The 461,373-nt window shown below is 55.9% G+C and carries 379 protein-coding genes, 4 tRNA genes and 14 pseudogenes (2 of these 397 only partly in view); 156 read left to right on the top strand and 241 right to left on the bottom strand.

Annotated elements, in window-relative coordinates; genetic code table 11:
• The 9 genes from HH216_RS25975 to lysM all read right to left on the bottom strand — a co-directional run.
• A protein-coding gene (locus HH216_RS25975; RefSeq protein ID WP_254448426.1) for an IS630 family transposase crosses the window boundary here: on the bottom strand, positions 1 to 253 show its 5' end (the start). The gene continues 263 nt to the left of window position 1, outside the view; only the first 253 of its 516 coding nucleotides appear in the window; its start codon is at positions 251 to 253; the stop codon falls past the left edge of the window.
• A 19-nt stretch (positions 254 to 272) separates the two neighbouring features.
• Positions 273 to 746 (bottom strand): helix-turn-helix domain-containing protein, encoded by a 474-nt coding sequence (locus tag HH216_RS25970; protein WP_254448425.1) that lies wholly within the window; start codon positions 744 to 746, stop codon positions 273 to 275.
• A 185-nt stretch (positions 747 to 931) separates the two neighbouring features.
• The gene (locus HH216_RS13945) at positions 932 to 2,383 is read right to left on the bottom strand and encodes an aldehyde dehydrogenase (RefSeq protein ID WP_169551355.1); all 1,452 of its coding nucleotides are present in this window, start codon (positions 2,381 to 2,383) and stop codon (positions 932 to 934) included.
• A 388-nt stretch (positions 2,384 to 2,771) separates the two neighbouring features.
• The gene (locus HH216_RS13940; protein WP_169551354.1) at positions 2,772 to 3,413 is read right to left on the bottom strand and encodes a hypothetical protein; all 642 of its coding nucleotides are present in this window, start codon (positions 3,411 to 3,413) and stop codon (positions 2,772 to 2,774) included.
• 349 nt (positions 3,414 to 3,762) lie between these two features.
• Positions 3,763 to 5,712, bottom strand: coding sequence for a glycoside hydrolase family 88 protein (locus HH216_RS13935; protein ID WP_408641734.1), 1,950 nt, complete (start codon positions 5,710 to 5,712; stop codon positions 3,763 to 3,765).
• A gap of 56 nt (positions 5,713 to 5,768) precedes the next feature.
• Positions 5,769 to 6,851, bottom strand: coding sequence for a M20 family metallo-hydrolase (locus tag HH216_RS13930; RefSeq protein ID WP_169551353.1), 1,083 nt, complete (start codon positions 6,849 to 6,851; stop codon positions 5,769 to 5,771).
• A gap of 49 nt (positions 6,852 to 6,900) precedes the next feature.
• Positions 6,901 to 7,788: a S1 family peptidase gene (locus HH216_RS13925; RefSeq protein ID WP_169551352.1), complete on the bottom strand. Its 888-nt coding sequence runs from the start codon at positions 7,786 to 7,788 to the stop codon at positions 6,901 to 6,903.
• 132 nt (positions 7,789 to 7,920) lie between these two features.
• On the bottom strand, positions 7,921 to 9,288 hold the full coding sequence (locus HH216_RS13920; RefSeq protein ID WP_169551351.1) for an OmpA family protein: 1,368 nt from the start codon (positions 9,286 to 9,288) through the stop codon (positions 7,921 to 7,923).
• 125 nt (positions 9,289 to 9,413) lie between these two features.
• Entirely contained in the window at positions 9,414 to 9,881 is a 468-nt protein-coding gene (gene lysM / locus HH216_RS13915) for a peptidoglycan-binding protein LysM (protein WP_169551350.1), read from the bottom strand.
• A 206-nt stretch (positions 9,882 to 10,087) separates the two neighbouring features.
• On the opposite strand from lysM, the gene HH216_RS13910 reads away from it, so the two are divergent.
• Positions 10,088 to 10,861, top strand: coding sequence for an outer membrane beta-barrel protein (locus HH216_RS13910; RefSeq protein ID WP_169551349.1), 774 nt, complete (start codon positions 10,088 to 10,090; stop codon positions 10,859 to 10,861).
• A gap of 75 nt (positions 10,862 to 10,936) precedes the next feature.
• Here HH216_RS13910 and HH216_RS13905 read toward each other — a convergent pair whose 3' ends face one another.
• Positions 10,937 to 11,464 carry a hypothetical protein gene (locus HH216_RS13905; RefSeq protein WP_169551348.1) on the bottom strand — a complete coding sequence of 176 codons (528 nt, stop codon included), beginning with the start codon at positions 11,462 to 11,464 and terminating at the stop codon, positions 10,937 to 10,939.
• A gap of 122 nt (positions 11,465 to 11,586) precedes the next feature.
• On the opposite strand from HH216_RS13905, the gene miaA reads away from it, so the two are divergent.
• Positions 11,587 to 12,498: a tRNA (adenosine(37)-N6)-dimethylallyltransferase MiaA gene (gene miaA / locus HH216_RS13900; protein WP_169551347.1), complete on the top strand. Its 912-nt coding sequence runs from the start codon at positions 11,587 to 11,589 to the stop codon at positions 12,496 to 12,498.
• A 72-nt stretch (positions 12,499 to 12,570) separates the two neighbouring features.
• On the opposite strand, the gene HH216_RS13895 is transcribed toward miaA, so the two are convergent.
• The 7 genes from HH216_RS13895 to HH216_RS13865 all read right to left on the bottom strand — a co-directional run bounded on the left by HH216_RS13895 (position 12,571) and on the right by HH216_RS13865 (position 19,807).
• Positions 12,571 to 12,864, bottom strand: coding sequence for a rhodanese-like domain-containing protein (locus HH216_RS13895; protein ID WP_106139838.1), 294 nt, complete (start codon positions 12,862 to 12,864; stop codon positions 12,571 to 12,573).
• 124 nt (positions 12,865 to 12,988) lie between these two features.
• A complete protein-coding gene (locus HH216_RS13890) occupies positions 12,989 to 14,554 on the bottom strand; it encodes a sensor histidine kinase (RefSeq protein WP_169551346.1) in 1,566 nt (521 codons plus the stop codon).
• 144 nt (positions 14,555 to 14,698) lie between these two features.
• Complete coding sequence (locus HH216_RS13885) at positions 14,699 to 16,525, bottom strand: T9SS type A sorting domain-containing protein (RefSeq protein WP_169551345.1); 1,827 nt, start codon at positions 16,523 to 16,525, stop codon at positions 14,699 to 14,701.
• 35 nt (positions 16,526 to 16,560) lie between these two features.
• Positions 16,561 to 17,337 carry a PASTA domain-containing protein gene (locus HH216_RS13880; RefSeq protein WP_169551344.1) on the bottom strand — a complete coding sequence of 259 codons (777 nt, stop codon included), beginning with the start codon at positions 17,335 to 17,337 and terminating at the stop codon, positions 16,561 to 16,563.
• 75 nt (positions 17,338 to 17,412) lie between these two features.
• Positions 17,413 to 18,006, bottom strand: coding sequence for a riboflavin synthase (locus HH216_RS13875; RefSeq protein ID WP_169551343.1), 594 nt, complete (start codon positions 18,004 to 18,006; stop codon positions 17,413 to 17,415).
• A gap of 101 nt (positions 18,007 to 18,107) precedes the next feature.
• Positions 18,108 to 18,875: a class I SAM-dependent DNA methyltransferase gene (locus HH216_RS13870; RefSeq protein ID WP_169551342.1), complete on the bottom strand. Its 768-nt coding sequence runs from the start codon at positions 18,873 to 18,875 to the stop codon at positions 18,108 to 18,110.
• Entirely contained in the window at positions 18,872 to 19,807 is a 936-nt protein-coding gene (locus HH216_RS13865) for a glycosyltransferase family 2 protein (protein WP_169551341.1), read from the bottom strand. The genes HH216_RS13870 and HH216_RS13865 overlap by 4 nt, the downstream gene beginning before the upstream one ends.
• A gap of 185 nt (positions 19,808 to 19,992) precedes the next feature.
• Between HH216_RS13865 and HH216_RS13860 the strand changes: the two genes are divergently transcribed.
• Positions 19,993 to 21,525 (top strand): sensor histidine kinase, encoded by a 1,533-nt coding sequence (locus HH216_RS13860; RefSeq protein ID WP_169551340.1) that lies wholly within the window; start codon positions 19,993 to 19,995, stop codon positions 21,523 to 21,525.
• A 15-nt stretch (positions 21,526 to 21,540) separates the two neighbouring features.
• Here the strand turns inward: HH216_RS13860 and HH216_RS13855 are convergent, their stop codons facing one another.
• The 6 genes from HH216_RS13855 to HH216_RS13835 all read right to left on the bottom strand — a co-directional run bounded on the left by HH216_RS13855 (position 21,541) and on the right by HH216_RS13835 (position 26,776).
• The gene (locus tag HH216_RS13855; RefSeq protein ID WP_169551339.1) at positions 21,541 to 22,128 is read right to left on the bottom strand and encodes a biliverdin-producing heme oxygenase; all 588 of its coding nucleotides are present in this window, start codon (positions 22,126 to 22,128) and stop codon (positions 21,541 to 21,543) included.
• Between the two features lie 7 nt (positions 22,129 to 22,135).
• On the bottom strand, positions 22,136 to 22,552 hold the full coding sequence (locus tag HH216_RS13850; RefSeq protein ID WP_169551338.1) for a response regulator: 417 nt from the start codon (positions 22,550 to 22,552) through the stop codon (positions 22,136 to 22,138).
• Complete coding sequence (locus HH216_RS26685; protein WP_332871398.1) at positions 22,545 to 23,681, bottom strand: sensor histidine kinase; 1,137 nt, start codon at positions 23,679 to 23,681, stop codon at positions 22,545 to 22,547. Before HH216_RS26685 ends, HH216_RS13850 begins: the two co-directional genes overlap by 8 nt.
• Positions 23,681 to 24,793, bottom strand: coding sequence for a GAF domain-containing protein (locus tag HH216_RS26680; RefSeq protein ID WP_332871397.1), 1,113 nt, complete (start codon positions 24,791 to 24,793; stop codon positions 23,681 to 23,683). The genes HH216_RS26685 and HH216_RS26680 overlap by 1 nt, the downstream gene beginning before the upstream one ends.
• A 127-nt stretch (positions 24,794 to 24,920) precedes the next feature.
• Positions 24,921 to 25,133: a hypothetical protein gene (locus HH216_RS13840; protein WP_169551337.1), complete on the bottom strand. Its 213-nt coding sequence runs from the start codon at positions 25,131 to 25,133 to the stop codon at positions 24,921 to 24,923.
• Between the two features lie 89 nt (positions 25,134 to 25,222).
• Positions 25,223 to 26,776: a sensor histidine kinase gene (locus HH216_RS13835; protein WP_169551336.1), complete on the bottom strand. Its 1,554-nt coding sequence runs from the start codon at positions 26,774 to 26,776 to the stop codon at positions 25,223 to 25,225.
• Positions 26,777 to 27,304: 528 nt separating this feature from the next.
• Between HH216_RS13835 and HH216_RS13830 the strand changes: the two genes are divergently transcribed.
• A complete protein-coding gene (locus HH216_RS13830; protein WP_169551335.1) occupies positions 27,305 to 27,478 on the top strand; it encodes a hypothetical protein in 174 nt (57 codons plus the stop codon).
• An 85-nt stretch (positions 27,479 to 27,563) separates the two neighbouring features.
• Here the strand turns inward: HH216_RS13830 and HH216_RS13825 are convergent, their stop codons facing one another.
• The 6 genes from HH216_RS13825 to HH216_RS13800 all read right to left on the bottom strand — a co-directional run bounded on the left by HH216_RS13825 (position 27,564) and on the right by HH216_RS13800 (position 31,209).
• Positions 27,564 to 28,466: an IS3 family transposase gene (locus tag HH216_RS13825; protein ID WP_254448424.1), complete on the bottom strand. Its 903-nt coding sequence runs from the start codon at positions 28,464 to 28,466 to the stop codon at positions 27,564 to 27,566.
• Positions 28,467 to 28,489: 23 nt separating this feature from the next.
• A complete protein-coding gene (locus tag HH216_RS13820; protein ID WP_169549131.1) occupies positions 28,490 to 28,819 on the bottom strand; it encodes a hypothetical protein in 330 nt (109 codons plus the stop codon).
• Positions 28,820 to 29,029: 210 nt separating this feature from the next.
• Positions 29,030 to 29,695: a hypothetical protein gene (locus HH216_RS13815; RefSeq protein WP_169551334.1), complete on the bottom strand. Its 666-nt coding sequence runs from the start codon at positions 29,693 to 29,695 to the stop codon at positions 29,030 to 29,032.
• Positions 29,696 to 29,765: 70 nt separating this feature from the next.
• Complete coding sequence (locus HH216_RS13810) at positions 29,766 to 30,671, bottom strand: hypothetical protein (RefSeq protein WP_169551333.1); 906 nt, start codon at positions 30,669 to 30,671, stop codon at positions 29,766 to 29,768.
• A 357-nt stretch (positions 30,672 to 31,028) separates the two neighbouring features.
• Positions 31,029 to 31,102, bottom strand: a tRNA-Pro gene (locus HH216_RS13805).
• Between the two features lie 20 nt (positions 31,103 to 31,122).
• Positions 31,123 to 31,209, bottom strand: a tRNA-Ser gene (locus HH216_RS13800).
• Between the two features lie 164 nt (positions 31,210 to 31,373).
• On the opposite strand from HH216_RS13800, the gene HH216_RS25965 reads away from it, so the two are divergent.
• From HH216_RS25965 to cdaA, 8 genes and pseudogenes are all read left to right on the top strand, one after another.
• A complete protein-coding gene (locus tag HH216_RS25965) occupies positions 31,374 to 31,886 on the top strand; it encodes a VWA domain-containing protein (RefSeq protein WP_254448423.1) in 513 nt (170 codons plus the stop codon).
• 35 nt (positions 31,887 to 31,921) lie between these two features.
• Positions 31,922 to 32,332 (top strand): hypothetical protein, encoded by a 411-nt coding sequence (locus tag HH216_RS25960; protein WP_254448422.1) that lies wholly within the window; start codon positions 31,922 to 31,924, stop codon positions 32,330 to 32,332.
• Positions 32,333 to 32,428: 96 nt separating this feature from the next.
• Entirely contained in the window at positions 32,429 to 33,112 is a 684-nt protein-coding gene (locus tag HH216_RS13790) for a tetratricopeptide repeat protein (protein WP_169551332.1), read from the top strand.
• Between the two features lie 127 nt (positions 33,113 to 33,239).
• Complete coding sequence (locus HH216_RS13785) at positions 33,240 to 34,415, top strand: thiolase family protein (protein WP_169551331.1); 1,176 nt, start codon at positions 33,240 to 33,242, stop codon at positions 34,413 to 34,415.
• 11 nt (positions 34,416 to 34,426) lie between these two features.
• Positions 34,427 to 35,380: a phosphoribosylaminoimidazolesuccinocarboxamide synthase gene (locus tag HH216_RS13780; protein ID WP_169551330.1), complete on the top strand. Its 954-nt coding sequence runs from the start codon at positions 34,427 to 34,429 to the stop codon at positions 35,378 to 35,380.
• A 48-nt stretch (positions 35,381 to 35,428) separates the two neighbouring features.
• Positions 35,429 to 35,836, top strand: a complete 408-nt coding sequence (locus HH216_RS13775; protein WP_169551329.1) for an STAS domain-containing protein — start codon at positions 35,429 to 35,431, stop codon at positions 35,834 to 35,836.
• Complete coding sequence (locus tag HH216_RS13770) at positions 35,799 to 36,791, top strand: ribonuclease Z (protein WP_169551328.1); 993 nt, start codon at positions 35,799 to 35,801, stop codon at positions 36,789 to 36,791. Before HH216_RS13775 ends, HH216_RS13770 begins: the two co-directional genes overlap by 38 nt.
• A gap of 459 nt (positions 36,792 to 37,250) precedes the next feature.
• Positions 37,251 to 38,056, top strand: a pseudogene (gene cdaA / locus HH216_RS13765) (diadenylate cyclase CdaA).
• An 87-nt stretch (positions 38,057 to 38,143) separates the two neighbouring features.
• On the opposite strand, the gene HH216_RS13760 reads toward cdaA, so the two are convergent.
• From HH216_RS13760 to HH216_RS13750, 3 genes are read right to left on the bottom strand one after another with little or no spacing between them, the layout of a single operon-like run.
• A complete protein-coding gene (locus HH216_RS13760; protein ID WP_169551327.1) occupies positions 38,144 to 38,551 on the bottom strand; it encodes a DUF4332 domain-containing protein in 408 nt (135 codons plus the stop codon).
• Between the two features lie 49 nt (positions 38,552 to 38,600).
• Positions 38,601 to 38,789: a hypothetical protein gene (locus HH216_RS13755; protein WP_169551326.1), complete on the bottom strand. Its 189-nt coding sequence runs from the start codon at positions 38,787 to 38,789 to the stop codon at positions 38,601 to 38,603.
• A 48-nt stretch (positions 38,790 to 38,837) separates the two neighbouring features.
• Positions 38,838 to 39,791 carry a DUF2279 domain-containing protein gene (locus tag HH216_RS13750; RefSeq protein WP_169551325.1) on the bottom strand — a complete coding sequence of 318 codons (954 nt, stop codon included), beginning with the start codon at positions 39,789 to 39,791 and terminating at the stop codon, positions 38,838 to 38,840.
• Between the two features lie 253 nt (positions 39,792 to 40,044).
• Here HH216_RS13750 and HH216_RS13745 point away from each other — a divergent pair, with 253 nt between their 5' ends.
• A complete protein-coding gene (locus HH216_RS13745) occupies positions 40,045 to 41,574 on the top strand; it encodes a malate:quinone oxidoreductase (protein ID WP_169551324.1) in 1,530 nt (509 codons plus the stop codon).
• 324 nt (positions 41,575 to 41,898) lie between these two features.
• On the top strand, positions 41,899 to 42,489 hold the full coding sequence (locus tag HH216_RS13740) for an outer membrane beta-barrel protein (RefSeq protein ID WP_169551323.1): 591 nt from the start codon (positions 41,899 to 41,901) through the stop codon (positions 42,487 to 42,489).
• A gap of 117 nt (positions 42,490 to 42,606) precedes the next feature.
• On the opposite strand, the gene HH216_RS13735 is transcribed toward HH216_RS13740, so the two are convergent.
• From HH216_RS13735 to HH216_RS26660, 5 genes and pseudogenes are all read right to left on the bottom strand, one after another.
• Entirely contained in the window at positions 42,607 to 44,556 is a 1,950-nt protein-coding gene (locus HH216_RS13735; protein WP_169551322.1) for a M14 family zinc carboxypeptidase, read from the bottom strand.
• A 74-nt stretch (positions 44,557 to 44,630) separates the two neighbouring features.
• Positions 44,631 to 44,870 (bottom strand): annotated as a pseudogene (locus tag HH216_RS25955) (M14 family zinc carboxypeptidase); the annotation flags it as partial.
• Between the two features lie 626 nt (positions 44,871 to 45,496).
• Positions 45,497 to 47,589, bottom strand: a pseudogene (locus HH216_RS26880) (molybdopterin cofactor-binding domain-containing protein); the annotation flags it as partial.
• 280 nt (positions 47,590 to 47,869) lie between these two features.
• Positions 47,870 to 48,355: a S8 family serine peptidase gene (locus HH216_RS26665; protein WP_332871396.1), complete on the bottom strand. Its 486-nt coding sequence runs from the start codon at positions 48,353 to 48,355 to the stop codon at positions 47,870 to 47,872.
• Complete coding sequence (locus HH216_RS26660) at positions 48,280 to 49,272, bottom strand: S8 family serine peptidase (RefSeq protein ID WP_332871395.1); 993 nt, start codon at positions 49,270 to 49,272, stop codon at positions 48,280 to 48,282. Before HH216_RS26660 ends, HH216_RS26665 begins: the two co-directional genes overlap by 76 nt.
• 815 nt (positions 49,273 to 50,087) lie before the next feature.
• Here HH216_RS26660 and HH216_RS13720 point away from each other — a divergent pair.
• Complete coding sequence (locus HH216_RS13720; protein WP_169551321.1) at positions 50,088 to 50,966, top strand: DUF2306 domain-containing protein; 879 nt, start codon at positions 50,088 to 50,090, stop codon at positions 50,964 to 50,966.
• Between the two features lie 204 nt (positions 50,967 to 51,170).
• Here HH216_RS13720 and HH216_RS13715 read toward each other — a convergent pair whose 3' ends face one another.
• From HH216_RS13715 to fumC, 3 genes are read right to left on the bottom strand one after another with little or no spacing between them, the layout of a single operon-like run.
• A complete protein-coding gene (locus HH216_RS13715; RefSeq protein ID WP_169551320.1) occupies positions 51,171 to 51,326 on the bottom strand; it encodes a hypothetical protein in 156 nt (51 codons plus the stop codon).
• Positions 51,323 to 51,763: a DUF6934 family protein gene (locus HH216_RS13710; protein ID WP_169551319.1), complete on the bottom strand. Its 441-nt coding sequence runs from the start codon at positions 51,761 to 51,763 to the stop codon at positions 51,323 to 51,325. The genes HH216_RS13715 and HH216_RS13710 overlap by 4 nt, the downstream gene beginning before the upstream one ends.
• Positions 51,764 to 51,774: 11 nt before the next feature.
• Positions 51,775 to 53,175 (bottom strand): class II fumarate hydratase, encoded by a 1,401-nt coding sequence (gene fumC, locus HH216_RS13705; RefSeq protein ID WP_169551318.1) that lies wholly within the window; start codon positions 53,173 to 53,175, stop codon positions 51,775 to 51,777.
• Between the two features lie 205 nt (positions 53,176 to 53,380).
• Here fumC and parS point away from each other — a divergent pair, with 205 nt between their 5' ends.
• The 27 genes from parS (at position 53,381) to HH216_RS13575 (ending at position 76,274) form a co-directional block, all read left to right on the top strand.
• A complete protein-coding gene (gene parS, locus HH216_RS13700) occupies positions 53,381 to 53,821 on the top strand; it encodes a type II RES/Xre toxin-antitoxin system antitoxin (protein WP_169551317.1) in 441 nt (146 codons plus the stop codon).
• Between the two features lie 64 nt (positions 53,822 to 53,885).
• A complete protein-coding gene (locus HH216_RS13695; RefSeq protein ID WP_169551316.1) occupies positions 53,886 to 54,338 on the top strand; it encodes an RES family NAD+ phosphorylase in 453 nt (150 codons plus the stop codon).
• A 24-nt stretch (positions 54,339 to 54,362) separates the two neighbouring features.
• A complete protein-coding gene (locus HH216_RS13690) occupies positions 54,363 to 54,794 on the top strand; it encodes a helix-turn-helix domain-containing protein (RefSeq protein WP_169551315.1) in 432 nt (143 codons plus the stop codon).
• Between the two features lie 71 nt (positions 54,795 to 54,865).
• Positions 54,866 to 55,630, top strand: a complete 765-nt coding sequence (locus tag HH216_RS13685) for an SDR family oxidoreductase (protein ID WP_169551314.1) — start codon at positions 54,866 to 54,868, stop codon at positions 55,628 to 55,630.
• 112 nt (positions 55,631 to 55,742) lie between these two features.
• Positions 55,743 to 56,600 (top strand): dienelactone hydrolase family protein, encoded by an 858-nt coding sequence (locus HH216_RS13680; protein WP_169551313.1) that lies wholly within the window; start codon positions 55,743 to 55,745, stop codon positions 56,598 to 56,600.
• 99 nt (positions 56,601 to 56,699) lie between these two features.
• Positions 56,700 to 56,906, top strand: coding sequence for a hypothetical protein (locus tag HH216_RS13675; RefSeq protein ID WP_169551312.1), 207 nt, complete (start codon positions 56,700 to 56,702; stop codon positions 56,904 to 56,906).
• Between the two features lie 196 nt (positions 56,907 to 57,102).
• Positions 57,103 to 57,576 carry a hypothetical protein gene (locus HH216_RS13670; protein ID WP_169551311.1) on the top strand — a complete coding sequence of 158 codons (474 nt, stop codon included), beginning with the start codon at positions 57,103 to 57,105 and terminating at the stop codon, positions 57,574 to 57,576.
• A 367-nt stretch (positions 57,577 to 57,943) separates the two neighbouring features.
• Positions 57,944 to 58,804 carry an ATP phosphoribosyltransferase gene (gene hisG, locus HH216_RS13665; RefSeq protein WP_169551310.1) on the top strand — a complete coding sequence of 287 codons (861 nt, stop codon included), beginning with the start codon at positions 57,944 to 57,946 and terminating at the stop codon, positions 58,802 to 58,804.
• A gap of 94 nt (positions 58,805 to 58,898) precedes the next feature.
• Complete coding sequence (gene hisD / locus HH216_RS13660) at positions 58,899 to 60,188, top strand: histidinol dehydrogenase (protein WP_169551309.1); 1,290 nt, start codon at positions 58,899 to 58,901, stop codon at positions 60,186 to 60,188.
• A 28-nt stretch (positions 60,189 to 60,216) separates the two neighbouring features.
• Complete coding sequence (locus tag HH216_RS13655) at positions 60,217 to 60,471, top strand: hypothetical protein (RefSeq protein ID WP_169551308.1); 255 nt, start codon at positions 60,217 to 60,219, stop codon at positions 60,469 to 60,471.
• Positions 60,468 to 60,848, top strand: a complete 381-nt coding sequence (locus HH216_RS13650; RefSeq protein WP_169551307.1) for a type II toxin-antitoxin system VapC family toxin — start codon at positions 60,468 to 60,470, stop codon at positions 60,846 to 60,848. The genes HH216_RS13655 and HH216_RS13650 overlap by 4 nt, the downstream gene beginning before the upstream one ends.
• Before the next feature lie 134 nt (positions 60,849 to 60,982).
• Entirely contained in the window at positions 60,983 to 61,756 is a 774-nt protein-coding gene (locus HH216_RS13645) for a hypothetical protein (protein WP_169551306.1), read from the top strand.
• A complete protein-coding gene (locus HH216_RS13640) occupies positions 61,740 to 62,243 on the top strand; it encodes a peptide deformylase (protein ID WP_169551305.1) in 504 nt (167 codons plus the stop codon). Before HH216_RS13645 ends, HH216_RS13640 begins: the two co-directional genes overlap by 17 nt.
• Positions 62,244 to 62,327: 84 nt before the next feature.
• Positions 62,328 to 63,455 carry a histidinol-phosphate transaminase gene (gene hisC, locus HH216_RS13635; RefSeq protein WP_169551304.1) on the top strand — a complete coding sequence of 376 codons (1,128 nt, stop codon included), beginning with the start codon at positions 62,328 to 62,330 and terminating at the stop codon, positions 63,453 to 63,455.
• Positions 63,456 to 63,520: 65 nt separating this feature from the next.
• Positions 63,521 to 64,045 (top strand): hypothetical protein, encoded by a 525-nt coding sequence (locus HH216_RS13630; protein WP_169553385.1) that lies wholly within the window; start codon positions 63,521 to 63,523, stop codon positions 64,043 to 64,045.
• 89 nt (positions 64,046 to 64,134) lie between these two features.
• Positions 64,135 to 64,887: a UvrD-helicase domain-containing protein gene (locus HH216_RS26655; protein ID WP_332871394.1), complete on the top strand. Its 753-nt coding sequence runs from the start codon at positions 64,135 to 64,137 to the stop codon at positions 64,885 to 64,887.
• Positions 64,857 to 67,475, top strand: coding sequence for a UvrD-helicase domain-containing protein (locus HH216_RS13625; RefSeq protein ID WP_332871393.1), 2,619 nt, complete (start codon positions 64,857 to 64,859; stop codon positions 67,473 to 67,475). Before HH216_RS26655 ends, HH216_RS13625 begins: the two co-directional genes overlap by 31 nt.
• 48 nt (positions 67,476 to 67,523) lie before the next feature.
• Positions 67,524 to 68,348: a phosphatase PAP2 family protein gene (locus HH216_RS13620; protein ID WP_169551303.1), complete on the top strand. Its 825-nt coding sequence runs from the start codon at positions 67,524 to 67,526 to the stop codon at positions 68,346 to 68,348.
• A gap of 13 nt (positions 68,349 to 68,361) precedes the next feature.
• Positions 68,362 to 69,321, top strand: coding sequence for a methylenetetrahydrofolate reductase [NAD(P)H] (gene metF, locus HH216_RS13615; protein ID WP_169551302.1), 960 nt, complete (start codon positions 68,362 to 68,364; stop codon positions 69,319 to 69,321).
• A 79-nt stretch (positions 69,322 to 69,400) separates the two neighbouring features.
• On the top strand, positions 69,401 to 70,951 hold the full coding sequence (locus HH216_RS13610) for a glycoside hydrolase family 32 protein (protein WP_169551301.1): 1,551 nt from the start codon (positions 69,401 to 69,403) through the stop codon (positions 70,949 to 70,951).
• A 193-nt stretch (positions 70,952 to 71,144) separates the two neighbouring features.
• Positions 71,145 to 72,029 (top strand): cell division protein FtsX, encoded by an 885-nt coding sequence (locus HH216_RS13605; protein WP_169551300.1) that lies wholly within the window; start codon positions 71,145 to 71,147, stop codon positions 72,027 to 72,029.
• Between the two features lie 9 nt (positions 72,030 to 72,038).
• Positions 72,039 to 72,383, top strand: coding sequence for a DUF3098 domain-containing protein (locus tag HH216_RS13600; protein WP_169551299.1), 345 nt, complete (start codon positions 72,039 to 72,041; stop codon positions 72,381 to 72,383).
• 115 nt (positions 72,384 to 72,498) lie between these two features.
• A complete protein-coding gene (locus HH216_RS13595) occupies positions 72,499 to 73,344 on the top strand; it encodes an undecaprenyl-diphosphate phosphatase (RefSeq protein WP_169551298.1) in 846 nt (281 codons plus the stop codon).
• 113 nt (positions 73,345 to 73,457) lie between these two features.
• Positions 73,458 to 74,159, top strand: coding sequence for a tRNA pseudouridine(55) synthase TruB (gene truB / locus HH216_RS13590; protein ID WP_169551297.1), 702 nt, complete (start codon positions 73,458 to 73,460; stop codon positions 74,157 to 74,159).
• Between the two features lie 25 nt (positions 74,160 to 74,184).
• Complete coding sequence (locus HH216_RS13585) at positions 74,185 to 75,111, top strand: bifunctional riboflavin kinase/FAD synthetase (protein WP_169551296.1); 927 nt, start codon at positions 74,185 to 74,187, stop codon at positions 75,109 to 75,111.
• 103 nt (positions 75,112 to 75,214) lie between these two features.
• Complete coding sequence (locus tag HH216_RS13580) at positions 75,215 to 75,826, top strand: 3'-5' exonuclease (protein WP_169551295.1); 612 nt, start codon at positions 75,215 to 75,217, stop codon at positions 75,824 to 75,826.
• A gap of 61 nt (positions 75,827 to 75,887) precedes the next feature.
• Complete coding sequence (locus HH216_RS13575; protein WP_169551294.1) at positions 75,888 to 76,274, top strand: hypothetical protein; 387 nt, start codon at positions 75,888 to 75,890, stop codon at positions 76,272 to 76,274.
• On the opposite strand, the gene HH216_RS13570 is transcribed toward HH216_RS13575, so the two are convergent.
• The 6 genes from HH216_RS13570 to HH216_RS13545 all read right to left on the bottom strand — a co-directional run bounded on the left by HH216_RS13570 (position 76,249) and on the right by HH216_RS13545 (position 82,524).
• On the bottom strand, positions 76,249 to 79,038 hold the full coding sequence (locus HH216_RS13570; protein ID WP_169551293.1) for a CHAT domain-containing protein: 2,790 nt from the start codon (positions 79,036 to 79,038) through the stop codon (positions 76,249 to 76,251). The genes HH216_RS13575 and HH216_RS13570 overlap by 26 nt on opposite strands.
• Positions 79,039 to 79,062: 24 nt before the next feature.
• A complete protein-coding gene (locus HH216_RS13565) occupies positions 79,063 to 79,533 on the bottom strand; it encodes a hypothetical protein (protein ID WP_169551292.1) in 471 nt (156 codons plus the stop codon).
• Positions 79,534 to 79,547: 14 nt separating this feature from the next.
• The gene (locus tag HH216_RS13560; protein WP_169551291.1) at positions 79,548 to 80,300 is read right to left on the bottom strand and encodes a tetratricopeptide repeat protein; all 753 of its coding nucleotides are present in this window, start codon (positions 80,298 to 80,300) and stop codon (positions 79,548 to 79,550) included.
• A complete protein-coding gene (locus HH216_RS13555; RefSeq protein WP_169551290.1) occupies positions 80,297 to 80,875 on the bottom strand; it encodes an RNA polymerase sigma factor in 579 nt (192 codons plus the stop codon). Before HH216_RS13555 ends, HH216_RS13560 begins: the two co-directional genes overlap by 4 nt.
• Before the next feature lie 234 nt (positions 80,876 to 81,109).
• Entirely contained in the window at positions 81,110 to 81,691 is a 582-nt protein-coding gene (locus HH216_RS13550; protein WP_169551289.1) for a pseudouridine synthase, read from the bottom strand.
• Between the two features lie 56 nt (positions 81,692 to 81,747).
• Positions 81,748 to 82,524, bottom strand: coding sequence for an exodeoxyribonuclease III (locus tag HH216_RS13545; protein ID WP_169551288.1), 777 nt, complete (start codon positions 82,522 to 82,524; stop codon positions 81,748 to 81,750).
• A gap of 317 nt (positions 82,525 to 82,841) precedes the next feature.
• Between HH216_RS13545 and HH216_RS13540 the strand changes: the two genes are divergently transcribed.
• From HH216_RS13540 to HH216_RS13500, 9 genes are all read left to right on the top strand, one after another.
• A complete protein-coding gene (locus tag HH216_RS13540) occupies positions 82,842 to 83,420 on the top strand; it encodes an RNA polymerase sigma factor (protein ID WP_169551287.1) in 579 nt (192 codons plus the stop codon).
• A gap of 200 nt (positions 83,421 to 83,620) precedes the next feature.
• Entirely contained in the window at positions 83,621 to 84,652 is a 1,032-nt protein-coding gene (locus HH216_RS13535) for a FecR family protein (RefSeq protein ID WP_169551286.1), read from the top strand.
• A gap of 183 nt (positions 84,653 to 84,835) precedes the next feature.
• Positions 84,836 to 88,294 carry a SusC/RagA family TonB-linked outer membrane protein gene (locus HH216_RS13530; protein ID WP_169551285.1) on the top strand — a complete coding sequence of 1,153 codons (3,459 nt, stop codon included), beginning with the start codon at positions 84,836 to 84,838 and terminating at the stop codon, positions 88,292 to 88,294.
• 50 nt (positions 88,295 to 88,344) lie between these two features.
• Entirely contained in the window at positions 88,345 to 89,793 is a 1,449-nt protein-coding gene (locus HH216_RS13525) for a RagB/SusD family nutrient uptake outer membrane protein (RefSeq protein ID WP_169551284.1), read from the top strand.
• Positions 89,794 to 90,058: 265 nt separating this feature from the next.
• The gene (locus HH216_RS13520; protein WP_169551283.1) at positions 90,059 to 90,469 is read left to right on the top strand and encodes a hypothetical protein; all 411 of its coding nucleotides are present in this window, start codon (positions 90,059 to 90,061) and stop codon (positions 90,467 to 90,469) included.
• A 66-nt stretch (positions 90,470 to 90,535) separates the two neighbouring features.
• Positions 90,536 to 92,671, top strand: coding sequence for an alpha-L-fucosidase (locus HH216_RS13515; protein WP_169551282.1), 2,136 nt, complete (start codon positions 90,536 to 90,538; stop codon positions 92,669 to 92,671).
• A gap of 128 nt (positions 92,672 to 92,799) precedes the next feature.
• On the top strand, positions 92,800 to 95,007 hold the full coding sequence (locus HH216_RS13510; RefSeq protein WP_169551281.1) for an alpha-N-acetylglucosaminidase: 2,208 nt from the start codon (positions 92,800 to 92,802) through the stop codon (positions 95,005 to 95,007).
• Positions 95,008 to 95,216: 209 nt separating this feature from the next.
• Positions 95,217 to 96,353, top strand: a complete 1,137-nt coding sequence (locus HH216_RS13505) for an acyltransferase family protein (RefSeq protein WP_169551280.1) — start codon at positions 95,217 to 95,219, stop codon at positions 96,351 to 96,353.
• 205 nt (positions 96,354 to 96,558) lie between these two features.
• Positions 96,559 to 98,397 carry an alkaline phosphatase gene (locus HH216_RS13500; protein WP_169551279.1) on the top strand — a complete coding sequence of 613 codons (1,839 nt, stop codon included), beginning with the start codon at positions 96,559 to 96,561 and terminating at the stop codon, positions 98,395 to 98,397.
• Positions 98,398 to 98,605: 208 nt separating this feature from the next.
• Here HH216_RS13500 and HH216_RS13495 read toward each other — a convergent pair whose 3' ends face one another.
• Positions 98,606 to 99,823, bottom strand: coding sequence for a nucleoside permease (locus tag HH216_RS13495; RefSeq protein WP_169551278.1), 1,218 nt, complete (start codon positions 99,821 to 99,823; stop codon positions 98,606 to 98,608).
• Positions 99,824 to 100,015: 192 nt separating this feature from the next.
• Here HH216_RS13495 and HH216_RS13490 point away from each other — a divergent pair, with 192 nt between their 5' ends.
• On the top strand, positions 100,016 to 100,735 hold the full coding sequence (locus tag HH216_RS13490) for a LolA-like protein (protein ID WP_169551277.1): 720 nt from the start codon (positions 100,016 to 100,018) through the stop codon (positions 100,733 to 100,735).
• Positions 100,736 to 100,815: 80 nt separating this feature from the next.
• Here the strand turns inward: HH216_RS13490 and HH216_RS25945 are convergent, their stop codons facing one another.
• The 4 genes from HH216_RS25945 to HH216_RS13475 form a co-directional block, all read right to left on the bottom strand.
• A complete protein-coding gene (locus HH216_RS25945; RefSeq protein WP_254448835.1) occupies positions 100,816 to 101,913 on the bottom strand; it encodes an NPCBM/NEW2 domain-containing protein in 1,098 nt (365 codons plus the stop codon).
• A 488-nt stretch (positions 101,914 to 102,401) separates the two neighbouring features.
• Complete coding sequence (locus HH216_RS25940) at positions 102,402 to 104,555, bottom strand: right-handed parallel beta-helix repeat-containing protein (protein WP_254448421.1); 2,154 nt, start codon at positions 104,553 to 104,555, stop codon at positions 102,402 to 102,404.
• A 566-nt stretch (positions 104,556 to 105,121) separates the two neighbouring features.
• A complete protein-coding gene (locus tag HH216_RS13480) occupies positions 105,122 to 105,622 on the bottom strand; it encodes a Rad52/Rad22 family DNA repair protein (RefSeq protein ID WP_169551276.1) in 501 nt (166 codons plus the stop codon).
• Between the two features lie 103 nt (positions 105,623 to 105,725).
• On the bottom strand, positions 105,726 to 107,063 hold the full coding sequence (locus tag HH216_RS13475) for a GntP family permease (RefSeq protein ID WP_169551275.1): 1,338 nt from the start codon (positions 107,061 to 107,063) through the stop codon (positions 105,726 to 105,728).
• Between the two features lie 248 nt (positions 107,064 to 107,311).
• Here HH216_RS13475 and HH216_RS13470 point away from each other — a divergent pair, with 248 nt between their 5' ends.
• Together HH216_RS13470 and HH216_RS13465 are read left to right on the top strand one after the other, a co-directional pair.
• Positions 107,312 to 107,806 (top strand): DUF5602 domain-containing protein, encoded by a 495-nt coding sequence (locus tag HH216_RS13470; RefSeq protein WP_169551274.1) that lies wholly within the window; start codon positions 107,312 to 107,314, stop codon positions 107,804 to 107,806.
• Positions 107,803 to 108,075: a hypothetical protein gene (locus HH216_RS13465; RefSeq protein ID WP_169551273.1), complete on the top strand. Its 273-nt coding sequence runs from the start codon at positions 107,803 to 107,805 to the stop codon at positions 108,073 to 108,075. The genes HH216_RS13470 and HH216_RS13465 overlap by 4 nt, the downstream gene beginning before the upstream one ends.
• A 139-nt stretch (positions 108,076 to 108,214) precedes the next feature.
• Here HH216_RS13465 and mutS read toward each other — a convergent pair whose 3' ends face one another.
• Together mutS and HH216_RS13455 are read right to left on the bottom strand one after the other, a co-directional pair.
• Positions 108,215 to 110,860: a DNA mismatch repair protein MutS gene (gene mutS / locus HH216_RS13460; RefSeq protein ID WP_169551272.1), complete on the bottom strand. Its 2,646-nt coding sequence runs from the start codon at positions 110,858 to 110,860 to the stop codon at positions 108,215 to 108,217.
• Positions 110,861 to 110,943: 83 nt separating this feature from the next.
• Positions 110,944 to 111,738: a hypothetical protein gene (locus HH216_RS13455; RefSeq protein WP_169551271.1), complete on the bottom strand. Its 795-nt coding sequence runs from the start codon at positions 111,736 to 111,738 to the stop codon at positions 110,944 to 110,946.
• A 208-nt stretch (positions 111,739 to 111,946) separates the two neighbouring features.
• Here HH216_RS13455 and HH216_RS13450 point away from each other — a divergent pair, with 208 nt between their 5' ends.
• Complete coding sequence (locus HH216_RS13450; RefSeq protein WP_169551270.1) at positions 111,947 to 112,147, top strand: DUF433 domain-containing protein; 201 nt, start codon at positions 111,947 to 111,949, stop codon at positions 112,145 to 112,147.
• Between the two features lie 12 nt (positions 112,148 to 112,159).
• Positions 112,160 to 112,678 carry a hypothetical protein gene (locus HH216_RS13445; RefSeq protein ID WP_217371861.1) on the top strand — a complete coding sequence of 173 codons (519 nt, stop codon included), beginning with the start codon at positions 112,160 to 112,162 and terminating at the stop codon, positions 112,676 to 112,678.
• Between the two features lie 4 nt (positions 112,679 to 112,682).
• On the opposite strand, the gene HH216_RS13440 is transcribed toward HH216_RS13445, so the two are convergent.
• A complete protein-coding gene (locus HH216_RS13440; RefSeq protein ID WP_169551269.1) occupies positions 112,683 to 114,149 on the bottom strand; it encodes a carotenoid oxygenase family protein in 1,467 nt (488 codons plus the stop codon).
• Positions 114,150 to 114,311: 162 nt separating this feature from the next.
• On the opposite strand from HH216_RS13440, the gene HH216_RS13435 reads away from it, so the two are divergent.
• The 4 genes from HH216_RS13435 (at position 114,312) to HH216_RS13420 (ending at position 117,481) form a co-directional block, all read left to right on the top strand.
• The gene (locus tag HH216_RS13435) at positions 114,312 to 115,226 is read left to right on the top strand and encodes a cation diffusion facilitator family transporter (protein WP_169551268.1); all 915 of its coding nucleotides are present in this window, start codon (positions 114,312 to 114,314) and stop codon (positions 115,224 to 115,226) included.
• Positions 115,227 to 115,265: 39 nt separating this feature from the next.
• The gene (locus tag HH216_RS13430) at positions 115,266 to 115,796 is read left to right on the top strand and encodes an RNA methyltransferase (RefSeq protein WP_169551267.1); all 531 of its coding nucleotides are present in this window, start codon (positions 115,266 to 115,268) and stop codon (positions 115,794 to 115,796) included.
• A gap of 73 nt (positions 115,797 to 115,869) precedes the next feature.
• Positions 115,870 to 116,325 carry a hypothetical protein gene (locus HH216_RS13425; RefSeq protein ID WP_169551266.1) on the top strand — a complete coding sequence of 152 codons (456 nt, stop codon included), beginning with the start codon at positions 115,870 to 115,872 and terminating at the stop codon, positions 116,323 to 116,325.
• Positions 116,326 to 116,554: 229 nt separating this feature from the next.
• The gene (locus HH216_RS13420; RefSeq protein ID WP_169551265.1) at positions 116,555 to 117,481 is read left to right on the top strand and encodes a sensor histidine kinase; all 927 of its coding nucleotides are present in this window, start codon (positions 116,555 to 116,557) and stop codon (positions 117,479 to 117,481) included.
• Positions 117,482 to 117,764: 283 nt separating this feature from the next.
• Here HH216_RS13420 and HH216_RS13415 read toward each other — a convergent pair whose 3' ends face one another.
• The 4 genes and pseudogenes from HH216_RS13415 to HH216_RS13400 form a co-directional block, all read right to left on the bottom strand.
• On the bottom strand, positions 117,765 to 121,625 hold the full coding sequence (locus tag HH216_RS13415; RefSeq protein WP_169551264.1) for a PVC-type heme-binding CxxCH protein: 3,861 nt from the start codon (positions 121,623 to 121,625) through the stop codon (positions 117,765 to 117,767).
• Positions 121,626 to 121,654: 29 nt separating this feature from the next.
• Positions 121,655 to 122,071 (bottom strand): GNAT family N-acetyltransferase, encoded by a 417-nt coding sequence (locus HH216_RS13410; RefSeq protein WP_169551263.1) that lies wholly within the window; start codon positions 122,069 to 122,071, stop codon positions 121,655 to 121,657.
• Positions 122,072 to 122,145: 74 nt separating this feature from the next.
• Positions 122,146 to 123,254, bottom strand: a pseudogene (locus tag HH216_RS13405) (Gfo/Idh/MocA family protein).
• Positions 123,255 to 123,320: 66 nt separating this feature from the next.
• Positions 123,321 to 124,193, bottom strand: coding sequence for a sugar phosphate isomerase/epimerase family protein (locus HH216_RS13400; RefSeq protein WP_169551262.1), 873 nt, complete (start codon positions 124,191 to 124,193; stop codon positions 123,321 to 123,323).
• 135 nt (positions 124,194 to 124,328) lie between these two features.
• Here HH216_RS13400 and HH216_RS13395 point away from each other — a divergent pair, with 135 nt between their 5' ends.
• On the top strand, positions 124,329 to 125,216 hold the full coding sequence (locus HH216_RS13395) for an AraC family transcriptional regulator (RefSeq protein WP_169551261.1): 888 nt from the start codon (positions 124,329 to 124,331) through the stop codon (positions 125,214 to 125,216).
• Between the two features lie 121 nt (positions 125,217 to 125,337).
• On the opposite strand, the gene HH216_RS13390 is transcribed toward HH216_RS13395, so the two are convergent.
• From HH216_RS13390 to HH216_RS13375, 4 genes are all read right to left on the bottom strand, one after another.
• Positions 125,338 to 126,216, bottom strand: coding sequence for an alpha/beta fold hydrolase (locus HH216_RS13390; protein ID WP_169551260.1), 879 nt, complete (start codon positions 126,214 to 126,216; stop codon positions 125,338 to 125,340).
• A 160-nt stretch (positions 126,217 to 126,376) separates the two neighbouring features.
• Positions 126,377 to 128,653, bottom strand: coding sequence for a putative Ig domain-containing protein (locus tag HH216_RS13385; protein WP_169551259.1), 2,277 nt, complete (start codon positions 128,651 to 128,653; stop codon positions 126,377 to 126,379).
• A gap of 125 nt (positions 128,654 to 128,778) precedes the next feature.
• The gene (locus HH216_RS13380; RefSeq protein WP_169551258.1) at positions 128,779 to 129,858 is read right to left on the bottom strand and encodes a S8 family peptidase; all 1,080 of its coding nucleotides are present in this window, start codon (positions 129,856 to 129,858) and stop codon (positions 128,779 to 128,781) included.
• A 224-nt stretch (positions 129,859 to 130,082) separates the two neighbouring features.
• Positions 130,083 to 131,030, bottom strand: a complete 948-nt coding sequence (locus HH216_RS13375) for a 2-hydroxyacid dehydrogenase (protein WP_169551257.1) — start codon at positions 131,028 to 131,030, stop codon at positions 130,083 to 130,085.
• A gap of 125 nt (positions 131,031 to 131,155) precedes the next feature.
• Here HH216_RS13375 and pdxA point away from each other — a divergent pair, with 125 nt between their 5' ends.
• The 4 genes from pdxA (at position 131,156) to HH216_RS13355 (ending at position 135,940) form a co-directional block, all read left to right on the top strand.
• Positions 131,156 to 132,907, top strand: coding sequence for a 4-hydroxythreonine-4-phosphate dehydrogenase PdxA (gene pdxA / locus HH216_RS13370; protein WP_169551256.1), 1,752 nt, complete (start codon positions 131,156 to 131,158; stop codon positions 132,905 to 132,907).
• Positions 132,908 to 133,008: 101 nt separating this feature from the next.
• Positions 133,009 to 133,896 (top strand): YicC/YloC family endoribonuclease, encoded by an 888-nt coding sequence (locus tag HH216_RS13365; RefSeq protein ID WP_169551255.1) that lies wholly within the window; start codon positions 133,009 to 133,011, stop codon positions 133,894 to 133,896.
• Positions 133,896 to 134,531, top strand: coding sequence for a DNA-3-methyladenine glycosylase (locus tag HH216_RS13360; protein WP_169551254.1), 636 nt, complete (start codon positions 133,896 to 133,898; stop codon positions 134,529 to 134,531). Before HH216_RS13365 ends, HH216_RS13360 begins: the two co-directional genes overlap by 1 nt.
• A gap of 86 nt (positions 134,532 to 134,617) precedes the next feature.
• Positions 134,618 to 135,940, top strand: a complete 1,323-nt coding sequence (locus HH216_RS13355; RefSeq protein ID WP_169551253.1) for an MFS transporter — start codon at positions 134,618 to 134,620, stop codon at positions 135,938 to 135,940.
• Between the two features lie 10 nt (positions 135,941 to 135,950).
• Here HH216_RS13355 and HH216_RS13350 read toward each other — a convergent pair whose 3' ends face one another.
• From HH216_RS13350 to HH216_RS13340, 3 genes are read right to left on the bottom strand one after another with little or no spacing between them, the layout of a single operon-like run.
• On the bottom strand, positions 135,951 to 137,507 hold the full coding sequence (locus tag HH216_RS13350) for an ABC transporter permease/substrate-binding protein (RefSeq protein ID WP_169551252.1): 1,557 nt from the start codon (positions 137,505 to 137,507) through the stop codon (positions 135,951 to 135,953).
• Positions 137,504 to 138,238 carry an ABC transporter ATP-binding protein gene (locus tag HH216_RS13345; protein WP_169551251.1) on the bottom strand — a complete coding sequence of 245 codons (735 nt, stop codon included), beginning with the start codon at positions 138,236 to 138,238 and terminating at the stop codon, positions 137,504 to 137,506. The genes HH216_RS13350 and HH216_RS13345 overlap by 4 nt, the downstream gene beginning before the upstream one ends.
• Positions 138,235 to 138,519 carry a DUF427 domain-containing protein gene (locus tag HH216_RS13340; protein WP_169551250.1) on the bottom strand — a complete coding sequence of 95 codons (285 nt, stop codon included), beginning with the start codon at positions 138,517 to 138,519 and terminating at the stop codon, positions 138,235 to 138,237. Before HH216_RS13340 ends, HH216_RS13345 begins: the two co-directional genes overlap by 4 nt.
• Positions 138,520 to 139,170: 651 nt before the next feature.
• Between HH216_RS13340 and HH216_RS13335 the strand changes: the two genes are divergently transcribed.
• The 6 genes from HH216_RS13335 (at position 139,171) to HH216_RS13310 (ending at position 145,842) form a co-directional block, all read left to right on the top strand.
• The gene (locus HH216_RS13335; protein WP_169551249.1) at positions 139,171 to 139,683 is read left to right on the top strand and encodes a response regulator transcription factor; all 513 of its coding nucleotides are present in this window, start codon (positions 139,171 to 139,173) and stop codon (positions 139,681 to 139,683) included.
• A gap of 121 nt (positions 139,684 to 139,804) precedes the next feature.
• The gene (locus HH216_RS13330) at positions 139,805 to 140,989 is read left to right on the top strand and encodes a sugar transferase (protein ID WP_269808119.1); all 1,185 of its coding nucleotides are present in this window, start codon (positions 139,805 to 139,807) and stop codon (positions 140,987 to 140,989) included.
• Positions 140,968 to 141,891, top strand: a complete 924-nt coding sequence (locus HH216_RS13325) for a glycosyltransferase family 2 protein (protein WP_169551248.1) — start codon at positions 140,968 to 140,970, stop codon at positions 141,889 to 141,891. The genes HH216_RS13330 and HH216_RS13325 overlap by 22 nt, the downstream gene beginning before the upstream one ends.
• 20 nt (positions 141,892 to 141,911) lie before the next feature.
• On the top strand, positions 141,912 to 143,114 hold the full coding sequence (locus tag HH216_RS13320; RefSeq protein WP_169551247.1) for a glycosyltransferase family 2 protein: 1,203 nt from the start codon (positions 141,912 to 141,914) through the stop codon (positions 143,112 to 143,114).
• A gap of 55 nt (positions 143,115 to 143,169) precedes the next feature.
• Entirely contained in the window at positions 143,170 to 144,660 is a 1,491-nt protein-coding gene (locus tag HH216_RS13315) for an O-antigen ligase family protein (protein WP_169551246.1), read from the top strand.
• A 3-nt stretch (positions 144,661 to 144,663) separates the two neighbouring features.
• A complete protein-coding gene (locus tag HH216_RS13310; RefSeq protein WP_169551245.1) occupies positions 144,664 to 145,842 on the top strand; it encodes a glycosyltransferase in 1,179 nt (392 codons plus the stop codon).
• Here HH216_RS13310 and HH216_RS13305 read toward each other — a convergent pair.
• The 4 genes from HH216_RS13305 to HH216_RS13290 all read right to left on the bottom strand — a co-directional run bounded on the left by HH216_RS13305 (position 145,826) and on the right by HH216_RS13290 (position 149,076).
• The gene (locus HH216_RS13305; RefSeq protein ID WP_169551244.1) at positions 145,826 to 146,317 is read right to left on the bottom strand and encodes an acyltransferase; all 492 of its coding nucleotides are present in this window, start codon (positions 146,315 to 146,317) and stop codon (positions 145,826 to 145,828) included. The two genes, HH216_RS13310 and HH216_RS13305, sit on opposite strands and share 17 nt — an antisense overlap.
• 224 nt (positions 146,318 to 146,541) lie before the next feature.
• Positions 146,542 to 147,387 (bottom strand): alpha-1,2-fucosyltransferase, encoded by an 846-nt coding sequence (locus HH216_RS13300; RefSeq protein WP_254448420.1) that lies wholly within the window; start codon positions 147,385 to 147,387, stop codon positions 146,542 to 146,544.
• Positions 147,388 to 147,394: 7 nt separating this feature from the next.
• Entirely contained in the window at positions 147,395 to 148,351 is a 957-nt protein-coding gene (locus HH216_RS13295) for a hypothetical protein (RefSeq protein WP_169551243.1), read from the bottom strand.
• A 77-nt stretch (positions 148,352 to 148,428) separates the two neighbouring features.
• Positions 148,429 to 149,076 carry a 4'-phosphopantetheinyl transferase family protein gene (locus HH216_RS13290; protein ID WP_169551242.1) on the bottom strand — a complete coding sequence of 216 codons (648 nt, stop codon included), beginning with the start codon at positions 149,074 to 149,076 and terminating at the stop codon, positions 148,429 to 148,431.
• Positions 149,077 to 149,347: 271 nt separating this feature from the next.
• Here HH216_RS13290 and HH216_RS13285 point away from each other — a divergent pair, with 271 nt between their 5' ends.
• From HH216_RS13285 to HH216_RS13265, 5 genes are all read left to right on the top strand, one after another.
• A complete protein-coding gene (locus HH216_RS13285) occupies positions 149,348 to 150,295 on the top strand; it encodes a T9SS type B sorting domain-containing protein (protein ID WP_169551241.1) in 948 nt (315 codons plus the stop codon).
• Between the two features lie 61 nt (positions 150,296 to 150,356).
• Positions 150,357 to 152,441: an alpha-amylase family protein gene (locus tag HH216_RS13280; RefSeq protein ID WP_169551240.1), complete on the top strand. Its 2,085-nt coding sequence runs from the start codon at positions 150,357 to 150,359 to the stop codon at positions 152,439 to 152,441.
• Positions 152,442 to 152,512: 71 nt separating this feature from the next.
• The gene (locus tag HH216_RS13275; protein WP_169551239.1) at positions 152,513 to 152,716 is read left to right on the top strand and encodes a hypothetical protein; all 204 of its coding nucleotides are present in this window, start codon (positions 152,513 to 152,515) and stop codon (positions 152,714 to 152,716) included.
• A 109-nt stretch (positions 152,717 to 152,825) separates the two neighbouring features.
• The gene (locus tag HH216_RS13270; RefSeq protein WP_169551238.1) at positions 152,826 to 154,268 is read left to right on the top strand and encodes an MOP flippase family protein; all 1,443 of its coding nucleotides are present in this window, start codon (positions 152,826 to 152,828) and stop codon (positions 154,266 to 154,268) included.
• A gap of 153 nt (positions 154,269 to 154,421) precedes the next feature.
• A complete protein-coding gene (locus HH216_RS13265) occupies positions 154,422 to 154,988 on the top strand; it encodes a pentapeptide repeat-containing protein (protein WP_169551237.1) in 567 nt (188 codons plus the stop codon).
• A 204-nt stretch (positions 154,989 to 155,192) separates the two neighbouring features.
• Here HH216_RS13265 and HH216_RS13260 read toward each other — a convergent pair whose 3' ends face one another.
• The 9 genes from HH216_RS13260 to HH216_RS13230 all read right to left on the bottom strand — a co-directional run bounded on the left by HH216_RS13260 (position 155,193) and on the right by HH216_RS13230 (position 173,917).
• A complete protein-coding gene (locus HH216_RS13260; protein ID WP_254448419.1) occupies positions 155,193 to 159,230 on the bottom strand; it encodes a non-ribosomal peptide synthetase in 4,038 nt (1,345 codons plus the stop codon).
• Positions 159,231 to 159,233: 3 nt separating this feature from the next.
• Positions 159,234 to 166,055 carry a polyketide synthase gene (locus tag HH216_RS13255; RefSeq protein WP_169551236.1) on the bottom strand — a complete coding sequence of 2,274 codons (6,822 nt, stop codon included), beginning with the start codon at positions 166,053 to 166,055 and terminating at the stop codon, positions 159,234 to 159,236.
• A 53-nt stretch (positions 166,056 to 166,108) separates the two neighbouring features.
• Positions 166,109 to 166,561, bottom strand: a complete 453-nt coding sequence (locus HH216_RS25495) for a hypothetical protein (protein WP_174842715.1) — start codon at positions 166,559 to 166,561, stop codon at positions 166,109 to 166,111.
• A 29-nt stretch (positions 166,562 to 166,590) separates the two neighbouring features.
• Entirely contained in the window at positions 166,591 to 166,875 is a 285-nt protein-coding gene (locus tag HH216_RS25490; RefSeq protein ID WP_174842714.1) for a hypothetical protein, read from the bottom strand.
• The gene (locus HH216_RS13250; RefSeq protein ID WP_174842713.1) at positions 166,785 to 168,311 is read right to left on the bottom strand and encodes a GumC family protein; all 1,527 of its coding nucleotides are present in this window, start codon (positions 168,309 to 168,311) and stop codon (positions 166,785 to 166,787) included. The genes HH216_RS25490 and HH216_RS13250 overlap by 91 nt, the downstream gene beginning before the upstream one ends.
• Entirely contained in the window at positions 168,311 to 169,120 is an 810-nt protein-coding gene (locus tag HH216_RS13245) for a TolC family protein (protein ID WP_169551235.1), read from the bottom strand. Before HH216_RS13245 ends, HH216_RS13250 begins: the two co-directional genes overlap by 1 nt.
• Before the next feature lie 219 nt (positions 169,121 to 169,339).
• Positions 169,340 to 170,548 (bottom strand): glycosyltransferase, encoded by a 1,209-nt coding sequence (locus tag HH216_RS13240; RefSeq protein WP_169551234.1) that lies wholly within the window; start codon positions 170,546 to 170,548, stop codon positions 169,340 to 169,342.
• 319 nt (positions 170,549 to 170,867) lie between these two features.
• The gene (locus tag HH216_RS13235) at positions 170,868 to 172,799 is read right to left on the bottom strand and encodes a CocE/NonD family hydrolase (RefSeq protein WP_169551233.1); all 1,932 of its coding nucleotides are present in this window, start codon (positions 172,797 to 172,799) and stop codon (positions 170,868 to 170,870) included.
• 92 nt (positions 172,800 to 172,891) lie between these two features.
• Positions 172,892 to 173,917, bottom strand: coding sequence for a LacI family DNA-binding transcriptional regulator (locus tag HH216_RS13230; RefSeq protein WP_169551232.1), 1,026 nt, complete (start codon positions 173,915 to 173,917; stop codon positions 172,892 to 172,894).
• Between the two features lie 455 nt (positions 173,918 to 174,372).
• Between HH216_RS13230 and HH216_RS13225 the strand changes: the two genes are divergently transcribed.
• The 7 genes from HH216_RS13225 to HH216_RS13195 all read left to right on the top strand — a co-directional run bounded on the left by HH216_RS13225 (position 174,373) and on the right by HH216_RS13195 (position 186,571).
• Positions 174,373 to 177,255, top strand: a complete 2,883-nt coding sequence (locus HH216_RS13225) for a glycosyl hydrolase 115 family protein (RefSeq protein WP_169551231.1) — start codon at positions 174,373 to 174,375, stop codon at positions 177,253 to 177,255.
• Positions 177,256 to 177,454: 199 nt separating this feature from the next.
• Positions 177,455 to 179,560, top strand: a complete 2,106-nt coding sequence (locus HH216_RS13220; protein WP_169551230.1) for an alpha-glucuronidase family glycosyl hydrolase — start codon at positions 177,455 to 177,457, stop codon at positions 179,558 to 179,560.
• Positions 179,561 to 180,364: an SDR family NAD(P)-dependent oxidoreductase gene (locus HH216_RS13215; protein ID WP_169551229.1), complete on the top strand. Its 804-nt coding sequence runs from the start codon at positions 179,561 to 179,563 to the stop codon at positions 180,362 to 180,364.
• A gap of 62 nt (positions 180,365 to 180,426) precedes the next feature.
• A complete protein-coding gene (locus HH216_RS13210; protein ID WP_169551228.1) occupies positions 180,427 to 181,479 on the top strand; it encodes a glycoside hydrolase family 43 protein in 1,053 nt (350 codons plus the stop codon).
• Positions 181,480 to 181,677: 198 nt separating this feature from the next.
• A complete protein-coding gene (locus HH216_RS13205; protein WP_169551227.1) occupies positions 181,678 to 182,736 on the top strand; it encodes an endo-1,4-beta-xylanase in 1,059 nt (352 codons plus the stop codon).
• 171 nt (positions 182,737 to 182,907) lie between these two features.
• Positions 182,908 to 184,833 (top strand): sialate O-acetylesterase, encoded by a 1,926-nt coding sequence (locus HH216_RS13200; RefSeq protein WP_169551226.1) that lies wholly within the window; start codon positions 182,908 to 182,910, stop codon positions 184,831 to 184,833.
• A 187-nt stretch (positions 184,834 to 185,020) separates the two neighbouring features.
• Complete coding sequence (locus tag HH216_RS13195; RefSeq protein WP_169551225.1) at positions 185,021 to 186,571, top strand: glucuronyl esterase domain-containing protein; 1,551 nt, start codon at positions 185,021 to 185,023, stop codon at positions 186,569 to 186,571.
• A gap of 93 nt (positions 186,572 to 186,664) precedes the next feature.
• Here the strand turns inward: HH216_RS13195 and HH216_RS13190 are convergent, their stop codons facing one another.
• From HH216_RS13190 to HH216_RS13095, 24 genes and pseudogenes are all read right to left on the bottom strand, one after another.
• A complete protein-coding gene (locus HH216_RS13190) occupies positions 186,665 to 187,759 on the bottom strand; it encodes an endo-1,4-beta-xylanase (protein WP_169551224.1) in 1,095 nt (364 codons plus the stop codon).
• 215 nt (positions 187,760 to 187,974) lie between these two features.
• Positions 187,975 to 189,903 (bottom strand): alpha/beta hydrolase-fold protein, encoded by a 1,929-nt coding sequence (locus HH216_RS13185; protein ID WP_169551223.1) that lies wholly within the window; start codon positions 189,901 to 189,903, stop codon positions 187,975 to 187,977.
• Positions 189,904 to 189,938: 35 nt separating this feature from the next.
• The gene (locus HH216_RS13180) at positions 189,939 to 191,078 is read right to left on the bottom strand and encodes an alpha/beta hydrolase-fold protein (RefSeq protein WP_169551222.1); all 1,140 of its coding nucleotides are present in this window, start codon (positions 191,076 to 191,078) and stop codon (positions 189,939 to 189,941) included.
• Between the two features lie 25 nt (positions 191,079 to 191,103).
• Positions 191,104 to 192,402: a glycosyl hydrolase family 8 gene (locus HH216_RS13175; protein ID WP_217371860.1), complete on the bottom strand. Its 1,299-nt coding sequence runs from the start codon at positions 192,400 to 192,402 to the stop codon at positions 191,104 to 191,106.
• A gap of 254 nt (positions 192,403 to 192,656) precedes the next feature.
• On the bottom strand, positions 192,657 to 193,775 hold the full coding sequence (locus HH216_RS13170; RefSeq protein WP_169551221.1) for an alpha/beta hydrolase-fold protein: 1,119 nt from the start codon (positions 193,773 to 193,775) through the stop codon (positions 192,657 to 192,659).
• Between the two features lie 204 nt (positions 193,776 to 193,979).
• Positions 193,980 to 195,059, bottom strand: coding sequence for an alpha/beta hydrolase (locus tag HH216_RS13165; protein ID WP_169551220.1), 1,080 nt, complete (start codon positions 195,057 to 195,059; stop codon positions 193,980 to 193,982).
• 11 nt (positions 195,060 to 195,070) lie between these two features.
• Positions 195,071 to 196,207 (bottom strand): alpha/beta hydrolase-fold protein, encoded by a 1,137-nt coding sequence (locus HH216_RS13160; protein ID WP_408641794.1) that lies wholly within the window; start codon positions 196,205 to 196,207, stop codon positions 195,071 to 195,073.
• A 54-nt stretch (positions 196,208 to 196,261) separates the two neighbouring features.
• A complete protein-coding gene (locus HH216_RS13155) occupies positions 196,262 to 197,401 on the bottom strand; it encodes an esterase (RefSeq protein ID WP_169551218.1) in 1,140 nt (379 codons plus the stop codon).
• A 47-nt stretch (positions 197,402 to 197,448) separates the two neighbouring features.
• A complete protein-coding gene (locus HH216_RS13150; RefSeq protein WP_169551217.1) occupies positions 197,449 to 199,011 on the bottom strand; it encodes a carboxylesterase/lipase family protein in 1,563 nt (520 codons plus the stop codon).
• A gap of 59 nt (positions 199,012 to 199,070) precedes the next feature.
• Entirely contained in the window at positions 199,071 to 199,961 is an 891-nt protein-coding gene (locus HH216_RS13145; RefSeq protein WP_169551216.1) for an alpha/beta hydrolase, read from the bottom strand.
• A gap of 25 nt (positions 199,962 to 199,986) precedes the next feature.
• Positions 199,987 to 200,844, bottom strand: coding sequence for a sialate O-acetylesterase (locus HH216_RS13140; RefSeq protein ID WP_174842712.1), 858 nt, complete (start codon positions 200,842 to 200,844; stop codon positions 199,987 to 199,989).
• Between the two features lie 150 nt (positions 200,845 to 200,994).
• Positions 200,995 to 201,696 carry a glycoside hydrolase family 97 catalytic domain-containing protein gene (locus HH216_RS25935; protein WP_254448418.1) on the bottom strand — a complete coding sequence of 234 codons (702 nt, stop codon included), beginning with the start codon at positions 201,694 to 201,696 and terminating at the stop codon, positions 200,995 to 200,997.
• 10 nt (positions 201,697 to 201,706) lie between these two features.
• Positions 201,707 to 202,948 (bottom strand): glycoside hydrolase family 97 N-terminal domain-containing protein, encoded by a 1,242-nt coding sequence (locus HH216_RS25930; RefSeq protein ID WP_254448417.1) that lies wholly within the window; start codon positions 202,946 to 202,948, stop codon positions 201,707 to 201,709.
• 11 nt (positions 202,949 to 202,959) lie between these two features.
• The gene (locus tag HH216_RS13130) at positions 202,960 to 205,218 is read right to left on the bottom strand and encodes a glycoside hydrolase family 9 protein (protein WP_254448416.1); all 2,259 of its coding nucleotides are present in this window, start codon (positions 205,216 to 205,218) and stop codon (positions 202,960 to 202,962) included.
• Complete coding sequence (locus tag HH216_RS25925; RefSeq protein ID WP_254448415.1) at positions 205,215 to 205,502, bottom strand: hypothetical protein; 288 nt, start codon at positions 205,500 to 205,502, stop codon at positions 205,215 to 205,217. Before HH216_RS25925 ends, HH216_RS13130 begins: the two co-directional genes overlap by 4 nt.
• Positions 205,503 to 205,527: 25 nt before the next feature.
• Entirely contained in the window at positions 205,528 to 207,081 is a 1,554-nt protein-coding gene (locus HH216_RS13125; RefSeq protein ID WP_169551215.1) for a glycoside hydrolase family 43 protein, read from the bottom strand.
• A gap of 27 nt (positions 207,082 to 207,108) precedes the next feature.
• Positions 207,109 to 207,618, bottom strand: a complete 510-nt coding sequence (locus HH216_RS13120; protein ID WP_169551214.1) for a VOC family protein — start codon at positions 207,616 to 207,618, stop codon at positions 207,109 to 207,111.
• 36 nt (positions 207,619 to 207,654) lie between these two features.
• Positions 207,655 to 207,828 carry a hypothetical protein gene (locus HH216_RS26650; protein WP_332871513.1) on the bottom strand — a complete coding sequence of 58 codons (174 nt, stop codon included), beginning with the start codon at positions 207,826 to 207,828 and terminating at the stop codon, positions 207,655 to 207,657.
• On the bottom strand, positions 207,774 to 208,817 hold the full coding sequence (locus HH216_RS26645; protein WP_332871392.1) for a DUF4986 domain-containing protein: 1,044 nt from the start codon (positions 208,815 to 208,817) through the stop codon (positions 207,774 to 207,776). The genes HH216_RS26650 and HH216_RS26645 overlap by 55 nt, the downstream gene beginning before the upstream one ends.
• A gap of 36 nt (positions 208,818 to 208,853) precedes the next feature.
• Positions 208,854 to 210,037, bottom strand: a pseudogene (locus HH216_RS25550) (beta-L-arabinofuranosidase domain-containing protein); the annotation flags it as partial.
• A 226-nt stretch (positions 210,038 to 210,263) separates the two neighbouring features.
• Positions 210,264 to 211,943 carry a glycoside hydrolase family 43 protein gene (locus HH216_RS13110; RefSeq protein WP_169551213.1) on the bottom strand — a complete coding sequence of 560 codons (1,680 nt, stop codon included), beginning with the start codon at positions 211,941 to 211,943 and terminating at the stop codon, positions 210,264 to 210,266.
• A gap of 297 nt (positions 211,944 to 212,240) precedes the next feature.
• Positions 212,241 to 214,699, bottom strand: a pseudogene (locus HH216_RS13105) (glycoside hydrolase family 95 protein).
• A gap of 87 nt (positions 214,700 to 214,786) precedes the next feature.
• Positions 214,787 to 216,601 (bottom strand): RagB/SusD family nutrient uptake outer membrane protein, encoded by a 1,815-nt coding sequence (locus tag HH216_RS13100; protein ID WP_169551212.1) that lies wholly within the window; start codon positions 216,599 to 216,601, stop codon positions 214,787 to 214,789.
• Between the two features lie 13 nt (positions 216,602 to 216,614).
• The gene (locus HH216_RS13095) at positions 216,615 to 219,875 is read right to left on the bottom strand and encodes a SusC/RagA family TonB-linked outer membrane protein (protein WP_254448414.1); all 3,261 of its coding nucleotides are present in this window, start codon (positions 219,873 to 219,875) and stop codon (positions 216,615 to 216,617) included.
• Between the two features lie 897 nt (positions 219,876 to 220,772).
• Here HH216_RS13095 and HH216_RS13090 point away from each other — a divergent pair.
• The 3 genes from HH216_RS13090 to HH216_RS13080 are packed head-to-tail and all read left to right on the top strand — an operon-like array spanning position 220,773 to position 224,118.
• Positions 220,773 to 221,258 carry a (2Fe-2S)-binding protein gene (locus HH216_RS13090; RefSeq protein ID WP_169551211.1) on the top strand — a complete coding sequence of 162 codons (486 nt, stop codon included), beginning with the start codon at positions 220,773 to 220,775 and terminating at the stop codon, positions 221,256 to 221,258.
• Between the two features lie 45 nt (positions 221,259 to 221,303).
• On the top strand, positions 221,304 to 221,957 hold the full coding sequence (locus tag HH216_RS13085; RefSeq protein WP_174842711.1) for a hypothetical protein: 654 nt from the start codon (positions 221,304 to 221,306) through the stop codon (positions 221,955 to 221,957).
• 7 nt (positions 221,958 to 221,964) lie between these two features.
• On the top strand, positions 221,965 to 224,118 hold the full coding sequence (locus HH216_RS13080) for a molybdopterin cofactor-binding domain-containing protein (RefSeq protein WP_169551210.1): 2,154 nt from the start codon (positions 221,965 to 221,967) through the stop codon (positions 224,116 to 224,118).
• Positions 224,119 to 224,311: 193 nt separating this feature from the next.
• On the opposite strand, the gene HH216_RS13075 is transcribed toward HH216_RS13080, so the two are convergent.
• From HH216_RS13075 to HH216_RS13050, 6 genes are all read right to left on the bottom strand, one after another.
• On the bottom strand, positions 224,312 to 224,473 hold the full coding sequence (locus HH216_RS13075) for a hypothetical protein (protein ID WP_169551209.1): 162 nt from the start codon (positions 224,471 to 224,473) through the stop codon (positions 224,312 to 224,314).
• 96 nt (positions 224,474 to 224,569) lie between these two features.
• Complete coding sequence (locus HH216_RS13070) at positions 224,570 to 224,896, bottom strand: L-rhamnose mutarotase (RefSeq protein ID WP_169551208.1); 327 nt, start codon at positions 224,894 to 224,896, stop codon at positions 224,570 to 224,572.
• Between the two features lies 1 nt (position 224,897).
• The gene (locus HH216_RS13065; RefSeq protein WP_169551207.1) at positions 224,898 to 225,956 is read right to left on the bottom strand and encodes an MFS transporter; all 1,059 of its coding nucleotides are present in this window, start codon (positions 225,954 to 225,956) and stop codon (positions 224,898 to 224,900) included.
• The gene (locus HH216_RS13060) at positions 225,875 to 226,288 is read right to left on the bottom strand and encodes an MFS transporter (protein WP_169551206.1); all 414 of its coding nucleotides are present in this window, start codon (positions 226,286 to 226,288) and stop codon (positions 225,875 to 225,877) included. The genes HH216_RS13065 and HH216_RS13060 overlap by 82 nt, the downstream gene beginning before the upstream one ends.
• 216 nt (positions 226,289 to 226,504) lie before the next feature.
• Entirely contained in the window at positions 226,505 to 227,329 is an 825-nt protein-coding gene (locus HH216_RS13055; RefSeq protein ID WP_169551205.1) for an amidohydrolase family protein, read from the bottom strand.
• 90 nt (positions 227,330 to 227,419) lie between these two features.
• Positions 227,420 to 228,274, bottom strand: coding sequence for a fumarylacetoacetate hydrolase family protein (locus tag HH216_RS13050; protein ID WP_169551204.1), 855 nt, complete (start codon positions 228,272 to 228,274; stop codon positions 227,420 to 227,422).
• Positions 228,275 to 228,485: 211 nt separating this feature from the next.
• Between HH216_RS13050 and HH216_RS13045 the strand changes: the two genes are divergently transcribed.
• From HH216_RS13045 to HH216_RS13025, 5 genes are all read left to right on the top strand, one after another.
• Positions 228,486 to 229,244, top strand: a complete 759-nt coding sequence (locus HH216_RS13045; RefSeq protein ID WP_169551203.1) for an OmpA family protein — start codon at positions 228,486 to 228,488, stop codon at positions 229,242 to 229,244.
• An 81-nt stretch (positions 229,245 to 229,325) separates the two neighbouring features.
• Complete coding sequence (locus HH216_RS13040) at positions 229,326 to 230,090, top strand: oxygenase MpaB family protein (protein WP_169551202.1); 765 nt, start codon at positions 229,326 to 229,328, stop codon at positions 230,088 to 230,090.
• An 89-nt stretch (positions 230,091 to 230,179) separates the two neighbouring features.
• Positions 230,180 to 231,580, top strand: a complete 1,401-nt coding sequence (locus tag HH216_RS13035; protein WP_169551201.1) for an L-serine ammonia-lyase — start codon at positions 230,180 to 230,182, stop codon at positions 231,578 to 231,580.
• 83 nt (positions 231,581 to 231,663) lie between these two features.
• The gene (locus HH216_RS13030; protein WP_169551200.1) at positions 231,664 to 232,731 is read left to right on the top strand and encodes an AI-2E family transporter; all 1,068 of its coding nucleotides are present in this window, start codon (positions 231,664 to 231,666) and stop codon (positions 232,729 to 232,731) included.
• A gap of 107 nt (positions 232,732 to 232,838) precedes the next feature.
• Positions 232,839 to 233,771 (top strand): hypothetical protein, encoded by a 933-nt coding sequence (locus tag HH216_RS13025; protein ID WP_169551199.1) that lies wholly within the window; start codon positions 232,839 to 232,841, stop codon positions 233,769 to 233,771.
• A gap of 78 nt (positions 233,772 to 233,849) precedes the next feature.
• Here the strand turns inward: HH216_RS13025 and HH216_RS13020 are convergent, their stop codons facing one another.
• Complete coding sequence (locus HH216_RS13020; protein ID WP_169551198.1) at positions 233,850 to 236,372, bottom strand: PspC domain-containing protein; 2,523 nt, start codon at positions 236,370 to 236,372, stop codon at positions 233,850 to 233,852.
• A gap of 21 nt (positions 236,373 to 236,393) precedes the next feature.
• Complete coding sequence (locus HH216_RS13015) at positions 236,394 to 236,801, bottom strand: PadR family transcriptional regulator (protein ID WP_169551197.1); 408 nt, start codon at positions 236,799 to 236,801, stop codon at positions 236,394 to 236,396.
• A 249-nt stretch (positions 236,802 to 237,050) separates the two neighbouring features.
• On the opposite strand from HH216_RS13015, the pseudogene porU2 reads away from it, so the two are divergent.
• The 3 genes and pseudogenes from porU2 to HH216_RS13000 form a co-directional block, all read left to right on the top strand.
• A pseudogene (gene porU2, locus HH216_RS13010) lies at positions 237,051 to 239,281 on the top strand (putative type IX secretion system sortase PorU2); the annotation flags it as partial.
• Between the two features lie 54 nt (positions 239,282 to 239,335).
• Positions 239,336 to 240,406, top strand: a complete 1,071-nt coding sequence (locus HH216_RS13005) for a FlgD immunoglobulin-like domain containing protein (protein ID WP_408641793.1) — start codon at positions 239,336 to 239,338, stop codon at positions 240,404 to 240,406.
• Entirely contained in the window at positions 240,403 to 241,644 is a 1,242-nt protein-coding gene (locus HH216_RS13000) for a hypothetical protein (RefSeq protein ID WP_169551194.1), read from the top strand. Before HH216_RS13005 ends, HH216_RS13000 begins: the two co-directional genes overlap by 4 nt.
• Before the next feature lie 40 nt (positions 241,645 to 241,684).
• On the opposite strand, the gene HH216_RS12995 is transcribed toward HH216_RS13000, so the two are convergent.
• The 13 genes from HH216_RS12995 to moaC all read right to left on the bottom strand — a co-directional run bounded on the left by HH216_RS12995 (position 241,685) and on the right by moaC (position 251,293).
• A complete protein-coding gene (locus HH216_RS12995) occupies positions 241,685 to 242,347 on the bottom strand; it encodes a thiamine diphosphokinase (RefSeq protein WP_169551193.1) in 663 nt (220 codons plus the stop codon).
• A gap of 105 nt (positions 242,348 to 242,452) precedes the next feature.
• Positions 242,453 to 243,208: a 3-deoxy-manno-octulosonate cytidylyltransferase gene (kdsB, locus tag HH216_RS12990; RefSeq protein ID WP_169551192.1), complete on the bottom strand. Its 756-nt coding sequence runs from the start codon at positions 243,206 to 243,208 to the stop codon at positions 242,453 to 242,455.
• Between the two features lie 105 nt (positions 243,209 to 243,313).
• Positions 243,314 to 244,015: a phosphatase gene (locus HH216_RS12985; RefSeq protein WP_169551191.1), complete on the bottom strand. Its 702-nt coding sequence runs from the start codon at positions 244,013 to 244,015 to the stop codon at positions 243,314 to 243,316.
• 166 nt (positions 244,016 to 244,181) lie between these two features.
• Positions 244,182 to 245,033 carry a 3-deoxy-8-phosphooctulonate synthase gene (gene kdsA, locus HH216_RS12980; protein ID WP_169551190.1) on the bottom strand — a complete coding sequence of 284 codons (852 nt, stop codon included), beginning with the start codon at positions 245,031 to 245,033 and terminating at the stop codon, positions 244,182 to 244,184.
• A 222-nt stretch (positions 245,034 to 245,255) separates the two neighbouring features.
• Positions 245,256 to 246,335 carry an iron-containing alcohol dehydrogenase family protein gene (locus tag HH216_RS12975; protein WP_169551189.1) on the bottom strand — a complete coding sequence of 360 codons (1,080 nt, stop codon included), beginning with the start codon at positions 246,333 to 246,335 and terminating at the stop codon, positions 245,256 to 245,258.
• 32 nt (positions 246,336 to 246,367) lie between these two features.
• On the bottom strand, positions 246,368 to 246,676 hold the full coding sequence (locus HH216_RS12970) for a DUF2442 domain-containing protein (protein WP_169551188.1): 309 nt from the start codon (positions 246,674 to 246,676) through the stop codon (positions 246,368 to 246,370).
• Positions 246,615 to 246,860, bottom strand: a complete 246-nt coding sequence (locus HH216_RS26875; RefSeq protein WP_169551187.1) for a DUF4160 domain-containing protein — start codon at positions 246,858 to 246,860, stop codon at positions 246,615 to 246,617. Before HH216_RS26875 ends, HH216_RS12970 begins: the two co-directional genes overlap by 62 nt.
• A gap of 46 nt (positions 246,861 to 246,906) precedes the next feature.
• Positions 246,907 to 248,112: a DegT/DnrJ/EryC1/StrS family aminotransferase gene (locus tag HH216_RS12960; protein ID WP_254448413.1), complete on the bottom strand. Its 1,206-nt coding sequence runs from the start codon at positions 248,110 to 248,112 to the stop codon at positions 246,907 to 246,909.
• Positions 248,113 to 248,205: 93 nt separating this feature from the next.
• Complete coding sequence (locus HH216_RS12955; protein WP_169551186.1) at positions 248,206 to 248,694, bottom strand: nucleoside deaminase; 489 nt, start codon at positions 248,692 to 248,694, stop codon at positions 248,206 to 248,208.
• Entirely contained in the window at positions 248,669 to 249,496 is an 828-nt protein-coding gene (locus tag HH216_RS12950) for a nucleotidyltransferase domain-containing protein (RefSeq protein ID WP_169551185.1), read from the bottom strand. The genes HH216_RS12955 and HH216_RS12950 overlap by 26 nt, the downstream gene beginning before the upstream one ends.
• Before the next feature lie 58 nt (positions 249,497 to 249,554).
• Positions 249,555 to 250,178, bottom strand: a complete 624-nt coding sequence (locus tag HH216_RS12945) for a DUF6992 family protein (RefSeq protein ID WP_169551184.1) — start codon at positions 250,176 to 250,178, stop codon at positions 249,555 to 249,557.
• 46 nt (positions 250,179 to 250,224) lie between these two features.
• Positions 250,225 to 250,848 carry an NTP transferase domain-containing protein gene (locus tag HH216_RS12940; protein WP_254448412.1) on the bottom strand — a complete coding sequence of 208 codons (624 nt, stop codon included), beginning with the start codon at positions 250,846 to 250,848 and terminating at the stop codon, positions 250,225 to 250,227.
• Complete coding sequence (gene moaC, locus HH216_RS12935; RefSeq protein ID WP_169551183.1) at positions 250,817 to 251,293, bottom strand: cyclic pyranopterin monophosphate synthase MoaC; 477 nt, start codon at positions 251,291 to 251,293, stop codon at positions 250,817 to 250,819. Before moaC ends, HH216_RS12940 begins: the two co-directional genes overlap by 32 nt.
• Positions 251,294 to 251,464: 171 nt before the next feature.
• Here moaC and HH216_RS12930 point away from each other — a divergent pair, with 171 nt between their 5' ends.
• The 4 genes and pseudogenes from HH216_RS12930 to HH216_RS12915 all read left to right on the top strand — a co-directional run bounded on the left by HH216_RS12930 (position 251,465) and on the right by HH216_RS12915 (position 257,126).
• A complete protein-coding gene (locus HH216_RS12930) occupies positions 251,465 to 252,673 on the top strand; it encodes a molybdopterin molybdotransferase MoeA (RefSeq protein WP_169551182.1) in 1,209 nt (402 codons plus the stop codon).
• Between the two features lie 33 nt (positions 252,674 to 252,706).
• Positions 252,707 to 254,236, top strand: coding sequence for an FG-GAP repeat domain-containing protein (locus HH216_RS12925; protein ID WP_169551181.1), 1,530 nt, complete (start codon positions 252,707 to 252,709; stop codon positions 254,234 to 254,236).
• 14 nt (positions 254,237 to 254,250) lie between these two features.
• Positions 254,251 to 255,179: pseudogene (locus HH216_RS12920) on the top strand (carbon-nitrogen hydrolase family protein).
• An 81-nt stretch (positions 255,180 to 255,260) separates the two neighbouring features.
• Positions 255,261 to 257,126 carry a GEVED domain-containing protein gene (locus tag HH216_RS12915; protein WP_169551180.1) on the top strand — a complete coding sequence of 622 codons (1,866 nt, stop codon included), beginning with the start codon at positions 255,261 to 255,263 and terminating at the stop codon, positions 257,124 to 257,126.
• A 3-nt stretch (positions 257,127 to 257,129) separates the two neighbouring features.
• Here HH216_RS12915 and HH216_RS12910 read toward each other — a convergent pair whose 3' ends face one another.
• From HH216_RS12910 to HH216_RS25910, 9 genes are all read right to left on the bottom strand, one after another.
• Complete coding sequence (locus HH216_RS12910; protein WP_169551179.1) at positions 257,130 to 257,420, bottom strand: DinB family protein; 291 nt, start codon at positions 257,418 to 257,420, stop codon at positions 257,130 to 257,132.
• A 24-nt stretch (positions 257,421 to 257,444) separates the two neighbouring features.
• Positions 257,445 to 257,594 (bottom strand): DinB family protein, encoded by a 150-nt coding sequence (locus tag HH216_RS12905; protein ID WP_169551178.1) that lies wholly within the window; start codon positions 257,592 to 257,594, stop codon positions 257,445 to 257,447.
• A gap of 98 nt (positions 257,595 to 257,692) precedes the next feature.
• Entirely contained in the window at positions 257,693 to 258,688 is a 996-nt protein-coding gene (locus HH216_RS12900) for a glycosyltransferase family 9 protein (protein WP_169551177.1), read from the bottom strand.
• 148 nt (positions 258,689 to 258,836) lie between these two features.
• Positions 258,837 to 259,901, bottom strand: coding sequence for a DUF4249 domain-containing protein (locus HH216_RS12895; RefSeq protein ID WP_169551176.1), 1,065 nt, complete (start codon positions 259,899 to 259,901; stop codon positions 258,837 to 258,839).
• An 89-nt stretch (positions 259,902 to 259,990) separates the two neighbouring features.
• Positions 259,991 to 262,396 carry a TonB-dependent receptor gene (locus tag HH216_RS12890; protein WP_169551175.1) on the bottom strand — a complete coding sequence of 802 codons (2,406 nt, stop codon included), beginning with the start codon at positions 262,394 to 262,396 and terminating at the stop codon, positions 259,991 to 259,993.
• Positions 262,397 to 262,591: 195 nt separating this feature from the next.
• Complete coding sequence (locus HH216_RS12885) at positions 262,592 to 262,930, bottom strand: DUF6970 domain-containing protein (protein ID WP_254448411.1); 339 nt, start codon at positions 262,928 to 262,930, stop codon at positions 262,592 to 262,594.
• 62 nt (positions 262,931 to 262,992) lie between these two features.
• On the bottom strand, positions 262,993 to 263,727 hold the full coding sequence (locus tag HH216_RS12880) for a membrane or secreted protein (RefSeq protein ID WP_169551174.1): 735 nt from the start codon (positions 263,725 to 263,727) through the stop codon (positions 262,993 to 262,995).
• Positions 263,728 to 263,904: 177 nt separating this feature from the next.
• The gene (locus HH216_RS25915; RefSeq protein WP_254448410.1) at positions 263,905 to 264,279 is read right to left on the bottom strand and encodes an HAD-IA family hydrolase; all 375 of its coding nucleotides are present in this window, start codon (positions 264,277 to 264,279) and stop codon (positions 263,905 to 263,907) included.
• A gap of 42 nt (positions 264,280 to 264,321) precedes the next feature.
• A complete protein-coding gene (locus tag HH216_RS25910) occupies positions 264,322 to 264,579 on the bottom strand; it encodes an HAD family hydrolase (RefSeq protein WP_254448409.1) in 258 nt (85 codons plus the stop codon).
• Between the two features lie 158 nt (positions 264,580 to 264,737).
• Between HH216_RS25910 and HH216_RS12870 the strand changes: the two genes are divergently transcribed.
• The 3 genes from HH216_RS12870 (at position 264,738) to HH216_RS12860 (ending at position 267,171) form a co-directional block, all read left to right on the top strand.
• On the top strand, positions 264,738 to 265,268 hold the full coding sequence (locus HH216_RS12870; protein ID WP_169551173.1) for an L-threonylcarbamoyladenylate synthase: 531 nt from the start codon (positions 264,738 to 264,740) through the stop codon (positions 265,266 to 265,268).
• 89 nt (positions 265,269 to 265,357) lie between these two features.
• A complete protein-coding gene (locus tag HH216_RS12865; RefSeq protein WP_169551172.1) occupies positions 265,358 to 266,872 on the top strand; it encodes a CCA tRNA nucleotidyltransferase in 1,515 nt (504 codons plus the stop codon).
• A 92-nt stretch (positions 266,873 to 266,964) separates the two neighbouring features.
• Entirely contained in the window at positions 266,965 to 267,171 is a 207-nt protein-coding gene (locus HH216_RS12860; RefSeq protein ID WP_169551171.1) for a hypothetical protein, read from the top strand.
• A gap of 123 nt (positions 267,172 to 267,294) precedes the next feature.
• On the opposite strand, the gene HH216_RS12855 is transcribed toward HH216_RS12860, so the two are convergent.
• The 7 genes and pseudogenes from HH216_RS12855 to HH216_RS12825 form a co-directional block, all read right to left on the bottom strand.
• Positions 267,295 to 268,086, bottom strand: a complete 792-nt coding sequence (locus HH216_RS12855) for a M23 family metallopeptidase (protein ID WP_169551170.1) — start codon at positions 268,084 to 268,086, stop codon at positions 267,295 to 267,297.
• Between the two features lie 165 nt (positions 268,087 to 268,251).
• A complete protein-coding gene (gene porG / locus HH216_RS12850; protein ID WP_254448408.1) occupies positions 268,252 to 268,923 on the bottom strand; it encodes a type IX secretion system protein PorG in 672 nt (223 codons plus the stop codon).
• Positions 268,923 to 269,924 (bottom strand): DUF6089 family protein, encoded by a 1,002-nt coding sequence (locus tag HH216_RS12845; protein ID WP_169551169.1) that lies wholly within the window; start codon positions 269,922 to 269,924, stop codon positions 268,923 to 268,925. Before HH216_RS12845 ends, porG begins: the two co-directional genes overlap by 1 nt.
• Positions 269,925 to 270,071: 147 nt before the next feature.
• Positions 270,072 to 270,947, bottom strand: coding sequence for an NAD kinase (locus HH216_RS12840; protein ID WP_169551168.1), 876 nt, complete (start codon positions 270,945 to 270,947; stop codon positions 270,072 to 270,074).
• 85 nt (positions 270,948 to 271,032) lie between these two features.
• Positions 271,033 to 271,701, bottom strand: a complete 669-nt coding sequence (locus HH216_RS12835) for a CBS domain-containing protein (RefSeq protein ID WP_169551167.1) — start codon at positions 271,699 to 271,701, stop codon at positions 271,033 to 271,035.
• A gap of 119 nt (positions 271,702 to 271,820) precedes the next feature.
• Positions 271,821 to 272,599 (bottom strand): annotated as a pseudogene (locus HH216_RS12830) (alpha/beta fold hydrolase).
• 9 nt (positions 272,600 to 272,608) lie between these two features.
• Positions 272,609 to 273,226 carry an anthranilate synthase component II gene (locus HH216_RS12825; protein ID WP_169551166.1) on the bottom strand — a complete coding sequence of 206 codons (618 nt, stop codon included), beginning with the start codon at positions 273,224 to 273,226 and terminating at the stop codon, positions 272,609 to 272,611.
• A 399-nt stretch (positions 273,227 to 273,625) separates the two neighbouring features.
• Between HH216_RS12825 and HH216_RS12820 the strand changes: the two genes are divergently transcribed.
• Positions 273,626 to 274,876, top strand: coding sequence for an NAD(P)/FAD-dependent oxidoreductase (locus tag HH216_RS12820; protein ID WP_254448407.1), 1,251 nt, complete (start codon positions 273,626 to 273,628; stop codon positions 274,874 to 274,876).
• A gap of 175 nt (positions 274,877 to 275,051) precedes the next feature.
• On the opposite strand, the gene HH216_RS12815 is transcribed toward HH216_RS12820, so the two are convergent.
• Complete coding sequence (locus HH216_RS12815) at positions 275,052 to 276,017, bottom strand: NAD(P)/FAD-dependent oxidoreductase (protein ID WP_169551164.1); 966 nt, start codon at positions 276,015 to 276,017, stop codon at positions 275,052 to 275,054.
• A 30-nt stretch (positions 276,018 to 276,047) separates the two neighbouring features.
• Between HH216_RS12815 and HH216_RS12810 the strand changes: the two genes are divergently transcribed.
• A complete protein-coding gene (locus tag HH216_RS12810; RefSeq protein WP_254448406.1) occupies positions 276,048 to 277,019 on the top strand; it encodes a hypothetical protein in 972 nt (323 codons plus the stop codon).
• Between the two features lie 175 nt (positions 277,020 to 277,194).
• Here HH216_RS12810 and HH216_RS12805 read toward each other — a convergent pair whose 3' ends face one another.
• Positions 277,195 to 278,136 carry a hydrogen peroxide-inducible genes activator gene (locus tag HH216_RS12805; protein WP_169551163.1) on the bottom strand — a complete coding sequence of 314 codons (942 nt, stop codon included), beginning with the start codon at positions 278,134 to 278,136 and terminating at the stop codon, positions 277,195 to 277,197.
• Between the two features lie 134 nt (positions 278,137 to 278,270).
• Here HH216_RS12805 and HH216_RS12800 point away from each other — a divergent pair, with 134 nt between their 5' ends.
• The 3 genes from HH216_RS12800 to HH216_RS26500 all read left to right on the top strand — a co-directional run bounded on the left by HH216_RS12800 (position 278,271) and on the right by HH216_RS26500 (position 286,690).
• Entirely contained in the window at positions 278,271 to 279,056 is a 786-nt protein-coding gene (locus tag HH216_RS12800) for a hypothetical protein (protein ID WP_169551162.1), read from the top strand.
• Between the two features lie 224 nt (positions 279,057 to 279,280).
• Positions 279,281 to 280,342 carry a ferrochelatase gene (gene hemH / locus HH216_RS12795; RefSeq protein ID WP_169551161.1) on the top strand — a complete coding sequence of 354 codons (1,062 nt, stop codon included), beginning with the start codon at positions 279,281 to 279,283 and terminating at the stop codon, positions 280,340 to 280,342.
• A gap of 498 nt (positions 280,343 to 280,840) precedes the next feature.
• Positions 280,841 to 286,690, top strand: coding sequence for a hypothetical protein (locus HH216_RS26500; protein WP_169551160.1), 5,850 nt, complete (start codon positions 280,841 to 280,843; stop codon positions 286,688 to 286,690).
• A gap of 73 nt (positions 286,691 to 286,763) precedes the next feature.
• On the opposite strand, the gene HH216_RS12785 is transcribed toward HH216_RS26500, so the two are convergent.
• Complete coding sequence (locus HH216_RS12785; RefSeq protein WP_408641733.1) at positions 286,764 to 287,822, bottom strand: hypothetical protein; 1,059 nt, start codon at positions 287,820 to 287,822, stop codon at positions 286,764 to 286,766.
• 163 nt (positions 287,823 to 287,985) lie between these two features.
• On the opposite strand from HH216_RS12785, the pseudogene HH216_RS26870 reads away from it, so the two are divergent.
• A pseudogene (locus tag HH216_RS26870) lies at positions 287,986 to 288,306 on the top strand (carboxypeptidase regulatory-like domain-containing protein); the annotation flags it as partial.
• A 97-nt stretch (positions 288,307 to 288,403) separates the two neighbouring features.
• Here the strand turns inward: HH216_RS26870 and HH216_RS25900 are convergent.
• A complete protein-coding gene (locus HH216_RS25900) occupies positions 288,404 to 288,880 on the bottom strand; it encodes a hypothetical protein (protein ID WP_254448405.1) in 477 nt (158 codons plus the stop codon).
• Between HH216_RS25900 and HH216_RS25895 the strand changes: the two genes are divergently transcribed.
• Entirely contained in the window at positions 288,873 to 289,235 is a 363-nt protein-coding gene (locus HH216_RS25895; protein ID WP_254448404.1) for an OmpA family protein, read from the top strand. The two genes, HH216_RS25900 and HH216_RS25895, sit on opposite strands and share 8 nt — an antisense overlap.
• 115 nt (positions 289,236 to 289,350) lie before the next feature.
• On the opposite strand, the gene HH216_RS12770 is transcribed toward HH216_RS25895, so the two are convergent.
• The 8 genes and pseudogenes from HH216_RS12770 to HH216_RS12740 all read right to left on the bottom strand — a co-directional run bounded on the left by HH216_RS12770 (position 289,351) and on the right by HH216_RS12740 (position 299,646).
• Positions 289,351 to 290,208, bottom strand: a complete 858-nt coding sequence (locus tag HH216_RS12770; protein ID WP_169551157.1) for a DMT family transporter — start codon at positions 290,206 to 290,208, stop codon at positions 289,351 to 289,353.
• A gap of 191 nt (positions 290,209 to 290,399) precedes the next feature.
• A complete protein-coding gene (locus tag HH216_RS12765) occupies positions 290,400 to 290,837 on the bottom strand; it encodes a PIN domain-containing protein (protein ID WP_169551156.1) in 438 nt (145 codons plus the stop codon).
• Positions 290,834 to 291,061, bottom strand: a complete 228-nt coding sequence (locus HH216_RS12760) for a hypothetical protein (RefSeq protein WP_169551155.1) — start codon at positions 291,059 to 291,061, stop codon at positions 290,834 to 290,836. Before HH216_RS12760 ends, HH216_RS12765 begins: the two co-directional genes overlap by 4 nt.
• A 25-nt stretch (positions 291,062 to 291,086) precedes the next feature.
• On the bottom strand, positions 291,087 to 293,189 hold the full coding sequence (gene nadE, locus HH216_RS12755; RefSeq protein ID WP_169551154.1) for an NAD(+) synthase: 2,103 nt from the start codon (positions 293,187 to 293,189) through the stop codon (positions 291,087 to 291,089).
• Between the two features lie 200 nt (positions 293,190 to 293,389).
• Complete coding sequence (locus HH216_RS12750) at positions 293,390 to 295,756, bottom strand: glycoside hydrolase family 127 protein (RefSeq protein ID WP_169551153.1); 2,367 nt, start codon at positions 295,754 to 295,756, stop codon at positions 293,390 to 293,392.
• Positions 295,757 to 295,874: 118 nt separating this feature from the next.
• Positions 295,875 to 296,702 (bottom strand): hypothetical protein, encoded by an 828-nt coding sequence (locus tag HH216_RS26640; RefSeq protein WP_332871512.1) that lies wholly within the window; start codon positions 296,700 to 296,702, stop codon positions 295,875 to 295,877.
• Positions 296,703 to 296,759: 57 nt separating this feature from the next.
• A pseudogene (locus HH216_RS26635) lies at positions 296,760 to 298,354 on the bottom strand (glycoside hydrolase family 127 protein); the annotation flags it as partial.
• Positions 298,355 to 298,506: 152 nt separating this feature from the next.
• Positions 298,507 to 299,646, bottom strand: a complete 1,140-nt coding sequence (locus HH216_RS12740; protein WP_169551152.1) for a glycoside hydrolase family 18 protein — start codon at positions 299,644 to 299,646, stop codon at positions 298,507 to 298,509.
• Between the two features lie 216 nt (positions 299,647 to 299,862).
• Between HH216_RS12740 and HH216_RS12735 the strand changes: the two genes are divergently transcribed.
• A complete protein-coding gene (locus tag HH216_RS12735) occupies positions 299,863 to 302,352 on the top strand; it encodes a phosphocholine-specific phospholipase C (protein ID WP_169551151.1) in 2,490 nt (829 codons plus the stop codon).
• 189 nt (positions 302,353 to 302,541) lie between these two features.
• On the opposite strand, the gene HH216_RS12730 is transcribed toward HH216_RS12735, so the two are convergent.
• Complete coding sequence (locus HH216_RS12730; RefSeq protein WP_169551150.1) at positions 302,542 to 303,129, bottom strand: AAA family ATPase; 588 nt, start codon at positions 303,127 to 303,129, stop codon at positions 302,542 to 302,544.
• 163 nt (positions 303,130 to 303,292) lie between these two features.
• Between HH216_RS12730 and HH216_RS12725 the strand changes: the two genes are divergently transcribed.
• Complete coding sequence (locus HH216_RS12725; RefSeq protein ID WP_169551149.1) at positions 303,293 to 305,722, top strand: TonB-dependent receptor; 2,430 nt, start codon at positions 303,293 to 303,295, stop codon at positions 305,720 to 305,722.
• 168 nt (positions 305,723 to 305,890) lie between these two features.
• On the opposite strand, the gene HH216_RS12720 is transcribed toward HH216_RS12725, so the two are convergent.
• The 13 genes from HH216_RS12720 to HH216_RS12660 form a co-directional block, all read right to left on the bottom strand.
• Positions 305,891 to 308,062 carry a molybdopterin cofactor-binding domain-containing protein gene (locus HH216_RS12720; RefSeq protein ID WP_169551148.1) on the bottom strand — a complete coding sequence of 724 codons (2,172 nt, stop codon included), beginning with the start codon at positions 308,060 to 308,062 and terminating at the stop codon, positions 305,891 to 305,893.
• Positions 308,059 to 308,544 carry a (2Fe-2S)-binding protein gene (locus HH216_RS12715; protein WP_169551147.1) on the bottom strand — a complete coding sequence of 162 codons (486 nt, stop codon included), beginning with the start codon at positions 308,542 to 308,544 and terminating at the stop codon, positions 308,059 to 308,061. Before HH216_RS12715 ends, HH216_RS12720 begins: the two co-directional genes overlap by 4 nt.
• A 213-nt stretch (positions 308,545 to 308,757) precedes the next feature.
• The gene (locus tag HH216_RS12710) at positions 308,758 to 309,438 is read right to left on the bottom strand and encodes a class I SAM-dependent methyltransferase (protein ID WP_169551146.1); all 681 of its coding nucleotides are present in this window, start codon (positions 309,436 to 309,438) and stop codon (positions 308,758 to 308,760) included.
• 60 nt (positions 309,439 to 309,498) lie between these two features.
• Positions 309,499 to 309,888, bottom strand: coding sequence for a HEPN domain-containing protein (locus HH216_RS12705; RefSeq protein WP_169551145.1), 390 nt, complete (start codon positions 309,886 to 309,888; stop codon positions 309,499 to 309,501).
• The gene (locus HH216_RS12700; RefSeq protein WP_169551144.1) at positions 309,885 to 310,220 is read right to left on the bottom strand and encodes a nucleotidyltransferase domain-containing protein; all 336 of its coding nucleotides are present in this window, start codon (positions 310,218 to 310,220) and stop codon (positions 309,885 to 309,887) included. Before HH216_RS12700 ends, HH216_RS12705 begins: the two co-directional genes overlap by 4 nt.
• Positions 310,221 to 310,264: 44 nt before the next feature.
• Positions 310,265 to 311,554, bottom strand: coding sequence for a DUF5690 family protein (locus HH216_RS12695; protein WP_169551143.1), 1,290 nt, complete (start codon positions 311,552 to 311,554; stop codon positions 310,265 to 310,267).
• 244 nt (positions 311,555 to 311,798) lie between these two features.
• The gene (locus HH216_RS12690; protein ID WP_169551142.1) at positions 311,799 to 314,600 is read right to left on the bottom strand and encodes a bifunctional YncE family protein/alkaline phosphatase family protein; all 2,802 of its coding nucleotides are present in this window, start codon (positions 314,598 to 314,600) and stop codon (positions 311,799 to 311,801) included.
• A 54-nt stretch (positions 314,601 to 314,654) separates the two neighbouring features.
• Entirely contained in the window at positions 314,655 to 315,191 is a 537-nt protein-coding gene (locus HH216_RS12685) for a phosphonate degradation HD-domain oxygenase (protein WP_169551141.1), read from the bottom strand.
• Between the two features lie 196 nt (positions 315,192 to 315,387).
• The gene (locus tag HH216_RS12680) at positions 315,388 to 316,308 is read right to left on the bottom strand and encodes a metallophosphoesterase family protein (RefSeq protein ID WP_169551140.1); all 921 of its coding nucleotides are present in this window, start codon (positions 316,306 to 316,308) and stop codon (positions 315,388 to 315,390) included.
• A gap of 88 nt (positions 316,309 to 316,396) precedes the next feature.
• Positions 316,397 to 317,959 carry a SusD/RagB family nutrient-binding outer membrane lipoprotein gene (locus tag HH216_RS12675; protein WP_169551139.1) on the bottom strand — a complete coding sequence of 521 codons (1,563 nt, stop codon included), beginning with the start codon at positions 317,957 to 317,959 and terminating at the stop codon, positions 316,397 to 316,399.
• A gap of 95 nt (positions 317,960 to 318,054) precedes the next feature.
• The gene (locus tag HH216_RS12670; protein WP_169551138.1) at positions 318,055 to 321,363 is read right to left on the bottom strand and encodes a SusC/RagA family TonB-linked outer membrane protein; all 3,309 of its coding nucleotides are present in this window, start codon (positions 321,361 to 321,363) and stop codon (positions 318,055 to 318,057) included.
• Positions 321,364 to 321,629: 266 nt separating this feature from the next.
• Positions 321,630 to 323,027, bottom strand: coding sequence for a RagB/SusD family nutrient uptake outer membrane protein (locus tag HH216_RS12665; RefSeq protein ID WP_169551137.1), 1,398 nt, complete (start codon positions 323,025 to 323,027; stop codon positions 321,630 to 321,632).
• 12 nt (positions 323,028 to 323,039) lie between these two features.
• A complete protein-coding gene (locus tag HH216_RS12660) occupies positions 323,040 to 326,240 on the bottom strand; it encodes a SusC/RagA family TonB-linked outer membrane protein (protein ID WP_169551136.1) in 3,201 nt (1,066 codons plus the stop codon).
• 260 nt (positions 326,241 to 326,500) lie between these two features.
• On the opposite strand from HH216_RS12660, the gene HH216_RS12655 reads away from it, so the two are divergent.
• The 4 genes from HH216_RS12655 (at position 326,501) to HH216_RS12645 (ending at position 329,248) form a co-directional block, all read left to right on the top strand.
• Entirely contained in the window at positions 326,501 to 326,938 is a 438-nt protein-coding gene (locus HH216_RS12655; protein ID WP_169551135.1) for a MarR family winged helix-turn-helix transcriptional regulator, read from the top strand.
• A 49-nt stretch (positions 326,939 to 326,987) separates the two neighbouring features.
• Positions 326,988 to 328,043, top strand: coding sequence for an MFS transporter (locus HH216_RS12650; protein ID WP_217371857.1), 1,056 nt, complete (start codon positions 326,988 to 326,990; stop codon positions 328,041 to 328,043).
• On the top strand, positions 328,040 to 328,252 hold the full coding sequence (locus HH216_RS25545; protein WP_217371856.1) for a hypothetical protein: 213 nt from the start codon (positions 328,040 to 328,042) through the stop codon (positions 328,250 to 328,252). Before HH216_RS12650 ends, HH216_RS25545 begins: the two co-directional genes overlap by 4 nt.
• Before the next feature lie 117 nt (positions 328,253 to 328,369).
• Entirely contained in the window at positions 328,370 to 329,248 is an 879-nt protein-coding gene (locus HH216_RS12645; RefSeq protein ID WP_169551134.1) for a DUF3800 domain-containing protein, read from the top strand.
• Between the two features lie 137 nt (positions 329,249 to 329,385).
• Here HH216_RS12645 and HH216_RS12640 read toward each other — a convergent pair whose 3' ends face one another.
• From HH216_RS12640 to HH216_RS12625, 5 genes are all read right to left on the bottom strand, one after another.
• The gene (locus HH216_RS12640) at positions 329,386 to 330,528 is read right to left on the bottom strand and encodes a TIGR03364 family FAD-dependent oxidoreductase (RefSeq protein WP_169551133.1); all 1,143 of its coding nucleotides are present in this window, start codon (positions 330,526 to 330,528) and stop codon (positions 329,386 to 329,388) included.
• Positions 330,529 to 330,569: 41 nt separating this feature from the next.
• A complete protein-coding gene (locus HH216_RS12635) occupies positions 330,570 to 331,280 on the bottom strand; it encodes an HAD family hydrolase (protein WP_169551132.1) in 711 nt (236 codons plus the stop codon).
• A gap of 17 nt (positions 331,281 to 331,297) precedes the next feature.
• On the bottom strand, positions 331,298 to 331,939 hold the full coding sequence (locus HH216_RS26630) for an alkaline phosphatase family protein (protein ID WP_332871391.1): 642 nt from the start codon (positions 331,937 to 331,939) through the stop codon (positions 331,298 to 331,300).
• A complete protein-coding gene (locus tag HH216_RS26625; protein ID WP_332871390.1) occupies positions 331,888 to 332,544 on the bottom strand; it encodes an alkaline phosphatase family protein in 657 nt (218 codons plus the stop codon). Before HH216_RS26625 ends, HH216_RS26630 begins: the two co-directional genes overlap by 52 nt.
• Before the next feature lie 253 nt (positions 332,545 to 332,797).
• Positions 332,798 to 334,285 (bottom strand): nicotinate phosphoribosyltransferase, encoded by a 1,488-nt coding sequence (locus HH216_RS12625; RefSeq protein WP_169551131.1) that lies wholly within the window; start codon positions 334,283 to 334,285, stop codon positions 332,798 to 332,800.
• 134 nt (positions 334,286 to 334,419) lie between these two features.
• Between HH216_RS12625 and rpoN the strand changes: the two genes are divergently transcribed.
• The 5 genes from rpoN to katG all read left to right on the top strand — a co-directional run bounded on the left by rpoN (position 334,420) and on the right by katG (position 340,545).
• A complete protein-coding gene (rpoN, locus tag HH216_RS12620) occupies positions 334,420 to 335,871 on the top strand; it encodes an RNA polymerase factor sigma-54 (protein ID WP_169551130.1) in 1,452 nt (483 codons plus the stop codon).
• 160 nt (positions 335,872 to 336,031) lie between these two features.
• Entirely contained in the window at positions 336,032 to 336,670 is a 639-nt protein-coding gene (locus HH216_RS12615; RefSeq protein WP_332871389.1) for a hypothetical protein, read from the top strand.
• A gap of 109 nt (positions 336,671 to 336,779) precedes the next feature.
• The gene (locus tag HH216_RS12610) at positions 336,780 to 337,571 is read left to right on the top strand and encodes an enoyl-CoA hydratase/isomerase family protein (protein WP_169551129.1); all 792 of its coding nucleotides are present in this window, start codon (positions 336,780 to 336,782) and stop codon (positions 337,569 to 337,571) included.
• 67 nt (positions 337,572 to 337,638) lie between these two features.
• Positions 337,639 to 337,712: transfer RNA gene (locus HH216_RS12605), tRNA-Arg, on the top strand.
• A 535-nt stretch (positions 337,713 to 338,247) separates the two neighbouring features.
• The gene (katG, locus tag HH216_RS12600) at positions 338,248 to 340,545 is read left to right on the top strand and encodes a catalase/peroxidase HPI (protein WP_169551128.1); all 2,298 of its coding nucleotides are present in this window, start codon (positions 338,248 to 338,250) and stop codon (positions 340,543 to 340,545) included.
• 158 nt (positions 340,546 to 340,703) lie between these two features.
• Here the strand turns inward: katG and HH216_RS12595 are convergent, their stop codons facing one another.
• The 6 genes from HH216_RS12595 to HH216_RS26620 all read right to left on the bottom strand — a co-directional run bounded on the left by HH216_RS12595 (position 340,704) and on the right by HH216_RS26620 (position 347,181).
• The gene (locus HH216_RS12595) at positions 340,704 to 341,894 is read right to left on the bottom strand and encodes an energy transducer TonB (RefSeq protein ID WP_169551127.1); all 1,191 of its coding nucleotides are present in this window, start codon (positions 341,892 to 341,894) and stop codon (positions 340,704 to 340,706) included.
• A gap of 98 nt (positions 341,895 to 341,992) precedes the next feature.
• Positions 341,993 to 343,891, bottom strand: a complete 1,899-nt coding sequence (locus HH216_RS12590) for a YgiQ family radical SAM protein (RefSeq protein WP_169551126.1) — start codon at positions 343,889 to 343,891, stop codon at positions 341,993 to 341,995.
• Positions 343,892 to 344,042: 151 nt separating this feature from the next.
• A complete protein-coding gene (locus HH216_RS25890; RefSeq protein WP_254448403.1) occupies positions 344,043 to 344,708 on the bottom strand; it encodes a fasciclin domain-containing protein in 666 nt (221 codons plus the stop codon).
• The gene (locus HH216_RS25885; protein ID WP_254448402.1) at positions 344,678 to 345,106 is read right to left on the bottom strand and encodes a fasciclin domain-containing protein; all 429 of its coding nucleotides are present in this window, start codon (positions 345,104 to 345,106) and stop codon (positions 344,678 to 344,680) included. The genes HH216_RS25890 and HH216_RS25885 overlap by 31 nt, the downstream gene beginning before the upstream one ends.
• A 196-nt stretch (positions 345,107 to 345,302) precedes the next feature.
• A complete protein-coding gene (mnmE, locus tag HH216_RS12580) occupies positions 345,303 to 346,679 on the bottom strand; it encodes a tRNA uridine-5-carboxymethylaminomethyl(34) synthesis GTPase MnmE (protein WP_169551125.1) in 1,377 nt (458 codons plus the stop codon).
• Positions 346,680 to 346,734: 55 nt separating this feature from the next.
• The gene (locus HH216_RS26620) at positions 346,735 to 347,181 is read right to left on the bottom strand and encodes an oxygenase MpaB family protein (protein WP_332871388.1); all 447 of its coding nucleotides are present in this window, start codon (positions 347,179 to 347,181) and stop codon (positions 346,735 to 346,737) included.
• 74 nt (positions 347,182 to 347,255) lie between these two features.
• On the opposite strand from HH216_RS26620, the gene HH216_RS26615 reads away from it, so the two are divergent.
• Positions 347,256 to 347,735 carry a hypothetical protein gene (locus HH216_RS26615; protein WP_332871387.1) on the top strand — a complete coding sequence of 160 codons (480 nt, stop codon included), beginning with the start codon at positions 347,256 to 347,258 and terminating at the stop codon, positions 347,733 to 347,735.
• 125 nt (positions 347,736 to 347,860) lie between these two features.
• Here the strand turns inward: HH216_RS26615 and HH216_RS12570 are convergent, their stop codons facing one another.
• The 4 genes from HH216_RS12570 to HH216_RS12555 form a co-directional block, all read right to left on the bottom strand.
• On the bottom strand, positions 347,861 to 348,622 hold the full coding sequence (locus HH216_RS12570) for an MBL fold metallo-hydrolase (protein WP_169551124.1): 762 nt from the start codon (positions 348,620 to 348,622) through the stop codon (positions 347,861 to 347,863).
• 86 nt (positions 348,623 to 348,708) lie between these two features.
• Positions 348,709 to 349,089, bottom strand: a complete 381-nt coding sequence (locus tag HH216_RS12565; RefSeq protein ID WP_169551123.1) for a response regulator — start codon at positions 349,087 to 349,089, stop codon at positions 348,709 to 348,711.
• A 99-nt stretch (positions 349,090 to 349,188) separates the two neighbouring features.
• Positions 349,189 to 349,983 carry a thymidylate synthase gene (locus HH216_RS12560; protein WP_169551122.1) on the bottom strand — a complete coding sequence of 265 codons (795 nt, stop codon included), beginning with the start codon at positions 349,981 to 349,983 and terminating at the stop codon, positions 349,189 to 349,191.
• Between the two features lie 105 nt (positions 349,984 to 350,088).
• Positions 350,089 to 350,562: an OsmC family protein gene (locus HH216_RS12555; RefSeq protein ID WP_254448401.1), complete on the bottom strand. Its 474-nt coding sequence runs from the start codon at positions 350,560 to 350,562 to the stop codon at positions 350,089 to 350,091.
• Between the two features lie 59 nt (positions 350,563 to 350,621).
• Here HH216_RS12555 and HH216_RS12550 point away from each other — a divergent pair, with 59 nt between their 5' ends.
• Positions 350,622 to 350,969 carry a hypothetical protein gene (locus HH216_RS12550; protein ID WP_169551121.1) on the top strand — a complete coding sequence of 116 codons (348 nt, stop codon included), beginning with the start codon at positions 350,622 to 350,624 and terminating at the stop codon, positions 350,967 to 350,969.
• A 197-nt stretch (positions 350,970 to 351,166) separates the two neighbouring features.
• Here HH216_RS12550 and HH216_RS12545 read toward each other — a convergent pair whose 3' ends face one another.
• The 5 genes from HH216_RS12545 to pgi all read right to left on the bottom strand — a co-directional run bounded on the left by HH216_RS12545 (position 351,167) and on the right by pgi (position 356,049).
• On the bottom strand, positions 351,167 to 351,541 hold the full coding sequence (locus HH216_RS12545; protein WP_169551120.1) for a hypothetical protein: 375 nt from the start codon (positions 351,539 to 351,541) through the stop codon (positions 351,167 to 351,169).
• 144 nt (positions 351,542 to 351,685) lie between these two features.
• A complete protein-coding gene (locus HH216_RS12540) occupies positions 351,686 to 352,252 on the bottom strand; it encodes a precorrin-2 dehydrogenase/sirohydrochlorin ferrochelatase family protein (RefSeq protein WP_169551119.1) in 567 nt (188 codons plus the stop codon).
• A gap of 89 nt (positions 352,253 to 352,341) precedes the next feature.
• On the bottom strand, positions 352,342 to 353,223 hold the full coding sequence (locus tag HH216_RS12535; protein WP_169551118.1) for a hypothetical protein: 882 nt from the start codon (positions 353,221 to 353,223) through the stop codon (positions 352,342 to 352,344).
• Positions 353,224 to 353,381: 158 nt separating this feature from the next.
• Positions 353,382 to 354,230 (bottom strand): outer membrane beta-barrel protein, encoded by an 849-nt coding sequence (locus tag HH216_RS12530; RefSeq protein ID WP_169551117.1) that lies wholly within the window; start codon positions 354,228 to 354,230, stop codon positions 353,382 to 353,384.
• A gap of 160 nt (positions 354,231 to 354,390) precedes the next feature.
• Positions 354,391 to 356,049: a glucose-6-phosphate isomerase gene (pgi, locus tag HH216_RS12525; RefSeq protein ID WP_169551116.1), complete on the bottom strand. Its 1,659-nt coding sequence runs from the start codon at positions 356,047 to 356,049 to the stop codon at positions 354,391 to 354,393.
• Positions 356,050 to 356,373: 324 nt separating this feature from the next.
• Here pgi and HH216_RS12520 point away from each other — a divergent pair, with 324 nt between their 5' ends.
• Positions 356,374 to 357,963: an ArnT family glycosyltransferase gene (locus tag HH216_RS12520; protein ID WP_254448400.1), complete on the top strand. Its 1,590-nt coding sequence runs from the start codon at positions 356,374 to 356,376 to the stop codon at positions 357,961 to 357,963.
• Between the two features lie 62 nt (positions 357,964 to 358,025).
• Here the strand turns inward: HH216_RS12520 and HH216_RS12515 are convergent, their stop codons facing one another.
• The 6 genes and pseudogenes from HH216_RS12515 to HH216_RS12490 all read right to left on the bottom strand — a co-directional run bounded on the left by HH216_RS12515 (position 358,026) and on the right by HH216_RS12490 (position 362,540).
• Positions 358,026 to 358,268, bottom strand: a complete 243-nt coding sequence (locus HH216_RS12515) for a hypothetical protein (protein ID WP_169551115.1) — start codon at positions 358,266 to 358,268, stop codon at positions 358,026 to 358,028.
• 58 nt (positions 358,269 to 358,326) lie between these two features.
• Positions 358,327 to 359,109 (bottom strand): glycoside hydrolase family 25 protein, encoded by a 783-nt coding sequence (locus tag HH216_RS12510; RefSeq protein WP_174842710.1) that lies wholly within the window; start codon positions 359,107 to 359,109, stop codon positions 358,327 to 358,329.
• 105 nt (positions 359,110 to 359,214) lie between these two features.
• Positions 359,215 to 359,472: a hypothetical protein gene (locus tag HH216_RS12505; protein ID WP_169551114.1), complete on the bottom strand. Its 258-nt coding sequence runs from the start codon at positions 359,470 to 359,472 to the stop codon at positions 359,215 to 359,217.
• A 93-nt stretch (positions 359,473 to 359,565) separates the two neighbouring features.
• A pseudogene (locus tag HH216_RS12500) lies at positions 359,566 to 360,200 on the bottom strand (peroxiredoxin).
• A gap of 113 nt (positions 360,201 to 360,313) precedes the next feature.
• A complete protein-coding gene (locus tag HH216_RS12495; RefSeq protein WP_169551113.1) occupies positions 360,314 to 360,967 on the bottom strand; it encodes a response regulator transcription factor in 654 nt (217 codons plus the stop codon).
• Between the two features lie 4 nt (positions 360,968 to 360,971).
• Positions 360,972 to 362,540 carry a sensor histidine kinase gene (locus tag HH216_RS12490; protein WP_169551112.1) on the bottom strand — a complete coding sequence of 523 codons (1,569 nt, stop codon included), beginning with the start codon at positions 362,538 to 362,540 and terminating at the stop codon, positions 360,972 to 360,974.
• A gap of 86 nt (positions 362,541 to 362,626) precedes the next feature.
• Here HH216_RS12490 and HH216_RS12485 point away from each other — a divergent pair, with 86 nt between their 5' ends.
• Both HH216_RS12485 and HH216_RS12480 read left to right on the top strand, forming a co-directional pair.
• Positions 362,627 to 363,115, top strand: a complete 489-nt coding sequence (locus HH216_RS12485; RefSeq protein ID WP_169551111.1) for a DUF3299 domain-containing protein — start codon at positions 362,627 to 362,629, stop codon at positions 363,113 to 363,115.
• A gap of 164 nt (positions 363,116 to 363,279) precedes the next feature.
• On the top strand, positions 363,280 to 364,593 hold the full coding sequence (locus HH216_RS12480) for a hypothetical protein (protein WP_169551110.1): 1,314 nt from the start codon (positions 363,280 to 363,282) through the stop codon (positions 364,591 to 364,593).
• A gap of 42 nt (positions 364,594 to 364,635) precedes the next feature.
• Here HH216_RS12480 and HH216_RS12475 read toward each other — a convergent pair.
• A tRNA-Ala gene (locus HH216_RS12475) sits at positions 364,636 to 364,709 on the bottom strand.
• A 194-nt stretch (positions 364,710 to 364,903) separates the two neighbouring features.
• Here HH216_RS12475 and HH216_RS12470 point away from each other — a divergent pair.
• The gene (locus HH216_RS12470) at positions 364,904 to 365,161 is read left to right on the top strand and encodes a GIY-YIG nuclease family protein (RefSeq protein WP_169551109.1); all 258 of its coding nucleotides are present in this window, start codon (positions 364,904 to 364,906) and stop codon (positions 365,159 to 365,161) included.
• Positions 365,162 to 365,258: 97 nt separating this feature from the next.
• Here HH216_RS12470 and HH216_RS12465 read toward each other — a convergent pair whose 3' ends face one another.
• From HH216_RS12465 to HH216_RS12450, 4 genes are all read right to left on the bottom strand, one after another.
• On the bottom strand, positions 365,259 to 365,879 hold the full coding sequence (locus tag HH216_RS12465; RefSeq protein WP_169551108.1) for a C40 family peptidase: 621 nt from the start codon (positions 365,877 to 365,879) through the stop codon (positions 365,259 to 365,261).
• Between the two features lie 73 nt (positions 365,880 to 365,952).
• Positions 365,953 to 368,091, bottom strand: a complete 2,139-nt coding sequence (locus HH216_RS12460) for a Tex family protein (RefSeq protein ID WP_169551107.1) — start codon at positions 368,089 to 368,091, stop codon at positions 365,953 to 365,955.
• Positions 368,092 to 368,167: 76 nt separating this feature from the next.
• Positions 368,168 to 368,359, bottom strand: coding sequence for a cold-shock protein (locus tag HH216_RS12455; protein WP_106138605.1), 192 nt, complete (start codon positions 368,357 to 368,359; stop codon positions 368,168 to 368,170).
• Between the two features lie 160 nt (positions 368,360 to 368,519).
• Positions 368,520 to 368,750 (bottom strand): hypothetical protein, encoded by a 231-nt coding sequence (locus HH216_RS12450; RefSeq protein WP_169551106.1) that lies wholly within the window; start codon positions 368,748 to 368,750, stop codon positions 368,520 to 368,522.
• 487 nt (positions 368,751 to 369,237) lie between these two features.
• On the opposite strand from HH216_RS12450, the gene HH216_RS12445 reads away from it, so the two are divergent.
• From HH216_RS12445 to HH216_RS25875, 6 genes are read left to right on the top strand one after another with little or no spacing between them, the layout of a single operon-like run.
• Positions 369,238 to 370,110, top strand: coding sequence for a carbon-nitrogen hydrolase (locus tag HH216_RS12445; protein ID WP_169551105.1), 873 nt, complete (start codon positions 369,238 to 369,240; stop codon positions 370,108 to 370,110).
• A gap of 54 nt (positions 370,111 to 370,164) precedes the next feature.
• Positions 370,165 to 371,766, top strand: a complete 1,602-nt coding sequence (locus tag HH216_RS12440; RefSeq protein WP_169551104.1) for a hypothetical protein — start codon at positions 370,165 to 370,167, stop codon at positions 371,764 to 371,766.
• Between the two features lie 43 nt (positions 371,767 to 371,809).
• Positions 371,810 to 372,919, top strand: coding sequence for an OmpA family protein (locus HH216_RS12435; RefSeq protein ID WP_332871386.1), 1,110 nt, complete (start codon positions 371,810 to 371,812; stop codon positions 372,917 to 372,919).
• Between the two features lie 32 nt (positions 372,920 to 372,951).
• Positions 372,952 to 373,449 carry a hypothetical protein gene (locus tag HH216_RS12430; protein ID WP_169551103.1) on the top strand — a complete coding sequence of 166 codons (498 nt, stop codon included), beginning with the start codon at positions 372,952 to 372,954 and terminating at the stop codon, positions 373,447 to 373,449.
• Positions 373,450 to 373,478: 29 nt separating this feature from the next.
• Positions 373,479 to 373,892, top strand: a complete 414-nt coding sequence (locus HH216_RS25880) for a hypothetical protein (protein WP_254448399.1) — start codon at positions 373,479 to 373,481, stop codon at positions 373,890 to 373,892.
• On the top strand, positions 373,886 to 374,170 hold the full coding sequence (locus tag HH216_RS25875; protein ID WP_254448398.1) for a hypothetical protein: 285 nt from the start codon (positions 373,886 to 373,888) through the stop codon (positions 374,168 to 374,170). The genes HH216_RS25880 and HH216_RS25875 overlap by 7 nt, the downstream gene beginning before the upstream one ends.
• A 45-nt stretch (positions 374,171 to 374,215) precedes the next feature.
• Here the strand turns inward: HH216_RS25875 and HH216_RS12420 are convergent, their stop codons facing one another.
• The 6 genes from HH216_RS12420 to HH216_RS12395 all read right to left on the bottom strand — a co-directional run bounded on the left by HH216_RS12420 (position 374,216) and on the right by HH216_RS12395 (position 381,752).
• Positions 374,216 to 374,932 (bottom strand): endonuclease III domain-containing protein, encoded by a 717-nt coding sequence (locus tag HH216_RS12420; RefSeq protein WP_169551102.1) that lies wholly within the window; start codon positions 374,930 to 374,932, stop codon positions 374,216 to 374,218.
• A 61-nt stretch (positions 374,933 to 374,993) separates the two neighbouring features.
• Positions 374,994 to 375,716 carry an SIR2 family NAD-dependent protein deacylase gene (locus HH216_RS12415; RefSeq protein WP_169551101.1) on the bottom strand — a complete coding sequence of 241 codons (723 nt, stop codon included), beginning with the start codon at positions 375,714 to 375,716 and terminating at the stop codon, positions 374,994 to 374,996.
• Positions 375,717 to 375,870: 154 nt separating this feature from the next.
• Positions 375,871 to 378,561 carry a type I DNA topoisomerase gene (gene topA / locus HH216_RS12410; RefSeq protein WP_169551100.1) on the bottom strand — a complete coding sequence of 897 codons (2,691 nt, stop codon included), beginning with the start codon at positions 378,559 to 378,561 and terminating at the stop codon, positions 375,871 to 375,873.
• Positions 378,562 to 378,981: 420 nt separating this feature from the next.
• Positions 378,982 to 380,151 (bottom strand): glycoside hydrolase family 88 protein, encoded by a 1,170-nt coding sequence (locus HH216_RS12405; protein WP_169551099.1) that lies wholly within the window; start codon positions 380,149 to 380,151, stop codon positions 378,982 to 378,984.
• A 93-nt stretch (positions 380,152 to 380,244) separates the two neighbouring features.
• A complete protein-coding gene (gene kduI / locus HH216_RS12400; protein ID WP_169551098.1) occupies positions 380,245 to 381,075 on the bottom strand; it encodes a 5-dehydro-4-deoxy-D-glucuronate isomerase in 831 nt (276 codons plus the stop codon).
• Between the two features lie 200 nt (positions 381,076 to 381,275).
• Positions 381,276 to 381,752, bottom strand: a complete 477-nt coding sequence (locus tag HH216_RS12395; RefSeq protein WP_169551097.1) for a CHRD domain-containing protein — start codon at positions 381,750 to 381,752, stop codon at positions 381,276 to 381,278.
• A gap of 272 nt (positions 381,753 to 382,024) precedes the next feature.
• Here HH216_RS12395 and HH216_RS12390 point away from each other — a divergent pair, with 272 nt between their 5' ends.
• Positions 382,025 to 384,313, top strand: a complete 2,289-nt coding sequence (locus HH216_RS12390; protein ID WP_169551096.1) for an aconitate hydratase — start codon at positions 382,025 to 382,027, stop codon at positions 384,311 to 384,313.
• A gap of 129 nt (positions 384,314 to 384,442) precedes the next feature.
• Entirely contained in the window at positions 384,443 to 385,219 is a 777-nt protein-coding gene (locus HH216_RS12385; RefSeq protein WP_169551095.1) for a DUF2490 domain-containing protein, read from the top strand.
• 87 nt (positions 385,220 to 385,306) lie between these two features.
• Here HH216_RS12385 and HH216_RS12380 read toward each other — a convergent pair whose 3' ends face one another.
• The 13 genes and pseudogenes from HH216_RS12380 to HH216_RS12320 all read right to left on the bottom strand — a co-directional run bounded on the left by HH216_RS12380 (position 385,307) and on the right by HH216_RS12320 (position 407,761).
• Positions 385,307 to 385,975, bottom strand: coding sequence for an SGNH/GDSL hydrolase family protein (locus tag HH216_RS12380; RefSeq protein WP_169551094.1), 669 nt, complete (start codon positions 385,973 to 385,975; stop codon positions 385,307 to 385,309).
• A 182-nt stretch (positions 385,976 to 386,157) separates the two neighbouring features.
• Positions 386,158 to 387,432, bottom strand: coding sequence for an McrC family protein (locus HH216_RS12375; RefSeq protein ID WP_169551093.1), 1,275 nt, complete (start codon positions 387,430 to 387,432; stop codon positions 386,158 to 386,160).
• Positions 387,432 to 390,781: pseudogene (locus HH216_RS12370) on the bottom strand (VCBS repeat-containing protein). Before HH216_RS12370 ends, HH216_RS12375 begins: the two are co-directional and overlap by 1 nt.
• 249 nt (positions 390,782 to 391,030) lie before the next feature.
• Positions 391,031 to 392,881, bottom strand: coding sequence for a RagB/SusD family nutrient uptake outer membrane protein (locus HH216_RS12365; protein ID WP_169551092.1), 1,851 nt, complete (start codon positions 392,879 to 392,881; stop codon positions 391,031 to 391,033).
• Positions 392,882 to 392,899: 18 nt separating this feature from the next.
• Complete coding sequence (locus tag HH216_RS12360) at positions 392,900 to 396,193, bottom strand: SusC/RagA family TonB-linked outer membrane protein (protein WP_169551091.1); 3,294 nt, start codon at positions 396,191 to 396,193, stop codon at positions 392,900 to 392,902.
• Between the two features lie 355 nt (positions 396,194 to 396,548).
• The gene (locus HH216_RS12355) at positions 396,549 to 398,399 is read right to left on the bottom strand and encodes a RagB/SusD family nutrient uptake outer membrane protein (RefSeq protein ID WP_169551090.1); all 1,851 of its coding nucleotides are present in this window, start codon (positions 398,397 to 398,399) and stop codon (positions 396,549 to 396,551) included.
• Between the two features lie 15 nt (positions 398,400 to 398,414).
• Positions 398,415 to 401,537, bottom strand: coding sequence for a SusC/RagA family TonB-linked outer membrane protein (locus HH216_RS12350; protein WP_217371912.1), 3,123 nt, complete (start codon positions 401,535 to 401,537; stop codon positions 398,415 to 398,417).
• Positions 401,538 to 401,779: 242 nt separating this feature from the next.
• On the bottom strand, positions 401,780 to 403,888 hold the full coding sequence (gene recG / locus HH216_RS12345; protein WP_169553367.1) for an ATP-dependent DNA helicase RecG: 2,109 nt from the start codon (positions 403,886 to 403,888) through the stop codon (positions 401,780 to 401,782).
• A gap of 89 nt (positions 403,889 to 403,977) precedes the next feature.
• Complete coding sequence (locus HH216_RS12340; RefSeq protein WP_169551088.1) at positions 403,978 to 405,408, bottom strand: DUF5723 family protein; 1,431 nt, start codon at positions 405,406 to 405,408, stop codon at positions 403,978 to 403,980.
• 183 nt (positions 405,409 to 405,591) lie between these two features.
• Positions 405,592 to 406,194, bottom strand: a complete 603-nt coding sequence (locus HH216_RS12335; RefSeq protein WP_169551087.1) for a NifU family protein — start codon at positions 406,192 to 406,194, stop codon at positions 405,592 to 405,594.
• 265 nt (positions 406,195 to 406,459) lie between these two features.
• Complete coding sequence (gene rpmA / locus HH216_RS12330; protein WP_169551086.1) at positions 406,460 to 406,783, bottom strand: 50S ribosomal protein L27; 324 nt, start codon at positions 406,781 to 406,783, stop codon at positions 406,460 to 406,462.
• A 99-nt stretch (positions 406,784 to 406,882) separates the two neighbouring features.
• Positions 406,883 to 407,200, bottom strand: coding sequence for a 50S ribosomal protein L21 (gene rplU / locus HH216_RS12325; protein WP_169551085.1), 318 nt, complete (start codon positions 407,198 to 407,200; stop codon positions 406,883 to 406,885).
• A 111-nt stretch (positions 407,201 to 407,311) separates the two neighbouring features.
• Positions 407,312 to 407,761, bottom strand: coding sequence for a PaaI family thioesterase (locus HH216_RS12320; RefSeq protein WP_169551084.1), 450 nt, complete (start codon positions 407,759 to 407,761; stop codon positions 407,312 to 407,314).
• A gap of 130 nt (positions 407,762 to 407,891) precedes the next feature.
• Here HH216_RS12320 and HH216_RS12315 point away from each other — a divergent pair, with 130 nt between their 5' ends.
• The 8 genes from HH216_RS12315 to HH216_RS12280 all read left to right on the top strand — a co-directional run bounded on the left by HH216_RS12315 (position 407,892) and on the right by HH216_RS12280 (position 416,697).
• Entirely contained in the window at positions 407,892 to 408,656 is a 765-nt protein-coding gene (locus HH216_RS12315; RefSeq protein ID WP_169551083.1) for a phosphosulfolactate synthase, read from the top strand.
• Between the two features lie 89 nt (positions 408,657 to 408,745).
• Complete coding sequence (locus tag HH216_RS12310) at positions 408,746 to 409,387, top strand: DedA family protein (RefSeq protein WP_169551082.1); 642 nt, start codon at positions 408,746 to 408,748, stop codon at positions 409,385 to 409,387.
• 89 nt (positions 409,388 to 409,476) lie between these two features.
• Positions 409,477 to 410,223, top strand: a complete 747-nt coding sequence (locus tag HH216_RS12305) for a shikimate dehydrogenase family protein (RefSeq protein WP_169551081.1) — start codon at positions 409,477 to 409,479, stop codon at positions 410,221 to 410,223.
• Positions 410,224 to 410,361: 138 nt separating this feature from the next.
• On the top strand, positions 410,362 to 410,646 hold the full coding sequence (locus HH216_RS12300; protein WP_169551080.1) for a putative quinol monooxygenase: 285 nt from the start codon (positions 410,362 to 410,364) through the stop codon (positions 410,644 to 410,646).
• Between the two features lie 31 nt (positions 410,647 to 410,677).
• Entirely contained in the window at positions 410,678 to 411,841 is a 1,164-nt protein-coding gene (nagA, locus tag HH216_RS12295) for an N-acetylglucosamine-6-phosphate deacetylase (RefSeq protein ID WP_169551079.1), read from the top strand.
• Positions 411,842 to 412,429: 588 nt separating this feature from the next.
• A complete protein-coding gene (locus HH216_RS12290) occupies positions 412,430 to 415,378 on the top strand; it encodes a TonB-dependent receptor (protein WP_169551078.1) in 2,949 nt (982 codons plus the stop codon).
• Positions 415,379 to 415,390: 12 nt separating this feature from the next.
• Positions 415,391 to 415,897: a hypothetical protein gene (locus tag HH216_RS12285; RefSeq protein ID WP_169551077.1), complete on the top strand. Its 507-nt coding sequence runs from the start codon at positions 415,391 to 415,393 to the stop codon at positions 415,895 to 415,897.
• A 128-nt stretch (positions 415,898 to 416,025) separates the two neighbouring features.
• On the top strand, positions 416,026 to 416,697 hold the full coding sequence (locus tag HH216_RS12280) for a Uma2 family endonuclease (RefSeq protein WP_169551076.1): 672 nt from the start codon (positions 416,026 to 416,028) through the stop codon (positions 416,695 to 416,697).
• Between the two features lie 176 nt (positions 416,698 to 416,873).
• Here HH216_RS12280 and ribD read toward each other — a convergent pair whose 3' ends face one another.
• The gene (ribD, locus tag HH216_RS12275) at positions 416,874 to 418,001 is read right to left on the bottom strand and encodes a bifunctional diaminohydroxyphosphoribosylaminopyrimidine deaminase/5-amino-6-(5-phosphoribosylamino)uracil reductase RibD (protein ID WP_254448397.1); all 1,128 of its coding nucleotides are present in this window, start codon (positions 417,999 to 418,001) and stop codon (positions 416,874 to 416,876) included.
• A 217-nt stretch (positions 418,002 to 418,218) separates the two neighbouring features.
• Between ribD and HH216_RS12270 the strand changes: the two genes are divergently transcribed.
• The 5 genes from HH216_RS12270 to msrB all read left to right on the top strand — a co-directional run bounded on the left by HH216_RS12270 (position 418,219) and on the right by msrB (position 424,256).
• Positions 418,219 to 420,981 (top strand): TonB-dependent receptor, encoded by a 2,763-nt coding sequence (locus HH216_RS12270; RefSeq protein ID WP_169551075.1) that lies wholly within the window; start codon positions 418,219 to 418,221, stop codon positions 420,979 to 420,981.
• Positions 420,982 to 421,130: 149 nt separating this feature from the next.
• Complete coding sequence (gene prmC / locus HH216_RS12265) at positions 421,131 to 421,979, top strand: peptide chain release factor N(5)-glutamine methyltransferase (protein WP_169553365.1); 849 nt, start codon at positions 421,131 to 421,133, stop codon at positions 421,977 to 421,979.
• A gap of 101 nt (positions 421,980 to 422,080) precedes the next feature.
• Positions 422,081 to 423,058, top strand: a complete 978-nt coding sequence (locus tag HH216_RS12260) for an AAA family ATPase (protein ID WP_169551074.1) — start codon at positions 422,081 to 422,083, stop codon at positions 423,056 to 423,058.
• 70 nt (positions 423,059 to 423,128) lie between these two features.
• On the top strand, positions 423,129 to 423,710 hold the full coding sequence (locus HH216_RS12255) for a Uma2 family endonuclease (protein ID WP_169551073.1): 582 nt from the start codon (positions 423,129 to 423,131) through the stop codon (positions 423,708 to 423,710).
• A 27-nt stretch (positions 423,711 to 423,737) separates the two neighbouring features.
• Positions 423,738 to 424,256: a peptide-methionine (R)-S-oxide reductase MsrB gene (gene msrB, locus HH216_RS12250; RefSeq protein ID WP_169551072.1), complete on the top strand. Its 519-nt coding sequence runs from the start codon at positions 423,738 to 423,740 to the stop codon at positions 424,254 to 424,256.
• Here the strand turns inward: msrB and HH216_RS12245 are convergent.
• The 10 genes from HH216_RS12245 to HH216_RS12200 form a co-directional block, all read right to left on the bottom strand.
• Positions 424,253 to 425,785, bottom strand: coding sequence for an MBOAT family O-acyltransferase (locus tag HH216_RS12245; RefSeq protein ID WP_169551071.1), 1,533 nt, complete (start codon positions 425,783 to 425,785; stop codon positions 424,253 to 424,255). The genes msrB and HH216_RS12245 overlap by 4 nt on opposite strands.
• A gap of 41 nt (positions 425,786 to 425,826) precedes the next feature.
• The gene (locus tag HH216_RS12240; protein WP_169551070.1) at positions 425,827 to 426,831 is read right to left on the bottom strand and encodes a glycosyltransferase family 2 protein; all 1,005 of its coding nucleotides are present in this window, start codon (positions 426,829 to 426,831) and stop codon (positions 425,827 to 425,829) included.
• Positions 426,832 to 426,913: 82 nt separating this feature from the next.
• A complete protein-coding gene (locus tag HH216_RS12235; RefSeq protein WP_169551069.1) occupies positions 426,914 to 428,662 on the bottom strand; it encodes a hypothetical protein in 1,749 nt (582 codons plus the stop codon).
• Between the two features lie 75 nt (positions 428,663 to 428,737).
• Positions 428,738 to 429,718, bottom strand: coding sequence for a glycosyltransferase (locus HH216_RS12230; RefSeq protein WP_254448396.1), 981 nt, complete (start codon positions 429,716 to 429,718; stop codon positions 428,738 to 428,740).
• A gap of 124 nt (positions 429,719 to 429,842) precedes the next feature.
• On the bottom strand, positions 429,843 to 431,558 hold the full coding sequence (locus HH216_RS12225) for a hypothetical protein (protein WP_169551068.1): 1,716 nt from the start codon (positions 431,556 to 431,558) through the stop codon (positions 429,843 to 429,845).
• Positions 431,555 to 432,292: a glycosyltransferase gene (locus HH216_RS12220; protein WP_169551067.1), complete on the bottom strand. Its 738-nt coding sequence runs from the start codon at positions 432,290 to 432,292 to the stop codon at positions 431,555 to 431,557. The genes HH216_RS12225 and HH216_RS12220 overlap by 4 nt, the downstream gene beginning before the upstream one ends.
• Before the next feature lie 83 nt (positions 432,293 to 432,375).
• Positions 432,376 to 433,797 carry a DUF6056 family protein gene (locus tag HH216_RS12215; RefSeq protein ID WP_169551066.1) on the bottom strand — a complete coding sequence of 474 codons (1,422 nt, stop codon included), beginning with the start codon at positions 433,795 to 433,797 and terminating at the stop codon, positions 432,376 to 432,378.
• A gap of 33 nt (positions 433,798 to 433,830) precedes the next feature.
• Positions 433,831 to 434,742 carry a DMT family transporter gene (locus HH216_RS12210; RefSeq protein ID WP_169551065.1) on the bottom strand — a complete coding sequence of 304 codons (912 nt, stop codon included), beginning with the start codon at positions 434,740 to 434,742 and terminating at the stop codon, positions 433,831 to 433,833.
• Between the two features lie 101 nt (positions 434,743 to 434,843).
• Positions 434,844 to 435,920 (bottom strand): LptF/LptG family permease, encoded by a 1,077-nt coding sequence (locus HH216_RS12205; protein WP_169551064.1) that lies wholly within the window; start codon positions 435,918 to 435,920, stop codon positions 434,844 to 434,846.
• A gap of 86 nt (positions 435,921 to 436,006) precedes the next feature.
• Positions 436,007 to 436,660, bottom strand: a complete 654-nt coding sequence (locus HH216_RS12200; RefSeq protein ID WP_169551063.1) for a metal-dependent transcriptional regulator — start codon at positions 436,658 to 436,660, stop codon at positions 436,007 to 436,009.
• Between the two features lie 244 nt (positions 436,661 to 436,904).
• Here HH216_RS12200 and HH216_RS12195 point away from each other — a divergent pair, with 244 nt between their 5' ends.
• Positions 436,905 to 438,248: an Nramp family divalent metal transporter gene (locus HH216_RS12195; protein WP_169551062.1), complete on the top strand. Its 1,344-nt coding sequence runs from the start codon at positions 436,905 to 436,907 to the stop codon at positions 438,246 to 438,248.
• A 68-nt stretch (positions 438,249 to 438,316) separates the two neighbouring features.
• Positions 438,317 to 440,077 (top strand): ABC transporter ATP-binding protein, encoded by a 1,761-nt coding sequence (locus tag HH216_RS12190; protein WP_169551061.1) that lies wholly within the window; start codon positions 438,317 to 438,319, stop codon positions 440,075 to 440,077.
• A 68-nt stretch (positions 440,078 to 440,145) separates the two neighbouring features.
• On the opposite strand, the gene HH216_RS12185 is transcribed toward HH216_RS12190, so the two are convergent.
• Both HH216_RS12185 and HH216_RS12180 read right to left on the bottom strand, forming a co-directional pair.
• Positions 440,146 to 440,448 carry a hypothetical protein gene (locus HH216_RS12185; protein WP_169551060.1) on the bottom strand — a complete coding sequence of 101 codons (303 nt, stop codon included), beginning with the start codon at positions 440,446 to 440,448 and terminating at the stop codon, positions 440,146 to 440,148.
• A gap of 92 nt (positions 440,449 to 440,540) precedes the next feature.
• Positions 440,541 to 441,827 (bottom strand): hemolysin family protein, encoded by a 1,287-nt coding sequence (locus tag HH216_RS12180; protein WP_254448395.1) that lies wholly within the window; start codon positions 441,825 to 441,827, stop codon positions 440,541 to 440,543.
• A 121-nt stretch (positions 441,828 to 441,948) separates the two neighbouring features.
• On the opposite strand from HH216_RS12180, the gene HH216_RS12175 reads away from it, so the two are divergent.
• On the top strand, positions 441,949 to 442,638 hold the full coding sequence (locus HH216_RS12175) for an NUDIX hydrolase (protein WP_169551058.1): 690 nt from the start codon (positions 441,949 to 441,951) through the stop codon (positions 442,636 to 442,638).
• A gap of 53 nt (positions 442,639 to 442,691) precedes the next feature.
• Here the strand turns inward: HH216_RS12175 and coaD are convergent, their stop codons facing one another.
• The 4 genes from coaD to HH216_RS12155 form a co-directional block, all read right to left on the bottom strand.
• The gene (coaD, locus tag HH216_RS12170) at positions 442,692 to 443,162 is read right to left on the bottom strand and encodes a pantetheine-phosphate adenylyltransferase (protein WP_169551057.1); all 471 of its coding nucleotides are present in this window, start codon (positions 443,160 to 443,162) and stop codon (positions 442,692 to 442,694) included.
• Between the two features lie 33 nt (positions 443,163 to 443,195).
• Positions 443,196 to 444,086 (bottom strand): DUF3822 family protein, encoded by an 891-nt coding sequence (locus HH216_RS12165; protein ID WP_254448394.1) that lies wholly within the window; start codon positions 444,084 to 444,086, stop codon positions 443,196 to 443,198.
• A gap of 89 nt (positions 444,087 to 444,175) precedes the next feature.
• A complete protein-coding gene (locus HH216_RS12160) occupies positions 444,176 to 444,676 on the bottom strand; it encodes an NUDIX domain-containing protein (protein WP_169551056.1) in 501 nt (166 codons plus the stop codon).
• A 128-nt stretch (positions 444,677 to 444,804) separates the two neighbouring features.
• Entirely contained in the window at positions 444,805 to 445,242 is a 438-nt protein-coding gene (locus HH216_RS12155; RefSeq protein ID WP_169551055.1) for a CBS domain-containing protein, read from the bottom strand.
• Between the two features lie 57 nt (positions 445,243 to 445,299).
• Here HH216_RS12155 and HH216_RS12150 point away from each other — a divergent pair, with 57 nt between their 5' ends.
• From HH216_RS12150 to HH216_RS12140, 3 genes are all read left to right on the top strand, one after another.
• On the top strand, positions 445,300 to 446,811 hold the full coding sequence (locus tag HH216_RS12150; RefSeq protein ID WP_169551054.1) for an ATP-dependent DNA helicase: 1,512 nt from the start codon (positions 445,300 to 445,302) through the stop codon (positions 446,809 to 446,811).
• Positions 446,812 to 446,983: 172 nt separating this feature from the next.
• Positions 446,984 to 447,319, top strand: a complete 336-nt coding sequence (locus tag HH216_RS12145; protein WP_169551053.1) for a hypothetical protein — start codon at positions 446,984 to 446,986, stop codon at positions 447,317 to 447,319.
• Between the two features lie 178 nt (positions 447,320 to 447,497).
• Positions 447,498 to 448,082: a DUF4126 domain-containing protein gene (locus HH216_RS12140; protein WP_169551052.1), complete on the top strand. Its 585-nt coding sequence runs from the start codon at positions 447,498 to 447,500 to the stop codon at positions 448,080 to 448,082.
• On the opposite strand, the gene HH216_RS12135 is transcribed toward HH216_RS12140, so the two are convergent.
• A complete protein-coding gene (locus HH216_RS12135; protein ID WP_169551051.1) occupies positions 448,083 to 448,526 on the bottom strand; it encodes a response regulator in 444 nt (147 codons plus the stop codon).
• Positions 448,527 to 448,868: 342 nt separating this feature from the next.
• Positions 448,869 to 450,698: a molecular chaperone HtpG gene (htpG, locus tag HH216_RS12130; protein WP_169551050.1), complete on the bottom strand. Its 1,830-nt coding sequence runs from the start codon at positions 450,696 to 450,698 to the stop codon at positions 448,869 to 448,871.
• A gap of 589 nt (positions 450,699 to 451,287) precedes the next feature.
• On the opposite strand from htpG, the gene HH216_RS12125 reads away from it, so the two are divergent.
• Positions 451,288 to 451,593, top strand: coding sequence for a rhodanese-like domain-containing protein (locus tag HH216_RS12125; protein ID WP_169551049.1), 306 nt, complete (start codon positions 451,288 to 451,290; stop codon positions 451,591 to 451,593).
• Positions 451,594 to 451,659: 66 nt separating this feature from the next.
• Here HH216_RS12125 and HH216_RS12120 read toward each other — a convergent pair whose 3' ends face one another.
• The 3 genes from HH216_RS12120 to rplS form a co-directional block, all read right to left on the bottom strand.
• The gene (locus HH216_RS12120; RefSeq protein WP_169551048.1) at positions 451,660 to 452,589 is read right to left on the bottom strand and encodes a bestrophin family protein; all 930 of its coding nucleotides are present in this window, start codon (positions 452,587 to 452,589) and stop codon (positions 451,660 to 451,662) included.
• A 15-nt stretch (positions 452,590 to 452,604) separates the two neighbouring features.
• Positions 452,605 to 453,378 (bottom strand): diaminopimelate epimerase, encoded by a 774-nt coding sequence (gene dapF, locus HH216_RS12115; protein WP_169553362.1) that lies wholly within the window; start codon positions 453,376 to 453,378, stop codon positions 452,605 to 452,607.
• 216 nt (positions 453,379 to 453,594) lie between these two features.
• Positions 453,595 to 453,969, bottom strand: a complete 375-nt coding sequence (rplS, locus tag HH216_RS12110; RefSeq protein WP_169551047.1) for a 50S ribosomal protein L19 — start codon at positions 453,967 to 453,969, stop codon at positions 453,595 to 453,597.
• Between the two features lie 114 nt (positions 453,970 to 454,083).
• Here rplS and HH216_RS12105 point away from each other — a divergent pair, with 114 nt between their 5' ends.
• Together HH216_RS12105 and HH216_RS12100 are read left to right on the top strand one after the other, a co-directional pair.
• A complete protein-coding gene (locus HH216_RS12105; protein WP_169551046.1) occupies positions 454,084 to 455,586 on the top strand; it encodes an NAD(P)H-hydrate dehydratase in 1,503 nt (500 codons plus the stop codon).
• A 193-nt stretch (positions 455,587 to 455,779) separates the two neighbouring features.
• Positions 455,780 to 455,974: a hypothetical protein gene (locus HH216_RS12100; RefSeq protein WP_169548915.1), complete on the top strand. Its 195-nt coding sequence runs from the start codon at positions 455,780 to 455,782 to the stop codon at positions 455,972 to 455,974.
• 84 nt (positions 455,975 to 456,058) lie between these two features.
• Here the strand turns inward: HH216_RS12100 and feoB are convergent.
• From feoB to HH216_RS12080, 4 genes and pseudogenes are all read right to left on the bottom strand, one after another.
• Positions 456,059 to 458,172 (bottom strand): annotated as a pseudogene (gene feoB, locus HH216_RS12095) (ferrous iron transport protein B).
• A gap of 84 nt (positions 458,173 to 458,256) precedes the next feature.
• Positions 458,257 to 458,481 carry a FeoA family protein gene (locus HH216_RS12090; protein WP_169551045.1) on the bottom strand — a complete coding sequence of 75 codons (225 nt, stop codon included), beginning with the start codon at positions 458,479 to 458,481 and terminating at the stop codon, positions 458,257 to 458,259.
• 183 nt (positions 458,482 to 458,664) lie between these two features.
• Positions 458,665 to 460,377 (bottom strand): GMC oxidoreductase, encoded by a 1,713-nt coding sequence (locus HH216_RS12085; RefSeq protein ID WP_169551044.1) that lies wholly within the window; start codon positions 460,375 to 460,377, stop codon positions 458,665 to 458,667.
• Between the two features lie 85 nt (positions 460,378 to 460,462).
• Entirely contained in the window at positions 460,463 to 460,984 is a 522-nt protein-coding gene (locus tag HH216_RS12080; protein ID WP_254448393.1) for a gluconate 2-dehydrogenase subunit 3 family protein, read from the bottom strand.
• Between the two features lie 189 nt (positions 460,985 to 461,173).
• Between HH216_RS12080 and HH216_RS12075 the strand changes: the two genes are divergently transcribed.
• Positions 461,174 to 461,373: the beginning of a M28 family peptidase gene (locus HH216_RS12075; RefSeq protein WP_169551043.1), read on the top strand. 1,315 nt of this gene lie beyond the right edge of the window; only the first 200 of its 1,515 coding nucleotides appear in the window; its start codon is at positions 461,174 to 461,176; its stop codon lies off the right edge, out of view.

Below are 461,373 nucleotides of genomic sequence, written 5' to 3'. Positions count from 1 at the left end.
TGGCCGCCCCATCCCAAACAACCACCATGTTTTGACGGCGATACTGCCAGCAAAGCTTGCTCAAGAACCAACAGATATCGTCACTAGTAAAGGGCTGATCCTGCCCCGCTAGATACAAACGGCCTGTTGGCGAAATGGCAGCAATCAGGCTGAGATGTGCGCGGCCAGCCTGTTCCAGAAGCAACGGTGTTTGACCACGGGGTGCCCAGCTGTGGGCCACAAAAGGCAACAAATAGCACGCTGATTCATCCACGTATAGAATCGTACGCCCCTCAATCTGCGCTTTTTTTGAGCGCAGGCAGTCGCTCGGCTTGCCAGTTGGCCACGGCCTGCGGGTCCTGCTGGCGAGCTTGCCGAGCCGGTTTCTGCCGACTCCAGCCTACTTTCTTAAGCAGCCGTCCAATTTGAGAGGGGTCATAGCTAACACCAAAAAGCTTGTTAATCACATCATTAATACGGGGCCGGGTCCACACTTGGCCTGAAAAACCGTGTTGCTCAGCCCCCTTGGCCAGTTCTTTTGTCAGTTGGTCGAGTTGATCCGCCGTCAGCCGGGACGGGGCTCCGGTGCGTTTACCGGTCATTAGGCCTGCTTCGCCTTGCTCACGGTAGGTTTTCAGTGTTTGGCTGACCCAGCCCTGTGTCAAGCCAAAGGCCCGAGCAATATCGGCCTGTTTCCAGCCTGCCTGTTTAAGTTCGACGCACCGCCGACGCAGCGCTTCGTAATCCGCTTGTTTATAGATAGCCATCAAGAGCTAAAGCATAAACCTTTATGGACTTACTCACGCATCAATAAGCCGTCGATGCCGCGCAAAACCACGGGCGAACGGCGGATACAATCGGATGGCAAATACAGCGTGTCGTCGTTTCCAAAGCAATAATGGGCGAGTACTGACGAGGCTTCCGGAACAACCGGTTTACCTCCTCTTTCCGTTTAGAAAGGATAATATCTTGGTGTCGTTTGTATGGTTACCCAACGCAAATCTGTAAACTCATAAATACCTGCTTTACCACCAAATCGTCCGAATCCGCTGCCTTTAACACCGCCAAACGGCATTTGTGCTTCGTCCTGAACCGTTGAACTATTGACGTGGCAGATTCCTGATTCAATGCGTTTTGCCACTTCATAGGCACGGCCCGAATCTTTGCCAAAAACGGCTGCTGATAAACCGTACTCGTTATCATTTGCACAGGTAATGGCTTCTTCTACGCTGTTCACGCGCACAATGCCTTTGACGGGCCCAAATGATTCTTCCTGGTAAATCTCCATTTCGGGCGTGACATGGTCAATGATAGTAGCGGGGAAAAGCGTGTTTTCCGCCTTACCGCCACATAGCAAGGTCGCGCCTTTTGCCAGAGCGTCGTCAATGAGGTGATTACATCGTGTTACCGTACTCATATCTACCACCGAACCCAGCACAACGGGACCTTTTCGAGGATCGCCCAGAGGTAATTTTGACGCTTTGGCAACAAATTTTTCTACAAAAGCATCGGCGATTTTATTATCCACGATTATTCGTTCGGTGGACATGCAGATTTGGCCCGAGTTGGTAAAAGACCCAAATGCAGCAGCATTCACGGCCTGATCTAAATCTGCATCGTCCAAAATAACCAGGGGTGCTTTACCTCCCAATTCCAGTACGACGGGTTTTAAATACCTGGCACAGGTCATAGCGATGATTTTACCCACTTTCGTTGAACCAGTAAAGTTCACTCGTTTTACGGCCGGGTGGGCTATCATCGTTTCCACGATTTCAGCCGCATCGTTTGGTGCATTAGTGATGTAATTAACCACACCATCAGGCATACCCGCTTCCTGTAAAGCCTGAATTATAATTTGATGTGTCTTCGGGCATTGTTCCGAGCCTTTCAAGACAACGGTATTTCCGCAAGCCAAAGGCGTTGCTACAGCTCGAACGGCCAAAATAATAGGGGCATTCCAGGGGGCAATTCCTAAAACAACGCCTGCGGCCTGACGAATCCCCATTGCCAAAAGTCCGTCGTGATTGGAAGGTATGACTTCGCCACCAATTTGAGTAGTCAACGCGGCAGCTTCTTCAAACATACCCGCAGCAACATGGACATTGAAGCCTGCCCACATACCACTCGCTCCTGTCTCGGTAGGCAATACGGCTATTAATTCATCGGTTTTTGCCTTCAAAATTTCGGCTGCTTTGTTCAAAATACTGCGCCTTGCACTTGGGCTTGTCGCCGACCATGCTGGAAAAGCCTTTGCGGCCGCTTCGACAGCAGCAACAGCATCTTCTTTTGTAGCTGCCGACGCGGTTGTTGCCACCTCACCCGATAACGGATTAATACGATCGAATGTGTTTCCGTTTGAAGCATCTACACGTTTACTGTTGATTAAGAGTTGTACGGTGTTCATTGAAATGAAAGTTAAAGGTCGACGATTAATTACAAATCACGGCTTGAAAACTGAATACAAACACGGCAAACCACCGAGCAAAAACGCAAAAAAATAGTAGTCGCTGTCGGCCGAAACCGATCCCGTTTATCAACTCTATCTTTACAAGGACGGTTGAGGGACAACCAACGCCTGACCTGTAAATGTAGAAGCATACTTGTCAGTCAAGTGCGTTATGTCTATGCTGGCACACTAGTAACTGCATTACCATTCCACCCAACACCCACGGGGGTTAATGGTGGGCGAGAAGCCACCTGAACGGATGCAACTACGACCTTTACTCCCTTACTCGGTGGTCTTTTGCGGCCTGCCTCCTGTCGCCCGACAGGCTACCCACACAGGGTAAGTCTTATAATTGAGATAGTCCATATTTAAGAAGTAGATTCCCTATTTCAGTTAACTCAGTATGTGTCTCCTGCTTCTCCATGTCGTTTAGAGCTTCATTAAAAGCAGCAGCATAATCTGTGTTATATACACCCAAAGAAACTAACTCATCTGAGAATCCTCCGTACACTTTTCCACCTTTGACGTTTGATGGTAAAATAGCCAAGTCGCCTACGTAGCACCGCTCAACAATATGTGACAGTTTTAAGAAGTCTTCATAAGAAATCTTCTCTTCAAGAAAGCTCTTGAATAATTTGCCGATTATTGAGGGCTTTTTTTCACTGTTAATTTTTTCAACAAGTTCGATTAGAGTTTCTCCTACAGAGTTTTCATACTTACCTGAATTGTTTATTTTCTCAAACATTTTTGTTCTTTGTGCAGGTGAAACCTGAGCAAATTCCGTCAGTAGTTTCACCAGTTTCTTTTTAAATAAATTTTCGTTTATACTGTTTCCGAAGCTGAAAAATGAGACAATTGTGGAAATTATAGGAATTTCTTTTAGATGGCCATCTTCTAAAGTACTGTCAATTAAGACCTCGCCGTACTCTTTAGCAAGCTCAAACATCTCAGAACTTTTAATAATGTAATCAACCCTTTTGATTGTCATGATGGATGGGCAATTAGCCTATATTTTAGATTATGTTCGTAATTTGTTATTGAATGTCTGATAATGGTGGCGTACCATATGTAAGCCGGAGTTAACCCACGCGTAACCGCATACATAATAAGAGGATACCCTTTGTCTGCCGGAAGCCGGACTTTCAAGCCTTAAAATCAACTTATCCCGTCGTTCGGTTTGTAAACCGAACGACCCCAATGCACAGCCGGACGACTCCATCAGCAAGCAACCTGTCGTCCGGAAAACGGCGCACGCACAAGCCACTGCTTGGACGATTCATCTAACAAAATTATGCGTGAGCATGAAAAATCATACATATTCAAATATACTGTACAGCCTATTTCGCCTGCTTTAACAACCAGACAGCCAAATCTTTACCCGCCTGAAAGTTCTGGTATTCAATCGGGATGCGTCGGCCGTCGGTGTATTCGTTGTACAGCCACGGATCGCCGATGGCAAATACGGTGCCCCTACCCACTTTGGCCGTCGCCATGATTATCGTGTTGCCTTTTAGAAGCGCCGGTTTGGCGGGGGCAGTCAGTGTGAGCGGGGAAAGTTCTTTGACGTAGATCGTCGAGACGTGGGGGAAGATCGGGTCGTTGGCCGGAATCGTTAGTTTACCGTCCGACCAGCGTGTGCCCTGAACGGGGTTGACCTGCTCGTAGCCGAACTGTATGCCAAACCGGTTGGCGAGCTGATTGAAGCGGGGCAGTTCAGCGTTGGCCGAGTCATTGGCCATCAGCACCAGCACCCCACCGGCCCGTACCCACGCGTCGAGCGCATCGACATCAGCAGCCTGTACGTAGTTGGGCTTGGGGGTTTCCTTCGGCGTGTCGGGGTCAACGATGATGTATACATCTTTACCCTTAAGCGTTTGTGCAGTAGGCGCTTGCGGCTGCGTAACGGTCGTAGCACCAAGTTCGCGGAAGGTCTTTCCCCACAGCCAGAAGCCCGAGTGCATCCGGTCGTTCCAGAGGTAGTGAAACGGTTCCGGACCGTTATCGCCTTTGCGGGTTTCGTTGTTGAAATAGGTGTCGACGGCCACTGTTTTTCCCTTGCCCAGCGGATATTCGTCGGCTATCTCCAGCTCGACACTCGCCATGATAAACGGCCCCACGCCTTTCAGGTCGTTGACGCGGATCGGTTCGCTCAGGTAATAGGCATAGCTGCCGTCGCGGTAAGGACTGCCGCCCAGCCCACCCACGCTGACGGTACCGTTCAGCACCGGCTGCTGACTCGCCGGGTCGGTCTTGACGAACGTTTTCAGAATACCCTGATAGCCTTTCTTCGCAACTGACAGCATAGACGCTGGCAGATACCCCAGCCGAACACCCTTCGCCAGCGCGTAGACAAACATGCACGAAGCCGATGCCTCCACGTAGTTTCCTTTCCGACTCCCCTGATCGACGATCTGGTACCAGGCACCGGTTTTGGGGTCCTGATACCGCGCCAGAACGGGCATCAGACGCTGGAAATAAGTCAGCAGATCGGCCCGGCGGGGGTGATTTTCCGGGAAGTAATCGAGCACGTCGACCAGCGCCATGGCGTACCAGCCAATCGAACGACCCCAGAAATTAGGCGACGTACCGGTTTTGGCATTGGCCCATTTCTGCGCCCGGCTTTCGTCGTAGCCGTGGTACAGTAGGCCGGTCTTCGGGTCGATCAGGTGCTGTTCAATCAGGGCAAACTGATGGGCGATATCGTCGAAATGGCGCGTGGCGGAGTCGGGCGACCGGTCGTAAAGGGCCGTGTATTCGGCGTAGAACGGTTCGGCCATAAACAGGCCGTCGAGCCACATCTGATTGGGGTAGCGCTGCTTGTGCCAGAAGCCCCCTTCCTTCGTGCGGGGTTGTCGCGTCAGTTGCGCCCGGAGCGTGTCGGCGGCCCGTTTGTAGTTTTCGCGGCCCGGCTGCGTCTGTTGCGCCAGCATCAGCAGCACCCGCCCCGTTGTGATGTTATCGAGGTTGAATTCGTCCATCCGGTACGTACGTATCGGCCCGGTTTTACCCACATACCGGTCGATGTCGCGCAGGATGTAGTCGTAATAGTGGCCGTCGCCGGTGCGTTCCCAGACGCGCTCGATAGCGTTCAGCACCAGCCCCTGTTCGTAGTCCCAACTGGCAGGCCGGTTTTCTTTGACGGCAATCGAGTCGGGGTATTTTTTCAGAACGGCATCGGCCATCCGCACCGACCACGGTGTTTCAGGCGTGGGGGTCGTCTGCGCCAGTGCGGTAGTTACCAGAAGCGATAGGGAGAACAGAAACGGGCGGGGTAATCGGCAAAGCATAGACAGTGGGTTTTACCCAAAAGGACTGCCCCGCCCGTTTCTCACGATCAGCGCCCTCAGATTACCACCTGTTCGAGCATCTGGATATAGCCACGGATGCCGTCGCCCAGCTCGTGGAGATACAAAAACTCATCGGCCGAGTGCGACCGGCTCGAATGGCCGGGACCGCATTTGAGCGAGGGGCAACTCAGCACCGCTTGATCGGAGGTCGTGGGCGACCCGTAGGTATGCCGCCCCAGCGCCAGGCCAGCCCGCACAATCGGGTGATCGTCTGGTATGCTCGACGGGGTGAGCCGAATCGAGCGGGCCTGTACGTCAGACCGGAGGTTGGCCTGAATCACGTCGATAATTTCCTGTAGCGTGTACTGATCCGTCACGCGCACGTCGATGGTGAACGTGCAGGCGTCGGGCACGACATTGTGCTGCGTACCGGCCTGAATAATCGTTACCGACATTTTCACCGGCCCCAGCATGGGCGACACCTTCGGAAACTGATACGTTCTAACCCAGTCGATGTCCCGCAAAGCGTGATAAATGGCATTGTCGCCCTCATCGCGGGCCGCGTGTCCGCTGACGCCGTGGGCTGTGCAGTCGAGCACCAGCAAGCCTTTTTCGGCAATCGCCAGCTGCATTTCGGTCGGCTCGCCCACAATGGCAAAACTGATGGGCGGCATCTGCGGCAGTACCAACTCCAGCCCGTCCCGGCCCGATATTTCCTCTTCGGCGCTGGCAATCAGAAGTATGTTGTACGACAGGTCGGTGCGGTCGTAAAAATGCAGAAACGTGACAATCAGCGATACAAGACAGCCCCCCGCATCGTTGCTACCCAGTCCGAACAGCTTACCGTCCTGCTCCAGCGGAGCGAAGGGGTCGAGCGTCCACGACTTGTTGGGCTTCACCGTGTCGTGGTGCGAATTGAGCAGTACGGTTGGTTTGGCGGGGTCGAACTGCTGATTGATGGCCCATATGTTGTTTTTCAGCCGTTGGGTTGGTACGCCACGTTCTTCCAGAAAAGCAATAATCAGGTCGGCCGTGTGGTTTTCCTCCCGGCTAAACGAAGGCGTGGCAATCAGTTGTTTCAGCAGTGTCAGCGCATCGGCCGTCAGGGTATCGATGTGGGCAACGGGTAAACTGGTCATTAGTCAGGCAGGCGGTTATCGGGCAAATATACTGGCTACCGAGACACGGTCAGGCTTCGTAGAACTTCACGCTGTTGGTGCGTAGAAAATCTTTGATTGCGTCGACATGCACGCAGATACCAACTTGCAGGAAGGCGTAGTTCGACACTTTCTTCCGGCGGTTGTTGACCAGAAATTCCTTGTCCTCAATATCGAGCCCCAGGTGCAGCTGATCGGTGGCCGATTGCAGACCATATATCAGACCGTTGGTATCGAAGAGCGGCCCACCACTCTGCCCTACCAGACCGGGTGTACTTAATTCGATTTCGGGGCTGCTGCTTTTGTTCTGCATCAACCGGGTAATCATGCCGTCCAGCGGAAACGACATGTACCGGGTTTGTTCGTCGGTCCAGTAAGCTGTGTCGCGGTAGTTGTCGTAGCCGTAGTTGGTGAAGCCCGGAAACGGGTAGCCCAACCGGCAGAGCGTACGGCCGGGCTTGATCCGGCTGCTGTCTTTCAGGAATGTAGCGTATGAAGAATACAGCGGCCGGGTGAAGTTCCGAAAGCGAATGAGCGCCAAGTCAATGTGTTCGTTGGCGTGCAGCACGATCTCGGGCGTTACATCACCTTCGACACAGCGGATATACTGATGATATAACTGCTTGATCGTGTCGTCTTTGATACCAAGTTTCTGCTGTAGTTCGCGCTGAAGCCGGGCCCGGTCGGGGTGATTCTGGAACTCGCCTTCCTTACCCCGATAGCTACGGTAATTGGCGTTGATCTTATCCGACCGGACAATGTTGTTGGCGACGTGTCGGCAGGTTATTGCGTCGCCCAGTTCATTGACAAAAAACAGCGTGGCACTCCCCGGAACAATGGGGGCGTGGCCGTAAAACCGGGCGATTGAATGGATGGGGCGGGTAAACGTTTTAATGCGCTCGACGGCATCAGCAAACATAAGAGGGTACGTAAAAAGCAGGTACAAAAACAGCCCGCAATATACGCACAGACTATGTCGGACAGAATTGCGGGACGAACAGGATTTTGGCAATCTGCCAACCCCATCCGTCCCGCCTGTATTCTTGTTTGCTTAAATCTTTGTTACCGCGATGTCGATACGACGGTTGCGCTGACGGCCTTCGGCGTTGTCGTTGGTAGCCAGCGGATGTGCGGCACCGTACCCCTGCGTTGCGACGCGATTAGCCGCAATACCCGCCGATGTCAGTGCCGTACGGACTGAGGCCGCCCGGTCGCGGGAGAGTTCGAGGTTCGTATCGGCATTACCTGTGTTGTCGGTGTGCCCTTCGACCCGGATTTGCAGATTTGGGTAGGCTTTCATGATGTCGATCAGGTCGTTGACGTTCTGCCGCGACTCCGCCGTGATCTGTGCCGACCCCGTTTCAAACGTCAGGTTTTCAAACGTAAACGTCCGCTCCGGATTCTTGGGTTTGCTCCCCAGAAAGCGGGCCAGCCGCCCGTTGAACGATTGCTCACCCAGGCTTAGCTTGCGCCCGCCGGGCAGTTCAATCTGCGTAATTACGTCTGTACCGCCCGTCGTTGGCTTGTCGTCGCGGATGCCCAGCGCACCGGGGGCTGTTGAATCGGCTACCTGCCCGTGCGACTCGATCACGCTGTTTTTGGTCGCTCTCGACGTATCTTCAACGGCGTTCGACTCAACCCGCGCCGTACTGTCGGTGCTGACGCCGTCGACGCTGTTTTCGTTTTCACCGCACTTCTGCACGATCAGGGCCACCACCAGTATGCCCATCAGCACAGCAGCCCAGCGCAGCCAGCGTACGTTTTCGCGTTGCCGGTCGCCGTCGGTGCTTTTGGGGATGTTGGGGCTGACCACCGTACCGCTGAAATTATCGGCACCCTGCACAATCGTTGGCGGCCCCACCGGGGTTTCGAGTTCATTGAACCCAAGTAGGCTACCCACACTGTCCAGACCGCCGGGCAGTGCCGTGCGGAAGTTGGTAGCCTGCCCTTCGAGCAACGTTTTCAGGCTGTGCGCCGTCAGCCCTTTCTCCTGCTCCTGCCGCCCCAGTACGCCCATCAGTACCGATGCCGCCAAGCTCATCACAACCCGTACCGACTCGGGCTTGGCCCCGCCAAACGTACCGATCAGTTCGGTAGTGCGGCCCAGCTTGTCGCCGAATACGTGCTCCAGAAAGTCGCGCCCGGCGGTGGCCGTTTCGATGGTTTCCTGGTGCGTATCCGTCACCTGCCCGACATCGAACGGCGTTTTGCCATAGTCGCCTTTTCCCAGAAACGAGAAGATGCTGCCTGCCCCACCCGATTCCTGCACACGTCTTGTCAGGCCACCCAGCAACGTCGGGATGACGCCCTGCACGATTTTGACGACACTGGCGGGCTTCTCGCTTAGTTCAGTGCTTAGCTGATCGATAACGCCGGGGGTAAACTGTTCTTTTAGATAGGAGACGAGGTGAACGGCCATGACTACAGCAACTAAATAGGGTGAAACTGGATCGATTTAAAACGGATGTAGGGTGTAAACGAAGCGTGTGTGCTACTGCCCACCACTCCATTTACACCCTACTTACTCAAATTGACCCTGTTTTGTTATAACTGCGGGATGCGCAGCACCTGATCGGGGTAAATCTTGTCGGGGTCCGACAGCATCGGCTTGTTGGCTTCGAAAATCACGCCGTACTTCATCGGGTCGCCGTATACTTCCTTAGCAATCTTCGACAGTGAGTCACCTGATTTCACCGTGTAGAACTTGCCCTCCGGAGCTGGCTCATCAACCGTCAGCTGGTTATCGACCGACGTTACGCCTTCAACGTTACCAACGGCCAGTGCAATTTTCTCGGCGTCTTCCTGCGCCTTAACCGAACCGGTCAGCGTTACCGTGTCGCCTTTGGTCTTCACCGTCAGGGTTTTGTAGGCCAGACCCAGCTTCTTGACGTGATCGAGCAGCGCCTGTGCTTTTATGGGCTCGGCTTTCTCAGCCTGCACCGGATCGGCAGGGGCATCTTTGTGGTCAAAAATCTTCTCTCCTACTCCCTTGAAAAATGACAACAAACCCATTGTGTTTACCTGGTTTAGTGAAACAGTGAAAAAACGGCGGTAAGTACGACAACTACCACCCGATAAACAACAGACTGATTTCCTGAATGTTTAACTTTTGAGTCAACGGCAAACTGGATTTTTTCCCGAAAAAATAAGGCCGTTCGCCACAATTGGCCTACTTTCGACGTTTCTGCTACTAACTACACAACTTTTATACTCTGCTTATGAAGCAATTACAACTGACTGCACTTGCCTTACTGATCGGCTCGGCAGCACTCGCACAAACGTCGTTTGAAGGCGGTATTAAAGGGGCGGGCACGTTCACAAACGGCCATACCACCATTCCACCCATCTCAATATCGTCGCTCGCTACCATTCCGCAGCTGGAGAATAAAGGCAACGGTACCGGCACGGGCTATTCGTTTGGGGTGTGGGGACGCAAAAACTTCAGTTCGTTTTACGTGCAGGTCGAAGCCACGTACAACAACTACAAGCTGTACCAGAAAGCCGACATAACCATTCCGGCAGCACTGGCGTTCGGCATCGCCGGAACGTCGCTGCCGTCACAGATTCCGGCCGCTACCCCAACGGCCATCGCCATCACCTCGGAGTCGATACTGGAGTCGGTCAACGTACCGATTCTGTTCGGGAAGAAGTTTGCCGACGACCGTTTCCGGGTATTTGTGGGTCCCACCCTGCTCTTCACCACGAAAGCAAGCGCAACCCGCAACAACCTGGCAACCATCGGCACCAACAGCCTGAGCTTTCCGCAGACAACCACCGATTTGAAAAACCCCAATCGCAACGACCCTACGCAGGTCGCGCTGGAGGTGAAGCCGTTTACCTACGCGGCTGAGGTTGGCGTGGGCTATACGCTGGGCCGCATTCTCGACATCGACGCCCGCTATGCCGTGCCGGTGGGTGGTATCTACAAAAACAAGGACATCAAAGGCTACCTCGGTATTGCATCGCTCTCGCTGGGGCTGAAACTGTTCTAGCGGTATTGCTTTTACCCGCAGAAACGAAGTCGGGGTGCCGGAACGTAACCAACGTTCCGGCACCCCGACTTCGTTTTAATCAGCCAGTAACTGATAATTCTCGCGTAGCGGGCGCAGCCGATAGCACACCCGCTGCGCCATATTGGTCTGTTGCCCGCCTTTGTAGATCGGCACGAGATGACACAGCGAATTTTTCGTCAGCGTAAACCGATCATTCCCCCGAAACGCGGGTGCCGGGGCCGATGGGATGGTCAGCGAAATGGTTGCCAGTCGTTCGGGTAAAAATTGCCAGCCGTAGACCCGCCCGTAGGTGGTATCGGTCTGGCCAGCCGCGTACAGGTATAACTCGGGCAACCGGTTTTCGTCCAGATCGCCAACGTCGGCCCCAAGCAGGGCACCCCCAACGGGCTGCACCAGCCGGGTCAGCAGCAACCCACCCCGATAAGCCGCTACGGTCGCCGTCGATCCCGAATCACTCATTTCGGATTTAACGACAAACGTGTACACGTTGAAGCGGAGAATTTTCTGAAAGCGGGGTGGTGTAGGCTGCTGGCTGGTCGTCATGGGCAGACTCAGCAGCAGGTATAGTAGCCAAACATTCATTGGGTAGTAGGATCGGATGGTAGGCTACTTAACAAGGACTATACGTGCGGAGTTTTACCGCTTAAGCTGACAACCGCGCGTACCGGTGGCATCATTCGCCCAAATCAGGGCTATTTTTGCGGATGCCTTTATCAGACGCGCCTACTTTGCTGGTGGTAGCCGGGCCGACGGCCGTTGGCAAGACGGCACTCTGCGTCCGACTGGCGCAGCAACTTCGTACGGAAGTCGTTTCCGCCGATTCGCGGCAGTTGTACCGGGAATTATCGATCGGAACCGCCAAACCGACGTCCGCCGAAATGGACGGTGTGCCGCACCATTTTGTCGATTCACACAGCATTACCGATCCGGTTACGGCGGGGCGCTACGAGCGCGAATGCCTCAGCACGCTGAACGATCTGTTTGCCCGCCACCGGGTCGTGATTCTGTCGGGCGGAACGGGGCTGTACATCAACGCGGTCTGTTTTGGACTGGACGATATGCCCCCCGTTGACCCCGATTTGCGGGAAACGCTGCGGCTGCGCTGGCAGCAGGAAGGGTTAGCGCCATTGCAAGAGCAACTTCGCCAGCTCGACCCGGTTTACGCCCAGACCGCCGATCTGCAAAATCCGGTGCGGGTAACGCGGGCGCTGGAGGTGTGCCTGAGCACGGGCCTGCCGTATTCGTCGTTTCGGCAGGATAAACCCGCCGAGCGGCCGTTTAGCACGGTCCTCGTCGCCCTTGACCGCCCCCGCCCGGACCTCTACACCCGAATCGACACCCGGATGGATCAGATGCTGGCCAACGGTCTGCTCGACGAAGCGCGTAGCCTGTACGATTACCGGCACCTGCCCGCCCTGCAAACGGTTGGCTATCAGGAGATTTTTCCGTACCTCGACGGGGTGTACGGGTACGATGAGATGGTTCGGTTGCTGAAGCGAAATTCCCGTCGCTACGCCAAACGGCAGCTGACCTGGTTTCACAATCAGGCCGACTACCAGTGGTTCGCCCCCGACGATGAAGCCGGGATTCGGGCTTTGGTCGAAGAAAGAGGATAGCTATGAGAAGGAAGACGCTGGCACAAACCAACCGTTCTGCTCACAGCTATCCTCTTTACGCTACCCAAAAATCTACTGAGCCCGGTAGGCCAGCATACCGCCGGTTACGTTCCGGACGTTGGTAAACCCGTTTTCTTCGAGTAGCTGCTGCGCCCGTGCGCTGCGGGCACCCGACCGACAGTGTACGATCACTTCTTCGTCCTGCAAGCCGTCGAGCTGGTCCAGTTCGTAGGGCAGATCGCCCAGCGGAATCAGTTTAGCGCCGATATTGTCGGCTTCGTATTCGTTCGGTTCGCGCACATCGATCAGGTTTAGTTGTTCGCCTTTGTCGAGTCGCTCCTTTAACTCCTGTACGGTGATATCCATTGTTTTGGTGATTTGAGTAAGTCAGGGGTGTAACACAGCCGCCACCGGCAAGGTGCCAATGCGCCATATTGTCTCTATCGAACGAAGGTAGCGCATTTCGGCACCGGCGCGACGGCACCGGCCACTAATCGGGCAGGTAAACGCTGAAGGTAGTGCCAACGCCGGGCCGACTGCTGGCGGTGATTGCTCCGCCGTGGTTGACGGCTACCTTCTCGCAAATGGCCAGACCAATACCAGTACCGGCAAACTCGCTTTTACCGTGCAGCCGCTGAAAGACCTGAAAAATTCGGTCGAGATACTTCTCATCGAACCCAATTCCGTTGTCGGTCAGGTCGATGCAGTGATAGGCCCCGGCTGCCTGAACGGGCTTGATCGTACCGGGCAGCTCGTGGGCCAGTACACGCCGGTAGCTGATCGTGATCTGCGATACAGTGTCGGCCCGGCGAAATTTTAGGGCATTGCCAATCAGGTTCTGGAACAACTGCCCCAGCTGCGTAGCGTCGCCAATCACCGTCGGGAGCGGGTCGACCTGAATATCGGCTTTCGCTTCGGCAATACTTATCTGTAAATCGCTCAATACCTCATCTACCACAGTATTGAGGGCTACCGACTGGCTTTTATCCCGGCGCGTTGAGATGCGGGAATAACTAAGCAGATCCCGAATCAGCGTCGACATCCGAACAGCAGCCGTCTGCATCCGATCGATATAGTCCCGCTCATTACCCAACGAGTCGCTGTAACGCAGTTGAAGCAGGTTGCCGAACGACTGAATCTTGCGCAGCGGCTCCTGCAAATCATGACTGGCGATGTACGCAAACTGTTGCAGGTTCACGTTCGATCGAATCAGTTCCTGATTGGCCAGTTGCAGGGCTTCGGTTAATTTCTGCTGCGCCAGCTCCGCTTCTTTCTGCGCCGTTATATCATTGATAATCAACAGAAAACCATCAAACAGCTTTTCGCCCGACAGCTGTAACCATTTCTGCTGCCGCTTGTAGTACCGCTCGTGCTGAAACGAATGGCCAGTCGTGACAATGTCGGCGTAGAACGGAAACAGCTCGGCGTCGGATTCATGGTCGAAGCGTTCCCGAAAGCTTCGGCTGTAGATCGTCGATGCGCTTTCGCCGAACATCCGTTCGTAGGTTGCGTTGAAGAAGATGGCCCTGAAGTCGGTGATTACAGTCGATTCGCCATCGGCCCCTCTCGCCCGCACCGCTTCGTAGGCAACAACGCCACTCGGCGACGTTTGCAGTAGCTGATTGAAGAAAGCCGCCTGCTTTTTCTCGGCAATCTGAATTCGCTTCAGCGTCGACATATCAACGAACGTCACGATAACCGAATCCTGGTACTTCGTCACGTTGATATCGAACCACCCCTCGACACCATCGGCGAAATACGGTACCTCCAGCAACCGCGCCGACTTGCCGCTGTCGAGCACCCCCCGATACAAATCCAGAAATCCACTTTTCTCGACTTGCGAGAAGGACTCGATTAAACTCTTGCCGATCAGCTTTTCAGGGTGATGCCCGAGTATATCGGTCCCGGCGGGGTTGATGAGAGAAAACCGAAAATCGAGAACAGTACCAGCCGCGTCCCGCACGGCGTCGAGCACGCAAATCCCGGTCTGGCTATCGTTGATAATATGCTGGAAGAGGTGGCCCAGTTCCGAATTCACTTGATGTTCGACATTCATACACGCAGAAGCAGCCCGTACAGAGCAGCGGTCAGCTGGACATAACAAAGATAACCGCTATTGGTCATAGCCGGTGCAGATTCGTGACCGGTTAACCGCAGTTTCAGTGAACATAGTACCATATATATACGTCGCTGGTTGCCGCTAGTGCTGGATAAGCACCTTCTGCGTGACCGTCTGCTGCGCACTCATCAGCCGCAGCAGGTACAGCCCGTCGGGCAGCTGACTCAGGTCGGCGGATTGCTGACCCCGACCGGGTTCGATCCGCTGTATGAGCCGGCCACTGCTGCTGATTACATCGATCTGATTGATCCGGGGGTTATCCCAGCGAATCTGCCCCGACGTTGGGTTGGGGTAAACGGCCAGCGTTTCGAGCTGTTCGGGTTCGGCAGCGGTGGGCGTCGTATCGACCTTGCCACCCATGACGGGCCGAATCATAAAGGCACCGTTGAGCGACAGCGCCGACGAACTCAGGTTCTGCTCCCAGGTCGCCCCGCCGTTGTAGAACAGCTGATTACCGAACGGACTGTTTTTGTCGAAGCCCAGCCGGAAAATGGTCGTGTCGCTGCTGGTCGTTTGCTGATACCCCAGGTAAAACGTGTCGCTGACCGCCACCCCCTTCGTGAACGTGAAATCAACAAACCCGTTACGCGTACTGGGGTACTGGGTCGAAAATGACTGCTGGTAGATAGCCGTGCCGGGTCGGCCGTTGGCGTTGCTGTACACAAACATCGAAAACGACTGCCCGGACTGGTTGGTACGGAACGGCACGATACAGGCCCGGAAGCCTGCCAGCACATCAGCTTTGTTGACCACAAACCGCACCGCCCAGCGTTCGCGCGGCCCCACCTGCGCGCCGTACTCCCAGGTGCCGTCGTCGTAGGCGTAGTAATCGGCCAGGGCGGCGCGGGCCGACAGCGTATCGTTTTGCCGCAGGTTGACGCCCGGAATCGACGGGTTCTGATCGTCGGTTGTCAGCAGGTTAACGGTGTAGCGCAGCACGGCCGACGTCGATGTACCGAAGCTCGTGACAGGCAGTGGCCTTGCCGCTTTCCTCTGCGAACTCAGCGACGGAATCAACACCGAATTGGTTTGTGGCGAATCCTGTACCAACTGCCCGGATACCTCATCGCGCACGGTAAAGCGGAAAGTGGTGAAGTTGAAGTTGTTGAACAGGTTGTTGATGTCGGTGCGAACGGAGTCGGCAGTTTCGGCAGTTGGGTTTACCACATACTGCGACAACGGCATTGCCGTGTACCGGCGTAAAAACGGCGTCAGCGCTTGACGGACGGCCACGTCGCGCACGAATCGATCGCCAACGGTACGACTTTTATTCAGGTAGATGTAATCAATGTTCCAGGTATCGAAAGGCCCGGATTCACGACCGTATGAGCGAAACCGGAACGCGAAGGCGTTGTGCATGTAGACGGCGCTACGAATGGGAATAAACGTCTGTGTGAAGTTGTTGCTGGGGGCTCCGCCTTCCACCCGCCAGACGGTCTGCCAGGTACCGCTGCTGTTGAGAAACTGCACTGTCAGCGAATCGCCGGGATCGGGTGCTTCGCCCAGCCCGCGACTTTGCCAGTAAAAACTAAGGTAAACGGAATCAGACACAGCCAGCCCACTCAGGTTAATCGACCGCGATGCCAGCGTATCGGTATAGCCCTGCGCCAGCTGATTGTTCTGCACGTACGGCCTGCCGTTGGCATTCAGCCCGTCGAACGAGGCCACGCCCACCGTGGGGTGGTTAACGGCCATCGTGTTGTTGATATACACCCCGCTACCCGACTGCCAGCGATCCTGGCTGGGCCGGTCGAGGCCGGGGTAGCCCGCTGCGGTCGAAAAATCCTCAAAAAACGGCAGTTGCAGGGGTGTCTGCGCCCGGCCGGTCGAAGCGGCAAGCCCGACCAGCAGAATCAGCAGCCCGGCGCGCAGCCAGTTCGGCACGGATACAGGTAACGAACAGTTCATGGAACAAAAGCGACCGGGCGGGGTCGGCGACAGGGCTACGGGTTGGATTCAATGGGACCTACCACCCACAGGTCCATTGTTTCGCCGACGCGGATTCGTTCGCCCGGCCGGGCTTCGGGCCGCTGGCGCACCACCGTTCCGACTTCCTTCTCCGGATCATCAACAGAAATTTTCGTGCCGATTTTCAGGTTTGACCCCCGAATGGCGGCTTCAGCCTCATCGAGCGGTAGCCCTACAACGTTTGGAATGTCGAACATCGTATTACCCAGCCCGTCGCCAATCTCCAGATCGATTCTGGAGCCTTTCGGAATGGGCGTTCCGGCCGCGATTTCCTTGCCATTGTACAACTGACGCAGTACCGAGTTCTTCGCCACATCGGGCACGTAGGTGCGGTCGCCCTCCTGTAGCCCCATCGATTCCAGCATCCGAACGGCGCTCCGGTCAATCATATCAACCAGCGAAGGCATCGCGACCATCGGTGCCACGCGCTTGGTGACTTTCAGGTAGATTTTGCGGTCTTCCTTTACTTTGGCGTTGGCACGGGGGTACTGCTCAATTATGGTCAGCGGCTGCGCTCCGGCCACAAACGTGCAGTCGGTTACTTCATAGCGCAGGTTCCGGTCGTCCAGAATGTTCCGCATCTCGTCGACGCTGAGCTTGGACACGTCGGGTACGGTGATGGTCTGGCCGTGGTTGGTGGTGTAGGGCAGGTAAACAAAGAAAAAGCCCAGAAACAGCACCGCGATCACGGCCGCGATAATGCCGGTCTGGAGCAGAAGATCGAAGAATGAGCGGGTACTGATTTTAGCCATTCAGGTTGCCAGTGCGTGAATCCCGGCCGGTGGGCCGGGGTAGTGTGTCTCAAAACTAACGACAAACCAACGCGCTCAGCGATACCCGGCCAGCATTTTTTTGATGTACTTGCCCACGATGTCGAATTCAAGGTTGATCGTATCGCCCACTTTCAGGGTCTTGAAACTGGTATGCTCGTAGGTGTACGGGATGATCGTGACCCGAAAACCATCGGGCTGCGAATTAAAAACCGTCAGGCTGACGCCGTTGATGCAGATCGACCCTTTCTCGACCGTTACGTTATCGGCTACGGCGGGGTCGTACTGAAAATCGAACAGCCAGCTTCCGTTCATATCCTGCACGTTGGTACACACGCCCGTCTGATCGACGTGCCCCTGCACGATGTGCCCATCGAAGCGGCCATTGGCGGGCATACAACGCTCCAGATTCACCAGATCGCCGGGTTTCAGCAGGCCCAGGCTCGTTTTTTTCAGCGTTTCATCGACCGCCGTTACGGTATAGCTACCATCGGCCACGCTCGTCACCGTCAGGCAAACACCGTTATGGCTAACACTCTGATCGATTGTTAGTTCGGGGCTGATCGTCGACTCGATCCGAAAGGTCAGGTTGGTTCCTTCTGCTTCAATACCCGACACAGTGCCGGTGGTTTCTACAATACCAGTAAACATAAAATCAGTATTCAGTTTTTCGGGATTTGGTGTTCGATAGTCCGGTACTTTGCCAGCCTGAACCGGTCTGCCGACGCATATCAGGCGACAACGAGGTACTATTACCCGGTAATCCGCTCTCCCGTCAGGAACAAGGAACTGCCGAAGGGGGTTCGGGGCAACAGCCGGTTTTCGACACGGGCAACATGATATAGCGTTTCGTTGACCCAGTGAGTTGGCAGGTACACATCTGATTGGGCCGCGTCGGGCGTTCGTCCCAACCGCAGTTGCAGCCGCTGCCAGAGCCGCACCAGCAGGATAGGCACCGACAGCACCAGACTCCAGTAGGTCGACTGACCCAGCCGCAACCCGGCACCGGGAAAGAGCGGTTCCAGATCGGCCCGCACGAATCGGCGTTCGCTACCCACGGCCAGATCGTGCTGCCCCCGGAATACGTCGAACGCGTTATTGTTGCTGATAAACATCCCACCCGGCTCCAGCCGACGGGCGAGCTGAATCAGCAGTGAAGGCAAACCGGCGGGGGCTATGTAGCAGAACACATCATTGCAGATGACGGCATCGTACAGATTGGCCGCAGGCTGCCCGGCTAAGTCGTTCAGATTCATCAGCGACACATTCAGGTTCCGTTCGTGGCAGAACGCCACCGCGTCGGGCGAGCCGTCGATGCCGGTCAGGCTGGTGTAGCCCCGTTCGTGCAGGTAACTAAGCAGCCCGCCCGTGCCGCAGCCCGCGTCGAGAATACGAATGTCCCGTCTGTTGCCAAACCGGCGGATTAGCACATCCGCTACCCGCTCGTGCAGCTGTCGGTACCACCACAGCTTTCGCTCGACCTGAAACATTTTCTCGTACTCGTCCGTCAGGCCAATCATAGCTGTTGCAGCGTTTTTCCTGCTTTATTCGATCGAACAACGAAAGCGGGCAGGCCACTCTGACTCATAAACAGCTTACCGAGGTATTCGCCCAGCACACCCAGAAACACCAGCTGTATACCCAAACCAAACACGATCAGCCAGCTCACGACCAGCCAGCCAGCAATACCGGCCCCTCCGGCCAGCCCCGCGATGAGCAGCCCCAGCCCCGACAGGCCAGCCAGCAGCAGTATGCCCAGCCCCAGCCCGGTAAACAGGCGAACGGGCCAGAGCGAATACCCGATAAACACGTTGAGAAACAGCCCGATCAGCTTGCGGGCCGTGTAGCCCGACTGGCCTTCGGAACGAGCAAGGTGTGGCACCTCAACGCTCGTCACGTGGCGCGTAACCCGGAAAATCAGCCCGTCGATATACGGGTATGGCCCCTGATAGCGCACAATTTCCGCCACCACCTCGCGCCGGATCAGCTTAAAACTCGACAGGTACAGATCGCGCGGCTTACCCAGCGACGCCGTCGTCAGGGCGTTAACCAGCTGACTGCCCAGGTTACGGAACCAATGGTGCTGCTTCGTCGCGTACCGGCTGTAGACGACATCGTACTGACCCGCCTGTGCCGCACCGAGTAAGGTTAAAATAGCTTCGGGAGGATTTTGAAAATCGTCGTCGATGATCGCCGTAAACTGCCCACGCGCATAGCTCAGTCCGCACAATACGGCGTTGAACTCCCCGAAATTTCGACGCAGACTGATAGCCCGCACCGTGGGGTACCGATCGGCCAGCTGATCGATGACCAGCCCCGATTGGTCGGCACTGCCGTCGTTGACGAGAATGACCTCAAAGAGAAGCGCCGACAGGCAATCGTGCAGCCGTTCAACCAGCGGGCTAATGGTTTTTTCACTGTTGTAAACGGGAATCACAATGGTCAACTCCATAGTTAGCCTGATCGGTACGGGCGGGTGACAACGGTCGCCCGCAAAGGTACCAGCCGGGCGACGTCGGGGCGAATCCGAATTATAAAAAACGTTTATACACTTAACTTAGTTGTTAACTATTGGCGTGGTAGTTTTGAGCAGTCTATTGAGTCGGAGCGAGCCGGTTTTACCTTATACCCTAGTGCATGGCTAATTTTAGTACTGTTTCGCTACCATCAGATTTGGTCGTTTCCAGCTTGCAGCGCGGCCTTACGGTGTTGAGCGTCGTGCATGACCCGATGGGTACACCAGTCGACCTTCGGTTTGAAACAGTCAGTCCGCTGGCGGGTCATTTTTTTGGCGTTCATCCCGCCCGGCTTATCAACCGGCGATACAGTACTTTCTTCCCGGCTGCTGAATTCAACGAGCTGCTGGCCCATTGTCTGACGGCTTTCCAATCGGGCGATCCGGTATCTTTTCCCGCGACAAGTACAGATTTTACGGGTGTCGAACGAACCTACATGGTCAGCGCCGAACGAGCCGATCAGCAGCTTCGCCTGACAGTCGACGATTCAATATCCGGACCATTTATGATTCCCCGGCTGGTACCCGTCGACGTGCTGAACACACTACCCGACGCGCTGTGCCTCCTCGACCCTACTGCGTCTACCGACACCATAAACTTCGGGTATCGGTTCGTCAACCGGGCGTTTGAAACCCTTTGGGGGGGCACCGCCGACAAGCCGTTGCCGGGACGCCCGTACCAGTCGTCGCCAGTCGACATGGCCCAGCCTGAGCTAATGACGCACCTGCGCCACGTGGCCCAGACGGGGGTTGACTTTTCGGATGAACTATGGGTCGACAACCAGACGCCAGCGGGTTGGTATGCCGTGCAGATCAGCCGCACCACGGCCGGTAGTCTCGTTATGATGCTGCATAACTGCTCGACCGTTCGGGAGGTACTGCAACGGGCCGAAAAGCAAAATCAGTCGCTTCAGGAAGCCATCCTTAACCTCGAACGGTCGAACCTGGACCTGGCACAGTTTGCCCAGGTTGCCTCGCACGATTTGCAGGAACCGCTTCGCAAAATACAGGTATTCAGCGATTTACTTCAGAATCAATTAGCTGACAGCTTATCGGAGGGTGAGCGCGATCTGGGCAGACGACTTCAACTGGCCGCCCAGCGTATGCAGCACATGATCCGTGACCTGATGAATTATTCCAGGCTCGCCAGCGACAAAGCGTCCTTCGTTCCGATCGATCTGAACACGGTCCTGACCGAAGTGCTGACCGACCTCGACATGCTTATCACGGAAAAAGGGGCCGTCGTTGACCTAGAGCCGTTACCCACTATTTCGGGAAACTCGTCGCGCCTGCGGCAGTTGTTCCAGAATCTTATTGCGAATGGGTTGAAGTTCCAGCCACCCGGCCAGCCGCCCCGCGTGCTTATCACCAGCCAACGGCTCCAGCGACACGAACTGCCCATGTCGCTTGCTATCCAGCCTCAGCGCCAGTACTACCTTATATCGGTGACGGACAACGGAATCGGCTTTGATGTCGAGAAATACCGTTCCAAACTGTTCCGGCTGTTTCAGCGACTCCACGAACGAAAAGCGTTTGAAGGGACCGGTATTGGCCTGGCTGTCGCCCAGCGCGTGGCTGAAAGTCACGGCGGCATGATCGATGTAAAAAGCACCCCCGGCGAAGGCAGTACTTTTATGGTCTACCTACCCGCCTGATCCCATCAGACCGGCCTATTCTTCCGGGGATAGTGGTTTCGTTTCAGCGAACAAGTGCTGATACCGCCGGAAAGCAGCCTCGGCACCAGCCACGACAGCCTCGTAGCGGTTGCCCGGTACATCCGCCAGCAGCTGACCAAACGCTTTCCAGTTTCGCCCCGTATCGGTGCCATAGCCCGCGTAAAAGTGCATGGCATCGGTAAGTTCGGCCAGAGCGGGGTTGTTTCTGAGCATCGGCCCCACCATCGTCACCCCCAGCATCGACCCTTCGCTTACGTAGGCCGCACCCAGGAGTGCGCCGGGTAGCCAGTCCTGCATACCCACCGACTCGGTGGTGGGTGGCGTTTCGCCCAGCGCGTGAAAATCGGCCAGCAGTGCAGGTGTCTTACGACGGCTGTCAGGATCGTAACCGGCAAACTGGGATGCATGTCGACCAATCGCGGCTTCCAGATCGCGGTGAAACAGATAGTGCGTACGCAGCAAATGCCGGTACTGCCCGGCCGTCAGCGACCCCGCCTGCATGGCCGGTGTGTACAGCAACTGCTCGACGGCGTCGTGCAGCGGGCGGGTACGAGTGCGGAGTAAGGCAGCTAATTCGTTCACAGATTCGTCAGAAAGCGCAGATATTATCGGCCAGCCAGAACGCGAATGTGCGCTCCAGCAGGTCGCCCGTCGACTGATAACCACCGGGTTTTACGAGGTAGGCGTTGACCCCCAGCTGATACGCCCGGCGAACGTCGGTAGGGCTGTCGGATGTGCTGAACGCGATGATCGGTACCATGCGGGTTCGGGCGTCGTCCCGGATGTGCTTGATGATGTCGAAGCCGTTCATGCCGTTGAGGTTGATGTCCATCAGGATCAGCCGGGGCATAGTCGGAGCCGTTTCGGTAGTGCCGTACAGATAGCGAATTGTTTCGCTTCCACTGTCAGCAATTTTAAAGCCGATCGACTGCATTTTTCTGCGCATCAACCGGGCAAACACATCAGCTTCGTTGGCGTTGTCTTCGATGTACAGTACGTCAATCATTGGTGGCTACGGCATTATCTGGAAACAAAACCCAAAACGTAGTTTCCGTACCAGGCACGGAGTCGAACCATATTTTACCGCCGTGCCGGTCGATAATGCGCTTGACTACCGCCAACCCTACGCCCGTTCCTTCGAAAGAGCGGGCATTTTCCAGTCGTTTAAACAGATCGAACATCCGGTCGGCCTGTTTCATATCGAAACCAATACCGTTGTCGGTCACGCGGTATACGGTTCCTTCATCCGTGACGTTGCCGTCGATCCGAATCTGCGCGTCTTCGGCCAGGCGGGTGTATTTGGCCGCGTTTGTTATCAGGTTTTGAAACACCTGCTGCACCATCATCGGGTCGCCCTGAATATCGGGGGCTTTGCCGATGGTTACCGTCAGCTTACGGCTACGCTCGTCGAGCAGCACATCTTCCCGTATCTGCTTCAGCACATCGCTCATATCCACCGACTGCCGTTTGATTTCCAGCCGACCCATCCGGGAGTAGTACAGGATGTGCCGGATCAGGGCGCGCATCCGATCCGATGAATCAATTATTTTCTGGAGCAGTCCGCGGGCGTCTTCGTCGAACTCCGTACCGTATTCTTCGATCAGGATCTCGGAATAGCAGCGAATTGACGATAGTGGAGTGCGCAGATCGTGCGACACGGTGTAGCTGAACGCGTCGAGTTCGTCGTTGGCTTCTTTGAGCAGGTTGTTCAGCAGCCGAACTTCGTTTGCCTGCTTATTGACGACCTGCAAAATGTCTTCCCGCAGCTTGAGGGCAGATGTCACATCGGTTTCTGACCATGAATCGGCCGTTGCCCGAACAATTTCGGCCCAGGCGGCAAAGCTCTGCCGGGGGCTGATGCGCCGTTGTCCGTCATTGTCAACCGATACTGGTTTTTCGGGATTACCCGCCCACGTTACCTGCTGTATCTGTTCCGGCCGGAACCACAACACGTACTCGTCCAGCTCGCGCGACAGCGTCACGGCCAGTAATCCGCTGGCCACGTTAGTGTAGTCCATCGCCTGCGGATACAGGTCGATCAGCTTGGCGGTTTGCAGCACGGGGTCGCTATCGACCGTTTTGAGCCAGTCGGTCAGAGCAACAACCTCTTTTTCGGAAGGCGTTTTGCCCATCATCAGAATCTCCCCCCAAAGCGCAGCACAGCCCCGCCAGCTTCCACCAGATCAAGTAGCGTGGTCGGCTGCATTGTCAGGGCATTGGTCACGTTATCGTGCTGCACAAGCTGGTTGTGCAGTATCCGGCCCACTTCGCGACTACGGTCGCGTTGCAGGTGGTTTTCTTCGCCCCGCCGAAATTCGAGGGCCGACGACAGCAACTGACTGACGAATTTGGCCGTTTGCCGCGCGGTGTAGTCAACGAAACGGGGGGTATCGTGGTGGCAGGAAATCAGCCCCCAAAGTTCACCCCGGTACATGAGCGACAAACTCATCGACGCGGCTACACCCATATTTTTCAGGTACTCGATGTGCACCGGCGATACGGCCCGCAGGCCGGCTTGTGTCATATCGAGGGGCTGATCGGTCGGCCAGTCACCAACGGTCAGAATGGGCGACGGCGTACTATGCACGTCGGCAATCAGCCGAACCAGATTTTTCTTATACAGTTCGCGGGCCTGCCGGGGGATATCCGATGCGGGGTAGTGCAGCCCCAGAAACGGCTCCAGGTGCGGCTCTTTCACTTCGGCCACCACGACACCGTGCCAATCGGCCCCGAACTGATACACCATAACCCGGTCGAAGCCGATGATTTCTTTGATGCGCCGGGCGGTGTTTTCCAGCAGCGCCGACAGCGACTGACTGGCCTGCACTTCGTTTAGCGCCTGCGATACCAGTTGCTGATTGTACGGCAGCATTGATGCGTCGCCGGCCGGTTCCCACTCCAGCAGAATCAGCCCATTGTATTCGTGCAGAATCAGGTTCCAGACCCGTTCGTTCAGTTCAATTCGGTAGGGGCTGATCGTATCCCAGGATTGGTTGGCTCTACCCTGATCGAGCAGGTTGGTTAGCCTGTCAGCCGGTTGAGCCGTCTTGCTCAGTAGCTGCCCAACAGACTTACCAAGCAGGTCGTCGGCCGATTGCCCGACCAGTTCCACGATGTTGGCACTTGTGTGAATAATCTGGTAATTGTCGGGCCGGACAGCCACTAAATAGCCGTGCGACTGAATATGCCCTAGAATATGAATTGGCTCCTGATCACAGGTAATCAGGTCAGATGTCGAATAAACCACGAAAGACGGCCCCGAAGGTCCGGGATTGATTGTTTGCTTGGGAATACCTCCCCTAACGTTCCAGCAATATACGTATTTGACGCCTGCTTTTACGACTATCCGATTCTCCGGGATTGCCTGTGCGGGCTCAGAACCGCATGTTTACTTTCCGCATACCAAATCGGATGCCAAGGGAGGTGTATAGTATGATAAAGCCGGATTCGAGCCAGGCTTCCAGCCGGTGCGTTTTGTAGTATCCCCCCCGGTAATCGGTAATCCAGTCGCTCAGGCAGGCCAGATAGCCCACCAGGCCAAGCGCGGAGATTATCAAAATCAAATAAAACGGCAGATTCAGCTTCATAACCAGGACAAACGAAGAGCGCTATTATGTTCCTCAGACAACCAGACAGGCGACAGGTTTAACGCACGTTTTGTTTTTGGGGCCGCAATCTACGTATCCGCCGGTAGAAACACACTGAACGTGGTGCCGCTGCCGGGTTCGCTCGTCGCTGTTATCGCACCGCCATGACTCCGTACAACCTTGTCGACAATGGCCAGCCCGATACCTGTTCCTTCGTACTGACTGCGGGTGTGCAATCGCTGAAATACGTTGAAAATAAGGCCCGCGTCTTTCTGAGCAAAACCAATGCCGTTATCGGTGACATCGAGCCGATAATACTGCGCTGCGGCCTTCACGGGGTGGACGGATTCGGGCAATGCAGCGGCAGCGAGTTGTTGCACCCGAATCTGCACATGCGGAGGCCGGCCGGGCTGGCGGAATTTGAGCGCGTTCGCTACCAGGTTTTGCAGGAGCTGCGTTAGTTGAACCCGGTCGCCCTGCACCACCGGCAGTGGGTCGGTTTCCACAACGGCGTTGGTTTCCGCAATGAGCATCTCCAGCGTGGTGAGCGTGTCCTGCCATACGGCGTCGAGCGAAACAGGCTGGAAGGTGTCGCGCTGGGTGGTCAGCCGGGAGTAGGTCAACAAATCTTTTATCAGCACCGACATCCGCCGGGCTGCGTCCTGCATCCGGGTCAGATAGTCGGTGGCGGGCCCTTCGGTAGGCAGTCCGCTGTTTTTGAGCAGATCACCGAACGACTGGATTTTGCGCAGCGGCTCCTGCAAATCGTGGCTGGCCACGTAGGCAAACTGCTGGAGATTTTCGTTGGTACGAATCAGATCCTGATTGAGCGTTTCGAGTTTGAGCTGCGTATTTTTCAGCTCGGTGATATCCAGAAACGACAGCACGATCCAGTCGCCGTTGCGTACCCCCTGCACCTCGTACCAGAGGTCATAGCCGTCGGCGACGTAGTGATTATGATACCGCATGGCCTCCCCCGTCTGCGCCAGCTGCTTGTACCGATGCCATATTCCCGTTTGCTCGATACCCGGAAACGCCGTACGCATGGTTTTGCCGATCAGCACGTCGGCTGTGCGGCCTGTCATACGCTCAGCCATGTGATTAATCAGTTCATAGCGCAGATCGACGACTTCGTGCGTAATCGGGTCGCGGACAATGGCATACAGCGCCATCGCCGTCAGGGCACTATCGATCACGAACTTAAGCTGATCGGCCTGCTGCTGCCGGGCCAGTATCATTACCTGCGAAGTAACATCCTGCATGGCCCCTACCATCCGTACGACCTGCCCGTCCTGCACCACCGCGTGCCCCCGGTCGTGTACGTACGCGTACGTTCCGTCGGCCTTCAGAAATCGGTACTCACTCGCCCAGTTTGGCTTTTCGCCAGTCATGGTCAGGGCCAGACTATCACTCACACGCTGCCTGTCGTCGGGGTGAATACGCTCCAGCCACAGGGCCGACCCCGACTGCCACTCGTCAGGGTCGTAGCCGAACTGCACTTTCAACCCTTCGGTCCACCATAGCCGGTCGGTAGTCAGTTCCCAATCCCACCCAGCGTCGTGCGTGACACGGGCCAGCGTACGAAATCGCTCAAATTCAGAAAACTGGTTCTGGGTGTTGATGGGGTTGGGCGCGTTGTTCATTCTGTCGGTAACTCATCGCCGGAAATACGTACTCGATCCGGGCAAGCTACAAAACAACGAAACTACAACGCATTTCCTGTCTACCGGCAGCCTGAAATTCTGCGACTGAACTCAACCAGTGATCGCGCGTTGAGTCAGCCGATTCATTGGCTGGCATTACCATGACCATTCTTGTAACTATGTATTAATATTTTTTAACAAAAAATACATTAAATTAATTATCTGGCATCCATTTTGTCCAATCCGGTAAACACATATCACCATACACACACGATAAAATGTCAAGATACGCTCACCTGATCAGTCCGTTCACCTGGATTACGCTGTTTATCCTCTCGGCTATCAACTGCTATCTCCTTATCAGATTATGCGTTTGGTTATATGGTCTGCTTTAGGCCATCACCAAATAAGTGTACATAGTCGGCAGCGAACGTTGTCGACTATTTTTTTGCATCCGTAGTCGATAATTGTCGGCTACCCACACTCCGTTTCGTAGCATCACAACCTGACCGACGCAGGCTTACCAGATTGGAAACGCTTCGGGGCGACACCTTCAACCTGACCAAGATCGTATCTCTGACACCCACCGACCTGAAGAAGAAAGTCCACGTCAACGGGGTCAACTACATCGTCGGCTCGCTCAAAGCGCAGCTGACCAACAACACGATCGTACCGGCAGAGTTGCAGCAGTGCCGAGTGTAACCCAGAAATAGTACAACACAAAAACGCCCCTCGAAATCGATCGATTGTAGGACGATTCCGAGGGGCGTATGCTACTGAAATAGGTTTACAAAGGGGAACAAAACGGCTTGTCGATTTGCAGTGGCACATTTCCAAACCGAACTCGCTTGTAAGGATACCATTTTAACCGCTGATGACCAACTTGCCGGTGAGCTTGGTTTGGAGTTTGGTAATTCAGTGACGCATGAGGACGCAGTGAATTATAAGTCCGAATAGCCTGGCCAACGGTCGTCTCGGCCAAGCCAAAGTTGACAAAGCCATGCAGTCGAAAGTCATACTTCAACGTGCGAAAGACCCGTTCGGCTAAAGCATTTTCATTTGGGTCACCTGATTCGGTCATACTAATAACAATGCCTGCCTGACGAAGCCGGGCCACATAAGCCCCTGAACAGTACTGAACGCCCCGATCTGAGTGATGGATGAGCGATTTGCTGGTCTGTCCTCGATCACCCAGTGCCATCTCTAGAGCCGCCAGCGGTCCCTTGGCTTCTAATGTTTTGTGCACTGACCAACCCACGATTTTGCGCGAGTAAGCATCCAGAATAATTGATACATAGGCGAAGCTAGTACCCGCTCGAACGTAGCTTAGATCACTTACCCAAAGTTGATTGGCAGCCGTTGGTTTGAGATCTTTAACCCGATTAGGATACGTCTTCAAGCCATGTCCAGAATCAGTCGTACGCACGTATGCTCGTTTCTTGACTAGCAGCAAACCATTGATTTTTAATAGGTTATGTAGCTTGTCACGACCTAACTTGATCTGGTGAACAGCCAAGAAAGCCTGCATCATTTCATGTAATTTAGTGGTTCCTAAGCCGGGTACCTGTCGGCGTAGCCGCATCACTTCGGCCAACACCAGGCTAGCCTGAAAACCCGCTTTTTGCTGTCGCCTGGTAGCCGCATACCAGGCGTATCGTGTTAATCCAAACAGCCCACACAACTGCTCCATGCCCACCAGGGGATAGCGACGAGTCAGTTGGTCGACGGTTTGGTGCCAGACTTTTTTAGGATCTTGATCTGGAGTTGTTCTTCGGCAATTTGGATAGCCGCTTCGAAGGCTTCAGCTTTGAGTTTGAGGTGCTGATTTTCGGCTTCGGTAGCACTCAATCGTCGCTCAAGTGCTTTGATGTAGGCCTCCTGATTGTGCTTTTTCATCCGCTTGAAATACCGGTAAGGATACAGAAAAGGAGCTAGTCGGTGTTTGTAATACCAGCGGTTGAGCTGGCGCAATTCCTTGAGCGAAATATGCAGGTACTGCTGGATGTCGGCCGGCTGAGCAATTTCGGCCCGGTAGATTGACACGACGCGTCGCTTAAAATGGAGCGATTTTCTAGTTTTCTTATTTCGTTGTAATACGCTAATATACATTGGCTTACTGATTTAGTGTTGACTAAATTCAGTAGCATACGGGGCGCTGTATAACCAATGTTATGTTAAGGAAAAAAACACAGAATCGTTAGCAACACGCTAAAGCGACCAACGACCCGGCAAAATCCAAAAAGTGCAACTGGACTACAAGTCAATGAGACGACAGACCGTACGTATTTCTGGGACTTCAATGATAACAGGCATTGATCTGGGACTGGTAGGAACCCAAATTCCTCGTACTTCTTTCTGGTAAGCATACGTGGGATCTTTCTGTCTCCATACAGGTACTACCGGTTTTCTGTAGTTTACTTTACCTTTTTGTGGAAAACCATACGTCTGCTTTTGTTCATATACGCAATCATCTACTATAACGTCGCCGGAAGCAAGCTTTAACACTTTTAGCCGGTCCGTGATTGCATCATAGAATGCGGGTACATCAGTTATCTCCACAACCGCATTAGCCGAAAAGGCTTTTTGAATCACATCGCTATTTTCCGCGCTGGCACAGTACATATAATAATTGTGCTCTGCTGAATCTCCGAAAGAAATTAAATGACCAGTCCCACCGATTGTAACGTTCTTAAACGTCATACCTCCGATTGTATCATTGATTGTCTGGCTCCGTCCATCTAAAGTGGTTAGGTTAAATTGACGATAGCCTTCCATTTGATCTCCAATCACAGAGCCGTGAGCTTTTTCGTTCTTAAAGTCCCATAGTGTGCCGACGCGAATCCTGCCTAAATTGACCATGTCATCGGCATGTTGCTTTTGTAAATACTTATACAGCGGTGTAGTAGTTGAATTTATCATATAATGAAACTGAGTTAGCTTTATTACACAACAAAAAATCTTGATAATTAATCAGTTGTATACATCAAGTTCAGTCCCAAATAGCTGGAAAGTTGTTCATGTCCTGCCCCTCGAACACTAGCCCCGCTTTTCGCAGATAAGTGTATGTCTGATCAGGAGTATTATGCCGGCAGTGCCGCTGCACTAGCAGGATGTCTTTGGTAGCCCGATACAAAGCCACCGCCCCAGTAGGCTTCCAGCTGTACAAATCGTAATCCAGGCCAAAAAGGTTTAAAGTCTCCAGTACCGCCCGGTGGCGTTTGTAGAAGTAGTTTACCCCTACCGGCTCCGCTCCTGGATGACCATTGATGGTAAACACATAATCAGTCGGGCGATAACTGCGTAAGCGATGCTTTTGGATTGTGGCTTCGAGAGTAGCGGGTATATCGACGTAGCCTATCTTTCGATTCTTCGCTGTTCCAGAAACAACCTTTACCTGCTTCTCCAAGATGTCCCCTACCCTCAGATACCGCAGTTCCTTACCTGGCCGTAGAAACAGGAAGTAGATAAACTGACAGAATAGCCACAGCTGATCGTTACCAGAATCCAGTATAGCCGTTCGCAATTCCTTCGTCTGATCGGCGTTGAAAGGCCGGTGATCATCCGACTCATCAACTCGCACGTTCTTCAACTTGCTGAATGGGTTTGTCTGCAAGTCCTCCCGATCAATGAAGAACGTGGCAAACGACTTGTAAAAGCCCAGCATATTGTTGTAAAAACGGCCACCAGTCGTCACTGAGTCGAAAAACTCGAACGCTAGTTTAGGTTTGATATCTTTCAGTAGGATACGCTCTTTCTTTTTCGCTTTCAGAAAGTCGGTGAAGTAGCGCAGGTACAGATCGTACAGGCCCATCGTCGTGTCTTCACGAAGTTCCCTACTTTTAACCTGCTTGTATGTAGCGGCCGCTGCTGCAAAGGTCAGTTCCGGCTCAGCCACTGGCTGAACTGGCTTCGGTTCCTCTTTTGGTTCAGGTGGGGCCGTTTCGTCAACATGCCAGCCATCACGTAACCCCCGGTTGATCTCCTTGATTATCTCAACAGCGTCTTTACGTTTTGCTTCGAGCGTGTCCCCAATCAGCTTGACCCGTTTTCTAACTCGCTGCTTCTTCTGAACGTGCCAGACATATTATATCACATACAGCTCGGTATCTGACTCGACAAGTTGTGTTGGTATGTGTGAAAACTCGTTCTCATTACCCAGCTTCACCTGCTTTTTTGCTGCCAACAAACTGCCAATGAATCTGGCACAAAAAGAAAAACCCGCAAATCGAGTTGATTTGCGGGTTTTTTAGTGTCGGGGTGGCAGGATTCGAACCTACGACCTCCTGCTCCCAAAGCAGGCGCGATACCGGGCTACGCTACACCCCGAAGTGTGGTAATTGTCCCGGCGGAGAGAGAGGGATTCGAACCCTCGGTACCGTTGCCAGTACGACAGTTTAGCAAACTGTTCCTTTCGGCCACTCAGGCATCTCTCCGTGCTGTTTGACCGTTACCGATCTATCAGGGCACAAAGATAGGCACCTTTGCCATTTAGACAATGAAACAGGCCGAAAAATCTTTTCGCTTTTACTACTTTCGTTTCTCCGATACCCTCTGCGAATTAGTAAACCTGGTCAGGATCAGGTTGATTCAGTGCCCCATGAACTGGCTATATTCTTTATCATCACTCGATTTTTTTTTAATTGGCGGCTTCATTCTTCTGTATGGCGGCTACATTTTTCGCATTGTCTGGCTGGCAAGGCACCTCAACACGTCGGCCTGGGGGGTGGTACCGAAGTTCTTTCTGCGCGGTATTTACTTCGCCCTGCTGATGATCGCCCTGATGGGCCCCACCTTCGGCGACACCGAACGCAACCTGACCGCGTCGGGCCACGATGTGTATCTGCTGGTCGATGTGTCGCGGTCGATGGGGGCTGGTGATATTATCCCGACCCGGCTGGAACGTGTCAAATACGACATTCAGCAACTGACCGATACGCTCCCCGCCGACCGGTTTGGCCTTATCTTGACGGCTTCGCGCTCGTTTGTGCTGTCACCCCTCACCAACGACCATAATGCCTTCAACCAACTCGTCCGTACGATCAGGCCCGACCCAACGGGGGCGGTACTGACCTGTGCGCGGCTCTGGAACTGGCCCGACAGAAATTCCTGACCGACTCCACGACCCGGCAGCGGGCAAGAGCGCTGGTGCTGTTCAGCGATGGCGAGAATTTTACATCCTGCGAAACCAGTACGCTGGCCCAGCTGCGGCTGGCGGGTTTGTCGCTCACCACGGTTGGTGTCGGGACGGAGGCTGGCGCGTCGATCCGAACGGCAAATGACTATCTGCGTGATGATGCCGGTCAGATCGTACGGTCGCAGCTGAACCGATCGTTCTTACAAAGTCTGGCGCGTGATGGCCGGGGACAATACGTAGAAACAGACCGGAGCGGACAGTATATAAACGAACTTGCTGGCTGGCTTCGGTCGCAGCGGGGTCGCACCTTCGACCTAAATCGGGTGTCGGCGTCGGCCAATAAATATGATTACTTTTTATTGGCGGCTCTGGTGCTGCTCACGCTCGATTTAGTCGTCACGTTCCGTACCTTCCGCTTGTAGCGAGTTTGAAGTTCGTAGTTCAAGATTTAGCGTTGGCTATCGCGAAAAAACCCTGAATAGTAAACGTTAGATCTTACACATTAAACCCACAATTGAATGCTCTACGTCATGCTGTTGGGCTGGCTCTGGTGGAACGACCTACCCGTGCTGACACAGATTTCGCGGAATAATCAGGCGCGCCGGGAAGCCGAACGGGCCTATCAGTCGGCGCACTATGCCCGGGCGGTTCAGCTGTATACCCAACTGAGCAATATTGACGCACAGGACGATCCGGCGATTCGGCTGAACCTGGGCCATGCGTACTTTAAACTGGGTCAGTACCAACGGGCAAAAACGCAGTACGAGCCGTTACTGCATACCGACGCTCCAGCCCTGCGCACGGTAGCTGCGACACAGTTGGGGGTAATTGCCTGCGCCCGGCGCGACAGTGCGGGCGCCCTGACACTGTTTGAGCAGGCTTTGCTCGAAGACCCGGCCAACGAAGCAGCGCGCTACGATTATGAGTTGATTCGCACGCGTTTTTCAAACCGGCTGCCCAACCGCAATCAGCCACCGAAGTCCGCGACGCCGAAGCAGATAAATCAGCCGAAACCGAGTAGCAGTCAGGTCGAGCGGTCGGAGCGGCAGGACGAGCGACTACGTCGGTTTGCCAAGCTCAACCTCAACGAAGAGCAGGCCCTGCAATTGCTGGATGCCATGCAGACCGACGATCTGCCCTACGCCCTGACCCGGTCGGCCCGCGAGTCGGCCACGCCCGCCACCACGCCCAGCCGGTGGTAAACTGGTTTACGGTTTACGGAGGGGCGGTTTACGGTTTGCTGACTGGTCGTACTGGCGCATACCACGAAGCCGGCGTATGGTGTGTTACTGGATAGGTCGTACCTTCGCACTTACTAAGCCAGATACTATGAATGAAGTCGTTATTATTGCTGCCGTCCGCACACCAATCGGCAGTTTCGGCGGTGTGCTGTCGACCCTGTCGGCTACTGATTTAGGAGCCGCAGCTATCAAAGGAGCACTGGAGCGCGCGGGCGTCGCGCCCGAACAGGTGCAGGAAGTGTACATGGGAAACGTCGTGTCGGCCAACCTGGGGCAGGCACCCGCCAAGCAGGCCGCCCTGAAAGCCGGCCTGCCCGCCAACATCCCCTGCACGACCATCAATAAAGTTTGCGCGTCGGGTACCAAAGCTATTATGCTGGCGGCTCAGGCGATCCAGCTTGGACAGGCCGACGTAATCGTTGCGGGTGGTATGGAAAGCATGTCGAACACGCCCTACTACGTCCCCAAAGCGCGATTCGGTTATAAATACGGCAATGCCGAGCTGGTCGATGGACTGGCGCGCGATGGGCTGGTCGATGTGTATGATCAGTGCGCGATGGGTGTCTTTGCCGACCGTACCGCTGCCAAATACACGATCAGCCGGGAGCAGCAGGATGCGTTCACGGTGCAGTCGTACCGACGGGCTGAGCAGAGCACCCAGGAAGGCCGGTTCAGCAGTGAGATCGTGCCGGTTGAGGTACCGGGCCGGAAAGGATCGGTAACGGTCAGCGAAGACGAAGAATACAAAAACGTGATCTACGACAAGATCCCGTCGCTGAAACCCGCCTTCACCGCCGACGGCACCGTAACACCCGCCAGTTCGTCGCCCATCAGCGATGGCGCGTCGGCCCTGGTCGTGATGAGCCGCCGGAAAGCCGACGAACTAGGGCTGAAACCACTGGCCCGCATCGTGGCTTACGCCGACGCCGAGCAGGAGCCGGAGTGGTTTACAACGGCCCCCACCAAAGCCGTGCCGCTGGCTCTCGAACGCGCCGGGCTCACTGCCGATCAGATCGATTTTTACGAGGTAAACGAAGCCTTTGCCGTGGTACCGCTGGCCTTTAGTCAGGTGCTGAACGTGCCGGCGGAAAAGCTGAACGTGTTTGGCGGATCAGTCGCACTCGGGCACCCGCTGGGGGCGTCAGGCGCGCGTATCGTAACGACGCTGACCAACGTGCTTCACCAGCAGAACGGCCGCTACGGCGCAGCCGGTATCTGCAACGGGGGCGGGGGCGCTTCGGCCATTATTCTGGAAAAAATCTAATCATTTCTTTCGTGTCCATTCAACAGACCACCTTTCAATTTCCGGGTCAGACGGGTTTCTACCGGGGTAAAGTGCGCGACGTGTATTCGTTCCCAAACCAACTGGTAATGATCGCGTCGGATCGGATTTCGGCCTTCGACGTCGTTCTGCCGCGCCCCATCCCCCACAAAGGTCAGGTACTTAACCAGACGGCCCAGTTCTTCCTCAACGCCACCGCCGATGTCGTCCCCAACTGGCTGCTGTCGGTGCCCGACCCGAACGTCAGTATCGGTCTGCGCTGCGACCCCTACGCCGTCGAGATGGTCGTTCGGGGGTATCTGGCCGGACACGCGTGGCGTCAGTACCGCGACGGTCACCGGATACTCTGTGGGGTATCGCTGCCGGAAGGACTGCGCGAAAACGACCGGCTGCCCCAGCCCATCATTACCCCGACAACCAAAGCCCACGAAGGCCACGACGAAGACATCAGCCGGGAAGAAATTTTGCGGCAGGGCATCGTGTCGGAGGCTGAGTACGTACAGCTGGAGCGGTTTGCGCTGGCCCTGTTTGAACGGGGAACGCAGATGGCCGCACAACGGGGCCTGATTCTGGTCGACACGAAATACGAATTCGGCAACCACGAAGGGCAGGTGTATCTGATCGACGAAGTGCACACCCCCGACTCGTCGCGCTATTTCTACGCCGACACCTACGAAGCCAATCAGCAGGCCGGGCAGCAGCAGAAACAATTGTCGAAGGAATTCGTTAGAGAATGGCTTATTGCGAACGGTTTCCAGGGAAAAACCGGGCAAACAATACCCGATATGTCCGACGAGTGGATCAGTCAGATCGCCCGGCGTTACATTGAACTTTACGAAATGGTTACGGGACAACAATTTCAACCGGCCGACGATACCAGTTCAGCCGAACGTATTGAACAGGCCGTGACAAAAGCCCTGACGCAGCAGTTACCCGCAAAGCCCTGATTAATTCGCGTATCAACTCAACTGATCGGACGAACGGAATACAACGGCATGAATTACACCATTGAAAAAAACGAACAGTACGCACTGATCCGGCTATCAGAAAGCGATTTCAGCGACAACATTGCCCCTGACTTTGAAACCCTGTGTAAGGGTCTGTTTCGGGAAGGGTACAGCAATATCATCGTAGACATGGCTACGGTGCAGAATCTGGGCCCGGCGGGGGTAATTGCCATCCGGCGGGTCAACCGGCACTGCACCAGTGAGGAAGGGCTGCTCGTGCTGGCAACCGGCGACGATGACCTGGTCGAACACCTCGACAAGGCAGGGGGCGCTGACCTGACCATCCTGCCGACCGTGGAAGAGGGAATCGACGCGGTATTTATGAATGAACTGGAGAACGACTTTCGGAGCGAAGACGATGACGAGTACGACCGGGGCGGCAGCGTTGCCGACTGATGAACCAACCAGCCAGCCAGCCGGTCAGCAACGGGGCGGCTTACCACCGTTTGAGGTAACGATTTTGGGGGCAGGGTCGGCCACGCCGACGCTGCAACTGCACCCTACGGCACAACTGCTGACGGTCGGGACCGATTATATGCTGATCGACTGTGGCGAAGGCACGCAGTTTCGGCTGCTCGAACAGCGGATTCGGTCGGGTCGGTTACGATATATTTTTATCAGCCACCTGCACGGCGACCATTATTTCGGATTACCCCCCCTCCTGTCGACGCTCAATCTCGCCGGACGCACGGAAGATCTGTATCTGTTCGGGCCGCGCGGGCTCGACGACGTCTTGACGACGATGTTTCGCGTGTCGAACTTGCGGCTGGGCTATCCGCTTCATTTTCAGCCCGTCGACCCGAATCAGCCGATGCAACTGGTCGATTTGCCGAACGTGACCGTCGAGTCGATTCCGTTGCAGCACCGCATCGAATGCACCGGGTATCTGTTCCGCGAAAAGCCGCGCAAGCCGCACCTGCTCCGCGACCGCCTGCCCGACGATGTACCGGTTGCGTACCTGAAGCAATTGAAAGACGGACAGGATGTGCGGGACGAAACGGGGCAGGTACTGTTCGCAGCCGCTGACGTGACCGAACCCGCCGAACCGGCCCGCTCCTACGCTTTCTGCTCAGACACCCGCTACGTGCCGGACCTGATTCCCCAGTTACACGGCGTCGATTTGCTGTATCACGAAGCCACATTCATGGCCGACAATGCGCAGCGGGCCGCTGAAGTCTATCACTCAACCGCCGGTCAGGCGGCAACCATCGCTCGCGACGCACGGGTCGGGCGGTTGCTGATTGGTCATTTTTCGTCGCGCTATAAACAGTTCGACGGTTTTCTGGACGAGGCCCGGCAGGTATTTCCCGACACGTATCTGGCGATTGAAGGCGAAACAATTCCTGTCTGAACTAAAAAACCGGTCAGTGGCGGGTGGAGCCAACTGACCGGCGGAAGTTAAACGAGAGTGGATATAGACGGAAACCCGCTGTTTGTACTAGCACTCAATCGACTGTCGAACCAAAAGGTAAGTACCCTACCACCATTTTGTCGGTAACCTTGCAGTCCTTTGTGTTATATACGAAAAATGCCGACATATGTATTTAAAACAGAAGTGAATGTTGGCATAAATCTCTCGTTTTCACCTATATACGTTCTGTACTGAATGAGCGCGTTTTCTGGTCATACGAGCCAGAGAGCCTGTTTTTGGAAAGTTGAGCGAACCGACTAAATTTTTTCAAAAAAATCAGACAGGTAAACGGATTCAGTTGAACCGCTTACCTATTTCTCCGATCATTTCCTCCTTAGTGGCCGGGCAACGGGTCGATTACTACCTATCTTTAGCCCCGATCACGATTTCTGTTTTAGTATGTTCACCTTTCATTTGGGGTTTCTGGAAGTAGGTTGGCTTGATGTGCTCGACGTACTGCTGGTCGCCCTGCTGATTTATCAGATTTACAACATCGTCCGGGGAAGCGTTGCCAGTCGGGTGTTTATCGGGTATTTGCTGGTTTACTTTTTTTACCTGCTGGTTAAAGCGCTTGGTCTCAATCTACTGACGACCATTCTGGAATATTTCATCAGCGTGGGCGCGCTGGCCCTGATTATTATCTTCCAACAGGAAATCCGGCGTTTTCTGCTTCTCATCGGCAAGTCGACCAACCTGGCGAACAGCCGTTTTCTACAGCGCTGGTTCTCGCGTACGGGCGGGCGAACCGACGAAACTGCCATGACGCTCCGTCCGATTATCGATGCCTGCAAAGCTCTGAGTGCTGAGTTTTCGGGGGGCTGATCGCCATTGCCAAAAATGACGACCTGAGTAAGTTTGTGCAGTCGGGCGAGCGGATAGACGCGGAGGTGTCGAAGGTACTGCTGCTGTCGATTTTTAGCCAATACAGCCCATTACATGACGGGGCGGTGCTCATCAGCGATGATCGGATTATGGCCGCCCGCTGCATTCTGCCCGTTTCGGATGACGACGAATTGCCGCCTGCGCTGGGTTTTCGTCACCGGGCTGCGCTGGGCATGAGCGAAGCAACCGATGCCGCTGTGATTGCGGTATCTGAGGAAAGCGGTCGGCTGGCGCTGGCGCTCAACGGCGAACTCCATACAGACCTGACTTTGACCGAACTCACCGATCGCCTGACCCGCTACTTACAGGAGCCGGGCAGGTAATGCTGGGTTCAAGGTTTAAGGTTTAATGTTTAAAGTTGTCTCCACGGAAAACCTTAAACCTTAAACCTTAAACCGAAAACCTTAAACCTAATATTCAATTCCGGCGGGCAGCGCTTTTGCCTGGTCGACAAAATCGACAACCTGCTCAGCCGAGGGCGGCCGCTGGGTTAGCTGACGCGTCGAGTTGATCTCAATTAGTTTGGCGTGCAGATTGGCGGGCGACCGGCGCGCCAGTTCTTTTACCGTGTCGACGCCCGCTTCTTCCAGCAGATCGCTGTAAACGCGACCGACGCCTTTCAGCCGGGCCAAATCGGCGCGGTTTGTTAGTTCCAGAATCGTTGCCGTGTCGACACCGGAGGCCGTTGCGAGGGCTTTGCGGCCCTGTGGGGTGCGGGCTTTCTCCAGCAGGCTGTCGCTGTCGCCGATACCCTGCCCTTTTAGTCCGGTCAGGGCGGCCTCCGTAATTCCTTTCAACTCGCTCAATGGCATGCTCATACTCAATGGTGTAAAGTATTCGTAACGAGCGGGTTGACCCTCAATCCGCTTAATCGTCACTTAGACGGAGCATATACCGCCGACGTAGCGCATTGATGAGGAATTTTTTTTGAACGGTAAAGCTATCGGGGTGCATCTGCTCGAAAAGCGCAGCCCATTCGCTGTACACAGCCGGCTCAGCTTGCTGAAATTGCGGGCCGTCGATCTTTTTGTCGGCGAGGTAGTCAGAGAAAGACATAGTTTCGGTTTGGGGTATTCGGTTCAGGCTACATCTGCGCGCCAAACGCTATTCTTTTGGTAAGATGAGTGGGTGGAAACGAAAGCCGTTGGGTCGGCTAAACTCCAGCGACGGGGCCGGTAATTTGAAAAACTGAACCGTACCGATGAACCGCTGCAACGAAGGGCTGAATGTACTGATCCGGGACAGATCGGCGTCGGGCGACATAAAGAACTGGCGGTGTCGGTTGAATTTGATCTCACTTCCACTGGCGTCAAAAACCTTCGGGTTTTCATGACCGCCAATCATGCCGCTGCCGCTGTAGCCCACGTCCAGATTCAGCCAGCCCGGAAACGCAGGGCCGACGGGCAACACCGACGCCAGATTGACCGACAGCCAGTATTGTTGGCCGTTGTAGTCTTTGAGCATTTGCTGACCGGTTGTGCGGCCGAGCAGGTTGGGGCGAAACGGCGGGTAAATCGTTTTGCGGAACCCGTATTTGAGATTGACGACCTGCTGCCCCGCGCCGTACTGCTGACCCATAAACAGGGCCGTGCCAGCCACATTGGCAATCATGTCGCCTTTCGAGAACCCCCACCCTTCCGAATGTCCGTCGTATATTTCAAGGGTGGTCTGGAACAGCAGCGCGAGCAGCCCACCGGTCAGGATACTTGCCCGTTCATCGACCCCACTCCAGCGCATCAGTTCGTAGCCGCCCCGGCTCATGCAATAGGCCGTCGTTGCGTGGCCAATCTTGTCCATTTGCAGCCACTCAGCGTTGTCATTGAAACTGTGAAATGGCACACGCTTCTTGTACCACTGCTTACGGAGCATCAGCAGTGTGATCGTGTAAAAAGCAGCAGTACCCGCTATAACGCCGATAAATCGCCCCTCCCGAATTCCCCCCGGGTCGGCCGGAGCAGTCGTAGCCAGCCCGATCAGTGGTACCTGCGCCCGCACCGTCTGGGCGAGCAACAGCAGGCAGAATAGCAGCAGCCCAACCGTACGAATTGCCTGTTTCATGCCCAAAAGTACCCAAAACTGGTTATTCGCCGGGCGTTGTTGCACTTCCATTCAGGGACTGACAAGGTGTACGCAGAAAAGCATGGTGAAAACGTGCTTTCCAGCAACCTGTTAATACAGAAGTTCACCCAACCAGCTGCAGAAACAGTCGTTCGTCGAAGAATATGGTCTTGTAATGAAATCTACTGGTTAATCGGAACAAGCGACCCTTTAATTTTGTCTTTTCCGAAGGAGGTCATCTCCCAACCTGAATATGGCAAAACGTAAAAAAACTGACAAAAAAGGGCCGGACGTCCTCCTGATTGGCGCCGGTATCATGAGTGCTACCCTGGGGGTAATGCTCAAGGAGATCGATCCAACTATTACTATTGCTATTTACGAACGGCTCGACATTGCAGCCGCCGAAAGCTCTGACGCCTGGAACAACGCCGGAACGGGTCACTCGGCGTTCTGCGAGCTGAACTATACGCCCCAGAAGGCCGATGGCAGCGTCGACGCATCGAAGGCGATAAAAATTGCCGAGTCGTTTGAACAGTCGAAACAGTTCTGGTCGTACCTGGTCGAGAAAGGCTTCCTGCACGATGCCCCCGATTTTATCCGGTCGATTCCCCATATGAGTTTTGTCTGGGGTGCCGAAAACGTCGAGTATCTGCACAAACGCTACGACGCGCTGCAACAGAATTACCTGTTTCACGGGATGCAATACTCGGAAGACACGGCCCAGCTGACGGAGTGGATGCCATTGGTTATGACCGATCGCGATCCGAATCAGCCAGTTGCCGCGACCCGCATGGAAATTGGTACCGACGTTAACTTCGGCGCTCTGACCCGTGCCATGTTCCGCAAGCTTCAGGCGATGGAAGGCGTCGAACTGAATTTTGGTTATGATGTGCGTGATCTGTGGCGGTCGAAATCGTTAGGCGGCTGGAAACTGCGGGTCGAGAAACTAAGCACCGGCGCCGAGAAAGAAATCCAGGCTGATTTTGTCTTCATCGGCGCGGGCGGTGGTTCGTTGCGGCTGCTCGAAAAATCCGATATTCCCGAAAGCCGGGGCTACGGCGGCTTCCCCGTGAGCGGACAGTGGCTCAGATGCACCAATCGCGCTATCGTCGCGCAGCACCACGCCAAAGTGTACGGCAAAGCGTCGGTCGGCGCACCACCGATGTCGGTACCCCACCTCGACACACGCATGATCGACGGACGGCAGGAGTTGCTTTTCGGCCCCTACGCTGGCTTTTCGACTAAATTCCTGAAAAGCGGTTCGTACATGGACCTGCCCAAATCGATTCAGCTGAGCAACATGGCTCCGATGCTGATGGCTGGCCTGCACAATGTTCCGCTGACGCGCTACCTGATTCAGCAGGTAATGCAATCGCCGGAAGATCGGCTGGCGGCCCTGCGCGAGTACTTCCCCGACGCACAAATGGACGACTGGGAACTGGAAGTGGCCGGGCAGCGCGTACAGGTCATCAAGAAAGATGAGGACGAAGGCGGTGTGCTTGAATTTGGTACGGAGGTCGTCAGCGCGGCCGATGGCAGCATTGCAGCCCTGCTGGGTGCTTCGCCGGGCGCATCAACGGCCGTGTCGATCATGCTCGATTTGCTCAGCCGCTGCTTTCCGGAAGAGGTAAAAACCGAACAGTGGCAGGCCAAGTTGAACGAGATGATTCCGTCGTACGGACAGGTGCTGGCCAACAACCCCGAACTAGGGCAGTCGATTCGTCAGCACACCAGCAACGTGTTGGGGCTGATCAATGAGCCTACACCCGAAGTGACGCGTTAAGCCGTTTAGCAACGAACGGACTATATCATGAGCCGGCGGGTACTCAGCAACTTTGCTGAGTACCCGCCGGCTCATTGTCTATTATTTAGACAGTATCTACGAATCATCCAAAAACGGTTTCATTCTTCAGGTGGGAATCGGCAGCCTACCACTTGTATATGTTGGTATACAAATCTATGGTTGGATAATAATTTTTCTACAACCCATTAATATACAACCGCTTATTATTTCTGATACGCAAATTAGAAAACAAGTTTTGCTGTAACCAGTTATATCTCCTGTTTTCGTTTTTATCAAAAAATTACCATTTTAAAGCTACACTCTATGAAAAAGTTTCTTGCCGGAATTTTCGTCCTATTCGCTGTCGCAGCACAGGCGCAGGAGTACAAACCGTTCAAGGTGAATGTATCGATCGGGTACGCGAAACCTTTTAACGCTGGTGTATCGGGCGGTTTTTTGGTTGCTGTTGAACCGAAGTATGGCTTCAACGACCATTTTGATCTGGGTCTGCGACTCGAACTGGCGTCGGTAGCACGGGGTGTGCAGGTAAACGGCAACACCACCACAGGCGATGTCAGCGCTTATTCGTCGTACCTGATCACGGGTAACTATCTGTTCGGATCAAGCAGTGTACGGCCGTTTGTAGGTGCCGGTCTGGGTTTGTTTACGATTGGGTCGGGCGGCACGGTCGTTATCGCCAGCAATGGTCAGGCTAACCAGAACATCAACCTGGTGAGCGACACCAAGTTCGGCGGTATGATCCGGGCGGGCGTTAAGCTGAGCCACTTTGTCGTGGCCGCTGAATACAACGCTGTTCCAACAACAAACGCTGCTGGGACGAACACGCAGATCACCAGTGAGAACTCGTACCTCGGCGTCAAAATCGGTTTCGATATCGGCGGTGGCCGGAAGTAACAGGCGGGTTTGATATCGTCTGATTTAACAGGAGATGTTAAAGTCTTTACCAAGCAGAAGGCCCGATCTTATGTAAGATCGGGCCTTCTGCTTGTTGGTGGTAAGCGATCTGCTCCCCTATTGGCGACGCAGTTGGATAACCCGGCGTTTGTCGCCCCGAATTACTTCGAGGAAGTAAGCTCCCGTCTGCAACGGACCAACCTGCATCGTGTGCTGCGTCTGGTTGGCAGGCAGTGTAGCCTGCTTGTGGGTACGCCCGTTGATATCGATCAGCCGCAGACTCGCATCCTGGTCAGTCGGATTTACATCGATAGTCAGGCTTTGCTCAAGCGGATTTGGATACGCATTGACCTGTAGTCCCTCAACCGCTTCGTCGACGTACTCGGCTGCTGCCAGTTCGCGCGCGCCAGCCGTTGTCGTACAAACACCGCTAACCACCGGCCCGGTGCTCGACGGGCTGTAGTTCGAGCTGGTCGTCAGGATGAATTTGTCAACTACGGTCCCATCTTCACGCATCCAGAGATTGAACGTGTGTTCACCGGCAGTATTCACCGTTACTTTGAAAGCCGTATTACCCGCTGCTTTGATCCACGTCCAGCTCGACTTATTACCGTTGTTGAAGTTGGTCGTGTTGGGGCTTAGGTTGACCGCTGTACCGTCCAGACCAATCGTGAACGAGTCATCGGTTGTACCACCGCTGCCCGCTACCATTCGCACCCATACGTAGTACGTACCGGTCGTGGCGAAGGTTAACGTATAGTCGAGCCGGGGGCCATTCAGGCCATTCTGTACGTCCAGCCCGGTACCAGCTACAGCCATAGCCGTACCCGACGATGCTGATGTGTAGGACACCGGTGCCCAGGTCCGGCCAGCCGCGCTACCCGTACCGGCAGTGCTGGTTTTGAAGTTTTCAGCCTCGAAAACTACCGTTCCGCCCGACTCTTTAAAGCAGGTCTGTTTGCCCGTTGTAAACGAACTGGTTGCATATGCTATACCGCAGGCAGCTTTCACGCGCCAGTCGTAGGCCGTTGCCGGTGTCAGGCTGCTCACCGGATAACTCGTGTTGCTCACGGTCACGTCTGCCGACCAGGCCGTGCTGCTTTTCGGTTTGGTTGAAACGGCGTACGACGAAGCTCCTGATATTGCGCCCCACGTCAGGGTCGCCGTTGTCTGCCCGACGCTGTTCGCCGTTAGGCTCGTGGGCGTACCACAATCGCTCGTATAGGTCAGCGTCAGTGTATCTTTGATAACCGACAGGCCGTTGTCAACTGCCAGTTCGAAGGCGATCGATGTCCCAACCGGGGTGCTATCGCTGATGGTAAACTGGAGCGAATCGGCCACCGTTTGCAGCAGTCCCATACCACTGTATGTTTTCGCCGACCCTACACTGGTTACGTACGAACTTAGCCCTTTGGCCGATACGATCAGCGCACCGGGCTTGATACCATAGTTGGTGAAATTGTAGCGAAGCACGCTGCTTTTGGTCGTAAATGCAGTGGTCCCGCGCTGCGCAGCCCGACCGTAGTTAGTTGACATACGCAGCATCTTACGATTCATCTCGATCGTGCTGTTACAAAGCGGCAGAATGCGCGATGAAGCTGGCCAGAAACCATCGTCCGACGAGCCAATCTCCGTCGTGAAGGCGTACGTTTTGGCTTTTGTCGTTTGCTCACCGTACTGCCAGTCCGGTGCACCGCCATTAGACGTATATCCGAGCGTTTCGTAGGTATTACCAATTTTGAAGCCGTTATCAGCTGCCAGATACGTGGCAGCCGTCCGGAACGTACTCATTTCCGGGTTGTTATTCGGATTGAGCGCCGAAAACGGATACATGCAGGCATTGGCATACGAGTGATAATTAAACACCGTTTGGAACGGATATTTCAGGAACAGGTCGCGCATGGCCTGTGTCTCCTTTTCTGAGAATGCACCCGTACCCCGATAATTTTCCGCCGTTTGCGTTGGGGATGAACCACTGTTATCCAGGGCATAGTAATAGGCGTAGTTCCGGTTGATATCGACGCCGTACGAACCACCGCTGTTAACCTGCCGGTTTTTACGCCACATCCCCCCCCGCTTGGGTTAGTTGTCTGGTTGTACACGTATCCATCCGGATTCAGGCACGGCACAATGTAGATTTCCGTGCTGTTCAGCAGCGTCTGTATTTCCTTGTCCTTCCCGTAATTCTCCAGCAGATGCCACATGAAATAAATCAGCTGCGTCATGCTGATCGGCTCGCGGGCATGGTGTACAGCATTCAGCATTAGCTTAGGCTCGTTCTCAAGCGCGTCGGGGTTGTCGCTGATTTTTACCATTAGTAGCGGCCGCCCTTCCAGCGTAGTCCCAATCGATGATTTGGCCGAAATTAGATTCGGATACATCGTCCGCATCTTGTCCAGAATAGCCTGCATTTCAGCAAACGTATAAAATCCCGCATACGACCCCAGACTGAAGTTAGCCGGTGTCGATACGGCAGCCGCCCGTGCATTACGACTGGCTTTTGCGGCCAGTTGATCCAATTTTGCGTTGTAGGCTGTCAGATTTTTTTCCAGGTCACGAATCACGTAGGTTACCTTAAGGCCGCTACGTTTCAGCAAATCCACCTGCTGGTCAGACAGTTCAGCGGCAAAATCCTGCTTGTTTTCGTAACTGAAGTGATCGATATCCAGGCCGTGATTGAATAGATACTCCAGTTTTTGAGGACTCACTTTTGCAGTGACCCGGTGGTAGATCACCCGCTGCGCCATGCTGGTAACCACGCTTGCCAACAGCATACACGCAAGAATAATGCACGAGTATATTTTTCTCATCAGTTATAATAAGTTAACTTCACTGCAATTAAGTTAACTTATTATAACTGACCGCTACTCGAAAAATTATTTTATCAAGATAATTATGAACGCTTATTAATACGTACCACTTATAAAGCTTAACATCCTGACTTATAGAGTTTTAATTTCTTAGTTCACCCAAACGCGAACTTATTAAATTTACATTAATTCACCTAGTCCATCAATCTATCAGGTGTGACGGGTAGCTGCCGGATGCGCTTTCCGGTGGCGTGATAAATGGCATTGGTGATCGCAGCAGCCATGCCAGTCATGCTGATTTCACCCAGCCCTTTTGCTCCCATCGGGTCAATAACGCTATCTGGCTTATCGATGAAAATTACATCCATGTGCGGCACATCGGCGGAGACAGGTACGTGGTAATCGCCCAGGTTATTATTTACGTACCGGCCCAGTCGGTGATCGATAATGCCTGCCTCCATGAGTGCCATACCGATACTCCACGTGGCAGCACCCAACACCTGACTACGAGCTGTTTTGGGGTTCAGCACTTTACCGGCATCAATGGCCGACACCATTTTCGTAACCCGTACGGTTCCGGTCACCGGATGCACATGCACCTCGACAAAATGGGCCGCAAACGACCGGCGGGCGACCTTGTCCAGTTCGGGACCACCCTTCGACTCCGCCGTGATGACCAGTTCCGGCAGGTTACTTTGTCGGAGGAGGCTTTCGTACGACACGTTGTCCGAACTATTCCGGCGGCTTACTGCCCCGTTTGAGAATGTCATATCGGTTATCGGCACGCCCGCGAAACCAGCGTCTTTAGCCGTGCTGACCAACTCCGCCAGCTTTTGCGTCAACTGCTGGCAAACATCATGCACCGCCGACCCAACCGATACTACCGTGTGTGAACCATACTGCGGGGGAGCCTGCGGGAAAGCCGAATCGCCCAGTTCAACCCGAATACGACTCATGTCGATACCGGCGGTTTCGGCGGCAATCTGCGTCAGGATTGTGTAGGTTCCGGGGCCAACGTCGGCAGCAGCGGTCTGAATCAGCAGCGACCCGTCGGTGCCCAGCCGTGCCCGCGCAGAAGCTGCGGCCCGGTCTGACTTGTAGATGCCGGCACTCATGCCCATCCCGATCAGCATCCCGCCGTCACGCATCGATCGGGGCTGCGGGTTACGCTTGTCCCAGCCAAATGTACGGGCACCCTGCTCGTAACAGTCGCGCAGGTAGTTGCTCGACCACGGCTTCTCCGTCTCAGGATCGACGCTGGCAAAATTGGCCCGACGCAAAGCCAGTGGGTCCATCTTCAGGGCATACGACAGTTCATCCATCGCTGATTCGAGCGCGAACGCCCCGCTGGTTTCGCCGGGGCCACGCGCCCAGCAGGGCGTACTCATATCCAACCCCACCAGCCGGTAGGTTGCGTTCAGACTCGGGCTCTGGTACATCGACTTGGTCGGGTGCAGAATCCGCTCAGTAAATTGCTCGTACTGTGAGGTCATTCCGAAGGCGTGGTGCGTGATACCCATCAGTTTGCCATCAGCCGTAGCCCCCAGCGCCACCCGCTGTACTGACCCCGGCCGGTAGCCAACCAGGTTAAACACCTGCTCACGCTTTGCCACGACTTTTACCGGCCGTTTGACGAGTTTCGCCCCCATCAGCGCAGCCATTTCCGGCGGCCATATCCGCGACGAACTACCGAACGCCCCACCCACAAACGGCGAATGAACACGTACGTTTTCCGGCGACAGGGCAAACAGTTGCTGAATATCCTTCTTAGCCAGCGATACCCCTGCGTTTTGTTGTAGACCGTTACCCTGTCGTCGCCCTCCCAGACAGCCGTGGCCGCGTGTGGCTCCATCGGGTTGTGTACGTGAATGGGTATGTGGTATTCCTGCTCAACACGAACGGAAGCCTGTTTGTAGGCATCGGCCGTGCCCCGGCTGTAGTCGTCGGGTTTTTCGGGTCTGTACGCTTTGCTGAGATTTGCTTCCAGCTCCGTATGGTGCGTCTGCTGGTCGTAGGCCACATCGATCAGCGAAGCCGCGTAGGTTGCTTTCTCGAACGTATCGGCAATGACCAGTGCCACCGGCTGATTGCTGAAGTGAATCTTATCGTCAAAGAACAAACGCAGTTCCTGACCAGCTACCCGCTTCTGCGCCGGGTCGACCTCTTTCTGATACCCCGGTACGGTCGGCGCATTTTTATAGGTCATCACGGCCAGTACGCCCGGTACATTTTCGGCAGCTTTTGTCTCGAACGATCGGATTCGACCATTCGCGATGGTACTGGTGACCAGAACGCCGTACGTCAGGTCAGGTAAGTCGTACTCCGCTGCGTATTTGGCCCCGCCCGTCACTTTCAACCGCCCATCGACCCGACTCGTCGGCTTTCCGATTGGTTCCTCTACTATCCTCTTCGTTTCCATAAACACAATCGTTGTTACCTGTCCGGATATTCTTCAGCTGGCAGTTGCTCTGTGTCGTAAACGCATTGTCGACGGGCATGGTTGGCAAAAAAATAACGGCCCGGCAAACGTGCTGTCTGCCGGGCCGTTACCCTATTCGGTTCAGTATGGCTTAGAACGAGCTGACCCGTAGTCGATCGCCGGTTACGCACTTGCCCGACAGCGACGACGTAGCCGCTCCTGCGTTCAGGATCGCTGATTTGATCTGCGACGCCGTAGCCGATGTGTTGATCGATTTGTAGAGCGCAATGGCCCCCGTCACGTGTGGTGTCGCCATCGATGTGCCGCTGTAGGCACCATAGGACGGAGTCGTACCCGTGTATGGCAGGGTCGACTGAATACCCGAACCCGGAGCCCCGATGTCGACCGTCTGCGCGCCGTAGTTGGAGAAGCTCGACAAAGCACCCGACGACGTGATCGACGCAACGGCAATCACGTTGGCATTAGTGTAGTTCGAGGGATAGTTGGCTGTCTGATCGTTGTTATCGCCAACGCCATCGCTACCACCGTTACCGGCAGCGGCTACGAACAGGATACCGGCGTTGTTGGCCCGGCCGATGGCGCTTTGCAGCGACTGCGAGAAGCCACCGCCCCCCACGAGTTGTTGCTGGCCACGATGTTCAGGCCGTGCCGCGTTTTCATATCAGTCAGGTAATCGATGGCTTTGATAGCGGCCGTTGTCGACCCACCGTCGGCACCCAGAAACTTCAGTGCAATCATTTTTACGTTCCAGCAGACACCGGCCACACCCGCGCCGTTACCACCGCGCGCGCCGATGGTTCCGGCTACGTGCGTACCGTGATCGTCTGACGTACCGTCGTATACGCTGGCGTCGTTGGCCGCAAAATCCCAGCCGTTTACATCGTCGATATAGCCGTTACCATCGTCGTCGCGACCGTTTACCGTCTCGTATGGATTCACCCAGACATTGGCACTCAGATCGGCGTGGGTGGTCATGTAGCCTTCGTCGATAATGCCGACGATCACCGAGCTCGACCCGGTTTTGTTGTTGGCCCAGGCTGTTCCGGCTCCGCTACCAAACTGATTGGCGGGCGAAGTTGCCGACCCATACATTCCCCACAGCGACCCGTTGGTATACAGCGGGTCGTTGGACGTTGCCTGATGGGTGTAAATAAAGTTGGGTTCGACAAATTCGACGCCCGGCACGCCGTTCAGCAGGCTCAGCACCTGCGCAATTTCTTTGGTTGTCTTCACCCGCAGTATGCCTTCGGTGATGCCGGCATCCTGCATGGTTTTAGTTAGGATAGTTTCGGCAACCGTTCCGCTGATAAGGTTAAGAATGGGCAGGCGGCTAACGGCACTTAACCCTTTGGTAAACTGAATCAATACTTCGCCCGGTACATAGTGTTCGCCAGTTGCGAGTCGCGCATTGGCTGCCGTGTTTGCTGGCGCAGGGGTTTCCATGTCGAGATCCGACTTACAGTTGCTGACCAGAAAGCCGGTTGCCAGCACAACCGTTGCCATGCCCAGACGATTCATTACAGATTTCAGCATAATAATTGGAGTTGAAGTTGATTGAGTGTGTTATTAATTGGTTTTTAACCCAACTACAATACGATACTTCTGCCCAAACAGATGTGTATACTATTTAATTAAATTATTTTACAAATAAACTATTTTGTATAAACCCTTTTCTGTCAATAGCTTACATAGACTACCGCTCACGAAATTTTTCCTCAACGGAAGCAATACTTTGTAAACCTATCATCCAATCGGCTGCGTACCCGTTTGTTCTACACCGTGTCTGATTCGCCCGATTCGGCAGGGTGCCAGAGCAATAGAGTAAGTTGTATTTCGGGCCCAAGCGTGTTATTGGTGATGTGAATCTCACTGCACTGATTTGGCTCAGCGGATTAATTGGCGCAGCCGGGTCGGCATCGGCAGGTTGGCTCAACAGCAAACTACCCGGCTGCTATTGCAAATAATTCAGAGACGCCCAGGCCAGTTGGTTTTTACGTACGAACCCATCAGTTGTGCCCGATCGGTATGCGCAATCACTAAGTTGGTGTCGCATAGGCCAACGCCGTATAAACAGTTTGCAACCTCAATACCGGGTGTTCCGATGCAGAAGCCGGTCAGAAAAAGTCGGGAGTCTTCCACGGGCTCAATCGTATAGGCTGTCATTGGGCGGGGGAAACGATGGCTAACTCTACATTACGTACCGACGGTGCATACAGCCACTGCCTGTTTGTACTTATTTTTGGTAGACCGTTTTGTACAACGCCAACCCGTACACTACCGGTCAACGCACCATCCATACTCGTTCGCCGGAACGATCTTCACCGGTCTGACGGCCCAGCTACATCGCCATGCTCGATACCTTACAAAAGCCCACCACACCGCCGACCCAACCGCGAGCCGAAATCTGGAGCCGGCAGTTGCTACACTGGTCAGGCATTATCCTCGTCACTACCGTCTGGGTCAGTGCGGCTCTGTTTGGACTGTATATTCTCGCGTTCTACGCGTCGGCCCTGTATCAGGACGACATGACCCGCTGGAATCAGGTGCTGCCACGGCTCTACGAGCGCAGCACCGGCACGGCCACCACGGGCATCGGTCTGCACTTTGCCGCCGGGGGTATCATCCTGATTCTGGGGAGCCTTCAACTTATCGATTCCGTCCGAACACGTTTTCCGGCTGTGCATCGGTGGGTCGGGCGCGTGTACGTTGCCGCCTGCGTGTTTGCGGCCGTTGGTGGGCTGGCGTTTATCCTGATGAAAGGCACCATCGGCGGCTCAACCATGAACGTCGGCTTTGCCCTGTACGGACTGCTGATGCTGATAGCCGCCGTTGCTACCTACCGCTACGCCGTCATGGGCGACATGGTCAGGCACCGGGCGTGGGCACTGCGGTTGTACGCGCTAGCCATCGGCTCGTGGCTGTACCGAATCGAGTACGGTTTCTGGATTATGTTCACCAATGGGCTGGGTCACACCAAAACGTTCGACGGCTGGTTTGACCAGTTTATGGCGTTCTTTTTTTACCTGCCTAACCTGTTGGTTGTCGAAGCGTTCGTCCGCGCCAGCCGTCGTCATGTCGCTCCCATCGCCCGGTTCGCGGGGTCCTTCGTCCTGCTGGTTGCGACCACGTTTCTGCTCATCGGCACTTACTATTTCACGCTCTACTACTGGGGACCCGCCATCGTCAACTGGGTTACAGGGTCACCTCAGGGGCGGCTAGGCCAATAAACAGAGGGCGGCTAACCCGGATTTCTCCAGATCAGCCGCCCCTGTTTAGTCAAAGCAGCTTCTTACTTCACCATGCCGCCCAACACGACTCACTGATTGCACTCTTCGAGAGTCAGGTAGCTGAGCTGAACGGCGGTTATTTTTCGTTCATCGGCCGGCCGTTTTAGGAAAGACAGATCGACCGTTTCCAGAAACTTCCGTGCTTTAGCTATCTTTTTTTCTGGGCGGATTATCCAGAAACGATAAATCAGCAGTTTCCAGAAACTTGTTAGCTTCAGCTAACTTTTTCTGAATAATCGGATGGTCAGAGTACCGACGAATTATCCGTTCACTGCCAGTTTTCTGCGTTTCTTTTTTCATGATCGTCTGCGAATTAGAAACCGTTCGTAGTCCTGATTTGACTGGAACAACGTAAACCTATCATTTTTAAATCCAAATAGTTCGTATGTCTTGGACAGAACTGCCAATTCGCGACTAATTGCGATTCTATACAGGCGAGTACGTCGCTCATCACTTCCTTGGAAGATGATACCGTACGACGGAGAGCGATTCAGAAAATGCTCAGCTATTCGAAACACCGTCGCCAACACCATGATCAAATCCTCATTGTTACTGACGACGATGTCTGACAATTCTCCATCTGATAGTTCGTCAACCAAAGCCATGTTAAATAAACCTGCACGACTCGTTTCCGTAAAGAGAACTACCTTCTGAATAACAGCCTGCTCACTGACACTTTCAAAACGATACGTATACTCAAGCGGCCCCTCCTGAAACGGATACGCGGGTTCGTTCATCTGCCAATCCGCTATTTCACTTCGCCAACCATGTCGCCCGGCACGACCCACTGATCGAATTCGTCGGGGGTCAGGTAGCCGAGCTGAACGGCGGTTTCCTTGAGCGTCGAGCCGTTTTTGTGGGCGGTCTGCGCGATTTCAGCAGCTTTATAGTAGCCAATCTTCGTGTTCAGGGCCGTAACCAGCATCAGCGACGACTCGACGTGCTTGCGGATATTGGCTTCGATCGGCTCGATTCCTTCCGCGCACTTGTCGTTGAACGATACGCAAACGTCGCCGATGAGCCGGGCCGAATGCAGGAAATTGTAAATCATCACGGGCTTGAACACGTTCAGTTCGAAATGACCGTTCATACCGCCGATGTTGATCGCGACGTCGTTGCCCATCACCTGCGCGGCAACCATTGTCATGGCTTCGCACTGCGTGGGATTTACCTTGCCGGGCATAATGCTCGAACCAGGCTCATTGTCGGGGATATGGAGTTCGCCGATGCCCGCGCGTGGCCCCGACGACAGCATCCGGATGTCATTGCCAATTTTCATCATACTGGCGGCAACCGTTTTCAGCGCTCCGTGGGCTTCCACAATGGCATCGTGCGCGGCCAGGGCTTCAAACTTGTTTTCAGCCGTGATAAACGGCAGACCCGTCAACTCCGCGATATGCTTGGCGACGTTCTCCGAATAGCCCGGCGGGGTGTTGATCCCCGTTCCGACGGCCGTTCCGCCCAAGGCCAGTTCGCTCAGGTGCGGCAGCGTGTTGTTGATGGCGCGGAGGCCGTGATCGAGCTGCGAAACGTAGCCCGAAAATTCCTGCCCAACCGTCAGCGGGGTAGCGTCCATGAAGTGCGTCCGGCCAATTTTCACGACGTGCATAAACTGCTTCGCCTTGGCGTCGAGCGTATCGCGCAGCTTTTTGATGCCCGGAATCGTAACGTCGAGCAGGATTTTGTAAGCTGCGATGTGCATCGCCGTCGGGAACGTATCGTTGCTCGACTGCGACTTGTTGACATCGTCGTTAGGGTGCAAAAACTTCTTCTCGTCGGTCAGCTGACCGCCCTGCAACACGTGGCCCCGGTAGGCAATCACCTCGTTGACGTTCATGTTCGACTGCGTACCCGAACCCGTTTGCCAGACCACGAGCGGGAACTGATCGTCGAGTTTACCGGCCAGAATCTCGTCGGCTACCTGCCCGATTAGGTCGCTTTTCTCCTGCGGCAGCGTACCCGCGTCGAGGTTAGTCAGCGCAGCGGCCTTTTTGAGGTAAGCGAAGGCTTCGATGATCGGTTTGGGCATCTTGTCGGTGTCCCGTGCGATCTTGAAGTTTTCAATCGAGCGCTGGGTTTGGGCGCCCCAATAGACATCGGCCGGTACCTGCACCTGCCCCATCGTGTCTTTTTCGATACGGAAATTCATGTTATGTAAAGAGCGAAAGAATGAAAGAGTGAAAGAGCGAAGGGCCGATACACAAACAATGACTCCCGCCGGAAATCGCTCTTTCTGTCTTTCGCTCTTTCACTCTTTGACTTCGTAAAGGTAAAACCCAACTAAATATAGTTTGCGTGAATTGTTATCTTTGTCGACACGTTGTCAATTGACAGAATTAAAACAGCCAAATGCTATGCAGGTACCGATTAACCGAATTTTGGAAGGGCTGGGGGGCGACCGGTTTATCAAACGACCCATCCGGCACGATTACGACCTCATCGAACTGGTCAAGGAAGGCTTGCCGATGGAGTCGGTGGCGTTTCTGCAAAGCAATCTGGGCTTTACCAACAAAGAGATGAGCCATATTCTGGCGATCTCGGAAAGCACCTACCAACGCCGGATTCGGGCAAAATCCAGACTGACGCAGGATGAAACCGAGAAGGCCATTTCGTTATCAGAGATTTACGAGAAGGGGATCGACGTGTTCAGAAGTAAACCTGATTTTGAAGGCTGGTTGCAGACGAAGGTCCCGGCTATGGGCAATCAGCGACCTGTTGATATGCTCGATTCAATGATTGGTCGTCAGCATGTTATGGACGGACTGAATCGAATTCTACACGGTATTTTTTCCTGATCGTCTGTTACTTCTCAGACCAATTGACGTAATCTCTGCACTTGTACTTACCCATCGGACATTTATGCTGCTGTATCGCATTGCCGACGACCGCTACGCCAATGACCTTAACGGGACGGGCGGTTTGTTCGCACCGGGACGTTGGCACCGACGTAACACAGCAATTCTTTATCTGACCGAACGCGTTTCATTAGCAAAACTAGAAGTACTGGCGAATTCGCCGGGCTTACCAACTGGCCGCGCACTGGTCACGGTCGAACTACCGGACAATCCGTCAATGCGGCTGGTCGAGCTAAAAGATTTGCCGCTGGGCTGGCACGAATGGCCTTATCTGGATGAGTTAGCCGATATCACCGAGCAGTGGATTCGTGAACAGAACTGCTGGATCATGCGCGTCCCCTCCGCCCAATCCTTTTCAGAATACAACTACTTGCTGAATCCGCTGCACCCGGAGCATCAGTCGCTGAAAATCGTTAGTATCGAACCACACCCCTTCGATGCGCGGTTAAAAGGTTAACTGACCCCTTTTACCAATCGACACATGGCTTCTCCTACCCTTCCGAAAAAAATAGCCGCCCGGCAACACGAAATCACCGCCGACTTTCTCCGCATTCTCGACCGGCATCTGGCCGATCTGCTGGCCGGGCGCGTGCTCGACATGTATGAAATCCGCGACGTGGCCGATGAGATGAACATTCACCCGACGCACCTGAGCAATACCATCCGGCTCACGACGGGCTACGCGCCCTGCTACTTCTTCGAACACAAGATCATGGACATTGCCCGGAACCTGCTCACGACCACCCGGCAACCCATCGCTGAAATTGCCCGGACGCTGACCTACGACCCGTCGAACTTCACTAAGTTTTTTAAGCATTTTCAGGGAAGTACGCCAAAGCAGTATCGAGAAGACGTCTGGGCGCAACAGCGGGAAGCGGATGAACACGAGAAAACTGAACTACTCACCGTTTAATCGGAACTACTCACCACGTTCAGGTCAGCCATTTACCGGAATTTTGGGTTGTCATACAAACTACGAACAGAATGGCAACCGAACAGAAAATCGCATTAGTGACCGGCGGCAGCCGGGGATTAGGTAAAGACATGGCCCTGCGGCTGGCCGAAAAAGGTATCGACGTCCTGCTGACCTATAACAGCCAGAAAGACGATGCCGACGCCGTCGTCGCGCAGATCCAGGAAAAAGGCCAACGGGCCGCAGCGCTTCAACTGAATACGGGCGACATCGCGTCGTTCGACGGTTTTTACGAGCAGGTAAAAACCACGCTGTCGGAAACGTTTCAGGCCGACACGTTCAACTTCCTCATCAACAACGCTGGGATTGGGATGTACGTCCCGTTTGCGCAGGTGACCGAAGCGCAGTTCGATGAGTTGCACAACATTCACTTTAAGGGCGTTTACTTCCTGACGCAGAAAGCCCTGCCGCTGCTGACCGACGGTGGTCGGATCATCAACATCTCGTCGGGGCTGACGCGTATTACGATGCCCGGCTCGTCGGCGTATGCCAGCATGAAAGGTGCTATTGAAACCTTTACGAAATATCTGGCGAAGGAACTCGGTGCGCGGAAAATCACGGCCAACGTCGTTGCGCCGGGGGCTATCGAAACCGACTTTGGCGGGGGCCGCACCCGCGACAATGCCGACATCAACAAGATGATCGCGTCGCTGACGGCACTGGGGCGCGTGGGCCTGCCTACCGATATTGGTGGCGTAATCGCGTTCCTCTGCACCGACGATTCCTACTGGATCAACGGGCAGCGCATCGAAGTATCGGGCGGACAGGGATTGTAACGAATCAGTAAACGAAAATGCGTCCGGCGGCCAGGTCAAATTTGGTGCCGGGCGCATTTTCGTTTACGCACCGATTTGCGGAGTTTTACAAAAAACCAAACCCGACGACGCAATGGATCAGCGCATTATCAACCTGTTTGACGAATACACGCACAAACCACTCAAACGCGACGATTTCCTGAAACGACTGGCAAAGCTGACCGGTAGCATGGCGGCTGCACTGGCAACCCTGCCCCTGCTGGAAATAAATTACGCCCACGCCGAAACCGTCCCCCCAACCGACGACCGCATCAAAACCGAGTCGATTACGTATCCGGGTGACGGAATTACGATGAAAGGCTATCTGGCCGTGCCAGCCGCGAAAGGAAAGTACCCGGCGGTGGTAGTCATTCACGAAAACCGGGGGCTGAATCCGCACATCGAAGACATCACACGTCGGCTCGCGACGGCGGGCTTTCTGGCACTGGCCCCCGATGCCCTTTCGGCCGCTGGCGGTACGCCCACCGACGAAGCCCAGATGCGTGAACTATTCGGCAAGCTGGACCCGGTCGCGACGCGCCATAACTTCGAGAAAGCTGTTGAGTACCTAAAAACCCGACCCGACAGCACCGGCAAGGTTGGTTGCGTTGGCTTCTGCTGGGGTGGTGCGATGGCTAATCAGCTGGCTATCAATTCGCCGGATATGAAAGCCGCCGTCGCTTATTACGGCCGGCAACCCGACGCAGCCGACGTTTCGAAGATCAAAGGGGCGGTGCTATTGCAGTACGGCGGGCTGGACGAGCGCGTCAACGCGGGGATTCCGGCGTACGAGGAAGCGCTGAAGAAAGCTAATATCCCGTATGAACTGTACGTCTACGAAGGGGCGCAACACGCTTTTAACAACGACACCGCCCCGACGCGCTACAACGAAGCCGCTGCCAAACTGGCCTGGTCGCGCACGCTAACGTTCCTGAAGCAGAAACTGGCCTGACGGCGGGAGTTGACCCGACGTAAATTTTTCCTCGGAGCCGGGTTACCTTTTCTGCGTCAACGTATTAAGAGGACAAAATCCCCTAAAACGACTACAACCATGCTGAAATCTGCATTCTTCATCCTGTCGATGGTTACGCTGGCAACTGCCTGCTCGAGCAACAAACCTGAATCGACCGGTACAGCTGTAACCGACACGACGTCGATGTCGACGATGACCACTGATTCGACTACGTCGACCACGGCTACGACCATGAGCAGCGATTCGATGATGAGCGACACCACCAAGAAAGATTCGATCAAGTAATCGACTTGCGGTTTACGAATAAAGCAAGAGGCCCTTCCAGATTGGAGGGGCCTCTTGCTTTATCAGGCTATTCGATGGATTTACGGCCCGTTTCCGAACAATTGACTGGCAAGGCGTTTGTGTATTCTAGGTGACCCGGCAGTATGATTTCCGGTTCTTTATTCTTTGGTTCGTTCTACTTAACTGTACACTCGCTATGAAAACGCATAAACCTGACGCCGTACTGCGCGATCTGGGTACTGCCATCGGTATTGGTATTCTGGCTGGCCTGGCCGGCACTGTTGCCATCACACTCTCGCAAACCGCCGAAATGGCTGTTACCAAACGGCCACCCAGCACCGTCCCTGCCGATGCAGTCTCGAAAGTGCTGAACGTAAAACCGACCAAAAAACGCAAGAAAGAGCTGGTATCGCAGGAAATCCACTGGACCTACGGCACGGCCTGGGGTATCCCACGCGGGTTATTTGCCTTGGCCGGGCTGCGGGGCTGGCCCGCCACGCTGGCGCACTTCGTCACGATCTGGGCGACGGGTCTTGTCATGCTACCGAAGCTAAATCTGGCCCCGCCCATCACTGAGCAGGACGCCCCCACCATTGCCACCGATGCGCTGCACCACGCCGTCTACGCCATCGGCACCGGGCTGGCCTACGATGCCATCGATCATAAGTAGCACGGCGGAACCGAACCGCCAGGCGGAGGATAGACGTGGGAAGAAAGGCGAACCTGGTACTAACTGCCCACGTCTTTCTTCTTTCGCCTATCCTTTTTCTTCTTTTAAAACCTTTCCTACCTTTGCCGCATGATGATCCCGACGGCACTCACTTTCTGCTTCCGACATCGACGCTAACCGCGTTTTCCGGCCATCTGGCCCCTTCGGCGCGTGTGCTTCATCCACGTATCAGCCGTTTCCCTTACTTTTGTTTCATTCGTTTCTCTGAAATCAACGCGGTTACCCGTGTGCTGACTTTCGTTTTAATCGGTTTGGCGTTGGCTGGCTACCGTAGTCAGGTCAACGGTTGCCGCATCAGTAATCCCCCATGACATCTGCCTTACGCATTGCCCTTCAAAAGTCCGGCCGGTTGAGCGAGGACTCATACCAGCTTTTTAAAGAGTGCGGCATCCGCTTCGACTACGGCACCGGTAAACTCCGGTCGGTATCATCTAACTTCCCGGCTGAATTTCTTTTTCTGCGCGACGACGATATTCCCGGCTATGTGGAAGACGGCGTGGCTGACCTCGGCATCGTCGGTGAAAACGTGTCGGTCGAAACGGGCCGGTCGGTTAGCACGATTCACAAGCTGGGCTTCTCCAAATGCCGCCTGTCGATCGCTATCCCGCGCGGCACCGATTGGTCGGGCATTCATGACCTCACCGGTAAAAGTATCGCTACTTCTTACCCAACATTGCTGGGCAACTATTTGAAGGACAAGGGCGTGTCGGCCGATATTCACGAGATCAGCGGGTCGGTTGAGATTGCGCCCGGCATCGGGCTGGCCGAAGCCGTCTGCGATATTGTCAGCTCGGGTAGTACGCTGCTGAGCAACGGTTTGCAGGAGGTCGAAACGATTTTCCGGTCGGAGGCCATTCTCATCGCCAACCCTGAACTGACTGCCGACAAACAGACGTTGGTAGACAAGCTCCTGTTTCGCATTAAAGCGGTGCAGGCGGCTAAAAACAACAAGTACATCGTGCTGAACGCGCCCAACCACGCCATCGGCCAGATCACGTCGTTGCTGCCGGGCATGCGTAGTCCGACGGTGACACCCCTGGCGACGGAAGGCTGGAGTTCGGTGCATTCGGTGCTGAACGAAAACGAATTCTGGGAAAACATCGAAGCCATCCGTGCCGCTGGTGCCGAAGGTATTTTGGTCATCCCAATTGAGAAAATGATCTATTAGAGAGTTTAAGGTTTGTGGTTTAATGGTCAAGGTTGTTTGCTTCCACCGGAGGAACCTCAAACCCTAGACATTAAACCTTAAACCAGCGAAGCCCATGAATATTATCCCCTTCCCCGACCGGACGGAGTGGCCCGCCTTGCTGGCCCGCCCGGTGCAGTCGACACAGCAGATCGACGCCATTGTGGGTCCGATTATGAATCAGGTCAGAACGGGGGGCGACGCGGCTCTGATCGAGCTGACGCAACGCTTCGATAAGGTTACGCTTACCGCCGATACGCTGGCTGTTTCGCCCGTCGTGCTCGACGCGGCAGAAGCGCAACTGAGCGACGAACTGAAAGCGGCCATTCGGCAGGCGTACCAGAACATTCGCACGTTTCACGAAGCACAGCGGCAACCCGTTGAGAAGATTGAAACGATGCCGGGTGTGACCTGCTGGCGTCGGAGTGTGGGTATCGATAAGGTAGGGCTGTATATTCCCGGCGGCACGGCTCCGCTGTTCAGCACGGTGCTGATGCTGGGCGTTCCGGCGCAGTTGGCGGGTTGCCGTGAGGTGGTACTTTGCACCCCCGCGACTCACCCGGCCGTATACTTCGCGGCCAAACTGGTCGGCATTACGAAAGTTTTTCAGATTGGGGGAGCACAGGCTATTGCGGCCATGACCTACGGCACGGAGTCGGTACCTAAAGTGTATAAGCTATTCGGCCCCGGCAATCAGTACGTGACGGCGGCAAAGATGCTGGCGGCCAAAGAAGGCACGGCCATCGATATGCCCGCCGGGCCGAGTGAAGTTGCCGTTTACGCCGACGACACAGCCGTACCCGCGTTCGTAGCCGCCGACCTGCTGTCACAGGCTGAACACGGCCCCGATAGTCAGGTGCTGCTCGTGTCGACAAGCCGCAAACTGGTCGAGCTGGTCAACCTGACGTTGAGTACGCAGCTGGGCAAACTACCCCGCGAAGCCGTAGCCAGCAAAGCCCTCGACAACAGCAAAGCGATCCTGCTCGACACGCCCGCCGACGCCATCGACCTGCTGAACGACTATGCTGCCGAGCACCTGATCCTGAGCGTTGCCGACGCCGAGCAGGTCGCGGAGCAGATCATCAACGCCGGGTCGATTTTTCTGGGTAACTACACTCCCGAATCGGCGGGCGACTACGCATCGGGTACGAATCACACACTGCCCACCAACGGCTTTGCCCGTGCGTACAGTGGCGTATCGCTGGATAGTTTCGTCAAGAAGATAACGGTGCAGCACATCACGCCGGAGGGTTTGCAGGTTCTCGGCCCGGTCGTGGAAGCGATGGCCGAAGCTGAATCGCTCGACGCCCATAAACGCGCCGTTAGCCTGCGACTGGCGAGTTTGGCGGAGATGAATCCGGCCTGATTTTGTTATCTTGCTAAAAACGAACGCTATGAGTCAATGGGTAATAGAGATTGACACACCGGAAGACGAAGCTCAGTTGATGCAAATTTTACCGAGATACAATAGTCGTCTGGTAGAGAAAATCCGGAAAACCGAGTCGGAGCCCGTAGCTATCAGAAAAGAAAAGCTGCGGTCCATTCTTGAGAAGCTACAGGCAAGCGGGGTTGCAGAAAAATTTGGCGACCCATCCGAATGGCAGCGTGAAACGCGGCAAGATCAGCCATTACATGGCCGAGGAGAATGATTGTCGACAGTAATATATTCATCTATTCGCTGCTTCCACAGTATGAAGCGTTACAGCAGTTCTTGCTGAGCGATGTTGATCAGTTTCAGGCATCGGCTATCACGAAGTTGGAGGTTGCTGGGTTTCATAAACTCGTGGCAGGTGAAAAGCAGTATTTCGACGATCTTTTTTCGATCATTCACGTTTTCCCGATTGATGAAAAAACGATCGCGAAAGCCATCGAACTGCGTCAGCAACGCAAACGCTCGCTAGCCGATTCGATTATTGCGGCTACGGCACTGATACACGCGATGCCGGTGCTGACCAACAACGTAGCCGATTTTGCCGACATCGACGGTTTGCAGGTCATCCAGCTGACCGATGTGCTGAACGCATGACATATCCGTTTCACCCCTTGTGATGGGCGATCTGTGTGGGATTTGCGAAACAAATTTGTGTCATTATCCGGAAACCAGGCAACTGCCACTTATCACTCTGCCACTTGATTACGTCAAGTAGCCAAAACGCACCGATGCCGAAAACCACACCCGTTGCACATAGCTTTCGCTGGCCTGGTAGTTTACTGGCATTGTGTGTTGCGCTACTCGTTAATCAGTCAGGATACGGCCAGCCTTTGACGGGACAGCAGATTCTGGACCGGTCTATCGGTGTCTATCGCACCGCAACGTCGTATCAGGACGCGGGGCGGGTGACGACCGATTTTTACGAAGCAGGGCGGTCTCAACCAAGATTTACGACAGTCCGCAGCTTCCAGACCGCCTACTATCGACCGACTCGGCAGTTTCGGTTTCATTATAAAACTGAACCGACCAGGCTATCCATCACACCAGATGAAATGTTCGTCTGGACAGATGGCCCCAAAGCGTTCAGGCGGTGGACAATTGAGAAGTGGACTGTCAGCGAGTCTCTGCCAATGTTATTGGCGGCAGCTACCGGCGTTTCAGGCACGGCATCCCGCAAAATTCCCGGTTTGCTGCTGACCGAACCAATCGGTGCTGGCTGGGGAGTCGACTCCCTGACGAATGTAAAATTGATCGGTGACGCGATAGAAAACGGGCATCCCTGCTACCGAATTAGTGGCGTTTACTGGAACAATAAAGTCGCGTTTTTGTGGATCGACAAACAGTCGTTCCTACTGCTGCGCATTGATGAAGGGTATTCAAGCGGGAAGGAAAAAACAACCGTGAGTATGACGTACCAGCCGGTGCTCAACAAACCCGTTCGTGTGGTTCGGTTTACGCCCCCAGATACCCGCATGTACTATCCAGATGAAAAAACTAACTGACCTGCTGCTGCTGGGCGACCCGCGACTGTACGAAACCTGCGAGCCGGTGCAGCAATCGGAACTGCCGCTGGTTGCGGGCTGGGTAGCCGATCTGCACAATGTCATGGAGGAAATCAGGGCGAAATACCAGTTCGGGCGGGGGATTGCGGCTCCGCAACTCGGCATTATGAAACGGCTGATCTACCTCAACATCGACAGACCGACCGTACTCATAAACCCCGAATTAACCAGTCTCAGCCCCGAAGCCGACGAACTGTGGGACGACTGCATGAGTTTTCCGAATTTGCTGGTCCGTGTCCGGCGACATTGCCGACTGACGCTCAGCTTTCGTGATGAACACTGGCAACCCCACACCTGGACCGTCGATGACTGGGCCTTAGCCGAACTAATTCAGCACGAATACGACCACCTCGACGGCGTTCTCTGCACCATGCGGGCTATCGACGCACAATCGTTCCGCTGGCGACCGACGCCAACAAACAACTAATAGATACACTAGAAAAGACGTAAGAGAAAAGACAGCCGAATCGGTGCTCTTTGGTCTTACTCCTCTCTTCTTTCTTCCCAACTCATGTTTCAACTTGCTACATTGCTTCGTCCGCACATTGCTGCTCTGGTACCTTATTCATCAGCGCGGGACGAATACACCGGAACGGAAGGCGTCTTTCTCGATGCCAACGAAAATCCCCTCGGCTCGACCACGACCGAAGGCGACTACAACCGCTACCCCGACCCGCATCAGCAGGCGATCAAGCAACGGCTGGCCCCGATCAAGGGCGTCCGGCCGGAGCAGGTTTTTCTGGGCAACGGCTCCGACGAACCTATCGACCTGCTCGTTCGGGCGACCTGCACACCGGGTCAGGATCAGATTCTGATTATGCCGCCAACGTATGGCATGTACGAAGTGTCGGCGTCGATCAATGACGTAGCGATTACCAAAGTACCGCTGACGCCCGATTTTCAGGTCGATACCGACGCGGTGCTGGCGGCAATTACCGACACGACGAAGCTGATTTTTCTGTGTTCGCCCAACAACCCGTCGGGCAATCTGCTCCAGCCCGACGCCATCCGCCGGATTCTCGACGCGGCCCAGACCGCGCTGGTGATCGTCGATGAAGCGTATATCGATTTTGCCGATGTACCGTCGTGGACTGCCCAGCTCGACGCTTACCCGAATCTCGTGGTGCTGCAAACGTTCTCGAAAGCGTGGGGGCTAGCGGGGCTGCGGCTGGGTATGTGCTTTGCTTCGCCCGAGCTGATTGCGGTGATGAACAAGATCAAACCGCCCTACAACATCTCGGCCCCAACGCAGGCCCTAGCCCTCGACGCACTAACCCACGAAGCCGACAAACGGCAGATGGTCACCGAGATCATGGACGAGCGACAGTGGCTGTCCGACGCCTTGCAAACCCTGCCTACTGTGCAGCAGATTCACCCGTCCGACGCCAACTTCCTGCTCGTCCGCTTTACCGATGCAAAAGGCACCTTCGCCTACCTGATTGAGCAGCAGGTAATCGTGCGGGATCGGTCGTCGGTGAAGTTGTGCGATGGTTGCCTGCGGATCACGGTCGGAACAAGGACTGAGAATGAGCGCCTGATCGACGTGTTGCGGCAGCCGGCCCCCGTTCCTGCTGAAGCCCAATTGCCGCTCGGCACCGACGATGAAGCGACAAAGCCCGAGCCTGTGTCGAACAGCTAACGGCTTTTGGCGTATTTTTGACAAACCCGACGTACGGGCCATTCGACATGACAACCTTATCCGGTATGCGCAAAGGGGCTTCATTACTTTGTTTTTTCCTGCTTTTTGGTGCCGCCGTTCCCGCGCTGGCGCAGTACAACAACTGGGCTGTCGGCTTCCGCATCGGCGAACCGGCGGGCATCAACGTCCGCAAATATTTCGGCGAGAAAAAAGCGTTCGACCTGAACATCGGCACGTACGGCGGGCTCTACGGCACCAACCGAAGCTACCGCAGCGGGCAGTACCGAAGCGTCGGCTTCTCGGTGCAGGGGCACTACATTCAGTACACGCCAATCACCAAAAGCGAAAGCATCCGGGGCTATTACGGCTACGGTGGGCAGATCAACACGCGCCGGTACTACCCAACCCGGCTCAACGGCGAATACGAAAATGCGCTGTCGCTGGGCGTATCGGGGATTGGTGGGGTCGAATATTTTCCACCCAACAAGCCGTATTCCTTTTTTCTGGAAACGGGCGTTTATGTCGAACTCTTGCAGGCTCCGTTTTTCCTGAACCTCAACTCCGGCCTGGGGCTGCGGTATAATTTTTAGTTTAAGGTTTAAGGTTTGTGGTTAAAGGTTCCTCCGGCGCAAACAAACGTTAAATCCCTAACTACAAACCTTAAACTCTATCCAAAGCCTTGCTTAAAATCTATAGTTCATCGGCTGGTTCGGGTAAGACGTACACCCTCACGAAGGAGTACCTGAAACTTGCCCTTGACCCCGATCGAAAAGCCGACTATTTCCGATCCATTCTGGCAGTGACGTTTACCAACGCGGCTGCCAACGAGATGAAAGACCGGATTTTGCGGGAGTTGCAGCAGATGGCGGGTACTGGCGCGGCCTCTCCCCTGCTCAACGACCTCACGACCGAACTATTTGGCAAGGATGTGGTGCCCGGCACGGCTGATTTCGCCGAAAAGCAGCAGGCCATCCGGGAGAAAGCCGGGCGCGTATTTCGCACCATCCTGCACCGCTACGCCGATTTCAGCGTCACGACCATCGACTCGTTTACGCAACGCATCGTGACAGCCTTTACCGATGAATTGGGCCTTCCCTACTCGTTTGAGGTCGAGATGGACACCGACGAGGTGCTGGGCGAAGCCATCGATACGCTGCTCGAAAAGGCGGGCACCGACGAGATGGAGGAAATTACGACCGTGCTGCGCGACTACTACATGCATACGGCGACCGAAGGTGATAGCTGGCAGATGCTCCCCGAAACGCTCCGGGAATTTGGCTATAACCTAACCTCCGATCAGTTTTATCAGGCCGTCACAGCCGCGCAGGAACTGACGCCGGGGCCATCCGGGCCATCCGGCAGCAACTCATCGACCACAATAAACAGGTCGAAAGCGACATCGTGGCGCAGGGAGAGCGGGCATGGGGGCTGATAACCGGGCAGGGCCTGAGCGAGGCCGATTTCTCGTATGGCAGTTCGGGGGTAGGTGGTTTTATCCGGGATGTTGCGCAGGGCGAAGCAACTAAGGAAATCGGCAAACGCGTTCTTAGTGCCGTTGACGAAGGAGCCTGGTACGGCAAAAAGACACCCTTAGCGACCCAAAGCAGCATCGACAGTATCGCCGACGACCTGACCGACTGTATCCGGCAGATTATCAGCATTCGCGATGAGCGGGGCACGCAGACGACGCTGTATGGTGCGCTGCTGCCACACCTGCAAAAGCTGGCTTTACTTCGGCAGATGCGGGTTGAATTCGACGATCTGCTGCGCAAAGACGGACGGGTGCATATTTCGGAGTTCAACAAGAAAATCCTGAGCATCGTCACGTCGGAGCCGGTGCCGTTCCTGTACGAGCGGCTCGGCACGCGCTATAATCACGTGCTGATCGATGAATTTCAGGACACATCGCGCCTGCAATTCGCCAACCTGCTGCCGCTGATCGAAAACTCGGTAGCTGCCAATCAGTTTAACCTCGCCGTGGGCGACGGCAAGCAGGCCATTTACCGCTTCCGGGGGGGCGACATGGATCAGATCGTGGCGCTGCACCGGCAGGATCTCGACAGCCTGCAACAGGCTCACGGACCCGATAGCTGGACATCCGAGCGAATCGGTACGCTGCGGGGCCACATCGACCCGGCGTTGCTCGACACCAACTGGCGCAGCGCGCAGCCCATCGTTCGGTTCAACAACGACTTCTTTGAGCATACCGCCCGCCGATTCGAGAGCGAACACCACCGGGTCGGCGACGTGTTCGACGCCAATAAGCAGTTTCACCAGAAAGTAAGCGCGAAGGCGAAAACGGACGGACACGTACAGATCGACTTCGTAGCCGCCGACTCGGAAAATGGCATCGACCTGACGAAGGCCATGCTCGACCAAACCCTGAAGCACCTCAGCCAGGCGAAGGCAGAGGGGTATGCCTACAGCGACATTGCCATTCTGTGCCGCACCAAACGGCACGCCCGAGCGCTGGCCAATGAGCTGGTTCGGCTGCGGATTCCGCTGGTATCGGCCGATTCGCTTTTGCTCGAATCGTCGGAGCCGGTGAAGTGGCTGGTGACGGTGATGCAGGTACTGCAACGGCCCGATCAGAAGCTGCTGCGCTACGAACTGCTGTACCTGTTCCACCGCGTCGTGTACGACGTTTTTCCCGACAACGAACTGGCCAGTCAGCTACGGGCGGTGGCCGAAACGGGGCACAACGCCGTTTTCGAGTACCTGCACACCGAAGGCTATCCGCTCGATCCGCACGCGCTGGGTCAACTAAACCCATACGAACTGGCCGAACGACTGACGGCTCAGTTTAATTTGTTTGCCAAAGGCGAAGACAATCCGTTTCTGTTTCGGTTTCTCGACGAAGTACTCACGTTTAACGCCAAACGCAGCGGTCACCTGAGCGATTTTCTGCTGTACTGGAAAGGCGCGAGCAGCAAAATTTCGGTTGAGGGTGCCAAACGCGACGCCGTTCATATCCAGACCATTCACAAGTCGAAAGGGCTGGAGTTTCCGGTCGTCATCATTCCCTTCGCCACCTGGGATACCACGCCAAAACCCAGGGCCATGATCTGGCTCGACCTGTCGGACGTGCGGACCGACGCGCTGGCCCATCAGGACACGACCGGCACCGTTAGCCGCCTGATGAACGCCCCCGTTCACCCGACGAAAAGTTTGGGAAACACGCCCGACGTCATTAAAAACCAGTATGATGACGAGGTGACGCGGACGTTTCTGGAAAACATGAACCTGCTGTACGTAGCTTTTACCCGCGCAGCCGATCGGCTCTGCATCGTCAGCGAACGGTTAAAGAATGCCGATACCAGAAAAGGCAGCATCACCAACTGGCTCTACGGGTTTCTGCGCGACAGCCAGGTGGCACTGGCCTGCGGCTGTCAGTGGCAGGACGACAAAAGCACGTACATTCTCAACAGTTGCAGTCAGCACCATGAAGGCGCAACATCACCAGCCGCAACGACCACCGATATTGTGCTGGATACCATAATCAGCGGCAGTCGGGGGCAGGACCTCCAGCTGCGCCGACAGGCCGACCGGGTGTTCGACGTTGCTACGTTTGAGCGCACCCGCGAACTGGCCCGCAAGCTGGCGGCTGCGCTGAGCCTGATTCGGGGCCCCGGCTGTATCGACAAAGCCCTGCGCCAGCTGACGAGCGAAGGGCTGGTCCGGCAGTCGGAGTGCGATGTGTTGAGCGAACGGCTGCTGGCCATTGTTACGCATGCCGACCTCGACGGCCTGTTTGACCCCACCCGCCGTATCGACACCGACCGCAGTATTCTGAGCGCCCGCCGACTGCACGGTGCCCCCCACCGCGTCGTACACGGACTACACCACGAAATCACGCTGGTACAATACGTGTCGCCATCGGAGGCAGCACCCGACGCCGAAAATGACCCGACCGAAAGTCTCCGCTACTTCATTGATCTCTACCGGGAAATGGGCCTTCAGGAGGTCGATGGCCGACTGGTTTACCTGTATGACGAACCGCTCGTCGTCCGGGTCAGCTAATGGGTAGTAGCCTGGACCGGTGCGCCGGTCACCAAAACCAAACTTCGTATGCGTTTTTTTCAACACCTTACCCTCATCGTGGGCCTGTTTACGGCTACAACCGTAGCTGCCCAGTCACCGTACGAGCTGCGCACCGGGCGCGAGATCGCCATTTTTGGCATCGGAGCCGCAACGGGTGCGTCGGCACTGGTGCTGGAGCAACGGCTTACCCCGCTGACCAGTGCTGACATCAGTACGCTTGACCGCTCAACGATCAACTCGTTTGATCGGAGTGCCACCTACCGGTTCAGCCACACCGCCGACCAGCTTAGCGACCTAACGCTGGCGGGTAACGTTGCCCTGCTTGGTGCATTGACAGTAGGTACACCAACAATGCGGCAGGAAGTCAAAACGGTGGGCGTCATGTTTCTTGAAACGGCACTGCTGGCCAACGGGATACAGCGGTCGGTGAAAAACATCGTGCAGCGCACCCGCCCCTACGTTTACAACCCAGATGCGCCACTGGCCGATAAGCTGGATCGCGAAGCCCGGCAGTCGTTCTTTTCGGGCCACGCAACCAATGCCTTCGCAGCGGCTGTGTTTACGGGCACCACGTTCAGCCACTACTTCCCCACCTCCCGTTACCGCCCGTTTGTGTGGGTCGGGTCGTTGGGACTCGCGTCGGCAACGGCGGTGCTGCGCTACGAAGGCGGCAAACATTTCCCGACCGATCTGCTCGCCGGGGCCGCGTTTGGGTCGCTGGTGGGCTGGGGAATCCCGAAATTGCACGAAGTCAAAAACCGGTCAGATGTTGGGCGTCGGCTCGATATTCAGCCGTTCAGCAACGGGCAGGCCAATGGAATTTACGCCCGACTACTGGTGTTTTCCCGTTAGTTTTGCGCCACTCATGACGAAAATTACCGACCACATTAAAGCCGCCAACGGCAAGCCGATTTTTTCCATCGAAGTTATTCCCCCCATCAAGGGCGACACGCTGAAAAATCTGCTCGACAACATCGAGCCGCTGATGGAGTTTAAGCCGCCGTTTATTGACGTTACGTATCACCGCGAAGAATACATCGAACGGCCCCTGCCCGACGGAACCATTCAGAAAATCGTGACGCGCAAACGCCCCGGCACCGTCGGAATATGCTCGGCTATCCTCCACCGCTTCGGCGTTGACCCGGTACCGCACGTGCTTTGTGGTGGCTTCTCGCGCGACGAAACGGAGGATTTCCTGATCGACCTGCAATACATTGGCATCGACAATGTACTGGTGCTACGTGGCGATCCGGCTAAACCATTCTCGACCTTTAAGGCCAAAGAAAACGGGTATTCCTACGCCAGCGAACTGGTGGCGCAGGTCGCCGATATGAACCGAGGGCAGTACCTGCACGAAGAAGATACCGCTATGACGCCCAGTGATTTCTGCGTCGGTGTAGCGGCTTATCCCGAAAAGCACTTCGAAGCCCTCGACCACGACATTGATTTTCACCATCTAAAACAGAAAATCGATAAAGGAGCCGATTACATCGTGACCCAGATGTTTTTCGACAACCAGAAGTACTTTGACTTCGTCGACCGCTGTCGGCAGGCGGACATCACCGTCCCGATCATTCCGGGTCTGAAACCGCTTGCCACCCGCAAGCAGCTACAGATTCTGCCCAAACTGTTTCACCTGGAGATGCCGGCCGACCTGATAAAGGCGGTAGAAGCGTGCGAAAACGATCAGCAGGCCCGGCAGGTGGGTGTCGAATGGGGGATTCAGCAATGCCGCGAACTGATCGCGGCCGGGGCACCGGTCATGCACTTCTATACGATGGGAAAGGCCGATAACGTCATGAAAATTGCGAAAGCACTGTTCTGACCGGCCATTGCCTAAACCCTGATGGCATTTCTGCGTCTAATTCCCGTTCTTACCTACCCGTTCTGTTTTCCCGGTTTCCATGGTCCGCGTTTTGTCGCTTGTCGTTTCAGCAGGCTTGTTTGCCCCTATCCTGTTGGCGCAGCGTATGCCAGTCGATACGTCTTATCAGCAGCCTTTCCGGCCGTTTTTCCATTATACACCGCAGGCCAACTGGATCAACGATCCAAACGGGCTGGTGTATTTCGACAGTGAATACCACCTGTTTTACCAGCACAATCCGCAGGGGACGAAATGGGGGCACATGAGCTGGGGGCACGCCATCAGCCGTGATCTGGTGCACTGGCAGGAGTTGCCCGTTGCCATTCCGGAAGCGGGCCCGGTCATGATTTTTTCGGGTAGCTGCGTGGTCGACAAAGCGAACAGCAGCGGCTTCGGGAGCGACGGGCGGCCACCGATGGTTGCCATTTTCACCGGCCATCAGCCGAGTAACCAAAGCCAGTATCTGGCGTATAGCAACGACAAGGGCCGCACCTGGACCCGCTACGGCACGCAGCCAGTTCTGGACCTCAACAAGAAAGACTTTCGGGACCCGAAAGTGTTCTGGCACGAACCCTCGCAGCACTGGGTCATGGTTACGGTACTGTCACCGGAACGAAAAGCCTTGTTTTACACCTCGACTAACCTGAAAAACTGGACCCGCTCCGGTGAATTTTCGACGGACGTTCCAACCAAAACCTCCGGCAAGGCAGCTCCGGCCATCGGCGGTATCTGGGAGTGCCCCGATCTGGTCGAGCTACCGGTCGAAGGGTCGATGGAGCGGAAATGGGTGCTGCTGCTATCGGTCGGGAGCGGAGCGGCTGCCGGTGGTTCGGGCATGGAGTACTACGTCGGTCAGTTCGACGGGCGCACTTTCGTCCGCGACCCGGCCACAACCGTCGCCCGGCCAATCGACTGGGGTAAAGATTATTACGCGGCCGTCACGTTCAACAACATGCCCATGCGTGGCAACCGGGGTGCCATCAGTATCGGCTGGATGAACAACTGGCAATACGCGACGGATACACCAACCCGCTCGTTTCGCGGAGCTATGTCGATGCCCCGTGAGCTGCGCCTGACGAAACAGGCTACGGGCTATGAACTACGCCAGCGCCCCGTTCAGGAATTAAAAAGTCTGCTGGGTCCGGCCTTTCAGTGGGCCGGTTTCGATCAGGGTGCTCTCAACCAAAGCCTGACCGACAACGGTTTTTCGAGCGACACCTACCAATTGACGCTCGATCTGGAAGCCACCAAAGCCGAAGCAGGAGTTCGCCTGTGCCGCAATACCGATCAGGAAACTGTGGTTGGCTACGACCCCATCCGGCAATTGCTCTACGTCGATCGGACGCGCTCGGGGCAGGTGGCGTTTGCCAAAGACTTCCCCGGTCGGTTTGCCGCCCCCGTCAAGCCGCAGAACGGCCGTATATCGCTGCAAATCTGGGTCGACCGGTCGTCGGTTGAGGTATTTGCCAACGACGGGCAGGTAACCCTGACCAATCAGATTTTTCCCGTTCCCAACAGCCGGGGCATCCAGTTCTTCGGCGACGGTCTCCGCTCCGCCAGCATCCGCCCTGTCGAGCCTATTTGGAAATGAGTTTTTCTGAGTTGGATAGTTGTAGAATTATAAAGTTGCTAGCGCCGGACTCGGACGCGCCAGCCGACTCTACTACCTTACAACTTTAAAACTCTACAACCCCCGCCCTCCGGGCGGAAGGCTTAAATTTTCTTAAATTCGCCCTTCGCCCGGTTCTGGCTATTATTTTTGTTTACCAACACGATCCTTCCGGATGGCTCGTAAAAAGAAAAAAGTGGGTGCGTATCCCGCTGGAATGATATTATTCAGCCTGACACTGGCTCTGTTTCTGATCGGTTTCTGCGGCATGCTCGCTATCGAATCCAAACGGCTGGTGCAGTATATCCGGGAGAATTACGAGGTACGGGTATTCCTGGACAAAGACACTGACTCGACGAAGGCGGCAACGCTGATGTACCGAACCCTGGCCGATAAGCCGTATACGCTGACAACGGACGGGAAACCACAGGTAACGTTTGTGTCGAAAGATGCAGCTGCCCGTGAATTTATCGCTGAAACGAAGGAGGATTTTTCCAAATTTCTAACCGAAAATCCCCTGCGCGACAGCTACCGGATTAAACTCAACGAAGCGTACTTCGACGAGTCGAAGCTGGCGGGCGTAAAGACCGATCTGGAAAATGTCGATGGCGTTTTCGAGGTCGTTTATCAGGAGAATCTGGTCGATAGTATCAACCGAAACATTGGCCGGATTTACACGGTCATGGCCGTTTTTGCGTTGATCATGCTGCTGATTATCGTGGTGCTGATGAACAACACGATCCGGCTGGCACTGCACTCGCAGCGAATGCTGATTCGTAGCATGCAATTAGTTGGCGCTACGAACAGTTTTATTACCAGACCGTTTTTAGGGCGGGGGGTCTGGCAAGGGTTACTGGCCGGTGCAATAGCGGTTGTCCTGCTGTTGGTGGGGTTGCAGGTGGCGACCCACAACTTGCCCGAACTGGCGTATTTTCAGGATACTACCCAGTTGATTGCCCTGCTGGCCGGTCTGGTCGGTCTGGGCGCGTTGATTGGCTTTTTTAGTACGTTTCAGGCCGTACATCGGTATCTCGGCCTGACACTGGACGAACTGTATTGATATACGACAATGGCAAAAGATAAGCAATTCGGCTCGGCAATGCTGACCCGTGAAGAACCCAAGAAAACGGCGACCGTTGCGACGGCTACGCCAACCGTTGGCCCGACGCGGCCTGTTACGACGCGCCCGCTAACTACCGAGCCCACTCGCTCAGCAGCAGCCCTGCCGTTTGGTCGGCAGAACTACACGCTGATGCTGGCCGGTATCGGGATTATTCTGGTCGGCTTTTTCATCATGAGCCTCGACAAAGAAGAGTTCGGCTTTGGCTTTTTGGGGCTTACCCTCGGCCCGATCGTTGTGATGGCGGGCTTCGTGCTCGAGTTTTTTGCCATCCTGGCCCGGCCAAAGGCGTAAAAGTTGTGGAGTTATAAAGTTGTAGAGTTGTAGCGTTGACAAGTAGCTTTGTCGGGGCAATTTCCCGCAGGCAACTTTACAACGCTATAACTGTACGACTGTACAACTCTTTTCAATGGATTTGATTCACGCGATTGCGCTGGCGATCATCGAGGGGCTGACCGAATTTTTGCCGATCTCCTCGACGGGCCACATGATTATTTACTCTTCGCTGGCGGGTATTGCCGGTAACGAATTCACCAAGCTGTACACGGTCGACGTACAGTTTGGCTGCATCCTGTCGGTGCTGGTGCTCTACCACCGCCGGTTTCTGGTCGACACGCGCACCGACGATTTTGTGGCCCCAACCTGGGTACAGCGACTGCCGCAGAAGACACAGCGGCTGGCCGATTTCTACTCCAAAATCCTGATTGCCTTCCTGCCAGCGGCCGTTATCGGCTTTCTGCTGAACGACTTCATCGACTCGTTGCTCGAAAACGTAACGGTCGTTGCCATTATGCTGGTTGTGGGTGGGTTCATCCTGCTGTTTATCGACAAGATCACGTTGGCGCAACCCAAAGACCACGATGTCACGGCACCCGACGCCCTGCGCATTGGCTTTTTCCAGTGCATCGCGATGGTGCCGGGCGTGTCACGGTCGGCCGCAACCATCATCGGCGGCATGTTTCAGGGCCTGACCCGCACACAGGCGGCCGAATTCTCGTTTTTCCTGGCCGTACCAACGATGGCCGCTGCATCGGGCTACAAACTGCTCAAGACCTACAAACTGCTCCAGCCCGCCGACTACAAGATTCTGCTGATCGGCAACACCATCGCCTTCATCGTCGGCATGCTGGCCATTCGCGGCTTTGTCGGCTTCCTGACCAAACACGGCTTCAAAGTATTTGGCTATTACCGTATCATCGCCGGCCTGATTCTGCTGGGCCTGCTGGCAGCCGGTGTTAAGATCGACGTATTATAAACCGGTGTTCGGTTTACGGTTTTCAGTTTATGGTCGTACCAGTCACCCGACGTGGATAGTGGTACGTGAACCTCTGAAAACCGTAAACCGGATACTGTAAACCGTACACCTTTTTGCAACAACCCACTCCCGACCCCGGACAGGTTATTCTGATTGATAAGCCACTGACATGGACATCGTTCGACGTGGCCAACAAGCTGAAGTACGCCTGTAAGTTCAAGAAAATTGGTCATGCCGGCACGCTTGACCCACTGGCAACCGGCCTGCTGATTCTCTGCACGGGTAAAATGACCAAGCAGATCGATCAGTATCAGGCGCAGGAAAAAGAATATACCGGCACGCTGGTACTGGGCAAAACTACCCCCTCGATTGATCTGGAAACGGCTGTCGATGCTGAATACGACACGAGCAACATCACACCGGATGCCATTCGCGACGCGGCCCGTCAGTTGACGGGTGAGGTTATGCAGGTACCACCCATTTATTCAGCCATTCGGGTCAATGGCGAGCGATTGTACGAGAAGGCCCGGCGGGGCGAAACCACCGAAATCAAAAGTCGGCAGGTGACGGTATCGGTTTTCGAGGTTGACACGGCGCGGTTCCCGGAAGTCGATTTCCGCATCGTGTGTTCCAAAGGCACTTATATTCGCAGTCTGGTGCGCGACCTCGGGCTACTGCTGGGCAATGGTGCTTACATGAGCGCCCTGCGCCGGACCCGCATCGGGGCGTTCCGCATCGAAGACGCCGACACGCTCGATTCGTTTATCAGTCGCTGCCGGGACACGCAGTCGCCCGAAAGCAACGCACAGCCATAGTCAGTACCTGCCATTATTACCAGTCATGCTTATTCATCGCGGTCTCGACGAACTTCAACCCCTACCCAACGCCGTTGTTACAAGCGGCACGTTCGACGGGGTACACCGGGGACACCAGACAATTCTGGCCCGACTGACCGAAATTGCCCGGTCGAGCGGGGGCGAGTCGGTACTGATTACGTATTGGCCCCACCCCCGCACTGTGCTGTCGAACGACAGCATGGATCTGAAACTGCTGACAACGCTGGACGAAAAAATCGAACTTCTCGAACAGGCGGGAGTCGATCATCTGGTCGTTATTCCGTTTACGCGCGCTTTTTCCGAACTGTCGTCGGCGGAGTATATTCAGCAGGTGCTAATCGATAAAATCGGAACCCACAAACTGGTGATCGGCTATGACCACCGCTTTGGCCGCGACCGCGAAGGCGGCTTCGATTACATTCAGGCGCACCAAGATGAGTACGGATTCGGGGTTGAAGAGATACCTCGTCAGGACATCGAAGCGGTGGGTGTCAGCTCGTCGCGCATTCGGGCCGCTCTCGAAGCCGGTAATGTCGACACGGCCAACCGGCTGTTGGGTCGTCCGTACAGTTTGTCCGGCACGATCGTGAAGGGGCGTCAGTTGGGTCGTACGATTGGCTTTCCGACGGCAAACTTGCAGGTCGATGATCCGGTCAAGCTGATTCCGGCCAACGGTGTTTACGCGGTCGATGTGCTGTATGCCGGGCAGAAATTCAGCGGGATGCTCAATATCGGCTACCGCCCGACCGTCGCTGGTACGCATCAGACCATCGAGACGTACATTTTTGATTTCGACAAAGACATTTACGGCGAACACCTGACGCTGCAATTCCGTGCCTTCCTCCGCCCCGAACAGAAATTCGACGGCCTATCGGCACTAGTCAATCAGCTCAAGCAGGACGAAGCCGCAGCGCGCAGACTTTTAGTTTAAGGTTTAACGGTTAACGTTTAATGTTAACACTGACTACCAAAGTGGCTTCACAATCGGGCTATCTAACCTTGAACGTTAAACCTTAACCATTAAACTCACCCCTATGCCCTACCTCGTACTTGACCTGGAAATGACCGGCCCAGAGCCGGATTACAACGAGATTATTCAGATCGGCGCGGTGCTGTTCGACGATCAGTGGGTGGAAAAAGGGCGCTACCTGACCAACGTCTACCCCGAAAACGAAGACGCATTTTCGTCGTCGTCGGAGAAGATTCACAACCTATCGCTGGCCGATCTGGAGGATGCACCGATGATGTATGATGTGCTTCCCGAACTGGAAAACTGGATTTGTACGCAGCTTGGCATCCGGGTACCGCAGGGGCAACTCGACCGGACACCTTTCCTGCGCGACGTGATTATCTGCGGACAAAGCGTTATCAATGACATCAATTTCCTGAAGGAAGCCTACCGCTACGAGAAGCTAAAGTGGCCATTTTCGCGCGTACTGCTCGATTTGCACACGCTGGGGTATTTCACGTTCAAGGTGTTGAAAGCTAACGGGCAAAAAACACCCGACCGGCTTAGCCTGACCGCCATTGCTGCTCATTTCGGTTTTTCGCGGGAAGACGGTTTTCACAACGCCCTCGAAGACGCCGATCTGACGGCAAAGTGCCTAAAGGAAGTGTTTAAGCTAGCCGAACGGATGAAAATTTAAATCCGGTTGTTGGCATTGTTTCTGCTTTTGGTTACATAAGTGCATACAACCTGATTGAACCATGAAGCTACGTTACATTTTCCTTGCTGCCAGCCTGTCGCTGGCGAGTTGCGCGACGGCTATCGGCCCGGAAACAGCCCCATATATCACCGGCTCCTACTCGTTTGCCGAATACACCACCGCAACTGCTTCGGATATTCAACCGATCGGGACGGCGGTGATTACAGCCACCGACGACTCGCACGTGTCGATACTGGTGAAAGGCACGTCGGGCAAGACCAGGATCAGCTACTCGTACTCCAACGTTAGCGTGAATGGCCCTGGACCCGATATGTATACGCTGCTATACAAGGGAAAACCTATCGGCGAAGCGGGTAATGACGGGCTGAATCGCTACCTGACACTTACCCCGACCAGCAGTATTATTCTGAAAGCAATCGAGTATTAGCCGTCCGCTCCCGGCGCCATCGACGCCAGCCCAGCTGGCATAGTCCGCCCACCAGCAGCCCCGACAGGCCACCCAGCCAGTCCCGACGCCCACCGGCACTTAGCGGCTCGGTATTACCCACCAGAATCAGCCCGGCCCAGGCCGACGGTAATTGGTCGGTGCCCTCGGCGGTTCGGAGCCAGTCCTGACGGGCGCGTTGCAGCGCAATGTCTTTCGGCAATCCATCGGCCAGATAGCGGTAGAACTGAGCAGTGATCTGGTAGGTCGATTTGTTTTGCACACTCCATAGCGTCGTCAGCACGGCCGGGACGCCGAGGGCCGCAAACCCCCGCGCCAGGCTAAACACCCCCTCCCCCCGCTGCTCGACACCCGTACCGGTTTCGCAGGCCGCCAGCGTTACCAGTTGCGTATTCATCAACGTACCCTGCCCCAGCTCCGACAGCGATACCGTTGAGTCGGCGAAGAACAGCCGGGGTTCCTGCCCCGACGAATCGGCGAGGGCGTGCGTGAACAGATGCACCACCCGAAACGAAGCCGATGCGTCCAGAAAAGCCCGGCGCGTCGCCTGTTTGTCGAGCAATAGCGTGGGGGTCGCGAAGCGGTCGCCAATGGTGCGCAAGGCGGCTTCGGAGCCGGGCAGTGGAGCCTGATTCAGCCCCGGCGAAAATCGAACCGGCGCAACGCCCAGAAAATCGCTCGTAGTGCCATCGGTGCCGGGCGACTGCATCGTACGCAATAAAAACCGGGCAGAATAGGCGTAGCTGAACGCGAACTGATCGAGGGCGTAGGTCGGGCTATCGGGCGATTCGCGCAGCGTTTCAAAGGGGATAAACGGCCCGTCGGGAGAGACGATGACGCGGCCGGGGGAAAGGTGCAGCGGGGCCAGCAGTTGACTGTAGAGCTGCTTACTGAGTGCATGAAAAGCCGAAAATGAGCGATTGAGTGTCTCCGGCTTGCCCAGCAGCGCCAGGTATTCGCGAACGGTTTGCTGGTATCGGCCCAGCGGATGCCGGTTTATCTGCGCCTTGCCCTCCTGCACGTTCAGCACGTAGAGTGCCCTGTCGCCGACGAAGTATGACACGAAAGCCGCCTGCCGCTGCCCGAGATACTGGTATAGATCGGTCAGGGCGGGCACCCAGTTGTCGTAGCGGTAGCGGTAGTAAGCCGAGTTGATGCGCTCCAGTTTTTGCGTGAAGGCGTCAGCCCGGTCCTGTTCGCTCATCAGAGCCGCGCGGGCCGTGGTGTAGGCGGCACTGCCCGGCTGTAGCTGACTTAGGGCCGCCACCTGCCCGTCGACGGCCCGGCGCAGGGCCTGCTCTTCCGCCTGTAGAGCGGGGGGCAACCCCCGGCTCGCTCCCAGCTCGTTGAGCTTATCGGTCAGCAATACGGCCCTGCTCTTCTCAAAAAAATGCAGAGCCTGTTCGGGGTTATTCAGCCGGTAGCAGGTTTCCAACGCCCGCTCGTAGAAAGCGCGCGTCTGCTGTCGCCAGTACAGTTTCGACTGCTCCCCGTGCTGTGCCCACCGCATCTGATCGATCATTTGATCAGCCACCCGATAGGTCGACAGAGCCTGTGTCAGTGCGGGCGTTGGCTGGCTGGTCGTTTGGGCGTAGGCTAGCCAAGTGTCGGCTTTATGCCAGATTAAGGTGAGCAGGTATTCTTTGTGGGCCGACAGGCGAATCGTGGCCGGTTCGGGGTTAGCACGCAGGTCGGGCTTGTGAAACTGAATCGGCAAGGTTTGCAAGGCCCGCTGAAACGTAATCAGAGCCGCCCGGTACTGCCCCTGCTGCTGCTGTGCCCGCCCGATACCATCCAAGCTACGGCTTTTTTCGTAGGGATTGTCGTACAGGGTATACGCCTGCTGATAATAGCGAATAGCGCAAGCCTGGTCATTCAGGCGGGTGGCATACAGTTCGCCGATGTAGTCGCACACGTCGGCAACGCGGCTGTACTGTTTCGTCCGCTGATAATCAGTCAATAGCCTTTTATAGAGACTTAACGCCCGGTCATACTGACGCAACCCCGCCAGTGCCTGCGCCCGAAAAAGTTCGTACAAGCGTCGTTCGTCGGTGGTGGAAGGGTCGTTCTGTGTCAGGCTGACGGCCCGTTCGCAGTGCCGCAGGGCGGTCTCGTACCGATCAAGGTAGAGCAGGCAGCGGGCAGCTTCGTTCAGGCTACGGGCTTCTAACCTGAAATCCCGACAACGCCGGGCGCGCTGTATTGACTGCTCTGCATAGACCAGACCGGCTTCGTAGTCGCCTTTCTGATAGGCCAGCAGTGCCAGACCACTCAGTGCGTATCCCACCGGCGAATCGTGCCGTGGTTCGTTTCCACCCAACGTCACAGAGGATTGGTAAGCCTCGGCCGCCGATTCCACATCGTCCTGGTAATGCAACACCTGCCCTAGGTACATGAACGCCTGCACCAACCCAGCCCGCTGCCCGACTGGCAACCGCTGGTACAACCGAATGCTTTCCCGTAGCCACACCAACGCCGAATCGTTCGGCGGCTGAAAATACTGCGCGTACCCCAGTCGCATGGTTACGCGGGCCAACACCGTGTCGGCCGGGCAGCGATTGCGAATGAGTTGCTGTCGAATATCGGCGTAGAATTGCGCTGTAGGGCCCCTCGGTTGACGCATGGCATGGTCGATACGCGCCCGCACATCCGCTGCCGACAGGCATTGTGCACGGGCTGCACCGACGCACAATCCGACCGCACTACCGATCAGCAACCCACGAACGATGCATCGGGCCCAACTCATGGTATCGCTTATTAGCAGGTTACATCAGACAACCGATAGCACTTCCAGACTAATACCCGCAGCTAGGGCCTGCGATGTGAGTAGTATATCGAATCTACCCTTGTTGATTTCCGCCAGCACGTGGATGACCAGTACCCGATCAAGCCGAATGTCGTCGGGCCGCCACGGCGGTGGTGGTGGTGGTGGCGGGTGGGGCGTCGTCCCTCCGCCACCAATCAATTCAGTAGCACCCCGCCCATTGACGATAACCACCCCCTTCGATAGAGCAGTGATTTTCACCCGGAGCAACGGTTGCCCGGCGGTCTGCCGCTGCTGATTGATACGGTCGATGTACCCCTGAGCCAGCTTTACCGTTTCTTCAGACGTTTTATCGACAGGATACTGAAAAACGACCTGGTTCTGCACGAAGTACTGCCCGGACCGAACATCCCGCGTTACCCGAAAAGCAGGGTCCCGGCGCTGCCGTTCCGCAATAAGTTCTCTGATATCGATCATGTGTGGACGTGGTTTTACAAGTTGTTCGTTGCCAGAAGTCTTTCGGCTTCTTTCGCTCCAACTAAGTTCTGCCGGACAACCTGTTCGAGCAAGCCTTTCGCCCGGCTTTTATCATCCGGTAAGTTCCGACGAAGCCGGGCAAGTGCTTCGTAGTAAGGGCCGGGGTTGGCAAACCGACCGGGCAGCTGCCCCAGCCGCTGAAACCGGTCGATAGCGCGGTCGTACTGCCCTAACCGAAAGGCTGTTATACCGGCATAAGTCAGCGCATCATCGCGCTGGGGCTGGGTGCGGAGTGCGGTCTCGAACAGCGAATCGGCGCGGGCAATCTGACCGTCGTTGAACCGGGCAATTCCCTGCTGAACATCGTCCGATTTTCCACCCATCGTTACCGGCAACTGGCCAAAACGCTCATTGGCGTACGTTGTTGTCAGGGCGGCCAGCGTATCAGTTTTTGGGCGCAGGGCGTAGTAACCCACCGCCAGCACCAGCACGACACTGGCAGCGACGGCCAGCCAGCGGACCATACCCGCACTGCCCCACAAGGGCCGTACACTGGCTTCTGACGGCACCGGGCGGGTTCGCAGCGCAGCCAGTTCGGCCTTGCGGGTGTCGAGCGCCTGCTGACGGGCCACTTCCTGCGTCAACACGTAGAACGCCAGCGACTCGGCCAAAGCTGAGTTATAAGCCAGTTCCGCATCAAACCGGGCCCGTTCGTCGGGCGATAGCAAGCCGTTTACGTAGTTTTCGATTGTTTCCAGCTCGTTCATAACCTGTTCAGATAACGGTCGCGTAGTTTGTCGATGCAGCGCAGCCGACTGGTTTTGGCAACCGCGGCCGACGCGTAGCCCAGCTGTTGCGCAATTTCGTCGTCGCCATACCCCTCGCCCCACGCCAGCACCATGTTCCGGCATTTTTCGCCTAGTTCGTGCAGGTACTTATGCAGCTGCTCAACGTCGCTTTTGGCGATCAGTTGCTGGACAATCGAACGGGCCGCGTCGGGCAGTTGCAGCAAGCTGTCGTCCAGCGAAAAGGCATTGTGGACACTACTCCGGTTAGTCGTCTTTTTCCGAATAGCGTCAACACATTTGTTAGAAAATAATTGATACAGGTACGTTCCCAGCTCAGATCGCCCTTCAAATCGGCCCGTGCTGACATGGTCGAACACGGCTAGCACCGCATCGGAATAAGCGCTGGCGCACTCATCGTCAGATAGTTTATGCTTGCGAACCCCTTCGTCGATGAGGTACGCGTACTTTTCATACAGACGGTTTTCGGAGAATCGGCGCTCGGAGCCGCCCCTCCGAATTCCCGCCAACAGTTCAGCGTCGGTGGTCTTTTTCATGTCGCTGGTATCAGGTTGTGTCGAAAGTACGGTCGAAATCCGCAACGGCGATTCCGTCAATTTATCGTTTGGTCAGCGATGGCCCGTTGGCCGCTCAGCTTACCCGCCCGCATCGATGCGCCATGCTACACGACTTACTCTCTGTTCATTCAGTACGTAAAGACACAGTCTACGCGCTGTTTACCGATTTTCCCGCTTCATTTAGCCAGATGGGTACTGTTGGTAGTGAGCAACTTACCGCATACGTAACCCCTGACGAACGGTTGGCCAGTCGAGTTGGCGGACATCGCCCGGCTGCATCCCTTCGGCGGTCAGGTCTTCGATGGCCCAGCGGACCAGCCGCAGCGTCGGGAACCCGACAGCGGCCGTCATCCGGCGCACCTGCCGGTTTTTGCCTTCGTGCAGTCGAATCGACAGCCACGATGTCGGGATGGCCGCCCGGTATCGAATGGGCGGTACCCGCTCAGGCAGGGCCGGCTCGACCAACGGCCGGGCATCAGCGGGGCGGGTATGGTACGGTTTACCATCGACCGAAATCGTCACCCCCGCCGATAGTTGGGCGCAGGCATCGTCGGTTAGCGCCCCATCGACCTGTACGTAATACGTCCGGTCGTGCTGAAATTTGGGATTCAGCAGCCGGTGATTCAGCTGTTTGTCGCTCGTCAGCAGCAGCAGGCCCTCGCTATCGGCGTCGAGCCGCCCAACGGGGTACACGTCCGGTGGAAAGCGAAAATCCAGATCCGCCAGTGTCGCCTTGTCGCCCTCCCGGCTAAACTGCGACATCATCAGGTATGGCTTGTAGATGAGGTAGTACATGGATTGAATGATAGAGTGATGGAATGATTGAATAGCTGGCGTGCTAATCCATTCAATCATTCCATCACTCTATCATTCAACAGTAACCACACCGGGCAGTGGTCGGCGTGGACGGCGTCGGGGAGCATACGGCAGTCTTCGATTCGGGGGCGGAGGGGTTCGCTGACCGATGCGTAGTCGATGCGCCAGCCTTTGTTGCTGCTACGGGCACCGGCGCGGTAACTCCACCAGCTATACGCCACGTCGGCGGGGTGTTTGTAGCGGAACGCGTCGGTCATATCGGCGGCAAACCAGCGATCCATCCAGGCGCGTTCGTCGGGCAGGAAGCCGGTCACGTTTTTGTTGCGAACGGGGTCGTGGATATCGATGGCGTTATGGGCAATGTTGTAGTCGCCCACCACGATCAGGTTGGGGCGCGACTGACGGAGGTTCTGCACGTAGTCGTAGAAATCACGAAGAAATTCCATCTTGACACCCTGCCGAACTTCGCCCGTCGTACCCGACGGAAAATAGCAGTTCAGCACCGTCAGATCGCCGAAGTCGGTGCGAAGAATGCGCCCTTCACAATCATAGACTGACAGACCGCAGCCCATCACGACATTGGTTGGGGCGATGCGCGAAAACGTAGCGACGCCGGAGTATCCTTTCTTTTCAGCGGCATGCCAATGGTACTGGTAGCCCAGTTGCTCGAAGGGATCCAGGTCGACCACATCGTGCGTGGCCTTTACTTCCTGAAAGCAAAGGATGTCGAACTGGTTTTGCGACAGCCAGTCGGCCAGGCCGTTGCGCAGGGCTGCCCGGATGCCGTTGATATTGTACGAAATAAGCTGCATAAATACTGAGCGTCGACGGCAGGTACCGCCAATCAGTCGCAAGTTACCGCTGTCAGTTTATAGCACCACGTTTTGGCGCGGCATTCCCTTGTCTCCGACAGCATCCTGCTGTCGAGCCGCGATAGCGACTAATCGGGCTGATGCACTTAGCCTACGGCTCGACAGCAAGGATGCTGTCGGGGACAAGGGCACTGTCGGGCCCAAGCCTGCCGTCAGGCTCAACTTAACCGGCTGGACATCATCTTTTTTTCTACGTAGTTTGTACATTCACCGACGAGATAATTACTTACCTCCGTACCCGACCCCAGCTAACCGACATGACTGTTCCCGTTGAAGACGAACTATGGCAACGGTTTCGCTCCGGTGACGAACAGGCATTTACGGCCATTTACAACGCCCATTTCACCACGCTATACCGCTACGGCTACCACATCGCGAATGACGATGAGCTTGTAAAAGACACAATCCAGACGCTATTCATTGACCTTTGGCGCGGACGACGAAACCTCTCCCCCACCGACTCAATCAAGTTTTACCTGTTGAAAGCCATGCGTCGGCAGGTGTACCGGGCGATTCGGCAGCAGTCTGCCGCGTTTACTGACGCCGACGCTGCCCATGGACTGTCATTTTCGCCCGAATTCGACTTTATCACGTTGGAAGTTCAGGCGCAGCAGCAGGCCCAGCTTCGGCAGGCCATCGACCAGCTCAGCCATCGGCAGCGCGAAGCCATTACCCTGCTTTATATCGACGGACTCGCCTACCCCGAAATCGCTGACATGATGGCCGTGCAGGTCCGCACGGTCTATAATCTCGTGTACGAAGCCCTAGAAAAACTCCGCAAACTGCTTGTCCAGCCGGGTTTCTGGGTGATGTTAATGGCGGGGGTGGTGATTTAAACACGGAGGAAACAGAGGTAAGGCACAGAGCACGCAGAGAAAAGCAACTGGTTTTTTTTCTCCATGTACTCTGTGCTTCCCCTCCGTTTTCTCTGTGTTCAGAAAAAAATTCAAAATTTTTCTACCGTAACCCGGTAAAAACGCCGAACAGTCGCCATTGCTTTTCCGGACCGACCTAATCGCATCACAGGTCGCCACACATGGAAAACGAGTACCGTTCGGCGGAAGCCCTTGCTGCCGACCCCGCCTTTATCGACTGGATACAGCACCCTACCCCGACCAACACCGCCGTTTGGGAGCAGTGGCTGGCCCAGCACCCCGATCAGCTGGCTGATATTCAACTCGCCCGGCAGTTGGTAACGCTGTGGCACCTCGTCCCTACCGACCCACTGGCGGGTGCACAGGCGGTTGTGTGGTCGGCCATTCAGGCGCAGAAAGACAAGATCAATCTGACACCTGCTTACCCACCGCGAGAGCAACGGCCCAACCCCAAAAGTCGTCGTCGAATCGGTGTTCTGGCAGCGGCTTTCGGCGCATTGCTGTTGTTAGCCGGATCGGTCTGGTACTGGCAAACGCAGACGGTGGTTGAATACGCTTCCGCGAATGAACCGCGCAAGCTGACCCTCCCTGACGGGTCTACAGTCGTGCTGAATGCTGGCGCATCGGTGCGGTTTGCCCGGCACTGGTCGGCTGACGAAGCCCGGACGGTGTGGCTGACAGGTAAAGCACAGTTTTCGGTTACGCATCAGTTGAACAATCAGCGATTTGTTGTGCAGACGCCCGATCAGCTACAGGTCGAAGTGCTGGGAACGGTCTTTACCGTCGATGAGCAGGCCCGGCAAACGCGGGTGGTGCTGAACAGCGGGCGCGTCAGGCTGCATGTCGCCAGTCAGCAGACGCCGATCAACATGGTACCGGGTGAACTGGTCGACGTACCGGCCAATACGAAACAGGCTATCGTTCGTCGGCGGGTTGAACCGGCCGTGTACAGCGCCTGGACGACGCGGCAGTTTATTTTCGACAATACAACGCTGGGCGAAATGGCCGATCTGCTGGCGCAGGACCTCGGTTACCAGATTGACTTTGCCGACCCCGCCCTCCGCGACCGCCGGATGACCATTCACCTGCCCACCCGCGACCCCGATATTCTGCTTGCCGCCATTGCCGAAGCCAACGACCTTACCGTATCCACCATAACCCCCAAACACATCCGTATCACTGCGAAGCTTTAAGCGATTCGCAGTGTAGCCTGGACCGCACCGGCGGACCGGTCCACGTCCGGGTGCCCGTCAGGGCAACTTATGCAGGCGGCAGCTAACAGGCCGCTTCGCGTCCACCCGGACGTGGACGTCCAGGCTACGCAATCCCGTAAACCGTAAACTAACTACCGTAAACCGACTCCAACCACCCGTACTATGATGAACGATTTACCCACGTACCGACCTCTGGCGACCGGCCTGCTGCTGACCCTGCTGGGTTGTCAGCTGCTGAACGCCCAACCGGCTGCTACTCAGCTACTAGCAACGACGCGGCACAGCCAGCCGATCCACCGCGCCAAAGCTGTTGTTTCGACCCGCGATGCCCTCGCCGAATTGGAACGACGCTACAACGTAACGATTGGCTACGCAGCCACGACACTCGATAACCGACCCGCACCGTCGGACGAGTGGATGCAGGCGAAAGACCTCAAAACCGCCCTGAATCGCCTGCTATCTCCGCAGAACCTGACGGTGAAGCAGGTCAAGAAAGACGTATACATCGTAAAGCCCGCCAACCGGTCGGGTAGCGACGCACCGGCTACGGCTTCAAGCGTAACCGCTAATGGCTTTCAGTCGCTGGGGGCTGATTTCGGGCAGGCCATTGCCGTAACGGTGCGGGGCCGCGTGACGGGCGACGACGGGCAGGGAATTCCGGGCGTCAGTATTGTGCTGAAAGGCACCAATACTGGCACCGTTACCAACACCGACGGCGACTATTCGCTGACCGTTCCCGACGCAAACGGCACGCTGGTCTTTTCGTTTATCGGCTATACTAGCCAGGAAGTACCCGTCAACAACCGCGCATCGATCAATGTGACGCTGAAAAACGACATTCAGCAACTCGGCGAAGTTGTCGTTGTCGGCTACGGTACGCAGGAAAAGAAAGACGTGACCGGGGCGATCTCGGCCGTAAAAGGAGCTGATATTCAGAACCTGCCGTCGGGTGGCGCGCAGCAGGCCCTACAGGGCCGGGCGGCTGGTGTCAACGTCGTGCGGAACGGTGGTGCACCGGGCAATGCGGGTTCCATCCGCATCCGGGGACTAGGTACGGTCAACAACGCTGACCCGCTGATCGTGATCGACGGGGTGCCGGCCGGTAGCATGAACGACGTCAACCCCAACGACATCGAGAGTATCGACGTGCTGAAAGATGCGTCGGCCTCGGCGATTTACGGAACGCGGGCCGCTAACGGTGTCGTGTTGATTACGACCAAGCGCGGCCGGTTCGACGATAAACTTCGGTTCACGGTCAACGGCTATACCGGCGTGTCAAACCGCATCAAAACGCTGCCCGTCCTCGATGCGCCCACGCTGGCCGCGATCAAGCGCGAAGCTTATACCAACGACGGCCTGACGGTTCCGGCGATCTGGCAGGATACGCAGTACCAGACCCAGCAGACCAACTGGCAGGATCAGATTCTGCGGCAGGGCACCACGCAAAACCTCGACGTAGCCCTGCGCGGGGGTGGCAAGTACTCGTCGTTTGCCATTTCGGGCGGGTATTACAACGAAACGGGTATCATCGGCAACTCGTACTACAAACGGTACACGTTCCGCATCAACTCGGATCACAAGATCACTGAGCGGCTCAAAATCGGGCAGAACCTCCAGTTTACCAACACCCACGACAACGCGCCCAATACCCTCTCGGCGCAGGACGGGCTGCTCTGGAGCGCGATCCGGTTTCACCCCGGTCTGCCGGTGATGAACGCCGACGGCACCTACAGCACCACGCAGGGCAAAGGCGCGTTTGGCGATATCAACAACCCGCAGTACACCATCGATACGCAGGATAAAGACAACGCCCGCAACCGGTTGCTGGGCAGTGTAACGGGTGAGTTCGAGATCGTGAAAGGCCTCAAAGCGCGCGCTAACCTCGCCTTAGACGCGACGTTCACCAACACACGTGAGTTCGGCGTCAAAATCACCGATCAGTACCGCACTAATCAGTACAACCAGCTGACGCTCACCAACGATAAGTACTGGGCGTTTTTGCAGGAATACTTCCTGTCGTACGACAAATCGTTCGGTCAGCACACGGTCGGGCTGGTGGGCGGCTACACCTCGCAGACCTTCAACGACCTGTATTCGGGAACGCGGGGCCGCGACTTCGCCAGCGAGGACGCCGACCTGCGGTACATGCGCTACGCCGGGTCGATTGTCGCCATTGGCAACGGGCAGGACGGTGGCCGCAGCTACGACGCGCTCCAATCGGTGTTCGGCCGGGGCACCTACGCATACAAAGATCGCTACCTGCTGACGGCGACGTTCCGCGCCGATGGCTCGTCGAAGTTTGCACCGGGTAACAAGTGGGGCTACTTCCCGGCTTTCTCGCTGGGCTGGCGCATCTCCGACGAACCGTTTTTCAAAAACGCCCTGTCGACAATCAGCAACCTGAAACTGACCGGCGGCTGGGGTCAGCTGGGTAATCAGAACATCAGTTCGCTGCAATACCTCGCGCTCATCAACTCGAACTATCGCTACTCGTTCGGCGATCAGAATACGTCGGGTTCGGCGCAGGGACGATTGGCCAACGCGAACATCGGCTGGGAAACGGCTGAGATGAGCAACTTCGGACTCGACGCGGGCTTCCTGCAAAACCGGCTTCAGGCGTCGATCAACTACTTCATCAAAGACACCAAGAATATGCTGCTGTCGCCCCCCTCGCTGGGCACGCTGGGCCGGGCCTCCATTCCCGATCAGAACGTAGGGCAGTTGCGCAACCAGGGTCTTGAACTGGAGTTGAGCTATCAGCAGAAAGTCGGCGACCTGACCCTGTCGGTTAGCGGTAACGCGACGTTTATCAAGAACCGGATCACCAAACTGCTGACACCCGGCAGCTTCCTGGGCTCGCAAACCTATGGCCGCACCGATCAGGAGATTACCCGCAGCTACGAGGGCTATGCCTACGGCACGTTCTACGGCTGGCGCACCAACGGCCTGTACCAGACGCAGGGCGAGATCGACGCCGACCCGGCTCTCGCCAAGGACCCACGCCGGACACAGGGCCTGATTCACCCCGGCGACGTGCGCTTTCAGGACCTCAACGGCGACGGCGTGATCGACAACAACGACCGCACGATTCTGGGTAGTCCGCAGCCGAAAGTTACCTACGGTCTGAACACGGGCCTGACCTACAAAGGCTTCGACTTCACGCTGTTTTTCCTCGGTCAGGGTGGTGTCGACATCTACAACGCCGATCGGATGCAGGGGCTCGACGCCAGCTACTCGTTTAACCTCTACGCCGACGAAACGAACCGCTGGACGGGGCCGAACACAAGCAACAGCATTCCGCGCGTCAGCATCAACAACTCGAACCGTAACTTCCGCACCTCCGACCTGTTCATCGAGCGGGGCGACTTTCTGCGGCTCAAGAACCTGACGCTCGGCTACACGATCCCCAAACCGCTGATGAACCGGCTGGGGCTGTCGCAGGCGCGCATCTACGTAACGGGGCAGAACGTGCTGACGTTCACGAAGTACTCCGGCCTGAACCCTGAGTTGGGCTTTGCCGACGGCGACCGCTCACAGGGGCAGTACGCGCAGCAAAACGTCGATTACGCGCAGTATCCGCAGGCGCGTACGTTCACGCTGGGCGCGACGCTGGCTTTCTAAATCCACCGAATTCTGTCTGAACCGACATCCTTAAAACGGCATTTCTTCCAATGAAACATATACCCGCATTAGCCAGTCTGCTGCTCGTGATGAGCCTGACCGGTTGCCAGAAAGACCTGCTCGAATCGACGCCCTACGGCCTGACGGCGTCGAACAAATTCTGGCGCAACGGCGACGACGTCGTATCGGCGACCAACGCGATTTACGCGCCCTTGCTCGATGAAGACGGTTTCGCCCATACCGAATACACCTTCGATAACTGCTCCGACGACATGAACCGGGCGGGCGATCACCCTGACGAAACGTCGCTCGAACTGTTCACCTTCGACCCGACCAACACCCACATTCTGAACACCTGGTCGACGAAGTACGAAGTCATTTCCCGTGCCAACGCCGTGCTGATCAACGCGCCGAAAGTAACGATGGATGAGAGCATCCGTAACCGCAGTCTGGGCGAAGCGTATTTCCTGCGCGGCTTCGTCTACTGGCGGCTGGCGGTGATCTACGGCGAGGTGCCGATTCTGCTCGAAGCCGACGTACAGGCGGGCAATTTCAACAAAGCAAAATCGTCGCTGGCCGAGGTGCAGGCGCAGGCCGAATCCGACTTTCAGAAAGCGGCTAGTCTGCTGCCGGTGTCATACGGTGGCGACAACGTGGGCCGGGCGACGCAGGGTGCCGCCAACGGTTTCCTGACCAAGCTGTACGTCTACCAGTCGCAGTGGGCCAAAGCCATTGCCGTCGGCAACAAAGTAATTGGCAACTCCGCCTACCAACTGGCCTCGAGTTTCGACCAGAATTTCCAGCTCGGCACCGAGAATAACTCCGAAGTGCTGTTCTCGCTGCAATACAAATCGGGCTGGACAACCGACGACTCCCCGGCTTACTATCACACCGTCGGCTCGTGGGGCGGCTGGGGTTTTCACGAACCCATCGCCGACCTCGTCAACGAGTTTGAAACGGGCGACCCGCGCCGGGCCTACACCGTACTGGTCGACGGCGATCAGGTCGACCGGAAAGCGAATGGTATCAGCACCTTTACGCCCGATCTGACGCGCGTAACAGGCCACGCCTTCCGCAAGTACACCGGTTTCACCGACGCGGGCGACATGGATCAGGGCCTCAACGCGCCCTGGCTGCGTACCTCGGACGTATACCTGCTGGTTGCCGAGGCCAAAATCCGGTCGGGACAGTCAGGCGATACCGAGCTAAACGTCGTGCGGAAGCGGGTGGGACTGAAAACCAAAACGGGCGCGACCATGACCGACATCATGCACGAGCGCCGGGTCGAACTGGCGGGTGAAAACGAACGCCATCAAGACCTGATGCGCTGGGATAAGGCCGGGCTGATCGACATTGTGTCGCACTACAAAAAAGACCGGGGAGCCTTCAAACCCGGCCGTACATTCGTCAAGCCCAAGCACTACTACTTCCCCCTGCCCCAGCGAGAAATCGACCTGAGCAACGGCGTGCTCAAGCAGAATCAGTATTACGTAAATTGATAGGCTAGCGAGTTGCTACGTCAGACTATTTCCTTTGTCATGCTGAGGTACGAAGCATCTTCGGGCGAACACATTTCAGTCTCCGAAGATGCTTCGTACCTCAGCATGACAAAAGCTATCTGTGAACAAACAATGGTGTCAGGTCCCCGACCTGACACGTTTCCGAGCGAAGCTAATTGCTGACGCGGGCGTGTCGGGTCAGGGACACGACACCACTGATACAGTGCCGGACCAAACAGTACGCAAGACCAATCAACGCCACTGAATGCCCTACCTCCTTTTACTTTTCGCCCTACTCACAGTGGGTTGTCAATCAAAGCTTCGCCTGACAGAGGCCGACCTGAAAGGAGCCTGGAAAACGGATTCCATTTATCGCTACACCAACGGGTTTGTCGAAAAGAAAGCGGTCACCGACGGCGACGACAACATCGTCTACGACTACAACGGCAACGGCACAATGACCATGCGAAAGGAAGCCGAAGCGCGACCGGTTCGCTACCGGATTATCAACGGCGACTCACTGCAATACGTCGGCAAATCCGGTACCGTGCTGAGTAGCTTTCGGATTCTGGCCTTCGAACCCGACAAGCTAGTCCTGCGCAAGATGCAGGAACCCCTGTTTTCAGGCAAAAACCAGCTCGTTTACGAAATTCGCCGATTTTCACCGGTGAAGTAGTGTAGCTCTCAAGGTCTAGTACCGTCTGGGCTACATTTGCCTCCTCAACCAAACTACTGACCAGCGATGGCTACGCTGAAAAAACTCATCGTTACTCTTTTCCTGACTGGTTACGCCTTCTCCAGCTTTGCCCAGATTGCCCCCGACGCCCTGCGCGAATGGCGCGATCAGAAATACTCGATGTTCATTCACTTCGGCGGCATCTACTCCGTGCTGGGCGGTGTCTGGAACGACAAGCCCGTGACGGTGGGGCTGAGCGAACAGATTCAGGCCCACGCCGGTATCTACAGCGACACCTACGCAAAGGTCGCCCGGCGGTTCAACCCGACGCGCTGGAACGCCGACTCAATTGCCGCCCTTGCCAAACGCGCCGGGATGCGGTCGATTGTCATCACCAGCAAGCACCACGACGGTTTCTGCATGTTCAAAACGGCCACGACCGATTTCAACGTGGTCGATGCGACACCGTACAAACGCGACATTATCCGTGAACTGAGCGACGCCTGCCGACACAACGGCACCAGTTTCGGCCTGTATTTTTCGCTCATCGACTGGCACTACCCGCAGGCATCGCCCATTTCGAGCCACAACTCCGACCCCATCACGCCCGAACACCACGACTACAACAAACGCCAGATCACCGAACTGCTGACCAACTACGGCCCGATCTCGGAACTGTGGTTCGACATGGGGTCGATGAGCGAAGCGCAGAGTCGCGAAATGCGCGACCTCGTGCACAAACTGCAACCCAACTGCCTGATCGGCAGCCGTATCGGCAACGACATGGGCGACTTTACGGTGATGGGCGACAATCAGGAACCCGACTACACGATTGGCGTGCCGTGGCAGTCGCCCGCGTCGTTTTTCGACGAAACCTGGGGCTATCGCTCGTGGCAGAAACGCGTACCGGAAGCCGACAAAGAGCACGAGAAGCTGACGAGCCTGATTCAAGTTGTGAGCCGGGGCGGGAAATATCTGCTCAACATCGGCCCCAAAGGCGACGGTTCGGTGGTACCCTACGAACGCGACGTGTTGTTGCAGATCGGCCAATGGCTGGCGAAAAATGGGGAAGCCATCTACGGCGCATCGGCGGATCCCTTTTACCAGTCGTTTGCGTGGGGCAGCATCACCAGCAAGCCGGGCAAATTATATTTGCACGTGATGAGTCAGCCAGTCGGGAATCAGCTTGCCCTGCCGGGGCTAAGCGGTACGGTCAAGCAGGTATCGGTGCTGGGCGAACCGGGCGTCAAACTCACAACTGTTCGCGGGAAAGACGGGCTGGGCATCAACCTGCCCGCCGGTTTCGCATCGGGCAAAACCATTCGTGTTATAGCCATCGAGTTTACCAATGGCTACCGGGTACGGCCCTACAACCCCATTGCGCTTACCGACACGACCCGGTTGACCCACGCGAATTCGTACAAACACTACAGCAATTCGGGCGTCGACTACAATGCGCGCTTCCAGAGTACTATCGCCGAATCGTGGAATCTACAGGTTGAGCAGGGTGGCCCCTACCGCCCACTGCTGCTGTTCTCCGACGAAGAAAAAGGACAATCCATCGACCTGACCATCAACGGTACGACACAGACGGTCAAACTGTCGGGCGACAGTCCCGCCGAACTTGATGTTGATCCAACCACACTGACGTGGGGGCCGCTCTACAAACTCGGTCCCGTTGAGTCGGGTATCGAGGGTACACCCGGCAAAGGCACCGTAATCGACCTTAAGAAACCCGTACAAGGTCAATCGTGGCAAGCTATGACCGACTGGAAAAACGGCCCCATCTACACCCTCCCCGCCGACCTGACCACCGCTTATTTCGTCACCCAAACCATCACCGCCCCCACCGACCGACGGGTATTGGTTCGTATCACGAGTGGCGACGGTGTACTGGTCATGCTCAACGGGCAAACCCTGCTGTTGCGCAACAACCCGACGAAAGCAGCGGAGCAGCGCGACGTGGTGTTGCTGCCGTTGAAAAAAGGAGTCAATCAACTGCTGGTAAAGACGTTCAACAATTTCCAGAAAACAACGCCTATCGGTATCGATTACAGCATTCCGCAACTGCTCTACCAACAGGATCTGCGCCCGGTGACACTGCCGGTTGGCACATCGTCGGTTCAGTGGCAAACCCACGATCCCGCATCGCCCCATCGCACGCTTGTCCTGCCCAATTTGTCGTTACGCTTATTGCGGTAGTTGTCCCCGACAGCATCCCTGCTGTCGAGCCGAAGGCTAATTTGCCGCTGACTGATTAGCCTTCGGCTCGACAGCAGGGATGCTGCCGGAGACAATCACCGGCATTCAATACATTAACCCACCCAATTATGCCCCTACGATTATCCCTACTCCTAATCACCCTCTTCATCACCCGCCTGGCTTCGGCTCAATCGGCGACGCCGGGGCTGGATGAGAAGGCTACCTACGCGCTCATCAAACGGGTGTTGCCCAGCCACGCCCAGTATTTCACGATTGCGTCGTTGCCCAAAGACGGCGATAAAGATGCGTTCGAACTGGAAAGTCAGGGTGGAAAAATCGTGCTGCGGGGTAATAATGGCGTATCGGTGGCGAGTGCGCTCAAGCACTACCTCAACGAGTACGCCCACTGCGACATCAGCTGGAACGGCACCAACCTGAACCTGCCCAGCCCCCTACCGGTAGTGCCGAAAAAGGTGCACAAAACCACGCCCTATCAGTACCGCTACTACCTCAACTACTGCACGTTTAACTACACCATGAGCTGGTGGGACTGGCCCCGCTGGCAGCAGGAAATCGACTGGATGGCGCTCAACGGCATCAACCTGCCGCTAGCCATTACCGGTCAAAATTCGATCTGGGATCGGGTCTACAAAAGCATGGGGCTGACCGATAAAGACCTGGCCAGTTTCTACAGCGGACCGACCTTTTTCAACTGGTTCTGGATGGGCAACATCGACGGCTGGGGTGGCCCGCTGCCACAGTCGTTTATGGAGCGGCACGAAGCGTTGCAGAAGCAAATTCTGGCCCGCGAACGCGAACTCGGCATGACGCCCATTCTACCTGCCTTCACAGGTCACGTACCACCCGCGTTCAAAGACAAATTTCCGAAAGCCAACGTGAAGCGCACCAATTGGGACGCTGGTTTCGACGATGTCTTTATCCTCGACCCCGAAGACCCGCTGTTCCCCGAAATTGGCCGGCGATTTATTCAGGAGGAGATCAAAACGTTTGGTACCGATCACCTGTACACCGCCGATACGTTCAACGAAAACATTCCGCCGACCAACGACTCGACGTTTCTGGCGCAGGCAGGCAACAAGGTGTATCAGGCCATGGCATCGGTCGACCCGAAGGCGGTCTGGATCATGCAGGGCTGGCTATTCGTGTATCAGGCCAAGTTCTGGCAGCAACCCCAGATTCGCGCCCTGCTCAGTGGCGTCCCCGACGACAAGATGCTGATTCTGGACTTGTGGAGCGAAACCAAACCCGCCTGGCGCGACACGAAAGCGTACTACGGCAAACCGTGGCTGTGGTGTATGCTGCAAAATTTCGGCGGCAACATCGGTATGTTCGGTCGAATGGAAAACGTCGCCAACGACCCGGCGAATGCCCTCCATGACCCTAATGCAGGCAAACTGCGCGGTATTGGCCTGACGCCCGAAGGCATCGAACAGAACCCCGCCCTGTTTGCGCTGATGCTCGAAAACGTCTGGCGCGATCAGCCTATTCAGCTCGGTAGCTGGCTCAACGACTACGCCCACCGACGCTATGGCAAGGTAAATTCCGACGCGGAAGCAGCCTGGCAGATTCTTCGCAAGACGGTGTACAATGGCGGCATGACCGAAGGTACGCCCGAATCGATCATCTCCGCCCGGCCGACCTTCGCCAAAGACGGTCACCGCACGCTGACGACGCTAAACTATAACCCAACCGACCTGCTCCCCGCCTGGGATCATTTCCTAAAAGCTACCGATGCGCTCCAAACCAGTGATGGCTTCCGCTATGACCTGGTCGACGTTACCCGGCAGGTGCTGGCCAACCACGCCAACGCGCTTCAGCAGCAGTGCGCCCGTGATTATGAAGCGAAAGACGCGAAAGCATTAGCGCTGCACAGCCGTCAGTTTTTGGCCCTAATCGACGACATGGATCGGCTGCTGGCTACCCGCCCCGACTTCCTGCTGGGCCGCTGGCTGGAATCGGCCAAAGCGTGGGGACAAACGCCCGCCGAGAAAGCCCTGTACGAGCAGAACGCCCGCGACCTCATCACCCTCTGGGGCGACAAAAACAGCCCGTTGCACGACTACTCGAACCGGCAATGGTCGGGCCTGCTGCACAGTTTCTACAAACCCCGCTGGACGCAGTTTTTCGACAAAGCACAGGCTTCGCTAAAAACCGGCCAGCCCCTCGACCTGACGGCCTTCGATCAGCAAATGCGCGACTGGGAATGGAACTGGGTCAACAGCCGCGAACCGTACCCAACCACAACCACCGGTAGCTCTGTCGAGATCGCCAAAGCCTTGTACAAACAGTACCGGCCGGTGGTAGTAGCTAAGTAGCCTGGACCTCCAGGTCCGGGTGGGCGCGGTAGCGACCTGTCAGCATCCGCCGTAAACAGTTGCCCTGACGGGCACCCGGACGTGGACCCACGCGGTGGCCGGTCCAGGCTATATAATCCTGACGCACCCACCAGACGTGGCCGGGTCGACGTTTCGACGTCTGGGCTACACGCTGTATCTTGTCACCTTACAACCTTCTTCCTGACTCTATGGCCAATACCGGTACACGCTTTCTGTCGCTCGATGTTTTTCGGGGCATGACGGTCTGCTTCATGATTATCGTCAACACGCCCGGCAGCGGGTCCGATTCGTTCGGGCCGCTCAACCACGCGAAATGGCACGGCTTCACCCCCACCGACCTGGTATTTCCGTCGTTTCTGTTTGTCGTCGGCAACGCGATGAGCTTCGCCATGCAGAAGTACCACGCGCTGGGTACCGGGGCCGTCCTGACGAAAATCGCCAAACGCACGGCGCTGATTTTTCTGCTGGGCTACCTGATGTACTGGTTCCCGTTTTTCAAACTCAGCTCGACCGGCGACGTTTTGCCGTTCCCGTTCAGTGACACGCGCGTTTGGGGCGTTTTGCAGCGCATTGCGGTCTGCTACGGTATCGCGTCGCTACTGGTATACTTCTTTCCGTTCCGAACAGTGGCCGCACTAAGCGTACTGTTTCTGGTTGGCTACTGGGGGCTGATGCTAGTGTTCGGTGATGCCGCCAACCCGCTGACACCTACCGGCAACGCCGTTTTGCGACTCGACCGGTTCATGCTCGGTGAATCCCACCTGTACCACAGCCACGGCCTTATTTTCGACCCGGAAGGACTACTCAGCACCCTGCCCGCTATCGTGAACGTGGTGATCGGCTACTACGCCGGGCGGTTCGTGCAAAACAATGGTAAAGGCTACGAAAGCATCGCCAAACTGCTGCTGACGGGCGCGTTATTTCTGTTCCTTGCCTACGCCTGGGACCTCGTGTTTCCGATCAATAAAAAGCTGTGGACCAGCTCGTTTGTGCTGCTCACCACTGGCCTCGACCTACTGATCATGGGAGCCCTGATCTACGCCGTCGAGGTGCGCGAGTGGAACTGGAACAACTGGACACGCTTTTTCGTGATTCCCGGCAAAAATCCACTATTCATTTACCTGTTGTCGGAAGTACTGGCGATTATCCTGTACATGATCCCGGTTGGGCCAAAAACCAGCGCGTTCGACGCTATCAACAAAGCCCTGTTTCAGTCGGTAGCCCCCGGCCCCATCGGCTCGCTGCTATTCGCCCTCTGCTTCATGCTTCTTTGCTGGGCAACCGGCTGGTGGCTCGACCGTCGTCGCATCTACATCCGCGTTTAGGTTTTGACAGGATTACAGCCGGGCCGACGTTCGGATTATCAGGATTTGTTTCCGATGTGAATCCTGTCAATCCGAACGTCGGCCCGGCTGTAATCCTGTCCATACCCCTTTTTATCTGTTTGTTAAATCGACTCCAGCCAACACCGGGCGGGGGCAGAGCGGGTACTTTTGCAGGATCGACCGACGAATAAACGGACGACATTGCATGATAAAACTAGCTTTAACAGGTCTGCTGCTGACCCTGACGTATGCAGGCTGGGCGCAAACCCGGCCCGCTTACTCGCCCGCGCAGGCTCACGCCCACAACGATTACGAACACACCATCCCCTTTTGGCAGGCGTACGATCAGCAGTTTGGCTCCATCGAAGCTGACATCTATGCCCGCAATGGGCAACTCTACGTCGCCCACGACTCGGCCGACATTAGCGACAGCCGCACACTGAACGTACTCTACATTCAGCCCATTGTCGGGAAAGTACGCGCTAACAAAGGCAAAGCCTACGCCGACGCGCCCTACGGCCTGCAATGGCTGATCGACCTTAAAACCCCGGCCGCTCAATCGCTTTCGTTGCTGGTTCAGCAGCTTGCTGCGTACCCGGACGTCTTTGGCCAAAACGGACCGGTGCGGGTAGTCGTCAGTGGCAATACGCCCAAGCCTGAGCAGTTTGCGCAGTACCCCACCTGGCTACAGTTCGACGGCCGACCCGGTATTACCTATACGCCCGAACAACTTGCCCACGTGGGTCTGATTAGTCAGGCATTTCCAATGTACACCCGCTGGAACGGCAAAGGACTGATCGTGAAGAAAGAGCGCGACCGGATTCAGGCCGTTATCGAGCAGGTCCATCAGCAGGGTAAGAAAATCCGGTTCTGGGCCACGCCCGACAACGTCAACACCTGGAAGGCCCTGATGAACCTAGGCGTCGATTACATCAATACCGACAACCTGGCGGGGCTGGGTCGGTTTCTGAGTACCCGGCGGTCGGCAGAGTATCAGGAAGCGCATCAGCCACACGCTATCTACCAGCCGACCTATCGTAACAACGACAACCGCAGCCGGGTCAAAAACGTAATTCTGCTGATCGGCGATGGCATGGGCCTGACACAAATTTACGCGGGACTGACTGGAAACCGGGGCGACCTGAACCTGGCTCACATGCTGAACATCGGTTTCTCGAAAACCAGCGCGGCCGACACTTACATCACCGACTCCGCAGCCGGTGGTACCGCTATGGCGACGGGCGAAAAAACCAATAACCGCGCAATAGGCGTCGACGCAACGGGTAAGGCAATTCCCGCCATTCCGGTCAACATCAAACCCTGGGGTATGAGCAGTGGCGTCATCTCGTCGGGGGCCATTACCGACGCGACACCCGCTGCCTTCTACGCGCATCAGCCCGACCGGATGTTCGAGCGCGAAATTGCCGCCGACTTTCTCCAGAGCCCCGTTTCTATTCTAATCGGGGGCAGCTATCGGCACTTCGACGAGCAGAAGGTACTCGATACGCTCCGGCAGCGCGGCTTCCAGACCAGCCACACCTTCGCCGATCTGAGCAAGCTACGCGCCCCCTTCGTCCTGCTCGACGATTCGGCCGTCGTGGCGATGAATAAAGGGCGGGCCGACTTTCTGGTACCGTCGCTTCACAAGGCAACGCAGGAACTGAGCCGCAATCCGGCGGGCTTTTTCATCATGGCCGAGGGCGCGCAGATCGATTACGGCGGGCACGCCAACAACGTCGGCTATGTGGTGCAGGAGATGCAGGATTTCGACCGGGCCATCGGCGAAGCGATGAAGTTTGCCGACAGCAACGGCGAAACACTCGTCATTGTCACCGCCGACCATGAAACGGGAGGCCTGAGTCTGCTCGACGGCGACATCAAACGCGGTTACGTCGACGGCAACTTCAGCACCAATGACCACTCAGCCGTTATGGTCCCGGTTTTCGCTTACGGCCCACACTCGCTCGATTTTCGGGGTGTCTACGAGAACACGGAAATCTTCCACCGGATTATGACGGTGTTGGGGAAGTATCACGGGAAGTAGGGTTTCCCTCACCGGCAGCGGCCGACCGTCCCTGCCCCTCTCCCAAAACAGGAGAGGGGTGACTAGCTAAAATGAGAAGGGAAAAATCTACCCTGTAACGTTCTCAAAACAATATTGAGGTTACAGACCAACATGAGCATATTTTCTTCGAGAGAGTCACCCCTCTCCCCGTTTTGGGAGAGGGGCCGGGGGTGAGGGAAACGGGCACTTACTCTGTAACCAGCTGATCTTCCTGCGCCAGGACGCGCTTTTTGTCGGAGAAGAGAAGCACGAAGAGCACCAATACGACGGCAGCAATACCGGCGGGGACGAGCCATACACCCAGCCAGTCTTTCGAGCCGTCGGGGCGGGTGTAGTAGTCGAGGACGATGCCCGAAATTTTCGAGCCGATACCCATACCGATGCCGTAGGTCGCCAGCGAGATGAGCCCTTGGGCTGACGATTTGATCTTGTCGCCCGCTTTGTTGTCGGTGTAAATCTGGCCCGTTACGAAGAAGAAATCGTAGCAGACGCCGTGCAGGATGATCGCCAGGTATAGCAGCCATTCGCCCGACCCGCCATCGCCGTAGCCAAAGCCGATAAACCGCACGATCCAGGCGACCAGCCCCACGATGAGCATTTTCTTGACGCCCAGCCGGGTGTAGGCCAGCGGAATCAGCAGCATAAAAATCACTTCCGACGCCTGCCCCAGCGACATCTTATTTTCCACGTTCTGCATCCCGCCATCCGTCAGCGAGGGGTTGGCCATAGCGTAGTAGAACGACAGCGGAATACAGATCAGGACCGAGGACAGGAAGAAAATAGCGAACGATCGGTCTTTAAACAGCTTGAACGCGTCGAGGCCCAGAATCTGCGAAAACGAGGTCGACGTGGTGGCTTTGGGTGGGGTGTCGGGCAGGAAGAACGAGAAGATACCCAGCGCGGCCGACGCCACCATCGACAGTTTGAAGATCGTGACCTGATCGCCGAAACCGTAAATGCCGACAATGTTCGTCACCACGATCCACGACACGGTTCCCAGCACCCGGATTGGCGGAAACTCCTTCTCCGGCACACTCATCTGCTGCATCGCAATGGAGTTAGTCAGGGCCAGTGTGGGCGCAAAAGTCAGGCAGTAGCCCAGAATGAGCAGAAAGAAATTGTCGGCACTGGTGTTTTGCGTAATCAGGTACAGGACACCGGCACCCAGCAGGTTCAACACGCCCAGCACTTTCTGCGCGGCAAAATAGCGATCGGCAATCATCCCGATAAAGAACGGCGAAATCAGCATGGCCAGCGAAAAGGCTGCGTAGGCACTACCCACCTGATCGCCGGTGGCGTGCAGCGTCGTCAGCATGTATTTACTCATCTGACCGTACCAGGCTCCCCAGACAAAAAACTGAAGAAACATCAGCACCATTAATTTAACACGGGTTGAAGCGAGCATCGAGGATTCAGGAGTTAACGTTTAAACAGGATGAAGGTAAAAAACGACCGTCAGCCCTGCAAGCCGCCCACCACCCAGCGGGGCCGATTAACGCAAACAATCGGTGATGTTCGGGAGTAACTACCGAAGTTAGCGGGGGCGTTGCCACTCCCATTGCTTATCTTTACTAAACGAAGTCTGACTAATTCATTCATGAAAAAACAACTCTATACGCTGATCGTCCTGCTGGGTACGTCGGCGTTGTCGTTTGCCCAGACGGCCGACGAAATCGTGACCAAACACATCGCGGCTCTCGGCGGTGCCGATAAAATCGCCGGGGTAAAAACGGCACAGTACGAACAGACAATGTCGGTACAGGGCATGGATCTCGTCGGTAAAACGTCGGTCGTGGTCGGCAAATCGGCCCGCAGCGACATCAGTGTAATGGGCCAGACCATTACGCAGGTCGTCGACGGCGACAAGGGCTGGGCCATCAACCCAATGCAGGGCAGCACCACCGCGCAGGATCTGCCCGACGATATGGTGAAACTGCAAAAGTCGACGACCGAACCAACGGGTATGCAGCTGGCCTACGCCAAAATGAATAAGCTGCCGTATGAACTGGTCGGCAAGGAAAAGCTGGACGGTAAAGACGTATTCAACATCAAAGTGACGCGCCCCGAAGGCACCTATAATTACTACGTCGATCCAACGAGCTATCAGTTGGTTGGTACCAAGTCGGACATCACCGTGCAGGGCCAAAAAGTGAATGGCTCGGCCATGTTCGCTGATTACAAAGCCGTCGACGGCCTGACACTGCCTTATACGCTGACGATTTCCGGAGCAGGCATGCCCGGCACGGTAACGGCCAAAGTAACGAAACTGGTCATCAACGGCCCTATCGATCCGTCGGTATTCGCCAAGCCTAAGTGAGTTGTGTCGCCCAGGTTACAAACAAAAACGACCAGTCAGCAATAGTTGACTGGTCGTTTTTGTTTGTGGCCTTGTCTGCGTTAGTCCGTCAGAATCAGCCGTTTTGTCTGGCGGTGTCTGGCCTGAGTCAGTGTCAGGATGTAGCTGCCCCGGCTGAAGGTACCGACGTCCACGCGGAGCCGATTTTCGCCCGTTTCAACCGCATGGCTGGTCTGCGATACCGACTGACCTGCTGCGTTGATGAGTTGAATTGTCGCGGTGCCGGGCTGGTCGGCGTAGTAGCGTACCCAAACTGTTTCCTTCGCCGGAACGGGATATACATGCATCGGTTCTCGATACTCAGCCGCAGCAGCAGCCTGCCGGGCGGCACCCGATGCCGTGTTCGGCCGGTTCTGCGGAACGAGCCGTGCCCCGGCCCAGTCGCCGTGATCGCAGGCAGCGCCGTCGCCCGCATCGGTCATCACCAGTGTCAGCGTCTGTTTGCCCGACACGTCGAGCACGACCGATTTGGTGGCTGTGGCCGCGTTCATCGTACCGCTGCTGTAGACCTTGTTACCGTCCAGAAAGACCTGAAACTCGACCGTGCCACAGTTCTGATCACCCATTTCGTCGTCCAGCCCCATATCGGTGATGAACTGCGTGTACTGCCCGCCCAGATTGTAGCTGATGGTCGAGCTGGCGTGGACACCCAGCCCCTTGGCGTAGGTCTGCCCGTTGAGGGTGATGGTGCGCCCATCGCCCCCGTTCGCTTCGCCGTTACTCCTGTCTTTCTCGACCGGCCCGTAGCCGCTCACCGCCGACGACCAGTTGAGGTCCGACAGGTAGACGCCCGAACCCGTGGGGGCCGGTGTAGTTGGTGTCGTGCCTGGCACGCGGTAAAACGCACTGGCAGGAATGGCCTGCTTGCCCAGATTCGGGCCGCTGTAGCTGGCACTCAGCGACTGCCCGCCGACACCCTGAAAATACACCACCGTGAAAGCGTGTTTGCCCGCTTTCAGACCGATGCTACCCGACTGCTCCTGATCGCCGTGTACGCCGTCGTTGCTAACCACCTCGGTACTACCGATGTAAAGTTTGGTGCCATCGTCGGAGGTGGTGTAGAAAGTGTAGGTGCCGTCGGTGGGTACGTTGATGTAACCCGTAAAGCGCAGGCCGTAGTTCTGGTCGCGGCCCCGCATCGAGAAGTCGATCTGGCTGGCGGTGCCGGTTTTGGCGGGGGTGAGCGAGGAGAAATCGGGCAGGTTACTCCAGCCCCCTTCGTAGTATTGGTAGTCGATGCCGGTCACGGCGTTGCCCGGATTCTCGGGGTCGCGCAGACTCACCGGGGCCGGAGTCGTCGAGTTGCTTACTTCCTTCAACAGAACAACAGACGAAAACGGGCCAACGGTTACCTGTCCGTTGTACTGATTGTTGCGGGCGTCGCGGTAGGTTCCGTTCAGCGATTCTACCTTGTTCTGCCCCGTTGTGTTGTACACGATCCGGATATAATCGTCGGGGTTGACGGTTGCCAGCGTCACCTCGTTCAGCCGGATATTGTCGAGCCAGGCCGACTGCCCATCTTCCACGACCTGCACCACCAGAATAGCATCCGATTCGTCGGCGGTTGCGGTGAAGGTGATGTCGAACGCCTGTCGGTTGGTGTTGATGATGTAATCTTTGCGGGGCGTCAGGTCACGATAGCTGCCGACGCGCTGCCGCAGGTATACCTGCACCCGTTTGCCAGCCGCCGACGCAATGCCGTCGAACTGCACCTGATAGGCCTGCCCGTTGCGCACCGATCCGACATTGACAGTGGCCAGCGAATAGGAATCGCGCTGATTGGAAGCCGACGCGAACCACAGGCGCATCGACCCGCCGTCGAGTCGGTTGCTGTTGTCCCAGTCGACCCGGCCGTTACCGTAGGGCGACCAAACACTCCAGCCATTGGTACCGTCTGAAAACGAGTTATTGAGCCGGTTGGCCCCGTCTGCGATATCGTCTGCTGGCTGTAGGTGATCGGGCTACCGCTGGAGTTACGGTCCTGATTCCACTGCGCCTGCCATTCGGCCAGCGTCAGCACCTTCCCCGTCAGGCCCGATCCCGGATTCCAGACGGCCTGAATCGTAAACACATCCTGAAACGGGCTGACATACCGGTTGTTGTCGAACGACCCGTACTGGTTCAGATCGTTGGCGTAGGATTCATAGTCGGCCACCAGCTGATTGGGCGTTCGGCTGACGAAAATGTTGTCCTGAACCGTGTTGTTACGAAACGCGCAGGGCTCGTTGTACCCCAGCCGGATCTGCTCTTCGCCGTTGTTGTAGCTGGTATTGCCCCGCACCACGACGTTCGTTGTACCGCGCAGCAGCAGCCCCTTCGATTTGCAGTTGAACGCGGTGTTGTTGATGATCTCGGCGTTCTTCGAGCAGTCGTCCAGAAAAATACCGTTGGCACCGGCGTAGAAGTCATTTACCGTTCCCTCGGGTGCGCCCAAGCCGTTAAAAACGACGTTGGAAATGATGCGGTTGCCCCCCGGATTGCCATAATCGCCGTTCCACGAATACACCCCGCTCCCGTCGCTTTTCGTGAGGCAAAAGTTTGACACCACATTCCGCTGAATGGTCGAATTGCTGAACACCGAGATACCGTTGTAGCCAATGTAATCCAGCACATTGTTCTCGATCAGAACATTAGCCGTTCCCAGCGACTGAAGGCCGGTGTAGCTGCCATCGCCACTCCCACCACGGCCCGGCACCATCGCGATTTGGTTCAGGGTATTCCCCCGGATGGTAACGTTCTGGTACGGCCCGATGTACACCCCGTTGTTGTTGACGTTCTGAATCAGGTTGTTCTCGACCAGCAGGTTACTACCCGTGCCCAATACCGTAACGGCATCGGTACCCAGGTTTTTCAACTCATTCCCCGACACCGACACGTTCGACCCGTTGTTGACAGCCACGCCGGTAGTCAGCGTTTCGACGATCTGCAAGTTGCGCACCGTCACGTTGGAAACATTGGTCAGGTTGATTGCCTCCGAAAAGACCGTTGCTGTAAGCTGCTGATTGTTCGGGTTATTCTGATTGTCGAACAGCCGGATCGTTTTGTCAGCCGGGTTGTAGTACCACTCGCCCGACTGATCGAGCGTGGCCGGATGCTTCTGGATAAAATAGCCCCAGCCGTCGTTCGGGCGATACTTGGTACCGTTGTCGGCCAGTGACAGCGTATTTCCATTCTGGCCGGTGATGGTTGCGCGGTCGAGCACCCACTGTACGGGGCGCGTAACGGCTTCTCCGCCCGTAAAATTGGCGGGCAATGACTGTCGGCTGGTGATTTGGGTCTTGTCGTTGTGCGACTGAATGTTGAGGTAGCCCCGCTCACTATCGCTCAGGTTGGGGTAGCGGCCCAGCGGCATTGTTTCGCCGTTGCGATACACCCCCGTCACGTCGCTCCCGCACGACGGGCAGCTTGTTTGCCAGGTGTTATTGCCAATATTATTCCAGTTGCTGAGCACGACAGACCCAGCCATAATGGGCTTGTTTCCAGACCCGTACGCGTCGACTACGATGGGCTGGCCAGCCGACCCCGACTGCCGGATTTGCAGGCTTCCCCGGAAGGTATCGCCCCGCCGAAACAGCACCTGATCGCCGGGTTGCAGGGTCAAGCTGTTGATTTTGTCGATGGTTCTGTAGGGGGAATCGCCGGAGCGGCCCGAATTACCATCGTCACCCGACCCGGACACATAGTAGGTAGTTTGCCCAAACCCCGCTGACGATACGGCGATGAGCAGCCCGCAGGCTACGGCCGTTGGTCGGTGCCAACCGGCTTTACGAAGTACTTGCACAACAAAAAACATTACTGGTAGAGAATACGGACATCGTGGCCGGTTTTGGCCTTTCAGCTGGTTTACTGGGTGGATTAGTACTCAATTGGCCCATCAACAGTGTGCTGCCAGCGCTGACTCGACCGGACGGCAGGCAACAGATGCAGGACTAACTGATTCGCTGGCGAAACGCGTGGATAGTCGGTTTCGCTCAGGGTTTAGTGTTGGGTGTGGAGGCAGGCGTGGTGTAGTCGTATAGAGCAGTGAACTAGTCAGCGACCCGTACCGGCCGATAAGCTGGTCCGGTGTGCAACTGTATTCGCCTGCTCAAGACGTTCTTTAACCAATCACAGTATCACAACGAAATTTATTTATTAAACGTACATTTGCCAAATATAATTTTGATTTTACATCAATAATCAGCCATACATCAATACGTTTACATTGAATACGACAAATCGAATTATTTTTTGAACTCAGCAGTGAGCGTTCTGATATAGTGTTGTACAAGTCGTACTGGAAGATGAATAGGCACAAAAAAAGTGGCATGAGTCTCATGCCACTTCTCAACTGAAATCGTGTAACGACTATACCGCCCGCGCTGGCTTAGCGTGTTCGGGTTTGAGCACGACAATATCGCGCACGGCACCGCCCGCGTTAATTTTGGCAACCATCGCATCGAGCAGCGGAGTTGCCCAGTTAGGAATATATTTATCGGTCGTCTCGACAAATACTTTTGGAAAATCGTACAGCGCGCGCCCCAGACCGAACTGCACAGCGCAGCGTTTCATAGCGTCGGAAATACCGCCCTTCACCGGTTCGATTCCCGTACGACTGGCACCGTCGGTTTTGCTGACGGCCTTACCATCGGGCAGCGTAACGGTGATCGTGCAGAGGAAACCACCGTCGATTTCTTTCAGCTCATTATTCCAGCCGGCCCAGCCAAATTGTTCGTCGAACCGCTGCATCACGCATCGGTTGGTGATGTACGGAACGACGATGATTTTCTGGCCGTCTTTGGTCTGACTTTGTACCCGCCATTCGATCTCGTGAGCGGTCAGCGGAGCATTCAATACGTTCAAGTCCATTTGTTGTTTTTGCGGTTTGTGTTCAAGCTTTTCGAATGGTGCGAAAAGCTTAATAACCCTTGAATATCGCCATTTTTAGCCATTTTTGCAACGGTTTCAGCACTTATTTAAGGACTAAAAACAACCCCCAGATCAGCAGTTGTACGACAACGCCCATAGCGATTGTAGCCAGGCTGTAGACGCGGAACATGGTGGCTGTGGGCAGGTCAGAAAAGCGGCTGATTACCCAGAAGTACGCGTCGTTGGCATGGCTAACAACCATACTCCCGGCGCCCATACTTAGCACCGCCAACGTTACACCCATCGGCGATTGCAGGCCCAGACCAGCCAGCAGTGGCGTTACCAGCGAGGCCGCGGTGATGACCGCCACCGTCGACGAGCCCTGCGCCGTTTTTAACAAAGCGGCAATCAGAAACGGAAAGAAAATGCCAAGTGGCAATCCACTGAGGGCCTCGCCCAGGCTTTTACCGATACCCGTCACCTGCAACATCTCGCCAAACATGCCGCCCCCGGCGATAATCGCTACGATCATCCCGGCCTTGTCGACGCCCTCGGTTAGCCAGTGCGTTACCTCGCTGCGATGCTGCGACCGGATGAGCAGCAAGGACGCGATAATCCCTACACCCAGCGCAACGACGGGTTCGCCGACAAAAACGAGCAGCCGCCAGCCCAGGGTTTCAGCCGCCTGTTGCGCCGGAACAATGAGCAGAGCCAGCGATTTAGCCGCGATCAGTACGATCGGTAAAACGACCGGCAGAAACGACAAGCCCGCCGAAGGTAGTTGCTCGTCGGTCACCGGCTCGGGCACAGCATCGGTAGGGTCGTAAGAAACAGTCTTACCCCGCCAGATACTCCAGCCGTAGCCAACGGCAGCTGCCGGTATGGCGAGTCCCAGCCCAACCAACATGACCATGCCCACGTCGCCCCCCATGGTACCGAGCGCGGCTGTGATGCCCGGATGCGGGGGTACCAGACAGTGAACAGCATAGAGCGATGTAGCCAGCGCAGCGGCCATCACCGGCATGGGCATCCGCGTTTTGCGCACCAGCGACTGATTCAGGCCGCTCAGAATGATAAAGCCACTATCGCAGAAAATCGGAAAGCCGATGACGAAGCCTGTCAGAGCGATGGCCAGCGGGGCATTTCGCTCATCGACCATCCGAAGAATACGATTGGCCATGCTCAGCGTCGCGCCGGTTCGTTCCAGAATAACGCCCAGCGTAGTGCCGAGAATAATCAGCAGCCCGATTTTCTCCATCGTATGACCAAAGCCAGTTTTCAGCGTACCGGCGATACTGTCCAGCGGCTGTCCACTCAGTAATCCGACCCCCAGAGCTGCCAGCAGCAACGCAAAAAAGGCATTGACCCGCTTGTAGGCGGTTAGCCAGATAATGAAACCGATGCTGGCGATCAGCAATACGAGTGGGTATACAGTAGCCATCGCAGCCTGGAGAAGATGTCGGCGTACAAATGGGTTACGCCGTCCGAAGCGCATTATAAAACAAAGCGGCCATTTGTTCGACTTTCCAGCCAACCCTTGTTCATGCTCGGTTGTCGTGACCAACACATAGGCTCATTGACTCACATATCCGAAAGAAGACCACCTGTTTGATTTCAGACTAACGTTCAGATTACAATGCACTTCTTGCCGCTGCGATCTTCCGCTTCCAACACACAAACTATTCGCTCATGTACTTCGCCAAACACGTTACTTGTCTCTTGCTCGTTGGTAGCCTTTTCGGCTGCGCTACTACTGATAACCCTACCACACAACCGCAGCGCGTCTACGGCCCTACTGTCACGATGGGCAGTGGATCGGCCCGCACCTGGTTTTTGGGCGATACTCAGGGAAATCCCGCGTCAATCGGCCTTACGCTGAGCAAGGGCGCACTCGACAACCTGCCCACTACGCTCCCGGAAACGGCTTATATGCTGGCCCTGCCCGACGAAGCAACCAGCAAAACGCCCTACAAACACGTAATGATCGACTGGAATCCGAACGGCCACGAACCCGACAATATCTACACGATGCCCCATTTCGACTTCCACTTCTACACGCAGCCGATGACCGAAACGATGGCTATTCCGGCCTACACGGCGACAACGGCAGCGAAGTTCGATAACGTACCGGGTTCGGCTTACATGCATGCCGATTATGCGAAGGGGCCGGGGGCATACCCATGATGGGCGCGCACTGGGTTGACGTGACTAGCCCGGAATTGAAAGGCAGTCCGTTTACCGAAACGTTTATTTTTGGTAGCTACGACGGCAAGGTCACGTTCTGGGAGCAGATGATAACGAGGAGTTATCTGAAAACCAGCCCCACGCTCGACAAGCAAATCAAGCTACCCGCTCAGTACCAGACGCCCGGCTACTACCCAACCCGCTACGGCATCCGCACCAATACCGACGGCAGTCAGGATATCACCCTCGACAGTTTCGTAAAACGCTAATGAACTGCGCGTTTTTGTTGTCCAAACAGTAGAAGGGATCTTCGGTAAGCAGGTGTTCTGCTAACTACCGAAGATCCCTTCTACTGTTTGGATGGTAAGAATGGAGTTACCCGCAATTCACGGTTGATTTCCTCGATGATCACTCTACCAGTTTGAGCAGCTCATTCAGCTTTAACAGGGCTTCAATGGGCGTCAGGCGGTTGACGTCGATGGCGCGGAGTTTCTCTTTGATTAGCTCGGATTTAGGGTCGCCCGCTTCGAAAATTTTCAGCGCCAGTTCCCGCTCCTGCGGCACCGCATCACGGATTTTTTCTCGGTTCAACTCCGTCCGGTTTGACGATTCGAGCTGCTTCAGAATCTCTCCCGCCCGGCCCACGATCTGCGCGGGCATACCGGCCATCTGCGCGACGTGAATACCGAAACTGTGCTCTGAACCTCCTTCCTTTAGCTTTCGCAGGAAGATTACTTTATTGCCCATTTCCTTCACCGCCACGTTGAAATTCTTGATGCGCGGGTTATCGGCAGCGAGGTCGTTAAGTTCGTGGTAGTGGGTGGCGAACAGCGTTTTGGGGCGACAATCGGTTTTGTTGTGCAGGTACTCGGTGATGGCCCAGGCGATGGACACGCCATCGTAAGTACTGGTTCCCCGCCCAATTTCATCCATCAGCACCAGGCTACGCTCGCTCAGGTTGTTGAGGATACTGGCCGTTTCAGTCATCTCAACCATGAACGTGCTTTCCCCCCGCGACAGGTTATCACTAGCCCCGACGCGGGTAAAAATCTTGTCGACCAACCCAATCTCCGCCGACGATGCCGGGACGAAACTGCCCGACTGCGCCATCAGCACGATCAGCGCCGTTTGTCGCAGCAGGGCCGACTTACCGGCCATGTTTGGCCCAGTGATAATGATGATCTGCTGGGTTTCGTCGTCGAGGTAAATATCGTTCGGGATGTACGGTTCGCCGGGGGGGAGCTGCTGCTCAATCACCGGGTGCCGACCGTCTTTGATATTCAGCACTTTGCTTTCACTGATGTCAGGCCGAACGTACTTATTTTTCACCGCCACCCGCGCAAACGACGACAGCACGTCGAGCACCGACAGGGCGCGGGCGTTCTGCTGAATGGCCCCGACGTACTCGCCAGCCGACAGCACCAACTCACCAAACATCCGGGCTTCAATCTGGAAAATCTGCTCTTCGGCGTTCAGAATTTTCTCTTCGTACTCTTTCAGTTCGGGCGTGACGTAGCGTTCGGCATTGACCAGCGTCTGCTTGCGAATCCAGTCCTCAGGCACGCGGTTTTTGTGGGCATGGGTTACTTCGAGGTAGTAGCCGAACACCTTGTTGTACGAAATCTTGAGCGACGTAATACCCGTCCGTTCGATCTCGCGCTCCTGCAACTGCACCAGGTAATCCTTGCCTGAATACGCAATGGCCGTCAGCTCGTCGAGTTCGGCGTTGATGCCCTGCTTAATCATGCCGCCCTGATTCGAGAGCGTCGGTGGGTCTTCGCGCAATTCGGCTTCGATGCGATCGATCAGAAACGCGACGGGGTTCAGCTGATCGGCGTACTTCTTCAGCGACCCCGACTCAGTCTGCGTGAGTGCCGTTATCAGCATTTCCTTGATCGGCAGCACGTGTTGCAGCGACCGTTTGAGTTGCAGTAGTTCGCGCGGATTGATGCGCCGGACCGCCACTTTCGACACCAGCCGTTCCAGATCGCCGATCTGCCGGAGGTGACCAACCATCGTGTCGGCCAAATCGGGGTCCTGTACGAGCAGGTCCACCATGTTCAGCCGTTCGTCGATCAGGGCTTTTTCTTTGAGCGGCAGGCTGAGCCATTTGCGGAGCAGCCGCGCCCCCATCGGCGTCACGGTCTGATCGAGGATCTGAATCAGCGGAACGCCCCCCTCCTGCTGCGCGGCCGTCAGTTCGAGGTTGCGGATGGTGAAGCGGTCGAGCCACACGTAGCGGTCCTCTTCCAGCCGCGTCACCCGCGTAATGTGCTGAAGGTCTTTATGTTCGGTTTCGTTGAGGTAGTACAGAATTACCCCGGCCGCGATGACACCATCCGGAAGCCCCTCAATGCCGAATCCTTTGAGCGAGGTTGTTTGGAAATGCTGGCGTAGGAAGTTGTAGCCGAAATCGTAGGTGAAGGCCCAGTCTTCGAGGGTGTAGGTGTGAAACTTATCGCCGAAGAGCGCGCCGAACTCCTGCCGGTTGCGCTTGCAATACAGCACCTCCGACGGATTGAAACTCTGCAACAGCTTATCGACGTAAGCCGCGTTGCCCTGCGACGCGAGAAACTCACCCGTCGAAATATCGAGAAACGACACGCCGAACTCATCATCTCCCTTGCCGAAATGGACGGCTGCGAGGTAGTTGTTGCGTCGGGTGTCGAGTACGTTATCGTTGTAGGAAACGCCAGGCGTTACCAGTTCAGTAACGCCCCGCCGAACAATACCTTTGGCCAGCGCGGGGTCTTCCAGCTGGTCGCAGATGGCGACGCGCTCCCCCGCCCGAACCAGTTTAGGCAGGTGCGTATCGAGCGAATGGTGCGGAAAACCAGCCAGCTCCTCATTCGACCCGCCGTTGTTGCGCTTGGTAAGCGTGATGCCCAGAATTTTGCTGGCCCGCACGGCATCCTCGCCGAAGGTTTCGTAGAAATCGCCGACGCGAAAGAGCAGCAGCGCCCCCGGATATTTGGCCTTAATCTGGTTGTACTGGCGGTTGAGGGGCGTTTCGTTTTTCTTCGCGGATGGCTTAGCTGGAGCGGCTGTTTTCACTAAATTTTCAGAAAAGGTACTAAACAAATCTACGAAAAAATAGCGAAAATCGGGCCTTCCCCGCCACCTCTACAGGGCTGTAATCAGCGTTTTTTGTCGATTGGCCCCGTTGGCCGAACGGTATATTCCATGAACCGAAACACCTCCTGCCGGACCGTCTCGAACGTCTGATGAACGGACAGTGGCATCGGTGTCAACCCCACTAGTGCACTCAAATCGCTCAGGCATTGTACCGTAGCCAGCCGGTATCCTTTTTCACTGCCAGCGGGTACCATAAGTGACGAAAACGTCCATCCGCCAACACCGTCCTTTCTGATCCGGTCGATTTCAACGCGCTTCATCACCTCCACTTCTGGTTGCCATATTTCCCGTGCATCATAAGGCCGCATGAAGTTGACGACCGCTATAGGGGTTTTCCCGGGTGAAAAAGCAGGGCCAAACAGGTTTTCAATGGTAGACCAGATCTCCATTTTAACAACCGGTGCCGTAGCCCGATCGCGCCGTTGTAAGTCAGCCATTCGCACCTGAACGCTATCGCCATAGAGTTTCGCCAGCGCGGCCGGGGAAGCGCCCCCGATACTCATCGTTGGCGAAACAATCGCCGATACATAGTCGTATTCAGCCGGGTTCGGGTTAGAAGTCATCTGTTTGACCATCATGTGCCAGCCGATCAGCTTGCCCTCGTCTACTGCCGCCTGATTGATGGCTCGCCACTCACGCTCTACCGGCAGCGCATCCTGTAAAGTCTTCCCCGGCGCGAGTTTATGGTAAATCAGATACGTGTACGTTCGGGAGGGCGTACTGGTCTGAGCCATTACACCCATCGGCAATAAGCCCATCAATAGTAGGACGAGGACACGTGCGTAAAATGAAAGCATCAGATAAGGGTTTGTTTATGAGAGCGACGAAAGTGCTATTTTCTTCACGTACGCTAAACGCAAAGCCGGGACAAATCTATTCGTCCTCTTACCTCTTCTCACGTAAAATCAGTCCTAATCCCATATCTGGTACAGCAATTTTCGGGATGGACTCGTTGTGCCGGGTACTGAAAGCGTATACCTGTTATCTTTACGAAAACAGGCAAAGATGACTCATTTCAAGCATATAGGGGCCGACCCTGACATTCTCGGAGGAAAACCGATTATTCTGGGCTCCCGAATCAGTGTCGAACTGGTCATGCAGTGGATGGCCTCCGGCGCAACGCCCGACGCTATCGTCGCGAAGTATCCAAATCTGAGCAAAGAAGCTGTGCAGGAAGCTGTTCTGTACGCTGTTCCATTGGCTTAAACTCAATGTGCTATGCCAATAGACAATTGTCCACACTCATTTTCTGAAATGGCTGGTCAGGTATTACCGGACCTGATGAAACAGATGCGTCAATCTATAGATAAGCCCGTTCCAATAGCAGAGTTTATGAAGCCTGGTAACGGGATCAAAAAATTATTAGCCAACGCCGGTCTGTCTGGCGACTTTCCCGGTAGTTATGTACTCATTGAGAATGGAAAACCAATCTATGTAGGTATTTCCAGACAAGTGTTTAGACGTATATGGCTGCATTGCCGAGGAGAAACGCACTACAATGCAAATCTTGTCTACAGAATAGCAAGCAAGAAAAAACCATCGGACGTCAAAACGTCGCGTGACAAGCGCATGCAGGATGAAGAATTTCTTGCTGTTTTCAATGAAGTACGCTCCCACATTCAACAATGCAGTTTTGCTTACGTCCCCATAGACAACGACTTAACGCTATATCTTTTTGAAGCTTATTGTGCGATGGAACTCGACACCTATGAGTGGAATACATTTCGCACTCACTGAATTTCTACACCTCCCCCTCCGGCAACCACATGCCGTGGAAGCCGAGCGGGATGTTGTGCGGCAATCGTAGCCGGGCAATCGTGGTCAGGTCGGCGGCATCGGCCACCAGCAGGTCAGTGGTGTGGGTAGTGTCGTCGAAGAGCAGATACAGCAGCCACGCGTCGTCTTCGGCGGTTGCGCCGGGGCGGGGCACCACGATCGGTTCACTCGGCAACGTCTCGTCGGGGCCAGCATGGATACCCTGCCCGGTCGTTACGTCGATTTTTACGAGTTGATCGGCGAGGGGGCGACTGTGCGAAATTGGTCGACCAATGCCCCAGGCGTATTTGTACGGCTTACCCACTAGGTCGGGATGAATTTCGGGCAGTTCGCCCTCGTAATCGGCCAGGGGGCGGTGCGTAACCTGCTTCGTTTCCAGATCGAGCACGTAGCGGGTGAAGCGGGCACCGGTGCCATCGTCGGCCACGTTACCCTGCAAGTACGCTTTCATCAGGTCCGACGCGGGGAAGAAGTCCAGCATTAACCCGTCGACAATCAGTTTCCCGTCTGTATTCTGATACCCGTTGACGAAGTGGAAGACGAAGCAAAAATCGGTCGTCAGTCGGTGAATCGTACCGTCCGGGTCAATCACCAGAATCAGCGTCGGTTTCGTCCGGTCGACTTTGATTGACGCAGCGGGCGACGTCAGGCCGAGCAGCGCGCGGGGCATATCGAACGAAACGGGCGTAAGGAACAGAATCCGGTGACCGCTCTGCGTCACGACGAAGTCGTGCGAGAACGTCATATCGTCCATCTCGATCACCGGGCCGATTTTAGCCTTCCCCTGCGGGTCAACTTCATACAGCACCAGCCGCTGCTTCGTTCCGGCTACCGTCCCGAAGTTGTGCAACACGCCCGTGTCGGGGTGAATCTTGGGGTGCGCTGAAAACGGCAGTTCGGGCGCAATCCGACTGTCGAGCCACGAAAACTGATTGCGTAGCACGCCGTTGTAATCGTATCGGTCAATGGTATCGAGCGTAACGGGGTCGATGCGGTGCGGCAGTCCACCTTCCCACATCGCCATCATGTGCCCGCCGTGCCAGACAACGCTGGTATTGGCCGCGTTCTTGAACTGCATCCGAAACGCGTTTTTCAGCAGGCCACCCGGCAGGTTCGTACCGAAACTCCGGTGCAGCATCCGTCCCGCTTTTTCTTCTTCCAGAAACTCCCGCGTCCGGACGTAGCGATTGCGATAGCGAACGCGCTGGCCATCGAATGCAAAGCGCGAGATCATACCGTCGCCGTCGAAGAGGTGGTCGTACCACACGCCCTGGTGCGCAAACCGGCCGTTACCATTGCGGAACAAAACGCCTTTCAGATCGGCAGGTAGTTCGCCTTCCAGCAGCGTCAGTTCAACGTCGTCGTATTCGTCGGCTACCGTTTCATTGGCCCGGACGTAATCGTGTAACACCTTATAATGCTGAATAGCCATGCGAAATACCTGCGACGATGAATCAGTGGTATAACCCCTCGTCTGGCGGGAAAGTTACCCCGCCCCGTGCCACATCAGCTTTCGGCTGTCAACGGCTCTGGCGGGCCTTCCCGTAAACAATTCCACCGGCGGCACCGTTGGCCTAAGCGATACCACATACGCATGGCTGCATCCAAACTGCCGATATATAGCGCCCTTGCCGCCAACCTGGCGATTGCGGCTACCAAATTTGTTGCCGCCAGTGTAACGGGCAGTTCCGCTATGATTTCGGAGGGTATTCACTCGCTGGTCGATACGCTCAACGAAATTCTGCTGCTGGTAGGGATCAAACGCAGCCAGAAACCGGCCGATGCCCGGCGACCATTTGGCTACGGAAAAGAACTGTACTTCTGGGCGTTTATCGTATCCATTCTGATTTTCGGCGTGGGCGGGGGCGTGTCGTTCTACGAGGGCATTACTCACCTGCAACACCCGCAGCCCATTGAAGACCCGCTCTGGAATTATATCGTACTTGGTATAGCCTTCGCCCTCGACGGTACATCATTTATTACTGCGCTGAAGGAGTTCAACCGGCAACGCGGGACAACGCCCTTCTGGGAAGCCGTCAGACGCAGTAAAGATCCGTCGACGTTCGTGGTGCTGTTTGAAGATGCCTCCGACCTGCTGGGGCTGATCGTCGCGTTCCTGGGCGTTTTTCTGGGGCATCAGCTCAACAACCCGGTGTTCGACGGGGTAGCGTCGATCCTCATTGGGTTAATCCTAACGGCGGTGTCGCTGGTGCTGGCCCGCGAAAGCCGGAGCCTGCTGATGGGCGAGAGTATGAGTCAGGATACGCTACAGCAGATTGTCGGGCTAGTCGAGAACGATCCGGCGGTGTCGAAAGTACTGGAGTCACCGTCGATGTATCAGGCCCCGGAGGAAGTGATTCTTATTCTGGTGATTGACTTCAACGACCGGCTCACAATCGACGATATAAACAAGACAATTCCCAAGATCAGACAAACCATCCGGGGGCAGTTTCCGCTGGTGAAGCGCATCATTATCGAACCGGGAGTAGCGGGTCAGCCGACGGTTTAAGCTTACTTTGTGCCCCTTTTCATATCATCAACCCCTTGTATGCCGCCCCGTAAGATTAGTCTGGACGAACTGAACCGCCTATCCGTTGACGCGTTCAAAGCCGCGCCCAAATTCCCGTACTGCCTGATTCTGGACGATGTCCGCAGCCTCAACAACGTTGGGTCCGTCTTTCGCACCGCCGATGCCTTCCGCGCCGAAAAGTTGTATTTGTGTGGCATTACCGGTCAGCCACCCCACCGCGACATTACCAAGACCGCCCTGGGCGCTACCGAATCCGTAGACTGGGAGCACGCACCAGATATTACTGAGCTTATTTCAAAATTGCAAACGGCGGGCTGGCAGGTCATGGCCGTTGAGCAGGCGGAAGGCAGCGTCAGCCTGACGGATTTCAGGCCAGAAACGGGACAGCGTTACGCCTTCGTACTGGGCAACGAGGTAACGGGCGTCCGGGAAAGCGTTGTCGAACAGGCAGATAGCGTACTCGAAGTTCCTCAGTTCGGCACGAAACACTCACTCAACATCTCCGTCACAGCCGGAATCATTTGCTGGGATTTTGTACAGAAAATGTAACAAAAACTTAACATAAGTCTTTTGATTGTCCCAAAAATTGCGTATTTCTTTGTAAATTTTTTTCTGCCATATTATGACAACTCCAAAGAGCAAGGCCAAGCACAAATCGCTGACAGGCGACATCATCAGTTCGATCGAAGGTAAGCTGGGTGAAGCGGGCGCAGCAACAAAAAAAATGAAAAAGTCGATTGAGAAATCGGCAGAAAAGCTGGCCAAGAAGCTGACCAAGCTGATGGACAAGGCTGAGAAGAAAACCACCAAGCCCGAAAAAGCCACCAAATCGGTAGCCAAGAAAGCAAAGAAAGAGTCGAAGAAAGCCATCAAGAATGCCCAGAAAGCCGACAAGAACGCGCAGCGGGCAATCAACAAAAAGACTACGGCTGCTGAGTCGGCGGTGAAAGCCGAAGTCGCCCCCGTAACCAAAGCCCCTGCCCGCCCAGCCGCCAAGGCGGCCCCCCGCCCCTCGCGGGCCAAGAAGCCGGTCGCAGAGCCAGCCGCTGCTGCTGACGAAACCACACAAACGGCATAACTATTGGTAGCGGGCGGCCGATTCGGAACCGTTTAGTCAATAAGCAGACCAATAGCCGCCCAGCACGTGATACTGATGAGTGAAAAATCCCGCCATACGCGGGATTTTTTGTTTACTTTTTTTTCTTTTCATAAATTCCTTATTCATATTTACACGCCTAATAAACTGCTATTTATCTCCCGCCACAGCCATTACATGTCTCTTTGTCGTAACTTAACTTCTAAGCGATATGCCGCATCGCTCTACTTTACAACTTCTATTGGTCATTGCTCTTTGTCTGGCAATTCTTACGGTTGGCCTGCTTTATGGTAACTGGCCCGGCCTTGACCAGTTTAGTCTGACCAGCCAGCCCGCCATTCGCTGGCTGGTGATGGTCGTACTGGCGTTGTTTTCGCAAACCCTGTTCGGCTATGCGTTCTGGCAGCTCATGACGCAGAAGCAACAGTCGACGGTTAAGACTGAATCATTGAACGCCATCGTTCACGAATTTCAGACACCAATCACGGCGATTCGCATGGCGATCGATATTCTCGACTCGCCAATTGCCCGCGATCAGCCCGAACGGGCGGAAAAGTATTTTCGGATTATTCGGGAAGAAAACGAGCGGCTGCAAAAGCAGGTCGAGATGATCCTAACGCTGGCCCGCGCTGATAACAACACCCTGGCGCTAAATCAGGAGCCAATCTCGCTCAACGATCTGCTCAACTCAATTGCCGAACGGCATGGCGACTACCTACAGCTAAACCTGGGGCCGAATAACCATCACCTGATGGCCGATCGGATGCACCTGACCAATATTCTGCACAATCTGCTCGACAATGCTGTCAAATACAGCGCAGACACGCCCGAAGTAACGATTCAGACCAACTCGTCGATCGATGGCTTCGTGATTTCGGTGCGGGATCGGGGGGTCGGTATCTCACCAACCGTTATTCCCCACATTTTCCAGCCGTTCTACCGTGTTCAGGATCATAACAGCCCGAGTGTGAAAGGTTTCGGATTGGGACTCAGTTACGTGCAGCGCATCGTTCAGGCTCACAAGTGGGACATCTGGGTGAAAAGTGAAGTGGGTAAGGGCAGTGAATTTACCATTCAGATTCCCCCCGACTCGCTGATAAACCCACACATGAACAGCGTCGCCCGGCAAATGGCGTGACTGAGTTTTTGAATGATTGAATTATTGAATGAGCCGTGAGTAGGCGACATTGGTCACGAACGGGTCTTAAATTCAATCGACTTCTATCAGGCAATCACAAAGACATTTTTCGTCTTAACTACGTAAGAAGGGGTTTATAGCAATGGCAAAAAATGCCGGTTGCTATAAACCCCTTCTTACGTTATAAAATCCAGCTTATTAACTGCCTGCCAACGAAAAAGTGATTGAATAAGCTAACTGATTACGTCAACTCATTCAATCACTCGATCATTCACTAATTCTATTACTTACTAACCGTCGCCGTCTTGGCAGTGACTACCCGCATTACGCCGTTCATCAGGCGCCAGTGGCCGGGGAAGGTGCAGACGAACGGATAGTCGCCGGGGGTGTTCGGAACGGTGAATTTCAACCGGACGGTCTGATCGGGGTTGACGAGCGCGGTAGCCGCTACGACCTGCGGAATCGACGGCACGTAGTTCCGTTCGGCCCCGTCTTTCGCCGTAATCAGCTTGTCGGCCGCGTTGCCGATGATGTCCATCGACTTAGGCTTACCGATGACCAGGTTGTGCTGCATGGCGTCGGGGTTTTCCAGCACGATTTCGACCTGCTTACCCGCCGTAACCGTAAACTCTTTCCGGTCGAAGCGCATCGCTTCGCGCACCGTTTTCAGTCGAACGATCTCCACATTCGGGTCGGTGGGCTGCTCACCGACCAGTCCCCACGCTTCGTAGAGCCGCTGTAGCCTTGATTGATTGTCGGGCGATGCTGCACTGTTCAGACTCGCCAGAAACGTGCGATCGTCGGGGCGAATCGTTACTTTCTTCTTCGGGTTCCAGCCTTCGCTAATTCCCTTGACGATGGCCTGCCCCTGCTCGGCACCCATCTGCTGACTCTGCCGAAGCAGGGCCACGACGGAATCGACGGGCGCGACCGATGCGTAGCTGCGGCTGGCGCGTTCGAGTACGTAGGCGCTCATGCTCTGCGGAGCGCGGTATGTCAGCTTGTACGACTTGTTGTTGTTCTGCTCGTTACCCTCCGCAATCTTGTTTTCGCGATCGAGCATGACGGTCACGGTATAGTCGCCGGGGCGGTCGAAGTTAACGGCGAAATCCGTAGACCAGGGGCCGTTGTTGCCTTTGCTGATCGTAACCGTTTCACCCGCTTTGATACCCGTTGTGTGCGCCACGCTAACGAAGTCGATTTTTGATTTGTCAGTTGCGTTGGTTGGTCCTTCGAAACGAACCGACATCGGAATGGGTGTACCGGCCGGAATATCGACACCGCCCGCGTTAGTCACCTCGACAACGACCTGTGTCCGTTCGCGCACGGCAGGGCTTTGGGGCGTTGACCGGATGGCAGCGATGAGCAGATCGGGTTTGTCGACGGACGTCACAGCAACGGATTTGGCCGGAGCCGACGCGGGTGCCGCTGGGCCTGCAACGCCTACGTTCGGGCCGTGTACGTCGTGCTGATGCGCGCTCATATCGTGGGCGGGAGCGGCTTTGGGCGCGGCCATACCGACCTGCTTCAGATACGCTTTCATCAGACGCCCATCCTGACCCGCCAGCGCACTGGCGAATGCTTCGGGCATCCAGCGGTCATTCACATCGGTCGACTTGTCGAGACGGGCCAGAATTGCCTGCTGTACGGCGGGCGACTGGGGCACTTCCGACAGTTTCAACAGCGTATTCATCGCAACCAGCGGTTCGGCGTCTGCCATCAGATTGGCGTTGAGCAATGCCGTTGCCGTTTCGGGTGTTTTGGGCAGCACCTGAATAGCCGCCTTGCGAACATAAGCGACCGGGTGTTTCAGGGCCTGCATGGCCGCCGTCAGTGCCTCCGGGTTCGAGCCATCGAGCGCGCCCAGCCCATTCAACGTCCACAGCGCGTGAATAGCCGCCGGGTTGTTGCCAATCTCGTCCATCGACTGATCGTTGACCAGCGCGGTCAACTGGGGTACAACGTCCTTGTTTTTCCGATCGACAAGCAGCCGCTGAGCGGTCATACGCCAGAACATGTTGTTGTTTTTCAGCGCAGCGACCAGTTCAGCGGGTCGATCTTTGCTCAGCACCATCGGCGTATAAGCTGGGGCCTTGCTGTAGCCGACGCGGTAGATACGACCATGCGTAAAATCGCGCAGCGGTGTTTCGTAGGCGTTACCCGACCCGTTTTTCGCACCCTGTGGCGTGGGGTTATGCTGAATGATGTAGCTGTACCAGTCGACTACCCAAACGGCTCCGTCGGGGCCGGTTTCAGCAAAGACGGGGGCAAACCACTCGTCGGCACCGGCCATCAGGTTGAAACTACCCGCACCGGTTTCGGCGTCCTCAAAGTCGGTACCCTGCTTCTGCATCACGTTCTGGTGTACGATGTGGCCCGTCGGCTCCGACACAAACGCAACCTTATTCCAGTAGTTTTTCGGGAAGGCACGGGCCGTGTAAAAGTTATGGCCCGCTGCCGCCGTAAACCCACCAAACACGTCGACCTGCCGCACTTTTTCGGTAATCGGCTTCATGTCTTTGTGGGTATCGGTGCTACGGCTACCGTTTTCGCGCAGGTGCGTACCGCCGTGGAAATACTGGTTCGGAATAGCCATGTACCAGCCGTGCGAGTTGTTGGCGGTGCTGCCGAAGATGTCGCCCGTTTCGGTGAAACCCAGCCCCCAGGTGTTGTTTGAGGTCGAAGTCATGTACTCCAGTTTCGAGCCGTCGGGCTTGAAACGGAAGAAGCCCTGCCCAAACTGAAGCGAGTCTTTGCTGTCGCCAACGAGTCCCTTGAAACCAGCGTACCCAACGCTACCCCAGATCCAGTTGTCGAAACCGTAGTGCAGGTTGCTGGGGCCGGCGTGGGTGTCGAACGTGCCGAAGCCCGTAAACAGCACCTTTTTCACGTCGGCTTTATCGTCGCCGTTGGTGTCCTGCAAAAACAGCATGTGCGGAGCCTGAGACACGTACAGACCGCCATTGGCGAAGGCCATACCCGTCGGGATGCTCAGCCCCTCGGCGAAGTTGGTGAACTTATCGGCCTTGCCATCTTTGTCGGTGTCCTCGCAGATTACGATCAGGTCAGAGCCGCCTTCGGGCTTGCGTTCGTTGGGGTAGTCTTTCGTAATCAGTGCGTAAAGCCGACCCCGCTCGTCCCAGGTCATCGCAATGGGGTGCATCACGTTGGGTTCGTGGGCGAACAGATCGAGCGTAAAATCAGCTGGCACCTGAATATGCTTCATCGACTCCTCCGGCGACAGCGGGTTCTGCTCCATCTGCGGACCGGGGCGGTTTTCGTAGTTAGGCAGTTGCGGAGCCGCGCGGTAGGTGAACGCCTGCGGCTTCAGATCGTCGTGCAGTTTCTTGACATCATCGCCCACGGCCCACAAAATACCCCGCTCCAGCAACTGCTGAAAACCGGGCTGTAGCCACGTCCGTTCGTCGTGGCCGTAGGCGGTGTAAAACATCCGGCCTTTGCCATACGTCCGCGTCCAGGTGTAGGGCTCTTCTTTGGCGTCGGGTCGACCCGCATCGGCCAGGTCTTTAGCCTGATCGGCTTTTACGTCCCGAACGGCCAGCACGTTGTTGTCGGGTTGCAGATGCGAGTGCAGATACGTTTCGTCGTAGGCTTTGAACGACGGCAAACCGGCCACGATTGGGCTGTTTGGCTGGGTAAAGCGCGTCTGAATAGTGTCCATCCGGTGCCGCCAGAACTGCCCACCGACTACTTTATCGACATATTCCGGTGAGTTACGGAAGCAGTACGACGCGCAGTGAACCGGAATAATTCCGTGCCCGGCCGCGACGTAATCGAGCATCGCTTTCTCCTGCGGCTTCGGAATGCTGTCCCAGTTGGCGTAGATCAGCAGACCGTCGTACTTGTTCAGGTTTTCGGGGTTCAGATCCTCCAGTTTATCGGTGTAGGTGAAATTGATACCCTTATTGCCCAGCGCGGCCATAATCTCCGGCACGCGTTCGATGGGCCGGTGGTGCCCGTTGTCGCCAAGAAACAGAATTTCTGTCCGGCGGGGCTTATTCGCAGCAACCCGCGACGTTCCCTGTCGATCCGTTGTTTTCTGTGAATTCGTCTGCCGGGCACACTGCGTTAGCAGCGCCAGTCCAGCCAGAGCAAGAACCAGTTTAGTTGAGTTAATTATCATTTCATGTAAGGTTCATATTGGTAATAGCACTAGCTAAGCTGCCACCGATACCGGCATTTTTGCCGTTCGCCGTCGAGGTACATATCGAGATCCTCGGGCAGGTCGATGATCTCAATCAGTTTGGCACCGATGCGTTCGCAGGTACGACGTGAGGGCCAGTTGTCGGGGTCACAGGTAATCCAAAGTTCGCCAAAACCGCGTTGTAACGCTATCGTTTTCAACAACATACAAGCCTGGGCCGCGTAATGATGCCCGCGAAAGGCTTCTTCCACCCGGTAGCCGATATGCCCGGCATACAACCGGATATCGTCCGTATCGCTCAACCGCAACCGAATTGTCCCGACGGTCTGTCCCGATGCCTTTTCTACGATGTCGTAGTGTTCAGCGAGTACACGCCCCGTCGCCGGGTCGGCAGGGGTTATCCGTTCGAGTAGTAGTTCGATCATTAGGTTTAAGGTTTGATGTTTAATGTCTAAGGTTATTGGCAACGTTAAACATTGAACATCAAACCTTAAACTAATCAATCAAAATCCGGCAGTTTCATGATTTCGCCACCGCGCAGGGCCGACTCGTGCGCCAGAATGCCGACGCTTGTCCAGTTGGCCGACTGAGCCGCGTTGGGGAACGGGTCCCGGTCTTCCACAATGGCCGACACGAATTCGTGTACCATGTGCGGGTGCGACCCACCATGCCCCCACCCTGCGTAAACGACAGGTGCTGAGTTTCATCGGCATCGTACACGCCTTTGGTCGTGAACCGCTGAATTTCTTCCGGCAGATAGTGCGCGAAATCAGGCACGGTCACTTTTTCGGGAATCTCGGGTTCGGGCTTTTTGGCCGTGTGAATCACTGGCTGCTCATCTTCGATCAGTTGCCACTCGAACGACTTTTTATCGCCGTACACCTCGAAACTCTCGCGGTACTGCCGCGCTACGTCGAACAGCGACCGGTACACGTAGGCCGACAAATCGCTGTCCTTGAACTTGATATGCGCCGACTCGACGGCAAACGGCGAGTTATGAATCTTGGCCAGCTCCTCGCGAATCGTTCCCGAACCGAAGCACGACACGTAATCAGCCTGGAGTTTGAGCAAACCCGCCACCGGCCCGACGCAGTGCGTGGCATAGTGCATCGGCGGCAAACCCGGCCAGTAATCGGGCCAGCCGTCCATGTCCTGCTGATGGCTGGCTTTCAGGAACTGTACTTTACCCAGCTCACCTGTTTCGTACAACTCCTTGACGTACAGAAACTCGCGGCTGTAGACCACCGTTTCCATCATCATATACTTCTTGCCGCTCTCCTTGCAAGCCTGCACAATGGCCTGACAGTCTTCGACCGACGTAGCCATCGGCACCGTACAGGCTACGTGCTTACCCGCCCGCAGGGCTTTCAGCGTCTGCTCGGCGTGGTTGGGAATGGGCGAGTTGATGTGCACCGCATCGACGTTGGGATCAGCCAGCAATTCGTCGTAGCTGGAGTAGCGCACCTCGATACCATACGCATCGCCGATCTTGTTTAGATTTTCGACGTTGCGCTGGCAAATAGCGTACATGGTAACCTGCGGGTGACGCTGGTAGATTGGGATAAACTCGGCCCCAAATCCAAGACCGACAATGGCGACGTTTAACATAATGAGTGAATTAGCGAATGATAGAATGAGTGAATGTCATGAGTTGATGATGTACAGATCAGTCATTCAATCATTCAACAATTCACTCATTCGCAATTGAATAAATTCCAGTCCATCAGCAGCCAGTTGCTCTGGCGACTCGAACATGGGGCGGAAGATGTGGGCGGCTGCGGCAAAATCGGGGGGATTTATGCCGAAGGCTTCAATGGCAATAGGGCCACTGTAGTCGATGTCCTGCAAGGCGGCAAACACTTCCTCAAAGTCGATATGGCCTTGCCCCGGCGTCGATCGGTCGTTCTCCGAAATCTGAACGTGTACCAGATACGGCCCGACTTTCCGGATAGCTTCTCCGATTTTTTTCTCTTCCAGATTCGCGTGAAACGTGTCGAACGCAATCCGGCAATTGGGATGGTTTACGGCTTCGACGTAACGTACGACCTCTTCCGCGCAGGTGAGCAGGTAAATCTCGAACCGGTTCAGGTATTCGATGCCCAGCATAACGCCCTTCGTCTCTGCATATTCAGCTACTTCGCGCATCGCCGTCACCGACCAGTTCCACTCCTGCTCCGTGGCGGGCTTGCCTGTAAAGACGCAGAACCCGGCATAAAGCGGTCCCATCAGAATCGTCGACCCGGCTGCGGCTGAACAGTCAATCATGGCTTTCAGGTGGCTGACGCCTGCTTCCCGTTGCGCACTGTCGGCACTGATCAGGCTGCGGTCGGGGGGCAGGATGGCGCAGGTCTGCACGTCGAGCCCAATCGCCGACGCCTGCTGCCCGATCCGCTCCCATTTGGTGAGCACGTCGGCGGTGGCTTCCACCTCGCCGATGGGCATTTCGACAAAGTCGAAACCTGTTTTTTGCAGGAATGTCAGCGTTTCATCCATACCCTCATGCATGGCCGCTGTCCATGTAAACAGGTTCATTCCAAGTTTAGTCATAGTCAGTCTCTGAATAAGTAAACAAAAGTAATTCAACAATAAATAGGGAGCAGGGACTTTTTTGGCAAATAATGACTATATATTTGCACAAAAAGACTACCTAAGCTGGCCACAGCAGCAAGAAAAGCCAATAGTATGCGTCAACCCCTGCGTAAAGAGCTCGAACCCGTAGCCGCTTCCTTTTTGGTGAAGGAACTCGTCGAGCCGCATTTCGACCCAAACTGGCATTTCCACCCGCATTACCAGCTTTTCCTGGTAAAAGAAGGTACGGGCACCCGCTTTATCGGCGACTCGATCAGCACGTTTGCGCCAGGCGATCTGGTTTTTCTGGGGCCTAACCTGCCCCACCTCTGGCGCAGCGATCAACCGTATTTTGACCGTCAGTCGACCCTGCGGACACAGGGCATTGTTGTGTACTTCCCGGAAGATTTTCTGGGCCCTGCCTTTTTCGAGAAGCAGGAAATGAGTGCGATCCGGCAGTTGCTGGCCAATGCCCGGCACGGCCTGACCTGGTCGAACGGGACGCACGACCGGGCGGTATCGGTGCTGACCCGACTGGTTAGCCAGCCGGTTGGATTCGGACGGCTGATGGGCCTGCTCAATCTGCTCAATGAACTGGCTGAAAGCACGGAGTACCAGCTTCTGGCCAGTTCGACCTACGTAAACAGCCTGCGCCCTGAAGACACCGACCGGAACATATATCACCGTATGCAGGTTGTACATGATTACGTGCTGAACCACTTCCCGGAGGAGCTGAGTCTGGAAACGGTGGCCGATCTGGCCGGCATGACGGCCCCCGCCTTTTGCCGGTATTTTAAAGCGCGGGCCAACAAAACGTTTTCTGAGTTTGTATCGGAGGTACGGATCGGCCACGCCTGTAAACTACTGATGAACACACCGTTAAGCATCACCCAAGTTAGTTTTGAGAGCGGCTATCGTACATTATCGAATTTCAACCGGCAATTCAAAGACATCACGGGCCTGACGCCGTCTGGCTACGTCAAAACGTACCGGCAGTTGTAGAAACGACAAAACCCCGGCCTGTTGGACCGGGGTTTTGTCGTTTCTGGTTTAAGGTTTGTGGTTCAATGTTTAAGGTTGATCGTCTGCAACTTTAAACATTGAACCACAAACCTTAAACCAACTAGTACAGTGTCGTAGTGCCGATTGGCTCCTTCACACTTACGCCTTCCTGAATGAAGTTCAGCAGGTCTTCGGTAACGCGGTCTTTTTCCGTCACTACCAGGCCGTGCGGTGCGCCGTCGTACACGAGATACTGGGCGTTTGGCAGAGCGGCTGCTGTGCGCTCACCCGACGCTTCGATGGGGACAACTTTATCGTTGTCGCCGTGAATGATCAGGGCTGGTACGTGAATCTGCGCCAGATCGTCGCGGAAATCCGTTTCGGCAAATGCGGTTACGCAATCAACCGTAGCTTTCTGCGAAGCCGCATACGCACGGGCAAAGTCGCCGTCGAGGTGCGCCTGACTAACTGGCTTGTCGAGGAAACCTATGCCGTAGAACTGCTTGCCGAAGGTTTGCAGGAAGTCGGCGCGGTCTTTCACGAGGTTGTCCTTCATATCATCGAACACGTCGCCATCGACGCCGTCCGGGTTGTCGTCGGTTTTGAGCAGGTATGGTGTGATCGCACTCATGAATACCACTTTCGATACCCGTGCGCCACCGTGACGGCCCATGTACCGGGCTACTTCGCCACCACCCATCGACATACCAACCAGCGTTACATTTTGCAGGTCCAGCGTATCGAGCAGTACTTTGAGGTCATCGGCAAACGTGTCGTAGTTGTAGCCATCCCAGGGCTGCGACGACTTACCGAAACCACGGCGGTCGTAAGCAATCACCCGCAGGTTGTGTTTTGGCAATTCGGCCAGCTGATAATCCCACAGTTGGCTGCTCAGTGGCCAGCCGTGAATTAGCACAACGGGGCTACCCGTTCCCAGATCCTGATAGAAAAGTTCTATGTCTTCGCCTGCGGCATCAGTGCCTACTTTGATGAAACTCATAATCGTTGATTAGTTGTGTGTTGTGAGAAATAAGTCTTTTGTAACAACCGGATTGGCCCTGAAAGGTTGGGCTATGTCAACGAATTTTGAGTATGTGGTATAAAAAAAACAGCGACTCCGGACGTAGCCGAAATCGCTGTTTTTAACCCCTTGGTACGGATTAGTTTTTCAGTACCCGAACCGTTTTCGTCTGGTCCTGCGTGCTGGCCTTCAGCAGATAAACGCCAATCTGCCGACCAAGCGTAAGTTTTTGCCGTTCGATAGCCGCAGCCTGTTTCACGCTGACACGACCTACCGCCTGCCCACGCTCATCGACCAGTTGCAGGTCAAGTACCTGCCCCTGCGCACCCCGGATTTCGACCTCGATAGTTTCGCCCACGCTTGGGTTGGCCAACACCGCAACGTCCAGCATTTCACGGGCTTCCGATGCACCCATCCGGCCGTTCGTGTTGCAGGCTGCCAGCCAGTTGTACGCATACGTCGAGACCCTGCCGGCCTGTTCGGCCCGCAGCGAAACAGTCGGGTTGTCGGTATACAGGTTCAGCGAGTAAGGCCCGGCATTGGTCGTCGGCATCGACTCATTCACTACCTGGAATGTAATCGGTGCGCTGGAAGCTCCGGTGTATTGCGGGGTAAACGTTATCCGACGCAGCGACGGCGACAGCACCTCACAGGCCGAGGTGTTTACGCTCGTGATGGAGAAGGGTACTGGTGCCGTTTCCAGGATCGCGATGGGCAATGTTCCCGTTGCCGTCAGGCCACCCGGGTCGCGGGCCGTGAGCTGAACCGTGTACTGGCCAGCGGTCGTTGGTGTACCCCGAATGACCCGCGTCGACGCTGTGAACGTCAGGCCTGCTGGCAAACTGGTAGCCGTGTAGGTAAGGCCTGCCTGTCCATCGGGGTCGGTAAAGGTCGTCGCTGGCAGGGTGTAGCTAAAGGGTACGCCAATCACACCCAACTGGGCCGTGGTGCCATTGAACACCGGCGGACGGTTGGCCACCGGCAGATTACCACAGGCAGCCCGGAAGTTCCAGACGAAATAGGTCGACCGCGTTGCCTGATCCTGAATAGGCAGTACGTACTGATTTCCGTCATAAACGTAGGTGTACTGCACACCCAGCTGACCGTTGTCGGTTACGCCGTTCATAAACAACGGAGGCAGTGCTGGCGTAAAGGTACCATTTGGGTAGCCTACCACGAAATCAACGCTGAACTGACCCGCCGAGATGGTGTTACAGGTAAAGCTGGTGATCGTCAGCGACGCCGGATCAGCCGGTGCTGTCGTAGTGTTGCTGATAACAATCGCTACCGTACCAACCGTAGTAGCACCCGATGGGTCGGTAGCCGTTAGTGTCGCATTGGTCGAACCCACCTGTTGTGGCGTACCTCGGATAACACGCGTTGGCACGTCGAACGTCAAACCAGCGGGCAGATTCGTCATAGCAAACGTCATCGGTTGCCCTTCGGGGTCGGTGAAGGCCGTAGCGGGTACGGCGTAGCGGAATGCCGTGTTAATCGTACCGGTTAGCGTCGGTACACCGTTGAATACCGGCGGCTGATTGGTTGTCGCAACGGCATTACAGGCGGCCAGCCAGTTGTAGCTGTACGAAGCCGTACCTGTTGCACCAGCCTGATCGGCCCGTAGCGTGATAACCGGGTTGTCGGTGTACAATCGCAGCGAGTACGGACCCGCATCGGTCGTGGCGGCTTTCTCGTTGAGGACCGAGAAGGTAATCGCCTGCCCGTTCGAGCCGCTGTACTGTGGGTTGAACGTCAGTTGCCGCTCGCCAGCCGACGTGCTGACGCAGCTCAGCGTGTTAATCCCAGTAATGACCAGCGTACTGCCACCCAGCGACTGAAGGGCCTTGTCGGCCTGAATAAATCCGTAACCCGTGCCGAAATCGAAACCCGTATCGAAGCCCGCCGTTGCCGGATCGTCCATATCGAGCGCGGTCTGCTGCATGGTAGCCAACACCTGCGACTGTGACAGTTTGTTGCCCGTGCGTTCCTGCATCAGCGCTGCGACAGCAGCCGCATGCGGAGCAGCCGCCGACGTACCGAAGAAGTTGGGAAATCCGTCGCCTTCGTAATCGCTCCCGAAAAAGGTGTTGTTCCCGCCGTCGACCGAGGTGATCTCGGGCTTTTGCCGCGTAATACCCGTCGTCCCGTTAATGCGCTGTCCCGCAGCGTCGAAGTAGACGGGAACACCACCCGCCGACGAGAATGTCTCGATCGTTGCCGTTGTCAGTCGGCTATTATAGGCTGGCGTGTTGTAATAAGGAGAAGCACCTACGCAAATAGCCCGTGAGGCATTGCTATGCCCAAAAGAAGCACCTGTCTGAGTGGCATATTCAACGATACTGGTCCGGCTCCCGAAGTTAACCCAGCGCAACACGCCCGCATCTGGCCCGGCGTATTTTACAATAACGACGTTCACTTCCAGCGGAGCACCGGTCGTGTTGGAGTACGTACCCGTTACTTCAGCCGCGTCACCACTGAAAATGTTGTCCGCAGACCCAAAGACAACAGGGCCATTATCTGCCGACGGCGTCCCCCGGTATATTAGGATATCAAGGTCCGTTTTTGCGCCAGTCCCCCGCTTACAGAGCGGAACGGCTCGTCCCACTGAAACGCTAGCCGGATCGTACCGCCCGTTGGGATGGTCACTTTCTGGTAAATATCGCCACCCCCGAAGTCGTGCGCAATGCCGTAGCCGGGCACGGTGATACCCGAATTGCGGAACTGACTCATGTACGAAGCCCGCGCCTGATTACCAGCCGACGAGAAGTAGCTGACATTGTTGTTGTTCACCACCTGATCGACGGCCTGCCCAACGATACCATCCTGAAAGAACGGCTCAGCGAGGTAGATAATGTCATCGACGATGATGTTACAACCCGCGTTGGCCAGATCAATGATGCCCTTGGCAAAGCCTGCCTGCCCACGAAAGGCCGTATTAAACGCAATGGCCGCCCCCGGCGCTACATCGTGCACAATCTCGGCCATGGCCCGGCCTTCATCGGTTCCTGATGGTAAATCGTCGATGACCTGCACCCCTTCAGCGGGCAGATCGCCCGAGGCCACACCGGCGGCAGCTCCCTTCAGCGCGTTGTACGTATCGGAGATAACGCCAACTTTCGAGCCGGCTCCGGTTACGCTGTAGGTTGTCCGAGCCACATCGGCCCGTAAGCTCTTGTCGCCCTGCGAAGTAACCTTACCCGCGTTGTTGACCGGCTTGTAGTAGGGCCGGGCATAGTGCAGGCCGGAAACGTCTTTCAGATCATCAAGTTTGTCGATGGGCAGATAACCGAAGATCATACTCTTAAAGGCGACTCCTTCACGCAGGCCCAGTGCCTGAAGCTGCGTCAGCAGAGCATCCCCCCGCTGATCGACGGCCACCCCTTCGATGGCGACGGCTCCATCGACGATTACGTAATCGTCGGTTGAACCGCCGGGACCCGGTGCTGCCATACGACCGTTGGCGCTCAACCGCCCTTTCATCACCGCCAGCAGATCGGGCGTCATTTTGGCCACGCGGGCCACTTCTTTGTTCGTGGTCTGAGCAATGCTGTCTATGGGCGCGCTCAGCAGCGTACCACATAGTAAGGCCAACAAGCTTCCTGCTCGTAGTTGTTTAATCATTAAGAGATGGAGTTAGTTGTTTGGGGAAATTGGTAATTCGGTCACTGAACTTACCAAATATGATCGTTTCTTTTCACACATATGCATATCGCCGTAGATAAGTTTAAAAAAACGACCACCTGCAATACAATTCATTGGGCAATTACTCGTTTCATACAGCCAAAAACGCCCGTAACAGTTACTTGTACGTAGCTATCACGGGCGTCTGACCGACACAATTTTATCTACTCACCCAGCGCCTGACTCATCTGCTGCACGAGCACTTCGTTGATCCGAACGTAGCTTTCGTGGGTCCAGCCCGCAACGTGAGGGGTCAGTACCACCTTATCCGACTGACGCAGGTAATCGAACGCGGTCTGCTGTTCAGGCGTCAGTTTGGCCAGTTTTTCGTTTTCCAGCACGTCCAGACAAGCCCCGCGTACCTTACCGCTTTCCAGTCCCCGCACCAGCGCCGACAGCGACGTAATTTCGCCCCGCGCGGCATTGATCAAGTAAAACGGCTTGCTTACCTGCTCAATCAGATTATCGTCGATCAGCAGCCGGGTTTCGTCGGTCAGGGGGATGTGCAGACTCAGCACGTCAGCTTCTTCGAGCAGCTGCCCCATCGACGCTTCCTGCGCAAACGCATCGCTGTAGCTCGTGCGGTATTTGTCGTAGCACAGCACCCGGCAGCCAAAGCCGCTGAGTCGCCGGGCGGTTGCCTGCCCGTTGTTGCCGTAGCCGATGATACCGACCGTCATGCTGCCCAGTTCGTAGCCCCGGTTACCTTCGCGGTCCCAGATACCCTGCCGCACTTCGCGGTCAGCCCGGACGATGTTGGCGATCAATCCCAACAGCATCCCGACTACGTGTTCGCCCACGGCATCGCGGTTGCCCGTACCGGCATGAAAAACCTGAATACCGCGCCGATCGACCTCGTCCAGATCGATCAGATCCAGCCCGGCCCCGGCCCGGCCAATCAGCTGCAAGTTCGGCGCGTGGGTCAGCAAATCAGCGTCGACAGTGGTTTTGCTCCGGATAATCAGGCCCTGATAGGGAGCTATAGCCGTCAGAATTTCGGCGCGGGTTAGCTTGGGCTGATAGCTGTAGGCAAAGCCAGCCGCATCGAGCATGGTAAACAGCGACGGGTGCATTTCGTCGACAATCAGAAGAGAGAAGGGAATCTGGGACATCCGTCGGGTTTTCGTACCTTGCGGCTTTATCAGTGAAACAGGATAATTACCAATCATCGGCAACCCATTGTGTGCGCGGATTGGTTTACTCGTATAAAAACGCCTGGCGAAACTAGCAAAAGTAGATGGAACAACGCCAATCCGACGATACTACCCCCGACTCGCTGACGCCCCCGTCCAGCCCGTCGGCCGATATACAGTCCCCCCAGCCAGCCACTCCGTCGACAGACGAACAGCCTGCGCAACCCGTTACAAACGAGCTTGCCGAGCCCAGCCCCCTCGACCCGGATCAGACCGAACAGTCGGGCCGGAAGTTTACGCAGCGCGAAAACGGCGGGCGCGACAACCGGCAGAACGGTCGGCACAGTAACGTACAGAAAGATAATCGCCAGCCCCAGCGCGAGAACGGCCAGCGTACTGCCGAGGGGCGCGAGCAGCCCACCCGCGAAAACGGGCAGCGACAGGGCAACAACCAGCGACAGGGCAACCGCGAAAACCGCGACGCCAACGGGTCTGAGCCACGTAGCCGGGAGCAATCGAACCGGGAGTCGGGCAATCAGGAGCCGCGTAGCCGTGAGCAACAGCCGCGCAACCGAAACGCAGACAGCCCCGAAACGGGCAATCAGGAACCGCGCGACCGGGAGCAGCAGGCTGGCGAATCGGGCAATCAGGAACCGCGCAGCCGCGATCAGCAGCCGCGCAACCGCGAATCAGGCAACCAGGAATCGCGCAACCGCGATCAGCAGTCCCGTGAGCAGCAGTCACGCGAGCGCGAACCCCGCCAGCGGGAAGCCTCAGTTAATGAATCGGGTGACCAGTCGGGCCGCGACGCGGGCATGGTGCCGGGCGACAACCGGCTCGTAATCGGTATCTCGATGGGCGACTACAACGGCATCGGGCCGGAAGTAATCCTGAAAGCCCTGCAACACAACCGACTGCAAAAGATCTGCACGCCGGTCATCTACGGATCGATGCGGATTATGAACCGCTACCGGAATCTGCTCGACCTGAAAGACTGGAACCTCAACGGCGCACCCAGCATCAGTCAGATCAGCCACAAAATGACCAACGTCATCACGTGCTGGCCCGACCAGAACCAGGATATTCAGCCCGGTCAGGTAACGCCCGAAGCGGGGCAGGCCGCGTTGGCCTGTCTGCAACGGGCCGTCGCCGACATGAAAGAAGGAAAGCTCGATGCACTCGTAACGGCGCCCATCAACAAGTACAACATTCAGTCGGAGGAGTTTAAATTTCCGGGGCATACCGAGTACCTCGCCGACGAATTTGGCGTGGCCGACAACCTGATGTTTATGGTCAGCGAACGGCTGCGCGTGGGCGTCGTTACGGGGCACGTACCGCTGGGCCGCGTCCGGCAAAACGTCACCCGCGAACGGATTTTGCAGAAGATAAACCTGATGATGCAGTCGCTGAAGCAGGATTACGGTATCGACAAACCCAAGATTGCGGTGCTGGGACTGAACCCCCACGCGGGTGAGGAAGGACTGTTGGGCAACGAAGAGCAGGATATTATCAAACCGCTCCTCAACGACCTGCGCAACAAAGGGCAGCTGGTATTCGGCCCCTACCCCGCCGACGGCTTTTTCGGCACACGCAGCTACACTAAGTTCGACGCCGTGCTGGCCATGTATCACGATCAGGGCCTGATTCCGTTCAAGGCAATTGCGTTTGAAGAGGGTGTCAACTTCACGGCGGGGATGCCGGTTGTTCGCACATCGCCCGATCACGGTACCGCTTATGATATCGCCGGGAAAAACCTCGCTGATGAAACGTCGATGCTTCAGGCGATATACACTGCTATCGACGTAGCCCGGCAACGCAAAGAATACACCGAAATAACCGCCAACGCACTTAAATGAGTTGACTAGTTAGATAGTTGTAGAGTTGCCATCCGGCGTTAGCCAGAACGCGCCAGCAACTCTACAACTATTCAACTGTACAACTCTATAACTTCTTTCCTATGCTCAAGTCAATGACCGGTTTCGGCAACGCAACCGTAGAAACCGGCAGCTTATCCGTCACCGTCGAAGTCAAAACACTGAACTCCAAGTTTCTGGACATTTTTTGCCGCCTGCCCCGGCAGTATGCCGAAAAGGAAATTGAACTGCGGGCTTTGCTGACACAGCAATTGGAACGGGGTAAGGTAGAGTTATCGGTAAGCATCAACCGTACGCAGCAGGTGAAGCCGGGCGTGGTTATCAACCGTCCCCTGCTGATGGCCTACGTCAATGATATTCGCGAGTCGGCGGCTGGTCTGCTGATGGCGATTCCCGACGGCGACCTGCTTAAAATGGCCCTCGGTCAGCCCAATGTTTACCAGACCGAAGCCGTTGAAACACCCGACGACACCGCCGACTGGGCGGCCGTGCAGCAGGCCGTACAGGAAGCCGTCCGCCGGTGTAATGCGTTCCGGCAGCAGGACGGGGCCGTGCTCGAAACCAAGTTCAACGAATACATTCAGACCATCAGCGATTGCCTGAGCGAAATCGAGAAGCAGGATGTGCTGCGGATTCCGGCCGTCCGCGAACGACTGATGACCAACGTGCGCGAACTCCTCGACAGCGAAACCTTCGACCGCAATCGATTCGAGCAGGAGATGATCTACTACGTCGAGAAATTCGACATTTCGGAGGAAAAAGTCCGGCTGAAAAATCACCTCAGCTACTTCGTCGATGTGATGAACACGGAGGAAGCCAACGGCAAAAAACTCAACTTCATCGCGCAGGAAATCGGGCGTGAGATCAACACCATCGGTTCAAAAGCCAACGATGCCACGATTCAGCGGTTTGTCGTTCGGATGAAAGACGAGCTGGAAAAGATCAAGGAGCAAACCATGAACCTGATCTGATGGAGCGGCTGGGGGCAGATTACTATGGCGGGCACGATACGCTGACGATTGCGCAGCAATTACTTGGTTGTGAGCTGGTTCACGAAACCCCGGAAGGCATCACGGCCGGTATCATCGTGGAAACGGAGGGCTACATCACGGGCGACCCGGCCTGCCACGCCTATCGCCGACAGACCACGCGCAACGCAGCCATGTTTGGCCCGGCCGGTACGCTTTACGTCTACCAGATTTACAACCACTACAACTGTATCAACGTCGTAACCAGCCCCGAAGGTGTGGGCGAAGCGGTACTGATCCGGGCGCTGGAACCCACCGAAGGGTTTGACCTGATGGCCGACCGGCGCAACGAAGCGTTCAAAACCGGCTTCGAGCGTTACCGCAGCAACACCATCGACCACAGTACGACGGCCGGTTTTCGCAACCTCTGCAACGGCCCCGGCAAGCTGACAATTGCCCTCGGTATCAGCCGGCAGCGCGACAACAACAGTTCGCTTGTTACTGGCTCGATCTACATCCGGGGTCCCGTCCGGGCCGGGTTCGACATGGTCACGACAACGCGCATCGGCCTGACCCAGGGCGTCGATCTGCCCTACCGGTACTACATCAAAGGCAATTCATTCGTCAGCAAAAAGTAGCTACTGATTGCGGGCAAAGCTGCCCGTTCGTACTGCTTTGCCCGCAATTTGTAAACACCGCAGCCGGTACAGGGCGTTGTCAATCCATGAGGGCATCACCACTGATTCTGTCGCAACGGCGTTCACTGCGGTACGGCGCGTTTTTCTACCTGTACGTTATGCAGGGCCTGCCGTCGGGCTTCGCGCTGACCGCCGTTACCAACTACCTGACAGCCGAGGGGTTGACTCCGCAGGCACTGGGCAGCTTCGGGGCGCTCGTTGGCCTGCCGTGGGGGTTTAAGTTCCTCTGGGGGCCACTCGTCGACCGGTTTCAGGCATCGGCAATGGGGCGTCGCCGACCGTGGGTGCTGGGCGCGCAGGTCATGGCGCTGCTGGCATCGGGCGGTATCTTACTGATCGACAATCCCGTTACGCAATTTTCGATGCTGGCCGGAGCCTTCATGCTCCACGGCGTTTTTGCTTCCCTACAGGACGTAAGCGTCGATGCGCTGGCGATTTCAACGGTGCCCACGGCCGAACGGGGCCGAGCCAATGCATTCATGAAGGGGGGTATGGTTGTGGGGCAGGCGATCGGGGCAGCCGGGCTGGCGTATCTCATTCGCGAGGGCAGCTTTCATGTGGCGGCTCTGGTTCAGTCGGCGGTGTTGTTTGCGTTCACCATCCTGACTTTCTTCATCCGCGAACGGCCGGGCGATGCGTTCGTGTCGCTGAAACGTCGTTCTCCCGTCGCCAACAGCGTGATCAGTACCGATACGGCTGATGAGCCAACTGTCGCCCGCCCCGACTGGTCGTTTGGTGCCCTGCTTCAGACGTTGGTCCGTGCTATCCTGATGCCCCGCCCGCTGGTTATCTTCGGCGCTATCTCGCTGGTTTTTATTGGCGAACGACTATTTCAACGGGCTTACTACATCCATCTGATTCAGCAGGAAGGCTGGACCGATACCGCCGTGTCGGTACTGAGCGGCACTTACGGCACCCTGCTGGCGGTTGCTCTGGCCCTTCTGGGCGGGTGGCTGGCCGATATCGTCGGGGCGCAGCGTATGCTGCTGGGTACAACGCTGGGAATGGCCGTGCTGCACATTGCCTTTTCACTGGCGGCTTCTTCGTGGGCGAACCCAACGGTGGCTACCGCCGGACTTATCGTGCGCCAGACGCTTGAACCCCTCTTCAGCATTGCAGCCCTACCTATGCTGATGAGCCTGTGCCAGCGGGGGATCGAAGGGTCTCAATTTGCGTTTTACATGGCAATCAGCAATCAGGCCGACGTTGCCGGTATATTTCTGGCGGGACAACTACAACCGGTCGTTGCTACGTCGGCGCTGGGTATAGGTTGTGGTGCGCTGATGCTGGCAGCGGCACTACTACTCTGGCTGACACTTCGACAGCCACAACCAGCCCTGACTACTTAGAAACGCTCTTTTACTTGTTCAGATAACGAACCAGATCGCTGATCGAGCGAATACCCAGTTCACGCGCCTGCTCACGACGCATCATCAGCGCGTAACTGTTACTGAAGCCCAGCGGCTTTTCCCAGCGCAACTGATAGTCGGCAGCAAACCGTTTTTCGACGAACGAAAACACCGAATCGGGCTGCATAGGCAGGGTTTTCAGCACCGGTGACGGGGGCTGTAAAATCACGAGCAACCCTGTGCCGGTGTATTCGGGATAAAAATCAATGGCCCCGGTGCGGAGAGCATCGAAGCAGATTTGCGTACCGCCGAGCCCGGTTTTCGTCACGACTCTTAATTGGGTCTGCCCCTCGATCAGCTGCCGGTAAATCTCAGCCAGTATGTATTGTTCCGTAAACACCTTCGATCCCATCACCACCGTCTGCGGCCGGTCGCCGGGCGCGGGCGTTTTGTACAGACCCGCCCGTTGCAGAAACTGCCGCGCTACCGCTTCCGGCGACTGTTTTCGATAGTCGGCCTCGTAGTTAAGCGTCGTCATGACCGAGTCGGTCAGTCGCCCGGCGAGTTTGTTCAGAACAGGTTCCAGTTCAGGATACCGGTCGAGCGCAGCCTGCCGCACGACAGGAGCCGCATCATAGGGTGGAAACGCGTGTCGATCATCGGCAAGCACGAGCAGATCGAACGCTTTGATCCGCCCATCTGTCGAATAGCCACTAATCAGATCGACCTGCCCCCGCCGGATCGCTTCGTACATCAGATTCTGGTCGATCAATTTGGGCGTCAGCTGCAACCCGTACGTCTGCTGCAAACCCGGATAGCCGTCGGCCCGGCCGTAGAACTCATGCGCGAACCCAGCGACCAGCTTATCGCCACTGCGCGACAGCAGCGTAAACCCCGACAATACGGGTAGCAATACCACAAATACCAGCCCTCCTATCCGCATCCGCCGACCCGACTGCCGTTGCAGCCACGCCAGCGACGCGTCGAAGCCCACCGCGAGTAAAGCCGCCGGGATTGCACCGGCCAGAATCATACTCGTGTTGCTCAGCGCGATACCGCCGAAGATAAATTCGCCCAGCCCGCCAGCCGCGACATAAGCCGCCAGCGTTGCAACACCCACATTAATAACCGTCGCCGTTCGAATCCCGGCAAACAGCACTGGCAGCGCCAGTGGCAGTTCGACTTTCGACAGAATTTGATTTTCGGTCATACCCAACCCACGGGCCGCATCTTTCACCGACGGGCTCACCTCCGTAATACCCACGTAAGTGTTACGGATAATCGGCAGCAGCGCGTAGAGAAACAGCGCCACCAGGGCCGGGCCAACGCCGATACCTAACAGCGGAATCAGAAAACCCAGCAGGGCCACGCTCGGAATCGTTTGCAACACGCCAGCCACACCCAGCGTCGTACTGGCCAGCCGCGTATGTCGGGCGATAAAAATACCGGTTGGCACCCCGATCAGCAGGGCGAGTAGCAACGAAACGAACGTCAGCCCAATATGGGTCAGCGTCTGACGGAGCAGTTGATCGGCGTGATCGCGAATGAAAGTAAAGAAGTCGGTCATCCGTGCAGCGGGCGGGGCTTGTCGTCCAGAAAATCGCGAACGAAGTCATTGGCAGGGTTACTCAGCAGGTCGTCGGGCGTACCTATCTGTACGATACGGCCCTTATCCATCAGTGCAATGCGATCGGCCAGTTCGAGGGCTTCGCTGACGTCGTGCGTGACCAGTACCACCGTCGTTTCGCTAAGTTCACTCAGCCCAAACAGCTCGCGCCGGACGTGCCGACGCGTAAATGGGTCGAGCGCACCAAACGGCTCGTCCATCAGCACCACCGGAGGTCGGGCCGCCAGCGCCCGGGCCAAACCCACACGCTGCCGTTGCCCGCCACTCAGTTCGGCCGGGTAGCGAGACAGGCTACTTTCGGGAAGTTGAAGTTTGGCGAGCAGTTCACGGGTTCGGCGGTCGATGTCATCGGGCGTCCAGTCCAGCAGCTTCGGCACCGTGGCAATGGCATCGGCGATGGTATAATGTGGAAATAAGCCACCGTCCTGAATAACATACCCGATCCGCCGACGCAGATCGGGTGCCGATTGTTGCCGGATGTCTTTCCCATCAATGCAGATGGTACCGCTATCGGGTTCGACCAGCCGGTTAATCATCCGCAACGTTGTTGTTTTACCGCAGCCGCTCGTACCCAGCAGCACAAGCGTTTCGCCAGCCGCCACCGACAGCGACAGATCATCAACGGCTTTAAAGTCGCCAAACTGCCGGGTCAGGTGGGCAATATCGATCATTCGTTTGTCACCTGAACCCCTTTCCAAAAGGCCACGCGGTCTTTAATCTGACTGGCGGCTGGTTTGGGATCAGGGTAGTACCAGGCAGCATCCGTGTTGCTCTTCCCATCGACAGTCAGCGTGTAGTAGGAAGCGACACCTTTCCAGGGGCAGGTAGTGTGTGTCGTGCTGTCGGCGATAAGCTCGGCCCGCAGTGATTCCTTCGGGAAATAGTGGTTGTTCTCGACAACAACCGTGTCGTCGCTTTCGGCAATTACCTGCCCGTTCCAGACCGCTTTCATACAGACGTTTAGTATAAATATGTTTTAAAACTTCATGAGCTGGTATAACCACAGGCCAGAATATCAGTGTGTACTGGTCGACAGACCAGCGTATGCGAGGCCCAATTAACCAGTATCTCAGGCTATAAACAGGCAACTAATTCGCTTGTTCGTATAAATTATCATTCTAAGGGATACAGCCGACCAGCTTGCCTTACTTGTATACGATGAGATTGATCTTGTACCACATAATCGTGGCGATATGTCAACAGTAAAGGCCCAAGTTAGGGCATCAATTAGACTTGTTAATCAATCAAGGACGATAGTGCCGGGTACTATATCAGGATTATATGAACTGTTGTGTATAGTTAGACACCTACCGTTTAGGATATTTTCGAGTTTTAACCTCTTTTTTATGTATGAGTATTTATACTCAATCTACCCACTTATTCAGGAGGCACTTGTGAGTATAAATCAGCACTGATAATCAATTAGTTACAATACGAAAGAAGTATCATGAATAGTCAAGTTTATTCGTGATACTATGGCTTTTGACGGACTACAACGATTCCGTGGAAAACTGAATTGTGTTGGCAAATCAGTAACCTTGAAAAGAGTTACTAGTCTTAATTACTGAAGACCCACAAATGCAACACTGAAATTCCCGTACTGATGAATACGAAACCTCGCCTGCTTATCGTTGATGGAAATCCTTACATAGCTGGCATACTTGTGCAAAACCTGAAAAGTGATTTCAACATTTCTGTAGCAAATACCGGGCCAGAAGCTGTCCGGATGCTCACACAAGGAAACCACTACGATTGCGTACTGACCGAACTGAATCTGCCTTTCTTCAGCGGACTGGAACTGACAAAATTTATTCGCGAGAACCGATTCCTTCGCAACACAGCAGTAATGGTACTGTCTGGCGCGACTGACAGCGATACGCGTATCAATAGCCTGAATAGCGGAGTCGATGACTTTGCGCTGAAGCCGTTCAATCCGCTTGAAATACGCGCTAAACTGCACGCGTTGCTCCGCCGGTCGGCATCGCCAGCCTACGAGACAGCTTTTTCCCAGCCTGTTCCGGCTCGATTATTGCCCGACATTAAAACGTTTTGGCAACAGAAAACACGCGTTTTATCGCTTATTCGGCGCAGTGAGCCCATCAAGCAGAGTGCCTGATTGATGGGCAAACAGGACGACTAGCGCACAGCAGTTTTGCATACTTCGTAGCAAAAATCAGGACAGAGTGCGTATTGACTGTTCACCAAAACAGTGCTTTTATTCATTAAGCGCCTTGTTTGTGAACTCCTCTACCCCCTCCTGTTTACTACTGATTGAATCTGACAATGTTGTCGCCACGCAGATCACCACGCTGGCCGAATTGCGTTGCCCCGTCGTACGATGGGCAAACGCTACAGAAGCCGGGCAGTGGCTACGCGATCACGCCGATGTCAGCCTTATTGTGACCGACCCGCATAACGCCCAACCGGTAACGCAGCTGCTCATGAACAACGCTGGCCTACAGCATGTCCCGGTTCTGATCACACAGTCACAACAGACCGCCGATCTGGCACACGCCCTACCTCGCCAAAAAATCGCTGATTTACTGGACTTTACGGAAGACCCTGATAGCTGGCAGACAAAGATTAACTATTACCTTGACTTGAATACACATCTATCTGCCGAATCCTATATCAGCCCGACACCGGCCTATTTCCAGTTTCGGTTGCCCTGGTGGAAACGGGGTATTGATATTGCCGTGTCGCTATCGGCACTGTTGGTGTTATCCCCCCTGTTGCTTGTCGTAGCGGTGCTGATAAGACTCGACTCAAAAGGTCCAATATTGTATAAATCGGCACGGGCTGGTACCAATTTCAGGGTCTTTAATATGTATAAATTTCGGACCATGAAGGCAATGGCCGACCGTTTAATCAAAGACCTGAAGTACCACAACATCTATGCCAAAAGCTCTGAACAGTCGAATATCGAAGTTAACGGGCAGGATTACCGGTGTGAACAGTGTCAGCTACTACAAATTAGTTGCCGTCAGCCGCTCGTTGAAGAGAATCAGACTGTGTGCGAAAAGAAGTACCTGACCGACTCCGAAGGCGCGGCCAAGTTTATGAAATTCCGTAACGATCCGCGCATCACGCGGCTGGGCACATTCTTACGCAACAGCAGCATCGACGAGTTGCCGCAATTACTCAACATTTTGTTCGGCGATATGTCGCTGGTGGGCAACCGGCCACTGCCGCTTTACGAAGCGGAGAAACTGACAACCGACGCGTCGGCGCAGCGGTTTGCAGGACCAGCCGGGTTGACGGGCCTGTGGCAGGTGAAGAAACGGGCCAAAGGTGAAGGCCCCGTTACCGACAGCGAACGCATCGCTCTCGACATTGAATACGCCAGTACATTCTCGTTCAAAACCGACATGTACATTATCTGGCAGACTCTATTCAGCGTATGGCAGAAGGAGAACGTCTGACCAGCCCCGTTCCGCTGGTATCGATTATCACGATCAACTACAATCAGGCGGAGGTGACCCGGCAGTTTCTGGACTCGTCGCGGCTACTGACGCACCCCAACGTAGAGATCATCGTTGTCGACAACGCGTCGCAACCATCACTCAACAGTTGTCTGGACGCAGGCCAGTATCCGAATGTGCGGGTCATCCGCAGCGACGAAAATCTTGGCTTCACGGGCGGCAACAACCTGGGGATCGCCAACGCCAACGGTGAGTATCTCTTCATCGTTAATAACGATACCGAACTCAACGCCGATCTGCTGACTGAATTGCTGAAGCCGTTTGCAGCCGACGATCGTATCGGCGTTACCTGCCCCAAAATCCGGTTTTTCAGCAACCCTTCGCTGGTGCAGTACGCAGGCTACAATCCGATGAATATGCTGACCGGTACGGCCGTACCGGTAGGTTACAAATTGCCCGACGATGCCAGCTACGACCAACCCGGCCCGACGGCGTTCGCCCACGGCTGCGCCATGCTGGTGAAGCGGGCCGTAATCGACAAAGTGGGCCGGTTTGCCGAACGCTTTTTTCTGTATTACGAAGAACTCGACTGGTCGCAGCGCATCCGCGACGCGGGTTTTGTTATTTATTACCAGCCATCGGCCCACATCTTGCATAAGGAATCGATGTCGGTGGGTGAGTTCAGTCCGCTGAAAACGTACTACCTGACCCGCAACCGGATTCTGTTTATGCGTCGACACTGTACGCCGGTGCAGAAGCTTGTTTTTTACTTATTTTTCGCGGGTTGTGTGGTGCCCAAGCACCTGGCAACCTACGTGCTTAGCGGCAAACGGCAACACGCACAGGCGTTTGTACGGGGGGTGTGGTGGAACCTCCACTCGGCCAGTACCTCGCCCGTTTAATTCGTAAACCTAGTATCCGAATGACCCTATTGTATTCGCTGGCTGCCGTGCTGTTCTGGGGGCTGGCTTTTGTTGTTTTTTACACCTACCTCGGCTACGGCATCGTAATCTGGGTACTGGTTCGCCTGCGCCGGGGCCACGCAACGCCCCCCACCGAACCGACGGAGCCGCTTCCCAGCGTAACGATGATCGTACCGGCCTACAACGAACGGGATTACCTGCCCGCCAAACTCGACAACTGCCTGGCGCAGACGTATCCGGCCGATAAGTTGAACCTGCTGTTTGTAATCGAAGGATCGACCGACGGGTCGGCGGAATACCTCGCGAGCCGCCAGGCCGACATACCGGGTCTGGCCGTACTGTCGGGCACGGAACGGCTGGGGAAGATTGTGGCGATGAACCGGGCGATGGAGCAGGTATCGACCGACATCACCATTTTTACTGATGCCAACACGACCCTCAACCTCGAAGCCATCAGTCGGCTGGTGGCCCGCTTCGCACCGGCGAGTGTAGGGGCTGTTACGGGCGAAAAACGCATAAGTACGGAGGGAAAAGAGTCGGCTGCGGGTAGTGGCGAAGGGTTGTACTGGCGCTACGAATCGTTTCTGAAGAAGATGGACGCTCAGCTGTATACCATCGTGGGGGCGGCTGGCGAGCTGTTTGCCGTGCGGACGGCCCTCTACGAACCCGTTGAGCCCGACACACTCCTGGACGATTTTATCATTTCGCTGCGCATTGCTCAACGGGGCTACCGCGTCGAGTACGCGCCCGACGCCTACGCGCTGGAACGCCCCTCCCACTCGGTCGATGAAGAGACCAAACGGAAGGTTCGTATTGCGACCGGCGGTTTTCAGGCAATCCGGCGGCTGGCTCCGCTGCTGTCGGTGGGGCGTTACGGCTGGCTGAGCTTTCAGTATATCTCGCACCGGGTGTTGCGCTGGGCCGTAACGCCGTTCTGCCTGCCATTACTGCTGCTGCTCAATCTGCTTCTGCTGACAAACCCCGCCGGATCGATGCTATGGACGGCTATGTTCTGGGCGCAGGTACTGTTCTATCTGGCAGCGGGCGTCGGTTACATACTGGAAAACCGGCAGACGCGCTGGAAGCTCACCTTCGTACCATTTTACTTCGTGTTTATGAATGTGTGCGTACTGGCGGGCTTCATACGTTATCAGCGGGGCGGCCTATCGGGCAAGTGGGAAAAGTCACGCCGGGCTATCTGATTTTTAGCGTACTTTCGTTAGTCCGTTCCCACTGCTTTATCCATCGACACATCACATGGCCGAACAACTCGCTCACCTTGCCGATCAACTTCGCGATAGCCGCTGGTTCTACGGTGTGCTGAGCGTCTTCGTGGCCCTGCTGACGGGCTGGCTCATTGGCACGTTTGGCGTAATGGGCGGTGCCGTGATGGTGGCGTTGCCGCTGGCACTGGCAGTCTTTGCCGGTATCCTGATTGAGCCAAAATTTGGCCTGCTGATCTACGTTACGCTTAGCTTTCTGATTGGCTTTACCCGATTCATACCGGGAGATACCCCGCTGGGGCTGGCACTCGATGCAGTGCTGGTGCTGACGCTGATGGCGACGTTTCTGAACGGTAAGCAAATGAACTGGAAGCGGCTGCGGACACCGATTTTCTACCTCATGGCGATCTGGCTATTCTACAGCATTCTGGAGTATTTCAACCCGGAAGTACCGAACCCCGTCGCCTGGTTTTATAAAGTCCGCTCAATTGCCTTCAGTTGGTTTCTGCTCGTCATCCTGACGCTCGTTATGCCGATTACCCGGCGTGACATTCTGTGGTTTCTGCGCATGTGGATTGGCTGGTCGCTGCTGGCTGCTTTCTGGGCCTTCAAGCAGCATTACATTGGGCTGGCCAACGCGGAGGTGCAGTGGCTGGCGGCAGGCGCGGCCAAAACACACATGCTCTGGGGGCAACTGCGCTGTTTCTCGTTCTATTCCGACGCGGCTCAATTCGGGGCCGAGATGGCCGGTGCCACACTTATCACCATCGTATTGCTGACGTCGACGCATTCGGCGCTGCACCGGCTGATTTATGTCGGGCTACTGCTGATTTTCTTCTGGGCGTATGCGCTATCGGGTACGCGGAGTGCGCTGTTTGTATTGCTGGGCGGTATTCTGGCGTTTATTGCACTGCGCCGAAGCATTAAGACAATCATGTGGGGTGTGGGCATTATGGCTCCAATCATGGTTATTCTGCTGTTTACGCACATCGGCGACTCGAACTACCAGATCTGGCGAATGCGTACGGCCCTGCACCCGAAAGAAGACGCGTCGTTTATGGTACGGATTGAAAACCAGCAGCGACTGAAGGCGTATATGAAAGATTTGCCCTTCGGTGCAGGCCTGGGCACGTCGGGCTCGTGGGGGGCTCGCTTCGCGCCCGACCACCCGGCCGCGCAGATTCCACCGGATAGCTGGTACGTCGAACTCTGGATCGAAACGGGCCTGGTTGGGACCGTCCTGTACATCCTGATGCTGATTGCGATAATGACCATTGGCACGTATCAGATCTGGCAACTCAACGACCCGTGGCTGCGAACGACCATGATTATTTTTCTGGCCGAATTTTTCGGTATCTGCGTCATGAGTTATTCAAATGCCACGCTCGGACAGTTTCCAACGAGTACATTGCTGGGTATCACGTCGGTGCTATTCACAACCTGTTACCGATGGGACCTTGGGGCGCCAACTACGAACCGATTCCAACCGGCCCCCGGCTCCACTACCGCTTGGCCGACGCACTAACTCATGACCAATTTCGACAGTATTATCTGCGTCGGCCAGACTCCCTGGGAGGGTGATTTTCAAAAAGCCATTGTTCAGCTCATGGGCGAACTCGCCGTTCGCCATCGTGTGCTCTACGTCGACTATCAGTACACGCTGAAAGATCTGGCGATGGGCCTGCTCAACAAACAGTCTGTCCCCGTCCGATCGCTGACCAGCCGCACCAACGCCCTCATTACCAAGAAGCTGGCTACCGGCGCAGAAGTGTGGGTGTGGCAACCGCCCGTTATGCTGCCCGTCAACTGGTTACAGCCCGCCATGCATGACCGGCTTATCCAGACCAATGTGGACATGCTGGTTCGGGGCTTACGCAGCGTGATGAACCAATTGGGTATGCGTCAGCCGCTGGTTATCAACGGTATGAATCCGGTTTTCGGCCTGCCCATGCTGGGAAAGCTTAATGAGCGCGGTACGATCTACTACTGTTTCGATGAGATTACGGTCAGCAACTGGATGGGCCGCCACGGTGGTCGATACGAGATCGACTACCTCCGGCGCGTCAATGCCGTTGTCACGACCTCCGACGCACTAAACAATACCAAGTCGCAGCTTCAGCCAAAGGCTTTCTGCGTGAAGAATGGGGTTAATTTCGAGCTGTTTCACCAGGCCCGTCTACTGGCCGATGAGCAACCGCCCAGTCGGCCGGTGGTAGGGTATCTGGGTACGGCAGACAACCGGGTCAACATCGATCTGATCGAGCATAGCGTACGCACTATGCCTGATGTGGTTTTTCGGTTTGTGGGCGAAGTGCCGGAAGAAAAGCTAACTCAGCGGCTCTCCGTCTATCCCAATGTCGAGTTTGTACCACCCCATCAGCCGCATCAGCTCCCCGCTCTGCTGGCGCAGATGACGGCAACAATCATCCCCTACGTCTGTAACGCACACACCAAGACGATTTACCCGCTGAAAATCAACGAATACCTGGCGGCTGGCTTACCCGTCGTATCGACATCGTTTGCGAACCTGAATGATTTTACGGGGATCATCGAGCTGGCCGATACGCCTGAAGCATTCGCCGATGCCTTGCGCCGGGCCCTGAACGACACCAACCTGACCACCCGCAACCAGCGCGTCGCTACGGCCAGGGCTAACTCGTGGGCCCGACGGGCCGAGGAATTCGAAGCGGTTATTGCGCAGGTATAGCAACCGGAGCGGCCGGTTTGTCGGCCGATGCGGCTACCCATTGGCGGGTTGTTTCGTCGTAACGACGCAGGACACGGGCCGGGTTACCACCGACAACGGTAAACGGCTGCACGTCGCGGGTGACGACGCTGCCCCCCGCCACAACCGAATGTCGCCCCACCGTTACCCCGGCAACGATCGTTACGTTGGCCCCGATCCAGCAGTCGTCTTCCAGTACGATGGGTTTTGTTACGGTTGGCTGGTGGCGAATGGGCATTTCTACGTCGTCGTACACGTGGTTCAACCCCGACATCACCACGTGCTGCGCGATGATAATGTTGTTGCCCAGCGTGACGGGTCCGATCACGACCGACCCCAGCCCCAAGTGGCAATGATTCCCAATCAGCACGTTGCCGACGCCGTTGTTCACCACGCTGAAATCTTCGATCGTACTGCCGGCCCCCATCTGAAATACATTGAACGGTACAACGTCCATCCGTACTGACCGGCAAATTCGCGCAGAGGCTCCCCGCTTGTGAATCAGCGGATTAACGAACCAGCTTACCCATTGTCGGGGCGGGCCTGCTCCGGCCGGATCAGCAGGTGGTGCACAAACCGCTTGAGTGCCGGTCGGTTGTCAAGGTATTGTTTCAGATTCATATGGTGTAAATGGATGGGGTGGGAAGCAACGGACTTAGATGCGAAGCCAGGAAGCCGGAATCAGATCGGTGGTGTTCCAGTCGGGTTTGTTGCGGAACCAGTTGCGGGGGCAATAACCAGCTTGTCGGGGCGCGGATTGAGCCAGGCACCCCACCAGCTGAACGAACTGTTGGCGATGACGTGGTGATGGCACAAACTCATCAGTTGCAAATCGTCGACGTCGGCATCGGGGCCGCTGTTGCGTACGTACACGTGCGGGCTGCTCAGATTCAGGTTATCCGCTACCCAGTCAGGGTCGTCGCTGAACACAAAAAAGCGCGCGTCGGGCAGACGACGGTTTAGTTCTGCCAGAGCCTCCCGGTAGTAATCGAGTCCAACGAAGCCGAACGACTGACTGAACTCGGGATGGTTGACGTAGTCGCCCCGGCGAATATGAACCGACACCGGGCAGGCCGTCTGCGCGATCTGATCGGCATAACCGGCGAAGTCAGCACCCGGCGTTCGCTGAAACGTCAGCTCCCGGCGCACCGCTTCGGCACTGTCCAGAAAATACCGTTCCGACTGCCAGAACCCTTCCAGCGTAATCACGGCCGAACGAGCCTGATCCACCGCCGGGTCGACGTGAAACTGCTGCTCCTGTACGAAATGAAAAAATGGTTTCAGCGTACGGCCGGGCAGCAGTTTCGTAGCTTTCGAGACGTACAGATACGGCGACGTGTTGAGTACGTTGTAACGTGTCTTGAACCGGTCGAGCTTAAACGTGCGTACCGTATCAGTAGCGTACGACTGCTGATAATAACTCAGGTCGACGTACAGCGACGTGTTGTTTTTCTGCGCTAAATGACGAGCCAGGGCATACTGGAACAGTTGATTTCCGAGGCCACTCGTGATGCGGGCAATAATCATACTGTTCTTAGTTGTACTGTTGCTCAACCAGTTGAATCACTTCTTCGGGGGTCCTGGCGTGGTGGATAGTTGCACCCGACAGAGCCGGAAAAATAGTATTGTATTCGTCGAAGTGGTGCTCCATCCCCCCGCCGGGTCGCGACAGAATGATGTTCGTACCCTCGAAGTAGCTGGCTAACGCAGCCGTTCCGCCGTGCATGGAAATAAACCGGTCACAGTTGGCGTAGACCATCAGTTGCAGATGGTTGAAGCTACTCACCTGCTCGCGGTGTTGTTCGTGCAAATCATTCATCAGCAGCACCTCGGGATGGTTTTCGCGCAGCCAGGCGTGCTCACCCAGATCCATGATTTCGCTGTTGTCGAGTACGATCTGCGACGATAGCGGCCGGTTGTAGATGATTTGGTGCGTGGTTTTGCAACGGCTGATGATGTGGTCGAGCGTCGGAATATCGAGGAAGTTACGGGGTGGGCCGTCCCACTCGATGTTGTACTTGTTGGCGATCACGAGCAGCGGCTTATCGTAGCGAAACAGCTTATTGCGATAGTGTGCTTTGAGCGGTACCCGTTTCCACTTCGAGAAATCGAAGGTGGGGCTATGGGTCATGTTAGGCACGTCATAGTAATCGTATCCGGCCTGCCACACCCGCTTTTCGTGCGTTTCGAGGTGGTCGGGGCTGAAGAAATAGAACGGCTTCGTATTCGTGCAGGAGATGGTTTGCTTGAGCGTGCCGTTGCAATGGTGCCAGTACGCGAAAGGCAGTACGTAACGCAGTTCCTGATCAAACTCGCCGTGGTAGTCGATCACTTTGTACGGCTGTTTACGCCCGTAGTCAGCCCGGTAATACCGAAGCTGATTCAGTCGGCAGTAGTAATTGTCGCGCACGAAATACCGCAGATCCTTCCGGATACGGGGGTAATTCAGGGTAGCTACTACGTATAAAAATTTAAGAACCAGTCGCTGCATGACTCACACGTAAGAAACGTGCCGGTAAAAAATCAAAATTTCAGAGGTGCTTATATGACAGGCCAAGGGAACCTAAGTCACGCCCATTTCAGGTTTGTCAGCAAATCAGATGCCGTTAGCCTGTAAAAGACGGGAGATATGTCGGTCGGTTGGTGCGCCAGAGCCGCCGGGTGCGCGGAATCGACCGCAAAGCTCTGCACCTGCCAGTCGCTATCGCTCAGTCCGGGCGGAAGTGATGATTGGCCATCCAGGGACGGTATCACCCGCAGATCGTCGACCAGGCCGTGCCCGATGCCTTTCAGGAGCGCTTCCTTACGGGTCCACGACCGCAGAAATGCCGTGGCCGGGTCGGTGTCGGCCCAGACACGCGCCTGTTCGTCCGGGCTGCACACCGTGGGCAGCAGGGTAGCGATGGGCAAGTCAGGCCGACGATTTTCTACGTCGATACCGACGGGATGCCGATCAACGGCCAGCAACACCCAGTCGCCTGCGTGGGTCAGGTTTATGTGCCAGCCTGTATGGGCCGCCAGATCGGGCTTGCCATACGGACCGATCACCAGCGGAACGGTCTGCGCCGTATAACCCGTCAGCCCCGCTCCGACCCAGCCCACCAGTACGCGCCCATACAGAAACCGCAGCCGGTCGGCGGGTTGCCGATACCGATTCGCCCGACTATGGTCGGTGGCTGACAGCTCGGCCAGCAGCGTACCCAGCGGCTCTGCCAAACCCCTTACGGACAGGCCAATAACCGCGGGTCCTACCGGGCGGAGATCGCCGATATTAACCCAGCCGGGCGGACTACCGATCATACAATTTACCCACGCCATTTGTGTAAATTCACCAATTTTCGGTAAAAGTAACGGGGCCGCAGCATCCAGCCTACGCCAGCCCTTTACACGACAACTTAATCATAGGAATTGGTGACGCTATGTTTGGCCTGACGTCATAAAAAGGTATATGAATGCCCAAGTCCATCGAAGTGGTACACTAAGCAGGTTGACCCGACCTTTACTACTGGCCTGGCTGGTTATTTCTGGCGCGACGCTGGCTTCACAGGCCCAGTCGTGTATGGGCGGCCCTCCCGAATTAACGGTCGATGAAACGTTCGGGCAGGTGGGGTCGCCCTCATCGCTCAGTAACCGGACCCGCTACCAATTCACCACTCTTACCTGCCCCCTCGACGGGCAGTATGCACTGGCCGATCACGTCGACGGCACCTGTTATGACAACCTCTGGCATGCCGTTCCGCAAGACCATACCCCGGGCGACTCGCGCGGTCTGATGATGATCGTCAATGGCTCCCAGGGCGCGGGTGAAGTGTATACCCAGCCCGCAACGGGGCTATGCAGCCAGACAACCTACGAATTTTCGCTGTGGGGTATCAACCTGCTGCGGCCGGGCATCTGCACGAATCCGCTCCTGCCCAACCTGACGTTGCGCGTGGAAGCCGCCGACGGCACGGTATTGCAAAGCATCGATTTCGGCTCGATCCCGCAAAGCCGCACCCCAAGCTGGCAACGGTTCTCGACCTTGTTTACCACACCTAACTCAACGCAGGGCGTGGTTATCAAACTCATCAACAATCAGGGCGACGACGGCTGCGGCAACGACATGGCCATCGACGACGTACAGGTCAGGCAATGCACATCGTGTCCGCCGAGCCCGGTGTTTGTACCCGACGCTTTTACCCCCAACAACGACGGTACCAACGACGTGCTGCGCGTATTTACAACCAACGTCGCTTCCTTTACAATGACCGTGTTCGATCGTTGGGGGAGCCCGCTTTTTTACACCAATACTACGGATCGATTCTGGGACGGCATGCACAGTGGGCAACCCTGTGAGCCGGGTAGCTATAGCTGGCTGCTTTCCTACCAGCAGGTGGGAGCCGACCCGAACAATACGCCTATTGTGCAACGCGGTCAGGTGATGCTGACGCGGTAACGAGGCTTTTTGGCTTAGACTAACCCACCCGGAAAACCCACCGGGTTATACTTGATGTACGATGAAAAAGCTGTTTGTTACAGCGGTGGTCGCCCTGGGCGCGCTATTGCTGTTTACGTACTGGCCTCAGGTGCTTATGGCGTCGGGCAGTGCGCGCCCTCAGCTGGCCGACGCCGGAAAAATTCCGGTTACCGGCCCCCGCTGGTATCAGCTCAACAACGTCAGCAACGGGCTTAACGGCCTGTTCGACGGCAAAACGGATGAAGAGGTCAACACGGGCTACAATAAGCTGCTCAAAAACTACGACGCCTACTACCCGCTGCGGCCCGGCGAGCAGATGACCATCGACCGCATTCGGATGTACGATGGCAGCGGTACTAACGTCGACGCCCCCCTAACCATTTCGATCATCACCGACAGTTGGGAGCGAATTCCGATTGCCCGATTTATTGGCGACAAGTACAATGCCTGGGTTGGACCGGACCCGTCGCAGCCCGACGTACTCGATCTGAAAACACCCATCAGCAACGCCCGCTTTCTGGTCATCAACACGTCGGGCGCGTACCCCACCGAACTCGAATTCTACGGCACGTACCAACCCGGCCCCGAACCGACGCTCCCATCCGTCCGGCACACACTCCTGAGTCAGCAACTGGGCGTAAACGCATTTGAGTGGAACATCGAAAGTGCCGACGCCCCCTGGCAGGTCGACGAAACGCGGATTCCGCTCCTGAAAGGCTTTTCCGCCATCCGGCACTATATGGACTGGGAAAAGCTGGAATCGACGCCGGGGCAGTATACCTTCAACCCAACCTTCAGCGGCAACTGGAACTACGACGCCATCTACGAGCGCATGCAGAGCGAAGGCATCGAGGTACTGGCCTGCCTGAAGACGTTACCGAAGTGGCTGGAAAACACGTACCCGGAAGGGCAGCGCGACTACGAGAACGTACCGGCCATTTATGGACGCGATCTGACGCAGCCCGCGTCGTACGTCGAGCAGGCGAAAGTCGCGTTTCAGTACGCAGCCCGGTATGGCAGCAACAAATCCGTTGACCCTGGTCTGGTGAGTGTCAGTCCCGTAAAAACCTGGGCGGGGGTCAACACGGTAAAAATTGGGCTGGGCCTGATCCGGTACATCGAATGCGACAACGAGCGCGACAAAACATGGAAGGGCCGCAAAGCATACCAGACCGCCCGCGAGTATGCCGCGAATCTGTCGGCGTTCTACGACGGCCATAAAAATACGCTCGGGCCGGGCGTTGGGGTTAAAAATGCCGACCCCGCGATGATCGTCGCCATAGGTGGACTGGCCGCGTCGACCACCGATTACGTACGGGGAATGATCGACTGGTGCCGCGAGTTTCGGGGCTACAAGCCCGACGGCAGCATCGATCTCTGCTGGGATATTATCAATCAGCACCTTTACGCCAACGACGCCGGTACATCGCAGGACGGGGGCGGCACGCGCGGGGCCGCGCCGGAACTATCAGGTGTGGGGGCGCAGGCTGCCGCTTTCGTGAAATTATCGCACGAACTGGCCAACGACCGGCCCGTCTGGATCACCGAAGCCGGTTACGACACCAACCCCGGTAGTCCACTGCGGGCCATCGGCGTTGGCGGTAAAACCGTTCAGGAAACGCAGGCGGACTGGATACTACGTACGGCGCTGCTGTATAACCGGGTGGGCATCGACCGGCTGTTTTTTTACCAGCTCTACGACGAAGACCCGGCGAATCCGACTCAGTTCAGTTCGATGGGTCTGCTCAGTGACGACAAAACCCGCAAGCCCGCTGCCGAATACCTGCGGCAGGCCAATGCGTTGCTGGGCGCGTACCGCTTCGCCGATACCGTAGCGGTAACCAACGGCCCCGCCCGACTAATCGTGGATCGGTACGAACCCGGCCCGGCGGTAACGAGCAACGGCGAACGACGATCAGCTTACGTGCTGCTGATTGGCGACGAACAAGGGCGCTCCGGTACCTACGCGCTGCCGGTTCCGCGGGGCGACACGGTGCAGCTTTGCGTACCTACCCCCGGCCGCAGCACGATGGTTCGTACGCGGCTCGTCAGTCAGAACGGCAGTGTGCTGATACCGGTGAGCGAAACACCCATCTTCGTTATGCCCAGCGCTGGCCCCCGCTAGACGGCGACAGCAGTCCCGACCTATCAACGATACAGGTTTTCCCCAACCCTACATCCGATTACGTCGACCTCGTGCTGACCAACGACAGTCAGGACCCGGTGCAGATAAACGTGATTGGTACCACCGGTCAGCTTTACAGGTCGGTACGTTTTTCAAAACCCGAACCCTCGCTGTCGGCCCGTATCAGCCTGACCGGTATGGCGTATGGCGTCTGCCTGCTCGATATTCGACAGGGCAAGAGTCGGGTTGTACGGAAAATAATTCACGTCCAATAGATTACGAAACGCAAAAGTTGTAGTCTATATAGAGTGGCAAGGTTTTTTCTGCATTCTATTTTCCAGAATAGCTAAACTACCGTAACCATTAGCTGCACTTACCTCAACAATGAGTAACAAAGACAAAGCCATGAACGGTGGCAAGTGGATTACGATTGCAACCGTAATCTCCACCGTTTTCCAGTTCGGACAGGTAGCTGTACTGGCCCGGCTTCTCGTACCCGCCGACTTCGGTATCGTCAGTATCAGCAACCTCGTCATTGGCTTTTTCACCATTTTTTCCAGCCTGGGGTTTTCCAACTCCATCATTTACAAGCAGGAAAGCGACCGCCGGGTGCTATCGACGCTGTATTACCTCAACCTGATCGTTGGGGTCATAATTTTCGTGGCCGTTTACCTGAGCACCCCCCTGATTGTTTCGTTTTACAAGGAGCCGAAGCTGGCGGAAGTCGTTCACCTGTCGTCTTACTACTTCCTAATCGTGTATTTCGGGCAGCTATACCTGTTTCTGCTCCAGAAAGAGCTTAAGTTTCGGGCCGTAGCGATTATCGACATTCTGGGTACGGTGATCGGGTCAATTGCGACAGTAACACTAGCGTACAATGGCTACCATGAGCTCTCGCTCATCATCGGCTCGCTGATCAATCAGACGATCAAAACCGTATTTCAGGTCATTTTCGGGTTGCCTTATTTCTCCCCAACGCTGGCTTTCGACATGCGGAATATCGGCGAACACCTGCGCTTCGGTCTATTCAATCTCGGCGACGGTCTGCTGGGCTTCATACAGTCGAACGCCGACAATATTTTCATCGGCGGCATGCTGGGCGTGAAACTATTGGGGTATTACACCATTGCCTATCAGCTGTCGATTTTCCCAATTACGAAGCTGAACCCGATCATTCTACAGGTGGCCTACCCCATTCTGGCGAAGATGAAGGAAAGTACGGTGGAGTTGAAAAAGTCGTACCTGAAAATTCTGGACTTCGTCAGCTACTGCAACATGCCGCTGCTGGCGGGGCTCTTTATTACGGCCGAAAGCGTGGTGCCGCTCTTCTACGGCCCCGGCTGGGACAAGACCATCGAACTGATCCGAATCTTTGTGTTCGTGGGCTGGTTTACCTGCCTCAGCCATCCGCTGTTTACGCTTGCGTTTACGAAGGGCAAACCAAACCTGCTGTTTTACCTGAACGTAGTAACGCTGATCGTAAAGCTCCCGCTGGTTTATTTCCTCGGCACTTACTTTGGTGTGATGGGTATCGCCACTGCCTTTCTGCTGGCAACGCTGTTTAACCTGATCGCCAACTTTGGGGTTGTCCACTACCTGATCGGCGACTTCTTCGGTGCTTTCCTGCGCAACATTGCCTGGCCAACGGTTTTCTGCCTTGTGATGGTGCTGGTCGTTTACGCCTACAAGCAGTTCGTAGGCTACGAGGGTATCCTGAACACCATCGTTCAGGTAGGGCTTGGCGGCCTGACGTACGGCCTGCTGACGCTCAACTACAAGCTGTCTTTCGCCGAGCTGAAGACGTATCGGCAATCGCTGTTGTCGTGATTGTCTGAACTGTGATTTTTGTGATTACGCTGATAGGCTATGATTATTTTGAAATCAGGGTAATCAAAGCGATCAAGAGAATCACAGTTCAGACATTATCTGAACTGTGATTCTCTTTAAAATCAGTAAATCAGGAAAATCGCGGTTCGAGACATGGAGCATTACAAACAGCTGTACACAACGTCAGATGACTTACCCAGCCAATGGGCGGGGCACACCTTCGAACAGTGTACGTTTCAGAAGCTGAGCCCGACGCCGACGATGCTGGCGGGGGCTAATTTTATCAATTGCCGGTTTGAGCAGTGCATGCTGATCCGCTGTGCTGTGAAACAGACGCAGTTCAACGACGTCGCTTTTGTTGGCTGTGCGGTGCAGGGCGTCGACTTCGGCACCTGCAACCCGTTTGGGTTTCACGCTGATTTTCAAGCCTGTCAACTCGATCAGAGTATTTTTCTCAATCGGCGGCTGGTAAAGGCCAAATTCGTGGAGTGCTCCATCAAAAGCGTCCTGTTCATCCGCTGCGACATGACCGGGGCTCTCTTCGACCGCTGTGACCTTGAACTCACAAAATTCGACGATAATACGCTGAATCAGGTCGACTTTTCGACCTCCTTCAACATCACACTCGACCCCGATGTAAACCGATTAAAGAAGGCAAAATTCTCACTCTATAGCCTGCCCGGTTTACTGGATAAGCATAATCTGATCGTCAAATCATGACCGGTGATTGTCTTGAACTGTGATTTTTATGATTACGCTGATGGACTGTGATTTTTTCTGAATCAGGGCAATCAACTAATCAAAGGAATCATAGTTCAGATAATCTTGAACTGTGATTACGCTGATGGACTATGATTCTTTTTCAAATCAGCGAAATCAAAAAATCAGAAAAATCACACGGGGCCGCCCAGCGGTTCAAGACAATCACATCTTACGACTTGGAACACCGGTCCAGGGCACGCTGTAACACCTGCGCGAAGACCTTGTCGTTGGGGGCATCATCATCATCTGGTGGTCACCCGGCACGTCGTGTACCCGTACCTGTCTGGCGTATTTTCCCCAGCCCAGCGACTTGTTGTCTTCCACGAAGTAAATCCGGCTCTGTGCCTTGAACAGGTCGATGACTCCGTCGTAGGATTTAAACCGGTAGTTCTCGTAGGCGATCTCATGCTTCTCCATGATCCGGCTCAGATGATCCATACCCGGCTCTACCTGTGGCGTTTCATACATCCCCAACTTATGCATCAGCCGTTGCGACAACGACCTGGCAAACGCGGCCTGATACCGTATCGTCTGCCCCGGATTTTTCAATAGTGATGCACCGATCCAGCGTAGCTTAGGCAACTGTCGGGTAGCGCGCCACCAGAATCTCGCCCCCGTCGACCAGTGACGGATCGACGGTTCTGCGTTGGTATCAAACATCGCCAGCATCTTCACCGATTTACCCATCGCCTGAAGTTGTTGCGCCATCTCAAGAGCCACGTAGCCGCCAAACGAATAACCGGCAATGGCATATGGCCCGTCGGGGTTCTGCTGCACGATTTCGCTGATGTAAAAGGCGGCAATATCCTCCATCCGGTCAAACGGCTCGTCGGTACCGTCAAGACCCCGCGCCTGTAAGCCGTAGATGGGCTGATCGGGGTCCATGTACGACACCAGACTATTGAAATTCAGCAGATTAAGACCGATACCGTGGATGATGTAGATTGGCGTCTTGCTCCCCTCCGGCCTGATCGGTACCAGCGATTTCCAGTGCGTAGCCGGTTTGTCGGCATCAAACAGCAGGGCCAGCTTCTGGATGGTTGGCGCGGTCATCAGCGTCGACAGGGGTAGCCGTCGGCCGGTTACGGTTTCGAGCTGCGTCATCACCTGCACAGCAATCATCGAATGGCCACCCAGGTCAAAGAAATCGTCGTCCAGACCAATCTGCGTCAGCCCGAGGGCCTCGCTCCAGATCTGGGCAATCTGCTTCTCAATAACACTCGTTGGCTGCGACTTTCCGGGGAGGTCAGTCAGCGCAGCGGGTTTGGGCAGGGCTTTTCGGTCGATTTTACCATTTGGTGTGATCGGCCATTGATCGATCCGCACAAAATCAGCCGGAACCATGTAGGTCGGCAGCACATCGCGTAGCTGGTTTTTCCAGTCGCCGACGCGGTTGATGAATGTGTCATCGGTCAGTTCAGGAGCCAGCACATAGGCCACCAGCCGCCTGTCGCCGGGGCGGTCTTCCCGCGCCATCACCAGCGTTTCGTGTACACCGTCCTGCTTCAGCAGCACCTGCTCGATTTCGCCCGGTTCGATCCGATAGCCGCGAATCTTGATCTGCTGATCAATACGACCCAGACAGTTAATTTCACCATCGGGCATGAACAGACCCAGGTCGCCCGTGCGGTACATCCGCGCGCCGGGCGTAGCACTAAACGGGTCGGCGACAAACTTTTCGGTGTTCAGCTCAGGCCGGTTCAGGTAGCCCCGTGCCACGCCATCACCCGCCAGATACAGCTCACCCGCCACCCCGTCGGCCACCGGTTGCTGCTGTTCATCGAGAATATAAATCTGCGTGTTATGGATGGGCCGACCGATCGTAATGACCTCATCGGTGGGCAGAATCTGCTTACCCGACGAATAGATCGTTGTTTCGGTGGGGCCGTACATATTCCACAGCGACGCGCAGCGGGCGGTCAGCTTCTGAGCCAGATCTTTTGGCAGCGGTTCGCCACAGCACAGTACCTTCACCGGTAGCGGCTGTTCCCAGCCAGCCGCCAGCAGCATCCGATACGTAACCGGTGTTGCCTGAATCAGGCTGATCTGCTGATCGGTCAGCATCTGTAGCAAAGCCCGACCGTCGCGGGTGGTTTCGGCGTCGGCCAGCACCAGTGTTGCGCCCGTCAGCAGCGGCAGGTAAAGTTCCAGCCCGGCGATGTCGAACGAAATGGTTGTAACGGCCAGCAACCGGTCGTCGGGCGTGATACCGGGCCAGTCGATCATGCTGTCGAGCAGATTGACCAAACTACGGTGTTCGATCTGCACCCCCTTCGGCCGGCCCGTCGAGCCCGACGTGTACAGAATATACGCCAGATCGCGGCCATTCAACGGCAGGTTGGGGGCAGTTGTGGGCAGGTCTGTCGATTCGGTCAGCAGCGTTTCAATCAGACGTTCTGGCGTTTGACCCCCTACCCCACCGCGCCCGTATTTGCGGGACGTCAGCAACAGTTTCGCGCCCGAATCGGTCAGCATAAACGCGATACGGTCCTGCGGGTAATCGGGGTCGAGCGGGACGTAAGCGGCCCCGGCTTTCATCACGGCCAGCAACGCCACCAGCAGGTCGGGGGTGCGGTCGAGCAAGACGCCCACCACGTCGCCCCGGCCGATACCCGACCGGTGCAGTGCCTGCGCGACCTGACTCGAAACCAAATCAAGTTCGCGGTACGTGCGCTGCTGATTCCCGGCCACCAGCGCGACTTTATCGGCAAACTGTCCGGCCGTTTTGGTCAGCAAGTGCGTCAGCGGCTGATTGTCCGGGTAAGCTACCGTCGTGTCGTTCCAGTCAGCGAGTTTTTGCAGCAGCTCGCGCTCACCGCCCAGGGCTATGTCGCCAATGCGAACGGCGGGGTTTTCGACAACCGTTTCCAGCAGTGTTTCAAAGCCAGCCATCATCCGATCGATGGTATCGGGCCGGAACAGCTGCGTATTGTACGACCACTCCATCGTCAGATCGGTTACCGACCCGCCAATGTTCAGAAACAGTTCGACCGTTTCGTAGGCGCGGGGGTTACTAATGAACTGATACGTAAGTCCTTCGAACGCAATATCTTCGGTCAGGCCGAGGTCGACATTGAAGAGCACCGGCACCATCGGCACACGGGAGGGGTCGCGGGGAATGCTCAGTTTTTTGAGCAGGGTGCCAAACGTCAGCTGCTGGTGCTCGAACGCGTCGAGCAGCTCACCCTTTCGGACGCGCAGGTAATCGACAAACGATAGATCGGGTTGCGGGCGGCTGCGGAGGGGCAGCAAATTGACGCAGTGACCAACCAGTCGCGGATTGTCGGTCGCCGATTGCCCCGCCGTGGGCAGACCAACGATCAGGTCGGTTTGGCCCGTCAGCCGCTGCAACAGCACCTCGAATGCGGCAATTAGCGTCGTCACAAAACTGGCTCCGGCTTTGGCCCCTACCTTACGCAGAGCCGGTCCCAGATCAGCCCGCAGCGGGTAATCCTGCCGGGCGCTCTGAAAGGTTCGCAGAGCGGGACGGGGCCAGTCGGTCGGCAGGCTCACCGTCGGCACGGCATCCCGGTACAGGTCGAGCCAGTACTGTTCGGTCTGCCGGTAAGCCGGGCTGTTGGAGTACATCAGCTGCTGATGGGCGTAGTCGCTGATCTGGGGCGGAGCGGGCAGGCTAACCGGCCGGTGCTGCACCAGCCCGGAATACATCCGGCCCAGATCCTGCAACATAATCCCCAGCGACCAGCCATCGCAGACGATGTGGTGCGCGGTCAGTACGAACAGATGGTCGAGTTCGCCCAGCCGGAACAGACCCGGTTTGAGCAACGGCCCGTCGAGCAGATCGAACCGGTACTCGGCGTCGACCCGCACGTAGTCGGCCGTTAGCTGCTGCTGGGAAGCCGACGACTGCTCACTGATATCCTGATAATAAAGCGGAATGATCAGTTCCGAAAAAATAAGCATCTGCTGCCCGTCGGCGCTGAATGCCGACCGCAGGGCTTCGTGTCGCTGAACCAGTTGTTGCAGGGCCCGCTCGAAAAGCAGCCTATCGAGCCGGCCCGTAAACCGCAGCGACACCGACTCATTGTAAGCCCGGCTGGCATCGTCGCCCCCCAGCAGACAGGACGCCCATAGCTCTTGCTGCGGCTCGATCGTCGGAGCCAGCAGGGCTATGGGCGGTCCCGCGAAGGGATCAAAATCAACGGCGGTCAGTTGTGGGTTTGTAACGTTGTCTACCATGCATCAGGCCATTAAATCAACCTGTAAATAGGCACCAGGCCGCTCGGGGTCGGGCAAAAACCAGGCCGGGTTACCTGCGCGGTCACGGCCTAATCTGGCCCCGGCCACAGGTGGCTCTAGCTGATACAGGGTTGATCCGGCACTGACCGGCGGAGTGGTGCTTACCGATTTACCCGGAAAAAACGTCGCGTCGATCATCGTATCGATGCTGCGGCAGAATGCGTCGATCACCGTGCTCAGTTCCTCGTCGGTATGCGCTTCGGTCATAAAGCAGGGGAAACCGTCCCAGATATGAATGCCTTTTTCGCGCATCAGCGTGAACAGCAGTTCAGCGTACGGTACGTCTTCGGTAAACTTGAGCTTCCAGAGCGACCCGAAATGAGCGATGAACATGGGCAGCTGCCGCTCGGTCAGGTAGGTGTTCAGCGTATCGGCCAGGTAGGTTGTTTTGCGGGTCAGGGCCTGCTGTAGTCCAACGCCCTGCTCGCGCAGGTGCAGCATCGACGCCTTCGCAGCGGCCAGCGCCAGCGGGTGCCGCACAAACGTACCGGCGAAGTACGTCACGCCCACTTCAGGAGCCGACGCGTCGCCGTATTGCCAGTGGCCACCATCGAGCGCATCCATAAACGACCGCTTCCCGGCAATAATGCCGATCGACATACCCGCCCCGGCCACTTTGCCGTAGGTCGCCATGTCGGCCCGGATACCGAGCAGGGCCTGCGCCCCGCCCAGGTGCATACGGAAGCCGGTGATGACTTCATCGAAAATCAGGGCTGAACCCGACGCGGTTGTAATCGACCGCAATTCGTTCAGGAAGTCAATGGGGACAAATTCCGGGCGTCGGCTTTGTATCGGCTCGACCAGTACAGCCGCCAGTTCGTCGGCCCGCTCCCGGATGATCCGCAGACTTTCGTCGGTACCATAGTCCAGGATAAGCATGTTCTGCACCACGTTGGCCATGATGCCCGATGCCGCCGGGAAGGTCTTCAGCTTCTTCGACCCGCGCACCAGTACTTCATCGACAATGCCGTGGTACGAACCCGCGAATGCCACAATCAGCGACCGGCCGGTAATCGTCCGGGCGACGCGCATGGCTCCCAGCACCGCTTCGGAACCAGTGTTGCACAGCGCCACGCGCTCCGATCCGGTCAGTTCGCAAACCAGCTGACTAACCTCGCCCGCCAGCTCGTGCTGCGGCCCAACCTCAAAGCCTTTTTCGATCTGCTCGTGCAGTGCTTTTTTGATAAAGTCAGGCTGATAGCCGAACATGTTGGACCCAAAGCCATTCAGCACGTCGATGTATTCGTTGCCGTCGACGTCCCACAACCGGCTCCCCGCCGAGCGGTTGACCACGATGGGATACACGATTTCTTTAGTCAGCGGACGGAAGCCCGACACCACGCGCGGATCGGCCATCTGCGCCCGATGTTGCTGCGCATAGGCTTTGCTACCCGCCGTTTTGCTGTTGTACCGCTGCGTAAGCTGAGCGAGAAATTGTTGCTGCGGTTGCGTCAGTTCCTGTGTCTGCCGTTCGATTTTAGCCGTTGCTCCGAATGGCTTTTTGTGCTCAATCGCTTCCTCCGGCGTCAGTTCTCCCGTTGTCGGTACGGATAGCGTAGCGGGCTTTATCGGCGGGGCTGGTGGTGCTATGGGTTGCTGTACCGCTACCGGCTGCGGGGTTGGAGCGGGCGGAACGGCAACGGGCGGGGCTACCGGCGCAGGCTGTGCGGGAACGCCCTGCATCAGGGCTACCTGCCGGGCCAGCAGTTGCAGTTGCTGAGCGATCAGCCCCAGCGCAGAATCACCACCGACCATACCGACGGGCATAAGGGCAGGTGCGGCCGCCATCGGCATGGGAGCCATAGCGGGCATAACTGGCTCAGCCATCGGCGCAGGCTGACTAACAGGGGCAGCAACAGGCGCGGGCACAGCCACCGGTGCCGGTGCATACTGATCGGCGGGTAGTTGCTGATCGAGGAAAGCGGCCAGATCGTTGGGGCTGGTCAGGTCGGTGGTTAGCTGCCGGAAGGTAATGGGCGTACCAAACTCGTTACGGAGGGTAATGGCCATCTGCGTCAGCAGGAGGGAATCGAAACCGAGTTCGAGAAAACTTGTTTCCGGCGCTACATCGGCCATTTCGATGCCCGATGCATCCTCCAGTAGCTGGTAGATTTTGTTAAGAAGAGAGGGAGTTCTCATAGGCGGTGTAGAAGAATTACTCGCTTGTTGATTCGTAGTATAGGAAGGTAGTAGCTCAGTAAGTACCGGGTTGCTGACGGGGGCATCGATCCAGCAGCGACGCCGGTCGAACGCGTAAGTCGGCAGGGCCACCCGTCGCCTGTTTTGCCCGGCATAAAACGCGCGCCAGTCGATGGGCAGGCCGTGCAGGTACAACTGGCCAAGCGTCGTCAGCAGTGCTTCATACGTGGCTTTGTCGTCGGCCTGCGTTGCCAGTCCAGCCAGTACCGATCCCGGCTGCGCCTGACCGGTTGCATGTTGTCTGGCCAAGGTAGCCATCGAGCGGCCCGGCCCGACTTCCAGCAAAAGTGGCTTGTCGAGCGTCAGAATCGTGTCGAGGGCGTCAGCGAAGCGTACCGTTGCGCGGAGGTGCGTGGCCCAGTAAGCCGGGTCGGTAGCCTGCGCATCGGTCATAAAGGTACCCGTTACCGTCGACACAATGGGTTTTTGCGGTCGGCTGAGTGGTACTGTTTTGACGATTTCGGCGAATTGCGTCACGATGGGGTCCATCATGGCCGAGTGAAATGCGTGACTGGTTGCCAGCGGCCGATTGGGAATTTCCCGTTCGTCGAGCAGCCGGGCGAAATCGGCAATATCCTCGTCCTGCCCCGCCACTACGCACAGATGGCGGCTGTTGACAGCGGCCACCGACAACGTATCTGGCAACAGCGGCTGAAGCTGATCAATACCCAGCCGCACCGATAGCATACTGCCGCGCGGCTGTTCGCTCACCAGCCGACCACGAGCCGCGACGAGCCGTAAGGCATCCGGCAGCGTGAATACGCCCGCCAGATGAGCCGCCACGAATTCCCCGACGCTGTGACCGCATAAAATTGATGGCTCAATACCCCAGCTCATCCAGAGCCGGGCCAGGGCGTATTCCGTTACGAACAAAGCCGCCTGCGTGTAGCGTGTGTTGCGCAGTTGCTGCTCGACTTCCAAATTGATGGTATCAGGATATAGCACCTTCCGGATGTCGACATCGAGATGCGGACGCAGGTGCTCAGCGCAGTCGTCGATCGCCTGCCGGAACGTGGGTTCGTACTCGTACAGAGCCCGGCCCATATTCAGGAACTGCGCCCCCTGCCCCGGAAACAAAAACACGACATCGCCGGGCGCGCGGCCAAGTGTCTGGGCATTGATCCCCGGATTGCTGGTTAGTGTCTGCGTTAGCTCGTCGGCCGATGCCGCCACGGCAAACTGACGATGGACGTAGCCGGGTCGGGTCAGGGGCAGCGTAAACGCAACGTCGGCCAAGGCAGGGGCATTGGGCTGTTGCAGCCGGGCAACCAGTTGCTGCGCAAAAGCGTGCCGACTGGCGACCGACTTTGCCGACCACATCAGTAGTTGAACGGGCCGCGCAGGTTTGTCGCTGATCGGTTCGGTAACGGTTTCCGCGAATTCCTCCAGCACGACGTGAACGTTGGTACCGCCCACGCCGAACGAACTAACGCCCGCCCGGCGTGGATTCGCCCGGCGTGGATTCGCTCGGCGTGAATTCGCCCGGCGTGCTGTTGATTCTTGTTCCTGATCCCAGTCGCGCAGGGTTGCGTTGACGTAGAACGGACTGTTGGCGAAGTCGATAACGGGGTTGGGCCGCTCGTAGTTGATCGACGGTGGGAGTTGCCGATAATGCAGACTCAGTACCGCTTTTATCAGCCCGGCCACCCCCGCTGCCTGCGTCAGGTGCCCCATATTACTCTTGATCGAACCAATGGCGCAGTACTGATTCCGGTCCTGCGGGCCGAAAGCCGCCGTTAGTCCTTCGATTTCGATCGGGTCGCCAACGGGAGTCGCCGTACCATGCGCTTCAACGTAGCTGATCGTTGCCGGGTCGACCTGCGCATCGGCGAGGGCCATCCGAATCGAACCGGCCTGTCCGTCGGCGTTGGGTGCCGTGAAGCTGCCTTTGTTGCCTCCGTCGTTATTGACGCCGATGCCTTTGATAACCGCGTAGACCGTATCGCCGTCGCGACGGGCGTCGGTCAGTCGTTTCAGCAACACCACCCCGGCACCGTCGCTAAAGACGGTACCCGTTGAGTCGGCGTTGAACGAGCGGGTGTGCCCGTCGCTGCTGAACATGGCCCCTTCCTGATACAGATGCCCACTGCTGACGGGTGCCGTAATACTGGCCCCACCCGCCAGCGCCACCTCACACTGTCCGCTACGCAGGCTTTGCACCGCCTGCGTAATCGCCAGCAGCGACGTCGAGCAGGCTGAGTAGACGCTCACGGCGGGGCCGTTGAGATTGAGTTGATAAGCCGTCCGGGAGGCAATGTAATCCTTCTCGTTGACGGTCATGGCCTGAAACGAACCGACCTGCGCCACCACGTCAGGGTTAGCCAGGACATTGTTCAGGTAGTATGTATTGTTGCCACAACCCGCAAACACCCCTACCCGACCGCCGTACAGTTCGGGCAGGTAGCCGGTCGTTTCGAGGGCTTCGTAGGCGATCTCCAGAAAAATACGCTGCTGCGGGTCCATCACCTGCGCGATGGCGGGGGTCAGGCCAAAGAAGCGGGCGTCGAACTGATCGGCACCGTCGATAACGCCCCGCGCTTTTACGTACTGCGGGTTCTCCCGGACCGACGCCGGGATAGCCGCGTCGAGTTCGGCGTCGGTGAAAAAGCGGGTCGTTTCACGCCCTTCTTTCAGCAACGACCACAGTTCATCGATGGTGCTGGCTCCCGGAAAACGGCCGCTCATACCAATCACCGCCACGTCGGTATCGTCGGCAGTAGCACGACGGGGAGCGGTTAATTCAGGTTGCGGCTGTCCGGGCCGAATACTGGTTGTTGGCTGGATAAATTCAGCCAGCGCACCCGCTGTCGGGTATTGGTACAGTTTGGTGATAGGTACCGTAAAGCCGCGTTGCTCCAGGGCCGCGATGGTCTGTTGCGCCAGCAGGGAATTACCGCCCAGTTCGAAGAAATTATCATCCAGCCCGACGGGGTTCAGTTGCAGCCACTCGCCCCACATACCGACAATTTCTTTCTCCAGCGCCGTACGGGCCGGGCGGAGCAAGGTTGTCAGGTCGGGGCGGCTGTGATCGGGCGGGGGCAGCTGCGCCTTGTCGACTTTACCACTTGTGGTGCGGGGCAGATCATCGAGCCGGACATAGTAGGTCGGCAGCATGAAATCGGGCAACCGCTCGGTCAGCGCAGTGCGGAGCAGCGGGACGGAAAAATTAGTCGCCGGAACCACCACGTAGGCCACCAGTCGTTTGTGACCCGGTATGTCTTCCCGCGCCACCACAACTGCCTGTTGCACGGCGGGCTGCTGCGCCAGTAACACTTCGATTTCGCCCAGTTCGACCCGGTTACCCCGAATCTTTACCTGCGTATCCCGCCGACCGTGAAAGTCGAGCGTGCCGTCGGGCATAAACCGGGCTAGATCACCCGTGCGGTACAGTCGCGTTGGGCCGTACTGCGGGTGCTGCCAGTCGATAAACGCGTCGGCGGTGCGATCCGGCTGGTTGAGGTAGCCATTGGCCAGGCATACGCCCGCGATACCAATTTCGCCGATTTCACCCTCCTCTACCGGCTCAAGCTGTTCGTTGAGAATGATAACGCCACAACCCGGCACCACCCGCCCGATGCTCGGCAGTTGAGGCCAGTTCAAGGCGTCGCCCTGCAAGCGGTTTTCCGTCACCCAGACGCTCGCTTCGGTCGGGCCGTACACGTTCATCAGCGCACAGCCGGGCAGGGCGTCGAAAAATTGCGCGATGGCGGGGGTTATTTTGAGCAGTTCGCCACCGGTGATGATCTCCCGTAGGTCGGCGGGAAACCGATGACTGGCAACGGCCGTTTCGGTCAGGTATTGGAGCACCACGTAGGGCAGGAATACCCGGTTGATGCGTTCCTGTTCGATATAGTCGAGCAACCGCCCCGCGTTGAGCCGGTACGAATCGTCGACAAGGTGAATGGTGCCACCCGTGAGCAGCGGCACGAAAATTTCCTGGAAGGACGCGTCGAAGCTCAGGTGACAGAACTGAAGGGTCTGCAAGCCCGGCTGACCAGCCCAGCGACCCACCTGATTGGTCAGCATGTTGACCAGCCCCATGTGGGTCAGACAAACGCCCTTCGGCTTACCTGTCGAGCCCGACGTGTAGAGTACACAGGCCGTTTCGTTCTGCGTCGTGACGGCTTGCGATGGACCATCCTGGGTTGCATCCGGGCGAATCACGTGCAGACCCAGTTCGGTAAACAGCGGCTCGTCAGCGGTCGTCGACAGGCAGTGCTGCACCCCGGAATCGTTGATGAGCTGCCGCAGCCGGGCGTCGGGATAGGTGGGGTCAAGGGGCAGATACGCCTTGCCCGCTTTCAGAATCGCCAGCACACCCACAACCATATCAAGACTGCGGGTGCAGCTGATTCCTACCAGCTGACTATCGGACGCTACCCGGAGAATGGCCTGACTCAGTATGTCTGACTGCTCATCCAGCTGCCGGTACGTCAGGAGTTCGCCACCTATCCGCACGGCAGTCGTGTCGGGGGCGGTGCGCACCATGGCATCGGCCACCAGGCGGTGTATTGTGAAGGAGTCGGGCAGGGCCTGTTGCGCTACGGCGAATACATGATCTGACATACACCTTTTCTATTAAAAGAGGATAGAATACAGCGGAGTGATTCGAGAACTACTTACCGGTTTGATCGCGTCGGCTGCGGCATCGGCTGTTCGGCGTTGCTGCCAGTACGCGGGGGGCGCTCGCTGAAATCGGCCTGTCCCGGCACATCGACATAGTTGTCTTCAACCCGGTTCAGTACCGTAAGCAGGGGCTGGTTCGTAACCCGCAGGTACAGACTCAATAGCTGCTTTTCAGCCCGTCCCCACGCACTCTGCGCGTCGACCACCAGCATCGACAGTACGCTGGCTTTAAGAAGATATACCGGAATCTGATTGCTCATCAGCGGGGGCAGTTCCAGCACAATTCGATCAAACTGCGACGCGTCGAAGCCGCTGTCTGCATCGATCAGGTAGTCGAGACCCGTTACGTTCATAAAGTCGGGCCGGATGGTATACGGGAAATACGTCACGCCCGGCCTGTCCTGCCGCCGTTCGCGCCCGGTTTGGCGGGGGTAGCAGTAAGCCACCTGCTGATCGGCGTTGGCGTAGGCATCGATCAGCCCGTTGGCGAGCCACGTTTTGCCTTGCTTCGCCCGTACGCTGAATAGCGTGATGAGCGGGGGTACGGCTTGCCTGCCGCCTGCGCGATTTCAATGTTTATCGTGTTGAGCAACTGCTCCATCATCGCCCGCGACGCCCGGGTTACTTTCGAGTACACCTGTGGCTTGCGCACCACCGGAAACTGCGCCGTTAGCGGGCGACCCAGCAGTGTTTCAGCCTGTTCGGGCGACTGAATCCGTTTGTCGAGCCAGAAACGCAGGGCCAGTAGTAACAGCGCCAAAAACAACCCAACACCGCCACCCACAACAACCAGTTGCATGCGCTTCGACGACAGGGGCGACAGCGGGTAATCGGGGCATCGAGCACTTCCAGTTTTCCACCCACAGCGACGTCCTGCCGACGGGTCCGTGATTGTTCAACATTCTGAAGGAGCCCCAGGTATTCTTTTTCCGAAATCTCCAGATCGCGGTTCAACTGCCGCAGCTGCGACCCGAGCGGCCCAAACTGGTTGGTTTTGGCCTGATACTCGTTCCGACGTTTTTCGTACACTTTGAGCCGCGCCACCGATTCTTCGTACTCCAGCGTTTTAGCCATCCAGTCGTTTAGCATCGTCTGTGCCGGCATGGCTTCGGGCGTGTTTCCCGCCGACGACATCTTTTGCGCGCTGGCTTTCAGATCGCTCGACAGCTGATCGACGTTGGTCTGCAAACGGGCAATGGCCGCCCGCGACTGACCGTACGCTTTCGCGTTCGATAGCTGGCTTTCAGCCGCCGTCAGCCGACGCTGTTTATCGGTGAGTTCGTTGGTGTTGGCGGTTACGCTGCCCTGCTTCGCCAGTTGCCTCCCTACCGCATCGACAGCGGCTTTGGCGGCATCCCGCTGCATCAGTTCGCGGTTGTAATCCTGATCGAGTGCCTCGCGCGAAGCCGCTACGTTACGCGCTTCCTCATCATAATCGAGCACTTTGTTGCGCATCGTAAAGTCGCGCAGCCGCCCCTCGGCCAGATTCAGCTTGTCTTTGGCTGCTTTGAGACGGTCTTCGTAATAGCTGACAACCGAGTTGGTTTCCGATGTCTTGAAAAACGAATTGCGTCGGTTCAGCGCATCGATCGCGTACCGTAGTGTCTGCTGGGCAACGGCCGGGTCATTGGCTTCGTATTCCATCAGCAGCACGTCGTTGGTATTTTTACGGGCCGACGCGATCAGCTTCTCACCGATGGTATTGATCGAGTACGGCAGACTCGACTTGAACAGTATCTCCTTGACGGGATTGTCAGTGGCCAGCTTCGACAGGCTGTCGAGCCGGTTCCAGAGCCGCAGCGAATCAGATTCGCCCATCAGAAACGGTTGCCAGTCGGCCGGGATGGCCTGATGCAGTTGGTCGAACCCGGCCGAACCCAACACCAGCGTATCGGGCTGTTGCAGCCGCAGGTGATCGTTCAGCAGCGAGATGCCAACCTGCGAGCGTGTTTCTTTCGAGTTGAGCGTCGTCAGCAGGTTGTCGAACGCGTTGGATGAGCGGTCCATCGACTGCCCCAGCCGATCCGTCAACAGCGTATAGCCGGATGCCAGACCCGTGTATAGCGTAGCTTCCGAACGGTAGGTTTTCACCGAATCGCGGGTGACATACCAGGCTGTTGCGGCCGTAACGACCGGCAGCAGGATCATCCAGAGCAGATTTTGCCGAAATAGCCTGAGCAGTGCGTCGATTGACATTAGTTGATTCGTTTTAGCCGTTGAAGAGGTTGTCCTACGAGTGTCTCAAAATACCGAACATTCTTTAAAAACTCGCCTTTGACCTGCTCAGAATATGACTTTGCCTGTGCGTAGCGGTTCAGCGCGTTAGCCAGCGTTTCGGCGTTCCCCCGTCCCTTCTGCGTTTCCGCTTCTGCGATGCGGTACGCCGTCAGCGACGCCTGTTCGTCGAGCAGGCGGGTTTTCAGCACCTGCTGCGCCGTAATCATATCCTGATAAATACCGATCAGCGACCGCCGGATTTCCTGCGCAATAATGTCTTTTTGCAGCACCGATGCGCGGTAGTTCGAGTACGCCTGTTTCATCTGCTGTTTGCGACCAAACAGATCATACAGTGTCACGCGCATGTCGACACCAAAGCGGTAGCCGTTGGCAATCTGCGAAACCGGATCGACACCACTGGGAATATTAACACCCGACGATACGATGGCCTGGTTACCCGCCGAATAGTTGCCGTAAGCCGACATATTTTGCAGGATCTGTAGCTTGGAAATCTGGTACCCGGCATCGAGCGAATTAGCAATCTCGCCCTGATACTTCAACAGGGGTGAATAAGCCGTAGCGATCTTGGTCAGCTCCTCAAACGGCAACAGCTGAATGGCGATATCTTTGTCGACATCCAGAAACGAGGTGTCGCCCGTTACGCCCGTCGCCTGACCGAACGATACTAGCCCGCGCACGCTTTTCTGCTGCGCCTGCCCCATACTCACCTGGCTGATCAGCAGCCCTACCAGTACTCCAATGCTTACCCGACCCAGAACAGATTTCATACTTACTTGTGCAGGGGCGAGGTTTGTAACGGAGAAAACGGGTTCAGGTGGCTGAACTCCGTACTTCTCTACTCCCAAACGCTGCCCCGTTTTAATTACGGTGCTTGTTCACCAGTCGACCGACCGGTGTCAGGCTGATGCGGTCTGCGTTGCTTGCGTAATCCTACCTGCTCTAGTTATTCAGACTACTTTTTAATCTGGCTGTCACACCCGAATTTACTAAGCGGATTTGTTTGGCTGCAACTGAACATCGGGGGTTCCGGTGTGGGGCGTATGCATAAACCGGCGGAACGCTTTCCGCATGTTGAGCATGGCCCGCGCAAAGCGAAGCATCAGTACAGGCAGTACTAGCAATTCACGCACCGTCAGCCGCTTCCAGAGATAATTTGGCACCGAAATCGCCAAACTCAGGCATAATGTGAGTAAGAGGGCAGGCGCGGCAAGCTGAAAAAACGGCTGCGTCGCCAGCAAACTTAATGCCGAGAGCAACGTTAGTACGCCCAGCAGCAACACCCGGGGCAACACCATTGCCTGTATCATTTTGAAGCCACTCATCATCCGACTAGCCGACAGCTCGCGCAGACCGGGACGGAAGTAGTGGGCCAGAAACTGCCACTGAGCGGCAATCCAGCGGGTACGTTGATTCTCGAATACCGCTTTGCTGGCTACTTTTTCGTCGTAGATATACGCATCGGCGAGGTAGGCGATGGGGCGGCCCGCCAGCACAATATTCATTTCAAGTTCTTTATCGTAGCCACCCATCGTGTGCAGGCTGGCCATACCCGCCCGCATCAGTTCCGGCTCGAATGCCATACCCGACCCGATGATTGACGATGCCAGGCCCAGGGCGCGGCTTCCCTGCCGGAACAGGTGGTTGTTTATTTCTTCGCTGATTGCGTCCAGCACGGCCACGCTCGTATTCGTGTTCTTCGCAACCCGGTGCCCCTGTACGGCCTGCCAGCCCTGCTCGAAGGCCAGGTTAATGCGGCTTAGAAAGTCGGTAGCCATGTGGTTGTCAGCGTCAGCTACCATCAGCACGTCGTACTGCCCGGCCGGAATCTGCGCCAGTGCTGCGTTGATGGCCTTTGAAACGGTCGAGGTTTCAAACGATACCGGGATAACCCGGATCGGCAATTCGGCCAGCTGAGCCAGCACCGACGGATGAATCGAATCGGCAATGACGATCAGCTCGAAACGATCGGTGGGGTACTTCTGCCGCAGGTTGGTCCGTACCGACTCAATGATAACGGCATCTTCCTTGTAGGCCGGAATCAGCACACCAATTTTTCGGTAGGTGGCCGGCGTGATGGCGGGGCTTACGTCGTCGGTGCCACCAAACCGACCCGCAACGGCGAACACGGCCAGAAACAGCACACTCAGTCCCAGGTAGAGGAGAACAATTGCGTAAACAGATTCGAGTACAAACATATCGGTAGGTGGGTAACAGCGTACGTTCTTATGGGTTAGTTAGGCCGTCAGGACTGTGACAAAGGTGAGCCGTTCTGTGACTGAACGGAACATCTTTTCGACAAACAACCCAAAATGGGGGGCATTCATCAGGAAACATAGGCTGGTATTTGTCGCTTACCTGATTCTTTTGACAACTGGTCATTAAATCAAAGGGGCGGTTTGTATTGTGCGCCTATACAGTTCTGACTACTCAGGCGAGTGACGGTTACATAAATTTATGAAAAAGCAGGAGCCCCGTTTTCACCAGACCCCTGCCCGTATACTTGACGTAATGTCCTTATTTCAATACCGACACCTCAATCACTGAATCATCGTAAACGCGGTGGGTAGCTTTCTGAAAATCAGCAGCTTCCGCCTTGTAGATATTATCGACATACTTCTGCGGATTCCGGTCGATGAGCGGGAACCAGGTGCTTTGAACCTGCACCATGATACGGTGGCCTTTTTTGAACGTGTGCAGTACATCCTGCAAGCGGACGTTGACCGGTGTCGGCTGGTTGGCCACGAAGGGTTCGGGCTTTTCAAACGAGTTGCGGAACCGGCCGCGCATCACCTCCGAACGAACCATCTGCTGGTAGTTGCCAAGCGTAATATTCTTGTTCGGCATGTACGGGTGATTCGGCTCGTTGGGCGGGTATACGTCGATCAGTTTCACAACCCAGTCGGCATCGGTACCGGTCGTGCTGACGTTCAGCTTTGCCATCAGTTCGCCAGCCAGCGTCACGTCGTCGGTTAGTACGTCGGTCTGGAAGGTGAGCACATCGGGGCGTCGGCTGGCGAAACGCTGATCTTCCGACATGTAATTGAACGGCGTAAACCCAAGCGTCGTCGTGTTGTCTTCGGTGTACGGCACGGGTTTGGCGGGGTCGCTGACGAATTCCGAGAACGCGCTGGCGCTGCCTTTACTACCCATGTCGAGTTTGCCGCTGTTGCGCAACCCAAGCTGCATTGGCTGAGCGGTGGGCGCGGGCCATTTGTCGAAGGTTTTCCACTCGTTGCGACCCGTATTGAACAGATACGCTTCGGGCAGACCCGATTTGCCATCGCCTGAGCCTTTCAGGAAGTGGTCGAAAAATTTGGCTTCGATGTTACGCTGGTAGAACGTCGCAATGCTGTCGCCGAAATACACGTTGCTGTGCATGGTGTGGCCCGTTTCGCGCGACCACCGGCCGTGGCCGAACGGCCCCATAACGAGTGTATTGTAGGTGCCGGGGTTATTCTTCTCGACTGTCTTATAAATCGTTAGCGGGCCGTAGAGATCTTCCGCGTCGAACCAGCCGCCCACCGTCATCACGGCATGTTTGATATTTTTCAGGTGGGGAATGATGCTGCGCTTCTGCCAGAACTCGTCGTAGTTGGGGTGGTTGACGGTTTCCTGCCAGTAAAAATTGTCTTTGTAGTATTTGTCGGCATTCTTCAGCGGGCCAAGGTCATACTGCCACTGATACCCGTCTTTCGAGCCGGTGTTGATGATCTGATCCTCGTACCACGCTTTCGTTGTCGGGCCGGGGTGCTGAATCCCGAACACGGGAAACGTAAACATGTACGCCTGAATGAACGCGCCGTTGTGGTGGAAATCGTCGAAGAAAAAGTCCGATACGGGGGCTTGTGGCGACGATGCTTTCAGGGCGGGGTGAGCCGCTACGGCCCCGGCGATGGTGTAGAAACCGGGGTAGCTGATGCCCCATTGCCCAACCCGGCCGTTGTTATTCGGCACGTTTTTGAGCAGCCAGTCGATGGTATCGTAGGTGTCCGAGCTTTCATCGACCGCCATCGCCGACTGCCGGGCGGGGGCTTTGCCACGCTTCTTCTGGTCAGCCGCCGACGGCTGATCGGTCACCGTGGGGGTCATGTTGGTCCAGGTACCTTCGGAATCCCAGCGCCCGCGCACGTCCTGGTACACGAAGATGTATTTGTCGCGCATGAGCGTGCCCGAGGGGCCTAAACCGTTCGGGTACGTGTCGGGGCCGTAGGGGGCCACACTGTAGCAGGTACGCTGCATCAGGAATGGGTACTTGTTGGCCGCCGACGCGTCTTTGGGGATGTAGACGTTGGTATGCAGCTTCGTGCCGTCGCGCATGGGAATGTCGTATTCCTGCTTCTGAAAATTATCACGGACGAAGGTATTGTTGGGTCGGGGTGGTGTAGTCTGCGCCAGAGCGGGCAGCACCGCCACACAAATCGACAGGCTAAGCAGCCATTTTTTCATGAAGTTGATGGTTTATGCGGTACAAAGAGTGGGTGTAAAGATAGAGCCGAAGTCGGATTTAACGGAATTGAGCGGGCACCGGCCCGGTCGTGCTACTTTCCGCGTCTGACCGACGATTCTCTGACAACCAGTTCGGATCGCAGCACAATTCGATTCGTGGCCTGTATATCCTGTAGGCCATTAAGAAAGTTGATCAGGCTGCGGGCGGCAATCTCGCCCATTTTTTCACCGGCATAGTGTACGGTCGTCAGCCTGGGGCTTATCACCTGCGCGACGGGGTCGTCGTTGAAGCCGACAATCGCCATATCGCCGGGTATGCTGATACCCGCCTGTTTAAGCGCCAGCATGCACCCAGCCGCGCAAAAATCGTTGGCAACGAAGATGCCGTCGGGGCGGTTGGGCATCGCCAGTATCGCCTGCCCAGCCTGATACCCCGCTTCAAAACTCAGGTCGGATTCAACCACCAGACTATCATCGACCGAAAGGGCCTGCTCGTTCAGCGCCCGGCGATACCCGGCCAGCCGGTCGCCGTAGACGTTCCGGCGCATAATTCCGGTGATGTGCGCGATGCGCCGACACCCCTGTTCGAGCAGATGGCGGGTTGCTTCATAGCCGGCCATCTCGTTATCGATCGACACGCTCACGCATTTGGGATGCTGAATAACCCGGTCGAAAAACAGGACCGGAACCCCCCGGCGTATAAACGTTTCAAAGTGCTCGTTCGACTCGGTATTGTACGCGACAGACACCAGCAGCCCATCGACCCGGCTATCGAACAGCGTTTTGGCATTGGCGACTTCCTTGATCTCGGATTCCAGCGACTGAGTGATAATCAGATTGTAGGAAGCATCGTTGGCCGCCTTTTCCATCCCAGCCAGTACCCTCGACATGAAATTGCTGTTGAGCCGGGGCACGATAATCCCCAGCGTCGACGTCTTTTGCCGACGCAGATTGCTGGCGAATGTGTTGGACCGATAGCCCATCTGCTGAGCCGTGGCATTGATCAGCTCTTTCGTTTCACCCCGGATGGCCGGGTGATCATTAAGCGCCCGGCTGACGGTTGCCGGGGAATAATTCAATCGTTTCGCGATGTCGTAAATCGTTACTTCTTTGGTCATATTGACGATCACCGACCGCGATCAGTGCGTAAAGTTAGGTAGGTGTACAGGCTGACAGGTGTAATTTTCAGTGTACCTCGTTCATGAATTGCATAGTTGCAAAACCAGAGTCGATCCCTAAAATTAAGTACGACTGACTATGCATCAACTGCCCATTAGTCAATACGGGTCAAAAACGGGAGCTCAATTTGCACGAAAATTCTGCAATCGATTGCATATTTACATTTTCTTGAAAACATTTGTACAATAAGAATATCTGTGGTAGGCTTGCTGCTATCGCTTTTTTAAACAAGCAGCCTAATCTACTAAGTGAAACAGCGGGCGGCAACGGTTGGGCATCGTATCTGGTATGACAGGCTCACTTTGCGTACCCAGCTTCCCGGCCTGCCCATGAAGTACTAACTCAAGAACCACAACTCAACGCTGATCGCTGAGACGACCCGATCGTCTGCCGTATGAAACGTCTGCTGTTTACGCTGCTCATCCTGAATCTGTGGATTCAAAGTTTTGCCGTCACTCCCGGCCAGTACGTAGCTACCCAGGCTGGCAAGGGTCGGTTTCCGCTCACGTTAAAGGGGCAGGTAGCCGCCATGTTGACGGGTCCTGACGAATACGCCGGGGTGCGCCGGGCCATGAAAAGTCTGGAAGCCGACATCATTCGGGTAACGGGGGCTAAACCGGCTCCGTCGCCTGATTCGAAAGATCCAAAGGAATTGATACTGGTCGGCACGCTCGGTAAGAGTCCGCTGATCGATAAGCTGGTCAGCGACAAGAAAATTGACCTTTCCGGGCTTGTCGGCAAGTGGGAAACGTACGTCACGCAGGTTGTCGACAACCCCATGCCGGGCGTCGACCCGGCGCTGGTCATTGCGGGCAGCGACAAACGCGGGACCATCTACGGCCTGTATGACCTGTCGGCGCAAATTGGTGTTTCGCCCTGGCATTGGTGGGCCGACGTACCGGTACAGACCCAGAAGGCGCTGTACGTGCTGCCGGGTCGGCACACGGCAGGCACACCGGCGGTGAAATACCGGGGCATCTTCATCAACGACGAGGCCCCTGCCCTCTCGGGCTGGACGAAAGCCAAATTCGGCGGGTTTAACCACCAGTTTTACGAACACGTATTCGAGCTGATTCTGCGGCTGAAAGGCAATTACCTGTGGCCTGCCATGTGGGGCAACGCCTTCTACGACGACGATCCGCAGAACCCCAAGCTGGCCGACGAATACGGCGTCGTGATCGGTACGTCGCACCACGAGCCGCTGATGCGGGCGCACGACGAATGGCGTCGGTACGGCAAGGGGCCGTGGAATTACCAGACTAACGATTCGACGCTGCGGGCCTTCTGGCGCAAAAGCGTCGAGCGGATGGGCACCAACGAAAGTATCCTGAGCGTCGGAATGCGGGGCGACGGCGACGAACCCATGAGCCGCGAAACCGCCACCGCCCTGCTCGAAAAAATCGTAGCCGATCAGCGCACCATTATCAGCGACGTAACGGGCAAACCGGCAGCCGAAACACCTCAGTCATGGGCGCTCTACAAGGAAGTGCAGGACTACTACGACAAAGGCATGCGCGTTCCCGACGACGTAACGCTGCTACTCTGCGACGACAACTGGGGTAACCTTCGTAAGTTACCAACCGTGGGTACGCCGAAACGCAAAGGCGGGTACGGCATCTATTACCACTACGATTACGTAGGCGGTCCCCGCAACTACAAGTGGCTCAACACCAACACCATTGCCCGGACGCGGGAACAGATGCACCTGGCTTACGAACACGGCGTCGATCAAATCTGGATCGTGAACGTGGGTGATATCAAACCGATGGAGTTTCCCATCGAATTCTTCCTCGACTACGCCTGGAACCCCAACGCCTGGCCCGCCGACAAACTAACGGACTACACACGGCTGTGGGCTCAGCAGCAGTTCGGCCCAAAACACGCCGAAGCCATTGCCCGCATCCTGACGACCTACACGCAGTACAACGCCCGGCGCAAGCCCGAACTGCTCAGCCCGGACACGTACAGCCTGACTCACTACCGTGAAGCTGAGCGCGTCGTGGCCGACTATAACCAACTGCTCAGCGAGGCCGAACGCATTGGGAAGGACTTACCTACATCCTATCAGGACGCTTATTTTCAACTGGTGCTCCACCCCGTCAAGGCCAGCGCGACACTGAACGAACTCTACGTAACAGCGGGTCGGAACCGGCTGTACGTCAAACAGGGCCGGTCGGCTGCGAACAGCCTTGCCGACCGGGTAAAAAAGCTGTTTGAGCGGGATGCGCAGATCACGCGCTTCTACAACGATACGCTGGCCGGTGGCAAATGGACGCACATGATGGACCAAACCCACATTGGCTACACCTACTGGCAACAGCCAAACCAAAACGCTATGCCGAAGACCGAAACGATCAGCGTACCGACACCCGCCGATATGGGTCTTACCGTCGAAGGCAGCGACGACTGGTTTCCCGGCAGCGCGGGCAGTTCACTGACGTTGCCGACCTTCGACAAATACAATCAGCAGACATACTACATCGACCTCTTCAACCGGGGGCAAACGCCGTTTACGTTCCAGGCCAGCGCCGGTGCTCCCTGGCTTACCCTGTCGACGACCGGGGGAACCGTCGGGCAGGAAACGCGACTACTTGTCGGTGTCAACTGGAAACAGGCACCCGCCGGTACGCAGCAGGTACCGATTACACTGACCGGCCCCAACGGGCAACGGGTTGTCGTGCAGGCGGTTGTCAACAACCCGGCGTCTCCCCTGCTCGATCCGGCGGTTGGATTCGTGGAAAGCAACGGCTACGTTTCCATCGACGCCGAACACCCGACGCATACGACCCAAACCGCCACAGCTACCTGGCAGCGACTACCCGACATTGGCCGTACGGCGGGGGGCATGACCAGTTCCCCGGTCACAACGCCTGCCATCGAGCAACCCGGCGGACAGTCGCCCCGGCTGACGTATCAGGTGATTCTGGCCGACAGTGGTATGGTGCAGGTACAGACCTACGTATCGCCAACGCTGAATTTCAACGACAATAAGGGCCTGCGTTTCGCCATCTCGTTCGACGATGAAACGCCCCAAATCGTTAATATGCACGCCAACGAAACTGGGCGGGTCTGGGAGCAGTCGGTCGCCAACAACATCCGTATCCTGACAACCAAACACCGCTTGACGAAGCCGGGGGAACACACGCTAAAGTACTGGCTGGTCGATCCGGCGGTTGTCGTGCAGAAATTCGTCATCGACCGGGGTGGTGTCAAGCCCAGTTACCTAGGGCCACCCGAAAGCTTCCGGCGCGATGCACCAACCATGAGTCACAAGTGAGCCAACTATTCCTGCTGTAATCCCAGCGTCTTTGTCATCCCGACGCAGCCGGGCGGCCGGTGCCGAGGGATCTTCGGGAATGTCGAGCAGAGCTGCGTGTTACCGAAGATCCCCGCTCCGGCGGCCCGGTCGCAAGCTCGGGATGACAGAAAGAAAATGAAAAAGTAAAACCAACCATAACCGCTACTAATACCCATTCATGAACCGACTATTGCTGATTGGCCTGCTGCTCCTGACTCACCTTACGTTTGCAGACGATGGGTACCGGCTCTGGCTCAAATACGACCGACTTACTGATGCTACCGTCCGGTCGGGATACGCCCGGTCGGCTCAGTTTATCGCGGTCAGCGGCTCATCACCCGTCCTGAAATCGGCGACCAATGAGTTACAGTTGGGTTTACAGGGCTTGCTGGGTACAACTGTGCCTACCCTTCCCAGCGCCGGAACCCGGCAGGGCGGCATCGTGCTGACGGTGGGTGTTTCCGGTGCCGATGCCAACGAACTAAACGAGGAAGGCTACCGGATCGTGAAGCGGCAGGGGAATATTCTGGTAATGGGCAAAACCGACGTGGGCGTGCTGTACGGTACGTTTGCGCTGCTCCGCCAGTTGCAGACCGGCCAATCCGTCGACGCGATCAATCTGGTGAGCAGTCCAAAAGTAAAGCTGCGGATGCTGAATCACTGGGATAATCCCAACGGCACCATCGAGCGGGGTTACGCGGGCGGGTCGCTCTGGAAATGGTCGGAATTGCCCGAAACCATCGACCCCCGCTACAAAGACTACGCCCGCGCCAATGCGTCGCTGGGCATCAACGGCACCGTTGTCAACAACGTCAACGCCAGTGCGCGGATGCTGACGGGCGAGTACCTGCAAAAGGTAGCCGCCCTGGCCGGCGTTATGCGACCCTACGGCATCAAGGTGTATCTGTCGGTGTATTTCGCGGCTCCCAAAACGCTGGGTGGCCTTAAAACATCCGATCCCCTCGACCCGGAGGTAAGGAAATGGTGGACCGACAAAACCGCCGAAATTCACCGCTACATCCCGGACTTCGGCGGTTTTCTGGTGAAAGCCAATTCGGAGGGTGAACCCGGCCCGCAGGACTACGGCCGTACGCACGTCGACGGGGCCAACATGCTGGCGGCTGCCATGAAGCCGTTTCCGGGCGTGGTGATCTGGCGGGCATTCGTTTACAAAGCCGACCCAACGGGCGACCGGTTCAAAGCCGCCTACGAAGAGTTTACGCCGTTCGATGGGCAATTCGACCCGAAAGTGATCGTGCAGGTCAAGAACGGGCCGATTGATTTTCAGCCCCGCGAACCCTTTTCGCCCCTGTTCGGGGCCATGCCCAAAACCCCGCTGGGCATCGAGTTTCAGCTGACGCAGGAGTACCTCGGCTTTGCTACGCACCTCGTCTACGAAGCGCCCGTGTTCAAGGAGTGCCTGGAGTCGGATACCTACGCGGCTGGCAAAGGATCGACGGTGGCGCGGGTTATCGATGGGAGCCTGCACGGTTATTCGCAGACGCTCATGGCGGGGGTAGCCAACACGGGTTCCGACCGCAACTGGACCGGTAACCCACTGGCGCAGGCCAACTGGTACGCGTTCGGCCGGATCGCCTGGGATCATACGCTGACCTCAGCCGCCATTGCCGACGAATGGGTCAACATGACGCTTACCCGACAGCCACAGGCCGTTTCGCACGTTAGGGCCATGCTGCTCCGGTCGCGGGATATCTACGTCGATTACAACGCCCCCATCGGCCTGTCGCGCCCCTGGACGGGGGTTCACTTCGCCCCCGAACCCTGGCAGAACAAGAGCCCCCGCCCCGACTGGACAGCCGTTTACTACCACCGGGCCGATTCCGTCGGGCTGGGTTTCGACCGGACAGCGACGGGCAGCAATGCGCTGGCGCAGTATCGCCCGGAGGTGCGTCGGCAGTGGGAAAACGTCGACAACTGTCCCCTGCCCTACCTGCTGTGGTTTCACCATGTTCCCTGGACCAAACAACTCTCAACGGGCCGCACGCTCTGGGATGAACTCTGCACCCGCTTCTACACCAGTGCCGACTCAGTGCGCTGGCTCCAGCAGGAATGGACACTGGCAAAACCCGCCCTCGACCCGGTGCTGTACACCGACGTAGCGGGCCGGCTGGCGACGCAGCATAGGGAAGCGATCTGGTGGCGCGATGCCTGGGTGCTGTACCTCCAGGAGTTTGCGAAAAAGCCCGTTCCCAAGCCGTTCAAACAGCCCGAACAGACGCTGGACGACGTAAAAAAATCTGTTGATATTTACTTACTACGCTAGATGACTACCAACGAACAAGCAGCCGACACGGCACTGCTCACATCCGCGCCAGCCGTTTTTTCGCTGGAAGGCAAGCGCGCGCTCATTACCGGCGGGGGCAGCGGCATCGGCTTCGACATTGCCCGGTGCATGACCCTTGCCGGAGCCGACGTCATCGTGACGGGTCGCCGGGAACAACCCCTGATCGACGCGGTCGAGACGCTGGGGCCCAAAGCGAATTACATGGTCAATGACGTAACGGTGCGCGCTGAACTGGACCAACTGGTCGACACCATCGAACGTCAGCACGGCCCCATTGATATTCTGGTCAACAACGCGGGCATCAACATGAAAAAGCCCGCGCTGGACGTCACCGACGACGAATTCGACCGGGTGGTACACACCAATCTAAACGCCGTTTTTTCGCTGACACGCGCCTGTGCTACCCGCATGGTCGAGCGAAACAGCGGTGTCGTGATTATGATTTCGTCGATGGCGGCTTACTACGGTATCGACCGGGTCGCGGCATACGGCGCGTCGAAGTCGGCGGTGGAAGGAATGGTCAAAATTCTGGCGTCGGAATGGTCGGGCAAAGGCGTGCGGGTGAATGCCATTGCGCCGGGTTTCATCGAAACGGCCATGAGCAAAACGGCGATGGGTGGCGACCCCGACCGCTTCGCCCGCGCCATGCGCCGGACGCCGATGGGTACGTTTGGCCAGCCGTCGGATATTGGCTGGGCGGCCGTTTTCCTGGCGTCGGAAGCCGCCCGCTATATCACCGGTGCGTCGCTCCCCGTCGACGGTGGTAACTCGATTGGTTTTTAGTATCTTTTGTCACTTTTACGAAAAGTATTAGTAAGAAACTTATTTACAGTTAAAACCCACGCATGAAACGTATTCGCATTTCATTGGCGCTAGCCGCACTGAGTTGCCTGTCGCTATCGACGTTTGCCCAGACCGAAACCGGCAAAACCCCCATTTCGCAGCCGCTGGTATCGCACATCTACACCGCTGACCCATCGGCCCACGTTTTCAACGGCAAAATTTACATCTACCCCTCGCACGACATCGACGCCAAAGACGTCAAGGAAGATGACGACGGCGGGCACTTCGCCATGCGCGATTATCACATCCTGTCGATGGATAAGATCGGTGGCCCCGTGAAAGACAATGGCGTAGCACTCGACATCAAAGACATCCCCTGGGCAGGGCGGCAGCTTTGGGCACCGGATGCGGCCTACAAAAACGGCACGTATTACCTCTATTTCCCCGTCAAAGACAAGCAGGACGTGTTCCACCTTGGCGTCGCAACGAGCAAAAGCCCGGTGGGTCCGTTCAAGGCCGAGCCGCAGCCGATGAAAGGTACATACAGCATCGATCCCTGCGTTTTTCAGGATACCGATGGCAAGTCGTATCTGTATTTCGGCGGCATCTGGGGCGGTCAATTACAGCGGTGGGACAACAATCAGTACGACGCGAAAGGGGCGCTGAAAAAGCCTGAAGAAGTCGCGTACCTGCCCCGCGTAGCCCGGCTGGCTGCTGACATGAAAGAGCTGGCCGAACCCGTTAAGGCGGTTCAACTGCTGGACGAAAACGGCAAGCCATTCCTCGAAAAAGACAACGACAAACGCTTTTTCGAAGCCGCCTGGCTGCATAAATACAAAGGCAAGTACTACTTCTCGTACTCGACCGGCGACACGCACAACCTGTGCTACGCGATGGGCGACAGTCCGTACGGTCCTTTCACCTACAAAGGTGTACTGCTGAAGCCGGTGCTTGGCTGGACGAACCACCATTCGATCATCGAAAAAGACGGCAAGTGGTACCTGTTTTACCACGACATCCAACTGTCGGGCAAGACGCACCTGCGGAATGTGAAAGTCACCGAAATGACCTACAACCCCGACGGCACGATCAAAACAATCGACGCGTACAAGTAAGCATCTGCTTTGACCGTTTTTTGTCATCCCGACGCCAGGAGGGATCTTTGGTATTGACGAATCAAACCGCCTATTACCGAAGATCCCTCCTGACGTCGGGCCGGGTGGCCGGAGCCATGACAAAAAAATAATTCGTATTAGGCCAATCCCCTCAACCTTACCCAGCGCAGATACGCTTGGCACTTTTCCTACTCAACCATGCGCTTTCGTTCGTTACTCCTGTTACCACTGCTGTCGGCGATGACGGCCCCCGAGAAAGGGTTGAAGGATTATTATAAAGACTACTTCCCGATTGGCGTTGCCGTGAACCCGCGCATGGTGCAACCCGGCCCCGACGCCGAGCTAATCAAGGCGCAGTTCAACAGTATGACGCCCGAGAACGCGATGAAGATAGGGCCAATTCATCCCGAAGAGAATCGCTACAACTGGAAAGACGCCGACGCCATTGCCGACTTTGCCAGGCAGAACAACATCAAATTGCGGGGCCACACACTCTGCTGGCACAACCAGACACCAGCCTGGCTTTTCGTGGATTCGACCGGCAAAACCGTGAGCCGCGATGTGCTGCTGGCCCGGATGAAACGGCACATCACCGACGTCATGACCCGCTACAAAGGCACGGTATACGCCTGGGACGTGGTCAACGAAGCCGTGCCCGACACCAGCACAGCCATATATCGGAAGACGCGGTTTCTGGAAATCATCGGCGAAGATTACATCGAGAAAATGTTTCAGTACGCGCACGAAGCCGACCCGAACGCGCAGCTGTTCTACAACGACTACAACACGGAAACGCCATCCAAGCGGGATCGCATTTTTCAGCTGCTGAAGAAGCTGAAAGCGAAGGGCGTACCTATTGACGGCGTGGGATTACAGGCGCACTGGTCGATTTACGAACCCACCCGTTCGGAGTTGGAGGAGTCGATTACGAAGTTTGCCAGCCTGGGTCTGAAAGTGCAATTTACCGAGGTCGACGTGTCGGTGTACCCCAAAGAACACGAACGCCGGGAACGTCGGCCGACCGACAAAAGCGAGTTTACCCCGGCCATGAACGACCAGCAGGCAGCACAGTATAAGATGCTGTTCGAGGTGTTCCGCAAGCATCGCAACACGATTACCGGCGTCACGTTCTGGAACCTCACCGACCGCTATTCGTGGCTCGACAATTTCCCGGTACCTGGCCGCAAAGACTACCCGCTCCTCTTCGACCAGGCCGGCAAACCCAAAAAAGCCTACGAAAGCGTAGTCCGCTTCTAGCGTTTTTTGTTTCAATCATTTTTTGTCATGGCTCCGGCCACCCGGCCCGACGCCAGGAGGGATCTTCGGAGCGAGTTAAAACTGCCTGTTTCCGAAGATCCCTCCTGGCGTCGGGCCGGGTGGCCGGAGCCATGACAAAAAAACTCCCCCTACAACCCGTCTTTTCCCCCAATGAAATCGTTCATCTGGATTTGTCTGCTCGTACTCGTTAATCTGACAACACAGGCTCAATTACGTTTACCGAGTTTGATTAGCGACGGCATGGTGTTGCAGCGCGATACGCCCCTCAACATCTGGGGATGGGCCTCTCCCGGTGAAAAAATCGCAATACGCTTTAGCGGAAAAAGCTACAAGACGACCACCGACGCAAGCGGAAAATGGCAGGTTAAGCTACCGTCGATGAAAGCGGGTGGGCCGTTCACGATGGACATCGCAGGCAACACCCAGCTTAGCGTCAAAGACATCCTGATCGGCGACGTCTGGTTTTGCAGCGGGCAGAGCAACATGGTGCACCAGCTGAATATCCACGACGTCACCTACGCCAACGAAATCGCGACGGCCAACTATCCGCAAATCCGGCAGTTCTGGGTACCGACGCTCACCAGCCTGCAAGGCCCGCAAACCGACGTACCCAACGGGCAGTGGAAGAAGGCGGTGGGGCCGGATGTGCGGCCGTTCTCGGCGGTGGCTTATTTTTTCGCGAAGAAAATTCACCAGCAGTACAACATACCAGTGGGCATCATCAACGCCAGCGTCGGCGGAACGCCTATCGAAGCCTGGATCAGTGAAAGCGGGTTGACCAGTTTTTCGGCACTCGAAGCAACGGTGGCCCAAAATAAAGATACCAGCTACGTCAACGGCCTGACGCGCCGACAATTGGCCATGCCACGGCCCGCTCCGCCCGTCGATCTGGGCACGTCGGGCGCGACGAAGTGGTACGATCCGGCTTACATGCCGAAAGGCTGGCGGCCGATCAACGTGCCGGGCTACTGGGAAGATCAGGGCGTGAAAGACCTCAACGGCATTGTCTGGTATCGGCGCGAAATCGACGTACCAGCGGCTATGGTCGGCAAACCCGCGACGGTTTTTCTGGGCCGTATCGTCGATGCCGATGAACTGTATGTCAACGGCAAATCGGTGGGTCGGACGACGTATATGTATCCCCAACGCCGGTACAAGCTGCCCGCCAATGTACTGAAAGCCGGGAAAAACGTACTCGTGGTGCGGGTCACCAACAACGGCGGCAAAGGCGGCTTCGTCCCCGACAAGCCGTACAGTCTCTTCGCCGGTGCCGATACGGTCGACCTGAAAGGAACGTGGCAGTACAAAGTTGGCGTTGCGTTTCCGTCTATGGGCGGGGGCGGTTTTGCTGGCGGTATCAGCGCGCAGAATCAGCCGACGGCCCTGTACAACGCGATGGTAGCGCCCGAAATCAAGTACACCATCAAAGGATTTTGCTGGTATCAGGGCGAGAGCAACGCCGGAAAACCCGCCGAATACGCCCAGCTACTGCCCGCCCTGATCGCCGACTGGCGGGGCAAATGGCAGCAGGGTACGCTCCCTTTCCTGTACGTTCAGCTACCCGGCTTTATGGACTATAACTACCAGCCGTCGGAAAGCGGGTGGGCCGTTCTCCGCGAATCTCAGCTTAGTGCGCTGTCGGTACCAAACACGGCGATGGTCGTTGCCATCGATCTGGGCGAGTGGAACGACATTCACCCCGACAACAAAAAAGACGTCGGCGAACGGCTGGCGCTGACCGCGCTAAAAACGGCTTACCACGAAAACATCGTTGCGTCGGGACCACTCTATCAATCGGCCAACATCGATGGCAACAAAATCACGCTCAGCTTTACCAACGTTGGCGGTGGCCTGACAACCCGAGACGGGGAAGCGCCCGGCGACTTCGCCATTGCCGGTGCCGACAAGAAATTCGTCTGGGCCAACGCCAGAATCGAGGGCAACACGGTGGTCGTGTCGAGCGATGACGTTCCGAACCCGCAGTATGTCCGCTATGCCTGGGCCGATAACCCGGTCAACGCCAATCTGACCAACAAAGAGGGCCTACCCGCATCCCCGTTCCGCACGGACAAGTAAGCAGTTGAACAGAAGGTGCGCAAACCCCTAAATCCCCTTCAGAGGTTGTTTGGGGAACGATTTCAGGATCCTAGAATCACCTTTTTTGTCATCCCGACGCCAGGAGGGATGACAAAAACTCCTTCCCCAAACAACCTCTTAAGGGATTTAGGGGTTCGCAACCCGTTGATACTAAACCATTCACCCCATGCGTACATACCAATTCGTAACCCTGTTGGTCAGTTTGCCCGGTTGGGTGATAGCGCAACAGGCTAGCATCGACAGCAGTAAATACCCATCCCTGAAGACCATGACGGCTGTTCAGGATCAGGCGGTCATGATGCAGCAACTGGGCATCAAAACACTACGTCCTGGGCCGAGTGGAAACGAATCTGACCCTAATCATGCCAACTACGACGAAGCAACGGCAAACCCGTGTCCGCAGCTGCCCGACGCGCTGACCACGAAGGGCGGCAAAAAAGTAACTACCCCGGAGCAGTGGTGGCAGGTACGTCGGCCGGAGTTACTCGACAGCTTCGAGCAGGAAATGTACGGGCGGTTGCCGAAAACCATTCCTGCCGTGACGTGGCGGGTAAAGGTGACAGACAACGAGCAGGTCGGCCGTATTCCGGTGGTCGCCAAACAACTGATCGGCCACGTCGACAACACCGATTATCCGTTGATCGACGTCAATATCAACATGGTGCTGGTGCTGCCGCAGAACGTGAAAGGGCCGGTGCCGGTCCTGATGATGTTCGGCTTCCTGCCGCCCGCCCTACCGGCCCCGGCCCAGCCATCGCCCGCCGATCTGGAAAAGATCAACGCGACGTTCAAGGAACTGATGATCCGGCAAAACCCGGAGATGAAAGCTATTTTCGACCGGTATCCGGCTTATGCGCCAATCACGCGACTGCCCGGCCCCAACGTCTTTGCCCCCGCCCCAACCGGCGACTCACCCCCTACGGAGCAACTGCTGGCGGCAGGCTGGGGCTATTGTCTGCTGGAAGCGGGCAGCATTCAGGCGGACAACGGCGCGGGCCTGACGCGGGGCATCATCGGCCTGACGAACAAAGGGCAAACCCGCAAACCCGACGACTGGGGAGCGTTGCGGGCCTGGGCGTGGGGGGCGTCCCGCGCGCTCGATTATCTAGCAACCGAACCCCAGGTCAACGCGAAGCAGGTGGGGATCGAGGGCGTTTCCCGCTACGGCAAAGCTGCGCTGGTTACGATGGCCTTCGATCAGCGGTTTGCCGTAGCCCTGATCGGCTCGTCGGGGAAAGGCGGGACTACATTGCAGCGCCGGGTGTTTGGCGAAGCCGTCGAAAGTTTGGCCGGCAGCGGAGAGTATCACTGGATGGCGGGCAACTACCTGAAATACGCGGCAGCCGAATCGTCGTTCGGGCGAAAAACGGGGTGCGACCTTCCCATCGATTCGCACGAGCTGCTGGCTCTGTGCGCCCCCAGACCAACGTTTGTGAGCTACGGCATCCCCGAAAAAGGCGACGCCAAATGGCTCGATCAGCTGGGGAGTTACAAGGCAACCGTAGCCGCCGGACCCGTATTTAAACTACTCGGTGCCAGCGATCTGAGCGTAAACAGCGCGTACAGCCCCAGCCAGATGCCCCCCGTGCTAACCGGTTTACTTGATGGTCAACTGGCCTGGCGACAGCACGATGGCGGACATACCGACGCTCCAAATTTTCAATACTTCATCCCCTGGGCCAGTAAGCTACTCAACTACAGCCGAATACCTAAGTGACCAGCGCATAACCGTACTCATCGTGGGGGAAGCAAACCGCAAAAGGGCGTCTGGAATAATCCCCAGACGCCCTTTTCATGACTAATTGACCTGTTACTTCCCCAGCGCAATAACCTTGTAGAAAGCGGGTTTGGGTTGGTTCTTCCGGTCGAAGAGAAGCGGGTAGTTGGTCCGGCCGCGAACGGGCCAGCCATTCAGCCAGCTATCCCCGTCGTTGACACCCCAGAACGTGACACGGCTGACCTTGTCTTTGTGCTTCAGAAAAAGCTTGAACAGGGCTTCGTAGTCAGCCGCCAGTTGCGTCTGCACAGAGTCGGGCAGCGCGTCGGGGTACGGGTTAGACGTGGCGTTGGCCGTCATGCGCTGCCCCACGTCGGCACCCTGAAAATTGCGGGGCAGCACCTCGATGTCCAGCTCGGTGAACATCACTTTCAGGCCCAGGGCCGCGTACTGATTGATGCTTTCCTCGATCTCTGCCAGTGGTACCTTACCGACGTGCCAGTGCCCCTGAATACCGACGCCGTCGATACGCACCCCGGCGTCTTTGATTTTCTTGATGATGGCGATACACCCGGCGCGTTTGGCGGGTTGCTCGTTGTTGTAGTCGTTGTAATACAGTTCCGTACCGGGCGAGGCTTCCTGCGCGAGCCGGAACGCGTCGGTGATGTAGTTGTCGCCCAGATAGTTGAGAAACACCGACTTCCGTAGCGTCCCGTCCTCGTTGAGGGCTTCGTTCACCACGTCCCACGAAAAGACCTTGCCTTTGTAGCGACCAGCTACGGTTTTGATGTGGTCGGTAAAGAACGTGCGGAGCGAATCCTGACTGTGAATACCCCGAACGAAGCCCGGCAACTGACTGTGCCAGACGAGCGTATGCCCGTTGATTTTGATGTTATGCTTCTTCCCGAACTCGACCAGCTTATCGGCCATCTCGAAGGTATACGTATCCCAGCCCGGATGCACCAGCGCCGATTTCATGACGTTTTCGGGCGTCGCCATGTTGAACTGGCTGGCGATGAAGGCCGTCATTTCCGGGTCGCGCTCCTCGATCTGCGCCACGTTCAGGCAGGTTCCGATGCCGAAGTCTTTTTTAAATGCATCTTTCAGCGATGGGATTTTCTGGGCAAACAGACTCCCCGACTGAGCAACGGTCGCCAGCAGCAGAGCCGCCACGTATCGATTTTTCATGAACTTGATGAGTTAAGGTTAAGGGGATGGTTTTTACCGCCATCCAGTTTTTATCATCCCGCATTTTTGTCATCCCGACGCCAGGAGGGATCCGCTCCGGCGGCCCGGTTCGCTAGCAGGCGGTTTTCTTGCTCTTACCGAAGATCCCTCCTGCGTCGGGATGACAAAAATGCGGGATGATAAAAAACGAAAAATTAGAACACGAATGACGAGTCCTACTGAAACAGCAGCGGGGCGAACATGTACAGGTCATGCCGCCAGACGGGCCAGCTATGCCCACCGGCGTATTCGCTGTACTCGTATTTGACGCCCATATCGTCGAACTTTTTCAGCATGATCTGTCCGTTCTGGTGGGCGATGTCCTCTTTACCACCCTGCGAAACCCAGAGGTGTTTCAGGTTGCTGTTGATCGTGCTGGCGTTCTCTTTCATAAACGCATACTGCGGGTCCGACAGCTTAGGGTTGTTGGCGAACCAGCCCGAACTGAACACGCCCAGATTTGAGAACATATTCGTGTTTCGGATACCCGCGTAAAGCGTCTGCAAACCGCCCATCGACAGGCCCGCCAACGCCCGGCTTTTCGGTTCGGCGTCGACGCGGAAGTTGCTTTCCACGAAGGGGATAACGGCTCCTTTCAACTCGTTCTCGAAGGTTTTTAGTACGGTTTCGTTGAAGCCAGCCAGCCCACCGGCATTCGGGATATTCCCGTCCATCATCACGATCAGCATGGGTTTGGCTTTTCCAGCGGCAATCAGGTTGTCCAGAATCAGATCCGTCCGGCCCTGCGTCGACCAGCCGCGTTCGTCTTCGCCCCCGCCGTGGAGCAGGTACAACACCGGGTATTTCTGGCTCGCGTTCTGGTCGTAGCCCGGTGGCGCATAGACGTACATCTCGCGCCAGGCGTTCAGCGGTTTCGAGTAGTACCGTTTGATGCGGATATCACCGTGGGGAACGTCGCGCAGGGCGTAGAAAGCTTCGTCGCGGTCGGGAATTTCGATACCGCTCGCCATCCGACCCATCCCGTAGAAGGTTTCGCTCGCGGGGTCAGCTACGGGCAGGCCGTCGATCAGCAGCGAATAATAGTGAAAACCCCGGCTGATGGAATCGGTCGTCACAGACCAGAAACCGGCCGTGTCTTTCACCATGTCGTATTTCTTACCCAGGTCGACCTGCACCTTCTGGGCACCAGGCGCTTTCGTACGAAACACCACCCTATTGTCGGGTAAAATCTGCGGGTACTTCGCCGACCGGATGTTTGACGACGCGGGCGTACCCAGCACCGTGTATTTGTTCAGCGACGCCACATCGACAGGCTTGAACAGGAACTGCGAATACATGTACAGCCCGTTTTTCCAGACCTTGAAATCGTGCCCGCCCGGCTCCACGTAGTACACGTGCGGTACGTCGTGCTGGTAGAGGTAGTCGTGCGTGCGCTTGCTGAACGGAATCAGGCCGTCGGCGTCACCGCACGAAATCCAGAGTAGTTTGAGCTGCTTTTGGGCGGCTTCTAGATCGGGCACCAGTTCCTGTGGCGTTTTCGTGTTGGGGGCCGATGAAAAGCCGCCCACCCACGCGAACTTGTTCAGGTTACCTAACCCGAAATTGAGCGACTGCCCCCCACCCATCGACAGACCCGCGATGGCGCGGTGCTCGCGGTCTTTCAGGGCCGGGTACGTTTTCTCGACGTACGGAATCAGGTCGTTGAGCAGATCTTTCTCGAAGGTCGCGAAGGCTTCGACTTTGTCTTTGTCGAAGATGTTGCCCACTGCCCGGTCGTCTTTCATGGCCCGCCCGTTGGGCATCACCACGATCATCGGTTCGAGTTTGTTCTGCGCGTAGAGGTTATCGAGAATCACCTGCGGTTTGCCGCCAGTGAGCCACTCTTTTTCATCGCCACCGATGCCGTGGAGCAAATACAGCACCGGGTATTTTTTCTTCTTCGAGAAGCCGGGGGGCGTGTACACCAGTGCTTTCCGGCTGGTACCCACCGTTTTCGATGCATACTGCACCGAGTCGATCCGACCGTGGGCAATGTCTGTCCGGGCGACGTCGAAACCCGCCGGGGCTTCTTTTTCGATGGTCTGGGCATGGCTGCCAAATCCGCACAGGCCTACGATGGCTAATGCGTATACGAATGCTTTCATGTGTTTATGCTGTTTTACGGTGAATCTGAAGTAGGTTAGTTTTTGAAAATCAGGCCCGCATACTGGCGCAGCGACCGTCGCCAGGTCTGCCATTCGTGCGATGTACCCGGCGACTCGTAATACACGTGCCGAATACCGGCTTTTTCCAGACTCTCGTGGAAGTTCTTCACGCCCGTATACATCCGCTCCGGCTCCTTGGTGCCAATGCTCACGTAAACGACCTTCATCTTTTTGTTGAACGCATCCGGGTCGGCCCACGCGCCGTTGTAAAGTTGCTTGATGTCGGCACCCGGCTGCAAACGCCCCGCCCCGCTGAAGCCACCGATGTAGGCAAACTTATCGAGGTTGGTCATCGTGGTCTGAAACGTCTGGAAACCACCCATCGACAGCCCCGCCATCGCCCGGTTGTTCCGATCCGTCAGCGTACGAAATGATTTGTCGATCATCGGAATCACCTCGCCGACCAGCACTTCGGGAAACACGTTGGCCGCCATCCCGCCGGTGGTGCTGACGGGTTTGGTGGGGTCGGTAGCGTAGCCGCGTTCCATCACCACGATCATGGGCGTTGCGGCCCCTTCGGCAATCAGGTTGTCGAGAATAAAATCCATCCGGCCCTGAGCTGGCCAGCCGGTTTCATCTTCGCCGGAGCCATGTTGCAAATACAGCACCGGGTAGCGTTTTTTCGGATTTTCGTCGTAGCCGGGGGGCGTGTACACGTTCGCCCGACGCCAGGCTTTGGTGGTACCGGAGTAGTAATTCACCGAACGCACCTGACCGTGGGGTACGTTATGGGCCTGATAATAATCCATGTCCTTATCGGGGATATCGATGCCGCTGGCCATCCGGCCCATCCCGTAAAAGGTCTGGCTGGCCGGATCGCAAAGCGCAACCCCGTCGACTACCAGCGAGTAATAGTGGAATCCTTCGGGGATAGGCTCGGTCGTCACGGTCCAGAAACCGCTGGTGTCTTTCGCCATATCGTACTTCTTACCCAGATCCATCTGCACCTTCTGGGCATTTGGCGCTTTGACCCGAAACATAACCCGATTATCGGGCAGCAACTGCGGGTATTTCTGACCCGGAATATTGGTTGGTGCCGGCACACCGGTGGTCTGGGCCGGGGCCTGCAACGCCAGGGCCATAACCCCGATGAGCGACGCGAGTAACGCTTTCATGGTAGACGAGGTAAAGGGTTGGTCATTAATGGGTTTGTGGCGTTATAATCTGGTATTTCCCGCTTAGGTGCATCAGACTGAACAGGTACAGCAGCCCGTCGTAATAGGGGTCGAAATAGCCGTCGCCGTAGGGTTCGAGTTTGGCGTTCCATAGGGCGCGGACGAAATCAAGGCTGTTTTTGTCTTTGTTGACCAGCGAAAGCGTAGCCGCCGTTGACACCAACCCCAGCGAGTGCCGCAGCGTTTTGAAGCCACCAGCCGCCAACAGAAACTCGGGCTTGCTGCCGTCGGGATTAAACTGATCGCCGAACGTGCTGATACCCTGCCCGCGCAGAAAGCCCTGAAACCGGCGGGCGTAGTCGGCCTGCCAGGCCCCGTCTTTCCCCGCCCAGGTGTAGTCCATAGCGATGTTCATGGGTACGCGCCACGAGTCGAACCGAAACGCCGAGGGTGACCAGCGGGTATCGTGTGGCTTACCGCTAAACTCCGTGTAATCCGCGTTCAGGCCGGTAACGGGATGGCAGGCCCGGTGCAGAAACACCCGCGACGTGTCGGCGCATTCCCGGTAAAAGGCTTCGTGCCCGTCGTTGGCGTAGGCCGCCCATATTTCATAAAAAACGGGCAGGTGATACGAGGGGTCGGTCCAGTCGTAGCCGTTTCCTTCGGGCACAAACGTGATCTGCTTGTGTTCGGTATTGATGAGGTTCCGAATGTTGCCGGTGCCGTCTTTTTTCCACATCGCATCCAGAATCCGCCGGGCTTCGCCGTAATAGTTGATGCCTGTGTTGTTGCCCCAGCGGTTGGCCGCAAACAGCAAACTCGTAATATAGTACAGCTCACCGTCGGAGGCCGACCCTTCCGAGTTTTTCTTCATCGTCGCCGGGTTGATACTCCACGCAAAGTAGGCTTCACGCGGGCCGCTCTGGTGTTGCAGATACCGTTTCGACCAACGCCAAAGCCGATCGAAAACATCCTTTTTATCGAGTTGCACGGCGACCATCATTCCGTAGGACATGCCCTCAGTACGGGCATCGTGGTTTTTCACGTCCGACACGTAGGCCATCGTATCACCGACTTCGAAATACACCTTGCTGGGGCCCTCGAAAACGTCGTGATACGCTTTGGCCACTTTCGCGTCGATGTCGGCGGGTTTATAGCCTGCTTCCCGAAACAGATTCCGGTATTTCCCCGCCGGCAATGCTGACTTTCCAGCGTAGTTGGGCGTGGTTTTCTGTTGCGCGAAACTGAGAGAAGTTGTCAGCAAGCCAAAGAGAACAAGCACCAGCGGCAACATCAGCTTTTTCTGCATTGAGTTGGTTTTCATCGTAAGAAAATGGGGTTGTTTTGCTGTCTGTTACCACTCAGTCAACTGACAGGGATTGTTTGGGGAAGCGTTTTTGTCATCCCGACGACAGGAGGGATCTTCGGTAGCAGACGATCTTATTCAGTAAGCGCTCAAAACAGCCTCTTACCGAAGATCCCTCCTGCCGCACCGGCGGACCGGTCGGGATGACAAAAAGACGCCCAACAGCCTCTCGAGTGATTTAGAGGTAATTTAGGACCAGAAAGGAACCCCTGCTAGTTGAACAGCATCGGGGCTAGTTCGTGAAGGCTACGGCGCCAGGTCTGGAACTCGTGGCCGGTGTTTTCCGATACGTACGACACGGCCTTGTACCCGGCGGCTGTCAGATCGGTAGCCGCCTTTTTCACGCCGTCGGGACGCTCCCGGCTGCCGCAGCTAACGAAGACGAGCTTTGGTTTAGCCTTGCCGTTGAGGTCTTCGGGATTGTAGAGACCACCGCTGAGCAGGCCGTAATACCCAAACAGCTCCGGCTTGTTAAGCGTAATCATCTTGGTTTCCATACCGCCCATCGAGAGCCCGGCCATCGCCCGGTTGTCGCGGTTGGCGAGGGTGCGGAAATTGGCGTCGACGTACGGGATCAGCTCATCGGTCAGGACGGTCTGGAACGGGTCGATTTTGAACTCGCGGATCTTGCCGAATTTCACCTCGTTGGTCATGCCGTAGGTCATCACGATGATGAACGGCTTGGTCTTGTTCTCGGCAATCAGGTTGTCCATAATCAGGTTGGCGTGACCCTGATTGCTCCAGGCGGTTTCGTCTTCGCCCCAGCCGTGTTGCAGGTACAGCACCGGGTACTTTTTCGACTTGTCTTTCTCGTAGCCCGGCGGGGTATACACAAACGCCCGGCGCGAGGTGTTGGTGCTTTTCGAGGGGAAGAGGATCTGCTGCACGTTACCATGCGGAACCGCTTTCAGTTCGTAAAACGCCTGATCGTGGGCCGGAATCTCGATACCACTTTCCCACCGCACGGAGCCGTAATAGTTCTGCGCACCGGGGTCGTTGAATTTGCCGCCGTCGATGGTCACGTTGTAGTAGTGGAAACCCTCATCCATCGGGCCTTCGGTGGTGCCGGTCCAGAAGCCGTCGGCCCCTTTGGTCAGGCGCGTACCGCCCCGCCCGCCCAGTCCCAGGCTTACTTTCACGCTGTCGGCCTTGGGTGCGTTGATGCGGAAACGGGCGTACCCCTGCGAGTTTACCTGCGGGTATTCCTGCCCCGGCTGATTCAGCGCCGAGGGCTTGAAATCTTCGGCCGGGGCCGACGACGTTGTCTGCGCGAAGCTGTTCGCGCTGAGTAAGGCGGCAACAAGTACGGCCGCTGTGTTTTTACGATTCATTGTTTTATTGGTTAAGGGTAATGCTTTTTGAGTGTTTTTTTTGTCATCGTTTTTTGTCATCCCGACCGGTCCGCCGGTGCGGCAGGAGGGATCTTCGCTAGTAGGCTGTTTTGAGCTTTGACTGGTTAGAGCCGCCTGTTACCGAAGATCCCTCCTGCCGCACCGACGGACCGGTCGGGATGACAAAAAACGATGGTAAGACGCCTACCTGAACAGTTGCGGCAACGTGTTGGCGAGGTACAGTTTGCAGTTCATCCAGGTGTGCCCGCCGGGGACGATAAGCGGTTTGACGGCGACCTTCTTCTCGTTGAACATAGCGATGTTCTGCTTCACCGGCTCGTACAGAAAATCGTCCGTGCCGACGCTGATCGTGAATAGTTTCAGTTGCTTGTTCAGCGCATCTGCGTTGGGCGACCAGTTGGTGAAGTTCTTTTTGAACTCGTCGGTGGCGGTGTAGGGCGCGTAGGAACAGACATAGGCGAACGTTTCGGGGTTGGTCAGGCCGATGTTCAGCGTCTGCCCACCACCGACCGAAAAACCAGCCACTGCCCGGCCTTTACTCTCTTTGACGACGGGGTAATTGGCTTCGACAAACGGGACGATGTCGCTAACCATATCCTTCGTAAAGTCGGCCATCGGCGCGGGGCGGACGTTGCCGTAGGGCATTACAATCAGCATCGGTTTGGCTTTGCCCTGCGCGATCAGGTTATCAGCGATCAGGTTGGCGCGGCCGACTTTAGTCCACGTTTCTTCGGTGTCAGAGCCGCCGTGAATCAGGTACAGCACCGGGTACTTCGTTTTGCCGTTCGGGTCGAAACCGGGCGGGGTGTACACCAGCAACTGCCGGGTGGTTCCCAGCGTACCGGATTTGTAGTACCGGTAGCTGACCTTTCCGTGCGGTACGTTTTGCAGCGAATGCACCAGCGGCTTATCGCCTGGCACGTCGACGATGCTGCGCTTGAAACGCTCGTTGGCGAAAATGTAGGTGTTGCTGGGGTCAGCCAGTTCCACGCTGTCTACCCGGAAACTGTAGGGGTAAATGTCGGGCGTAACGGGCGGCACGGTCACACTCCAGACGCCCGACGTGTCTTTCATCAGGGCAACGGGTGCTTTCAGAAATTCGCCGTTTACCGTCACTTTCTTCGCATTCCGCGAGAAATACCGGAACGTAATGCTATGGTCGGGATGCACGTCGGGCGAGCTGATGGCCGGGGGACGTTGCTGGGCGACAGCCGTAACGCCCGAAAAAAGAACGGCCTGCAACAGATATACAATGCGTTTCATGGGCGATGGGTTTAGGGCTGAAACAACAGCGGAGTGGTGGCGGCAACGTACGTTTTAACGTTCATCCAGGTGTGGCCACCGTCGGTAATCAGGCTTTTGTAGTTCACGTTTTTCGCCTTCAGGTAGTCCATAAATTCGACCGTGCCTTTGTACAGAAAATCGTCGCTACCCACGCTGACCCACAGTAATTTAAGCTGCTTGTTGGTATTGGCTACGTTGGTTACGATGGGGCTGTAGCTGCGCTCCATTTCCGTTGGCGACAGGTACGCACTGTAGGCGCAGACCCACGCAAACTTGTCCATGTTGCTGAAGGCCGTCCGCAGCGTTTGGCCGCCCCCGCGCGAAAACCCACCGATTGCCCGGTTTTCGCGATTGGCCAGCGTTCGGTAGTTTTTCTCGATGTAGGGGATAATGTTTCCGGTCAAATCAGCCCCGAAATCGTTGGCCCGCTTTACCGCTTCGGGGTTGTCGCGGCCGATTGGGTCGGCGGGTTTGGAACCGCCCTTCTGCTCGGCCAGCCGGGCCGCAATGTTGCCGTTGGGCATCACGATAACCATCGGTTTGGCTTTGCCCTCGGCAATCAGGTTATCGAGAATCAGGTTGGTATGGCCGACCTTGAAGAAGGTTTCTTCGGTATCGGTCGTACCACTGATGAGGTAATAAACGGGGTACTTCGCCTTCGGATTTTTGTCGTAGCCCGGTGGGGTGTACACCACCAGCGACCCGGTAGTACCCTCGACAGAGGGGTAGTATTCGTAGCTGACCGACCCGTGGGGTACGTCCTTTAAGCTATGAATCAGGGGGGTATCGCCGGGAATATCGACCAGACTGGCCTTGAAGCGTTCGTTCGGGAAAAACGCGACGTTGGCCGGGTCCATCACCGTTATGCCATCGACCGAAAAACTATACGGGTAGATGTCAGGCTTTACTGGGCCAACCGTTACGCTCCAGATGCCCTGCGCGTCTTTGGTCATCGGTACGGGGGCCTTTTCGAACTGGGCACCCAGCTTCACGTCGCTGGCCGATGGAGCCAGATACCGGAACGTAACGGACTTGTCGGCGTTGACCTGGGGCGACACCACGAGGGGGCCACGGGGCGGCTGGGCGCGGACGATGCCAACCGCGCAAAGGAGGGCCACCATAAGCATGGCCCGGACCCTGTTTTGTGTATACTGTTTCATTTGGCGGGGTTTTTAGAAAAGCTACATAAAAAGTTTTTGCGCAATCGTACTCAGGTAGAGCTTACAGTTCATCCAGGTATGCCCCCCCTCCGAAAACAGCGTTTCGTGCCTGATTTTCTTCTCATCGAGCACCTTCAGGTAGTCGTTGACAACCGGGTACAGGCCATCTTCTTTTCCGACACCAATCCAGAACAGCTTCAGCCGCTGGTTGGTCTGCGCGGGATTGGCAAAAGCGGTGGCGTTGTTACGCTCAAACTCGTCTTTGAGCATACCCGGCGCAAAACCGCAGACCCAGCCAAACAGCTCGGGATTGTTTAAGCCCAGGTAGAGCGTTTCGCCACCACCACCCGAAAACCCGGCAATGGCCCGGCTGTCTTTGTCTTTTTTTACCCGATAATTTTTCTCGACAAACGGAAACAGGTTGCCCATAAAATCTTTCTTGAACTCCTGAAGATTATCCCAGTTTCGGAGGCTGCCCGACGATTTACTAATCGTCGGATAGGCCCGTCCGTAGGGCATGACGATGACCATGGGCCTGGCTTTGCCCTGCGCAATCAGATTATCGAGAATGATGTTGGCTCGTCCGACCTTGGTCCAGGTCTCTTCCAGATCCGTGGTGCCGTGCAGCAGGTAAAGCACTGGATAGGTGGCCTTTGTATCGGTTTCGTAACCCGGTGGGGTATAAATTACCACCGGTCGCTGCCCCAGTTCGGGCGATGTATAGAACCGGTACGACAAGGTCCCGTGGGGTACGTTCTGAAGGGTGTGCACCAGGGGTGTGGGGCCGGTTATCTCGACCACACTACTCTGAAATCCTTCGTTCGGGAAGATGGCCGAGTTTTTAGGGTCGGCGACCGAAATGCCATCCACACTGAACGAATACGGGTACATATCCGGCTTCACCGGGCTGGTCGTCACGCTCCAGATACCTTGTGCGTCTTTTGTCATCGGCACAGGCGCTTTCTCGAACTGGGCGTTCAGCTTTACGTCTTTGGCTGCGGGTGCCAGATACCGGAACGTGACCGTATTGTCGGCGTTGACCTGGGGCGATACCACTACCGGACCTCCGGGCGGCTGGGCCAGCGCAATCGTGTACAGACAGAACAGGTACCAAACGAACAACAGACGGCTCGCGTAGGGCGGGTGATAACGTACATCCATAGTCGATTTGGGTTAAGGTATTGGGGTAAACTGTTGACAATCAGTCGCTACTTAGCCCATGCTTCACCCTCGGGTATGCGTCGCCAGTTGAAGTATGTATTCAGTACATTCAGCGCGTCGGCACTGGGTACCGGACCCACGTGCGGGGTCTGGTTGAAGTACATCACGGCGGGGTTTGTCTTGCTGAAGACAGGCCACTGGGGTACACCCGTCCCGTTTGGGTCGCCGTATTTGGTGAAGTTGGTCCAGTACGTACCCATCGCGTCCGAAATGGCGAGGTCCGTTTTGGTCGTTTGCGGATTGGCCGGATCGATGTGCCCGAACACGTAGGAAACCTCCTGCCCATGCCCGGAACCGGCCCCCGCTTTGGGCGAATCGGCGGGATAGTCAGGATGCTGATCGAAATAATAGTAGAAGACTTTTTGCTTGCTGGTGGTGGCCTGCAAGTTGGCCCAGCTCCAGGTTTGCCAGCCGAAAGCCGCATCACGCATCAGGTCGCGGGCCGTTTTGGGTACGCTGTTCGCCCCAACCGGGTACGCTTTGAGGAGATCATCCGCAAACGGGCCGTACCGTTTCTTCGTGCTCTCAATGTATTCGCCGGGGGTTTTCGGCGGGGAAAAACTGGCTCCTTCGTCGGAGTTGTAGCCAACCAGAATAGGTGTCTGATTGTAGTTACCCGCTTCGTACAGTTTGTGCTGATCGTCGGGGATTACGTAGCCGTCGACGATCGGCCAGGACGAGCCGACGCCCCAGCCACCCGGCAGTTTGTCGGCCTCGATCTTGCGCAGGTCGGCGAGTGACGACGCACCGGCTTTCTGCGCGTAGGCTTCACCCGCTTTTTCGGCTTCGTCCAGCCGCTTCATGTTTTCGCCCGGATAGGTAGTGGCGCGCGTTGGCCCGAACGAACCGCCACTTTGTGAAATGGCCCCACGGAACAACCCTTTGGCCTGCGGAGACGCGCACAACATGCTGACGGCGATACCACCCGCCGACTCGCCGAAGATGGTCACTTTCGTGGGGTCACCACCAAACGCGGCAATGTTTTGTTGCACCCATTTCAGCCCAGCGATCATGTCCAGCAACCCGTAATTACCCGACACGCGCTGCGGATTTTCGGCGCTCAATTGCGGGTGCGCCAGAAACCCCAGCGGCCCGACCCGGTACGCAATGCTGACCACGACGACGCCCTTCTGCGCCAGCTTCTCCCCGCTGTAGTTGGGGTCGGACGTGGCACCGAAACTGAATCCACCGCCATAAATCCAGACTAGCACGGGGATGCGGTCAGTGGTCGTTCTGGCCGGGCTCCAGACATTCAAATACAGGCAGTCTTCGCTCTTTCCCGACGGCGTATTGCCGCCCTGCATAGCTGCGGGAGCAAACCGGTTGGCGTCGCGAACGCCCGTCCAGGTCTGCACCGGCTGGGGCGCCTTCCACCGCAACTCACCAACGGGCGGGGCCGCAAACGGAATCCCCCGGTAGACGGTCAGCCCCTCTTCAACCGTACCCCGAACCTGCCCACCCTTGACCCTGACGGGGGCAGGCTGCTGGGCGAAGGCAACCGCGCTGACCAGCGACAACGCAAACGCGACGAACGGATTTACTTTTTTCATGGTGTATCAATGTCACTGTAACAGGCAATTACCCTAAGCCGACGTGCCTAGTTTGGGCGTTATTTTATCCAGTTGTTCCGCTTCATCCAGTCGAAGAGCGGATCGATCCAGCCGGGTTGGCGGAAAATAAAGCCGTGATCGCCTTTGGGGTAGATGTGCATCTCGACGGGGATTTTCTGACGGCGCAGCGTTTCAAAATACACAATGCTGTTGTCGACGTCGACCACCTTGTCATCGGCCGCATGGGTCAGGTACGTCGGGGGCGTGTTTGCCCGTATCTGCTTTTCGTTGGAATACAGGTCGATGGTTTGCCGCGACGGATTCTTGCCGAGTAGATTGTCGCGCGAACCCCGGTGTGCGAGGCTGTCGCCCATGCTGATCACCGGGTACACCAGCACCTGAAAATCGGGGCGTAGGCGGGTGTTTTCGGGGTTGTCGATCAGCGCTTTTTCAAAATGCGTCGCTTCAGTCGACGCCAGGTGACCACCCGCCGAAAAACCCATGATACCGATTTTCCCCGGATCGATACCCCATTTAGCGGCACCCTCGCGCACGAGTTTGATAGCCTGTTGCGCGTCCTGCAATGGCCCGATGGTTTTGTCGGTCATGCTCGAATCACTAGGTAGCCGGTACTTGAGCACGAAGGCCGCCACGCCTTTCTGCACCAGCGCTTTCGCCGTGCCGATACCCTCGCCCTGATACACCACAACGCTGTATCCCCCGCCGGGAATGACGACGACCGCCGTACCGGTAGCGATGGCTTTGTCGGGCAGGTACACCTCCAGCGTTGGCTTCGTTACGTTCCTGAACATCCCCGACGTGTACGTTTCCTGCACCGACGACGGCTTTACGTTGGGCACGGTGCCCGCATACAGCGGGATAATCTCCTGCGCCTGCGCCGACAACCCGGACGCCAGCAGCCACACCAAAAACAGCGGGTTCTTTTTCATAGAAACGGGGGTAGCGATACCCGGTTTAGTCTTCGGCTTTAACGGTGTAGCCCAACAACGTCAGCATCTGGTAGGCGTAGCGTTTGCCCAGCTTCCGATAGCCAGCCGCGTTGAAGTGCAGGTTGTCAGACGAATCCGTACAGCCCGCCGATGAGATGACATGGGCCGTCGGGACCGCCTGGGGCAGCGTAGCGATAATCCGGTTCATGCCCGCGCAGATACCGTCCTGATCGGCGTTGACGGTTTCGCCAGCCAGCAGCGGCACGGAGTTCGGCGGCAGGTTCAGATCGGCCAGGAGGTTGTCGTATACCTTTTTTACTTTCTTCGTCCACAACGAATCGTTGGGGTTCGACTCGCCCTGATGCAGCAGAATGCCTTTGATTACGCCGTCCTGCTGCGCCCGTTTCCCCATCTCGACCAGCCGGGCGTAGGGATTGCCGCCGTATTCGCTAATGAAATTTTTCATCCAGCCCGGCACCGTCGCGACGTACGTCTGGTACTGATCTTTGTCGAACAGTTCAATTCTACAGCCACCCACGGCCACGTCGATCACGCCCACCCGCGTCGTTGGCGGCAGGTACGTCAGCAGGGTACGACCGAAGTAGTCGGCGGGGGTCAGGCCGGTGCGGCAGCGGCACAGCGGGGGAATGGCCGTGTACCAGTTCCCTTTCGTCCGGCTGAGGTCAGGGCAGTCGACGGCTTCCAGCACCTGAAACCGAGGGTTCACACCGACCGTGTCCTGCGCTTCAATTTTGGCATTGCCCTCCATGTTCGACTGCCCCAGACAGAGGTAGACGTGGAAGTTAGGGTCCTGCGCCTGGGCCGCGATACCCGCGACGCTCAGGAGTGTGGCAACGAGCAGAATCAGGTTTGTTTTTTTCATTAGCGTTTACACGTTAAATAGCTGATTTTCGGCAATTTAGTATTCACCAACAGGGCAGTATACGAGGCCGTTTTTAGTACCGAAAAATAGTCAATATTGACCGTCAGATATTGCATTTTGTACCACCCTGTTTCGGGCTATAGTCAGACGTTACTGCACGATCAGCGCAGCACCGTTGGTCGGAATGACCCACTCTACTTCCTGATTTTTTGGCAGCTTTTCGGTCGTTACTTTTCCCGTCAACTGGGCATCGTCGCTGTATAATGTATACGCTACGCCCGCTGCCATCATGGGCAGTTTCAGCTTCAGTTTGACCGGTTGTTTCTGGGCATTCACGCCCGCTACGTACCATTTCGTACCCTGCCGACGAGCCAGGACAACGTACCGGCCCGGATAGCCGTCGATGTACCGAACTTCGTCCCAGGTAGTCGGTACGGTTTTCATAAAGTCGATGGCCCAGTCCGGCGCGTCGGTGAGGTTATTGGGGGCGAGGGCAAAATGCTGAACAGGGCTTTGAAACAAAACCGCCGTGGCCAGCGCATAGACGTCGGACGTGACCCGTTTCGACCCCCGGCCGGGCGTATTCGTCGCGTTGTAGAATTTGTTCAGTGCGCTGCCGCCAAAATCCATGCTGCCCACCGTGTTGCGGATGAAGGGGTGAATGGTGGCATTGAACGCTTCCAGATCGCAACTGCGCTGCGAGAACGCGAGGTTTTCGCTGGCCAGTACGGCTTCGCTGGCGGCATAGTTGGGGTACATCCGCTCCCAACCCCGTGGCAGCGTAGACCCATGAAAAATGCAGAGGATACCATAGTCGTTGGCGTCGTACAGAATGTCTTCGTACAGCTTCATGGTTTCCTGCTTATCCCCGCCAAAAAAAATCGACCTTGATACCTTTCACGCCGATTCGTTTCATCCAGGCCATTTCCTTACGCCGGGCGATGGTGTTGTCCATGATACCCCGTGGCCCCTGTGGTGCATCGTTCCAGTAGCCGTTGGAGTTGTACCACAAATAGAGGCTGACGCCTTTGGTTGCCGCGTATCTGGCCAGTTCAGCCACTTTGTCGCGGCCAATCTGCGTGTCCCACAGCGCATCGACCAGCACCGTTTTGTAGCCCATAGCCGCGCTGAAGTCGATGTACCGGACCTGCTCGTCGTACACCGTTCGGCCGTCCATGCCGATAATCCAGCTCCACGACCCTTTGGTGTACTCGTATGGCTGGGACCCTTTATACCGGGGTTCGACCACATCGAACGGCACCGTCGTTTCAACAATCGGGGCCAGTGTTTCACCGACCGTGATGGTACGCCAGGGCGTTTCGCCGGGCAGCGGAATCCCCGGTGCCGAGGTGCCGATGCCGTTGTTTTCGTCTGGCATCGGGAAGCCAATGGTGTATAGCCCGTCAGCATGGCCGATCAGGCGGCTGCCACAGTATCGGCTGTCGACCCCGGCTTCAGAAATCAGTACCCAGCCGTTGCTGTTTAGGTTAAACAGGCAGGGAAATGTATACCCGTTGCTCCGGCCATTTTCCCCCAGCGTATCATCGACGGTGTACGGTATTTCGTAGCTGGGCATAGTCCGCGCAAAACCAACCATCGCTTTGCTTTGCGCCGAGAGAAACGTGGTTGTGCCGGTTGGCAGGACAAAGCCCGTTTTTTCTTCGTTGACAACGCATGAGCGTGACGCTTTTTGTGGATAGACTTTGTACTTAAACGCCACATCGTTGTTGCTCACCCTGAACGTAATATCGATAGCGGGTGCGTTGTCTTTCGAGTACGAAAAAATGCCCTCGTTCGCCACGTAATGCACGTTACTTTTCTTGATGGTCTTTAGCTCGTACGACCGGTCAATTTTGGTAATCGCTACCGGTTTTCCTGCGGCAAGCCCTTCGGAAAAGTCACCCACGTTTGTTTTTAAACCAAGTGGTGATCGGGCTAAAAATGGCTTGCCATTCAGCGAAATGCTGTAGGTCGGTTTGCCCGTTTCCAGCGATACGGTTACCACTAATTTTCCGTCGGGGCTGCTCACCACCGGATCAGGCGTTTGTGCCTGGCCGACGTACCCGCAAAGCCACAGGGGCAGCCAAAGAATAAGGCGTTTCATTCGTCGTTGACCTACTTTTTAACTAGTTCATTGGCAGCACCGGCCAGCAGGATGTAGGCCGAGCAGATGTCGATAATCACTTCGTTTTCACCCCACAGAAATGGCCAGTCTTCGCGGTTTTCCGGAAAATCGGGTTTCAGCACCATAATGCCCGGCACCACGCCCCCGGCGATGTAGCTGAAGTCGGCGCGGTTGCTGCCGTAGGTGATCTTCTTGGAGCGTGTACCCACCGCCGACACAAACGAGAGGTTGTGGTACGGGTGGCAACCGAAAATGTAGTTCAGTCCTTTGAAAACGTACTCAGGACTGATGATGTCCGGGAAATGCTTATTGGCGTGGTAGTTGGTGATGGCCCAGCTGATTACCTGCTGATTGCTGCCCCAGCCGCCCCGCGTACCGGCCGGTACACCATACGGATTCTGTTTGGTCAGTTCGTCGTTCGAGGCTTTGAACTTCACCACGTAGTCTCTCAGCTTCGTCTGGTAGGCCTTGTCCATGAACGGATAAGCTTGCAGGGCGGCCGTCAGCCCCTGCCCCACGTTCCGGTCGAGGGCAGGCCAAATCGCGTCCGTGAATTTTTTGGCGTAGCGGTCGTCTTTCGTCGCGATGAACAATTGCAGGGCCGCTGCCATTTCAGTATTCCGCCGGAACATAGCAAACCGGGACGTATCCGTGTTGACCTTCCCGTCGTTGTCGTCCCACAACCGTTTCGCGTACGTCAACGCCTGTGTCGACAGCGTATCGTTGTACCCCTTCAGCGCCCGGCTGGCCGCGGCCAGGGCTGCGGCTGTGTTGTAATCCAGAAAGGCCGAGCGCGTGGTAAAGGCCCAGCGGTCGTCCATGGTGCCGCTCGATTTACCGTCCGACTCGTAGGGTTTCAGATTCGGGTTGTAGGGCAGGTTGTCGGTTTCGGTGTTGGCGTCGCCGAGGTGGTGGTACTGATGGAGGTTCGGCACGATGATGCCCCGCACCGGATGCCCGATGTTTTTGACCTGCGCCACCAGATTCAGCGTGCCGTGTTCGATCTGCTGCAACAGGTCCGGTTTACCATCGGGCCGGTGAATATCGACGTACTGCCGGGCCTGATCGATGCGGGTTTCGTCGCGGTTTAGTTTCAGCTTTTCCCAGGCCTCCACGAAGTTCAGAATCGTAGTGTTGTGCGAGCCGGTCTGAATGTCAAAATCGCCCGCGTCGAACCAGCCGCCTACGCCCAGGCCGGGAATCCGCTCCAGCGGTTTGTACTTCGTATCAGTTTTGTCGCCCATGCTGTAGCCGTCGAAGTGCTGCTGATTGAGCGGAGCCTGGAGGGCATCGTCCTTAAACGGCGCACCGTGCCACACGCGGTAGGCTTCGTTCACCGTCATGTGGTCCATCTGCACCGGAAACCACACGTCCAGCGTCGGGTGCCAGATGTTGCGGTACACGTCGGCGGCAATGGGGAAAATATTCGTCTTCTGATCGCCATACTGGATGTAATAAACGCCCGGCTCTTTCACCGACGTAAAATCGAATCTGGCGTAGTTGTAGCGCAGAAATTTACCCCAGGGTATTACGGCTCCTTTCAGTTTTTCGACCTGTTTGCCATCGGCCATCACCTGCATCAGCGACGCCGTTTTCAGGGCCTGATCGGCCTGATCCAGTTCAATCACCGCTACTTTTTCCTGACCGGGATTGTAGCCCACCTGCGAGAACTCAAGCACGGGCGCGCGCTTCCAGTTGGGCAGCACGTTGGGTTCTACGTACCAGGTCAGCACCTTACCGGTTTTCCCGGCGGGCAGCATACTCCGCACGATAAACCAGCCGTTCTGGGCCAGATTCCGCCCGTCGAACAGCATCAGGTCCGTTTCTGATTTGATACTGACCATGTGTTCGGCATCGTCGGGGGCCAGCACCATCGTCTTGCCCGATGCCAGGGCTTCCGGCACGATAAACTCGGCTTTTCCCCGCTCTTCGAAGGTGTTGTGGATGCCAAACTGCTGAATCTTCTGCGAGAGCGGTTCCGTTTTGGTGTTGCTGGCCGGATAGAGCGGAAACGTACCCGGCCGTCCATCGGCCAGATACGATTTCTCGAAATAAGCCGACGGCACAAATTCAAGATTGAAACCGGCTTTACCGACCACCTTTTCGGGCAGCGGTTTATCCAGATACACGTTGACCTCGAAACCATTGCCCTTTGGGGAAACGACCACCCGCGAATCGAAATCGACTTCCTGATACCGCAGGCCTACCTCGATGCTGTTGGTTGCCTTGTCCACTTTTCGCGCGGTCATCTTCGGCACCAGATCCCACTGTTCGGGGTATTCTGCAACCGCACAGCCCCGCCCGTCGACGTCCGCACCCCGTGATGAATCATTTCGATACCGGCCGTTTTTTCGTCGAAAAACATACCGTTATACTCGCTGCTGAACACCAGTACGTTCAGCCCCTGCGTGTCGAAATACCCTTTTTCGGTTAGCTGAAGTTTCTGCCCGAACGCCGACGTCGCAAGCAGCAGCAAACAACTGACCCGGAACCAGCAGCCAGTAAATCGAGAACGAATCGAATTAGTCTTCATCGGTTAAGGGTTGGTTTTAAGGTAGTTATTGACTGTTTACGCGGAAGTAGTCAAAATCGGCGTACCCACCCGGCTGACGGGTGGCGTAATTGAACAGGCCGAAACGGTAGCCCATGAAATGCGGGATGGTGTAGGGCATTTTGATCGGTTCACCAATGGCCTCCCACGTTTTGCCGTCGAGGCTGTAGAAGAAACGGCCGGTGTCTTTTCGGTCGCGGAAATCGCATTCGGCTTTCAGGTAAACGACCGACGCCGACAGCGGCACCCGCTGCATCTCGACGGCTTTACCCGACGCGGCACTGACCATCACGATGGCTCGGGTGCCGTCGGTTTGTTTTACCCCCACCAACCCGTACTGTTTCTGCAACAGGCTCAGGCCCGCGAAATCGCCGTCGGTTAGCTTCGACACGTCGAGCCGGGTGGAGCCGGTGCATTGGGGGCCGATGGTCCGCTGCGTGAGCGTGTTGCGAGCCATTACGAACGAGGTATCGGTGCGCCCGGTTTTCAGGCGCAGAAAGCCGTTTCGCTCCGAAACAGACCACAGGCTATTATCGGGGTTATGGTTCCACTGCCACGCCAGCGGCAGCGCCGGTTCGCCCCTTTTGCGGGTAAACTCATCCGACGCCACGATGCCGGGAATCAGCCCGTTACTGGCGGGCAGGTCGAGCGTCTGTGTCACTTTCCCGTCGACGCCCAGCACAGGCCAGCCGTCTTTCCACGTTACCGGCACCAGATACGGAATCCGCCCCACGCCCCCGAAGTCGCGGAATAGGTACGCAAACCACCGGCCGTCGGGCGTGTCGATCAGCCCACCCTGCGCCACGCCCAGGTCCTGCAACCCAATCCGTCCCTCCCAGGGGCCAGCAAGCTGATCGGCGCGGTGGATCACGACGGTCCGCATACCGCCCTGCGGCCAGGTGATGTTAAAGAGGTAGTACTTGCCGTTGACCTTGAACAACTGCGAGCCTTCGGCGGGCAATCCCCGACCCGTACCCGATGGTTCGCTGGCGTTTTCGATGAGCACCCGCTCGGTGCCGGGTTTTACCCCCGATACATCGGCGTTTAGTTCGACAATGCGGAGTTTACCCGCACCGTAGACCATATACACCCGGCCATCATCGTCGAAAAAGAGGCTATGGTCGTGAAAGGACGGTTTAAACGAAACGGCTTTCCACGGCCCTTTCTCAATGTTTTTTGTGCTGTAGACGTGCGTCCGGCCCGTCGTCTGGGCGAAGGTGGTGGCGTAGTAGGTGCCGTTGTGCAGCCGCAGACTACTCGCCCACGAACCCCGCCCGTAGGTGCTTTGGCCATTGGTCAGGTTCAGCGCGTCGACGGTAGCCAGCGTGTCGTAGGCGTAGCCCACCAGCTTCCAGTTCACCAGATCCGTCGATTTCATGATCGGCAGGCCGGGGCTCAGGTGCATGGTGGTACTGCTCATGTAATACGTCTTGCCCACCCGAATCATGGCCAGATCGGGGACGTCGGCGAAGATGATCGGGTTAGTCGCTTTCTGCGCCAGCGCCGACGGTTGTCCCGACAGAACCAGCAACCCGGTAAGGCAAATCAACAGGTATTTCATGAGCGTAATCGTGTACAGCGACGGGGTCTAGTTGAGTGGGCCAATCAGCTCGATGAAATTGCCGTCGGGGTCCTGCACGAACACGAAATGCGCCTTGTCGTTGAGGAGTGTCGGCGTACTACCCAGAAACGGCACCTTCATCTTAGTCAGCCGGTCGATGATGGGTTGCAGGGCTTTCACCTGAATCGTGATGTACTGCATCCCCGTGTCGTCCTGAATATACTTCGGCTTCGGGTGAGACGCCTTTTTGCCGAAGCTCATCAGCTTCCAGTCGGTGGCTTCGGGGCTGTTCTCGAGTTTGAGAATCGTGACTGCCGCTGCCACCCCATTGCTCAGACCCGAGCGTTTACCAAAGTCTTCAGTGATGGTGAAATTGCCCGTTTTGACCATGCCGATGCCATTGACGTAGAAGTCGACCGACTTATCAACGTCGGCCACGACCACGCCGACCCCAATCACTTTACTGGTAAAATTGGATTGGGCTACACCGAAGTGGGTTAGTAACAGCGTGAGAATAAATAGCGAAAAGGTTTTCATTGGTACGTTTTTGTGTTTGTGTTTGGGGGTTTATGATCACTCTTTTTTCACCAACCGGACGTAATACACCGGCCCGGCAGCACTCTGCGGCAGGGCCTGAAACTTCACCCGGACAGTCTTTTTGCCCGCTACCATCGACGATGGAATGGGGTACGTTATGTCTTTGAACGCCGACTGATTCCAGCGGCCCGTATTGTCTTCCGTCGCCAGTTTCTGGTCATCGACGTAGATATCGAATTTGTGGTTGCCCCACTCCGCCCCCAGTACCGGACCATCAGACTCAGATCGGTCGCCCCCTCGGTAGTCAGGTTGTAGCTGAAATAGCCACCGTTGCTCGCGTCGCGCCAGAACGCATCCTGCGACGACCCTTTCTTCGACTTCTCGCTCTGCATGGCATGGTCGACCTCGGGCTGCTGTTCACCGGGCGCAACCGCGTCGACAGTGCGTTTTTGCAGCGCCAGCGTCTCGCGCTCTATACCGGCGATAGAGTCGAGGTACGTGCGGTAGTTGGCGTTGCTCAGGGCCATCCAGTACATCATGTAGCGGGCGTCGTGGATGCGATAAAACGGCTCCAGCACGAGATTCGACGCGTTGACCAATCGCTTTGCTGGCAGCTTGTACGTCAACGATTTACCCGCTACCGGCACCAGTTCATCAGTGATTGCCGACGAGTTATCGGCGATAAGAATCGGGGCTTTGTCGACGGGCAGACGTTCGCCACCGGCGATGTGCCCCCAGCGGCTGTCGTCGGCCAGCAAACCCGGCATGTTTTCGGTTCCGGTTTTGGCACCCAGCAGTATCGGGCCGTGCAGAATCGCGACGTAATTGGGTACGTTGGGCATCCGCTCCACGGTATTATGCATCGGTAAGTCAACCGTTAGCACATCGCCTTTTTTCCAGGCCCGTTTCACCGCAACGTATGATCCCGGCTGTGCTGAGTAAGCCACGTTCTTCCCGTTGACGGCCAATCTCAACGCCCCGGCCTCAACCCACGACGGGTACCGAATCAGCATCGGAAAGGTGCCCGCCCCCTCCGTGATGGTCAGTTTAGTCTGCTCCTCATCAGGGAAACGGGTCGTCTGCCGCAGCTTGATTTTCTTGTCGCGCCAGTTCAGTTCCGACGCCACGAACAGGTTCACAAACAGCGAATCGTGCTGATGGGTGTAGATGAACTGCCCGTATTTGCCGTGGTTTTCCATCCCGCTCCCCACGCAGCACCACATGGCTTCGTTGGGCGTCGAATAGACCCGGTAGTGGCGCGGCCGGGCGGGGGTAAAATACACGTACCCCCATTGGCGGGGTGTTGCGTCGACAGGATGTGGTTAAACAGGGCGCGTTCGTAAAAGTCAACGTACCGGGCGTCAGGCTTTGCCCGAAAGACGTCCTCCGTCAGTTTCAGCATGTTGTACGTATTACACGACTCCGGCCCCTCTACGTCGCTGACGAAATCGGTACTGGCGGCTTTACTGGGGAAAAACTCGCGCCGACTATTGCCGCCCAACGCCAGACTTCGGTTCTGCGTAACGGCCTCCCAGAAAAACGTACCCGCTTTGGTGTACTGCTCGTCGTGGGCCAGCTCGCCAATGCGATGAAACCCGATGGCTTTGGGTACCTGCGTATTGGCGTGCTTGTTATCCAGGTTGTCTTTACCAGCAGCCATCGGATCGAGGAGCTGGTGGTGTGAAAACCGCCGGGCAGCCGTCAGGTACTTCGCGTTGCCGGTCATCTGATAAGCGTCGGCAAACATCTCATTCATGCCACCATGCTCCGTGTTCAGCATCGACTCCATCTGCGCATCCGACAGCGCCGACGTAATGGCCATACCCCAATCGCAGAAGTTCAGGAATACCGTTTTGGCGGTTTCGTCGCCGGTGTACAGCCAAGCGTCGCGCAAACCGCTGTACAATTTATGGACGTTGTACCACGGCACCCAGGCGTTGTGGTACGCCTTGAAATCGCCCGTTCTAAACGTCGACCAGACGGTTTTGCTGTCGGGTACGCCACCCACATAGCCCACGCCCCAGTCCGGATTGTTTTTCGCACTGGCTTCCTGACAGGCTTTCAGCTCGGCCAGCATGTACTTCAGGCGCTGCTGACAGTCGGCGTTGCCCGTGGCTGCGTTCATCGCCAGCGCCGACAGGTAATGTCCACCGACGTGCCCGTCCAGCCCCGCCCAGTTTTTGAAGTCGGCGGCTTTGGGCGGCAGTCCGGCTTCCTTCCGAAACGGAGCCAGCAGCCGGTCGACGTCATAGCTGAGTAAGGTCTGCGCGTTCAGGTCCTGAGCATGCCTGAACGGTCCATCGAGCAGCGTCACGTCACGCAACGGAAATTCGTTAGCATACAGCCGATTCTGCGCATTCGTGTCATAACCACACAAACCCAAACAGACACAAGCCAGCCCGACGAAGAATCGATTCATAGTTGATTAAGCATTGGTTGTTTACCTCATTTTTACCCCTAAGAGGTTGTTTGGGGAAGATCCCTCCTGCGTCGAAATTGCCTTTTTGTCATCCCGACGTAGGAGGGATCTTCGGTAAGAGCAAACAAAACCGCCTGTTACCGAAGATCCCTCCTGTCGTCGGGATGACAGAAACGCTTCCCCAAACAACCTCTAAATACCTTCAGGGAGATTTAGGGGTAAAGCCTTACTTGTACATCGGGTCGTTGCCGCTGTACCGCAGGTAGTTAAAAGACGCGTGGTTGTCTGAGTTACTTCCCGACGAGGTAGCGTACAGGCCGAATACGCAGCCAATGAAACCGCCAGCCACCTGTGTGCTCAGAAACTTTCCGTCGACCTTGTCTTTGAGTAGTTTCCAGTCGTTGGGTTTGTCGGCTACGTAGAAATCATACGCATCGCCTTTGGCGTCGATACGGAGCATTATCTTCTTCGCGTCGGCCGATACGGGGGTATGGGCCAGCAGCTCCAGATTCTTGTCGTTAGTGCTCTTGAAAAGCTGTACCACGGGCTTACCCTGTTCGGTCGATTTGGCCAGAAAATAGAAGTGCTTTTCATCCTGGAAGATGACCAGCCCCGCCTTTTCATCGGCCGACTTAGCCGTGAAATCAAGCGCAGTTTCGGCGGTACAGTACAGGTGTTGCTGCCGTTTACCGATGAACGACGGGTTACCCATTTCCGAAATCGTTTCCGGCTTGAGATTCATCGTTAACCCGTTGGCTTTACCCAGGCTGAACGACTTGTCGTCGCGGGTACGCAGGAACAGCAGGGCCGGGTCGAGCGTCTTGTCGAAGTTGATGGTGTAGGCGAAGTTACCGTTCTGGGGACGGGCGTCTTTCTGCTTCACTTCTTTAAAATTGCCAACGTAACTATAGGCAATGGGCTTCTCGCCGTGTTCGATCATGGGCCAGTCGTTGGTCCAGGTCAGGGGGGCGATAAACGTTTCGCGGCCGGTGTTGTAGTAGTTGCCCTCGTACGGCCGGACCGCCAGGAAAATCGAATACCACTTACCGTCCGGCCCCTCCACGAACTGCGCGTGTCCCGCCGAGGTGATCGGGTCTTTGCGGTCGGCGGGCAGGCCGCGCTGGGTCAGGATCGGGTTTCCCTCGAACGGCACATACGGCCCCCAGACGTCTTTGCTCCGCAGCACCACCTCGGAGTGATTGACCGACGTACCGCCCTCAGCCGCGTAGAGGTAGTACCAGTTGTTGCGCTTCATAATGTGCGGTCCCTCGATCCAGACGGGCTTTTTGCTCAGATCGACCCCACCGTTGACAAGCTGTTTTTCCTCGCCCAAAACTTTCAGGTTTTTAGCGTCGAACTCATACATCCGAATCGTCCGATGGCCGGGGTAAAGCGGTTTGCGGTCAGGTGCATCGCTGTTGTACAGGATGTACGCCTTGTCGGTCGACTCATCGAAATACAGCGACGGGTCGATGCCTTTCACTTCCGGCAGCTTCACCGGGTTGCTCCACGGCCCCGCCGGATTCGTCGCCGTCACGACAAAGTTGCCGTCGTGGTCGATGTCGGTGCAGGTGACGTAGTACGTGCCTTTGTGGTAACTGATGGCGGGCGCAAACAGACCCCGCGTCATGCGTTCGCCCATAAAATCCATCTGCTCGGGCCGTTCGATGACGTTACCGATCTGCTTCCAGTTTTTGAGGTCTTTGCTGTGCAATACCGGGATGCCGGGGAAGTACGAGAACGTGGAGTTAATGAGGTAATAGTCGCTGCCCACCTTCACGATGCTGGGGTCGGGATAAAACCCGGTCATGATGGGGTTGACCAGCGTTGTCGTCTGCGCCAGCGTTACTTGGCCCATGCCTGCGAGCAGGGCAGCACAAAGAGCTGTAATAATGCGTTTTTTCATGAATTGAATCGTTTTCTGTATGCGTTTGTGGTAGCCCCGGAGGAGCCTTTTTTTGCTGACTTGGTCTACCCCCCAGCCCCCTGAAGGGCAGGGCTGTTAAGTTCTTGACTTGGTGTTATCTATTGCCAAATTTCCTTAGATCTGTTTACCCCCCAGCCCCCTGAAGGGGGAGCTGTTCATTCGCGGAATGCTCCCCCTTTAGGGGGCTGGGGGGTAAACGAACTAGAACTTAACAGCCCTGCCCTAAAGGGGGCTTGTTCCACTGGTGAGCAGAGCCCCCTTTAGGGGGTTGGGGGTTTATTGCGCGACCAGCGTGTAGACAGTGCCGCGCTGTGTGGGTATGTCGTAGAGCCAGGTTGGTTTCAGGGGCGAGGTGGCCGGGGCCGGATCAGTCAACGTGGCAACAATGGGCGTGGGCGTTTCCTCCGTCTGGTAGAACTCGTTTGGGTTTGTCCCTGATGCCGTTGCCAGCGTCCCTTTGCTCCGTTTCAGTTCGTTCGGCGTGCGGATGCGCAGGTTGCCGCCCAGGTTCGACCGGATTTCAATCTTCGTCAGCTTACCGCCGGTCCATTCCATTGCCACGATCTCGAACCCACCTCGCGCCCGTAGGCCACTTATACTGCCCGTCGGCCAGACGTTGGGTAAGGCGGGCAGCAGGTGGAGGGCACCATCATTGCTTTGCAGGAGCATTTCGGTGATACCCGACGTGCAGCCGAAATTCCCGTCAATCTGAAACGGCGGGTGCGCGTCGAACAGGTTGTTGTACGTACCGCCCCCTTCTTTGTTGACACCCAGCGGGGTCAACTGATTCTGGATGAGCGTGTAAGCGTGGTTGCCGTCCTGGAGTTTGGCCCACCAGTTCACTTTCCAGCCCATGCTCCAGCCCGTCGAGACGTCGCCCCGGTGGGTCAGCGTCGTGCGCGAGGCATTGAACAGATTGGGCGTGCGGTAGGCCGAAATCTGGTTCGACGGAAACAGGCCGTAGAGGTGCGAAATGTGCCGGTGCTTGTCGTCGGGGTCGTCGATATCGTCGAGCCACTCCTGCAACTGCCCGTGCTGCCCGATGTGCATGGGCGGCAGTTTAGCCCGCATCTGCCGGAGCGAGTCGGCAAAGGATTGATCGGTTTTCAGCAGGTCGGCCACGCGGATGGCGGTGCTGAACACGTCGAACACGATCTGATTGTCCATCGTCGTGCCCGCGTCCAGCGACGAGCCGCCGTGCGCCTTCGGTGCGTTTTCGGGCGACGTGCTCGGCGTGACGACCAGCCATTTGTACCTGGGGTGCTCGACCAGAAAATCGGCGTAGAACTGGGCCGCGCCTTTCAGAATCGGGTAGGCCGACGCCAGAAACGCCCGGTCGCCGGTGTAGAGATAGTGTTCCCACAGATGCTGACTGAGCCACGCGCCCCCGGCGGTCCACATACCCCAGAACGCGCCATCGACCGGGCCGTTGATGCGCCAGATATCGGTGTTGTGGTGGGCCATCCAGCCGCGTGCGCCGTACATGACCCGCGCCGTCTCCTGCCCCGTCTGCGACAGGTCGCGGATCAGGCTAAACAGCGGCTCGTGCATCTCGGTCAGGCCCGTTTTTTCGGCGGGCCAGTAGTTCATCTGCGTGTTGATATTGATGGTGTACTTGCTGTCCCAGGGCGGGCGCATACTCCGGTTCCAGATACCTTGCAGGTTGGACGCCTGCCCCCCGGCTGCGACGAACAGATGAGCAAATACCGACCGTACTGGTAATAGAGCGTAACCAGTTGCGGGTCGTTGACAGAGCGGAAATTTTTCAGCCGTTCGTCAGTCGGTAGTTTGGCCGCGTCGGTCGACGTAAGATCGAGACGAACCCGGTTGAAATAGCGTTGGTAAGCGGCTACGTGCGGTTTGAGCAGGGCGGCATACGACTGGCGAAACGCCTTGTCGAGCGTGGCGGTTACGCGCTCCGTCTCGTTGCCGCTCAGGTCGTTGTAGTTGACGAAGTTGGTGGCGATGGCCAGGTAAATCGTGGCAGTCGTGGCCCCGTCGACAACCAGCGTCTGCCCGTTGGCCGACACCGTGCCGCCGGTGGTTTTGATGCGGGCTAAGCTCTTGAACTTTACTTTGCCGGGTACCCCCTCATGGTCGGAGGTGGTGCCAGCCAGCATCAGTTCGTTGCGGTTCGTGGTGTTGATAAGGGCGTTGGGGTGTAGGCTCGTAAATGACGTCACGAATGACAGCTTGCCGGGCTTATCGGCCGATAGCTGCACCACCAGCACGTTGCTAGGGAGCGACGTAATGACTTCGCGGGTGTAGGTCACATCGCCAACTTTGTAGGTCGTTTTGGCGACGGCCCGCTCGATGTCGAGTTCGCGGTAATAGTTGATAAAGGTGTCGTGACCGGCAAACGTCAGGAGCAGGTTCCCGACGGGCTGGTACATCTGCCCGTGCGTTTTTTTGGTAATGATCGACTTGTTGGCCAATTGTTCGGCTTCTTTCTGCTTGCCGTCGAAAATCAGTTGCCGGATTTCGGGGAGCACCGCTTTTGCATCGGGGTTGTCGTTGCGGTTGGGGCTACCGCTCCAGACGGTGCCTTCGTTGAGTTGAAGCGTTTCCTGGGGCACGTTGCCGTAGACCATCGCGCCCAGACGCCCGTTCCCAACGGGCAACGCATTCTCCCAGACGGTTCCCGAGGGTTTATCGTACCAAAGTTTCAGGTTGGCAGTCTGAGCGTAGCCCAGCGTAGTTATCAGGGTCAGCAGCAGGCCGAAAAGGTGTTTCATACGTTGTGGCAGGTGGTGGGTTTGCGCAAAAAATAAAGGCTGTCCCAAAAGCGATTTTGCGGACAGCCTTTACTTATGCGTTAGCTATTAATACCCCGTATTCTGCTTAAATGCAGGACCATCAACAACCCGGTCGATCTGCGACTGCGGGATCGGCCGTAGCATGTTGAAATCCTGAATGTAGGGAGCTGCCTCCGGATTCCAGGCTTTCACCCGACGCACCAGCGAACGGGTCCGAACCAGATCATGCCAGCGCTGCCATTCGCCGAAAAACTCGCGGCTACGCTCGTCCAGAATGAAATCCAGCGTTACGTCCGACGGCTGAATCGTCATGGCCGTTACGGCAGCTGCGTTCTGAGCGGCCGTGTTTGTTCTGCGATACGCAGCCCGTTGCCGCACCACGTTGATCAGGGCCGCAGCTTTGGTGTTGTCGCCCGCTTTGAAGTACGCTTCAGCCCCCGTCATGTACACGTCGGCGAACCGGTACAGCACAGCCGGGCGCGTCGACGGATCGTTGAAGTTGGCACCCCGGCTGGGGTCCATAAACTTCTTCAGCGCCGGGAAAATACCGTTGTTCCACAGGCTTGGCGGCACCACGATGCCTTTGAACGGACGCGTACCCACAAACTGCGGGGCTCCGGTTACTTCGTAGTCCGGCAGCCAAACAGCCGTATCCTGCCCCACCACCGTCGTGAAGCCAATGCCCCGCTGGTTGTTGGCCGCGTTGGCCGCGTTGGTGATCGACGTATTCGAGATATACACCGTGTAGAACGAGTTGGCAAACCGGGAATCTACCGTCCGGTTGGTGAACGCCTGATCTAGGAAATAGCTCTTACCGACGTTGTCGCCACTTTTCTGCTTGTCGCTGTTGGGCCGCATCCGCACATACGGACGACCATAGTACGAGTCCCGGATCATCCCCGAGGTTCCGTTGTTGACCAACCCACCCGACGCGTTTTTGAAGGAATTGACACCGCTCGTGTTGGGGTAATTCCAGTTGGTAAACCAGGGGCTCAGGTTCTGCGCAGCACCACCACCGGCGGCTCCACCCACGGTATAGTAGCCGTACTTTGGGTCGAGCACGTGGTCGCTCACAAACATGGTTTCCTTGCCGTAATCGTTGCTCGGATTGAAGGCATCGCCATAGTCCTGCCACAGATCGAGTCCGTACGACGATTTGTTGGCGATAATATCCGCACAGATCGACGCGGCCTGCGTAAAATCAGAAGCCGTATTGTTGAGCCAGCCCCGCGTCAGGTACGCTTTGGCCAGCAATAGCTGCGCGACGGGTTTGGTAGCCGCTTTACCCAGAAACGGACTCGTCGGGGTGTTGGGCAGGTCGGCAGCGGCTTCGGTCAGGTCTTTGATGATCTGTTCGTACACCTGCGCTACGGGCTGGCGCGAAGCCGCCTGCGATGGCACGGTGATAAACTGCGTGTGCAGCGGAACATCGCCCCAGGTCTGTACCAGATAGAAATACCAGAACCCGCGCAAAAATTTGGCCTGAGCCAGATACTGCTTGCGGGTAGCATCGGCCAGATCTACCGTCTGCCCGTACTGAAGTACGCCGTTCAGTGTATTGATATCCTGAAAGGCGGTTCCCCACGCCGACCCGAAGTTACTACCGTTCAGACCGTTGTAGTCATAAGCCGTAGAACTACCCGCACTGGCCCCGCGCAGAAACTCATCGGTACCGGCCTGCATTTCAATAGTGAAGCCTTCGGTACCCCACTGTCCGCGGATATCGTTGTAGACACCGGCAATACCACCCAATACGCCCGATGCGCTGTTGAAGTACGACGGTACAATCTGAGATTGTGGGTTCTCTTCCAGGATTTTTTCGCAACCGGTGCTCAGCACTGCCGTCAGGCCAAGCACGGCACAAAATTTTATTGCTTTCATCGTAGGTTCGAGGTTAGAATTTAAGATTTACACCGAACGTAAATTGCCGAACGGGCGGGTTGTTGAGGTTAATGGCGATCTGGCGTGCCTGGGTTCCGGTATCCGCTCCCTGAGCAGCCACAGTCGAAGAAGCGTAGCCGTTGCCTTCCGGATCAACCGCCAGATGGTCGCGCACCAGTGGCGAGTAAAGAATCAGCGGATTGGTGACGTTCAGGTACAGCCGGGCCGAACTTACCCGCACCTTCCGGAGAAACTGCGTGGGAATCGTGTAGCCCAGGTTGATACTTCTGATTTTGATGAACGACCCATCGTAGTAACCCAGCGTCGACGCGAAGTACTGAACCGCGTTGTTGGCGTCGGGGGCCGGGAAGGCGTTGGTTGGGTTCGTCTCCGTCCAGTAATCGACTTTCACCTGGTTGGAGCGAGCCTGGTTGAAGAAAGCGAAGCCGCCACCGCCACCCGAGTTACCGGTGAGGTACGGTACCACCACTTTCATACCCATACGGGCGAAGGTCACGATAGACAGGTCGAAGTTTTTGTAGCTGAACCGGTTGGTCAGACCCGCTTCGAATTTGGGCTGAAAGTTACCCAGAATCTGCCGGTCAGACGGATCGATCTTCCCGTCGCCGTTGACGTCTTCCACCCGAATCTGGCCGGGCTGCTGAGCGGGCGAGGTTTGCTTGGCCAGCGTGCCGTTTTCCTTGTCGGACGTTTGCCAGATACCGATTTTCTTGTAGTCGTAGATCACCGAAAGTGGTTGGCCGACAAACCAGCCAGCGCCGATGTTAGCCTGTTCGGTTGGCGTCGTGAGCTGCGTAATTTTCTCCCGGTTGAAGTAATAGATAGCGTCTACACCCCAGTTGAAGCCTTTGGGGTTTCGGAAGATGTCGACGGTCAGCGATGTTTCCAGTCCACGGCCTTCGGTAGCGCCCAGGTTTTTCAGGGTCGAACCAGCACCGTTACTGGCTGGCAGCGGCACCGATAGCAGGATATCTTTCGTCTTCTGGTGGTAGTAATCAACCGATCCCGTAATACGGTTATTGAGGAAACCGAAATCAATACCGAGGTCAAGCTGCGCGGTCGACTGCCAGCCCAGGTTGGTTGCAGGCAGGCTGGTTACGGTGTAGGCCAGTTGCTGACCGGCCGTACCCAGACCGAAGTTGTAGTAACCAGCCGACAGCGCGCCGAGCGTAGCATATGCGCCCACGTTCCGGTTACCCGCCAGACCCCAGCTACCCCGCAATTTCAGGTTCGAAATCACCGGAACGCTCTTCATAAACGGCTCCTCGATGATATTCCAGCCCGCGCCGATAGCCGGGTAGTTAAAGTACCGATTGCCGGGCGACAGCGTCGACGAACCATCCCGACGCAGGGTCAGGGTCAGCAGATAGCGATCGTTGTAGCTGTAGTTTACCCGACCCATGTAGGAAAGCAGTCCGGTTTCGGCAAACGAGTTTCCGAAGTCAGAGGCTGCTACCGGTGTGCCGGAAGCCAGCGAGAAGTTGGCCGTTTTGATGTAATCGGCGGGTACCCCGGTGATCGTGAAGCGGCTGCCCAGCGAGTGGTTTTTGGTGTATTCATACAGGCCGGTAACGCCAATCTTGTGCTTGCCCACCGTTTTGTCGTAGTACAGCAGGTGCTGCATGTTGACGTCCCAGTATTCGGTATTGCTGATTTCGGCATTGGACGACGACTGCACCGTTGCCTGGTTGAAATACGTCAGCGGGCCGTTGTATCCATTGAAGGCCGACTGGCTGTAGTTTAGACCGGCGTTGAAGCGGTAGCGCAGCCCCGGCAGCAGATTTACTTCGGCATACAGGCTGTTGAACGTCCGCAACGAACGGGTGCGGTTCAGGTACGAATCCGTTTTGGTTAGAATCGTCAGCGGGCTGATCCGGGCCGCATCGATAGAACCCTCCGCCGGGAACAGGTTTACGGAGCCATCCGCATTGTAAGGCGATGCCAGTGGCGTCAGGCTCACCAGACCGCCCGGAATGCCGCCACCGCCGGGCGTATTCTGATAGGTAAGGGTATTGAGCGTATTCAGCCCGAACTTGATCCGGCTACCCAGGCGCTGATCGATCGTCGCCCGGATGTTCACGCGGGTAAAGTCCTGCCCCGGTATAACTCCGGTTTCGTTGAAATAGCCTAAGCCCAGCGAATACTGTGTGTTTTCAACGCCCCCCGTCATACCCAGTTGATGGTTGGTCATGAAGCCGGAGCGGTAAATCAGATCCTGCCAGTCGGTCGACACACCGGCCGCCAATGCTTCCTGCTCTTTCGGAGTCAGCGGATAGGCTGTCGTGCCGGGCGACGAGCGGTTGTACTTGGCCGCATCGGACTTGAACTGAGCGTACTCAGACCCGTTGAAGACGTTGTACTTGCCCATGATGTTGGTTACGCCATGGTAGCCGTCGTAGGTAAAGACAGGCTTACCCACTTTCCCCCGCTTGGTCGTCACGAGAATAACCCCGCCCGATCCCCGCGACCCGTAGATGGCGGTTGCCGACGCGTCTTTAAGAATTTCCAGATTGACGATATCGTCAGGGTTGATGTCGTTCAGACCACCATACGGAATCCCGTCGACCACGACCAGCGGACCGTCCAGACCGTCGCTTCCGCCCTGACTAGTTGTCAGCGTCCGGTTACCACGAATACGAATCTGCCCCTGCGAACCCGGTGTCGTGCCATTGCTGACGATAGACACCCCGGCCGCCCGACCTTTCAGCTGGCTGACCAGGTTGGGCGCAGGAACCTCTTTCAGAGTAGATTCATTGACCGAGGCTACCGAACCCGTGATATCGCGCTTGCGCTGCACCCCGTAGCCGACAACAACGACCTCGTCCAGCGTCTTGTCGTCCGGGGACAGGTTGACGTTGATCACCGATTGCGAACCGACCGTAATTTCCTTAGCGGCATAGCCAACCAGTGAAAACACCAGCACCGCTCCGTTGGGTACGGTGAGTTTGTAGTTACCGCTGGCGTCCGTCGTTGTACCGCGCGTCGTCGATTTGATCTGGATGTTCACCCCGGGAAGCCCCTCCCCTTTCTCGTCGACAACCCGGCCGGAAACCTGCACATCCTGCACGTCCAGACCCGCGATCCGGCTGGTATGCATCGATATAAAAGCTGACTGATTGTGAAGTGGGCTTATGCCGCTGTTACCGGCGAAGGTGCTGTTCATTATGCCCAACAGCAGCAGACTGGGCAGCCCCACCGCCCGTCTGGGGCTTACCCATTTGCCGGGCGTAGCTGATCGATAAAGTAGACTCATAGTATAGACTTGTTACAAAGTTTGGGGGTTGAAAACGTATGCTGGGTATCCGTGCCGGGTTAATGTGTACTCCAGACACATTCATAAATTGATGTACGTACGCTGTGCATTGGCTAGTTGGTTAGTGTAACTGGTTGGCAGGGGAGATTTTCGTATAATCCGTTAGTCTCGGAATAGATGGCCGATTAGATCGGCCCGCCGGATAAACCGCGTGCAGTGTATGTTCTTAAAGCAGGCAGGCCCGGCGGGAATACTGATTTTGCGCAACGATTTAAACAACTTTTATGCAATCGGTTGTAAAATTTAAGTGCAATTATACAGCACTATCTTTATAAAAGAAAGTATCGATTTAATAGAAATTGACTATTTTTTATCAGAAACTATATATTTATCTGCTTTCCCTAGCAACACAGTCAGCTTTGTTCATGGATCATGGTTGCGCAGCATCGCTGTACGGATCTTAGCCCGCCATCGCTTCATATCAACAACTAGTATTGCGGAAATACAACGGCTCTTTTCCCGCATCTACGAGTTTTCCGCAGCTAACACCTGGGTAGCGGCAGATTTTGAGCGGCAACTATTCGACATCCGGTAGCTCGATTAGTGTAACCAAAAACCTGTACAGAACCATCGCCCAGCGGCCTGACGGTGTACCGGATACGCAGACAGCGATACAGCTCCCATTGATTGACTCGCGTGATCTTCCGCTTCGATTCCGCAGAACGTCGCCCGCCAGCACCTGACGCGGTTGTAGCCTGACTACCGGTTTTGCTTGTCACGCTACAGCGTAGTAACTTGGCATCTGCTCAGTTGGCTGACTCGTATAGAATTACGGCTCGTATCCGCGGGTAAAGACAGCCGATCAAACCGCGTTAGCATCTTTCGACAGTATCAGCTATGGCAATTATAAAATGCACCATCAACGGTAAGGAGTACTCATTCGAGGCTGATCCGCAGATGCCCCTGCTGTGGGCTATCCGGGATGTTGTTGGGCTGAAAGGCACCAAATTCGGTTGCGGAGTGGCGCAGTGCGGAGCCTGTACGGTCCACCTGAACGGCGATGCGGTGCGGTCCTGCGTAACCCGCGTCAGCCGGGCCAACGGGCAGAAAATCGTCACCATCGAGGGGCTGTCGAAAAACAACGACCACCCGGTGCAACTGGCCTGGCAGGAGATCGACGTACCGCAGTGCGGCTATTGCCACTCCGGGCAGATCATGTCGGCGGCCGTGCTGCTGCGCGACAACCCCAACCCCACCGACGCCGACATCGACGCGGCTATGGCCGGGAACATCTGCCGCTGTGGCACCTACCTGCGCGTCCGCAAAGCGATTCACATGGCGGCTGCCGGTGTGGACCGCAAGGTGAGCAGCAGCAACGAATAAGCAATCCGGGTCACCGCCCGCCTGCGTTTTCTTTTTCCAGTATCTATGAAACATCCTTCCCAACTGGTCCGCCCCGACTGGCTCAATCAGAAACTGATGGCGCTGCTATCGGCGGGTCTGTTCGCGACCGCCGTCGGTACGTCGGCATTTACCGAACCAGCGAAACCAGTGATGCGGCCGGTACCGTTGGCCGTGGCACCCATTCAAAAAGACAGCGTAACGTCGGTGAAAGCCTTCGCCAGCGTGTATAAGGTGCTGATGAGTCCGCGCTGTATGAACTGCCACCCCGCCGGCGACATTCCGCTCCAGGGCGACGACAGCCATCTGCACGCTATGGCACCCCGGCGCGGCACCGACGGCAAGGGCATTTACGCCATGAAATGCACCAACTGCCACCAGCCCACCAACCTGCCGGGCGTGCATACTCCGCCGGGCAACCCCAACTGGCACCTGCCTCCGGCCACGGCCCGCATGGTGTTTCAGGGACGCACCCCGAATCAGCTGGCGAAACAATTGATCGACCCCAAACAGAACGGGGGTAAAAACAGGGAGCAGTTGCTCGAACACGCACACGATGGGCTGGTGGTGGCGGGCTGGAACCCCGGCGAAGGGCGTACGCTGCCGCCCCTGAGTCATGCCGAGTTTACCAAAGCCTGGACTACCTGGATTAAAACCGGCGCGTTTGCGCCCAAACCCTGAACCGATTATGGATACGCAACCCGTTTCCCGCCGGAATTTCCTGAAAGTATCGGGCCTGACCGGGGTCATGCTTTCGCTGGGTCTTTATTTGCCTGCCCGCGCCGAAGAGGCCGAGATTATCAACACGGCCGGGACTGCGAACCTCGGCACCGACATGAACGCCTGGATTCGCATCGATGCGCTGGGCAAGGTGACAATCACCGATCACCGGGCCGAGATGGGTCAGGGGTCGTATCAGGCCGTGCCGCAGATCATTGCCGAAGAACTGGAAGTGGCGCTTGATGAAGTAGCCGTCGTTTTCGCACAGGGCAACAAAAAATACGGTAGTCAGATCACCGGCGGCAGCTCGACGGTTCGCGGCTCGTACAAGAACCTGCTCAAACTGAGTGCTACCGCCCGCGAAATGCTGATTCAGGCCGCAGCCAACCAGTGGAGCGTACCCGCTGCGGACTGCTACGCCGAAGCCGGACACGTAATTCATAAGCCATCGGGTAAGAAAGCGAACTACGGAACGCTGGTTGCCGATGCCGCCAAACTGGAACCACCCAAAGATGTGGTACTGAAAAAACGGGCCGACTACAAGCAGATTGGTAAGCCGCTGCACCGGCCCGATACCCCGCTGAAAACCAACGGCACAGCGGGCTTCGGGCTGGACAAAACCCTGCCGGGCATGCTCTACGCGGCTGTCGAACGGAACCCCCGGATGCGCGGTAAGGTGAAAAGCTTCGACGACACAGCCGCCCGCAAAGTACCCGGTGTCAAACACGTACTGAAGGTAAAGATGCTGGTCTACAGCACGTACCGGGAAGGCGTGGCCATCGTCGCCGATTCGACCTGGGCGGCTTTGCAGGGCAAAAAAGCACTGAAAGTAGTTTGGGACGACAGCGGGTTCGAGCACCTGAACACCGACGAGATATATAAGCGGCAGCAGGAAGCCCTGCAAACAAAAGAGGGGCTGTCGCTCAAAAAGCAGGGCGACGTGACCGACGCGCTGGCGAAGGGAGCAACGAAGCTGGACGTGGTGTATGAAACACCTTACCAGTCTCATAGCTGTATGGAGCCGCTCAACTGCACCGCGCATTACCAGGCCAACAAGGTCGAAATCTGGGGACCGATTCAGGCCCCCGACTGGGTGCAGGATTCCATCAGCAAAGAAATGAACGTCCCCCGCGAGAAAGTCATCGTCAACATGACTTTTCTGGGAGGTGGCTTTGGCCGGAAGGCGTTCATGGACTACCCGCACGAAGCCGTGTTTATCTCCAAAGCGGTCGGTGCACCGATTCAGGTCGTCTGGACGCGGGAAGACGACACCACGCAGGGGCCCTTCCGCCCCGGCGTTTCGTATCGCTGCGAAGGTGCGCTCGCCGACGGCAAAATCAGCGCGTTTAAACTGCGGATGGCGGGTCAGAATCTTGGTCACTGGATGGGTGCCCCCAAAGACAAACCCAACGACAGCACCGACGAAGGTTTTCTCAAACCCTACACCGACAGCATCAAAAACCTGAGCATCGCCGACGTACCGTTTGAAACACCCATGCCGGTACTATGGTGGCGGTCGGTGTACGCGTCGACCAACGGGTTTGCCTACGAGAGTTTTGTGGACGAACTGGCCCACGAAGCCCGCAAGGACCCAATGACCTTCCGGCGCGAGCACCTACCCGACGAACGGGTGCAGAAGCAACTCGACAAACTGGCCGAGGTGTCGGGCTGGAACAGCCGCAAACCGGGCGAGGGCTATGGCATGGCCATTACCGAATGCTTTTCCAGCACCGTCGGGCAGGTGGTGAAAGTATCGAAAAACCCGGATGGCGGAGTAAAAATCGACCACGTCTGGGCGGTGATGGACTGCGGCTGGTACGTAAACCCCGACACCGTAAAGGCGCAGGTTGAGGGCAGTATCGTGATGGCGCTCGGCGCAGCCACGCAGCATGAAGTAACGTTTAAAGACGGGATGGCGGTCGACAAAAACTTCTACTCGTACCAGATGCCGCGCATCACCGATATTCCGCCCATCGACGTGTTTATCATGGACAACGACGCCGATGCGGGTGGTGTCGGTGAGCCGGGCCTACCCGCCTTCGCCCCCGCCCTGACCAACGCCATTTTCGACCTGACGGGTCAGCGCATCCGTAAATTGCCGTTTAGTCTGGCCACCGTATAAGCGCAGCGACTACCGATAAAACAGTAATTGACCGCTCTGCCAGAACCGCCCGCACTGCATGACGAAAAAGGCGTTCCTCAATCCGGTCTAGACCAAATCAGAAGGGGTCCCGGTCAGCAATATGGTTTATTGCTGACCGGGACCCCTTCTGATTTGGTAATGCGTGATTTACCGACTGGTAGTATGTCAAACGCTACAGTTCCCTCGCCCGCACATGTTCGATCTTGCCGTCGCGCATGATGACGAGTGTATCATCCTCGCGTTTCGCCTGCTCGACCAGTCGCCGGTGGCCTAGTTTTACGCCCTCTAGCAGCAACGAAGGAATGTCTTTTTTCGTCGGCTTATCCTTTTCCATATTCCAGATGCAGTTTATGTTACAAGGCTGAATCAGTCATTATCGTCTCAACAACCCTACTTCTGAAGGGCATGGATGGGTATAGCCGCCGATAGACTACAACGCGAAGATCTGCTTCATCAGTACCCACTTTTCGCCGGGTCTGGCGAAGGGTAATGGCTGCTGAAACGTGCTGACGAACGTTTCCCACTCCTGCACCGCCGGGTTGGCCGCGTCCATAGCCGCTTTGGTGTCGAACGAAAAGTTTTCGTCCGTTTCGATAATCATGAACAGCCGATTGCCGACCCGAAAAATCTGCATATCGTTGATACCCGACGTACGGATACTGGCGTCGATTTCGGGGCGAATCTGCACGTGCTGCCGTTCATATTCGGCGATCAGCGCGGGGTCGTCTTTGAGGTCGAGGGCGAGGCAGTAACGCATATCAGGGAACGAGTTCGGGTGGGGTGTTGGGCGTGCGCAGGTCAGTCGATGTAATCTTGTAGCCACTGGCCGCGAAAAACACGATGTAAGCGAAACACACCAGCGGTACGATCAGCGCGTAGACAGCCCCGCTGGCGAATAAGCCACCAGCTACGAGCGGCATCACGGCCCCGCCGACGATACTCATAATCACCAGCGACGACGCCAGTTTCGATTCAGCACCCAGATTTTTCGTCGCCAGCGCGAAGATGGTCGGGAACATGATGCTCTGGCAGAAGTACACGAAGCTCAGGGCGATTACAGCGGTCAATCCGCCAACGGTAATGGCGATGGCAACCAGCGCGACGGCGACGGCGGAGAAAATCGCTAACACCAGATTCGGGCGCATTTTGGTCATCAGGAACGTACCGACGAAGCGGCCCAGCATCAGCAGCACCAGCGCAAATGACGCGTGAAAACCAGCAATCTGCGTTGCCGACAGCTGACCGCCTTCGTTACCCGTCAGGCCGTTAATCAGGTGCATAAAGCCGAGTGCCGGCCCCCAGTGAACATCGCGCGAAAAGTCGAGTTTAAGATCGACGAAGTAGCCCCACAGCACGGCCTGCGCCCCGACGTTGGCAAACTGCGCAACAATGCCCAGCACCAGATGCCGGTGCCGAAACAGCCGCCCGATCGACACATTACTGTTGGTTTCTTCTTCCTCACCCACTTCGGGCATTTTCGTAAACGCAAACAGCAGCGTCACCAGCGCGATAATCGTCCCGATCACCAGATACGGCCCCTGCACCGACAGGGCTTCCTGCACCCGGATCGTTTCGGCCTCCGCCGGGGCCATCGCCGTCAGCATTTCGGGGGTGTACTCCGTTTTCGAGAAAATAAACAGGGCACCGATGATCGGCCCCATGATGATACTGATACCGTTGAACGACTGCGAGAAGTTGATCCGCCACTCCGATTTTTCCGGGTCGCCCAGCACGGTTACGTAGAGGTTAGCGGCCGTTTCCAGACAGGCAATGCCGCAGGCCATCGTAAACAGCGCGACCAGAAAGAAGCCGTACACCCGCGCTTCGGCCGCCGGGTAGAACAGAAACGCCCCCCGCCGTATAGAATCAGCCCGAGCAGGATACCGCGCTTATAGCCAAACCGGCGCATAACGTAACCCGCTGGCAGGGCCATAAAGAAATACCCTAGGTAGAACGCAAAATCGACAATCCCCGCCTGAAACCGGTTGAGGTCGAGGGCGATCTGAAACTGCTTGATGAGCGACCCGTTGAGACTGTTGGCCAGTCCCCACAGAAAAAACAGACTGGTAACCAGCGCAAACGCCAGCCCGTAGCTGCCCCCCGAACCGGGCTTAATTTTAACGGGGGTGGTTGGTGTTGGCAATGCCATAGTGTAGAAATGATTGGTTTAGGTATAAAAGGCCCTCACCGGCAGAAACCCCTCACCGGCAGCGGCCGACCGTCCCAACCCCTCTCCCAAAACGGGAGAGGGGAGAAAAAAGGAGTGTACTGCTCCCCTCTCCCGTTTTGGGAGAGGGGCCGGGACGGTCGGCCGCTGCCGGTGAGGGGGCATCCGGTACCAACGAGGGCAAAACAACGTAGTTCGTTACAGCCGGTAAAACGATACGGCATTCGCGCCGAAAATCTTGTCGCGAACGTCGCTGCCCCACGGGTCGACGTATTCCTCGATCAGCGTTTTAACCTGCGTATAGTTGGCTGCAACCAGACAAACGGGCCAGTCGGAGCCGAACATAAGCCGGTCAGGGCCGAAGCGATCAAACAAAACGTTCAGGTACGGAAAGAAATCGCGCTTGCTCCAGTTCTGCCAGTCGGCTTCGGTTACCAGCCCCGACAGTTTGCACTGCACATTGGGCTGCGCGGCCAGTTGCGTCATAAAGTTCGACCAGCGGGTGATCTCCCCTGTTTTGACGTACGGCTTCGCGATGTGGTCGACGACGAAGCTGACTTCCGGCACTTCCCGAACCAGATGCAGCGCGGCTTTCAGCTGATTCGGATAAATCAGAATGTCGTAGGTAAACCCAAACTCCGCCAGTTGCCGGATACCGGCTACGATAGCCGGACGCGCCAGAAAATCGTTAGGCTCGGCTTGCGCTACGTGGCGGAAGCCTTTCAATTCCGGGTACTGCGCCAGTTCGCTCAACTGATCCCGCAGATCGGGCGCGGTCAGATCAACCCAGCCGACAACGCCTTTTACGATGTCGTAGGTCTGCGCCATCTGCACCAGAAACTGCGTTTCGGCCAGCGACTGATCGGCCTGTACGGCCACGCAGCCGTCGATACCGTTCTGCACCAGTACGGGTTCGAGATCTTCGGGCAGAAAGTCGCGCTGAATCACCGCCATGTCGTCGGTAATCCAGCTATCCCGCACAGGATCATAATGCCAAAAATGCTGATGCGCGTCGATAGTCATAGTCAATTGTGAATGAGCGAATGAGTGATTGAGCGAATAAGGCTGACGCAGAATATTCACTCAATCACTCATTCACTAATTCACTCATTTTTAAGTAAACGCTACTGCTGTTTGCTTTTGCTGGCCGAGGCCGTCGATGCCGAGTTCGACCACGTCGCCGGGCTTGAGGTAGCGCTGGGGTTTCAGACCCAGACCGACACCGGCGGGGGTTCCCGTCGAGATAACGTCGCCGGGCAGCAGGGTCATGAACTGACTGATGTAGCTGACCAGCGTCGGTACGTCGAAAATCATGTCGTCGGTGTTCGAGTCCTGAAGTTTTTCGCCGTTGAGCGTCAGCCAGAGGGGAAGCTTGTTGGGTTCGGTGATCTCGTCGGTCGTGACCAGATACGGACCCAGGGGCGCAAACGTGTCGGCGCTTTTGCCCTTCACCCACTGCCCGCCACGCTCCAGTTGCCAGGCGCGTTCGCTGTAGTCATTGTGCAGCGCATACCCGGCAATGTAGTCCATCGCTTCGTCGAGTTCCACGTAGCTGGCGCGCTTGCCAATCACGATAGCGAGTTCAACTTCCCAGTCAGTTTTTTCCGACCGCTTGGGAATCACCACGTCGTCGTTGGGGCCGCACAGGGCCGTTGTTGCCTTGAAAAACAGAATGGGTTCGGCCGGGATGGGGGCGTTGGTTTCGGCGGCATGTTTGGCGTAGTTCAGTCCGACGCAGACAATCTTCGAGGGGCGTTTTACGCACGACCCAAACCGTTCGTCGGGCGACACCTCCGGGCAGTTCTGCGCGTGAGAGTCGAGCCAGTGCGCCAGCCGGGCCAGGCCGTTGGTGGTAAAAAACGATTCGTCGTAGTCTTCGCCGAAGTGCGTTACGTCAATCGACTGACCGGATGAGAGAACGACGCCGGGGCGTTCGTGGCCGCTGGGGCCGAAGCGAAAAAGTTTCATGTAATCGTTCAGGCTTTGGTTCAAAAGTACGGCATAGCCTGTCTTTAACCATAGCCCCGAACAGAATAGTCCGGTTACATTAACCGGATTGCCCCAACGACGGGCTCGGCGCAGACTCGCATTCTACGGCCAATGCACGTATATTCATCCCCGAACGGCCGTCAATTCCGGCATTCCTTTTGATACATTACCCCGATTACATCTGTTACTTATGCGTGTTCTATTTGCCTTTGTGCTCCTGCTGTTTGTGCTGCCCGGCCACGGTCAGTCGGTGGCGCTGAAAAAGCCTTCACGCACGCTTTTTTCCCTTAAAGCGGTCGACAGTAAGACGGAAGCGGTAATCTCGGCGCAATTTTCGGTTACGGCCATTCAGGCCCGCAAGGTATTCACCAGCCCCAGCACATCGTCATTCAATTTTGTGTTGACACAAACCGATACGCTCGACGTGCTGGCAATGGCTCCGGGCTACCACGAAGCCGAAGAGCTGATGGTGGTGTCGTGCGATACCTGCCACGATTACGAATACATCATCAAACTCGACAGGCAGCAGCCGACAGTCAGCCCCGAACGGGCCAAAACCAGCCCAACGGCCAAACCAGACACAGTGTTCCGTAACCTGGCCGTCAACCAGTCGTTTCAGCTCGACGACGTTTATTTTGAGCAAAGTACCTACACGCTCCGCCCCGAATCATACCCGCAGCTCGACAAGCTGGTGAAGACCCTGCAAACCGTTCCTCAGTTGAAAATTCTGGTCGTCGGTCATACCGATAATGTGGGCGACCGGCGGCTGAATCAGGCGCTGTCGGAAAACCGGGCCAGCGTGATTCGGGCGTATCTGGCGCGGCACGGCATTGCCGAAAGTCGCCTTCGGGTTCACGGCTTTGGCGACACGCAGCCCATCGCCCCCAATGATTCAGAGGCAAACAAACAAAAGAACCGGCGCGTCGAATTCGTTGTATTGGCAATGTGACGGTTCGTTTAAGGTTTGATGTTTAACGTTTGACGTTGCTTTCGCCTAACCTTAAACGGTAAACATCAAACCTTGAACTCAATGAATTACTTCGTCCGGCCGGGGTCGGTGGTACGTCGAATATGGGGCGACGCCGACGTGATCCTGCTGATTTTTGCTGGATCGGCGGCTGAATTTGCGCTCAACAAAGCTGTCGACTGGCTGTTTTTTACGGGTCGGCTTCCGGCTGATCCCATTGCCCGGTTGTTCTCGACGGTTCGCTACGCGCAGGAGATTGTCTTTGCTCCCGACGAGCGTGCCCGGCAGGCCATCGACCGGATGCGTGTCATCCATAAGGGCGTCGAGCAGAACCGGGGGTACAGCATTCCCGACTGGGCCTATCGCGACGTGCTGTACATGCTGATCGATTATTCCGAGCGCGCTTACCAGTTGCTGCACCGCCCCCTGACCGACGCAGAGCGCGAAGAACTGTTTCAGACGTTTCGGGCCGTAGGGGCCGGGATGGGCGTTCCCGATCTGCCCACCAACTACACCGACTGGCAGATCGACCGGCACCATCACCTCGACAACGACCTCGCGCGCAGTGAGTTTACCGACCGGCTGTTTCGGCGGTATCACGAGCAGCTGGGCACCTGGCGTTACAACCTGCTCCGGCGCGTACAGTCGATTCTGGTGCCGATGCAGGTGAGCGCACCACTCGACCTGACCCCCGACCCGATTTTGCCCCACAGCATTGGTTTGTATAAGGTGCTGAATGCGCTACGACTGCGATCGGTAGTGCAGCGCATTCTACTGCCAACCGACTATCTGGCTCAGATTCAGGGCCTCGACCAGCCGGTGAAGTAATTATTATCTCAAACAGCCGGGATGCTGTTTAAGACAGAGACAATTCGATCAGGCAAGCATTACCTTTATCGTTCTGATCCTTCATCGACATGCTTCCTGTCAGTCCGATTACCACGTCCATTTTTGATTTGTTCAAAGTTGGGCCGGGCCCGTCGAGTTCGCACACGATTGGTCCCATGAAAGCCGCGTTCGATTTCCGCGAACGGCTGGCTACGCTGCCCGCCGGCCAGCAGGCCCACGCCGACGCGATACACGTGCATCTGTACGGGTCGCTGAGCGCGACGGGCAAAGGGCACGGCACCGACCGGGCCGTAGTGGCCGGGCTACTGGGCTGGCAACCCGAATCGACAGACCCGGCGGCACTGCTCAACCTGCTCCGCGACCCCTCGCAGACCTACGCGATTCAGATCGGTGGTAAGACAGTGGCGCTGGGGCCGGAACACATTCATTTCGAGCGCGTCCGCTACGATTCGCCCTACCACAACACGATGGTGCTGCGATTGACGGAGCAGGGCGAAACGCTTTATTCGGAAGAATACTATTCGATCGGTGGGGGCTTCATTATCCGCAAAGGCGAGCCCGTCGTTGACCCGGCAACGGTATCTGTACCATATCCGTACGGAACAATGGCCGAGTTGAAAGCCCAGCTCGCCCACCACAACCTGCCGCTCGATGCGCTGCTGATGGCCAACGAAATGGCCCTGACCGGCCGGACACGCAGCGAAATCAACCACCGCATCGACCAGTTGCTCGACTTCATGCATAAGGCCGTCCGGCGGGGACTACGGCACAACGGTACCCTGCCCGGCTCGATCAAGCTAAGCCGCAAAGCACCTCAGCTGTACCGGCAGGCGAAGGGCATGGGACAGCTCGGCCCGGCACTCCGTTCCGACAGTTTCCTCATTTTCCTGAATGCGTATTGTCTGGCCGCATCGGAGGAAAACGCAGCGGGTGGCATCGTCGTTACGGCACCCACGTCGGGGGCGTCGGGCGTTATTCCGGGGCTGACGTACCTGGCTAAGCACCAGTTTCATTACGATAAAGCGACGCTACGGAGCGGGATGCTGGCAGCGGCCGTCATCGGCTTTCTGGTCAAGCACAACGCCAGCATCTCCGGGGCAGAGATGGGGTGCATGGGCGAAATCGGTACGGCATCGGCAATGGGAGCGGCTTTTCTGACGCGCTGTGCCCAGCCCACCGGCTCTATTCTCACGATCGAAGCAGCTGCCGAAATTGCCATCGAGCACCACCTCGGCATGACCTGCGACCCGATTGGCGGCTATGTGCAGATCCCGTGCATCGAGCGCAACGCGATGGGCGCGGTGAAAGCCTATAACGCTTTTTTACTGGCCACGGCAGGGTCGGCCAGCAAGCAGAAAATTTCGCTCGACGCGGTTGTCAAAGTCATGAAAGCAACCGGCCGCGACATGTCGACCAAGTACAAGGAAACATCGGAGGCCGGGCTGGCCCTGAGCGCCACCGAATGCTGAGCTTAAGGCGTCCTTAAAACAATTGAGGGGTAAAAGCGGGTTAGGTGCCTGTACATCACCATAGACACACCGCGTTTTCGCTCATGGTCAACATATATACTACTAAACAGCAGCGGGTGCTGCTCATCGCCAGCCTGATTATTATCGGCGGCTTCATCGTTTTCGGACTCAGCGGATATATCTCCGCCTTCCTCGGCGCGGGCATTCTCTACGTCGTGCTACTCCCCTGGTTCAACGCGCTGGCCATCAAGCGTGGCTGGAACCGGTCACTGGTCGTTACGCTGCTGATTCTCTTTTCGCTGTTCGTCATCATCATGCCGTTCCTGACGCTCAGCCTGTTGTTGGTTGGCCGAATTCAGTACTACATCCAGCACAGCGATCAGATTCTGGCCCTGGCTAAGAAAATCGAAGACCTGACTGGGTATGAGATTACCAGCCAGCAAAATATCCGCACGGCACTGTCGCAGGCCGGAACCTATGCCAGCCGACTGCTGCCGTCTATTGCTGGCAGTACCCTGGATTTTATCGTGATTATCGGCCTGATGTTTTTCACGATGTGGTACATGTTTACCCAGAAAGAAGACTTCGAGAAAGGCCTCCAAAAGTACCTGCCGTTCAAAAAAGACACGCAGGAAGAGCTGGGCGAATCACTGAAAAACAACGTCAATGCCAACGTATTGGGGCAGGCACTGGTCTGTCTGGTACAGGGCGCATTGACGGGGGCAACACTCTGGATTTTTGGCGTACCCGACGCGCCCTTCTGGGGAGTCGTTTCGTTCTTTATGGCGTTTATCCCCGTATTGGGGACACCTATTGTCTGGGCACCGGCGGGTCTGATTCAGATTTCTGAGGGCAATACCACGCAGGGTATCGGCATTCTGCTGGTCGGCGCTATCGTCATTATCAACATCGACAACCTGCTGCGCATCGCGCTGGCTAAGCGCATGGGCGACATTCACCCCTGGATTACGCTGGCCGGTATCGTGCTGGGCGTACCTATCTTCGGTATTCTGGGGCTGGTGATGGGGCCGCTATTGCTCTCCTATTTCGTGGTGCTGATCAAAGTGTTCGAACGCGAAAACCGCAGTCAGGAAAAGGAAGTCATTAAAGACAAGATCGAAACCCAGCGCGAAGCCGCGAGGGAGGTGTAAAATCGGCGAAGACACGACAACCGCGCAACCGACTGACTAAACTGGCGTACAGGCCACTTAGTCAATTAGTTGCGCGGTTGTCGTGTTATTCAATACATTCGCTGGTCATGCGGAATGTTCATCTACACTTCTTTTTCTGGGTCGTAATGGGCCTGAATGCCTGTTCGCCAGGCGATCCACAGCCAGTTGACGATACGACTAGCCTGTATGCTATTACAGCCAGCGATTCGTTGATTGATTTTCCAGCAACCGTCGATTTCTCCCGCGTCTCGCAACTGGGTACCGGTCCGTCTGGTCGGGTTATCCGCATGACATCGACCACCACTCCTACCTCAGTTATTACGTACACATACGACGGGGCTGGCAATCTGACCGGCATCTATCAACCGTTATCGTACGGATACGATAGTTACCAATTAGGTGACTATTACGACGGCTTGCTTAAGCGAAGCTATCTGGGCTTTGGTGATTATAACGGATCACCATCATCAGTCGGCCTGGTAGGTATGACTATATACCGCCACAATCAAAAGCGGCAATTGGTTATGGCGCTACAGTATAGCGGAATAAGTACCAGTTCAACGGGATGGCAGACGACGCGGGGTAGGCTAAACCAAGTCCATGAATTTCACTACGATGCAACCGGCCAGCTTGAGACAACCCGGCTGTCTTACTCGTTCGGCCGTCGCTATGAGGCAACATGGAAAGAAGGCAACATCACGCAGGAGCAGCAGTTCATGGAGTCATCGCCCAACACGACCGTACACATTACGTACACCTACGACCAGTATTCTAACACATGGGCCCAACAAGTACCGCTTCAATTTCCAACTTACAACTTCGGCACTCGCAACAACAGGATCAGTTCCAGTCAGCGTAATTGTATTGACCTCAACTGCTACGAGCAACCCAGCTCGAACATGGAGCATCGGCTCATCTTTGACCAGCAGGGACGAATCAATAAAGCCGAATTTCGGCACATTTATTCTCCTGCAAGCTCTTCCTCGTGGATGGGACACGTGTACACATATAGCAAATGAATGATTGAGTGATTGAATGAGCTGGTGCATCCTGCTATTCAATCACTCAATCATTCTGTCATTCAACTATTCTATAACTCAATCATTCTGCCGGGTTACTTTGCTCGCGCCGGAGGTTTCTGATTCAAGTTTGGGGACGTTGCCCAAGCTCACGTGGCTGGCTCCGCTGGCGTCGACGCGGGCGTCGCTGATCTCCATCTGCTCCGCTTCGATCTTGCTGGCACCACTGAGCTCAGCGTCGAACTTGGTAGCCCGGCCCCGCAGCACAAGATTCGATGCGCCCGACAGGTCAACTGACAAATCCTGTACCGTACCGTCGAACACCGTCCGGCAGGCACCGCTCATCGAAATACCCAGGTTGCTATAGTTGCCGAATCCCGTCAGGTTTGCTTTCGAGGCTCCCGAAAGTTTCAGTTCGTCGATCGACGGCACCGTGATGGTCAGGCCGATGCGCTGCCGGTTGTTCCAGTTGAACACCCCCGTCTTTTTCATCGACACGTTGACCGTTTCGCCGGTTACTTCCACGTCGACATCGTCCAGATCGTCTTCGCTGCCATCGGCTACCACCTTATACTGATCGCCCTTGCGGAACCGCACGACAAACGCACCACTCACGTCGACTTTCGAGAATTCGCGTACTGTGAACTGCCGGGTGTGGTCGCCAATTTCATCGAAGTCGTCGCCCAGTTCGTCAGAAACGGCACTCTGTACTTCATCGGTTAGGTCGGTAACGTCGTTGTCCTCACTGTCATAGCTACGGTTGCGTTCGCGGGGGTAATTCAGGCAGGTCAGGCCGTCTTCTTTCGTGAACGACCACACGCTGGCTTCCATCCGGTCGAGTTCTTTGCTGCCAAACTCGTTGCGTATAAAGCGAGCGAAGGCTTCAGTCATCCGAAAGGGCGTGCCGTACGGAATACGCAGCGTCATGTCGAGGTCCTGAGCCCGGAAATGCGCCCCCGGAGCCAGCGCCACACCGTCGTCAAATCGCACCACAGAATCCCGTATGCTGTATTGGTAACGAAGTTGCCGGGCATTGGCCTGCGCGTCGTCACGGCTACTACCCTGCGAGCGGTACTTTTTCACCAGTTGAATCGCCGTTCCTTCATAGCCTTCCAACTCGATTGATGGCTTCCAATCGGCATCTGAATCGTCGAGTGCGAACGTCGGTATTCCACCGGTCGTGTTGAGCATGACCGTTTCTTCCACCTTGCCCCGGCGTTGGAAGCTATTGATAAGTGGGGCAACTGTACCACCCAGGATAAACAGCGCCACCAGCCAAACGCCCGCCAGCGACAGGGCCACACGGCTACTGATCACCGGCCGCGTCGTGATGAGCATCACCCCTAGCACCGCCAGCCCGAAAGCAGGAATCAGCCCGGCCACAACACCCGACAGCACCATCGGCATCGTAATATCAGCCCGGATCATCTCCAGGGGAAAATTACCCGTCTGCACCGTGTTCAGCCCGATTGCCGCGCCCAGAAACGCCAGACAGGCGATCATCCCGGCGAAGGCCAGCAGCAATAGTATCACCCCGGATAATACCCGAATCAGCGTAACAACGCCGTTCAGAAACGGTCCCAGCGCACTACCTAATCCTTTCAGGATCATGGCTACGGCCCGAAACGGAAACAGCAGCACACGGGTGAAGCCAGTTTCGTTGTTTGGCGACTCGTTGATATTCAGGCTTTGTTTGATACTGTTTTCGATGTTGTAGAGCGTGATAGGCTGACCCTGCATCTCCATTTTCTCGGTCACGGTATTTGCCGCCGGAGAAATTATCCACAGCACGACATACAGCAGGAAACCAACGCCAAACAACACGATACCCAGCACAAACAACAACCGCACGATACCGGGATCGACGCCGAAATAAGCCGCAATACCCGATGCTACGCCCCCCAGTACTTTATCGTCGGGGTTACGGAAAAACTTCTTCATCGTCTTGTCTTCCTCGATACCCGTGCTACCCGGCAGCGCAATCCACATGGCGATGTACAGCAGCACAGCAAATCCAGACACAGGGCCCGTAACATCGCCGTTGTGCCCCGAGGCCCCCGCCAGCGACGGGAAGCCCACGACCAGCGCAACGAACAGCAGCCGAATCCAGACAACGTCGACGTTGAAATAGTGGGCCAGTCCGGCGGCAACACCACCCAGCGTTTTCCGACGCAGGTCGCGCACCAGCCGACGCGGCTGACCGTAGTCGCCAGCGGGCGGCACGTTACCGGTCGTGCTACCGCCGGTCGCCGACGACGCACCCACCGGCGGCACCTGACGGCTACCCGTAGCCGAGTTGCGCCCCCCGCTCGATACCAGCACTTCTTCCTCCTCGACGGCTTCAAAGTCGGCAACGGAGCCCATCGTTGCTACAAGCTCATTAACGTCCTCAAACGAAACCGCCTGTTTGTCAGCCGCTTTAAGTTTGGCCAGCAGCTTCTCAGCGATCCGGTTTTCGATGTCGGTCACAATTTCCTGACTGTCTTCGTAGGTCGAGAAATATTGCTGCACCGACGACAGGTACTGTTTCAGCTTGTCGTAACCATCTTCCTCGATGTGGAAGATAACCCCGCTGATATTGATGCTTATGGTCTTTTTCATGGCGTTTTACAGAAAGGAAGGTTAAGCGTTGGATGAAGGCGTGATTGGTGTAACCGGAATCTCGACCGGAACCGACCCGTTGCCGGGCTTTTTGTGCTGATCGGTTTTGCTGATGACGGCATTGACAGACTCCGCCAGTTCCAGCCAGGTATCGTTGAGCGCTTCCAGCGACATACGGCCCAGATCGGTTAGCAGGTAGTACTTACGCGGTGGCCCCGACGTCGACTCGACCCACTTATAGTCAAGCAGCCCCGCGTTTTTAAGCCGGGTCAGCAGGGGGTACAGCGTTCCTTCCACCACCATAATCCGGGCAGAGGTCAGCTCATCGAGCATATCGGACGCGTATACTTCGCCCCGCGATATGATGTGGAGGATGCAGAATTCCAGAATCCCCTTCCGCATCTGCACCTGTGCATTTTCGATATTCATAAGATTAAAGAGCGAAAGTGTGAGTGAGCGAAAGAGCGAAAGCAGCAGGTCGAGGAGCTTTCGCTCTTTCACTCTCTCATTCTTTCGCTCTTTATATTGACAAATATAGGCACAAGGTACTATGCAATGCAAAGTACCTTTTAAGATTATTCTGATTTCCGGGATGAACGGTTGCAATTGCGCCCCGAATGGTAAATCATAGGCAAGATCGGCACGAAGTGTGCACGCGATTGTCGAGCTTGCAACCTTATGCACCGTATCTTCCTGACATTCATTCTGTTGCTTACCATCCAGACCAGCTGGAGTCAGTCGGTGCGGACGGGCAATGAGTGGATCAGCTATCAACAGACCTACCTGAAAATACCCGTTGTTCAACCGGGCCTGTACCGCATCACGCCCGCAGAGCTCCAAAAGGCTGGCTGGCCTGTATCATCGCTGAATCCGGCAGCGATTCAGCTGTTTCATCGGGGCATCGAACAGGCTATTTACGTCGCTGGCGAAGCCGATGGCCGATTCGACACCGCCGACTACATCGACTTCTACGGACAAGGCAACGACGGTGCGCCCGATTCGCTGCTTTACCGCCCGGCCGGTAGTATGCCCCACCCCTACTACAGCCTGTTCAGCGACACAACGGCTTACTTTCTGACCTACCGAACAGATGGACAACCGGGGCGACGCATGGCGACGTACACGGATACGGATGAGAAAAGTCTGACCCCCGAACCCTGGCATTGGGCTGAAGAACGGCGGGTGTTCACCCAGACCTACCCGCCCGGAACGATCTACCCCCTGGGGGCCACGGCCAGCAATGGGGCCATTCTGAGTGGGTACGACGCGGGCGAGGGCTGGACCGGGCCGATTCTGAAGTCCACCGACCGCTACGATCAGACGGTTAACCTCACCAACTACGCTGATTCGGCAACCGCTTCCCCGCATGCCAGTTGGCTTGTTGTGGGTCGAACGCCGACGGCCCACCGCATTGCCTTTAGCGCGGGTGCGTCGGCGGGTTCGCTGCGCCTGCTGGGCAACGCTGCCTTTGACAACTACGTCACCAGCCGGTTTGAAGCCGATCTGTCGGCTACCGATCTCTCGACAACTAAACAGGTTTTGCTGACGGCTCAGCCGCGCGAATCGGGTGAAGAAGCGTCGGTTTCGTATCTGACGCTTCGCTACCCGCAGCGCATTACGGCAACCGGCCCGGCCGATCAATGGCTGCAACTACGCCCAACCGCCACCGGCCGCAGCCTGCTCGACCTGCCGGGGAGCCCATCCGGTACCCGTGTTTTCGACATCAGCACGCCCGACGCGGTCAGTATGGTTGGCACTAACGCAGCAGATCACTGGCGGGGCGTCGTTCTGAATACGCAGACCAGCCGACGCCTGTTTGTCAGCAGTCAGCCCCGCCCGGTGACGGGTCTGACACCCGTACGGTTTCGGCAGATAAACCCGGCACGACACAACTACCTCATCGTTACGCACCCCCTGCTGCGTCAGCCAGCCGGTGCAGCCACCGACCCGGTACAGACCTATGCCGCTTACCGGGCGTCGCTGGCCGGGGGGAGTTACGATACGCTGACCGTGAACATTGGCGACTTATTCGATCAGTTCAGCTACGGCGAGCGGCACCCGCTGGCAATCAGGCGGTTTGCGACCTATATGCTCGCTGGCGGAACGGGGCCAAAATTCATGTTCCTGATCGGGCAGTCGCGCGATCCGCAGGGCATCCGCAAAAACGCCAACGGTCCGTTGCTCGACCTGATTCCGAACGCGGGCTGGCCGGGCTCAGATCTGGGGCTGGTTGAAGGGCTGAACGGTGAAGCGACCAACATTCCAGCCATGCCAATCGGCCGGCTGAACGCCATTCGCTCCCAGAGCGTGCTCGACTATCTGGCGAAGGTGCAGGCCCATGAAAATACGGACGAGCCCGCGCTGTGGCGCAAAAATGGCCTGCACCTGAGCGGTGGCAGCAACCGGGCCGAGCTACAGGCGTTCCGGGGCTATGTCGATGAATTCAGGCAGGCCATCGAAAAGCCTTACGTGGGCAGCCGGGTGACGACGGTATCGAAGCAAACCGATAACCCGGTCGAAACCCTGCAAATCACCAATCTGGTCAATCAGGGCGTGGGAATGATCTCGATGTTCGGCCATTCCAGCCTCGACGTAGCTGACATCGACATTGGGTTTGTCAGCGACGACCGGCTGGGGTATCGCAACGCGGGGCGGTACCCGTTTCTGCTGGTGAACGGCTGCGCATCGGGCAATTTCTACTTTGGCCGGCCTACTTTCGGTACCGACTGGGTACTCACGCCCAACAGGGGGCGGTGCTGTTTCTGGCGCACACCTACAACGGCTTCCCCTTTGCCCTGAAAACATACTCCGATCAACTGTACAGCCTTTTGGCCGACAGTCAGTATGTCGCCCGGCCCATCGGTCTGATTCAGCGCGAAGCCATCCGGCGCTATCTGCGGGCCAACAACACGATCTACGCGATCACGACGGCCCAGCAACTGACGCTACAGGGCGACCCGGCCGTGGCCGTTTTTCCGTTTGCCCGGCCCGACCTGGCGATCCTGCCCGGCAGCCTGCGCCTGACCGGCAACCGGGGCGATTCGCTGACCGCGCGCTCCGACTCAGTAGTGCTAGCGGGTATCATAGCCAATTACGGCCGCACGACAAACATACCCCTGTCCGTGCGTATCCGGCGGTATACAGCAGCGGGGCAACTTATTCGGGAACAACGCTTTACCCGCCCGGCTCCGCTTTACGCCGATACCCTGCGCTGGGTGCTGCCAAATGAAAAAACCACCACTGGCCCCGCTTATTTCGAGCTTCTACTCGACCCCGACGACCGCATAACGGAGTCATCGAAAGCAAACAATCGGGCGGAGATCAGTTCTGCTGGCCCGGCGAGTGGTTTACCGTTCACCCCCGATCAGATCGCCCCTATTCTCGACGTTTCGTTCGACGGACTCCACATCACCGACGGCGATATCGTTTCGCCACAGCCCCGCGTCGATGTGCTGCTTCGGGACGATAACACCCGCCTGCTCCGCACCGACACAACCAATCTGGAGCTGTACCTGCAACGCCCCTGTACATCGGCGAGCTGCCCCTACGAACGGTTAAGTCTGCGCGGTTCCACAGTAAGCTGGACAGCCGCCGGAGCCGATAATGCGTTTCAGCTTCACTACCAGCCGCCCACGCCCCTGCCCGATGGCTTGTACACCTTCGAGGTGCGGGGCAGCGACCTGAGCGGCAATCAGGCGGCTCCCTACCAGATTCATTTCACCGTGCAGACGCAGCCCGAGCCACGCGCGGCCACGGCTTACCCTAACCCGTTTGGGCGCCAGACTCGTATTTCGCTGCTGCTATCCGGCCAGACACCGCCCAGCACGGCAACGCTGCGCATCCAGGATCTGACGGGCCGGACGGTCCGGACGCTGACCGTGGCCGGGCGTATCGGGCTGAACGAGTGGGTGTGGGACGGTGCCGATGCCCACGGTACCCGTTTACCCGTCGGATCGTATATTTTCCGCATCGACGCAACCGACTCACCGACGCTGGCCGTACCGCTTACGGGTCGTCTGATCCTGCAACCATGAGCCATCCACGTCCACTCACTTATTTATTACTCCTGACCAGCGGGCTGACACTGGGGCTATGCGCCCTCAACCCAAACCGATTTACCAGTATCGATTCGGGGTATTATCTGCAATCGGCAACCAACCTGCTCAACGGGAAAGGGTACGTTATCAATGAAGGGAATCGGGTGGTCTGGAACGGCATCTTTCCCATTGGTTATTCGGCACTCGTCGCCCTGCTTTCGTTTCTGACGACTCTGCCCGTCCTGTGGGCGTCGAAACTCGTCAATCTGCTGGCAGTGAGCCTGTCTGCCTTCGCCTGGATGCACCGGATCGGTACAACCCGGACAATATGGACGCTGTCGGTCTGGTGGCTGGGTAGTTTCCTAAAGATACTCGCGTCGACCTGGTCCGAAACGGTTTTTCTGGTCATACTGGCCGAGTGGGTCTGGTGCTTGTTCCGATTCCTGCCCGACCCCACCAGCTGGCACCTGACCCGTTTGTTTCTGGTCAGTTGCGCTTTGTTTCTGGTACGTTACGTGGGTGGCTATGTCATCGTCCTGACGGGGCTACTGGTAGGCGTTGGGTGGCTGAACCGGGCGCGGCTGCAACAGACCGTCCGACTGACAATTGGCGAGTGGGGCCTTCACCGGCTGATGATTTGCTCGCTGGCGGTCATGTCAGGCATTCGTGCTTATTTCCAATTAAACAACCACATGGCCGGATCGCTGTTTGGGGGTGAGCGTTTTCTCCCGACCGAATCGGCCCTTGTCCTGACCCAGCTGTTTGGCCGATCGCTGCTCAACGAGGTGCTGTTTATCCGCGATTTTGTCCCCGGTCAATCGGCGGTGCTGGCCTGGGCCGGGCTGGGGCTGCAAACCATCCTGATGGCCGGTTTGTACACCCGCTGGCGCTCTTTCACGCGGGAGTTAGAATCCAGACCGCCTATTAATGCGCTGAGTCGCCTGTTTCTGATTGTGGGGATTACCTACCTGCTTGCGCTGTTTGCGATACGTACCATCAGCCCCTTCAGCGGCCCGAATCTTCGACTGATGGCCCCCGCTACGTTCTGTCTGCTAACGGCCGCTCTGTTATGGGTTAGTGCGTCGGCGCACCTTCGCCAGATTGTCCGCCCCATCTGGGCGCTGTTGATCGTCTGTTCGTGGCTGCAATTATTACCGCAGGCAAACCTGAGCCGCAAACTTCGCCATATCTGGCCTTCGTCGGGCATCAGTCAGTCCGTTGTCCGAGCGCAGTAAGCAATCAGCGCATCGCCCACAACCCTATTTTCGGACTGGATTAATCCCAGCACTCCATGATAAGCAGGTCGCCGGTTTTGGCTTCGATACGGACAAAGCCGTCCTGTGCGGCTTCGTTGCTGCTGCCGGTGCGGTAGCCTAATGTCAGCGTTTCATCACCCAGATTGTACGTGAGCCCTTCCGTAACGATACCCGACACGGTACCAACGGGAATCAGCGAGATGGGCGTACCGGCTGCGTACCACTTTTCGTACCGCCCGACGAGCGGGAAAATTTTGGAATGATCGTCGTACATAACGGGCCGGATACGGTCTTTGTAGCGCACCAGACTCGTCATGTTCGTGATGCTATGATCGGCCCGGCGACCCGTCGCCCAGACGATATTCACCGCCGGGTACCCCCGCTCGATGAGTAGTTCGATTCCTTTATCGAGGTCGGTCTTGTTCTGATCGGGTGCATGAACAATCTCCAGCGGGTACTGGTGCGCCCGGATGGTGTCGAGGTCGAGGTTACGGTCGAAATCGCCGAGCAGCACATCGACTTTGATCCCCAGGTCGAACACGCGCCAGATGGCACTGTCGAGCACCACCACCGTCGGGCTCCACTCCAGCAGTTGCCCCAGTAGTTCCGGCTGACACGCTTCGCCATTGGCAATCAGCAGTGCCGGTTCCTGTTTCTCGCGAACAACGTGATGGGAGGACATTCGTTTGGTTTAACGTTTACGGTTCAAAGTTTAACGTTGCGGCTTCTGTATTCGCGTTTCGTACGTGGTAAACCTTAAACGTGAAACATTGAACCCGAAACCCGCTCACAGTGCGCTGCGGAGGGCTTTTTCGACGTCGTCGGGCTCATCGACGGCCTGCGCGGTGTGGGCCGTTTCGACTAGTTTGATGCAGAAACCCGCTTCCAACCACCGGAGTTGCTCCAGCGATTCGGCCTGTTCGAGCGACGAAATGGGTAGCTGGGTGATCTTGTCAAGGATGTCGGCGCGGTAGGCGTACAAGCCCACGTGCCGGTGGTAGGTGTGGTGCTGATGCCAGTTCATCGGATCAACACCGCGCAGGTACGGAATCGGCTGCCGACTGAAGTAAAGAGCTTCCTGCCGGGCGTTCATGATGATTTTCACCTCGCTCGCACTCAGCAGCACTTCAGCCGATTCAACCGGGGCCATCTGCGTTGCCAGTTCCACCGATCCGTCCAGCACGGCCGCCAACCCATCGATCTGATCGGGGTTCAGAAACGGCTCGTCGCCCTGTACGTTGACAATGTAATTGGCCGGATCGTCGGGCAAGGTACCATCGTCAACCAGCTTGCGATAGGCTTCCTGACACCGGTCTGTACCGCTTGGCAATTCCGTACGGGTCATCACGGCGCGCCCACCAGCCGCTTCCACAGCCGCGACAATCCGCTCGTCGTCGGTTGCCACGAAGACAGCATCGAGCCGGTGTGCTTTCTGCGCCTGCTCCAGCACCCGCTGAATCATGGGCTTACCGCCGATGTCGGTCAGGGGTTTGCCGGGAAAGCGGGTCGAGCCGTAACGGGCGGGAATAATGCCGACGATCATTGTCAGTTTTCGGTTTATAGTTTTCGGTATACGGTTTTCGGTTTACAGCCAATGGCTACGGCAGTTCATCACCGTAAACCGACTACTGTAAGCCGTATACCGGCTCTATTTTTGAATCGGTCCGTCGGGGCCAACGGTCCAGTATGTGGGTTCGATGGCCTGCCGTTGGGCGTAGTACCGGTCGTAAACGGGTTTGTAGCGCAGCCGCTCATTCATCACCGTATCGAACTGACCGAGCAGGCCGAGCATCATTTCGCAGCCTTCGCGCACGGCCCACTGCCCGCTTTCACAACCCGTCAGGTAGTCGACCAGTCCATGCCGCACGACGTAATCCGTCAGCAACGGGTTCGCCCGCCGACGTACCATCACCCGTACACCCGCTACTTCCGCCACCGACAAATCGAGGGCATCGTCGAAGAAAAACGCGACTTCGCGGGGTTGCAGTCCGTGCTGATCCAGCAAATGCTTCAGCACGTCGACTTTGTGCTTGGCCTGCGAGTAGCACGCGTGAAAATGCTCCCGCCGGACGAGCGCATCGGCCAGCTCGTTGATAACGCCGGTGATGATGGCGACCACGGGCAACTGACCGCCGTGATGCAGCCAGAAACCGAAGCGCAGCAGGTTCGTACCCATCGAATCGACTTCGCTGAAACTGCTGCTCCCCGACCCCGTCTTAACCCCATCGTTAAACACCCCATCCCAGTCGAACACGACCGCTTTCACGGCACGCAGCTTCTCGGTCAGGGCATCGACGGGCGTTACAAATTGCCCGCCCAGCGTGGTAAACGTTTGTTCGGTATGATTCATTAACTCTTTATGCTTGTACGACGTGTAGCCTGGACGTCCACGTCCGGGTGGCCGTCAGGCCAACTTTTGCAGGCGGCAGCTAACAGGCCGCTTCGCGTCCGCCCGGACGTAGACGTCCAAGCTACACAAAACACCAAGCTACACTACACCGGCTATGCCTGGTATATTACGCCAGTTCGGGTAGGGTGTTCCGGTATTTCACTTCCACTGCATGCAGTTCGAGCAGCGGCTTCAGGAACTCCTCCAGATACTTGATGTCGAGTTGGCTGGCAGCATCGCAAAGTGCCTCCGAGGGGCAGGTGTGCGTTTCGACGAACAGACCGTCGACACCGGCAGCGACACCGGCGCGGGCCAGTACGGGCAGGTACTCGCGAGCACCACCCTTCGCATCGGCCGACGGGATACCGTACTTCCGAATCGCGTGGGTAACGTCGAACACGACGGGGTATCCCGTACGGGCCATGTGGTAGAACGAACGAGGGTCGACCACCAGATCGTTATAGCCGAACGTAAAACCGCGCTCGGTCAGAATAATCTGATCGTTGCCCGAATCTTCAATTTTCTTCACCGGGTGCTTCATATTTTCCGGTGCCAGAAACTGCCCGTGCTTTACGTTGACCACCCGGCCGGTCTTGGCCGCTGCTGTCACCAGCATCGTCTGCATACAGAGGTAAGCCGGAATCTGAATCACGTCGATCACATCGGCTACCGCAGCGCACTGATCGGGGTAGTGCACGTCGGTCAGCAGGGTGAAACCGAACTGCTCTTTTACTTTCGCCAGTATCTGAATGCCTTTTTCCAGACCGGGGCCATTGTAGTAGTTCAGGCTCGACCGGTTATCCTTCTGAAACGACGATTTATAGATGATCTTGATGCCGACGCGCTCCTGAATTTCGCGAAGCTGCTCAGCCACAGTCATCATGATTTTTTCGTCTTCAATAACGCACGGCCCCGAGATGAGAAACAACTCATCCGACCCGCATTCGATGTCGCCAACGCGAACGATTTTCTGAGACATAACAAAATTAATTAAGCCGCCAGTAACTGGGTCGGCAAGTTTTCAACAACCAGTTAGGGGAGTTGTCTGTTGTTCTATGTCAACGTATTTCTTTTTGTCATCCCGACGTAGGAGGGATCTTCGATAGTAGCAAGAAGAATCGCCTGCTACCGAAGATCCCTCCTACGTCGGGATGACAAAAAGCATTTGAAAGCTTTTTTCAGACTACTTTCAACCTCAACCTTACATCCGCCGGAACAGGTCTTTCAGCGAGTCGATGGTGATGACTTCCTGCCAGTTGTCGCCGATGGCGTGCAGCCACATGTGCGGCAGGCCATACGAAACGTGCGCCATTTGCGTCAGAATATCGTCGCTCCAGTCGTTCGATAGCCCCTGCGGCAGGTCGATCTGATGGTACGCCACCATCTCTTTGAACTCCTTCACCCCTTCCGGATAAAAGTCTTCCAGATGGTTCATCGCGATGCAGTTGGCGTAGCAGTGGCGCATACCCAGAATCTTCGACAGTCCGTAGCTCAGCGCGTGGCAAACGCCCACTTCCGAGTACGTCAGGCTCAGGCCACCCATCAGCGACGCCACCATCAGTTTATCGTCATTCTCCGGCGTCTGACCCGAGTTTTCGCCCAGATAAATGTCCCGGCACAGCTTCATCGACTGCTCGGCATAGGCGTGTGAATAGGCATTATTCAACCGCCCATTCTCCGATTCGATGCAGTGAATGTATGTGTCCATGCCGGTGTAGAACCACCAGTTGCGCGGCACCGACGCGATCAGTTCAGGATCAAGCACGATCTGATTAAACACCGTCCACTCGCACTTGAGACCAAGCTTTTTCTCCGGCCCGGTTAATACAGCGGTCATCGACACTTCCGCGCCGGTCCCCGAAATTGTCGGAACACCCGCGTGGTAGATGCCCGGCTTCTTGATCAGATTCAAACCCTGATACAGCGTCGATGAGCCTTCATTGGTCAGCATCAGCGAAAGCGCTTTAGCAATGTCCATGATGCTGCCGCCACCGATCCCGACGACGCCCGATGGCAGTCCTTTCTGCGCCAGAATCTCGTCGCGGAGACTGTCGATCTGTTCGGTCGTTGGCTCGTGCTCTTCGACGCTGATGTAATACACCAGGTCATGGTCGTGGGCGGGCACGCGATTTTCGAGCGGCTTACCTTTGAAATAATTGTCGACCAGAAACACGAAGTACTGGTTGTTTTCGGCCCGCACCGGAGCCAGAATATCGTCAAGCTGATTGAAACTTCCCCGTCCGTAGACGGTCTTTTCAACGCCTTTAAAATTTTTATGCATCTTACTGATTAGTGATCCATCAGCTAACTTGCTTACGCAGCCAGTTGAGCCGGTGGGTACAGAATATTTTTCACGCCAACGATTTCATCGATATCATCCCAGAACACATGGTACGCCGAAAACGTAAATTGCTGCCGCTGTTCGGAGCTGGCATTCGTCAGTAACGGCGACCAGGTAATTGGCCAGGCAATCAAACGCCCATCAGCAAGATCAAAGTGCACTCGTTGCTCGTCAACCCAAACGTTCACTAATTCGGGCAACTCACTGATTTTTACTTCATCAGATAGTGCGCTTTGTCCGGTAGTTAACAGCGATGTTATTTTTTGCGCAGTAGGTTCCATAAGCTTCCTGAATTGATCGCATCTGTTCGATTAACGTTGCTTCAATGTCATTTAATTCGCGCTTCCGGAAGCCACTGTTGTCAGCCAGTTCAAAACTTCCGTCGGCGAAAATCCAATATTTACACAACCGCTTTCCTTTATCGCCAACGTGTACGTGAAACGGCTCGTTTAGTAAATCGAACATGACAAAGAAAAAGCGTAACCCCGCGTGAATAAACAGCGTCGGCATCTTACGCTTCTACAGACATCGCTTTCGTTACGGCGGCACCGATTTTTTCGGCCAGCGCGGCTACTTCCTCGCTTGTCCAGGTGGCGCGGACGCCAAATGAAATCAGTCGGCCGATGGTCTGCTGCGCGCCGGGCACGTCGAGGTTGCTGTAATCCTGCGGGGCACCGAACTTCTCGATGGGCAGGGCCGAAGCCGTCCGCATCTGCTTGATGTGGTCCCACTGATTGATAAAGTGGTACATATTGGTGTACCAGTAGTTGAAGCCGCCCACACCAGCCGCGTTCAACTCAGTTACCACACGCGCAGCCGATTCCGTGTCGGGCAGCAGCATGTTCAGGAACGTAGCCGAATCGCCGTCTGCATCGGGAATGCGGGCAAACGATACGCCCGGTATTTCGCCCAGCGTGGCCATCAGTTGCTTTTTGTGGACGTTATTTTTCTCGATAATTTCCGGCACCCGGCGCGTCTGTACCAGCCCAACGGCCGCGTGCAGTTCGCTGATGCGATAGTTGAAGCCCAGAATTGGGTGCTGCTCCATGCCCCGGTTGCTGCCAATGTGGTCGTGGCCGTGGTCGGAATACGAGTCGGCATGTTTGTAGGCCGTTTCGTCGTTCGTGACCATGATACCGCCTTCACCCGCCGTCGCGATTTTGAAGAAGTCGAACGAGTACGCACCCGTTTTACCAAACAGACCGGTGCAGATACCTTTATAGCTCGCGCCCATCGCCTGACCAGCATCTTCAACCAGCACCAGATTATGCTCGTTGATGACCTGCATGATTGCGTCCATGTCGGCCATTTGCCCGCACATGTGGACCAGACAAACACCTTTCGTTTTTGGCGTGATGGCGTTGCGAATACCTTCGGCACTCAGGCAAAGCGTATCGTCGATGTCGGCAAAGACAGGCAACGCACCGATCATGAGCACGGCCTCGATGGTGGCGATATAAGTAAACGGCGGTACGATGACTTCGTCGCCCGCTCCGATACCGGCAGCTGCCATCGCTACCAAAGCGGCTGTCGACCCACTCGACACAGCGTGAGCGTATTTTGCGCCGACTAATTTGGCCACTTCGGCCTCAAACTCGCGGGCTTTATAAATATCGTTGCGCAGTGCTTCGTGGTTATAGCGAAACAGGATACCCGTTTCCAGCACATCGTTGATTTCCTTGCGTTCGGCGTCACCGAAAAACTCCATTCCAGGCATAGTCGGAAGGGTTAATGTTGGTTTGTTGTTCAGATTTAATGGAGCAAAAGTACGGCATTTTACCGACTTCATTCGGCCGGGTTTTCAAGGCCCCTAGTATAGAATTCGCTTGTCGAGGGCGACCCACTCCCGGAACACGGCGTTGGCCTCATTGCGCAGTGTTTGCTGCATCGGGATGTGCCGCTCATCGCGCGGTTTTTCAATCTCTTCGTAAATAAACTGATCGTCGAACCCGGCCCCGGCGGCATCGGAATGAAACGATCCGTACACGATCCGGTCGGGACGCGACCAATAAATGGCTCCCAGACACATCGGGCAGGGCTCGCAGGACGCGTAGAGCGTACAGCCCTCAAGTTGAAACGTACCCAGCCGCTGACAGGCATCACGAATGGCAACCACCTCGGCATGAGCCGTCGGGTCGTTGGTCGACGTCACCTGATTACTACCCTTACCCACGATCTCCCCGTTCTTCACGATCACCGCCCCAAACGGACCACCTTGCCCGGTCATCATGCCATCGCGGGCCAATTGAATCGCTTCGCGCAAAAAATCGTCGTCAGTTTTCTGTGGTGTTAACTGCATTATGTGTGCTCTCAAGTTGCTTGTTCATGTATTGCTCGACGGCCTGGCGGGCTTCCTGATTCGGTTTACAGTCTGCGGGAGCCAGCAAATTACGTAGGTCTGTGTACAATCGAATACTGGCCTTCAGACTGTCGACAAGTGATATGTAAGTGGGCGTAGCGACGGTCTGACGCAGGTTTTCCAGGTCATCAGCCGTAGCCGTCATCTCGATCCGGCGCACCCCATTCGGCAGTTGACCATTTTTGAGTTGGATGAGCGGACCAATGACCCGGCTTCGTAGAAACGACAGAAAATCGAGGGCTTCAAAGTATTCACCACGGCCAATCTTGAGCAGGGCATAGTGTACCCATATCCAGAATCGGTCCTCGATCCACGTAAAATCAACCCCGGGATAATAAGCCGACGATTGCTGGATGATATTGGTCAGAATACGATCCCGCTCCCATACGACGACCGGGTCTTCTACCCGATCATAGCATTCGGGAGTGGTGAGAAACTTAATATCGACATGCAGTAGCGGATTATCATACAGCGCAATCAACAAACGCGGCTCCCCCACATGATCGCCCCGGAAAGCACTCAGCATGACGCCCAGTTTATCGGCCACCGCCCGCATTCTCGCCAGATTGGGAGCGATGGGCCGCGTGCTGACCAGTACCAGATCAAGGTCAGAAAATGTATCCATCCGGGCGGTCGTCCACGATCCGCCAACGGCCAGCGCCAGCATTTCGGTATCCCGTCGTAACACATCGATTGCCTGATCGACAAACGATTGAAATACATGACTCGTATTCAACTGCATGGCTGCGTAGCGATTTGTAAATTACCGCAAAACAGTGGCCATTATCGATTGGTTCATGCTACCGAATCGGCAGGATAAGCCCCACTCCAGACGAGGTGGCCTGAATCAGTTGCTCTTCCTGTCGGTCGCCCCGACGTTTGAAAATCAGGTAGTTGACCAGATCGAAGGCGAACAGAAAGCCACCCTGCACCATAATCGACGTGCCGTAACCCTGCTGCCGCGCGGCTTTGTTCGCCAACCCGTTTAGTTCGTTGGTCAGGCCCCGCTGCCGCAGATACAGTCCGCCCATGATATACGCCACGTCGAGGCCGACGTTGACCAGCAGCACCTGCTTCATGTTTTCGTGCTGTCGGACGGCCTGCGCCAGCGTTTCGCCTTCGCCCGACTGCTTCCGCTGGCTGAAAGCAGCCGCCCCCGCAATGCCCAGATTCACCAGATTCCAGTAAACGTTCATCTGGTGGAAGGCTTTGGTTTCGCCCTGCGTCTGCCCGGCTGCAATAGCCCCAACGGCAATGTTCGCGAGTGCGTACCCGCCCAGCGCGTAGCCCAGCGTTTTCTGGTGGCGAATGCGCTGCTCGCTGAAGTCGCGTAGTGTCGGTGGTGGGTCGGCACGCTGCGCCGTGGCAGCTGTGCCCAACAGGAGTGAACCGGCCGTGACCAGCCAGGAGCGAAAAGAAGCCATTGATCAGGTGTTTGTTCACAAACAACAGCGATCCCGGCGGCTTGTTTCAAAGACCCAGTTCGCTACGTTCGTCGGGGCTGTTGATGTTGGTCAGCTCTCGCAGGTCGGGAGCGGGCAGCAGTTCCGTTGGGTTCAGCATCAGCAGCTTACGGGGCGACACCATGCCCCGGCCGAAGGCGTCGCGGACGATGGGCCCGCTGGCGGGTTCCCAGATGCAGAGCAGCGGTTCGGGAAACTGTCCATCAGTATCGTAGAAGGCCGTCGCCATGCAGGTCGGGTTGCGCCCGGCGACCAGCGCCCGCAGCGACCGGTCGGTCAGCAGGGGCATATCGCAGGCCACGATTAGCCAGGCCGACGCGGGGTCGTGGTTGAGGGCCGCCAGAATGCCGTTCAGTGGTCCCGGTCGTGGGTTCTCGACGTCGAGTAATAGCGGTACGGGTGACTGCTGCAAAGCGTCGAATTGCTCCGCGTTGACCGACCAGTAAACCGTCTGGCAGTAAGGTCGCAGCAGGTCGGTGAGGTGTTCGCGCTGGGGCTTGCCGTGGTACACGAGACCGGCTTTGTCTGCACCCATCCGCAGGCTGCGCCCACCAATTAGCACCAGCCCGTTGATTGGCGGAACAGAGCTGTCGATTGGGTTATTTGTCTCGGTTGAAATCGCGTTTGCCACCGGTTTTTTCCATCAGTTTCGTTTCCTGAATCACAATGTCGTGCGAAAACGCTTTGCACATATCGTAGATGGTCAGGGCCGCGACAGATGCGCCAACGAGGGCTTCCATCTCCACCCCCGTCTTGCCCTCCGTCGACACCGTGCACTCGACAACGGCGGTCAGGCCCTCCGTATGGATCGTGATGCGGCAGTTGTCGAGCCCCAGCGAATGGCACAGCGGAATCAGCGAGTCGGTGCGTTTGGCGGCCATTGTTCCGGCAATGATCGCGGTCTGAAACACCGGCCCTTTCTTCGTCGCAATATCCTGACCGGCGAAATGCGCCATAATTTCGTCGTTGAGCACGACCACGCTGCGGGCGCGGGCGGTCCGGCGGCTAATGGCCTTAGCGCCCACGTCGACCATTGCCGGGTCGCCTTCGGGGCTTATGTGGGAGAATGAGTTCATTCGTTTAGTTCAAAGTTTGGTGTTTACTGTTAAAGGTTCATAGTCCAGGCAGAACAACGTTGAACTTTAAACGTTGAACCCGAAACTTTAAACCCGCCTGACGGCGGTTTCGTCGCGCCGAAGTTCGACATTCGTGGGTTAGTTTTCACTGTTTCCTATCGACTGTATCGTATGCTTACTGCTGCTCAGGCCACCGAACTGGTGCTGCAATGCCGCCTGTCGCTGCCGACCGAATCTGTTTCACTGGCCGACGCCGGGGGCCGGGTGCTGCGGCAGGCCGTCCACGCCGACCGTGATTTTCCTCCTTTCGACCGCGTCGCGATGGATGGTATCGCCATTCGCTTTGCCGATTTCGCCAGTCAGCCTGCCGACAGTCCCCGTACCTTTCGGGTCGCTGGTATGCAGCGGGCGGGGCAACCCCAGCAGACACTAACCGACGCTGATAGCTGCCTGGAAGTGATGACCGGGGCCATGCTGCCGGTGGGTGCCGACACGGTGATTCGCTACGAAGACATCAGCATTGCCGACGGGCAGGCCACGGTACAGATCAGCGATATACAAAATCAACAGAACGTACACCACCAAGCCACCGACCGCCGGGCGGACGACGAACTGCTGTCCGTTGGTACGCTGATCGGCCCAGCCGAAATTGCCGTTGCCGCGTCGGTTGGGCAAGCAACGCTGACCGTTTCGGCCCTGCCCCGCGTCGCCCTGATCTCGACGGGCGACGAACTCGTGGGCGTGAGCGATACGCCCCTGCCCTATCAGATTCGGCAGTCGAACACTTATCTGTTACAGGCGGCTTTGAAATCGCTGGGTATTTCGGCGTCGATGCACCGCATTGTCGATGATGAGGATGTGATGACCGAGCGGCTCGGTAAGTTGCTGGCTGAAAACGATCTGCTGCTGCTGAGCGGGGGCGTATCGGCCGGGAAAGCTGATTTTGTACCGGGCGTGTTACAGCGACTGGGGGTCGAACAGCGGTTCCACAAAATCGAGCAGCGACCCGGCAAACCGCTGTGGTTCGGCACGACGCCCGACGGCAAAACGGTCTTCGGCCTGCCCGGCAACCCAGTCTCGACGGTGCTGTGCACGTACCGCTACGTGATGCCTTACCTGCGGGCATCGCTGGGACTGACGCCCGAACAACCGGTTTACGCCCAACTCGCGACATCCTACACCTTCCGCCCGGCGCTGACCCATTTCCTGTCGGTTCGGCTGACGAACGAACCCGACGGGCGGTTGCTGGCCCACCCCCTGCCCGGCTCGGGCTCGGCCGACTTCGCCAATCTACTCGACGCCAACGCATTCATGGAACTGCCCGCCGACCAGTCGGAGTTCAAACAGGGCGACGCGTTTCCAGTCTGGAAAACGTTATGATCCGTAGAGAACCCTGCATTCTCCACCCACCCGATGAAAGGTTCGACGTATATTCTGATTACCCTGGCGGCATTCCTGACGGTCGGTTTTTTGTCGTTCCGTAGTCATCCGGCCAGTTCAGGCAAACAACTGGCTGACACCTACTGTGGCACGTGCCATCTGGTGCCAGACCCCAAAAGTCTGACCAAATTCACCTGGCAACTGCACGTGCTGCCGGTAATGGCCCGGTACATGGGCATTCAGTACGGGAACTACGACCCGTACAGCAACCTGACCACCGACGAAACGGACGCCCTGGCGCAGCAACACATCTACCCTGACAAACCCGTTGTCGACGAAGCTACCTGGCAGCAACTCGTTGATTATTACACCGAAACAGCCCCCACCAGACTACCTGTCGACTCCAGCCGGGCCCAGCGCGACCACGCACTCGATCAGTTTACAGTCGTCCCGGTTCAGTTGAGTAACGAACCGGGTGCCACCGTTACGGCGCTTCATTACGATTCGCTCAACCAGCAGCTATGGGTCGCGGAGCCCAACAAACTGTACAGCTGGAAATGGCCGGCCACCCTCGTCAACAACTACAACCTGCCCGCAACCGTAGTTGATATACACACCAGTGCAGGCCAGTTGCTGTTGACCGACATTGGCACATTGCTACCGTCGAACCTGCCCAAAGGAACCGTATTTTCTATCCAGAACGATAAGCTGGTTGCGCAGCAGGGCCAGTTACATCGGCCGGTTTATTCGCAGACCGACGACCTCGACAATGATGGTATACCCGAACTGATTACGGCCAGTTTCGGCTACCACACCGGTTCGCTTTCCCTCTACCGCCAGCGATCCCGCACCGATTCAACCCGCACGAAACAAATCATTTTCGATGCACCGGGGGCGGTAAAGTTCTACGTACGCGACATGAACGGCGACCATAAGAAAGACATCGTCGCCCTGTTTGCCCAGAATCTGGAGTCAGTATACATTTTTTTTCAGGGCGACAACCTGACGTTCACTGCAAAAAAAGTGCTTCAGTTCGAGCCGCAGTACGGCACCAGCGATTTTGTCTTGCTGGATTATAACCGCGACGGGATCGACGACATTGCCCTTGTTCATGGCGACAACGCCGATTATTCCTACAGTTCAAAAGCGTTTCACGGGCTGCGGCTGTATCTGGGCAACCGCGATCAGACGTTTACCAGCGCATTCTTTTACCCGATTTACGGCGCGACACGCCTACAGGCCGACGATTTCGATCAGGACGGCGACATTGACTTTGCGGTTTCGTCGTTTTTCCCGGAACTGAGTACGCTGGCGGCAGAGAGCTTTGTGTATCTGGAAAATAAGAAAGCCGACCGGTACCGGTTTGTGGCGCACGTAGCGCAAACCCCTGTCCCGATTAAGTCGCTGACGCTGGAAAAAATGGATATCGATCGGGATGGGGATATGGACCTTGTACTAGGGCAGGTGTCTTACTCGCCAACACCCATGCCAACCACCCTGCGGCAGGCACTGCAAACCACGCCTTACAAGCTGATTCTGCTTCGTAATCGCCACACCAACTGACCATTACCAACAGCATGGAGTTCAAAACCGTAACCGTTGGCGTTGTGCAGGCAACGCCCGCTTTGTTTGACCGCGAAAAAAGCATCGACCTCGTTATCGACTGGATCGACCGGGCCAAGCAGGCGGGGTGTCAGCTGGTGTTGTTTCCAGAATCGTTTATCCCCTGCTACCCGCGCGGGCTAACGTTCGACGCGATTGTTGGTCGCCGGACGGACCGGGGCCGCGACCAATGGCTCGACTATTGGGCCAACAGCCTCGAAGTGCCTTCGCCCTCCGTCGACCGGATCAGCGAAGCCGTTCGCAAAGCGGGTCTGTTTGTGGGGCTGGGCGTGACCGAGCGCGAACCCATCGGCGGAACGCTCCATTGCGCGCTGTTGTATTTCGGGCCGGATGGCACCCTGCTGGGCAAACACCGCAAGCTGAAACCAACCGGGCTGGAGCGGTATATCTGGGGCGAAAGCGACGGCAGCACGCTGGTTAGTTACCAGACCGAACTGGGGCGCATCGGCGGGCTGATCTGCTGGGAAAATTACATGCCACTGGCCCGCACGGCGCTGTATCAGAAGGGCGTCGAGATTTACCTTGCCCCACTGCCGACGCCCGCGACTCGTGGCAGGCTACCATGCAGCATATCGCGCTGGAAGGCCGCTGCTTCGTACTGGCCAGCAATCAGTTTGTCCGCAAAAGCGATTACCCCGACCGCTACCAGCCCGACCTCACCGACGAACCCGACGTGATGAGCCGGGGCGGCAGCGTGATTATCTCTCCGCTGGGTGAGGTGCTGGCCGGGCCACTCTGGAATCAGGAAGGGTTGCTCGTCGCCGACCTCGATTTCAGCCTGCTCGCCAAAAGTAAGCTCGACTTCGACCCAATCGGCCACTACGCCCGCCCCGACGTATTTCAGCTCACGGTCAACGGTCAGCCCGATACGCAATCGGTATGAACATTGTGGTTATGCGGGTACTGCTCGTGTGATGGCTCCGACAGCCGTAGCCCTTTCGCGTAGCTTCCCTAACCTATACGTATGAAAGCTGGCTGGTGGCTACTCCTGTTTGTCGCAACACTCCGTTCAGCCTGGGGGCAGGTATTACCCGACACGGCCCGTATTCTGTGCGGCACCGTTTCCCTGACACCGGCGCAGCGCAAACTTCTTGAGGGAGCCGCGGCTCAGGCCGTGGCCCAGCGGCAGGCCGATGCCAGCGCACCCACCGGCATCACGTATGTACCCATTCGGCCGCACATCCTCCGGCGTTCCGACGGTACCGGCGGCTACAGCCTGACCAGCCTGAACAATGTGATTGCCCTGACCAACCGGTACTATAAACCCGCTGGCATTCAGTTTTTCTTTGCGGGAACTACCCCCGATTACGTAGACGATGATGCGCTGTATGCGTCGTTTGAGAGCGGGGCCAGCGAAAGCGTAATAGCCACCCGCAACGCGGCCAACGCCCTGAATCTGTATTACATTCAGGCCTTCAGCAATCCCGGAATGGGGGGCTATTCGTACTTTCCGGCCAACGACGTTCGCTCGACACAGTCATTTATCCGGGTGGGCAGCGACGACGATCTGGGCAACCGGCTGATTCCGCACGAACTAGGCCATATCTTCAACCTGATCCACACCTTCGACACCAGCAACGGCTACGAGCAGGTATCAGGCGGCAACTGCAAGTCGGCGGGCGATCTGGTCTGCGACACCCCGGCCGACCCCACAGGCTGGCCGCAATTCCCGGATGCCGGTCCAGACTGCGTATCGGGTTGTCCATCGGTTTATAACTGCACGTTCACCGAATCCGGGACCAACGCGCAGTATCGCCCCTCCCCGACCAATATCATGTCGTACTTCTTCCCCTGTACCCACGACCTGACGCCGGGGCAGTACCGGCGGATTATGGATGGACTGACGCTTCGCCAAACCCACACGGCCTACTCACTCACGGCACCGTCGACTGATGCAGCACCCGTGACCGACCTGTCGGCTGCCATTGTCAGCGGGCAGGTAACCCTCTCCTGGACCGACTGGAACAGCAACGAAATGGGGTACTTTATCGAACGGTCCGTTACCGGTAATCCAGCCGATTTTGTGTGTATCGGGGGTGTCGGCCCAAACGCGACGACGTTCGTTGATGGGCACGCGCCGTCGGCCACGACAGTTTTTTATCGGCTGCGGTCGTCTAACAGTACCGGTAGCTGGAGCAATGTGACCAGCATCGCGACACCCGTCTGCCGGCCTGACTACGCGTATGGGTGCCAACGGTATCTGACAGGTATAGGCGGGGTTACGATCGACAGTCGGGTGCTGAGCCAGAACTCCGGTTGTGCAGCGTCGGGGTTTAGCCAGTCTGCGACGGTGGTTCCCTCGCTCACGGCGGGGCGTAGCTACCCGTTTGCGATCAGCCCGATCAACCGCGTCAATGCCATGCGCCTGACGATCTGGGCCGACTTCAACCGCAACGGTTCGTTCAGCGACCCCGGCGAACAGGTTTACCAGACACCAGCGTCGACTACCGCCGTTGTCACGGGTAGCCTGACCATCCCCCCGACGGTATCGCCCGGCCGGGTTTCGCTGCGAATTATTTCGGTGGCCGTCAGCGCCGACAACCCAACCGACCCCTGCGGCAGTTATGAGTACGGCGAAGCTGAAGACTATCAGTTGGCTATAGGATCGATCAGTGACGTCGTCAAAACGGTCCAGAACGGCCCCTGGACTGACCCGGCGGTGTGGTCGGTAAACCGCGTACCGGCAACGGGCGACGCCGTCACCATCGAGCACGTAATTTCACTGCCGCCCGCCCAGCAACCAACCCCCTCCGGGCAGGCTCGACGCATTACGATCTCACCAGGCGGCAAACTAATTTATGCCAGTGGTGGGGTGCTGCGGCTGAACTGAGCGTCAGACAAGGTGACGCAGGGCAAGGATATAGCCGCAGTGATACCCTTCGTGGTACAGCAGAAAATCGAGTGCCTCGTCGATGTTCATCACATCGACTCCGTATTTGGTAGCGACCCACTTAGACGGTGAATAGTTCACAAACTTTTGCTCATCGAAGTCAGCCTGAAGCCTGTCGATCGACGAGATGAATAGCTCTTTGATCGTTGCAATTTCGGGCTCATCGATCATCCGCTCGGGCTTTGTAGCAGGAAGAAAAGGCACCAGATAGGCATCATCTACCGTGATCGGCAAACCAGCCCGGATGTAACACAGACTTTACTGGGCCGCAATCAGATGCGCTATGTTCCAGATGATATTATTGTTGGACATCACCCGTACTGCGTTCAGTTGCTTGGTGGACAAACCAGCAATCTGCTCCAGCAGAAAGAGCCGAAGGTTCTTTATCTTCCGAATTTTACTGTTCATCTTCGACAGGTTAGCCTGATCCAATCCATTGATAACAGCCCACTGACAAAGGAGAAACGGCCCAGCTGTGATCAGGAACCGCTACCTGACACCACCCCCTAAAAATTCTTTTTCGTCCGCAGATCCCGCATTTCGAAGTCGAGGGGCAGTTCGTTCATGCACTTGAAGTGGCCGAGCGGGCAGGCGTCGAAGCCGATTTTAGAGCAGGGGCGACAACCGAGTCCGGTCTTTTCCAGCACGACGTAATTGGTCTTGTACGGGTACATGCCCAACTGGGGTGTGGTGTTTCCCCAGATCGAATACACTTTCTTTTTGAGCGCAGCTGCGATGTGCATCAGGCCCGTATCGTGGCTGAACACCACCCGCGCCCGCTGTAGCAGTGACGCCGACTGATTCAGGTTGTACTGCCCGCAGGCGTTGTAGATCAGCCCGCTGCCCAGCGCCTGTTCGATCTCGGCACCAGCCGCGCGGTCTTCCTTACCGCCCAGCAGCACCACCGGGTAGTTGATCCGGCGGCACAGTTCGATCATGCGCGGCACGGGTAGCTTCTTGGTTGCGTGCTGCCCACCGATGGCGTAGGCTACGTAGTCGGCGCGGTGGGTGGCGGGAAGCCACTCAGGCTCGATCTGATCTTTGTAGGGAATGAAATAATCCAGTCCGTTCTCGTCGTTGATAACCCCCAGCGGCCGGACGGTGTCCATGTACCGATCAACGATATGGACGTCGGGCATGGCGTTGACTTTCCAGCGGACGTACAGGTACTTGCGCAGATTAAGCTTGTCGAAACTGTATGCTTTCACGCCCAGCAGGCCCAGCTTAATCATCCGGGTACGCAGGTTGTTGTGCAGGTCAATAATGTAATCGAAGCGTTCGGGACGCAGTTGGGCCAGCAGTTCGCTCAGCCCCCCGTCGAGGTAATGAATCTTATCGATGTACGGATTAGTCTCGACAAGCGTCTGAAACGCCCGTTTCGTGCAGAAGTGCACCTCCGCGTCCGGCAGTTGCTGTTTCAGGCAACGCATCACGGGCGTCGTCAGGACGATGTCGCCAATCGACGAAAATCGCAGCACCAGAATTTTCACCGGGGAAGCCATGAGTTGAGTTCAACGTTTATGGTCTAAGCCGGGCCGCCGGGCGGTTTAACGTTAACGGTTGTCGGCAACCTTAAACGTTGAACCGCCCGGCGGCCCGGCTTAGACCTGTTCACAAATTTATTGGATTTGGGGCGGGTTGTCAACCCGTTCAGTAGAGCCAGCCGCGCGGGGCTACCGGCGTCTGGTACAAGCTGTTCTGGCAGGCAATGCAGGGCGGGCTGGTCGGGTACGGAATCTCGATTGGGAAGTCGGTGTCGGGCCTTCCCTGCCCGGTACTGCGGTCGACGTAGATAACCTGCTCCGACAGCCCCACCGCCCCAAAATAGCCGTAGACGGGTTGACGGGCATCGCTGGTACAGCGCAGATTCCCGGCTACCGACGACGGTGCCGCGTCGAACAAACCACCCGTGTTGCTGACCAGTTGCTTCACGCTTTTCCAGAACTGATACGCCCCCCGGCTTAGCCCCTGCTGCTGCACCGACAGGTAGTAGCGAACACTGGATGTATACGGTACCTGCGTGATGTATTGCCGACTGATTGCCTGCCCATTGACGTTGGCGTCGGAACTGATTTCAATGCAGTTGTAGCACCGGTCGATCTGCCAGCAGGGCGTACAGCAGCCAATGCCCGTGTAAACCATCTTCGACTGATTAAACGTTTTCTGGCAAGCCTGTAACTGTTCGTAATGCGTCCAGTTCCAGCGGTAGTAATTGCCCAGCGTGTCGGGGTCTTTTGTGTCGACGTACACGTTCCAGCCCTGTTTGATACCCAGCTGATTGACGCGGGGTTGACTGGTATATTCGTAGTATATTTTTGCGATGGGCGCGACACCCGGCAGCACCTCAGCCGTCGATTCGTAAGTCAGCCCGGCTTTCGTTCTGATCGTCAGCGTATAGCTTCGCCCCACCACGCCCTGCAAACCGCCGACGCGGGTCTGGTACATCCCCCCCGGCGACAGTTCGGTCAGTATCTCCCGGTTGCCTTTGTTGTCGGCGATGGTTACGGTCGCCCCGGTTTCGAGCAGGTTGATACTCTGAATGCTGTAATCGGCGGTACGGGTGAGCCGAACGGTATACGGGCCGGGCTGGTCGGTCACCTGCCCTTCCACCACCAGCGCGGGGGCAATACTGACCGTATCGGTTTTAAACTCCGTCACGCAGGCCATCACGACCAACGCGCAGCAAAGGGTTATGAGTAAGGAGCGCAGTTTCATAACGGGTTTAAAGTCTGAAGTTTATCGTTTACTGTTGCTGACTGCGCCCAACGTCAAACGTTGAACATCAGACTTTAAACCTGACTTCGTCAAAACTTAAAATTGTACGTCAACGAAGGAAACACAGTGCCGAAAATGGACAGCTTGTAGGCGTTCTCATTGGCGGCATTGCTGAGCCGGTAAAAGACCGAATACGCATTCTTGTGCGCGTAGACATTGTAAATCGAAAAGACCCAGCTGCTCTGGTTTCGCTTCTTTTTGAGCGGGTTCTGCTCGAACAGCATCGAGAAATCGAGCCGATGGTAGTCGGGGATGCGCTGCTGATTCCGGTCCACGTAGATCGGTACGTAGATGCCGTTGATGAGGGCGCGGGCGTAAGGCTGCGTCGTCGGGCGACCGGTGCTGTATGTGAAATTCAGCGACAGGCTAAACCAGGCCGTGGGGCGGTACGTCGCCAGTATGTTGAGCGTGTGCGGCTTGTCGTAGTTGGCCGGATACGGGTTGCCGTTGTTGACGCGTTCGCTGGCGTAGGGGCTGTTCATCGTCAGGAACGTGCGGGCGTAGGTGTAGCTGGCGAAACCCGTCCAGCGGCCTTTGTTTTTGCGGGCCAGCCCCTCCACCCCATACGCCCGGCCATCGCCCTGCACGATCTGCGTTTCAACGGCGGGGGCCAGCTGAATTTCAGCCCCGTCGCGGTAGTCGATGGCGTTGGCGATGTGCTTGTAATACACCTCGCCCGATAGTTCGTAGGCATTGTCGGTGCTGTTGCGGAAATAGCCCAGCGAATACTGATCGGCAATCTGCGGTTTGGTATACACGTCGCTCAGGTGCCAGCGCGACGTTGGCAGCGCGGCCGTCGTGTTGGTAATCTGATTGATGTACTGCCGCAGCCGACTGTACCCCAGCTTCACCGATTTCCCCTCACCGACCGACCAGCGCAGGGCCAGCCGGGGTTCCAGTCCCCCCGTTGTGTGGTAGATGGTTCCGGCGGTGTAAGTACGGGTGCCCGTCACGGTTTCATCCTGCACGGGGCCATTTTCGGCGTAGGTCTGCACGGTAGCCGGTCCCCGGTTGAGCAGTTCGGAGTAGCGCAGGCCCGCCAGTATCGATAGGGCCGGGTTGATTGTCCATTCGTCCTGCACATAGCCCGCTAGTTCATACGCCTGTTCGTCGGCCAGCGTTACCGGCAACACGTTGGAAAACGGGCCGACGGTCCGCGTATTGGGCTGCACCCGGTAGTCGATTACGCTTATCCCGACCTGCAACTGATGGGCTTTGTTGAGCGAATAACTAAAATCGGATTTCAGCTGCCGCTGCCGCACACCCGACCGCAGATTAAACGCGTTGGCCGAATCGGGTGCCGACAGATCAGCTTTGTAGCGGCTCAGAATCAGGGCCGTACTGAGGTTGGCCCGTTTGCTGATAAAGTAGTTCCAGTGCAGCGTTCCGTTGAGCGTCTGGTAGTTGAACTGGGTCGACGATGCGTTGATCTCCTGCCCCGACAGCGAATCAGACGGCAGCTTGAACACATCCTGACTCTGGTAGCCCGTCAGGGTCAGGGTATGCTGCTCGTTGAGCTGGTACTTCAGCTTCCCCGTCAGGTCGTAGAAATTGGCGCGGGTGTTTCGCAGGTTGGGCGGAGCCAGCTTGAACAGAAAATCGTTGAACGACGCCCGCGCCCCGAGCAGCAGCGACAGCTTGTTTTTGATGATCGGCCCCTCGACACCCAACCGGCTCGACACGACACCGATACCGCCGTTGATGCTCCATTTCTGCGCGTCGGGCTCGCGCACCTTCACGTCCAGCACCGACGACGCCCGGCCGCCATACGAAGCCGCCACCCCGCCCCGGTTGAGCGTTACGTCGCGCACCACATCGGGGTTGAAGGCCGAGAAAAAGCCCATCAGGTGGCTGGTATTGAACACCGGCGCATCGTCCAGCAACACCAGATTCTGATCGACGCTGCCCCCGCGCACGTTGAAACCGGGAGCCCCTTCACCCACCGTTGTCACACCCGGCAGCAGTAGCAGACTCCGAATTACGTCGACCTCACCCAGCAGCGGGGGAATGCGCCGGATACTCCGAATCGTCAGCTGCGACACGCCCAGCTCGACCTTACGCACATTACGGTCGGGCGTTTCGCTGGTCACGACCACTTCGTCGAGGTCTTTGGCATCGTCGGGCATGTACACCTCCCGAAACACAGTGCCCTGCACCTGCACCGTGTCGAGCGTAGGGCGGTAGCCGACATGCGTAAATTTCAGGACGTATCGGCCAACGGGCAGGTTTACCACGAAGAAGCCATCTTTCGCCGTGACGTATCCCTTCGACACGTCGAGCACGACGATGTTAGCCCCTTGAATCGGTTGTTTGGTCCGGGCGTCGCGCACATAGCCCGTCACGGAAAAAACGGACGTCGTCGGGCGGGGCGTCTGCGCCAGAACGAGTTGGTAACCGCTAACGATGAGTATGGATAGTAACGCAATCAGGCGCATAGGCAGCAGATTATCACCTCGGAATCATACACTAAAAGCAGCTTATTATCCGATTTACCCACTGTATTCTGCTCGTAAACCAACATTAAAGCGATATAATGTGAACGCCCCCGCTGTCGTATACGAACCAGATAAACAGGCTACATAGCGCGTGTGGTTACCAGACGACACGCCAACGCACAGGGCTGGTTCACGTTATCTTCTCGTGTCTTCCCAAATCAGCTTTTCGTCGGTGCGGGTTTTGAAGAAGTCGCTGCATCGGCCATCGCCCGCCCCGGTAAAGCCCCCATCGGGCGAACAAATCTGATTGCAGTTTTCATCCAGCAGCTGACTCGGTATATCGCAGCAGCGTTGTGGAATAAAGTAGACCGTCCGGCCCTGATACCGGTACTGGTAGATTTTGGCGGGCGGGCTCCAAACCCCCTGCGCCTGTATCTGCTTGATTTGGTTCTCTACGCAGCTCGGCAGGTTATCGCGCTGGCAACTCATCAGCATCAGGCCAGCGAAAAGCAAGCAATTGATTAGTCGGTTCATGGTGTAGCGCAGTGTTGGTTGCTGACTAGACCATATTGTTCATGCATCGGTTGGAACGCCGTTTATTTACCGGCCTCCCGACTCCAGATCTCGTTGACCGGTCCACCCGTCGAGCTTTGCCCCGTATGGTGCCACTCGTTCGGGCTTACCTCGGCACCAAACGTCAGCGACTTACCGACGCGGCTATTGTCGCGGGAGAAAAACTCAATCGTTTCGGTGTACTTACCGTCTTTTAACACGTACGTGCCACCTCCAGTGCCGAAAAATTGCTTCGTCAGGGGGTTGATTGCTACCCATTGGAAGCGAGTTCCGGTCAGGAGTTTGATCGTTTTGCGGGGGCCACCTTGCATGGGCGTCAGCTGACCCGCATCATTGGCCCGGCTCGTAATACGCCATAAACCGGCCAGTTGATCTGACGAACCAGACTGATCGACCCTGTCTGGCGCGACCCGGTCAAACGTCAGTGTGCGAGTTTTTGTCCTCAGCGTCAGCTTTTTATTGGCCACCTTGACCTGCATTCGCTCAGCTACTCCGACGTGGCTGCTATCGTTGGAATCAAACTCAACAACTTCAAACAGATTGTCGCCCATCAGTTGCCACGTTCCACCACTGGTACTGATAAAGCGGCCGGGTTCGTAGACGGTCTGAATAAGGTAGCTGTCGGCAAACGTCAGCACGGTCCGCGTACCCGACGGCTCGGTAAACTGCCACGCCCCGGCAAGATCAGCGGGTTTGACCTGCGCCGTCACCGTACCAAGCGACAGGCTAAAAGACAGTAAGAAAAGCAGCGCTCTCATCGTGTTGTTTTTGTGTTCGGTAGAAGGGATGGTTGTGCAACTGTAGCCTGGACGTCCACGTCCGGGTGGCCGTCAGGCCAACTATTCGTGGCGGCAGCTTATTGGTCGCTTCGCGTCCACCCGGACGTAGACGTCCAGGCTACATATCAACGCCAGGCTACAGTTGTAGGCTACACATCACACCAATTGCTCGACCAGATCAGTCAGCGTCTTTCCCGTTATGGTCGGGGCGGGGGCCAATGCGTAGGGTGACTGACCGGGCCGGGCGATGAATCCCGTTTGCATACCGGCGTGGGCGGCACCAGCCAGATCCCAGGCGTGGCACGCGACCATCATCGTCTGTTCCGGCGGCAGTTGCAGCCGCGACAGAGCCAGTTGGTAGGTCTGCGGATGGGGCTTGAACAACTGCACATCGTCCACGCTCCAGAGCGATTCAAAGTACGCCCCCAACCCCGTGTTTGCCATTTGCTGCATCAGCGTTTTAGTCGGCGAATTGGTCAGTGTGACCAGTCGAAACCCGGCTTCTTTCAGTCGGGCAAGGCCCGGTTCCACGTCGGGGTGCGGCTGTAGGTCGAGAATTTTCCCTAGTAATGCTTACTGCTCGTCGGGCGATAGCGGCTTGTCGAAATACGCGCTGGTCATGGTTAGGGCGGCTTTTCCAATCTGGCCAAAATCGTGATAATTCGTCGTCAGGGTATCAACGAGCGAGTACTGGAGCAGAGTCGAAAACCAGAATTTGAAGGCGAATTGCTCGTTGAACGTCTGCGTGAACGCCCGCTGTAAACTGCTCAGGTCGAGCAGGGTTTCGTTGACGTCGAATACAATGGCCTTTGGTCGTACGGGGGTAGTCATAGCGTAACTAGGGTGGTTGGGTGAGTCGGTTTATCAACCAGTAAACACCACTGGCGGGCAGTTGTCTTTTCACGCGTCGATCAAAGCCGGATTTAACAAAGACATACTGCAACTGGTCGATTGGCGAACCGCGCCGTATCTTTGCGGTTTCAACCACTATGGCAGCTACAATCCGCGACATTACGTATCAACTCCGGCAAGGCAATCTGATTGCACTGGCCGACGAAACCGGCTGGTCGGTAGCGGCCGACCCTACCAGTGAAGAAGCCGTTGCGAAACTGCTGACGCTGTTCTCAGTCATGCCCGACGGCGTCCGCCCAACGGTGCTGATTCAACACCCCGATCAGCTGGTGATGTACGTCGCCAAACTACCCGATGTGGCTTACGACGTGGTTGATTTTTCCGACACGCCCTTAATCGTGGTGTTTGAACAAGGGAAAAACATCGCGCCCGTACTGCTCGAACGTAGTCAGGAGATCGCGGTCCGGCGGGCACTCAATCCCGAAATCCAGCGGCTGATCGGCGGCTATGGCAAGGGTCTGCTCACGATTCCGTTTGAATCGCTGACGCTGCCCCCGCCAGCCGAAGCCGCCGTCAGTGAGCGGTTCGGCGCTTTACCCGGTATGCCCCGCAAACCCCGCATCATCCGGCTCAGCATCGACGGCGGGGTGAGTTTTATTAGAAAATGAGTTTAAGGTTTAACGTGTAAGGTTTAATGTTTTACTGACAAGCAGCAACCAACGTTAAACATTGAACTACAAACGTTAAACACAACAGTATGAATTTCGCCGACACATTACAGACCAACCCCATTTTCGAGACGCTGGCGCAACAGGCCGACGCACTGGGCATGCGGGCTTATGTGGTGGGTGGGTTCGTGCGTGATTTGCTCCTGAAACGGCCCTCGAAGGACATCGACGTGGTTTGCCTTGGCAGCGGCATTGCGCTGGCCGAAGCAGTAGGAAAAGCGATGAAAGCCCCCGTTGCCGTGTTTCCCAACTTTGGAACGGCGATGGTAAAAGTCGATCTGGCGGGGCAACCGTGGGAAGTTGAGTTTGTGGGCGCGCGGAAAGAGTCGTACCGGGCCGATTCGCGTAAGCCCATCGTTGAAGATGGCACGCTTGAAGACGATCAGAACCGGCGCGACTTCACGATCAACGCAATGGGCATTCAACTGAACCGTACAGGCAAAGCAGGCGTCTACGGCGATTTGCTCGACCCCTTCGACGGGCAGAAAGATCTCAAACGTAAGATCATCCGCACCCCACTCGACCCGCTCATTACGTTCTCCGACGATCCGCTCCGGATGATGCGGGCCATCCGCTTTGCATCGCAGCTCAACTTCGACATTGAACCGGCTACGTTCGACGCGATTGTGCAGATGAACGAACGAATCGGCATCGTGTCGCGCGAACGCATCACCGACGAGCTGAACAAGATTATCCTGTCGCCGACACCGTCTTACGGCTTCAAGCTGCTGTATCACGCGGGGTTGCTGGAGCGTATTTTCCCGGAACTGGTGGCATTGAAGGGTGTCGAAACCATCGAAGGACGCGGCCACAAGGATAATTTTTACCACACGTTGCAGGTGCTCGACAACATCGCCAATCGCACCAAATCGACTCCTGAACTCGACGCGCAGGAGCTTTGGTTACGCTGGGCGGCTTTGCTCCACGACATCGCCAAACCGGCAACAAAACGCTACGACAAGCGGGTGGGCTGGACGTTTCACGGCCACGAAGACATGGGCGCGCGCTGGGTGCCCGGCATCTTCCGAACCATGAAACTGCCCCTGCATGAGTCGATGCGGATGGTGCAGAAGCTGGTGCGGCTGCATCTGCGTCCCATCGCGCTCACCAAAGAGCAGATTACCGACTCGGCCCTACGCCGACTGCTGGTCGAGGCAGGCCACGACCTTGACGGGCTGATGGCGCTGTGCCGGGCCGATATCACGTCCAAGAACTACGAAAAAGTACAGAAGCACCTGCGCAATTTCGACCGGGTCGAGCAGAAGCTGATCGATCTCGAAACGCGCGACGAACTGCGTAATTTTCAACCCGTCATTACGGGCGAGTTGATTATGGAAACGTTTGGCCTGCCCCCATCACGGGAAGTGGGTGATTTGAAAACGCTGATCCGGGAAGCTATTCTCGACGGCGTCGTTCCGAATACGCTGGAAGCCGCTTACCCGTTCCTGATTGAAGAGGGGCGCAAACGAAACTTGACACCCGTGCAGGTGGCCCAGCCCGTACCGGCGAACCGGTCTACGGCTGACACGCGCACCAGCGGCTGAACCAGCTGTCACCCAACTTAGTTAGCCTTACGATTACCAGACGTGGACCCACGCGATGGCCGCCACGCGGTGGCCGACCTGAATTACATACTATGGAAAACAATACAAACTTTCGCCGTTTTTCCGGCGCTACGCTGATGATCCTCGGCGTCGTTATCGTTCTGTTCGCCCTCGTTGCGTTTCTGTCTGATGGCAAACCCGTGCTGGGTATGAGCATCAACAAAGCCGAATCAGCAGCCCCGTTTATCGTCGGCATGATTTTCCTCATTACCGGCGTTAATCTCGTCCGCGAATCGTAACTAAAGTTGTAAAGTTAGATGGTTGTAGAGTCGTAAAGTTAGCTGGCGCGTCAGCTCATCCGGTGCCAACCAACTTTATAACTCTACAACTTTACGACTCTACAACCATCTAACTTTACAACCTTATTTAGAAAGTCGGGCTGAGAGAAGCCACTTGTAGGTGTCTTCGGGTTCGGGAAGACCGTTGGGCTGGATTTGCAGATACATCAGGTGCAGGTGCGTCGGAGAGCGGGCTTTGTAGGCGTTGAACCCCGACCGACCCATTTCCGAAATCTTTTGTCCGGCTCCTACCCACTGTCCCGGCAGCACGTCGACAAGCCGGTTGTGGGCGTAGTAAAACAAGCCATTCAGCACCGGGTCGTACACCCAGATCCAGTTACCACCCCGGTACTCAGAGCCGGGCGTCCAGGCCGTTTCAATGGCCAGCACCACCCCACTCGTCATGGCCAGCACATCCGCCGGTCGTCCGGTCTGATCGTCGACGCAATCCTGATTACGATCGGCGATGAAAATATCCTGCGCCGGATGGCTCCCTCTGACGTTGTAATCGAATAGATCGAACCCTTTTCCCCGGTATCCTTCGCCGTGTGTGCCGCCAATCGAGCGCGGACTGTAGCCGCGAATGGGAAAGGCAAAATACCGACCCGTCCGGCGGAGGCTGTCGCGCTGAAGACTATCGGTTCTGACAAGGGCATCAGCAACGAAGCGATGTTTCAGGCCCAGCATGATCTGACTGAACTCACTCCGGGCGGAGTCGGGCAGGATTGATTGCTCCCGGATCTGCGTGTACAGTGTCTGAAACCGCTGGCAATACGAATAGATAGTTGGCTCGTCGGGTTCGGTAACTATCGTCTGCGACGATGCAACATTGAGGCCCCCAACCAGTATTGCCCCCACGATTCCCAGTATCCGCATAAGCGCGTGCCCGTTACTATTCACTACCCGTCAGATTTTCGTTACGTGCCCAAAAATACGGAATGTGAAGCAATGGCGGATATGCGTAAAAGCAGTTGGGGCCGGGAAGAACCATTGCCAGCGCTTTACGCACCAGTAACATCTCTTTCCGGCCCCCAACTACTGCTACGGGCAAACTATTTTGTAGAATGTGTAGCTAAGCGTTATTGCCGTGTACGTGTAGCTGTCAGACAAAGCCGGGTTCCCCTGCCCCAGCCTGCCGGTTGTCGTGCCAAACGTGCGGTCGCCCAGGCCATCGAGGTAATCGAAGCGGGTGAAGCGGGTACCAAATTCAGCCCCTATACTCCACGGACGGTGGAACTCGTATTTGACACCGACACCCAGCGGAAAACTAAGCATGCCCCGCGCCCGCACCACGCTGTTCGTACTGTTGAACAGCCCCAGCCCGGCAAACACGTAGGGTGTCCAGTTTTTCGCTTTCGGGCGCGGGTTATAGTTCCGGAAATTGTACTCAAAATCGCCAGTCAGTTCGCTGATCGACGAGCGGAAGCTGTAGTTGCGGGCCTGCTGAAACGGGTCGTTGCTGAGCTGATCGTCGCCCCGTATACCGCCCACGGCGATACCCAGGCGCATGGAAAATGACCGCGTCGCATTGTACCGAAAAAACAAGCCCCCCGCCGGCCGGTACAGCCGCGGATCGAGGTGGGTCGACACATCACCTTTGTACAGCATTCCGCCCAGGCTACCGCCCACCTCGATTTTCTGAGCGTGCAGGTTCAGGCTGATAAAAAGCCCGGCTATAAGCAGCCGGGCCGTATGAAGTTTCTGTTTCGTCACTATCTAATCGGAGGACACTTGATCTTACTCGGAATGATGTAATGGATCTGGAAGCTGGTCAGCAGATAGCCATCGTTGAGTTTGCCATCGGCTCCGCGCACCACGTTGCCCTGTAGCTCGTTGCCGATTTTCGCCTGTTCCTCAGGTGTAGCGCTTTGGTACAGATTGACCAGTGCCTGATAGCGATCTGGATGGCTTTTCAGCCGGGCTGCGTTTACTTCAACGCGCCGGTCGGCCATCGTTGCCGCCAGCCCCGTAAGCACATTGGCAGCAGCGTAGTTGCCCCCCACGTCGTCGAGGTAATCGGTAAAGGTGTAGCGGTACCCCAGCTCAAACGCCAGGTTGAAACTCTCGTTTAGCTTGTAACGCACCCCAATTCCGACCGGGACGGCTAATGTCACCAGCGAATACGGCTTTTCGTAACCCGGCTGTCCCTGCCCTTCCGTGTGCAGCGGTTGCAGCTTTACCCAGCGCTGCGAGTCGTCGCTGCCTTCAACGTAGGGCGTGCGGGCTTCGGGGCTGTGCGCCACCAGGGCAATACCGCCAAACAGATACGGCGTAAGTTTAGCCCGTTCTTCCGAGGTGCGTCCGTCCGGAACAAGATTGTAAATACCGGTAATGGCGAATTCCTTCAGGTCGTTGCGGAAGTGCAGGTTCCTGACGTACTGCGGCAGATTCTCCTGAATGTTGTTTTTGTTGAACGTGTAGTCGTCGCCCGAAATCCGCGCCCAGGTAAACGTGGCCCGCGCGGCAAACTTTGGTGTAAACTGCCGGGTGTAGCCGATACCGACGTTCCAGCGCGGCATGATGTACGTGGCCTTGATGAACTGACGATAACCCGCCAGGTCACCGTAGTAGTGCGACGAACCGACACCGAAGCTAATCGACGAATAAGGCAAAAAATGCGTATTGACGCGTCGCTGGGCCAGCCCTTCTACTGCATCGGCAAACAGCACGGCAGTCGACAGCACACCAGCAGCCAGGTATTGAATTTTCTTCATAAAGAATGTATGGGCGAATCAACCAGATGAATCAAAGCGTAATCTCTTCCGAAACGGTAATTCGTGGCTTTTATTGGTAAATAGCTAAAAAAAGCCGTGTAGTTTACTACATGACCCTGCCATCTGCCGTGCAAGGATCAGACCAGCTTAGTTGCGAATATCCCAGCCCCAGTTGAGCTTGCTGCGTAGTGTGTTCAGAAAATTCTCGTCGCCCAGTTTCACCAGCCGGGCCTTAAAATTTTCTTTCTGCACACTGATCCGGGCCGACACATCGACGGTGTACGAGCGGGAATCGAGCGCGGCCAGGAAGTTACCGCTTCGGCTTTCTACCTCGAATGATAGCTGGCAGGTGTCCATCACGATCATGGGCCGCACATTCAGGTTGTGCGGACTGATCGGCGTAATAATCAGGTTGTTGGTCTGGGGCAGTAGTACCGGGCCACCGCAGCTGAGTGAGTAGCCCGTTGAGCCCGACGGCGTCGAGATGATTAGCCCGTCGGCCCAGTAGGAGTTCAGAAATTCGCCGTCGAGGTACGAATGCACCGTAATCATCGACGAGGTCTGGGTGCGCGTGATCGTAAAATCGTTCAGGCCAAATGGTAGCGGGCCGAAGATGTCGGGGGTCGACTTTACGCTTACCAGCGTGCGTTCGTCGATGCCATATTGCCCATTGAAGAGCGCGTCGATCATCAGTCGGATCGAGGGCGGGGCCACTGTTGCCAGAAAGCCCAGCCGGCCGATGTTGATTCCCACGATGGGAATTTGCCGGGAGCCGACATGCGTAACGGCGTCGAGCAGCGTACCATCGCCCCCCAGACTAAAAATAAAATCGGCATCGGTAACCCCGTCTTCAGGCCGGTAAGTAGCCTGACTGTCGTGTTCAACCCCGGCCGAATCCAGAAAGTCGCGGTAGTCCGCCGAGATCAATACGTCGACTCGTCGTTTGGTCAGCTCCTCGAACATTGCCTGCACATAGGGTCGGGCTGATTCGGGGAAGTTGCGCCCATGAATGGCAATTTTCATAAATGAGTTCAACGTTTAAAGTCTGCTGTTTAAGGTTGTCAGTCTGCGCCTGTCAAACCGTAAACCTTAACCCGTAAACCTTAAACTATGTATTTAAGTAACGCAGCAGTGAATCGAGCCGATCCTGATCGATACTCTCAACGGGCACATTGGCGAATGCCGCTTCGATCTGATACCCAAATCGTTCTAGTGTGGAAATAACGGCTGTGATGTTCTGCCGGTTGAGCTTGAGCGTCAGTCGTGACCGGTCGGGCATACCGTAGGCTGCGCTGGAGAAATAGCTACTGATGATTTTAACGTTGTTCGACTCGATCAGCCGACTGATCTCGGCCATCGAATAATCGCGCTCATCCAGGCTCAGCATCAGTACGGCACCACCTTCCTGAACGCCCAGTTCCTGCGCAAACTGCCGTAACAGCTCCGACGTCGACACAGTACCCAGAAATTCACGGCCCTCATTGAGTACCGCAATAACATCCATGCGGTGCTGCATCACCAGACCCAGCACTTCAAACAGGTGCTGCCCTTCGTAGGCGTTCACCTGCTCAAAGAGGTGCATCATACTGCTCAGTGGCCGTTCGTCGTCGGCGATATCAAGCAATAACTCTTCGCTAATAATTCCCTGATAGTCAGTCTGATCAATCAGGACCAGTTGGCCAATGCGATGCTCCTGCATCCAGTCCAGCGCCTGCCCGACCGAATCAGTCGGTTTCAGGGCTGGCAGCATTGGGTCGATAAGTTCAGCAGCCAGCATAACGATTGGTGTCAACGACAGTATGTTGGTCAGAAAACTACGGAAAATCCAAATAGGTTGGCTATACTTTTTCCGCAGCTGGCCTGATTTACCCGGCAACCTGCGCGCCGAACTGACACTTATCCAACCACCAGTTCGCCGATGGGGTTCCGAATCAGCCAATCATCGAGCAGTTGATTGAAGTCCGTGGGGCACTCCATCATCGGCGCATGGCAGCACTTATCGATAAAATGCAGTTCCGAACGTTCGATCAACCGGTTGAACTCGTAGCCTACCTCGGCGGGGGTAATCGTATCATTGAGCCCCCACACCAGCAGGGTCGGCACCTGAATTTTGTGCAGATCTTTGGCGACGTTATTACGCTGCGCCGACTTGGCAATGCCCACGATACTCATGCACTTGGGAATGCTGCTCGTGATCTCGAACACCTCATCGATCAGTTCTTTGGTGGCCACTTTCGGGTCGTAGAACGTGTAAGCGACCCGTTCGGCAATGTAGTCGTAGCTGCCGCGTTTGGGAAACGAGCCACCCATGCCGTTCTCAAACAGGCCCGAACTACCCGTCAGCACCATTCGCTGCACCCGATCGGGGTGTTTAAAACTGTAGAGCAGCGCAATGTGCCCCCCAGCGAATTGCCCAACAGGGTCAGGTCGTTGAGTTTCTTGTAACCGACGAAGCGTTCGATAAACGAGAGTAACCCTTCCAGACTGGCCTGCCGGATGGGCATTTCGTAAATTGGCATCAGCGGGATAACGACCCGGTACCGGTCTGAGAAGCCCTGAATTACCGCGTCCCAGTTGCTGAGTGCGCCAAACAAACCGTGCAACAGCAGCAACACTTCGCCCTGTCCTTCATCGACGTACTGAAAACCGCCTTCTTCCTGAATCTGATAGTTCATACCAGTATACTACGCTAAATCAGCCACCCGGCTCAGGGTTTCCCCGCTGCCGGTCAGGCTATGGTGTTGACAAATGGTAATCCAGTTCTGTATTACTTCCAGCCCGTATTCGGTCAGGATCGCTTCGGGGTGAAACTGTACGCCCCAGAGCGGCAACCACTGATGGCGCAGTGCCATAATTTCGCCCCCGTCGGTCTGAGCCGTGCTGACAAGCGCACCGGGCAGATCGCGCAGCACCAGCGAGTGATAACGCGTTACGCCAAACTGCTCCGGCAAACCGGCAAACAGCGCATCGGTTGGGTCGGTTGTGATCGTCGACACTTTTCCGTGCATGGGCCGATCTGCCGTTGTCAGCTGCGCGCCGAAAAACGCGCCAATGGCCTGATGGCCCAGACAAACACCCAACATTGGCACCTGCTCGTGAAAGTGAGCAATCACATCCATCAACCGACCAGCCTGCCGGGGCGTTCCCGGACCGGGCGATAGCATGACCGCATCGCAGGGTTGCGTCAGCTGACTCCACGGGGCATCGTTCCGTACAACCCGACACGTCGCCCCGGCCTGCCGCAGGTAATCGACAAGGGTGTAGGTGAACGAATCGAAATTATCGACAACCAGCAGGTTCATATTTTTTGAGTTGTAGAGTTGTATTGTTGTAAAGTTATAAAGCTGGCTGGCGCGTCAGCCTTTCCGACCGGTAGCCGCGCCAGTCCCAGCGGGGAACCGCAACTCTATAACTTTACAACTGTCTAACTCTACAACTTTATAACTCTAGTGATGGCAAAATTAATAATGCGCAGAAAAAATCAATTCCCTTTCTTATATATCCCCTGACAATCAGCATATTATTTTTTTATTATCTCCGTTTAAGTCAATTTTTATAAAAAAAGTACCAGTCAATCAGCGGATTCTGGTTTGCCGGGCAGGGTGAAGCCGTATTTTTGGTGCGCTGTCGCGTTATTTAGTTTGTGTATGCTGATGAATTCTTCCAGTACTCCTGTTCCCGTTTTAATTGTCGGTGCTGGTATGGCCGGCTTAGCCTGCGCGGTTCGGTTGAAAGCCGCCGGTATCGACGCGCTCCTGCTCGATGGTAGTGATGGCGTGGGGGGGCGCGTCCGCACGGATCTGGTCGACGGCTTTCGGCTCGACCGGGGATTTCAGATTCTGCTCACGGCCTATCCGGAAGCGCAGCGGCTGCTTCGCTACGACGACCTTGACCTGGCCCGGTTCAGGTCGGGGGCGCTCATCCGCAATCCACAGGCCGATGCAGGCAAGTCGTGGCTGTCGCTGTTTAACCCGTTTCAGGAGCCGCTGTCGGTGTTTCAGACCCTAGCGTCGCCCATTGGTACGTTGGCCGACAAGCTGCGGATCGTAGAACTGCTGCGCCAGACGCAAAGCCTGCCCATCGACGAACTGTTTCAGCAAACACCCACGACGACGTTGCAGCGACTGCACGAACTGGGCTTTTCCGACCGAATCATCGACCTTTTCTTCCGGCCTTTTTTCGGGGGCGTATTCCTGGAAGATGCCCTGACGACCTCATCCACGTTTTTCGATTTCTGCTTCCGTATGTTTTTTTCGGGCGATGCGGCCGTTCCCGCTCTCGGCATCGGCGAACTGGCCAATCAGTTAGCCCGTCGGCTATCGCCCGAACAAATCCAGCTCAACAGCCCCGTCGCGCAACTCGATGGCACGCGGGTGATGCTGGCCGACGGCCGGACGATTCAGGCCGAAACGGTTGTGCTGGCGGTCGACCCGGCGTCGGCGGCCCGGCTTCTGAACCGCCCCGCCCCCGATAGCAGCGCGTTCAACCACACGACCTGTACGTATTTTGCCACGCCCGATAGCTGGCAGCTTCCCGCGGATCTGCCTAAAAAGATGCTGATGCTCAACCCCCGACGCTCATCGGCAGTGCACAATATGACGGTCGTCAGCGACATTGCGCCGAGCTACGCCCCTGCCGGTCAGCGGTTGATTTCGGTTAGTACGCAGGGGCTGGAAACGGTTAACGAAGATTCCCTAACCGACCGCATCCGGCGTGAACTGACCGACTGGTTTGGCGAGGGAGTACAGCAGTGGCGGCACCTGCGCACCTACCACATTCCGCAGGCACTACCCGCCTACAGCCCGGCGTCGCCCAGCGCTGGCCTGACGCACCGACCGCTTAAACTGGCTGATAAGTTATACCAATGTGGCGACCAATCGGCCTACCCGTCACTGAATGCCGCTCTGCAAACGGGTCGGCTGGTAGCCGAGCAGATCCTGCGCGCAGACTAAGCCAACAGCCGGGTAGCAGCCGGTTGTCGACTTAGTCCGGACAGATATCTTCAGAGGTCGTTTGGGAAATTGCTTTTGTCATGGCTCGGGCCGGGCGGCCGGAGTCATGACAAAAAAGGCTTTTTCGACCCGGATTGTGCTTTCCCAAACTACCTCTCCGGGCAATTATCAATAACTACGCAAGCAGCGCGTCGGCCATGCGACGACCCGACAAAAACGCCCGCTCGACGTTCAGGTGCGGGTCGAACGGTGCGGCTCCGCCAAACCCGTCGCCCCCAAACAGCAGGGGCACTGTCGTTGCAGCCCGGTGAAACGGCTCCGGGTATGCCTGCGTCACCTGACTGTATCGCCAGCGGTGTACCTGTACATCCGCAACGGCCTCCGCAGGCAGGTAGTCGGTGAGTTGTGCGAGTAGTTGCTGCCCGGCCGCATTCAGATCACCGTCCAGGTGTGTTTGGCTGAAGGCAGTACTCGCCAGTATCGTGGCCGTGGGCTGATCGGGCGATATACCCTTCTGCTGATTGTCGGCGAGCCAGGCAATGTCGGGTCGGTCGAGCCACAGCCCGCCCGGTGCCGGGATGCTACCCGACTGATTCAGCGTCACCAGAACCGACAAACAGGGCTCGTACTGAATCTGTTGAAGCGCATCCCGATCTGTTGACCTAAGCAGGTTCGATGCATCGCCAAACAGGGTCAGCGCCTGCGGAGCGGGAATGATACAAAGGAGTGCGTCGGCCTGAAACGATTGTCCGGTTTTCGTTTCGACGCGCCAGCCATCCGGTTCCATATGCACCGACGTTACGGTTTGTTCGGTCTCAATGGTCAGCCCGTCGGCAAGCTGTTTGGCGACCCGGTTCATGCCGTCGCGCCCAATCCAGCCGGTTCCGGCGGGGTCGACCGGCCATTCCGCCAGTGCGGCCTCAGTGTCGGCGGATGTCAGCCAGGCACGAAACTCCGCCGACTCCGCCCGGATCACCTGCGCGCCGTGGTCGGCACGTCCGTTTGTCAGTCGCCGGGTTGCCAGCCGCCCGCCCACGCCCCGGCCTTTATCGAGCACGGTTACGCGCCAGCCCCGTCCGGCCAGTTGTTGAGCAGCAGTCAGTCCGGCCATACCGGCACCAATAATTATACACGACGACATATACGGCGTTAGGATTTCAGTTCATGGTTTTTGGTTCACCGCTCTCCGGCAAACCGGCTGGCGGAGCACGGCAAATTCAGCGACCAGCCGGGCGAAGGTAGGAAAATCCGGCGGGGGCGTCGTACTTCGCGACTCAACAAACGGGCGTGTAGCTGCGTTGAGGATGTAATGCCCAGAATCGGTGCTCTTCGTTTTTTTCTGTCGCTACTGGTTGCGCTACCGCTTTCGTTGCCGTTGCTGTACCCGCACCTGCTGCGCTGCATGCTGGTCAGCCGTTCGGCCGATTTTCGGCGGCTTCCCGACCGTGCCTCTTCCCATTCGCTTTACATCCGCACCACCGTTTCGGCCCGTCAGCAGACCCAGTTTCAGGCTCACTGCCGGGCAGCTCAGGCCCGGATCAGCCGATTTTGGGGTGGGCAGCAGGGCCGGGCAGTCCTGATCTACTGCCCCAGCCAGACCGATTACGCCCGCTACTGCGCAGGTGGTGAGGGGGCGGGTTGCAGCCTCGGCACACCCTGGGGCGACGCCTACCTCGTGCTCGGTCCCGAAGGCAACAATGTCGACGTGATCGCCCACGAACTTTGCCACGATGAGCTGTTTTCGCGGCTTGGCTGGTGGTCGGTTAAACGACAGATTCCGCAGTGGTTCAACGAAGGGCTGGCCCTGCTTGTCGACTACCGATTCAGTTCACCCGACGTTTGGGAGCGCCCCGACTCAACCGCGTCGCCTGTCGATACACCCAGAATGGGGCCGTTCGGCTTTCGCCCAATGATTCCGCTGACCGATCTGGTTACGACCAGCGATTTTTTCGGGGGCGACTATGGGCACGTTATGATGGCTTACCAAACCGCTGCTGATGAGGTAGCGCGGTGGCTGCGCCGGGTCGGCCAACCGGGTCTGCTGGCACTCACCCGGTCTGTCGCCAACGGCGAATCATTCGATCAGGCCTACCAGCGGCTGGAGAAGGGCGCAACCCGCTCCGCCCGACCGGGTAAACGGTAGCGGTTGTTTTAGATTTTTTCGCGTGGCCTGACGAAACGTGTAGCCTGGACCGGCCCGCCGGCACGGCTCCAGGTCCGGGTGCCCATCAGGGCAACTACGTAAGGCGGCAGCTTTTCGGTCGCTACGCGCCCGCCCGGACGTGGACGTCCAGGCTACATCACATCAACTAACTACACTACCCCAACGTTACGACCGTGCCGCTGGGGGTGTCGGTGGTGAGGTCGGCGGGGAGATGGCGGATAATTTCGGCACGCAGCGCATCGATAAGCCGACGTTTGAGGAAGCTGCGGTGAATAACCAGACTGACCTCCCGAACCGGCGCGGGCGATTCGAATGGACGAACGCGCGCCCGCCGGGTATCGTCCATATCGATCGTAGCCAGAAACGGCAGCAGCGTAAACCCGTCCTGCCGGTCGATCAGTTTGATGAGCGTTTCGAGCGACCCGGTTTCGTAGCGCAGGGCGTTGGTGGCGTTGGCAGGGCGATCAGCTCCGCATACGCTGAGCACCTGATTGCGCAGGCAGTGCCCGCCCGTCAGCAACCACAGCCCGTCGGTGGGGAGGTTGGCGCTGTCGATGCGGGTTTGCGCAGCGAGCGGGTGCGAATCGGCAGCATAGACGACGAAGGGTTCACGAAACAGCGGAATTTCGGTGATACCATTGTCGTCCAGTGGCGTAACGACCAGCCCTACGTCGAGCAGTCCCTTCCGCAGCCGTTCAACGATCTGATCGGTAACCAGTTCCTGAATCTGCACCGACACCGTTGGGTATTTCCCGATAAATTCTCCGATGAAATACGGCAGCAGGTACGGCGCCAGCGTGGGGATGACCCCAATCTTCAGATCGCCCTGAAAATCGTTTTTCGACTCACTCACAATTTCCGGAATGCGCCGGGCCGCCCGCAGCACTTCACGCGCCTGCGCCAGCACCGTTTCGCCAACTTCGGTCGGCACGACGGGCTGCTTCGACCGGTCGAACACTTTGATACCCAGTTCGTCTTCGAGTTTCTGAATCTGCATACTAAGCGTCGGCTGCGTCACGTGACAATTGTCGGCGGCCGTGGCAAAGTGCCTATAGGTGTCGACAGCTACGATGTAATCAAGCTGTGAAAGCGTCATGAACGAATAGGTTATGTACATCGCTGAGTACGCCCAGCAAGAATTATCGAAAAAATTGATACAAATCTAAATCATATTGAGACAAACTAACGCCTTCTGGTCCTACTTTTGTCGATACAAGAAACCCCCGTCTTATGAAACGTTACGCGTTTATCGCAATGGCGCTGCTGGTCAGTCTTACGGCCCCGGCGCAATCGAAGAAATCAGCGAACCCACCCGCCCCCGGCTTCGACATGGCCGACTCCGACCCTAAAGCCGTTGGCCTGGCCGATGCAGTGATGCAGGCGATGGGCGGGCGGAAAGCGTGGGACAATACGCACCTGATCGCCTGGAATTTCTTTGGCGCCCGTAAGCTGGTCTGGGACAAATGGACGGGCGATGTGCGGGTCGACAACCTGCGTAACGATCAGACTGTGCTGCTAAACATCAACAATAACAAAGGCCGGGTATTCCGCAACGGAGCCGAACTGACGGATCCCGATTCGGTAGCGAAGTATGTGAAAGCGGGGAAAGATGCCTGGATCAACGATTCGTACTGGCTGGTGATGCCCTTCAAACTGAAGGATTCGGGCGTAACACTCAAATACCTGGGCGAAGACCCAACGAAGGATGGCAAGCCAGCCGATGTCGTTCAGATGACGTTTAAAAACGTGGGTAATACGCCCGACAACAAATACAAGATCTGGATCGACAAGGGCTCGCACCTGGTTACGCAGTGGGCACACTATCCCAAGTTCACCGACGAGCAGCCCCGCTTTACGCTTCCCTGGGCCGACTATCAGCGGCACGGTGAGATTCTGCTGTCGGGTGAGCGCGGAGAGCGTGACCTGACCGACATTCACGTGTATTCGGGTCTGCCGGGCGAAGTGTTCAGCGATTTTACCCGGGCTGATCTGAGCCGCTATCCGGAAGCAAAGTAGGTTTTCGGTATTCAGTTCACGGTATACGGTTTACGGTAGTGCCTGTTGCGCGAGTGCTACAACACAGACGTTCGGGCGCGCGGTATACCGTGAACTGAACACTGTAAACCGAATACCGTATTACCGTGCACCGACTTCCAAACTCTGCATTATTACAATCAGTTTGTGGTTTATGAATCACGCGCTGTTTCAGGATGACAAACAGCGCGCCGACCACTGAATCAATGGAAACTTACGCAAGCAACGCCCCCACCCAGACTACCTCCCAAGTGGGTAAGACGGGGGTTCTTATCGTTAATCTGGGCACGCCCGACAGTCCGTCGGTACCCGATGTCCGCAAGTACCTGCGCGAATTCCTGCTCGATGGGCGTGTACTGGACATTGCGGCTACGACCCGTTATTTTCTCGTCAACGGCATTATTGCTCCGTTTCGGGCACCCAAATCCGCCAAAGTATACCGTGAGTTGTGGACCGAAACTGGTTCGCCCCTCAAATACTACGGTGAAGTTGTGGAGCGCGAATTACAGAAAGCCCTCGGCAACGAGTACGTCGTAACGCTGGCGATGCGCTACCAAAGCCCCAGTATCGACGCGGGTCTGGCCCGGTTTCAGCGCCTGGGTCTCAACAGTATCATCGTTATCCCGTTCTTTCCGCAGTACGCGTCGGCCAGTACCGGCTCGGTCTACGAGAAAGTGATGGATATCGTCAAGTCCTGGCAGGTCATCCCTGAGATCAAGTTTATCAACCGGTTTCTGGAGCACCCCAAGTTCATTCAGGGGTTTGTGCAGAACGGCCGGAAGTACATGGATACCCGCAATTACGACCATTACCTGTTTACCTACCACGGCCTGCCCGAACGGCAGATTCTGAAAGGCGACGTAACGGGTAAAGTCTGCAAGCTGGGCGACTGCTGCGGCAAGCTGCACGCCATGAATCAGCACTGCTACCGGGCGCAATGCTTCGAGACCACCCGGCGGCTGGTGAAGGAACTGGGCCTTCCCGAAGGTAGCTATACAACCTCGTTTCAGTCGCGACTTGGCCGTACACCCTGGATCAAGCCGTACACCGATGAGGTTATCAAAGAGCTGACGGCGAAAGGCGTCAAAAGCGTACTGGCTTTCTCGCCCTCGTTCGTCGCCGACTGCCTGGAAACAACCATCGAGATTGGCGACGAGTATCGGGAACTGTTCGAAGAAAAGGGGGGTGAACACTGGCAACTGGTCGAAAGCCTCAACGACAGCCCGATCTGGATCGAGACACTGGTCGATCTGGTCAAGACGGCCTGAGGTAGGCCTGACTGAACCTCGACAACGCCCTATCTCATAACCGGGATAGGGCGTTATCAGTATCGGCCTTGTCAACTGTTGTGCCGTACACTATTTAATCAGCTGCTGAATGGCCACCTGATCGATTATAATTGACGCCTTGCCCCTACTTTATTATGGTAGTCAACTAATTTTGAAACGATGTTGATTAATTGGTTGTAACCTACCCGATTGCCACTCGCTTATTTGCGAAAAATAGCCCTTTACGGCATAACCCAGCCACTTTTCAGCATGAATTTTAACAAATACAGATGGTAAATCAGATACATAGGATTAAAACAGAGTTAATTTCTAATTCATAATAAGTATACAGAAATTATAATAAATAAACATCGATAAGCAACACAATTACTTATTCACATCATTGATGAACATATGAGTTACAATATAGCATATAATGCTTTGGCTTAATATTTGTCATTATGGATGTCTGACATTCATATAGTCCGTCGTCCAACTATGCATCGTACTGTTTACTTAACCTGCCGTAATCTACTCACACGAAGGGTACTACTACTGGCAAGTGTGCTGGCCCTGCTGACCTCACTAACGTGGGCAGCCCCAGCTATCTCGCCAGGCCGTCCCCTACCCGATCCGGGAAAGATGCTCCGAATCGGGCCGGGTCGTCCGCTACCCCGATTCCCCCTTTTCTTTACCTCACCCGGTCGGCAGCAGTCAGACAGCGATCCAATTCGGTTTACCATACAAACCAATCAGCAGTCGATACGGCTGGGCGAAACCATTGACCTGGTCATCACGGCTGAACTGCTCAACATTGCCCCGTCGCTGCTGTTTACGCTGCCGGGTGCCAACGCCTACCGGCTTAAGCTGCTCCTACCGCCCGGCTTCGAGCAGACCGGCGGTGATTTTGTCGACTACATCGGCGATCAGCTCAGCTACCCGTCGCACATGATCGTGACCTACCGGGTAACGGGTCACTTCTCGTCGGTAAAGGCTGGTACGCAGTTTCAACTGCTTCGCAGTCATAGTCAGGCAGATGCACAGAGTTTATTTGTCGAAAAGTCATCTATCACGCTGCAACCTTACGCGGGCGAAGGGCAATCGGTGAGCACGGCCAGCCAGCCAAATCGACTGGGGACGTCGTCGACGCTGCTTGTCGACACGCGCGACGCACGGGCCTCAGCCCGAGTGGCAGCGGGTAATTTTCAAAGCCACCTGGACGCGGCCAACTGCGATTACGTGACGGGCTGGATCATTGATTTCAACAACAAGAACACCGCCCCAACCGCCGATGTATATATCAACGGCACCAAAGTAGCCAGCGTCGTTGCCACCGTTAACCGGAAAGATGTTGCGGATGCGTACGGCATTACGACCTACAATCTGTACGGGTTCGTATATACCATCCCGGCCGCCTACAAAACCAACTCCCCGCTAAGCATCGCCGTACGCTACAGCGGCACGTCGGATCATATCATCGGCAGCCCAACCACGACGGCTACCTGCGCCGGGCCGGTTTCGACGACAACTTCGCCCGTAACCTCAACGACAGCAGCCGCACCCGTTTCATCAACAACGGCTATTACACCAACCACGCCGGTTACCACTACTGCTACCACACCGGGTTCCTCGACGGTTATTCCCGCCGTCAACCCCAACGCCAGCTACTACGGCTTCCTCGACATGGCCTCCTGCGACTCCATCCGGGGCTGGGCCTTCGACCGCAACCTCATCAAGCAGTCCATCGGCGTCGACCTCTTCATCAACGGCACCAAAGTCACGACCCTGCTGGCCAACCGGCCCCGGCCCGACGTGGCCACCGCCTTCGGTATTCAGGGGTTCAACGCCTACGAGTACGCTTACAAGATCCCCGACAGTTACAAAAAGGGAGCCGCCCTCACCGTAGTCGCCCGCGTGGCCAGCACCGCCGTCGAGCTGATTAACAGCCCCCGCACCACGGCTGTCTGTGCCACCACCGTCACCACGCCCGTTACCAAACCCGACACCTGCCAGTTCACCCTCAGCACCGCCCCCAGCCTCAGCGCCAGCTGCGGCAGCACGGTTACGCTGAGCGCTACTTGCAGCGGGGCCAACTGCAACCGGGTGACCTACGCCTGGAAGGGCAACGGACTGACCGCAACGGGGCAGAGCGTGAGTCTGGTTGCACCGGCCACCAACGGCACCACCAGCTACACCGTAACGGCTTCGGCCAGCGGCTGCGCCAGCCAGACGGCCAGCGGGGCGCTCACCGTAACCGGATGCACATCGGCCACCACAACACCGGTTACTACAACTGCTACCACGCCGGGCTCCTCGACGGTTATTCCCGCCGTCAACCCCAACGCCAGCTACTACGGCTTCCTCGACATGGCCTCCTGCGACTCCATCCGGGGCTGGGCCTTCGACCGCAACCTCATCAAGCAGTCTATCGGCGTCGACCTCTTCATCAACGGCACCAAAGTCACGACCCTGCTGGCCAACCGCCCCCGGCCCGACGTGGCCACCGCCTTCGGTATTCAGGGGTTCAACGCCTACGAGTACGCTTACAAGATCCCCGACAGTTACAAAAAGGGAGCCGCCCTCACCGTAGTCGCCCGCGTGGCCAACACCGCCGTCGAGCTGATTAACAGCCCCCGCACCACGGCCGTCTGTGCCACCACCGTCACCACGCCCGTTGCCAAACCCGACACCTGCCAGTTCACCCTCAGCACCGCCCCCAGCCTCAGCGCCAGTTGTGGCAGCACGGTTACGCTGAGCGCTACTTGCGCCGGAGCCAACTGCAACCGGGTGACCTACGCCTGGAAGGGCAACGGACTGACCGCAACGGGGCAGAGCGTGAGTCTGGTTGCACCGGCCACCAACAGCACCACCAGCTACACTGTGACGGCTTCGGCCAGCGGCTGCGCCAGCCAGACGGCCAGCGGGGCGCTCACCGTAACCGGATGCACGTCGGCCACCACAACGCCAGCGCCCACCAACACCACAACCAAATACCAGGGCTTTCTGGAAACAGCTAACTGTGACGGTGTCGCGGGCTGGCTGATCGACCTGAACAACCCCAAACAAAGTCAGTCGGTCGATATTTACCTGAACTCGATCAAGATCGCTACTGTACCGGTCAATCGCGCCCGGCAGGATGTAGCCGATGCGTATGGTATTCAGGGCTACAATACCTATGGCTACCAGTACACCATTCCAGCCGCCTACAAAGCCAATGCAGCGCTGAAGGTATCGGTTATGCCGGCTGGCACCAGCCGCGACCTCAGCCTGAGCCCCCGTACCACGGCCGTCTGCACCGGGTCGGGTCAGTTGCCAACCACACCACCAGTCGACAGCTGCCAGTTTACGCTGGGTACGATGACACCCGTCACCGTGGGTTGCAGCAGTGCCGTCGTGCTGAACGCTACTTGCAGCGGAGCCAATTGCAACCGGGTAACCTACACCTGGAAAGGCAGCGGGCTGACCGCAACGGGGCAGAGCGTGAGCCTGGTTGCGCCTGCCACCAACAGCACCGTAAGCTATACACTGACAGCCACGGCTACAGGTTGCAGCAGCCAGAATGTGACGGGAACGGTTTCGGTGACGGGCTGCACATCCCCTACGTCGCCCACGACGACCACGCCTACCCCCACAACCAGCGTTACCAACGCGAAATACGTCGGCTTCCTGGAATCGGCGAATTGCGACGGTATCAGCGGATGGGTTGTCGACATCAACAACACCCAGCGCAGCCCATCGCTTGACGTGTACCTCAACGGAATTAAAGTGACGACCATCACGGCCGATCGCGCCCGGCAGGATGTAGCCAACGCCTATGGTATCCAGGGCTACAACGCCTACGGCTACTACTACACCCTTCCGGCGGCCTACAAAGCCAACGCAGCGCTGAAAGTCTCGGTTATGCCGGCTGGCACCAGCCGCGACCTCAGCCTGAGCCCCCGTACCACGGCCGTCTGCACCGGGTCGGGTCAGCTACCAACAGCCCCGGCGCCCGTAGCCGACAGCTGTCAGTTCAGCCTGAGCACCAGCCCGATCAGTGTTAGCTGCGGTACGTCGGTAACGCTACAGGCCAGTTGCAGCCGGGCAACATACACCTGGGTTGGCGGAGGCACAACCCAGACAGGCCAGCAGGTGACGCTGACGGCCCCCTCGGCCAATGGGACCACGACCTACACCGTAACAGCAACGGCGAAAGGCTGTCCGTCGCAGTCGGCCACGTTCGACCTGATTACAACCGGCTGTACATCGGCCCCGACGCCAACAACGGCCACTACGCCGGTGACGACCAACCCACCCGTCGTTACGAACGCCAAGTACCAGGGCTTCCTCGAAACGGCTACCTGCGACATCGCAGCGGGCTGGATACTCGACACGAATAACCCGAAGCGCAGCCCATCGCTCGACGTGTACCTCAACAACGTCAAGGTGGCAACCATCACCGCTGACCGCGCCCGTCAGGACGTAGCCGACGCTTATGGTATTCAGGGTTACAACGCGTACGGGTATCTGTACGCCATCCCCGACAATTACAAGAGCAATGCCCCGCTGGTTGTGTCGATCAAGCCCAGCGCTACCACCACCGATCTCAGCCTGAGCCCCCGTACGACGGCGGCCTGCCCGGGAACGGGCACTCCGCCAAGCGCGACAACGCCGATCAACACCACCAGTACGGGCTGTCAGTTTACGCTGACTACGGCTAATGTCAACGCAGCCTGCGGCAGCACGGTTACGCTGAACGCGACCTGCGCCGGTACCAACTGCGACCGGGTTAGTTACGCCTGGTCGGGTGGTGGCATCAGCCAGTCGGGACAGTCGATTACGTTCAACGCATCGGCCGCCAACGGCACAATCACTTACACCGTTATCGGCTCGGCAAGCGGCTGTTCATCACTCTCGGCGACGGCTACCGTTACCGTCAGTGGCTGTGCATCAACTCCGACCGATCAGGGCGACTACCCGGTACTGAGCAGCCCTTACCCGAGCGATAAGCGGCCTGTGCTGCAAAACGACCGCGTACGGATCGCCGTTGACCTCGGCGTCGGTGGAGTTATTCGCGAAGTAACCGACCTTCAGGTAGGTGAGAACATGATCAACTGCATGGAGTACTCCGACGGTCGCCGGGATCCGGGTCGCGATGATCAGATTTCGCTCTACGGTATGCCGAATGCCGCTACGGGCTGGTCGCAGAATGGCAAACCCGTTCTCGACGACATCGGCTACAACCCGGTGCAGGGTGGCGATATCGCCAATAACTTCTCACCCATGCTGGGCTACGGCCGCACAGACAAAATGCTGTATACCAAGACACGCAACCTGCTGTGGGGTCTGAACAACGAACTGGGTCACTACGTCGTTGAGCAGTGGATCCGGCTGGAAGGCAACGTCGTGAAGCGGCACGTCAAGATCGTTGGTAACCGCCCGGACAACACCAAATACGACGATGTTCGCCAGCAGGAACTACCCTGTACGTACACCAACAGCGCTTACTATCAGTATTACGTCGCGCAGGGTGATCCGTATACCAACGCGCCGAGCGTCAACGTCAACAACATTCCGAACCTGGGCGGCAGTGGTACGAGCCTGAATCAATTCAGGAATCAGGGACAGATGGGCCCGCTGAACGTCGATTCGTCGGAACCCTGGATCGCAGCCATTCGCCCGAACACGGGTCGGGGATTAGCCCTGCACACGCCGTACTCGCACGAGTTCAAGGTTGGTCTCTTCGGCGACATCGGCTGGGGTCCACCAAACGCGTCGAGCGCCGGTTACATTGCCAACACGGTATCGATGCCGCTGGACGCTAACGGGGTATACGAATTCGACATCAACATGATCGTTGGTACGCTGTCGGAGATTCGCAACACGGTTAATACGCTGCCGCGTTCGGAAACAAAACCGAATTACATTTTCAGTGGCAATCCAACCCGTTGTGGTTTCTACTGCCGGAAGGGCTACGATCAGGGCTACCCTGTCGGCAACGAACTGGTCATCACCCCAACCGACCGCCGGTTTAAACTGGTATCGCCGAACAAAGGGTACCGGGCTTCAGAAACGCCTACCCTCTACGTACGGATGCGGGCCATCACGACCGAAACGCGGATGATTCTGGAATGGCGCAAAGTAGGCCAGACGGAACTGGAAGCGGCTCAGGCTGATCAGACCATCACGTTCAACGTACAGGGCGACAACCAGTACCACACGATCGCTATCCCGACGGGACAGAACAGCAAGTGGAGCGGTACAATCAGCAACTTCAGCATCCGGTACGAAAATGTGTCGGAGACGAAAGTTAGTGGTCATCAACTCGGTGTCAAGTGGATTTCGGCCAGCAACCTGGGCGATTTCTAAACCAGTCAGACCAACACGAAAAAGGGCCACTCCAGACGGAGTGGCCCTTTTTCATTAGTAGCCTGGCGATCGATTAGGCAGCCGGTTCGTCGTTGGCCAGTATCGGTGCGATTACGGTGTTCATCCGCTCGCGCACAAAGCTCTCCTGTAAGTAGGTAGGCAGTTTGGCCACCAGCTGACGGTACGCGTCGACACCCAGCGCTTTGGCGATGTAGGCTTCGTGAATAGCGTTGACGTGCGACACGATATTGACCAGACTTTGGTGAAACAGCTTAACGTCGATCTCTGAATCGACAAACCGCTCGATCTCCCGGTTGGTCGACGAAATGCGCAGGCGGCTCAGCATATCGAAATACGTGGTGTAGCCGATCTGCTTGGCCAGCTGCTTGTATTGCTCGACGCTGAACTTCTGCAACACCTCCCCTGTCTTCGGGCTACGCAGCGCCGTTTTGGGGTTATTCTGAATCACGCTGCGCAGCGTCTTGACGCGCTGATCGCGGGTGGTCTTCAGAAACTGCGCCAGCTCGGCCTGCACCGACCCCTGCCGCGAGGGCAGCAACAGATCGGCCTTGCCAGCCAGCGTAAACCGCCGGGCCATCGGCAGCCGCTGAATGCGGTAACTGTTGATCGGGCCGAGCGCGTAGTACCCAATCGATGCCGGGTAATAGCCACGTACGACCATGTTGCCGATCCGCTTGCGAATCAGCTCTTCATTGCTGACGTTGACGCCCTGAATGGCCAGAAACGCCCGGGCGCTGAACAACGCGCTGTAATAAGCCTGCGGGAATGTCCAGTGCAGCGAGCTTTGCAGATACTGCTCATCGTTGACGACGGGCGTAATCCGCAACGCGTACTCGGCACTCCAGCTGTTGAGCAGCAGTTTCTCGATCGCCTTGATCGTGGCCTCGCTGGGTACACCGTGAAACTGCTGGAATATGGGAAATTTAGCGACATCAAACAGATCCTGCTGGTGCTGGATATGGTAGTCCATCGCAAAGAAATGATTCAAAAACACCTGTGCGGGAATTGACTTCCGCCAGTTTTCATCGGTCACCGGCGGGGTGGCCGCCACAGGGGGCTGCGGGGCCGGAGCGGTCGAAAATTGCGTCATCATGTTGTTTGCCTGTGTCATACAATGCTAACGAAATACAGGCTTGCCGCGTTCCTTTTTCAAGCACATTTTTAAGCATATAACTGTACTGATAATCAGAATCTTACAACGATTTTTTTGACCTCAAAATGACCCGCCGTACACCCACCGTATAATCAACAATTAATCTAATTTTTTACGGCTTATGATGTACTTAAAAGGCAGTCTCAAGCGTTGGGTTTGCATGAGGAAATGCATGCAACACCCATATGTTACTGTACCGATTTTTTTGGGTATACTGGGTTTCCAGATAACTCAAGCCCAGGCACAGTCAGAAACTACGACGACCAGCCAGACAATCCCGGTAGCGGGCACTGTTTTAGACGCTGACACCCATCAGCCCATTCCGGGCGCGACGATTGTGCTTCAAGACCCCTCCGGTAAGATGCTGGGCGAACAGCGGGTTGGAGCCAACGGTGAGTTCCGGTTGGCAGTGGTCAGAAAGCAGCAATACACCCTGAATGCAAAAGCGTTTGGCTACGATGCCAACTCTAAGCAGCTAAGTTTTACTTCGGATTTAACGGATGCGATAAAAGGCTATCCGGTAGAGTTGCACAAAGCTGTTAAGGCCGCAGCAACACCGTCTGTAGCCCCCCGGCCCCAGCAACCCAAACGGCGTCGACATCGCCAACACCGCCGATCAGCACGCAACCGGCTTCGTCGGGCAACTCGACCCCGGAGCCAACCGTTGCTACACCTGCCCCAACGCCAGCGGTAACTGTAGCGAAGACAGCGGCAGTCCCCACACCCGCTACAACGCCAGCGGTAACCGTAGCAACGACAACACCGGCACCAACGCCCAAACCCGTAGCTACGCCCGTCGTGACGCCACCAGCTACGTCAGAGCAGTCGGCAGCGGTTGTAACAGCGTCAGCGCCGGCCGCAGCTAAAGGTCGGCGGGGAACAGCCGCAACCCGTCGGCAGGGAGCCGTTGCCCAGGCCGCAGCCCCCGCTGCTGCCGCGCCCTCAGCACCCGGCAGCAGCGTCGCTCCGCCCAAAACACTTGACGCCAAAGTAAGCAACACGACACCTTTGCTCATCGCCCCGAAAGGTGAGCCGACGCAGCTCAAATCGATCCGGTTTGCGCAGAGCAAGCCAGAGTTGCTACCGGAGTCGCAGGCCGAGCTAGATCAATTGCTGGCTTTCATGAATGGTAACCCCAAAGCCGAAATCGAACTAGCCGGGCACACCGACAACCAGGGCAATTTTGAAGAGAACGTGCAACTATCGCGGCTGCGCGTAGAAGCGGTGAAGGAGTATCTGGTGCGTAACGGCATCGCGGCCAGTCGGGTTACGGCGAAAGGCTACGGCCCCTCCCGCCCCATCGCCAGCAACAACCACGAAGAAACACGGCGCCTAAATCGCCGGGTCGAATTCACGGTGACGAAGGAGTAGTGGTGAGTTTAAGGTCTAATGTCTAAGGTTTAAAGTTGCGCAAGGCTAGAAAACTTTAAACCTTAGACATTAAACCTTAAACCCAAACAGTAAGCGCGACCCCGCAAGGTCGCGCTTACTGTTTACGGCCCAGCCAAAGCCCGATGATGACCAGCACCGTACCGGCGATGGTGTAGCTTGTGATGGGCTCCTCCAGAAGCACGTATGAGTAGATGAAGCCAAAAATGGGGCACAGATACAGGAACAGCGACGCCCGGACAGGGTCCTGCCGAATCAGAAAAAACCAGAGTTGTAACGCCCCAACCGACACCGGCAGAATCAGCCACCAGACTGCACCCCAGAAACGCAAGTCGTAGTGGGCCGTGGCAAAATCAGCCGAGAGCAGCGTGACAGGTAAAAGCATCAGTCCGCCCAGCAGCACCTGCCAGCCATTGATAACCAGGTTCGGCAACCGCCAGTCGACACTCGCGTAGTAGACCGTTGCCGCCGACACCGCTACCACGCCAAACAACAGGATCAGAATACCCTCGATGGTTGCGTAGCTGTTCAGGAGCAACGGGTACGTCGCAACACCGACACCCGCCAGGCCCAGCAACAGGCCCAGTATTTCGTTTCGATGCGGCCGTCGACGCAGCCACAGGGCCGACAGCAGCGTGATAAACAGCGGGTTCGTCGCCGTACTCAGGCTACCAATACCCGCCGAAACCTGCTTCAGCGCCAGCACAAATGAGCCGAGGTATATTGTGGTATTCAGCAGCGCAAAAATGAGCAGTTGCCGCCACTCAGCCCCGCGCGGCCAGGCGTCACGCGTCCGCTGCACGCCATAGGCAAACAGCAACATGCCCGTACCGGCGATAAAAAACCGCACATTGGCCAAAATCAGCGGATGTACCGACTGCACACCCAGCTTGGTCGCTACGGCCGCCGACGCCCACAGGGCGGCAAACAGAATACCGGGTATAAGTTGACTCACAATAGCTACAGTAGTCGAATTCGTACTTTTTTTGGTGTGATAACCGTGAACGCATCAATCAGCCGTTCGCCGTAGTCCGACACCGTTTTTAAGATGATACGTGCTTTCTCGTCGGTAGTTGTTCGGGGTAGTCGGTGAAAGAGAATGCCGCTATGCAACTGTTCAAAATTACTGTCACCCGTCGATGCGTTTCAGGTAGGGCCATTGGTTTGCTGACTAATAAAGTCGCTGAACAACTGAACCTTTTCATACCCTTTCGCCACTAAGCCCTCGCACAACGGCTTATCGCGCGTCAGCAAAGTAGCACTCAGTTCGATACTCAGTGCTACGTAGGCTACGTCTTTAGGGTCTATATCAGCTACCAACTGCGTTGCCTGATTGTATGAGTCGGCCGTTATGATGTAATCAGGCACTACGACTATGTTGGCAAAAAGTGCCAGCGTAAATGCTTTCAGATCGGTACCTTTGACAGCTGATTTTTTGAGGAGAACTGTTCTGTAATTGTTCAGCTCGGCCAGCACAAAATCAGGCGCGTAAACTGTGTGTCTGCCGAATAAAGCCCGATAAACCGCTTTCTGACTCAGTAAGCCACTAAATAAAATGTTGGCATCGAGAACATACTGGTTCATAACGCCCGCTGTCGTCGCTGCTGATACTCATTAAAAGCCAACTGGCGTGCCTGCTCGAATTCAGCGTCCCAATTTACATCCGGCCTATCCTGCATGGCCGTCTGCACTCGCTCATCCAGCAGTCGAAACCGCTGGTACGCCAGTTCTTCTTCCAGCAAGCCGCGAATAGCACCTACCCCAAGCTGCTGTACCAAATCATCCTGCACTTCTACCTGAATCGTCATAGCGTTAACAAGTTACGCTTTTTAGTCAAAACCCGATCTTGCCCCGGGCTGGATTACCTTTTCGGCCATTGGGCTTCTGTTCGTTGGCCCAATCACGCATCTCGGCGAGTTCCTTTTCGAAGCCGCCCGACAGGATCGGGAAACGGCACCACGAACGGGGGTCGAGGTTGTGGTCGTCGAGGTGGAAGCTGGGGGCGTAGCGTTCGCGCTTCCATTGGTTGCGGCTCCACAACCGGAAAAACCGCTCGACCCAGCTCAGCAGTTGCTCGCGGTCGTAGCGCCCAGCATAGCGCACCTCGATCTGCTTCAGCACGTCGACGGGGGCCTGCTTGTCGCGGATACCGGCGTCTTCGATGGAGTTCAGCACGTCGAACGGCATCAGGTCCTGCTCGTCGGTCTGCTTACGGTCGGCGGGGCGCAGTTCAGCGGTGGGTTGCAGGTTGTTGACCCGGTGCAGGCCCTTCACTTTTATCAGTTCGCTCGGTCGAACGTCGTCTTCGGTAGCCAGACTGGTGCGGTCGGTGGGTTCGGGCGCGTTTTTCACGTTCAGGCCAACCGTTTCGAGCCAGCGCAGCCAGCCGCGCAGGAAATGCTTGTCGATGCCGGTGATGGGCGAAATACTACCCGACGTATCGCCGTCCATCGTCGCGTAACCCACGGCGGCTTCGGAGCGGTTCGAGGTCGTCAGCAGCAGGGCGTTATTAATGTTGGCCAGCATCCAGATACTCGGGGCACGCACCCGCGCCTGAATGTTTTGCAGGGTCAGGTCATCGATTTCCCACGTCAATTCGCGGCCAATCTGCCCTTCGATCAGGCCCCGGTATGTGTCGACCAGCCCCTCAATGTCGATATTCAAAAAAGTTGCCCCAATATCGTCGGCCAGTTCCTTCGCCGACTGGTACGTATCGTCCGACGAGTTTTTCGTGCCCTGATACATCACCGTCAGCAGTTTGCCGAGCATGGCTTCGGGCGTGTCGCAGTTCTGAATAGCTTTGATGTAACTCAGCTTTTTCTTCACCCCGTCGATACCGATGTTCTCCACCGCCATGCGGATCATCAGGTAGACGGTGGCCGCAATCGCCGACGAGTCAGCCCCACCACTTAGCGACAGCACGTAGCCCTGCGAACGGCTTTTGCGCAGGTAATCGAACAGGCCAAGCGCCACGGCGCGGGCAAATTCTTCTTCTTTCAGGTAGCCGCCCCGCTCCCACGCTTCGAGTTCGGCCTTCTGAATCACAGGCGCGACCTCGGGCCAGTCGAAGCGTTCGGATACACGCAGGTTCGGATACGCCAGTGCGATGTTGCCCCGGTTCTGCACCTGACTGAGCCGCGTCAGGTCGACGTCGACTACGGCCGGAACGATCACAAAATCTTCATAGCTCAGCCGCGCGCCCGACACCAGCAGTTCGCCGTTGGACGCCACCATCGCATCGCCGTCGTAGATTACCCGTCCGGCTTCGTTGCCCAGCATATTGGCGTAGATATAGCTAACCCCGAACGACCGCGACGCGTCGACCACAAACCGTTCGCGCGTCTGCGATTTCATAAAGGCAAAGTGGCTGGCCGACGGGTTCAGAATCAGGTCGACACCCCGTTCGTAGAGAATCCGGCCGGGGCGGTTGGCAATCCACGCATCCTCGCAAATTTCAAAGCCGACGCGTACGCCCGACAGATCGAACACGACATCGCCAAAGGGATAGGTGAATTCGCCAATTTTGACCTCGTCGCGCACGTAGGGTGCCCACGGCTGGAACCAGCGGGTTTCGTAGTGAATACCATTGTTGGCCAGATATTGCTTAACCGCGAAGCCTAGAATCCGCTTGTTGGCGATCAGGCAGGCCACGTCGTAAGTGCGGTTGTTGTGACGCAGGGGTAATCCCACCGCCACCGCAATATCAGCCGTGTACCCGACGATGTCCAGCAGCGACGCAATCGACTGATCGATGGTGTTCTGCGAGTAAAACGCATCCTCGCAGCCATAGCCCGTGATACACAGTTCGGGCAGACACAGCAGGCTGACGTTCTGCCGCTGCGCTTCGGCAATGGCGTCGATGATGTTCTGTTTGTTATGGTCCCAGGCCAGCGGAATCTGATTCAGCACACCAGCGGCTACTTTGAGAAGTTGCATGAAATAAAGAGCGTATGAGTGAAAGAGCGATTCAGCTCGTCGGCTGGCAGATCGAGGCTCTCTATGATCTCGTTAATAGGAGAACAAATATGGGCAGGGAATAGGTTTAGCGCTGAATCGATCTGACAGATTCATCATAAAACAGCAAACGCCCAGTGAAATCACCGGGCGTTTACTGATTAATTACTCACTTACCGAGTCTACTCCCGTACCATTCGAACGCCGTAGACGGGTCCGGCCGCGTTGTTGGGTTTGGCCTGTAGCTTGATCGTTACCGACGTTTTGCCTTTCGTGAGTTCGATGGGAAGCTTGTACGGGATGTCGTAGAAGCGGCTTTCCTTGTACTTGTTGAGGTCTTCGCTGGCAATCACGTTACCATCCACGGCTACATCGAACAGGCGGCCCCGGTTGTCCATGCCCCAGTAGGTACCGATCAGGATATTCTGCTTGTCGGGGTCGGTTTTCATCGTGAAAGTCATCGCATTCCCTGCGTTGGCGACGCGGAATTTGCGGGTGTGGTCTTCGCCGGTTTCCAGCTTGTCACCGATTAGGTTGTGATCGCGTTCGGGTTGCATCTCGCCCAGTCGCAGCAGGTCGACGGTCCGGCGCTCGAGGTCGGCGGCTTCGCGACGTTTCTGCTCGTACACGACCTGCTGCTTCTGCCAGCCGTCGGGGGTGAATACGTCCCAGTAAACGGTGTAGAAATTCTTTTGCAGTTCGTAGAACGGGCGGAGCGTCACCGCCGATTGCCCACCGGTGCTGCTCGTGCGAAACTCCAGCGGTTTGTTGGTCGCTTTGAGCCAGGTGTTGGGGTCGGCCGTGCTGGTTACGAAGACGGGAACGCCCTGCGTAGGGTCGGGTTCAGTAGCGCCCAGATCGCCAGCCAGCAATACGGGACCGTAGAAAAACGCCTGCCGGGCCGGATTGTCGGGCATGGCCAAATAACGCAGGTTAGCGGGTAACGTTAGTTCGATTTTATCGCCGGTTTTCCATTTCCGGGACACGACCACGTAGCCGTCCTGCATAGTCTGCGACACGGCTTTCCCATTCACCCGCACGACCATGTCGCCACCGAGCCAAGCCGGTTTGCGGATGCGAATCGGCAGCGCAACGGCTTTGTCGGCCCGCACAGTCATGGAAACGTTAGCACTGCTGGGCAGGTTGGCGTTCATCGTCAGGTGCAGCCCTTTGTCTTTCCAGTTCAGTTCCGACGGGATAAACAGGTTGACGAACAGGCTACCATCAGCACCTTTGAAATAGATGCTTTCGCCGTATTTGACGTGGTTTTCCATGCCCGTCCCGACACAGCAGGTGAAATCTTCCTCTTCGTTGCTGAAGTGTTTCCGCGTACCCATCCTAAGCGGCACGAAGTAGCAAACCATACCATCCTGATGGTTCTGCGACGCCAGAATGTGGTTGTACAACGCCCGTTCGTAGAAATCCATGTACGAAGCAGTGGGGTGCAGCGCGAACAGATGCCGGGTCAGTTTCAGCATGTTGTGCGTGTTGCAGGTCTCCATCGTATTGTCGGTCAGCTTGTCGTTGAGCTGATCGGGCGTGCTCAGGTACTCGTAGTTGCTGTTGCCGCCGGGCGCGTAGGTATGGTGGTTGACGACCGTGTTCCAGAAGAAATCCGACATCGCAAAATCGGGCTGACTACCGGTAAGTTCGTACCGCCGGATCGTACCAATCAGCTTGGGAATCTGCGTGTTCGAATGCCGACCGGGCAGAATGTCGCGTTGGTGGGCCAGTGAATCGAGTACGCGCCGGTCGTGAAATTTATACGACAGATCGAGGTATTTTTTGGTACCGGTCAGGGCGTAGGTGTTCACCAGCACGTCGTTCATACCGCCGTATTCGCAGAGCAGCATCTGCTGAATCTTCTCGTCGGACAGGTTTTTCAGGATGTCGCCGGTCCAGTCGGCCATGCCCGTTTCAACCGTCAGGGCTTTCGTATTTCCGGCATACAGATACGCATCGAGCAGGCCAGCCATGACTTTGTGGACCGTGTACCAGGGCGACCATGCACCGTTCAGGTCGAAGCCCCGCGACCGGATAACGCCGTTCGACACTTCTGTAAACACGGTGTCTTCCTTCGGAATAGCCCCGACATAACCCGTTTTCCGCGCCCGCTGACACTCGGCCAGTTCATCTACCACGTAGTCGACCCGTTTTTTAAACTCAGGGTCGTTGGTAGCCGCGTAGTGCAGCGCCATCGCCGACAGGTAGTGCCCCAGCGAATGCCCGGCCAGCCCCGATGACTCCCATCCGCCGTATATTTCGCCCTTCGGTTTCAGCCCCGCATGCGTCCGAAACTGCGCCAGCAGCCGGTCGGGCTTAAGGCCAAGCAGAAAGCGCGTGTCAGCTTCCTGCGCCGTTTTGAATGGGCTGTCGAGCAGTTTAACGTCGCCCGGCGCGAACGAATACGCCCGCACCGGCACGGCGGTCTTCACCTTCACGCGGGTATCGTTCTGCTCAGGGAGGTAGGTTTGACAAAGAGCGAAAGAATGAAAGAGTGAAAGAGTGATGGTTGCAACGAGCAACGGGAGTTTTGAGGGCAATTTCATGGTACGGGGGATATGGTCACCCCCCGTCCCCCTGAAGGGGGTGAGGACATCGACTTATACCGAGAAGATTCAAGCGACGTCCTCACCCCCTTCAGGGGGACGGGGGGTATCTCTGGTTTCACTCTTTCGCTCCGGTTCGGCGTCCCGATTCGCTCTTTGAGTCAACACTCCACTCGATAATGCCAGCAGAGGCTTCTTTCGGCAATTGAATTTCCATGCGCAGCGCGTCGGTTTCGACAGGTTCAAAGCTGACGGTATCAAACTGATCCTTCGTGACGGCATAGGGCGTCTTGGCTACGACGGGCTGCCAGTTACCAGATGCGGTTTTGTACAGCAGTTTCCAGCCAGCCGGGATGCGGCACCCGCCCCATGGACTATCATCGAACCAGTAGACGCTTGACGACGAAACCGTCGTGGGCTTAGCGAAGGTATACTGTACCCACTGAAGCGTATCTTTCTTGGGCCACCAATGGTAGTAAATGTTGTCGTGGTCGTTGGAGTTCTTTGGCGTCTCCCGGTCGTTCAGCGCCATCAGCGTCTTGCTGGGTGTCGAAGCCGACAGCTTACTGGTCGACGCTATGGTTGGGGCGGGTGTGACGCGGGCAACCGTGGGTTGCGTAGCCAGCCACACACTCATCTCGCCGTTGCCCCGGTTTGCCCAGGCGTAGTACGGAATGGCTGTCAGTTGAGCCGGGCTAAACGCCAGCTGATTGTTCGCATCGCGCCGGACTTTCTGCACGTTAGCGGTGATCTCTTCGACACCGCCCAACTTACCCGACTTATACGAAGCCGTCAGTTGGGCCGTGTTGGGCAGGATCATGTCGAGCACGTGACCGTCGGGTGAATCGGGCCACTCGGCGCAGTAGACAATCGGACCGCGTTCCAGCGCGACCTTGTGCTGATCAGCTTTTATCTTTTCGTTCGCCACCACCCGCCGAACGTCCATCGGCAGCGACAGCCGCACCACGTCACCCTTTTTCCACGACTGATTCAGAATGGCATAGCCGTTTTCCAGTTTGTAATCGGCTTTCTTCCCGTTAATCGTCAGCACGACAGGGCTCTCCTGCTGACTGGCAAAGCGGTACAGATCACCCGGCACGGGTTGGTTCTGCGCCCAGCCCGGCACGCGAATCGCCAGCTCAAACGCGCCCGCTTTGGCGGGATTCAGTGTGAAAGCAACGTCACCATCCCACGGATAGCGTGTTTCCTGCATCACCGTTACCGCCTTGCCATCGAGCGAAACGTTGGCCGTGCTGTTGACGAACAGATTGGCGTAGAGCCGGTTGCCGCGCTGTGCGTAGACGTAGCCCGGCATCGACGGAATAAACCGGCAGACATTGCTGGGGCAGCAGGCACAGCCGAACCAGGCCGCCCGCGTGTGTTGACCACGCGATTCAAGGGGATTGGGGTAGAAAAAGCGGTCTCCACTCAGCGAAACGCCCGACAGCATCCCGTTGTATAACGTCCGTTCGAGTACGTCGTAGAATTTGGCGTCGCCATGCAACAGAAACAGGCGCTGATTCCAATAGATCTCGCCGATAGCCGCGCAGGTCTCGTTGTACGCGCTCATGTTGGGCAGGTTGTAGTCGTCGCCAAAGCCTTCGTGCCCGCCCTCAGCGCCGATACCCCCGTCAGGTAGTATTTGCTGTCGACTACATCGTGCCAGATTCTGTCGATGGCGTTGACGTAGGCTTTGTCGCCAGTGATGGCAGCGACATCGGCCATGCCTGAATACATATAGGTCGCACGGACGGCGTGGCCCACGGCGGTTGTCTGTTGCGTGACGAGTTTGTGATCCTGACTGTATTCTTTGCCGGTGCCGCGCACGTCGAGCAGGAATTTGGCGAGGTCGAGGTAGGCCTTCTTACCCGTCACACGGTAGAGCTTCACCAGCCCCATTTCCACGATCTGATGACCGGGTGAGTAATGCAGCTTGCCGGGACCGAAATCCTTCACCAGCAAATCCGCGTTTTTCGTCGCGACGTTCAGCAGCGTCTTTTTGCCCGTCGCCAGGTAGTGAGCAGCAGCCGCTTCAAAGAGGTGACCACTGTTATAGAGTTCATGGCTTAGGTCCGACTCTTTCTCCCAGCGTTTCAACCCCGACCACGGGTGCGGGTTCGCCGGGTCGATGGTGCGGGCGGTGTAGAGGTAACCGTCAGGCTCCTGCGCAGCGGCCACGTAGGTAATCAGCGAATCGACGCGGGCTTCGAGCTTTTTATCGGGGAAGGTTTGAATCGAATAGCTCGCGCCCTCGATAATCTTGTAAATGTCGGTGTCGTCGAACGGGTATTCCGTGCAGAATTTAGTACCCTGCTTCAGATGCCCCGCCACTAGAAAATTGTCGACCCGGCCGGTGCTGTAGCATTGTTGCAGCGCAATCGGAATCGTAACGTCGTGGTTACGCCGGATACGCGGTGCCCAGAACTGATCAGTGACTTTCACCGCTGTAAACGGCACCGGCTGAATGGGGTAATCACCTTTGACAGGCGTCGGTTTACTTTTTGCAGTACCAGTCTGCGCAAAGCCTGTATGTATCGACGCAACACAGAGTAGCACAAACGCAGTATCGCGCAGCAGATGAGACAGTTTTGTAAGCATGGGGCGGGTCCGTTCTGTTCGTAGGAGGAGTCTACGAAAGTACAAATTTACCCACCCGGCTATGTCTCCTTTCTTTACTGGAACTGCTACTATCTTAACTGGATTTAGCCCAACCATCCCTTCGTTAGGCTAAATCCAGTATCAACCGACGATTATTTTGTGAATCGATCGGTCATGGCATCTAGCAGTACGTCCCTTTGCTTGAGGTCGTAAGTATATTCCCAGAACATGATACCAGCCAGGCCTTTCGACTTCACGTAGTCGACCCGATTTTTTAGCGATTCGGGATCGGCATAAGAGATAAACATGCGCTGGGTCGGATTCCAGAGGTAGGGCGACTTGGCGGTGTCGTCCCAATATCGGGTGAAGCCGTTTTTATTGATGTACTTGGCCATCAGTTCATCGTAGCTGATGAAATAATGCTTGCCGGGAGCGGGTTGATACAGGCCCTTGTTTTCCGGCTTCACGTCGGTCCAGCCACGGCCGTAGAACGGTACGCCCAGCACGATCTTATTGGCCGGAACGCCCGCCCGGATGTGCCCCTCAACCGCCGTGACGCTGCCCGTCCGCGCGTGCGGTGCCGGGTCCGACTGATAGAGCGGACTGTGATGCCCGGTCTGCTTGTCGTTGCCGTGGTACAGATCGTAGGTCATAATGTTCAGGTAGTCGAGGTATTTCTGCGCGTCGGCCAGCTCGGTATGGTTCACGAAAGCCGTGTCGCCCCCGGTTGCCGACGTGAGCAGGTAGTGGTTTTTGCCCGTCCGCCCGTCGCGCTTACCTTCCTCGTCCAGCCGGTCGCGCAGGGCTTTCAGAAACAGCGTATAGTTCTGCTTGTCTTCGGGCCGGAAGATATTACCTGCCCCGATCTGCGCCGGGTATTCCCAGTCGATGTCGACGCCGTCGAGCTTATTTTTCTTCAGTAAAGCCACCGCGACATCAGCAAATTTCTTCCGGGACGCATCGTCCAGGGCTGCGTCGGAGAAGTATTTACAACCACCCCAGCCGCCAATCGAAATCAGGATTTTCAGGTCTTTATTAACCGACCGCAGGCTGGTCAGCGCAGCCATGTTCGCTTCGTCTTTCGGCTTCATCGGCTCCAGCCCACCCGTCGAATCGGGGACAGCGAAGGCGTAATTGATATGCGTCAGTTTGCGAGCCTGAATCTGCTGTTTCGTCCAGCCGTCGCCCGTGACGTAGCCAATCATGACAGGCGACTGCCCGGACGCAACCCGATAAAACAGACACGAAAACGCGATGAGCAGACTGCAAACAAGCGGTGTAAAGCGAATCATTGATAGAAGTTGAGTTTAGTAAATGCAGTTTCGAAGATACGCAGGATGGCCCTTGCGTCGGACGCTTACGACCAAACTGTTATCGGCAGATTCGCGCTCGCAGGCTGTGTTTATGTTGCTATAAGCCGTCGTTACCAAATCGTTAAGTCTGACCGGGCGGCACGATTTCGTGACAGGGAAGGTTGTATTTTCGTTGTCGTACAGACCAGTTTATTCATGGACACCAGGCGAGATTTTCTCAAGAAAGCGGCTTTGCTGGCCGGTAGTGCAGGCTTCACCGACGGTCTGCCCGCATCTATTCAGCGGGCGCTAGCCATTGCACCGAAGCCCGGTACCACCTATCTCGACGCTGAACACGTGGTGGTGCTGATGCAGGAAAACCGCTCGTTCGACCACTGTTACGGTATGCTGCGGGGCGTTCGAGGCTTCAACGATCCACGGGCCATCACGCTGCCCGACAACAAACCCGTCTGGCTGCAAACCAACCGGGCCGGACAAACCTATGCGCCCTTTCGGCTCAATCTACGCGACACAAAAGCCACCTGGATGAGTTCGCTCCCGCACTCGTGGACTAACCAAGTCGATGCGCGCAACGGGGGCAAATACGACAAGTGGCTCGATGCCAAACCATCCGGCAATCCGGCCTACGCGCAGATGCCGCTGACGATGGGCTACTACGACCGCAACGACATTCCGTTCTATTACGCGCTGGCCGACGCCTTTACCATCTGCGACCAGAATTTCTGCTCATCGCTGACCGGTACTACACCCAACCGCTTGTTTTTCTGGACGGGTACGGTGCGCGAAAACGCCGATGCACTGGCCCGCGTCCGCAACGAAGACCTCGACTACGACAAGCCCGCCGACTGGAAAACCTTTCCCGAACGGCTCGAAGACAACGGCATCTCGTGGCGCATCTATCAGAACGAAATCAGCCTGCCCAGCGGCCTGAACGGTGACGAAGATGCGTGGCTGAGCAACTTCACAGACAACCCGCTCGAATGGTTTTCGCAGTACAACGTCCGGGCATCGGCCAGCTACCAACGCTACCGCCTGCACCTGCTCGACACGTTGCCGGGCGAAATCAGCGCGCTCGAAAAACAACTGGCGGAGTTACCCACAGACAGTTCTGAACAGGGCAAACTAACCCGTACGTTGGCGCAGAAACAACAGTGGCTGACGACGCTGACGAACGAAAAACCGGTATCAGTCGAGCAGCTATCGGCTCGGGAACGGGCGTTGCATGAGAAAGCATTCACGACCAACACTGGCGACCCCGACTACCGTAGCCTGACCAAACACACGTATCAGGACGGCGACACCCAGCGGGAGGTATTGATTCCGAAGGGCGATGTGCTGCATCAGTTCCGCAGCGACGTGCAGTCGGGTACGCTGCCGACGGTTTCATGGGTGGTGGCCCCGGAAAACTTCTCCGATCATCCCGGTGCGCCCTGGTACGGTGCGTGGTATTTGTCGGAGATGATCGACATCCTGACGAAGAACCCGGAGGTCTGGCAGAAGACGATTTTCATTCTGGCTTACGACGAAAACGACGGTTATTTCGACCACATCCCGCCCTTCGTAGCGCCCCACCCCGACCGACCCGAAACCGGCAAAACCACCGACGGACTCGATACGAAAGCCGAACACGTCAGTCCGGCGCAGGAGCACCGCCGGACCGTAAAAAATCCCCAACACGACGCCCGCGACGGGGCTATCGGCCTGGGCTACCGCGTGCCGCTCGTGATTGCATCGCCCTGGAGCCGGGGTGGCTACGTCAATTCTGAGGTGTTCGACCACACGTCGGTGCTGCAATTTCTGGAAGGCTTTATCGGGAAGAAATACGGAAAGGACGTTCGCGAAACGAACATCAGCCCCTGGCGACGCACCGTCTGTGGCGACCTGACATCGGTCTTCCGCCCTTACAACGGCGAACCCATCGCCCTACCGACGTTCGTACCGAAAGACCCGTTTTTCGAGAGCGTTCACAAGGCCAAATTCAAGCAGGTACCGAGCAATTTCCACCCGCTCAGTGCCGACGAAATCCGCACCGCTGGGCAACCGTCTGAGTCAGGCAGTGTGCTGCCCCGGCAGGAACCCGGTACGCGCCCAGCCTGCCCCCTCCCCTACGAACTATCAGCCAACGGTCGGCTGAACCAACAAACGAACACGTTCGACATCAGCCTGTCGGCGGGGAACGAACGGTTTGGTAAACGAGCCGCCGGGGCACCGTTCATGCTCTACAATATGGCTGACCATTCCGTGCGTGACTACGCGCTAACGCCGGGCACGCATCTGTTCGACTCATTACCCCTTGCGGCCGATGGTACGTACGCGTTTCGTGTGTATGGGCCAAACGGTTTCTTCCGCGACTTTACGGGCAACTCGCTGGCACTGATGCCCACAATCTCGGTGGCGCTGGCCCCCAAAAGCGCTACGCCTGAATTGCAGATTCGCCTGACAAACCCCAATCCGACACAGCCCCTGCTTATCGAACTGAGCGACGAATCGTACCGGACCGAGAAGCAACAGGTTACACTGGCCGGTGGCCGGTCTGCGCTGATACGCTGGCCACTGAGCGACAGCCGGGGCTGGTATGATTTCTCGATTCGCCCATCTGGACCCGGCACCAATGCTACGGGGCATCGCTTTGCCGGGCGGGTCGAAACGGGCGCGGAAACCATCAGCGACCCGGCGATGGGGTGAGGCTGTTAAGCGCTAGCTCTATTACCCCCCAGCCCCCTGAAGGGGAGCGGTTCATTTGCGGAATACTCCCCCTTCAGGGGGCTGGGGGTAAAAGAACCAACTAAAAGCTGGCTGTTACCTGTCCTGTAGCGGGGATTTAACTACCTGTCCTTCAGGCAGTGCCGGGAGCTATAGTACCGTCTCTCCTACCTACTTCTCATTCATAAGTTTCCACTGCCGGTACGCTTCGGCCTGATAATCGGTTGGTGTTTCGGCTACTTCGGCGGGCGTGATCGCTTCGCTCCAGTCGGCGGGGCTGAGTAGTTCAGGCTTGAAGTCGACGCTTTTTTTCAGCGCGGCTAGTTGTTGCGCCTGCCGTCGTATCACGTCCTCTCCTACTGAATCATCGCGGTACTTGTCGCGCCGGATACACTCTTCCACCGGCGTATCAACCAGTTGGTACGTCACTTCCACCGGATCCGACTGACTCAGTAACAGTTTCCGAAACTGACTCAGGTACGACGGCCGCAGGTTGGTATTGTCGATCAGCAGGTTCCAGCCCTGCTTCAATCCCTTTAAAATCGTTGTCGTCTGCAACTCATTGACCATCCGCTCGACCCGGTCGCGCTGATGCTCCGGCCACGTCTGATTGTATTCGCTCAGCGATACCGATAGCAAACTACGCCGGAGATCGTCGCGGTTGACGCGCAGATAGTCGGGCTTGTCGCGGCAAAATTGCCGGGCCAGCGTCGATTTGCCGCTGCCGCTCAGCCCAATCAAAATAAGTACTCGTTTCATACTAATGTCCCTCATCAACCCCACTTATGGGGTATCCCGTCCGGACTACTGACTAACTACCAATTTGTACAGGAAATGTTTTGTTAAGAATAAATCTAAACAAAGTGTTGCCTTGTCCGTATCCGCCCTTACTTTTGCGACAGTTTGTAATTGATCTAAATAGATGAAAGCAACGTTTACAACCATTTGCTATACATTTTTCCTGCTGCTTGTTACGACCGTGATGACACTGGCACAAACAGGCGGAAGCATTAGCGGTGTCGTTAAAACCAGTGATGGTTCGCCCGCGTCCTTCGTCAATGTCGGTTTGAAAGAAGCGCGTAAAGGTACTGTTACGGCCGAAGACGGTTCGTTCACCCTGAAAAACATCGCCCCGGGTTCGTACACGCTTCGCATTACGTTCGTTGGCCTTCAACCGCAGGATCAGTCGGTTACGGTATCGGCTGGTCGCACGACAACCGCCAATTTTTCACTGGTTGAAAGTGCATCGCAGCTTGACGAAGTCGAAGTTACCGGCTCTAATAAAGTCGTTTCGGTGGGTAAGGCCGGACTGGCACCGCTCGATCTGCCCCAAATGACGGGTATTGTCAGTAACGTCGTTATCGAAAATCAGCAGATTTCCCGGCTCGGCGATGCCATCCGCAACGTGTCGGGCGTGGCCCTGACGCAGCAGCGGGGCGGGGTAGCCGAAACGTTTACGGCCCGTGGCTACAGCATCGGTATTGCAGGGGGCGCAGGCAGCATCTTCAAAAACGGCGTCATTTCCAACACCAACGGGTTCCCCGAAGCCAGTACGCTCGAATCGGTCGAGGTATTGAAAGGCGCATCGTCATTGCTGTACGGCAACGTGTCGGGCGGTATGATTATCAACCTCGTTACCAAAAAGCCCCGCTTTGATTTCGGGGGCGAAGTGCAGATGCGCGTCGGTAGTTTCGGTCTGTACAAACCCATCGTCGACATCTACGGACCCATCGCTAAAAACCTCGCGTTCCGGGTCGTTGGCACCTACGAGAGGTCGAACAGCTACCGCGACGTCGTGAAAACCGACCGCGTGTATGTCAACCCGTCACTGCAATACAACCTGGGCAGTAAAACCACGATTCTGCTTCAGGGCGACTACCTGAAGTCGAACCTGACGCCGGATTTTGGCGTAGGATCGCTGAACCTGAATCAGGACGCCGTCATTCCCGACGTACCCCGGTCCCGCTTCATCAACGTAGCCTGGGCGTACAACAACCTCGACCAGAAATCGGGGTCGGTAACGGTCAACCATTCGTTCAACGACAACTGGAAACTGACGGCTATCGGTGCAGCACAGCAGACCAACGTAACTGCTTTCGGTACGGGTGTTCCTAACAACAACATCGCGGCCAATGGCGACTGGAACCGCACGCTGAGCCGGACACTGACAACCGAAAATAATGCAACGGGGCAGGTGAACCTGACCGGCCGGTTCAACACGGGTAAAATCGCGCACCAGGTGCTGGTCGGTGCCGATCTGGTAGCCGTAACGAACATCAGCAACTCGTTTACGATCACCAACAACGGAACGACGGTGACGACCTACGACAAGTTCAACATCCTGAATCCAAGCCTGTATCCTGAACAAACGTACATTCCGAATGCTGACGTAGTAGCCCGAACAACGGCCCCGTCGCTGCGGAACGGTGTGTACATCCAGGATTTGATTGCCCTGAGCGACAAGTTTAAAGTACTGGCCGGTGTGCGGTGGTCGTCGCAGAAAACGTTGCAGACCACGATTCTAAACCAGATGACCGGCGTTGAAACGCGCGGCCCGGCCGTCGACAAGACCGATGCGGCTTTCTCGCCAAAATTCGCGCTGATCTACCAGCCGACCCGCACCACCTCGACCTATGTCAGCTACGCCAACAATTTCAACATCAACACGGGCGTCGACATCTACGGCGCTACGCTGAGTCCGTCGATTGTTGATCAGTACGAGTTGGGCATAAAGAACGACCTGTTCGGGGGTCGCGTGTCGGCCAACGCCAGCGTTTACCGCATCCAGAACAGCAACCTCGCCCTGACCGCCCTGACCAAAGCCGACGGTTCGCCCAACACCGACACCAACGTGAAGGAGTTCACCGGTCAGACAACGAGCGACGGGTTTGAAGTCGATATCAACGCCAGCCTGTCGAAGAATTTCTACTTTATCACGGGCTACGCCTACAACTACATCCGCTACACCAAAACGGCGCAAACAACGGGTGCTTTCATTGAGGGTGAGCGCCTGACCAACAGCCCTGCACACACGGCCAACGCTACGATCTTTTACACCTTCGACCTGCCTAAACTGCGCGGTCTGAAGCTGGGTGCGTCGGCCTTCTACACAGGTGCCCGCAACGGCGGCAACAACAACACCTACGGACAGACACCCGCTTTCAGCCGCCTGATTCCGCTTACGGGCTTTACAACCATCGACCTGACGGCGGGCTACGGCTACCGGGCGGTGTCGCTGCTGGTGAAGCTGTCGAACATTACCAACGAACTGAACTACCTGATCCACGACCGCTACAGCATCATGCCAATTCCACCCCGGCAACTGACAGCTACACTGGGATACAAGTTCTAGGTTTTCGGTTTACAGTAGCCGGTTTTCGGTGGCTACCGCATTCCTTACATACGCAAAGCCCCGAACTGTGAAGTTCGGGGCTTTGTCGTTTGGGTGCAGTTGCTGACGCAATTATGTCGGGGCGGGCCGAGCTGGCGTTCAAGCCCTGACACCACGGGTAAGAATACGCTACGACAGTACGCCTTTAAACGCGTCGTCTTCCACAAACGGCTGGCTGCGAACGCGCTTGCCAGTCGCTTTGTACAGGGCGTTGGCAACGGCGGCTCCGGCGGGTGGTAGCGACGGTTCGCCCAGCCCAGTCGGGTCGATTTCGTTCTGGACAAAATGGACTTCAACGGCCGGAATTTCGTTCATGCGAATCAGGCGGTAGGTGTCGTAGTTGTGCTGGTCGGGAATACCGTCCTTGAACGTCAGTCGACCGTACATCGCGTGACCGATACCGTCGACGATACAGCCCGTTACCTGCTGCCGCGCTCCGCTTTGATTGATCACGACGCCACAGTCGGCGGCCGAATAGACCTTATGCAGCACGGGTTTATCTTTCTGCATGACCACCTCACCCACCTGCGCGACGTATGACCGGTGCGAGAAGTACACGCTGAAGCCCTGCACGACGGGTTTGCCCGCGACAGTTTTCTTCGTACCCCAGCCCGCTTTTTCCGCGGCCAGTTGAATGACGCCCTTCATTCGATCAACATCGTATTTGACCGCCCCGACGGGTTTTTGTTTGGCCCGGTCGAGCAAATCGAGCCGGAACTGTACGGGGTCTTTGCCTGCCGCCTGCGCCACTTCATCGAGAAACGCCTGTTCGGCAAACGCCAGGAAGTTGGTAATCGGTGCCCGCCAGGGACCCGTCGTAATCGAGGACTTGTGGTCGACACTATCAATGAGCAGGTTATCGACCGCCCCCGCCGGGAAATTATCTTCCCGCGTGGCGTTGCCCGCGTTCATGCTTGCCCCCCGCAGCTTATACCCAATCATGTTTCCCTGTGCATCAAGGGCTGCATCGAAGCGGTAGCGCACAGCCGGACGGTAGCTTCCCCCGGTCATATCGTCTTCGCGCGACCAGATCACTTTGACCGGCGCTTTCACCAGACGCGACACCTGAACCGCTTCCAGCGCGTAGTCGGCTTTAAGCCGACGACCGAAGCCGCCCCCCATCCGGGTCAGTTGCACCGTTACCGATTCGGGCGGCAGGCCCAGCAGTTTTGCCGTTTCGTTGCGAGCCAGTTCGGGCGTTTGCGTCGGGCCGATCAGTTCAGCACCGTCGGGCCGGACATGGGCGAAGAAGTTCATCGGCTCCATGGGGTTGTGCGGCAGAAACGGACACTGGTACTCAGCCGTAACTACTTTAGCCGCTCCCTTGAAAGCCGCATCAACATCACCGTCTTTCCGGCGAACCGTCGCACCATTGCCGTCGAGCATGTCGCGGAACAGACGGTTGTGGTCGGCTGTGCTTTCGGTCGTGTTCGTTTTGGCCCACTCGATTTTCAGCGCGTCCTTGGCTTTCTTCACCTGCCAGGTCGACTTACCAACCACAGCCACGTTGTTGTCGAACGTTACGACGTCTATAATACCGGGCATGGCTTTCGCAGCCGCACTATCGACTGATTTCAGCGTGTACCCGAACGCGGGCCGTTGAAGCATGGCAAACAGCATACCGTCGCGGTACACGTCGAGCCCAAACAGCGGCTTGCCCGTCAGGATACCGGGGTTATCGACATTCTTAACGGTCTGCCCGATCAGCTTAAAATCGGCCGGGCGCTTGAGCGGAACATTAGTCGGGACAGGCAGCGCAGCCGCTTCCGTCGCCAGATCGCCATAACTCAGTTTGCGGTTTGTCGCCGTATGCACAACGTAACCGGGCGTAGTCGAGCAGTCCGCGACGGGCACGTTCCAGCGGTTGGCCGCTGCCGTCAGCAACAGTTGCCGGGCCGTAGCCCCCGCCTGCCGCAGGCGCGTCCACGAGTGCGGAATCGACCCGCTTCCTCCGGCTACCTGCCGCTCAAACTTTTTGGTATCGAGCGGAGCCTGTTCGACAACGACTTTTGTCCAGTCGGCATCCAACTCTTCCGCAACGATGATTGGAAAGGCCGTTTTGATGCCCTGCCCCACTTCAGGATTCGGCGACAAGATAGTCACTACCCCCTGCGGACTGATCGACAGATAACTGTTGAAACCCACACCCGGCGTGGATGCGCCGGAAGCCGCTCCACCTACTACCGAAACGGTTTCGATAACTCCGGCGGCTTCGCTGTCAAACCAGCTAAACCCTAGCAGCAGACCACCTCCGGCAACTGCGGCACCCTTCAGAAAATTTCGGCGGCTGGCAGTCGTCATGATTTGCTCTTGGTTTTGGTGGTCGCGGGCGTTGCAGCCGCGAGTTGAACGGCTTCCCGAATGCGGTGATACGTACCACAACGGCAGATATTCCCTGACATGGTCGCGTCGATTTCCTCGGTGGTCGGCTTTGGATTACGTTTAAGCAACGCAGCCGCCGTCATGATTTGCCCGGCCTGACAATAGCCACACTGCGCTACGTCGACGGTGTCCCAGGCTTTCTGAACAGGATGCGTACCGTTGGCCGATAAGCCCTCGATCGTGGTGATATTGGCCTTACCAATGGCCGATACGGGAAGCCCGCAAGAGCGGGTCGCTTCGCCATTGAAGTGGACCGTACAGGCTCCGCACTGAGCGATGCCGCAGCCGTATTTGGTACCGACTAGTCCCAGATGATCGCGGAGCACCCAGAGTAGCGGGGTATCGGGATCAACGTCGGTCCGGTAGCTGCGGCCGTTGATTTGCAGCGTAAATACTGCCATACGTAAAGAGGTTCAGGTGAAGAGACCAAATTACGAAATTCTGCCAACAGCATCGGAATCAGTCTTGCAGAACCGAGGATTTACAAGGCTGACTGTCAATTATTCCAGCCTCAACCAGCCTCTAAAACCTTCCAGAATTATCAGTCAGCCAAGAGCTTGACATGCGTGTACGGTCGCAGGTAACGTCAGGATAGTTTTGTTAAACGACCGGTTTTACCGATCCCACGTAAGCCAATCGTCGGTACCGTTTTCATCCTCATCAACTTGGGGTGCATTGGCTGCTTTGATGAAATCGTACGAAATCAGGCTTTTGCCGTTGGGCATCCGGTACGTCTGCAAACCGTCGAAGCGCAGGTCCGGCGATGCGTGTTGCCGCAGCGTCTCGTCCGGCACTTCTTTGGCAATGGCGGCTACGGGCCGGAGCGTCGTCACACCTGTATTGCTGACCCAGCCCGTATCGTTGCTACGCTGCAAAACCACGTTGAGCAGACCACCCGGCCGGAGCACTTGCCGGAAGCTGGCAAAGGCCCTATCTAGGTCGACATATTCCAAAAAAAGATGACAGATAAGCAGGTCGACCGAGCCGGGCGGGATGGGTATGTTTTCGTGATTGATGTCGGCCTGTACCAGTACCAGCTTGTTTAGAATCGGGTCGTATCGGTCGTGGCAGATAGCGAGGTAGGTCGGGTTAAGGTCGACAGCGTACACTGTCTGCGCATCGACAAAATGAGCAAACCCATTCCCCGTACAGGCACCGTACACAGCCACCGTCTGCGGGTACCGCTGGGCTACTTTTTCACCGGTTATCTCGTTCAGCAACGCCAGTTGACCCACCGTTTCGTGGCTCATGTGCCGTTCGTAATCAGCATAGGGAACGTCGCTCCAGGGGTTCATCAGGTTGTTGTTTTCTGTCGGTTTACTATCTCGATGCTGAGTAGCCAGACGTATTGTTGTCTACTCGACCGGATGCTCCCGAAAATATGCCAGCGTAAGGTCGTAGAAATGGCGGGCGTCGCTGAGCAGCAGGGCAGCTTCATCCTCACTTATGTAAGCCTGCATATCGTAATCAGCCGATTGCCGGGCCGCGAAACAGTTACCGACAATACGACTGGCTTCGACGTCGAACAGCTTTGTTTTGACGAACAACCCACTGAATTTGCTACGAGCGGCTGAATGCTTTTTCGTATACGTGTTTTTAGACCTCAGCAGAGCACTCACGCAATAAAAAACGGCATAGTACGCCCGGTTCGCCACGGCTAAAACACGGTCATCACGCAACAAAAAATCAGCATCTTCAATGGCTGATTCCGCACGATCAAGGCATAGCGACAACTCTTCTTTCATAGCACCATGCCGTCTTTCCGGACCTCCTGATAGATGGGGTCAGATGAGTCTTTGTATCGACTGTATGGTACAGGCAACGGCGACACAACAAGCCCATAATCGAGCAACAAGCGGGTTTCCAACGGACTGATCCGCCGAATCTCAGCGAATGTGTCGACCCGCTCGTCGTTCAGGACGATCATCAGGTCAATGTCGGATTCGTCGTCGTAGTCGCCCCGCGCGTATGACCCGTACAGCACTACGTCGCGCAGCCGGTCACCGTACATCGCCTGTAGGGCCGCTTTGAATTCGCGCACGATGGGTTCGATAGCCGGGTTGATCCTCGCGTCCATAGTCAGCAAAGCTAACGGATTCGGGAACCGTTCACAACCCACTGTCAGGCCAGACTTTCCTGCGGCTGGGCGGTTGTTCTGGCCCGATATTGCCCACGGAAATAGATAAACGAGCCGATAACCAACAAGACATACACGACAGCCATGATGTAGGCGCCGTTGACAAAGAAGTCCAGATAACTAATACTGCCCTGCCCGAAGTTTTTGTAGAGCAACACGCCCACACTACCCAGATAGCCGTACCAATCGGCGAGGGTGACGATGAAGCCGACGGTGCTGACGTACCGGAACGACGCAACTAACCGCTCGAAATACAGGCCGTTGCAGGGAACATAACTCATGTACAAACCCAGTCCGGTCAGCAGAAACCAGGTACCGGTCGAGAGCAGGCCGCCCGTGTACGCCCAGGTGCTAACCCCCACCAGCGCGCCCCCCAGCAGCATGATAGCATTCAACAGTGTGAAGGCCCGAAAATTATCGGTGACGCGTTGCAGCAGCGCCATCACGATCAGTACACCCACCGCCACCAGCGTTTCGGTTTTGGCGAAAATACCGGGGTTGCTCACGCCCGCGTCGCGCAGGATTTCGGGGCCGAAGTTATCGCGGAAATCGCGGAAGGCGGAGAGCAGCACGTACGACGCGATGAGCAGCACCAGCCCCGGCCCGAACGTGCGGACAAAGGCCCGGCGTTCGTCGGCGTCCATTGGTTTGCGTTCAGTACGGAGGACGCGGTCTTCGGCGGTCGGTGGGGGCAGCAACGTCAAGGCGTATACCGACACCAACAGAGGTAGCACGAACAGCGCACCCGTCACGAAGGGTAGCCAGAACTCGGAAACACCCCAGTCGGCGCGGATGGTCAGGGCGACGGTTTTAACGAAGCCCGACGCGAAAATAAACGAGGCCGTCAGCCCCGCGACGAGGGCATCGGTCTGTTTGCGGCCTTCCAGAAAGCCGAGCATAATGCCGTAGACCATTCCCAGCGGCAACCCGTTCAGAAACAGAAAGACGATATTCCAGGGGGCCGTCACGAGCGCAAAACCGAGCAGGGCCAGTTCGGCAAAGCCAACGAAGAGCAGAATACTCAATGCCCGGCGTCCGGGCGACATCTCCGACACGACTTTGACGCCGATTCGTTTAGACGCTGCGTACCCCAGCACCTGCGCTGTGATGAGCCAGATTTTGTAGCTGATCCCTGCAAACGCCATCCCCTCGAACGTAACGGCCGTAATGCCCTTGCGAAATGCATACATGCAGGCATAGGTACAGAACGCAGCGACAGCCCCGAAAATCGTGAACGTAGTAGAATGCTGAAGAAAACGGGGCGTTTGCGGCATAGACTGACGATTATTTACGCAGAATAACGTGGATTACGGGTGGCTCGCCGGAGCATTTTACCTATTTCCTACCAGCTTTTTTGTCATCCCGACGCCAGGAGGGATCTTCGCCGGGCCGCCGGTGCGGTAAGAGCAAATAAAACCGCCTATTGCCGAAGATCCCTCCTGGCGTCGGGATGACAAAAAAAGACGAATAAAACGTCAAAATAAGCATTTCCGGCCGTAAACCGGGAAAGTCCCGCCGTTAGGGGTTCTGCTCGCCCTGCTGTCGGTAGTGCTCGATGCGCTGTTCGGCGCGGTCGTCCATTTCAGGGCCGCGCTGGATTTTACGCCAGTCGAACGTGTGGCTTTTGTAGGGTTTCATGGCTTCCTGCGGGTCGAAAACGCGCACGTCGGGCAGCACCGCGTCGTAGGGCCGGAGGTCGGGTTTATCTCCGGGTCGACGTTCGATGAAAAAATCCTGTAACAGTGAGGCCGTTGCGTCGTACTGATTCACGTAGTCGACGTTGAGCAGGTTGTAAATTACTTTCAGAATCGAGCCGAAGTTGGCGTGGGTGTGCGACACGTATCCCCGCTTGACATACGGGCCAGCCAGCATCAGCAGCGACCGGTGCGCATCGACGTGGTCGACGCCCCCCTGCGGGTCGTCTTCCGTCACGATAACGAGCATATCTTTCCAGTACGGCGTGCGGGACAGGAAATGCAGCATCCGGCCCAGCGCCAGGTCGTTGTCGGCCATGTACGAATGCAGGTACGGGTAGCCCTCCGTTGGGCGCGGCCCGGCACCGTGGTCGTTGGGCAGCATAACGGTAATCAGTTGGGGCAGCGGCTGTTTGTTCTTCCCCAACCATTTGGCCGTGAACTCGCGCTCGAACTGATCCATCCGAAACTGGTCGGGGATGTTGGTGTTGTAGCCCGCGAAGTTGCGCGAGGTGTGGCGAAAAGCGGCATCGGGCATCGGAAACACGACGGGGGTCGCCGTACCGAACGTGGTGTCGTACTGCTCCTCGTAATTCCCGGCGAATTCGTTGACCTGTCCGAAGTTGTAGAACGACACCTTGCTGCGCTCCATAGATTCCCAGAGTCCGCCGATTTCGTTGTAATCCTCCGGGTCTATGCCCCCCGACGACTTCGGGAACCGCCGACCGGGGGCTTTGGAAAAGGCATCGAAACGCCCTTCAGACGCGGCATTAGCTTCGACCCATTCGTTGGGAATGGTGCCCATCATCCAGTGGTGCCCGTGAATACTGGCGTCTGAATCGCAGTAAAAATTATCAGAAAACGCCCATTGCCGGGCCATACGGATATGGTTGGGCATGATGTCGGCATTGGCCACCCGGATCGAATCACCGGGCTGATCGGTGGTACGGCCACTAATGCCCCGCGTGGTACTGATTCTGGTTTTCAGCGTAACACCCGTACCGAATCGGGCCAGGGTTGAATCGCCTTTGCCGGTCTGAAGCTGCCCCAATACTTCGTCGTACGTCCGGTTTTCTTTGGTGATGTATACGATGTGTTTGATCGGGCTTTTCCGCACCTTGGGTAGCGGAGGCAGCGGATTTTTCGGGTCGTCAGTCACCGCGACGGTTCGGTACGTGTTGTTCAGTACCTGCCGGGTGTAGGCCGCCAGCGCCGGGGCGTCGGGCACCGGAATCGCCTGAAACGTACCCAGCTGAATGTCGCCGATGTAGGTTCCGGCGGGCGGCTTCACGAAACCAGCCCCGCCGTTCGGACCGGCACCGTAGCCCCGCGCCGACGCGACGTAGAGTGTTTTCTGCGGTTGGCCGTTACCAGCGGGCGAGAGAGCCACGCGGGTTGGCCCCCAGCCGGTGGGAATCAGCCCCTTCACCCGGCGGGTCGGCACATCGACCACGGCCACGGCGTTGAACGCCAGCAGGGCCACATACAGTGTTTTTTCGTCGTTAGACAGCGTCAGTCCGAAGGGGGTTGTGCCCCGGTAGCGGTCGAGATTGCGGTCTATTTTGAGGGGAATGATACCTGCTAGCTTACGGGCTTTGTAGTCGATGATCGAGATGTTGTCGTTGGTCGCGTTGGACACGTAGGCGAACCGACGGCCCACCACCACCGAGTTCGGCGACGACCCGCCCACCACTTCGGCTTCCTCGATCATCTCACCGATCTGCACCCCCGTTTTCAGTTTGGCCGTCACCTTGTTACTCGCCAAATCGATCAGCCACACACTCATCGCTTCGTCGGCGAGGGGGTCGCCTAGGCCCGGAATTTTGCGCCCCTCAATTTCCACGCCCTCCCGCGACTCTTTGCTGTGCGCGCCGTAGGCCGGAAATTTGAGCATCATCGTATCCTTATTGGCTTTGGTCACGCCCGGCACCAGCGGATACGAATACAACCCGACGTTGGCAACAAACACCGTTTTCCGGTCGGGGCTGATGGCCAGCCCGAACGGTTGCCGCCCTGTCGGGATGGAAGCGGTTATTTTCTTGGTTTTCAGGTCAATGCGGACCAGCCGGAAGTTGGCCCGGTCCAGCGCCAGCAGTTCGTTGCCGTTGAGCAGCAGGTCGGAGGTGAAGCTGTCGGTGTAGCCCTTGTCACGGTTGAGGTCGATGGTGTCCGTTGTGCGCAGCGTTTCGGTGTCGAACACGATGACGCGGCCTTTGTCGCCATTGCTGAGGTAGGCGGTGCGGTTGTCGGGGGCCATTGCGACGCCCAGAAACGTACCGCCCCTGACGGGCGACGGGATCTTACCAGCATAATCGGGAACGCGGGTGGCTGCGGGCTTCGGACCGGTCAGGTTCAGCAGCGTCATCACCCCGTCGTGCAGGGTAACAGCTTTGGCTCCGTTGGGCGCGAGGGCCAGCCCAAACGGGTCGTTGGTGATGCGGATGGTCTGCCCCGCCGGGGTCACGTACCGACCGCTGGGCAACACCGATTTCCCGCTAGTGTCGATCAGGCAGAATTCATTCTGACCCGGTCTACTCGCCGACGGCACTTGCAGGGTCGTGTATGTTTTCTGCGCCAAAGCCGACAGCGAGAACGCGAATAGGCAACAAAGAAGAGAGTACTTCATAGCGTTTCAATGGGTCAATCCGGTTCGGGTAACGGGCGTTACATCCGCAAACGCTCATCGCCGAACGCGCTCGCACAGAGCCAGGTAATGCTCGATACCGGGCGTAGGCAGATCGATTTCTTTTGCCCGTTCGTCCCAGCCGCGTACCTGTAGAATCTCGCGGAAGTACGGATTTTTCTCAAACTGCGCGGCTTCGTCGGCGGTCATCGGTCCACCCTGAAACAGGAGCGTTTTGGTACTCGCTTCCGATAGCCGGACGCGGTACTCCGGATGCTTGAACACCAGATACCGCTTGGCGTTGACGTGATGCTCGATCAGCTGGGCGATCTTCTCCGAATAACCCCGCTGCCGCAGGAAATCAGCTCCCAGCCGTTCATGGTCGACGGTACCATACCCATCCATATACCCCTCGGCGGATTCAACGGGAAGCAGGTGCCCGATGTCATGCAGGAAAGCCGCGACAACAGTTTCATCGTCGGCACCGGCCTGTTCAGCGAGTTGGGCGCATTGCAGCGCGTGCTCAAGCTGCGTAACGGGTTCGCCGTAGTATTCGTCCTGTCCGCTCTTGGCGAAAATCTGGGCAATGGGCATAGCGAGTTTAAGGTTTTCGGTTTACGGTTAAAAGGTGGCTGGCGCGTCGGAGAAACGTTAGGAAACTGTCTTGGATTACCCCCCAGCCCCCTAAAGGGGGAGAATTTCGCGTACAAACTTCTCCCCCTTTAGGGGGCTGGGGGGTATGGCTAACTTATGAATATACCTCTCAACATTAACCATTAGACGTCAAACCTTAAACCGAAATGTACTGCCGCTCGATGGTGCCGTCGTCGTAGAGGTCGAAGAGGGCGTAACCGGCGTGGGTTTGCTGGTAGGTGTCGGCTTTCCACCAGTTGCCCGACACGGCTCCGTTGCACATGTACGACACCCCGTTGTACTCGGCGCGGTCGAGCAGGTGCATGTGGCCGCTCAGGCAGGCTTTCACGTTTGGGTGCTCGTAAAACAGCGTGATCAGTTGCGATGCGTCGGGGAGGTCAATACCGGCGGGGATCTGCCAGTTGCCGTCTTTTACGTTGGTGGCAAAGGCAAAGCCCGTCACCGACACAATCGGGATGTGCGACATAATGAGCACCGGCGTTTTCTTGTCCAGCTTCGACAGTTCGCCCTTGAGCCATTCCAGTTGTTCGGGGTCGATGCCGCCCGTGTACCAGCCGCCGTCGGCTTTGGGCTGTACGCTGTCGAGCACGATAAACTGCCAGCCGCCTTTGTTGAAGCTGCGATACCGGCCGCTGATCTGCATCTGATCCATCGCCCACTTCTTGCCGTGCATCGGGTCGGCTTTAGCCCCGTCGAAGCCCCAGATGTCGTGGTTGCCGATGCAGTATTCGATAGGCAGGCTGTTGTTAGCCTTCGAGACGGAATGCCACGCATCCCACTGCTTCTGCACCTTGTCGCGGTCTTCCTTCAGGGCGTCCATAATCACGTCGCCACCGTGCAGGATGAACGCCGGTTTGTCGCGCTGCTCCTGCACGTTCTGGAAGCACTTGGCGACGCCGTCCATCGGCTTCTTGTCGGGGAAGATGTGCGTATCTCCGATGTACGCAAACCGCAGACTCCGCTTGCGGGCGGTGGCTGGTAGGGTAGTGATTAGTTCATTGGTGGTTGGCACCAGCGGCAGCAGCGATGCCGATTTGAGTAAGTCGCGACGGTTCATAAGAGGGGGTGTAACAAAACAGACGCGCATCCTGCACCGCTAGGGCCGGATGCACGTCTGCATAGTTAGTGAAGATTAGGCAAATCGACTATTTCAACAGCCACATCTGGGCGTTGATGTCGTCGTTACCACCATACTGACTGGATACGGCCGCTGTGTTGTTAGCTGTATTGTACGACCGCTCAGTAGCTGGGTACTGCCAGCGCAGCGGAATCCGCTGACTGTTGCCCGTACCGGGGCCAACCAGGAACGTCGGCACACCCGTCCGGCGTTGGTTGTAGAACGCTTCCAGCCCCGAATTCTGAGCAAACGCCAGGTACTTCTGGGTCAGAATCTGGGTCAGGCCCGTCGTGCTGCCCGCGTACTTCACTGCCGACTGCGCGTAGTAATCGGCGAAGCTGACATTGACCGTGTACGTGTTGAAATTGCGGTAACCACCATCGGCCGAAAAATAAACTGTGTTGGCTCCGTCGGTGATACCGTAGAAACCCCACGACGCTTTGATACCGTTCTGGTAATACGTCTCGGCACTACCCGATGTCCAGCCCCGGTTGATGGCTTCGGCGATGTTGAACTGCAATTCGGGGTAGCTGATAATCAGATACGGCTCGGCGGTGTAGGTGCTGTAGTAGTGCTTCCGGTTCTGGAACGAATACAGCCCCTGGTTGGCGTTCGACGACATAATCGCCAAATCTTCACCCGATGAGGCACCCACGAAAGCCGAGAAATCGGTCGGTTTAGTACCGGCAGCGACTTTCGCCGTAGCGGGTTCGGCCACGACAAACGTACGCGGGTCTTTCAGGCTCGTCAGCGTACCGAGGTAAGTAGCGGCCATGTTCTCGCGCGTCGCGTTTCCGCCGAAGTTATCCGGGTTACGGTTGTACTTGTTGAACTGACTGTTGTAGACGTATTGCAGGTTGTCGTCCATCGACGTCATGATCGGGAATTTCGTCGGGTTACCGATCACCTCGGCAAAGCGTGATTTCACGTTCAGGTCGGTATCCGATTCTTTCCGGCTCAGGTTAACCAGTACCCGCAGTTTGTAGGTATTCACCGCTTTCTGCCACTTGCTCAGGCTGTTGCTGAAGTAAATATCGCCCGACAGGTTGTTGTCGTTCTTCGCGATCAGCGACGCCAGATCGCTGTTGGCGCCGTCGAGCCAGTTCAGAATCTGGACGTAGACCTCCTTCTGCGTGTTGTACTTGGGCGTCTGATTGTTCAGGCCCTGCAAGGCTTCAGTCAGCGGGATGTCGCCCACGCGCCGGGTCATGTTCTCGAAGTAGTAGGCCCGGAAAAATTTGCCCAGTGCCGAGTACGCATTAACGTCGGGCAGACCCGCCTTTTTGGCTTCTTCCTCCATCTTCACCACGTTTTTCAGCGTCGTGTAGTTGAGGCCCGTCGTGGTCCACGCGTAGTCGTTGGTCGCGTAGTAGTTGTAGTTGCTGGCGTAGAACTGATTGTAGCGCTGGCTATCGTTCCAGCCACCGCCACCAGCCACGCTATACATATCGTTGACGACGCCGTTGAACACCAGCGATGCGGGCGCACTCGTCGGGCGGTTGGGGTCCTGTTCGAGCTGGTCGAACGGTTTTTCGCAACCCGCCAGCGTCAGCACGGCGAGCAGGGGGAGGATATATTTTTTAGGAGACATTTCAATACTGGTTTAAGGTTTAAAGTCTAAGGTTCAATGTTGGCCGCTACCCATTTGGACGACCTTAAACATTAAACCCCAGACCTTAAACTCGTCTAAAACATCAAATTCAAATTAATTCCGTACCGGCGGGTGGTGGGGGTTTGCAGGCCGGAGATACCGCCCGTCAGATACTGATCGAGGTCGATGTCTTTGTACTGCGCGAAGTAGAGCAGGTTACGACCCACCAGCGATACACTCGCCTGCCGGACACCGAAGCGGCTCGTCAGGCGCGTCGGCAGCGAATAGCCGATGATAACTTCGCGCAGCTTGGCGAAGCTCCGGTCCATCAGGAACGATTCAGCCTGTCCGTAGATCCGGGCGACGTAGTCCTGCGCGAAGGTTGCCGTGGTATTGGCACCGTATTGCAGTTCGCCGTAATTCAGCACGTTACCGTTGACGTCGTAGTTGAGTTTGCCGCTTGTCAGCACCACACCACTACCCACGTACGATTTCACACCCTGAACGTCGTTGACGCGGGCCGTTCCGAGTGCGCCCTGCACGGTTTCGATGTTACGACCACCCTGGAAGGTTTTCTGCCGGACGTAGTCGCCGATGACACCACCCACGCGACCGTCGAACTGGAAGCTGAACGTGAGGTTTTTGTAGCTGAACCGGTTGTTGATCCCCCACACAAATTTCGGGTTCACGTAGCCCAGGAACTGCGCCACCGGGTTTGCGATGGGCCGACCACCCGCGTCATTGATATACTGCCCGTCGGGCGTGCGAACGAATGCGCCAGCGTAGAATCCATCCGTGCGGTCGCCGACGTTGATAAATCGGTTGCCGCTGCTGTTGTTAACAAAGTAGTTCGACGCCAGTGTGTTGATACCACCATCGGGGTACACTTCGCGGAGCCGTTCGGTGTAGGTCGAGTAGTTGGCGACTACGTCCCAGTTAAAGCCGCTGTTGGTGCGGAGCGCCTTACCCGTCAGCGAGATTTCTCCGCCTTTCTTCTGGGTCATAATTCCGTTAACCAGTCGCCCGGTGTAGCCCGTTGCTTCCGACGATGGCAGCGTGAAGATGCGCGGACCGTCGTTGCTGACGTAGTAAGCCGCGTCGAGCGCCAGGCGGTTGTTCAGGAACCGCACGTCAAGCCCGATTTCCGTCTGCGAAGTTGAGTTCGGCTTCAGGTTGGGGTTGTTGAGCGTGTTGGTAAAGTACGCGCCGGGCTTGTTGTTGTACAGCAGCGGCAAGGTGTAGACAGCCGAGTTCTGGTAGGTCGGTCCGCCGTACGACGACAGGTAATTGTCGCCGTAACTAAGCGGGAACGATGCGCCCGGCGTTGCGCCGATAGTTGACTGCGTCAGACCGTCTTTTACGTTGGCGTAGCTGGCCCGCACTTTCAGGAACGAAATACCCAGGCTGGCGGGCAGTTTCACGTAGTCGGAGATCACCGTGCTCAGCGCCACCGACGGATAAAAGTATGCGTTGTTACCCTTCGGCAACGTCGACAGCTTGTCGATCCGGCCCGTGGTCGTCAGCGTAACAATATCGCGGAAGGTGAAATCGGCCGAGTAGTAAGCCGACAACACGCGCATATCGGCGGTGAAGTTGTTGGCAATCACCGGGTTCGACGAGTTGGCGAAGTTGTACACGCCCGGCACGTTGAGGTAGTTGGTGCTGGCGTAGTCGGAGTTGTAATTCAGAATCCGGGCTTCGCCACCGGCCAGGGCGTTGATCGTCAGGTCGCGCGAGACCGTCTTATTATATTGCAACAGCACCTGATTGATGTTGTCGAACATATTCCGGCGATCTTCGCGGTAGTCGCCCCGTGCTTCTTCGCGGCCGTAAGTCGTTGCCGAGTACGGAAATTTCTCCGTGCGGAGCAGGTTATAGGTCGTCAGCTGCGTTTTGGCCGTCAGTTGCAGGTTGTTGGCAATCTGGTACTTCAGCGACGTGTACCCGTACAGGTTGTTGTTGTAGTGACCACGCAGCCAGTATTTAGCCAGGAACCACGGGTTGTTGTAGCGCTGGTATTCGGCGTAAATCTGCTGCGAACCTTCTTTGCCCGGCTGCCAGATCTGCTTCATGTCGTCGATGTTCCAGTCGGCACCACCCCAGGCAATAACGTTGTAAATCAGCGAGTTGGGGCCGTAGCTTACGTCGGGGAAGTTAGGCGTAAACTGCCGGTTGTAGTTCATGCTGGCGTCGAACCGCAGCTTCGGCGAGAACGTGTAGCCGCCAGTGAGGTTGAAGTTCACGACGTTCAGCTTCGTGTTCGGCACCAGTCCGCGCTGGTAGTTGTACGAAGTCGAGAAGCGCATATCGTACTTTTCGCCCTGCGCGCCAACCGAAATATTATTGTTCGACAGCATACCAGTCTGAATGAACCGGCTCAGGTTGTCTTTGCCACGCGGTAGGAAAGCCGTCGGCTGGCGATTGCTGGTGAACGTAGCCCCGTTCGGGAATTTGGTCGTGAACGACTGCCCCGGAATAACCGGACTGTCGTACTGCGGAATCAACTGGCCGTTCAGGGCTGGTCCCCAGATGTCGTAGTCACCGTCGTTCAGGCCGTTACCTTTGCCGTCGCCGAAGGCATACACGCCGTGGTCGCCGGGGCCGTATTCATCCTGCACCTTCGGAATGGCCAGAAAGCCCTGATCGAACATCTGACTCGTGTTGACCTCTACCGAGAAGCCGCGCTTGTCTTTGGTACCGCGCTTGGTCGTAATCAGAATGGCTCCGTTTTTACCCCGGAAGCCGTACAGCGCCGACGCCGATGCCCCTTTCAGGACCGTATATGTATCGATGTCGTCAGCGCTGATGTTCCAGGTATCCGACGTAATGGGAATACCGTCCACAACGAACAGCACGTCGGTGTTTCCGCGCAGCGAGATGTTGGGGCGGCCTAGCAGTTCAGCCGATGCACCGATGGTCAGACCGGCGACTTTACCCGTCAGTGAGTTGATCGGGTTCGGTTCGCGGGCTTTCAGCAGTTGGTTACCGTCGACGGTCTGAATCGCGACACCCGTCTGCCGGATATCTTTCTTGATGCCCAACGCCGTCACGACGACTTCGTTCAGGTTGGCTGTCCCCGCTTTCAGGGCTACATTGATGGTTGAGCGGTTACCAACCGCTATACTTTGGTTATCGTAACCGATAAACGAGAACGTCAGCGTAGCCCCCGACGGGTTGCTTACGTTCAGGCTGTACGTACCGTCTTCGCGGGTGGTAGTCCCGACGGTGCTGCCCTGTACCAGAATCGAAACGCCCGGCAGCGGCTGCTGATCGTCGGCCGACGTTACGCGTCCGGTAACTGTCTGCGCCAAAGCCGACAGGGTGGCCAGACAAACCAGCAGCAGGGCTCCCGACAGGGTGCGAAAGCGGCTGATGGTTCGTGATGAGAGGAGAGTTAACTTCATACGGAGTGCAGGTTAGTATGCATTTGCCCGCAAAAATATCGGCCACAACCCCGGACTATACCTATCTGTTTATCAATCGTTTATGAATATAAATAGCTAAAAATTCACGTAAGATTAACACGAGTCGCTTTTGCAGCGCGGGCAAAAAAATAGCCGTTGCACGCACTGGCGGCAACGGCTATCGAAATCAGATGCATTCGCAGTTAACGAACAAACAAATGACTGTATGCGGGGGTAACAAATTGGTAAACCTTGCCCCCGCCAACTCAATACCCCTGATTCTGCGGGAACGTCGTCGGGTTGTTATACACGTCGATTTCCGACTGCGGGATGGGGTACAGCACCCGGTAGCTGGGCATCGTGATTCCCGTCACTTTGATCGCGTCGACGGCTGTACCCGTACGGATCAGGTCGAACCAGCGGTCGCTTTCGAGGGCCAGCTCCAACCTACGCTCGGCAATGACGGCCGTCTGGAACGCTTCTTTCGTCGCCAGCTGCGCGCTCGTGTAAGCCGCGACACCCGCCCGCGTCCGGACCCGGTTCAGGGCCGTAAACGCGTCGCCACTCGCCTGGTAGCCGACCTGATTCAGGGCTTCGGCATAGAGCAGCAGCACGTCGGCGAAGCGCAGCACCGGGAAGTCGTTACCCACGTCGTTGGTTGAGGAAAGTTCGTCGTAAAACTTGCGCGGCACGGCGTTGATACTCGTCGGAACGGGCACCTGCACCGTCAGCGGCAGCCGTTTGTCGTTGGATGAATAAGCAGCCCGCAGCGACGGTTCGATGTTGTCGCCGATGCTCGTACCGAACCACGACCCGTGCCCTTCGCCCAGCAGGCCACCCTTCCGGTACTTTACCGAAAACAGCAGTTCCGCGTTGTTTTTGTTAGTCACCGAAAACACGTCGGCGATGTTCGGCAGCAGTTGGTAGGTGGTGCCGGTGGCGAGGTCGCGCAGGGTCGAGACGGCGAGGTCGTACTTTTTCTCGGTCACGTACACCTTACCCAGCAGCCCGCGTGCCGCGCCCGACGTTGCCCGCCCGACGTCGCTACCCGTGTAGCTGACCGGTAGCCCGGCAATAGCCGCCGTCAAATCTTTTTCGATGGCTGCGTAGATATCGGCGACTTCATTGCGCGTGTACGACCGGGCTTCCGTGGTCGATCCGGCCGTTAGTACGAGGGGCACTTTACCCCACAGCCGTACCAGGTTGAAATACGACAGCGCCCGGATAAACTGCGCTTCGCCCTTGTAGCGGGCTTTCAGCGTCGCGTCCATCGACACGGCGTCGATTTTGTCGAGAATCTGGTTGCAGCGGTTGATGCCGGTATACAGGCTCCCCCAGGTATCGCGCAGCACAGTGTTGGTCGTCGGCTCGATAAACCGGTCGATGTTGTAGCGCAGCCCCGACCCCGACGATGGGTCGTTGTCGAGCACGTTGTCGCTGCGCGTTTCAATCACCGTGTTGTAGTCGCCACCGTACTGATTCGGGCTTTGCAGCGCGTCGTAAGCTCCGTTGACGGCGTAGTTGAAATCGCTGGCCGTTTTGTAGAAGTTATCGACGTTGGGCTGCGACTGCGGTTGCAGATCGAGAAAATCGCTGCGGCAGGCGGAGAGCACCAATGACAGAATGACGGAATGACAGAATGAGCGAATAATCTTCGTTTTCATGGCGTTGGCGGGTTAGAACGAGAGGTTGAGACCGACGGAGGTGGTGCGGGACAGCGGGTAGGTGCCGTAGTCTTCGCCCGACGACAGCGCACTGTCGGGGCGGCTGTTGACTTCGGGGTTGTAGCCGAGGTATTTGGTGAACGTAAACGGATTCTGCGCCGTCACGTACAGCCGCGCCCGGTTCAGCCGCAGCCGCTGCGCCAGCGCCGACGGAATGGTGTAGCCGAGGGTCAGCGTACGGATGCGGACGTACGAGCCGTCTTCGATATGCCAGGTTGAGATTTCACCGTTGGAGCCCGACGCCAGCCGGTTGGCCCGGTTCACCAGTCCGTTGCCCGGATTGTCCGCCGACTGCCAGCGGTCCATTGCGCCCTGAAACAGGTTGCCGTTGCCTTCCATGTTGTAGATGTAGCGCCGGATCAGGTTCAGAATTTTGTGGCCCTGCACCCCCTGCACCGCGACGTTCAGGTCGAAGCCCGCGTAGCTGAGGCTGCTGTTGAATCCGAACGTGTACTTCGGAAAATAGCTGCCCGTAATGGCCCGGTCACGGCTGAAGTCGATGGTGCCGTTGCCGTCGTTGTCGATAAACCGGAAGTCGCCGGGGCGGGTGGTCGATACGTGCGGGTATGCGTCGATCTCAGCCTGATTTTTAAACACCCCGTCGTAGATCATCGTGTAGTATTCGCCAATCGGCCGGCCAATCTGCGTGATGAACTGCGCACCAGCTACCCCACCGGCCACGATGATCGGATCGCCGGAGGGTCCCAGCGCAACGACGCGGTTGCGGTTGCTGGCGAAGTTCAGACTTCCGTTCCACGTCACCCGGCCGAAGGTCTGCTGCGTGCCGAGCGTCACTTCGATACCCTTGTTGTTCACCTTACCGATATTCTGCAATTCGGTGCTGAAACCCGACGTGCGCGGCACCGGCACGTTCAACAGCAGGTCCGAGGTGTTGGCGTTGTAGTAATCGACGGTCAGGCTCAGCCGGTTGCGCCACAGGCTCAAATCAAACCCGACGTCGAGCATAGCCGTTTTTTCCCACCGCAGCCGGTCGTTGGCCGAGTTACCCGGTGCCAGTCCGCTGACGAGCACTTCGGACCCGAGGATGTAGTTCTGGTAATTGAGCAGGCTGATCGAGCCGTAGTTGGGAATCTGGAAATTACCCGTCAGGCCGTAGCTCGCCCGCAATTTGAGGTCGCTCACCCAGGTCGACGACTTCAGAAACGATTCCTGCGAAATGTTCCAGCCCGCCGACACCGAGGGGAAGTACCCCCAGCGGTTGTTACGCCCGAACCGCGACGATCCATCGGCCCGGATCGCACCCGACAGCAGGTATTTGCCCGCGTAATCGTATTGCACGCGCCCCAGGTATGACAGCAGCGACCACTCCTGCACGTCGGAACTGCCCGACGACACCTGCCCGGCATTGAGCGTGTAGACCAGGTCGTTGGGGAAGTTGGTGGCCGTTAGTTCGTTGGCGACGCGCCGATCTTTCTGCGCCGTGAACCCCGCCAGTGCTGAAATTGCGTGTGGGCCGAACGACTTGCTGTAGTTCAGCGTATTCTCGACCAGCCAGTTGACGAAGTTCTGCGCCCGCGAAAAACCCGTTGGCGTCGATGCGCCTTTCCGATCGCGGATTTCGAGCGTCGACGGGCGGTAGTAGTCGCGCTGAAAGCTGTTGATGTCGGTACCAAGGTTGAGCCGGTACGTCAGCCCGTCGATGATTTCGTACTGCGCGTAGGTGTTGCCCAGCAGCCGAATCTGACTCAGCTTGTCGGACACCTGATTGGCAATTGCGACCGGGTTAAGAATCGACGTGGCGCCGTAACCCCAGCCGTTGGACCCGAAGTTATACGAGCCATCGGCGTTATTGACCGGCCAGATCGGCTGCATTTGCAGCGCCAGCCCGACCACGCCTTCGCCCAGATACGGCCCTTCGGCTTTCACCAGATCATGGTAGCCGTAGGTTGGGTTGAGGTTGGCCCCCACTGTCAGCCGCCCGGTTTTCACCTCGACGTTGGCCCGCAGGCCGTAGCGCTTGTAGCCCGACGCGATAACCACCCCGCGCTGATTGAGGTAGTTACCCGACACGTAGAATCGCAGCTTATCCGTTCCGCCCGACACCGACAGGGTGTGGTTCTGAATGGGAGCCGTACGGAAAATAGCGTCCTGCCAGTCGGTATCAGTCAACCCGGTCTGTCCGCTCAGGTACGGTACGATTTCGGGCGGAATCAGCGTACTCGGTGCCCCTACCCCCCGGTTGCGAACGTCGTTGGCATCAGTCGCTTTACCCGTCGCGTTGCGGTCGAGGTAGGCGTTGTTTTTGGCTTCGTAAGCGATCTGCGCGTACTCGTAGGCGTTGAGCATGTCGATCTTTTTCGACACCTGCTGCATCCCCACGTACGAATCGTAGTTGACGGTTGTCTTGCCGTCGCGGCCTCGCTTGGTCGTCAGCAGCACCACTCCGTTGGAGCCGCGCGACCCGTAAATCGCAGCCGCCGACGCATCTTTCAGCACCTCGATGCTTTCAATATCGTCGGTGTTGATGGTGCTCAGTACGTTGATCGGGTTGTCGGGAAACTGCGTGTTGGTGCTGCCCGTCGCGTATTTGGTGTCGCGCGAAAGCGGAATCCCGTCGATTACGTACAACGGGTCGTTACCAGCGCTGATCGACCCCGTACCGCGCACCCGCACCGACAGGGCCGCACCGGGTGCCCCCGATGTCTGCGTCACCTGCACCCCGGCAATCTTGGCCGCCAGCGCCTGATCAAAGCTCGGCACCGGTTGGTTGGCCAGGTCCTTCGCCCGCACCGACCCGATAGCCGTCGTAACGTCGCGCCGGTTCTGCACCCCGTAGCCGACCACGACCACCTCACTCAGCGCGTTATCCGTCGAGGTCAGCTTTACGTCGACCACGCTGCGATTTCCCACGGCGACTTCGGTGGGCTGGTAGCCGATAAACGAAAAAACCAGCGTCGTGCCACCCGCCGGTAGCGTGAGCTGGTATCGTCCGTCGGCGTTGGTTGTCGCGCCAACGTTGGTCCCTTTGACCTGAACGGTAGTTCCGGCCAGTTTTTCACCGTTGGCCGCGTCGGTAACCGTCCCGGTGATGGGGGTCTGCGCCCGGCTGATCTGAGCCAGCAGCAACAGCCACAACAATCCTGTCCATTGGCGCGTCAGCCGCCAGGCAGGTTTCCGTAGAGAGAGCATCATGCAGTGTGTAAAGGTTGTATTGATAGGTAGACTGGTAACGCCGACCACTAGTCGACCAGGCCAATATACCAATCGTTTACAGATGTATGGAATTTCGACAGTGATAAATTAAAAAGGGTTTAAAGCACCCTAATCGGAACGCCGGATTACCCTCCCCGTCAGGGCGAAATCTTCTTCGAAAAAAGTCCGAAAGTCCGCAACTAATCCCGTTTACCTGTTGTCTTATTAGTAAAGTAGCTTACGTAATTTACCGAGCAACCATGACATCCCTCGACGACACCAATCTGGCTTCCGACCTGCGAACGGTTGTATCGCGATTGACCAAAAAACTCCGTAGTCATTCCTCCGGTCGTAGCCCGCTGTCGATGACGGAGCGGAGTGTAATCAAACTGCTCGATGAACACCCAATGCTGCTGCCGGGCGACCTGGCAAAGCGTGAAAAGGTTACCTCGCAGTCGATGTCACAGATTTTAAATCACCTGGATGAGTTGGGCTACATCGTCCGGCAGCCGCTGGAAACCGACCGGCGGTCGGTCGGTATTTCGCTGTCGGATGCCGGTAAGCTGTTTCTGGATACCACCCGGCATGAACGCGACGAATGGCTGGCCGACGCCATTCAGAAGACCTGCTCCGCCGACGATCAGGCGTTGCTGCGCCGGGCGCTTGGGCCGTTGAACCGGCTACTCGATGTTGATTGAGACGAAAGAGAACGGAATACAACCACCTAAAACTGAATACACACAGTCATTGAACAGTCAAACTTTCCGGGCCTTCGGTAGCCGCAATTACCGACTCTACTTTGCCGGGCAATCCCTCTCACTCCTGGGAACCTGGATGCAGAAAACCGCCGTCAGCTGGGTCATTTACTCGACCACTCACTCCAAATTCATGCTGGGCATCAGCGTCTTTGCCACGCTGTTTCCCTCCGCTCTGCTTACCTCCGTTGGTGGTGTCGTTTCCGACCGGTACGACCGCTACAAAGTCCTGCTGCTGACGCAGGTACTGTCGATGGTACAGGCCATACTACTCACGGCGGTCGTATATTTTCAGGCCGACGCTGTCTGGACGATCATTGGCCTGAGTGTAGTGCTGGGGCTTATCAACGGTTTCGACGTACCCGCCCGGCAGTCACTGGTGTATGATCTGGTCAATGATAAGGCTGACCTTTCCAACGCCGTAGCGCTGAACTCGTCGATGGTGAATCTGTCGAAGCTGATTGGTCCCGCCTTGGCCGGACTGGTGATCGAGCGCTGGGGAGAAATGGTTTGTTTCGGCCTGAACGCCGTCAGCTTTATCGCCGTCATTGGTTCGCTGCTGCTGATTAAGCTACCGGCATTTTCGCCCCGCCCCCACCCAAAAAACATTTTGGGCGAACTGGTCGAGGGGTTTTCGTATGCAAAACACACCGAGTCAATCCGGTTCATCCTGACCCGACTGGCCCTGACAAGCCTGCTGGTACTGCCGTTTACGACGCTGATGCCCGTTTACGCCAAAGACATCTTCCACGGCACAGCCTCAACGTTTGGTTTGATCGATAGTGCGATCGGCCTGGGGGCGTTCATTGGAGCGCTTTACCTGGCATCGTTGAAACCCGGCACAAACTTGAACAACGTACTGGCGGTCAACACCTTTATTTTCGGTACAGGCCTGATTCTGTTCTCGCACGCGCCCTGGTATCCGGTTGCGTTGGCACTGATTGCCGTGGGAGCGTTCGGCATGATGTCGCAGATAACCATCACCAATACACTGCTGCAAACGCAGTCGAATCCAATAATGAGGGCCGGGTTATCAGCCTGTTTGTGATGGCCAACGCCGGGATGCAGCCAATCGGGAGCCTGCTGATCGGAACGGTTTCCGAACATATTGGTGTGCAAAACGCGGTGCTGTTGCAGGGTCTGTTGGCGTTGGGGATCGGCGCGTTTCACGTCCGGCACCTGCGTAAAGCCCGGCTAGCAAAACCTCTTATCAAACCAAATCCAACCGTCGTGCAGGAAGCAACGCTGACGGTCTAACGCCACTGCTGGATACTTTCTTCGGCGTAGCCCGCGCTGGAACTCATGCCTTTGCCGGTTGACAGTGGTTGAGTCAAATTGACTAAGTTTAGTGGTTCAACCGTAACTTCACTGTAAGTGTCCACTACCCCTCATCAAACCAACCACCGATTTTTAGACGAAGCTGGCGACACAACCTTTTACGGAAAGAAACGCGTCCCGATTATTGGTCAGGAAGGCGTATCAGCCTGTTTTATGCTGGGTATGGTCAAATTCCGGCAACCGCTTTCTGCTTTGCGAACACAGGTAGCCACGTTACAGAACGAAGTAATCGCTGACTCGTATTACGCAGACATTCCCAGCATTCAGAAAAAGGCTGCTGCTGGCGGCTACTATTTCCACGCGACGGACGACATTCCCGAAGTACGGCAGCGTTTCTATCAGTTTATCAATACGATAGATTGCAGTTTTGAAGCCGTCGTTGCCCGTAAATCAGCCGAACGGTACGAACAGCGATATCATGGTCGTGAAGACGAACTATACGCTGATCTGCTGGCTCATCTGCTAAAAAACAAGGTGCACAAAGACCACCGGTTAGTCCTGACCATTGCTCAGCGTGGCAAAACGACCCGGAATGCAACACTGAATATGGCGTTGCAGATAGCGAAAGAACGGTATATGGGTGCTCAGAACAAGCGAAGTGTTACCGAGCGTATGAGCAAGGGTTTGCAACCGTTCGGCGGGATGCTGTTTGCCGACGACCTGAAAGCGGATATCGTGTTCAACGTGCAGAATCCACACACTGACCCACTGTTAAACGTAGCCGATTACTTCTGCTGGGCCATTCAGCGGGTATTCGAAAAGGGCGAGATGCGGTACTATAATTACCTGAGGGAGAAAATTTCGCTGGTTATCGACCTTGACGATCCAGCTGCCGGACGGGGTAAGTGGACAAATTATTACAAACCGAATTACCCCTTAACGGCCGCTAATAAAATTAGCCCGCCACTGCACTAAGTCTTTGTCAGACAACGACATGGAGTCGGCGTTCATGCAGGGCAGGCGAAGATCGGTGGTACCAGTATTTTTTGCAATATACTAGTTAACTGATTACCAGCATACTATCAACGCACCATGAGACTGAATAGTTTGGCTCATTCCCACTGCCGGATGCTTTCTTCGGCGTAGCCCGCGCTGGAACTCATGCCTTTACCGCCGATACCAGTGATGATGCGGATATTCGGAGCAACGTCGTGTTCGAAGATTTCGGCGGGGGTTTGGCTGTAGAAACCGGCCCACGCTTTGCGAACCGTCAGCGGGAAGGAAACGATGCGCCGGGCTTGGGTCAGCATCAGATTATTGATGTACTCCTGCGTGTGATAGCCAAGGTCTTCCTGCGCCGTAGCGGCTGCGTACTCGTGTGAATCGCCGACGATGATCGAACCGTCGGTCGCCTGCTTGAACAGGATATGGATGCCCCAGCGTTGCAACTCGGCCAGCTCCGGCGATACGGGTGACAGCTGGGCGTAGGAAGCGCATTCCTGAAACGCTTCGTACCGGCGTATAGTCAGGCCAGTCAGGATATTACCCGGCAGGTTCAGCCCCGCGACGGGTTCAGCCAGCAGCATCTGCAACTTACTGACCACCAGACCAGCCTGAGCCAGCACGTCGGGGAAAAGCAGCCGGACTTCGTGACCACCACACAGCAGCACCCGCCCGCCCTCGAACGTCTGCCCACCCGCCAGCGTCACACGCACCTGGTCACCGGTTGGTTCGCAGCCGATTACGACCGAGCCGGGCCGGTAGTCGACACCGTGTTTCTGCTGAACGAAGCCGATCAGTCGCTGAATCATCTGCTCCGGCTCGACGCTCAGTTCGTCGGGGAAAAACAAGCCGCCATACACGTAGTCTGGGCGGAGCGTTGGGTACTTCGCCAGCACCTGTGCTTTCGAGAGCAGTTCGCTCCGGTAGCCGATGCGGGCGTAGCGGTCGTGCAGTTCGTTGGCGACCTGCCATTCGCTGGCGTCCGACGCGACGTACACCGTGCCGTTCTGCCGGATGGTGATATCGGTCTGCGCCTGAATCTCGCGGTAAATGTCCAGACTACGCCGTCCGTAATCGAACCACCGCCCCGCCAGCCCCGACGGCACCACCTGCCCGAAATTACGCACCGTCGCTCCTACCGGGTAATGATCTTTTTCGAGCAACAGCACCCGTTGCCCGGCCCGCGCTGCGTGGTAGGCATGAAAGGTACCAAGCACGCCAGCACCAATAACAATCAGGTCGTAAGTAGGCATAGATTCGGTGTACGGTATTCGGTTTACAGTTTACGATCAGGCTACAGTAAGCCCGGCAGTTCGCGGAGCGAGCCGAGGAGTTTGTCGTGCGGGTAGGTTTCGAGTTGGGCGCGGGTGTGGGTACCGTTGGTCAGGCCGAGGTTCAGCGCGACACCGGCCGCCTGACCCGACAACAGGTCGGATGGCGTGTCGCCAATGTTGACGACCGCTTTTGGGTCCGACACGTTCAGTAGCTGCATAGCCCGGCGAATCATGTCCGGGGCGGGCCGTCCCTGCGGCACTTCGTCGCTGGCGATGGATAGCTGAATCAGGCTGTTGGGCGTACCGATGTATTGGTCGTTCAGGCCGTCGAGCCAGCCAAGTTTCTCCAGAATGATGTCGGTTACGACACGGTAAAATCCGGTCGTCAGGGCGATTTTGATACCCCGTTCGTGCAGGTGAGCGAACGTATCCAGACAGCCTTCCGTTGGCGTTGCTCCGTTGGTGCGGTAATGATTTTCCAGCACATCCCGGAATACATCGTACGACACGTCTACGTGGAGAGGTACTTCGGGGCTGCTTTCGCCCAGCTGTTCTTTCCAAAGCGTTTCAAAAACAAATCGCTTGGCCAGCCCCTGCATCGCCAGAATCCGCTCATCCGACACAGTCAGGCCAGTTTGTGCAGCGGCTTCCGCGAAACACCGTTCGACTTCGTGCTGATCGGTAACGGTCGTACCAGCCATGTCGAATATGACTAATTGAGTTGCGCTCATGTGCTTTTATCGCTGCGTTATTCCTTGGTTTTTTCGTTCAGCACAACCCACCGGTTGACGGTGTTGTGTGGCCCTTTTAATACGATTTTGTAAAACGACGACGGTAGTTTCGATACGTCGACGATGGCATGCCGTTGCGCCAGGGGCACCTCGGCCAGTTGCTGATAGGTATCCGTGCCGCCCGTTTCGGCATTATTCGTCGTCGTTACCCAGATTTTTACGGTACCCGTCGGTTCCAGCGCCTGCCAGTCGACGATGAGCCGGTTCTGCGACATGATCACGTCGGGCTCCGCGATTGACACCGGCCCAGTTAGCGGAATACCATCAACTTCGCGCTGTACCACCGGTGGTATGGCCAGTCCCAGAAAGCGGGCCATCGTAGGCATCAGGTCCACGATGCCGGGCTGATCATAGCGGGCGTAGGCGTTGGGGTCAGTGAGGTTACTGACGAGCCACGTCAGCCGCTGCCGCGCCGACTGCCCGCCGTGGTTTTTGCCGGTCTGTTCATCACGCCCGTGGTCAGTCGTAATCAGTACGAGCCAGTCTTCGTTGTGTTGTTTCTGCCGCTGCTGCACGGTGTTCCAGAGCCGCCCCATCTGCGCGTCCATCAATTCGACGGCTTTCTGGTACGGTTCGCTGTCGCCGTATTTGTGGCCCATGTCATCGGTATACTCCAGATACACCCACGACAGATCGGGGCGTCCTTACTCAGCGTTTTCACCGCTTCGTCGACCACGCGCTCATCAATCCGGTGCATGAAATCGCGATTTTTGTCGTGCGGAAACTGCGTCGTATCGAGTTCGTAGCCGTCGAAATGATAGTCGGTTTTGATGGCATTGGTCTGAGGTAGCCCCTCGCCGATCAGCTTCGTGCGGTTGTCGAGCCAACTAGAGAAAATGGCCGTTTTCCGGTCGGGGAACTGGTTTTTAAACAGCCGGAAGATCGTCGGGTAATGGTAGTTCGGGGCTTTGATGCTGTTGTCCCAGACGTTGTGCTTGTTGACCCACGTACCGGTCAGCAGACTGTTGTAACCCACGGCCGAAATCGTCGGCGTCTGCGAATACGTGCCCTTGTCGCCCCCGACGTGCATCCGCAGGTAGGTTCCCGCTTTCGAGATCGCCCGCAGGTTGGGTACGTTAGCCGTCTCGATCACATCCGCCGGTATCCCATCAACAATGACGAATACGACTTTTTTCGTGCGCGGCTGCGCCCACAGAGCAGAGCTTAGTAACAATGTACCAACGATCAACAGGTACTTTTTCATAATTGAGTATAGGAAGGTTCCCAAGCTGGCGCAGATGTGTAGCCTGGACCTCCAGGTCCGGGTGGGCGCATAGCGACCAACAAAGCTGTCGCTGTGAGTAGTTGGCCTGACGGCCACCCGGACCTGGAGGTCCAGGCTACACAGACGCGCTAGGCTACACCAACACTTACCGCAAAAATAGACTACGGCATGGGCGCTGTCTGTAACTAAATCATCAAGTCGAACCCGATGCCGATAACGTTACGGTAACCCGTCAGGCCTTTGGGTAATCGGCGTCGCGGGTGCCGCGCAGTTTCAGAATCAACTCCGTCTTCAGGTCGTGCAGGTCTTTTTCCAGCCCAACCGGGTAAATGTGGGGGTTTACAAAGCGCCGGACGCTGGGGTGCAGACTGGCCAGCTGGGTCTGTACCCGCGCCCGGACTGCGTGAATGTCGGGCTGCGTATACACCACCTTTCCGGCGCGAAACACCGCGACCAGCAGCTCGTCGAATGACTGCGCCGGGCCGAACTTCCGACGTTTCGTGAAGTCCAGCGGGTCGATCATCGTCACGGTGTTGCCCGGCAACGGTTCGCTCTCGTTGATAATCATGTCGGCCAGAAAACCGCGTTCGTCGCGGTACCGGCGCACCTGCTGAATACCCGGCGTCGAGGTTTTGATGGCCTGCTCCGACAGCTTGATTTTGTAATCCCACGACCCATCGGCGTCGCGCATAGCCGCCAGTTTGTAGACGCCCCCCAGTGCGGGCTGATCGTAGGCCGTAACCAGTTTCGTACCCACACCCCAAACGGTGATTTTCGCACCCTGCTGCTTCAGACTATTGATAATCGTTTCGTCCAGATCGTTGCTAGCAACGATGGCCGTGTCGGTGAACCCGGCCGCGTCGAGCAGTTTGCGGGCTTCGATACTCAGGTAAGCCAGGTCGCCCGAGTCGAGTCGTATGCCCGACAGCCGGTAGCCCCGTTCGCGCAGCCGATGCCCGGCTTCAATCGCGTTGCGGACACCCTGTAGCGTGTCGTAAGTGTCGACCAGCAGGGTCACGTTGTTGGGCAGCACATCGGCATACGTCTCGAACGCTTCCAGTTCTGAGTCGAACGACATAACCCAGCTATGGGCGTGGGTGCCGCGCACCGGAATATCGTAGTGCTTGCCAGCCAGCACGTTAGACGTTGCGTCGCAGCCGCCAATGTAAGCAGCCCGGCTCGCCGTTACACCCCCATCGACGCCCTGCGCCCGGCGTAATCCAAACTCCAGCAGCGTATCCGACTCAGCGACCAGCCGCAGCCGCGCGGCTTTGGTGGCGATCAGCGTTTCAAAATTTATCAGGTTCAGCAGGGGCGTTTCCAACAGCTGACATTGCAGAATCGGACCCCGTACGCGCACCAGTGGTTCGTTGGGAAAAACGACCGTTCCCTCAGGAATCGCGTCGATGTCGACGGTTAGTTTCAGCTCGGCGAGGTAATCCAGAAAAGGAGCTTCAAACAAAGGCTGACCGTCGGAGCCAGTCAGCGTACGGAGGTAGCGCAGGTCTTTTTTGGTGAACCCAAAATGCTTCACGTAGCCAATGGCGTTAGCCAGACCGCAGGCAACGGTAAACCCTCCGCCGAACGGATTTTTCCGGAAATACAGGTTGAAAACGGCTTCTTTTTCGGCCGTCCCCGACTTCCAGTACCCATAAGCCATCGTTACCTGATACAGGTCCGTCAGCAAACTAAGCGACGTGTCGTAGAGTTTATTGGTCATGTTACGAAGGTAACGAGCCAGGTAACCCAACAAAATTTTTGCGTTAAAAACACCAAGTTCTGATACTTGGTCTGATCTTTGTGCGGGCGGCTTTTGCCCGTCCCAGTCTTTACCCTTGCGTTTTCCAGTACGTCATGCAGAAGTTAAGCCTTTCCCAATCTCTCCAGCAGAAACTGTCGCCCCAGCAGATTCAGTTTATCAAGCTGCTGCAAATCCCGACGGCCGAGCTGGATACCCGTATCGAGGAAGAACTCGAAATCAATCCGGCGCTGGAAGAGGGCATGGACGAGGAGTTTGAGCAAAAGGAAGAGGACCCTTTTGCCGACGAGTTTGACGACGATTACAAAGAGCGCAGCGACGACCTCGACATCGACAGCTACCTTCAGCAGGACGACTACGCGGGCTATAAAATGCAGGGCGACGGCAACTACGGCGAGGAAGACCGCGATATGCCGCTGGCCACTTCATCGAGCCTGCTCGACTCGCTGGTACAACAGTTTGGCTACCTGCCCCTCAGTGAAGATCAGCGCGTAATCGGGATGCAGCTGATTGGCAGTATCGAAGCCGACGGATACATCCGCCGGTCGATGCAGGCCATCGTTAATGACCTCGCTTTCTCGCAGAACGTTTTTACGGATACGGAGGAAATTGAAGACGTGCTGAGCAAGGTGCAGACACTCGACCCGCCGGGTATTGCCGCCCGCTCGTTGCAGGAGTGCCTGCTGCTGCAACTCAAGCGTAAAGACCTCGCCGACCCCGACGTTGTGCTGGCAACCCGGATCATCGACGATTTCTTCGAAGAGTTTTCCAAAAAACACTACGACAAAATTCAGCGTCGGCTGGCCATCAGCGACGAGACACTGAAACGAGTTATCGACATCATTATCCGGCTCAACCCCAAGCCCGGTTCTGTCGACGACAGCTCAGGAACGGCCCAGTTTCTTACGCCAGACTTTATTCTGGTCAACAACGGGGGCAAGCTCGAACTGGGTCTGAACTCGAAGAATGCACCCGAACTGCGCATCAGCCGGTCGTTTGCCGACATGCTCGACACCTACGACAAAGGCAACAAACAGAATAAGGCGTTGAAAGAAACGGTGTCGTTTGTCAAGCAGAAACTCGACGCTGCCAAGTGGTTTATCGACGCCATCAAGCAGCGGCAGCAGACGTTGCTCAAGACCATGAACGCCATCGTGCGTTTCCAGTACGACTTTTTCCTGACCGGCGAGGAATCGAAGCTGCGACCTATGATCCTGAAAGATATCGCCCAGCTGATCGACATGGACGTATCGACGGTGTCGCGGGTGGCCAACAGCAAATCGGTGCAGACGGAGTTCGGCATCTACCCGCTCAAATATTTCTTTTCAGAAGGTATTTCGACCGATTCGGGGGAGGACGTCAGCAGCCGCGAGGTAAAAAATATTCTGAAGGAGCTGATCGACAACGAGCCGAAACTCAATCCGCTGTCGGACGATAAGCTCGAAAAAATCCTGAACGACCGGGGCTACAACATCGCCCGACGGACAGTAGCCAAATACCGCGAGCAGCTCAACATTCCTGTTGCCCGGTTGCGGAAGGAGTTGTAGGGTTTGGATATACAGTTTTCGGTTTACGGTTTTCAGTTTTCGGTACGGCGCAACGGACTTACGACGCCTATCCTGTATTTTTGTTAATCGTTTGATTCGACGACCCGTTAACTACCTGTGCAGGGCCATCGTAAACCGCATACAGTAAACCGTCAACCGATTGACTACCCCGCTTGCCCGCTTCCTGTCGGTCGCGTTTCACCCTCTACTGATGCCGACGCTATTGTTTGGCATCCTGCTTTTTCAGGCTCCCAACACACTCGGCGTCGATGTCTTTTCGGCCTCCGTGCGCGGTAGCCTGCTGATACTGATTTTCATTGGTACCTTCGCCGTGCCTTCCCTGCTGATTTATTACCTGTTTCGCAGCGGCTACGTGCAGTCGCTATACCTCAACACGCTGGCCGACCGGCGACTGCCTTACTTTCTGACCGCCATTGTTTACACCGTCGTTACAGCCTTCTTCGGCTTCCGTATGGAAACGATTTCGCAGCTGGCCCCCGAAATTGCCATTCTGCTGGGCAGCGTAACGGTATCGATCCTGCTGGTCGGCATCATCAGTCTTTACTGGCAGATCAGCGCCCACGGCGTCGGTATTGGCGGGGTGGTGGGGGCTATCGCCGGTATGGTTGCTCAGTCCGGCACGGTCGAGCTGGTACCCTCCCTCGCCATTGTCATTGCGCTGGCTGGCCTTGTTCTGAGCGCCCGGCTCCACCTGAACGCCCACACCACGGCCCAAACCACCGCCGGACTCCTGCTCGGCCTGCTCGTCAGCCTCACCGCCGTGCTGTGGCTGGTTTAGTTTGTGGTTTAACGTTTGAGGTTTAATGTTCAAGGTTTGTAGCGTGATGGCTGTAGTAACCTGCGTGAGAAGCTGTAACATTGACCATTAAACGACAAACCTCAAACCCATGTACAACAACCTTCTCTACGAAACGACGGATGGCGTGTGCCGGATTACGCTGAACCGGCCGCAGGTGTACAACGCCCTCAGCGCCGGGCTGATTCAGGACATTACCAGCGCCATCGAAGCCGCCGGTGCTGACGACACCGTACGCGTCGTGGTTCTGACGGGTGCTGGTGACAAGGCCTTCTGCTCCGGGGCCGATCTCAAAGAAGCGGGCGCGGCTTTAACCGGCGGAGGAGCCAGCCTCGGCGACGCCCTACGGCAAGGATATAATCCCATGATCCGGGCGATCCGCAACTTACCAAAGCCGGTTATTGGCCGGGTCAATGGCGTAGCCGCCGGTGCGGGTTGTTCGCTGGCGCTGGCCTGCGACGTGGTCATCTGTGCCGACGAAGCGTATTTCAGTCAGATATTCGTCAACATCGGCCTCATGCCCGACGCGGGGTCTACCTTCTTCCTCCCCCGGCTGGTTGGTCCGCAGCTGGCATTCAACCTGTGCACAACCGGTCGGCGCGTACCCGGCCTGGAAGCAGCCCGCATTGGCCTAGTTAATCGTGCCGTGCCGGGTATTGAACTCGACGATGCCGTAGCCGAAGTAGTGGCTTATTACAGGCATGCCCCCACCCGCGCGATCGGTGCAATGAAAAAAGTTTTGAACCAGTCGCTCTATTCCGACCTCGACCAAATGCTGGAGCAGGAGGCTGACAATCAGGATCAACTAGGCCGTTCAGCCGATGCAGCGGAGGGCGTAACGGCCTTTCTGACGAAGCGACCTGCAAATTTTTCTGGCCGCTAGGTTGACACAAGCCATTTTTCTCCCTACTTTTGCACTCCCAATCAACGGGAAACGCACTCAGTGCAACGCATTCGTAGCTCAATTGGATAGAGCACCTGACTACGGATCAGGAGGTTTGGGGTTCGAATCCCTACGAGTGCACGAAGCCGGTCAGCAATGACCGGCTTTTTTGTTTGCATGCACTTCTCGCCCGACCAATCACTGCATGTATTAAAGCCATGTAGTGATTGAAGCACACTGAGAGCAAAATTGAGTGCCCCGCAAAAGCGCAAAATGCAATCAGGCAAGTTAGTACTCATGTCGTGAAGCACTTGACACGCTGGCTAACACAGAGCCTGTTTGGTACTTACCACCCAACTCAATCAGCCATTTTTCGCTCATTTGACCCCGCCCTCGGCATTTTGAAAAACCTCCATTTTGCGCGCGTCCGGATAGCTGAAGCGTCTTCGAGTGGGAAGGGTACTCCAAAATTCGTCGGTTGTTCCGCGTGCATCAACATTAATTGTCACCGCACAATCGAACTTGCTTAACTAATCTGTTGAACGGCCGTTTATATGAATTAGTCAGGCAGCATGTACCGATGGTTTTTGGGGTGTAATGCCCCGATCACCCAGCGCATGTGATATGCCGAGTCTAATCAGTCACCGTATCCTAACAACAAGATTTTCGCTTCACAATGAAACCCCTCAATAACCCGGAAGGGCTGGAGAAATGCCCGTTTATGGGTACACGTGTTGGCGGTGCCATCGGCACGGGCCCGCAGAATGACGACTGGTGGCCCAACCGGCTACAGGTAGAACTGCTTCACCAAGAACAGCCTGCGGCTAACCCCCTGAGCGATGAGAACTACAAGGAACTGTTCAACAAGATTGACTTCCAGCAGCTTAAGCAGGACATCAAAGCCCTGCTGCTGGAGTCGAAAGACTGGTGGCCGGCCGATTACGCCAACTATGGTCCGCAGATGATCCGGATGGCGTGGCACTCAGCAGGTACGTACCGGATTGCCGACGGCCGGGGCGGAGCCGGACAGGCCATGCAGCGGTTTGCACCGATCAACTCGTGGTGGGACAACGGCAACACCGACAAGTCGCGTCGCCTGTTGTGGCCCATCAAGAAAAAATACGGCTCGGCCCTGTCCTGGGCCGACCTGATCGTGCTGGCGGGCAACTGCGGGCTGGAGATCATGAATTTCCCAACGTTCGGCTTCGGTGGCGGACGCCGTGACGCTTGGGAGCCCGACCGCAGCACATATTGGGGCCCCGAATTTTGGAATGGCAAGCCCGTCGATCAGGTACCGGCGTCGGCCAACCACAAGGGGCACCCCGACGAGATGGTGCATAACAATCTGCGCTGGCAGGGTAGCCCAAAAGAAGCCTATTTCGATCTGGAAAACCCACTGGCGGCCAGCCATCAGGCGTTGATCTACGTAAACCCGGAGGGCCCGGCCAATAACGGCGACCCCCACGATTCGGCCCGCGAAATCCGCGAGTCGTTCGCCCGGATGGCTATGGGCGATGAAGAAACGGTGGCCCTGATCGCCGGTGGTCACGCGTTCGGCAAGAGCCACGGCATGGTAGCACCCGACAAAATCGGAGCCGCCCCCGAAGCCGCGCCCATCCACGCGCAAGGCTTTGGCTGGCACAACCCGGTCGGATCGGGCAACGGTGCCAACACCATGACCAACGGTATCGAGGGGTCGTGGACGCAGAACCCTACACAGTGGGACAATACGTACCTTGAAAACCTGCTTGGCCACGATTGGAAGAAGGTTGAAAGCCCGGCCGGAGCAACCCAATGGACGCCCGTTGACCCGAACGCCCCCAAAACGCCGGACGCGCACATTGCCGGTCAGATGAACAATCTGATGATGATGACGTCGGACATTGCGTTGAAAGTAGATCCGGAATACCGCAAAATCTGCGAGAAATTCCTGAACGACTTCGACTACTTCACCGACGCTTTCTCAAGAGCCTGGTACAAGCTGACGCACCGGGATATGGGCCCGAAAGAGCGGTATCTGGGTCCCGAAGTACCAGCGGACAACATGATCTGGCAGGACCCCCGCCCCGATCGTAAGTATGACCTGATCGACGAAAGCGACGTTGCTACGCTGAAGCAGCAGTTGCTCGACAGCGGCCTTACCGTTTCGGCGCTGGTGTCGGCGGCCTGGTCGGCGGCTTCGGTGTATCGCCATTCCGACAAGCGGGGTGGTGCCAACGGGGCGCGTATCGGCCTGGAACCGCAGAACAACTGGGAGATGAACCGTCCGGAGGAGTTGAGCCGGGTGCTGCAAACACTTCGGGACATTCAGAGCAAGTTCAACAGTCAGCAGACGGGCAACAAGCAAGTGTCGCTGGCCGATCTGATCGTGCTGGGTGGTTGTGTCGCGGTCGAAAAGGCGGCTCGTGATGCGGGTGTATCTGTTACGGTTCCGTTCACACCGGGCCGTGTCGACACGACGCTGGAACTGACCGATGTAGAAAGTTTCAACTGGCTCAAGCCGGTGTCCGACGGATTCAAGAATTACCACAACGACAAGGTAGGCTACCGGGTACCGCCCGAGCGCATTTTCCTCGACCGCGCCCAATTGCTGACGCTGACCGCACCCGAATGGACGGTACTTGTCGGGGGCTTGCGCGTGCTGGAGCAAAACTACGACTACGCAAAGCACGGCGTGTTTACGGAGCGGCCGGGTCAGCTAACCAACGATTTCTTCCAGGTGCTGACCAGCATGGATTACGAATGGGTGCCGCAGGATCAGCGCGAGATGCTGTTCAATATCAATGAACGCAACGGCGGGGCTACCCGGTACACGGCTACCCGCTGCGATCTGATCTTCGGCTCAAACGCCCAACTGCGCAACATCGCGGAAGTGTACGCTGCGGACGATGCGCAGGAACGCTTCGTTCATGATTTTGTAGCGGCCTGGAATAAGGTGATGATGCTCGATCGCTACGACGTCAAAGACGAGTAGTCCCAGCACTCATTACCGGAAAAGTAAACGCAGAATGCCCGATGTCACTGGTGATATCGGGCATTCTGCGTTTATACCTGCCCTTATTCACAGACAGGTCATTTTCCGGGTCAAGCTAGTTGTCTCTCGCAAAAGCACTCGTGTAATTCGGCTACTTCTTATTTGAAATAACCCCATACTTCCCGGCTGGTCTGCACGGGTTTGGTAACGACGATGGGGACGCTGAACTCCTCCAGCATTAGTCGCCCAGCCAGTCGATCGTTGGGCAGGCGGTTGATGGGTGCGTGCGTCGTGCCATTTTCATTTTTATTGGTATAGGTAAAAGCAACAGGCAAAACGTAACTACCAGCAAGGGCCGGGTCGAGTGTCGGTAGTTTTTTCAGGCCGTTGCGCACCGTTTCCACGAAGCCCGTACCCACGTTGTCGGGACTGAGGATAGTAACGTTCTGTACGTTTCCGCGCTGGTCGATCTCAAAACCGGCATAGACGCGGGCGTAGATTCCCTGCGTCCAGGCAGCGTCGGGATAAGCAACGTGGTTGTGCAGTGTCTGATTAAACACCGGGTTGGCGCTAAGCGAATTTTTACCGGCTACATAAGCGGCATCCGATACCGAATTACCAGCAGATGCAGCGGCCCACTGTACTGTCATCAGACTGTCGTAGTAGGGCAGAATGGCAATGATGTCGGCAGGGGAAGGTCGGCGGGCCGTCAGTCGCGGGGCCAATTTGTCAGCCTGTTCGTACAGTACCGCCAACACCGCGTTCTTCGTCAGGCTAATCTGTTCGGGACGGGCATCGCCTTTGCGGATGTAGTATTTTTCCTGAAGCACATACCCCCCGTTGACGTTTGTTTCTTTCTCGTAACCGGTATTACTGGAAGCGCGGGCGTAGATATCGCCCCGTTTCGACAGATTCAGCAGCAGCTTCGTTTTACCACCATTGAGCGCCTTCGCGTAGAATTTGTAGTCGACATTTGCCTGCCGGTTCTGCTGCCGGATAAACTCGTCCTGACCGATGATAAACCGGTCGGGACGTAGGGTCTTCACGGCTGAGTCGCCCGCAAAACGGCACATCACGGCGTTGCTGACGAGGTCGTAGGCAACATCGCAGGCAATGTATTTTCCCTGTTCATCGAGCCGGACCCGGCCCGGCTGCCATACCGGAAACGTCAGGAACGGACTACCGGCATAGATCAGTTTTTTGTACGCTGTCGCATTGATAATCCCCGGCCCGTACTCTTCGATCGCCGTGAACACCTGCCCGTTTCGATCCTGATAAACGGTGAGTTGGGCATGACTGACTGCACCGGATAACCACAAGGCTGACAGGATCAGAAATAGCCGAAGCATGGCTGTATTGTTGATTAGGTGAGTACGATAATCACCCCATAATCAACAAAAAACCTCAGAATAATCCAGTGATATAAAGCAAATTATTCTAGACTTCCCTACCGCTTTTTCTTACCCGACCAGTTTTTCGAGTAGTTCGGCTTGCCACCGGTGGCTTTTTTCTGATTGCCAACGAGCCGTTCGAGCAGGTCAGGGCGGTTAAGTTTGGTCAGGCGATTGCGGATCCAGTCTTTGTATTCCGGCTTATACCAGAAGAAGTACCGGTTTTGCGCCTGCTTCTCTTCACGCGTTTTCGCCGTTTTGACGGGCTTCAGCGTGTACGGGTGAACACCCGAGTAGTAGATCACCTCGGCAACGGTCATCGGCGTAGGCGTGAAATCCTGCACCTGTTCGAGCTGGAAGCCAAGGTCTTTTGTTTCGGCCGCGAGGTTCGCCATGTCCTGCTCCTCACAGCCGGGGTGCGACGAAATGAAGTACGGAATCAGCGGTTGGCGCAGGTTGTGCTTGTCGGAAATGTCGTCGTACTTTTTCTTGAACGATTTGAAGTACTTGAACGACGGCTTCCGCATAATCCGCAGCGTATCGTCGGACGTGTGTTCAGGGGCAACTTTCAACCGGCCCGACACGTGCCGCGTGATGAGCTGCTCCATGTACTCGTCGTGGTTGCCGTCCTGATTGTTTTTGTTGAAATCATCAACCAGTAGATCGTAGCGCACCCCCGACCCGACAAACGCTTTCTTAATCGCCGGATTCGCGTCGACTTTTTTATAGATCTCCGTTAGCGGAGTATGCGACGTGTCGAGGTTCGAGCAGATGACCGGGTGAATACAGCTCGGGCTCTGGCAGCGGGCGCAGATCGACTCATCCTTGCCCTTCATCTTGTACATATTGGCCGACGGGCCGCCCAGATCGGAAATGTACCCTTTGAACTCCGGGTGCTTCGTGATCTCATCGACTTCCTTCAGCACCGACTCCTGACTCCGCGAGGCAATGAACTTGCCCTGATGCGCCGATATCGTGCAGAAACTACAACCGCCAAAACAGCCCCGGTGCATGTTGACCGAGAATTTGATCATGTCGTAAGCCGGAATCGGGCCACGTTTTTTGTACTTCGGATGGGGCAAGCGCGTATACGGTAGATCGAACGACTTGTCGATTTCGGCCTCCTCCATCGTCTTGAACGGCGGATTGATGACCAGCACCTGATCGCCGACGCGCTGCGTGATCCGGTTGGCCTGCCACTTATTTGACTCCACTTCAACAATCTTGAAGTTAGCCGCATATTTGATTTTATCGTCCAGACATACCTCATGGCTGGCCAGCTCGACGGTTTCCCATTCATTGTAATCGCGCAGGTCGCCAGTGTTCGTATCGTGCAGAAACGCCACCTGATTGACGTTGCGCATCGACGCAAACGGCACACCCTTCTGCGCCAGCTTTAGAATCTCGCGCAGGGGCTGCTCACCCATGCCGTACACCAGCATATCAGCTTTCGCATCGACCAAAATCGACGGCATCAGCCGGTCCTGCCAGTAGTCATAGTGCGTAACCCGGCGCAGCGACGCTTCGATACCGCCAAGCAAAACCGGCACATCGGGGTACAACTGTTTCAGAATATTGGTGTAGACGATAGTGGCGTAATCGGGCCGGAAACCAGCTTCGCCACCGGGCGTGTACGAGTCGTTGGAACGCAGCCGTTTGTTGGCGGTGTAGTGGTTCACCATCGAATCCATACAGCCCGCCGTAACGCCAAAAAAGTATTTGGGCCGACCGAATTTCTTGAAGTCGCGCAGGTCGTCTTTCCAGTTAGGCTGGGCAATAACGGCCACGCGAAACCCTTCACTCTCCATGATTCGCCCGATTACGGCAGTACCAAACGCCGGGTGGTCGACGTATGCGTCGCCGGAAACCAGCACAATATCGACCTCGTCCCAGCCGCGCTTGTCGACTTCAGCTTTTGTCAGGGGCAACCAATCGGTAATAGGGCGTTCAATCATGAGTTTGTATCAGTGGCTGTCTGTAAAACAGTCCCGCGCTGAAAAGATTCATTCAACCCTATCCGACACGCCATTAAAAAACAGCGGCAGCACCCACGTTTGTGAATGCTGCCGCTGCGACTTGCAACACTATGCTTCTTTGCTATCTACATTATTTAGCCAGCAAAACCCGGTCGATAACATGCAGAACGCCGTTCGACGCAACCTGATCGGCCGTAACGACATTAGCAACCGACGTACCATTGCCTTTGCCCAGAAGCGTCACTTTACCCCCCGATACGTTGGTGCGAATGCTGGTACCCTGCGCCGTAACCACGTCAGCTCCGTTCTGGAACGTCTGCGAATAAGCGCTGTATTTCAGCACATGGTACAGCAGCAGATCCGAAATAACGGCCTGATCGGCTTTCTGGATAGCAGCAGCATCCGCGTAGCCAGCCGCTTTGAAAGCAGCATCATTCGGGGCAAAAATGGTCATACCATTCTGCATCACGGCGTTAAGCGTCGACTGCGTCGATGCATTCGCCCGATCAACAGCAGCCGCGAAAAGCGACAGGTTGGTATTTGATTTAGCCAGTGCTACCAGATTGACCGTTGCCGGTTTCAGCAGCGCGTTGATGATGTGCACCACACTACCCACCGTCGGGTTGTCGCCCTGGATAATCTTGCCGTTGTTGACGCTGATGTCACTGTTGTTCACCTTGTATACCGAGATCTGGTTATCAGCCAGTGTTGTCTGATAAACGGTGTTGACCATTGTCGGTATGGCGCTCTGGTCAATGCGCGACCCTACCACATGATAGCGTAGAATACGTTGCAACTCAGACACCGGCGCGTTGTTGATCGCGTTGGCATCACTATAGCCCCCGCTCTGAACGCATCGTCGGATGGCGCAAAGATGGTAATACCCGACTTGTTGAATTCATCGATCAGACCGGCTCGCACGATGGCTGTTCGCAGTAAGGTAAGATTAGATTGCTGTGCGATGTACGTAACCGATGCGACGACGGTGAGCGTTGGTGAGGTTGGTGTCGTCGTTGTGCCGGAACCGGGCGTTGTAGAGCCAGGGTTGGTCACCGTTCCGGAGCCGGGTTGCGTTGTACCCGTGCCAGGCTGTGGGTCGGGCGTGTTGTTTGTACAGCCGGTTATCAGTAGCGTTGCTGTCAGTACGGCTAGTCCCGCCCGTCTCAGATTCTTGACATTGAGTGTGTGAAACATGGATGAATAAGGCTTAGTAGTTAGACAAAAACAATAAACTGTTGTACCAAACAATGTTAATCAGCTTTTGTTTTTTCTATGGTCCTGTATTCATCCGTTTCACTACGCCAACTCGATTGATTTACAATGAGTTAATTGCCTATTTATCACCCCGCGAAAAAAGCTGATAATTCACTCTGCTTTTTCCAGCCAGCACTTACTTTCCGATGCAGAATTTGCTGAAAATGGAGTCGAGCAAATCGTCAGTAGTGATCTGTCCGGTGAGCTCACCGAGGTGTTGCAGGGCTACGCGCAGGTCCATCGCCAGCCAGTCGGGGGTTACGCCCGAGTCCAGGCCGTCGAGGGCGCGGGCCAGGGCGTTGTCCGTACCGGTCAGGTGATCATGGTGACGCACGTTGGTTACAACGGCACTGCCGATCTGCACGGCGGCATCGGTACGGACCCGGTTCGACAGGGCCGCCCGTAGCGCATCCAGATTCGTGTGCTGAGCCGCCGAAATCCAGTGTATCGACTCGTCCGCAACAGCTTCCAGCTGTTGCTTTCTCGCAGTATCGAGTGCGTCGAGTTTGTTGCCGACCAGCAGATACGGCTTACCCGACTCATGCACTTCCGTCAGCGCGGCTTGCAGATCGTCGGTGCTGATGGAAGCCGCGTCGAACAGGTAGATCACGAGGGCCGCGTCGCGCATTTTTTGCTGCGTCCGTTCGATACCGATGGCTTCGATCTTATCCGTCGCCGACCGTAATCCGGCGGTGTCGATCAGGCGGAAGCGGATACCGTCGATGAATAGTTCGTCTTCGATCACATCGCGGGTGGTGCCGGGAATATCGGAAACGATGGCTTTTTCCTCGTTCAGCAACGCATTCAGCAGCGTCGATTTTCCCGCATTGGGTTTGCCAACAATCACCGTCGCGACGCCATTTTTGATGACATTCCCGGCGGCAAACGACTCGATCAGTGGGTGCAGCACCCGCCGGATACTGAGCATCAATTGCCGCAATTGATCGCGGTGGGCAAATTCGACGTCTTCCTCGCCGAAATCCAGTTCGAGTTCGACCAGCGCCACGAAGTCGATGAGTTGTTGCCGGAGGTCGATAAGCTGTTTTGAGAACCCGCCCCGTAGCTGTGTCAGGGCCGCGCGGTGGCTAGCATCGGAGTCAGACGCGATCAGATCAGCCACGGCTTCGGCCTGCACCAGATCGAATTGCCCGTTGAGGAAGGCCCGCTGGGTAAACTCACCCGGCCGCGCCAGCCGGACGCCCTCAGCCACCAGCCGCTGCAAAATCTGCCGGACGATAAACTCCGATCCGTGGCACGAAATCTCGACAACGTCTTCTTTAGTGAACGAACGAGGTGCCCGAAACACGGTCGCCAGCACCTCGTCGATAATTGTGTCGTCGGGGTTACGCAGGGTGCCGAAATGAGCCGTATGAGTGGGCTGCTGCGTGAGGTCTTTTCCCCGGAAGAATCGGTTCGTGATAGCAATGGCGTCATCGCCCGATACACGAATGACGGCGATAGCGCCGATACCGGGTGCCGTAGCCAGCGCAGCAATAGGTTCTGAATGAAGCAAAAACGTTCGTGGTTTGTGGTTTGTTGGTGGCGTCCCAGACCCGACCCACGACAGACTACCCCAGTCGGGCGACGGAACCGTCGAAAATGGGCAGGCGGCTGATGACACCGGCCAATCGTTTTTCGATGGGTGCGCTGGGAATACCGAGCAGGTCGGCGTTGCGGTCGCCGAGGAAGAAACGCATTTCGCCCGCTGCGAGGTTCCGAATCGTATCCGGCCGCCCCGACGTCTTGCTGCCCGTTTCGGCAATGGCATTGAGCAGCGACCGGGTCAGCCCCTCCCCCGCTTCCGATTGGCGGAACTGCCGTTTGCCAATGGCCTGCCCCAGCCGGTAGGCTTCGCGCATATTCTGCGGCAGCAACTGCCCATCGACACCGTTGAGCCAGCCAACGACGTTGATATGGTGCAGGTAATCGGCTTCCTCCTGTTCCGTAACCGACACGCCCGCCTGCCGCAGACCCAGCAGCACGACGTACGAAAACGCCAGATTCGTGCCAGCCATGTCCTCCTGATTAACCGGCACACCCCAATCGCTATTCCATCGGCTGCTATGCCCGGCAAACCACCTAGCCCCGCGTGCAACAGTCTCACTTTCAGCGTCCGGCTAACGGCTTCGGGTACCGCACCATACAGCGACTGCCAGCTTTTGGCGGTATTGATGGCAAATACCCACTCGCCCGTTTCCTGCAAGCGCCGGGCCGTGTCGGTTTTGATGCGTTCGGTCAGCCACAGCACCTGCGCGCCGTCGGCACCGAGGTAACAGTAGGGCAGCGAGTAACAGCCCAAGATCAGGCCAATCGTACCGGCGTTCTTTTTGAAAAATACCATCGCCCGCGCCATCCGGTCAGGCTCCGCCCAATCGGGCAGGTGCGCGTATTTCTGCCAGAAATTGGCAACGACGTCTGGCTGACCAACCGGCGAAAGCGACGCTGTATCGCCCAGCCATTGCATCAGCGAACGCAGGGCAACAGGGCCACCACCGGCCACGACCGACGCAATGACCGCATCGGCGGGAGCGTCGCCCTGCTGCCGGAAATGACTGAGCAGTGTATCTGAAAATGAACGGGTTGGCTGAATACGAACGGACGTGATTGGTCTCATACTTCCGTAACGTTTCGTCTGCCGGATAGGTTTGTCCAGGCGCTGGAATGTCAGCCTCCTACCAGCGAACTAGCCAGCTGTCAGAGTCGCAGTTGCAGGGTGTCGTAACCGAGCCGGATGCCGGGGGGTAGCTCCGCTTCAACTTCGCGGTGCAGGCCGAGTTTGTGACTGATGTGCGTGAAGTAGGTCTGCTCCGCCCCCACCCGCTGCGCCAGCGCAACGGCCTGATCGAGTGTGAAGTGTGAGATATGCGGGTCGCGTTGCAGGGCGTCGAGCACCAGAATCCGGGTGCCCATCACTTTCGCCAGTTCGGCTTCGCTGATAAAATTGAGGTCGGTCAGGTAGGTGAAATCGCCGATGCGGTAGCCGTAGACGGGCAGCTTGTGGTGCATCACCTCGATGGGCACGATGCGAACACCCATCATCTCAAACGGCTCGTTCTGAATCGGGTTGACCTGTACGCGGGGTACGCCGGGGTACTTTTTCTCCGCGAAGATGTACGCAAATTCCTGCTGCAACTGCGCCAGCACCGACGGACGCCCGTAGATCGGCATATCGCGCCCCGACCGGAAGTTGTAGGCCCGTACTTCGTCGAGCCCGGCCGTGTGGTCTTTGTGCTCGTGTGTGTAGAGCACCGCGTCGAGTTGGAGCAGATTCAGCCGCAGCACCTGCTGCCGAAAGTCGGGGCCGGTGTCGATTACGAAACTGCGCCCTTCCGTGGCGATGTGAATCGACGCCCGCAGCCGTTTGTCCCGGAAATCGACGGAGCGACAAACGGCACAGGTACAGCCAATTAGCGGCACCCCCGACGACGTTCCCGTACCCAGCAGGGTGATGAGCATAATGAATGAATGACAGAATGATTGAATGGTTGAATGACTGTCAACGGGTACGAATTCAATCATTCAATCATTCAGTAACTCAATCATTATTTATCCGTTAGTTGATTGACGACTTCGACAAGGCGGTCGAAGTTGAGGGGTTTTACGAGCACGTCGTTAAAACCGGCCGTCTTGAATTCTTCTTCGGTGTAGTTTTTAGCGTTGCCGGTGATGGCCACGATGGGCACCGACGCCTTTTCTTTGGCTGGCATCGCCCGCACCCGCCGAACGCACTCCATACCGTCCATGATCGGCATGTTTATGTCGAGCAGCAGAATATTGAAGTCTTCCTTTTCCAGAATCTGAATCACCTGCTCGCCGTTCTTGACGGCAGTAATGTCGTAGTTCTGAAACTCAAGTATTTTACGGGCCAGGTTCTGAATAACAGAGCTGTCTTCGGCAATCAGAACGCGCTTGGAAACTGACATAGCTTCGGGGAGTGTGCAATTAATGGTTGTGAAATTAGAGACTTCTATCGGCAATCGCAAAAGGCGTTTACCCCTGTTGATTTACCGAAAGATCGATTTTTACACCGCTACCGGTGCTTTGATGGCCGGGTGCGGATTGTAGTTCTCCAGCGTAAAATCGTCGTACGTAAAGTCGAAGACGGATTTTACGGCGGGGTTGAGTCGCATCGTCGGCAGGGGGCGGAACTCGCGCGACAACTGCGTTTTGACCTGCTCCAGATGGTTCAGGTACAGGTGCGTATCACCCCCGGTCCAGATGAATTCCCAGGGTTCGTAGCCGCACTCCTGCGCCACCATCATCGTCAGCAGGGCGTACGACGCGATGTTGAACGGCACGCCCAGAAAGACGTCGGCACTACGCTGATACAACTGACACGACAGCTTGCCGTCGGCCACGTAAAACTGAAACAGCGCGTGGCAGGGCGGCAGCGCCATATTCGGGACGTCGGCGGGGTTCCAGGCCGACACCATCATCCGGCGCGAATCGGGTTTGGTCTTGAGCTGGGTCAGTACATCCTGTAACTGATCGATAGAACGCCCGTCCGGCGTGGCCCAGCTACGCCATTGCTTACCGTAGACGTCGCCGAGGTTGCCGTTTTCGTCGGCCCACTCGTCCCAGATCGTTACACCGTTGTCGTTCAGATACTTGATATTGGTTTCGCCCCGGATAAACCACAGCAATTCGTGGATGATCGACTTCGTATGGACTTTTTTGGTAGTCAGCAGCGGAAAACCGTCCTGTAAGTTAAAGCGCATCTGGTAGCCAAATACGCTGAGCGTACCGGTGCCGGTGCGGTCGGTTTTTTTCGCGCCGGTGTCGAGAATATGCCGGAGCAGATCGTGGTATTGCTGCATGAATCAGTTGGATGTCGCCCGTCAAAAATCGGCAACCCACAGTCGGGAAACAACGGTTATACAAAAAAAGCCCCGCCGTTCGGCAGGGCTGTTGGCGGCAATCGTTTACGCGTAGACCTCGTCGTTGATCTCAAACGAGTAAGTGATCGTAGCCGACGGGCGAAGCTGCGCCGTTGCCGAGCAGTATTTGTCCATCGACAGGTCGATTGCCCGCTTTACCCGCTCGGGGTTCAGCTCGCCTTTGAGCCGGTAGGTAATGTGAATCTGCTGAAACGGCGCGGGAGTGGCCCCTTTCTCGCGAAACCCATCGACCGATAGTTTGAAATCTTCGATCACCTGCTTTTGCTTTTGCAGAATCAGGATGACGTCGATGGCCGAGCAGCCCGCCAAACCCATCAACAGCATCTCCATCGGACGCGCTCCGGCGTTGTGCCCACCGATGTCAGTAGCTGCGTCGATGTGCTGGGTAACGTTCGAGGTACCAAGGGCTTCAAAGTGAAACGCGTCATCGACCCGGACGAGTTCGACCGTCATTTTGTTCAGCGCGGGGGTTTCGGCAATCGGTTGTGAATCAAGCATCTTGTTTGCGTTTTTAGGCAGGTCTTTGTAGTTTCACCAACTCAAAATCGGCTCCTGTTATGTCAGAGAAATTCAGCGATGATCTGTTCGATCTCAAAAACGACCGCCGTCTGAGTGTGTATCTCTACCGGGCGGGTTTCGGCTGTTGGCTCCTCTACATCGTGTCGGGCGCGCAGTTTATGCAGTCGGTGCGTACGTACCGAACAGATTTTGGGGTGTTCGCGTTCTTCCTAATGGTGATGGGGCTATCGGCGTCGATGATTTACGACTACTACCACCACCCCGCCGAATTCGACCAGAAGAAAAAGTGGCTGGCATTCAGCTATCTCGTTTTGGCCGGGCTGATTTACTTCTTCATCCTCCACAAAGCCCCCGTCGCCCTGCCTAATTTCCAGAACCTGTTCTGATTTTTTTCGACAGGATTACAGGATTAAAAGGATTTGGTTGAATACTGATATATCTTCTGTACGTTTCATTAAGGGTGATAGAGTTATCTGGGTGTATTTCTTCAAGATCAACTTACGACCTACTACAATGCTCTTTACATCTTTTGTTACAAACAAATCTTATTTAGGTGTAATCTAGTATAAATGAATAAACAATATTATTTCAGGTTAGCTTTCATCATTGTCTTTTCCCACATAATCTTATGTTTGTTAGGATCACTACAGTAGAAACGAATCAATAAAGAACTACGCTCTACCTTATCTAAATTTACTAAGATTGGCTCACCTATGGCGTAAGCGTCAATACTTTCATCATTTTCGTAAATCTTCCCATTATTCTTAAATACATACGTTACGTGAGGCATTCCGCCTTTTCGATATGCACGAGTTACTGTTGCAAAAGTAAATTTTGAGCATTCAGTTAACTTTTCGTCCAATTCTCGATCTTGTAGATAACCTAAACCTAAGAATATTGAAATTATGGCTATAAAAATCATAACTGATATTTTATAAGATCTGCTCTCTACAGACATAGGATTTATATTTTAATCGACTTGTAGCACAACCACAAATTATGATCTTGTTCTCAGCAAATTGCGTAGAGAATACTTTTACTTTAACTATTCAATCACTAGCCGATATCTTCAAAATCCTGTAATCCTGTCAAAAAAAATATATCACTTCAGCACTTTTGTAATCTCGTTTAGCTTCTCCATTTTCTGCACGAAGTCACCTTTTAGCTGATTGCGGATTGCCGTTAAGTTGTCGAGCGTTTCCTGTAAGCTGTCGGGTAGAATTTCTTCCAGCACTTCGCGGAATCGTTTAGCGAAAGTGGGCGATTTTCCGTTGGTCGAGATAGCGATTTTAAGGTCGCCTTTTTTGACGACCGAGCTGAGGTAGAAATCGCAGAGGTCGGGCGTGTCGGCGACGTTGACCAGAATCCGCCGGGCCTTACAATCGACCTGCACCTGCCGGTTTACATCTTTATCGTTGGTTCCGACGATAACCAGATCTTTGTCGTTCAGGTACAGGCTATGGTAGGGCTGCTTCACCAGTTCGAGCAGTGGGTGCTGTTCGGCCAGTTCGTAGAGTTCGGCGCGAATCTCCGGGGCTACCAGCGTGACACGGGCATCAGGCGAATTACCCAGGAGGGCGGTGGCTTTCTCCAGCCCTACGTATCCCCCACCCACGATCAGCGTATGTAGCTGGTTAGCCTTGACAAAAATGGGGAACAGTGTATTCATGGTCGGTTGGCAGGTTAACGCATAAAAAAACGGCGTACCGTAGTTATACAAACTTACGGTACGCCGTCTATTGGGCGACTGAAAATCAATTAAAACTTCACGCCTACGTTGACGCTCAGGATACGACGCTGGGTGTTGCTCGTGTTGGCAATAACATCAGCAAAGCCATAGTGATACACAAAGCCGACGAGCAGCGGACCCGCATCGAAGCCGAGGTTTACCAGTCCGTTGACCGTTGCAGCCCGGAAATCGCCCGACTGGAAGTTGAACGCGTTGTTGTTAACACCCAGCGGAGCCGCGTATTCGGCACCGACAGCCAAACGGATGGCTGATACGCCCCGCTCTGATTGCGCCAGTTTCACACCTATGTAAGCAGGAACCTGAATGTATTTCTGATCGACGTTCGAGGTGATGTCCTTGATCGTTGCGCCATCGCCAGCCCGGTAGAAGTCCGAACTTGACGTCATGTATTCGGCACCGATCTGCCCGTAGATCCGGCCACCACCCCGCACGAAGAAACCAGCCTGATAACCCAGCCGTCCGGCCAGTTGGTTGTCCTGCACAGTTTCGCCCGCAAACCGGGTCGAGTTGGCACCGGCATAGATACCGAACGTAAAGTGTTTGTAGTTTTCGCGACGCTCCCGGCGCTCTTCGATGGCCACGCTGCGCTGTCCGTCTTCGTAGCCTTCGTCATACGCTTTGCTCAGATCGCGCTCGTCGAATGTTCGGTCGTAGTTGCGGTCGTTGCCACGGCGATCTTCGTAGCGGTTGTCGTACCGGCGGTTTTCATCGCTGCGCCGGTTGAATTCCCGACGGTCATCGATGTCCTCCTCGCGCTGACGCTCATCCCGGCGCGAATTGCGATCATTACGATCATTGCGATCGTCGTAGTTGTTGTACCGCTGCCCGTAAGTCAGGCTGGCGCTGCATACTCCGGCGAGCAACAGGCATAGTTTGGCAGAATTTTTCATAGTTGCGTTGAGTGTTGTAGCGTCCGATGGGGAAGCTGTTTGTTGTCATAAACCGGTACGATGACCGATTGTTTGTCGCTTTTGTTGGACTATACCGATAAGTTACTAAAACGGCCACCCCGTTGGGGGCGGCCGTTTTGATTAGATAATATGGTGGGTTAGAACCGGAAGCCAAGGTTCAGCGCCAGCATACGACGCTTTGTATCAGCACCATTGTCGAACACGTTCTGGAAGCCCAGGTTGTAGTTCGCGTCCAGCGTGAGGGGTCCGAGGTTGATACCTACACCGGCCAGACCGTTCAGGATGGTCCGGTTCAGGTCGTCTTTACCCAGTTGGAAGTTGTTGTTGCCGATAGCAACCAGCGCGGCCAATTCAGCACCCACTTGCAGGCGGACGCCCAGCGCACCACCCAGACGAAGACCGACATAGGCCGGAATTGCCAGGAAGGTCTGGTCGATCTGCCCTTCTACGTTGCGAACAGTTGTACCCGAGCCCGAACCCGTACGGATCAGGTTCGACGATGAACGGCGGAATTCAGCACCAATCTGTCCGAAAACGGTACCTGCCGACCGGCCATACAGACCGACCTGATAACCCAGCCGGTAGGCATTGTTCTGAATCGGCTCGTTGACGAAACGCGACGCGTTTACACCCGCGTAGATACCGAACTTACCATCTTTACCATCAGGGCGGTCGTCCCGGCGCCGGTTGGTCGAAGTATTGTTTGCCGACATATCGCCGGTCGTCGTCGTAGTGGTTGTCGTCGTGCCGTAGGTGTTCGTGGCCGGGGTCGCAGCGGTGTTGTTGTACGTGCCGGTCATGTTGTCGTTCACATTGGTCGGCGTGTTGACCGTCGTTGAACTGATATTGGTGGCATCGGTCGACGATACCGGAGCGGTCGTGTAATTGTACGAGGTCGTGGTTGTCGACGTCGATTCCGTTGTTTGAGCGGTGGCCAGTCCTGCCGTCAGCAGAAGGGCCGCTAGAATGGTAGTTTGCTTTTTCATAGCGTTAGTGAATTTTACGATTATTTGCACAAAAAAAGGGTGTAATCGAAATTACACCCCATTAACAGGCCAATAGATGACAATGTTTTAGACTATTCCAATTTACCTCCTGAGAGCAGTCTATACCGTGCGCTGCTAATTATACGCGCACAGTCTCGTATTAATCCTTACGGAGGGCTTTAAACGCATTAATCAGCCCATTCGTCGACGCGTCGTGACTCTGCACAGGGGCATCATCTTTCAGCTCAGGTAAAATACGGCTGGCCAGTTGCTTGCCCAGTTCAACGCCCCACTGATCGAAGCTGAAAATATCCCAGATTATGCCCTGCGTGAAGATTTTGTGCTCGTACATAGCGATTAGGCTACCAAGCGTGCGGGGCGTCAGTTTTTTGAATAAAATAGAGTTTGTCGGCCGGTTTCCGGAGAATTCCTTGAACGGTGTCAGGAACGTAACCTCGTCGACTTCTTTGCCCGACTTGCGCAGTTCGTCTGCCACTTCATCGGCAGTTTTTCCGTTCATCAGGGCTTCCGTCTGGGCGAAAAAATTGGCCATCAGAATGGTGTGATGCTCACCGATGGGGCGCTGACTAATGGCCGGAGCCAGAAAATCGCAGGGGATAAGCTTGGTACCCTGGTGAATAAGCTGGTAGAACGCGTGCTGACCATTGGTGCCGGGTTCGCCCCAGATAATCGGCCCCGTCTGCCACGACACCGGCTTACCGTCGCGGTCCACCGATTTGCCGTTACTTTCCATATCGCCCTGCTGGAAATAAGCCGCAAAGCGATGCATGTACTGATCGTAGGGCAGAATCGCTTCGGTCTGCGCGCCGAAGAAGTTGTTGTACCAGATACCGACCAGCGCCAGCAGTACGGGCAGGTTTTGCTCGGTGGGCGTGTCGCGGAAGTGCTCGTCCATCGCATGACCGCCAGCCAGCAGTTCCTCGAAATTATCGAAGCCGATGTACAGCGCAATCGATAAACCGATGGCCGACCACAGCGAGTACCGACCACCGACCCAATCCCAGAACCCAAACATATTGGCCGGGTCGATACCGAATTTCTCGACCGCCAATTGATTGGTCGATAGGGCCGCGAAATGCTTGGCGATGTCGCTTTCCGAACCACCGTTATCCAGAAACCACTGCCGCGCCGACTGAGCGTTGGTCATGGTCTCCTGCGTCGTGAACGTTTTCGACGCGATCAGGAACAGGGTGTTTTCGGGCTTTACCCGCTGTAATGTCTCGTAGATATGTACCCCATCGACGTTGGAAACGAAGTGAACGCGCAGCTTTTTATCGTCGGCGTAGGGTTTGAGGGCTTCCGTTACCATCACCGGGCCGAGGTCTGAGCCGCCGATTCCGATATTGACGATATCCGTAATGGTTTCGCCCGTATAGCCTTTCCACTCGCCCGACCGAACGCGCTCCGTAAACGTTTTCATGCGATTGAGCACCCCGTTGATACCCGGCATCACGTCTTCTCCGTCAACCACTATCGGCGTGTTCGAGCGGTTCCGCAACGCGATGTGCAGCACGGCACGGTCTTCAGTCCGGTTGATCTTATCGCCCGAAAACATGCGGCTGATCGCGTCGGGTAGTCCGGCCTGATCGGCCAGTTGCAGGAGCAGGTCGAGCGTTTGGCTGGTGATCCGGTTTTTGGAAAAGTCGAGCAGAATTTCGTCAAACTGCCGGGTAAAGGTTTTGAACCGGCTGGGGTCTTCGGTAAACAGGTCGCGCATGTGCCGGTCTTTCATCAGGTCGTAATGTTCCTGAAGTTGTGCGTAAGCAGGCAGACTGGTAAACGGACGATTAATGAGCATGGCTTCGGGGTCGTTTGTTCGGCGCGAATATCGGAGGATTTGGGCAACTCCACCTGCTTTTTCCTAGTTTTGCCCCCTTGTTTTGTCCGACAAGTGTGTTGGACAGGATTACAGGATTGACAGCATTTTTCTTTCGGACTGTATACCACCAACGGGTCGAATGCCAGCGGGTACAGCCTTTTGGCCCCTAAAAATCCTGTCAATCCTGTAATCCTGTCCAATAAATATCCTGGCTGGCCTATTTTTCTTCATGAATCAACGCGTAACGTTTTCAGTGATCTTCGGCGTAGTGGGTGCGCTGTTGTTTATCCCTTTTCTGGGGGCGTGCGGCTGTTCGACTGGGACGAAATCAACTTCGCCGAAGCCGCCCGCGAGATGACCGTGCTGGGCGATTACCTGCGCGTACACATCGATTTCAAACCGTTTTACGAGAAGCCGCCGTTCTTTTTCTGGTGTCAGGCCCTGATGATGAACATCTTCGGCGTGGGCGAATTTGCCGCCCGGCTACCCAACGCCATCTGCGGTATTATCACGCTGATCTACCTCTATAATCTTGGTCATAAGCTGCACGGGCATCGGTTCGGTATTCTGTGGGCACTGGCGTATCTGGGGTCGATAACGCCCCACCTTTACTTCCGCTCCGGCATCATCGACCCGTTTTTCAACCTGTTCATTTTCGTGTCGCTGGCCAACGTCATCCTGGCGGCCTGGAAACGCGACCGCGAAGCCGGGCCGATGATCGTGTCGCGCAGTGTCACGTCGTATCTGCTGACGGGCGGGCTGGTGCTGGGTATCGCGATCCTGACGAAGGGGCCCGTGGCGTTTCTGATCGTCGGGCTTGTGCTGGGTATTTACTGGCTGCTGAATCGGTTCCGCTGGTTTATCAGCCCGTTGCAGCTGCTGGCGTTCACGGCGCTGGCGTGGCTGCTCCCGGCGGGCTGGTTTGGGCTGGAAACCGCCCTGCACGGTCCCGCATTCGGGCAGGCCTTTCTGGATTACAGCATCAGACTGCTCAGCACGCCCGACGCCGGGCATAGCGGCTTTCCGCTCTATCACTTCATTGTGCTGCTGGTTGGGTGCTTCCCGGCATCGATTTTCAGCATCCGGGGGCAGGGCAACTTGTTTCTCGAACGCAGCTATCAGCGCGATTTTCGGCGGTGGATGGTCATCCTATTCTGGGTCGTGCTGATTCTGTTCAGCATCGTGCAGTCGAAAATCGTCCACTACTCATCGCTGTGCTATTTTCCGCTGACGTATCTGGCCGCGCTGACGCTGTCGCAACTCGAAACGGGCCGGATTGCGTTCAACGGCTGGCTCGTAACGGGGCTGCTGGTAATCGGAGGTCTTTTTGTGATTGCCTTTACGGCCACACCCATTCTGGCGCAGCACATGGACATTGTCCGGGCGTTTGCCGACAAAGATGCGTTTTCGCAGGGCAACCTCAACGCCGACGTTCACTGGACACTCTGGGCCATGCTGCCCGGTATATGGCTTGCGGTCGTGCTGGGCGTCAGTATCTGGGGGTACACCCACCGGCAGGCCCGTATGGCTACGCTGACGCTGTTTGGCGGAACGGCCGTTTTTCTGACGCTGGGGCTGTGGTTCTACGTCGGGCGGATCGAAGGGATTTCGCAGGATGCGGCCATGCGGTATTTTGAGCGGGCGAAAGGCAAGAACGTCTACGTCAGCACCTACGACTACCACAGCTACGGTCCCTTTTTCTACGCGGACGCGCAGCCGATGCCTAACCCGAAGCATTACGACAAAGAGTGGCTGCTGACCGGCCCCGTCGACCGGGATGTTTGGCTGATCCGCAAAGCCAGCGATACCCCTACCCGGCTCGATTCATTACCCGATGTGCGCAAAACCGGCGAGGAAAACGGCTTTGTCTTCTACCTTCGTAAGCGACACTAAAAAAGTGGAGGCCCGATGCACGTAAACGTACACCGGGCCTCCACTTTTTGATGCCTGCTATATTAGTTGCGAGCGTCTTTAACCGAATCTTTAACAGCTTCGCGGTAGTCTTTGCGGGCCGAATCCAGTTCTTTTTGCTCGTCGCGCACCTCGGCAGTATCGCCTTCCTGCTGCGCTTCGATTACGTCTTCTTTTTGTTCCTGAACTTCTTCAGCTTTGTTTTCTTTTTTCGAATCGCAGCTCATCAGTGATGCACCGCTCAGGAAAGCAACGCTAAATGCCAGAAGTAGGTGTTTCTTGCTCATGTCAATTGATATGGTTTGAGAACATAAACGATGGACGTGGCTGATTGTTTAAAAGTAGTTAGGGTATACAGACACTAGTTAGTTCATCGTCGTCCATCACGAAGACGTTGAAGTCGACCCGGCCGCGAATACCCCGCACCACGCCCGCGTCGCTGTGCTGCCAGAAATACAGATTATCAGCCGGGTATGTCCGCAGATGCTCGGCTGAGTAGTCGGCAATCCAGAGCGGGTAATCGTCCAGGTTTCCTTTGATGTACCGTTTATACAAATTGCCGTTCGTATAAATAATCGGCCGGACGCTGTAGTGTTCTTCCACCGTTTCGAGCCACAGCCGCAAACCGTTGATGATCGTTGAATCCGACTGCCCGTTGACCGTTTCAAAATCGACGACCGGCGCAAAGTCCCCCGCCTGCAACTCAACATGTCGGATGAAATTGTCAGCCTGCTTCAGCGGATCGCGGGTGGGGTGGTAAAAATGGTAAGCCCCCCGGCGCAGATTGGCCTCACGGGCACCGGTCCAGTTGCGGTCAAACGATCGATCGGCGAGGGTGGCCCCTTCGGTGGCTTTAACAAACACAAACTGAAGCCGCACTCCGTCGCCTTCCACCTGCCGGACCCGTTCCCAGTCGATGCGGGCATTGTGGCGCGATACGTCGATTCCGTGGATGGAGTAGCGCATGGGCAACCGGATACCAAACGCGCTGACTGGTTTCCAGTCCATATCCGGTTCGCGCCGGAATTTGCGCACCACCGTAACGACGACCATCAGCAGCAGCAATCCACCCACCAGCCAAAGGCCGTAACGTTCCAGAATAATTCGCAGCAGTACACGTACTTTCATCGACAATACCTTCTCCTCAAGTCAGCAAAGGTACAAACAGGTCGGGGCGTGGGCTAAACTTTGTTAAGGTTTAGCCCACGCCCCCGACCTGTTTTCAAAAATCACTTATTCCTTGCTCGATGGCCCTTCGCTGCCTTCCAGCTTCACAATCTTGTTGTATAGACCCAGCAGCAGAAACGGTGCCGCCCACTGCCCGACAAACAGGCTACGATCGCGGTCGCCCTGCGCCTGGAGGTAAAGCGATACGGCCATTGAGCCGAGTGCCGACCACAGAAACAGATCCGATGGGAGTTTCGAGGTTTGCTGCTCGATTGCTTTCGCTATTGGGCCTTCTTTGTCTGATGTACCATCGTGTTTTGCCATGACGCGGGTTCGTTTAGTTGTTCGTTGGGAGTAACTATTCGATCAGGCGCAGGGTTTGAAAAAACGACGGCATCGTTCGTTTCCACCCCCAATTTATTTGTTTGGCTGGGGAGTGGTCCGCAGATAGGGCTTCACAAACGTTACTCCTTTCGGGAATTTACCTTCCAGCTGATCGTTCGACACGGCGGGCGTTACGATTACGTCGTCGCCATCCTGCCAGTCGGCCGGGGTAGCCACCTGGTAATCGGCCGTCAGTTGCAGCGAGTCGATTACGCGGAGCAACTCGTTGAAGTTACGGCCCGTCGAGGCAGGGTACGTCAGCGTCAGTTTGATTTTCTTGTCGGGGCCGATTACAAACACCGAGCGCACCGTCGATTTCTCGCTGGCGTTTGGGTGAATCATATCGTAAAGCGTCGCTACGTTGCGATCGGCATCGTCGATCAGCGGGAAGTTCACTTCAGAACCCGTAACGTCTTTGATGTCGGGGTCCAGCGGTTATGCGACTCCAGATCATCGACCGAAACGGCGATCACTTTCACGTTCCGTTTGGCAAATTCATCTTTCAGCAGCGCCGTACGGCCCAATTCTGTGGTGCAGACAGGCGTGAAATCGGCGGGGTGCGAAAACAGCATTCCCCAGGAAGTACCCAGCCATTCGTGAAAATGAATCGGTCCCTGCGTGGTGTTGGCTTCAAAATCGGGAGCAATATCCCCAAGGCGGAGTGACATAGTATTGGTAATTTAGTTTACAAACTCGATCTACTTAATATAGTATCCAGAAAATGTAAAAACCGGTGGTTGGCCGGTTTCACAGGGTAAACATATGTACGAATTAGGAAAGTTCAAATGAGCTTTTCCTCAACAGCGATTCGGACCAGTTCGGCCGCGTTGCGTACCTGCAACCGGCGCATCATGTTGGCCCGGTGGTTATCGACCGTACGAACGCTGAGTTGAAGCCGCTCGGCAATTTCCCGGCTGCTCATCCCATCGACCAGAAACTGAAGAATCTCCTTTTCCTTGTTCGACAGCCGCGACGGCTGCACATCGCGGCCCTGACGAGTCCCTTTCTTCAGCTGCTGCATGTACCCACTCAGGATAATCGATGCAACGGGCGAGCTATAGTACTTGTCGCCCCCGGCAATCATCCGAATAGCTTTGACCATTTCGTCCGACGACGAATCCTTCAGAATATAGCCGTACGCGCCCGCTTCAACCGAGCGCAGAATGTAATCTTCGTTGTTGTGCATCGACAGCATCAGCACCCGTACACTCTTATGAAGTCGGGAAATAACCTGTGTCGTCTGAATGCCCGACATGCCCGGCAGTGAGATATCCATCAGCACCAGGTCGGGCTGCGTATTTGCGGCCTGGTGATTTTTGAGCTTTTCGAGGGCTTCTTCGCCGTCGCTCGCTTCGTCGATAATCTCTAGTCCTTCAGCTTGTTCCAGCAGCAGCCGGATGCCGTCCCGAACGATCGAGTGATCGTCGACGAGCATTAATTTAGTCGATGTCATACCGTGCAAATTGCATCTGGTTGGGAATACTCACGCGCAGTCGCGTACCTTTCCCCAGCGTTGATGTTATGTTGAGTTTTCCTTTGAGTAACTCCGCTCGTTCGCGGATATTGTGTAGCCCCTGCGAAGGTGTTTCGCGGTCGCTAAATTCTTTTTCCGGGCACCCGTCGGCAACGGCTTTCTGGTTGAATCCCCGGCCGTCGTCCGTGACGATCAGGTGAATGTAATCGTCGCGTTCGACTAGTTCGACCACGATATGTTTGGGCCTACCATGACGCAGGGCATTGCTGATTGCTTCCTGCGTGACGCGATAAAGCATGATTTCAACGTCTTTTTGGAGCCGTAGACTACCTTCCATATGGTGTACACAGCTCGTTTCAAACGTGATATCGACCTCGTTGGTCCGGTTGCTTTCGGCCAGCATTTTCAGGGCAGGCAACACACCGAAGTCACTGAGCACGGTCGGCATCAGGTCATTTGATATAGCCCTGACTTCCTGAATCGTCTGCGTAACCAGTTGTTTGAGGTTAACCATATTGCGGTCGTAGCTAACCGCAGGCTTACCCGTTTCGCCCACCACCGACGCCCGGTTCTGTCGTCGCATAAGCCCCTCCAGCCCCTCCAGCTGTAGTTTGATAGCCGTCAGCATTTGCCCCAGCCCGTCGTGCAGTTCGCGCGACAGCCGTTTGCGCTCTTCCTCCTGCCCCGTAATCAGATACGACGTACGCATGCGCTGCTCGTCGATTTCGCGTTTGTGCTGCTGCCGGGTAGCTTCAAACAACTGCTGCCGGGTTTCTTTGAGCGACTGATTGGCAGCCCGCAACTGGTAGTTAGCGGCTTTGGTCCGGCTTTCGGCTTCGATAAGTTGAGCGATGGTCTGTCGTAGCCGGGCCGTTGCCGGGCGAATAATCAACAGACCAATTGCCAGCACCATCAGGATTGTGAAGCCGTAGAGATACAGTTCGATGGTCTGAAGCTGGTGTAAGCGTGTGCGCAGTTCGCTGTTGTAGCGTTGCACAATGCCATCGATCTTGCGTAACAGTGGTGCTTCATTGTTCTGTAGCAACGTTAGCCCGGCCTTCGCCTGCGGTGTTTTCACGTCGGCCATACTGCGCAACGCCAGTAACTGATTGACCCCCCGTTTGAATGCCAGAAATTCTGGTTGCACGGCGCGGTAAAGCTGCTGAACCGTATCTGAATTCTCCTGGGTGATATTCATCTCGGACATTCGGCCAGCCCGGCTTTGCAGATAGTGCCGCTCAAAATCGACAAATACGGCCCGAAGCTGCATCTTGTTTGTCTGAAAATGAGCCTGATCGATCGCATCGGCCATTTGCAATGCCTGCTTAACAATCTGCTGGCTCTGATGGCGCTGAATGGCAGTATAGCGAATAAACAGAATTTCGTTCTGTACTTTACTAAGCCGCCACTGCGTCACGATCTGCCCGGCCGTCAGCAGCACTGACAAAATTACCAGCAACGACACGTACAAGCGCGTAAACCGGAATGGAATTGCCTGGGAGGTTTCAGTGTTATCGTCGAGTAGGTCAGACACAGGCCAATTGAACTGAGTGCTGTAAAGTGAGTAAATGTAAGAAAAATAGTAAATTTACCCCACGTTTGACCCAGTCTAACAACGCCATGAACCGACTTTTCATTCTTCTCCTGGTCAGCCTGGCCGTCTTTGCGTTCCGCGCCCCTGTTGCGCCTGAGCGGCCCACCACCAAACCGTCTACTGTAGCCGTAGAGCCGGTTAAACTCTCTTGGGAGTTACTGCGCGACGTTACGTTCAAGAAAAAATGGTACGCCGAAGAGTCGGTTTACATGCTGTACCCGACTTTCGGGCAGGGCGTGCAGAAGCTGAACGGTAAAGCGGTTGAACTCACGGGTTACGTGCTGCCCGTTGATCTCGAATCGAACCTGTACGTACTGTCGGCTTTCCCGTACAGTGCCTGCTTCTTCTGCGGTGGTGCCGGGCCGGAATCGGTGGTGTCGCTCAAGTTCAAAAAAGCCGGTCGTAAGTTCAAAACCGACGAACGGCGCACGTTCCGGGGTACCCTCAAACTCAACGCCGACAATATCTACGAACTGAACTATATTCTGGCCGATGCCGACATGATCGAGCAGTAAGCCAGTTTACCATACCGTATGCGGCCCCGTTGGTACCTTATCAGCGGGGCCTGTTTGTTAGTAGCTGGTTCAGTTAGGTGCTTTTACCGACGGGGGTTAGCTATACGCACCTACCGAACCTGACACAGTCGCTGCTTACGCAATCGTTAAACTCCTCATTCGCCGTGCATTGGTCCGATCTGTTGCCGATTCCGCCCGGCGCGTTTCCGCTGGGCAAACCCATCGTGGGCCGAACAAAAGCCGATATTCAGGCGGCTATCGATGCATCCAATACGCCGGGCGAACGCTTCGTGCTGGTGGGTGAATACGACTTTTCAGCCAGTCCGGCGGAACCACTCATCATCCGCAAAAACGTTGAACTGATCGGCACAAACGGCGCGACTTTCAACGGTAAAACGACCAGCGGGGCATTGGTTAAAATTCACAGCATCAACAGTGGCCTGACGTTGCGTAATATTTCCTTTATCTCACAGGCACCCACCAGCCCGACCGCCCTCGTTTACTGCAACGAAGAAGGCGACATCAACAACCTGACGTTTGACAGCTGCACGTTTGTCGGCAACAAAAACGGAAACTACAACGCGCTGGGCATGAATGCCTGGTCGGAGCAGGCGGGTAAAGGGGTCCGGTTCAAAAACATCACGTTTCTGAACTGCCGGGCCTCGGCCGGCCGGATGGGCTACGAGCTTCTGAGCCACAAAAACGACGGCGATGCCCGCATCACCAACCTGCGCTTCATCGACTGCCGGGCCGAGCACTGCGGCACCGCCATCGCGGATCGGGCCAACACGCACGGGATGGGTATATCGATCTCCGGCGACATTACCGACGTGACCATCACCGACCCGGTTTGCATCGACACACTGCTTGGCATTGAATTGGTTGGTACCCGCCGATTCACCGTGCAGAATCCGCGTATTAGTAGTCAGCGCATTGCCAAAACGACTGACAATCAGCTCATCTATCCAACCGGCATCAGCCTGAGCGATGGCGGTAATCGGGGGCATTCAACGCAAAACGGCCGTATCGTGGGTGGGGCTATTTCCGTGGCAGGGCGGGTTATGAATGCGTTTTATGCGGACACCATCGCGGTAACCGGTGGCAACCACATTGGTGGGCTTCACATGCAGCTACAGCACGGCACCGGCTTCCAGTTTCACAATGTCAATCTGGAATGTACAGGCAGTCATTACGTAGCCGAGTTTGAAGATGAGCAGAACGTACTTATCGAGGGGGGAAACTGGTCGCGGCAGCGGGCGACAGCCGCACCGCGCTATCAGCCGGTTTCGTTCGACGGCAGCTGTTCCGGCACGGTGCGTAACCTGCACATCCAGACAAACAAAGCCATCAAAAACGGGCAGTCGGACAACTACTTCGGCAACGAACCGATCACCAAAAACTACCTCTATTCAGCCAGCCCCAACGTCCGCTGGAGCAACGTATTCTGGAACGGCACCAGGCAGCGGGACCACCTATGAACGCAAAAACCACTCGTCGACGGAGTGGTTTGCTGTGTGTTGTGGAGAATATCGGATTCGAACCGATGACCTCTTCCATGCCATGGAAGCGCTCTAGCCAACTGAGCTAATCCCCCATACAAAGTGCCAGCGTAAACAGTGCTGACCCGATTTTGTGGTTGCAAAGGTAGCTAAAAAATGGCCGCGTCAAAATGCCGATGTGGCTTTTTTTCTGGTCAGGGCGTCGTGTTATGGCTTTTTTACCGGGGCATAACGGCAAATTTGTTTTTTGTTAATGATTCCGTAGCTTTGGTAAGCGTCCAACTACCCTATGCATACTGTATACATTATCTACAGTCTACCGACGGACAGATACTTTATTGGTCTGTCTAAAGACATGAAAATCACGCTGTGGCAGCACAATGCCCGCACCGTTCCGGCAACCGCAGACGGGAAACCGTGGGAAGTCAGGTTTTCACAGTCGTTTGAAACCCGTCGGGAGGCACAGAGTCTGGAGATGAAATTAAAAAATCGTGACCGGGCCTTCTGGGAAGAATTGATAAACAGCCAGCAACCCGCTGCCATTTAATAAAAAGAAGAAGCCACTCCTGCGGAGTGGCTTCTTCTTTTTATATGACGAACGAACGTGGGCGAACAGCTTACGCCAACGTTTGTGGGCTAACCGGTTAGAACGGTCGGAGTGCTTTAACGAACCGACCCTTGAAGTAATCGGTGTAGAGATTGTCTTCGCGGACCCCGCGCGATGAAGACGCGTGAATAAACCGGATGTTCTGCCCACCGTTTACCTCCGTGACGATGCCCGTGTGCGACACATAGCCCGCCTGCCCTTTGTCCGGCACAAAAAACACCAGATCGCCGGGCGAAATTTCAGCTACTTCCACTTCATGCCCCACTTCCGACTGCTGCCACGAAATACGCGGCATCCGCAGCCCGACTGTGTTGAATACGGCGTACACCAGTCCTGAGCAATCGATACCGTCGGTGGTGTTACCGCCAGAGCGATACGGCGTTCCGGTATACGTACGGGCAATTTTGACCACTTCCGGCACGTATCGGTTTTCGTAGGTTCGTGCATCGACCACTTTACCCGCTGATTTGGCCGAAGCAGCCGGGGCGCGTTTGCCACCTTTGGCCGATGAACGACCTGCTACAGGTCGGGAGGAGGTTGAGCGACGACTGACCGACGGCCCTGATGAGCGGAAAAAGGCGCAGGATGACAGTAGCGCCGACAGGCAGAGTAAGACGAGTCCAGTGCTGGTAGAAGCCCGAAACCGGCGTAATTGCATACGCAGAAAAGGATAAAGGTTGGTACAGGCGCAGTCAGATACGTTGAAGCCGAGTACGTCTATAATATGCAACTTATCCATTTTTCATCGATAACGCAATCCGCTTCCGCGCCTTGTCGATTTCCAGCACCCGCACACTCACCCGCTGGTGTAGACTGACAACGGTTTTTGGGTCCGACACAAACTTGTCGGCCAGCTGCGATACGTGTACCAGTCCGTCCTGCTTGACACCAATATCGACAAAGGCTCCGAAAGCAGTAATGTTGGTCACGACGCCCGCCAGCACCATCCCTTCGTGCAAATCGTCTATCGACTGAACCCGGGCATCGTAGGCAAATACCGACAGCGATTCGCGGGGGTCACGGCCGGGTTTGTCGAGTTCGGTCAAGATGTCGCGGAGCGTGGGCAGCCCCACAGAATCGGTTACGTAGCGACTGGGGTTGATCTGCTGACGCAGATCAGCACGGCGCATCAGCTCACCGACGTTGCTTCCCATATCCTTTGCCATCTGGTTGACCAGTTCATAGCGTTCGGGGTGTACGGCGCTATTGTCGAGCGGATTTTTCGCGCCGTCGATCCGCAGAAAGCCGGCGCATTGTTCAAACGCTTTCGGCCCAAGCCGGGCCACTTTCTTCAGCTGATCCCGCGATGTAAATGGCCCGTTCTGCGTCCGGTAAGCCACAATATTACCCGCCAGTTGCGGCCCCAGCCCCGACACATAGCGGAGCAGATAGGCACTCGCCGTGTTGAGTGACACCCCCACCTGGTTCACGCAGCTTTCCACGACGGTATCCAGACTCGCCTTCAAATCACCCTGATCGACGTCGTGCTGATACTGCCCTACCCCAATCGACTTGGGGTCAATTTTTACCAGCTCCGCCAACGGGTCAGCCAGTCGTCGCCCAATGCTAACGGCTCCGCGCACGGTAACGTCTTTGTCAGGAAACTCGTCGCGGGCCACTTCCGACGCTGAATAGATCGACGCCCCCTGCTCGCTGACCATAAACACCGCTGGTCGGGGGTCGCCGAACGACACACTTTGCACAAACGCTTCGGTTTCGCGCCCGGCCGTGCCATTCCCAATAGCAATTGCTTCGATTTTATACTGCGCAACCAGCTTTTGCAGCGTCTGAGCCGCCTGCTGCTTCTGCCCCTCCGACTGAAACAGGTAAAGGACTGTGTCCGTCAGCAGATTGCCCTGCGCGTCCAGACAAACTGTTTTACAGCCGGTTCGATAGCCAGGGTCGATCGCCAGCACGCGCTGCTGACCGAGGGGCGGACTGAGCAGCAACTGCCGCAGGTTGTCCGCAAAAATCTGTATCGCTTCCCTGTCGGCCCGCTCTTTCGATAGATTGCCAAACTCAGTTTCTATGGCGGGTTTGAGCAACCGTTTGTAGCCGTCGCGAATCGCCAGCGTCAGTTGCTCCCGGCACCCTTTGGATGCGGCCTGGGTTATAAACTGACGCTCCAGTCGGTCGATTGCGGCCGTTTCATCGGGGCCAATACTAACCGATAGCATCCCCTCTGCTTCTCCCCGGCGCAGGGCCAGCAGGCGGTGTGAAGGCACGCGTCGGAGTGGCTCCTCGAAATCGAAGTAATCGCGGTATTTCACGCCTTCCGTCTCTTTCCCTTTCTTCACCACCGACCGGACAATGGCTTCGCGCTCAAACAGGTTACGGACCCGCTGCCGGGCGTCGGCGTCTTCGCTGACCCGTTCGGCTACGATGTCACGAGCCCCTTGCAGTGCATCGTTCGCCGTCGGCACGACGTCGGAGCAGTACCGTTGAGCAGCCCTGGCGGGGTCGGCATCGCGTTGTAGCAACAGCAGATTCGCCAGTGGTTCCAGCCCTCGTTCGATGGCCGTAGTGGCGCGGGTTTTGCGTTTTTGCCGGTAAGGTAAATACAGGTCCTCAAGCTCCGTAAGCGAATCGGCGGCTTCAATTTTCTGGCGTAGGTCGGGCGTTAGCTGCCCCTGTTCACTGATCGTATTGAGAATGGTGGCCCGACGTTTGTCGAGTTCGACGAGTTTCTGATATGTTTCGCTAATCTGACCGATCTGCACTTCATCGAGCTGACCGGTTGCTTCCTTGCGATAACGGGCGATGAAGGGGACGGTGGCACCGCCATTGAGCAGGTCGAGGGTATCGGCTACCGAGCGAACGTTTAAATTAAGCCGGACAGCGGTGCGCTGTTCGATGGGTTGCTGAGGCATTGGGTACTGAGTAAGGGGCAAAAAAAAACATGCCTTGCGGCATGTTTTACAACGGTTGTCCTGGTATATCTTACGATTAAGCCATTTCGACGTTCACGGCGTTCAAGCCTTTCTTACCGCGCTCAACGTTGAACTTAACCTTGTCGTTTTCGCGGATTTGATCGATGAGACCGGAAGCGTGTACAAAAATGTCTTCGCCACCACCATCGGGTTTAATGAAGCCAAACCCTTTGGTCTCATTAAAGAATTTTACAGTTCCTGTTTGCATTGCTTGTTTAAATTTAAGCGAAGGACGTCAAAACAAATCACTCCACCAAATTCAACGAAAATTTTTTCGGTAGTCGGTCAAATTTCTTTGTACCGTCCTATTTTCCGGTGCCTATTGCTTGTGAACCCGTGCCAACCCCGCTACGCAGCGACCCGAACAATCAGGCCAGATACGGCAGGTAGGGCTCCAGCTTGTCGGTATCGTGGAACGTACTTACTTCCTTCAAATTACTGGTGAAGGCATTGTAGCGAAGCTCGACGTAGAAGCTGTGTAAGTTGTATAACAGGTAGATCTCGTCGCCTTCGTAGCGATTGGCCAGTACGTCGCCAGTGAAGTAAAGCGTGTCCAGTTGCTGCTGAACGGGCAGTCGGGTAAACTCGTTGGGTTTCATACAAAACGGGGTTGACAGGCGAAATTCGCAAAATCCCCACGCCCGGCAAAACCCAGCCATCACCTTTATATACCACACTTTAACGGGCCATATAATACAAATCAAATATATTGACCGGTATTTATGTGAGTTATAGCGCTGTAGGGCTGTAGAGTTATACAGTTATAGCATCGTAAAGTTATAGAGTTGCTGGCGCTTGTAGGGCTGCCGCCGGATAGGATAACGCGGTAGCCAACTTTACAACTCTGTAACTTTACGACTCCAGAACTTATAACCATCCAACTATCCAATTCCCCCACCGGGAACCCGTGGGGATAGAGTTTTGTCGTGATGGGAGAATAACTAGTTGTACAGTTGAACAGTCGTAGCGTTGTAAAGTCATAAAGTCGTAGCGTTGTAAAGTTGCTGGCGCGTCGGCCTATCCGGCGATAGCCAACTATACAACGCTATAACTTTACGACTCTACAACTAACTAAATGCCCACTTTATGTCGAAAAACGTTAACGTCGGACTGGTACAGATGAGTTGTACGGCCGATGTCGAGTCAAATATTCAGAAAGCAATAAATGGTATTCGGGAAGCGGCCCGGCAGGGCGCGCAGATCGTTTGCCTACAGGAACTGTTCACCTCGCTGTATTTCTGCGACGTGGAAGACCACCATAATTTTAGCCTGGCCGAAGCTATTCCCGGCCCCACCACCGAGCGACTGGGCGCGGTAGCAGGCGAACTGGGCGTCGTTATCGTCGCGTCGCTGTTCGAGAAGCGGGCGCAGGGGCTGTACCATAATACAACGGCGGTACTGGATGCCGACGGTTCGTATCTGGGTAAGTATCGGAAGATGCACATTCCCGACGACCCGGGCTATTACGAGAAGTTTTACTTCACGCCGGGTGATCTGGGCTACAAGGTATTCGACACGAAGTATGCCCGCGTGGGTGTGCTGATCTGCTGGGATCAGTGGTACCCCGAAGCAGCCCGAATCACGGCTCTGATGGGTGCCGACCTCTTGGTTTACCCCACGGCCATCGGTTGGGATACTACCGAGCCTGACCCCAAACAAAACGAAGAGCAGTACAACGCCTGGCAGACGATTCAGCGCAGCCATGCCATCGCCAACGGCATACACGTAGTGGCCGTGAATCGGGTTGGTCGGGAAGCTGATCAGCAGTTCTGGGGCGGTTCATTTGTGTCTAACCCGTTTGGCTCGCTGCTGTACCTGGCCCCCCACGATGAGGAAGTCGTTCACGTACAAACGATTGACCTGGCTCTGTCGGAAAAATACCGCACGACCTGGCCTTATTTCCGCGACCGGCGCATCGACTCGTACCAGCCTATCACCCGCCGTTACATCGACGAATAATACGGTTCATCGGCACCTGGCCGTTCTGTCTACTGACGACTCTTGACTAATCGCATGAAAGTACTTGCTCTGTGCGGGCTGCTCGGCCTGACAGGCGTTAGTGTGTGGTATGCTCAGCCACACGGCCCGGCCGATCCGGTTCCGGTTCGGCTAACCGGCTCGATGCCCCCGCTAACGACGCTGACTCCAACGCCCCGCACCCGGTTTACGCCCACTACCCGTCGGGGGTACTACAACCTCGACGTTGTGGGCGATTTTACGCTACCGGCCACCAAGTCGATCACATTTGCCGGGGCCGGGCGCAATCTGACCGTCGAGCAGGACTGGAGTAAGCTATTCCGGCGTGGCTTTTCGTCTATCGTCCAGACGCGCATGGTCAACGGTAAAGAGCGGTGGGCCGACGGCTTCCCTCCGGCGGGCTGGCGCAGTCGGCTGACATTCAATCAGCGGGCACTGATTCTGTACAACAACTATTTCACCGAGCCGTTCGGGCTGGCATGGGCGCAGGATGGCAATAAAGGTCCGTCGACGCTGTACCAGACGCCCCCCGGTGCCCGAGCCACGCGCAATACCCTCTACCAGTCGGCAATGGAGTTGCAGGGTAGCTGTGTTGGCTTTGGCGATTGCCCACCGGGCGGGATGCAGAACACGTACAGCAAGATATTTGTCGACATCGAGAATGGCAGCCTAAGGCCAGAAAACGAGCAGGAACAGGGTAACCTGATGGTTTATCTGTACAGCACCCTCAAGCGATACGCGTCGCCTAAAACCGAAGTCGGTACAGTGTGGCCGGTTGTTCACAATAGCTTTGGCTACTCGCGGAGCAGCGACTACGTTGCCCGCCCCGACGAACTCTGGACCCAGCCAGTCCGGCACACAAACACCAGTCGGCAGCGGGGTTTGCCGGATAACATGCTCGGCAAAACGGTGGGCGACGTCGTTGATTTTCAGATGCCGGGTACGTACTATTTCTATCCCGATTTCGACTACACGATTCCGCACACGGCCGACAACGCCCGGCACTGGCTGGCATCGCTGATGGGTGAGCAGGAGGTAAACGCCCGGCTGTCTACGAAAAAGCGGATCGCCTGGCAATGGCTGTTCAACACCCAAAGTTCCGACTTCCCCAACAGTGGTAAAGCCGAACATGCAGCTCCCCCCGCCATTGCTGAAGGCATTGGCATTTTCTACTGGTTTGGCGGTGCTTACGGCTCTGTCTTCTGGGACGATCAGGACGCACTGACACCCGATCAGCCGCTCAACCCCGACCCGGCGCTGCGTGGCACCGGAAACGACCGCAATTACGCCTGCTACGAACACTATATCCATGGCTTGTGGCGGCTGTTCAAGCACCACGGGGACTTGTTTGATGGCCGGGAAACGTACCTCAACGACGCAACGGAGTGCTCCTACGACGGTGGCCGGACATGGGTAGGCTACAACGCCAATCAGCTCAAAACCCGTGACCTGCCGTTTGTCAGGGCGATTGTCAACGGCGATCAGATTCTGGTGGCTGCAACGAAACCCTACGCCAAACCCAGCCAGCAAACGCCGGTACAGGTTCGCTACGTGAAGAATGGGTATGCATTCTATGCGTCTGTCACGCTGAACGGCGACGAAATTTACCTGGGCCGGGCCACTATGCCTCGCGGGTAAGTGTCGTAGTCCGGACTTGCATTTGACGGGCATACTCGTACTTTTGACGTATTGGCCGTCCGACGCAACGGGTGATTCCCTGCGCGAAACCGGCCCCCTCAACCCCATCAGTATGTTTGTCAGTAAGACACCTTGGGTTTTGTTGCTGCTGCTCTGGATGGCAGGTTCGACCTGGTGGCACGTCTGCCATATCAAGCAGCTATGCCCCAACATGCCTTTCCCGATGGCGTCCGATTCATCAGACACGTCAGCGAGTATGGTTGCGCCACTTACCATCAGCGATGGGGAGCGGTTTCGGCTTCAACTGCCCGGTAATTTCAGCTTTGCCCGGTCTGGGGCCACGGCCAGTACCAATGCACTTGGCGCTTCCTTCTCTGAACTGGCTACGTACCTGACCAACAACCCCGACCGGCGGCTACTGGTGATTGGCTATTACGAGGCTGATGAAACCAAACCGGCCGACTTCGAAAATCTGGGGCTGGCCCGCGCCGAAAACGTCCGGCAGTATCTTGTTGAACAGGGCGTTCCGCAAACGTCTCTGACGACACAGGGCCAGTTGCTTTCCCTGCCCGACGTGCGAATGGCACTGAACCCGGCCGGTGATTCACTGGTGGGTGGGCTGGCGTTTGCGTTTGCCGGTGCTGATGAAGCGCAGCCAACCACAGCAACTGCCCCCCAACCGGCTTCGGCCGACAGCACACGGCCCGCCACTCTGCCAGCATCAGCCCCAGCTGCCGACACGGTTCAGAAAAAACTGCCGTCGGCGACGTTGACTACGGAAACCGAACTGGCAGCGGCTGAGAAGTACACGTCCGTCTTTAAACCGATTGACCTGTACTTCAAACTCAATGGGTCGAACTACATTCAAACGCCCGATACGCGCCGGTTTTTCGACGAAGCAGCCCGGTACCTGAAGACGCACAAGCAGAAAGAACTTGTCCTGACCGGCCATACCGACAACAGCGGCAACGATGCAACCAACCTGCGCCTGTCGCGCAGCCGGGCCAACGACGTAAAAAAACGGCTTCGTTCGTCGGGTATCAGCGCGTCGCAGATCGTTGTAGATGCCAAGGGGGAAACGGCACCCAAAGCGGATAACGGTACTATCGCCGGACGCCGGGCCAACCGGCGGGTTACGGTAGTTGTTCGATAAATCGCGGATCAGCCCTGTAAAACAAGAAAGTCATGTTTGACCTGAACCCATTACACCTACCCGACGCGCTGTTGCAACAGGCTATTATGTTGCTGGTCGCGGCCGTACTGGGTTATATAATCGGCTACGTATCGTATCAGCGGACGATCAATCAACTGACGCGCGAACTGGATGGCGTAGCGACGCTGCCCGATAAGTCTGACGAAACGCTACCCGTGTCGGCCCCGGTCGCTACCCGCACCGATGAGGAGGCCGTATTGGCCCGGATTCAGTCGCGGGCGAGTGCCCTCGACTTCGAGCGGCTGGGTTACGCCGGTCCCGACGATGCCGACAACCTACAACTGATCGACGGCATCAGTCCGTTTGTCGAGCGTCGGCTGCATGCGGCTGGCGTTTACCGCTTTACCCAGCTGGCGCAGCTGAATGCCGATGATGTGTATCTGCTCAACGAAATCATCGAATTTTTCCCCGGCCGGATTCAGCGCGACAACTGGGTTGGTCAGGCTAAAACGCTGATGCAAAGCCGATAGGCCATTCTTCACTCGAAACTCGTTAACGTATGTTTGGCTTAGACCCCCTGTCCCGCCCCGTCGCTATCGCCGAAATCTTGCTGCTACTTACCGCAGCAGCACTCGTTGGCTGGCTTCTCGGTCGCCTGACCCGCCGTGGTCGGGTCAACGCGTTACGCCATGCGCTCGCCAATCGGCAGGGAGACAATCAGCCCTTTCATCGACCGACAACAACGACGATCACCGACGAAATACCCGTTCCGCTGATTGTAGCCGACCCGCTGGCACCTGTGTACGGGATGCCAACGCTGACGATTCCCGATACGGATGAGGAACCGGAACAGCCAACTCTGCCGACAACCCCGCCCCCGATTGAAATTCCCCCATTGGGTGCACCCATTCCCGAAGCCCCCCCACGTTTCCTCAGCCTGCTCCCAGCGATAACACAGAAACGGCGGTGCTGAGCCGGATCGCGGCTCGGGCGGGCGAATTAAACATTGACCGGATCGGGCGGGCCACCCCTACCGACGCCGACGATTTGAAAGATATTATTGGCATTGGCCCATTTCTGGAGCGTAAACTGCACAGTCTGGGCATTTACACGTTTCGTCAGATCAGCAACTTCACCCAGGAGGATAGCAAACAGGTCAACGAACTGATTGAGTTTTTCCCCGGCCGCATCGATCGTGACGACTGGGTTGGGCAAGCCAAAGCGCTGCACGAACGCAAACATGGGGCGTAAGTCACACCTAAAAAGCGTAAACGACAACGTGTAGCCCTGGATACTCTATTTCTTCCGCACAGGTGTGCTACTTAACACTGCGGTTCGCCCGGACTGGTAAAAATCACACATATCGTTCAGGACACAGCCGGTGCAGTTGGGGTTGTACCAGAAGCAAACGCGCTGCCCGTGCCAGAAGAAATGTTTGTGGAAATTGTACAGCACGGTAGCGTCCGCAGGCAAGTACGATAGCAGCAGTTTGTGCGCTTTTTCAGCACTTACTTTCGGGCCAATCAACCCGAGCCGCTGCGTGACGCGGTGCACGTGCGTATCGACGGGCAACACGGGCTTGTGAAACGAAAACAGCAGCAATAACGTCGACGTCTTCGGGCCAACGCCGGGCAGCCGGTTCAGCCACGCCATCGCATCGTCGGTCGACATGTCCCACAGAAAATCGATGTTGGCACTCCCCCGCTCGGCAATCAGCACCGTCAGTACGTTCTGCATGTACGGTGCCTTGATTTCGGGGTAGTTAGCCGTTTTTATCGCGTCGATTAGCTGGTCGAGGGGGGCGTCGCGGACTTCTTCCCACGTTGGAAAGCGTTCGCGCATGGTCTGGTAGGCCGTGCGTTCGTTGGCGAAGGTGGTGCGGTGCGACAGGATCGTACCGATCAGTTCGTGCATCGGATCGACCCGCCCCCGAATCGGATCGACGCCATAGTGTTCGTTGAGCCGCTCGTGAGCGTCGCGGGTTTTTACGGCCGGATCGAGGGTAGTCAGCATAAAAAAAGAAAGACGCGAAAACGTCTCTCCTGAACGGCCTGATAGCCGGAATGTTTTTGGCTTAGCTTGCTACCGATTTATCTGACTGCGCCTTTGCCAGCAGCTCATCGACCAGTTGGGTCAGGCCAATCGTAGCGGGTTCGGCGATAAATACAACGTTCTTGCGCTTCTGCATCGTCGGCGTGTTGGGGTCAACAACATAGACCGGGATGCGCTCACCTACCACGAACGCCAGACTTGCCGCCGGGTACACATTCAGCGACGTACCGACGACGATCATAATATCGGCTTCATCAGCGGCTTCGAGGGCAATGTCCATCATCGGTACGGCTTCGCCAAACCAGACGATGTGTGGGCGCAGTTGCGAGCCTTCTTCACAGGCATCGCCCATCTTGATTTCCCAGCCATCGACGTCGTAGACCAATTCTTCGTTGCTCGTGCTGCGCGACTTGAACAGCTCACCGTGCAGGTGAATAACGTTGGACGACCCGGCCCGCTCGTGCAGGTTATCGACGTTTTGCGTTACCACCGTCACGTCGTAGGCATCTTCCAGTCGGACGAGGGCTTTGTGCCCGGCGTTGGGTTCAGCCGTCAGGGCCTGCTTCCGGCGTTGGTTGTAGAAATCCTGCACCAGCACGGGGTTACGAACCCACGCTTCGGGTGTAGCTACGTCCTCAATCCGGTGATTTTCCCACAACCCGTCCGACGCCCGGAACGTAGGGATTCCGCTCTCGGCACTAATCCCCGCCCCCGACAACACGACAACTTTCTGACGATTTTTCATAGTCACAAGATACGAAAAAGTGAGCGGATTACCGGGTCGGGCTCACCGATCCTATCCATTGGCAGGCGACGGTACAGCTCGCCAACGCGCTAACGTAAAAGGGCAGGTTTTTGAGAAACCTGCCCTTTTTACAACCTGATTATAGATACCCGAATTACTTCTTGGCAGCTGTTTTTTTCGCCGTAGTCGTTGCTTTTTTCGCCGGGGCTTTCGCTTTCGCGGCTGGCTTAGCATCGGCTTTGGCGGTTTTCGCAGTAGCCTTTTTAGCCGCACCTTTAGCTGGTGCGGGTTCATCACCAGCGAGGGCCAGGCAATCTTCCAGCGTCAGCGAAGCGGCATCGGTTTCTTTTGGGATACGGACGTTACGCTTGCCGACCGCCAGATAGGGACCGTACATCCCGTTGACGATCTTGATCTCCGGCCGTTCGGGGAACTCCTTGATGTATTTGTTCGCTTCCGCCGTGCGCTTGGCCTGAATCAGTTCGATAGCCCGGTCGAGGGTCAGCGTGGCCAGTTGCTCGTTGCGTGGAATCGAGATGTACTTGTCCTCGAATTTCACGTACGGCCCGAACCGCCCCTTACCCGTCGTTACCAGCTTGCCTTCAAACTCACCCAGCGACTCACTGACCGACTCGGCGCGCTTGGCCTGAATCAGTTCGATAGTCCGGGTCTCGTCGATAGTATACGGGTCGTCTTCGCGGGTCAGCGACACGTATTTGTCGTCGTGCTTCACGTAGGGGCCGAACTTACCGATGCCGATGGTCATGGGCTTGTCTTCAAAGAAGCCGACTTCGCGCGGCAAGGCAAACAAGGCCAGCGCATCGTCCAGACTGATCGTTTCGATTAGCTGACCGTCGCGCAGGTTGGCGTACTGCGGTTTTTCGTCGTCGGTCGATTCGCCGATCTGCACGAATGCGCCGTACTTACCCAGCCGGGCCGACACTTTCTTACCTGTGCGCGGATCAGCACCCAGTTCGCGGGCACCGGTCTTGAACGTAACGACAGACGACCCCTGAATCTCGGTGATGTTCTTGTGAAAATCGCCGTAGAAGCCTTCCAGCATCTTCTGCCAGTTCATGCGGCCATCGGCGATTTCGTCAAAGTCTTTCTCAACCGTCGCCGTGAATTTGTAATCCACAATGTCGGGGAAATATTCGACCAGAAAATCATTGACCACAATCCCCGTGTTGGTCGGGAACAGCTTGGCCTTTTCAGAGCCGAACGTTTCCTTGCCGCTCGTTTCAGATATCTGATCTTTCGCCAGCGTGTATTCGATGTATTTGCGCTCCTGTCCGGGCTTGTCCTGCTTGATGACGTAGCCCCGGTTGACGATGGTCGAAATCGTCGGCGCATAGGTCGACGGGCGACCGATACCCATTTCTTCCAGCTTCTTCACCAGCGACGCTTCGGCGTAGCGGGGTTGAGGCCGGGTAAACTTCTCGGTGGCCTTCATCTGCCCCAGGTTCAGCACCTGTCCGATACGCAGCGGGGGCAGCATGCCTTTTGCATCTTCGTCGTCCTCGTCGTCTTTCGATTCGAGGTACACGCGCAGAAACCCGTCGAACTTGATTACCTCACCCTGCGCGACCAGTTCTGAAGGAAAGCTGCCGGATTGTGGTTTGTCGTTCGCGGTTTGCGGTTTGGCGGCTGGATTATAGTCGTCGCCGAAGACGTCAAAGTTCTGGGTCGTGCCGTTGGCGAAGTTGATGCTGATCGTAACGGTCGTGCGTTCGAGCTGGGCGTCGGCCATTTGCGACGCGATAGCCCGCTTCCAGATCAATTCGTACAGTCGCTTCTGATCGCGGTCGCCACCGGCGTTGCGGTCGTTGAAGTTAGTCGGGCGAATGGCTTCGTGAGCCTCCTGCGCCGATTCGTTCTTCGTCTTGAACTGCCGCGTCTGTACGTACTGCTGACCAAACTCGGTCTGAATCTCGCTCACTGCCTTCTCAATGGCTTCCTGCGAGAGGTTGGTCGAGTCGGTACGCATGTACGAGATTTTACCAGCTTCGTAGAGGTTCTGCGCAATCCGCATCGTCCGGTCGACGGCATAACCCAGCTTACGCGAGGCTTCCTGTTGCAGGGTTGAGGTAGTAAACGGCGGTGCCGGGCTTTTCTTGGCCGGACGCGTTTCCAGACTTTTGATCGTGAACGAAGCACCGATACAGGCTTCGAGGAAAGCCCGCGCGTCGGTTGCCGTCGCGAAGTTCTTCGGGATCTCGGCGTTCAGGACTTTGTTGCCGTCGACGATGAACTGAGCCGCCACTTTAAACGACGACTTAGCCGCGTGCTTATCGATCTCGCGCTCCCGCTCGACCACCAGCCGCAACGCCACCGACTGCACACGTCCGGCCGACAGCCCCGTGCTGCCGCCTTTGATCTTGCGCCACAGCACCGGCGACAGTTCGTAGCCAACCAACCGGTCGAGCACACGCCGGGCCTGCTGCGCATTGACCAGATCGACGTCAATGGTGCGGGGTTGTTGGATGGCGTTAAGGATCGCGTTTTTGGTGATCTCTCGAAACACGATCCGCTTGGTATTGTCGCGCAGACCGAGAGCTTCTTTGAGGTGCCACGAAATGGCTTCTCCTTCGCGGTCATCGTCCGTTGCCAGCCACACTTCATCGGCCGACTTAGCCAGCGACTTCAGCTCGCTCACCAGCTTTTTCTTGTCGGGCGATATTTCGTAGGACGGCTTAAATCCGTTGGTAACGTCGACAGCCATTCCGTCCTTCGGCAAATCGCGGACGTGCCCGAAACTCGACTTCACGGTGAAGTCTTTTCCGAGGTAGCCTTCGATGGTTTTTGCCTTGGCGGGTGATTCGACTATAACTAAGTTTTTCGACATATCAGGTAATCAGGTTGATGAAAGCCCCCGGCTTTCAGATTGGTCTGGATAGGCAGATCGACGTTGCACACCGATTTTTACCAGAAAATGACCGTAGCCATCCGCGCCAAATATAGACGCAAAACGACTGACTCAAACAAGCCCTTTGCCTGAGACAGCCTATGAACTAACACGGATTTGGATATATATAGTTAACAAGATGTATCCGTGCTACGTTCGTATCTGTTCGGGAAAACAACTGAATTTGAGCCGATGACGGGCATTTTCTGCTGCTGACGTTCAAACGTGTTGTCTATGGACGATTGTTTTTTGTTAATGAACGGATTTTATGAATCGGGGCCGGTTCGGCGGGCTGAATACGCAAAACGGCAGCCGGATCGCCCGACTGCCGTTTCTCACAACCGCCATTCATCAACGCATTTATCCCTGTTTCTTCCGAAGTGCATCGTAACGCAGCAGGGCTTCCAGGTAATAGTAGTCGGCGTAAATGATCGGTGTATCGACTTCGCTTTTGGCCGGTTTGTGGCCGACGCTGTGCACGAGAATAAAATGGTTGTCGCCCCCCGGTTTGGCTTTGTAGGCCGGGCTGCTCAGGCTTTGCAGCATCCGTTCGGCCTGCTGGTAGTACGTTTTAGCCGATGAACCGCCGTGGGTACTCAACTCAAGCAGGGCTGATGCCGCAATAGCCCCCGCCGACGCGTCGCGCTCTTCGGCCGGAATACCGGGAGCATTGAAGTCCCAGTATGGAATCTTGTCGGCGGGCAGATTGGGATGGTTCAGGTAGAAGTCGGCGATTTTCCGGGCCTGATCGAGGTACTTCTTGTCTTTCGTTTCGCGGTACATCACCGTGTAGCCATACAGCCCCCACGCTTGTCCCCGCGCCCAGGCCGAATTATCAGCGTAGCCCTGCGCCGTTTTCTTAGCCGCCACCGTGCCATCCGGGTTGTAGCACACCACGTGGTAGCTGCTGTTGTCGGGCCGGTAGTGGTTTTTGATCGTGTTGTCGGCGTGGGTAATGGCGATGTCGCGCAGGCGTTTGTCACCCCCGTTGTTGGCCGCCCAGAACAGCAGTTCCAGGTTCATCATGTTGTCGATGATGACTGGATAATCGTACTGCTGAAACTTATTCCACGACTTGATAACCCCGACGCTGGGGGTGAACCGGGTCGACAGCGACTGCGCGCCCGTCAGCATGATCGGCTTGTACGCTTCGTTTTTAGTCAGCCGGTAGCCGTTGCCGAACGGGCAATAGATCATAAAGCCGAGGTCGTGCGTACCGGTGTTGTACTGTTCCTTCGCTACGGCCATCGTCCATTTCTGAGCCTCTTCTTTCCAGAACGGGTCGTTGGTACGCTGGTAAATGTGCCACAGCGACCCGCCGAAAAACCCGCTGCACCACCAACTCGATTTCCGGTCGTCAGGGCTTCCGTCGGGCTTGCTCGACTGCGGGAACTTCGACGTGTCGGGGTGGCTTTGCAGCATTCCCCGGTACTGCTGGGCAGCAAACGCAAATTCCTTGTCGACGTCAATCGGCGTCTGCGCCAGCACCGGGCCAGCAATCAGCAGGGCGAGGATGGGGAGGAGTCTCATTGGTTGGTTTAACGTTTTTGGTCTAACGTTTAAGGTTGAGGGCCGACGGGTTATTTACCAGAACTTTAAACCTTAAACCAAAAACGTTAAACCCTATTTCAAGTCTGCAATCGCGATCAGATCCATGTCGGCGTAGTCGAGGTTTTCGCCGGCCATGCCCCAGATGAATGAGTAGTTTGCCGTGCCGCAGCCGGAGTGAATCGACCAGGGGGGCGAGATGATCGCCTGGTGATTGGCAACCATCAGGTGCCGCGTTTCGGTCGGTTGGCCCATCAAATGCACGATGCGGTGCGCCGGGTCGAGGTCGAAATAAAAGTAGGCTTCCATGCGCCGGTCGTGAACGTGGGCGGGCATGGTGTTCCAGACACTGCCGGGCTTCAGAATCGTCAGACCCATCACGAGCTGACAGCTTTGCAGTCCGTCTTTGTGGATGTACCGGTAAATCGTCCGGTCGTTGGCTGCTTCTGCCGACCCCATCGGTGCCGAAAACACGTCGCCCTGCGCGGCTTTCTGCGTGGGGTAATCTTTGTGGGCGGGCGACGACAGCAGGTAAAACCGGGCGGGTTCGTCGGCCGACGCGCTGGCAAACGATACGCTACGGCTGCTTCGTCCGACGTATAGCCCGTCGAGTTTAGCCAGCTCGTACGTCTGTCCGTCGACCGTTACCGAGCCTGCCCCGCCGACATTGATAACACCCAGTTCGCGCCGTTCCAGAAAGAAATCACTGCGCAGTTCAGGGTATGTCGGTAGCTCAACCGGGCTGCTTACGGGCATCGCTCCGCCGACGATCACGCGGTCGTAGTGGCTGTAACAAAGCTGAAGGCTGTCGGGCGAAAACAGCGTCTCGATCAGAAAATTCTCCCGGAGTTCGGTGGTGTTGAACTGGCGCGTTTCGTTGGGACCAACGGCGTAGCGGACTTGCATAAAGTGGCGTTTAACGTTTTGGGTTTAACATTCAGGGGTCGTTTTCTAGCCGGATCGTTACTCCCTTTATACCTGTACTAGATTGTATTGGAAGCAGACGTTGCGTAAAAATCTACTTATCAGCCACGGCCCATAAAACGAAACGTCCGCCGGGGACTGGCTCCCCGGCGGACGTTCGTCGCAATGCTGCGGCACAGTTATTACTTTTTGATATCGCCCCGGATTTCACCGTTGGGATAGGCCGTCGTGTGCAGATTCGAGTAGTAATAGCCGTTCTTGAAGCTATCCACCCGCGCCTGACTGGCCAGCGTGTAGCTACCAACGATAGGCGATGTAAGGCTGGAAAATGGAATTTCAACTCCTCCCGTACCCGAAGTCGAATTGGGTGTGATGCGGTGAATGTGTCCGGCAACTGGGGTCAGGCCGCTATACGTTACGGTGTAGCTGATGGCGCGGGTCGTTTCGTTGAGCAGTACGCGGGTCGAACCCGATGCTGTCGACGTTGTAGCCGTTGGCTTTTCGCTGGCACCGTTCATGGTAGCCGTATAGCTGCTAGCGGTCGTCGTCGGGCGCGTTGACACGGTCGTGATTGGGTTTTCCTCGTCTTTACAGGCCGATACGACAAAGCCCATTACCAGCAGCGCCAGCCCGGTCATTAGTAGGTTAACATGTTTCATACTGTAGAGAATTGATAGCTTCTTGTGCCAAATATGTTGCAAATAACGCATCTGGGTAGAAATACAACGACTGTTCGGGCGCTTTATTCGTTTGTGGCCCCGGAATAGTGGCGCAGAAGGCTGTTTTAAGTAGATTGATTCGCGATAATAGGAATATTTCCAAAAACATTGATAATACCCTAATTTTGACCCGTTAACCGGAATGCATTCGGTATTCCGGTAGTTAGTTGATTAGATACCCTTTTTTTAGAACTGTTATCCCGCTTTTTATTATGGCTTTTGACGTCGATATGATTCAGCGCGTGTACGCCAACCTTGGCGAGCGCGTCGAAGCAGCCCGGCAGGTTGTGGGCAAACCGCTAACCTTGTCGGAGAAAATTTTGTACAGCCACCTCTTCGCCGGTAACGGTTCGGCGGCCCGCCCGACGGAGGCATTCGAACGGGGGAAAACCTACGTCGATTTCGCCCCGGACCGCGTGGCTATGCAGGACGCAACGGCCCAGATGGCCCTGCTGCAATTCATGCAGGCAGGCCGGCCGCAGGTGGCCGTTCCCTCAACCGTACACTGTGACCACCTGATTCAGGCGGAGGTCGGTGCCGATAAGGATCTCGACGTAGCTAAAAACAAAAACAAAGAGGTTTACGACTTTCTGGCGTCGATCTCCGACAAATACGGCATCGGCTTCTGGAAGCCCGGTGCTGGTATCATTCACCAGGTAGTAATCGAAAACTACGCCTTCCCCGGCGGTATGATGATTGGTACCGATTCGCACACGCCAAACGCGGGTGGTCTGGGTATGATCGCTATCGGTGTCGGTGGTGCTGATGCCTGCGACGTAATGGCGGGTCTGGCCTGGGAACTGAAAATGCCCAAACTGATCGGTGTGAAGCTGACCGGCAAGCTGAGCGGCTGGGCATCGGCCAAAGACGTAATCCTGCGCGTAGCCGGTATCCTGACCGTAAAAGGCGGAACGGGCTGCATCGTGGAATACTTCGGCGAAGGCGCTGAAAGTCTGTCGGCAACGGGTAAAGGCACGATCTGTAACATGGGTGCCGAGATTGGCGCAACCACGTCGATCTTCGCTTACGACGACAAAATGGGTGATTACCTGCGGGCGACGAGCCGCGCCGAAATCGCCGATGCCGCACAGGCGGTGAAGGCTAACCTGCGCTCGGACGATGAAGTCTACGCCGACCCTGCCAGCTATTATGATCAACTGATCGAGATCAACCTGAGCGAACTGGAGCCGCACATCAACGGTCCGTTTACGCCCGACCTCGCGTGGCCGCTGTCGAACTTCGCCAAGGCGGTGAAGGAAAACAACTGGCCTGAGCGGCTGGAAGTGGGTCTGATCGGTTCGTGTACCAACTCGAGCTACGAAGACATGACCCGGTCGGCGTCGGTAGCGGCTCAAGCCACGAACAAAGGACTAAAAGCGAAAGCTGAATTTACCGTAACACCCGGTTCGGAACTGGTACGGTTTACGGCTGAGCGCGACGGCATCCTGGACACGTTCGAAGAAATCGGTGGTGTGGTACTGGCCAACGCCTGTGGCCCCTGCATCGGGCAGTGGGCGCGGCACATGGACGATCCTACCCGCCCCAACTCGATCATCACGTCGTTCAACCGGAACTTCGCCAAGCGGAACGACGGTAACGCCAGCACTCACGCGTTTGTGGCATCGCCCGAAATCGTAACGGCGCTTGTCATTGCCGGAGATCTGACATTCAACCCGATGACCGATACGCTGACCAACGAGGCTGGCGAGCAGGTGATGCTGGACGAACCCGCTGGTATCGAGCAACCACTACAAGGCTACGCTGTCGATGACGCCGGTTATCAGGCACCAGCCGAAGATGGTTCGGGAGTAAAGGTAATCGTATCGCCAACGTCGGACCGTCTGCAACTGCTGGCACCGTTCAAAGCGTGGGAAGGTACCGACCTTACCGGCCTGAAACTGCTGATCAAAGCAAAAGGCAAGTGTACGACCGACCACATCTCGATGGCGGGTCCGTGGCTGAAATACCGTGGTCACCTCGACAACATCTCGAACAACATGCTGATCGGGGCGGTCAACTACTACAACGACAAGACAAACACGGTGAAGAACCAACTGACGGGCGAGTACGGTGAAGTACCGGCTGTTCAGCGGGCTTACAAAGCCGCCGGTATCGGGTCGGTTGTCGTTGGTGACGAGAACTACGGTGAAGGTTCGTCGCGGGAGCACGCGGCCATGGAACCCCGCTTCCTGGGTGTTCGGGCTATCCTGGTACGTTCGTTCGCCCGGATTCACGAAACTAACCTGAAAAAGCAGGGTATGCTGGCGCTGACGTTCGCAAACCCCGCCGACTACGATAAAGTACAGGAAGACGACAGCATCGACATCAAAGGACTGACCAGCTTCGCGCCGGGCGTTCCGCTGACGGTTGTGCTGAACCACGCCGATGGCTCATCGGACGAGTTTGCCGTCAACCACACGTACAACGAAGGGCAGATCGAGTGGTTCAAAGCCGGTGCGGCCCTGAACATCATCCGCATGAAGCAGGGAGCCAACGCATAAGCGATTATTCTCTACAGGAACGGCCAGTTATCGTCATGATAGCTGGCCGTTTTGGTTTTTCTGACTCTACCCGCCTTAACCATCTCCGTTCGGCAGCCGTTACGTAATCAGTCTAATGAACGATTGTGCATGAAACAATACTATCTGCTTCTTGTCTTACTCGGTTTCTCGCTTGGGTGTCTGGCGCAGCAGAATCGCCTTATCGACCGCAACGCCATTGGTTGGTACACCTATAACGGGGATCACAAAATTGCGAAACGGTGGACGATTCATACCGAATACCAGTGGCGACGGGTCGAACTGATCCGGTCGTGGCAGCAGTCGCTGTCGCGGTTGGGTGCCAACTACAAGCTATCGGATCGGGTGAAGGTCGGCGGGGGCTACACGTTTTTCGTGACCTACCCATACGGTGACTACCCCGTTGCCGATCAGGGTGTACCGACGCTGGAACACCGGGCGCACGAGGAGATTCAACTGAGCGATCAGTTAGGGACTGTCAGATTCAGCCATCGCTTTCGGTTTGAGCAGCGTTGGCTGAGTATCGGTGCCGACAACAACCCGCGCCGGGTAACCGGCTGGGAATACCAGAACAGGGTCCGTTATCAGCTTGCTGGTACGGTTCCGTTAGCCGGACCGACTATTGAACCGGGTGAGTTCTACGCTAATTTCTTCGACGAATTATTTATGGGGTACGGTCGCAACGTCGGTGACAATATTTTCAACCAGAACCGAATTTCGGGCGGGTTCGGTTATCAGTTTCTGGACAACCTTCAACTGGAGTTGAATTACCTCAACCAGATTACGCAGCACCCTGAATCCGATCCGATATCAGGAAAACCGGTTTTTGAGATCAATCACGGCTTTCGACTGAACCTCAACTACGACCTGGATTTTACAAAGCGGTAGTGTGTAGCCTGATATACCGTGTAGCCTGGACCGCACCGGCGGACCGGTCCAGGCTACACAGACTCGCCTAGCGGCTTCCAGACTTAGCTACTTGGCTGCAACATTACCCGTCAATGCCTTCTGCATCTGTTCGGCGACGAACTGATTACCCGCGTCGTTGAGGTGAACGCGGTCAGTGGTCAGGATACCCTTGTCTTTGTTGTCGGGGTTGTTCTTTACGTTATACTCCAGAAACGCCTTACGCAGATCAATCACCGGCAGGTTCCGGCGTTTGGCAAGGTCGCGGATGAGTTGGCTGTACTGGTTCAGGTCGCCGTCCTGCTGATTGCTGAAATCCGTTTTTTCGCCGATAGCCGCTGGCGTGCAGAGCATCACCTTCGCACCGGCCGCCTGTAGCTTGTCGATTACGGCATCGTAAAATTTCACAAACTTGTCAGGGTCGGTGCCAGTGCCGAATGAGCTTTTGTGCCACACGTCGTTGACGCCCACCCAAACGACGACGACGTCGGGCTTCTGCGCCAGCACGTCAGTATCCATCCGCAAAAACAGATCATAGATCTTGTTACCACCGATACCCGCACCAATCAGTTCAAACTGATCAGCGGGCAGCATTTTCCGCAGCCGGTCGATATATCCACCGGGATTGACACCCGCCTGCGTGATGGAATCGCCGAAGAATACGACGCGGGTGGGTTTGGCAATAAACGCCGTTGTCAGAACAAGGGCAAACAGCAACAAGGCAAGGCCGGTACGCATAATTGATCGTTGTTTTTTCACACAAAATACAAACGTTCTGCCTTACCGAATCTACCTATGTGGATCGATACGGTTGTCCGCGGCAGCTTCCAGCTGTCGAAGCCGTTAGGCTAAATAGGAGCTACCGTGTTAGCCGCTACCGCGGCTCCGACAGCTAGAAGCTGTCGGGGACAATCAATCGTTTAAACCGATTGCGCGTATTGAACCAGTTTGTCGACCTCAGCGGCTAGCGGACGCGATAGGTCAAAGGGGAGCACATGTAGAGTAGTCGATGCGTCGTAGCCGAAGACGTGGAGCGGTTCGCGGAAGGCAGGGTTCATTGGATAGATCAGGAACAGCCGGGTTGCGTCGTATTTCTTGCCATAGGCGAAAAGCTGATACAGGTCGGCCTGTTCGATTCCGTAGTTGCCGCGCCGGTCGGTACTGTCGAGTAGTTTCCATTTCGTGTCGAGCACCAGCGTTTGTCCGTCGGCCTGCCGAATCAGTATGTCCGGGCGAAGTTTGAATTTCGGCGCGCCAACGTGTTCGTCAACCAGGTGCGCCGACGATTCCTGCACGGTTACCAGCCCCGACTCCGACCAGTATCGCCGGACACCGTGAGCGACATAAGCTTCGAAGACGCGGGGCATCGGAAACAGTAACGACAGGCTGTTCGTCCGGCCCGACTGCGCACCAAACGCCTGCCCCAGCAGCAGAGCCTCGGCCCAGCGCAGGGCCGGTTCATAGCGCGCAAACAACCGCCCCAGCCGCTGACTCGCCCGCAGATCGTCGGGAATACTCACACATTCCGGCACGTCGTCAAGCGTACAGAGCCACTGCCGGACCTGCGCCTGCACGGGCGAGCGCGACAACTGCTTATCGATCGTTGCCAACGTCGATTTCAGGAGCCGGTTGGGGGCAATGTCGGCACTGAGCTGATCGTAGCGGACGGCCAACCGTTCTGCGTGGTGGGCGTTGTCGCGTAGGTGGCGAGTGGCCTGAAATTTCCCTTTCCAGACGGGTTCGTTGCGTTCGACGGTTTCGTAGGCGCGTTGCAAGCCCTGCCGGGTCAGGGTGGTCAGGACATTGAGAAACGTCAGGACGAATACATCCCAGAGTGGCAGGTCGGCAGCACCGGTCTGCGACATGGGCAGGGTGCGGAACGGGCTATCGGGCAGGTGGCGCAGCATGGTTAGCAGCAGCGGCCGGGCCTGATCGGGCTGCTCCAGTTTTGGCAACAATTCAAGTTGTGTGCCGTCGGCTAGTTGCACTAACCCCACATATGGTCCGATGCGGACGTACTCGCGACCTTTGCGCGTAAACAGCGTCAGCCAGTCGCTGTCGGGGTCGAGGGCCTGTTCACGCAGCAAATCGAACGCCCGCCCGGAGACAATCGTCGCGTCGTCGCCCATAGATGCGTCGGTCGTGATGAGCGATTGTTCGGTAACGGCAAAGCGATTTGTGCGTCGGGTATGCATCAGGGGTTACGCGGTTTGTACGCCCGAACGGCCTGCTGATTGATACCCACGAGCAGCGTTTGCCCAATTGGTAACACCGACCGCACGTCGCCCGACAATTGGAAACCCGACTGCGTTGGCGACACCGGCACGAAGCCCCCGCGCCCGTCGTTGCGGAGCAACACGCCCGTGTTGGCGTCGGAGCGGCCGAAACGGATACGGGTTTTCGTTGCATTGCCGCAGAGCAGTAGGTCTTTATGGCCATCGTGATCGTAATCCAACGCCGTGACGGTGAAAACCGGGGCAATCTGCGCCGAGAGCGGCAGTGCTTTTTCGGTCAGTTTACCGCCCGCGGAACTGAGCAGGCAGGTTGTTTGCAGCTGATTGGCGGTCAGGCGGTTGGCGTCTTTCAATTCGTCCTCGGTGAACACGGTTGTCAGCGTTGCGTTGGCGTAGGTGTCGTAGTCGGTGAATCGCTTTCGCAGCATCGCCATCTGGTCGAGCAGTTCGTCGCGGGTGGCGTGGGGGTAGCTTTTGCCCTGCACGTACAGGCACAAAACCGGGTCGATTTTACCGTTGTTGTCGAAGTCTTTGTAGACCAGTTCGGCAGGTTCAGTTTCGCTGGCGCGGCACTGCGTATTCAGCCCCTGGTTACCAATCACCAGATCGGGGCGGCCGTCGCCGTTCAGGTCATCGACCAGCAGTTTGTTCCACCAGCCGCGGTACTGCTTCGGCAGAAAATCAGTCGTTTTATCAACCAGTTGCCCACCCGTCAGGCTCATCACTGTAACTGGCATCCACTCCCCCACCAGCACGAGTTCGGGCTTTTTGTCGGCATTCAAATCGGTCCAGGCGGCATCCGTGACCATACCAATCTGCGCCAGCGCGGGGGCTAGTTTGGTCGTTTGGTCGGTGAATGCACCGGTGCCGTTGTTAATAAGCACATACGAACGCGGGGCTTCGGGGTAGCGACCCGGAATGACCCGCCCGCCGACGAACAGGTCGAGTTTACCATCGCCGTTGAGGTCAGTGGCGCGCACACAGCTTTTGCTGGTTCGCATGACGGGCAGGGCGTTGGCGGCCTTCGTGAAGTTGCCTGTCCCGTCGTTCAGGTACAGCCGGTCCTGCAAGCGAGCGTCGTCGGGCTGGAAATCGCCGTAACCACCGCTGCATACATACAGATCGGGCTTACCGTCGGCGTTGGCGTCGAAAAACAGGGCATCCGTATCTTCGGATTGCTTGTCAGCGTCGAAGGCCGGTTGCGGGCGCGGGCTAAACTGCCCTGACGCCTGCTGGATGTACAGCATACCGGCCTGCCCGCTGTTGCCGCCCGCGTAGACATCCTCCAGCCCATCGCCGTTAACGTCGCCCTTTACCAGACACGGCCCGCCGAACGACTGCGCATTAACCAGCAGTGGTTGACGCTTGAAATCATTGGTCGCGACGGTCGAATAGGTTCGGGCAATGGGCGATTTCGTTTCGACGAACAGCGACGGCCCGGCCTTCGGTGCCCGGTAGGTTTCGCGGGCGTCGCTCTCGCGCAGGGTCAGCATTTGGTCGGCTTTGGGGGCTTTCAGGAGTTGCTCTTTGCCCGTTGGCCAAACGATTCGCAGCGAGTCGATGGCGGGTTCACCGCCCAGTCCGAAGTGCAGCCGGGGCGACATGCTCGACTGATAGCCCCGCGTTGGCATCTGCTCCTGAAACTGCTGCCGACCGGCCCGGTAAAGCGTCAGTTTCGCGCCCAGCCCCTGCGTGTTGGTTCCGCTACCGACCAATTTCACCGTCAGAAAATGGTGCTTCGCCTGCGAACGGGCTTCGTTCTGGTAGATAAATGCCGTCTGATTTGTGTTGTTGACGATCAAATCCAAATCACCGTCGTTGTCGAGGTCGGCGTAGGCGGCACCGGTGCTGTTCGACGCCTGCGTTAGTCCCCAGTTCGGCCCCATGTTCGCGAAGCGTACCTCGCCCGACTGCTCGGCGGGTTCATCGCCGGTGCGGTTGCGGAACATGTAGTTCGTGACGTTTGAGGCAGGCATTTTATGCACCAGTTCCAGCACGTCTTCCCGCGTGGGATTGGTCGGGCGGCTCTGCATGAAGTCGTTCATGAACTTCAGGAAATCCTGGTTCGTATAGTCGCGGACGTAACCGTTGGTAATGTACAGGTCTTTCCATCCGTCGTTATCGTAATCGGCCAGCAACGGCGACCAACTCCAGTCGGTATTCGAAATGCCCGCCAGTTGGCCTACCTCACGATACGTCCCGTCGCCGTTGTTTACTTGCAGCATGTTCCGCATGTTCTGGTGGTGAAAGCCCGATTGCACGGCGAGATCATACTTTTCGTAGTTGTCGGGGGCCATCAGCAGTTTCTGCCGCCGGTTGTCTTCGGGCAGCATGTCCAGTGTCACGATGTCGGGCCGGGTGTCGTTGTTGACGTCGGCGACAGCGTTACCCATCGAGAAGTTGGACGTATGCCCCACGCTCGTTTTCAGCGCGTCGCGGAAGTACGGCCCACCTTTTCCCGCCTGATTGATGTACAGATAATCGGGTACACCGTAGTCGTTCGACACGTAGAGATCGGGCCAGCCGTCGTTGTTCAGGTCCGACACACCCACGCCCAGCCCGTAGCTCAGGGGTGAACTACTTAGGCCCGATTTTGCCGTTACATCGGTAAAGCGCTTGCCCTCGTTTTTGTAGAGCCGAACGCCGATTTGCGGGTCAGGCTGCTTCATGATGGCCGCCGTAGCCTGCGGGTCGAGAATAGGCAGCAGCCGGGGGTTGTGGTTCAGTTGAAACAGGTCGAGATCACCGTCGCGGTCATAATCGAAGAAGACGCCCTGCGTGCTTTGCACCGGCTGCGCCAGCCCGTATTCGGCGGTGCGGTTGGTGAAATGCGGAATCCCCTGCGCATCGGGTCCGTCGTTGATGAGCAGTTCGGGGATGCGATTTTCGGGGCGGATCGTGCCGGAACGAGAGATGTACAAATCCAGTTTACCGTCGCCGTTAACGTCGGCCATCGTCACGCCCGTTTTCCACGGATTTTCGTTACCCCCGCCCCCGACTGCGCCGTAACGTCGGCAAAGCGCATGTTTCCCTTGTTGAGGTACAACTTATTGGGGGTCATGTTGCCCGTGAAGTAAATGTCGTCCAGCCCGTCGTTGTTCAGATCACCGACTGCCACGCCCCCACCGTTGTAGAAATACTCGTACATCAGTACGTTGGTATTCAATCCTTCGGTCAGGTTGTTGGAAAACGTAACGCCGGTCTGATCGGGCGAAAGCAGCGTGAACAGGGCCGGGCCAGCGGGCGTGTCAGCGGATTGAGGGGCGGACGACGAATCGGACGACTTCTGGCAGGCAGCCGCGGCCAACAGGCAAACCGTCAGCGTAAAGTAAGTAAAGCGTTTCACGGAGGGTAAGTGTGTTTACCCCCGTCCCCCTGAAGGGGGCGAGGACTCGGCCATCGCCAGTAGTGGCTAGGGAACGTCCTCACCCCCTTCAGGGGGACGGGGGGTATCATTTATTATCCTATAAAAATAACTAAAAATGCCAGCACCCGAAAGCACTGGCATTCTTGAACTCTCACTATCTCCCGTTAGGGAGAGGTTGGAATGGATTTCTACTTAGTAACCTGGGTTTTGAATCAGCTTGCTATTCCGGTTGATCTCGTCGCGACTGATTGGCAGGAAGTAAATCTTATCGTTCCACTTCCGGTTTTCCTTACCCGTTCCCAAGTCCTGTACCTTGTACGTGTAGGTATAGTTGTCTTTGCTGTACTTGTATGTCGTGACCGTTTTGCCTGACTTTAGTTTACCCGTGATAGCAATGATGCGGGCCTGCTGACCGAGTACCGTGGGTGCAATCATCCACCGGCGAACGTCGTAGAAACGCTGATCTTCCATGAACATCTCCACGTTCCGCTCGTTCTGGTAACGAGCCATCAGCGCGGAACCCGTTTCGGTGATGGCAGGCATACCAGACCGGAAACGAACAGCGTTGATCCACTTCTTGGCCTCTGCTTCCTGCCCTAGCATCAAACAGGCTTCCGCATAATTCAACACAACCTCGGTGTACCGAATCTGGATAGACGGAATCTCCTGACGAATATTCTGATCTACGATCGATACATCGGTGTTGAAAAACTTACGGATGGCGTACCCTGTCCAGGTACCATTCCAGTTTTCGATTGTGCTGTTGCGGGTATCCAGCCCCGAAAACTTGGTCGGAGACGACGAAGAGCCCACTTCGTATTCACCCATCTGTATCTGACCGGCGGGATCGATACCCGCGCCATCGGGCGTACGGGGTTTCCATTGTGCACCATCGTAGAGAATCGACGCATAGAAACGAGGATCGCGGTTTTCGTACGGTGCCGCAGCATGCGTTGCATTGCTCCAATCGAACTTGGTACCATCCATCATCTCGTAATTATCGACCATCTGCTGGGTTGGTTCGCTTGACGTCCAGCCGTGATAACCGTTCGGCATGTTATTGCGCGGGAACCAGGAGCCCCAGTCATCATTTGATGCCCGGATATAGTATTTCAGGAAAATACCATCGGTCTCACCACCGTTTTGCGACAGCGACAGGTTTGTGTAATTCTGCTGCCCTTCAGCCGCCGTAACGGGAGCCGACAGGTTCAGCTTATACCCGTACATGTTCAAGTCCATGACGGCTTTAGCAGCATCCTGCGCCTTTTTCCAGCGAGCTGTCCGGTCGCCACTGACGTAACCCAGCAATTCAGGATTGGCGAAACTGGCAATGACGCTCGACTTAGCCTTGGCCGTCGGTATATCGTGTAGATCGCTGGCAGCGTACAACAGAACCCGTGCCTTGAGGGCCATCGAAGCGCCCATCGTAGCCCGGCCAGCCGCCATACTACGACCTTTCAGCAGCGTAGTAGCCGAATCCAGATCAGTAACGATCGCGTTGACACACTCCTCATACGTATTACGACCCACCGTAAAATCACCTTCATCCAGTGTATAAGCCGATTTGATAAGGGGTATGGCTCCGTGGTAACGCAGCAACTGATTGTAGAAATAGGCCCGCAGGAAATACATCTCACCGCGCATCCGTCCGGCCAGATCGCCACTATTATCGAACGAAGGCTTTGCCAGTTTCGATAGGGCGATGTTGGCGGCCCGAATCCGGGCGTAAATAGCGCCCCACTCCATGGTGCTCTTAACAGTACCTATGTTAGATGGGCTGACGTTCGCTTCATTCACGTCCTGTTTGCCAAAGCTGTACAGGGCGTTATCGGTCTGGCAATCGAAACTCATCTGATCCAGCAGACCATCCCGAATACCGTTGTACACATCTGTTACGAAGGCTTCAGAAAGCGCCCGGTCGGCCCAGACCGCATCACCCGATACCTTGTCGAGTGGCTTCGTATCCAGGAAATCAGTGTTACAAGCCATCATCGTTGTGCCCAACAGCAGGCCGAACGACAGACACTTTGCTATATAATTCATAGTAATCTGATTAATCGTTTAGAAACTGACTGTTAAACCCCCGTTGATAACCCGTGCCTGTGGATAATACTGACCGGCACTGTTGGTCGATTCAGGATCAAATATGCCCTTCATCGCTGGTGCGTAGGTTGCCAGGTTGAGACCGTTCACGTAAAACCGCAGGTTGTTCAGACCAATTTTGCCCGACAGCGTATTCGGCAAGGTGTAGCCCAGTTCCAGGTTTTTCAGACGAACGTAGTTGGTGCTTCTCAGCCAGTATGTCGTACCGTTGGAGAAGTACTGGTTGCTACGGTCTACGATGCGTGGGTCAACCGTGCTTTGGTTATCGACCGTCCAGCGGTGATCGTAGCTGTACTGTAGGAAGTTACCGATCGTACCCGACTCCGTTTGCAGGAAGATCTGCCCGCCCGTTGAGGCCTGGAAGAGAATGCTGAGATCAAAGTTTTTATACCGGACGCTGGCATTCAAACCACCTTGAAAACGGGGCTGGTTGTTGCGGTCGGCCCGGACACGGTCGTTCGCATCAATTTTCCCGTCGCCATTGATGTCTTTCAGCTTCATATCGCCAGGGCGTAGCAGGCTGGCACCTACACCGCTGTAGTCAATCTTATTGGCGTCGATATCGGCCTGCGTCGAGAAAATCCCGTCGTACTGGTACATGAGCGTACCATTGGCATTGTTCGGATTGTTCACGTCGGTAGGAATGGGCTTACCCGTCGACCGTTGCCATTCGGGCGCACCCGGCGTTTCGTCCCAGAACGTGATGGTGTTCTTGGCGTAACCACCGTTTACGCTAACGCTGTATTTGAAGTCACCCGCCTGTCCGTTATAACCCACCCGGAACTCGTAGCCCTTGTTCGTTACCCGGCCAATGTTGGTAGCGGGCAGCGTAGCGCCTGTCGTCTGAGGAATCGATGCACTCTGACGCCACAGAATATTCGACCGTTTGTTCTGGAACACGTCAAATTCAAAGAAGACTTTACCGTTCAGTAATGAGCCTTCCAAACCGAGATCGGCGTTATTGGCTACTTCCCAGGTCAGCTTTGTATTCGGAACACCATTTTCGTACAGTGTCTGCGAAACCTGGTTATTCAATACATAACCCCAGTTCGAGTTGACGGCGTCGCCATACGCATAGGTCGGCAGGTAATCGTACTCGCGCAGGTTACCGTTAAAATAGACCTGATCATTCCCTAACTGGCCCCAGGAAGCCCGCAGTTTCAGTGAGCTAACAGCTGGCAGCGCCTTCTTGAAGAAATTTTCTTCCGAAATACGCCAGCCCGCCGTTACGCCGGGGAAGAAGCCCCAACGGCTCGAACGAGGAAACATATACGAACCGTCGTAACGCCACAGGAATTCAGCCAGGTATTTCTCTCTGTAATTGTACGCAGCCCGACCAAAGTAGCTCATACGAGCCCGCTCCCAGGCCGCCGTTGTATTCGCAACCTGCTGGGTTTGGCTACCTGCAAACAGTTGGTCGATAGCTGTCGAGTTAAAATACTGACGGAAGCCAGAGAAACCGTTTGAGTTAGACTGCTCTTTCGTAATACCGGCCAGTAACGTAATCGCATGATTGGCGTTGAAGGTCTTGTCATACGACAGAATACCGGACAGCAGTGAGTTGAACTGATCGTTTGTGTACTGATTGAGGGTCGATTGCGCCGGTCCTTTCTGCACACGCTGAAGAAGCGGTTCTTTCGTCGTCGGATCGTAGGACGTATAATCCCAGCTATACACGTACCAGGGAGTTTGCCAAACCTTACCCTGTTGAATGTATTTGTCCAAAGCAACACTGGCGGTTAACTTCAGACCCGGTACCCAGGGGTTAGTGATATTCAGACTGGCGTTGCTTTGCAGATAATAGCGGGTGTCTCTGTTGTAACCCGTGGCGCTGGTCGTAACCAGTACAGGCTGTTGGCCATTCTCGATATCAGGAGCAGGTAAGCCGTTCGGCCAGAAGGCAGGCTTGTTGGGATAACCCCGCGCCAGCATTCGGAAAATATCACCGGCTCCAACGGTTGGGAAGAAGCGGTTTTCCTGACGACCAACAACGCCCGTCACCAAATTGATGTACTTGCTGATTTTAGCGTCCAGATTCAGCCGGAAGTCATACTGCTTGTAGCCCGTAGCCGAGTTTTTATAGTAAGCGTCCTGATTCTGGTAGTTCGCAGAGGCCAGGTACTTAATGTTCTCTGAACCACCCACCAGTTGCAGCGTATGCCGCACCTGGGGTGACCACGGTTTCAGCGCTGCGCCGAACCAATCGGTGTTGGGATGGCCCCATGGATCAGATCCATCCTGAAACTTTTGAATATCGCTGGGCGAGTAAGCCGCCGGGACAACGACGCCATTGTCGGGCCGGGTGTAGCTTCCTGTACTATTGAAGGCCGCGTTGGCATCTTTCCAGTAGCCCGCAGGCAGGTTGTTGTACAGGTTGATTTCGTTGTTCAACTGGGCATATTCAGCTGCCGACGCCATCTTGGGAATAACCGTTGGCTGGCTAAAGCCCTGGTTGAAGCTGTAAGAAAGCTCCGGCTTACCACTTTTACCCCGTTTGGTCGTCACCAGGATTACCCCGTTGGCAGCTCGTGAACCATAGATAGCGGCCGACGCATCTTTCAGAACCGAAATACTTTCGATATCAGCCGGATTCAACCGATCAATACCACCAGCCCGCGCCGGAACCCCGTCGATAACGATCAGTGCGTCGTTATTACCCAGCGTGTTGGAACCCCGAATCCGAATAGCAGCGCCATCATAACCAGGTTCACCGCTGCTGTTTGTCGCAATAACGCCCGGCATCCGGCCGGCAATCGAGTTGGTCAGGTTGACGGCTGGCGATTTTACCAGATCATTTCCTTTTACGGTGGCAACGGAACCGGTTACGGTCTCTTTCTTTTGCTCGCCATAACCAACGACAACAACTTCACTCAGCATCTTATCATCAGACGCCAGGGTGATGTTAACTGCGTTGCGACCATTCAGTGCGACCTCCTGACTGATGTAGCCGATGTACGAGAAAACGAGTGTTGCGTTCCGGTTCTGTACGTTCAGTACGTAATCGCCTTCAACGCCGGTTACAGTACCAGTAGTCGTTCCTTTTACCAGAACACTAACACCGGGCAGGGCCAGCCCCTGCGCATCTACCACCTTGCCAGACACTTTGGTCTGAGCGTAAGCGCCCACTGATGCCAGAAGTCCAAGCACGAAAACCAGACAAAGCGAACCTCGTCTCAGCCATCTGGCATGCACTTCCGACAAAACGGTTTCGGAATCCCCGCAAACTTTTTGATTGGTAAATAGTTTTGGCATGATTCAACTGCATTTTAGTTCCAACTAACGATCTAAAGTTGGCAGCTGAGTGTTTTTACCGGTATTATATTAGCTGATACATGTCCTTTTCTAACATATAATAGAACTTTTCTCATTAAAAAGCGATGAAAATTAAGCTTTTCTCATAATAAGTATAACTATTTAGCCCAACTAGTACACATGAGTATATTTAGCTATATATCACACACTAAAGCCTTGTCAGTATAGTATAGGCTGAGCAATTACACAGCCGTTCACTAAGTATGTGTGGCCCATCACGAAACAGCCTTCAATACAAACGGCGGCCGTGTTCATAACACGGCCGCCGTTTTTTGTTGAGTACTATCAATCGGTATTAATATCCGGGGTTCTGAATCAGCTTGCTATTCCGGTTTATTTCATCGCGGCTGATCGGCAGGTAGTACATCTTATCCAGCCAGGCCCGGTTTTCCTTACCCGGATCGATCTCAACGACGCGGTAGGTATAATCGTAGCTGGTCGGATCGTAGCGGTATAGCGACACAGACTTGCCGGCTTTTAGCGTACCCGTGATGCTGATCGTGTTGGCTTTCCGACCCAGCGTCGATGGCGCAATCATCCAGCGACGAGCGTCGTGGTAGCGCTGCTCTTCGAATACCATCTCGATACGACGCTCGTTACGGTACCGCTGACGCAGCGCATCACCCGTTTCCGTCAGTGCGGGCATCCCCGACCGGAACCGAATCTTGTTCAGCCAGGTCTTTGCTTCGGCATCTTCACCCAGTTCGATACAGGCTTCCGCGTAGTTAAACACGGCCTCAGTATACCGAAAGAATGGCCAGGGAATTTGCTGATACGTATTCTGGTCGACGATGGCTGGGTTTGGATCGATGAACTTACGCATGTAGTAGCCAGTGTAGCTACCGTTCCAGTCTTCAACCGTACTTCTGCGCGTATCCAGACCGGCAATCGATACTTTACCGCTGCCGCTCGTTACTTCGTATTGGCCCGTCTGAATCTGGTTGACGGGGTCTTTAGCGGCTACGTCGGCTGTACGAGGTTTCCAGGGAGCACCGTCATACAGAATCGACGCGTAAAAACGGGGATCACGGTTAGCGTACGGAGTAGTCGCTTTGCTCGGATCTGACCAGCTAAATTTCGATCCGTCGATCATTTCATAATCATCGACCAGCAGTGACACCGGTGTGTTACCCGCCCAGTTATGGTAGCCGTTCGGTCCGTTATAGAGACCTTGCTGCCCACCAGCCTCCTGCTTCTGATTGATAAACGAACGCGAGAACAATACGTCCTGATCACCGCCATTACGCGATAAGGCGATGTTCATGTAGTTAGTCGTACCGTCGCTCGCGGGGGCCGACAAATTCAGCTGATAACCGCTGGTCGCATCGAGTACGGCTTTGGCAGCGGCTTTCGCTTTTTGCCAACGTTCCGTACGGCTACCACTCACGTATCCCAGTATGGCCGGTTGTGCGAAGGCAGCGTGTGCCGACGATTTCGACTTGGCCGTTGCTGCATCGTACAAATCGCTGGCAGCGTATGTCAGTACGCGGGCCTTCAGCGCCAGGGCAGCCAGTTCGTTGCCCCGGCCTTTCGCCGGCGATTTACCTTTTAGCAGCGCAGCAGCCTCATCACAATCCTTGGCGATGAAGTTGATACACTCCTCCATCGTGTTCCGCGTCGTCGCGTAATCGGCTTCACCCAGTCCGTACACTTTATCGATGATGGGAACACCGCCATAGTACCGCACCAGTTGATGGTAGTAATAAGCGCGCATAAACTTTGCTTCGCCCATCAACCGATCAGCAATACCATCCGTGTTCGCAAACTTCGGCGTAGTCAGGTTCTGAATAGCCAGGTTTGCCGCCCGGATACGCAGGTACATCTGGTTCCAGTCGATCGTTTCGTTAATCCAGCCCGCATCGGCTGGATTTGAACGGGCTTCTGTAATGGTCGTGATACCCCGACCTGGGTGCGTAAAGATGGTCTCATCGGTCAGCGATGCAAGCTGCTGTTCGTTGAAACCGCCCTGGCCCAGACCAGCATAAATACCCGTTACAAAGGCTTCCGTCAGCGCTGGGTCGGTCCAGACAGCATCACCGGCTACCTGGTCCAGCGGCTGCGTATTTACGAAATTGTCATTACAGCCCGTTATGCTGATCGACGCGACGAGCAGTGCCAGACTTATAGATTTAAATGGTCGTATCATGTGTAATAAGTACGTTTAGAAACGAAGCGTCAGACCAGCGTTGAGAATACGTGATTGCGGGTAGTACTGCCCGGTTGCGTTATCGGCTTCGGGGTCGAACGAACCCAGCCGGTTGACTATCGTCAGGGCATTCAGCGCGTTGATATACACCCGCAGGCTGTTGACACCGATTTTCCGGCCAAACGTTTCCGGGATGGTATAGCCCACTTCAAAGTTTTTCAACCGGATATAGTCAGCCGAACGTAGCCAGTAGGTGTTACCAGCCGAGTAGTACTGATCGCTCCGGTTGGCGATACGGGGATGCACACTGCTTGGGTTATCAACGGTCCAGCGGTTGTAATAAATCTCCTGTAAGTAGTTACCAACGTTACCCGATTCACCCAAACTGATATACTGCTGCGCACCGGCCGAACCCTGGAATAGTACGGTCAAGTCAAAGTTTTTGTACGAAGCAGAGATGTTCATACCACCCTGGAAGAGCGGCAGGTTTGTCCGGTTGTTCCGTACCTGATCGTTTGGCGTGATTTTACCATCGCCGTCGAAATCCTTGTACTTCATATCGCCGGGACGCAGCGTTTTCACGATGGCCGAGTAGTCGAGCCGGTTGGCGTCGATATCAGCCTGCGTCGCGAATACGCCGTCGTACTGATAGGCAAGGTAAGCGTTGATGGGCTTACCCGTTGTGCGCTGCCAGTCGGGAGCACCGGGGGCTTCGTCCCAGAAAATAATCTTGTTCTGCGCGTAGCCACCGTTTACGCCAACGCTGTAGCGCAGTGCACCCGCCTGACCGTTGTAGCTAATCTGTCCGTCGAAACCGCTGTTACGCACTTTACCAATATTCTCCGGGGGCAGCGTCAGGCCCGTCGTGCGCGGTACTGATGCGTTGCGGGGGTACAGAATCGATGTCCGCAGGTTGTTGAAGTAATCAAATTCAAAGGCAATCTTGCCGTTGAACAACTGACCTTCGATACCGATGTCAGCATTGTTGGCTACCTCCCACGTGATCGTTGGGTTGGGGATCCGGGCTTCCGACAACGTTTGCTGCTGGGCGTTATTGATAATGTACGTATTGAAGCCGTAGGTCGGCAGGTACTGATACGTAGCCAGCGTGGTTGTACCGGGGAAATAGATCTGGTCGTTACCCAACTGTCCGTAAGAAGCCCGGACCTTGAAGTAGTTCATGATGGGTACGCTACGCTTCCAGAATCCTTCCTCAGATACCACCCAGCCCGCCATAACGCCAGGGAAGAAACCATAACGCGTTGCTGCGGGGAAGATGTCAGAGCCATCGTACCGGCTCAGGAATTCGAACAGGTATTTTTCTTTGTAGTTGTACGCAATCCGGCTGAAGTAGTTCAGACGAGCCCGGTTAAACGCGCTACCACCGTTGTTCTGCTCCAGCGCACCACCCGCAAACAGTTGGTCGATAGCGGGCGAGATGAAATACCGACGATAGGCGTTGAAATTGTCGCCCTGAATCGTTTCCCGGTTTACCCCTACCAGGGCAGTTAGGCCGTGATCACCAAACTTGCGCTCGTAGGTTCCAATCAGACCTAGCAGGATGTTCAACTGCGTGTTGTTGCCCAGCGTCAGACGAGGTTCTGCCGGTCCACGTTTGCTGGCAATCAGGTTGGGGACACCATTGGCATCGACACCCGTACCCCGTTCGTACAGCGTCCAGGGTGTTTCCCAGCGCCGGTTGTTCTGATTCAGTTTATCGACAGCTGCCGTTGCCTGTATTTTCAGCCCATCAACGCCCGGAACTTTGAAATCCAGCTGGCCATTGGTCTGAATATAATCACGCTTGTCGCGGTCGTAACCGGTAGCGTTAGTTGTAATGACAACCGGATTTTCACCGTTTTCGATGTCTGGACCGGGGCGACCATCAGGCCAGAATGCAGGCTGGTTTGGCTTACCCCGCATCTGCATCCGGAAAATTGCACCGGCTCCCCGTGTTGGGTAGTACCGGAATTCTTCACGACCCAGGATACCCAGTGCTACGTGCAGGTACTTGCTGATATTGGCGTCGATATTAAGCCGGATATCGTACTGCTTGTATCCCGTTGCCGAGTTTTTGTAGAACGCATCCTGATTCTGGTACCCCAGCGAAGCGAGGTATTTGAAATCTTCGGTACCACCCGTCAATTGCAGGTTATGCCGCGACTGGGGCGACCACGTTTTCAGCGTCGACTTGTACCAATCAGTATTCGGGTGGCCCCAGGGGTCCGATCCGTCGTTATATTTCTGAATATCGGTTGGCGAATAGGGCGCCGTGCGTACCGTTCCATCAGGACGTGTGTACGTACCGTTTGTTTTGAAGCCCTGCGTTGCTGCTGACCACTCCGCTGTCGGCAGTTCGTATATGTTCAGGTCATTCAGCATTTCGGCGTACTGCCCGGCATTCGCCAGTTTAGGCACAACGGTTGGCTGCGCAATACCCTGGTTGAACGAGTACGACAGTTGAGGCTTTCCGCTTTTACCGCGCTTGGTCGTAATCAGGATAACGCCGTTAGCTGCCCGCGATCCGTAGATAGCCGCCGACGCATCTTTCAGGACCGAAATCGTTTCGATGTCGGCGGGGTTAATCCGGTCCAGACCACCGGCCCGGTCGGGGATACCATCCACAACAACCAGTGCACTGTTGTTACCCAACGTGTTTGTACCGCGAATTCGGATGGTTGATCCATCGTAACCCGGCTCACCACTGCGGTTCACCGCCGTTACGCCCGGCAGACGACCAGCCAGCGAGTTCGACAGGTTGGTCGTAGGTGACTTCACCAGATCCGTTCCTTTAACCGCTACGACCGAACCCGTAATGGTTTCTTTACGCTGCGTGCCATACCCAACGACGATAACCTCGTTCAGTGATTTTGTATCGTCAGCCATATTGACGTTGATCGTTGATTTACCGTCGATGGGTACTTCCTGCGATACGTAGCCGATATACGAGAAAACCAGTGCGATACCGTCGCGGGGTACATTGACCGAATACCGTCCGTCGCTGTCGGTTACAGACCCTGTAGTTGTTCCTTTCACAACAACGCTGACCCCAGGCAGGCCCTGTTGTTGCGCGTCAATTACTCGCCCTGATACTTTAGTTTGGGCCATTGCCCCGAATGAGCAAAGCATTAGCAGCATAAATACGGCGAGCCCGCTCAATAACCAGCGAGTCCGTTCCTCCGGCCGATCCGTACATCCCGGATTAGTAGAGTTCTTTTGCATAAGCGATAGAGATCCAGTTAACTGTTTTTTAACAGAATCTAAAGCCGCTTTTAATATCTGTTTACTTGTGCTGGATTACCACCGAGTGATATTTTTTTCACTCATAAGCCTATTTTGATCAGTTATTTTCTCGCTTTACAGCCGTCGAAAAGTCGCAACTAACTGATCCGCCCCCAGTTGTTACCGTGTTTGCGGACGTTGTCGACCTGATTACGGACAGGGGCATGTTGGGGTAATACAAGCTCGGGGTCTTCCGCCAGAATAGCTTGGGCAGATTCGCGGGCAGCCGTCAGGATTGGGCCGTCTTTAGCGAGGTCGGCAATCATCAGGTCCATCACACCACTCTGCTGCGTGCCGGTCAGGTCGCCGGGGCCGCGTAGTTGCAGGTCGACGTCGGCAATTTCAAACCCGTTGTTGGTGCGAACCATCGTTTCAAGCCGAGTGCGGGTGTCGCTGCTGAGTTTGTAGCCAGTCATCATAATACAGTACGACTGCTCAGCCCCCCGCCCAACGCGCCCGCGCAGCTGATGCAGTTGCGACAACCCAAACCGTTCGGCGCTCTCGATAACCATAACGCTGGCGTTCGGAACATTGACCCCGACCTCGATAACCGTTGTCGCGACCAGAATCTGCGTTTCGCGCTTCAGAAACCGCTTCATCTCGTCGTCTTTTTCGTAGGCCAGCATCTTGCCGTGAAGAATGCCAATTTCGTAGGTAGGCCGGGGGAACGCCCGCTGCATGCTTTCGTAGCCATCCATCAAATCTTTGTAGTCCAGCTTTTCCGATTCTTCAATCAGCGGATAAACTACGTAGACCTGCCTGCCCAGTTCGAGCTGCTGCCGCATAAAGCCAAAGACTTCGGAGCGGTGTTTGTCAAACTTGTGTACCGTTTTGATCGGCTTCCGCCCTTTGGGTAGTTCATCGATGGTCGAGACGTCGAGATTGCCGTAAAGCGTCATGGCTAGCGTACGGGGGATGGGCGTCGCCGTCATAACCAGAATGTGTGGGGGTACCGTTTCGTTTTTACCCCACAGCTTGGCTCGTTGCGCTACACCAAACCGGTGCTGCTCGTCGATGATACACAGGCCAAGATTCTTGTACTGCACGGCATCTTCCAGCAGCGCGTGCGTGCCAACCAGAATATGCATCTTCCCCGATTGCAACTCGTCGTGCAGCACCACCCGGCGTTTCTTGTTGGTCGACCCGGTCAGGATGCCGATGTTCAGGCCCATTGCGTCGGCGAAAGGTTTCAGGCCGTTGTAGTGCTGATCGGCCAGAATTTCGGTTGGGGCCATTAGACAGGCCTGCGCTCCGTTGCCAATCGCCATCAGGCAGGCGATAAACGCAACGATAGTTTTGCCGCTACCCACGTCGCCCTGCAACAACCGGTTCATTTGCTTACCCGTCAGGAAATCGGCGTAGAGTTCGCGGATTACACGCTGTTGCGCACCCGTCAGTTCAAACGGGAGCAGTTCATTGTAGAAATGCTTCATCAACGTCGTATCCCGAAAAACCTGACCGGGAAACTCTTCTTTCTGCATCAGCTTGTTTTTAATCAGCCGCAACTGATTATAAAACAGCTCTTCAAATTTCAGTCGGCGCTGCGCCTGCTTGAGCCATCCCTGATTTTGGGGCAGGTGAATATTCCAGATAGCATCGCGCTTGCTGATAAGCCGGTATTTCTCGATCAAATCGGCAGGGAGCGTTTCGTGAATATGACTCCACGACAGCTCAAGCAACTGGCGCATCACTTTCCCGATGGCTTTGCTATCGAGGTGTCGTTTACGGAGCTTTTCGGTCAGATTGTAAACCGGGTAGAAGCCGGGTTCGCTGGCCGAACTGGTAGCTGTGTTTTCCAGCTCAGGGTGAATAATGCTGAACTGACCACTGAACGATTGTGGCTTGCCGTAAGCAATGTATTCACCATCGCGACGAAGCGTTTTCTCGATGTAGGCAATCCCCTGAAACCAGACCAGGCTCATCGTGCCGGTACCGTCGGTGAACGTACCAACCAGTCGCTTTTTCGGCCCCTCTCCTTCCACACACCATTCCCGCAGCCGACCGCGTACCTGCGCCGACGACATACTGTCCATCAGTTCGCTGATCGTATAGTAGCGCGAACGGTCGTCGTACCGAAACGGATAGTACTGAATCAGGTCACCAAACGTGAACAGATTCAGTTCCTTGTTGATCAGTTCAGTACGTTGCGGCCCAAGACTCCGTAATTGCGTGAGTGGTGTATCGAAAAAGGTCGTTCGTTCGGTCATAGCAGACCCCATGCACCCCGGTTTTCAAGTAGGGTACTATCCAAATTTACGCATTTTTCATGAATTCTGACCGAAGCCAGCCGAGGTGGCTACTCGTCGTTGACACGGCCCAGCCCGAAGGCAATACCCCCGTAAACGTCCAGGCCACGCGGGCGAATGCCGTTGGACGAGTTACCCAGCAGCCCCAAAAAGTTGTCGGTACCGAGCCAGACTGGCCCTACCCGCACCGACGCGCCCACACTGACCCCCCGGTTGAGGTACACTACCGGCAGCGACAGACTTAGCCACCGTTTATCGAAGTGGGGCGTCACGGCGATTAGCGTAGGCTGGTGTACAGCCTGCGCCTGCACCGACCGCAGATCCTGCAAATACGTCAGACCAATACCCGCTCCCGACGGTTCCGTGTAATCGACAGTCAGGTTGAGCGACGTAGGCAACCCGGCTCCGAAACGAGTCCGGTCGGGGCTACGCCCGGCACTGAGTTTCTGCTGTACCGTCTGGGCGATGTCGAGCGTACCGCTTACGTTAATGAAATCGCTGCCCCGGAAGCGGATCGGCGACTGATCCAGCTGTGCGGAAGTATAGATGTAATCCTCGCCCTTGTAGCTGATTCCGCCAATGTCAGTGATGGCTGCCCCGATACGCAGCGATGGGCTGTCGCTGTCGTATTGCCGAACGTAAGTCAACCCAATATCGGCCCCCAAACCAACCCCCGGAATATCGGTGCTTAGCAGCGTACGGGGACTTATACCCCGGTTCTGGAGGAACGTTGTGTAACCCAGCGTAGCATCGAGTTGAGTAACTTCCAGATACGGCATGTCGGGCGTTGCCGCGTCAGCCGTGACACGGTAAGTCATGCCTTTGTTGATAAAATGCTGCGCGTTGTATCCCAGCAGCCCTTTCACAGTTGCGCCCATCAATATCTTCTGTCCATCGCCTTCCAGCAGCGTCGACGCATAGGTAAAGGCCAGTTCTGCGTAGGTATTGCTGTTGACGTTCAGTTGGTTGTTTCGGCTGGGAATACCGTACAGCGCACCATCGTTCAGGCTGGCCCGCAACGACGATAGTAGCGCCTGCGATGTACCGACAACCTGCGCGATGCCCCGAAATCGGGTAGTGACGGCAACAGCACTACGCTCACTGGTTTTTATCAGCAGGGCCGGTCCACGTACTTCGCCCGACAGGGTACCGTTTTTGGGTTTGCCGTCGTTGATTTCCTGCGTGTACGACTCGTCGAACCGCACCGACCCGTCGGCGTTTCGGTACCTGCCCGGCACCCGGTCGGTGACGAGCCGGAGCAGCGAAAACGGTGCCTGATAACGGACGTAGTTATTGTCGAGATGGAGATTACCAGTGGCTCCGTTCAGAAAGATGCGGGATGGTGAATCGGCGGCTAATGCCGGGTTGATATATAGCCGGTTGGTTCCACCGTACCGGCTGGTTGAGATACCAAGCATATTCTGCCCCGACACTGTCGACAGCGTCAGTCCTATTGCTCCCAGTATCAATGAATACTTCATGTAGTGTTTTTATCGATGGGTATATTCCTGCAAAGTAAACGGTAAAACCGCCCCCGGATTCACCAGAGACGGTTTTTCTGAGCCATCGGCCAATTGTATGTTTAACGTTTATGGTTCAACGTTTAAGGTTCTTCCGCTGGAAGCAGGCAACTTTAAACCTTAAACCATCAACGTTAAACTCATTTATACCCCTTCCGCTTCGACCAGTTTCACTTCCGGAACCAGGCGGGTGAGCAGGTTTTCAATACCAGCTTTTAGTGTGAGCGTCGACGATGGGCAGCCACTGCATGAGCCTTGCAGCTGCACTTTCACCGTGCCACTGGGTTCGTCGAATGAGTGAAAATTGATGGCGCCACCGTCCGTTTCGACGGCCGGCCGAATGTACTGATCGAGCACGGCTTTGATCTTCTGCACCGTTTCCGAATCCATGTCCAGCTTCGTGGTATTGGCATCCATCGTACGCTGCGAAAACACCGGCTTCTGCTCACCCAGGTATTCTTTCAGGAACAGCTTTACTTCGAACATGACCTCATCCCAGTCGGTCTCGTCGTCTTTCGTGACAGTGACGAAGTTGCTGGCGATGAACACCCGACGAACGAACTCAAACCCAAACAAAGCCACAGCTAAGGGCGACGCTTTACTATCGACGAGCGCATCGGCCGGGGTTGCGTAATCAAATGAAAGACCGCTCGGCACCAGTTCGACGCTGAGCACGAACTTCATCGAGTTGGGGTTAGGGCTACCTTCGGTAAATACCGAAACAGGGCGACTCAGGGCAGAATTCATATCTTTTCTTTGACGTTATAGGGTTATGCGTGAAGTTGTAAAGTTGGATGGTTACAAAGTTGTAAAGTTGCTGGCGTGCGGTTGATCGCCGGATGGGCTAACGCGGTAGCCAACTTTTAAACTCTGTAACTTTACGACTTTACAACTTAAAATCGCCACAACTCTCTTCCCCAACAGGTGGGTTTGTTTTTTAGTTTGACGCACAACGCGAAAAACCCGCCTGACGGAAATCAGGCGGGTTTTCAACAGGTCATCAGACCGTTGTTTATTCAACCGGAGCCGCTACAGCAGCTGCGGGAACTGCTGGCGAAGGCTGCGCTACCACAGCCGACGGACCTGCCGGGATGATGTCTACGTACGAACGGCTGTTCCGGCCGGGGCGGAACTTAACAACGCCATCGACCAGAGCGAACAGCGTGTAGTCTTTACCCAGACCTACGTTTTTACCGGGGTGATGCTTCGTACCCCGCTGACGAATGATGATGTTGCCAGCAATAGCCGACTGACCACCGAACAGCTTTACGCCCAGGCGCTTGCTGTGTGAATCGCGGCCGTTTTTGGAACTACCTACACCTTTCTTGTGTGCCATTTTTTCAAAGAAGTTTAAGGTCTGAAACGGTCCGCCGTAGCGGTTTAATATTTAAAGTTATGTTGAACCTTAAACTTTAAACATTGACCGTTAGACTAGTTAAAGAGTGATGTCTTGAATCAGGACTTTGGTCAGGTACTGACGGTGTCCGTTTTTCTTTTTGTAGCCTTTCCGACGCTTCTTCTTGAAGACGATCACTTTCTCGCCTTTCAGGTGTTCAACGATCTTGGCCGATACAGCGGCTCCAGCTACCGTCGGCGCACCGATGGCAACGCTACCTTCGTTATCAACAAGGAGAACTTTCACCTTGTCGGCCGCAAGTACAGCGTCCACATCGCCTTCTAACCGGTGGGTGTAGATGAAGCGATCCTTCTGGATCTTGAATTGCTGTCCTGCGATCTCTACGATTGCGTACATGATTTTTGTATAAAATTGGAAATGAGGGGCAAAAGTAATGGTTTCGACAAAAAAACGCAAGACGTTACGCAGTTTTTTGCGGAGACTGGCGCACCCATCGCCACAAAAAAATCAAAACGGCAGCTTCGTATTTGTCTGTACCAGATTGGTCGAGCATTTAGCGATGATTTTGCCATCCTCGGCAACGATTCGGCCTTCGCAATGAACGATGTTGCGCCCCGCCCGGATGGCCTCGGCCCGGATGCTAATCATATCGCCAAGCCGGGCCGCGTGCAGAAAATCGACGTTCATATTGACCGATACATATAGGTATTCCCGGTTCAGCGAAAATACCATCGCCCCAACCAGATCATCGAGCAGTGCGCAAGTGGCTCCCCCATGCAACATACCGGCCGGATTGGTCATGTCTTCCCGCACGATCAGGTCGGCAACCAGCAGCCCCTCGTCAACCTGCCGGAGCGTAACATTCAACCAGCGGCCCAGCGGTGAAATACTACCACTCATGTCGCGGCCAATCATCGCCCGAAAAAAATCGAGCCGGGTATTTTTTGTGGTGTCCATACGGGACAAAAATAGTACAAAACCAAGTAAACAAGGCCGAACAAGCGATTATCGGTGTACTTTCTTGGGGGGTTCGTTAGAGTTATGCTACTTTTGGGCGTTTTTGAAATACCCTATTCAATCAAACTGAATGAATTATACGCTTACGCAGATACCCGACCGCACCGTTAAGCCCCGACAAAACGGCCTGACGATGGTGATGGACAAGGGACTAAGCCTGCGGGAGGTAGAAGACTTTCTGTCCACCTCCGCCGACTACACCGACATCGTTAAACTAGGCTGGGCGACCTCCTTTGTTACACCCAAACTGACCGAAAAACTGGCCCTCTACCGCTCGGCCAACATACCTGTTTATTTCGGCGGTACGCTGTTCGAAGCCTTTGTTGTTCGCAAGCAGTTCGATGAATACCGCAAGCTTCTCGACCGATACGGCATGGAATACGCCGAAGTGTCGGACGGATCGATTGACATGGCGCAGGACGACAAATGCGAATACATCCGCACGCTGGCAACGCAGGTAACGGTGTTGTCGGAGGTGGGGTCGAAAGACGAAGCCAAGATCATCCCGCCCTATAAGTGGATTCAGCTGATGAAGTCTGAACTACAGGCTGGTGCCTGGAAAGTAATCGGCGAGGCCCGCGAAGGCGGTACGGTCGGGCTGTTCCGGTCGAGTGGCGAAGTACGGCAGGGACTGGTCGAAGAAATTCTGACGCAGGTACCTTCAGAAAGCGTGCTTTGGGAAGCTCCACAGAAAGAGCAGCAGGTGTGGTTCGTGAAGTTGTTGGGCGCCAACGTCAACGTCGGCAACATTGCCCCGCACGAAGTCATCCCCCTCGAAACCATCCGCCTGGGTCTCCGTGGCGACACCTTCACCCATTTTCTGGATAAGCTTTAAGCGCGTTCAAGGTTTATTGTTTGAGGTTCAAGGTTGTTGACCATCAAAACCTTAAGCCTTGAACTACAAACGTTAAACCAATTCCCCGGATGGACATTTTTAAATCGCTGCTTGATTTTTTGCTGCACCTGGATCGTCACCTCGATCTGTGGGCCAATGAATACGGTGTACTGCTCTACGCGATCCTGTTTCTGATCGTGTTTACCGAAACAGGGCTGATCGTAATGCCGCTGCTTCCGGGCGATTCGCTGCTGTTTGCCGCTGGAGCATTAGCGGCCCGCGATACCAACGAACTGAGCGTCGGTGTCATCATCCCGCTACTGATCGTGGCGGCCCTGCTGGGCGACAATGTCAATTACTTCGTCGGCAAAACGCTGGGGAATCAGATCAAGATGCGCGAACGGATTCTGTTCTTCAAGCGCGAATACATCTACGAAACCGAGAAGTTTTACGCCAAATACGGCGGACGGACGGTTATCATCGCCCGCTTCATTCCCATCGTCCGCACGATTGCGCCCTTCGTGGCCGGGGCGGGCAGCATGATCTACAGCACCTACATTCGGAACTGCATCATGGGGGCTATTCTGTGGGTGACGAGCATTACGCTGGTGGGCTATTTCTTCGGCAACCTGCCGTTTGTGCAGAAGAATTTTGAATTCGTCGTCTTCGGTATCGTTGGCCTGTCGCTGCTGCCGATTGTCTTCGAGTTCGTTAAGAAGCGGTTTGCCTAGCGCCCGTTTAAGGTTTAAGGTCTGAAGTTCAAGGTTATGCCGCTGCTGCCGACGTTAAACCTTGAACTTCAGACCTTAAACTTTTACTAATGAACACCTACGGCCTGATTGGCTACCCGCTGACGCACTCCTTTTCGCAGCGGTATTTCACCGAAAAATTTGCCCGCGAAGGCATCGCCGATAGCCGCTACGAACTGTTCGAGATGCCCGACGTCGCGACGGCCCTGCCTGCGCTATTGGAGCAACCCGGTTTGCGCGGACTAAACGTAACCATCCCCCATAAGCAGGCCGTACAACCCTACCTCGATCGGCTCGATGCATCGGCGGAAAAAGTAGGAGCCGTCAACGTGATTAAAATCGAAGCTGACGGTTCACGAACGGGATACAACTCCGACTATTACGGGTTCCGGCAATCGCTAGAGGATTGGCTGGCCGCGCTGAACCGCACGACTACCGATCTACGGGCGCTGGTATTGGGTACGGGTGGTGCGTCGAAAGCCGTTGTCGCGGCCCTTTCCGACCTGGGAATAGCTTACAAAGTTGTCTCGCGCACCAAAACGGCCGATAATCTCACCTACGACGAATTACCGGATGTGATCGATCAGTACGAGTTGCTGATTAACTGTTCCCCTGTTGGTACGTATCCGCATACTGACGAAGCTCCGGCCCTCCCCTACGATCAGCTAACCGATCGGCATTTGCTATATGATCTGGTTTATAATCCCGCCGAAACCCGTTTTATGCAACTCGGCCATGCGCGCGGTGCAGCAGCCGTGAACGGCTATCAAATGCTGGTGCTGCAAGCCGAAAAAGCCTGGGCAATCTGGCAGGAGTAAACACAGATTACGGTATTCGGTTTATGGTATACAGTTTACGGCGGCCACCGTGGCGCGGTCCGTTACGTGGCGAGTTTTGCTTAACAGACGAAACTCTGTAAACCGTAAACCATACACCGAAAACCGTATACCGAAATTATGCCCCTATCCGTTTTTGCTGTCATTCAGGCAAAACCCGGTGCCGAAGCCGATTTGCGTAACGGCCTGTTCAACCTCGTAGCGAAAGTGCGCGAGGAAGACGCCTGCCTGCTCTACGAACTCTACACCAGCGAAGAGCATCCCGACCACTTTATCATGCACGAACTCTGGACCGATGCCGCCGGGTTGGCCGCCCACAATCAGATGCCGCACATGAAGGCGTTCGGCGAATTGGCGAAAGACTGGCTGGCCGCGCCTGTTGAGTTGACGACAAAAGACGTGTAGTAGAGTAAACTCCCAGGCGACTTACGTTGTCATGAACAACATTCTTTTCCAACGTGCGACCGTCTTTCTGGACGACCGCTTTCTAACCAATGCATCGGTACACATCGCCGATGGACGCATTCAAACCGTCAGTGATCAGCCTGTCGATGCACCCGGCGCAACGGTAATTGACCTGGCCGACGACTACTTAGTTCCGGGGCTGATCGACTTGCAGCTTTACGGTGGTTCTCAGTTGTTTCTCAACGAGATTCCGACGCCCGATACGGTCCGGCATATTTTCGACACGCACAACCGCAACGGCACAACTACCCTGCTGCCGACCATCCATTCGACGTCGCTCGATGTGATGCAGCAGGCGATGGACGCCGTGCAGGTGGTGCGGGCAGAAAACCCGATGGGTGTACCGGGCATTCATATCGAAGGGCCGTATTTCAATCCCATCAAGCGGGGGGCGCACAGTGCCGCGTTCGTGCGCGTTCCCGACGAAGCCGAACTGAATACGCTGTTCAGCCGCAACGCCGACATAATCCGGATTCTGACGCTGGCCCCCGAAATGCTTCCCCCGGCACGACTTCAGCAGCTATTCGACCTAAAACACCCCAACACGCGGTTGTCGCTGGGGCACAGTAACGCGACATACCGACAGGCGACCGACGCGCTTAACACGGGGCAGATTCCGCTGGCTACGCACTTGTACAACGCCATGCGCGGGTATGAAAGCCGCGAGCCGGGTGTGGTGGGGGCCATCTTCGATCATCCGACGGTCTGCACCAGCCTGGTAGCCGACGGCTACCACTGTGACCCGGCAACAATTCGTATCGCGCACCGGCTGCTTGGCGACCGGCTGTTTCTAATTTCCGACGCCCTCTTTGCCGCCCCTCCGGGTGTCGACGGCCCCAGGCCCACATTTACGCTCGGCGAGTTTGTGGTGCATTACGCAACCGACCCAAATGGACCCGGACGATACATGAATGACGAAGGCAAACTGGCGGGATCGGCATTGACCCTGATCGATTGTGTGCGTGTGTGTGTGGAGAAGGCGGGGCTGCCCCTGACCGATGCACTCCGTAAGGCGACGAGCATTCCGGCCGATGTAGCCGGGCTGGGCGATCAGATTGGGCGGGTACAGGCAGGCTACGCGGCCCGGCTTGTCCGGCTCGACAAAGCCCTGAACGTACAGGCTGTTTGGCAGTAAATCAAGTGGCATATGCCGACAGAAACGGCCCTAAACGTAAGTTGTCGCGTTTAGGGCCGTTCTTGCTTATGTTCTATTTCAAAAAACGCTACATCGTCCGTTAACTAGCTGATTTAATGAATTTTAATTCATGTATACCGGCTTTTTCGTGCCCGTTTACTCAATAGAACAGGGCAAAATATAAATCATATAATTTTCTATTACATTATTCCATAAACTCAATATAATATTCTATCTATTCATTTTTTTACGAAATAAATAATAGCATATTTGATAAAGTACAACAAAACGAATGGGCCACCGATCGCGTAACGTGAGCCCGCCACAACTGCTCTTCCTGGCCTTGTTTATCAATCATACGACTCAATTGATGCGTATGCATTGAGTGTATCAGATCCGCTTTCCGCTTCTTCCAACCAACCCCAAAAAAGGTTGACAGGCTTCGTATTGTCTACATTTTTCGAGTTGCTATTCGCCATCTGTTATTCGTCGTTTCATTAATCAGCCAATCGCCTGCCTTCCTCTTTTTAGCCAGTTTATCAACAAAGAGTAAACCTCAGCTATCTCCCAACCAACAGTCAATCAACCATGATTAAACTATTACCTGCTCACAACGGCCTGCGCCTGCTGCTGGCCGTGCTAATGCTAGCCTCCCTCATCCCCGGCACGGTACTGGCGCAAACCAAACGAATTACGGGTAAAGTAGTGGGTACCAATCAGGAAGCCATACAGGGCGTCAACGTATTGGTTAAAGGCAGCACGAGGGGTGCCATTACCGATAGTCAGGGGGAGTTTTCGTTGGAAGCTGCCCCCACCAGCACACTCGTTGTCAGCTTTATTGGCTTCAAATCAAAAGAAGTGCGCGTCGGTACGGGCAGCAGCCTTACGATCACGCTTGATGAGGACGCTACGCAACTAACCGAACTGGTCGTGACCGGCACGCGCAATACGGGGCGCACAATTCTGGAAACACCTGTACCGGTCGACGTTATTTCGATTAAGGACATCATGGGCGACCTGCCCCAGATGGACCTCGCGCAGATGCTGGCTTTCGTGGCCCCCAGCTTTAACGCCGTACGCAACCAGGGTGGCGACCTCGATTCACACGTCGACCCGGTTCAGCTGCGTAACCTTGCCCCCAACCAGACATTGGTGCTGGTCAACGGCAAGCGTCGGCATACTTCGTCGCTGCTTATCACAACAACGGCGGTGGGGAGCCCCTCGACATCGGTTGACATGATGACGATTCCGGCGGCTGCCATCGATCGGGTCGAGATTCTGCGCGACGGTGCTGCTGCCCAGTATGGCTCCGACGCTGTAGCCGGGGTCATCAACATCATCCTGAAAAAAGGCACCAATAAGCTAACGAGCAGTCTGACGGCGGGTGGCTACCTGAACTCCGGCGGGCAGGCGGGCGACCTCACCAGCGCGGGTAAGCCCGATGGGTTCAACTACCAGTTCGACGCCAACTACGGCTTCAAAATCGGGGATAAAGGCTACCTCAACATAACGGGGCAGATCACACAGCGCCGACCGACCGTACGCCCGTTCGTCAACGACTGGCAGATTTACGACGACACCTACCTCAACAACCTGCGCACCGACAAATACGGTCGGCCAATTATCACCAACCCGGAACTGGTTGCTGCGCAGGTAACTGGTAATACGTCGCTGAGCAGTTCACTGGCAACGCAGGCCGGATTGCTCAGCGCCCGCAATTACACGCCCGCTGACTTCGCCGTGTATGCCGGGATGCCGGGTATTACGCTGGGTTCGGCTTTCTACAACGCCGGGTACGAAATCAGCCCCACCACGACGCTGTACAGCTTCGGCGGTATTTCGTACAAGTACCTCAAAGGCTTCTCGTGCTACTACCGCCGGCCGGGGCAAACCGACCGCTCCAACTACCTGCTCTATCCGAACGGCTTTCGGCCGCAGCTGACCACCAACACCGGCGACATATCAAACACGGTTGGCCTTCGCAGTAAGGTAGGCGAGTTCAGCGTCGACTTCAGCAACACGTTCGGCAGCAACACCTCGCAGATCGGCATGGTCAACACGTTCAACGCGTCGATTGGTGCCAACTCGCCGGTCAACATGAACATCGGCACGAACCAGTTTACCCAGAACTCGACAAACCTCGACTTCTCGCGCTATTTCAAAGGCGTTCTAAACGGTCTGAACGTCGCGTTTGGGGCGGAGATGCGGGTCGAAAACTACAAAATCATCCGGGGGCAGGAAGAAAGCTACGCCTACGGCGATGCGGGTGTGCTGACCGCTACACAGGCCGGCCTGCTGATCGGGCCGGATGGCAAACCCTTGCAGGACGGCAGCGCCCAGCCCATCGTGGGAGCCGACGGCAAACCACTATCGGTGTATGCCGGGCAGGAGATCACGGTGAAAAACTTCGCGGCCAACTGCCAGTGCTTCTCCGGTTTTGGCCCGAAAGACGAGCGCAACGCCTTCCGCACAACAATGGCCGCTTACCTCGACACCGAACTCGAAATAACCCGCAAACTGCTGTTGGCGGCTGCCCTGCGCGTCGAAAACTACTCCGACTTTGGCGGGGTAACGATTGGCAAGATTGCCGCCCGCTACAACGTCACCCCTACCCTGACAATTCGGGGGTCGGTGGCAACGGGCTTCCGGGCACCGTCGTTGCAGGAGATCAACTACACGCACACAACAACGGCCTTCATTCCCGACGCCAACGGGGTGCCGCAGCCGCTCGACGTAACGACCTACCCGACCAACAGCACAGCTGCGCGGGCATTGGGCATCAAAGGGCTGAAGCAGGAAAATTCGCGTACCTACGGCTTTGGCCTGACCTACCAGCCGATGCGTGGTTTTGAAGTCACGGTCGATGCATACCGCGTCGACGTCGACGGCCGGATTTTCCAGACCAGCTTCTTCAACGCGTCAGAGGTCGGCAACAACTACAACGAAGTTATCGGAGGTGGCGAAGCGCAGTTTTTCGTCAATGGAGCTAATGTACGGTCGCAGGGGCTGGAGATCGTGGGCAACTACACACAGAACCTGTCGGGCAAGAGCAGCCTGACGTATAGCCTCGCGGGCATTTTCAGCAAGAACACCATCCTGAGCCGCAACACGCTGAATCTGAACGTACAGAACCTGACCCCTGAGCAGGTCGTTGGCAAGTACCTGAGCCGCGACGTAATCGGGCAGTTCGAAACCGGCACACCACGCACCAAGCTGATCGGTTCGGTGATGTACCGGCAGGGTAAGTGGGACGCCATGATACGGGGTACTTACTTCGGGCAAATCACGGCACTGTCCGTATCGGCCGACGATCAGGGGAACTACTACGATCAGACGTTTTCGTCGCAGGCCATTTTCGATCTGAGTTTAGGATACGCCCTGAACCGCAACCTGAAATTCTCGATCGGCGGTAGCAACATCCTCGACAAATATCCGCAGCTACTGCGCGCTGAAAACCGGGGCTTCACGCTGTATTCGAGTTACCAGCAAGGGTCTAACGGAGCGTATTACTACGGCCGTGTCATGTTCAATTTCTAAGCTATCTCTCCCATGAAACGATATACCAACCTAAGTTTTAGCCTGCTGGCCGGTATCCTGATCGCACTGATCGGCCTGACGACGGCCTGCGAACAAACCAACTACGAACCGCTATCGAACGCGGCCCCCGGCGGGGGAACAGTGTCTGTCTACAAAGCCTACAGCCTGACGGGTGTGAGTGGCAGTGCGGTCTACGGCCGGGTTGTTTTCTACAAATACAGTTCGTCGGTAACGCTGGTGCAGATGGGCCTGTACAACACGGCAAGCGGCACATCGTATGCCTCTTCGATTTATCAGGGTGCGCTAACGGCAAGCTCAACCACGGCCCTGAAACCCCTCGACGCGGTCAGCGGGGCCACGGGCGCATTTGCAACCAACAAATACTACACGATCAGCGAAGCCGGTTTCTTCGATAAGCTGAGCACCTACAACGCTAACGTCAAAATAATGGCGGGCAGCGCGGTCATTGCCAGCGGCAACATCGGTGCCAACGCCACGCCGGTAGCGCAGGCGCAGTGATGGGTTTAAGGTTTGTACCGGGCCGCCGGGCGGTTCAAGGTTTAACGTTAGTCTGCGCTACTGACCTTAAACCTTGAACAACAAACCTTAAACTGTTTTTGTATATTCGTGGACTTACCCACCACACTATGCACCAGCACCTTGACGAGCAGATTTTAGAGTATCCGGATGCGTACTTGATTATGCAGGAGATTCAGGCCGCCCTGAACGAAGAACGCAAGAAGCGGGAAACGTTCTACAACGATATTACCGAGCAGGAAAAGGTTGAGTTTATCAACGGCGAAATCGTGCTGCATTCGCCGGTTAAGAAGTCGCACAACGAAGCGACCGGTCTTCTTTTTCACCTGGTTGACATCTACGTACGTCGGCACAACAAGCTGGGATTTGTCGGGATTGAGAAAATCATGACGGCCCTAACCCGCAATGATTACGAACCGGACATCTGCTTTTTCGGGCGCACCAAAGCCGACACGTTTACAGACAAACAAACCCTGTTCCCCGCCCCTGACCTGGTTATCGAAGTGCTCTCTGATGGTACAGCCAAGCGTGACCGGGCAACCTCCGTTGGGGGCATCAAATACGACGACTATCAGGCGCATGGCGTTGAAGAATACTGGATTATCGACGCCGACGAGCAATCTATTGAACAATACCACCTCACCGACGGGCAATACCGACTGATTCTGAAAGCAGGCGAAGGCACGATCCGGTCGTTTGCACTACCGGGCTTTGCCATCCCCATCCGATCCGCTTTTGACGCCGATGTCAATTTGCAGACAATGGCGACCCTGCTTCGCTGACTGCTTGTTTGATTGTCCCCGACAGCTTCCAGCTGTCGGAGCCGTCAGGCTATTTTCAGGTACCCTATTAGCCGCTAGCGCGTCTCCGACAGCTGGAAGCTGTCGGGGACAACCAGTCCACCTACTGTTTAGCCTATCGGAGATAACCTTGTCGCTCGATACAGCTTATCCACCTTTCAAACCGGCCGATAAACAGTTAATTCATCGTCGCCGATCATCTCCCGGCAGATCAGTCTTCCCTGCACAGTCGGGGCTTTGACACCATCGCCCAGCAGCTTCGGGCTGCGAAACACCCGCATTTCGTCCCACAGTCCTTCCGCCAGAAACGAGTTCAGCAACGCAGCCCCGCCTTCGACGAGAACGGAGGTAATGCGCTGTTCAAAGAGCGAAAGAGTGAAAGAGTGAAAGAGCGATTCCGGTGTCGAAAAATTAGCGTTTATCCATTCTAATGGTTGGCACTCAGCTGCCTCTATCAAATCGCTCTTTCGCTCCGGTCCGGCGTCCCGGTTCACTCTTTCACTCTTTAAAATTATCGTCCGCTGCGATCCGTCGAAGAGATGCAGATCATCGGGCAGTGTGCCGTGGCGGTCGATGACGATGCGGATGGGATTTTTGCCAGGCCCGGCCTGGATTGGCCATAGACGCGTGTTTAAGCGCGGATTATCATTGCGGGCGGTGTTCGTACCGACCATAATCGCGTCCTCTTCACTCCGCCATTTATGCACCAGCCGCTGACTCTTTGGCCCGCTGATCGATACTGGTTGCCCACCCGGTCCGCCAATGAATCCGTCGCTTGTCTCGGCCCATTTCAGGATGATATACGGCCGCTGCTGTTCCATGAATGTGAAAAAGCGGGCGTTCAGCAATCGCCCTTCTTCCGCCAGCAGCCCCCGCTCGACGCGAATACCGGCCTGTTCGAGTTTCTGAAAGCCTTGCCCCCCAACCAGTGGATTCGGATCGTCGTTGCAGCAGACGACCCGCCCGACGCCCATCTCAATCAACAAATTAGCGCAAGGCGGCTGTTTCCCGTAATGCGAGCAGGGTTCCAGCGTGACATAGGCCGTGCTGTCGGGGAGCAGCGATAGATCGTCGGGGTGTATCGCTTGAATAGCATTTCGTTCGGCGTGGGCTTCGCCGTAGCGTTGATGCCAGCCTTCGCCAATGATGCGTTGCGTTGGTTCATGGACAATGACGCAACCCACCATGGGGTTCGGACTAACCTGCCCCCGACCCAGCGTCGCCAGTTCGAGCGCACGACGCATGTATTGCACCTGCGCGGCCATTGACTGCGTAAAAACACTCATTTTATCAGTTCAATTTTTTAGCAGCTACACTGGCTACCGACTACTTAAAATTCCTATTTTCTGCTGATAATCAGTTGAATACGCATCAACTTAAGAACCCTTCGTGTTGGCGACATCGTGACTACTCAACAGGCATAAGAAAAATCTTCGGGGGAATACTTATCAGCGGAACCGTTTGCTCATTAAATTTGGACAAATTAACCATTGATAAAACTTTATGATTAAAATCTCCCATCTAATCAAAATTTTCATTTGCCTTTTACTTTCATTACCAACTTTTGCTCAAGTAACAGGCAAAGTCATTGATGCCGCCGACAAATCGCCCATCGTGGGGGCGTCTATCGTGATTGTCGGTGCCCAGAAAGGCACGACAACTAACGCTGACGGCAATTTCTCGCTCGATGCACCGGTCGGCAGTTCGATCAGTATCTCGTTTATCGGGTATGAAACCCAGACGCTGACAGCCGCTGCCACCAACACTGTCTCTCTGTCATCAACAGCCACCAACCTGTCGGAAGTGGTTGTGGCCGTGGGTAGCCGCAACTCGCAACGCACCCTCACCGATACTCCCCTACCCGTCGATATTCTGTCGACAAAGGAATTAACCTCAACCGGGCAGCCAACGTTCGACAAAGCCCTGCAATATCGGGTGCCGTCGTTCAACACCGTCAACACGCCGGTCAACGACGCGACTACCCTGCTCGACCCCTGGGAAATTCGCAACATGGGCCCCAGCCGTACGCTTGTTTTGGTTAACGGCAAACGCAAAAACCTCAGCTCGCTGCTCTACGTACAGTTTTCACCGGGTCGTGGTGAAACCGGCGTCGATTTGTCGGCCATTCCGCAGCAGGCGATCAAGCGGGTCGAAATCCTGCGCGACGGTGCATCAGCACAGTACGGTTCCGACGCCATTGCCGGGGTAATGAACGTTATCCTGAAGGACCGCTTCGACTATTCGTCGCTGAATATCAACACAGGTATCACATCGAAAGGCGACGGTGGACTGGTCGATGTGGCATTCAACAGCGGGGCCAATTTCGGCACGAAAGGCTTCGTAAACTACACCGTCAATCTGTCGCAGCAGAACAGTGCTGTGCGATCAGGGATCGTCGACGCCCGCACCGAGATTGCTACGTTTGGGGGTAGCACAGCCGCCGACGCGCTCATCACCAACTACCTGAAAGACTACCCAACGGCCGGGAACATCAACGGCACGGGCGCTATTTCGGCGGGTAAATTCCTGATCAACGCCGGTATTCCGCTGGGCGACAACCACGAGCTGTATGCCAACGCGGAAATGGTGACCAAGCGCGTGCTGAGTTACGCCAACTTCCGCCCACCCTACTGGCGGCAGGACCGGGGTTTGCTGCACAGCCCTACCGACAACGGTGGCAAAAACTACCTCACGCAGGCCACGCTGGCCTATCCTAACCAGGACGCCCTGAGCCTCTACAATGGCTACATCGGTTACGCGCCTACCTTCGAGGGTAACCTGCTCGACTACAACGCCAGCATCGGAGCGCGGGGTGAAAACAACGGCTGGAAACACGACATCAGCCTGACGACGGGTTATAATCAGCAGATCTACAGCGTTGAAAACACGGTTAACCGGACGCTCGGCAAGTCGAGCCCGACGCGCTTCCGGCCGGGCGGCTATGCCTTCGGTAACCTCGTTGGTAACATCGACATCTCGCGGCAGGTGACGGATAAGCTGGGCATTGCGTTCGGTATGGAAGGCCGCTCGGAAACGTACACCATCACGGCGGGCGACACGGCTTCGTATTCGGGCGAAGGGGCCAACTCATTCCCCGGCATCAGTGCTAACAACGCGGGTGTTTTCCAGCGGTTCAACATCGGCGGTTACGTCGACCTGAGCTACGACATCACCAAAAATTTCCTCATCAACGGAACCGCGCGGACGGAGAAATACAGCGATTTCGGCAATGCCAACGTCTGGAAAATCTCGTCGCGCTACAAACTCGCCGAGGATAAAGTCGTGCTGCGCGGATCGGTGTCGACGGGTTTCCGGGCTCCTTCGCTCCACCAGATTTACGCCCAGTCGACGCAGGCATCGTTCATCGGCGGGTCGATTCAATTGTCGGGTCTGTTCAACAATAAAAGTACGCAAGCTCGTTTGCTGGGTATCCCGGCGCTGAAGCCCGAACGGTCGACCAACATTTCGCTGGGCGTGGCCCTCAACCCAACCCGCAACCTGAGCGTCACGCTTGATTACTACAACATCAAGGTGAAAGACCGGATCGTGTATAGCTCAACCATCAGTTCGTCGAACCCATCGAGTGCGCTGGGACAGATTCTGAATCAGGCCGGGGTTACGTCGATTCAGTTTTTCATCAACGGCATTCAGACCACTACCGCCGGTCTTGACTATGTGGTGTCGTACCGCAACCTGCCAGCGGGCCGGGGTAAGGTCGGCCTGAACCTGGCGGGTAACTTCCAGCTAGTCAACCGCATCGACGGGACACCCGCCGACCCCGAAGCGATCCGGGCGGCTGGGTCGAGCATTCTGAACACGCAGATCAAATCGCTGCTGACCGAAAGCCGCCCCAAGTACAAGTCGATTTTGGGTATCGATTACGCCATCAGCAAGTGGACGTTCAACCTGAACAACACGCTGTTTGGCCCGACCTATTTTCAGGACCTCGACAACGGCGGTTCGATCATGGAAAACATCCGGGCGGCATTCAAACCGGCCGTCGTGACCGACCTGAGCGTGGGCTACACCTTCGGCAAGAATCTGTCGGCAACAGCGAACGTCAACAACCTGTTCAACGTCCTGCCCAAGTGGGATCTGGTGGCGCTCAACGAAACGGGGTCGCAGTACCTGGCCAACGCGCAACAGGCCGCTGACCTGCGCAGCTACCTATCGTTCAACGGTCGCTACAGCATTCTGGGCTACAACGGTGCGCAGTTCAGTCAGCTGGGCACGACCTTCAACGCCAACATTCAGCTACGTTTCTAGGAGCAACGTAAGTACGGAGTCGCTTGTGGGCATCGGCTAATCGCCGGTGCCCACTTTTTTTAGGGCAATTCGCCGGTCAGATTCAACGAAGACAAAAAGCCATGACCCGCAAATTCCTTATTTTTGGCAAAATTACGCTTCAGAATCGCATGGCAACTGCCAAACCCCTATACGACCGGCTAAAGAAAAACATCACGGCTTATTCGCCCGAAGAAGCCCGTGAAATGGCATTCATGCTGCTCGATCACTACTTCGGCCTGCGCAAAACCGACGTGCTGACGGACAAACCGCTGCCGCCCAACCGCACCGAGCCCGACTGGTTCAAGATTCTGGAACGGCTCAACCGGCAGGAGCCAATTCAGCACGTCATCGGCACGACGATTTTCTGCGGACTTGAATTCGAAGTGTCGCCCGACGTCCTGATTCCGCGCCCTGAAACGGAAGACCTCGTCCGGCTGATTATGCACGACTTCGCCGACCGCACCGACGACGTGCCCATCGTGGACATCGGCACGGGTAGTGGCTGCATCGCCATTACGCTGTCGCGGTTTCTGCCGCAGTCGGTCGTGACGGGCTGGGACGTGTCGGAAGAGGCCCTCGAGCTGGCTCGGCACAACGCCCAAAGTCTTAACGCCGACGTCACTTTTGCCATTCAGGACATCCTAAACGTACCCGCCGACTTCGCCCACCGCTTCGACTGCGTCGTCAGTAACCCGCCCTACGTAACCCGCTCGGAAGCCGCCGAGATGGACCGCAACGTGCTCGACTACGAACCCGGCTTGGCGCTGTTTGTTGAGGATAACGACCCGCTGGTGTTCTATAAGGCCGTCGCTGACTTCTGCGTACGCCACCTGACGAAAGACGGGGCTTGTTACGTTGAAATAAACGAGCGCTTCGGCGACGCTACCCGGCAGGTGTTCGCCGACCGGGGCTTCTCCCGCATTCAGGTCTACAAAGACATCCACGGCAAGGACCGCAGCATCCGGGCTACTTTTTAATCGTTTAAGGTTTTGGGTTTAAGGTTTAACGTTGTTGATCCAGTAACGTAGTTTACCGAAACCAACATTAAACCTCAAACCACAAACTTTAAACTCGTTCTATGCAATCCACCTCATCGTTCACCTACCACGCCAAAATCCGGGATGTGTTCCGGGAAATGAGCCAAGTCGTTGTTGGGCAGGACCGGCTGCTTAATCGGCTGCTTATTGGCCTGTTTACGGGTGGACATATTTTGCTTGAAGGCGTTCCAGGACTAGCCAAGACCTTGACCATCAATACGCTGGCGAAAGTACTTGAACTTGATTTCCAGCGTATCCAGTTTACGCCCGACCTGCTACCGGCCGACCTGATCGGTACGATGATCTTCAACCAGAAAACCGCTGAGTTCGAGGTGAAGCAGGGACCTATCTTCGCGAACCTGATTCTGGCCGATGAAGTCAACCGGTCGCCCGCGAAAGTGCAGGCGGCTTTGCTCGAAGCGATGCAGGAAAAGCAGGTGACGATTGGCGAGGAAACGTTTCTGCTCGACCGGCCCTTTCTGGTACTGGCGACGCAAAACCCCGTCGAGCAGGAAGGAACTTACCCCCTGCCCGAAGCACAGGTCGACCGGTTTATGATGAAGGTGTTCGTTGATTACCTGAGCCGGGAAGACGAACTGGAGGTAATGCGCCGGATGTCGAACATGAACTTCGACTATGAGGTACAGCCGGTACTGGGCAAAGACGACCTGATTGCCATTCGCGATGAGATCAACGGTATCACGATCTCGGAAACGCTCGAACGCTATATCATCGAACTGGTTTTCGCTACTCGCAAACCCCTCGACTACGGTCTGCGCGACGAAGCTCGCTACATTCAGTTTGGGGTATCGCCCCGCGCGAGTATCAACCTGAATTTGGCCGCCAAAGCCCTTGCCTACTTCGACCGGCGTGACTATGTATTGCCCGAAGATATCAAAGAGGTTGCCCCGGACGTGTTCAACCACCGCATTCTGCTCAACTACGAAGCTGAAGCCGATCAGATCACCCCGTTGCAAGTCATCGACTCCATCCTCCGCAAAGTCGCCATCGGCCGGTAGGACTGCGGTTTTCGCTATACAGTTTACAGTGGTTAGTTCGTAGTTTAGTTTGTCAATAAAGTCATCACTCATGATTACAGACATATCGCAGCTCGATCCTAACGGTACGTACACCTATGCCGATTACTTGAAATGGCAGCTTGATGAACACGTCGAATTGATTCGGGGAAAGATTCTGGCTATGTCGCCTGCGCCCAAACGGATGCATCAGAGCGCGTCGGGCAATCTTTCTTACACTATTCGTCACTATTTCGACGGCGAGACGTGCCAAGTTTATGACGCACCCTTCGACGTTCGTTTACCGGTCCAGAATAAGAAGAAACCCGAACAGATTTACACCGTTGTTCAGCCCGATATCTGCGTCATTTGCGATTTGACAAAGCTGGATGACGATGGTTGTCTGGGTGCGCCCGACTGGATCATTGAAATCACGTCCCCCCGAACGGCCAAGTATGACTTCGACGAGAAGTTTCACCTCTACGAGCAGGCAGGCGTTCGCGAATACTGGATCGTTCAGCCGAAAGAAAAGGCAGTCAACGTGTATGTGCTTGAGGGCGAAGAATTTGCTCTGGTCGACATCTACGAGTCAGGCGAGATTCCCTGCCGTATCTTCCCGGAACTGATTGTGCCGCACGAACGTATTTTTCGGTAGAAGAGCTTTCGTTCTTTTCCCGAATCCATGAAATCATCCATTCTGTTTTTAGTGATTGCCGCGCTGATCGCTGCCGGGCTGTGGGGCTACGGTACGTTTATCGCCAAGCCCCGCCCACCCCACCAACGTCCGGTAGGCGCGACCTCCCCCGGTGACCGGCGGGTGGTTAAATCCGATGCCGACTGGAAGAAAGTGCTGGACCGGTCGGCGTATAACGTGCTACGTAACAGCGACACCGAATGGGCCGGCAGCAGTCCGCTCAACGAGGAGCACCGGCCTGGCACGTTTGTTTGTGCCGCCTGCCGGAATCCACTGTTTCGCTCGACGGCAAAGTTCGAGTCAGGAACGGGTTGGCCCAGTTTCTACCAGCCTATCCTATCCAACGCTATTTACACCGAAGCCGACGGCAATCGGACGGAAGTACGCTGCTCGGTGTGCGACGGTCATTTGGGACACGTTTTCGAAGATGGACCCGAGCCAACCGGCCTGCGCTACTGTATGAACGGCGTAGCTATGCAGTTCAAACCAGCGGCAACACAGCCCTAGAACTGGAAGTAGATAAACTGATTCGACGAGAAAACGCCGAGCAGGTAGGTTGCGAAAGTAGTCAGCGCAAACAGCACGATGAACAGCACCGTGTTACGCGTTGGGATCGTCAGGTAGACATATTCCTTGATGAGCAGGAAGGCGATCAGCCCAACGCCAAACCACATTTCCACCGTATTCATCGGACTATTGATCGTCTCTGACCACGACAGCGTGGCAATGCGTCGTAGAATCAACAGCGCGTCACCGAGGTTACGGGCGCGGAAAAATACCCACGTCAGCATGATCAGCACAAAGGTGATGAGTGTGTTGATGATAACCATTACGGGCGATTTCGGCTTTGGCTCGCTGGCGGGTGAGTGAATCTGCCGGGCAGGTTCGTTGATGAACCCAAGTCGGGCCAGTAGTTTGTCGCGCAGGACGGCCAGAATCTGATACAGTCCGTTTAGCCCGCCCCAGATCACGTACGTCCAGTTGGGGCCGTGCCACAGACCACTGGCCAGAAACACGATCAGCATGTTCGCGTACTGCCGTACTGGTCCTTTCCGGTTGCCCCCCAGCGGGATATACAGGTAATCGCGGAACCAGGTCGAGAGCGAAATGTGCCAGCGTCGCCAGAACTCAGACACCGACTGGGCGATGTAGGGCGTGCGGAAGTTTTCCATCAGCGTAAAGCCCATGACCCGAGCAGCACCGATGGCAATGTCTGAATAACCCGAAAAGTCGCAGTAGATCTGGAACGTGAAGAAGAACGTAGCCACCAGCAGCGTCAGGCCGTTGTGCTGACTCGGATCGCTGTACGCGTAGCTGACCAGCATGGCCAGCCGGTCGGCGATGACGAGTTTTTTGAACAGGCCGAACGCCATCTGCATCAGGCCCGCTTTCACCTCTTCGGGATCGTACTGGAAGTAGGAATGAAACTGCCAAAGTACGTTCTGCGGGCGCTCGATTGGCCCGGCAACGAGTTGCGGGTAGAACATCACGTAGAGCGCGTAGATACCAAAGTGCCGCTCGGCTTTCTGATTTCCCCGGTACACTTCAATCGTGTAGCTCATGGCCTGAAACGTGTGGAATGACAGGCCGACGGGCAGGATATTAATGACGTTGTCCTTAAACGACGACACATCGTTCTCGCCGAAAAAGCGAAGCACCCGGATAAAAATGCGGTTTGTTAGTCCCTCGACCTGCGTCGCCAGACTGGGCATGCTCAGGTGATCGAATAACCAGACAACGTTTTCGGCGAAGAACCCGAGGTATTTGAAAAAAGCCAGAATTCCCAGGTTCGACACCAGCGACAGAATCAGCAGCCACCGCCGGGCGGGGCCATGCGTTCGCTCGATCCAGATACCGGCGATGTAGTCGATGATGATGGTCAGCAGCAGAATTAGAAAATAAGACGGCTTGAAAACCATGTAGAAGTAGCAGCTCGCTACCAGCAGCAACACCCACCGCCCCCGCCACTTCAGACTGAAATAGCCGAGCGTGACGACGATGAAAAAAAGAAGAAATTGTAGCGAATTAAATAGCATTGATCGTTCGCCGGCTGGCTGGTTGATACCAGCCCAGCTGCTTAGCGCGGTTGATTAGGGGCGATTTTTGTCTGATAGGATACCGGGTCGGTGTCGTAGTCTGCCTGCCGTTCCTGATGCCGGATTACTTCCCGGACAATATACAGCGGTCGGCCTTTCGACTGGAAGAAAATTCGTAGTACGTATTCGCCGATCAGGCCCAACGCCAGCAGCTGTACCCCACTGAATAGTATGATAACCAGCAGTGTAGCGGTGAATCCCTGCGGCACGTCGCCGTAGTAGTACTTCTTTATCAGCGTCTGGATCAGATACAGCACGGCGAAAACCAGCGTGATCACCCCCAGTCGGGTTACCAGTTTGATCGGGTATTCGCTGAAATTAAAGATCCCGTTATAGGCCAGTTTGCGCAGCATCTTGAACGAATACTTGGAGGTACCAACCAGACGCGCATCCCGATCGTACTCGATACCCGTTTGCCGGAACCCTATCCAGGAGCGCATCCCCCGAATAAAACGGCTTTCCTCCGGCATCTGCTTCATGACGTTGGCAACCCGACGGCTGATGAGCGAGAAATCACCGCTATCCAGCGGAATATCGACGTACGAAATTGACCGCATGAATTTGTAGAAGCCCGCATAGGCCATGCGCTTAAGCCAGCCCTCTTTGCGCTTCTTCCGAACAGCATACACCACGTCGTAGCCTTCTTTCAGCTTTTGGTAGAAGTCGGGGAGCAGTTCCGGCGGGTCCTGCAAATCGCCGTCGATGATAAACAGAGCTTCGCTCCCCCGCGCGGCTGCGATACCGGCCGTCAGAGCGATCTGATGGCCATAGTTGCGGGATAGAAACACGCAGTGGTACCGGGCATCAGCAAGGGCCAGTTCCTGCATCAACAGCGCCGTTTGATCCCGACTGCCATCGTCAACGAGCACGACTTCGATACGTAGCGACAACCGGTCCATCAGCGTGTTTAGCCGGGTCACCAGGTGGGGCAACGTTTCGGATTCGTTGTAAAGCGGAGCAATGATCGAAACTTGGGGATCATCCATTAATTCATTCATACATTGATTGCCGACTGACCAACAAAAGTACGTTTTTTAGTGGGCCAGCGTCGGGCCCGGTGTCGGCAGTCTAGTGAACAACTACTAACGTATTGGTACTAATTCGAACGGGATTTGATTCGTCGGCCGGATTTAGCACACCAATCCGGTACCGGCCAGGGGCCAGAAACGCACTGACGACTTCGGCGCGGAGAAGACCGGGCGTAGCCTGCCGCCAGAACGATTTCAGTTGATACGGTAGTGTCGAGAAAAACAGATACGTCGCTCCGTTGGCTTCTGCCTGTACAAGTACGGCGGCTTTTCGGGCGGGTTGGGGCTGCAAGGCGTCGGTTGTGACGGCGTAACCGCCATCCGGCAACTGACTGACGTGCAAGCGAAGCGACGAGTCAGGCTGCGTGTGCGCCGTTTGGCCTAACCGGGTGGCATACGGTGTGTAGTAACCGGTTGGGTAGGTGTACAACCCACGCCGTACAGACTCGCCCATCACATAACGCCCCAACGTGTCGAACGGCGTGCCCCAGGTAGGGCCGAGACCCGTCTGATTGTGTTGCTGATTGTACGCATTTGTTAACAAAGTCTCCTTACGGGCGGCCACCACGGGCAAGCGTAGCCCGTAGGAAATACCCCATACCAGCACTCCCACCACGATTCCTCCCATCACCCAACGCGTTACAAACACTGGTTTTCGGGAATAATACTCGCTTATGACGTTGAGATAGACAAGCACAACGATCAGGGCCGGGTAGATCATGTAGTTGCTCACAACCATGACAGAGTACCCAAAACGCGGCCGAAGCACAGCCACCACCGTAGCGTTGACGAGCAGAAACGCGTAAGCTCCCGAAAAGAAGTACCGGCGTATCTGCACTGCCTTGTCCGGCCGCAACGCCCCTTTTCTCAGGAACGGCCAGTTCATTCGAATCAGCAGGAACCCGGTACTCCCCACAACGATCAGCCCGGCCAGCGTCGGCATCAGGTAGCGCCAGTTCGTATTGCTCTTGGGGAAGAAGTCGAACAGGGCACCGACAAACGTGAAAAAAGCCGCTACTACGATATGGGGGTTTTGCAGCAGATACGCCACACTGCTGTCGTTGCCCTGTGAATTGGGAAAGTCATGAAAATAAAACACGATCGTTCCAACAGCCAGTGCGATCCAGAGCAGCAATCGGCGACTATTGCCCTGTAACAGCAGTATAAAGGCACCAGCCACCCAGCCAAACAGCCCATTACTCATCGACAGGGAGGCTATGAGCTGAATACCAATGGCATAGCCAAACCGATTTGGCTTACCGCCCGCCAGTAAATACAGCGTTACGATTACCAGGCAGATCACAACTTCGTGTTGCAGGCCCGTCACGGCCCACAGGCTCGTCAGGTAATATTGCGGCTGAAGCAGAATAAACGGAACGGGAATAAACGCAGCTATCGGCAGATTCATGCTGCGAAACACCCGATAAAGCACCCACAACATCGTCAGCAGAAACAGGTATGCAACCAGAATAAGCGTCGCAAAATTTACCTGCCCCGTCAGGTTGTATAAGGTTATCGTTGCCAGCTTGGCGAATAGAATACGGTGTTCATTATTGGGCCGCAGCAGCCAGTCAATTTTTCCGGCCAGCGTAGGTGCATCCTGATACGACAGTATGAATTTCAGAAACGCTTCCAGATCATCCATCCACGGTACATTGACGGCATTCGTGTAGACAAATACCGTAAACAGGAGAATGGGCAGCAGGCAAATTCCGGCGGTAATAATCGACGCGGCTGGCCGAAATAGCCACGGGGTTGAATCGCTTACAGATAGTTTCGTAGTAACCACACTCGCATTTTTAAAAAGAAAGCCTGTCTTTCAATCTTATAGTTTTCACCTCGATTGGCGTACTGCTCAGGCAGGTCAGTAAATCAGTTCAACGCGCTCAACAAAATCCCGATACTGCCGGGCTGGAATAAACTGCACCTGCGTTCGGTAGGCTAACACGATAAACACAAGAAGCAGTGAAATCAGGAATGCCTGTAGGATTACGATCAGGAATGATGCTACCAGATAACTGGCCCAGCCGGGAACAGCCGTTTCCGTGAACAACTTCATGTAGACCACCACACCGATGCCCAGCACGGAGGCCGCAATCATCAACGCACTGAACAGCACCAGTCGCACCGCCGTCGTGTCGATCAGTACCGACACCGCGCTGAGTCCGTGCAGGATAAGCGACACGAAATTCATCTTGGACTCACCCGCCAGCCGTCGGCCACGCTCCAGCGGCACAGCGGTATAGGGCAGGCGCGACCGGATAACTCCACCCGGATAATTATTCCAGATCGACGATACGTGGGCCAGCTTACGCAACAGCCCGGCCGGTACTAAACTGAAATTTCCGAACGTGATGGTCTTCCCCGTCAGGAGTAAAAAGAGCCACTTATAGACCTGATAGGAAGCCCGAAACAACAAGGCTTCGTGGCGTTTGGCACGGTGCGCAAACACAATTCGGCCGGGTTCGCTGAGGCTTTGCTGAATCAGCTTTTCGATGTCTTCCGGCCGGTCTTCGCCGTCAGCGTCCATCACGATGGTTGTCTGCGGCTCATCCTGATCGGCCAGATACGACAGGCCCAGTGCAATTGCTTTCTGGTGCCCTACGTTCCGGTACAGCCGCAGAATCGAGAGCGACTGACCGATACCGATCGGCAGGTTTTCATAATCAGTTACCGAGCAGTCGTCAACGATCAGAAAAGCCATCCGTTGCACGACCGATGCCGTAACAACCGACTGAATACGCTCCAGCAACAGGTTCACCGCCTGCCAGTCGTTGAAAAGCGGGATGATGATGTTGATACGACCAGAAATCAAATCGGTGTTACTCACGAATGCACTACTCAAACGTTTGAAGGGCAAAACTAACCGTTTTTCGGACGCGTTCCGTTATGCCAACCGCCAGCTGACTAGCAGACAGGTCCTGTAAAGGGTTACATGGCAAGACGTGAAACATCGCGTATGTGTACAATCAGGACACGTCGACGAAGCGATCCGTAAACTGGGTCTGCGTGTGGTCAAGGTATGTACGGAACAGACCGATCCGATACCGGCCCGGCTGCATAATATCTCTCGGCATAGCCGCCGTGAAGCCGGGCAGCACCCGCCAAAACCGGTATTCCTGCGGCCGTATCCGGGCGGCCAAAACCAGATACGTATGTTTATCTGACTTTAGCACCAGGTACGTGGCCATGTTGATCCCAATTTCATAGTTGGCATCATAGTTATTGACAACGATATAATCAGGCCGTTGGATGACTTGAAGCGGTTCCGTTGGAACGGGCCGATCCGCCGGGCCGAGCAACCGTTTTTCGTCAGGGGTAATCGTCGGGTCGGGTAGGTCATACCAGCGCCGGTCGTGCATCAATTTCGTCAGCTTCGAAATGTACCGGGCCAGGTATGTGTTGCGCGTGCCGCCGAGGCCGATGTCGTCGTAGCGTTGATTGAACGTCATGGCCTGCATATGTTTCCGACGTTCGATGGCTTCGGGTACATACGTGCCGTAGGTTAGTATGCTGACCCCAAGAAACAGCATCCAGATGCCCGGCCAGAACCGAACCCGCAGCGATTCATGAAGCTGGCTGAACAACAGCACAACGGCCAGCGACCACAACACCAGTGAGTACGTCCGGTAGGAACTGTGCAGCACCATGCCGAAGTAAAACCGAATGCGAAACACCGCAATCAGCCCGATGTTGGCCAGCACGAACAACGCGCACCCCAGCACAAATACATCGAAGTACGACGTGTTTTTCGACAACCGAAACACAGTTTTCAGCAGCCAATAGCCCAGCCCCGCGATCAGCACCAGCCCCATGACAAACGGCAGGTACGAACGTGGCTCGATGGTCAGGATTGGGAACAGGTCGAATACACTACCCGCGAAAATAAGGAATCCCGCCAGCGTCTGCCCCGGATGCTCAAGCACGTAAGCAAAGCCATTGGCGTTACCCTGCTGAACCGGATAGCCCAGAAAATACAGATAACCCCCTACGCCACCAACTACTACCCAGACGGCCAGCGGCACCCACCGACGCTGTACCAGCAGCATCACCGCGCCAGCGGGCCACAACAGCAGTCCGTTGCCCATACTGAACGTACTCAGCAACCCCAACGCCAGCGCCAGCCCAAAATTCAGGGGCCGATCAGTCGCCAGCACGAAGAACGTCAGTACAACCAGTACGATAATCGCCAGATACTGAAGTGTGTAGATGGCGGTAAAGGTGAGTAGATAGTTCTGTGCCGTGAATAGCAACAGCGGCACCGGCAACATACCGATCAGGGCTTTGTTGCCCAGCGGTCGGGGCGTCAGCGCATCGGCCGATGGGTCGTTAGCCCGGCGCAAGGCGTTGTAGAGTAACCAGAAAATCAGCACCAGCCCCAGATTGCCCCAAAGCATCAGTCCACCAAAATTCAGTCCGCCCGTCAGTACGTATTGCGCCAGCACAACCAGCCTGGCATACAGAACCCGGTGCTCATTGTTGGGTCGGAGCAGGGCCGCCATCCGTTCGGTAAACGAATTGGCGTTCAGGAACCGGTCGAGGAAATACGGGATGTTTTCGTACTCGTCGAACCACGGGATGTTATAGCGTAGCGCGAAGAAATAAACAAAAAAGGCCCCGATAGGTAACAGCAACAGGGCTAACGTCAGCGGGCGTAGGGCCAGCAGGCGGTAAAGTCGACTCATACGTCTCGGTAGGTTCGTTGAATCCGGTACAGTTCGTACCACATTTTAAACATATAGGTTGAGGAGATACGTGAATCACTTTGCTCAACCCACTGTCGTAGCGGCCGTTCGACAACGCGTTTTATCACTTCGGCGCGGCCATGCTGCTGAATCATCCGGGCCAGCAACTCCACATCGAACAACCAGGGGCTGATAAACTCCTGCCTGAACAGCGACTCTACCGCGCGACGCCGAAACAGTTTGGCTCCGCATTGGGTGTCGTAAACGGGCAGTTTGAGAATGTTACTGATGAACGTAGCAACAATCCGGCCGGTATAATGCCGGAATAGTTTACGGCGAATGTCGACCCCCAGAAACTTGATCCGCGACCCCATTACCAGATCAAGTTCGGGTTGCCGGTCGAGTGTTTCGATCAGGTCGTCAATGGCGTCGAGTGGCGTAGCCAGGTCAGCGTCCAGAAAGCCAACGTAATCGACCGGTTGCTGCGCGACGTGCAACATACCTGCCCGGACGGCCCCGGCCTTGCCCCGGTTCTGCGGCAGAATCAGCGCTTCGACGCGGCTGGGCTGCTCAGCCTGCAATTGTTCCAGGACCGTGCGGGTCTGATCGGTGCTTCCGTCGTCGACGAAACAAAACCGTACTGCTGTCGTCTGCTTCAGATACGTCCGAAACGCGTCGACTGGCAACCGGCCCGCTTCGTTGTAACACGGTATAATGACACAGACGCTGGACATAGTGTTGGTATTCAGTTTACGGTGTTCAGTATACGGTCATGGGGTGGCTCACGACTACCGCAAACCGAATGCCGTAAACCTTTTCATTTCCCCGTCAGCAGGACGGTCTTGTGGTGATAATACCCAGCCTGACACCGGTTCCACCAGTGCTGACCATCCGTTTTTATGTCCTCAACGACCAACGTTGCCGGATACACGCTGATCGGAGCAAGCGAAAGCGTATCGCCCGATTGCTGAAGCTGCTCGTGCCGCTGGGTCATCTCCTGATCGTAGGTAGCGGCATTACCACTGACTAAGTCGCCGTACTGAAGTCGGAGCGTCGGGCTCACGACAATGCTACCGATCAGCCATAATCCCGCGATGCCCTGCGCCAGCGTCGGTAATGGCGCACCGGCATTCAGCCAGCGCCCAACTGCGCCCTGACTGCGCATCAGGTAGCTAACCCACGCGGCCAGCACTAAAAACCAGCCGAACAAAAATACCAAGTATGTCAGGTTCATCACCCGCCCCGGTGCCGTTCCCAAGCCGTAGACTGATGGAAAAGTCAGCACCAGCAGGACCCCGGCCCAAATCAGTGTGAGTAGCAAAGCGGGCAGCTGAAAAATAGACCGTACAGAACTATCCGACCGGTTGAGCCGAACCAGCAGGGGCAAGCTCAGCAGCGACAACGGCAGCACGGGCGTTTGTACCAGCCAAAGCAGCACCGCCTTCGCCAGAATACCCACCGTTTGTCCGAGCGACACGACGATGTTTCCCTGTATCTGGTTTGAGCCGAGCCGAATGGCATTGCCCGGCGCACCGAATACCAGCCCCGCCGATACCAATGCCACAACCAGCATGATTGCCAGAAAACCGTCGAACGTACGCTGAAACAGGAGCCGATACCCAGCCATGGCCAGTATCATCCCGACCAGCAACACCAGAATCGTTTCGCCCGACCCGACGATAAAGAAAACCAGCACACCCGCCCAAAAAGCGTTCAGATTGCGGTACAAACCGGCCGGAAGGCGATACCAGCGCATCACGATGGCCAGCCAGTAGAGCGTCAACGCGGCCGGAATGGTGTAGGCAACGACCGACGAAGCCCAGAAAAAGCCTTCTACCGTGTTGGGCAGGGCCACCATGTAGGCGAAGAAGAGAAGGCCCGCAACCGACAGTCGGGTTGCGCGTGGGCGATCGCGCAGAACTTCGTCGGTAAAGCTGTAGACTGATAGCAGGAACCCCGTCACGGTCAGCGCCGGGATGAGCCGGTAGCCGTCGTACCAGCCCCAGACCAACGGGCTGCCGTGCACCAGCATATTGGAGAAATATCGGCCTGTCCAGCCGTTGTAGTAGAGTTTCTGAGCGGCCCAGAAACCGTACCGCACCGCCGTATCAGCGAAGCAGTAGTCATCAGCTGCCGAGGGGTGGTTGTGCGCCGACAGCAGCACCAAGGGCAGGTAGGTCAGCACAACGAACAGACCGGTTGCTACGGCAACCAACCGATCAGAAAAAAGATGTTTCATGCAGTGTAGTGACTGCCGTACAGCTTGCTACCGCTACGCCGGCTCGACCTTCGGCCGATCCAGAAACGGGTAAGAAAGTACCGCCAGCAGGATAACCAGTGTGCCCAGATAAAAGCCAGCCGTCATACGTTCCGTGTCGCCAAAGATCAGTACAGCCAGCAAAATTCCGTACACTGGCTCCAAATTTACGGTTAATATGGCCATATACGGCGAAAACTTACGCAGTAGCCCTACCCCTACCGAATACGCGTATACCGTACAGACCATCGACAAGATACCCAGCCACAGCCATTGCGCAGCCGTTTCGGGCACAAACTGCACAGTCGCATTAGCCCCTGCCGGACCCACGTAACGCACAGCCAGCCACAGCCCAAGCGCCCCGACGGTAGCCCCCGCCATCTCGTAGGCCGAGATAACCAGCGATTCGTAGCGCTGCGCGAAACGGCTGTTGATAATGGTAAATAGCGACGATAACATGGCCGATAGCACCGCCACCACGAGCCCGGCCATTTTATCAAATTCGAAGCGAAAAATCAGGTACAGGCCCGACATCACGACGCCCCCCAGTATGACTTCGATGAGCCGGACGCGCCGACGTAACACAATCGGTTCGAGCACGCTGGCCCACAGCGAACTCGTTGCCATACCCGCCAGACAAACCGATACGTTGGCGAGCCGGGCCGCCAGAAAAAACAGCACCCAGTGCAGGGCAATAACGCCCCCGGTGGCCAGCAGCTTCCAGCGATCTGCGGGCGAAACGTCCATCGACTGTTTCCGAAACCGCAGCACGGCCAGCAGTCCAATCGTCGCTAGTCCCGTCCGGAACAGTACCACCGCCGATGCGTCAAGCGGTTGCAGCAGTTTACCCAGGATAGCCGTAAACCCCCAGATCAGGACAATGAAATGAAGCTGGAAATAATCAGTAGGCGAAGGCTTCTGGGGCATAATGTGGGAGTATAGAATGAACGAGTGATAGACTGATTGAATAGGCTGGCGCAGACACTTTTCTATTCAATCAGTCTATCACTCATTCATTCTATCATTGTTTACCTCGGAATAGTGTTGTAGAGCAACAGGCCGATGGCGGCAAAAATAAGGTTTGGGAGCCAGACCGCGATGATCGGGTTGAGAAAGCCCTCCTGCGCGATCCCTTTGGCCAGCATGAAAAACAGCAGGTATGTGAAGGCCAGAAAGAAGCCCAGTGCCACCTGCCAGCCTACCCCCCGCCGACTCTTCCGGGCCGACATAATGACGCCAATTACCGTCAGGATGATAATGGCGAACGGACGGGTGTCACGGCTGTATTTCTCAATCAGATACGTCTCGACCCCATCGGCACCCCGGCTTTGTAGCAGTTCGATGTGGTGGTTTAACTCGGGGAGCGTCAGGGTTTCAAACAGGTTGAAATCAGAGCTGAAATCGTCGGGTTTCAGGTTCAGCGTCGTGTCGATGCGGGTGCCGGGGGTCAGCGTTTCCGTCGGCCCGTTGATCGACCGGACGGTGTAATCATAGATGCCCCACTTCTTCTTCTTGGTATCCCATTCGATACGGTCGGCCGAGAGCTTCGCCTTCAGCTGATTCCCCTCGACCCGCTCCAGCGTAAACTTATAACCCGTGTTGCTCAGGTTGTTGTAGCTTTCCAGATACGCGTATGTATTGGGCGCTATCTTAATATGTACGTTTCGCCCCGAATACGTGTACGGGTTGTTGATGTACTTGATCTCAAACGCAATCCGGGTTTTGTTGGCCTTCGGAATGATGTAATTGACCATAAAGTACGTCAGCACAGCCAGCACCGACGCCCCCAGCAAGTACGGCCACAGCAGCCGAATGAAGCTGATGCCGCTGCTCAGCATAGCAATAATTTCGGTGCGGGCCGCCAGCCGCGACGTCAGGAATACCGTCGCGATAAACACCATGAGCGGGCTGATGTAGTTGGCCCAGTAAGGAATGAAATTCAGGTAATACTGACCCAGAATCTCAGCCGCTGTTACGTTGTTTTTGTGGAAGTTATCCACCTTCTCGGTATAGTCGATCATCACCACCACCAGTACAATCACCATCACCACGAAGATGTAGGTTTGCAGGAAGCGTTTCAGAATATACCAGTCTAAGAGTTTCATTTGTTCAGTTCAATGTTTAACGTCTAAGGCTTAAAGTTGGCGGCTTGTCAATAACCTTAAACCTCGAACTTTAAACTTTAGACCCACTATTCCACCAGTAGATTCCGGGCGACTTCGTGGCTGACGAAGATCGGCTGACCTGATTCGCTGACAATACGTATTGACCGATCGAACGGATTGATTTCGCCCATCGAAACGGCGCAGCCCAGCGTAAGCTGGCAGCGGTCGAGGTGTTGCAGAAATGCCGTCGAATGCTCCAGTACACCCATCAGCCGCACCGATTCGCCCACGCTGACTTCCGATAGCTTCCGGTATTCCGTCGCGGGCATCTGACCGGCCTGCGTCGGAATCGGGTCGCCGTGGGGGTCGAACTGCGGGTGATTCAGGAACGCATCCAGTCGGCTCGTCAGTTCGTCGGAGCGGATATGTTCGAGTTCCTCGGCAATGTCATGCACCGCATCCCAGCCAAAACCCAGCTTGTCAACCAGAAATACTTCCCACAGGCGGTGCCGCCGAATGATCCGTAGAGCCTGCCGTTCGCCTTCTTCCGTCAGCCGTACGCCCTGGTATTTTTTGTAGTGAATCAGCTCTTTATCAGCCAGTTTACGCAGCATATCCGTTACCGAAGCCGCTTTTGTAGCCGTGACTTCCGCCAACGCGTTCGTACTCACGTCGCCCTCCTGCCGTAGCGCGAGCGCATAAATCGTTTTCAGATAATTTTCTTCCGTGAACGAATGCATAAGAGACTAACCAGCCTTACAACGAATGGGCAGGTATCAACAGTTTACGCGCAAAGGTACTTTTTGTGTTAAACTTTCTAAAAATTTAGAGGAGTCTAAATTTTTGTTTCAACATTCCTTACTTTTATACGTTACATAGCTGAATTGCCATAGAATCTGAGTAAAGGCGTGCAAACAGAAAAGAACTAAGAAGCCAACGTTCGGGCTGGTTTCTTTTTCTCCCCGCGGCTTTCTTCCCCCTTACATGAACGTTACGAATACAACAACAAAAGGCTGGCGGCAGGATAGTACGACCAACTCGCTGGCCGACGTACATAGCTCGGTCTCCGTACCACACAACGCCGGTTTTTTTCGGACGCTCATGGCCTACGCCGGACCGGGGCTGATGGTAGCGGTTGGCTACATGGACCCCGGCAACTGGGCCACCGACATTGCCGGTGGCGCACGGTTTGGGTACCGGCTGTTGTCGGTCGTGCTGATTTCCAACCTGTTCGCGATTCTCCTGCAACACTTGTCGCTTAAACTGGGCATTGCCACCGGTCGTGATCTGGCTCAGGCCTGCCGCGACCATTTCAGCAAACCCGTAGCGTTTGTGCTGTGGCTACTGGCCGAGATTGCCATTGCCGCAACCGATCTCGCCGAAGTGATCGGGTCTGCCATTGCGCTTAACCTGCTGTTCGGCCTGCCGCTGGCGGTTGGCATTCTCATCACAGCCGCCGACGTGCTGCTGCTGCTGTATTTGCAGAACAAAGGCTTTCGGGTCATCGAACGAATCGTTGCCAGCCTGATTTTTATTATTCTGGCCTGCTTCGGCTATGAGCTGATTGTGTCGCGACCCGACATGGGTTCGGTAGTCGACGGGTTACTTCCCCGGCCCGAAATCGTGACCAACCCCAGCATGCTCTACATCGCCATTGGTATTCTGGGGGCTACCGTGATGCCGCACAATCTGTATTTGCATTCGAGTATCGTACAGACCCGCGACTACCCCCGAACCGATGCCGGTCGGCAGACAGCTATTCGATTCTCCACCATCGACTCGACAGTATCACTGTTTCTGGCGTTTTTCATCAACGCGGCCATCCTCGTATTGGCAGCTGCGGCCTTTCACTATTCGGGCAATCAAACCGTCGCCGACATTACCGATGCCCACCGGCTGCTCGATCCGGTTCTTGGCGTCAAACTGGCTGGTATCCTGTTTGCCGTGGCCCTATTGGCATCGGGCCAAAACTCGACGCTGACGGGTACGCTGTCGGGGCAAATCGTGATGGAAGGGTTTCTGCACCTGCGCATCAAGCCGTGGTTACGCCGACTCATCACCCGCCTGATTGCCATCGTTCCTGCCCTGATCGTCGCCATTCTGTATGGTGAGCACGGCACCTCGGAACTGCTCGTGTTCAGTCAGGTCGTTCTATCCCTGCAACTCAGCTTTGCCGTAGTGCCGCTGGTGATGTTCACGGGCGACAAACTGAAGATGGGTAAATTCGTCAATTCCGGCTGGATGAAGGTGACGGCCTGGGCCGTAACTGCCCTGATTATCGGGCTGAACGTATACCTGCTGTGGGATACAGTCAGAGCCTGGGTGTGAGGAATCGTATGGCTTGGGAAACGTTCGCTACGCCGATTGGGTTATCCTGCTGAACTCCCCCGCTTTCCGTGAACGAAGAAACAAAAAGTGGCCGCATCTTCGATGTAGTCATTCTGAAAAGGCTCTACGCTTTCGTACAGCCCTACCGGAGTCGCTTTTTCGGACTGGTCGCCATCATTATGCTGGCCGCCTGTCTGTCTCCGCTGACTCCCCTCCTGATTCGATACACCATTGATGATGTCATCAGTGCCGGTGACTACAACCGGCTGACGACTATGCTCATCGTCATGCTGGTGGTGCTGGTCGTGCAGGCGGCTGTTCAGTTTTATAACACGTACTTGTCGGGCTGGCTGGGGCAGTACGTTATTCGGGATATCCGGGTGCAGCTCTACCGCAAGATTCTGACGCTGCGGCTGAAATTCTTCGACAACACCCCCATCGGCCGACTCGTTACACGCTCCATTTCCGACGTCGAAACGCTGGCAGATGTGTTTAGCGAAGGGATGGCCGCTATCGCTGGCGATATTCTGCAACTGGTGCTGGTGATCGGCGTAATGCTGTATACCGACTGGCGGCTTGCACTCATCAGCCTGTCGACCATCCCGCTGATGTTGATCAGCACGTATATTTTCAAGGAAAAAATCAAGAAGTCGTTCAACGAAGTCAGAACGGCGGTGGCAAACCTGAACTCGTTTGTGCAGGAACACATCACCGGTATGAGCATCGTGCAGATTTTCGGCAGCGAAGCCATTGAAGCCGACAAGTTTCGCGACATAAACGGCGAACATCGCAAGGCCAACATCCGCTCTATCCTTTACTATTCGATTTATTACCCCGTCGCCGACATTATTTCGGCGGTAGCCGTGGGGCTGGTTGTGTGGTACGGTGCGCGGCAGATTATTCATTCCGACATCACCTTCGGGACCGTTACGGCTTTCGTGATGTTTATTAACCTGTTTTTCCGCCCAATCCGGATGCTGGCCGACCGCTTCAACACCCTGCAAATGGGTATCGTCAGCACCGACCGGATCATCAAACTCCTCGATAGCGACGAGTATACCCTCAACAACGGAAAGCATGCCCCCGCCACCCTCCGGGGCGACGTAAGTTTCGATCACGTCTGGTTTGCGTACAACGAAGAAAACTGGGTGCTGCGCGACATCAGCTTCCGCGTCAAAGCGGGCGAAACAGTTGCATTTGTCGGCGCAACCGGGGCGGGTAAGTCGTCGATTATCAACCTGCTCAGCCGATTCTACGACATCAATAAAGGCGAAATTTGCGTCGATGGTGTCGACGTTCACGATTACGAACTGGGCCACCTGCGCCGGAATATCGGTGTCGTGTTGCAGGACGTGTTTCTGTTTTCCGATACAATTGAGAACAACATTACCCTCGGCGACAAGCGCATCAGCCGCGAAAAAATGGTCGAAGCGGCCAAGCTCGTTGGTGTTCACGACCTGATCGAGCGACTGCCGGGTGGTTACCAATACAATGTGATGGAGCGGGGCTCGACACTATCCGTTGGGCAGCGTCAGCTGATTTCGTTTGTCCGGGCAATGGTGCAGGACCCGAAGATTATTGTGCTTGACGAAGCAACGTCGTCCGTCGATACGGAGACGGAGGAGATGATTCAGCACGCTATCAGTACGCTGATGAAAGGGCGTACGGCTATCGTTATTGCCCACCGGTTGTCGACCATTCAGAAAGCAAACAACATCATCGTCGTCGATAAGGGGCATATTGTCGAGCAGGGTACGCACGAACAGCTGTTGCAGCGGGGCGAATTTTACGCCAACCTGTACCGAATGCAGTACAAAGAAGTGGTATAAACAAGCGGGCCGGTCAGCTAACTGACCGGCCCGCTTGTTTATGGTGCCCCCTAACAGCACGTCGTCATTTACGACAGATTCTTTTCTTCGTCTTCCAGCCCGGCTCCGGTAATACCCTCCGTAACGTGTTTCGCTTCGCCAACCTGCGGCTTTGCATCGGTTGGGCCGGGGCCGCTACCATCGAGTGCGTAGGCTATATTTTCCGACAGATTTGCCGGTGCGATAGGTGCGTTTTCCGAATCAGCGAGTTCGAGATCGGTCGCTGCTTTGTCCTGCTGTTGATTGATGATTTCTTCGTCGGCGTTGGGGTCGTGGTCAAGGCCAGACGGTACATCGCGAAGCGGACGCCCGCTGTTGTCGTTTGTGTTCATTGTCGTTGACGGTTTTCGTTGGATGTAGGCTTTCCAGGCTACACGTTCGCTACATACCAAAAACTGTAAACGATCAGCGACTGTTTGGCGGCTTAATCTTCGGCAGCCCGCCAGACCATGATTTTGTCGATACGGCTCTTGTCCATATCCACGATCTCGAACCGGTACGACTGCCACGCAAACTGCTCGCCCGTCTGAGGAATATCTTTCAGAATATGCAGCGCGAAACCGCCGAGTGTATCGAAGCCAGTCAGGTCACGACGATTCTGCGGTGTAATACTAATCTCAAAGTAAGACAGAAAATCTTCGAACGGTAGCTGCGCGTCGATCAGGTAGCTACCGTCGTCGCGTTTGCGGATTTCGTAGTCGTCGGTTGCGTCGTCGATGTCACCGACAAGTACGTCCAGAATGTCGTTGAGCGTAACGACGCCAAGCACACCGCCATATTCATCGACAATCACGCCGACGTACTGCTTGCGCTCGCGGAACCGCTCCAACACCTGATACGCCCGGTTGTTTTCGGGCACAAACAGCGCGTCACGTTTTAAGTCGTTCAGCCGCAGCAGTTCCGTATCGAGGTCTTTACCCAGAAAATCCTTTGAATAGATCAGGCCGATAACCTCATCGACCCCGCCATTACAGAGCGGAAATACGGAGTGGCGGTGCGTCGTGATTTTTTCTTTGTTCTCGGCCGGATCGTCCTCAAGATCAAGGTAAACGATCTCCTGCCGGTTGGTCATCAGCGACGTAATCTTGCGGTCGCCGAGTTGAAACACGTTCTGTACAATCTCCTGCTCAATTTCCTCGATTGCGCCCCCGGTCGTGCCTTCCTGAATCAGACTTTTGATTTCTTCCTCCGTAACAGCACTGTCATTGGGCTTGATCTGCAACAACTTAATCAGCGTATCGCTCGAAAAGGTGAGCAGCGCGATAAACGGTGCGGTCAGTTTCGAGAGCAGCATCATGGGAGCCGCCATCGTTTTGGCAATGCCTTCGGGATTCGACAGACCGATACGTTTTGGCACCAGTTCACCCAGCACCAGCGATACGTACGTCAGCACGATCAGCACCAGTACGACCGCCACCGAGTGGGCGTAGGGTTGCAGCACGGCGATCTGGGCCACATACCCTTCAACGTCGGTGGTGATCTTATCGCCGGAGAAAATACCCGTCAGCAGACCGATCAGGGTAATCCCGATCTGCACCGTCGACAGAAATCGGTTCGGCGAATTGGCCAGATCGAGCGCCGACTGTGCCTGCCGGTCGCCGTTTTTAGCAGCCGCTTCAAAGCGCGATTTTCGGGAGGAAACAAGGGCAATTTCTGACATGGAAAAGACACCATTCAGAATCGTCAGCAACAGAATTATCAGCAGTTCCACACAGGGAGAGAATTGGCCTGACGCAAAAATAGCATAATAGGGCATGTTTCCGCCCTTATTTGCCGCAGGTTAGACCGCGCGTTTCGTTACTTTTGCCTTTGCTACTTATTTATTCTTTTTCATGATTGTCTTTATTGACGACCGCCCCCTGCGGCTCATCAGTCTGAAAACAGCGGCCCGCCTGACGGGATCACCTGCGCTAACATCAACAACGGATTTTGATAATATCATCGATGCCCGGCTGGGTGTCGTCAAAGAAGAATCGCTGACGGGGCACCTGCTTGTTCTGAACGCTACCCCCGCTACCGTCGACAAACTGCTGACGCTGTTGCAAAAAACAAAGTCCGGTCGGCTACTGTCGATCACGCTGGGTTGCCTCAGTAAATCAGATTGTGAATCGGCCGTCAAACGAAATTTCAAGGTTATCAAAGCCGCCGGTGGCGTGGTCGGCAAAGACAGCAAAATCCTGATGATGTTCCGCCGGGGCGTTTGGGACTTACCGAAAGGGAAACTCGACAACGGCGAATCATCGCGCGAAGGTGCAGCCCGCGAGGTGGAGGAAGAAACCGGCGTACGCGTGAAAGTGGGCGATCGCATCTGCACAACCTGGCATACCTATGCGCTCAACGGCAGCCGGATACTGAAACGCACAAAATGGTACCAGATGACGGTTATCGACGATGCCAACATGGCCCCGCAAGCTGAAGAAGGCATCGAACGACTCGCGTGGCTCGACTCACGCCAGACCCAGCAGGCCCTCACCAACTCGTTCAGTTCAATACGATACGTGATAGACGAGAGCCAGAAATGAATGAGTGATTGAGTGAATGAGTGATTGAGTGGTAAGCAAATCAGTCCATTCAATCATTCTATCACTCTATCATTCAACTTGTACGGCAGGAACGGATCGACGTTTTGCCCGTAACGATGCAGATCCCGGATGATGCTCGAACTGATCGGAGCCAGTTCGGGCGAGGTAATCAGAAAGATTGTTTCGACCTCTTCGTACACGTACCGATTGACCTGTGAGATACCGTTCTCGTACTCAAAATCGGTGGTGTTGCGCAGGCCCCGCAGTAGAAACCGGGCTCCTATGTCGCGGGCAACGGCTGCCGTCAGGTTTTCATAGCTAATAACCCGCACGGCCGGTTCATCGGCGAACGCTTCTTCGATCAGCAGGATCATCTGTTCCAGCGGAAAGTACCGGTCTTTGCGGGCATTCTTGCCGATGCCAATCACAACTTCGTCGAACAGTTTCAATCCGCGCCGGACAATATCTTCGTGACCACGCGTGAAGGGGTCGAACGAACCGGGAAACAACGCTATTTTCTTCATAGAAAGCCGGGAGCTGTCGCCGACATGGCTACGTCACTCTCCCATCAGGCAAAGTCCGTACAGGCTTAGATAACGATGGTCGGGCAGATCGCTGAAGTCGCTGCTCAGCGTCAGACCGGGGGGGAACGTACCGAAACGCAGGTGCGCCAGAAACCGACTCAGCTCGGTATACCGTTCGGCAAACGGAGTGATTTCGCCATATAACATCACAACCGCTGTTTCGGGGTCGATCTGTAGTTCGGCGAGTGTATACAGTACGTAATAGGTCAGGTCCTGCGCATTTCTGTAGCCAAACCGGTTGCAATAGCGCAGCGCGGATCCGGTGCGACAGATGACCGTCACGAATTCATCTTCAAAATACAGATAAACCGTCGGCTCTCCGGGTGTTTGCCGGGCCAACGCAGCCGTCGCTTCGAGCAGCGCCCCTACCTGATGCACAAACGTCAGCGGTTGCAGCGGGTACGCTTCCGAAAAGAAATCGGCCAGATCGTGGCTCAGGCTAAACACCGACAAATAGCCTTCGGCTTCGTGGGCGTAGGCCTGCGCAAACTCATGCGCGGGCAACTGACTCCCCCGCATCAGGGCCAGGTAACTACCGGCGTATTCCTTCCGGTAGAGCGGCTGAGGCACCAGCGTGAACGATGGCGTATTGATACTCACCCGGATTTCCTGCCAGGGCGACGCCGTCAGCAACGGGTGATCGCGAAAAATATCGGCCAGCAGGTCAGTCGGCAGACGATCGGTTAGCAACGAGGGGAACGCATAATCTTCGAGCCATTGCCCCTGCCCACGGTCATCCAGTGCAATGAACCGAAACCGGTCGTGCCCCGCTTCCAGACATAGTACCGCCCGCGCCGACTGTTCCGGACCGAATTGGTCAGCATGGATACTGATGGTGGGGGTGGGCATCTGAAGAATCTGCACAGGAACCAGACAATCGTTTGGTGTTACAACCTACTTATTTTTTGCGAGATGAGTCTACGGTAAAGAAGCAAAACTGGCTTTTTACTGCCTTAACGGGGCAAATAGCCGCGTAAAGCAAAGACATCGCTGAGCGAGTGGCAAAGCCGGAACAGGGCATGGACCTCTTCGGGCGGGTATGCTTTGATCTCATCAAACGACATCAGCCGCACTTCCTGAATGATTTGCCCATCGGCGCTCATCTCCGGATCAGTACCTGCCAGCAACTGCCCACCCAGCGCGTCGACCCGAAAAAATAGCTCAAGCGCGTGCAGGGGCGGTTGCATAAACTCGTTGACGAACAGCAGTTCACCCACCTGCACGTCCAGTCCGGTTTCTTCGGCAAATTCACGGACGAGCGCGTCGGGAGCGGCCTCGCCAAATTGCGCGCCCCCACCGGGCGGACACCAGAATGTATCGGTCGGGCCGATACCCCGGTGCCGGACCATCAGCAGCTGATCGTTCTGACAATAGAGGCCACAGACCCGCAGCCGAAGCCGGTTTCCATACAGCGTAATCACCTCCTGCCGGGGCTTGTCAAGTACCTGCGTCACAGCAAAATCAAGATTTTGGGACGCAAAGGTAGAAGTTTCTAGTTTGAGGTTTGTTGTTTGAGGTTTAAAGTTGTCGCTTAGCAGCCATAACAACCTTAAACCTCAAACAACAAACCTTAAACACCACATCAGTACGGGCTACCGGAGATGTAGCTTTCCAGCGAGTCGATGCGGGTTTTCTGGTCGCGCATGATGGCTGTTACCACGTCATTGATCGAGATAATGCCGATTAGTTTACCCGACTCCATGACGGGCAGGTGCCGGATGTGCTTGTCGGACATGATCTGCATACAGTCTTCCAGCCGCTGCTCGGGTTCGATCGTAATGACGTTGGGGGTCATAACGTCGCGCACCAGCGTATCGTCGGAGTGGCGGCCTTTCAGAACGATCTTGCGGGCGTAATCGCGCTCGGAAAAAATACCGGTCAGCTCGTCGTTGTCGACAACGAGTACGGCTCCGATATTTTTCTCGGCCATCAGTTTGAGGGCGTCAAGTACGGTTTCTCCCGAACCAACCGAGAACAGCGCGTTAATTGATTTTCCTTGTAGAATTTGGCGTATTTTCATCGTACTGAGGGGGTTAAGTGGCGGGTGAATATAGTCGTTTTTTCGTAAATTAGTAGCATGAATGATACCCAGACGGCGGCCAGTTTATTGGCCAAACGTTTCCCTTTTAAACCCACGTCCGGGCAGCTGGACTTCTTCGATAAAATCAGTGCCTTTATCAGTACCGACACCCCCGAACTCGATCCATACCGCGACTGCTTCCTGCTCCGGGGCTATGCCGGTACGGGTAAGACCACACTCGTTGGGACGCTGATCAAGATTCTGCCCCGCTTCGGCTACAAATCCGTTCTGCTCGCGCCCACCGGGCGGGCGGCAAAAGTCATGGCCAGCTATTCCAAGAAGCAGGCGCAGACCATTCACCGAAAAATATACCGGCAGGTGGCCGATCCAGGATCGGGGTCGCTCGCGTTTCAGCGGCAAAAAAACTACCACGAAGACACGCTCTTTATCGTTGATGAGGCTTCAATGATCTCGGACGAAGCCGATTTCGGGGGCAAAGGACTACTGACCGACCTGATCGACTTTGTGTTTGAAAACCCCGGCAACAAGCTCATGCTCGTGGGCGACACGGCGCAGCTTCCGCCCGTTGGGCGCGACCTCAGCCCCGCCCTTGACCGGGGCTTTCTGGCGAGTTCGTTCGATATGCATGTCTACGAGCAGGAGCTGACCGAAGTGATGCGTCAGGATGAAGAATCGGGTATTCTTTACAACGCCACCGACCTGCGGACACTGCTCGCCGAACAGGGTATCGGTACTGGCGACCCTACCCCCAAAGCGGTTGGCTTCGACGCCCTCCTGAGCGATGGTCCGACGGCACCGGCAACTGGCGTTCCGCCCATTCAGATCGACGTTCGCTCCTTCCGCGACATATTCAAAATGCCACTAACCAAGCTGGAAGACGGCATTCGCTACGCGTACAACAAATACGGCCGGGAAAATACGGCCATCATTTGCCGATCCAACAAGACGGCCTCGCAGTATAATCAGTTCGTCCGGCGAATGATCGATCAGTGTGAAGATGAGCTTGACGCGGGCGACATGCTGATGATTGCCCGGAACAACTACACCGTTCTGGGCGAAGACTCCCCGGCGGGTTTTCTGGCAAACGGTGAGTTTGTGGAGGTGCAGAAGGTACGTCGGCACGAGGAGATGCACGGCTTCCGGTTTGCGACCGTTACGATGCGGCTCATCGACTACGAAGATCACCCGGACTTCGAAGCCAAAATTCTGCTCGATACGCTGCACTCACCCGTACCCTCGCTGACGCAGGAACAGTCGAAAGCGCTGTACGAAAGCGTTGCGCAGGATTACTTCTACATAAAAAGTAAGAAAGAACGAGCTGAAGCCATCCGGCGCGACCCGTACCTGAATGCACTGCAAGTGAAATTCGCGTATGCCCTGACCTGCCACAAGGCGCAGGGTGGCCAGTGGAATGCGGTGTTTATCGATCAGGGGTTTCTACCGGAGGGGCAGGTCAACCACGAATTTGTTCGCTGGCTGTATACTGCTCTGACCCGCGCCACCGACGAGGTCTATCTGATGAATTTCAACCCTCAGTTTTTCAGCTAGTTACCAGCAACAGCTGATTTAATTCACTATATATCCCGTATCGGCATACAAATTAATCTCATGTTTCCATTTAGTAAATTTTGTTTAACTAAAATTAAACAGAATTTGTGTTTCTGCTGAGTATAAGTCAGTTTGCCACCGATTTAACTGCTTTTCTCCCCTGGCAGATACCATGAACGGATTTGAACTGTATAAGAAGTATATGACAATCGGTGAGTCTGCGAAACGCGGCACACCCGAGTGGACCTACGCGCAAACGTTGACGGAAGCTTTCTACATTGTAGGGGTGACGTATCTGTTCGATATGCTGGAAAAGGCAGAAGAGCAGGGCCTGTGTATTGAAGTCGTTTATTCGGAGTCGGCAGTTTCTGACATGATGCCTGCCTGTGGTATTCAACTCGCCAGTCGTGAACCAGTATCGAACAAATTAGAGGGACCCGGTTTGTTCTGGAAATATTCGTTGCCTGTGTCCGATAACGATAGCAAAAACGTAGCAGCAACCCGCTGACAACTACGACGGCGGCACTACCCCTGCCGGTCCTGCAAACAGTGAGCCTCGACGACCTAAGTTGTTCATCGCAGTAAATAAACGACAACAGGCAGGTTGCGGACAAAATGAAACTGGCGTTTCAAACAAACCCTTCTTCGGGAAATAGGTTAGGCATACAGAAACAGTGTAACGAACTATGTCTATTGCCTGGATAATGAGTGCCTGCCTGGGCGTTGGGCTGGCGGCCTGCTGCGGCTTCCGTGTATTCGTGCCCTTGCTGCTGGCGAGTATAGCAGCCCGGCTCGGATATATAAGCCCAATGGCCGGTTTTGAATGGCTTAGCCAGACAACTACGCTATTCGGACTAGCTGTAGCCACTGTATTTGAGTTGGGAGCCTATTACATTCCCTGGCTCGACAACATACTCGATACCATCGCCACACCCGCATCGATCATTGCAGGTACTTTGCTCAGCACTTCGCTCCTACCCATCGACAACCCGGTATTCCACTGGGGATTGGGCCTTCTGATGGGTGGTGGTTCAGCGGGTATCATTCAGGCGGGTACCAGCCTGCTTCGACTGGGCTCTACCGCTACCACTGGCGGATTGGCTAACCCCGTAGTGGCAACGGGGGAAAACGTGGCTTCATTCAGCCTTTCGCTGTTAACAATCTTTCTACCGCTGGTTGCTTTCGTAGTTCTGATTGTTGTTCTGCTGTTCTTCATGGCCCGGCTGGCGGCCCGCCGTCGGGTGTGGTTCACCCGACGCCCTCAACCCTAATCAGGCTTCCCGGCGGTGACGGAAGTCAAGCAGTGTTACTGTTTCAAACCAATAGGTTCTGAGATTGTACAGGTACGTTTTCCAGTCGCTGTACGAGTAGGGTTTCACCGTAAACGCTGATGCACCAAAGGCGTACGACCGTTCAATTTGCCGGGGTGTCTTCGAGCCCGACAGCATGACAACGGGTAACAGCCGTCCTTTAGGATGCGCCCGTAACATGGCCAGAAAATCCAGCCCATCGACTGCCCCTTTCAGATCAATATCAAGCAACACGATCTTTGGGCCTCTTCCCTCCAGGTCGTCTATATATGATTTTGCTTCTTCAAAACTGGCAACGTGTATGAACGAAGCTTCTGGAAAACTCGATTGAGCTGCCCGTTTCAGTACATCAGCAATCTGCTCGTCGTCGTCGACCAACAAAATGGGAAACTGCGCTTGTAGCATGTTATATGACTAGGAATCTATCAGGATTCCACCACTGTCGATTAAATAGATGAAGTTAATTACTACAAATTATACTGTTGAAATAGTCAATCGTACAGTTGTATACGATGATACCCGGCTAACGACGGTTGAACCGCAAAAATTGGCCCCAAACATACTACCTCTATACGTCAATCACTACCCAGCTAAGTATATTTACTCAATACTACTTAACGAATAAATTGGCGAGGCAATATAATCTAATTAAGCTACGTACCTATACCCATTCGCAGCTGATGCCGCTGTGTAAACAGAAAGGGCCACCCGACTGAGTGGCCCTTTCGTACTGATTAGCCCCTCCGACTACAGCTTCGCCACCGTGCGCTGCACAAAGGCGGTCAGCTCAGCGCCCGTCAGCATATTCTGCGCCAGTAGCGCCAAATCGTACGTTTGTTTGACGAGCGATTGCTGCGCGGCTTCATCAGTTTCGGCCAGCAGACGACCAATCAGTGGATGGTTGGCGTTGATAGCGACATTATACATCGCGGGCATATTGCCATAAAACGACTGTTCACCCGATAGCGCCGACATGTCTTTCATCCGACGCATAAACTCCGGCTGCGTGATCGTAACGGGCATTTCGTCGGCGGGCATCGCGGCTACCGTGATCGTCAGCGTCTTGTTGTCGAGCGTCTTCTCGTACAGCTCTTTCAACTTTGTCTGATCGTCGGTCGACAGTACGCTGTCGTTGCTGATGTCTTTGTCGATCAGTTTGTCGAGCGTATCGGCATCGACGCGCTGTAGCTGTACTTTCTCCAGCTTCGACTCCAGCGCGTTGATGAAGTGGGCGTCGATAACGTTGTCCAGCAGCAGTACGTCGTACCCGCGCCGGGTTGCCGAGGCTACGTAGGCATCCTGCTGTTTGCGGTCGGTGGTGTAGAGCCACACCAGCGTGTCCGACTTGTTGGTTTGGTTGGCCTGCGTCTTCTCGCGGTACTCATCGATCGTGGCATACGTACCATCGGTGCTTTTGAGTAGTACGAAGTTTTTGGCGCGCTCCCAGAATTTCTCGTCGCTCAGGATGCCATACTTGATGAACAAACCGATGTCGTCGAATTTCTCCTCGAATCCTTTCCGGTCGGCATTAAACAGTTCATTCAGTTTATCAGCGACTTTGCGGGTGATGTAGCCGTTGATTTTCTTGACGTTCGTATCGGCTTGCAGGAAGCTCCGCGACACGTTCAGCGGAATATCGGGCGAGTCGATAACGCCGTGCAGCATCATCAGGAAATCGGGCACTACGTCTTTCACCTCGTCGGTGATAAACACCTGCCGACTGTAAAGCTGGATTTTCTCCCGCTGAAACCGCAGTTCGTTTTTGATGCGCGGGAAATAAAGAATCCCGGTCAGGTTGAACGGATAATCGACGTTGAGGTGAATCCAGAACAGCGGCTCCTCACTCATCGGGTACAGCTCCCGGTAGAACGTCTTGTAGTCTTCGTCGGTCAGTTCCGAAGGCGACTTCGTCCAGATCGGCGTCGTGTTGTTGACCACCTCACCGTCGAACTCAACCGGTGTGGGCAGGAAACGGGCGTACTTGTCGAGGATACCACGAATCCGGCCTTTGTTCAGAAACTCCTCCGAATCCTCGGCGATGTGCAGAATGATATCGGTACCGCGCTCCGGGCGTTCAGCCGCCGTCAGTTCGTATTCGGTCGAGCCATCGCACACCCACCGGGCGGCTTCAGCGTTCTCGCGGTACGATTTTGTGACGATTTCAACTTCTTTGGCCACCATAAACGCTGAGTAGAAACCCAGTCCGAAGTGCCCGATGATCTGACCCTTATCGTCAGTCTTGTCTTTGTATTTCTCCAGAAAATCCGACGCGCCGGAGAACGCAATCTGATTGATATACTTCTTGATTTCGTCGGCCGTCATCCCGATACCATTATCGCTGATGGTAATGGTCTTGGCTTCTTCGTCCAGCGAAACAGTCACTTTCAAGTCACCCAGCTCGCCGTTGAATTCGCCAAACGACGCCAACTGCTTCAGCTTCTGCGTTGCATCGACGGCATTAGACACCAGCTCCCGCAGGAAGATTTCATGGTCGGAATAAAGAAACTTCTTAATGATCGGGAAGATGTTCTCGGTATGAATCGAGATCGTTCCTTTTTCGTGTTGTATGCTTTCCATAAAGCTAATTTGTCAGGGAATCGAACCAAATAGTATCTGCCCACTGCCAGACAAAGCTTGTTCCAGTTGGGCAATTAGCTGACAGATTGACAGCAATAAAAGGCTCCCTGCTTTACAACCTTTCCCAATTCGTCAGGCTCCTGTATGGAAAAACTCAATTAGCATATGCGCTATATCAGCTACTTACTACTCACCCTGCTATTTGGCTGCCATACTGATGATAATGGTGCAGTTAGTCCGGAACGTGGCATCAACGCCTTTATTTACGATAGCAGTATGTACGCTGATGGCTGTGAACTCCACCTGCAACTCGATTCGGGAAGTTCGCCTAACACAGGTCAACAGTATTTACCAATCGCTGCGTCGTTACCTCTCGTTCGACGTATAATCGCGGAATCGAATCTCGACCCTAAGGAGTTTGTTCATCTCCCAGTCATTGTTCGGTTTCAGGAAACAAACCACCGACGCGCTATTTCATGTGGCTGGGTAAGCCCCACTGTTCACGAAATCGCTATTCTGGAGATTAGTCGACGCTGATTCTCTACTACGGTACTGAACAGGGTGCAAATTGCCGTTGTTGTATCGACGTATGCTTACTCATTCGTACTCCGATATTTCGCTGGATGAACTCGACTCGCTTCGGCAGCAGCCCGGCACGCTGGTTGTTGATGTGCGCGATGAATGGGAGTTCGACGAGTTTAATCTGGGTGGTCTAAACCTGCCCCTGCCCGACATCCGAGCCCGCAAGGACGAACTGACTGGCCATGATCCGCTGATCGTCGTGTGCTCAAACGGTACCCGCAGCCGTATTGCCATTAAAGATCTGTTGCGTCAGCCCGAATTTCAGCAGCACACCCTCTACCATCTTCACGGTGGCCTAATCGGGGATGTATAACCGACAGGATTACAGGATTTACTGTTGAAAAAGAAAGTAAATCCTGTAATCCTGTCGAAAGAAAACCTACGTGACGATAACGAAGCCGGGTTTTGCGGCCTGTTTCTCGGCCTGCGGCAGTTCGTAATTCAGGATATCGTGTACGTTGACCCGAATCAACTGGCTGATCTGATTCAGCGGCAAATCGTTACGGTCGACACCAAACGGGTCTTCGATCTCCTCCCCGATCAGTTCCAGCCCAATCAGAATATAGGAAGTAAGCACCACGGCAGGAATGGTCATGTACCCAAACGCCTGAACGATGGTAAATGGCAATACCCCCACGTAAATCGTAATAAACAGCTTGATAAACAGGTTGTACGAAAACGGAATCGGCGTACTCTTGATCCGGTCGCAGATACCGGCCACGTCCATCATGGCTGTGAGCCGCTGATTCAGGTTGATATGTTGCGACGTCGACAGCATACCCTCCCGGTACAGCGATTCTGACCGGTTCCATAGCAGGCTCGACACGCCACCGGGTTTGTAATCGAACCGATTCAGTGTTTGTTTGTCTTCGTCGTCCAGCAGTTCCAGTTCATCTGTGTTTGTACTTCCCCGCAAGTGGTTTTTGAGCGCGAACGGAAAGTTGGAAATCATCTTTGCGAAGAACAATCGGTCTTCGTGTCGATCGAGCGGTAGTACGGCGTTAAAGTAAAGCGCCAGGTTCCGGCTGTTATTCACCAGAGCCCCCCAGGCAGTCCGACCCTCATAGAACCGGTCATAAGCCGTATTCGTCCGATAGATCAGCAGCAGGCTAAGCAGAATGCCCATTGCCGACAGAAACGAACTGGGCGTGTCTTTCAGGCGAGTGTCGAAGTAGTGTATTTCAACGGTCGTTACGATCGCAACGTAAATCAGTACGACACCCAGCCGCCGGAACAGTGCAAATGCAGTTGGACCAGTGTGGAAATGCCAAACAGCGGGTAGCCAGCTCTTTGCTTTGTAAAGGATCATAACAACGGATAAAAATCAGATTGTACAGCTTCCGGTGAACACCCGCCGGGCCGGGCCAATCAGGTACACGTCGGTAAAGGTACCATCGGGCTTCTGGTTGAACGATACGCGCAGGTTACCACCCAGCGTGCGTATGGCAACCGGCTCCGCGACACCCAATTGACTGTGAGCCGCCAGCGCTGCCGCCGTCACACCGGTACCACAGGAGTAGGTTTCGTCTTCAACGCCCCGTTCGTATGTACGCACATACAACGACGATTGGTCTGTCTGCTGTACAAAATTTACGTTTGTACCACCCGGGCTGAATGGCTCGCTGTACCGGATAGCACGCCCCTCAGCCACTACATCCGTCGATTCCAGATCATCCGTAAACAACACGGCGTGCGGAGAGCCTGTGTTGAGAAACACATGGTTCCCCTGCTCGCCAATAGCAGCTACATCGCTCATCTTCAGCGACACATCGTTGTCCGTTACAGTAGCAGTGTGCTCACCATCCACAGCAATAAAGCGCGTTTGCCCCTCAAACAGATTCAGGTCGTGGGCAAAGCGAACGATACACCGGCCCCCATTGCCGCACATGCTGCCTTCGGCTCCATCAGCATTGAAATAAATCATCCGAAAATCGTAGTCGGGGTCGTTGCGCAGCAGAATCAGCCCATCGGCACCAATACCAAATCGCCGATGGCACAGTCGCTCAATCAGGGCCTGATCGCTGGCGGGGAAGGTTTCACTCCGGTCGTCGATCATCACAAAATCGTTACCGGTACCCTGGTATTTAAAAAATGGAATGTTCACGGGGGTAGTTGTAGAGTTTGATAGTTGTAGAGTCGTAAAGTTATAAAGTTGCGGTTCCCCCGCAGCCGCGTACGGTGCCGGGACTGGCGCGTCGGGCCATCCGGCGGTAGCAACTTTACGACTCTACAACTATCAAACTCTACAACTTTGCAACAAAAAAAGCCACCCATACAGGTGGCTCTGGTACGCTTCTGACGATGACGCCGGCAATTAAGCCACGACTGCTGGTTTCGGCTTGCGCTCTTTCAGACGTGCTGCCTTGCCCTGACGACCGCGCAGGAAGAACAGACGGGCACGACGTACTTTACCCATACGTACTACCTCGATTTTGTCAATGTTAGGCGACAGGGTCGGGAAAATCCGCTCGACACCTACACCGTTCGATACCTTACGCACGGTGAACGTTTCGCCACCGCTGCTTGGGTTCCGGCGCTGAATAACTGTGCCGGTGAATACCTGGATCCGTTCTTTATTTCCTTCGCGGATTTTGACGTGCACATTCACCGTGTCTCCCGCCCGGAACGTAGGCAACTCGGTGCGACGCTGCGCATTGTCTGCCTCCACTAATTTGATTAACTCGCTCATGACCGTATATAAATCGCCAGATAACTATTTGCGAAATGAGCCGCAAAGATAGCAAAATTTTGGCGGCCGGAAAATACTTTTGCAAAATTACCTCCTTCAGCCAATACACCCCGAATGAAAATACTGAACGTTGACCAGATCCGCGCCCTCGACGAGTCGACTATAAAGCACGAACCCATTGCTCCGCTGAATCTCATGGAACGGGCATCGCTGGGGTTCGTCAACTGGTACGTCGATCATTTTCCGGCGACGACGTCGACAAAAATTTTCTGCGGGCTGGGCAACAACGGGGGCGATGGGCTGGCTATTGCCCGGCTGCTGATGGAACGTGAGTATCCGGTTGAGGTGTACGTCGTTCGGTACGCGCCCCGCGAATCCGACGACTTTATGCACAATCACCGTCGGCTCAAGCTCATCACCGAAGACATTAAATACGTCGAGTTTTCTCGCGACCTCCCCACCCTACGGCACAACGAAGTCGTAATCGACGCCATTCTGGGGTCGGGGCTGTCGCGACCGGCGGAGGGTATCGTCAAAGCAACCATCGAGACGATCAACCGCGCCCCGGCAACGGTCATTTCGGTTGATATTGCCAGCGGGCTGTACGTCGATCAGGCCAACCAGCCCGACGATGTGATTATCGAACCCGATCACACGGTGTCGTTTCAACTGCCTAAACTGGCGTTTGTACTGCCTAAAAACGGCAAATACGTTGGCAACTGGCACCTGGTCGATATTCAGCTTCACAAACGCTATATCGATCTCGCCCCGACGCCGTACTATTTCACCCAACCCCGCGAGGCACGGCTGCTGCTGCACAAGCGGGAGCGGTATTCCAACAAAGGGACGTTTGGCCACGCCCTGCTGCTGGCGGGCAGTTTCGGCAAGATGGGTGCAGCTGTGCTCTCGGCGCGGGCCTGCCTGCGGTCGGGCGTGGGGTTGCTGACGGTACACGTACCTCAGTGCGGCTACCCAATTCTGCAATCGTCGGTGCCCGAAGCCATGTGCCAGCCCGACGGTCATCAGACGGTGCTTACCGGTACCAGCCGCATCAGTAGTACTCCGCCGTCGGAATACTCGACCGTTGGTATCGGCCCCGGTATTGGCAAAGCGCCCGAAACGCTGACGATGCTGCGCGAACTGCTGCCGACGATAAAGAAGCCAATGGTGATCGATGCTGATGCGCTAAACCTGCTCAGCGAAAACCGCGAGTTGTACGCGCAGATCCCGAAACACAGCATCCTGACGCCCCACCCCAAAGAATTTGAGCGGCTGACCAAGCCCTGGAAAGACGACTACGAAAAGCTGGACCTTCTGCGCGATTTTGCCAAAACGCACAAGCTTGTCGTCGTGCTGAAGGGGGCATATTCGGCTGTCGCGACGCCCGACGGTGAGGTGCATTTCAACGCGACAGGGAATCCGGGCCTGAGCACCGGCGGTACGGGCGACGTGCTGACGGGCGTTCTGACGGCGTTGCTGGCGCAGGGCTACGACCCCGTCGAAGCCGCCGTACTAGGCGTATATGCCCACGGGTTAGCGGGCGATGTGGTGGCTTCACAGCGCGGCCCGATCGGTATGACGGCATCAGACGTTGTTGATGCGTTACGCTGGGAGTAAATCCGTAGACAAGATGGGACGCCAGCGTAGAAATAATTCTACAACCGGGCTAACGTATAGTAGTATGCCTGCATACTGCCCCTACCGCTTACGAAATGTCCGAATCAGGCACTATTTTGAAGTCGCTGATTACGGGCTGATTAGCTTGCCACACGTAATAACTGTATAGGTGGACTCCCATCCGGTATCAGAATTGTCCATAGTACAAGACAAGATACTGACACCGGAGATGAAATACACGACGCAACGCAACTGGTCATCTACCCGCAACAAATCGCGGTCTTTCTTCGATCAGACTACCGCCATTGGCACCATCACCATAGCTCTGTTCGGCTACATCGTTTATCAATTCGTCTTCCCGCTGATTGCGAAAGGTATACTCTGGTAAACTACTCCATAAGATTTTAAGCAGAACGCCCGCTGATCATACGATCAGCGGGCGTTCTGCTTTGTATATCCCGTCAGAAAGGGATCAACTCATAAGCTGATATGTCAGGAAAGCGGAACCGTAGGCCAGCAGCATCATGTACACTAGCTGCACGGCGGGCCACTTCCAGCTTTTGGTTTCGCGCTGCGTAGCCGCCAGCGTACTCATGCACATCATGGCGAAGACGTAAAAAATCAGCAGCGACCACGCCAGTGCAGGCGTATACATCGGGCCACCCGTTTCGGGGTTACGCTCCTGCAACAGTCGTTCGCGGATAGTCACGCCCTCGTCGTCGCCACCGGCGCCGATACTGTAAATCGTCGACATCGTGCCGACGAATACTTCGCGGGCGGCAAACGAACTAAGCAGCGCAATACCGATTTTCCAGTCGTAGCCCAGCGGCCGGATAGCGGGTTCGATGAAATGACCGAACCGACCCGCGTACGACGCTTCGAGCCGCTCCGACGCAACGCGATTACTCAGTTCCTCGGGTGACAGCGTCGGCTGTTCGCGCCGGACGGTGTCTTCAGCCTGTTGCATAGTATTGCCGGGGCCGTAACTCGCCAGCACCCATAGGATGATCGAAATGGCCAGAATCACGCGCCCGGCTTCCCACACAAACGACCGCACACTTTCCCAAACCGTCAGCCCGACGTGGTTCCAGCGGGGCAGCTTGAACGTAGGCAGTTCCATAATGAAATAGCCGCGTTCTTTCGTTTTCAGTACCAGTTTCAGCACGTAAGCCGCCAGCAGCGCACTGAGCAGACCGAGCAGATACAGGGCCATCAGGGCCAGCCCCTGCACGTTGAAGACACCCAGCACCCGGCGGCTCGGCACAACCAGTGCAATCAGGATGGTGTAGATGGGCAGGCGGGCCGAACAACTCATCAGGGGCGTTACCAGAATCGTAATCAGCCGGTCGCGCCGGGTGCCGATGCTGCGGGTCGCCATGATGGCCGGAACGGCGCAGGCAACGCCCGAAATCAGCGGTACGACGCTGCGCCCGTTCAGCCCGAACTTACGCATAATCCGGTCCATGATGACCATGACCCGCGCCATATAACCCGACTCTTCCAGCAACGACACCAGCAGAAACAGAAAAGCGATTTGGGGGATAAACACCAGAATACCCCGATACCAGCCAGAATACCGTCGGTAAGTAAATCGGTGAGCGGGCCGGGGGGCAGACTTTCTTTCAGCTGTCCGTTGAGCCAGGCTACCCCCGCATCGATACCGTCCATGAAGGGCGTGGCCCAGGCGAAAATGGCCTGAAAAATCAGCAGCAGGATAAACGCAAAACTGGCGTACCCCCAGATCGGGTGTAGCAGCACTTTGTCAATTTTCTGGGTCCAGGTCGGTTTGCCAATGGGCCGCTGATCAGTGACGACCTCCGTAACGATCTGCGCGATACGCTTGTATCGGGTGATGGTTTCGTCGGCCTGGAACGGAATTTCCCTGAACTGATGGTCGGAGATTAGCGTGTCCAGATTGTGCCGCTGCTGTTCGTTGAGAAACGTAAACCCGTCGTGCTGAATGACGTATTGCAGGGCCAGGTAATTATTGCTCAGGCCATACTGCGCCTTTGTTTCAGCGATTAGTTGAGGGGCTTCGTCGGCGGGATCAAATAAGGGTTTGCCGGGCAATACCGGCTCCAGCATCTGCTTCTGTACGGCTTTGCGCAGTGCATCGAGACCTTCGCCCAGCCGGGCATTGACCCGCACGACCGGCACGCCCAGCCGCATCGCCAGCCGCACCGCGTTGACTTCCTTCTCCTGCTCTTTGGCAACGTCGAGCATGTTCAGCGCCAGCACTGTCGGCAAACCCAGATCAGCGACCTGCGTAAACAGCAGCAGGTTTCGGTGGAGGTTCGACGCGTCGATTACGACGATAGCCACATCGGGGTAGTCGGGATGGCTGGGGTTGGCCAGAATATCGGTGACAACCTGTTCATCCAGCGATTTGGGATAAACAGAATACACGCCGGGCAGGTCGACAACGGTAGCGGTGGTCTGTTCGTCGATAGCCCACGGCCCCGATTTCCGGTCCATCGTGACGCCGGGAAAGTTACCGGTTTTCTGACGCAGCCCGGTTAGCTGATTGAAAAGCGATGATTTACCCGCGTTGGGGTTGCCGATAAGGGCGATGACGGGGGGCTTCAACTCGGTAGTACAGTTTATCGGTCGGTGGTCTCCGCAGGTTAACAACGGATCGACCCGAAAACGTGCAACCTGTAGGACTTAACCTTACTCAACAAGAATGGTAGCGGCTTCGGCCTTGCGCATTGACAGGCAATAGCCCGACACGTGCAGACAGATCGGGTCGCCAAGAGGGGCTTTGCTGCCCATACACACCTCAGCACCGGGTAAACAGCCCATTTCCAGCAATTTAAGCGACATCACCTCGTCGTTGAACGCCTGAATGATGGCCCGCTCTCCTACTTTCAAATCGGCTACACTGCGCTTACTCATACTCCCGGCACCGCTTGTTAAGACGGCGTTAATTATTTAGACTCAGTTTAATTAACGCAACGTTACGACGGAAAGTTTAGAGAAGCAAGGCTTGGTTTAATGTTTAAAGTCTACTGTTTAAGGTTGACACGGGCAGCAACCTCAAACAGTAGACTTTAAACCTTGAACGTTAAACTCTGAACCTTAAACCAGACCTTTTTTCATTGCCTTGACGGCGTAATCAACCGAGCGGGCGGAGAAGGCCATGTAGGTAAGTGAGGGGTTTTGCGTGGAGGTCGACGTCATGCTTGCTCCGTCGGTGACGAACACGTTTTTCACCGCGTGCAGCTGATTCCACTTGTTTAGCATCGACGTTTTGGGGTCTTTACCCATCCGGACACCGCCCATCTCGTGAATATCGAGGCCGGGGTTGCGTTTGTCGTCGCGCAGGCGGATATTGGTGAAGCCAGCCGCCTGAAACATCTCGGTCATCTGCTCCTGATAATCCTTGATCATCTTCTCGTCGTTATCGTCGTAGGCAATCGCAATTTTGAGCTGCGGGATGCCGTACGGGTCTTTCAGCGACGAATCGAGCGCGACGTAGTTGCTTTCTTTCGGAATGGTTTCGCCCATCATGTGCGATCCGACGTGCCAGCCACCCAGCTTCGGGTTTAGCAAACTTTGCTTCAGGTCGGCCCCCATCCCGCTTTGATCGGTATCCGAGGAACGACCCGCCTGAAAACCAGCCGCGTAGCCGCGCAGAAAGTTAGTTTCCTGCTTATAAACGTTGCGGAAGCGGGGGATATACGGGCTGTTGGGTCGGCGTCCGTCGGTGGTCATGTCGAGATTACCGTCGTATTCGCCCGAAATACCCGCCCGGTAGTTGTGGAACGCCACGTATTTGCCCAGCGTACCGCTGTCGTTACCCAGCCCGTTGGGGAAGCGCGTCGAAATCGAGTTGAGCAGAATCAGGTTGGTATTGAGGGCAGCCGCGTTGACGAAGATCAGCCGGGCGTAGTACTCCGTCATCTGCTTTGTATTAGCGTCGATCACGCGCACGCCCGTTGCCCGGCCTTTTTTCTCGTCGTAGATGATCGAGTGAACCACCGAGTTGGGCCGCAGGGTCATCTTACCCGTCTTGGCCGCCCACGGAATTGTGCTTGAGTTGCTGCTGAAGTAGCCGCCGAACGGACAGCCGCGCTCGCAGATCGTCCGGTGCTGACACTGTGCCCGGCCCTGATCGTAGTGAATCTGCTTTGGGCTTGTCAGGTGAGCCGCCCGGCCCATAATCACGTGCCGGTCTTTGTATTTGCTGGCGATCTGCTTCTGAAAATGCGTTTCGACGCAGTTCCACTCGTGGGGCGTCAGAAACTCACCATCGGGCAGAGTATCGAGGCCGTCTTTGTTGCCGGTGATCCCCGCAAATTTCTCGACGTAGCTGTACCACGGAGCCAGATCGGCGTAGCGAATTGGCCAGTCGACGGCGAACCCATCGCGGGCGGGACCGGTAAAGTCGAAGTCGCTCCAGCGCTGGGTTTGCCGCGCCCACATCAGCGATTTACCACCAACCTGATAGCCACGAATCCAGTCGAAGGGTTTTTCCTGCACGTAGGGGTGCTCAGCGTCTTTCACGAAAAACTGCTCGGTGCCTTCGTAAAATGCGTAGCACTTGCTGATAATCGGGTTGGCGTCTTTGACGTCTTTGGTCAGCTGGCCCCGGTGTTCAAACTCCCAGGGTTGCATGTTGGTCGTGGGGTAGTCGGTAATGTGCCGTACATCGCGACCACGCTCCAGCACCAGCGTTCGCAGGCCCTTCGCCGTCAGCTCTTTCGCCGACCAGCCCCCGCTGATCCCCGACCCCACCACAATGGCATCGTAGGTATTCAGCGCCTGCGCATCAATATTGAAATTAGCCATCCTTTGGACAGTTCAAGGTTTGTAGTTTGACGTTTAAGGTTTGTCGATTAGGCCAACGTTAAACGTTGAACCATAAACCTTAAACCTATTTTTTCACTGGTACGCAGCCGTTGTAATGGCCGGGGATGAACTCGTAATGCGTCAGGTTGGTCATGACGTACTCGGAGTTGAGATAGCCCCGGATCGTGAGCGGCTTGACCAGTTTGATAAATGCAGCCTGCGCCGGGTCCGTCGACTGTTCCAGCTGCTTGAGCAGAGTCACGCGCTGGGTTGCGTCGCCTGCGTTAAACGGCTTGCCAAAGGTCTTTTGCGCCAGATCGTTCGTCAGAACCAGGCCGTTCGACAGCATATCCTGCGTGGGCTTATCGTAGCAGTCGGCCACCACTTTCTGGATGAACTGCTGCACGTTGAGGTCTTTGGCACCGGGCGTATCGGTTGCCGGGATAATGGTGTCGACAACGGCCGCTAACGTCTCGACCTGATCAGCAGGCAGCAACGGTGTCGCCAGCCGAACCGACTCCGCTGTCCAGCCGGACGCCCAGCCGGGCAGGGCAATCAGGCCACCCACAGCACCGGCCAGTGTTTTCAATGCATTTCTCCGTTCCACAGAAAAGCGGGATTAGCTTTTTAATTTTTAAGAATTCTTCAAATATACGAATCGAGCGGTGTTTTGACCAGCGTAATAGGACAAAAAGCCGATCTATCTGGACTACGAATAACAACGAATTGACCGTGCTTATTCCTATCCGCAATCGTGTAAATTTGTCGATTACCCAATCATCCGTTATTCGTCGTTATGCCTTTACTCTCCTCCTTTTCACTGCGGCCCCGCCTGACGGGTTTGCTGGCAGTCGTTAGCCTGTGGGCTGGTTCACCCGCGCAGGCGCAAACCGGCAAACAGAGCGTTGCGCCCGGTGCCAGTGCCGTTGCCGCCATCAAAGAAACCGACATCAAACGCGACCTCTTTGCGCTCGCGGGCGACCACTTCCGGGGCCG

Origin of the sequence: Spirosoma rhododendri, assembly GCF_012849055.1 — a bacterium.
In the GTDB taxonomy this organism is placed as follows: domain Bacteria; phylum Bacteroidota; class Bacteroidia; order Cytophagales; family Spirosomataceae; genus Spirosoma; species Spirosoma rhododendri.
This window is presented reverse-complemented; position numbering and strand designations above follow the sequence as displayed.

What these genes read in the sequence shown, in the direction of transcription:
- HH216_RS12225 (WP_169551068.1), bottom strand. Translation starts at nt 431,558, where the DNA reads ATGAGTCGACTTTACCGCCTGCTGGCCCTACGCCCGCTGACGTTAGCC.
- HH216_RS12305 (WP_169551081.1), top strand. Translation starts at nt 409,477, where the DNA reads ATGAACACCTACGGCCTGATTGGCTACCCGCTGACGCACTCCTTTTCG.
- HH216_RS12720 (WP_169551148.1), bottom strand. Translation starts at nt 308,062, where the DNA reads ATGACGACTGCCAGCCGCCGAAATTTTCTGAAGGGTGCCGCAGTTGCC.
- recG (WP_169553367.1), bottom strand. Translation starts at nt 403,888, where the DNA reads ATGACCGAACGAACGACCTTTTTCGATACACCACTCACGCAATTACGG.
- topA (WP_169551100.1), bottom strand. Translation starts at nt 378,561, where the DNA reads ATGTCGAAAAACTTAGTTATAGTCGAATCACCCGCCAAGGCAAAAACC.
- HH216_RS12765 (WP_169551156.1), bottom strand. Translation starts at nt 290,837, where the DNA reads ATGAACCAGTATGTTCTCGATGCCAACATTTTATTTAGTGGCTTACTG.
- HH216_RS13645 (WP_169551306.1), top strand. Translation starts at nt 60,983, where the DNA reads ATGCCGAAAACCACACCCGTTGCACATAGCTTTCGCTGGCCTGGTAGT.
- HH216_RS13175 (WP_217371860.1), bottom strand. Translation starts at nt 192,402, where the DNA reads ATGAAAACCAACTCAATGCAGAAAAAGCTGATGTTGCCGCTGGTGCTT.
- kduI (WP_169551098.1), bottom strand. Translation starts at nt 381,075, where the DNA reads ATGCAAGTCCGCTACGCCGTTGGTCCCAACGAAACGCGCCAGTTCAAC.
- HH216_RS13365 (WP_169551255.1), top strand. Translation starts at nt 133,009, where the DNA reads ATGCTCAAGTCAATGACCGGTTTCGGCAACGCAACCGTAGAAACCGGC.
- HH216_RS12750 (WP_169551153.1), bottom strand. Translation starts at nt 295,756, where the DNA reads ATGAAATTGCCCTCAAAACTCCCGTTGCTCGTTGCAACCATCACTCTT.
- HH216_RS12900 (WP_169551177.1), bottom strand. Translation starts at nt 258,688, where the DNA reads ATGGCTTCCCCGGTGAAAATTCTGGTGCTGCGATTTTCGTCGATTGGC.
- HH216_RS13720 (WP_169551321.1), top strand. Translation starts at nt 50,088, where the DNA reads ATGCTCGATACCTTACAAAAGCCCACCACACCGCCGACCCAACCGCGA.
- HH216_RS12515 (WP_169551115.1), bottom strand. Translation starts at nt 358,268, where the DNA reads ATGAGCAAGAAACACCTACTTCTGGCATTTAGCGTTGCTTTCCTGAGC.
- HH216_RS13055 (WP_169551205.1), bottom strand. Translation starts at nt 227,329, where the DNA reads ATGACTATCGACGCGCATCAGCATTTTTGGCATTATGATCCTGTGCGG.
- HH216_RS13885 (WP_169551345.1), bottom strand. Translation starts at nt 16,525, where the DNA reads ATGAACTGTTCGTTACCTGTATCCGTGCCGAACTGGCTGCGCGCCGGG.
- HH216_RS12855 (WP_169551170.1), bottom strand. Translation starts at nt 268,086, where the DNA reads ATGCGGATACTGGGAATCGTGGGGGCAATACTGGTTGGGGGCCTCAAT.
- HH216_RS13685 (WP_169551314.1), top strand. Translation starts at nt 54,866, where the DNA reads ATGGCAACCGAACAGAAAATCGCATTAGTGACCGGCGGCAGCCGGGGA.
- HH216_RS12705 (WP_169551145.1), bottom strand. Translation starts at nt 309,888, where the DNA reads ATGAAAGAAGAGTTGTCGCTATGCCTTGATCGTGCGGAATCAGCCATT.
- HH216_RS13090 (WP_169551211.1), top strand. Translation starts at nt 220,773, where the DNA reads ATGGCAATTATAAAATGCACCATCAACGGTAAGGAGTACTCATTCGAG.
- HH216_RS12350 (WP_217371912.1), bottom strand. Translation starts at nt 401,537, where the DNA reads ATGCTGCTAATGCTTTGCTCATTCGGGGCAATGGCCCAAACTAAAGTA.
- HH216_RS12710 (WP_169551146.1), bottom strand. Translation starts at nt 309,438, where the DNA reads ATGAACCCCTGGAGCGACGTTCCCTATGCTGATTACGAACGGCACATG.
- HH216_RS12320 (WP_169551084.1), bottom strand. Translation starts at nt 407,761, where the DNA reads ATGGACACCACAAAAAATACCCGGCTCGATTTTTTTCGGGCGATGATT.
- HH216_RS26620 (WP_332871388.1), bottom strand. Translation starts at nt 347,181, where the DNA reads ATGGCTGGCACGAATCTGGCGTTTTCGTACGTCGTGCTGCTGGGTCTG.
- HH216_RS12715 (WP_169551147.1), bottom strand. Translation starts at nt 308,544, where the DNA reads ATGGCAGTATTTACGCTGCAAATCAACGGCCGCAGCTACCGGACCGAC.
- HH216_RS12120 (WP_169551048.1), bottom strand. Translation starts at nt 452,589, where the DNA reads ATGATCCTTTACAAAGCAAAGAGCTGGCTACCCGCTGTTTGGCATTTC.
- HH216_RS12570 (WP_169551124.1), bottom strand. Translation starts at nt 348,622, where the DNA reads ATGCTCATCACCCTGCTGGGTACGGGAACGTCGTCGGGGGTGCCGCTA.
- HH216_RS13315 (WP_169551246.1), top strand. Translation starts at nt 143,170, where the DNA reads ATGGCCGAACAACTCGCTCACCTTGCCGATCAACTTCGCGATAGCCGC.
- HH216_RS13410 (WP_169551263.1), bottom strand. Translation starts at nt 122,071, where the DNA reads ATGATCGAACTACTACTCGAACGGATAACCCCTGCCGACCCGGCGACG.
- HH216_RS13470 (WP_169551274.1), top strand. Translation starts at nt 107,312, where the DNA reads ATGTACTTCGCCAAACACGTTACTTGTCTCTTGCTCGTTGGTAGCCTT.
- HH216_RS13255 (WP_169551236.1), bottom strand. Translation starts at nt 166,055, where the DNA reads ATGTCAGATCATGTATTCGCCGTAGCGCAACAGGCCCTGCCCGACTCC.
- HH216_RS25970 (WP_254448425.1), bottom strand. Translation starts at nt 746, where the DNA reads ATGGCTATCTATAAACAAGCGGATTACGAAGCGCTGCGTCGGCGGTGC.
- HH216_RS25910 (WP_254448409.1), bottom strand. Translation starts at nt 264,579, where the DNA reads ATGACTACCCCCGTACGACCAAAGGCCATTGTATTCGACGTCAACGAA.
- HH216_RS13060 (WP_169551206.1), bottom strand. Translation starts at nt 226,288, where the DNA reads ATGGCATTGCCAACACCAACCACCCCCGTTAAAATTAAGCCCGGTTCG.
- HH216_RS12200 (WP_169551063.1), bottom strand. Translation starts at nt 436,660, where the DNA reads ATGCATTCGTTCACGGAAGAAAATTATCTGAAAACGATTTATGCGCTC.
- HH216_RS13040 (WP_169551202.1), top strand. Translation starts at nt 229,326, where the DNA reads ATGAATTACTTCGTCCGGCCGGGGTCGGTGGTACGTCGAATATGGGGC.
- HH216_RS13525 (WP_169551284.1), top strand. Translation starts at nt 88,345, where the DNA reads ATGAAACATATACCCGCATTAGCCAGTCTGCTGCTCGTGATGAGCCTG.
- HH216_RS13070 (WP_169551208.1), bottom strand. Translation starts at nt 224,896, where the DNA reads ATGCGTTACTGCCTCGCCCTCGACCTCAAAGACGACCCCGCGCTGATC.
- HH216_RS12140 (WP_169551052.1), top strand. Translation starts at nt 447,498, where the DNA reads ATGTCTATTGCCTGGATAATGAGTGCCTGCCTGGGCGTTGGGCTGGCG.
- HH216_RS12090 (WP_169551045.1), bottom strand. Translation starts at nt 458,481, where the DNA reads ATGAGTAAGCGCAGTGTAGCCGATTTGAAAGTAGGAGAGCGGGCCATC.
- HH216_RS13540 (WP_169551287.1), top strand. Translation starts at nt 82,842, where the DNA reads ATGACTGTTCCCGTTGAAGACGAACTATGGCAACGGTTTCGCTCCGGT.
- HH216_RS26500 (WP_169551160.1), top strand. Translation starts at nt 280,841, where the DNA reads ATGCATCGTACTGTTTACTTAACCTGCCGTAATCTACTCACACGAAGG.
- HH216_RS13020 (WP_169551198.1), bottom strand. Translation starts at nt 236,372, where the DNA reads ATGAAAAAGACCATAAGCATCAATATCAGCGGGGTTATCTTCCACATC.
- pgi (WP_169551116.1), bottom strand. Translation starts at nt 356,049, where the DNA reads ATGCTCATTAATCGTCCGTTTACCAGTCTGCCTGCTTACGCACAACTT.
- HH216_RS13110 (WP_169551213.1), bottom strand. Translation starts at nt 211,943, where the DNA reads ATGAAAAAACGCATTATTACAGCTCTTTGTGCTGCCCTGCTCGCAGGC.
- HH216_RS12315 (WP_169551083.1), top strand. Translation starts at nt 407,892, where the DNA reads ATGAATTATACGCTTACGCAGATACCCGACCGCACCGTTAAGCCCCGA.
- HH216_RS13905 (WP_169551348.1), bottom strand. Translation starts at nt 11,464, where the DNA reads ATGAATGTTTGGCTACTATACCTGCTGCTGAGTCTGCCCATGACGACC.
- HH216_RS12155 (WP_169551055.1), bottom strand. Translation starts at nt 445,242, where the DNA reads ATGAAAATACGCCAAATTCTACAAGGAAAATCAATTAACGCGCTGTTC.
- HH216_RS12540 (WP_169551119.1), bottom strand. Translation starts at nt 352,252, where the DNA reads ATGAATACACTGTTCCCCATTTTTGTCAAGGCTAACCAGCTACATACG.
- HH216_RS13220 (WP_169551230.1), top strand. Translation starts at nt 177,455, where the DNA reads ATGAACCGACTATTGCTGATTGGCCTGCTGCTCCTGACTCACCTTACG.
- HH216_RS13415 (WP_169551264.1), bottom strand. Translation starts at nt 121,625, where the DNA reads ATGATAATTAACTCAACTAAACTGGTTCTTGCTCTGGCTGGACTGGCG.
- HH216_RS12135 (WP_169551051.1), bottom strand. Translation starts at nt 448,526, where the DNA reads ATGCTACAAGCGCAGTTTCCCATTTTGTTGGTCGACGACGACGAGCAG.
- HH216_RS12895 (WP_169551176.1), bottom strand. Translation starts at nt 259,901, where the DNA reads ATGAAACTGCGCTCCTTACTCATAACCCTTTGCTGCGCGTTGGTCGTG.
- HH216_RS12260 (WP_169551074.1), top strand. Translation starts at nt 422,081, where the DNA reads ATGCAATCCACCTCATCGTTCACCTACCACGCCAAAATCCGGGATGTG.
- HH216_RS13495 (WP_169551278.1), bottom strand. Translation starts at nt 99,823, where the DNA reads ATGCTCGCTTCAACCCGTGTTAAATTAATGGTGCTGATGTTTCTTCAG.
- HH216_RS13940 (WP_169551354.1), bottom strand. Translation starts at nt 3,413, where the DNA reads ATGACAATCAAAAGGGTTGATTACATTATTAAAAGTTCTGAGATGTTT.
- prmC (WP_169553365.1), top strand. Translation starts at nt 421,131, where the DNA reads ATGGCAACTGCCAAACCCCTATACGACCGGCTAAAGAAAAACATCACG.
- ribD (WP_254448397.1), bottom strand. Translation starts at nt 418,001, where the DNA reads ATGAGTGTTTTTACGCAGTCAATGGCCGCGCAGGTGCAATACATGCGT.
- HH216_RS26660 (WP_332871395.1), bottom strand. Translation starts at nt 49,272, where the DNA reads ATGCTGAAATCTGTAATGAATCGTCTGGGCATGGCAACGGTTGTGCTG.
- nagA (WP_169551079.1), top strand. Translation starts at nt 410,678, where the DNA reads ATGAACAACATTCTTTTCCAACGTGCGACCGTCTTTCTGGACGACCGC.
- HH216_RS13185 (WP_169551223.1), bottom strand. Translation starts at nt 189,903, where the DNA reads ATGAAAGCATTCGTATACGCATTAGCCATCGTAGGCCTGTGCGGATTT.
- HH216_RS13740 (WP_169551323.1), top strand. Translation starts at nt 41,899, where the DNA reads ATGAAAAAGTTTCTTGCCGGAATTTTCGTCCTATTCGCTGTCGCAGCA.
- HH216_RS25945 (WP_254448835.1), bottom strand. Translation starts at nt 101,913, where the DNA reads ATGCGGGGCCGCGACCAGAACTACGGCCTGCGCTTTACGGGTTACATC.
- pdxA (WP_169551256.1), top strand. Translation starts at nt 131,156, where the DNA reads ATGGAACAACGCCAATCCGACGATACTACCCCCGACTCGCTGACGCCC.
- HH216_RS13760 (WP_169551327.1), bottom strand. Translation starts at nt 38,551, where the DNA reads ATGAGCATGCCATTGAGCGAGTTGAAAGGAATTACGGAGGCCGCCCTG.
- HH216_RS12590 (WP_169551126.1), bottom strand. Translation starts at nt 343,891, where the DNA reads ATGATTGAACGCCCTATTACCGATTGGTTGCCCCTGACAAAAGCTGAA.
- HH216_RS25930 (WP_254448417.1), bottom strand. Translation starts at nt 202,948, where the DNA reads ATGAAACGCCTTATTCTTTGGCTGCCCCTGTGGCTTTGCGGGTACGTC.
- HH216_RS13325 (WP_169551248.1), top strand. Translation starts at nt 140,968, where the DNA reads ATGGCAGAAGGAGAACGTCTGACCAGCCCCGTTCCGCTGGTATCGATT.
- HH216_RS12845 (WP_169551169.1), bottom strand. Translation starts at nt 269,924, where the DNA reads ATGAAGAAAATTCAATACCTGGCTGCTGGTGTGCTGTCGACTGCCGTG.
- HH216_RS26685 (WP_332871398.1), bottom strand. Translation starts at nt 23,681, where the DNA reads ATGATGGGCAAAACGCCTTCCGAAAAAGAGGTTGTTGCTCTGACCGAC.
- HH216_RS13395 (WP_169551261.1), top strand. Translation starts at nt 124,329, where the DNA reads ATGCGTCAACCCCTGCGTAAAGAGCTCGAACCCGTAGCCGCTTCCTTT.
- HH216_RS12820 (WP_254448407.1), top strand. Translation starts at nt 273,626, where the DNA reads ATGGCCGGCTTAGCCTGCGCGGTTCGGTTGAAAGCCGCCGGTATCGAC.
- rpmA (WP_169551086.1), bottom strand. Translation starts at nt 406,783, where the DNA reads ATGGCACACAAGAAAGGTGTAGGTAGTTCCAAAAACGGCCGCGATTCA.
- HH216_RS25935 (WP_254448418.1), bottom strand. Translation starts at nt 201,696, where the DNA reads ATGAAGCTGTACGAAGACATTCTGTACGACGCCAACGACTATGGTATC.
- HH216_RS12560 (WP_169551122.1), bottom strand. Translation starts at nt 349,983, where the DNA reads ATGCAGCAATACCACGATCTGCTCCGGCATATTCTCGACACCGGCGCG.
- HH216_RS13180 (WP_169551222.1), bottom strand. Translation starts at nt 191,078, where the DNA reads ATGAAAGCGTTACTCGCGTCGCTCATCGGGGTTATGGCCCTGGCGTTG.
- HH216_RS12340 (WP_169551088.1), bottom strand. Translation starts at nt 405,408, where the DNA reads ATGAAGTATTCATTGATACTGGGAGCAATAGGACTGACGCTGTCGACA.
- HH216_RS13120 (WP_169551214.1), bottom strand. Translation starts at nt 207,618, where the DNA reads ATGAAAACCTTTTCGCTATTTATTCTCACGCTGTTACTAACCCACTTC.
- HH216_RS13770 (WP_169551328.1), top strand. Translation starts at nt 35,799, where the DNA reads ATGACGAGTACGACCGGGGCGGCAGCGTTGCCGACTGATGAACCAACC.
- HH216_RS12945 (WP_169551184.1), bottom strand. Translation starts at nt 250,178, where the DNA reads ATGGCTTCTTTTCGCTCCTGGCTGGTCACGGCCGGTTCACTCCTGTTG.
- HH216_RS13890 (WP_169551346.1), bottom strand. Translation starts at nt 14,554, where the DNA reads ATGAATGTCGAACATCAAGTGAATTCGGAACTGGGCCACCTCTTCCAG.
- HH216_RS13535 (WP_169551286.1), top strand. Translation starts at nt 83,621, where the DNA reads ATGGAAAACGAGTACCGTTCGGCGGAAGCCCTTGCTGCCGACCCCGCC.
- HH216_RS13430 (WP_169551267.1), top strand. Translation starts at nt 115,266, where the DNA reads ATGCCGCCCCGTAAGATTAGTCTGGACGAACTGAACCGCCTATCCGTT.
- HH216_RS12665 (WP_169551137.1), bottom strand. Translation starts at nt 323,027, where the DNA reads ATGAAAACGAAGATTATTCGCTCATTCTGTCATTCCGTCATTCTGTCA.
- HH216_RS13210 (WP_169551228.1), top strand. Translation starts at nt 180,427, where the DNA reads ATGAAACGTATTCGCATTTCATTGGCGCTAGCCGCACTGAGTTGCCTG.
- HH216_RS13450 (WP_169551270.1), top strand. Translation starts at nt 111,947, where the DNA reads ATGACTCATTTCAAGCATATAGGGGCCGACCCTGACATTCTCGGAGGA.
- HH216_RS12890 (WP_169551175.1), bottom strand. Translation starts at nt 262,396, where the DNA reads ATGCGCCTGATTGCGTTACTATCCATACTCATCGTTAGCGGTTACCAA.
- HH216_RS13575 (WP_169551294.1), top strand. Translation starts at nt 75,888, where the DNA reads ATGAAGCTACGTTACATTTTCCTTGCTGCCAGCCTGTCGCTGGCGAGT.
- HH216_RS12420 (WP_169551102.1), bottom strand. Translation starts at nt 374,932, where the DNA reads ATGCTGACTACCCTCGATCCGGCCGTAAAAACCCGCGACGCTCACGAG.
- HH216_RS12685 (WP_169551141.1), bottom strand. Translation starts at nt 315,191, where the DNA reads ATGCCCATTGCCCAGATTTTCGCCAAGAGCGGACAGGACGAATACTAC.
- msrB (WP_169551072.1), top strand. Translation starts at nt 423,738, where the DNA reads ATGAAATCATCCATTCTGTTTTTAGTGATTGCCGCGCTGATCGCTGCC.
- katG (WP_169551128.1), top strand. Translation starts at nt 338,248, where the DNA reads ATGAAACCCCTCAATAACCCGGAAGGGCTGGAGAAATGCCCGTTTATG.
- HH216_RS12395 (WP_169551097.1), bottom strand. Translation starts at nt 381,752, where the DNA reads ATGAAACATGTTAACCTACTAATGACCGGGCTGGCGCTGCTGGTAATG.
- HH216_RS12730 (WP_169551150.1), bottom strand. Translation starts at nt 303,129, where the DNA reads ATGAAACGAGTACTTATTTTGATTGGGCTGAGCGGCAGCGGCAAATCG.
- HH216_RS12510 (WP_174842710.1), bottom strand. Translation starts at nt 359,109, where the DNA reads ATGAAAGTACGTGTACTGCTGCGAATTATTCTGGAACGTTACGGCCTT.
- HH216_RS12285 (WP_169551077.1), top strand. Translation starts at nt 415,391, where the DNA reads ATGAAACGATATACCAACCTAAGTTTTAGCCTGCTGGCCGGTATCCTG.
- HH216_RS13300 (WP_254448420.1), bottom strand. Translation starts at nt 147,387, where the DNA reads ATGATTATTGCCCGCATCACGAGTGGCCTCGGAAATCAACTGTTCCAG.
- HH216_RS12485 (WP_169551111.1), top strand. Translation starts at nt 362,627, where the DNA reads ATGAACCGACTTTTCATTCTTCTCCTGGTCAGCCTGGCCGTCTTTGCG.
- HH216_RS12390 (WP_169551096.1), top strand. Translation starts at nt 382,025, where the DNA reads ATGGCTTTTGACGTCGATATGATTCAGCGCGTGTACGCCAACCTTGGC.
- HH216_RS12245 (WP_169551071.1), bottom strand. Translation starts at nt 425,785, where the DNA reads ATGCTATTTAATTCGCTACAATTTCTTCTTTTTTTCATCGTCGTCACG.
- HH216_RS12740 (WP_169551152.1), bottom strand. Translation starts at nt 299,646, where the DNA reads ATGATTCGCTTTACACCGCTTGTTTGCAGTCTGCTCATCGCGTTTTCG.
- HH216_RS13100 (WP_169551212.1), bottom strand. Translation starts at nt 216,601, where the DNA reads ATGAAAGCAATAAAATTTTGTGCCGTGCTTGGCCTGACGGCAGTGCTG.
- HH216_RS13260 (WP_254448419.1), bottom strand. Translation starts at nt 159,230, where the DNA reads ATGGTAGACAACGTTACAAACCCACAACTGACCGCCGTTGATTTTGAT.
- HH216_RS13295 (WP_169551243.1), bottom strand. Translation starts at nt 148,351, where the DNA reads ATGCAGCGACTGGTTCTTAAATTTTTATACGTAGTAGCTACCCTGAAT.
- HH216_RS12085 (WP_169551044.1), bottom strand. Translation starts at nt 460,377, where the DNA reads ATGGCTAATTTCAATATTGATGCGCAGGCGCTGAATACCTACGATGCC.
- HH216_RS12805 (WP_169551163.1), bottom strand. Translation starts at nt 278,136, where the DNA reads ATGACGCTTTCACAGCTTGATTACATCGTAGCTGTCGACACCTATAGG.
- HH216_RS12430 (WP_169551103.1), top strand. Translation starts at nt 372,952, where the DNA reads ATGTTTGACCTGAACCCATTACACCTACCCGACGCGCTGTTGCAACAG.
- HH216_RS13075 (WP_169551209.1), bottom strand. Translation starts at nt 224,473, where the DNA reads ATGGAAAAGGATAAGCCGACGAAAAAAGACATTCCTTCGTTGCTGCTA.
- HH216_RS13655 (WP_169551308.1), top strand. Translation starts at nt 60,217, where the DNA reads ATGAGTCAATGGGTAATAGAGATTGACACACCGGAAGACGAAGCTCAG.
- HH216_RS12985 (WP_169551191.1), bottom strand. Translation starts at nt 244,015, where the DNA reads ATGAATCATACCGAACAAACGTTTACCACGCTGGGCGGGCAATTTGTA.
- HH216_RS13360 (WP_169551254.1), top strand. Translation starts at nt 133,896, where the DNA reads ATGGAGCGGCTGGGGGCAGATTACTATGGCGGGCACGATACGCTGACG.
- HH216_RS12195 (WP_169551062.1), top strand. Translation starts at nt 436,905, where the DNA reads ATGAACGTTACGAATACAACAACAAAAGGCTGGCGGCAGGATAGTACG.
- HH216_RS12595 (WP_169551127.1), bottom strand. Translation starts at nt 341,894, where the DNA reads ATGCTTCGGCTATTTCTGATCCTGTCAGCCTTGTGGTTATCCGGTGCA.
- HH216_RS13270 (WP_169551238.1), top strand. Translation starts at nt 152,826, where the DNA reads ATGAGTAACAAAGACAAAGCCATGAACGGTGGCAAGTGGATTACGATT.
- HH216_RS13875 (WP_169551343.1), bottom strand. Translation starts at nt 18,006, where the DNA reads ATGTTTACTGGTATTGTAGAAACCACCGGCACTGTGTCGGGTATTGAA.
- HH216_RS13050 (WP_169551204.1), bottom strand. Translation starts at nt 228,274, where the DNA reads ATGAAACTTTTTCGCTTCGGCCCCAGCGGCCACGAACGCCCCGGCGTC.
- HH216_RS13150 (WP_169551217.1), bottom strand. Translation starts at nt 199,011, where the DNA reads ATGAAAAAAGTAAATCCGTTCGTCGCGTTTGCGTTGTCGCTGGTCAGC.
- HH216_RS13850 (WP_169551338.1), bottom strand. Translation starts at nt 22,552, where the DNA reads ATGATTGACGTACTGTACATCGAAGACAACGCCAACGAAGCTGATGTG.
- HH216_RS13565 (WP_169551292.1), bottom strand. Translation starts at nt 79,533, where the DNA reads ATGATCGATATCAGAGAACTTATTGCGGAACGGCAGCGCCGGGACCCT.
- HH216_RS13925 (WP_169551352.1), bottom strand. Translation starts at nt 7,788, where the DNA reads ATGTTTGCTGATGCCGTCGAGCGCATTAAAACGTTTACCCGCCCCATC.
- HH216_RS13085 (WP_174842711.1), top strand. Translation starts at nt 221,304, where the DNA reads ATGAAACATCCTTCCCAACTGGTCCGCCCCGACTGGCTCAATCAGAAA.
- HH216_RS13355 (WP_169551253.1), top strand. Translation starts at nt 134,618, where the DNA reads ATGAGGGCATCACCACTGATTCTGTCGCAACGGCGTTCACTGCGGTAC.
- HH216_RS13515 (WP_169551282.1), top strand. Translation starts at nt 90,536, where the DNA reads ATGGCTACGCTGAAAAAACTCATCGTTACTCTTTTCCTGACTGGTTAC.
- HH216_RS13420 (WP_169551265.1), top strand. Translation starts at nt 116,555, where the DNA reads ATGCCGCATCGCTCTACTTTACAACTTCTATTGGTCATTGCTCTTTGT.
- HH216_RS12675 (WP_169551139.1), bottom strand. Translation starts at nt 317,959, where the DNA reads ATGTCTCCTAAAAAATATATCCTCCCCCTGCTCGCCGTGCTGACGCTG.
- HH216_RS13620 (WP_169551303.1), top strand. Translation starts at nt 67,524, where the DNA reads ATGCGTTTTTTTCAACACCTTACCCTCATCGTGGGCCTGTTTACGGCT.
- HH216_RS13930 (WP_169551353.1), bottom strand. Translation starts at nt 6,851, where the DNA reads ATGACCAGTTTACCCGTTGCCCACATCGATACCCTGACGGCCGATGCG.
- hisD (WP_169551309.1), top strand. Translation starts at nt 58,899, where the DNA reads ATGAATATTATCCCCTTCCCCGACCGGACGGAGTGGCCCGCCTTGCTG.
- HH216_RS12310 (WP_169551082.1), top strand. Translation starts at nt 408,746, where the DNA reads ATGGACATTTTTAAATCGCTGCTTGATTTTTTGCTGCACCTGGATCGT.
- HH216_RS13840 (WP_169551337.1), bottom strand. Translation starts at nt 25,133, where the DNA reads ATGAAGCTGAATCTGCCGTTTTATTTGATTTTGATAATCTCCGCGCTT.
- HH216_RS12495 (WP_169551113.1), bottom strand. Translation starts at nt 360,967, where the DNA reads ATGCTCGTCGACGATCACTCGATCGTTCGGGACGGCATCCGGCTGCTG.
- HH216_RS13200 (WP_169551226.1), top strand. Translation starts at nt 182,908, where the DNA reads ATGAAATCGTTCATCTGGATTTGTCTGCTCGTACTCGTTAATCTGACA.
- HH216_RS12670 (WP_169551138.1), bottom strand. Translation starts at nt 321,363, where the DNA reads ATGAAGTTAACTCTCCTCTCATCACGAACCATCAGCCGCTTTCGCACC.
- nadE (WP_169551154.1), bottom strand. Translation starts at nt 293,189, where the DNA reads ATGCAACTTCTCAAAGTAGCCGCTGGTGTGCTGAATCAGATTCCGCTG.
- HH216_RS13375 (WP_169551257.1), bottom strand. Translation starts at nt 131,030, where the DNA reads ATGTCCCAGATTCCCTTCTCTCTTCTGATTGTCGACGAAATGCACCCG.
- HH216_RS12825 (WP_169551166.1), bottom strand. Translation starts at nt 273,226, where the DNA reads ATGAACCTGCTGGTTGTCGATAATTTCGATTCGTTCACCTACACCCTT.
- HH216_RS25880 (WP_254448399.1), top strand. Translation starts at nt 373,479, where the DNA reads ATGTTTGGCTTAGACCCCCTGTCCCGCCCCGTCGCTATCGCCGAAATC.
- HH216_RS12905 (WP_169551178.1), bottom strand. Translation starts at nt 257,594, where the DNA reads ATGAACAGTAAAATTCGGAAGATAAAGAACCTTCGGCTCTTTCTGCTG.
- HH216_RS13935 (WP_408641734.1), bottom strand. Translation starts at nt 5,712, where the DNA reads ATGCTTTGCCGATTACCCCGCCCGTTTCTGTTCTCCCTATCGCTTCTG.
- HH216_RS13080 (WP_169551210.1), top strand. Translation starts at nt 221,965, where the DNA reads ATGGATACGCAACCCGTTTCCCGCCGGAATTTCCTGAAAGTATCGGGC.
- HH216_RS13015 (WP_169551197.1), bottom strand. Translation starts at nt 236,801, where the DNA reads ATGAATATCGAAAATGCACAGGTGCAGATGCGGAAGGGGATTCTGGAA.
- HH216_RS12700 (WP_169551144.1), bottom strand. Translation starts at nt 310,220, where the DNA reads ATGGACGCGAGGATCAACCCGGCTATCGAACCCATCGTGCGCGAATTC.
- hemH (WP_169551161.1), top strand. Translation starts at nt 279,281, where the DNA reads ATGGAAACTTACGCAAGCAACGCCCCCACCCAGACTACCTCCCAAGTG.
- HH216_RS12385 (WP_169551095.1), top strand. Translation starts at nt 384,443, where the DNA reads ATGAAACAATACTATCTGCTTCTTGTCTTACTCGGTTTCTCGCTTGGG.
- HH216_RS13155 (WP_169551218.1), bottom strand. Translation starts at nt 197,401, where the DNA reads ATGGATGTACGTTATCACCCGCCCTACGCGAGCCGTCTGTTGTTCGTT.
- HH216_RS25900 (WP_254448405.1), bottom strand. Translation starts at nt 288,880, where the DNA reads ATGAGCAAAGGTGTCGTGTTGCTTACTTTGGCGTCAAGTGTTTTGGGC.
- HH216_RS12105 (WP_169551046.1), top strand. Translation starts at nt 454,084, where the DNA reads ATGAAAATACTGAACGTTGACCAGATCCGCGCCCTCGACGAGTCGACT.
- HH216_RS13580 (WP_169551295.1), top strand. Translation starts at nt 75,215, where the DNA reads ATGCCCTACCTCGTACTTGACCTGGAAATGACCGGCCCAGAGCCGGAT.
- HH216_RS13025 (WP_169551199.1), top strand. Translation starts at nt 232,839, where the DNA reads ATGCGGAATGTTCATCTACACTTCTTTTTCTGGGTCGTAATGGGCCTG.
- HH216_RS13320 (WP_169551247.1), top strand. Translation starts at nt 141,912, where the DNA reads ATGACCCTATTGTATTCGCTGGCTGCCGTGCTGTTCTGGGGGCTGGCT.
- HH216_RS13440 (WP_169551269.1), bottom strand. Translation starts at nt 114,149, where the DNA reads ATGGCTATTCAGCATTATAAGGTGTTACACGATTACGTCCGGGCCAAT.
- HH216_RS12915 (WP_169551180.1), top strand. Translation starts at nt 255,261, where the DNA reads ATGAAAGCTGGCTGGTGGCTACTCCTGTTTGTCGCAACACTCCGTTCA.
- HH216_RS12455 (WP_106138605.1), bottom strand. Translation starts at nt 368,359, where the DNA reads ATGCAAACAGGAACTGTAAAATTCTTTAATGAGACCAAAGGGTTTGGC.
- HH216_RS12300 (WP_169551080.1), top strand. Translation starts at nt 410,362, where the DNA reads ATGCCCCTATCCGTTTTTGCTGTCATTCAGGCAAAACCCGGTGCCGAA.
- moaC (WP_169551183.1), bottom strand. Translation starts at nt 251,293, where the DNA reads ATGAACTCATTCTCCCACATAAGCCCCGAAGGCGACCCGGCAATGGTC.
- HH216_RS12550 (WP_169551121.1), top strand. Translation starts at nt 350,622, where the DNA reads ATGTCAGAGAAATTCAGCGATGATCTGTTCGATCTCAAAAACGACCGC.
- coaD (WP_169551057.1), bottom strand. Translation starts at nt 443,162, where the DNA reads ATGAAGAAAATAGCGTTGTTTCCCGGTTCGTTCGACCCCTTCACGCGT.
- HH216_RS13170 (WP_169551221.1), bottom strand. Translation starts at nt 193,775, where the DNA reads ATGAATCGTAAAAACACAGCGGCCGTACTTGTTGCCGCCTTACTCAGC.
- HH216_RS12950 (WP_169551185.1), bottom strand. Translation starts at nt 249,496, where the DNA reads ATGCAGTTGAATACGAGTCATGTATTTCAATCGTTTGTCGATCAGGCA.
- HH216_RS12210 (WP_169551065.1), bottom strand. Translation starts at nt 434,742, where the DNA reads ATGCCCCAGAAGCCTTCGCCTACTGATTATTTCCAGCTTCATTTCATT.
- HH216_RS12355 (WP_169551090.1), bottom strand. Translation starts at nt 398,399, where the DNA reads ATGATACGACCATTTAAATCTATAAGTCTGGCACTGCTCGTCGCGTCG.
- HH216_RS12270 (WP_169551075.1), top strand. Translation starts at nt 418,219, where the DNA reads ATGATTAAAATCTCCCATCTAATCAAAATTTTCATTTGCCTTTTACTT.
- HH216_RS12880 (WP_169551174.1), bottom strand. Translation starts at nt 263,727, where the DNA reads ATGAGAGCGCTGCTTTTCTTACTGTCTTTTAGCCTGTCGCTTGGTACG.
- HH216_RS13350 (WP_169551252.1), bottom strand. Translation starts at nt 137,507, where the DNA reads ATGACCGACTTCTTTACTTTCATTCGCGATCACGCCGATCAACTGCTC.
- HH216_RS13630 (WP_169553385.1), top strand. Translation starts at nt 63,521, where the DNA reads ATGCGCAAAGGGGCTTCATTACTTTGTTTTTTCCTGCTTTTTGGTGCC.
- kdsA (WP_169551190.1), bottom strand. Translation starts at nt 245,033, where the DNA reads ATGTCTCAGAAAATCGTTCGCGTTGGCGACATCGAATGCGGGTCGGAT.
- HH216_RS13425 (WP_169551266.1), top strand. Translation starts at nt 115,870, where the DNA reads ATGACAACTCCAAAGAGCAAGGCCAAGCACAAATCGCTGACAGGCGAC.
- HH216_RS13835 (WP_169551336.1), bottom strand. Translation starts at nt 26,776, where the DNA reads ATGAACAACGCGCCCAACCCCATCAACACCCAGAACCAGTTTTCTGAA.
- HH216_RS13225 (WP_169551231.1), top strand. Translation starts at nt 174,373, where the DNA reads ATGAAACGTCTGCTGTTTACGCTGCTCATCCTGAATCTGTGGATTCAA.
- HH216_RS13790 (WP_169551332.1), top strand. Translation starts at nt 32,429, where the DNA reads ATGCTCTACGTCATGCTGTTGGGCTGGCTCTGGTGGAACGACCTACCC.
- HH216_RS12205 (WP_169551064.1), bottom strand. Translation starts at nt 435,920, where the DNA reads ATGAAACTCTTAGACTGGTATATTCTGAAACGCTTCCTGCAAACCTAC.
- HH216_RS12335 (WP_169551087.1), bottom strand. Translation starts at nt 406,194, where the DNA reads ATGAATTCTGCCCTGAGTCGCCCTGTTTCGGTATTTACCGAAGGTAGC.
- HH216_RS13675 (WP_169551312.1), top strand. Translation starts at nt 56,700, where the DNA reads ATGCTGAAATCTGCATTCTTCATCCTGTCGATGGTTACGCTGGCAACT.
- HH216_RS13140 (WP_174842712.1), bottom strand. Translation starts at nt 200,844, where the DNA reads ATGAAAAAAACAAACCTGATTCTGCTCGTTGCCACACTCCTGAGCGTC.
- HH216_RS12220 (WP_169551067.1), bottom strand. Translation starts at nt 432,292, where the DNA reads ATGTCCAGCGTCTGTGTCATTATACCGTGTTACAACGAAGCGGGCCGG.
- HH216_RS12760 (WP_169551155.1), bottom strand. Translation starts at nt 291,061, where the DNA reads ATGACGATTCAGGTAGAAGTGCAGGATGATTTGGTACAGCAGCTTGGG.
- HH216_RS13095 (WP_254448414.1), bottom strand. Translation starts at nt 219,875, where the DNA reads ATGAGTCTACTTTATCGATCAGCTACGCCCGGCAAATGGGTAAGCCCC.
- HH216_RS13305 (WP_169551244.1), bottom strand. Translation starts at nt 146,317, where the DNA reads ATGGACGTTGTACCGTTCAATGTATTTCAGATGGGGGCCGGCAGTACG.
- HH216_RS13520 (WP_169551283.1), top strand. Translation starts at nt 90,059, where the DNA reads ATGCCCTACCTCCTTTTACTTTTCGCCCTACTCACAGTGGGTTGTCAA.
- HH216_RS13640 (WP_169551305.1), top strand. Translation starts at nt 61,740, where the DNA reads ATGAAAAAACTAACTGACCTGCTGCTGCTGGGCGACCCGCGACTGTAC.
- metF (WP_169551302.1), top strand. Translation starts at nt 68,362, where the DNA reads ATGACGAAAATTACCGACCACATTAAAGCCGCCAACGGCAAGCCGATT.
- hisG (WP_169551310.1), top strand. Translation starts at nt 57,944, where the DNA reads ATGACATCTGCCTTACGCATTGCCCTTCAAAAGTCCGGCCGGTTGAGC.
- HH216_RS13880 (WP_169551344.1), bottom strand. Translation starts at nt 17,337, where the DNA reads ATGGCTAAAATCAGTACCCGCTCATTCTTCGATCTTCTGCTCCAGACC.
- HH216_RS12380 (WP_169551094.1), bottom strand. Translation starts at nt 385,975, where the DNA reads ATGCGTACCGGCCTTGCCTTGTTGCTGTTTGCCCTTGTTCTGACAACG.
- HH216_RS13445 (WP_217371861.1), top strand. Translation starts at nt 112,160, where the DNA reads ATGCCAATAGACAATTGTCCACACTCATTTTCTGAAATGGCTGGTCAG.
- HH216_RS12555 (WP_254448401.1), bottom strand. Translation starts at nt 350,562, where the DNA reads ATGCTTGATTCACAACCGATTGCCGAAACCCCCGCGCTGAACAAAATG.
- HH216_RS13910 (WP_169551349.1), top strand. Translation starts at nt 10,088, where the DNA reads ATGAAGCAATTACAACTGACTGCACTTGCCTTACTGATCGGCTCGGCA.
- HH216_RS13500 (WP_169551279.1), top strand. Translation starts at nt 96,559, where the DNA reads ATGATAAAACTAGCTTTAACAGGTCTGCTGCTGACCCTGACGTATGCA.
- HH216_RS13550 (WP_169551289.1), bottom strand. Translation starts at nt 81,691, where the DNA reads ATGTACTACCTCATCTACAAGCCATACCTGATGATGTCGCAGTTTAGC.
- HH216_RS13610 (WP_169551301.1), top strand. Translation starts at nt 69,401, where the DNA reads ATGGTCCGCGTTTTGTCGCTTGTCGTTTCAGCAGGCTTGTTTGCCCCT.
- HH216_RS12690 (WP_169551142.1), bottom strand. Translation starts at nt 314,600, where the DNA reads ATGAAGTACTCTCTTCTTTGTTGCCTATTCGCGTTCTCGCTGTCGGCT.
- HH216_RS13380 (WP_169551258.1), bottom strand. Translation starts at nt 129,858, where the DNA reads ATGATTAAACAACTACGAGCAGGAAGCTTGTTGGCCTTACTATGTGGT.
- HH216_RS12375 (WP_169551093.1), bottom strand. Translation starts at nt 387,432, where the DNA reads ATGCATACCCGACGCACAAATCGCTTTGCCGTTACCGAACAATCGCTC.
- HH216_RS12835 (WP_169551167.1), bottom strand. Translation starts at nt 271,701, where the DNA reads ATGCTGGCTGCTGAACTTATCGACCCAATGCTGCCAGCCCTGAAACCG.
- HH216_RS12145 (WP_169551053.1), top strand. Translation starts at nt 446,984, where the DNA reads ATGAACGGATTTGAACTGTATAAGAAGTATATGACAATCGGTGAGTCT.
- HH216_RS13030 (WP_169551200.1), top strand. Translation starts at nt 231,664, where the DNA reads ATGGTCAACATATATACTACTAAACAGCAGCGGGTGCTGCTCATCGCC.
- HH216_RS26630 (WP_332871391.1), bottom strand. Translation starts at nt 331,939, where the DNA reads ATGGGCCACAAATACGGCGACAGCGAACCGTACCAGAAAGCCGTCGAA.
- HH216_RS12610 (WP_169551129.1), top strand. Translation starts at nt 336,780, where the DNA reads ATGTACAACAACCTTCTCTACGAAACGACGGATGGCGTGTGCCGGATT.
- HH216_RS13775 (WP_169551329.1), top strand. Translation starts at nt 35,429, where the DNA reads ATGAATTACACCATTGAAAAAAACGAACAGTACGCACTGATCCGGCTA.
- HH216_RS12970 (WP_169551188.1), bottom strand. Translation starts at nt 246,676, where the DNA reads ATGGAACCTACTGCGCAAAAAATAACATCGCTGTTAACTACCGGACAA.
- HH216_RS13215 (WP_169551229.1), top strand. Translation starts at nt 179,561, where the DNA reads ATGACTACCAACGAACAAGCAGCCGACACGGCACTGCTCACATCCGCG.
- HH216_RS12680 (WP_169551140.1), bottom strand. Translation starts at nt 316,308, where the DNA reads ATGAACCGTCGCGACTTACTCAAATCGGCATCGCTGCTGCCGCTGGTG.
- HH216_RS12365 (WP_169551092.1), bottom strand. Translation starts at nt 392,881, where the DNA reads ATGAATTATATAGCAAAGTGTCTGTCGTTCGGCCTGCTGTTGGGCACA.
- HH216_RS12240 (WP_169551070.1), bottom strand. Translation starts at nt 426,831, where the DNA reads ATGGATGATCCCCAAGTTTCGATCATTGCTCCGCTTTACAACGAATCC.
- HH216_RS13785 (WP_169551331.1), top strand. Translation starts at nt 33,240, where the DNA reads ATGAATGAAGTCGTTATTATTGCTGCCGTCCGCACACCAATCGGCAGT.
- HH216_RS12185 (WP_169551060.1), bottom strand. Translation starts at nt 440,448, where the DNA reads ATGAACACAAACGACAACAGCGGGCGTCCGCTTCGCGATGTACCGTCT.
- HH216_RS13455 (WP_169551271.1), bottom strand. Translation starts at nt 111,738, where the DNA reads ATGCTTTCATTTTACGCACGTGTCCTCGTCCTACTATTGATGGGCTTA.
- HH216_RS13595 (WP_169551298.1), top strand. Translation starts at nt 72,499, where the DNA reads ATGGATTTGATTCACGCGATTGCGCTGGCGATCATCGAGGGGCTGACC.
- htpG (WP_169551050.1), bottom strand. Translation starts at nt 450,698, where the DNA reads ATGGAAAGCATACAACACGAAAAAGGAACGATCTCGATTCATACCGAG.
- HH216_RS26645 (WP_332871392.1), bottom strand. Translation starts at nt 208,817, where the DNA reads ATGGAAAACCACGGCAAATACGGGCAGTTCATCTACACCCATCAGCAC.
- HH216_RS13480 (WP_169551276.1), bottom strand. Translation starts at nt 105,622, where the DNA reads ATGGACTTGAACGTATTGAATGCTCCGCTGACCGCTCACGAGATCGAA.
- HH216_RS26640 (WP_332871512.1), bottom strand. Translation starts at nt 296,702, where the DNA reads ATGGACGTTCGGCGGGTGGTGGCGAACGAAAAGATAAAAGCTGATCAG.
- HH216_RS12450 (WP_169551106.1), bottom strand. Translation starts at nt 368,750, where the DNA reads ATGAAACCCAACGAGTTTACCCGACTGCCCGTTCAGCAGCAACTGGAC.
- HH216_RS12975 (WP_169551189.1), bottom strand. Translation starts at nt 246,335, where the DNA reads ATGCATAAAAATTTTAAAGGCGTTGAAAAGACCGTCTACGGACGGGGA.
- HH216_RS12955 (WP_169551186.1), bottom strand. Translation starts at nt 248,694, where the DNA reads ATGCAGTTAACACCACAGAAAACTGACGACGATTTTTTGCGCGAAGCG.
- HH216_RS13465 (WP_169551273.1), top strand. Translation starts at nt 107,803, where the DNA reads ATGATGGGCGCGCACTGGGTTGACGTGACTAGCCCGGAATTGAAAGGC.
- HH216_RS13400 (WP_169551262.1), bottom strand. Translation starts at nt 124,193, where the DNA reads ATGACTAAACTTGGAATGAACCTGTTTACATGGACAGCGGCCATGCAT.
- HH216_RS13505 (WP_169551280.1), top strand. Translation starts at nt 95,217, where the DNA reads ATGGCCAATACCGGTACACGCTTTCTGTCGCTCGATGTTTTTCGGGGC.
- HH216_RS26625 (WP_332871390.1), bottom strand. Translation starts at nt 332,544, where the DNA reads ATGAAAAAGTACCTGTTGATCGTTGGTACATTGTTACTAAGCTCTGCT.
- HH216_RS13680 (WP_169551313.1), top strand. Translation starts at nt 55,743, where the DNA reads ATGGATCAGCGCATTATCAACCTGTTTGACGAATACACGCACAAACCA.
- HH216_RS13735 (WP_169551322.1), bottom strand. Translation starts at nt 44,556, where the DNA reads ATGTGGCGTAAAAACCGGCAGGTTAACAGCGGTGGTTCGTACGGCGTC.
- HH216_RS13745 (WP_169551324.1), top strand. Translation starts at nt 40,045, where the DNA reads ATGGCAAAACGTAAAAAAACTGACAAAAAAGGGCCGGACGTCCTCCTG.
- HH216_RS26875 (WP_169551187.1), bottom strand. Translation starts at nt 246,860, where the DNA reads ATGTTCGATTTACTAAACGAGCCGTTTCACGTACACGTTGGCGATAAA.
- HH216_RS13000 (WP_169551194.1), top strand. Translation starts at nt 240,403, where the DNA reads ATGAGCCATCCACGTCCACTCACTTATTTATTACTCCTGACCAGCGGG.
- HH216_RS13190 (WP_169551224.1), bottom strand. Translation starts at nt 187,759, where the DNA reads ATGAAAAATCGATACGTGGCGGCTCTGCTGCTGGCGACCGTTGCTCAG.
- HH216_RS12150 (WP_169551054.1), top strand. Translation starts at nt 445,300, where the DNA reads ATGAATGATACCCAGACGGCGGCCAGTTTATTGGCCAAACGTTTCCCT.
- HH216_RS13670 (WP_169551311.1), top strand. Translation starts at nt 57,103, where the DNA reads ATGAAAACGCATAAACCTGACGCCGTACTGCGCGATCTGGGTACTGCC.
- HH216_RS13555 (WP_169551290.1), bottom strand. Translation starts at nt 80,875, where the DNA reads ATGAAAAAGACCACCGACGCTGAACTGTTGGCGGGAATTCGGAGGGGC.
- HH216_RS13490 (WP_169551277.1), top strand. Translation starts at nt 100,016, where the DNA reads ATGAAAAAACAACTCTATACGCTGATCGTCCTGCTGGGTACGTCGGCG.
- HH216_RS13390 (WP_169551260.1), bottom strand. Translation starts at nt 126,216, where the DNA reads ATGAGTTTCATCAAAGTAGGCACTGATGCCGCAGGCGAAGACATAGAA.
- HH216_RS12815 (WP_169551164.1), bottom strand. Translation starts at nt 276,017, where the DNA reads ATGTCGTCGTGTATAATTATTGGTGCCGGTATGGCCGGACTGACTGCT.
- HH216_RS13335 (WP_169551249.1), top strand. Translation starts at nt 139,171, where the DNA reads ATGAATACGAAACCTCGCCTGCTTATCGTTGATGGAAATCCTTACATA.
- HH216_RS13865 (WP_169551341.1), bottom strand. Translation starts at nt 19,807, where the DNA reads ATGGAGTTGACCATTGTGATTCCCGTTTACAACAGTGAAAAAACCATT.
- HH216_RS13560 (WP_169551291.1), bottom strand. Translation starts at nt 80,300, where the DNA reads ATGAACGAGCTGGAAACAATCGAAAACTACGTAAACGGCTTGCTATCG.
- HH216_RS12405 (WP_169551099.1), bottom strand. Translation starts at nt 380,151, where the DNA reads ATGAGACTCCTCCCCATCCTCGCCCTGCTGATTGCTGGCCCGGTGCTG.
- HH216_RS13870 (WP_169551342.1), bottom strand. Translation starts at nt 18,875, where the DNA reads ATGATTGGCCTGACGGACGAGTACGAGAAAATGTTTCAGGTCGAGCGA.
- HH216_RS13165 (WP_169551220.1), bottom strand. Translation starts at nt 195,059, where the DNA reads ATGAAACGCATTGTATATCTGTTGCAGGCCGTTCTTTTTTCGGGCGTT.
- HH216_RS13160 (WP_408641794.1), bottom strand. Translation starts at nt 196,207, where the DNA reads ATGCTTATGGTGGCCCTCCTTTGCGCGGTTGGCATCGTCCGCGCCCAG.
- HH216_RS25965 (WP_254448423.1), top strand. Translation starts at nt 31,374, where the DNA reads ATGAACTGGCTATATTCTTTATCATCACTCGATTTTTTTTTAATTGGC.
- HH216_RS13895 (WP_106139838.1), bottom strand. Translation starts at nt 12,864, where the DNA reads ATGGATATCACCGTACAGGAGTTAAAGGAGCGACTCGACAAAGGCGAA.
- HH216_RS12280 (WP_169551076.1), top strand. Translation starts at nt 416,026, where the DNA reads ATGCACCAGCACCTTGACGAGCAGATTTTAGAGTATCCGGATGCGTAC.
- HH216_RS12440 (WP_169551104.1), top strand. Translation starts at nt 370,165, where the DNA reads ATGAAAGTACTTGCTCTGTGCGGGCTGCTCGGCCTGACAGGCGTTAGT.
- HH216_RS13545 (WP_169551288.1), bottom strand. Translation starts at nt 82,524, where the DNA reads ATGCAGCTTATTTCGTACAATATCAACGGCATCCGGGCAGCCCTGCGC.
- HH216_RS13310 (WP_169551245.1), top strand. Translation starts at nt 144,664, where the DNA reads ATGACCAATTTCGACAGTATTATCTGCGTCGGCCAGACTCCCTGGGAG.
- HH216_RS12125 (WP_169551049.1), top strand. Translation starts at nt 451,288, where the DNA reads ATGCTTACTCATTCGTACTCCGATATTTCGCTGGATGAACTCGACTCG.
- HH216_RS13345 (WP_169551251.1), bottom strand. Translation starts at nt 138,238, where the DNA reads ATGATCGATATTGCCCACCTGACCCGGCAGTTTGGCGACTTTAAAGCC.
- HH216_RS12625 (WP_169551131.1), bottom strand. Translation starts at nt 334,285, where the DNA reads ATGACCAATAAACTCTACGACACGTCGCTTAGTTTGCTGACGGACCTG.
- HH216_RS13145 (WP_169551216.1), bottom strand. Translation starts at nt 199,961, where the DNA reads ATGAAAAAGAACCCGCTGTTTTTGGTGTGGCTGCTGGCGTCCGGGTTG.
- HH216_RS13860 (WP_169551340.1), top strand. Translation starts at nt 19,993, where the DNA reads ATGGCTAATTTTAGTACTGTTTCGCTACCATCAGATTTGGTCGTTTCC.
- HH216_RS13280 (WP_169551240.1), top strand. Translation starts at nt 150,357, where the DNA reads ATGAAAAAGCTGTTTGTTACAGCGGTGGTCGCCCTGGGCGCGCTATTG.
- HH216_RS12565 (WP_169551123.1), bottom strand. Translation starts at nt 349,089, where the DNA reads ATGTCAGTTTCCAAGCGCGTTCTGATTGCCGAAGACAGCTCTGTTATT.
- HH216_RS25925 (WP_254448415.1), bottom strand. Translation starts at nt 205,502, where the DNA reads ATGAAGACTAATTCGATTCGTTCTCGATTTACTGGCTGCTGGTTCCGG.
- HH216_RS13755 (WP_169551326.1), bottom strand. Translation starts at nt 38,789, where the DNA reads ATGTCTTTCTCTGACTACCTCGCCGACAAAAAGATCGACGGCCCGCAA.
- HH216_RS12885 (WP_254448411.1), bottom strand. Translation starts at nt 262,930, where the DNA reads ATGAACCGACTAATCAATTGCTTGCTTTTCGCTGGCCTGATGCTGATG.
- HH216_RS12255 (WP_169551073.1), top strand. Translation starts at nt 423,129, where the DNA reads ATGATTACAGACATATCGCAGCTCGATCCTAACGGTACGTACACCTAT.
- HH216_RS13230 (WP_169551232.1), bottom strand. Translation starts at nt 173,917, where the DNA reads ATGACCAAAGAAGTAACGATTTACGACATCGCGAAACGATTGAATTAT.
- HH216_RS12465 (WP_169551108.1), bottom strand. Translation starts at nt 365,879, where the DNA reads ATGCAATTACGCCGGTTTCGGGCTTCTACCAGCACTGGACTCGTCTTA.
- HH216_RS13690 (WP_169551315.1), top strand. Translation starts at nt 54,363, where the DNA reads ATGGCTTCTCCTACCCTTCCGAAAAAAATAGCCGCCCGGCAACACGAA.
- HH216_RS12530 (WP_169551117.1), bottom strand. Translation starts at nt 354,230, where the DNA reads ATGAAAAAGCAAACTACCATTCTAGCGGCCCTTCTGCTGACGGCAGGA.
- fumC (WP_169551318.1), bottom strand. Translation starts at nt 53,175, where the DNA reads ATGAATTTCCGTATCGAAAAAGACACGATGGGGCAGGTGCAGGTACCG.
- HH216_RS12860 (WP_169551171.1), top strand. Translation starts at nt 266,965, where the DNA reads ATGGAAAACAATACAAACTTTCGCCGTTTTTCCGGCGCTACGCTGATG.
- HH216_RS13920 (WP_169551351.1), bottom strand. Translation starts at nt 9,288, where the DNA reads ATGGCCGTTCACCTCGTCTCCTATCTAAAAGAACAGTTTACCCCCGGC.
- HH216_RS13510 (WP_169551281.1), top strand. Translation starts at nt 92,800, where the DNA reads ATGCCCCTACGATTATCCCTACTCCTAATCACCCTCTTCATCACCCGC.
- HH216_RS13825 (WP_254448424.1), bottom strand. Translation starts at nt 28,466, where the DNA reads ATGGAGCAGTTGTGTGGGCTGTTTGGATTAACACGATACGCCTGGTAT.
- HH216_RS13570 (WP_169551293.1), bottom strand. Translation starts at nt 79,038, where the DNA reads ATGAGTTGGGCCCGATGCATCGTTCGTGGGTTGCTGATCGGTAGTGCG.
- HH216_RS12660 (WP_169551136.1), bottom strand. Translation starts at nt 326,240, where the DNA reads ATGATGCTCTCTCTACGGAAACCTGCCTGGCGGCTGACGCGCCAATGG.
- rplU (WP_169551085.1), bottom strand. Translation starts at nt 407,200, where the DNA reads ATGTACGCAATCGTAGAGATCGCAGGACAGCAATTCAAGATCCAGAAG.
- HH216_RS12290 (WP_169551078.1), top strand. Translation starts at nt 412,430, where the DNA reads ATGATTAAACTATTACCTGCTCACAACGGCCTGCGCCTGCTGCTGGCC.
- HH216_RS13650 (WP_169551307.1), top strand. Translation starts at nt 60,468, where the DNA reads ATGATTGTCGACAGTAATATATTCATCTATTCGCTGCTTCCACAGTAT.
- HH216_RS12800 (WP_169551162.1), top strand. Translation starts at nt 278,271, where the DNA reads ATGAAACGTTACGCGTTTATCGCAATGGCGCTGCTGGTCAGTCTTACG.
- rplS (WP_169551047.1), bottom strand. Translation starts at nt 453,969, where the DNA reads ATGAGCGAGTTAATCAAATTAGTGGAGGCAGACAATGCGCAGCGTCGC.
- kdsB (WP_169551192.1), bottom strand. Translation starts at nt 243,208, where the DNA reads ATGATCGTCGGCATTATTCCCGCCCGTTACGGCTCGACCCGCTTTCCC.
- HH216_RS13235 (WP_169551233.1), bottom strand. Translation starts at nt 172,799, where the DNA reads ATGAAAAAATGGCTGCTTAGCCTGTCGATTTGTGTGGCGGTGCTGCCC.
- miaA (WP_169551347.1), top strand. Translation starts at nt 11,587, where the DNA reads ATGCCTTTATCAGACGCGCCTACTTTGCTGGTGGTAGCCGGGCCGACG.
- HH216_RS12445 (WP_169551105.1), top strand. Translation starts at nt 369,238, where the DNA reads ATGTCGAAAAACGTTAACGTCGGACTGGTACAGATGAGTTGTACGGCC.
- HH216_RS13710 (WP_169551319.1), bottom strand. Translation starts at nt 51,763, where the DNA reads ATGAACGAACCCGCGTATCCGTTTCAGGAGGGGCCGCTTGAGTATACG.
- HH216_RS13265 (WP_169551237.1), top strand. Translation starts at nt 154,422, where the DNA reads ATGGAGCATTACAAACAGCTGTACACAACGTCAGATGACTTACCCAGC.
- HH216_RS13695 (WP_169551316.1), top strand. Translation starts at nt 53,886, where the DNA reads ATGCTGCTGTATCGCATTGCCGACGACCGCTACGCCAATGACCTTAAC.
- HH216_RS13125 (WP_169551215.1), bottom strand. Translation starts at nt 207,081, where the DNA reads ATGAAATACCTGTTGATTTGCCTTACCGGGTTGCTGGTTCTGTCGGGA.
- HH216_RS12735 (WP_169551151.1), top strand. Translation starts at nt 299,863, where the DNA reads ATGGACACCAGGCGAGATTTTCTCAAGAAAGCGGCTTTGCTGGCCGGT.
- HH216_RS13815 (WP_169551334.1), bottom strand. Translation starts at nt 29,695, where the DNA reads ATGATAAATTCAACTACTACACCGCTGTATAAGTATTTACAAAAGCAA.
- HH216_RS13945 (WP_169551355.1), bottom strand. Translation starts at nt 2,383, where the DNA reads ATGAACACCGTACAACTCTTAATCAACAGTAAACGTGTAGATGCTTCA.
- HH216_RS12925 (WP_169551181.1), top strand. Translation starts at nt 252,707, where the DNA reads ATGAAAGGTTCGACGTATATTCTGATTACCCTGGCGGCATTCCTGACG.
- HH216_RS13715 (WP_169551320.1), bottom strand. Translation starts at nt 51,326, where the DNA reads ATGAAAAAAGAAACGCAGAAAACTGGCAGTGAACGGATAATTCGTCGG.
- HH216_RS13130 (WP_254448416.1), bottom strand. Translation starts at nt 205,218, where the DNA reads ATGACCGCGCGAAAAGTGGACAAGGCAACCAACAGCATCGAGGTAGGC.
- HH216_RS13605 (WP_169551300.1), top strand. Translation starts at nt 71,145, where the DNA reads ATGGCTCGTAAAAAGAAAAAAGTGGGTGCGTATCCCGCTGGAATGATA.
- hisC (WP_169551304.1), top strand. Translation starts at nt 62,328, where the DNA reads ATGTTTCAACTTGCTACATTGCTTCGTCCGCACATTGCTGCTCTGGTA.
- HH216_RS13245 (WP_169551235.1), bottom strand. Translation starts at nt 169,120, where the DNA reads ATGAAATCTGTTCTGGGTCGGGTAAGCATTGGAGTACTGGTAGGGCTG.
- HH216_RS12725 (WP_169551149.1), top strand. Translation starts at nt 303,293, where the DNA reads ATGAAAGCAACGTTTACAACCATTTGCTATACATTTTTCCTGCTGCTT.
- HH216_RS13600 (WP_169551299.1), top strand. Translation starts at nt 72,039, where the DNA reads ATGGCAAAAGATAAGCAATTCGGCTCGGCAATGCTGACCCGTGAAGAA.
- HH216_RS12995 (WP_169551193.1), bottom strand. Translation starts at nt 242,347, where the DNA reads ATGTCCTCCCATCACGTTGTTCGCGAGAAACAGGAACCGGCACTGCTG.
- HH216_RS12640 (WP_169551133.1), bottom strand. Translation starts at nt 330,528, where the DNA reads ATGCCTACTTACGACCTGATTGTTATTGGTGCTGGCGTGCTTGGTACC.
- HH216_RS13435 (WP_169551268.1), top strand. Translation starts at nt 114,312, where the DNA reads ATGGCTGCATCCAAACTGCCGATATATAGCGCCCTTGCCGCCAACCTG.
- HH216_RS12505 (WP_169551114.1), bottom strand. Translation starts at nt 359,472, where the DNA reads ATGGCAAAACACGATGGTACATCAGACAAAGAAGGCCCAATAGCGAAA.
- HH216_RS12175 (WP_169551058.1), top strand. Translation starts at nt 441,949, where the DNA reads ATGATTGTCTTTATTGACGACCGCCCCCTGCGGCTCATCAGTCTGAAA.
- HH216_RS12865 (WP_169551172.1), top strand. Translation starts at nt 265,358, where the DNA reads ATGAATTTCGCCGACACATTACAGACCAACCCCATTTTCGAGACGCTG.
- HH216_RS12840 (WP_169551168.1), bottom strand. Translation starts at nt 270,947, where the DNA reads ATGAAAATTGCCATTCATGGGCGCAACTTCCCCGAATCAGCCCGACCC.
- HH216_RS13250 (WP_174842713.1), bottom strand. Translation starts at nt 168,311, where the DNA reads ATGTCAATCGACGCACTGCTCAGGCTATTTCGGCAAAATCTGCTCTGG.
- HH216_RS12655 (WP_169551135.1), top strand. Translation starts at nt 326,501, where the DNA reads ATGACATCCCTCGACGACACCAATCTGGCTTCCGACCTGCGAACGGTT.
- HH216_RS13530 (WP_169551285.1), top strand. Translation starts at nt 84,836, where the DNA reads ATGATGAACGATTTACCCACGTACCGACCTCTGGCGACCGGCCTGCTG.
- HH216_RS12460 (WP_169551107.1), bottom strand. Translation starts at nt 368,091, where the DNA reads ATGCCTCAGCAACCCATCGAACAGCGCACCGCTGTCCGGCTTAATTTA.
- HH216_RS13035 (WP_169551201.1), top strand. Translation starts at nt 230,180, where the DNA reads ATGCTTCCTGTCAGTCCGATTACCACGTCCATTTTTGATTTGTTCAAA.
- HH216_RS12545 (WP_169551120.1), bottom strand. Translation starts at nt 351,541, where the DNA reads ATGTCTGTAGAGAGCAGATCTTATAAAATATCAGTTATGATTTTTATA.
- lysM (WP_169551350.1), bottom strand. Translation starts at nt 9,881, where the DNA reads ATGGGTTTGTTGTCATTTTTCAAGGGAGTAGGAGAGAAGATTTTTGAC.
- HH216_RS12360 (WP_169551091.1), bottom strand. Translation starts at nt 396,193, where the DNA reads ATGCCAAAACTATTTACCAATCAAAAAGTTTGCGGGGATTCCGAAACC.
- HH216_RS13205 (WP_169551227.1), top strand. Translation starts at nt 181,678, where the DNA reads ATGCGCTTTCGTTCGTTACTCCTGTTACCACTGCTGTCGGCGATGACG.
- HH216_RS12535 (WP_169551118.1), bottom strand. Translation starts at nt 353,223, where the DNA reads ATGAAAAATTCTGCCAAACTATGCCTGTTGCTCGCCGGAGTATGCAGC.
- HH216_RS13195 (WP_169551225.1), top strand. Translation starts at nt 185,021, where the DNA reads ATGCGTACATACCAATTCGTAACCCTGTTGGTCAGTTTGCCCGGTTGG.
- HH216_RS12785 (WP_408641733.1), bottom strand. Translation starts at nt 287,822, where the DNA reads ATGACACAGGCAAACAACATGATGACGCAATTTTCGACCGCTCCGGCC.
- HH216_RS13240 (WP_169551234.1), bottom strand. Translation starts at nt 170,548, where the DNA reads ATGTTTGTACTCGAATCTGTTTACGCAATTGTTCTCCTCTACCTGGGA.
- HH216_RS12635 (WP_169551132.1), bottom strand. Translation starts at nt 331,280, where the DNA reads ATGAGCGCAACTCAATTAGTCATATTCGACATGGCTGGTACGACCGTT.
- HH216_RS12960 (WP_254448413.1), bottom strand. Translation starts at nt 248,112, where the DNA reads ATGCCTGGAATGGAGTTTTTCGGTGACGCCGAACGCAAGGAAATCAAC.
- HH216_RS12215 (WP_169551066.1), bottom strand. Translation starts at nt 433,797, where the DNA reads ATGAAACATCTTTTTTCTGATCGGTTGGTTGCCGTAGCAACCGGTCTG.
- HH216_RS25885 (WP_254448402.1), bottom strand. Translation starts at nt 345,106, where the DNA reads ATGTTTCACACACTCAATGTCAAGAATCTGAGACGGGCGGGACTAGCC.
- HH216_RS13045 (WP_169551203.1), top strand. Translation starts at nt 228,486, where the DNA reads ATGCGTGTTCTATTTGCCTTTGTGCTCCTGCTGTTTGTGCTGCCCGGC.
- HH216_RS12870 (WP_169551173.1), top strand. Translation starts at nt 264,738, where the DNA reads ATGGCAGCTACAATCCGCGACATTACGTATCAACTCCGGCAAGGCAAT.
- HH216_RS13340 (WP_169551250.1), bottom strand. Translation starts at nt 138,519, where the DNA reads ATGAAAGCGGTCTGGAACGGGCAGGTAATTGCCGAAAGCGACGACACG.
- HH216_RS12415 (WP_169551101.1), bottom strand. Translation starts at nt 375,716, where the DNA reads ATGAAAAATCGTCAGAAAGTTGTCGTGTTGTCGGGGGCGGGGATTAGT.
- parS (WP_169551317.1), top strand. Translation starts at nt 53,381, where the DNA reads ATGCAGGTACCGATTAACCGAATTTTGGAAGGGCTGGGGGGCGACCGG.
- HH216_RS12930 (WP_169551182.1), top strand. Translation starts at nt 251,465, where the DNA reads ATGCTTACTGCTGCTCAGGCCACCGAACTGGTGCTGCAATGCCGCCTG.
- HH216_RS12470 (WP_169551109.1), top strand. Translation starts at nt 364,904, where the DNA reads ATGCATACTGTATACATTATCTACAGTCTACCGACGGACAGATACTTT.
- HH216_RS13750 (WP_169551325.1), bottom strand. Translation starts at nt 39,791, where the DNA reads ATGAAACAGGCAATTCGTACGGTTGGGCTGCTGCTATTCTGCCTGCTG.
- HH216_RS13475 (WP_169551275.1), bottom strand. Translation starts at nt 107,063, where the DNA reads ATGGCTACTGTATACCCACTCGTATTGCTGATCGCCAGCATCGGTTTC.
- HH216_RS13585 (WP_169551296.1), top strand. Translation starts at nt 74,185, where the DNA reads ATGCTTATTCATCGCGGTCTCGACGAACTTCAACCCCTACCCAACGCC.
- HH216_RS12695 (WP_169551143.1), bottom strand. Translation starts at nt 311,554, where the DNA reads ATGCCGCAAACGCCCCGTTTTCTTCAGCATTCTACTACGTTCACGATT.
- rpoN (WP_169551130.1), top strand. Translation starts at nt 334,420, where the DNA reads ATGCAGAAGTTAAGCCTTTCCCAATCTCTCCAGCAGAAACTGTCGCCC.